Source organism: Pseudomonas sp. MPB26 (assembly GCF_046605355.1).
Taxonomy (GTDB): Bacteria; Pseudomonadota; Gammaproteobacteria; order Pseudomonadales; family Pseudomonadaceae; genus Aquipseudomonas; species Aquipseudomonas cedrina.
This window is the reverse complement of record NZ_CP176793.1, coordinates 3978468-4439840: the sequence shown is the minus strand read 5'-3', so window position 1 is coordinate 4439840 and position 461373 is coordinate 3978468. Positions and strand designations below refer to the sequence as shown.

The 461373-nt window shown below is 61.5% G+C and carries 409 protein-coding genes, 13 tRNA genes, 5 pseudogenes and 1 riboswitch (2 of these 428 running past the window's edge); of the genes and pseudogenes, 181 read left to right on the top strand and 246 right to left on the bottom strand.

Going from position 1 to position 461373, the window contains the following annotated elements; all coding sequences use genetic code 11:
• Positions 1-170: the final stretch of a transaldolase gene (tal, locus tag ACLH0H_RS20540; protein WP_411379404.1), read on the top strand. Its footprint begins 757 nt before the window's first position; only the last 170 of its 927 coding nucleotides appear in the window; its start codon lies off the left edge, out of view; its stop codon occupies positions 168-170.
• Between the two features lie 209 nt (positions 171-379).
• Here the strand turns inward: tal and rssC are convergent, their stop codons facing one another.
• The 3 genes from rssC to ACLH0H_RS20525 form a co-directional block, all read right to left on the bottom strand.
• Complete coding sequence (gene rssC / locus ACLH0H_RS20535; RefSeq protein WP_010212025.1) at positions 380-862, bottom strand: anti-sigma factor antagonist RssC; 483 nt, start codon at positions 860-862, stop codon at positions 380-382.
• Positions 862-2043 carry a two-component system response regulator RssB gene (gene rssB, locus ACLH0H_RS20530; protein WP_411379403.1) on the bottom strand — a complete coding sequence of 394 codons (1182 nt, stop codon included), beginning with the start codon at positions 2041-2043 and terminating at the stop codon, positions 862-864. The genes rssC and rssB overlap by 1 nt, the downstream gene beginning before the upstream one ends.
• Positions 2044-2383: 340 nt before the next feature.
• A complete protein-coding gene (locus ACLH0H_RS20525) occupies positions 2384-3073 on the bottom strand; it encodes a VacJ family lipoprotein (RefSeq protein WP_411379402.1) in 690 nt (229 codons plus the stop codon).
• A 195-nt stretch (positions 3074-3268) separates the two neighbouring features.
• Here ACLH0H_RS20525 and ACLH0H_RS20520 point away from each other — a divergent pair, with 195 nt between their 5' ends.
• Both ACLH0H_RS20520 and ACLH0H_RS20515 read left to right on the top strand, forming a co-directional pair.
• Positions 3269-3877 carry an HAD family phosphatase gene (locus ACLH0H_RS20520; protein WP_411379401.1) on the top strand — a complete coding sequence of 203 codons (609 nt, stop codon included), beginning with the start codon at positions 3269-3271 and terminating at the stop codon, positions 3875-3877.
• Positions 3878-3987: 110 nt separating this feature from the next.
• A complete protein-coding gene (locus ACLH0H_RS20515) occupies positions 3988-4254 on the top strand; it encodes a DUF4404 family protein (protein WP_076950303.1) in 267 nt (88 codons plus the stop codon).
• A gap of 136 nt (positions 4255-4390) precedes the next feature.
• Here the strand turns inward: ACLH0H_RS20515 and queF are convergent, their stop codons facing one another.
• From queF to ACLH0H_RS20490, 5 genes are all read right to left on the bottom strand, one after another.
• Positions 4391-5221, bottom strand: coding sequence for an NADPH-dependent 7-cyano-7-deazaguanine reductase QueF (queF, locus tag ACLH0H_RS20510; RefSeq protein ID WP_411379400.1), 831 nt, complete (start codon positions 5219-5221; stop codon positions 4391-4393).
• Between the two features lie 70 nt (positions 5222-5291).
• Positions 5292-5804, bottom strand: a complete 513-nt coding sequence (locus tag ACLH0H_RS20505) for a plastocyanin/azurin family copper-binding protein (RefSeq protein WP_411379399.1) — start codon at positions 5802-5804, stop codon at positions 5292-5294.
• A 210-nt stretch (positions 5805-6014) separates the two neighbouring features.
• On the bottom strand, positions 6015-7259 hold the full coding sequence (locus ACLH0H_RS20500) for a lipoprotein-releasing ABC transporter permease subunit (protein ID WP_411379398.1): 1245 nt from the start codon (positions 7257-7259) through the stop codon (positions 6015-6017).
• Between the two features lie 58 nt (positions 7260-7317).
• Positions 7318-8001 carry a lipoprotein-releasing ABC transporter ATP-binding protein LolD gene (gene lolD, locus ACLH0H_RS20495; protein WP_165448107.1) on the bottom strand — a complete coding sequence of 228 codons (684 nt, stop codon included), beginning with the start codon at positions 7999-8001 and terminating at the stop codon, positions 7318-7320.
• Positions 8002-8008: 7 nt separating this feature from the next.
• Positions 8009-9259, bottom strand: coding sequence for a lipoprotein-releasing ABC transporter permease subunit (locus tag ACLH0H_RS20490; protein WP_169376598.1), 1251 nt, complete (start codon positions 9257-9259; stop codon positions 8009-8011).
• Between the two features lie 94 nt (positions 9260-9353).
• Here ACLH0H_RS20490 and ACLH0H_RS20485 point away from each other — a divergent pair, with 94 nt between their 5' ends.
• Both ACLH0H_RS20485 and ACLH0H_RS20480 read left to right on the top strand, forming a co-directional pair.
• Positions 9354-9938, top strand: coding sequence for a PilZ domain-containing protein (locus ACLH0H_RS20485; protein WP_411379397.1), 585 nt, complete (start codon positions 9354-9356; stop codon positions 9936-9938).
• Positions 9939-9981: 43 nt separating this feature from the next.
• A complete protein-coding gene (locus ACLH0H_RS20480; RefSeq protein WP_076950297.1) occupies positions 9982-10704 on the top strand; it encodes a glycerophosphodiester phosphodiesterase in 723 nt (240 codons plus the stop codon).
• A gap of 42 nt (positions 10705-10746) precedes the next feature.
• On the opposite strand, the gene sthA is transcribed toward ACLH0H_RS20480, so the two are convergent.
• Positions 10747-12141 carry a Si-specific NAD(P)(+) transhydrogenase gene (gene sthA / locus ACLH0H_RS20475; RefSeq protein WP_076950296.1) on the bottom strand — a complete coding sequence of 465 codons (1395 nt, stop codon included), beginning with the start codon at positions 12139-12141 and terminating at the stop codon, positions 10747-10749.
• Between the two features lie 383 nt (positions 12142-12524).
• Positions 12525-13988 carry a glyceraldehyde-3-phosphate dehydrogenase gene (locus ACLH0H_RS20470; RefSeq protein WP_411379396.1) on the bottom strand — a complete coding sequence of 488 codons (1464 nt, stop codon included), beginning with the start codon at positions 13986-13988 and terminating at the stop codon, positions 12525-12527.
• A gap of 340 nt (positions 13989-14328) precedes the next feature.
• Here ACLH0H_RS20470 and mfd point away from each other — a divergent pair, with 340 nt between their 5' ends.
• From mfd to ACLH0H_RS20455, 3 genes are read left to right on the top strand one after another with little or no spacing between them, the layout of a single operon-like run.
• On the top strand, positions 14329-17778 hold the full coding sequence (mfd, locus tag ACLH0H_RS20465; RefSeq protein WP_411379395.1) for a transcription-repair coupling factor: 3450 nt from the start codon (positions 14329-14331) through the stop codon (positions 17776-17778).
• Between the two features lie 11 nt (positions 17779-17789).
• A complete protein-coding gene (locus tag ACLH0H_RS20460; protein ID WP_307386228.1) occupies positions 17790-18356 on the top strand; it encodes a CsiV family protein in 567 nt (188 codons plus the stop codon).
• 9 nt (positions 18357-18365) lie between these two features.
• Positions 18366-21074 carry a DEAD/DEAH box helicase gene (locus ACLH0H_RS20455; RefSeq protein ID WP_411379394.1) on the top strand — a complete coding sequence of 903 codons (2709 nt, stop codon included), beginning with the start codon at positions 18366-18368 and terminating at the stop codon, positions 21072-21074.
• 99 nt (positions 21075-21173) lie between these two features.
• Here ACLH0H_RS20455 and nagZ read toward each other — a convergent pair whose 3' ends face one another.
• Together nagZ and ACLH0H_RS20445 are read right to left on the bottom strand one after the other, a co-directional pair.
• Complete coding sequence (gene nagZ / locus ACLH0H_RS20450) at positions 21174-22184, bottom strand: beta-N-acetylhexosaminidase (RefSeq protein WP_411379393.1); 1011 nt, start codon at positions 22182-22184, stop codon at positions 21174-21176.
• A gap of 126 nt (positions 22185-22310) precedes the next feature.
• On the bottom strand, positions 22311-23018 hold the full coding sequence (locus ACLH0H_RS20445; protein WP_411379392.1) for a TetR family transcriptional regulator: 708 nt from the start codon (positions 23016-23018) through the stop codon (positions 22311-22313).
• A 263-nt stretch (positions 23019-23281) separates the two neighbouring features.
• Here ACLH0H_RS20445 and lexA point away from each other — a divergent pair, with 263 nt between their 5' ends.
• Together lexA and sulA are read left to right on the top strand one after the other, a co-directional pair.
• Positions 23282-23890 carry a transcriptional repressor LexA gene (gene lexA / locus ACLH0H_RS20440; protein WP_003172575.1) on the top strand — a complete coding sequence of 203 codons (609 nt, stop codon included), beginning with the start codon at positions 23282-23284 and terminating at the stop codon, positions 23888-23890.
• Positions 23891-23900: 10 nt separating this feature from the next.
• Positions 23901-24374 (top strand): SOS-induced cell division inhibitor SulA, encoded by a 474-nt coding sequence (gene sulA, locus ACLH0H_RS20435; protein WP_411379391.1) that lies wholly within the window; start codon positions 23901-23903, stop codon positions 24372-24374.
• Positions 24375-24592: 218 nt separating this feature from the next.
• Here sulA and ACLH0H_RS20430 read toward each other — a convergent pair whose 3' ends face one another.
• The 7 genes from ACLH0H_RS20430 to ACLH0H_RS20400 form a co-directional block, all read right to left on the bottom strand.
• Complete coding sequence (locus tag ACLH0H_RS20430; protein WP_005786160.1) at positions 24593-24826, bottom strand: hypothetical protein; 234 nt, start codon at positions 24824-24826, stop codon at positions 24593-24595.
• 118 nt (positions 24827-24944) lie between these two features.
• A complete protein-coding gene (locus ACLH0H_RS20425) occupies positions 24945-25466 on the bottom strand; it encodes a DUF6586 family protein (protein ID WP_411379390.1) in 522 nt (173 codons plus the stop codon).
• 186 nt (positions 25467-25652) lie between these two features.
• Positions 25653-28274 (bottom strand): type I DNA topoisomerase, encoded by a 2622-nt coding sequence (gene topA / locus ACLH0H_RS20420; RefSeq protein ID WP_411379389.1) that lies wholly within the window; start codon positions 28272-28274, stop codon positions 25653-25655.
• A gap of 114 nt (positions 28275-28388) precedes the next feature.
• Positions 28389-28625, bottom strand: a complete 237-nt coding sequence (locus ACLH0H_RS20415) for a DUF1653 domain-containing protein (protein ID WP_411379388.1) — start codon at positions 28623-28625, stop codon at positions 28389-28391.
• A 98-nt stretch (positions 28626-28723) separates the two neighbouring features.
• Positions 28724-29899, bottom strand: coding sequence for an acetyl-CoA C-acyltransferase FadA (gene fadA / locus ACLH0H_RS20410; protein WP_076950284.1), 1176 nt, complete (start codon positions 29897-29899; stop codon positions 28724-28726).
• A 29-nt stretch (positions 29900-29928) separates the two neighbouring features.
• The gene (gene fadB, locus ACLH0H_RS20405; protein ID WP_411379387.1) at positions 29929-32076 is read right to left on the bottom strand and encodes a fatty acid oxidation complex subunit alpha FadB; all 2148 of its coding nucleotides are present in this window, start codon (positions 32074-32076) and stop codon (positions 29929-29931) included.
• Positions 32077-32664: 588 nt separating this feature from the next.
• Positions 32665-33102 (bottom strand): hypothetical protein, encoded by a 438-nt coding sequence (locus ACLH0H_RS20400; RefSeq protein WP_411379386.1) that lies wholly within the window; start codon positions 33100-33102, stop codon positions 32665-32667.
• A 105-nt stretch (positions 33103-33207) separates the two neighbouring features.
• Between ACLH0H_RS20400 and ACLH0H_RS20395 the strand changes: the two genes are divergently transcribed.
• Positions 33208-33648 carry a universal stress protein gene (locus ACLH0H_RS20395; protein WP_057704695.1) on the top strand — a complete coding sequence of 147 codons (441 nt, stop codon included), beginning with the start codon at positions 33208-33210 and terminating at the stop codon, positions 33646-33648.
• Between the two features lie 168 nt (positions 33649-33816).
• On the opposite strand, the gene ACLH0H_RS20390 is transcribed toward ACLH0H_RS20395, so the two are convergent.
• A complete protein-coding gene (locus tag ACLH0H_RS20390; RefSeq protein ID WP_411379385.1) occupies positions 33817-35736 on the bottom strand; it encodes an ATP-binding cassette domain-containing protein in 1920 nt (639 codons plus the stop codon).
• Positions 35737-35949: 213 nt separating this feature from the next.
• On the opposite strand from ACLH0H_RS20390, the gene ACLH0H_RS20385 reads away from it, so the two are divergent.
• Positions 35950-37878: a transglycosylase SLT domain-containing protein gene (locus ACLH0H_RS20385; RefSeq protein WP_411379384.1), complete on the top strand. Its 1929-nt coding sequence runs from the start codon at positions 35950-35952 to the stop codon at positions 37876-37878.
• Positions 37879-38052: 174 nt separating this feature from the next.
• Here the strand turns inward: ACLH0H_RS20385 and ACLH0H_RS20380 are convergent, their stop codons facing one another.
• Positions 38053-39840: an ABC transporter transmembrane domain-containing protein gene (locus tag ACLH0H_RS20380; protein WP_411379383.1), complete on the bottom strand. Its 1788-nt coding sequence runs from the start codon at positions 39838-39840 to the stop codon at positions 38053-38055.
• A 247-nt stretch (positions 39841-40087) separates the two neighbouring features.
• On the opposite strand from ACLH0H_RS20380, the gene ACLH0H_RS20375 reads away from it, so the two are divergent.
• Positions 40088-40261 (top strand): PA1571 family protein, encoded by a 174-nt coding sequence (locus ACLH0H_RS20375; protein WP_164485237.1) that lies wholly within the window; start codon positions 40088-40090, stop codon positions 40259-40261.
• A 54-nt stretch (positions 40262-40315) separates the two neighbouring features.
• Here ACLH0H_RS20375 and pdxB read toward each other — a convergent pair whose 3' ends face one another.
• The gene (gene pdxB / locus ACLH0H_RS20370) at positions 40316-41458 is read right to left on the bottom strand and encodes a 4-phosphoerythronate dehydrogenase PdxB (RefSeq protein WP_411379382.1); all 1143 of its coding nucleotides are present in this window, start codon (positions 41456-41458) and stop codon (positions 40316-40318) included.
• A gap of 171 nt (positions 41459-41629) precedes the next feature.
• On the opposite strand from pdxB, the gene ACLH0H_RS20365 reads away from it, so the two are divergent.
• Entirely contained in the window at positions 41630-43024 is a 1395-nt protein-coding gene (locus ACLH0H_RS20365; RefSeq protein ID WP_411379381.1) for an MATE family efflux transporter, read from the top strand.
• A 130-nt stretch (positions 43025-43154) separates the two neighbouring features.
• Here the strand turns inward: ACLH0H_RS20365 and tusA are convergent, their stop codons facing one another.
• Together tusA and rlmM are read right to left on the bottom strand one after the other, a co-directional pair.
• Entirely contained in the window at positions 43155-43406 is a 252-nt protein-coding gene (gene tusA / locus ACLH0H_RS20360; RefSeq protein ID WP_411379380.1) for a sulfurtransferase TusA, read from the bottom strand.
• A 131-nt stretch (positions 43407-43537) separates the two neighbouring features.
• Positions 43538-44614: a 23S rRNA (cytidine(2498)-2'-O)-methyltransferase RlmM gene (gene rlmM / locus ACLH0H_RS20355; protein ID WP_307386256.1), complete on the bottom strand. Its 1077-nt coding sequence runs from the start codon at positions 44612-44614 to the stop codon at positions 43538-43540.
• A 187-nt stretch (positions 44615-44801) separates the two neighbouring features.
• Here rlmM and acnA point away from each other — a divergent pair, with 187 nt between their 5' ends.
• Positions 44802-47543 carry an aconitate hydratase AcnA gene (gene acnA, locus ACLH0H_RS20350; protein WP_411379379.1) on the top strand — a complete coding sequence of 914 codons (2742 nt, stop codon included), beginning with the start codon at positions 44802-44804 and terminating at the stop codon, positions 47541-47543.
• A 128-nt stretch (positions 47544-47671) separates the two neighbouring features.
• On the opposite strand, the gene ACLH0H_RS20345 is transcribed toward acnA, so the two are convergent.
• Together ACLH0H_RS20345 and cysK are read right to left on the bottom strand one after the other, a co-directional pair.
• A complete protein-coding gene (locus ACLH0H_RS20345; RefSeq protein ID WP_411379378.1) occupies positions 47672-48610 on the bottom strand; it encodes an aspartyl/asparaginyl beta-hydroxylase domain-containing protein in 939 nt (312 codons plus the stop codon).
• 242 nt (positions 48611-48852) lie between these two features.
• Positions 48853-49827 (bottom strand): cysteine synthase A, encoded by a 975-nt coding sequence (gene cysK / locus ACLH0H_RS20340; protein WP_411379377.1) that lies wholly within the window; start codon positions 49825-49827, stop codon positions 48853-48855.
• 125 nt (positions 49828-49952) lie between these two features.
• Here cysK and ACLH0H_RS20335 point away from each other — a divergent pair, with 125 nt between their 5' ends.
• The 3 genes from ACLH0H_RS20335 to ACLH0H_RS20325 all read left to right on the top strand — a co-directional run bounded on the left by ACLH0H_RS20335 (position 49953) and on the right by ACLH0H_RS20325 (position 53294).
• The gene (locus tag ACLH0H_RS20335; RefSeq protein ID WP_411379376.1) at positions 49953-51029 is read left to right on the top strand and encodes a DUF748 domain-containing protein; all 1077 of its coding nucleotides are present in this window, start codon (positions 49953-49955) and stop codon (positions 51027-51029) included.
• A gap of 241 nt (positions 51030-51270) precedes the next feature.
• Positions 51271-52116, top strand: a complete 846-nt coding sequence (locus ACLH0H_RS20330; RefSeq protein ID WP_012722829.1) for an AAA family ATPase — start codon at positions 51271-51273, stop codon at positions 52114-52116.
• The gene (locus ACLH0H_RS20325; RefSeq protein ID WP_411379375.1) at positions 52116-53294 is read left to right on the top strand and encodes a vWA domain-containing protein; all 1179 of its coding nucleotides are present in this window, start codon (positions 52116-52118) and stop codon (positions 53292-53294) included. Before ACLH0H_RS20330 ends, ACLH0H_RS20325 begins: the two co-directional genes overlap by 1 nt.
• A gap of 50 nt (positions 53295-53344) precedes the next feature.
• Here the strand turns inward: ACLH0H_RS20325 and ACLH0H_RS20320 are convergent, their stop codons facing one another.
• The 5 genes from ACLH0H_RS20320 to ACLH0H_RS20300 all read right to left on the bottom strand — a co-directional run bounded on the left by ACLH0H_RS20320 (position 53345) and on the right by ACLH0H_RS20300 (position 56978).
• Positions 53345-53881, bottom strand: coding sequence for a hypothetical protein (locus ACLH0H_RS20320; protein ID WP_411379374.1), 537 nt, complete (start codon positions 53879-53881; stop codon positions 53345-53347).
• Between the two features lie 54 nt (positions 53882-53935).
• On the bottom strand, positions 53936-54508 hold the full coding sequence (locus ACLH0H_RS20315; RefSeq protein ID WP_411379373.1) for a hypothetical protein: 573 nt from the start codon (positions 54506-54508) through the stop codon (positions 53936-53938).
• Between the two features lie 114 nt (positions 54509-54622).
• On the bottom strand, positions 54623-55540 hold the full coding sequence (locus tag ACLH0H_RS20310; RefSeq protein ID WP_411379372.1) for a biotin-dependent carboxyltransferase family protein: 918 nt from the start codon (positions 55538-55540) through the stop codon (positions 54623-54625).
• A complete protein-coding gene (gene pxpB, locus ACLH0H_RS20305) occupies positions 55537-56241 on the bottom strand; it encodes a 5-oxoprolinase subunit PxpB (protein ID WP_411379371.1) in 705 nt (234 codons plus the stop codon). The genes ACLH0H_RS20310 and pxpB overlap by 4 nt, the downstream gene beginning before the upstream one ends.
• Positions 56238-56978 (bottom strand): 5-oxoprolinase subunit PxpA, encoded by a 741-nt coding sequence (locus tag ACLH0H_RS20300; protein ID WP_411379370.1) that lies wholly within the window; start codon positions 56976-56978, stop codon positions 56238-56240. The genes pxpB and ACLH0H_RS20300 overlap by 4 nt, the downstream gene beginning before the upstream one ends.
• 176 nt (positions 56979-57154) lie before the next feature.
• On the opposite strand from ACLH0H_RS20300, the gene ACLH0H_RS20295 reads away from it, so the two are divergent.
• A complete protein-coding gene (locus ACLH0H_RS20295; protein ID WP_411379369.1) occupies positions 57155-58075 on the top strand; it encodes a LysR family transcriptional regulator in 921 nt (306 codons plus the stop codon).
• 114 nt (positions 58076-58189) lie between these two features.
• Here ACLH0H_RS20295 and ACLH0H_RS20290 read toward each other — a convergent pair whose 3' ends face one another.
• Genes ACLH0H_RS20290 through ACLH0H_RS20280 form a run of 3 tightly spaced genes read right to left on the bottom strand, consistent with a single transcriptional unit; the run spans position 58190 to position 60087 of the window.
• The gene (locus ACLH0H_RS20290) at positions 58190-58732 is read right to left on the bottom strand and encodes a DUF2937 family protein (protein WP_076950264.1); all 543 of its coding nucleotides are present in this window, start codon (positions 58730-58732) and stop codon (positions 58190-58192) included.
• A gap of 11 nt (positions 58733-58743) precedes the next feature.
• Positions 58744-59520 carry a class II glutamine amidotransferase gene (locus ACLH0H_RS20285; protein ID WP_411379368.1) on the bottom strand — a complete coding sequence of 259 codons (777 nt, stop codon included), beginning with the start codon at positions 59518-59520 and terminating at the stop codon, positions 58744-58746.
• A 30-nt stretch (positions 59521-59550) separates the two neighbouring features.
• Positions 59551-60087: an MFS transporter gene (locus tag ACLH0H_RS20280; protein ID WP_411379367.1), complete on the bottom strand. Its 537-nt coding sequence runs from the start codon at positions 60085-60087 to the stop codon at positions 59551-59553.
• Positions 60088-60111: 24 nt separating this feature from the next.
• Between ACLH0H_RS20280 and ACLH0H_RS20275 the strand changes: the two genes are divergently transcribed.
• Positions 60112-62154, top strand: coding sequence for a S9 family peptidase (locus tag ACLH0H_RS20275; RefSeq protein ID WP_411379366.1), 2043 nt, complete (start codon positions 60112-60114; stop codon positions 62152-62154).
• Positions 62155-62223: 69 nt separating this feature from the next.
• Positions 62224-62697, top strand: a complete 474-nt coding sequence (locus ACLH0H_RS20270) for a cyclic nucleotide-binding domain-containing protein (RefSeq protein WP_411379365.1) — start codon at positions 62224-62226, stop codon at positions 62695-62697.
• On the opposite strand, the gene ACLH0H_RS20265 is transcribed toward ACLH0H_RS20270, so the two are convergent.
• Positions 62694-62972 carry a hypothetical protein gene (locus tag ACLH0H_RS20265; protein ID WP_076950259.1) on the bottom strand — a complete coding sequence of 93 codons (279 nt, stop codon included), beginning with the start codon at positions 62970-62972 and terminating at the stop codon, positions 62694-62696. The genes ACLH0H_RS20270 and ACLH0H_RS20265 overlap by 4 nt on opposite strands.
• A 78-nt stretch (positions 62973-63050) precedes the next feature.
• Between ACLH0H_RS20265 and ACLH0H_RS20260 the strand changes: the two genes are divergently transcribed.
• The 4 genes from ACLH0H_RS20260 to ACLH0H_RS20245 all read left to right on the top strand — a co-directional run bounded on the left by ACLH0H_RS20260 (position 63051) and on the right by ACLH0H_RS20245 (position 65434).
• Positions 63051-63737 carry a spermidine synthase gene (locus ACLH0H_RS20260; protein ID WP_411379364.1) on the top strand — a complete coding sequence of 229 codons (687 nt, stop codon included), beginning with the start codon at positions 63051-63053 and terminating at the stop codon, positions 63735-63737.
• 59 nt (positions 63738-63796) lie between these two features.
• Entirely contained in the window at positions 63797-64171 is a 375-nt protein-coding gene (locus ACLH0H_RS20255) for a YajD family HNH nuclease (RefSeq protein WP_003210675.1), read from the top strand.
• Between the two features lie 376 nt (positions 64172-64547).
• On the top strand, positions 64548-65015 hold the full coding sequence (locus ACLH0H_RS20250) for an RNA methyltransferase (RefSeq protein ID WP_003189607.1): 468 nt from the start codon (positions 64548-64550) through the stop codon (positions 65013-65015).
• A gap of 68 nt (positions 65016-65083) precedes the next feature.
• Entirely contained in the window at positions 65084-65434 is a 351-nt protein-coding gene (locus tag ACLH0H_RS20245; protein ID WP_411379363.1) for a DUF2892 domain-containing protein, read from the top strand.
• Positions 65435-65637: 203 nt separating this feature from the next.
• Here ACLH0H_RS20245 and ACLH0H_RS20240 read toward each other — a convergent pair whose 3' ends face one another.
• Complete coding sequence (locus tag ACLH0H_RS20240; RefSeq protein WP_003172524.1) at positions 65638-66087, bottom strand: YcgN family cysteine cluster protein; 450 nt, start codon at positions 66085-66087, stop codon at positions 65638-65640.
• 155 nt (positions 66088-66242) lie between these two features.
• Between ACLH0H_RS20240 and ACLH0H_RS20235 the strand changes: the two genes are divergently transcribed.
• On the top strand, positions 66243-66827 hold the full coding sequence (locus ACLH0H_RS20235) for a nitroreductase family protein (protein WP_411379362.1): 585 nt from the start codon (positions 66243-66245) through the stop codon (positions 66825-66827).
• A gap of 48 nt (positions 66828-66875) precedes the next feature.
• Here the strand turns inward: ACLH0H_RS20235 and ACLH0H_RS20230 are convergent, their stop codons facing one another.
• From ACLH0H_RS20230 to ACLH0H_RS20210, 5 genes are all read right to left on the bottom strand, one after another.
• Positions 66876-69458, bottom strand: coding sequence for a hypothetical protein (locus ACLH0H_RS20230; RefSeq protein ID WP_411379361.1), 2583 nt, complete (start codon positions 69456-69458; stop codon positions 66876-66878).
• 149 nt (positions 69459-69607) lie between these two features.
• The gene (locus ACLH0H_RS20225) at positions 69608-70540 is read right to left on the bottom strand and encodes a D-2-hydroxyacid dehydrogenase (RefSeq protein WP_411379360.1); all 933 of its coding nucleotides are present in this window, start codon (positions 70538-70540) and stop codon (positions 69608-69610) included.
• Between the two features lie 107 nt (positions 70541-70647).
• Positions 70648-70941 (bottom strand): YcgL domain-containing protein, encoded by a 294-nt coding sequence (locus ACLH0H_RS20220; RefSeq protein WP_076950253.1) that lies wholly within the window; start codon positions 70939-70941, stop codon positions 70648-70650.
• A complete protein-coding gene (rnd, locus tag ACLH0H_RS20215) occupies positions 70938-72068 on the bottom strand; it encodes a ribonuclease D (RefSeq protein ID WP_411379359.1) in 1131 nt (376 codons plus the stop codon). The genes ACLH0H_RS20220 and rnd overlap by 4 nt, the downstream gene beginning before the upstream one ends.
• A gap of 122 nt (positions 72069-72190) precedes the next feature.
• The gene (locus ACLH0H_RS20210) at positions 72191-72790 is read right to left on the bottom strand and encodes a class I SAM-dependent methyltransferase (RefSeq protein WP_411379358.1); all 600 of its coding nucleotides are present in this window, start codon (positions 72788-72790) and stop codon (positions 72191-72193) included.
• Between the two features lie 126 nt (positions 72791-72916).
• On the opposite strand from ACLH0H_RS20210, the gene ACLH0H_RS20205 reads away from it, so the two are divergent.
• The 8 genes from ACLH0H_RS20205 (at position 72917) to ACLH0H_RS20170 (ending at position 78431) form a co-directional block, all read left to right on the top strand.
• Positions 72917-73687, top strand: coding sequence for a transporter substrate-binding domain-containing protein (locus ACLH0H_RS20205; RefSeq protein WP_411379357.1), 771 nt, complete (start codon positions 72917-72919; stop codon positions 73685-73687).
• Positions 73688-73737: 50 nt separating this feature from the next.
• Entirely contained in the window at positions 73738-74577 is an 840-nt protein-coding gene (locus ACLH0H_RS20200; RefSeq protein WP_411379356.1) for a cache domain-containing protein, read from the top strand.
• A 405-nt stretch (positions 74578-74982) separates the two neighbouring features.
• Complete coding sequence (gene tusD, locus ACLH0H_RS20195) at positions 74983-75375, top strand: sulfurtransferase complex subunit TusD (RefSeq protein WP_411379355.1); 393 nt, start codon at positions 74983-74985, stop codon at positions 75373-75375.
• Between the two features lies 1 nt (position 75376).
• Positions 75377-75727, top strand: coding sequence for a sulfurtransferase complex subunit TusC (gene tusC, locus ACLH0H_RS20190; protein ID WP_411379354.1), 351 nt, complete (start codon positions 75377-75379; stop codon positions 75725-75727).
• On the top strand, positions 75727-76005 hold the full coding sequence (tusB, locus tag ACLH0H_RS20185; protein WP_411379353.1) for a sulfurtransferase complex subunit TusB: 279 nt from the start codon (positions 75727-75729) through the stop codon (positions 76003-76005). The genes tusC and tusB overlap by 1 nt, the downstream gene beginning before the upstream one ends.
• Positions 76002-76337, top strand: a complete 336-nt coding sequence (locus ACLH0H_RS20180) for a TusE/DsrC/DsvC family sulfur relay protein (protein WP_076950782.1) — start codon at positions 76002-76004, stop codon at positions 76335-76337. Before tusB ends, ACLH0H_RS20180 begins: the two co-directional genes overlap by 4 nt.
• Positions 76334-77335: a glycosyl transferase family protein gene (locus ACLH0H_RS20175; protein WP_411379352.1), complete on the top strand. Its 1002-nt coding sequence runs from the start codon at positions 76334-76336 to the stop codon at positions 77333-77335. The genes ACLH0H_RS20180 and ACLH0H_RS20175 overlap by 4 nt, the downstream gene beginning before the upstream one ends.
• An 88-nt stretch (positions 77336-77423) precedes the next feature.
• Positions 77424-78431 (top strand): glutathione S-transferase family protein, encoded by a 1008-nt coding sequence (locus ACLH0H_RS20170; RefSeq protein WP_411379351.1) that lies wholly within the window; start codon positions 77424-77426, stop codon positions 78429-78431.
• 134 nt (positions 78432-78565) lie between these two features.
• Here the strand turns inward: ACLH0H_RS20170 and cysG are convergent, their stop codons facing one another.
• Genes cysG through ftsK form a run of 6 tightly spaced genes read right to left on the bottom strand, consistent with a single transcriptional unit; the run spans position 78566 to position 86068 of the window.
• Positions 78566-79960 (bottom strand): siroheme synthase CysG, encoded by a 1395-nt coding sequence (gene cysG / locus ACLH0H_RS20165; RefSeq protein ID WP_411379350.1) that lies wholly within the window; start codon positions 79958-79960, stop codon positions 78566-78568.
• Complete coding sequence (gene serS, locus ACLH0H_RS20160) at positions 79961-81241, bottom strand: serine--tRNA ligase (protein ID WP_411379349.1); 1281 nt, start codon at positions 81239-81241, stop codon at positions 79961-79963.
• A 16-nt stretch (positions 81242-81257) separates the two neighbouring features.
• A complete protein-coding gene (gene crcB, locus ACLH0H_RS20155) occupies positions 81258-81632 on the bottom strand; it encodes a fluoride efflux transporter CrcB (protein WP_003232122.1) in 375 nt (124 codons plus the stop codon).
• Positions 81632-82954: a replication-associated recombination protein A gene (locus tag ACLH0H_RS20150; protein WP_411379348.1), complete on the bottom strand. Its 1323-nt coding sequence runs from the start codon at positions 82952-82954 to the stop codon at positions 81632-81634. Before ACLH0H_RS20150 ends, crcB begins: the two co-directional genes overlap by 1 nt.
• Before the next feature lie 27 nt (positions 82955-82981).
• Positions 82982-83605: an outer membrane lipoprotein chaperone LolA gene (gene lolA, locus ACLH0H_RS20145; protein WP_016975527.1), complete on the bottom strand. Its 624-nt coding sequence runs from the start codon at positions 83603-83605 to the stop codon at positions 82982-82984.
• Positions 83606-83659: 54 nt separating this feature from the next.
• Entirely contained in the window at positions 83660-86068 is a 2409-nt protein-coding gene (gene ftsK / locus ACLH0H_RS20140) for a DNA translocase FtsK (protein WP_411379347.1), read from the bottom strand.
• A gap of 497 nt (positions 86069-86565) precedes the next feature.
• On the opposite strand from ftsK, the gene aat reads away from it, so the two are divergent.
• The 3 genes from aat (at position 86566) to infA (ending at position 88329) form a co-directional block, all read left to right on the top strand.
• Positions 86566-87246 (top strand): leucyl/phenylalanyl-tRNA--protein transferase, encoded by a 681-nt coding sequence (gene aat, locus ACLH0H_RS20135; protein WP_411379346.1) that lies wholly within the window; start codon positions 86566-86568, stop codon positions 87244-87246.
• Positions 87247-87302: 56 nt separating this feature from the next.
• Positions 87303-88010, top strand: a complete 708-nt coding sequence (locus ACLH0H_RS20130; protein WP_186689824.1) for an arginyltransferase — start codon at positions 87303-87305, stop codon at positions 88008-88010.
• A 100-nt stretch (positions 88011-88110) separates the two neighbouring features.
• Positions 88111-88329 carry a translation initiation factor IF-1 gene (gene infA, locus ACLH0H_RS20125; RefSeq protein ID WP_002553999.1) on the top strand — a complete coding sequence of 73 codons (219 nt, stop codon included), beginning with the start codon at positions 88111-88113 and terminating at the stop codon, positions 88327-88329.
• Between the two features lie 463 nt (positions 88330-88792).
• Here infA and clpA read toward each other — a convergent pair whose 3' ends face one another.
• Positions 88793-91063 carry an ATP-dependent Clp protease ATP-binding subunit ClpA gene (gene clpA, locus ACLH0H_RS20120; protein WP_076950792.1) on the bottom strand — a complete coding sequence of 757 codons (2271 nt, stop codon included), beginning with the start codon at positions 91061-91063 and terminating at the stop codon, positions 88793-88795.
• Between the two features lie 30 nt (positions 91064-91093).
• The gene (clpS, locus tag ACLH0H_RS20115; RefSeq protein WP_076950793.1) at positions 91094-91462 is read right to left on the bottom strand and encodes an ATP-dependent Clp protease adapter ClpS; all 369 of its coding nucleotides are present in this window, start codon (positions 91460-91462) and stop codon (positions 91094-91096) included.
• Between the two features lie 224 nt (positions 91463-91686).
• Here clpS and cspD point away from each other — a divergent pair, with 224 nt between their 5' ends.
• The gene (gene cspD, locus ACLH0H_RS20110) at positions 91687-91971 is read left to right on the top strand and encodes a cold shock domain-containing protein CspD (protein WP_411382440.1); all 285 of its coding nucleotides are present in this window, start codon (positions 91687-91689) and stop codon (positions 91969-91971) included.
• A 64-nt stretch (positions 91972-92035) separates the two neighbouring features.
• On the opposite strand, the gene icd is transcribed toward cspD, so the two are convergent.
• Positions 92036-93292, bottom strand: coding sequence for an NADP-dependent isocitrate dehydrogenase (icd, locus tag ACLH0H_RS20105; protein ID WP_169375558.1), 1257 nt, complete (start codon positions 93290-93292; stop codon positions 92036-92038).
• A 495-nt stretch (positions 93293-93787) separates the two neighbouring features.
• Here icd and ACLH0H_RS20100 point away from each other — a divergent pair, with 495 nt between their 5' ends.
• From ACLH0H_RS20100 to ACLH0H_RS19990, 23 genes are all read left to right on the top strand, one after another.
• Positions 93788-96013: an NADP-dependent isocitrate dehydrogenase gene (locus tag ACLH0H_RS20100; RefSeq protein ID WP_411379345.1), complete on the top strand. Its 2226-nt coding sequence runs from the start codon at positions 93788-93790 to the stop codon at positions 96011-96013.
• 229 nt (positions 96014-96242) lie between these two features.
• Positions 96243-96689, top strand: coding sequence for an NUDIX hydrolase (locus ACLH0H_RS20095; protein ID WP_411379344.1), 447 nt, complete (start codon positions 96243-96245; stop codon positions 96687-96689).
• A gap of 59 nt (positions 96690-96748) precedes the next feature.
• Complete coding sequence (mnmA, locus tag ACLH0H_RS20090) at positions 96749-97873, top strand: tRNA 2-thiouridine(34) synthase MnmA (protein ID WP_057721791.1); 1125 nt, start codon at positions 96749-96751, stop codon at positions 97871-97873.
• Complete coding sequence (gene hflD, locus ACLH0H_RS20085; RefSeq protein ID WP_016969254.1) at positions 97870-98493, top strand: high frequency lysogenization protein HflD; 624 nt, start codon at positions 97870-97872, stop codon at positions 98491-98493. Before mnmA ends, hflD begins: the two co-directional genes overlap by 4 nt.
• A gap of 125 nt (positions 98494-98618) precedes the next feature.
• The gene (purB, locus tag ACLH0H_RS20080; protein WP_411379343.1) at positions 98619-99989 is read left to right on the top strand and encodes an adenylosuccinate lyase; all 1371 of its coding nucleotides are present in this window, start codon (positions 98619-98621) and stop codon (positions 99987-99989) included.
• 83 nt (positions 99990-100072) lie between these two features.
• Positions 100073-101239 (top strand): JmjC domain-containing protein, encoded by a 1167-nt coding sequence (locus ACLH0H_RS20075; protein ID WP_411379342.1) that lies wholly within the window; start codon positions 100073-100075, stop codon positions 101237-101239.
• Positions 101232-101654, top strand: coding sequence for a GNAT family N-acetyltransferase (locus tag ACLH0H_RS20070; RefSeq protein WP_411379341.1), 423 nt, complete (start codon positions 101232-101234; stop codon positions 101652-101654). Before ACLH0H_RS20075 ends, ACLH0H_RS20070 begins: the two co-directional genes overlap by 8 nt.
• Before the next feature lie 211 nt (positions 101655-101865).
• Positions 101866-102603, top strand: coding sequence for a secretin N-terminal domain-containing protein (locus tag ACLH0H_RS20065; protein ID WP_411379340.1), 738 nt, complete (start codon positions 101866-101868; stop codon positions 102601-102603).
• 177 nt (positions 102604-102780) lie between these two features.
• Positions 102781-104106: an isocitrate lyase gene (aceA, locus tag ACLH0H_RS20060; RefSeq protein WP_034106845.1), complete on the top strand. Its 1326-nt coding sequence runs from the start codon at positions 102781-102783 to the stop codon at positions 104104-104106.
• 643 nt (positions 104107-104749) lie between these two features.
• Entirely contained in the window at positions 104750-105163 is a 414-nt protein-coding gene (locus ACLH0H_RS20055) for an NADH-quinone oxidoreductase subunit A (RefSeq protein ID WP_411379339.1), read from the top strand.
• A gap of 10 nt (positions 105164-105173) precedes the next feature.
• A complete protein-coding gene (locus tag ACLH0H_RS20050) occupies positions 105174-105848 on the top strand; it encodes a NuoB/complex I 20 kDa subunit family protein (RefSeq protein ID WP_076950803.1) in 675 nt (224 codons plus the stop codon).
• A gap of 72 nt (positions 105849-105920) precedes the next feature.
• Entirely contained in the window at positions 105921-107705 is a 1785-nt protein-coding gene (nuoC, locus tag ACLH0H_RS20045; RefSeq protein ID WP_411379338.1) for an NADH-quinone oxidoreductase subunit C/D, read from the top strand.
• Between the two features lie 2 nt (positions 107706-107707).
• Positions 107708-108205 (top strand): NADH-quinone oxidoreductase subunit NuoE, encoded by a 498-nt coding sequence (gene nuoE / locus ACLH0H_RS20040; protein WP_003232080.1) that lies wholly within the window; start codon positions 107708-107710, stop codon positions 108203-108205.
• Complete coding sequence (gene nuoF / locus ACLH0H_RS20035; protein ID WP_186689804.1) at positions 108202-109560, top strand: NADH-quinone oxidoreductase subunit NuoF; 1359 nt, start codon at positions 108202-108204, stop codon at positions 109558-109560. The genes nuoE and nuoF overlap by 4 nt, the downstream gene beginning before the upstream one ends.
• 137 nt (positions 109561-109697) lie before the next feature.
• On the top strand, positions 109698-112412 hold the full coding sequence (nuoG, locus tag ACLH0H_RS20030; protein WP_411379337.1) for an NADH-quinone oxidoreductase subunit NuoG: 2715 nt from the start codon (positions 109698-109700) through the stop codon (positions 112410-112412).
• Entirely contained in the window at positions 112409-113416 is a 1008-nt protein-coding gene (nuoH, locus tag ACLH0H_RS20025) for an NADH-quinone oxidoreductase subunit NuoH (RefSeq protein WP_411379336.1), read from the top strand. Before nuoG ends, nuoH begins: the two co-directional genes overlap by 4 nt.
• 11 nt (positions 113417-113427) lie before the next feature.
• Positions 113428-113976 (top strand): NADH-quinone oxidoreductase subunit NuoI, encoded by a 549-nt coding sequence (nuoI, locus tag ACLH0H_RS20020; protein ID WP_076950807.1) that lies wholly within the window; start codon positions 113428-113430, stop codon positions 113974-113976.
• 9 nt (positions 113977-113985) lie between these two features.
• Positions 113986-114489: an NADH-quinone oxidoreductase subunit J gene (gene nuoJ / locus ACLH0H_RS20015; RefSeq protein ID WP_057721781.1), complete on the top strand. Its 504-nt coding sequence runs from the start codon at positions 113986-113988 to the stop codon at positions 114487-114489.
• Between the two features lie 2 nt (positions 114490-114491).
• Positions 114492-114800: an NADH-quinone oxidoreductase subunit NuoK gene (gene nuoK / locus ACLH0H_RS20010; protein ID WP_003174727.1), complete on the top strand. Its 309-nt coding sequence runs from the start codon at positions 114492-114494 to the stop codon at positions 114798-114800.
• Positions 114797-116650 (top strand): NADH-quinone oxidoreductase subunit L, encoded by a 1854-nt coding sequence (nuoL, locus tag ACLH0H_RS20005; protein WP_411379335.1) that lies wholly within the window; start codon positions 114797-114799, stop codon positions 116648-116650. The genes nuoK and nuoL overlap by 4 nt, the downstream gene beginning before the upstream one ends.
• Before the next feature lie 55 nt (positions 116651-116705).
• Positions 116706-118238 carry an NADH-quinone oxidoreductase subunit M gene (gene nuoM / locus ACLH0H_RS20000; protein ID WP_010209575.1) on the top strand — a complete coding sequence of 511 codons (1533 nt, stop codon included), beginning with the start codon at positions 116706-116708 and terminating at the stop codon, positions 118236-118238.
• Positions 118239-118245: 7 nt separating this feature from the next.
• The gene (gene nuoN, locus ACLH0H_RS19995; RefSeq protein WP_411379334.1) at positions 118246-119709 is read left to right on the top strand and encodes an NADH-quinone oxidoreductase subunit NuoN; all 1464 of its coding nucleotides are present in this window, start codon (positions 118246-118248) and stop codon (positions 119707-119709) included.
• Positions 119710-120132: 423 nt separating this feature from the next.
• A complete protein-coding gene (locus ACLH0H_RS19990; RefSeq protein ID WP_411379333.1) occupies positions 120133-120447 on the top strand; it encodes a helix-turn-helix domain-containing protein in 315 nt (104 codons plus the stop codon).
• A gap of 87 nt (positions 120448-120534) precedes the next feature.
• On the opposite strand, the gene ACLH0H_RS19985 is transcribed toward ACLH0H_RS19990, so the two are convergent.
• Complete coding sequence (locus ACLH0H_RS19985; protein ID WP_411379332.1) at positions 120535-121287, bottom strand: outer membrane beta-barrel protein; 753 nt, start codon at positions 121285-121287, stop codon at positions 120535-120537.
• A 258-nt stretch (positions 121288-121545) separates the two neighbouring features.
• On the opposite strand from ACLH0H_RS19985, the gene ACLH0H_RS19980 reads away from it, so the two are divergent.
• Positions 121546-121782 carry a DUF6555 family protein gene (locus ACLH0H_RS19980; protein ID WP_186689800.1) on the top strand — a complete coding sequence of 79 codons (237 nt, stop codon included), beginning with the start codon at positions 121546-121548 and terminating at the stop codon, positions 121780-121782.
• Between the two features lie 31 nt (positions 121783-121813).
• Here ACLH0H_RS19980 and ACLH0H_RS19975 read toward each other — a convergent pair whose 3' ends face one another.
• Together ACLH0H_RS19975 and ACLH0H_RS19970 are read right to left on the bottom strand one after the other, a co-directional pair.
• Positions 121814-122014, bottom strand: coding sequence for a DUF6021 family protein (locus tag ACLH0H_RS19975; RefSeq protein WP_076950811.1), 201 nt, complete (start codon positions 122012-122014; stop codon positions 121814-121816).
• 21 nt (positions 122015-122035) lie between these two features.
• Positions 122036-122212, bottom strand: coding sequence for a hypothetical protein (locus tag ACLH0H_RS19970; RefSeq protein WP_411379331.1), 177 nt, complete (start codon positions 122210-122212; stop codon positions 122036-122038).
• Positions 122213-122325: 113 nt separating this feature from the next.
• Here ACLH0H_RS19970 and ACLH0H_RS19965 point away from each other — a divergent pair, with 113 nt between their 5' ends.
• The gene (locus ACLH0H_RS19965; protein WP_411379330.1) at positions 122326-122847 is read left to right on the top strand and encodes a DUF3087 family protein; all 522 of its coding nucleotides are present in this window, start codon (positions 122326-122328) and stop codon (positions 122845-122847) included.
• Positions 122848-122856: 9 nt separating this feature from the next.
• Here ACLH0H_RS19965 and ACLH0H_RS19960 read toward each other — a convergent pair.
• Positions 122857-123510: pseudogene (locus ACLH0H_RS19960) on the bottom strand (MFS transporter); the annotation flags it as partial.
• A 166-nt stretch (positions 123511-123676) separates the two neighbouring features.
• Here ACLH0H_RS19960 and ACLH0H_RS19955 point away from each other — a divergent pair.
• On the top strand, positions 123677-124399 hold the full coding sequence (locus ACLH0H_RS19955) for a carbonic anhydrase (protein ID WP_411379329.1): 723 nt from the start codon (positions 123677-123679) through the stop codon (positions 124397-124399).
• Between the two features lie 66 nt (positions 124400-124465).
• On the opposite strand, the gene ACLH0H_RS19950 is transcribed toward ACLH0H_RS19955, so the two are convergent.
• Positions 124466-125359 (bottom strand): Dyp-type peroxidase, encoded by an 894-nt coding sequence (locus ACLH0H_RS19950; RefSeq protein WP_411379328.1) that lies wholly within the window; start codon positions 125357-125359, stop codon positions 124466-124468.
• Positions 125360-125496: 137 nt separating this feature from the next.
• Between ACLH0H_RS19950 and ACLH0H_RS19945 the strand changes: the two genes are divergently transcribed.
• Complete coding sequence (locus ACLH0H_RS19945) at positions 125497-127113, top strand: NADP-dependent glyceraldehyde-3-phosphate dehydrogenase (RefSeq protein ID WP_411379327.1); 1617 nt, start codon at positions 125497-125499, stop codon at positions 127111-127113.
• Between the two features lie 135 nt (positions 127114-127248).
• Positions 127249-127554 (top strand): annotated as a pseudogene (locus ACLH0H_RS19940) (hypothetical protein); the annotation flags it as partial.
• Between the two features lie 131 nt (positions 127555-127685).
• Here ACLH0H_RS19940 and ACLH0H_RS19935 read toward each other — a convergent pair.
• Both ACLH0H_RS19935 and ACLH0H_RS19930 read right to left on the bottom strand, forming a co-directional pair.
• Positions 127686-131573 (bottom strand): hypothetical protein, encoded by a 3888-nt coding sequence (locus tag ACLH0H_RS19935; protein ID WP_411379326.1) that lies wholly within the window; start codon positions 131571-131573, stop codon positions 127686-127688.
• A gap of 378 nt (positions 131574-131951) precedes the next feature.
• The gene (locus ACLH0H_RS19930; RefSeq protein ID WP_169374354.1) at positions 131952-132683 is read right to left on the bottom strand and encodes a TetR/AcrR family transcriptional regulator; all 732 of its coding nucleotides are present in this window, start codon (positions 132681-132683) and stop codon (positions 131952-131954) included.
• 355 nt (positions 132684-133038) lie between these two features.
• Between ACLH0H_RS19930 and ACLH0H_RS19925 the strand changes: the two genes are divergently transcribed.
• From ACLH0H_RS19925 to ACLH0H_RS19910, 4 genes are read left to right on the top strand one after another with little or no spacing between them, the layout of a single operon-like run.
• Positions 133039-133743 carry an ABC transporter ATP-binding protein gene (locus tag ACLH0H_RS19925; RefSeq protein ID WP_411379325.1) on the top strand — a complete coding sequence of 235 codons (705 nt, stop codon included), beginning with the start codon at positions 133039-133041 and terminating at the stop codon, positions 133741-133743.
• Positions 133740-134939: an ABC transporter permease gene (locus ACLH0H_RS19920; RefSeq protein WP_411379324.1), complete on the top strand. Its 1200-nt coding sequence runs from the start codon at positions 133740-133742 to the stop codon at positions 134937-134939. The genes ACLH0H_RS19925 and ACLH0H_RS19920 overlap by 4 nt, the downstream gene beginning before the upstream one ends.
• The gene (locus ACLH0H_RS19915) at positions 134932-136410 is read left to right on the top strand and encodes a TolC family protein (protein ID WP_411379323.1); all 1479 of its coding nucleotides are present in this window, start codon (positions 134932-134934) and stop codon (positions 136408-136410) included. Before ACLH0H_RS19920 ends, ACLH0H_RS19915 begins: the two co-directional genes overlap by 8 nt.
• Complete coding sequence (locus ACLH0H_RS19910; protein WP_411379322.1) at positions 136400-137647, top strand: efflux RND transporter periplasmic adaptor subunit; 1248 nt, start codon at positions 136400-136402, stop codon at positions 137645-137647. The genes ACLH0H_RS19915 and ACLH0H_RS19910 overlap by 11 nt, the downstream gene beginning before the upstream one ends.
• Before the next feature lie 172 nt (positions 137648-137819).
• Here ACLH0H_RS19910 and ACLH0H_RS19905 read toward each other — a convergent pair whose 3' ends face one another.
• The 7 genes from ACLH0H_RS19905 to ACLH0H_RS19875 are packed head-to-tail and all read right to left on the bottom strand — an operon-like array spanning position 137820 to position 144962.
• Entirely contained in the window at positions 137820-139214 is a 1395-nt protein-coding gene (locus ACLH0H_RS19905; RefSeq protein WP_411379321.1) for an FAD/NAD(P)-binding protein, read from the bottom strand.
• A gap of 12 nt (positions 139215-139226) precedes the next feature.
• The gene (locus ACLH0H_RS19900; RefSeq protein ID WP_411379320.1) at positions 139227-139994 is read right to left on the bottom strand and encodes an ABC transporter ATP-binding protein; all 768 of its coding nucleotides are present in this window, start codon (positions 139992-139994) and stop codon (positions 139227-139229) included.
• A gap of 3 nt (positions 139995-139997) precedes the next feature.
• Positions 139998-141338 (bottom strand): ABC transporter substrate-binding protein, encoded by a 1341-nt coding sequence (locus ACLH0H_RS19895; protein WP_411379319.1) that lies wholly within the window; start codon positions 141336-141338, stop codon positions 139998-140000.
• A 19-nt stretch (positions 141339-141357) separates the two neighbouring features.
• Positions 141358-142407, bottom strand: a complete 1050-nt coding sequence (locus tag ACLH0H_RS19890; protein ID WP_411379318.1) for a branched-chain amino acid ABC transporter permease — start codon at positions 142405-142407, stop codon at positions 141358-141360.
• A gap of 4 nt (positions 142408-142411) precedes the next feature.
• Entirely contained in the window at positions 142412-143293 is an 882-nt protein-coding gene (locus tag ACLH0H_RS19885) for a branched-chain amino acid ABC transporter permease (protein ID WP_411379317.1), read from the bottom strand.
• Positions 143290-144063, bottom strand: coding sequence for an ABC transporter ATP-binding protein (locus tag ACLH0H_RS19880; RefSeq protein ID WP_411379316.1), 774 nt, complete (start codon positions 144061-144063; stop codon positions 143290-143292). Before ACLH0H_RS19880 ends, ACLH0H_RS19885 begins: the two co-directional genes overlap by 4 nt.
• Positions 144060-144962 carry an AMP-binding protein gene (locus ACLH0H_RS19875; RefSeq protein WP_411379315.1) on the bottom strand — a complete coding sequence of 301 codons (903 nt, stop codon included), beginning with the start codon at positions 144960-144962 and terminating at the stop codon, positions 144060-144062. Before ACLH0H_RS19875 ends, ACLH0H_RS19880 begins: the two co-directional genes overlap by 4 nt.
• Positions 144963-145695: 733 nt before the next feature.
• On the opposite strand from ACLH0H_RS19875, the gene ACLH0H_RS19870 reads away from it, so the two are divergent.
• Positions 145696-145971: a DUF6124 family protein gene (locus tag ACLH0H_RS19870; RefSeq protein ID WP_411379314.1), complete on the top strand. Its 276-nt coding sequence runs from the start codon at positions 145696-145698 to the stop codon at positions 145969-145971.
• 275 nt (positions 145972-146246) lie between these two features.
• Here the strand turns inward: ACLH0H_RS19870 and ACLH0H_RS19865 are convergent, their stop codons facing one another.
• The 4 genes from ACLH0H_RS19865 to ACLH0H_RS19850 form a co-directional block, all read right to left on the bottom strand.
• Positions 146247-147626 (bottom strand): LLM class flavin-dependent oxidoreductase, encoded by a 1380-nt coding sequence (locus tag ACLH0H_RS19865; protein WP_411379313.1) that lies wholly within the window; start codon positions 147624-147626, stop codon positions 146247-146249.
• The gene (locus ACLH0H_RS19860; RefSeq protein ID WP_411379312.1) at positions 147626-147952 is read right to left on the bottom strand and encodes an acyl-CoA dehydrogenase; all 327 of its coding nucleotides are present in this window, start codon (positions 147950-147952) and stop codon (positions 147626-147628) included. The genes ACLH0H_RS19865 and ACLH0H_RS19860 overlap by 1 nt, the downstream gene beginning before the upstream one ends.
• Positions 147953-147965: 13 nt before the next feature.
• Complete coding sequence (locus tag ACLH0H_RS19855) at positions 147966-149162, bottom strand: SfnB family sulfur acquisition oxidoreductase (RefSeq protein WP_411379311.1); 1197 nt, start codon at positions 149160-149162, stop codon at positions 147966-147968.
• A 155-nt stretch (positions 149163-149317) separates the two neighbouring features.
• A complete protein-coding gene (locus tag ACLH0H_RS19850) occupies positions 149318-149881 on the bottom strand; it encodes a helix-turn-helix domain-containing protein (RefSeq protein WP_411379310.1) in 564 nt (187 codons plus the stop codon).
• A gap of 93 nt (positions 149882-149974) precedes the next feature.
• On the opposite strand from ACLH0H_RS19850, the gene ACLH0H_RS19845 reads away from it, so the two are divergent.
• The 7 genes from ACLH0H_RS19845 to ACLH0H_RS19815 all read left to right on the top strand — a co-directional run bounded on the left by ACLH0H_RS19845 (position 149975) and on the right by ACLH0H_RS19815 (position 157198).
• Positions 149975-150904 (top strand): DMT family transporter, encoded by a 930-nt coding sequence (locus tag ACLH0H_RS19845; RefSeq protein ID WP_411379309.1) that lies wholly within the window; start codon positions 149975-149977, stop codon positions 150902-150904.
• A 254-nt stretch (positions 150905-151158) separates the two neighbouring features.
• Positions 151159-154080 (top strand): monovalent cation/H+ antiporter subunit A, encoded by a 2922-nt coding sequence (locus ACLH0H_RS19840; protein ID WP_411379308.1) that lies wholly within the window; start codon positions 151159-151161, stop codon positions 154078-154080.
• Positions 154080-154424 (top strand): Na+/H+ antiporter subunit C, encoded by a 345-nt coding sequence (locus tag ACLH0H_RS19835; protein ID WP_003192163.1) that lies wholly within the window; start codon positions 154080-154082, stop codon positions 154422-154424. Before ACLH0H_RS19840 ends, ACLH0H_RS19835 begins: the two co-directional genes overlap by 1 nt.
• The gene (locus ACLH0H_RS19830; protein ID WP_411379307.1) at positions 154421-156103 is read left to right on the top strand and encodes a monovalent cation/H+ antiporter subunit D; all 1683 of its coding nucleotides are present in this window, start codon (positions 154421-154423) and stop codon (positions 156101-156103) included. The genes ACLH0H_RS19835 and ACLH0H_RS19830 overlap by 4 nt, the downstream gene beginning before the upstream one ends.
• Positions 156100-156588: a Na+/H+ antiporter subunit E gene (locus tag ACLH0H_RS19825; RefSeq protein ID WP_411379306.1), complete on the top strand. Its 489-nt coding sequence runs from the start codon at positions 156100-156102 to the stop codon at positions 156586-156588. The genes ACLH0H_RS19830 and ACLH0H_RS19825 overlap by 4 nt, the downstream gene beginning before the upstream one ends.
• On the top strand, positions 156585-156863 hold the full coding sequence (locus ACLH0H_RS19820) for a K+/H+ antiporter subunit F (RefSeq protein ID WP_076950843.1): 279 nt from the start codon (positions 156585-156587) through the stop codon (positions 156861-156863). The genes ACLH0H_RS19825 and ACLH0H_RS19820 overlap by 4 nt, the downstream gene beginning before the upstream one ends.
• Positions 156860-157198 carry a Na+/H+ antiporter subunit G gene (locus tag ACLH0H_RS19815; protein ID WP_411379305.1) on the top strand — a complete coding sequence of 113 codons (339 nt, stop codon included), beginning with the start codon at positions 156860-156862 and terminating at the stop codon, positions 157196-157198. Before ACLH0H_RS19820 ends, ACLH0H_RS19815 begins: the two co-directional genes overlap by 4 nt.
• A 364-nt stretch (positions 157199-157562) precedes the next feature.
• On the opposite strand, the gene cysS is transcribed toward ACLH0H_RS19815, so the two are convergent.
• On the bottom strand, positions 157563-158945 hold the full coding sequence (gene cysS / locus ACLH0H_RS19810) for a cysteine--tRNA ligase (protein WP_411379304.1): 1383 nt from the start codon (positions 158943-158945) through the stop codon (positions 157563-157565).
• A gap of 18 nt (positions 158946-158963) precedes the next feature.
• Positions 158964-160664 (bottom strand): glutamine--tRNA ligase/YqeY domain fusion protein, encoded by a 1701-nt coding sequence (locus ACLH0H_RS19805; RefSeq protein ID WP_411379303.1) that lies wholly within the window; start codon positions 160662-160664, stop codon positions 158964-158966.
• Positions 160665-160912: 248 nt separating this feature from the next.
• Here ACLH0H_RS19805 and ACLH0H_RS19800 point away from each other — a divergent pair, with 248 nt between their 5' ends.
• Both ACLH0H_RS19800 and lpxH read left to right on the top strand, forming a co-directional pair.
• On the top strand, positions 160913-161416 hold the full coding sequence (locus ACLH0H_RS19800; protein ID WP_186689731.1) for a peptidylprolyl isomerase: 504 nt from the start codon (positions 160913-160915) through the stop codon (positions 161414-161416).
• Positions 161413-162162 (top strand): UDP-2,3-diacylglucosamine diphosphatase, encoded by a 750-nt coding sequence (lpxH, locus tag ACLH0H_RS19795; protein WP_411379302.1) that lies wholly within the window; start codon positions 161413-161415, stop codon positions 162160-162162. Before ACLH0H_RS19800 ends, lpxH begins: the two co-directional genes overlap by 4 nt.
• A gap of 134 nt (positions 162163-162296) precedes the next feature.
• Here the strand turns inward: lpxH and ACLH0H_RS19790 are convergent, their stop codons facing one another.
• The 7 genes from ACLH0H_RS19790 to ACLH0H_RS19760 form a co-directional block, all read right to left on the bottom strand.
• On the bottom strand, positions 162297-163826 hold the full coding sequence (locus tag ACLH0H_RS19790; protein WP_411379301.1) for a DHA2 family efflux MFS transporter permease subunit: 1530 nt from the start codon (positions 163824-163826) through the stop codon (positions 162297-162299).
• Positions 163826-165028 (bottom strand): efflux RND transporter periplasmic adaptor subunit, encoded by a 1203-nt coding sequence (locus tag ACLH0H_RS19785; protein WP_411379300.1) that lies wholly within the window; start codon positions 165026-165028, stop codon positions 163826-163828. The genes ACLH0H_RS19790 and ACLH0H_RS19785 overlap by 1 nt, the downstream gene beginning before the upstream one ends.
• Positions 165029-165043: 15 nt before the next feature.
• Entirely contained in the window at positions 165044-166495 is a 1452-nt protein-coding gene (locus ACLH0H_RS19780) for an efflux transporter outer membrane subunit (protein WP_411379299.1), read from the bottom strand.
• Positions 166492-166965, bottom strand: a complete 474-nt coding sequence (locus ACLH0H_RS19775; protein ID WP_307391782.1) for a MarR family winged helix-turn-helix transcriptional regulator — start codon at positions 166963-166965, stop codon at positions 166492-166494. Before ACLH0H_RS19775 ends, ACLH0H_RS19780 begins: the two co-directional genes overlap by 4 nt.
• Positions 166966-167363: 398 nt before the next feature.
• Positions 167364-171035 carry a translocation/assembly module TamB domain-containing protein gene (locus ACLH0H_RS19770; RefSeq protein ID WP_411379298.1) on the bottom strand — a complete coding sequence of 1224 codons (3672 nt, stop codon included), beginning with the start codon at positions 171033-171035 and terminating at the stop codon, positions 167364-167366.
• A complete protein-coding gene (locus ACLH0H_RS19765; RefSeq protein WP_411379297.1) occupies positions 171035-172762 on the bottom strand; it encodes an autotransporter assembly complex protein TamA in 1728 nt (575 codons plus the stop codon). Before ACLH0H_RS19765 ends, ACLH0H_RS19770 begins: the two co-directional genes overlap by 1 nt.
• Before the next feature lie 64 nt (positions 172763-172826).
• Entirely contained in the window at positions 172827-173477 is a 651-nt protein-coding gene (locus ACLH0H_RS19760; RefSeq protein WP_076950855.1) for a GNAT family N-acetyltransferase, read from the bottom strand.
• 169 nt (positions 173478-173646) lie between these two features.
• On the opposite strand from ACLH0H_RS19760, the gene xthA reads away from it, so the two are divergent.
• Positions 173647-174459: an exodeoxyribonuclease III gene (xthA, locus tag ACLH0H_RS19755; protein ID WP_411379296.1), complete on the top strand. Its 813-nt coding sequence runs from the start codon at positions 173647-173649 to the stop codon at positions 174457-174459.
• Between the two features lie 127 nt (positions 174460-174586).
• Positions 174587-175918 carry a substrate-binding domain-containing protein gene (locus tag ACLH0H_RS19750; protein WP_411379295.1) on the top strand — a complete coding sequence of 444 codons (1332 nt, stop codon included), beginning with the start codon at positions 174587-174589 and terminating at the stop codon, positions 175916-175918.
• Positions 175919-176048: 130 nt separating this feature from the next.
• Here ACLH0H_RS19750 and ACLH0H_RS19745 read toward each other — a convergent pair whose 3' ends face one another.
• Positions 176049-177278 (bottom strand): acyl-CoA dehydrogenase, encoded by a 1230-nt coding sequence (locus ACLH0H_RS19745; protein ID WP_411379294.1) that lies wholly within the window; start codon positions 177276-177278, stop codon positions 176049-176051.
• Between the two features lie 150 nt (positions 177279-177428).
• Here ACLH0H_RS19745 and ACLH0H_RS19740 point away from each other — a divergent pair, with 150 nt between their 5' ends.
• The 3 genes from ACLH0H_RS19740 to ACLH0H_RS19730 all read left to right on the top strand — a co-directional run bounded on the left by ACLH0H_RS19740 (position 177429) and on the right by ACLH0H_RS19730 (position 179861).
• Positions 177429-178364: a LysR family transcriptional regulator gene (locus tag ACLH0H_RS19740; RefSeq protein WP_411379293.1), complete on the top strand. Its 936-nt coding sequence runs from the start codon at positions 177429-177431 to the stop codon at positions 178362-178364.
• Positions 178365-178552: 188 nt separating this feature from the next.
• Positions 178553-178945, top strand: a complete 393-nt coding sequence (locus tag ACLH0H_RS19735) for a MerR family transcriptional regulator (protein ID WP_076950860.1) — start codon at positions 178553-178555, stop codon at positions 178943-178945.
• A 16-nt stretch (positions 178946-178961) separates the two neighbouring features.
• Positions 178962-179861 carry a hydroxymethylglutaryl-CoA lyase gene (locus ACLH0H_RS19730; protein WP_411379292.1) on the top strand — a complete coding sequence of 300 codons (900 nt, stop codon included), beginning with the start codon at positions 178962-178964 and terminating at the stop codon, positions 179859-179861.
• An 876-nt stretch (positions 179862-180737) separates the two neighbouring features.
• Here ACLH0H_RS19730 and ACLH0H_RS19725 read toward each other — a convergent pair.
• Positions 180738-182372: an AMP-binding protein gene (locus ACLH0H_RS19725; protein ID WP_411379291.1), complete on the bottom strand. Its 1635-nt coding sequence runs from the start codon at positions 182370-182372 to the stop codon at positions 180738-180740.
• A 150-nt stretch (positions 182373-182522) separates the two neighbouring features.
• On the opposite strand from ACLH0H_RS19725, the gene ACLH0H_RS19720 reads away from it, so the two are divergent.
• From ACLH0H_RS19720 to ACLH0H_RS19705, 4 genes are all read left to right on the top strand, one after another.
• A complete protein-coding gene (locus ACLH0H_RS19720; protein ID WP_411379290.1) occupies positions 182523-183686 on the top strand; it encodes an isovaleryl-CoA dehydrogenase in 1164 nt (387 codons plus the stop codon).
• Positions 183687-183697: 11 nt separating this feature from the next.
• Positions 183698-185305, top strand: coding sequence for a carboxyl transferase domain-containing protein (locus tag ACLH0H_RS19715; protein ID WP_411379289.1), 1608 nt, complete (start codon positions 183698-183700; stop codon positions 185303-185305).
• A gap of 132 nt (positions 185306-185437) precedes the next feature.
• A complete protein-coding gene (locus ACLH0H_RS19710) occupies positions 185438-186244 on the top strand; it encodes a gamma-carboxygeranoyl-CoA hydratase (RefSeq protein WP_411379288.1) in 807 nt (268 codons plus the stop codon).
• Positions 186241-188166, top strand: coding sequence for an acetyl/propionyl/methylcrotonyl-CoA carboxylase subunit alpha (locus ACLH0H_RS19705; protein ID WP_411379287.1), 1926 nt, complete (start codon positions 186241-186243; stop codon positions 188164-188166). Before ACLH0H_RS19710 ends, ACLH0H_RS19705 begins: the two co-directional genes overlap by 4 nt.
• Here ACLH0H_RS19705 and ACLH0H_RS19700 read toward each other — a convergent pair.
• Positions 188163-188795: a LexA family protein gene (locus ACLH0H_RS19700; RefSeq protein WP_411379286.1), complete on the bottom strand. Its 633-nt coding sequence runs from the start codon at positions 188793-188795 to the stop codon at positions 188163-188165. The two genes, ACLH0H_RS19705 and ACLH0H_RS19700, sit on opposite strands and share 4 nt — an antisense overlap.
• Positions 188796-188925: 130 nt before the next feature.
• Here ACLH0H_RS19700 and ACLH0H_RS19695 point away from each other — a divergent pair, with 130 nt between their 5' ends.
• Positions 188926-189276, top strand: coding sequence for a DUF6124 family protein (locus ACLH0H_RS19695; RefSeq protein ID WP_411379285.1), 351 nt, complete (start codon positions 188926-188928; stop codon positions 189274-189276).
• 463 nt (positions 189277-189739) lie between these two features.
• On the top strand, positions 189740-190891 hold the full coding sequence (locus tag ACLH0H_RS19690) for a M14-type cytosolic carboxypeptidase (RefSeq protein ID WP_411379284.1): 1152 nt from the start codon (positions 189740-189742) through the stop codon (positions 190889-190891).
• A 47-nt stretch (positions 190892-190938) separates the two neighbouring features.
• Here ACLH0H_RS19690 and ACLH0H_RS19685 read toward each other — a convergent pair whose 3' ends face one another.
• On the bottom strand, positions 190939-191391 hold the full coding sequence (locus tag ACLH0H_RS19685; RefSeq protein WP_411379283.1) for a winged helix-turn-helix transcriptional regulator: 453 nt from the start codon (positions 191389-191391) through the stop codon (positions 190939-190941).
• 99 nt (positions 191392-191490) lie between these two features.
• Between ACLH0H_RS19685 and ACLH0H_RS19680 the strand changes: the two genes are divergently transcribed.
• Positions 191491-192726 carry an MFS transporter gene (locus ACLH0H_RS19680; RefSeq protein ID WP_411379282.1) on the top strand — a complete coding sequence of 412 codons (1236 nt, stop codon included), beginning with the start codon at positions 191491-191493 and terminating at the stop codon, positions 192724-192726.
• On the opposite strand, the gene ACLH0H_RS19675 is transcribed toward ACLH0H_RS19680, so the two are convergent.
• A complete protein-coding gene (locus tag ACLH0H_RS19675; protein WP_076950872.1) occupies positions 192664-193203 on the bottom strand; it encodes a cytochrome b in 540 nt (179 codons plus the stop codon). The two genes, ACLH0H_RS19680 and ACLH0H_RS19675, sit on opposite strands and share 63 nt — an antisense overlap.
• Positions 193200-194282, bottom strand: a complete 1083-nt coding sequence (locus ACLH0H_RS19670) for a catalase family peroxidase (RefSeq protein ID WP_411379281.1) — start codon at positions 194280-194282, stop codon at positions 193200-193202. Before ACLH0H_RS19670 ends, ACLH0H_RS19675 begins: the two co-directional genes overlap by 4 nt.
• A 166-nt stretch (positions 194283-194448) precedes the next feature.
• Between ACLH0H_RS19670 and ACLH0H_RS19665 the strand changes: the two genes are divergently transcribed.
• The 4 genes from ACLH0H_RS19665 to ACLH0H_RS19650 all read left to right on the top strand — a co-directional run bounded on the left by ACLH0H_RS19665 (position 194449) and on the right by ACLH0H_RS19650 (position 198220).
• Positions 194449-194955 carry an RNA polymerase sigma factor gene (locus ACLH0H_RS19665; RefSeq protein ID WP_411379280.1) on the top strand — a complete coding sequence of 169 codons (507 nt, stop codon included), beginning with the start codon at positions 194449-194451 and terminating at the stop codon, positions 194953-194955.
• On the top strand, positions 194952-195689 hold the full coding sequence (locus tag ACLH0H_RS19660; protein WP_411379279.1) for an anti-sigma factor family protein: 738 nt from the start codon (positions 194952-194954) through the stop codon (positions 195687-195689). The genes ACLH0H_RS19665 and ACLH0H_RS19660 overlap by 4 nt, the downstream gene beginning before the upstream one ends.
• Before the next feature lie 79 nt (positions 195690-195768).
• Positions 195769-196878: a cell division protein ZapE gene (gene zapE / locus ACLH0H_RS19655; RefSeq protein WP_411379278.1), complete on the top strand. Its 1110-nt coding sequence runs from the start codon at positions 195769-195771 to the stop codon at positions 196876-196878.
• A gap of 40 nt (positions 196879-196918) precedes the next feature.
• The gene (locus ACLH0H_RS19650) at positions 196919-198220 is read left to right on the top strand and encodes a protein kinase (RefSeq protein WP_411379277.1); all 1302 of its coding nucleotides are present in this window, start codon (positions 196919-196921) and stop codon (positions 198218-198220) included.
• A 121-nt stretch (positions 198221-198341) separates the two neighbouring features.
• Here the strand turns inward: ACLH0H_RS19650 and ACLH0H_RS19645 are convergent, their stop codons facing one another.
• Both ACLH0H_RS19645 and ACLH0H_RS19640 read right to left on the bottom strand, forming a co-directional pair.
• Positions 198342-199049: a YebC/PmpR family DNA-binding transcriptional regulator gene (locus ACLH0H_RS19645; RefSeq protein ID WP_058423896.1), complete on the bottom strand. Its 708-nt coding sequence runs from the start codon at positions 199047-199049 to the stop codon at positions 198342-198344.
• Between the two features lie 100 nt (positions 199050-199149).
• Positions 199150-200007 carry a LysR substrate-binding domain-containing protein gene (locus ACLH0H_RS19640; RefSeq protein WP_411379276.1) on the bottom strand — a complete coding sequence of 286 codons (858 nt, stop codon included), beginning with the start codon at positions 200005-200007 and terminating at the stop codon, positions 199150-199152.
• Between the two features lie 108 nt (positions 200008-200115).
• Here ACLH0H_RS19640 and ACLH0H_RS19635 point away from each other — a divergent pair, with 108 nt between their 5' ends.
• From ACLH0H_RS19635 to ACLH0H_RS19625, 3 genes are all read left to right on the top strand, one after another.
• A complete protein-coding gene (locus ACLH0H_RS19635; protein WP_411379275.1) occupies positions 200116-201237 on the top strand; it encodes a 2-aminoethylphosphonate--pyruvate transaminase in 1122 nt (373 codons plus the stop codon).
• The gene (gene phnX / locus ACLH0H_RS19630; protein WP_411379274.1) at positions 201234-202061 is read left to right on the top strand and encodes a phosphonoacetaldehyde hydrolase; all 828 of its coding nucleotides are present in this window, start codon (positions 201234-201236) and stop codon (positions 202059-202061) included. The genes ACLH0H_RS19635 and phnX overlap by 4 nt, the downstream gene beginning before the upstream one ends.
• A 112-nt stretch (positions 202062-202173) precedes the next feature.
• Entirely contained in the window at positions 202174-202731 is a 558-nt protein-coding gene (locus tag ACLH0H_RS19625) for a cytochrome b (RefSeq protein WP_076950880.1), read from the top strand.
• Here ACLH0H_RS19625 and ACLH0H_RS19620 read toward each other — a convergent pair.
• Together ACLH0H_RS19620 and ACLH0H_RS19615 are read right to left on the bottom strand one after the other, a co-directional pair.
• On the bottom strand, positions 202721-203605 hold the full coding sequence (locus ACLH0H_RS19620; protein WP_411379273.1) for a 1-aminocyclopropane-1-carboxylate deaminase/D-cysteine desulfhydrase: 885 nt from the start codon (positions 203603-203605) through the stop codon (positions 202721-202723). The two genes, ACLH0H_RS19625 and ACLH0H_RS19620, sit on opposite strands and share 11 nt — an antisense overlap.
• An 830-nt stretch (positions 203606-204435) precedes the next feature.
• Positions 204436-206475 carry an FAD-dependent oxidoreductase gene (locus ACLH0H_RS19615; protein WP_411379272.1) on the bottom strand — a complete coding sequence of 680 codons (2040 nt, stop codon included), beginning with the start codon at positions 206473-206475 and terminating at the stop codon, positions 204436-204438.
• Positions 206476-206686: 211 nt separating this feature from the next.
• Between ACLH0H_RS19615 and ACLH0H_RS19610 the strand changes: the two genes are divergently transcribed.
• From ACLH0H_RS19610 to ACLH0H_RS19600, 3 genes are all read left to right on the top strand, one after another.
• The gene (locus tag ACLH0H_RS19610) at positions 206687-207817 is read left to right on the top strand and encodes a carbon-nitrogen hydrolase family protein (RefSeq protein WP_411379271.1); all 1131 of its coding nucleotides are present in this window, start codon (positions 206687-206689) and stop codon (positions 207815-207817) included.
• Complete coding sequence (locus tag ACLH0H_RS19605) at positions 207814-208848, top strand: AraC family transcriptional regulator (RefSeq protein WP_411379270.1); 1035 nt, start codon at positions 207814-207816, stop codon at positions 208846-208848. The genes ACLH0H_RS19610 and ACLH0H_RS19605 overlap by 4 nt, the downstream gene beginning before the upstream one ends.
• A 331-nt stretch (positions 208849-209179) precedes the next feature.
• Complete coding sequence (locus ACLH0H_RS19600; protein WP_411379269.1) at positions 209180-210163, top strand: transketolase-like TK C-terminal-containing protein; 984 nt, start codon at positions 209180-209182, stop codon at positions 210161-210163.
• A gap of 225 nt (positions 210164-210388) precedes the next feature.
• On the opposite strand, the gene ACLH0H_RS19595 is transcribed toward ACLH0H_RS19600, so the two are convergent.
• Positions 210389-210859 carry a MarR family winged helix-turn-helix transcriptional regulator gene (locus tag ACLH0H_RS19595; protein WP_411379268.1) on the bottom strand — a complete coding sequence of 157 codons (471 nt, stop codon included), beginning with the start codon at positions 210857-210859 and terminating at the stop codon, positions 210389-210391.
• Between the two features lie 143 nt (positions 210860-211002).
• Between ACLH0H_RS19595 and aceE the strand changes: the two genes are divergently transcribed.
• Positions 211003-213663, top strand: coding sequence for a pyruvate dehydrogenase (acetyl-transferring), homodimeric type (gene aceE / locus ACLH0H_RS19590; RefSeq protein WP_411379267.1), 2661 nt, complete (start codon positions 211003-211005; stop codon positions 213661-213663).
• A gap of 1 nt (position 213664) precedes the next feature.
• On the opposite strand, the gene ACLH0H_RS19585 is transcribed toward aceE, so the two are convergent.
• From ACLH0H_RS19585 to ACLH0H_RS19525, 13 genes and pseudogenes are all read right to left on the bottom strand, one after another.
• Positions 213665-214447, bottom strand: coding sequence for a DUF2242 domain-containing protein (locus tag ACLH0H_RS19585; protein WP_411379266.1), 783 nt, complete (start codon positions 214445-214447; stop codon positions 213665-213667).
• An 89-nt stretch (positions 214448-214536) separates the two neighbouring features.
• Positions 214537-214665 (bottom strand): annotated as a pseudogene (locus ACLH0H_RS19580) (LysR family transcriptional regulator); the annotation flags it as partial.
• A gap of 122 nt (positions 214666-214787) precedes the next feature.
• Positions 214788-215312, bottom strand: coding sequence for an N-acetyltransferase family protein (locus tag ACLH0H_RS19575; protein ID WP_411379265.1), 525 nt, complete (start codon positions 215310-215312; stop codon positions 214788-214790).
• Between the two features lie 99 nt (positions 215313-215411).
• Complete coding sequence (locus ACLH0H_RS19570; protein WP_411379264.1) at positions 215412-217286, bottom strand: SurA N-terminal domain-containing protein; 1875 nt, start codon at positions 217284-217286, stop codon at positions 215412-215414.
• A 231-nt stretch (positions 217287-217517) separates the two neighbouring features.
• Entirely contained in the window at positions 217518-217790 is a 273-nt protein-coding gene (locus ACLH0H_RS19565) for an HU family DNA-binding protein (RefSeq protein ID WP_003174819.1), read from the bottom strand.
• Between the two features lie 148 nt (positions 217791-217938).
• Entirely contained in the window at positions 217939-220335 is a 2397-nt protein-coding gene (gene lon / locus ACLH0H_RS19560) for an endopeptidase La (protein WP_186693519.1), read from the bottom strand.
• Between the two features lie 174 nt (positions 220336-220509).
• Complete coding sequence (clpX, locus tag ACLH0H_RS19555; RefSeq protein WP_010209414.1) at positions 220510-221793, bottom strand: ATP-dependent Clp protease ATP-binding subunit ClpX; 1284 nt, start codon at positions 221791-221793, stop codon at positions 220510-220512.
• A 112-nt stretch (positions 221794-221905) separates the two neighbouring features.
• Positions 221906-222541, bottom strand: coding sequence for an ATP-dependent Clp endopeptidase proteolytic subunit ClpP (clpP, locus tag ACLH0H_RS19550; RefSeq protein WP_076950893.1), 636 nt, complete (start codon positions 222539-222541; stop codon positions 221906-221908).
• Between the two features lie 91 nt (positions 222542-222632).
• Positions 222633-223943, bottom strand: a complete 1311-nt coding sequence (tig, locus tag ACLH0H_RS19545; RefSeq protein ID WP_186693521.1) for a trigger factor — start codon at positions 223941-223943, stop codon at positions 222633-222635.
• A 399-nt stretch (positions 223944-224342) separates the two neighbouring features.
• Positions 224343-224418, bottom strand: a tRNA-His gene (locus tag ACLH0H_RS19540).
• Between the two features lie 77 nt (positions 224419-224495).
• Positions 224496-224580 (bottom strand) — tRNA-Leu (locus ACLH0H_RS19535).
• Between the two features lie 55 nt (positions 224581-224635).
• Positions 224636-224711, bottom strand: a tRNA-His gene (locus ACLH0H_RS19530).
• Positions 224712-224743: 32 nt separating this feature from the next.
• Positions 224744-224820, bottom strand: a tRNA-Arg gene (locus ACLH0H_RS19525).
• Between the two features lie 279 nt (positions 224821-225099).
• Between ACLH0H_RS19525 and folD the strand changes: the two genes are divergently transcribed.
• Positions 225100-225954, top strand: coding sequence for a bifunctional methylenetetrahydrofolate dehydrogenase/methenyltetrahydrofolate cyclohydrolase FolD (gene folD / locus ACLH0H_RS19520; protein ID WP_076950896.1), 855 nt, complete (start codon positions 225100-225102; stop codon positions 225952-225954).
• Positions 225955-226159: 205 nt separating this feature from the next.
• Entirely contained in the window at positions 226160-227083 is a 924-nt protein-coding gene (pbpG, locus tag ACLH0H_RS19515) for a D-alanyl-D-alanine endopeptidase (protein ID WP_411379263.1), read from the top strand.
• A gap of 140 nt (positions 227084-227223) precedes the next feature.
• Here the strand turns inward: pbpG and ACLH0H_RS19510 are convergent, their stop codons facing one another.
• Complete coding sequence (locus ACLH0H_RS19510) at positions 227224-227886, bottom strand: peptidase C39 family protein (protein WP_411379262.1); 663 nt, start codon at positions 227884-227886, stop codon at positions 227224-227226.
• Between the two features lie 210 nt (positions 227887-228096).
• On the opposite strand from ACLH0H_RS19510, the gene ACLH0H_RS19505 reads away from it, so the two are divergent.
• Positions 228097-228258 carry a hypothetical protein gene (locus ACLH0H_RS19505; RefSeq protein WP_411379261.1) on the top strand — a complete coding sequence of 54 codons (162 nt, stop codon included), beginning with the start codon at positions 228097-228099 and terminating at the stop codon, positions 228256-228258.
• Here ACLH0H_RS19505 and ACLH0H_RS19500 read toward each other — a convergent pair.
• On the bottom strand, positions 228255-228665 hold the full coding sequence (locus ACLH0H_RS19500) for a hypothetical protein (RefSeq protein WP_076950899.1): 411 nt from the start codon (positions 228663-228665) through the stop codon (positions 228255-228257). The genes ACLH0H_RS19505 and ACLH0H_RS19500 overlap by 4 nt on opposite strands.
• Positions 228666-228859: 194 nt before the next feature.
• Here ACLH0H_RS19500 and ACLH0H_RS19495 point away from each other — a divergent pair, with 194 nt between their 5' ends.
• The 3 genes from ACLH0H_RS19495 to ACLH0H_RS19485 are packed head-to-tail and all read left to right on the top strand — an operon-like array spanning position 228860 to position 234636.
• Positions 228860-232081, top strand: a complete 3222-nt coding sequence (locus ACLH0H_RS19495) for an efflux RND transporter permease subunit (protein ID WP_411379260.1) — start codon at positions 228860-228862, stop codon at positions 232079-232081.
• Positions 232071-233240 (top strand): efflux RND transporter periplasmic adaptor subunit, encoded by a 1170-nt coding sequence (locus ACLH0H_RS19490; RefSeq protein ID WP_411379259.1) that lies wholly within the window; start codon positions 232071-232073, stop codon positions 233238-233240. The genes ACLH0H_RS19495 and ACLH0H_RS19490 overlap by 11 nt, the downstream gene beginning before the upstream one ends.
• The gene (locus tag ACLH0H_RS19485; RefSeq protein WP_411379258.1) at positions 233224-234636 is read left to right on the top strand and encodes an efflux transporter outer membrane subunit; all 1413 of its coding nucleotides are present in this window, start codon (positions 233224-233226) and stop codon (positions 234634-234636) included. Before ACLH0H_RS19490 ends, ACLH0H_RS19485 begins: the two co-directional genes overlap by 17 nt.
• 162 nt (positions 234637-234798) lie before the next feature.
• Here ACLH0H_RS19485 and ACLH0H_RS19480 read toward each other — a convergent pair whose 3' ends face one another.
• From ACLH0H_RS19480 to ACLH0H_RS19465, 4 genes are all read right to left on the bottom strand, one after another.
• Positions 234799-235629, bottom strand: a complete 831-nt coding sequence (locus ACLH0H_RS19480) for a TIGR03915 family putative DNA repair protein (RefSeq protein WP_411379257.1) — start codon at positions 235627-235629, stop codon at positions 234799-234801.
• Positions 235626-236846 carry a putative DNA modification/repair radical SAM protein gene (locus ACLH0H_RS19475; RefSeq protein ID WP_411379256.1) on the bottom strand — a complete coding sequence of 407 codons (1221 nt, stop codon included), beginning with the start codon at positions 236844-236846 and terminating at the stop codon, positions 235626-235628. The genes ACLH0H_RS19480 and ACLH0H_RS19475 overlap by 4 nt, the downstream gene beginning before the upstream one ends.
• Before the next feature lie 66 nt (positions 236847-236912).
• Complete coding sequence (locus tag ACLH0H_RS19470; protein WP_411379255.1) at positions 236913-238250, bottom strand: lysine N(6)-hydroxylase/L-ornithine N(5)-oxygenase family protein; 1338 nt, start codon at positions 238248-238250, stop codon at positions 236913-236915.
• A 119-nt stretch (positions 238251-238369) separates the two neighbouring features.
• A complete protein-coding gene (locus ACLH0H_RS19465) occupies positions 238370-238852 on the bottom strand; it encodes a sigma-70 family RNA polymerase sigma factor (RefSeq protein WP_411379254.1) in 483 nt (160 codons plus the stop codon).
• Positions 238853-239221: 369 nt separating this feature from the next.
• Between ACLH0H_RS19465 and ACLH0H_RS19460 the strand changes: the two genes are divergently transcribed.
• The 5 genes from ACLH0H_RS19460 to ACLH0H_RS19440 all read left to right on the top strand — a co-directional run bounded on the left by ACLH0H_RS19460 (position 239222) and on the right by ACLH0H_RS19440 (position 245485).
• On the top strand, positions 239222-240391 hold the full coding sequence (locus tag ACLH0H_RS19460; RefSeq protein ID WP_411379253.1) for an efflux RND transporter periplasmic adaptor subunit: 1170 nt from the start codon (positions 239222-239224) through the stop codon (positions 240389-240391).
• Position 240392: 1 nt separating this feature from the next.
• The gene (locus tag ACLH0H_RS19455; RefSeq protein WP_411379252.1) at positions 240393-242363 is read left to right on the top strand and encodes a MacB family efflux pump subunit; all 1971 of its coding nucleotides are present in this window, start codon (positions 240393-240395) and stop codon (positions 242361-242363) included.
• Positions 242356-243759: an efflux transporter outer membrane subunit gene (locus ACLH0H_RS19450; protein WP_411379251.1), complete on the top strand. Its 1404-nt coding sequence runs from the start codon at positions 242356-242358 to the stop codon at positions 243757-243759. The genes ACLH0H_RS19455 and ACLH0H_RS19450 overlap by 8 nt, the downstream gene beginning before the upstream one ends.
• A gap of 104 nt (positions 243760-243863) precedes the next feature.
• On the top strand, positions 243864-244607 hold the full coding sequence (locus tag ACLH0H_RS19445) for an alpha/beta hydrolase (RefSeq protein ID WP_411379250.1): 744 nt from the start codon (positions 243864-243866) through the stop codon (positions 244605-244607).
• A gap of 107 nt (positions 244608-244714) precedes the next feature.
• The gene (locus ACLH0H_RS19440) at positions 244715-245485 is read left to right on the top strand and encodes a FadR/GntR family transcriptional regulator (protein WP_076950912.1); all 771 of its coding nucleotides are present in this window, start codon (positions 244715-244717) and stop codon (positions 245483-245485) included.
• A gap of 192 nt (positions 245486-245677) precedes the next feature.
• Here ACLH0H_RS19440 and ACLH0H_RS19435 read toward each other — a convergent pair whose 3' ends face one another.
• Positions 245678-245812: a hypothetical protein gene (locus tag ACLH0H_RS19435; RefSeq protein ID WP_411379249.1), complete on the bottom strand. Its 135-nt coding sequence runs from the start codon at positions 245810-245812 to the stop codon at positions 245678-245680.
• Positions 245813-245850: 38 nt separating this feature from the next.
• On the opposite strand from ACLH0H_RS19435, the gene ACLH0H_RS19430 reads away from it, so the two are divergent.
• Genes ACLH0H_RS19430 through ACLH0H_RS19400 form a run of 7 tightly spaced genes read left to right on the top strand, consistent with a single transcriptional unit; the run spans position 245851 to position 253108 of the window.
• Positions 245851-247053 carry an ABC transporter substrate-binding protein gene (locus tag ACLH0H_RS19430; protein ID WP_076950914.1) on the top strand — a complete coding sequence of 401 codons (1203 nt, stop codon included), beginning with the start codon at positions 245851-245853 and terminating at the stop codon, positions 247051-247053.
• Positions 247054-247112: 59 nt separating this feature from the next.
• On the top strand, positions 247113-247973 hold the full coding sequence (locus ACLH0H_RS19425) for a branched-chain amino acid ABC transporter permease (protein WP_076950915.1): 861 nt from the start codon (positions 247113-247115) through the stop codon (positions 247971-247973).
• 1 nt (position 247974) lies between these two features.
• Complete coding sequence (locus ACLH0H_RS19420) at positions 247975-248985, top strand: branched-chain amino acid ABC transporter permease (protein WP_411379248.1); 1011 nt, start codon at positions 247975-247977, stop codon at positions 248983-248985.
• Positions 248982-249731: an ABC transporter ATP-binding protein gene (locus tag ACLH0H_RS19415; RefSeq protein ID WP_411379247.1), complete on the top strand. Its 750-nt coding sequence runs from the start codon at positions 248982-248984 to the stop codon at positions 249729-249731. Before ACLH0H_RS19420 ends, ACLH0H_RS19415 begins: the two co-directional genes overlap by 4 nt.
• Positions 249731-250426, top strand: coding sequence for an ABC transporter ATP-binding protein (locus ACLH0H_RS19410; RefSeq protein WP_411379246.1), 696 nt, complete (start codon positions 249731-249733; stop codon positions 250424-250426). The genes ACLH0H_RS19415 and ACLH0H_RS19410 overlap by 1 nt, the downstream gene beginning before the upstream one ends.
• A gap of 13 nt (positions 250427-250439) precedes the next feature.
• Positions 250440-251708, top strand: a complete 1269-nt coding sequence (locus ACLH0H_RS19405) for a Zn-dependent hydrolase (RefSeq protein WP_411379245.1) — start codon at positions 250440-250442, stop codon at positions 251706-251708.
• The gene (locus tag ACLH0H_RS19400; protein WP_411379244.1) at positions 251705-253108 is read left to right on the top strand and encodes an amidase; all 1404 of its coding nucleotides are present in this window, start codon (positions 251705-251707) and stop codon (positions 253106-253108) included. The genes ACLH0H_RS19405 and ACLH0H_RS19400 overlap by 4 nt, the downstream gene beginning before the upstream one ends.
• 371 nt (positions 253109-253479) lie before the next feature.
• Here the strand turns inward: ACLH0H_RS19400 and ACLH0H_RS19395 are convergent, their stop codons facing one another.
• Positions 253480-254496, bottom strand: coding sequence for an IS110 family transposase (locus ACLH0H_RS19395; protein ID WP_411379243.1), 1017 nt, complete (start codon positions 254494-254496; stop codon positions 253480-253482).
• A gap of 862 nt (positions 254497-255358) precedes the next feature.
• Here ACLH0H_RS19395 and ACLH0H_RS19390 point away from each other — a divergent pair.
• Together ACLH0H_RS19390 and ACLH0H_RS19385 are read left to right on the top strand one after the other, a co-directional pair.
• Entirely contained in the window at positions 255359-256222 is an 864-nt protein-coding gene (locus tag ACLH0H_RS19390; RefSeq protein WP_411379242.1) for a LysR family transcriptional regulator, read from the top strand.
• A 58-nt stretch (positions 256223-256280) separates the two neighbouring features.
• The gene (locus ACLH0H_RS19385) at positions 256281-257285 is read left to right on the top strand and encodes a LacI family DNA-binding transcriptional regulator (RefSeq protein WP_411379241.1); all 1005 of its coding nucleotides are present in this window, start codon (positions 256281-256283) and stop codon (positions 257283-257285) included.
• On the opposite strand, the gene ACLH0H_RS19380 is transcribed toward ACLH0H_RS19385, so the two are convergent.
• The 14 genes and pseudogenes from ACLH0H_RS19380 to ACLH0H_RS19315 form a co-directional block, all read right to left on the bottom strand.
• Positions 257282-258004 (bottom strand): SDR family oxidoreductase, encoded by a 723-nt coding sequence (locus ACLH0H_RS19380; RefSeq protein WP_411379240.1) that lies wholly within the window; start codon positions 258002-258004, stop codon positions 257282-257284. The genes ACLH0H_RS19385 and ACLH0H_RS19380 overlap by 4 nt on opposite strands.
• A gap of 138 nt (positions 258005-258142) precedes the next feature.
• Positions 258143-259675: an FGGY-family carbohydrate kinase gene (locus ACLH0H_RS19375; RefSeq protein ID WP_411379239.1), complete on the bottom strand. Its 1533-nt coding sequence runs from the start codon at positions 259673-259675 to the stop codon at positions 258143-258145.
• A 2-nt stretch (positions 259676-259677) separates the two neighbouring features.
• Entirely contained in the window at positions 259678-260757 is a 1080-nt protein-coding gene (locus ACLH0H_RS19370; RefSeq protein WP_411379238.1) for an alcohol dehydrogenase catalytic domain-containing protein, read from the bottom strand.
• Between the two features lie 24 nt (positions 260758-260781).
• The gene (locus ACLH0H_RS19365) at positions 260782-261774 is read right to left on the bottom strand and encodes an ABC transporter permease (RefSeq protein ID WP_411379237.1); all 993 of its coding nucleotides are present in this window, start codon (positions 261772-261774) and stop codon (positions 260782-260784) included.
• Entirely contained in the window at positions 261740-263248 is a 1509-nt protein-coding gene (locus ACLH0H_RS19360; protein WP_411379236.1) for a sugar ABC transporter ATP-binding protein, read from the bottom strand. The genes ACLH0H_RS19365 and ACLH0H_RS19360 overlap by 35 nt, the downstream gene beginning before the upstream one ends.
• Positions 263249-263311: 63 nt before the next feature.
• Positions 263312-264235 (bottom strand): substrate-binding domain-containing protein, encoded by a 924-nt coding sequence (locus tag ACLH0H_RS19355; RefSeq protein ID WP_411379235.1) that lies wholly within the window; start codon positions 264233-264235, stop codon positions 263312-263314.
• A gap of 1180 nt (positions 264236-265415) precedes the next feature.
• Positions 265416-266858 carry a hypothetical protein gene (locus ACLH0H_RS19350; RefSeq protein ID WP_411379234.1) on the bottom strand — a complete coding sequence of 481 codons (1443 nt, stop codon included), beginning with the start codon at positions 266856-266858 and terminating at the stop codon, positions 265416-265418.
• 114 nt (positions 266859-266972) lie between these two features.
• Positions 266973-267353 carry a hypothetical protein gene (locus tag ACLH0H_RS19345; protein ID WP_411379233.1) on the bottom strand — a complete coding sequence of 127 codons (381 nt, stop codon included), beginning with the start codon at positions 267351-267353 and terminating at the stop codon, positions 266973-266975.
• Positions 267354-267355: 2 nt separating this feature from the next.
• Positions 267356-267979 (bottom strand): annotated as a pseudogene (locus ACLH0H_RS19340) (hypothetical protein); the annotation flags it as partial.
• A gap of 307 nt (positions 267980-268286) precedes the next feature.
• On the bottom strand, positions 268287-268667 hold the full coding sequence (locus tag ACLH0H_RS19335) for a hypothetical protein (protein WP_411379232.1): 381 nt from the start codon (positions 268665-268667) through the stop codon (positions 268287-268289).
• A 42-nt stretch (positions 268668-268709) separates the two neighbouring features.
• Entirely contained in the window at positions 268710-269657 is a 948-nt protein-coding gene (locus ACLH0H_RS19330; protein WP_411379231.1) for a hypothetical protein, read from the bottom strand.
• A gap of 136 nt (positions 269658-269793) precedes the next feature.
• Positions 269794-270858: a lipocalin-like domain-containing protein gene (locus ACLH0H_RS19325; protein WP_411379230.1), complete on the bottom strand. Its 1065-nt coding sequence runs from the start codon at positions 270856-270858 to the stop codon at positions 269794-269796.
• Positions 270848-273310 (bottom strand): FtsX-like permease family protein, encoded by a 2463-nt coding sequence (locus ACLH0H_RS19320; RefSeq protein WP_411379229.1) that lies wholly within the window; start codon positions 273308-273310, stop codon positions 270848-270850. Before ACLH0H_RS19320 ends, ACLH0H_RS19325 begins: the two co-directional genes overlap by 11 nt.
• 1 nt (position 273311) lies before the next feature.
• Positions 273312-273980, bottom strand: a complete 669-nt coding sequence (locus ACLH0H_RS19315; protein WP_411379228.1) for an ABC transporter ATP-binding protein — start codon at positions 273978-273980, stop codon at positions 273312-273314.
• 274 nt (positions 273981-274254) lie between these two features.
• Here ACLH0H_RS19315 and ACLH0H_RS19310 point away from each other — a divergent pair, with 274 nt between their 5' ends.
• A complete protein-coding gene (locus tag ACLH0H_RS19310) occupies positions 274255-274917 on the top strand; it encodes a histidine phosphatase family protein (protein ID WP_411379227.1) in 663 nt (220 codons plus the stop codon).
• A gap of 177 nt (positions 274918-275094) precedes the next feature.
• A complete protein-coding gene (arnT, locus tag ACLH0H_RS19305) occupies positions 275095-276774 on the top strand; it encodes a lipid IV(A) 4-amino-4-deoxy-L-arabinosyltransferase (protein WP_411379226.1) in 1680 nt (559 codons plus the stop codon).
• A 143-nt stretch (positions 276775-276917) separates the two neighbouring features.
• On the opposite strand, the gene ACLH0H_RS19300 is transcribed toward arnT, so the two are convergent.
• On the bottom strand, positions 276918-277376 hold the full coding sequence (locus tag ACLH0H_RS19300) for an REP-associated tyrosine transposase (RefSeq protein ID WP_411379225.1): 459 nt from the start codon (positions 277374-277376) through the stop codon (positions 276918-276920).
• 379 nt (positions 277377-277755) lie between these two features.
• Positions 277756-278688, bottom strand: a complete 933-nt coding sequence (locus ACLH0H_RS19295) for a pyridoxamine 5'-phosphate oxidase family protein (protein WP_411379224.1) — start codon at positions 278686-278688, stop codon at positions 277756-277758.
• A 168-nt stretch (positions 278689-278856) separates the two neighbouring features.
• Between ACLH0H_RS19295 and ACLH0H_RS19290 the strand changes: the two genes are divergently transcribed.
• Both ACLH0H_RS19290 and ACLH0H_RS19285 read left to right on the top strand, forming a co-directional pair.
• A complete protein-coding gene (locus ACLH0H_RS19290) occupies positions 278857-279933 on the top strand; it encodes an aldo/keto reductase (protein ID WP_307391528.1) in 1077 nt (358 codons plus the stop codon).
• 303 nt (positions 279934-280236) lie between these two features.
• Positions 280237-281433 (top strand): DUF1835 domain-containing protein, encoded by a 1197-nt coding sequence (locus ACLH0H_RS19285; protein ID WP_411379223.1) that lies wholly within the window; start codon positions 280237-280239, stop codon positions 281431-281433.
• Positions 281434-281490: 57 nt separating this feature from the next.
• Here ACLH0H_RS19285 and ACLH0H_RS19280 read toward each other — a convergent pair whose 3' ends face one another.
• Genes ACLH0H_RS19280 through gabT form a run of 3 tightly spaced genes read right to left on the bottom strand, consistent with a single transcriptional unit; the run spans position 281491 to position 284009 of the window.
• The gene (locus tag ACLH0H_RS19280) at positions 281491-281979 is read right to left on the bottom strand and encodes an Lrp/AsnC family transcriptional regulator (protein ID WP_010449292.1); all 489 of its coding nucleotides are present in this window, start codon (positions 281977-281979) and stop codon (positions 281491-281493) included.
• A 45-nt stretch (positions 281980-282024) separates the two neighbouring features.
• Entirely contained in the window at positions 282025-282669 is a 645-nt protein-coding gene (locus ACLH0H_RS19275) for a 2-haloalkanoic acid dehalogenase (protein ID WP_411379222.1), read from the bottom strand.
• Between the two features lie 47 nt (positions 282670-282716).
• Positions 282717-284009 (bottom strand): 4-aminobutyrate--2-oxoglutarate transaminase, encoded by a 1293-nt coding sequence (gene gabT / locus ACLH0H_RS19270; RefSeq protein ID WP_411379221.1) that lies wholly within the window; start codon positions 284007-284009, stop codon positions 282717-282719.
• A 194-nt stretch (positions 284010-284203) separates the two neighbouring features.
• On the opposite strand from gabT, the gene ACLH0H_RS19265 reads away from it, so the two are divergent.
• Positions 284204-285130 (top strand): 2-hydroxyacid dehydrogenase, encoded by a 927-nt coding sequence (locus ACLH0H_RS19265; protein ID WP_411379220.1) that lies wholly within the window; start codon positions 284204-284206, stop codon positions 285128-285130.
• 647 nt (positions 285131-285777) lie between these two features.
• On the opposite strand, the gene ACLH0H_RS19260 is transcribed toward ACLH0H_RS19265, so the two are convergent.
• The 12 genes from ACLH0H_RS19260 to ACLH0H_RS19205 form a co-directional block, all read right to left on the bottom strand.
• Positions 285778-286857, bottom strand: a complete 1080-nt coding sequence (locus ACLH0H_RS19260; protein WP_411379219.1) for a tartrate dehydrogenase — start codon at positions 286855-286857, stop codon at positions 285778-285780.
• 20 nt (positions 286858-286877) lie between these two features.
• Complete coding sequence (locus ACLH0H_RS19255) at positions 286878-288338, bottom strand: NAD-dependent succinate-semialdehyde dehydrogenase (RefSeq protein WP_411379218.1); 1461 nt, start codon at positions 288336-288338, stop codon at positions 286878-286880.
• A 117-nt stretch (positions 288339-288455) separates the two neighbouring features.
• Positions 288456-289613: an acetylornithine deacetylase gene (gene argE, locus ACLH0H_RS19250; protein WP_411379217.1), complete on the bottom strand. Its 1158-nt coding sequence runs from the start codon at positions 289611-289613 to the stop codon at positions 288456-288458.
• Positions 289610-290764 carry an NAD(P)/FAD-dependent oxidoreductase gene (locus ACLH0H_RS19245; RefSeq protein ID WP_411379216.1) on the bottom strand — a complete coding sequence of 385 codons (1155 nt, stop codon included), beginning with the start codon at positions 290762-290764 and terminating at the stop codon, positions 289610-289612. Before ACLH0H_RS19245 ends, argE begins: the two co-directional genes overlap by 4 nt.
• A complete protein-coding gene (locus ACLH0H_RS19240; protein WP_411379215.1) occupies positions 290761-292137 on the bottom strand; it encodes an FAD-dependent oxidoreductase in 1377 nt (458 codons plus the stop codon). The genes ACLH0H_RS19245 and ACLH0H_RS19240 overlap by 4 nt, the downstream gene beginning before the upstream one ends.
• Positions 292119-292427: a (2Fe-2S)-binding protein gene (locus tag ACLH0H_RS19235; protein ID WP_076950950.1), complete on the bottom strand. Its 309-nt coding sequence runs from the start codon at positions 292425-292427 to the stop codon at positions 292119-292121. Before ACLH0H_RS19235 ends, ACLH0H_RS19240 begins: the two co-directional genes overlap by 19 nt.
• Positions 292424-294265, bottom strand: coding sequence for an ABC transporter ATP-binding protein (locus ACLH0H_RS19230; RefSeq protein WP_411379214.1), 1842 nt, complete (start codon positions 294263-294265; stop codon positions 292424-292426). Before ACLH0H_RS19230 ends, ACLH0H_RS19235 begins: the two co-directional genes overlap by 4 nt.
• Before the next feature lies 1 nt (position 294266).
• Positions 294267-295142 (bottom strand): ABC transporter permease, encoded by an 876-nt coding sequence (locus ACLH0H_RS19225; RefSeq protein WP_411379213.1) that lies wholly within the window; start codon positions 295140-295142, stop codon positions 294267-294269.
• Positions 295139-296095 (bottom strand): ABC transporter permease, encoded by a 957-nt coding sequence (locus ACLH0H_RS19220; protein WP_076950953.1) that lies wholly within the window; start codon positions 296093-296095, stop codon positions 295139-295141. Before ACLH0H_RS19220 ends, ACLH0H_RS19225 begins: the two co-directional genes overlap by 4 nt.
• 13 nt (positions 296096-296108) lie before the next feature.
• Positions 296109-297746 carry an ABC transporter substrate-binding protein gene (locus ACLH0H_RS19215; protein ID WP_411379212.1) on the bottom strand — a complete coding sequence of 546 codons (1638 nt, stop codon included), beginning with the start codon at positions 297744-297746 and terminating at the stop codon, positions 296109-296111.
• A 94-nt stretch (positions 297747-297840) separates the two neighbouring features.
• Positions 297841-299115 carry an NAD(P)/FAD-dependent oxidoreductase gene (locus ACLH0H_RS19210; protein WP_411379211.1) on the bottom strand — a complete coding sequence of 425 codons (1275 nt, stop codon included), beginning with the start codon at positions 299113-299115 and terminating at the stop codon, positions 297841-297843.
• A 22-nt stretch (positions 299116-299137) separates the two neighbouring features.
• Positions 299138-299806 carry a haloacid dehalogenase type II gene (locus ACLH0H_RS19205; protein ID WP_411379210.1) on the bottom strand — a complete coding sequence of 223 codons (669 nt, stop codon included), beginning with the start codon at positions 299804-299806 and terminating at the stop codon, positions 299138-299140.
• A 592-nt stretch (positions 299807-300398) separates the two neighbouring features.
• Here ACLH0H_RS19205 and ACLH0H_RS19200 point away from each other — a divergent pair.
• The 3 genes from ACLH0H_RS19200 to ACLH0H_RS19190 all read left to right on the top strand — a co-directional run bounded on the left by ACLH0H_RS19200 (position 300399) and on the right by ACLH0H_RS19190 (position 303625).
• Entirely contained in the window at positions 300399-301250 is an 852-nt protein-coding gene (locus ACLH0H_RS19200; protein WP_411379209.1) for a GNAT family N-acetyltransferase, read from the top strand.
• 22 nt (positions 301251-301272) lie between these two features.
• The gene (locus ACLH0H_RS19195; RefSeq protein ID WP_411379208.1) at positions 301273-301986 is read left to right on the top strand and encodes a cupin domain-containing protein; all 714 of its coding nucleotides are present in this window, start codon (positions 301273-301275) and stop codon (positions 301984-301986) included.
• A 178-nt stretch (positions 301987-302164) separates the two neighbouring features.
• Positions 302165-303625 (top strand): aldehyde dehydrogenase family protein, encoded by a 1461-nt coding sequence (locus ACLH0H_RS19190; RefSeq protein ID WP_411379207.1) that lies wholly within the window; start codon positions 302165-302167, stop codon positions 303623-303625.
• A gap of 6 nt (positions 303626-303631) precedes the next feature.
• Here ACLH0H_RS19190 and ACLH0H_RS19185 read toward each other — a convergent pair whose 3' ends face one another.
• The 14 genes from ACLH0H_RS19185 to ACLH0H_RS19120 all read right to left on the bottom strand — a co-directional run bounded on the left by ACLH0H_RS19185 (position 303632) and on the right by ACLH0H_RS19120 (position 315442).
• Entirely contained in the window at positions 303632-304405 is a 774-nt protein-coding gene (locus ACLH0H_RS19185; protein WP_411379206.1) for an OmpA family protein, read from the bottom strand.
• 9 nt (positions 304406-304414) lie between these two features.
• Positions 304415-304807 carry a DUF4398 domain-containing protein gene (locus tag ACLH0H_RS19180; RefSeq protein ID WP_307391463.1) on the bottom strand — a complete coding sequence of 131 codons (393 nt, stop codon included), beginning with the start codon at positions 304805-304807 and terminating at the stop codon, positions 304415-304417.
• Between the two features lie 370 nt (positions 304808-305177).
• The gene (gspD, locus tag ACLH0H_RS19175; RefSeq protein ID WP_411379205.1) at positions 305178-307397 is read right to left on the bottom strand and encodes a type II secretion system secretin GspD; all 2220 of its coding nucleotides are present in this window, start codon (positions 307395-307397) and stop codon (positions 305178-305180) included.
• Complete coding sequence (locus ACLH0H_RS19170; RefSeq protein WP_411379204.1) at positions 307394-307918, bottom strand: hypothetical protein; 525 nt, start codon at positions 307916-307918, stop codon at positions 307394-307396. Before ACLH0H_RS19170 ends, gspD begins: the two co-directional genes overlap by 4 nt.
• Entirely contained in the window at positions 307915-308526 is a 612-nt protein-coding gene (gene gspM / locus ACLH0H_RS19165; protein ID WP_411379203.1) for a type II secretion system protein GspM, read from the bottom strand. The genes ACLH0H_RS19170 and gspM overlap by 4 nt, the downstream gene beginning before the upstream one ends.
• Positions 308501-309544: a type II secretion system protein GspL gene (locus ACLH0H_RS19160; RefSeq protein WP_411379202.1), complete on the bottom strand. Its 1044-nt coding sequence runs from the start codon at positions 309542-309544 to the stop codon at positions 308501-308503. The genes gspM and ACLH0H_RS19160 overlap by 26 nt, the downstream gene beginning before the upstream one ends.
• Entirely contained in the window at positions 309541-310266 is a 726-nt protein-coding gene (locus ACLH0H_RS19155; protein WP_411379201.1) for a type II secretion system minor pseudopilin GspK, read from the bottom strand. Before ACLH0H_RS19155 ends, ACLH0H_RS19160 begins: the two co-directional genes overlap by 4 nt.
• Positions 310263-310892 carry a prepilin-type N-terminal cleavage/methylation domain-containing protein gene (locus tag ACLH0H_RS19150; protein ID WP_411379200.1) on the bottom strand — a complete coding sequence of 210 codons (630 nt, stop codon included), beginning with the start codon at positions 310890-310892 and terminating at the stop codon, positions 310263-310265. The genes ACLH0H_RS19155 and ACLH0H_RS19150 overlap by 4 nt, the downstream gene beginning before the upstream one ends.
• On the bottom strand, positions 310889-311251 hold the full coding sequence (locus ACLH0H_RS19145; RefSeq protein ID WP_186694792.1) for a prepilin-type N-terminal cleavage/methylation domain-containing protein: 363 nt from the start codon (positions 311249-311251) through the stop codon (positions 310889-310891). Before ACLH0H_RS19145 ends, ACLH0H_RS19150 begins: the two co-directional genes overlap by 4 nt.
• Positions 311248-311679, bottom strand: coding sequence for a Tfp pilus assembly protein FimT/FimU (locus ACLH0H_RS19140; protein WP_411379199.1), 432 nt, complete (start codon positions 311677-311679; stop codon positions 311248-311250). Before ACLH0H_RS19140 ends, ACLH0H_RS19145 begins: the two co-directional genes overlap by 4 nt.
• Positions 311680-311688: 9 nt before the next feature.
• On the bottom strand, positions 311689-312114 hold the full coding sequence (gspG, locus tag ACLH0H_RS19135; protein WP_411379198.1) for a type II secretion system major pseudopilin GspG: 426 nt from the start codon (positions 312112-312114) through the stop codon (positions 311689-311691).
• Between the two features lie 20 nt (positions 312115-312134).
• On the bottom strand, positions 312135-313337 hold the full coding sequence (gene gspF / locus ACLH0H_RS19130) for a type II secretion system inner membrane protein GspF (protein WP_411379197.1): 1203 nt from the start codon (positions 313335-313337) through the stop codon (positions 312135-312137).
• Positions 313334-315064 (bottom strand): type II secretion system ATPase GspE, encoded by a 1731-nt coding sequence (gene gspE, locus ACLH0H_RS19125; protein WP_411379196.1) that lies wholly within the window; start codon positions 315062-315064, stop codon positions 313334-313336. The genes gspF and gspE overlap by 4 nt, the downstream gene beginning before the upstream one ends.
• Before the next feature lie 153 nt (positions 315065-315217).
• Positions 315218-315442 carry a hypothetical protein gene (locus ACLH0H_RS19120; RefSeq protein WP_411379195.1) on the bottom strand — a complete coding sequence of 75 codons (225 nt, stop codon included), beginning with the start codon at positions 315440-315442 and terminating at the stop codon, positions 315218-315220.
• Positions 315443-315953: 511 nt separating this feature from the next.
• On the opposite strand from ACLH0H_RS19120, the gene ACLH0H_RS19115 reads away from it, so the two are divergent.
• The gene (locus ACLH0H_RS19115) at positions 315954-318704 is read left to right on the top strand and encodes a glycoside hydrolase family 3 C-terminal domain-containing protein (RefSeq protein WP_411379194.1); all 2751 of its coding nucleotides are present in this window, start codon (positions 315954-315956) and stop codon (positions 318702-318704) included.
• A gap of 147 nt (positions 318705-318851) precedes the next feature.
• Here ACLH0H_RS19115 and ACLH0H_RS19110 read toward each other — a convergent pair whose 3' ends face one another.
• The 11 genes from ACLH0H_RS19110 to ACLH0H_RS19060 form a co-directional block, all read right to left on the bottom strand.
• Positions 318852-319466: a TetR/AcrR family transcriptional regulator gene (locus ACLH0H_RS19110; protein WP_307391433.1), complete on the bottom strand. Its 615-nt coding sequence runs from the start codon at positions 319464-319466 to the stop codon at positions 318852-318854.
• Between the two features lie 74 nt (positions 319467-319540).
• Positions 319541-320329: a Fe(3+) dicitrate ABC transporter ATP-binding protein FecE gene (gene fecE / locus ACLH0H_RS19105; RefSeq protein ID WP_411379193.1), complete on the bottom strand. Its 789-nt coding sequence runs from the start codon at positions 320327-320329 to the stop codon at positions 319541-319543.
• 4 nt (positions 320330-320333) lie between these two features.
• Complete coding sequence (locus tag ACLH0H_RS19100) at positions 320334-321302, bottom strand: iron chelate uptake ABC transporter family permease subunit (protein ID WP_411379192.1); 969 nt, start codon at positions 321300-321302, stop codon at positions 320334-320336.
• On the bottom strand, positions 321299-322288 hold the full coding sequence (gene fecC / locus ACLH0H_RS19095) for an iron-dicitrate ABC transporter permease FecC (protein ID WP_411379191.1): 990 nt from the start codon (positions 322286-322288) through the stop codon (positions 321299-321301). The genes ACLH0H_RS19100 and fecC overlap by 4 nt, the downstream gene beginning before the upstream one ends.
• Before the next feature lie 2 nt (positions 322289-322290).
• The gene (locus ACLH0H_RS19090) at positions 322291-323205 is read right to left on the bottom strand and encodes a Fe(3+) dicitrate ABC transporter substrate-binding protein (RefSeq protein WP_411382439.1); all 915 of its coding nucleotides are present in this window, start codon (positions 323203-323205) and stop codon (positions 322291-322293) included.
• Positions 323206-323432: 227 nt separating this feature from the next.
• Entirely contained in the window at positions 323433-325838 is a 2406-nt protein-coding gene (locus tag ACLH0H_RS19085) for a TonB-dependent siderophore receptor (RefSeq protein ID WP_411379190.1), read from the bottom strand.
• 365 nt (positions 325839-326203) lie between these two features.
• Positions 326204-327814, bottom strand: coding sequence for a gamma-glutamyltransferase family protein (locus ACLH0H_RS19080; RefSeq protein ID WP_411379189.1), 1611 nt, complete (start codon positions 327812-327814; stop codon positions 326204-326206).
• A 21-nt stretch (positions 327815-327835) separates the two neighbouring features.
• Complete coding sequence (locus ACLH0H_RS19075) at positions 327836-328615, bottom strand: amino acid ABC transporter ATP-binding protein (protein WP_411379188.1); 780 nt, start codon at positions 328613-328615, stop codon at positions 327836-327838.
• Positions 328616-328617: 2 nt separating this feature from the next.
• Positions 328618-329394, bottom strand: a complete 777-nt coding sequence (locus ACLH0H_RS19070; RefSeq protein ID WP_411379187.1) for an amino acid ABC transporter permease — start codon at positions 329392-329394, stop codon at positions 328618-328620.
• 12 nt (positions 329395-329406) lie between these two features.
• Entirely contained in the window at positions 329407-330213 is an 807-nt protein-coding gene (locus ACLH0H_RS19065) for an ABC transporter substrate-binding protein (RefSeq protein WP_411379186.1), read from the bottom strand.
• Between the two features lie 65 nt (positions 330214-330278).
• Positions 330279-330947 (bottom strand): GntR family transcriptional regulator, encoded by a 669-nt coding sequence (locus ACLH0H_RS19060; RefSeq protein WP_411379185.1) that lies wholly within the window; start codon positions 330945-330947, stop codon positions 330279-330281.
• Between the two features lie 314 nt (positions 330948-331261).
• Here ACLH0H_RS19060 and ACLH0H_RS19055 point away from each other — a divergent pair, with 314 nt between their 5' ends.
• Positions 331262-332113, top strand: coding sequence for a lipopolysaccharide biosynthesis protein (locus tag ACLH0H_RS19055; RefSeq protein ID WP_411379184.1), 852 nt, complete (start codon positions 331262-331264; stop codon positions 332111-332113).
• A 51-nt stretch (positions 332114-332164) separates the two neighbouring features.
• Here ACLH0H_RS19055 and ACLH0H_RS19050 read toward each other — a convergent pair whose 3' ends face one another.
• The gene (locus ACLH0H_RS19050) at positions 332165-333523 is read right to left on the bottom strand and encodes an MFS transporter (protein WP_411379183.1); all 1359 of its coding nucleotides are present in this window, start codon (positions 333521-333523) and stop codon (positions 332165-332167) included.
• Positions 333524-333704: 181 nt separating this feature from the next.
• Positions 333705-334739, bottom strand: a complete 1035-nt coding sequence (locus tag ACLH0H_RS19045; protein WP_411379182.1) for a LacI family DNA-binding transcriptional regulator — start codon at positions 334737-334739, stop codon at positions 333705-333707.
• A 267-nt stretch (positions 334740-335006) separates the two neighbouring features.
• On the opposite strand from ACLH0H_RS19045, the gene ACLH0H_RS19040 reads away from it, so the two are divergent.
• From ACLH0H_RS19040 to ACLH0H_RS19030, 3 genes are read left to right on the top strand one after another with little or no spacing between them, the layout of a single operon-like run.
• Positions 335007-336791, top strand: a complete 1785-nt coding sequence (locus ACLH0H_RS19040) for an IlvD/Edd family dehydratase (RefSeq protein ID WP_411379181.1) — start codon at positions 335007-335009, stop codon at positions 336789-336791.
• Positions 336792-336817: 26 nt separating this feature from the next.
• Entirely contained in the window at positions 336818-338035 is a 1218-nt protein-coding gene (locus ACLH0H_RS19035; protein ID WP_411379180.1) for a fumarylacetoacetate hydrolase family protein, read from the top strand.
• Positions 338036-338052: 17 nt separating this feature from the next.
• Complete coding sequence (locus tag ACLH0H_RS19030) at positions 338053-339636, top strand: aldehyde dehydrogenase (NADP(+)) (RefSeq protein WP_411379179.1); 1584 nt, start codon at positions 338053-338055, stop codon at positions 339634-339636.
• Positions 339637-339686: 50 nt separating this feature from the next.
• Here ACLH0H_RS19030 and ACLH0H_RS19025 read toward each other — a convergent pair whose 3' ends face one another.
• The 3 genes from ACLH0H_RS19025 to ACLH0H_RS19015 all read right to left on the bottom strand — a co-directional run bounded on the left by ACLH0H_RS19025 (position 339687) and on the right by ACLH0H_RS19015 (position 343354).
• Positions 339687-341927: a TonB-dependent receptor gene (locus tag ACLH0H_RS19025; RefSeq protein ID WP_411379178.1), complete on the bottom strand. Its 2241-nt coding sequence runs from the start codon at positions 341925-341927 to the stop codon at positions 339687-339689.
• 109 nt (positions 341928-342036) lie between these two features.
• The gene (locus ACLH0H_RS19020) at positions 342037-342438 is read right to left on the bottom strand and encodes a ParB N-terminal domain-containing protein (protein WP_411379177.1); all 402 of its coding nucleotides are present in this window, start codon (positions 342436-342438) and stop codon (positions 342037-342039) included.
• A 25-nt stretch (positions 342439-342463) separates the two neighbouring features.
• A complete protein-coding gene (locus tag ACLH0H_RS19015; protein ID WP_411379176.1) occupies positions 342464-343354 on the bottom strand; it encodes an HpcH/HpaI aldolase/citrate lyase family protein in 891 nt (296 codons plus the stop codon).
• Positions 343355-343966: 612 nt separating this feature from the next.
• Between ACLH0H_RS19015 and ACLH0H_RS19010 the strand changes: the two genes are divergently transcribed.
• The 12 genes from ACLH0H_RS19010 to ACLH0H_RS18955 all read left to right on the top strand — a co-directional run bounded on the left by ACLH0H_RS19010 (position 343967) and on the right by ACLH0H_RS18955 (position 359092).
• Positions 343967-345361 (top strand): Y4yA family PLP-dependent enzyme, encoded by a 1395-nt coding sequence (locus tag ACLH0H_RS19010; RefSeq protein WP_411379175.1) that lies wholly within the window; start codon positions 343967-343969, stop codon positions 345359-345361.
• Between the two features lie 13 nt (positions 345362-345374).
• Positions 345375-346418, top strand: coding sequence for a PLP-dependent cysteine synthase family protein (locus tag ACLH0H_RS19005; RefSeq protein ID WP_411379174.1), 1044 nt, complete (start codon positions 345375-345377; stop codon positions 346416-346418).
• A gap of 28 nt (positions 346419-346446) precedes the next feature.
• Positions 346447-347607: an NAD/NADP octopine/nopaline dehydrogenase family protein gene (locus ACLH0H_RS19000; RefSeq protein WP_411379173.1), complete on the top strand. Its 1161-nt coding sequence runs from the start codon at positions 346447-346449 to the stop codon at positions 347605-347607.
• 81 nt (positions 347608-347688) lie between these two features.
• The gene (locus tag ACLH0H_RS18995; protein ID WP_411379172.1) at positions 347689-349494 is read left to right on the top strand and encodes an IucA/IucC family protein; all 1806 of its coding nucleotides are present in this window, start codon (positions 347689-347691) and stop codon (positions 349492-349494) included.
• Between the two features lie 13 nt (positions 349495-349507).
• Complete coding sequence (locus ACLH0H_RS18990) at positions 349508-350752, top strand: MFS transporter (protein ID WP_411379171.1); 1245 nt, start codon at positions 349508-349510, stop codon at positions 350750-350752.
• 15 nt (positions 350753-350767) lie between these two features.
• A complete protein-coding gene (locus tag ACLH0H_RS18985; RefSeq protein WP_411379170.1) occupies positions 350768-351952 on the top strand; it encodes an aminotransferase class V-fold PLP-dependent enzyme in 1185 nt (394 codons plus the stop codon).
• A gap of 85 nt (positions 351953-352037) precedes the next feature.
• Positions 352038-352553, top strand: coding sequence for a sigma-70 family RNA polymerase sigma factor (locus ACLH0H_RS18980; protein ID WP_411379169.1), 516 nt, complete (start codon positions 352038-352040; stop codon positions 352551-352553).
• Complete coding sequence (locus ACLH0H_RS18975; RefSeq protein ID WP_411379168.1) at positions 352554-353531, top strand: FecR domain-containing protein; 978 nt, start codon at positions 352554-352556, stop codon at positions 353529-353531.
• Positions 353532-353626: 95 nt separating this feature from the next.
• Positions 353627-356041 carry a TonB-dependent siderophore receptor gene (locus ACLH0H_RS18970; protein WP_411379167.1) on the top strand — a complete coding sequence of 805 codons (2415 nt, stop codon included), beginning with the start codon at positions 353627-353629 and terminating at the stop codon, positions 356039-356041.
• A gap of 62 nt (positions 356042-356103) precedes the next feature.
• Positions 356104-357285, top strand: coding sequence for an ABC transporter substrate-binding protein (locus tag ACLH0H_RS18965; protein WP_411382438.1), 1182 nt, complete (start codon positions 356104-356106; stop codon positions 357283-357285).
• Positions 357282-358343 (top strand): FecCD family ABC transporter permease, encoded by a 1062-nt coding sequence (locus ACLH0H_RS18960; RefSeq protein ID WP_411379166.1) that lies wholly within the window; start codon positions 357282-357284, stop codon positions 358341-358343. The genes ACLH0H_RS18965 and ACLH0H_RS18960 overlap by 4 nt, the downstream gene beginning before the upstream one ends.
• Positions 358337-359092 carry an ABC transporter ATP-binding protein gene (locus tag ACLH0H_RS18955; protein ID WP_411379165.1) on the top strand — a complete coding sequence of 252 codons (756 nt, stop codon included), beginning with the start codon at positions 358337-358339 and terminating at the stop codon, positions 359090-359092. The genes ACLH0H_RS18960 and ACLH0H_RS18955 overlap by 7 nt, the downstream gene beginning before the upstream one ends.
• 42 nt (positions 359093-359134) lie before the next feature.
• Here the strand turns inward: ACLH0H_RS18955 and ACLH0H_RS18950 are convergent, their stop codons facing one another.
• On the bottom strand, positions 359135-360130 hold the full coding sequence (locus ACLH0H_RS18950) for a hypothetical protein (RefSeq protein WP_411379164.1): 996 nt from the start codon (positions 360128-360130) through the stop codon (positions 359135-359137).
• Positions 360131-360650: 520 nt separating this feature from the next.
• Here ACLH0H_RS18950 and ACLH0H_RS18945 point away from each other — a divergent pair.
• A pseudogene (locus ACLH0H_RS18945) lies at positions 360651-360939 on the top strand (site-specific integrase); the annotation flags it as partial.
• A gap of 82 nt (positions 360940-361021) precedes the next feature.
• Here the strand turns inward: ACLH0H_RS18945 and ACLH0H_RS18940 are convergent.
• From ACLH0H_RS18940 to thrS, 9 genes are all read right to left on the bottom strand, one after another.
• A tRNA-Pro gene (locus ACLH0H_RS18940) sits at positions 361022-361098 on the bottom strand.
• 90 nt (positions 361099-361188) lie between these two features.
• Positions 361189-361545 carry a MerR family transcriptional regulator gene (locus ACLH0H_RS18935; RefSeq protein ID WP_003219935.1) on the bottom strand — a complete coding sequence of 119 codons (357 nt, stop codon included), beginning with the start codon at positions 361543-361545 and terminating at the stop codon, positions 361189-361191.
• Positions 361526-361828 carry an integration host factor subunit alpha gene (ihfA, locus tag ACLH0H_RS18930; protein ID WP_002553164.1) on the bottom strand — a complete coding sequence of 101 codons (303 nt, stop codon included), beginning with the start codon at positions 361826-361828 and terminating at the stop codon, positions 361526-361528. Before ihfA ends, ACLH0H_RS18935 begins: the two co-directional genes overlap by 20 nt.
• A gap of 3 nt (positions 361829-361831) precedes the next feature.
• Positions 361832-364210 carry a phenylalanine--tRNA ligase subunit beta gene (gene pheT / locus ACLH0H_RS18925; RefSeq protein ID WP_411379163.1) on the bottom strand — a complete coding sequence of 793 codons (2379 nt, stop codon included), beginning with the start codon at positions 364208-364210 and terminating at the stop codon, positions 361832-361834.
• A gap of 26 nt (positions 364211-364236) precedes the next feature.
• Positions 364237-365253 (bottom strand): phenylalanine--tRNA ligase subunit alpha, encoded by a 1017-nt coding sequence (pheS, locus tag ACLH0H_RS18920; protein ID WP_411379162.1) that lies wholly within the window; start codon positions 365251-365253, stop codon positions 364237-364239.
• A 109-nt stretch (positions 365254-365362) separates the two neighbouring features.
• A complete protein-coding gene (gene rplT / locus ACLH0H_RS18915; RefSeq protein WP_003234252.1) occupies positions 365363-365719 on the bottom strand; it encodes a 50S ribosomal protein L20 in 357 nt (118 codons plus the stop codon).
• A gap of 29 nt (positions 365720-365748) precedes the next feature.
• Positions 365749-365943, bottom strand: a complete 195-nt coding sequence (gene rpmI / locus ACLH0H_RS18910) for a 50S ribosomal protein L35 (protein ID WP_002553160.1) — start codon at positions 365941-365943, stop codon at positions 365749-365751.
• Between the two features lie 59 nt (positions 365944-366002).
• Positions 366003-366554, bottom strand: coding sequence for a translation initiation factor IF-3 (gene infC / locus ACLH0H_RS18905; RefSeq protein WP_015884933.1), 552 nt, complete (start codon positions 366552-366554; stop codon positions 366003-366005).
• Positions 366554-368476, bottom strand: a complete 1923-nt coding sequence (gene thrS / locus ACLH0H_RS18900; protein WP_025857830.1) for a threonine--tRNA ligase — start codon at positions 368474-368476, stop codon at positions 366554-366556. Before thrS ends, infC begins: the two co-directional genes overlap by 1 nt.
• A gap of 366 nt (positions 368477-368842) precedes the next feature.
• On the opposite strand from thrS, the gene ACLH0H_RS18895 reads away from it, so the two are divergent.
• The gene (locus ACLH0H_RS18895; RefSeq protein WP_083735310.1) at positions 368843-369157 is read left to right on the top strand and encodes a hypothetical protein; all 315 of its coding nucleotides are present in this window, start codon (positions 368843-368845) and stop codon (positions 369155-369157) included.
• 289 nt (positions 369158-369446) lie between these two features.
• Positions 369447-369659, top strand: coding sequence for a cold-shock protein (locus ACLH0H_RS18890; protein ID WP_003234260.1), 213 nt, complete (start codon positions 369447-369449; stop codon positions 369657-369659).
• 73 nt (positions 369660-369732) lie between these two features.
• On the opposite strand, the gene ACLH0H_RS18885 is transcribed toward ACLH0H_RS18890, so the two are convergent.
• Positions 369733-370053 (bottom strand): I78 family peptidase inhibitor, encoded by a 321-nt coding sequence (locus ACLH0H_RS18885; protein ID WP_186691964.1) that lies wholly within the window; start codon positions 370051-370053, stop codon positions 369733-369735.
• A 144-nt stretch (positions 370054-370197) separates the two neighbouring features.
• A complete protein-coding gene (locus ACLH0H_RS18880; protein ID WP_307391301.1) occupies positions 370198-370506 on the bottom strand; it encodes a hypothetical protein in 309 nt (102 codons plus the stop codon).
• 168 nt (positions 370507-370674) lie between these two features.
• On the opposite strand from ACLH0H_RS18880, the gene ACLH0H_RS18875 reads away from it, so the two are divergent.
• The gene (locus ACLH0H_RS18875) at positions 370675-370887 is read left to right on the top strand and encodes a hypothetical protein (RefSeq protein ID WP_076953603.1); all 213 of its coding nucleotides are present in this window, start codon (positions 370675-370677) and stop codon (positions 370885-370887) included.
• A 33-nt stretch (positions 370888-370920) separates the two neighbouring features.
• Here ACLH0H_RS18875 and ACLH0H_RS18870 read toward each other — a convergent pair whose 3' ends face one another.
• Genes ACLH0H_RS18870 through ACLH0H_RS18840 form a run of 7 tightly spaced genes read right to left on the bottom strand, consistent with a single transcriptional unit; the run spans position 370921 to position 377887 of the window.
• The gene (locus ACLH0H_RS18870) at positions 370921-371949 is read right to left on the bottom strand and encodes a nucleoside hydrolase (protein ID WP_411379161.1); all 1029 of its coding nucleotides are present in this window, start codon (positions 371947-371949) and stop codon (positions 370921-370923) included.
• Between the two features lie 25 nt (positions 371950-371974).
• Positions 371975-372379, bottom strand: a complete 405-nt coding sequence (gene rbsD / locus ACLH0H_RS18865; RefSeq protein ID WP_411379160.1) for a D-ribose pyranase — start codon at positions 372377-372379, stop codon at positions 371975-371977.
• Positions 372376-373293, bottom strand: a complete 918-nt coding sequence (gene rbsK / locus ACLH0H_RS18860) for a ribokinase (RefSeq protein ID WP_411379159.1) — start codon at positions 373291-373293, stop codon at positions 372376-372378. Before rbsK ends, rbsD begins: the two co-directional genes overlap by 4 nt.
• Before the next feature lie 23 nt (positions 373294-373316).
• Complete coding sequence (locus tag ACLH0H_RS18855; protein ID WP_411379158.1) at positions 373317-374339, bottom strand: LacI family DNA-binding transcriptional regulator; 1023 nt, start codon at positions 374337-374339, stop codon at positions 373317-373319.
• A gap of 3 nt (positions 374340-374342) precedes the next feature.
• On the bottom strand, positions 374343-375320 hold the full coding sequence (locus ACLH0H_RS18850; protein ID WP_076953593.1) for an ABC transporter permease: 978 nt from the start codon (positions 375318-375320) through the stop codon (positions 374343-374345).
• Positions 375317-376870 carry a sugar ABC transporter ATP-binding protein gene (locus tag ACLH0H_RS18845; protein ID WP_076953591.1) on the bottom strand — a complete coding sequence of 518 codons (1554 nt, stop codon included), beginning with the start codon at positions 376868-376870 and terminating at the stop codon, positions 375317-375319. The genes ACLH0H_RS18850 and ACLH0H_RS18845 overlap by 4 nt, the downstream gene beginning before the upstream one ends.
• 57 nt (positions 376871-376927) lie before the next feature.
• Positions 376928-377887: a sugar ABC transporter substrate-binding protein gene (locus ACLH0H_RS18840; protein WP_411379157.1), complete on the bottom strand. Its 960-nt coding sequence runs from the start codon at positions 377885-377887 to the stop codon at positions 376928-376930.
• 553 nt (positions 377888-378440) lie between these two features.
• On the opposite strand from ACLH0H_RS18840, the gene ACLH0H_RS18835 reads away from it, so the two are divergent.
• The 3 genes from ACLH0H_RS18835 to ACLH0H_RS18825 all read left to right on the top strand — a co-directional run bounded on the left by ACLH0H_RS18835 (position 378441) and on the right by ACLH0H_RS18825 (position 380656).
• Positions 378441-379529 carry an asparaginase gene (locus ACLH0H_RS18835; RefSeq protein WP_411379156.1) on the top strand — a complete coding sequence of 363 codons (1089 nt, stop codon included), beginning with the start codon at positions 378441-378443 and terminating at the stop codon, positions 379527-379529.
• Between the two features lie 181 nt (positions 379530-379710).
• On the top strand, positions 379711-379962 hold the full coding sequence (locus tag ACLH0H_RS18830) for a DUF1654 domain-containing protein (RefSeq protein WP_186691990.1): 252 nt from the start codon (positions 379711-379713) through the stop codon (positions 379960-379962).
• A 4-nt stretch (positions 379963-379966) separates the two neighbouring features.
• Positions 379967-380656: an endonuclease gene (locus tag ACLH0H_RS18825; protein ID WP_411379155.1), complete on the top strand. Its 690-nt coding sequence runs from the start codon at positions 379967-379969 to the stop codon at positions 380654-380656.
• A gap of 30 nt (positions 380657-380686) precedes the next feature.
• Here ACLH0H_RS18825 and ACLH0H_RS18820 read toward each other — a convergent pair whose 3' ends face one another.
• Positions 380687-381052: an SPOR domain-containing protein gene (locus ACLH0H_RS18820; protein WP_411382437.1), complete on the bottom strand. Its 366-nt coding sequence runs from the start codon at positions 381050-381052 to the stop codon at positions 380687-380689.
• A 262-nt stretch (positions 381053-381314) separates the two neighbouring features.
• Here ACLH0H_RS18820 and csrA point away from each other — a divergent pair, with 262 nt between their 5' ends.
• The 3 genes from csrA to ACLH0H_RS18805 all read left to right on the top strand — a co-directional run bounded on the left by csrA (position 381315) and on the right by ACLH0H_RS18805 (position 382355).
• Entirely contained in the window at positions 381315-381509 is a 195-nt protein-coding gene (csrA, locus tag ACLH0H_RS18815; RefSeq protein ID WP_003192511.1) for a carbon storage regulator CsrA, read from the top strand.
• Positions 381510-381720: 211 nt separating this feature from the next.
• Positions 381721-381960, top strand: a complete 240-nt coding sequence (locus ACLH0H_RS18810; RefSeq protein WP_411379154.1) for a hypothetical protein — start codon at positions 381721-381723, stop codon at positions 381958-381960.
• Positions 381961-382055: 95 nt separating this feature from the next.
• Positions 382056-382355 (top strand): hypothetical protein, encoded by a 300-nt coding sequence (locus ACLH0H_RS18805; RefSeq protein ID WP_411379153.1) that lies wholly within the window; start codon positions 382056-382058, stop codon positions 382353-382355.
• Between the two features lie 19 nt (positions 382356-382374).
• On the opposite strand, the gene ACLH0H_RS18800 is transcribed toward ACLH0H_RS18805, so the two are convergent.
• Entirely contained in the window at positions 382375-383052 is a 678-nt protein-coding gene (locus ACLH0H_RS18800; protein WP_411379152.1) for an HAD family hydrolase, read from the bottom strand.
• Positions 383053-383258: 206 nt separating this feature from the next.
• Here ACLH0H_RS18800 and ACLH0H_RS18795 point away from each other — a divergent pair, with 206 nt between their 5' ends.
• The 5 genes from ACLH0H_RS18795 to ACLH0H_RS18775 all read left to right on the top strand — a co-directional run bounded on the left by ACLH0H_RS18795 (position 383259) and on the right by ACLH0H_RS18775 (position 386866).
• A complete protein-coding gene (locus ACLH0H_RS18795) occupies positions 383259-384029 on the top strand; it encodes an alpha/beta fold hydrolase (RefSeq protein WP_411379151.1) in 771 nt (256 codons plus the stop codon).
• A gap of 127 nt (positions 384030-384156) precedes the next feature.
• Positions 384157-384402 (top strand): DUF2790 domain-containing protein, encoded by a 246-nt coding sequence (locus tag ACLH0H_RS18790; RefSeq protein ID WP_411379150.1) that lies wholly within the window; start codon positions 384157-384159, stop codon positions 384400-384402.
• A gap of 42 nt (positions 384403-384444) precedes the next feature.
• Positions 384445-385116: a heavy metal response regulator transcription factor gene (locus ACLH0H_RS18785; protein WP_411379149.1), complete on the top strand. Its 672-nt coding sequence runs from the start codon at positions 384445-384447 to the stop codon at positions 385114-385116.
• A complete protein-coding gene (locus ACLH0H_RS18780) occupies positions 385113-386513 on the top strand; it encodes a heavy metal sensor histidine kinase (protein WP_411379148.1) in 1401 nt (466 codons plus the stop codon). The genes ACLH0H_RS18785 and ACLH0H_RS18780 overlap by 4 nt, the downstream gene beginning before the upstream one ends.
• 128 nt (positions 386514-386641) lie before the next feature.
• Positions 386642-386866, top strand: a complete 225-nt coding sequence (locus tag ACLH0H_RS18775; protein WP_411379147.1) for a hypothetical protein — start codon at positions 386642-386644, stop codon at positions 386864-386866.
• Between the two features lie 15 nt (positions 386867-386881).
• Here the strand turns inward: ACLH0H_RS18775 and pcp are convergent, their stop codons facing one another.
• From pcp to ACLH0H_RS18755, 4 genes are all read right to left on the bottom strand, one after another.
• The gene (gene pcp / locus ACLH0H_RS18770) at positions 386882-387523 is read right to left on the bottom strand and encodes a pyroglutamyl-peptidase I (protein WP_411379146.1); all 642 of its coding nucleotides are present in this window, start codon (positions 387521-387523) and stop codon (positions 386882-386884) included.
• Positions 387524-387531: 8 nt separating this feature from the next.
• On the bottom strand, positions 387532-388482 hold the full coding sequence (locus tag ACLH0H_RS18765) for a DUF979 domain-containing protein (RefSeq protein WP_411379145.1): 951 nt from the start codon (positions 388480-388482) through the stop codon (positions 387532-387534).
• A complete protein-coding gene (locus tag ACLH0H_RS18760) occupies positions 388479-389195 on the bottom strand; it encodes a DUF969 domain-containing protein (protein ID WP_411379144.1) in 717 nt (238 codons plus the stop codon). The genes ACLH0H_RS18765 and ACLH0H_RS18760 overlap by 4 nt, the downstream gene beginning before the upstream one ends.
• 377 nt (positions 389196-389572) lie before the next feature.
• Positions 389573-389649, bottom strand: a tRNA-Val gene (locus ACLH0H_RS18755).
• Positions 389650-389833: 184 nt separating this feature from the next.
• Between ACLH0H_RS18755 and ACLH0H_RS18750 the strand changes: the two genes are divergently transcribed.
• Positions 389834-391117: an NAD(P)/FAD-dependent oxidoreductase gene (locus ACLH0H_RS18750; RefSeq protein ID WP_411379143.1), complete on the top strand. Its 1284-nt coding sequence runs from the start codon at positions 389834-389836 to the stop codon at positions 391115-391117.
• Between the two features lie 220 nt (positions 391118-391337).
• Here the strand turns inward: ACLH0H_RS18750 and ACLH0H_RS18745 are convergent.
• The 19 genes from ACLH0H_RS18745 to leuC all read right to left on the bottom strand — a co-directional run bounded on the left by ACLH0H_RS18745 (position 391338) and on the right by leuC (position 410573).
• Positions 391338-391414: transfer RNA gene (locus tag ACLH0H_RS18745), tRNA-Asp, on the bottom strand.
• Positions 391415-391517: 103 nt separating this feature from the next.
• Positions 391518-391594, bottom strand: a tRNA-Asp gene (locus tag ACLH0H_RS18740).
• Positions 391595-391649: 55 nt separating this feature from the next.
• Positions 391650-391725: transfer RNA gene (locus ACLH0H_RS18735), tRNA-Val, on the bottom strand.
• Positions 391726-391832: 107 nt separating this feature from the next.
• Positions 391833-392597 (bottom strand): SDR family oxidoreductase, encoded by a 765-nt coding sequence (locus ACLH0H_RS18730; protein WP_411379142.1) that lies wholly within the window; start codon positions 392595-392597, stop codon positions 391833-391835.
• Between the two features lie 11 nt (positions 392598-392608).
• Positions 392609-393820, bottom strand: coding sequence for an O-succinylhomoserine sulfhydrylase (locus ACLH0H_RS18725; RefSeq protein ID WP_169376861.1), 1212 nt, complete (start codon positions 393818-393820; stop codon positions 392609-392611).
• A gap of 65 nt (positions 393821-393885) precedes the next feature.
• On the bottom strand, positions 393886-395391 hold the full coding sequence (gene purF / locus ACLH0H_RS18720; protein WP_076953551.1) for an amidophosphoribosyltransferase: 1506 nt from the start codon (positions 395389-395391) through the stop codon (positions 393886-393888).
• Between the two features lie 41 nt (positions 395392-395432).
• Positions 395433-395990, bottom strand: a complete 558-nt coding sequence (locus ACLH0H_RS18715) for a CvpA family protein (protein WP_169376860.1) — start codon at positions 395988-395990, stop codon at positions 395433-395435.
• Positions 395991-396246: 256 nt separating this feature from the next.
• Entirely contained in the window at positions 396247-396906 is a 660-nt protein-coding gene (locus ACLH0H_RS18710; RefSeq protein WP_411379141.1) for an SPOR domain-containing protein, read from the bottom strand.
• Positions 396890-398197 (bottom strand): bifunctional tetrahydrofolate synthase/dihydrofolate synthase, encoded by a 1308-nt coding sequence (gene folC, locus ACLH0H_RS18705; RefSeq protein ID WP_411379140.1) that lies wholly within the window; start codon positions 398195-398197, stop codon positions 396890-396892. Before folC ends, ACLH0H_RS18710 begins: the two co-directional genes overlap by 17 nt.
• Complete coding sequence (gene accD / locus ACLH0H_RS18700) at positions 398194-399114, bottom strand: acetyl-CoA carboxylase, carboxyltransferase subunit beta (protein WP_025856447.1); 921 nt, start codon at positions 399112-399114, stop codon at positions 398194-398196. The genes folC and accD overlap by 4 nt, the downstream gene beginning before the upstream one ends.
• 244 nt (positions 399115-399358) lie before the next feature.
• On the bottom strand, positions 399359-399991 hold the full coding sequence (locus ACLH0H_RS18695) for a phosphoribosylanthranilate isomerase (protein WP_411379139.1): 633 nt from the start codon (positions 399989-399991) through the stop codon (positions 399359-399361).
• A 64-nt stretch (positions 399992-400055) separates the two neighbouring features.
• Positions 400056-400880 carry a tRNA pseudouridine(38-40) synthase TruA gene (gene truA, locus ACLH0H_RS18690; RefSeq protein WP_411382436.1) on the bottom strand — a complete coding sequence of 275 codons (825 nt, stop codon included), beginning with the start codon at positions 400878-400880 and terminating at the stop codon, positions 400056-400058.
• A gap of 410 nt (positions 400881-401290) precedes the next feature.
• On the bottom strand, positions 401291-403849 hold the full coding sequence (locus ACLH0H_RS18685; RefSeq protein WP_411379138.1) for a FimV/HubP family polar landmark protein: 2559 nt from the start codon (positions 403847-403849) through the stop codon (positions 401291-401293).
• 161 nt (positions 403850-404010) lie between these two features.
• Positions 404011-405021, bottom strand: a complete 1011-nt coding sequence (locus tag ACLH0H_RS18680) for an aspartate-semialdehyde dehydrogenase (RefSeq protein WP_411379137.1) — start codon at positions 405019-405021, stop codon at positions 404011-404013.
• A gap of 238 nt (positions 405022-405259) precedes the next feature.
• Positions 405260-406372 carry an aspartate-semialdehyde dehydrogenase gene (asd, locus tag ACLH0H_RS18675; RefSeq protein ID WP_411379136.1) on the bottom strand — a complete coding sequence of 371 codons (1113 nt, stop codon included), beginning with the start codon at positions 406370-406372 and terminating at the stop codon, positions 405260-405262.
• A gap of 64 nt (positions 406373-406436) precedes the next feature.
• Positions 406437-407519, bottom strand: a complete 1083-nt coding sequence (gene leuB / locus ACLH0H_RS18670) for a 3-isopropylmalate dehydrogenase (RefSeq protein WP_411379135.1) — start codon at positions 407517-407519, stop codon at positions 406437-406439.
• Positions 407520-407572: 53 nt separating this feature from the next.
• Entirely contained in the window at positions 407573-408337 is a 765-nt protein-coding gene (locus tag ACLH0H_RS18665; RefSeq protein WP_411379134.1) for a class I SAM-dependent methyltransferase, read from the bottom strand.
• 162 nt (positions 408338-408499) lie between these two features.
• Positions 408500-409144, bottom strand: coding sequence for a 3-isopropylmalate dehydratase small subunit (gene leuD / locus ACLH0H_RS18660; RefSeq protein WP_186692026.1), 645 nt, complete (start codon positions 409142-409144; stop codon positions 408500-408502).
• Between the two features lie 10 nt (positions 409145-409154).
• A complete protein-coding gene (leuC, locus tag ACLH0H_RS18655) occupies positions 409155-410573 on the bottom strand; it encodes a 3-isopropylmalate dehydratase large subunit (RefSeq protein ID WP_411379133.1) in 1419 nt (472 codons plus the stop codon).
• Positions 410574-410720: 147 nt separating this feature from the next.
• On the opposite strand from leuC, the gene ACLH0H_RS18650 reads away from it, so the two are divergent.
• Together ACLH0H_RS18650 and ACLH0H_RS18645 are read left to right on the top strand one after the other, a co-directional pair.
• The gene (locus ACLH0H_RS18650; protein WP_411379132.1) at positions 410721-411611 is read left to right on the top strand and encodes a LysR family transcriptional regulator; all 891 of its coding nucleotides are present in this window, start codon (positions 410721-410723) and stop codon (positions 411609-411611) included.
• Between the two features lie 66 nt (positions 411612-411677).
• Positions 411678-414608 carry an EAL domain-containing protein gene (locus ACLH0H_RS18645; protein WP_411379131.1) on the top strand — a complete coding sequence of 977 codons (2931 nt, stop codon included), beginning with the start codon at positions 411678-411680 and terminating at the stop codon, positions 414606-414608.
• Here ACLH0H_RS18645 and ACLH0H_RS18640 read toward each other — a convergent pair.
• The 13 genes from ACLH0H_RS18640 to uvrB all read right to left on the bottom strand — a co-directional run bounded on the left by ACLH0H_RS18640 (position 414595) and on the right by uvrB (position 426726).
• Entirely contained in the window at positions 414595-416526 is a 1932-nt protein-coding gene (locus tag ACLH0H_RS18640) for a hypothetical protein (RefSeq protein WP_411379130.1), read from the bottom strand. The two genes, ACLH0H_RS18645 and ACLH0H_RS18640, sit on opposite strands and share 14 nt — an antisense overlap.
• A 61-nt stretch (positions 416527-416587) precedes the next feature.
• Entirely contained in the window at positions 416588-417355 is a 768-nt protein-coding gene (locus ACLH0H_RS18635) for a hypothetical protein (RefSeq protein WP_411382435.1), read from the bottom strand.
• Positions 417356-417615: 260 nt separating this feature from the next.
• Entirely contained in the window at positions 417616-418740 is a 1125-nt protein-coding gene (locus ACLH0H_RS18630) for a hypothetical protein (protein WP_411379129.1), read from the bottom strand.
• A gap of 552 nt (positions 418741-419292) precedes the next feature.
• Positions 419293-420270, bottom strand: a complete 978-nt coding sequence (locus tag ACLH0H_RS18625) for a tRNA dihydrouridine synthase (RefSeq protein WP_411379128.1) — start codon at positions 420268-420270, stop codon at positions 419293-419295.
• Between the two features lie 55 nt (positions 420271-420325).
• Positions 420326-420760, bottom strand: a complete 435-nt coding sequence (locus ACLH0H_RS18620) for an acyl-CoA thioesterase (RefSeq protein ID WP_411379127.1) — start codon at positions 420758-420760, stop codon at positions 420326-420328.
• Between the two features lie 40 nt (positions 420761-420800).
• Complete coding sequence (locus ACLH0H_RS18615) at positions 420801-421634, bottom strand: alpha/beta hydrolase (protein WP_411379126.1); 834 nt, start codon at positions 421632-421634, stop codon at positions 420801-420803.
• Between the two features lie 14 nt (positions 421635-421648).
• Positions 421649-422188 (bottom strand): TetR/AcrR family transcriptional regulator, encoded by a 540-nt coding sequence (locus ACLH0H_RS18610; protein WP_411379125.1) that lies wholly within the window; start codon positions 422186-422188, stop codon positions 421649-421651.
• A gap of 184 nt (positions 422189-422372) precedes the next feature.
• A tRNA-Glu gene (locus ACLH0H_RS18605) sits at positions 422373-422448 on the bottom strand.
• Positions 422449-422526: 78 nt separating this feature from the next.
• Positions 422527-422602, bottom strand: a tRNA-Ala gene (locus ACLH0H_RS18600).
• 50 nt (positions 422603-422652) lie between these two features.
• Positions 422653-422728 (bottom strand) — tRNA-Glu (locus ACLH0H_RS18595).
• A 78-nt stretch (positions 422729-422806) separates the two neighbouring features.
• Positions 422807-422882 (bottom strand) — tRNA-Ala (locus ACLH0H_RS18590).
• A 147-nt stretch (positions 422883-423029) separates the two neighbouring features.
• Positions 423030-424511 carry a glutamate--tRNA ligase gene (gltX, locus tag ACLH0H_RS18585; RefSeq protein ID WP_076953510.1) on the bottom strand — a complete coding sequence of 494 codons (1482 nt, stop codon included), beginning with the start codon at positions 424509-424511 and terminating at the stop codon, positions 423030-423032.
• A 199-nt stretch (positions 424512-424710) separates the two neighbouring features.
• Entirely contained in the window at positions 424711-426726 is a 2016-nt protein-coding gene (gene uvrB, locus ACLH0H_RS18580; RefSeq protein WP_186692042.1) for an excinuclease ABC subunit UvrB, read from the bottom strand.
• Between the two features lie 344 nt (positions 426727-427070).
• Here uvrB and ACLH0H_RS18575 point away from each other — a divergent pair, with 344 nt between their 5' ends.
• Together ACLH0H_RS18575 and ACLH0H_RS18570 are read left to right on the top strand one after the other, a co-directional pair.
• Entirely contained in the window at positions 427071-428267 is a 1197-nt protein-coding gene (locus ACLH0H_RS18575) for an amino acid aminotransferase (RefSeq protein WP_411379124.1), read from the top strand.
• A 99-nt stretch (positions 428268-428366) separates the two neighbouring features.
• Positions 428367-428576 carry a hypothetical protein gene (locus ACLH0H_RS18570; RefSeq protein ID WP_017847720.1) on the top strand — a complete coding sequence of 70 codons (210 nt, stop codon included), beginning with the start codon at positions 428367-428369 and terminating at the stop codon, positions 428574-428576.
• 92 nt (positions 428577-428668) lie between these two features.
• Here ACLH0H_RS18570 and ptrR read toward each other — a convergent pair whose 3' ends face one another.
• Positions 428669-429562, bottom strand: coding sequence for a putrescine utilization regulator PtrR (ptrR, locus tag ACLH0H_RS18565; protein ID WP_411379123.1), 894 nt, complete (start codon positions 429560-429562; stop codon positions 428669-428671).
• Positions 429563-429749: 187 nt separating this feature from the next.
• On the opposite strand from ptrR, the gene ACLH0H_RS18560 reads away from it, so the two are divergent.
• Entirely contained in the window at positions 429750-431141 is a 1392-nt protein-coding gene (locus tag ACLH0H_RS18560) for an aldehyde dehydrogenase family protein (RefSeq protein WP_411379122.1), read from the top strand.
• An 89-nt stretch (positions 431142-431230) separates the two neighbouring features.
• Here ACLH0H_RS18560 and ACLH0H_RS18555 read toward each other — a convergent pair whose 3' ends face one another.
• Together ACLH0H_RS18555 and ACLH0H_RS18550 are read right to left on the bottom strand one after the other, a co-directional pair.
• The gene (locus ACLH0H_RS18555) at positions 431231-431536 is read right to left on the bottom strand and encodes a protealysin inhibitor emfourin (protein ID WP_076953501.1); all 306 of its coding nucleotides are present in this window, start codon (positions 431534-431536) and stop codon (positions 431231-431233) included.
• 14 nt (positions 431537-431550) lie between these two features.
• Entirely contained in the window at positions 431551-432615 is a 1065-nt protein-coding gene (locus tag ACLH0H_RS18550; RefSeq protein ID WP_411379121.1) for a M4 family metallopeptidase, read from the bottom strand.
• A gap of 128 nt (positions 432616-432743) precedes the next feature.
• Here ACLH0H_RS18550 and ACLH0H_RS18545 point away from each other — a divergent pair, with 128 nt between their 5' ends.
• The 4 genes from ACLH0H_RS18545 to ACLH0H_RS18530 all read left to right on the top strand — a co-directional run bounded on the left by ACLH0H_RS18545 (position 432744) and on the right by ACLH0H_RS18530 (position 436808).
• Positions 432744-433688, top strand: coding sequence for a DNA/RNA non-specific endonuclease (locus tag ACLH0H_RS18545; RefSeq protein ID WP_411379120.1), 945 nt, complete (start codon positions 432744-432746; stop codon positions 433686-433688).
• Between the two features lie 36 nt (positions 433689-433724).
• Positions 433725-433920: riboswitch (cobalamin riboswitch) on the top strand.
• Positions 433921-434035: 115 nt separating this feature from the next.
• A complete protein-coding gene (locus ACLH0H_RS18540; RefSeq protein WP_411379119.1) occupies positions 434036-435046 on the top strand; it encodes an ABC transporter substrate-binding protein in 1011 nt (336 codons plus the stop codon).
• The gene (locus tag ACLH0H_RS18535; protein ID WP_411379118.1) at positions 435043-436047 is read left to right on the top strand and encodes a FecCD family ABC transporter permease; all 1005 of its coding nucleotides are present in this window, start codon (positions 435043-435045) and stop codon (positions 436045-436047) included. The genes ACLH0H_RS18540 and ACLH0H_RS18535 overlap by 4 nt, the downstream gene beginning before the upstream one ends.
• A complete protein-coding gene (locus ACLH0H_RS18530; RefSeq protein WP_411379117.1) occupies positions 436044-436808 on the top strand; it encodes an ABC transporter ATP-binding protein in 765 nt (254 codons plus the stop codon). Before ACLH0H_RS18535 ends, ACLH0H_RS18530 begins: the two co-directional genes overlap by 4 nt.
• 164 nt (positions 436809-436972) lie before the next feature.
• On the opposite strand, the gene ACLH0H_RS18525 is transcribed toward ACLH0H_RS18530, so the two are convergent.
• The 4 genes from ACLH0H_RS18525 to tspO form a co-directional block, all read right to left on the bottom strand.
• Complete coding sequence (locus ACLH0H_RS18525) at positions 436973-437197, bottom strand: hypothetical protein (RefSeq protein WP_411379116.1); 225 nt, start codon at positions 437195-437197, stop codon at positions 436973-436975.
• A 72-nt stretch (positions 437198-437269) separates the two neighbouring features.
• Positions 437270-437737 carry a DUF1203 domain-containing protein gene (locus ACLH0H_RS18520; RefSeq protein ID WP_411379115.1) on the bottom strand — a complete coding sequence of 156 codons (468 nt, stop codon included), beginning with the start codon at positions 437735-437737 and terminating at the stop codon, positions 437270-437272.
• Positions 437738-437963: 226 nt separating this feature from the next.
• Positions 437964-438890, bottom strand: coding sequence for an alpha/beta hydrolase fold domain-containing protein (locus ACLH0H_RS18515; protein WP_411379114.1), 927 nt, complete (start codon positions 438888-438890; stop codon positions 437964-437966).
• Positions 438890-439330, bottom strand: a complete 441-nt coding sequence (tspO, locus tag ACLH0H_RS18510; protein ID WP_411379113.1) for a tryptophan-rich sensory protein TspO — start codon at positions 439328-439330, stop codon at positions 438890-438892. The genes ACLH0H_RS18515 and tspO overlap by 1 nt, the downstream gene beginning before the upstream one ends.
• Before the next feature lie 173 nt (positions 439331-439503).
• On the opposite strand from tspO, the gene chrA reads away from it, so the two are divergent.
• Complete coding sequence (gene chrA / locus ACLH0H_RS18505) at positions 439504-440703, top strand: chromate efflux transporter (RefSeq protein ID WP_411379112.1); 1200 nt, start codon at positions 439504-439506, stop codon at positions 440701-440703.
• Here the strand turns inward: chrA and ACLH0H_RS18500 are convergent.
• Positions 440692-441264: a nucleotidyltransferase family protein gene (locus tag ACLH0H_RS18500; RefSeq protein ID WP_411379111.1), complete on the bottom strand. Its 573-nt coding sequence runs from the start codon at positions 441262-441264 to the stop codon at positions 440692-440694. The two genes, chrA and ACLH0H_RS18500, sit on opposite strands and share 12 nt — an antisense overlap.
• Before the next feature lie 246 nt (positions 441265-441510).
• Positions 441511-441744, bottom strand: a complete 234-nt coding sequence (locus ACLH0H_RS18495) for a hypothetical protein (protein WP_411379110.1) — start codon at positions 441742-441744, stop codon at positions 441511-441513.
• A 202-nt stretch (positions 441745-441946) separates the two neighbouring features.
• Here ACLH0H_RS18495 and ACLH0H_RS18490 point away from each other — a divergent pair, with 202 nt between their 5' ends.
• The 3 genes from ACLH0H_RS18490 (at position 441947) to ACLH0H_RS18480 (ending at position 445192) form a co-directional block, all read left to right on the top strand.
• A complete protein-coding gene (locus tag ACLH0H_RS18490; RefSeq protein WP_411379109.1) occupies positions 441947-442939 on the top strand; it encodes an AraC family transcriptional regulator in 993 nt (330 codons plus the stop codon).
• A 130-nt stretch (positions 442940-443069) separates the two neighbouring features.
• The gene (locus ACLH0H_RS18485) at positions 443070-444104 is read left to right on the top strand and encodes a histone deacetylase family protein (RefSeq protein WP_411379108.1); all 1035 of its coding nucleotides are present in this window, start codon (positions 443070-443072) and stop codon (positions 444102-444104) included.
• Positions 444101-445192 carry a polyamine ABC transporter substrate-binding protein gene (locus ACLH0H_RS18480; protein WP_411379107.1) on the top strand — a complete coding sequence of 364 codons (1092 nt, stop codon included), beginning with the start codon at positions 444101-444103 and terminating at the stop codon, positions 445190-445192. The genes ACLH0H_RS18485 and ACLH0H_RS18480 overlap by 4 nt, the downstream gene beginning before the upstream one ends.
• A 228-nt stretch (positions 445193-445420) precedes the next feature.
• Here the strand turns inward: ACLH0H_RS18480 and ACLH0H_RS18475 are convergent, their stop codons facing one another.
• Positions 445421-446881 (bottom strand): MFS transporter, encoded by a 1461-nt coding sequence (locus tag ACLH0H_RS18475; RefSeq protein WP_411379106.1) that lies wholly within the window; start codon positions 446879-446881, stop codon positions 445421-445423.
• A gap of 171 nt (positions 446882-447052) precedes the next feature.
• Here ACLH0H_RS18475 and ACLH0H_RS18470 point away from each other — a divergent pair, with 171 nt between their 5' ends.
• Positions 447053-448819 carry a S8/S53 family peptidase gene (locus ACLH0H_RS18470; RefSeq protein WP_411379105.1) on the top strand — a complete coding sequence of 589 codons (1767 nt, stop codon included), beginning with the start codon at positions 447053-447055 and terminating at the stop codon, positions 448817-448819.
• Between the two features lie 71 nt (positions 448820-448890).
• Here the strand turns inward: ACLH0H_RS18470 and ACLH0H_RS18465 are convergent, their stop codons facing one another.
• A complete protein-coding gene (locus ACLH0H_RS18465; RefSeq protein WP_411379104.1) occupies positions 448891-449517 on the bottom strand; it encodes a glutathione S-transferase family protein in 627 nt (208 codons plus the stop codon).
• A 65-nt stretch (positions 449518-449582) separates the two neighbouring features.
• Positions 449583-450206, bottom strand: a complete 624-nt coding sequence (locus tag ACLH0H_RS18460) for a TetR/AcrR family transcriptional regulator (protein WP_411379103.1) — start codon at positions 450204-450206, stop codon at positions 449583-449585.
• A gap of 135 nt (positions 450207-450341) precedes the next feature.
• Between ACLH0H_RS18460 and ACLH0H_RS18455 the strand changes: the two genes are divergently transcribed.
• Entirely contained in the window at positions 450342-450782 is a 441-nt protein-coding gene (locus ACLH0H_RS18455) for a hotdog fold domain-containing protein (protein WP_076953461.1), read from the top strand.
• A 42-nt stretch (positions 450783-450824) separates the two neighbouring features.
• Here the strand turns inward: ACLH0H_RS18455 and ACLH0H_RS18450 are convergent, their stop codons facing one another.
• From ACLH0H_RS18450 to ACLH0H_RS18435, 4 genes are all read right to left on the bottom strand, one after another.
• Positions 450825-452552, bottom strand: a complete 1728-nt coding sequence (locus tag ACLH0H_RS18450) for an OPT family oligopeptide transporter (RefSeq protein WP_411379102.1) — start codon at positions 452550-452552, stop codon at positions 450825-450827.
• Positions 452553-452770: 218 nt separating this feature from the next.
• The gene (locus ACLH0H_RS18445; RefSeq protein ID WP_411382434.1) at positions 452771-453778 is read right to left on the bottom strand and encodes a methyl-accepting chemotaxis protein; all 1008 of its coding nucleotides are present in this window, start codon (positions 453776-453778) and stop codon (positions 452771-452773) included.
• Between the two features lie 1301 nt (positions 453779-455079).
• Positions 455080-455802 carry a tRNA (adenine(22)-N(1))-methyltransferase gene (locus ACLH0H_RS18440; RefSeq protein ID WP_411379101.1) on the bottom strand — a complete coding sequence of 241 codons (723 nt, stop codon included), beginning with the start codon at positions 455800-455802 and terminating at the stop codon, positions 455080-455082.
• Positions 455799-456518 carry a FadR/GntR family transcriptional regulator gene (locus ACLH0H_RS18435; RefSeq protein ID WP_411379100.1) on the bottom strand — a complete coding sequence of 240 codons (720 nt, stop codon included), beginning with the start codon at positions 456516-456518 and terminating at the stop codon, positions 455799-455801. The genes ACLH0H_RS18440 and ACLH0H_RS18435 overlap by 4 nt, the downstream gene beginning before the upstream one ends.
• A gap of 336 nt (positions 456519-456854) precedes the next feature.
• On the opposite strand from ACLH0H_RS18435, the gene ACLH0H_RS18430 reads away from it, so the two are divergent.
• Positions 456855-458216, top strand: coding sequence for an MFS transporter (locus ACLH0H_RS18430; RefSeq protein WP_411379099.1), 1362 nt, complete (start codon positions 456855-456857; stop codon positions 458214-458216).
• Between the two features lie 19 nt (positions 458217-458235).
• On the top strand, positions 458236-459561 hold the full coding sequence (gudD, locus tag ACLH0H_RS18425; protein WP_411379098.1) for a glucarate dehydratase: 1326 nt from the start codon (positions 458236-458238) through the stop codon (positions 459559-459561).
• A 133-nt stretch (positions 459562-459694) separates the two neighbouring features.
• Here the strand turns inward: gudD and ACLH0H_RS18420 are convergent, their stop codons facing one another.
• The 3 genes from ACLH0H_RS18420 to ACLH0H_RS18410 all read right to left on the bottom strand — a co-directional run.
• Positions 459695-460048 carry an addiction module antidote protein gene (locus tag ACLH0H_RS18420; protein ID WP_411379097.1) on the bottom strand — a complete coding sequence of 118 codons (354 nt, stop codon included), beginning with the start codon at positions 460046-460048 and terminating at the stop codon, positions 459695-459697.
• A 1-nt stretch (position 460049) separates the two neighbouring features.
• Positions 460050-460352 (bottom strand): type II toxin-antitoxin system RelE/ParE family toxin, encoded by a 303-nt coding sequence (locus ACLH0H_RS18415; RefSeq protein ID WP_169375957.1) that lies wholly within the window; start codon positions 460350-460352, stop codon positions 460050-460052.
• A 137-nt stretch (positions 460353-460489) separates the two neighbouring features.
• Positions 460490-461373, bottom strand: the 3' portion of a protein-coding gene (locus tag ACLH0H_RS18410; protein ID WP_411379096.1) for an ABC transporter substrate-binding protein. 40 nt of this gene lie beyond the right edge of the window; 884 of the gene's 924 nt are visible here — the last part of the coding sequence; its start codon lies off the right edge, out of view; the stop codon is at positions 460490-460492.

The window sequence follows — 461373 nt, the reverse complement described above, 5'->3', positions numbered from 1 at the left end:
GTAAGCTGTCGCCTGGGCATGCTGGCGAGGCCCGTGTGCATTTGACTGAAGCGCAGTTCCGTTGGGAGTCCAACGAGGATGCGATGGCGACCGAGAAGCTGGCGGAGGGGATTCGTCAGTTTGCTCGGGACCAGGAGAAGCTGGAGGCGTTGTTGTCGGCCAAGCTGTAAAAGCCGGCAGCTGCAAAAAGGGCGGCACCCTCGCGGGTGTCGCCCTTTTTTGTGTTTCTGGAGTCAGCAGGTCTCAAACCCTACATAAATCAAAATGTGGGAGCGGGCTTGCTCGCGAATGCAGAGTGTCAGTCAATACATGTTTGGCTGACCCACTGCATTCGCGAGCAAGCCCGCTCCCACATTTGGAGTGTGTTCCTGCTGGGAAATCAGTGACGTTCAAGGGCATTGACGAGGTCGTGGAACGCTTCTCGATTGGACTCGTTCAAGCCCATCAGGATCTTGTGCGCTTCCAGCACTTTGACCCGCACGATCTCCTCGGACTGGTCTTGCGAAGGCAGGTCGGTCAGGCATTCCGGGCACGGGATCGGGCGGTCAACGATGTTGAACACCTGGTCAAAACCCATGGACTGCAACAGACGGGTGATGTCTTCGTGGGTGGTGACGACGGTCGGCAGCAGGCCGACCTTCTGCCGGGACAGGATGGACAATTTGGCCAGCAAGCCAAGGGTGGTGCTGTCGATGCTGCGGGTTTCGGTCAGATCGATCACGATCGCTGAGAAGTTCAGCGCCGTGAAGATCCGCTCAATCGTCGCATCCAGCGCCGAACACAGGGTCAGGCGCACTTCACCGACAAATTTCAGGACGAAAGTCCCGTCTTGCTCGGCGAATTGGATTCTTCCGGTACTCATCAAAGATTCCTGCTCAACACCAATAGGGCGATATCATCCGGCATCTCCCCTAGCGTGGCCAATCCAAAAACCTGCCGCAGGCCATCCAGGCTGCCGCCCGCCGACTTGACCTTTTGGGGCAAGGCGGCTTCTTTCTCTTTAAGTGTAGGCTCTGGAAGCAGGTCCAGGATGCCGTCGGACATCAGCGTGAGGCTGAACGTCGGCGGCAGCTCCAGGATGTGATCTTCGTAGGTGGCTTCATTGAACAAGCCTACGGGCAGACCACGCCCTTCCAGGTAACGCACACTGTCAGGAGTGTATAAAACAGGCATCGGCAGGTGACCGCCAATACTGTAGGTCAAAAGACCGGTTTCTTCGTCGATCACGCCGCCGACCATCGTTACGTGCTTGCCCAGCTTACAGCTGATCAGGCCCCGGTTGATGTGGCCCAGCACTTGCGACGGGGTGAACTCCGGCAAAGTGCCATTACGCTTGGATTCGAACAACAGCCGTGTAGTCATGAACTTCAACAACACGGTGACAAAAGCAGAGGATGCGCCATGCCCGGACACGTCAGCCAGGTAGAAGGCGACACGCCGTTCATCCACGCGGAAATAATCGACAAAGTCTCCCGACAGGTACAGCGACGGGATGATCTGGTGGGCAAACTGGAATTCGTCGATGGTCCAGGGGCTCACCGGCAGCATGTTCATCTGCACCTGGCGACCGGCGTTCTGGTCTTCCTGGAGCAGGTTGAGGCTGGCTTCGAGTTCGCGGTTGGCGGTTTCGAGCTTCTCGCGGTAGCGCTGGTTCTCCACCATCAGCCGTGCACGATCCAGGGCGCGGCGCACCGAGTGCTCCAGCACCGCCAGGTCTTCAAGGGGTTTGATCAGGTAGTCGGCGGCCCCCAGGCGCAGGGCTTCGACGGCATCGTTCATCACGCCGGCACCGGACACAACGATCACTGGCATCTCGGGGGCGAGCTCGGCTACCTGGCGAATCAGCTCGAGGCCGCCCATCTGGGGCATGCGCAGGTCGCAGATCACAAGGTCGGGCTGGTCGCGCTCGAATACCTGGAGACCCTGTTGGCCATTACTGGCCTGCAGGACGCTGAAGCCACTGTCTTCCAAATAGGCCGCAAGGCTCGCGCGCACTACTTCGTCGTCATCGATTATCAGCAGCGTGGCACTGGTTTTTTGCATGTGGGCAAACGGCGCCAGAATTAAGTTGGCGTAGGCGGCTCGGCAATGGCCGGGCGCACGTACTGGATTCGCTTTCTAGCCTCTCTGTCCTACAAAGCATTGGGATTTCGCCCATGCACAACGGTAAAGCAGAGGTGCCCTTCTAAGGCGCAGACGGTACTCCCATCCGTGAGGGGTTTCAAGCTCATGCCGATGGTCGCCGGGCGTCTTTACACCGCAAATCACCGGGAGTTATAAGAACAGGTGGGACCACAACACAAAGTAAGGATGTAGTCCTAGTGATCACGCACAAAAAAGGCGACCACTGGGGGTCGCCTTTTTCATTTCAAAACGTCACAGCCTAGAAGTCGTCGACGACCTTGCCATCCTTGACCTTGAACTCGCGGTTCTGCAGGTAGGCGTTGCGGATAAAAGTGTATTTGTCACCGGTGATCAGCTTCTCGCTATCGAGCAGGCTGGCGCGGGTGTCGATAATGTTGAGGCCCATGACGCTGTTGCGCACCGACACATCATCCATATAACGGTACGGCTGGGTGTAGCTGTCCACGTACTTGGAGGGCGCATCACGCAGGGTGCTTGGACCCAGCAACGGCAGCATCACGTAGGGACCGCTGCCCACGCCCCAGTAACCGAGGGTCTGGCCGAAGTCTTCATCGCTGCGTTGCAGCCCCATTTTGGTGCCTACATCGATAAGGCCCAGTACGCCAAAGGTGGTGTTGACCAGCAAACGGGCAGTGTCGACGCCCGCATTGTGGGGCTTGAGTTGCAGCACGTTATTGGCCAGGTTGCCGACATCGCCGATATTGCGGAAAAAATTGTGGATGCCATCTTCGACAAACTGCGGTGTGATCCACTCATAGCCTTGGGCCAACGGCTTGAGGGCGTAGGTGTCAACGGTGTCGTTGAAGGTGAAGATCGGGCGGTTTACGCTTTCCCACGGGTCATCCTCTGGTGCTGCTTGGGCGGCAAACGGCGCCAGCAGGAAAGTGGCACACACCGATAGCTGAGCGAAACAGTGGCTCCAGCGCATAGCTTTTGCTCCTTGAATAGTCTGTCATGGGCGCTATGCCCTGAATAAGGCCTGCAGTATATGACGGAAGTGTCCAATTAGGCATCTTCCGAAAACTGTCGCACCCCAAATGCACAAAATTCCTACAATTAATAATCCTGTCATAGACTTGTCATCCGGGCCCGATAGCGTTGGAGCTATTTCAGGGATGTCGACATGCCTCACGCCGAAATAGCCATCGCCAGCGCCCCCGCCTTGACTGCCGTTCTGTTTGGCTTGAGTGGCTGCCTGGTGGACTTCGGTTCCCGGGCGCGCACCGATTCGCCCGCGCCCGACTCCCAGGCCACGCCCGGCGCGCTGAAGATCCTGCGCAGCCTGAAGGAACAAGGCGTGCCCTGCGCCTGGCTGGACGAACTGCCCCCGTCTATCACCACGCCCCTGGCCGCCACGCTGCCGGCTTGGATCAAGGCGGCATCGCCCTCCTCTATTCGCTGGCCGGCGCCTCATGCCTGCTGGCAAGCCCTGATGGAGCTGAACATCGAACGCCTGGAAGGCTGCGTGCTGGTCAGCGGCGAACCGCGCCTGCTGCAATCAGGCCTCAACGCCGGGCTGTGGACCATTGGGCTGGCCTCCTGCGGCTCGCTGTGCGGCTTGGCGCCGGAGCCATGGCAGGCGCTGAGCGAACAGGAGCGCGAGCGCAAGCGCGGCAAGGCCACCGTTGCCTTGTATGGGTTGGGCGTGCATTCGGTGATCGATCACCTGGGCGAGCTCGGCACGTGCCTGGCCGACATCAGCCTGCGCCAACTCAAAGGCGAGAAGCCCTGACACGGATCATGCACAGTTGCCGTCGGTGGATTAATCTACAGGCCAGTCCGTAGACCTTTCTCGGCGTGCCGCGGTCTATGCCAGTGCCTATTGATAAGAAGGAAGACATGATGCCTGATCGCAAAAAACTTGAAGAACAGGTCGAGATCCTGCGCGGGCAGTTGGAACAGGAACCGCCGCTGCCTGCCGAAAAACGTGAAGCGCTGGAAGCCTTGATTGCCAAGTTTGAAGTGCAACTTGAATTGGAGCCGGCCACCCAGTCACCCAGTATTTCGGACGATGTGAATCAAGCTGCCATAGAGTTCGACGCTGAACACCCGGTCATTTCCGGGACATTGCGCAATATCATGAACACGCTGGGTAGCATGGGGATTTAACACAATCCCTCGCCAAGCACAGAACCAAAATGTGGGAGCGGGCTTGCTCGCGAATGCAGGGTGTCAGTCACTGGATGCTTAACGGACACACCGCATTCGCGAGCAAGCCCGCTCCCACATTTGGTTTGTGTGAAGGCTACTGGCGGGCCAGGCGGGCGTTTTTGAACGCCATATCTTCCGTACTGCGATACGGGTTGATATCCAACCCGCCCCGCCGCACATACCGCGCATACACCGTCAGTTTCTCCGGCTTCAGCAGGCGCTGCAAGTCCAGGAAGATGCGCTCCACGCACTGCTCGTGGAAGTCCGAGTGCTGGCGAAAGCTCACGATATATTCCAGCAGGCTGGCGTGATCCAGCGCTGAACCGCGGTATTCCACTACCACACTGCCCCAATCCGGCTGACTGGTCACTGGGCAGTTGGACTTGAGCAGATGACTGTGCACGCTCTCCTCGACAATGCGCGAGTCATCGCAACGCAGCAGTTCCGGACGCGGGTGTTCGTAGTTGCTGACGCTGATATCCAGGTCGTCGATGCACACACCGGGCAACGCCATCACGCCTTCGGCTTCGATCTCGGCCAGGCTGCGGATGCGCGCGCTCACCGGTTTACCGGCAGCGGCGCTGAGGTCGGTGCGCAAAGTGGATTCAAGGCTGGCCGTATCGGCGAACGCGGTCTGGTTCAGCGAGTTGAGGTAGAGCTTGAACGACTTGGACTCGATGATGTTCGGCGAGTCGGCCGGGATGCAGAACTCACCGATGGCCACCACCGGCTTGCCCGACGGCAGCAGCCAGGACAGTTCGAAGCAGTTCCAGAAATCCACGCCCTTGTAAGGCAGGGTTTCGGCGCTCAGGCCCAGCTCGGCCCATTTGGCGGCACGCGGGATCGGGAACAGCAACGAAGGGGTGTAAGTGGAGATGTATTCACTGGACTTGCCCAGCGGCGAATGTTCGGCTGCGGGATGCATGGCGGAAACCTGGCTGAATAAAACCGCGCCAGTCTACCAGCCTTTGCCCCCGCGCCTAAGCGCCAGCGGATCAATCGACGTTGAGCTTGCCGACCATGCCCGCCTGGTAATGCCCCGGCAGGTTGCAGGCGAACTCCAGGCCCGTGGTCTTGGCGAACGTCCAGGTCAGTTCGGCGGTTTTGCCGGGCTCGACCAGGACACTGTTGGGATCATCGTGTTTCATTGCGCCATGGCCCATGGCGCTGTGGTCCATCGCACCCATGCCGGTGGCGGTGAGCATACCACTGGCTTGCATCTTTAACATTTCCTTCTGGTGTTCAGCATGCATCGCCGCGTCGCCCAGGTTGAATTCGTGGAGCAACCGGCCTTTGTTGACCAGGACAAAGCGCACGGTCTCGCCGTCTTTTACATCCACGGCGTTGGGCGAAAAAGCGATGTCCTGCAGCGTCACTTCCACGCTGCGCGTGGCCTTGTTGGCAGGCGCTGGCTGGCCGAACGCATAGGCGTGGGCGGCATCGGCCATCGCATCGACACTCAATGCCAACAAGCAAACCGCCAATAACAGAGGGGTACGCAATGCCATCTCTTTTCTCCAAAATGTGTATGACTGGCGAAGGAGCCACTGTAGTGAGCGGGCTTGTCGAATCGTCGCACCGCCCGCGCTGGGTGGCGAAGCCGCCCCAATAAAGACACCCGCAGCCCTCCAGCTAGACCCCGGTCGCCTGGTTTGGGGCGGCTTCGCCACCCGGCGCGGGGCAAGCCCGCTCACTACAGATTGTGGATACCTCAGCGCTTACGAATATCTCAAAGCGTGCGCCGGCTCAATCTTCGCCGCCCGATACGCCGGATAAATCGTCGCCAGGAAGCTCAGCACAAACCCGGACGAACAGATCAGCAACACATCGCCACCTTGCAGTTCCGAAGGCAGGTTGCTGACAAAATACACATCTGAACTGAAGATATGCTGCCCGGTGACCCGCTCCACCCAGCCTACCAGCTCACTCACGTTCAGCGCGGCAATCACGCCCAATATACCGCCGATCAAGGTGCCGACGACGCCAATCACCGTGCCCTGCACCATGAAGATCGCCATGATCTGCCGTGGCGTGGCGCCGATGGTGCGCAGGATCGCGATGTCCGCGCCCTTGTCGTTCACCACCATGATCAAGGTGGCAATGATGTTGAACGCAGCCACGGCGACGATCATCAGCAACAGCAGGCCGATCATGGTCTTTTCCATCTTCATCGCGCTGAACAGGCTGCCCTGGGTATGGGTCCAGTCATCGGGCTTGTAGCCTGCGCCCAGGCTGGCGGCGATATCCGCCGAGACCTTGGGCGCCGCGTACAAGTCCTTGACCGCCAGGCGCACGCTTTGTACCTGGTTTGGCTGCCAATGTTGAATCTCTGCGGCGTCGGCCATGTGGATCAGGGCCATCGAGCCATCCAGCTCGGCGCCGACCTTGAAGATACCCACCACGTTCAAGCGCTGCATGCGCGGCGTGATACCGCCGGGTGCGCTGCTCAGTTCCGGCACGATCAGGGTCAGCTTGTCGCCCACGTTCAGGCGAAAGCGTCGCGCGGTGATTTCGCCGATCACCACGCCGAACTCGCCGGGCTTGAGGTCATCGAGTTTGCCTCGCACGATGTGCTGGGCCACGATCGACACCTTGCCTTCCTGGGCCGGGTCGACACCGCTGATTTCAATCGGCTGCATCGCACCCTTGTAGGAGAACATACCGTCCATCTGCGTGAAGGGTACTGCGGCGGTCACTTGCGGATTTTTCATCGCGGCGGCGGCCACCGGTTGCCAATCGTCGATCGGGTTGACACCGACGATGGTCGCGTGGGGCACCATGCCGAGGATGCGCGAGCTCATTTCGCGCTGGAAACCGTTCATCACCGACAGCACCACGATCATTGCCAGCACGCCCAGGGCGAGGCCGATCATCGAGGTCATCGAGATAAACGAAACAAAACGGTTGCGGCGCTTGGCGCGGGTATAGCGCGTGCCGATGAAAATCGATAACGGTCTGAACATTCGCGGGCACCGTTGAAAAAATAGAAAACCCGGCGTCAGCCGCCGGGCTTGAAACGGGTCAGATGGCGACCAGATGACCTTCCTGCAGGTGCAATACGCGGTCCATCTGCCGGGCCATGCTCATGTCATGGGTTACCACCAGGAACGCGGTGCGCATCTGGGTGCTCAGTTCCAGCATCAAGTCCTTGATGCCTTGGGCGGTATGGGAGTCGAGGTTGCCGGTGGGCTCATCGAGCATCACCAGGCCCGGGTTGTTCACCAGGGCACGGGCAATCGCCACACGCTGACGCTCGCCGCCGGACAATTCGGCCGGCTTGTGCTCCAGGCGATGGCCCAGGCCGACGCGTTCCAGCAAGGCTTTGGCACGCTGGCGGGCTTGCGGAATCGCGGTCTTGCCGATCAGCAACGGCATGCACACGTTTTCCAGGGCGGTGAATTCCGGCAGCAGGTGATGGAACTGGTACACAAACCCCAGCGAACGGTTGCGCAACTGGCCACGGGCCTTCTCGTTCAAGGCCGACAATTCTTCACCGGCCAGCCATACGCTGCCCTGGGATGGCGTATCGAGGCCGCCCAGCAGGTTCAGCAAGGTACTTTTGCCGGAACCGGAACTGCCGACGATCGCCACGCGTTCGCCAGGGTGCAGTTCAAGTTGCAGGTTGGACAGCACCACCACCGACTCCGGGCCTTCCTCGTAGGATTTGCCCAGGTTGCGGCAGCTCAGGATTGCTTTTTCACTCATGCCCGATTCACTCATAACGTAAGGCCTGTGCTGGCTGGGTACGTGCCGCGCGCCAGGCTGGATATAGGGTGGCAAGGAAGCTCAGGACCAACGCGGCGCCGCCTACCATCAACACGTCCTGGGCCTGAACCTGGGACGGCAAGTAGTCGATGAAGTAGACGTCGGCGTTGAGAAACTTGTGGCCGATCACTTTCTCAAGCAAAGCAATCGCGGCACTGACGTTCAGCGCGGCCAGAATTCCCACGGCGGTGCCGATCAAGGTGCCGACCACGCCGATCACCGTGCCTTGCACCATGAAGATCGCCATGATCTGCCCCGGCGTGGCGCCGAGGGTACGCAGGATGGCGATATCGCCCTTCTTGTCGTTCACCACCATCACCAGCGTGGAGATGATGTTGAACGCAGCAACCGCGACGATCAGCAGCAACAGCAGGCCGATCATGGCTTTTTCCATGCGGATGGCCTGGTACAGGTTGCCATGGGTACGGGTCCAGTCGCGGGCGTAGTACTGGGATTCGCCCAGGTGCTGGGCGATTTCCCAGGCGCCGCGCGGTGCGTCGAACAGGTCGTTGAACTTCAGGCGCAGGCCCTGCACCTGGTCCGGCTGCCAGCGATGCAGGCGCGCCAAGTCGGTGAGGTTGGTCAGGCCCAGGTAGCCGTCGATCTCGCCGGCGCCGACGTGGAAGATGCCGACCACGGTAAAGCGCTTCATGCGCGGGAACATGCCGGCCGGGGTCACGGTGACCTCCGGCGCGACAAAGGTCAGCTTGTCGCCCATGCCAACGCCGAGCTTGGCCGCGGCCTTGTCGCCGATGACGATGCCGAAGCTGCCCGGCGCCAGGTCATCGATCTTGCCCTGCAACATGAACTTGTCGATGATCGAGACATTGCGCTCCTGGGCCGGGTCGATGGCATTGAGCAGGATCTTCTGCACCTTGCCGTCGTTGGTCAGCAGCCCCTGCATCTGGGTGAACGGCGCCACGGCCAGCACCTTGGGGTTCTGCTTGACCTTGTCGGCCAGGCTTTGCCAGTCGCTGATGGGCGCATCGCCTTCGATGGTCGCGTGGGGCACCATGCCCAGCACGCGGGTGCGCATCTCATGATCGAAGCCGTTCATCACCGACAGCACCACGATCATCACGACCACGCCCAAGGCGAGCCCGATCATCGAGGTCAGGGAAATGAACGACACAAAATGATTGCGACGCTTTGCACGGGTATAACGCGTGCCGATAAATACGAAGAGAGGTCTGAACATGTCGGGGCTTGTTCGGAGGAAAAGAAGACGTCCCGGTGGCGGGGTCTGGTAAGCAGCTTTACACTCAGACCATTACCGTAACCTGGGGTTCGCCATGTCGACATTAGATGAAGAAGAGCGCCGCGAATACTACCGTATCGACGACATGATCGCACTCCAAATCAAAAGCCTGTCTGCCCCCGAAGCGGCGAGCAAGGAAGTGTTGCTCGATGATTCGCCGCTGTTCAACCTGCTCAGCGAATTGCACTTGAGCGAATTCGAAGCCCAGCACCTGCTGCGCCAGCTCAGCGAGAAGGATCGCACCCTCGCCGCCTTCCTGCGTGTGCAGAACAAACGCCTGGACCTGCTCAGCCAGATCATGGCGCGCGGCCTGCTGGACGAAGTCGGTGCGCCGCAGCCAGTGATCATTTCCGAGGGCGGTATCGACTTCCAACACGCCACTTCGCTGGCGGTGGGCGCACACCTGGCGGTCAAGCTGGTGCTGATGCCCCAGGCGCTCGGCCTGCTGTTGCGCGCGCGCGTCACTCATTGCGACGCAATGGGTGATCGCTTTGACGTGGGCACGGAATTCGAATCCATGACCGATGCCCAACGCCAGTTGCTCGCGCGCTATATCCTGCAGAAACAGGCGCAGGAACGGCGCCTGGCGCGGGAACAGAGCGACGCCCAAGACACTTGAATTCGTATCACCCCGCCAGACGACCTGGCGCATAGGAGCAACTGTGACCCTGATCTACGGCCACCGCGGTGCCAAAGGCGAAGCACCGGAAAACACCCTGACCAGCTTCCAGGAGTGCCTCAAGCACGGTGTACGCCGTTGCGAACTGGACTTGCATTTGTCCATGGACGGCGAGCTGATGGTCATTCACGACCCGACCCTCAAGCGCACCGCCGACCGGCGCGGCAAGGTAGTCGAGTATTCGGCGGCGGACCTGACCAAGATGGACGCGCGCAAGGGCGGCCCCGGCTGGGTCCAGCCCTGCCCGATCCCGCGCCTGGAGGAGTTGTTTGAAAAATGCGACTTCGATCACTGGCAACTGGAAGTCAAAAGCGCCTCGCGCACCCGCGCCGCCACCACTGTATTGGCAATCCGCGAGATGGCCGTGCGCTTTGGCCTGATGGACAAAGTCACCGTCACCTCAAGTTCGCGGGAAGTGCTGAAAGCGGCGATTGAACTCACCCCCGACCTGTCACGTGGCCTGGTCGCCGAATATGCCTGGCTCGACCCACTGAAGGTCGCGCAGAACTATGGCTGTGAGTACTTGGCGTTGAACTGGACGTTGTGCACCCCCGAACGCCTGCAAAAAGCCCAGCGCCAGGGTTTGCACGTGTCCGTATGGACCGTCAACGAACCTGCGCTGATGCGCAGGCTCGCCGACTTCGGCGTAGATAGCCTGATTACAGACTTTCCCGGTTTGGCCACTGCCACCCTCGGGAATTACTGAAATCGGTCTCCCCGGCCGGCTCAGGCCACCGGCCGGAGCCGCTCAAAAAAGCCGGTTGAGGCCGTCGTAGGCCGCTACCCGATAGGCTTCGGCCATGGTCGGGTAGTTGAACGTGGTGTTGACGAAATACTTGAGCGTATTCAGCTCACCCGGCTGGTTCATGATCGCCTGGCCGATGTGCACGATCTCCGAGGCCTGGTAGCCGAAGCAATGCACGCCGAGCACTTCCAGGGTTTCGCGGTGGAACAGGATCTTCAGCATGCCTTGCGGCTCGCCGGCGATCTGCGCACGCGCCATGCTCTTGAAGAACGCCTTGCCCACTTCGTAAGGCACCTTGGCCTTGGTCAGTTCGTTCTCGTTCTTGCCGATCGAGCTGATCTCGGGAATCGTGTAGATCCCGGTCGGCACGTCGTTCACGTAGCGCCAGCTGCCGTTGTCGATGATGCTGCCGGCCGCCGAACGGCCCTGGTCATGGGCGGCGCTGGCCAGGCTCGGCCAGCCGATCACGTCGCCGGCGCCGTAGATGTTCGCCACGCAGGTGCGGTAGTTCTCGTCCACTTCGATCTGGCCACGGCTGTTGACCTTGACCCCGATGTTTTCCATGCCCAGCTTGTCGGTGTTGCCGGTACGGCCGTTGCACCACAGCAAGGCATCGGCCTTGATCTTCTTGCCGGACTTGAGGTGCAGGATCACGCCGTTGTCCAGGCCTTCGACCCGCTCGTACTCCTCGTTGTGGCGCACGGTGATGTTGTTGTTGCTGAAGTGGTAGCTCAACGCCTGGGAAATTTCCGAGTCGAGGAAGCTCAGCAACTGGTCGCGGTTATCCACCAGTTCCACCAGTACACCCAGGCCGCTGAAGATCGAGGCGTATTCACAGCCGATCACGCCGGCGCCGTAGATGATCAGTTTGCGCGGGGTGTGGCCCAGGCTCAGGATGGTGTCGCTATCGTAGATGCGCGGGTGATGGAAATCGATGTCCGCCGGGCGATACGGGCGCGAACCGGTGGCGATGATGATGTGCTTGGCCACCAGCTTCTCGACCACGCCGTTGGGGCAGACCACTTCGATGGTCTGCTCGTCGGCGAAGCTGCCGGTGCCGAAGAACAGGTCGACGCGGTTACGGGCGTAGTAACCGGTACGCGATGCCACTTGCTTGGAGATGACTTTTTCGGCGCTTTTTAACACATCCGGAAACGAAAACCAGCGCGGCTCACCGATGGCCCGGAACATCGGGTTGGTATTGAACTGCATGATCTGGCGCACCGAGTGACGCAAGGCCTTGGACGGGATGGTACCCAAGTGGGTGCAGTTACCGCCGACCTGGCGACGGCTATCGACCATCGCCACCTTGCGCCCCGCCTTGGCGGCATTCATCGCCGCACCTTCTCCAGCCGGGCCGGAACCCAGTACCACCACGTCGTAGTTGTAGACAGCCATGCGTACTCCTCAGAACAGGCCAGGCGTACGGTTGGACGCCGGGCTAAATCATGCCGCGGCCAGCGGGCATGAAGGACAATTTGGCTCAAGTGTGTGAACCGGGGCACAGTCTATATAAGGCTCAACGCCGCGCACATTAACCCTTGGTCGCGTCGTAGGCCAGTCCATCCTGCTGGAAATACCTGCGACAGTCACCTAATGCGTCGACTGCAACACCGCCTTCGCGGGCAAGCCCGCTACCACATTCGACCGCGTTTCTTCAGGATGTACTCGGTCAAATGTGGGAGCGGGCTTGCTCGCGAAGAGGCCGGCCGGGGCAACACAAATCCCCAGCCATGAAAAAGCCCCGAACCAGTCGGGGCTTTCTCATTTACCACTGATACTTAGCGCGGAAACGCCGGCGGGTTGACCCCAGCCATGTCTTCCATCACACGCACCACCTGGCAGCTGTAGCCGAACTCGTTGTCGTACCACACATACAGCACAACGCGGTTGTCCTGGCTGATGGTCGCCTCGGCGTCCACCACACCGGCGTGGCGCGAGCCCACGAAGTCGGTGGACACCACTTCCTGGGAATTGACGAAGTCGATCTGCTTGTGCAGATCGGAGTGCAGCGCCATGTAGCGCAGGTACTCGTTCATCTCTTCACGGGTGGCGGCTGTCTCAAGGTTCAGGTTGAGAATGGCCATCGACACGTTAGGCGTCGGTACGCGGATCGCGTTGCCGGTCAGCTTGCCGGCCAGTTCAGGCAGGGCCTTGGCGGCAGCCGTGGCGGCACCGGTCTCGGTGATCACCATGTTCAACGCGGCGCTGCGACCACGACGGTCGCCCTTGTGGAAGTTGTCGATCAGGTTCTGGTCGTTGGTGTACGAGTGAACGGTTTCGACGTGGCCGTTGACGATGCCGAACTTGTCATTCACGGCCTTGAGCACCGGCACGATGGCATTGGTGGTGCAGGACGCGGCGGACACGATCTTGTCGTCAGCGGTGATTTCAGCATGGTTGATGCCGTGCACGATGTTCTTGAGCTTGCCCTTGCCAGGCGCGGTCAGGACAACGCGGTCGACACCCGGGCAGGCCAGGTGCTGGCCCAGGCCTTCGGCGTCACGCCATACACCGGTGTTGTCCACCAGCAGTGCGTCCTTGATACCGTATTGGGTGTAATCCACCTCGGACGGGTTCTTCGCGTAGATCACCTGGATCAGGTTACCGTTGGCGGTGATGGTGTTGTTTTCTTCGTCGATGACGATGGTGCCGTTGAACGGACCGTGTACCGAATCGCGGCGCAACAGGCTGGCGCGCTTGGTCAGGTCGTTCTCGGCGCCTTTGCGCACCACGATGGCACGCAGACGCAGGCCGTCGCCGCCGCCGGTTTTTTCGATCAGGATGCGCGCCAGCAGGCGGCCGATACGACCGAAGCCGTACAGGACAACGTCGGTGCCTTTGCGCGCAGCGGCGCTTTGCTGGCCAACCACATCGGCCATTTCTTCGCGCACGAACTGCTCGGCGCTGCGCCCGGCACCTTCCTGGCGGAATTTATAGGCCAGCTTGCCCAGGTCGACCGATGCCGCGCCGAGTTTGAGCTCGCTCATGGCCTTGAGCAGTGGGAATGTTTCGTGGACGGAGAGTTCGCTGTCGTCGGCGGAACGGTGACGCGCAAAGCGGTGCGCTTTGAGAATCGCGATGACGGACTGGTTGATCAGGCTGCGGCCATAGATCGAGCTCACCACATTGTTATTGCGGTACAGCTGACCGATGAGCGGGATCATCGCTTCTGCGAGTGCTTCACGGTCGATCCATTCACCAAGACACTGGTCGGGCTTCTGAGTCACGGTAACCTTCCACATGTAGGGGCTGAAAAAAGGGGCTACATTATGTCGTCCGACTGCCGGTTGAGCAATGCGCAACCACCAACAAAAAGCCCTTGCCAAAAAATACCACCCCGCTACAGCCCAGCAAATACGCGGGTTTCAGAAGGCCATCAGTTCAGCGAGCCGGCCAACTTGTCTGTAACCCTCCAAAACAATCGCGGCTTTTGGCACTACATATTGAGTCAAAACACGCCTTTGTTTGTCTTAGCCACTACATTTCCTACAAACCGCATTAGGCACAGTCAGCAACTGACAGGCGGCACCTCTGGCCGTTACAATTACCGACTTTGTCGCAACGCTTGGAGCTCAACCTTCCGTGCCCGTTCTGCGTCTACCGCTACTCCCTGCCGCGGCAGGTAAACAGCATTGGGGCAATCTGCCCGGTGCCGCCCTGAGCCTGGCCATTGCCGAGGCTGCCAGCGCAGCCAAGCGCTTTACCCTGCTGCTCACCGCCGACAGCCAAAGCGCCGAACGGTTGGAGCAGGAGTTGAGCTTCTTCGCCCCCGATTTGCCGGTGCTGCATTTCCCCGACTGGGAAACCCTGCCCTACGACCTGTTCTCGCCGCACCAGGACATCATTTCCCAGCGCATCGCCAGCCTGTACCGCTTGCCGGAACTGGCCCACGGCGTGCTGGTGGTGCCGATTACCACGGCCCTGCACCGCCTGGCGCCGACCAAGTTCCTGCTGGGCAGCAGCCTGGTGCTGGACATCGGCCAGAAGCTCGACGTCGAGCAGATGCGCACGCGTCTGGAAGCCAGCGGCTACCGCTGCGTCGATACGGTGTACGAGCACGGCGAGTTCGCGGTGCGCGGTGCGCTGATCGATTTGTTCCCGATGGGCAGCAAGTTGCCCTACCGCATCGACCTGTTCGATGACGAGATCGAGACGCTGCGCACCTTCGACCCGGAAAACCAGCGGTCCATCGACAAGGTGGAGTCGGTCAAGCTGCTGCCGGCCCGTGAATTCCCGCTGCAAAAAGACGCGGTCACGCGCTTCAAGGCACGCTTTCGCGAGCGCTTCGACGTGGACTTCCGTCGCTGCCCGATCTTCCAGGACCTGAGCAGCGGGATTACACCGGCCGGTATCGAGTACTACCTGCCGCTGTTCTTCGACGAAACCTCCACCCTGTTCGACTACCTGCCCCAGGACACCCAAGTGTTCTCGCTACCGGGCATCGAACAGGCGGCGGAAAACTTCTGGAACGACGTGCGTAACCGCTACGAAGAACGCCGCGTCGATCCGTCCCGCCCTTTATTGCCGCCGGCCGAGCTGTTCCTGCCGGTGGAAGATTGCTTCGCACGCCTGAAAAACTGGCCGCGCGTGGTCGCCAGCCAGCAAGACGTGGACGCAGGCGGCGGCCGCGAACGTTTTCCGGCGGCGACGCTGCCGGACCTGGCGATCCAGGCCAAGGCCACGCAACCGCTGGAAGCGCTGTCCAACTTCCTGGCTGACTTCCCCGGCCGCGTGCTGTTTACCGCCGAATCCGCCGGTCGTCGCGAAGTGCTGCTGGAGCTGCTCGAACGCCTGAAGCTGCGACCGAAGACCGTCGACAGTTGGCCGGATTTTGTAAAAAGCAAAGAACGCCTGGCAATCACCATCGCACCGCTCGATGAAGGCCTGCTGCTGGACGACCCGGCCCTGGCGCTGATCGCCGAGAGCCCGCTGTTCGGCCAGCGCGTGATGCAGCGCCGACGCCGCGAAAAACGCGCCGACGCCAACAACGACGCCGTGATCAAGAACCTCACCGAACTGCGCGAAGGCGCGCCGGTGGTGCATATCGACCATGGCGTGGGCCGCTACCTCGGCCTGCAGACCCTGGAGATCGACAACCAGGCGGCCGAATTCCTCACCATGGAATACGCCGAGGGCGCCAAGCTCTACGTGCCGGTGGCCAGCCTGCACCTGATCGCCCGCTACACCGGCAGCGATGACGCGCTGGCGCCGTTGCACCGCCTGGGTTCCGAGACCTGGCAGAAAGCCAAGCGCAAGGCAGCCGAGCAGGTGCGCGACGTCGCCGCCGAACTGCTCGACATCTACGCCCGTCGCGCCGCGCGCGAAGGTTATGCGTTCGCCGACCCGAAAGCCGACTACGCCACCTTCAGCGCCGGCTTCGCGTTCGAAGAAACTCCGGATCAGCAAACCACCATCGAAGCCGTGCGCGCCGACATGCTCGCGCCCAAGCCGATGGACCGCCTGGTCTGCGGCGACGTGGGCTTCGGCAAGACCGAAGTGGCGATGCGCGCCGCCTTCATCGCGGTACATGGCGGCAAGCAAGTGGCGATCCTGGTGCCAACCACCCTGCTCGCCCAACAGCACTACAACAGCTTCCGCGACCGCTTTGCCGATTGGCCGGTGAGCGTGGAAGTGATGAGCCGCTTCAAGTCCGCCAAGGAAGTGAACGCCGCAGTCGCCGACCTGGCAGAAGGCAAGATCGATATCGTCATCGGCACGCACAAGCTGTTGTCGGACGACGTGAAGATCAAGAACCTGGGCCTGGTGATCATCGACGAAGAACACCGCTTTGGCGTGCGTCAAAAAGAACAGCTGAAAAACCTGCGCAGCGAAGTCGACATCCTGACCCTGACCGCCACGCCGATCCCGCGCACGTTGAACATGGCCGTGTCGGGCATGCGCGACCTGTCGATCATCGCCACGCCGCCGGCGCGGCGCTTGTCGGTGCGCACCTTCGTAATGGAGCAGAACAAAAGCACGGTCAAGGAAGCGTTGCTGCGTGAACTGCTGCGCGGCGGCCAGGTGTACTACCTGCATAACGATGTGAAGACCATCGAGAAATGCGCCGCCGACCTCGCCGAACTGGTGCCCGAAGCGCGTATCGCCATCGGCCACGGGCAGATGCGCGAGCGTGAACTCGAACAGGTGATGAGCGACTTCTACCACAAGCGCTTCAACGTGCTGATCGCCTCGACCATCATCGAGACCGGCATCGACGTGCCGAGCGCCAACACCATCATCATCGAGCGCGCCGACAAGTTCGGCCTGGCCCAGTTGCACCAGTTGCGCGGCCGGGTCGGGCGCAGTCACCACCAAGCCTATGCCTATTTGCTGACGCCGCCACGGCAACAGATTACCTCCGACGCGGAAAAGCGCCTGGAAGCGATCGCCAATACCCAGGACCTGGGCGCAGGTTTTGTGCTGGCCACCAACGACCTGGAAATCCGTGGCGCCGGCGAACTGCTGGGCGACGGCCAGAGCGGGCAAATCCAGGCGGTGGGTTTCACGCTATATATGGAGATGCTCGAACGCGCGGTGAAAGCCATTCGCAAGGGCGAGCAGCCGAACCTCGACCAACCGCTGGGCGGCGGCCCGGAAATCAACCTGCGCTTGCCGGCATTGATCCCCGAAGACTACCTGCCGGACGTGCATGCGCGGCTGATCCTGTACAAGCGCATCGCCTCGGCCACTGACGAGGAGGGGCTCAAGGACCTGCAAGTGGAGATGATCGACCGCTTCGGCCTGCTGCCGGAGCCGACCAAGAACCTGGTGCGCCTGACCCTGCTCAAACTGCAGGCCGAGCAGTTGGGTATCAAGAAGGTCGACGCCGGGCCGCAGGGTGGGCGTATCGAGTTCGAAGCGCAGACGCCGGTGGACCCGTTGGTGCTGATCAAGCTGATCCAGGGCCAGCCCAACCGCTACAAGTTCGAAGGGGCTACGCTGTTCAAGTTCATGGTGCCGATGGAACGTGCCGAAGAACGCTTTAATACATTGGAGGCGCTGTTCGAGCGCCTCATCCCGAAATCTGCTTGAAGGACGCCCCGATGCGCCTGTTCCGCATGTTGAGCCTGTTATTGCTGGTAGCGGCACCCGCGGCGTTCGCCGACAGCCCGTACCAGGTGGAGCTGATCCTGGTGCGCCAGAACGCCGAGCCGGTGATCAACAGCCGCGCCGCGCCGGAAGACTGGGACACCGGGGCGCTGCGCCTGGGCGATAAGCTGAGCCCACCGCGCCTTTCCAGCATTGTCGACAAGCTGCGCGCCGACTCCACCTACACCGTGCTGTTGCATAAGGCGTGGGAACAGAACCTCGGCGAGCAACCGGTGAAGCTGGCGATTACCGACGGCCAGGAGCAGTTCGGGCAGTTCCCCATCGAAGGCGTGTTGAACCTGCAATTGGGCCGCTTCACCGATATCGACGCGGACTTCTGGATCAACCAGTTCGACGGCAACGGCAGCGTGATCGCCAGCGAACACCTGGCCCAGAAAGACGTGCGCACCAAGAACAACCAGCTCAACTACTTGGACGGCGGCCATCTGGCGCTGCTGATCAAAATTACCTCGTTGACCGCCAAGCCACCCAGCGCACCACCGCCCGACCTGCAGGACTGATCCCGCGCCATGCCCCTGACGTCGTCGCTGACCAAACCCCTGGCCCCCTCGTGGGCCAATCGCTTTAAAGAGCAGAGCCTCGAGCGCGGACGGCGGTACGCCCTGGAAAACCGGGTGCGCATCGTCGAGTCCGGCGACAGCACCATCACCGCCAGCTGCGAAGGCTCGGGCGGTAACGTCTATCGGCAGACCATCTCGTTGCGCGAGTCGGCCAAGGGCATGCTGATCCTGGTGGACAGCCGCTGTACCTGCCCGGTGCACACCAACTGCAAACACATCGCGGCGGTGCTGCTCAAGGTCCAGGAAACCCTGGCCTACCCCGCCGCGACCCAGGATGCCGAGTTGCTGGAAAAACTCCAGGCCGTACTGGAAAACCGCCCGGTGCTGCCGCAGGTGGTGATGGAGGACGTGCTGCCCGTGCCACGCCTGTGGCTGGCCAGCGTCGAATTCAGCGCGTTTGAACCGCGCAACGGCAAGATGCAGCGCTATATCCAGCATCGCGCGGCGTTGTCGTTCAATTACCTGGGCAACTATGTCAGCGGGCAGAAAAACGCCGACATCATCGTGCGCCAGGACACCCAGAGCCTGCGCATCAAGCGCCATCCCGAGCTTGAGCAGCCGTACCGCGAGCGCCTGCGCCTGCTCGGTTTCAAGATCGCCACGCGCCAGAGCAAGGCCCTGCCGGAAAGCGCCGGCGAGCTGTTCGAGCTGGTCAATGACAGCGCCTGGCTCAACTTCACCCTCAATGCCTTGCCCACCCTGCGGGCCGAGGGTTGGGAGCTGCAGATCGAAGAAGATTTCGGCTTCGACCTGAGCGCCGTCGATGACTGGTACGCCACCGTTGACGAAGGCCCGGAGCGTGATTGGTTCGACTTGGAGCTGGGGATCATCGTTAACGGTGAGCGCCTGAGCCTGCTGCCGATTCTGCTGAACCTGATGCGCTCCCACACCGAGCTTCTCAACCCGGAGAAACTGGCGCGGCGTCGCGATGATGAACTGATCCTGGTGAATATCCCTGGCCTGCCCAACGGCGGCCATGGCCCGCTGCAAGTCGCGTTGCCTTACGGACGCCTGAAACCGGTGCTGGCCACCCTCGGCGAGTTCTATCTGCAAGAGGCTGGCACGACCACGTTACGCCTGGCCAAGGCCGATGCGATTCGCCTGAACCCGCTGGAAGACCTGCCGCTGCAATGGGAAGGCGGCGAAAAGATCCGCAACTTCGCCCAGCGCCTGCGGGATATCAAGGATTTCACCTGCGTGGCGCCCGAAGGGCTGAACGCGACCTTGCGCCCGTATCAACTGGAAGGCTTGAGCTGGATGCAGTCGCTGCGTCAGCTTGATGTCGGCGGAATTCTTGCGGATGACATGGGCCTGGGTAAAACCCTGCAGACCCTGGCGCATATTCTCACGGAAAAAAACGCCGGGCGCCTGGATCGACCCTGCATGGTGGTGATGCCGACCAGCCTGATTCCCAACTGGCTCGATGAAGCGGCGCACTTTACACCGCAACTGAAGGTGCTGGCGCTGTATGGCGCGTCACGCAAGAAGTTTTTCCCGCCTTTAAAGGAAAACGGCCTGCAGGACTATGACCTGCTGCTGACCACTTATGCCCTGTTGCCAAAGGACATCGACCACCTTGCCACCCTGCCTTTGCACGTATTGATCCTGGACGAAGCCCAGTACATCAAGAATCCCTCCAGCAAGGCGGCCCAGGCGGCGCGCGAGCTGAACGCCCGACAGCGTTTGTGCTTGAGCGGCACACCGCTGGAAAACCACTTGGGCGAGCTGTGGTCGCTGTTCCACTTCCTGTTGCCGGGTTGGCTGGGTGACGTAAAAAGCTTCAACCGCGACTACCGCGTGCCCATCGAAAAGCGCGCCAGCGATGTACGACTTCAGCACCTCAACGGTCGGATCAAACCCTTCCTGCTGCGCCGCACCAAGGAACAGGTGGCCACGGAATTGCCGCCCAAGACCGAGATCATCCATTGGGTAGACCTCAGCGAGGCCCAGCGCGACGTGTACGAAACCATGCGCCTGGCCATGGACAAGAAGGTGCGCGACGAGATCACCCGCAAGGGCGTGGCCCGCAGCCAGATCATCATTCTTGAAGCACTGCTTAAGTTGCGTCAGGTGTGCTGCGATTTGCGGCTGGTCAATGACGCCACCCTGCCCGCCCGTGGCGGCAGCTCGGGCAAGCTTGATAGCCTGATGGCGATGCTTGAGGAGTTGTTTGAGGAAGGCCGGCGCATCCTGCTGTTTTCCCAATTCACTTCGATGCTGAGCCTGATCGAAATCGAGCTTCAAAAGCGCGGCGTCGCCTACGCCTTGTTGACCGGCCAGACCCGTGATCGGCGAACGCCGGTGAAGGACTTCCAGAGCGGCAAGCTGCAGATTTTTCTGATCAGCCTGAAGGCAGGCGGTGTCGGCCTGAACCTGACCGAAGCCGACACGGTGATCCACTACGACCCGTGGTGGAACCCCGCCACGGAAAACCAGGCGACTGACCGTGCGTATCGCATCGGGCAAGAGAAGCCGGTGTTCGTGTACAAGATGATTGCGCGCGGGACGGTGGAGGAGAAAATTCAGCACCTGCAAAAGGAGAAGTCAGATTTGGCGGCAGGTGTGCTGGATGGGCGCACGACCGGGGACTGGCAGTTGGGCAATGAGGATATCGAGGCGTTGTTTGCGCCGTTGCCCAATAAACAAGAGAAGCGTTGACTGTTAGACCGTATCGCAGGCAAGCCAGCTCCCACACTTGAATGTAGTCACAAATCAAAATGTGGGAGCTGGCTTGCCTGCGATAGCGACGACGCGGTTTCAATTAATCAGTTGAGCATCCCGCAACGCAGTCAGCGCCGCCAGCCAGCGCGGATCCTGCTTGTAGTCCGTCGACACCATCGCCTGACCCCGCATGCGCGCAATCCGCGCCGATGGCGTGACCTTCATGCGTTGAGCGGCTGTGAGTGCAAGCTCCGCAGCCGCGCGATCATTGCACACCAGGCCCATGTCGCAACCCGCAGTCAACGCCGCTTCGATACGGCTGGCCGCATCCCCCACCACATGGGCGCCCGCCATCGAAAGGTCATCGCTGAAAATCACGCCATCGAACTGCAACTCACCGCGCAGGATGTCCTGCAACCAGCGGCGCGAAAAACCGGCGGGCTGGGCGTCGATCTGGGGGTAGATGACGTGTGCCGGCATCACGGCCGCCAACTGCTTGCTCAGGCGTGCGAAGGGCACCAGGTCATTGGCGCGAATCTGTTCCAGGCTGCGTTCGTCATTGGGGATGGCGACGTGGGAATCCGCCTCGGCCCAGCCATGGCCAGGGAAGTGTTTGCCGGTGGCGGCCATGCCGGCGCTGTTCATGCCACGGATAAAGGCGCCGGCCAGCACGGCGGCGCGTTCGGGGTCGCCTTCGAAGGAACGGGTGCCGACCACGGCGCTGCGCTGGTAGTCCAGGTCCAGCACCGGGGCGAAGCTCAAATCCAGGCCCACCGCCAATACTTCGGTGGCCATGATCCAACCGCACTGCTCGGCCAGGTACTCGGCGTTGGGGTGAGCCGCCAGGGCGCGCATGGCTGGCAGGCGTACAAACCCCTGGCGCAGACGCTGCACGCGACCGCCTTCCTGGTCGACCGCCAGGAGCAGGTCCGAGCGCACCGCACGAATCGCCGCGCTCAGTTCGCGCACCTGCCGTGGATGTTCGATGTTGCGTGCGAAGATAATCAGGCCGCCCACTTCAGGCTGGCGCAACAGGTGGCGGTCCTCGGCCGTCAGCCAGGTGCCGGCAACGTCAACCATCAAAGAACCTTGCAGGGCAACAGTCATAAACCTTCCTTAAAAAACGCACACGACCCGTTGCCCCCAAGGAAGGCAACGGGTCGTGAGTAAATAGCTGAAATCGACATGGCGGCTAGCTTAGCGCAAGCAAGCGGCCGCGCACACCCGCGGCGGTCAAACCTTGGCGGGGGCTGGCGTGGTTTTGCTGCGTGGGCGCAACTGGGCGGCCGCCATGGCCGGGTCGGTCACGCCGGTTTCGGCGCGCATGCCGGCGGCGAGGAATGGCACCATCAGGCGCATCACTTGTTCGATGGAGGTGTTGACGCCGAAATCGGTCTCGGCGATAGCGCGCAACGCCTTGATCCCGGACATGCTGAAAGCGGCCGCACCAAGCATGAAGTGCACGCGCCAGAACAGTTCGATAGGCGGGATACGCGGAGCGGCTTCGTTGACCAGCAACATGTAGCGACGAAATACCTTGCCGTACATGTCTTCCAAGTAACGCCGCAGGTGCCCCTGGCTCTGGCTGAAAGCCAGGCCCAGCAAGCGCATGAAGATCGACAGGTCGTTGCCGCTGCGGGGCTGGACAACCAGGGCCTGCTCAACCAGGATTTCCAGCAGGTCCTCCAGGGTCGGCTTGTGGTCGGCCTTGGCCTGGCGACGCTCCAGCTCACGGTCGAGGCTGGCACAGAACGGCCCAAGAAAACGCGAGAACACCGCCTGGATCAGGGCCTTTTTCGAGCCGAAATGGTAGTTCACCGCGGCGAGGTTGACGCCAGCCTTGCTGGTGATCAGCCGCAGTGAAGTTTCAGCAAATCCTTTTTCCGCGAACAATTGCTCGGCAGCATCGAGAATGCGTTCAACGGTTTCCGACTGGGCCATGGCTACTCCGCCTGACAAACACTTGTTTGAAACATACGTTTCAGTTTGTGTCTTGTCAAGCCTGCGGGTTCGCTTTCCGGCCGGCCAGTCATGTATTGCATGGCTATTTAATCACATCCCTGGCGCTCTGTAGGCAGCGCTATCTCTGTCTTGTAGGAAGCTGCCGCGATGACCGTCCAGCGGAGCGCTGCAAAAGGATGATTGCCAAGCGCAGTTCACTGTATATAATCCCAGTCACTGTATAAAAAGACAGAGCGATCAACATGCTAAAACTGACGCCACGCCAAGCTGAGATTCTGGCTTTTATCAAGCGCTGCCTCGATGACAACGGCTACCCGCCGACGCGAGCGGAAATTGCGCTGGAACTGGGGTTCAAGTCCCCCAACGCCGCCGAGGAACACCTCAAGGCCCTCGCTCGCAAAGGCGCGATCGAGATGACCCCTGGAGCCTCGCGGGGTATACGCATCCCCGGCTTCGAAGCCAAGGCCGACGAATCGACCCTGCCCATCATCGGCCGCGTCGCCGCCGGTGCGCCGATCCTGGCACAGCAGCACGTCGAAGAGTCATGCAATATCAACCCGACCTTCTTCCATCCTCGCGCCGACTACCTGCTAAGGGTCCATGGCATGAGCATGAAGGACGTGGGCATCTTCGACGGTGACCTGCTGGCTGTCCATACCACCCGCGAAGCCCGTAATGGCCAGATCGTCGTCGCCCGTATTGGCGATGAGGTCACCGTCAAACGCTTCAAGCGCGAAGGCAGCAAGGTCTGGCTACTGGCCGAGAACCCTGAGTTCGCCCCGATTGAAGTGAACCTTAAAGACCAGGACCTGGTGATCGAAGGCTTGAGCGTCGGCGTTATTCGCCGCTAAAGGAGGCATCATGCAGCTCGTCCACACCCCACAACACACACAACTGTCGCTGTTCGAGGCCTTCATGGCCCAACCCCTTGCGCCTATCCTCAAGGAAACGGTCGAGGCGCCCTGGGGCGCCGAGCCCGAGGCGTTCAGTGAACTGTCGTTGCGCGGTGCAGCGGGGAGCTGCCTGAGCCTGCTGGCGCCGATCCTGCGTGAATTGAGCGAAGAGCAGGACGCCCGCTGGCTGACACTGATCGCCCCGCCCGCCAGCCTGACCCAGGCCTGGTTGCGAGACGCCGGTCTAAACCGTGAGCGTATCCTGTTGCTGCAACCGCGCGGCATGCAAAGTGCCCAGCAGTTGACTTGCGAAGCCTTGCGCCTGGGCCGTAGCCATACGGTGGTGAGCTGGCTGAATCCGCTGAATGCCAGCGCCAGGCAGCAGCTGATCAGTGCAGCGCGCGTGGGCGATGCACAGAGCTTGAATATTCGATTGGGATAATTACTTGAGGCGGCCCTTTGAAAGTCGGGCGTCTCTGATGGGCTCTGTAGTGAGCGGGCTTGCCCCGCGCTGGGCTGCGAAGCGGCCCCAAAACCAGACACTGTGGATTAACTGATATACCGCATTCATCTATGTCAGGGCCGCTTCGCAGCCCAGCGCGGGGCAAGCCCGCTCACTACAAAATCAATGCGGCACAAAAAGCCTGATCGTCGCAGACCTCAGTGAAGCACTCGCGGCCCATCGTCCTTCTCCGGCTCGCCTTCCGCCAAACGCCCCGCCATCTGCACACCCACGCTCAACATGGCTTTTGCCACTTCCACGTGCTGCCCCTGCAAGAACACCTTGGCGTCCTCGGAGAAATCCAGAATAACCAGAGAACCCTCGTCCTCCGCCCGGCGCAGCTCGATACGGCCGTCAGGCAACTCAACAATTTCCAGAAAGGACGTTGGCATAAAAGTCTGTTCTCCACGAAAGGCCGGGATTATATCAGTCATCTACCCAGCCCCGCAGAGGATCTGAACAGGTTTCTTTACAGCTTGATGAACGGTGCTCTCAGGACCTGAACAGGCGTTAGCACTCGTTCAAGCCTTCTCGAAAGCGCAGCGCCATCTCTTTCAATGCCTGGCGCCAGCCTTCCAGCTCTTCGCGACTTAACGGCTTGGGCTCATCTTCTTGCATCGCAACCGCCACGATCAACGGCTGGGTCACATCCCCCTTGGGCACATGAGGAACCCGCGGCGGCTGGAACATATCGGCATGCGCCTTGAGCAAGCGCGCAATCCAACTGTCGGGGCTTTGCGCCATTTCGACCAGCTCGGCCAATTCAGGAATCGCCATGGATTCGAGCACTTCGCGGTTCATGATCATCTCTGCTCGAGGCGAGCCGGCTTGAGGCAAGCGATAGAACCCGGCGATTTCATGGCACAGGCCCAGCAAGGCGCCATACAAGTGGAACAACGCCGCTTCGCGCCCGGCCTGGACCAGCGCGATGGCATTCATCTCTTTCCCTTCCTCGGCGCGGCCAAGGGCTTCCAGGGATAAACCCGCAAAGTAAATTTTCTGATTGGTACGGGTATAGAGTTCGTTGGCCATAAGGCTGTCTCCACAACGAATGAGGCGTGATGCTGGCTATGCAGGAGCGAGCTTGCTCGCGAAGGTCGTTAACGATAATGAGAAAAATCTGACACCCAGCGCCGCTCTCAGGCTTTTCGCGAGCAAGCTCGCTCCTACACCAAGAAGGCCGCCCATTCAGGCGGCCTTTATTCGCAGTTTGGTCGATCAAGCGCCCTGGCGCTTGTCCTCGACCTTCCACTTGCCGCCGTCGTAGAAGGCTTTCCAGCCGGTAGGCTTACCGTCCACTTCGGTCTGCACGTACTGCTCCTTGGTCTTGCGGCTGTAGCGGATCACGGCCGGGCGACCATCCGGGTCCTTCTTCGGCGCTTCGCACAGGAAGTGGTACTTGGGATCAATCTCGTCCTTGTGCGGTACGATCTCCAGCACCAGCGGCGCACGGGTCTCGCGGTTTTTCGGGAACTGGCTGGCGGCCAGGAACAGCCCCGAAGCGCCGTCACGCAGGATGTAAGTGTCGTTGACCTTCTCGCACTTGAGTTCGGGCATCTTCACCGGGTCCATCTTCGGCGGCGCCGCGTCACCGCTTTTGAGCAGCTTGCGGGTGTTCTTGCACGTGGGGTTGGTGCAGCCAAAGAACTTGCCGAAACGGCCGGTCTTGAGCTGCATCTCGCTGCCGCACTTGTCGCATTCCAGGCTTGGGCCTTCGTAGCCCTTGATGCGGTAGGTGCCCTCTTCGATCTCGTAGCCATTGCAATCGGGATTGTTACCGCAGATGTGCAGCTTGTGCTTCTCGTCCAGCAGGTAGGCGTCCATCGCCGTGCTGCAGATCGGGCAACGGTGCTTGCCACGCAGTACCAGCGATTCGGATTCGCCCTCGTCGTCCGCGGCGATTTCATCACCCGGCACCAGGTTGACCGTGGCCTTGCAGCGCTCTTTCGGCGGCAGGCTGTAGCCTGAGCACCCCAGGAACACGCCGGTGGACGCGGTACGAATCTGCATCGGCCGGCCGCACGTCAGGCACGGGATGTCGGTCATCACCGGCTGGTTGGCGCGCATCCCGCTGTCTGGGCTTTCAGCCACTTCGAGCTTTTTCTTGAAGTCGCCGTAGAACTCGTCCAGCACGCTTTTCCAGTCGCGCTCGCCCTGGGCGACGTCATCGAGGTTCTCTTCCATGCCGGCGGTGAAGCCGTAGTCCATCAGGTTGGAGAAGCTCTCGGAGAGACGCTCGGTAACGATGTCGCCCATCTTTTCCGAGTAGAAACGACGGTTGTGCAGCGCCACGTAACCGCGATCCTGAATCGTCGAGATGATCGCCGCGTAGGTCGAAGGACGACCGATGCCGCGTTTCTCCATCTCTTTCACCAAACTGGCTTCCGAGTAACGCGCCGGCGGCTTGGTGAAGTGCTGGGACGGGTCGAGCTTGATCAGCTTGAGCGTATCGCCCTGGGCCATGTCCGGCAGCACATCGTCATCGCCTGGCTTGGCGATCTGCGGCATCACGCGGGTATAGCCGTCGAACTTGAGAATACGGCCCTTGGCACGCAGCTCGAAGTCGGATGCAGCAACGCTGACGGTGGTGGACAGGTACTGCGCGGGCAGCATCTGGCACGCCAGGAACTGGCGCCAGATCAGCTCGTAGAGGCGCTCGGCGTCGCGCTCCATACCACTGAGCTTGCTTGGCTCGGTGTTGGCGTCGGACGGGCGAATCGCTTCGTGAGCCTCCTGTGCGCCTTCCTTGCTGCTGTAGACGTTCGGCTTCTCCGGCAGGTACTTCTTGCCGAACTCGGTTTCAATATAAGTACGCGCCATCGCCACTGCGTCTTGCGACAGGTTGGTGGAGTCGGTACGCATGTAGGTGATGTAGCCGGCCTCGTAGAGACGCTGGGCCATCATCATGGTTTTCTTCACGCCAAAGCCCAGGCGGTTACTCGCGGCCTGTTGCAGGGTGGAGGTGATGAACGGTGCCGACGGCTTGCTGCTGGTCGGCTTGTCTTCACGCTTGACGATGCTGTAGCTGGAAGCCTTGAGCTTTTCCAGCGCGGCCATGGCCTGGGCTTCGTCCAGCGGCTTGAAGGCTTCGCCCTTCTCGCGCGCCACTTCGAAGCGCACGTTGGCGCCCTTGGCGGTGCCCAGGTCGGCGTGGACTTCCCAATACTCTTCAGGGATGAACGCGCGAATCTCGCGCTCACGCTCCACCACCAGCTTCACCGCGACCGATTGCACGCGGCCGGCGGACAAGCCACGGGCGATCTTGGCCCACAGCAGCGGCGAGACCATGTAGCCCACGACGCGGTCGAGGAAACGACGGGCCTGCTGGGCGTTGACGCGGTCGATGTCCAGCTCGCCCGGCTTGGAGAAGGCTTCCTGGATGGCTTTCTTGGTGATTTCGTTGAACACCACGCGCTTGTAGCGGCTGTCGTCACCGCCGATGGCTTCGCGCAGGTGCCAGGCAATGGCTTCCCCCTCGCGGTCCAAGTCGGTTGCGAGATAGATGGTGTCAGCATCCTTGGCGAGCCGGCGCAGCTCCTCGATGACCTTTTCCTTGCCTGGAAGGATTTCGTACTTGGCCTTCCAGCCATGATCCGGGTCCACACCCATGCGCGAGACCAGCTGCTTGCGCGCTTTCTCTTTAGGGGTGAGTACCGGACCTTCGCCCGCGGCGGCCTTGCCGCGCTTGGCGGCAGGCTCCTTGCTGGCGCTAGCCGAACCGCTGGTGGGCAGGTCTCGGATATGGCCGATACTCGACTTCACCACGTACTCGTTGCCCAAGTACTTGTTGATGGTCTTGGCCTTAGCCGGGGATTCCACAATGACCAGCGATTTGCCCATGGATCGGAAAATTCCTGAATTCGAGAAGTGAAAGGCAGTTGGCGCCTGACGCGGCAACGCTATATATAGTGGCAACAAGGTGAGGTCAAGCGCAGCATTCTGCGCGACCTGCCGTTATTGCCCTGTAAAAAGACTAGGTTCGGCCGTGACCAAAGCAAAGCGCGGGACCTGCTCGCCGTCAACTTCGACGGTCTCCAGGAACATGCTCAAGGGGCGCACCCAAAAGCCGTAATCGCCATACAGCGCTTGGTAAAACACGACTTCTTCTTCGGTTTCGGAATGCCGCGCCACGTTGAAAACACGGTACTGCGGACCTTTGTAATGCTGATAGAGCCCTGGTTCGACTTTCATGCTCTGGCCCTCTTACAAAATGTGTTGAAAAAAAATATTAAAAATTCCCAAAAAACAAAAACCGGGGCACTGGGCCCCGGCTTCCGTCAACCCAACGCTTAAACGCGTTCGAAGACGGTCGAAATGCCTTGGCCGAGACCAATGCACATGGTAGCCACCCCGAGGTTGCCGCCATTTTGCTTCATCACGTTGAGCAAAGTACCGGAGATACGCGCACCGGAGCAACCGAATGGGTGGCCCAGGGCAATCGCACCGCCGTGCAGGTTAACCTTCTCGTTCATCTTGTCGAGTACTTTCAAATCTTTCAGCACCGGCAGGGCCTGTGCGGCGAAAGCTTCGTTGAGCTCGAAGAAGTCGATATCGGCGATAGTCAGGCCCGCGCGCTTCAAGGCTTTTTGGGTGGCCGGCACTGGACCATAGCCCATGATCGCCGGGTCCACGCCCGCTACGGCCATCGAACGGATCACGGCCAGGGGCTGGATACCCAGGTCCTGGGCACGCTGCGCCGACATCACGATCATGCACGATGCACCGTCGGTGATTTGCGACGAAGTACCGGCTGTCACGGTGCCGCCCTTTGGATTGAACGCAGGCTTCAATGCCGCCAGGCTTTCCAGGGTGGTGTCCGGACGAATGGTTTCGTCGTAGTCGAACAGTTTCAGGAAACCGTTCTCGTCGTAACCGTTCATCGGGATGATTTCATCCTTGAACTTGCCTTCCACGGTCGCCTTGTGGGCGAGCTGGTGGGAGCGCAGGCCGAACGCGTCCTGGGCTTCGCGGGTAATGCCGTGCATCTTGCCGAGCATTTCAGCGGTCAGGCCCATCATGCCCGAGGCTTTCGCCGCGTACAGCGACATGTGCGGGTTAGGGTCGACGCCGTGCATCATGCTGACGTGGCCCATGTGCTCAACGCCGCCGACCACGAACACATCACCGTTGCCGGTCATGATCGCTTGCGCGGCGGTATGCAGCGCGCTCATCGACGAACCGCACAGGCGGCTCACGGTCTGGCCGGCCGCGGTGTGCGGGATCTGGGTCATCAGCGACGCCATGCGCGCAATGTTCCAGCCCTGCTCCAGGGTCTGGTTGACGCAGCCCCAGATCACGTCCTCGACTTCGTTCGGGTCGACCTTGACGTTGCGTTCCAGCAATTTGCTGATCAGGTGCGCCGACATGTCTTCGGCGCGGGTGTTGCGGTGCATGCCGCCCTTGGAGCGGCCCATCGGCGTGCGACCGAAGTCGACAATCACGACGTCTCTTGGATTCAAGCTCATAAATATTCTCGCTCTAGTCGTCTGGGCACTTAACCGAAGAAGCTCTGGCCGTTCTTGGCCATTTCACGCAGCTTCGCGGTCGGGTGGTACAGCGGGCCCAAATCAGCGTATTTGTCAGCCAGGGCAACGAACTCGGCCACACCGATCGAATCGATGTAACGCAGCGCACCACCACGGAATGGAGGGAAACCGATACCGTACACCAGGCCCATGTCGGCTTCGGCGGCAGTCTCGACGATGCCGTCTTCCAGGCAACGCACGGTTTCCAGGCACAGGGCGATCATCATCCAGTTGATGATGTCTTCGTCCGACACCTCACGCTGTTCGTAGATGACCGGGGCCAGCACTTCGTGCACCGACGGGTCGGCGACTTTCTTCTGCTTGCCCTTCTTGTCGGCCTCGTAGGCGTAGAAACCCTTGCCGTTCTTCTGACCCAGGCGCTTGGCCTCGTACAGCGCATCGATCGCCGAGCGGCGGTCGTCTTTCATGCGGTCCGGGAAGCCTTCAGCCATCACGTCGCGACCGTGGTGGCCGGTGTCGATACCGACCACGTCCATCAGGTACGCCGGGCCCATTGGCCAGCCGAATTTTTCCATGACTTTGTCGATGCGCACGAAATCCACACCGGCGCTGACCAGCTTGGCGAAGCCGCCGAAGTACGGGAACAGCACGCGGTTGACCAAAAAGCCCGGGCAATCGTTGACCACGATCGGGTTCTTGCCCATTTTCTTGGCGTAGGCAACGGTGGTGGCAATCGCCTCCTCGCTGGATTTCTCGCCACGGATCACTTCCACCAGCGGCATCATGTGCACCGGGTTGAAGAAGTGCATGCCGACGAAGTTTTCCGGACGCTTGAGGGCCTTGGCCAGCAGCGAGATGGAAATGGTCGAGGTGTTGGACGCCAGGATGGTGTCGTCCTTGACCTGGGCTTCCACTTCGGCCAGTACGGCTTGCTTGACCTTCGGGTTCTCGACAACCGCTTCGACCACCAGGTCGACGTGGCCGAAATCGCCGTAGGACAGCGTAGGACGAATGCCGTTGAGCACTTCAGCCATTTTCGCCGGGGTCATGCGACCTTTATCAACGCGGCCCACCAGCAGCTTGGCGGCTTCCGCCAGGCCCTGCTCGATACCGTGTTCGTTGATGTCCTTCATCAGGATCGGCGTGCCTTTGGACGCCGACTGATAGGCGATGCCGCCGCCCATGATACCGGCGCCGAGTACGGCAGCCTGTTTCACGTCGCGGGCGATTTCGTCGTAGGCCTTGGCCTTTTTCTTCAGTTCCTGATCGTTCAGGAACAGGCCGATCAGGCTCTGGGCCGCCGAGGTTTTCGCCAGTTTGACGAAGCCTGCCGCTTCCACTTCCAGGGCTTTGTCGCGACCGAAGTTCGCGGCTTTCTGGATGGTCTTGATCGCCTCGACCGGCGCCGGGTAGTTCGGGCCGGCCTGGCCTGCCACGAAACCCTTGGCGGTTTCGAACGACATCATTTGTTCGATGGCGTTGAGCTTGAGTTTTTCCAGCTTCGGCTGGCGCTTGGCCTTGTAGTCAAATTCGCCGCTGATGGCGCCCTTGATCAGGTTCAGTGCCGCTTCAGCCAGTTTGTCCGGGGCAACCACAGCATCGACGGCGCCGACTTTCAGCGCGTCTTCAGCACCGTTTTCCTTGCCGGCGGCAATCCATTCAATGGCGTTGTCGGCACCGATCAGGCGCGGCAAGCGTACGGTGCCGCCGAAACCCGGGTAGATGCCCAGCTTGACTTCAGGCAGGCCGATCTTGGCCGTGGCCGACATGACGCGAAAGTCCGCCGCCAGGCACATTTCCAGGCCGCCGCCCAACGCGATGCCATTGATTGCGGCGACGGTCGGTACGTTGAGGTCTTCGAAATCGCTGAAAATCTTGTTGGCTTCGAGGTTGCCAGCCACCAGCTCGGCATCGGGCAGCTTGAAGTTGTCGACGAATTCGGTGATGTCCGCGCCGACGATAAACACGTCCTTGCCGCTGGAGACGATCACACCTTTAATCGATGCATCTGCTTTGATGGTGTCTACGGCCTGACGCAATTCATTCAGGGTTAGACGGTTGAACTTGTTGACGGACTCACCCTTGAGGTCGAACTTGAGCTCGACGATGCCACTTTCAAGAGCCTTAACCGTGATGGCTTTACCTTCGTAAATCATCAACTGATCTCCACGATATGGAAGCTGAACAGTACACACTGGACGCTGGCCTCTGGTTGGACATTGATGAATTCGTCAATGCTCATGCCATTGCACCAGGCACACCCGCCAATGCGATAGTCGGGATTCTGTATGAGTCGTCTGACAGACAAACGCTCAATTCATACGCCCGTTTGATTTGGGTACGCCACCTTCATCCAATTCCAGGCAATTGTCAATCGCTCCAAAGGCTAGGAAAAACGCGACTTTCCAGTCATTTAAGAACCCTGGCCCTGAATGCACGACTCGTCAATATTTGATTATTCATAGAATCAATAAGACAAAAGATCTCGGAAAGGGCTGTACAGAACCGCATAGGCCGCTAGGCTAGCGACAAGCGTAACGCGCCGGGATGAACATCCAACGCGAGCAACACCGAATTACCGGCCTGCCTGGCCAACTCCAGCCCGATGATGATATCGGGCTTTTTATTGCGCGGTGCTTTTGTAGGAGCGAGCTTGCTCGCGAAAACCGTCAACGATAACGCGCCAAATCCGGTTTAACACGGCGCCCTCAGGTTTTTCGCGAGCAAGCTCGCTCCTACAATGATCAGGCCAGGGCCTTGAGCAGCGCATCGATCTCCTGCAGGACGCTCGCCTCGCCCTTCTCGCCCCAGTACAGCGCGATCATCTGCTTGTCGGCCTCGATCTTGTAGACGTTGCCCGGCAGCTTCGCAAAATACGGCAACAACTTTTCATCAACGCAGACTTCGCGCCATTGATTCACCCACACCCCCGGCTCCAGCTGCCAGTAGCTCCAGACTGCCGGCGTGCTGCCGCGCCGTGGCCGGCAATACTGCGCGCAGGGGCTCGGCGGCTGGTGCTTGAGCCAGTGCGGCCACGCTTGCGGCGACAGTTGCATGGCCAGGCCGATGCGTCGCGCCTCCATGCGCAGGGCCATGCGCCCGCTCTGATGGCGCGAAGGACGCAACCACACCAGAGGGCTAAGAACCGCCAGAAGGATTGACACCACTATCCAGACCGTCATATGTGTACTCCCGATTTTCCCGATGAGCGGATTTGACTTGGGGCAACCCCATCCGCTTGAAAGCAGCCATACTGAATTTATTGCAGTCCCCTGGAGGAACGCCCCATGCCCTACGAACATATTCTGGTCGCCGTCGACCTGACCGAAGAGTGCGATCCAGTAATCAAACGTGCGCAGGAATCTGCATTGGCCAATGGCGCCATACTGTCGCTGGTGCATATCGTCGAGCCCATGGCCATGGCCTTTGGCGGTGACGTGCCGATGGACCTTTCCCAGTTGCAGCAACAACAATTTGACCAGGCCAAGGAGCGCTTGGACCGTTTGATTCTCAAATACCCGCACCTGAAAAAGGAAGACTGCCACCTGACATATGGCCAACCGCGCCAGGAAATCCACCACCTGGCCAAGGAAAAGGCTTGCGACTTGATCGTGGTGGGTAGCCATGGCCGTCACGGCCTGGCGTTGCTGCTGGGCTCCACCGCCAATGATGTACTACATGGCGCGCCGTGTGATGTGCTGGCCGTGAAGCTGGTCAAGAGTTCGTAAGATCAATGAAGATCAAATGTGGGATGCGATAGCAGTCTGTCAGATGCATCTGGTGGCTGATACACCGCTATCGCAGGCAAGCCAGCTCCCACATTTTTAACTGTATTCCATATGAAAAACCCGGTGCTCATCAGATGAACACCGGGTTTTTTATTGCGCGCCGATTAATCAGCCATCCAGCTCGGCCCAGCGCTCAACCAGCACTTCCAGCTCCTGGTTCAGTTTCTCAAGCGAAGCAATGACCTTGGCCGTCTCCGCCGCCGGACGCTGGTAAAAACCCGTGTCAGCCATTTCTGCTTCCACCGCGGCGATCTGCTGTTCCTTGGCGTCGATATCGCCCGGCAAGGCTTCCAGCTCGCGTTGCAGCTTGTAGCTGAGTTTTTTCTTGGTGGAAGGTGCGGCTTCCTGTGCCGGAGCAGCAGCAGCCACGGGCGCGACGACTGCCGAGGTCAGGTCGGCCTTGCCGGACTTGCTCTCGGTCACGCCCAACAGACGCGGCGAGCCGCCCTGGCGCAGCCAGTCCTGGTAACCACCGACGTATTCACGCACCTTGCCTTCACCTTCGAAGACCAGGGTGCTGGTGACCACGTTGTCGAGGAATGCCCGGTCGTGACTCACCATCAGCACGGTGCCGTTGAAGGTCAGCAGCACTTCTTCCAGCAGCTCGAGGGTTTCCACGTCGAGGTCGTTGGTCGGTTCGTCAAGCACCAGCAGGTTGGCCGGCTTGCTGAACAGCTTGGCCAGCAGCAGGCGCGCACGCTCGCCACCGGACAAGGCTTTCACCGGTGTACGCGCACGTTGCGGGCTGAACAGGAAGTCGCCCAGGTAGCTGAGGACGTGGCGGCTCTGGCCGTCGATATCGATAAAGTCGCGGCCTTCGGCGACGTTATCGATCACGGTCTTTTCCAGGTCCAACTGGTGACGCAACTGGTCGAAGTAGGCCACATCGATCCGCGTGCCCTCTTCCACCTTGCCGCTGGTCGGCTGCAGACCGCCGAGCATCAACTTGAGCAAGGTGGTCTTGCCGGTGCCGTTGGCGCCCAGCAGGCCGATACGGTCGCCGCGCGCCAGGACCATGGAGAAGTCCTTGATCAGGAACGGGCCTTCTGGGTGATGGAAGCTGACGTTTTCCAGCACCATCACTTGCTTGCCCGACTTGTCGGCGGTATCGAGCTGGATGTTGGCCTTGCCGGTACGCTCGCGGCGCTCGCTGCGCTCGACACGCAGCGCTTTCAACGCACGCACGCGGCCTTCGTTACGGGTGCGGCGTGCCTTGATGCCCTGGCGGATCCAGACTTCTTCCTGGGCCAGTTTCTTGTCGAACAGGGCGTTGGCGGTCTCTTCAGCCGAAAGTGCGGCTTCCTTGTGCACCAGGAAGCTGGCGTAGTCGCCGTTCCAGTCGATCAGGCCGCCACGGTCCAGTTCCAGGATACGGGTGGCCAGGTTTTGCAGGAAGGACCGGTCGTGCGTGATGAACAGCACGGCGCCCTGGAAATCCTTGAGGGCTTCTTCGAGCCAGGCAATTGCGCCGATATCCAGGTGGTTGGTCGGCTCGTCGAGCAGCAGCAGGTCCGGCTCGGACACCAGGGCCTGGGCCAGCAGCACGCGACGACGCCAGCCGCCGGACAACTGGGCGAGGGTCTTGTCGGCCGGCAGTTGCAGGCGGCTCAGGGTGCTGTCGACCAATTGCTGCAAGCGCCAACCGTCGCGGGCTTCGAGGTCTTGCTGGACGTGCATCAATTTGTCCAGGTCGGCTTCGGTCACGCAGTTCTGCGCCAGGTGATGGTACTCGGCGAGCAAGGCGCCCACGCCATCGAGGCCTTCGGCAACCACGTCGAACACTGTCCGCTCGTCGGCTACCGGCAATTCCTGCGGCAATTCGCCAATCTTGAGGCCCGGCGCGCGCCAGACAGAGCCCTCATCGGGCTTCTGGTCGCCTTTGACCAGCTTCATCATGCTGGATTTGCCGGTGCCGTTGCGGCCGATGATGCACACCCGCTCACCACGGGCGATCTGCCAGGACACCTTGTCCAACAACGGCATAGCGCCGAAAGCAAGGGACACATCGCTGAATTTGAGCAGGGTCATACGCTTCTCCAAAAACTGGGCGCGCATTCTACCTGAGTTGAGGGTGGGATGCGGCTGGCATTTTCGCTGCCGACACGTTCTGTAGGACATTTCCAACGAACTTGAACGAACCGGCCAGCAAAGCTTTCTCAGGCGTCGGGCAAAAGGCTAAGCTAGGGGCAATCAGTGTCGGCGGTGCCGGTGCTAGTCGTGATTTCTCTGCACGGACGTCTCATGCGCAGTCGCCTTTTCAACTTTTTATCTTGTCTGCTTCTTTCCGCCACCGCCGTTCAATCCGCCCAGGCTGTGGACCTCACCACCCAACGTCAATATTACGATGAAGCCAAACGCGCCTTGGCCAAAGGCGATACCGGCCCGTACATGCAATACAGCCAGGCCCTGGCCGACTATCCGCTGACGCCGTACTTGGCCTACGACGAACTGACGGCACGCCTGAAAACCGCGAGCAACCAGGAAATCGAACAGTTCCTGGCCAAAAACGGTGACCTGCCCCAGGCCAACTGGATGAAATTGCGCTGGTTGCGCTGGCTGGCCGAGCGCGGCGACTGGCAGACCTTTGAAAAGTACTACGACGCCAAGCTCAATTTCGTCGAACTGGACTGCCTGCATGGCCAGTACCTGCTCACTCACAATCAGAAAGCCGAAGGCTACAAGAGCGCCGAAAAACTCTGGATGACTGGCAAGTCCCAGCCGGCGGCCTGCGATGTCACGTTCGGCCAATGGGCGGCGGACGGCCAACTCACCGAACAGAAGATCTGGGACCGCGCCAAGCTCGCCGCCGAAGCGCGCAACTATGCGCTGGCCAACAGCCTGGTCAAAACCCTGCCCACCCTCGCCGCCCAAGGCCGCTTGATGGTGGACGTCGCGCAAAAGCCCGACATGCTCAGCGATCCATCACGGTTCCTGCCGGCCACCGAGGCCATGTCGGACGCCGTGGGCCTGGGCCTGCGCCGCCTGGCACGCCAGGATCCCGACAAAGCCATGGCCCTGCTCGACGGCTACGCCAGCAGCATGCGGTTCTCCCGTGACGAAAAAGTGTCGATCGCCCGGGAAATCGGCCTGACCCTGGCCAAGCGCTACGACCCTCGCGCCCTTGAGGTGATGACCCAATACGACCCCGAACTGCGTGACAACACCGTCTCCGAGTGGCGCCTGCGCCTGCTGTTGCGTCTGGCCCGCTGGGAAGATGCCTACCAGTTGACCCGCAAGCTGCCGCAGGACCTGGCCACCACCAACCGCTGGCGCTACTGGCAGGCCCGCAGCCTGGAACTGGCCGAGCCGAAAAACCCGCAAGCGCTGGTGTTGTACAAGAACGTGGCCAAGGAACGGGATTTCTACGGGTTCCTCGCCGCCGACCGCTCCAAGTCCCCCTACCAGTTGAACAACAAGCCTTTGGTGATGAGCCAGGCGCTAGTCAACAAGGTCCGCAACACCCCCGGCGTGCGGCGTGCGCTGGAGTTTTATGCGCGTGGCCAGATCGTCGACGGCCGTCGCGAGTGGTACCACGTCAGCCGCCACTTCAACCGCGACGAAATGGTCGCCCAGGCCAAGCTGGCCTATGACATGAAGTGGTACTTCCCGGCTATCCGCACCATCAGCCAGGCGCAGTACTGGGACGACCTGGACATCCGCTTCCCGATGGCCCACCGCGACACGCTGGTGCGCGAGGCCAAGGTGCGCGGCCTGCATTCCAGCTGGATCTTCGCCATTACCCGCCAGGAAAGCGCGTTCATGGACGACGCCCGCTCCGGCGTCGGCGCCAGCGGCCTGATGCAACTGATGCCCGGCACCGCCAAGGAAACCGCGCGTAAATTCAGCATTCCCCTGGCCTCCCCGGCTCAGGTGCTGGACCCGGACAAGAACATCCAGCTCGGCGCCGCCTACCTGAGCCAGGTGCACAGCCAGTTCAACGGCAACCGCGTCCTCGCCTCCGCTGCCTACAACGCCGGCCCAGGGCGCGTGCGCCAGTGGCTGCGCGGTGCGGATCACCTGAGCTTTGACGTATGGGTGGAGAGCATTCCATTCGATGAAACCCGCCAGTATGTGCAGAACGTGCTGTCTTATTCGGTGATCTACGGGCAGAAGCTCAATTCGCCGCAGCCGTTGGTGGATTGGCATGAGCGGTATTTTGATGATCAGTGACAACTGATTGAAGGTGATAGCAGGCCGTTGTAGTGAGCGGGCTTGCCCCGCGCTGGGTGGCGAAGCCGCCCCAATCAACACACCGCCGAGTTCCAGTTAGAACCCAGGCGCCTGGGTTGGGGCGGCTTCGCCCCCCAGCGCGGGGCAAGCCCGCTCACTACAGACATAGATCGTCTAACCCTCGCTTTTTGCGATCTCAGCTCCATCACTAAACTGCAACGCCGCCAAGCGCGCATACAGCGCATTGCTCGCAACCAACTGCTGATGCGTACCCACCGCCACCAATTTACCCTGGTCCATCACCGCAATCCGGTCGGCGTTCTTGACCGTGGCCAGTCGATGGGCGATCACCAGCGTGGTGCGCCCCTGCATCAACTGCGGCAACGCTTGCTGGATCAGGTGTTCACTCTGGGCGTCCAGCGCGCTGGTGGCTTCGTCGAGCAGCAGAATCGGCGCATCCACCAACAAGGCGCGGGCGATAGCCAGGCGTTGGCGCTGGCCGCCGGAAAGGCCCATGCCGCCGTCGCCGAGGTGGGTCTGGTAGCCGTCGGGCATTTGCAGGATGAAGTCGTGGGCATGGGCAATGCGCGCGGCGGCTTCGACTTGTTCGGTGGTGGCGGCAGGGTTGCCGTAGCGGATGTTCTCTTCGACGCTGCCAAAGAACAGCGCCGGGCTCTGGGACACCAGGGCGAAGTGGCGGCGCAGGTCCATGGGGTCGAGTTCGGTCAGCGGGTGGCCTTCGAGCAGGATGCGGCCCTGCTGGGGGTCGTAGAAACGCAGCAACAGGTCGAACAGGGTCGACTTGCCGGCACCGGACGGTCCCACCAGCGCCAGGGTTTCTCCGGGGTTGATGCTCAGGCTCAAGCCGTCGATGGCGTAGCTGTCCGGCCGTGAGGGGTAGGCAAAGCGCAGGTCTTGCAGCGTCATGCGACCGCTGACCCGCGCAGGCAATTGCACGGTTCCAGCGGCGGGCGCCTGGATTTCGTTGTTCGACTGCAACAACTCGCCAATCCGCTCGGCGGCACCGGCGGCGCGCTGCAATTCACCGAGCACTTCACTGAGCGTGCCGACCGCACTGCCGACGATCAGGCTGTAGAACACGAACGCCGCCAGCTCGCCGCCGGAAATGCGCCCGCTGATGACGTCCATGCCGCCCACCCAGAGCATCACGCCCACCGCGCCTAGCACCAGCATGATCACCAGGGTAATCAGCCAGGCGCGCTGGGCAATGCGCTTGCGCGCGGTAACGAATGCGTCTTCCACGGTCACGGCGAAGCGTTGTTCGTCCTGCACCTGGTGGTTATAGGCCTGCACGGTCTTGATCTGGCCGAGGGTCTCGGACACATAACTGCCCACATCGGCGATGCGGTCCTGGCTCTGGCGCGACAGGCTGCGCACGCGCCGGCCAAAAATGAGGATCGGCGCCAACACCAACGGCAGCGCCACCACCACGATGCTGGTGAGCTTGGGGTTGGTCACAAACAGCAGCACGATGCCGCCGATGACCATCAAGGCATTGCGCAGGAACAGCGACAGCGACGAGCCGATCACCGATTGCAGCAGGGTGGTGTCGGTGGTCAGCCGCGACTGGATTTCCGAGCTGCGGTTGTTCTCATAAAAACCGGGGTGCAGGTAGATCAAGTGGTTGAACACCTGGCGACGGATATCCGCCACGACCCGCTCGCCGATCCACGACACCAGGTAAAACCGTGCAAACGTGCCCACCGCCAAGCCCAGGACCAGGACCATGAACAGACCGATGGATTGGTTGAGCAGATGCGGTGACTGGGTCATGAACCCCTGATCCACCAGCAGGCGAATGCCCTGCCCCATGGACAAGGTAATACCGGCCGTGACGATAAGCGCCAACAGGGCACCGAAGGCCTGCCAGCGGTACGGCGCAATAAAGCGGCTGGCCAGGCGAATCGCACGGCGTTGACGGACTGAGAACATGGAGGGCATCACCAATGAGGAACCTGTACACCCACATGGGGGGAACTTGGCTGAATAACAACTAAAGGCAATGAGTCAGATTAATTATTCCCACTGATGTGCGCCGCTAGAGGCTATCGATCTAACCCCAAGCTGGATATTTATAGCGCTTTCTGGTGGACTGGGCATTCGAACCGGTGGCCTTGCAGGGAGTTGTAACAGCCTGGTCACGCGCGGGGGATTAATATGGGTACACAACCTGATGAGGAGACAGGCCATGACCTTGCAAAATAGCAGCGACGCCAAGATTGAAGTGATCCGCCAACCGCAGGAGTTGCCCTGCTCGTATATCGACGCCAAGGGCCGCGAAGTGCAGATTACCGAAGAGATGATCCAGCAAGCGTGCAGCGAGCTGGAGCAGCGCCTGGTCAAGCCTGCACAGCAAGGCTGAAGCGCAGACACTCTTTCAAATCCGGCCCAGGTGGCCGGGTTTTTCATGGGCGGTCTAAACGGACACCGCGCCCAGTGCGGACACGATTTTCGACAACGGGGCCGACTCGCCATTAATACGCACCTTCAGCCCATCGATCTCACGGCGCTCGGGATAGTGCTTGCGCAGCAGGTCGAAGGCCTTGCGCTGTTCATCCACGGTTCCTAGAAGGCTGCGACGAAAATCCGCATCATCGCGGCGCGGGTCGTACACGCTGCGGCACAAGGTCGCCAGCGCCCAGGCCGGATCGGTCGACGCGTTCAGGTGCACCTCGGCCAGCCAGGGCGGCGGCAGCAGGTCGCTCAATTTAATGCTCGGCTCCTGGCCCAGGTGCGCGCAGAACGCCTGGTAGATCTGCGCGGTGCCGCGCTGCTTGCCGTCCAGGCTGTAACCGGCGATGTGCGGCGTGGCCAGTACGCACAGGTCGGCCAGGTCGGCGTCGACTTCGGGCTCGCCTTCCCACACATCCAGCACCGCTTGCAGGTCTTCACGCTCAAGCAGCACTTCGCGCAGCGCGGCATTGTCCACCACCGGGCCACGGCTGGCGTTGATCAGCCAGGTGCCGGGCTTGAGCTGGTCGAGTCGCTGACGGTCGAACAGGTGCCAGGTAGAGCCGTTGCCGGACTTGGTCAGCGGCGTGTGCAGGCTGATCACATCGCAGTGCTCGATGATCTGCGCCAGGCTGACGTAATCGCCGTCTTCGGCGATCTGCCGGGGCGGGTCGCAGACCAATACGTTCCAGCCCAGGCCCTTGAGCACCTCGACCAACCGCCCGCCGACTTCACCGGCACCGACCACGCCATAGGTGCGCCGGTTGAGGTCGGCGCCTTCGATCTCGGCCAGGGTCATCAGGCTGCCCAACACATAGTCCACCACGCCGCGCGCATTGCAGCCGGGGGCGCTGGACCATTGGATACCGGCCTGCTTGAAGTAGTCCAGGTCCAGGTGATCGGTACCGATGGTGCAGGTGCCGACGAAGCGCACCTTGGAGCCCTCCAATAAAGCGCGGTTGACGTTGGTCACGGAGCGCACCAGCAGCACATCGGCCTGCTCGACCGTGGCGCGGTCGATGGAACGGCCGGGTACGCGGCGAATCTCGCCAAATCCCTGGAAGAATGCATCGAGCAGCGGAATATTTTCGTCGGCAACAATCAGCATGGCGGGGCTCCTTTTGGCGGAACCGCAGTGTACAGGCTTGATGGCTTTCCTGTGGGAGCTGCAGTGCATGGGGGTTTGTTTACAAATCGCTAACACAGGTTTTTTCCTGACCGATTCGTCAAGGCGTAGACTGCGCCGTCCTTGACCTGCCTTTTGACTGGACACCCGTACGTGAACACTGCCACCGCCCCCCTCACCCGTCCCGCCCGCATCCGCCGGGAAGTGCACGGCCTGCTGACGCTTGCCTTGCCGATCATCATCGGCCAACTGGCCACCACCGCGATGAGCTTTGTCGATGCGGTGATGGCCGGGCGTGTCAGCCCGCAGGACCTGGCGGCGGTCGGCCTGGGCAACTCGATCTGGATTCCCGTGTACCTGTTGATGACCGGCACGCTGCTGGCCACTACACCAAAAGTCGCCCAGCGCTACGGTGCCGGCCAGTTCAGTGAAATCGGGCCGCTGGTGCGTCAATCCTTGTGGTTGGCGGTGGTGGTCGGGATCTCGGGGGCGTTGTTGCTGCTCTGCGCCGAACCGATCCTGCAGGCGATGAAGGTCGAGCCGGACCTGATCGAGCCCTCCATGGGTTACCTGCACGGCATCGCCGCCGGCATGCCGGCCATCGCGCTGTATTACGTGCTGCGCTGCTTCAGTGACGGCCTGGGCCGCACGCGGCCGAGCATGGTCATGGGCCTGTGCGGTCTGGCGCTGAATATTCCGCTGAACTACATCTTCATCTACGGCCACCTGGGCCTGCCGGCCATGGGCGGCGTCGGGTGTGGCTGGGCCACGGCCATTGCGATGTGGGTGATGCTGCTGGGGCTGGCGGTGTGGACCCGTTGGGGCGCGGCCTACCAGAGCAGCGAGTTGTTCAAGCGTTTCGACTGGCCGCGGTGGGCGGTGATCAAGCGGGTACTGGGCATCGGCCTGCCCATCGGCATTGCGATCTTTGCCGAGTCGAGCATTTTTGCGGTGATCGCCCTGCTGCTCGGCAGCCTGGGCGCCACCGTGGTCTCCGGCCACCAGATCGCGCTGAATGTCAGCTCGCTGGTGTTCATGGTCCCCTACTCGCTAAGCATGGCCGTGACCGTGCGCGTCGGCCAGGCGCTGGGGCGTGGCGAGCCGCGTGAGGCACGCTTCGCCGCCGGTGTCGGCATGGGCACGGCGTTGGCCTACGCCTGCCTGTCCTGCAGCCTGATGCTGGTGTTTCGCGAGCAGATCGCGGCGATCTACACCCCGGACCCGGTGGTAATTCACTTGGCGTCGATGCTGATTGTGTTCTCGGCGCTGTTCCAGTTCTCCGACTCGATCCAGGTCACCGCGGCGGGCGCGCTGCGTGGCTACCAGGACACGCGGGTGACCATGGTGCTGACTCTGTTCGCGTATTGGGGCGTGGGCCTGCCGGTCGGCTACGCCCTGGGGCTGACCGATTGGCTGGGCGAGCCGAGCGGCCCAAGCGGCTTGTGGCAAGGCCTGATCGTGGGCCTGAGCTGTGCGGCCGGGATGCTGCTGGTGCGCCTGGCGCGCAGCGCACGCCGGCGCATCCGCGTCGACAAGGCGCGGGCTTAATCCGGCCCCGAATCACTGTAGGAGCGAGCTTGCTCGCGAAGAACGTCAACGATAACGCGTGCTTCCTGGATGCGCGCGGTGCCTATGAGTTTTTCGCGAGCAAGCTCGCTCCTACAGTAGAAAACCGGCATCAGGCAGTTTTTTTGCGAATCCAGTACAGGTAAGTACCGGCCTGCTCCTGCTGATCCACCAGTTCGTGGTCCAGGAATACGCAGAACTTGGGGATATCGCGGCGCGTCGACGGGTCGGTCGCGATCACCTTGAGCAGCCCGCCGGCCGGCAGGTCGCGGATGTGCTGGTGCAGCATCATCACAGGTTCCGGGCAGTTGAGGCCGGTGGCGTCGAGCACGGCGTCTACGGGCAAATCAAGGGATTGGTTCATACATCACTCCTGGAACACCCGCTCGACTGTGGAAGCGGCGGTTCGACTTGCCCGCGATGACGGGGGCATATTCACTATAAATTTCGACAGTTATACCGCTATCGCAGGCAAGCCAGCTCCCACATTGGATATCAGTGTCGCTTGGGTTTCTTTGCGTCCACAAGCCGGCGCAGGTGACAGGTCACTTCCTCACGGTCGTGGTACAGCTGCTTGCAACCGATCTCTACGCGAATGCCGCGCGCCTTGAAGCCTTCCTCGATACGCTCCAGCAAACGCTTCACTTCGGCGTAGCGCTGCTTCATCGGCAACTTCAGGTTCACCACCGCCTCACGGCAATACCCCTCGCCAATCCAGGTTTCCAGCAGCGCGGCGTTACGCGCCGGTTTCTCGACGATATCGCAGACCATCCAGTCCACCGGCTGCTTGGGCACGAAGGTGAAGCCGTCGGCCATCAAATGCTGCACGAGGCCGGTGTCCATCAGGCTTTCGGCCATGGGGCCGTTGTCGATGGCGGTCACCAGCATGCCGCGGTTGACCAGTTGCCAGGTCCAACCGCCAGGGGCTGCGCCGAGATCGACGCCGGTCATGTCGCCATGCAGGCGCTCGTCCCACTGGTCGCGGGGGATGAAGTGGTGCCAGGCCTCTTCCAGCTTGAGCGTCGAACGGCTGGGCGCGTCACGCGGGAACTTGAGGCGCGGGATACCCATCGGCCACATTGCCGAATTGTTCGACTCGGCCAGGCCCATGAACACTTCGCGGCCGCTCTTGAAGGTCAACAGCAGGCGGGGTTTGCTCGGGTCGTCCACCAGTCTGCCAGCATTCAACAAGGCTTTGCGCAGGTGCACCTCGAATTTCTTGCAGAAGTTCGACAGCTCCTTGCCGTCGTTGGTGTCGACCATTTCCAGCCACAGGCTGCCGCACAGCGGGAAACCTTGCAGGTGCGCCAGGATCACGCTGATGCGGTCGGTTTCCGGCAGGTCGATGAACACCCCGCGCGCCCACTGCCTGGGGAAGATCAACTCGGCAAAGCGCTGGCCGTGCATCAGGCGCTGGGCGCCGTCGTCTTCGGTGCAGACAAATTCGGCGCAGGCGCTGCCGGTCTTGGCCTTGGCGTAGCCGGAGACGTTCAGGCGCGCGGCGTGTTCCGCTATCTCGGAACAGACTTCGCCTTCAAAACCCGGGCGGCAGTGCATAAAAAGGGTGTTCATTGAATCTCCTGGCAACTGGCCGCGCTATCGCAATGCCTGTCATGAAAACGCGCGCATGATAGCTGATCGGAACCTTGGACTTAACCATAGAGTCCAGTTATTAGTCTGCTAATGAAAACAGGGCTACCTTGATAGCTCTGTTCGTCCCGTCAGGTCCGTAGCCGTGCGGACCATAAGGAGCCATATCATGTCATCGCTTGATAGCCTGAGAACCCTTAAGACCCTGCAAATAGACAGCAAAACCTACCACTACTTCAGCCTGCCAGAGGCCGCCAAGAGCCTGGGCGACCTGGACACGCTACCGATGTCGCTCAAGGTGCTGCTGGAAAACCTGCTGCGCTGGGAAGACAACAAGACCGTCACCGGCGCCGACCTCAAGGCGATTGCCGCCTGGCTCAAGGAACGCCGGTCCGACCGCGAGATCCAGTACCGCCCCGCCCGTGTATTGATGCAGGATTTTACCGGCGTACCCGCCGTGGTCGACCTGGCCGCCATGCGCGCCGCCGTGGCCAAGGCCGGGGGCGACCCGCAGCGCATCAACCCGCTGTCGCCGGTAGACCTGGTGATCGACCACTCGGTGATGGTCGACAAGTTCGGCAACGCCGATGCGTTCGAGCAAAACGTCGACATCGAGATGCAGCGCAACGGCGAACGCTACGCCTTCCTGCGCTGGGGCCAGAGCGCCTTTGACAACTTCAGCGTGGTGCCACCGGGCACCGGCATCTGCCACCAGGTCAACCTCGAATACCTGGGCCGCACGGTCTGGACCAAGGACGAGGACGGCCGCACCTATGCCTTCCCGGACACGCTGGTAGGCACCGACTCCCACACCACCATGATCAACGGCCTCGGCGTATTGGGCTGGGGCGTGGGCGGTATCGAAGCGGAAGCGGCGATGCTCGGCCAGCCGGTGTCGATGCTGATTCCAGAGGTGATCGGCTTCAAGCTCACCGGCAAATTGAAGGAAGGCATCACCGCCACCGATCTGGTGCTGACGGTGACCCAGATGCTGCGCAAAAAAGGCGTGGTGGGTAAATTCGTCGAATTCTATGGCGACGGCCTGGCCGACCTGCCCTTGGCGGATCGCGCGACCATCGCCAACATGGCCCCGGAATACGGCGCCACCTGCGGCTTTTTCCCGGTAGATGAAGTGACGTTGGACTACCTGCGCCTGTCGGGTCGTCCGGAACAAACGGTCAAACTGGTCGAGGCCTATACCAAGGCCCAGGGCCTGTGGCGCAACGCCGGCCAGGAGCCAGTGTTCACCGACAGCCTGGCCTTGGACATGGGCAGCGTAGAGGCCAGCCTGGCCGGGCCGAAACGGCCGCAGGACCGCGTGGCCCTGCCGAACGTCGGCCAGGCGTTCAGCGACTTCCTCGACCTGCAATTCAAACCCACCAATAAAGAAGAGGGCCGCCTGGAAAGCGAAGGCGGCGGTGGCGTTGCCGTCGGCAATGCCGACTTGGTGGGCGAAGCGGATTACGAATACGACGGCCAGACCTACCGCCTGAAAAACGGCGCTGTGGTGATCGCCGCGATCACGTCCTGCACCAACACCTCCAACCCCAGCGTGATGATGGCCGCAGGCCTGGTGGCGAAAAAAGCCGTAGAAAAGGGTCTGACCCGCAAGCCGTGGGTAAAAACCTCCCTGGCCCCCGGCTCCAAAGTGGTTACCGACTACTACAAGGCGGCGGGCCTCACTCAGTACCTGGACACGCTCGGCTTCGACCTGGTGGGTTACGGCTGCACCACCTGCATCGGCAACTCCGGGCCGTTGCCTGAGCCGATCGAGAAAGCTATCCAGAAAGCCGACCTCACTGTCGCCTCGGTGCTGTCCGGCAACCGCAACTTCGAAGGCCGCGTGCACCCGCTGGTGAAGACCAACTGGCTGGCCTCGCCGCCCCTCGTCGTCGCCTACGCGCTGGCCGGTACCGTGCGCATCGATATCAGCAGCGAGCCTTTGGGTAACGATCGGGATGGCAATCCGGTGTACCTGAAGGACATCTGGCCCAGCAGCCAGGAAATCGCCGACGCGGTGGCGCAGGTCAGCACCGGCATGTTCCACAAGGAATACGCCGAGGTGTTCGCCGGCGATGAGCAGTGGCAGGCCATCGAAGTGCCGCAAGCGGCGACCTACGTGTGGCAGGAGGATTCGACCTATATCCAGCACCCACCGTTCTTCGATGACATTGCCGGGCCGCTGCCGCGGATCCAGGACGTCAAAGAGGCCCGTGTGCTGGCTTTGCTCGGCGATTCGGTGACCACCGACCACATCTCCCCCGCCGGCAACATCAAGACCGACAGCCCCGCCGGCCGCTACCTGCGGGAAAAAGGCGTGGAGCCACGCGACTTCAACTCCTACGGCTCACGCCGCGGCAACCATGAAGTGATGATGCGCGGCACCTTTGCCAACATCCGCATCCGCAATGAAATGCTCGGCGGCGAAGAAGGCGGCAATACGCTGTATATCCCCACCGGCGAAAAGATGGCCATCTATGACGCCTCGATGAAGTACCAGGCCTCGGGCACGCCGTTGGTGGTGATCGCCGGCCAGGAATACGGCACGGGTTCAAGCCGTGACTGGGCCGCCAAGGGCACCAACCTGCTGGGCGTCAAGGCCGTGATTGCCGAGAGTTTCGAGCGCATTCACCGCTCCAACCTGGTGGGCATGGGCGTGCTGCCGTTGCAGTTCAAGCTGGATCAGAACCGCAAGTCACTCAAGCTGACGGGCAAGGAGAAGGTCGACATTCTTGGGCTGACCGATGTTGAGATCGTGCCGCGGATGAACCTGACCCTGGTGATTACGCGGGAGGATGGCAGCAGCGAGAAGGTCGAGGTGCTGTGCCGGATCGATACGCTTAATGAAGTGGAGTACTTCAAGTCGGGCGGTATCCTGCACTACGTGTTGCGGCAACTGATCGCGTCCTGAACCACGACACAAATCAGGTGTGGGAGCTGGCTTGCCTGCGATAGCGGTGGATCAGCCCCCACACATTTCACTGATAGATCGCTATCGCAGGCAAGCCAGCTCCCACAGTGTTGACCGCATTTCAATTCTTAACCGAAGAGCCACTTCCACAACAGCACCAATACCACCACTGCCAACACCGGCCGCGCAATCCGGTACGCCTTGGGGTGCTTGCGCTTCCACTGCTTGACCACGCCACTGAATTTGTCGCTGAACGTCTTGCTCCACGCATAGGCCTGGTTGATCCCGCCCACCCGCTCGTCATCCAGGTTCTGCGGTGCGGTTGCACGGCCCAGTTGCTTGCTGACCCAGCGGTTGACGCGGGTCATCAGGCGATTGCTCAGCGGTCGTTCAATGTCACAGAACAGGATCACGCGGGTCTGTTCGGTTTCGTTCTTGACCCAGTGCACGTAGGTCTCATCGAACATCACGTCATCGCCATCGCGCCAGGCGTAGACCTGGCCGTCGACAAAGATGCGGCAGTCGTCGGAGTTCGGCGTGGACAGCCCCAGGTGATAACGCAGCGAGCCGGCAAAGGGATCGCGGTGCGGGTTGAGGTGGCTGCCGCCTGGCAACAGCGCGAACATCGCGCCCTTGACGTTGGGAATGCTGCTCACCAAGGCCACAGTCCTGGGGCACAGCGCTTCGGCCGAGGGCAGCGGTTTGTCGTACCACTTGAGGTAGAAACGCTTCCAGCCCTTCTTGAAGAACGAACCGAAACCGGCGTCGTTGTTCTTTTCGGCGGCGCGAATGTAACCCTCGTCAAACAGGTGCATGGCCTCCTCGCGGATCACTTCCCAATTGTCCTTGAGCACATCCAGTTCCGGGAACTTGCTGCGGTCCAGGTACGGCTTGGACGGCACGGCCGAGAACAGGTACATCAAGGCGTTATACGGGGCGAACAGCGCCGAATGGTTGACGAATTGGCGCAAAATCGGCAAACGCGCCTTGCCGCGCAGGTGCACGTAAAGCGTGCTGCCGATGAACAGCAACAATACCGACAGTTTGGTGGCCAAAGAAAAGGTCATGCAGCAACTCCTGAAAATAAGCGCCTGCATCATAAACAGTTGGGGCAGTATGCAGAAGGCCTTGGCCGACCGACTGACACACATCAACCTTGTGGCGAGGGCGCTCGATCGTTCCCACGCTCAGCGTGGGAATGCATCCCGTGACGCTCCGCGTCACCCCTGCGCAGGACTCAAATCTTGCGGCGACCGCAGGACGCGGAGCGTCCGGGGCAGCATTCCCACGCAGAGCGTGGGAACGATCATCAAGCCTGGTTTTCTTGCTCGGTAAACAAATCGCTGAACAGCATGCTCGACAGGTAGCGCTCCCCGGAGTCCGGCAGAATCACCACGATCGTCTTGCCCTGCATCTCCGGTTTCTCGGCCAGGCGCACCGCCACGGCCATCGCGGCGCCGCAGGAGATACCACACAGAATCCCCTCTTCCTGCATCAGGCGCAGGGCCATGGCCTTGGATTCGTCGTCGGTCACCAGCTCCACGCGGTCGACCATCGACAGGTCGAGGTTTTTCGGCACGAAACCGGCGCCGATCCCCTGGATCTTGTGCGGGCTGGGCTTGATCTCTTCACCGGCCAGCGCCTGGGTGATGACCGGCGAGACGCTCGGTTCAACGGCGACCGACAAGATCGGCTTGCCCTGGATGTTCTTGATATAGCGTGACACACCGGTGATCGTGCCGCCGGTGCCCACGCCCGCCACCAACACGTCCACCGCGCCGTCGGTGTCGTTCCAGATCTCCGGGCCGGTGGTTTTCTCGTGGATCGCCGGGTTGGCCGGGTTTTCGAACTGGGCCGGCATAAAGTAGGTGGCCGGGTCGCCGGCGACGATTTCGCCGGCCTTTTCGATAGCGCCTTTCATGCCCTTGGCCGGCTCGGTCAGCACCAGTTCGGCGCCCAGGGCCTTGAGCACCTTGCGCCGTTCGATGCTCATCGACGCCGGCATGGTCAGTAACAGCTTGTAGCCACGGGCGGCGGCTACAAACGCCAAGCCAATGCCCGTGTTGCCGGAGGTGGGTTCGACAATGGTCATGCCCGGCTTGAGTTTGCCGCTGCTTTCGGCGTCCCAGATCATGTTGGCGCCAATGCGGCACTTCACCGAATACCCCGGGTTACGCCCTTCGATCTTGGCCAGGATGGTCACGCCACGCGGTGCGATACGGTTGATCTGGACCAGGGGCGTATTACCGATGGAGTGCGCGTTGTCTGCAAAGATGCGGCTCATGACGGGTCCTATTGGGCGGTTTTCAGGAAGGTCCAAGGGTATGCCTCACCTTCCAACGCGTCCAGTCGGAGGAACGTTGGCGCCACCCGAACAGTCAATCTCCTAATCGCGAGGAGAACTGCCCCATGAAACGTCGCTACAGTTGGCCGCTATGGACCATCACCGGGCTGGTGGTGGTACTGGTTGCCTTGAACATCGCGCTGCCTTACCTGGTGCGTAACTATTTGAATGAAAAGCTCGCCGACATGGGTGACTACCGTGGCGAAATCACCGATGTGGACCTGGCCTTGTGGCGCGGTGCGTACCGCATCAATGGCCTGAAGATCGTCAAGGTGGATGGCAAGGTACCGGTGCCGTTCGTCAACGCGCCGCAGATCGAATTCGCCGTGAGCTGGCACTCGCTGTGGTACGACCATGCCGTGGTCGCCGAGGGGCATTTCGTCAATCCAGAGATCAACTTCGTCGATGGCGGTGCGAACAAGCAGGCGTCCCAGACCGGTAAAGGCACCGACTGGCAGGAACAGTTGAGCAAACTGCTGCCGATCACCCTCAATGAAATGCGCATCGAAGACGGCAAGATCGCCTTCCACAACTTCAACTCCAAACCGCCAGTGAACATCAACGCGACGGCGGTCAACGCGAGTTTCTATAACCTCACCAACGTGGTGGATGTCAAAGGCAAGCGCGACGCGCGTTTCGAAGGCAAGGCCCTGCTGCAAGGCCAGGCGCCGCTGGAAGCCACGGCCACCTTTGACCCGCTGAGTGATTTCGAGGAATTCGAGTTCCGCTTCCGCGCCCGCGACTTGCAACTCAAACGCATGAATGATTTCGCCTCCGCCTATGGCAAGTTCGATTTCAAGTCCGGCACCGGCGACGTGGTGGTCGAAGCGCAGGCGGAAAAAGGCCAACTGAGCGGCTATATCAAGCCCTTGCTGCGCGATGTGGAAGTTTTCGATTGGAAGCAGGACGTGGAAGACAAGGACAAGAACATCTTCCGCTCGATCTGGGAAGCCGTGGTCGGCGCCAGCGAGACGGTGCTGAAAAACCAGCGCAAGAACCAGTTCGCCACCCGCGTCGAACTGAGCGGCAGTGTGCACCAGCAGGATGTCAGTGCGTTCTCTGCGTTCCTGGCGATCCTACGCAACGGTTTCATCCAGGCTTTCAACGCACGCTATGAACAACCTAAGCCAAGCGCGGACTAAATGTGGGAGCGGACTTGTGTGGGAGCTGGCTTGCCTGCGATAGCATCACCGCGGTGCAACTGATACACCGCAGTGCCTGCATCGCGGGCAAGCCCGGCTCCCACAGAGGCCCGGCGCCCATACAAGCACGCCTCCACAGCTGGAGTGACTGGCCATTCAGAGACTGAATAACCCGTCTGCGTTCACAGTCGCCGGGGCTGCGCGGTATAGTCCGGGCATTGATGAATCCGAGGAATGACCGATGAAGTTCGAAGGCACCCAGGCCTACGTTGCCACCGATGACCTGAAACTGGCCGTGAACGCCGCCATTACCCTGGAGCGTCCATTGCTGGTCAAGGGCGAACCCGGTACCGGCAAGACCATGCTCGCCGAGCAACTGGCCGAATCCTTCGGTGCCAGGTTGATTACCTGGCACATCAAATCCACCACCAAGGCCCATCAGGGCCTGTACGAGTACGACGCGGTCAGCCGCCTGCGCGACTCGCAATTGGGCGTGGACAAGGTGCACGACGTGCGCAACTACCTGAAAAAGGGCAAGCTCTGGGAAGCCTTCGAGTCCGAAGAGCGGGTGATCCTGCTGATCGATGAAATCGATAAAGCCGACATCGAATTCCCCAATGACCTGCTGCAAGAACTCGACAAGATGGAGTTCTACGTCTACGAAATCGACGAGACCATCAAGGCCAAAAAGCGCCCGATCATCATCATTACTTCCAACAACGAAAAAGAGCTGCCGGACGCGTTCCTGCGCCGCTGCTTCTTCCACTACATTGCCTTCCCGGATCGCGCCACCCTGCAAAAGATCGTCGATGTGCACTACCCCGACATCAAGAAAGACCTGGTCAGCGAAGCGCTGGACGTTTTTTTCGACGTGCGCAAAGTGCCGGGCCTGAAGAAGAAACCCTCCACTTCCGAACTGGTCGACTGGCTCAAGCTGCTGATGGCGGACAACATCGGCGAAGCGGTGCTGCGCGAGCGCGACCCGACCAAGGCCATCCCACCGCTGGCCGGCGCGCTGGTGAAGAACGAGCAGGACGTGCAGTTGCTCGAGCGTCTGGCGTTCATGAGCCGTCGCGGTAACCGCTGATGTTGCTCAACCTGTTTAACGAGATGCGCGCAGCCAAGGTGCCGGTGTCGGTGCGCGAGCTGCTCGATTTGATCAACGCGCTGAAACAGCGCGTGACCTTCGCCGACATGGACGAGTTCTATTACTTGGCCCGGGCGATCCTGGTCAAGGACGAGCGGCATTTCGACAAGTTCGACCGCGCTTTCGGTGCTTACTTCAACGGCCTGGAAAAGCTCGACGACCATTTGCAGGCGCTGATCCCCGAAGACTGGTTGCGCAAGGAATTCGAGCGCTCGCTGACCGATGAAGAACGCGCACAGATCCAGTCCTTGGGTGGCCTGGACAAGTTGATCGAAGAATTCAAGAAACGCCTGGAAGAACAGAAGGAACGCCATGCCGGCGGCAACAAGTGGATCGGCACCGGCGGCACCAGCCCGTTTGGTTCCGGCGGCTACAACCCCGAAGGCATACGCGTGGGCGATGCCGGCAAACGCCAGGGCAAGGCGGTCAAGGTGTGGGACCAGCGCGAGTACAAGAACCTCGACGACCAGGTCGAGCTGGGCACGCGCAATATCAAGATCGCCCTGCGCCGCCTGCGCAAGTTCGCGCGCCAGGGCGCAGCCGAAGAGCTCGATATCGACGGCACCATCGACCATACCGCCCGCGATGCCGGGCTGTTGAATATCCAGATGCGCCCGGAGCGGCGTAACACCATCAAGTTGTTGCTGCTGTTTGATATCGGCGGCTCGATGGACGCCCACGTGAAGATCTGCGAAGAGCTGTTCTCGGCGTGCAAGACCGAGTTCAAGCACTTGGAGTACTTCTACTTCCACAACTTCGTCTATGAGTCGGTGTGGAAGAACAACCTGCGCCGCACCTCCGAACGCACCTCCACCCAGGACTTGCTGCACAAGTACGGGGCCGATTACAAAGTGATCTTTATCGGCGATGCGTCGATGGCACCGTATGAGATCACCCAGGCCGGCGGCAGCGTCGAGCACTGGAATGAGGAAGCCGGGTATGTGTGGATGCAGCGTTTCATGGCCAAGTACAAGAAGCTGATCTGGATTAATCCGTATCCGAAGGACACCTGGGGGTATACGGCGTCGACCGGGATCGTGCGGGAGTTGGTGGAGGACCAGATGTATCCGTTGACGTTGCGCGGGCTTGAGGAAGGGATGCGATTTCTTTCCAAATGAGCACCAGGCAAAGGACCCGCTGCAATCGCCAGTCCCTTGCCATGGGGCTTTTACTGCTTGGCAGCGGCCGGCTGACCGACGCTGAACCAACCTAACGCCTGGTAGCCGGCGCAGAACGCCCGAACCAGGTCCGCATCCACGAAATCGACCTGACCATCCCCATTGACGTCCGGATTGAACGCTCCTTGGGGGCCGTCCGCAACACTGTAGAACTCAGCTTTGAACGCCACATGCGCCTCGCCGATGTGAAACGCCAGCCGTACGGTGTCCGTGCGCGCATCGGGATGCGCGGCATGGGCCGACACATTGATGAACTTGCTGAACGATTGATCGCGGCTGTACCACTTGAAATCAAGGAACTGACGCGCCAGGGTGATCGCCTTGAACCGGTCCCATTCATTACTGACGCCGTCGTTGTCGACGTCCTCCGGCTGCGCGCAATCGAGTTTGCCATCATTGTTCATGTCGAACACCGTGACGCAGCGCACAAGCGACGGCGCCTGCTGACTGTCGTGCCACTCCAGCGTCACCGCGTCGGGGCTGCCGTCTTCGTATAAACATTGAGCGACGAGTTTCATGTAGCGCATAGGGTTACCTCCTTGCGGGCATCTGGCCGCGTGGGCAATGTGCTCAGGTCCTGACTATTGATGGAGGCCATGCTTGCCTCCTGCCCCAAAGAGCTGCAGTTGGCAAAAGGTATGCTCGTGAGTGCCGTACCAGCGCAAAGCCAGGAAGTTGAGTGCCAATTGACGGACGAGCTGGGCGTCCACATAGTCGATCTGCTTGTCGCCATTGACGTCCGGGAAGATCGTCAATTCCATCCCCTTGCCGTCGGCATCGGTCTGGTAGCCGGCGCTGAACGCCAGGGCATCGGGCGCCAGGTAGAAGTGCAGGCGCACGGTCTGAGCGACCCCGCAGCTGTCGAAATCCTCGGCGAAAATCTTCAGGTGTTTGTCGAAAGGCGCGGCGCCGCTGAACCAGTCGAACGCCAGGTACTGCTGCGCGAAGCGCTGGACCCAACGCTCATCGGCGGAATCAATCACGCCGTCATCGATGACGTCGTCGGTGATGATCGCCGCCGCGCCCTGCAAGTTATCCGCCGTCGCCTGCTTGACGAGCGCGGAAGGCTCGCCTGACTCATATAACCCAAGATGGACCGAATCAGGCGCAACATTGCCGGGGCTGACGCGGGCCGTTGCTATGAGGTATCGCATGTGAACTCCTTTCCATGGCACCAAGGTGGAGCCGGAAGGTTTTCACTTCTCAAGCGTGCGGCGCTACCTCTGCAGGCGCATAGCAATCGTAGGAATTATCTGAAAATACGGCTTTCACGTTCCAGCGCGGTATTGAGCCAGAAATTGCACATGTTGTCGGTGGGCGGTGTGTTGCAGCATTGGCGCCAGACGTACCTTTTCCCCCGGCAGACACTGCGCCAGCCGTGCCAGCGCCAAGGGCGTCAATGCGCCCAGGCGCGGGTAGCCGCCAATGGTCTGGCGATCATTGAGCAACACAATCGGCTGCCCGTCCGGAGGCACCTGGATCGCCCCCAATGGAATCCCTTCGGAAATCAACGAAGGGCCCTGGTACTGCAATGGCGTACCCAGCAGGCGCATGCCCATGCGGTCGGCGCGGCTGTCCAGGGCCCAGTCAGTGTTGAATGCATCGAACAGGCTTTGCCCGCTGAACTGGCCGATCTGTGCGCCGACGATCACATCCAGCGCGGCCTTGGCCGGCAGGTCTGGATCGCCCAGCACTTTCATCGCACCGCCCGCACCGGAATAGGCCAGGCGCCCGCCTACGGCCAATGCCTTGCCGAAACCGTCCACACCACCCAATTCCTCACGCACAACGGTGGCGCAGCTGCCGAGCACATCCGGCGCATCAAACCCACCCGGTGCCGCGAGGTAAGCCCGCGCACCGTTGATCGGCTGGGTGAAGCGTAAACGTTGACCTTTTTGCAGGATGAAACCGCGTCCGGGGCTGATGGCGCGGTCGTCGATGCAGGCGCCGAGGTCCGCGCCGGCCAGGGCCAGCAGGCAATAGTCCTCGGCCTGCACGGTGAAGCCCCCCAGGGTAATCTCCACCACCGGCGCGCCGAGCGCATTGCCCAGCAACCAGTTGGCCCAGGACATCGACACCCAGTCCAGCGCCCCACCCTGGGTCACGCCCAGGTGACGCACGCCAAAGCGGCCGGCGTCCTGCAACAGGCACAGCGGTGTGCTGGCCTCGATGATCAAGCGGCTCATGCCTGCGCCTCCAACGGCGTGTCATCGCCACCCAGTTTGATGAATTCGGCGTGGTCGACCGGCTCGAAACGCACCGTGTCGCCGGGCTGCATCAGGCTGTAGCCGTCGCGCTCGCGGTCGAAGAGCTTGGCCGGGGTGCGGCCGATCAGGTTCCAGCCGCCCGGGGAAACCACCGGGTAGGCGGCGGTTTGCCGTTCGGCAATGCCGACGCTGCCGGCTGCCACGCGCTTGCGCGGGGTATTGAGCCGCGGCGCGGCCAGGAGCTCGTCCACCAGCCCCATAAAGGCAAAGCCGGGCGCGAAACCGAGGGCGAATACCTGGTATTCGTGGGCGCTGTGACGACGGATCACCTCGCCTGCGGCCAAGCCGCTGCGCTGGCTGAGCAGATTCAGTTCGGGGCCGACGCTCAGGTCGTACCAGACCGGTAGCACGTGGCGCTGGCCGCTGCCCTGGGTGTGCGGTTGCAGGTCGGTAAGCGCCTGGTCGATCAGCTCGCGTGCCTGGGCCGGGCTCAAGGCGCTGAGGTCGTAATGCACCATCAAGGTGGTGTAGGACGGCACCAGGTCCACCAGCGCTGCGCCAAACCCGCTGCGCAGGCCTTGGGCAGCGGCGAGCATCCACGGCATGTTGGCTTCGGCAATTTCATCAAACAGACGCACCATCAGGCAGTCGATGGCAACCACTTCAATGCGCGGCTTCATGCTGGCTTCAATGCCTCGCGGATGCGCTGCACGGCCGCGACCGAGCTGGCGTTGTCGCCGTGCACGCACAAGGTATCGGCTTGCAGGATCAGCGGGCTGCCGTCACTGGCCGTCAGATTTTCGCCACGGGAAATCGTCAGGGCTTGTTGCACGATGATCTCGGAATCATGGTGCACGGCGCCGGGCAACTGGCGCGAGACCAAATGCCCCTGGCTGTCGTAGGCGCGATCGGCGAAGGCTTCGAACCACAGGGTTACGCCGTATTCGTCACCCAAGGCCTGGGCCGCGCTGTTGTCGCGGGTGGCGAGCAGCATCAGCGGCAGTTCGCCGTAGGCCGCCACGGCCTGGATCACAGCGCGCAATTGCACAGGGTTGGCCATCATGTCGTTGTACATCGCGCCGTGGGGCTTGACGTAGCTGACACGCCCGCCCTGGGCACGGCAGATGCCGTCGAGGGCGCCGATCTGGTAGTGCAGCAGATCCTGGATTTCCTGCGGCGTGTAGGCCATGGAGCGGCGGCCGAAGCCTTGCAGGTCCTGGTACGCCGGGTGCGCGCCGACTTGCACGCCGTGCTTGAGCGCCAGGCTGACGGTCTTGCGCATGATGCTCGGGTCGCCGGCATGAAAGCCGCAGGCCACGTTGGCGCAATCGATGAACGGCATGACCTCGGCATCCAGACCCAGGGTCCAATTGCCAAAGCTTTCGCCGATGTCGCAATTGAGTAAAAGACGGCTCACGGCTTGGTGCTCCTGTAGGCTTTGTTATTTTGTAGTGTGGGATTTATTACGCGGAACGCGCAACTTGTCCTCGTACCCCAACGGCGCTTATCGTGGAATGGCTCGATTTTTGGCGCTGGCCCGGTGCGGCGTCCAACTAATAAAAACCGATCCATGCATAAGAAAAAGTTGATCCCATGAATTTGAAGTTTCTTGAAACCTTCGTCTGGGTGGCCAGGCTCAAGAGTTTCCGCCTGACCGCCGAGAAGCTGTTCACCACCCAGGCCTCGATTTCCAGCCGCATCGCCGTGCTGGAAAGCGAGTTGGGCGTGAAGTTGTTCCTGCGCGATTCACGCGGTGTCAGCCTGACGCCGGAGGGCTTGAAGGTGCTCGATTACGCCGAGCAGATGATGGTCACCATGCAGGGCCTGAAGCAGTCCCTGGAGACGTCCAGCAGCAAGGTCGGGCGTATCCGCATCGGCGCAATGGACACGGTGATCCACACCTGGCTCAGCCCGTTGGTGGCGGAACTGATGGACCATTTCCCGCGGGTGGAAATCGAGTTGGTCGCTGATACCGCACTGAACCTCAGCGATCAGCTGCAAAAAGGCTTCCTCGACCTGATCCTGCAAACCGACCTGCTGCGCCTCGAAACCGTGCGCAGCCTGGAACTGGCCAGCCACCCCATGGCCTGGATCGTCGCCAGCCAGTCGATCTACCACCGCGACTATGCCTCCCTCGCCGAACTGGCCCAAGAGCGCATCATCACCTACTCGAAAAACTCCCATCCGCACCAGGACGTGATCAGCCTGATGCAGGCCAACGGCGTGGCCGCACCGCGGATGAACTGTGTGAACTCGGTATCGGCGATTACCCGGTTGGTGCGCGATGGCTTCGGGATTGGCGCGTTGCCGCCGGTGCTGGTCAGGGAGGAACTGGCGCGCGGGGAGTTGGTGATGCTGCCGATGGCGCAACGCCTGCCGAATTTGCAGGTGGTGGTGTCGTGGCGCGTGGGGGTGGAGTTGGTGGAGGAGATTGTGGGGTTGTGCCAGAAGGTGGTGGCGCGGTATGCCGAACAGGTCGGCGAGGAACGGATGGTGCTGGCTCAACCCGACTGATCGTTCCCACACTCTGTGTGGGAATGCAGCCCAGGACGCTCTGCGTCCAAAGCGCGACGCGGAGCGTCACAAGAGGCATTCCCACGCGGAGCGTGGGAACGATCATCGCCTGGCTCAGAGGCCTTTGAGGTCACGCTCTTCAATCGGCCGGCTCTGGCGCAGGCGCCTGCCGCCCAACACCACCCAATCGATCAGACGGAACAGGCATTCGATGCCGAACGACAGCAGCATCGCCCCGCCCAGCCCCCAGCCCATGGCTTCTGGGGTCAGCAAGATCTGATAGCTATAGCCATTCCAGGTTTCCCGGCGAATGTCCGGATCGGCCGCCACCGCCACTTGCAGGGCGCGGATGTACCAGGGGCCTTGCATGGCCTGGAATTGCTTGTCCAACGCCACCTGGCGGTCGAGCATCGCGCCCAGGCTGTTGGCGTCGCTCTGGAACACCGGGTCATCACTGGCGCGGTAATGCGCGACCAACGCCTGCAGATCCCCGTTGAAGAACTGCCGCGCGGTGGTTTCGAACCCGCTCAGGCCGGTCTGCGCCTCGATCAGGTGGGCCTCGACGCGCTTGGCGTAGTCATTGATGAAACCCGGCACTTGCACGCCGACCAACAGGCCAATGGCGAACAGCACCAACCGCAGATAACTGAGCAACATGGTCGATATCCTTACTCGGTAACGCCCTGGCTGACGCATTCACCGCGTCGCCACAGGCTCCATTGGCCCGGTTCGTAGCGGGTCCAGTTTTCATTGTCGGTCAACGGCTCGGTAGCGATCACGGTGACCACGTCATTGGGGGTGGTTTCAGCCTGAAAATCGACGATCACGTCGACATCTTTCAAGCGCGCCGGGCCAAATGGCGCGCGGCGGGTAATCTGCGCCAGCTTTGTCGAGCAGTAGCAAAACAGCCAGTCGCCATCGCTGAGCAGGCAGTTGAATACGCCTTTGCTGCGGTATTCGGCGCAGGCGGCGATCAGGTCCGGCAGCACCCTTTCAAGGTCCACCGGCTCGGGAAAGGCTTCGCGGACGCGGTTGAGCAAATCGCAGAACGCCGCTTCACTGTCGGTATCGCCGACCGGGCGGTAGAAGGTTGCGCGCGGGTTGAAATCCGCCAACTGGCCGTTGTGGGCGAAACACCAGTTGCGCCCCCACAGTTCGCGTACGAACGGGTGGGTGTTGGCCAGGCTGACCTTGCCGACGTTGGCCTGGCGGATGTGACCGATCACCACTTCGCTCTTGATCGGGTAACGCTGCACCAGCAGCGCGACTTCCGATTCGCTGCTCGCCGCCGGGTCCTGGAACAGGCGCAGGCCACGGCCTTCGTAGAAGGCAATGCCCCAACCGTCACGGTGGGGGCCGGTGCGCCCACCGCGCTGCATCAGCCCGGTAAAGCTGAACACGATATCGGTCGGGACGTTGGCACTCATGCCCAATAATTCACACATGCCGGGGCTCTCGCTGCAGGGCGGACAACGTTAAAGGCGCGGTTCGACCCGCATGCCGCTCACCGGTGCGGGACGCCGAAAAGGCACGTCGTCTTCGTCTTCAGGCGGTTCGGCGGCCAATGCCGCATCGGCGGCGGCCTTGCGCTCGCGGCGGGCGTTGGCGGCGCGCTCGATGGGCCAGCGGATCAGCACAATCACCAGGTACACGCCAAAGGCGATCAGGGTGTACATGAATAAATCGGAAATGGCCCGCCAGGCGTTGTTGCCGACCTTGAGCACCAGGTCCAGGGCGGTGATGGCCACGGCCGGCGCGAACTGGGTCTTGACCGGGTCGACGATGGTGGGGCTGAACAGCAACACCGCCATCAGCAATTGCAGCGGCTCGCGCAGCCAGCGCCAGATCCAGCGGGTGAGGCGCCACCACACCAGCAGGCAGCCCAAGGCGGCGAAGGCGTAAAGGCCCCAAGCGATCAGATAGTCGTTCTCGGTCATGGTGTCCATGGCAAGGTTGGCAAACAGGCGGCTATGATAACGGCTTTTGCGAGTCGCGGCTGCAATGCCTGCCACCGTCCGCCCGATAGAGAATAATCCATGCCTACATCGCTCCCCCCGATTGCCCGCAAGGCCCAAGGCCCGGATCCATATGCCTGGCTGCAAGAACGTGACAGCGCCGAGGTGCTCGATTACCTCAAGGCCGAAAACACCTGGCAAGAGTCGCAGCTCGCCGACCAGCAGGCGCTGCGCGAAACCCTGTTCGAGGAGATCAAGGGCCGCATCCTCGAGACCGACCTGTCGTTGCCCTCGCCGTGGGGCCCGTACCTGTACTACACCCGCACCACCGCCGGTGACGAATACGCCCGCCACTACCGCTGCCGCCGCCCGGCCGACGACAGCCACCAGGTGGATGAAAGCAGCGAGCAACTGTTGCTGGACCCGAACGTGCTGGCCAATGGCGGTTTCTTCTCCCTCGGCGCGTTCAGCATCAGCCCCGACCACCAGCGCCTGGCCTACAGCCTCGATACCAGCGGTGAAGAGATCTACACCCTGTTCGTGAAGGAATTGTCCTCGGGTAAAGTCAGCGAACTGGAGTTCCAGGACTGCGACGGCAGCATGACTTGGGCCAACGACAGCCTGACCCTGTTCTTCGGCGAACTGGACGACACCCACCGCCCGCACAAGCTGTATCGCTATCGCCTGGATGGTACGGCGGCGCAGGAAGTGTTCCACGAGCCCGACGGCCGTTTTTTCCTGCATTGCTACCGTTCAAGTTCCGAGCGCCAGTTGCTGCTTTCGCTCGGCAGCAAGACCACCAGCGAAGTCTGGGCGCTGGACGCCGACCAGCCGCACCTGGCGTTCACCTGCCTGGCGCCTCGCGTCGAAGACCATGAATACGACGTCGACCACGGCCAGCTGAACGGCGCGTGGACCTGGTTTATCCGCAGCAACCGGGACGGCATCAATTACGCGCTGTTCGTGGCGACCGACATCGGCGATGTGCCGACCGAGGACGAGTGGCAAAACCTGATCCCCCACAGTGACGAGGTGATGCTCGACGGCGTGAGCCTGAACACCGGCGCCATGACCCTGAGCCTGCGAATCGGCGGCCTGCCGGTGATTGAAGTGCACCCGCAGGGCGTGCCGGCCTATCGCGTCGAATTGCCCGATGCGGCCTACAGCCTTTACGTGCAGAACAGCCTGGAGTTTGCCAGCGACAGGATTCGCCTGCGCTATGAAGCCCTGAACCGCCCGGCCCAGGTCCGCCAGTTGGAGCTTGCCAGCGGCGCGCAACAGGTGCTCAAGGAAACCCCGGTGCTCGGCGTGTTCAACGCGGACGACTATGTGAGCCAGCGCTTGTGGGCCACCTCGGCGGATGGCACCCGGGTGCCGATCAGCCTGGTGGTCAAGCGCGACCAGCTCGGCAAGCCCACGCCGCTGTACCTGTATGGCTACGGCGCCTACGGTTCAAGCCTTGATCCGTGGTTTTCCCATGCCCGCCTGAGCCTGCTGGACCGGGGCGTGGCGTTCGCGATTGCGCATGTGCGCGGCGGCGGCGAGTTGGGCGAAGCCTGGTACCGCAACGGCAAGCAGGAACACAAGCAGAACACGTTCAGCGACTTTATCGCCTGCGCCGAACACCTGATCGCCGAGGGCCTGACCACCTCCAAACAACTGGTGATCAGCGGCGGCAGTGCCGGCGGCCTGCTGATCGGCGCGGTGCTCAACCAGCGCCCCGAGCTGTTCCAGGCGGCGATTGCCGAAGTGCCGTTCGTCGACGTGCTAAACACCATGCTCGACCCGGAGTTGCCGCTGACGGTCACCGAGTACGACGAGTGGGGTAACCCGCAGGAACCCGAGGTGTATGAACGCATCAAGGCCTATGCGCCGTACGAAAACGTGCGCGCCCAGGCCTACCCGGCCATGCTGGTGATCGCCGGCTACAACGACAGCCGCGTGCAGTACTGGGAGGCGGCCAAATGGGTGGCCAGGCTGCGCGACACCAAGACCGACGACAACTTGCTGTTGCTCAAGACCGAACTAGGCGCCGGCCACGGTGGAATGAGCGGTCGTTACCAGGGATTGCGTGACGTAGCGCTCGAATATGCATTTGTGTTCAAGGCACTGGGATTGATTTAGGAACTTAGCGCCGTGGTCCTGTCTGAACGAAGGACCACCCTACAAGATTGACGGACCAAGATTGCAGCCATGGCACAACCCACGCTACTCAATGACGAAATCCGCGACATGCTGATGGACTGCGGCCTGTTCGATCCCCTGCTGCCGGAAGACTTTCACATCGCCGCCGGCTACTTCAATATCAGCGGCATTGCCCGTGACGAGGTGATTTTCCTCGAGGGCGATGCCGGCACGTTCATGTGCATCATCCACAGCGGCCAGGTGGCGGTGCAGAAAGCCAACCATGACGGCCAGCGCCTGACCATCGCCACCCTGCGCAGCGGCCGGGCCTTTGGCGAAATGGCCGTGCTCGACGGCGAGCGGCGTTCGGCCAGTTGCGTGGCCGCCAGTGATTGCGTGCTGTTGAACCTGGGCAAGGACTCCCTGGAAAAGATGCTCAACGAAGCGCCCAGAGTCGCCGCCAAGATCATCCGCGCCATTGCCATCGCCCTGTCAAAGCGCCTGCGCATGGCCGATGGGCAGCTTATTTCCCAACAGTTCTAACCGCCGGGCGTCTTCGGCTTGCTGTCGTTTTGCTGCAGGCCGGGCACGGTCTGGTCCTTCGGCGGCGTTGGCAGCACGATAGGCACCAGGGGCGGCGAGCCGTTGGTCTTGGGCACGGCCGGCGGGGTGACTTGCGGGTACAGCGTCGGCGTCGGGGTGCCCGGCGCGCCTGGCGTGGGGGCGGGCGCGACCGGTACGGTTTGCAACTCCTGAGCCTGCGCCGCAGCGGATGCAAGCGCGCTCAACACAATGACCGTTAGAATGCTGCACTTCATCGATGGCTCCATGGCCTGACCGGAATGTCACAAGGCTACTCCCAACCGCGCAAGAATGCCCTTCCCAATGAGATTTCCATGAAACGTTTCGTTCTGCTCGACACCACCCCGATCCCCGACAACGGCGGTGCCTTGTGCCTGTTCGAATACGGTGAAGATTTTGTCATCAAGATCCAGGGCGGCGACGGCGGCCAGTTGATGAACACGCGCATGCACGGTTCCGAAGATGCGTTGGCGGAAATTCCCTGCCGCAAAGTCGCCGGACGCCCGGATTCACGGGTCTTGATCGGTGGCTTGGGCATGGGCTTCACCCTGGCTTCGGCGCTCAAGCACCTGGGCAAGACCGCTGAAGTGGTAGTGGCGGAGCTGGTGCCGGGCGTCGTGGAATGGAACCGTGGGCCACTAGGCGAAAAATCCGGCCGGCCGTTGCTGGACCCGCGCACCGTGATCCGCCTGGAAGATGTAGCCAAGGTGCTGCAAGCCGAGCCCCACGGCTTTGATGCGATCATGCTGGATGTGGACAACGGCCCCGAAGGCCTCACGCAAAAGGCCAACAGCTGGCTTTACTCCGCCGGTGGCCTGGCCGCCTGCGCCAAGGCCCTGCGCCCCAAAGGCGTGCTGGCGGTGTGGTCGGCCAGCGCCGACAGGCTGTTCAGCGACAAGCTGCGCAAGGCCGGTTTCAAGGCCGAGGAAGTGCAGGTATTTGCCCATGGCAACAAGGGCACGCGACACACCATCTGGATTGCCGAAAAGCTCAAGGGCTAATTGCGCCGTGAACGGCTAGAATCAAGCCTGTCCGTGACCACCAAAATATAGGAGCCATGATGAGCTCAACCAACCCGCCCTCCCACACCGCCAAGCTGGACCGCATCCTCGCCGATGCCCAGCGCGACCGTGAAATGGGTTACCGCGACAAAGCCTTGAAAATGTACCCCCACGTGTGCGGCCGTTGCGCCCGTGAATTCGCTGGCAAACGCCTGAGCGAACTGACTGTGCACCACCGCAACCACAATCATGACGACAATCCCCAGGACGGCTCCAACTGGGAATTGCTGTGCCTGTACTGCCATGACAACGAACACTCGCGCTACACCGACCAGCAGTACTTCGGCGAAGGCTCCACCAGCAGCCCGACGATCGCCAAGGCGACGCACAACCCGTTTGCGGCGTTGGCGGGGTTGATGAAGAAGGACGACTGAAGCGCCTCGCCGACAGTTATGCCGCCATCGCAGGCAAGCCAGCTCCCACATTTGACTGTATCCATACACTCAAAAATGTGGGAGCCGGGCTTGCCCGCAATAGCCATAGATATCTACACACCTTTCAAAGGCTGAAAAAATCTCCGTGTAGTGAGCGGGCTTGTCCCGCGCTGGGTGGCGAAGCCGCCCCAACCAGGCGACCTGGTTCTATCTGGACTCCGCAGTGGCTTTATTGGGGCCGCTTCGCAGTCCAGCGCGGGGCAAGCCCGCTCACTACAAAGATGTGTAGGTACCCATGCCGCGATAGCGATAGCCCAAACACCACATTCCTCAAGCCCGTATAATCGCGTTTTTTTTCGCCAAGGCACCCTTCCCCGTGGGCAATAAACGCTACAGCTGCATCGGTCTGTATAACCCCAAATCCCCCGAGAACGTCGGTTCGGTCATGCGTGCCGCAGGCTGCTACGGCGTGGCCTCGGTGTTCTACACCGGCGTGCGTTACGAGCGCGCCCGGGACTTCATCACCGACACCAAGAAAGTCCATCACGACATTCCGCTGATCGGTATCGATGACCTGAAAAAAATCCTGCCCCTGGGTTGCATTCCCGTCGCCGTGGAACTGGTGGAAGGCGCCCGTCCCCTGCCTGAGTACACCCACCCCGACCGCGCCCTCTACATTTTCGGCCCGGAAGATGGCTCCCTCGATAAAGAGATCCGCGACTGGTGCGAAGACGTGGTCTACATCCCGACCACCGGCTGCATGAACCTCGCGGCCACCGTCAACGTGGTGCTCTACGACCGCCTGGCCAAAGGCAACAACACCCGTTCGGGTCCCAAGTACTGATATTTTCGGAACATCCGACACCTGTGGGTAGTCAGCCTATTATCACTAGCCCTTGTTGGAGACAGACCATGAGCGACAGCAAAACCATGCGCCCTATCATCGAACACACCCCGTTCCAGACACAGCCCACGCAAAACGTGCATGGCTGGGAACGCTTCGGCTCGGTGGCCGGCGGCGCGATAATGGTGGGCAAAGGCCTGCGCCGTGGCGGGATTTTCGGTTTGATCCAGGTGGCAATCGGCGGCATGGCGTTAACTCGTGGCTTCACCGGGCACTGCTCGCTCAAAGACAAGCTGGAACACGGCCGCCAGGAGATGAACACCGTGCGCGCGAAGATCGAGCGCGCCGGGGACGAGTTGAAGAACTTGAAGACCAGGGCGGAAGTGGCGGCGGAGAACGTTGTAAAAACCACCGACTGACGGTGATCTCTCCTGTGTTGGAGTTCTAAATGTGGGAGCGGGCTTGCTCGCGAATGCGGTGGTTCAGGTTGTATATGTATTAGCTGACACACCGTATTCGCGAGCAAGCCCGCTCCCACATTTGATCTTCGTTGCTTTGAGCATTGCGTTTGCTTAACTGACTGGCATCAGGGCAAGCCCGCTCGCCACAACAAGCCCCCACATCAGCCCGCGCGGAAAATCAGGTAATCCTCCCAGTCGTCCTCGGGCACGCTGCCTTCGCTGAGCATGCGCCCGGACTGGGAAATGCGTTCGTGGTGCACCGCATCGCGGTCGCCGCAGACCAGGTGGTGCCACAGCGGCAAATCCTTGCGTTCACTGACCAGGCGATAGCCGCAGGTCGGCGGCAGCCATTTGAACTGGTCGGCCTGGCCCGGCGTAAGCTGGATGCAGTCGGGCACGGACGCGCGGCGGTTGGGATAATCAGTGCACTGGCAGGTCTTCAGATCGAGCAGTTTGCAGGCGATCCGCGTGTAATAGACGCTGTTATCGTCTTCATCCTCAAGCTTTTGCAGGCAGCACAGGCCACAGCCGTCGCACAGAGACTCCCATTCCTCCTGGTCGAGGTGCTCAAGGGTTTTGCGTATCCAGAAAGGTTCGACTTTGGCGGCCATGGCTCTGCATCGGTATCGGTAGGTGAAAAGGCCGCCAGTCTAGTGCCCCCGACCCCTGGGGCCAAGCGCTGGCGACTGGCGGTGTTGCAACGCTTGTCAGGCTAGAGCCCGCGCAGTAGCTTGGAGCACCGAATTAAACGATCAGGAACCGCTCCATGACACGAGTTGCCGACTATCCGATCCATCCCCAGTTCACCGACCGCTGGTCGCCCCGCGCCTTCAACGGTGAGAGCATTTCCAAGGAGACCCTGCTGAGCTTCTTCGAAGCCGCACGCTGGGCGCCTTCGGCGTACAACTCGCAGCCCTGGCGGTTTCTCTACGCGCGCCGTGACACACCGGACTGGGAACGCTACCTGGGCCTGCTCAATGAATTCAACCGTGGCTGGGCTCAGCATGCGTCGGCCCTGGTAATCATCGCTTCCAAGACCGATTTCATCGCCCCTGGCGCCAGCGAAGAAACCCCGGCGCTTTGGCACACCTTCGACACCGGCTCGGCCTGGGGCCACCTGGCGCTGCAGGCCAGCCTCAGCGGCTGGCACACCCATGGCATGGCCGGCTTCGATCAGGAACTGACGCGCAACGAGCTGAAAATCCCGCAAGGTTATGCGCTGCATGCCGCTGTGGCGATCGGCAAGCTGGGTGACAAGTCGACCTTGCCCGAGTACCTGCAAGGCCGTGAAATGCCGAGCCCGCGCAAGCCGCTGAGCGAGCTGGTGTCGGAGGGTGATTTCAGCCTTTAAGGCGCAAACCCTTGCCGCCTTGGCGGCAAGGGTTCCTGTCTGCTGTCACTATTGACCGATAAGCTCGCCAAACTGCGCTTGCAGATGCGCCTTATGACGCCGGTAGTCCGCCCAGGTCATGTCGTGCAGAAACTGATCGCCCGCCAGCACCTCTGGATCCAACGATTGAATATCAACGGGGTAAACCTTTTTATCTCTGGCGCTGTACAAAAAGTTCTTCAACTGCAGGTCGTTGTGCAAAATATCTTTGGCTTCCATGCCAGCCAACGCTTCATCCAGCAGGTTTCGCGCATCGGCAGGTAAACTGCCAGCGGCTACGCCGTTCAGGTTGACCCCATCGAGTCGTTTCATCTTTATATAGGCACGGCCATCTTCCAGCAGCGCCGTGGCAAATCCCTCTCCATAGTACTTATTAAGGCATTCCAGTTCGTTAGTGACGAAATCGGGCATCCTTATCGCGTTTTTGGTACGAAAATCTTTATAGACACTTAGCCCATCAAGGCTTGCGTAGACATCACCTTCGCCGCCGGCACCGATCAGTGGTCCCAGATCGTCAGCCACCTTGGGTGGATTGCCGCCCCTGGCACCCAGGCGCACCCACTGGTCACCCTCCACATGCTGGACGAGCAATGGAGTTTGCCGATTGGCATGATAGATCCGCGCCTGAACAGCGCCGTCTTCGGTGCGGGTGACTTCGCCTACCGCATACACATTGCTCTTGCCATTTGCGTCGGTATTACGGATGTAGAGTTGATTGCCATGCTCCTTCACATACAAGCCACGACTGTTACGCGAAAGCCCGGTGATGGTGGAGTCGGGCACCTTGTATTGGTTGAACAGCGTATTGCTCAAGACGCCCTCCAACGGCGCACCGCGCAGTGCCTCAATACCCCGCTGCGCCAGGCCCCCGCCCTTTTTCAAGAGCCGTGCGCCGCCCCGCGCCGCATCCCCCAACCCGCCCAACGGATTGAAGGCTTCGATAGCGGCCATGCCGACAAAACGCACCGCTTTGGCCGCCCCGCTCACCGTGGAAACGCCCTTGGCAAAGGCCTTGCCGGCCTGGGCCGCCTTTCCGGCACCGAGGGTCACCAGGCCGATAACGTCCAGCGCCAGGTCGAACACGCCATCGGCATGACTGCCGTTGATGAAATTGACGATGGCCGACCGGAACGGAATCAGGTTTAGAAAGAACTCACCAATGGCCGCATTGGTCGCTCGGCTCTGGTCATACGAGGTCACGCCCCGTGCATGGTCGAGCAGGTCCTGGTTATGCAGATCGAGCGATTTGGCAAACACTTTGCCAATGTAATCGAAGCGCGAGGAAGCCGCCGTGGCATCGCCATTGACAGGCACTTCGCGCTCCAACTTGCGTTCGGGACGATCATTCTTGAGTGGGTCAATCAATGTGGTTTTGCTCACCACGTTGGCATTGATCGAATCGAGCTTTTCAGCGGTATACGGTTCGGTGATCCGTCGTTTCAAATAGTTCTGCTTCTTGACGGTGCCCTCACGGGTATTGATTTCATAAATATTGACCTCGCCTCCGCGCGTGGTTTTGACCTGCAGCGTATGCGCACGTGTCTTCAGCGCCAGCGGCGTAAACAAGTCGCCGGCCATGTGGTAGTCATTGGTGTGGAAGAATTCGAGTTTGCCATAGGCAAAGTTATTTCGGTCCTCCAGCGGCATTGTCGAAACCAGGTAACGGGCGAGATCCTCGTGCCCCCCTTCCAGAGACTGTATCGCCTGTTTGTATTTGGCCTCGAAGGCTTCGGCTGCCTTGAAGGTGCCCGCCTCATACAACTCGCAGAAACGTTTGGCCGGAATCCGTGAGTTCTGGCTCATCCAGTGCTCCTGCGGCCCCAGTTTGGCGCCCTCCATGACGATATCCAGCATGGAATGCGTTCCGGGGAAGATGCCGGGCCGCCCTGGTTTAAGCAGGGTTTTGTGCAGGGAGCGCATTTCAAACATGCTGGGGTCGACGTCCGGAAACGCTTGCTTGAGCGCGTTCAACGCCATCGCCTTGCGGCTGGGCACCGGCGTTTGCACGGCGGTACTGGCGCGCAGCAATTCACTCAAACGGCTGTTGTAGAGCGCGCGCACGCGCGCAAGCTCGCTCTCGGTGGGCGTGCCCGTTGCGGGAAGCTCGCCGTTCACCACGCCCCAGTCTGTCAAGGCCTTACGTTGCGCCTGCTGGACATCCACCCCACTGTCCGCCTTGGGTGCGCCAGCCGCCAGCACTTCCACGTAACTCATCGAGGATGAGCGCCCCGGCGTCTGGGCCTCGACCCTGGCGGTGGCGATTGCCAACTGAGCCCACGTCAGGCTGCCGTAGGTCACACTGGGCGGAATGTCCTTGACCAGAAACTCGGGCGCTCTGCGTGCCAGCAGGGATTGGACGGCCGCCGTGGCTGACTGCGGGTCCGCATGCCCCTGCGCGACCAAGTGGCGACCCAACCCGCTGGTCACCTCCGACGCCGGCTTGCCCCAATGCTGGCTTTGCCCCAGGTCGAAACCGGCGACGATGTTGGGGCGGGCGGCATCGTACGGTAGCGAATCGACGGAGGCTGATGCGGGCCGGGATGAAGTGGATGGGGGAAGAACAGGGGAAAGCGCGGCATTGATGGCAAGCATGACATTGACCTTGTTTGTCGACCCAGTGGGGCATCCTGCGGAACGCTTTTCAGCGGCCCTGGGTGACCTTGGGTGTCGCCTCCCTGAGAAGCGGTTCCGAGCAAACTGTCAGGTGAAATGTCGAAGCGGGGCCCGTGGCCCCGTGGGAATCAGTAACCGCGCTCGAAATCCACTTCCCCGCGCAGTGCTTGCTTGGCCTGGTACGCACGCACGTTGTGCATGAACAATTGCACCATCATTGACGGCGACGTCGGCGCCGAGCTGTGCCCTGTCAACAGCAAGCCCCAAGCCGTCCAGAACGGGTGGCGTTGCGGCAACGGTTCCTGACGGCAAACGTCGATCACCGCACCCGCCAAATGCCCTTCTTTCAAGGCCTCGACCAGATCGGCATCCACCACTGCCACGCCGCGCCCGACGTTGATAAACAACGCGGTCGGCTTGAATTGCTTGAACAGTGCGGCGTCATACAGATCATGGGTTTCAGGCGTGTTGGGCAACAGGTTGATCACATAATCCACCTCTCCCACCAGCCGGCCCAATTGATCAAGCCCGGCGACTTCGATAAACGGCGCCTGCTCACGGGCCTGGCTGGCAATGCCGTACAGCTTGACGCCAAACGGCACCAGGAACTCGGCGACGCTCTGGCCGATATCGCCGGTGCCCACGATCAATACCTTGCGCCCCGCCAGGCTCTGGCCGGTGCGGTTGTCCCATTTACGCTCGACCTGACTGACCAGGCGCGCCAAGACTTCGCGCTCGTGGCCAAGCATGTAGGTGAGGACAAACTCGGCCATGACCTGGCCATAGATGCCGACCGCACGGGTCAGGCGATAGTCGCGGGGCAGGCCTTCGGCCAGCAACGGGGTAATGCCGGCCCAGGTCGACTGCAGCCATTGCGGGTGGTGGCCCTGGCGCAACAGCGTTGCGAGCAGGTCCGGCTGGCCCAGCCATACCGGACAATCGGCGGCCAGGCGCGACAGCTCGGCCGAATCGCCGCTGGTCAGCACCTCCAGGTCCGGTGCCGCTTCGCCCAGCAATTGGGCGTAGAGCGGGTGATCCTGTTCAGCAATCAGAACACGCATGGTTCAAACCTTTCAAAAACAGTGCAGACGGCCGCCCGCATCCTTACGGCCACCGCCCACGTGTACGATTTCATTGATAACGGTGCCGCGCATGAGGCACCCAGCGATCACATCGGGTCGTTGCGACGCAGCAGCTCTTCGGGCAGGTGCTCGATGTACTCATCTTCGGCCGGCGGCATTTGCAGGTGGTAACCCTGCTTGTCGAGGTTTTCCAGGACCACGGCAATGTCTTCGCGCGACAGCTTGCGCGCGGGCGTCAACACCATATCGAATGCGTGGTGCGGCTTGCCGAAGGCGGCCATCAACGGTTCCGGCACGCGCTCCAGGGCGTCGCTTTTGAGCACATAGAGGTACATGCCGTCCTTTTTCAAGCTGCGGTAGATGGAGCAAATACGTTTCAAGGCTGTTCTCCGGCGGACAGGCTGTCGAGCAGCGCCTGGCCCATCAACTCGCGGCGCCAGCCACGCAGCGAGTCTGGCAATTTATAAGGCCCATCGGGATAACCACTTTTGACCAGGGCTTCGAGGGTTTTCTTGCGCAGCATCAGTTCCGGCGCCATGTCCAGGCGTTCGGCGAAGGTTTGGCCCAGGGCGCGCAGTTGCTTGATCAAGGCGGCGGCCTCCACCGGCAATGGCTCGGCAACGGCGGGTGGCCATTGGTCCATGGGCACGTTGCCAGCACGTTTGATCAGGTCCAGCAGGAACTGGCCGTCCTGGCGCACGGTGCGTGGGTGCATGTCTTCGATCTTGCCCAGGGCGGCGAGGTTATCCGGCTGGGATTTGGCCAGGGGCCACAACGAGTGTTCGCGAATGATGCGGTTGCGCGGCAGGTCACGGGCACGGGCCTGCTGCTCGCGCCAGGCGCACAGTTCACGCAGCACGGCGAGTTGGGCGCGGGAGAGTTTCCACGCCAGCTTCGCGTCGCGGTAAACCTCGTTCGGGTCGACTTCACGACGCAGGTTGGCGACCAACTCCGCACCGTCTTCCAGCACCCAGGCGTACTTGTCGTCGGACAATCGCGGACGCAGGCGGATGTAGACCTCGGCCAGGTGCACCGCGTCTTCGGCGGCGTAGCTGATCTGCGTGGCGGATAATGGCCGCTGCAGCCAGTCCGAACGGGTCTCACCCTTGGGCAACTCGATGTCCAGCACGGCTTGCACCAGGCGCGAGTAGCCCATGGAAAAACCGAGGTTCAAGTAAGCCGCAGCCAATTGAGTGTCGAACAGCGGCACGGGCAGGCTGCCGGTCAGGCGCAGCAACACTTCCAGGTCTTCGCTGCAGGCATGCACCACCTTGATCACCGCCGGGTTTTCCAGCAAGGCGGCCAAGGGTTGCCAGTTGTCGATGGTCAGGGGGTCGATCAGGTAAGCGCGTTGGCCATCACCGATCTGGATCAGCCCGGCAATGGGATAAAAGGTGTCGACCCGCATGAATTCGGTGTCGAGGGCGACGAATGGCAACTGCTGCCATTCGGCGCAATGCTGGCCGAGGCTATCGTTGTCGCAGATCCAGTGAATATCGATGGCCACACGGCTCTCCCTTGAAGAATGGCGCGCAGTATATATCGCGAAAGGGACTTGCGAGCATCCACAGTGCACAGGCGACCATGAAAACTCAGACAGACATGGAAGAATAGTCCGACAGGCGGGACTTATCCTCTCTTACGCAGGACGTAGACCCGCCACAGGTTTGAGCCCGGCATGAACTCCTGGTGATTCAGCACCTTGAAGCCGGCCTGGCGGAACTCATCCTCTACGGCGGTACGCGAATTGACGGAGACAATCACCGTGTCGCGGCTGACCCGGTGGAACTCGCGCAATAACGCCAGGCGCCCTTCGCTGCTGGGCACATGGCGAAACAATTCCAGGCAAAAAATGCAATCCACCGCGTTCGCCGACAAACCGATGGTAAACGCCGAGCCCTGGAACGTCTTGACCCGCTTGAGCAGGGACGCCGGGTGATGGCTGCGGGCATGATCGAGCATGTCCTGAGAATTGTCCGACGCCAGGATCACCCGGTTGACGTGCTCGGCCAACACCGGCCAGAAACGCCCGGATGCGCACGCCAGGTCCAGCACCAGCCCCGGCTCGCCGGCAACTTTTAGCGCCTGGCGCACCAGCCATTCGTCGCGCCATGACGCCAGGCGCCTCCGCAGACCGGGCGGGCGCGTATCGCCGCAGGCCCGGGCGTGTTCCCGACCGCAGCGTTCAGCGTATTCGATCTCGATGGAAGAGGGAGGTTGTGTCAACATCTCGGGCTCATGTAAGTGGAACGGTAGCGAACGACCTTGATCCGCAGCTTAAACAGCACAACGTGAAAAAAAGGTCGAAACCTGCTGAAAATAATAACTGCCCCCCTGCCCCAAGGACTCGACCGCATGAAAGCTCTTTTAGCCCTCTGTGCACTCGGCCTGGCCACCAGCGCCCTGGCCGACACCGCCCCGTCGCGCCTTGACGAGGTGCTCCAGCGCGGCACGCTGACGGTCTGCACCACGGGCGACTACAAGCCCTACACTTCGCTGCGCGCCGATGGCCGCTATGAAGGCATCGACATCGCCATGGCCGAGTCCCTGGCCAAGAGCCTCAACGCAAAAATCCAATGGGTGCCCACCACCTGGAAAACCCTGATGCCCGACTTCCTCGCCCAGCGCTGCGACATCGCCGTGGGCGGCATTTCGGTGTCGCTGGAACGCCAGAAAAAAGCCTTCTTCAGCCAATCCCTGGGCGTCGATGGCAAGATCCCGCTGGTGCGCTGCGCCGATGTGCAGCGCTACCAGACCGTCGAGCAGATCAACCAGCCCCAGGTGCGGGTGATCGAGCCCGCGGGCGGCACCAACGAAGTGTTCGCCCGGGCCCATCTGGGCCAGGCGCAAATCCGCCTGCATGACAATGTGACCATCTTCGACGAACTGCTGGCGGGCAAGGCCGACGTGATGATCACCGACGCCAGCGAAGCGCGTTACCAGCAGAAGCTCAAGCCTGGGCTGTGCGCGGTGAACCCCGAGCGGCACATGCAGTACAGCCAGAAAGCGTTCCTGCTGCCCCGTGATGACGTGGCGTGGAAGAGTTATGTCGACCAATGGCTGCACCTGAGCGTCGCCACCGGGGTGTATGACGGCATCGTCAATCAATGGCTGGCGGCGCCGTGAGCCACAGCCGTCTACGCTGTGGTCACTTCTACAATAATGAGGGACGGAACATGAAGGGATTGCTCTGCATCACCTGGCTGCTGCTGTTGTGTCTGGGCCAGGTGCACGCCGCAACAGGCCAGGATGAGGATGCCCAGGCCGCCAAGGCGCTGCTGGAAAAAGCCTTGGCTTATTACCAGAGCAACGGCGACAAGGCCTTTGCCGCATTCAGCCGGCAGGGCGAATTCATCGACCAGGACCGCTATGTGTTTGTGGTCGATACAAAAGGCGTGTTGCTGGCCAGTGGCGGGCCCTCCTCCGCCTTGATCGGTCGCGATGTGTCCGAAGTACTGGGCCCGGATTTGCGCCAGTCATTCAAGGATGCGCTCAAGGTACCGGAGGGCCAGGGCATCCAGCAGGCCGACTACCGCTGGCAGAACTGGAACGACGGCAAGGTCGAGCACAAGCACGTGTTTTACCAGCGTGTGGGCGAACGCATCCTGGCGGTGGGTTATTACTTGCCGCGGGCGACGCCGGAACAGGCCAGGGCCCTGCGCAACAAGGCGGTGAATGCGCTGCTCAAGGATGAAACCGGCACGCTTAAGGCCATCAATTCATTGCAGGGCGGTTTCCTGCAGGATGATCTCTACGTGTTTGTAGTGGACCTCGATACCCGGCGCTACGTAGCCCACGGCACCACGCTGCGGCTGATCAATACTGACTTCAGCAAGGTCAAGGACCCCGACGGCAAACCGGTGGGCGAGCCGATCCTCAAGCTGATGACCGAGCAGGACCAGGGGGAATACAAATACCGCTGGAAAAACCCGGTGACCGACAAGATTGAGAACAAGCATGCGTATGTGCGCAAGGCGGGGCACTTCATGGTGGCGGTGGGTTACTACAGCCCTTGATAGACCGTTGAAATACGATCTCCTGTGGGAGCTGGCTTGCCTGCGATAGCGGTGGGCCAGTGAACATATTTGTTACTGATATACCGCTATCGCAGCATAGGTATCTACATAACTTTGTAGTGAGCGGGCTTGTCCCGCGCTGGGCTGCGAAGCAGCCCCAAACCAGGCGACCGGATTCTACCTGAAGCTCGGCGATGCCTTTATTGGGGCGGCTTCGCCACCCAGCGCGGGACAAGCCCGCTCACTACAAAGATGTGTAGATACCTTGCCTGCGATAGCGGCCGCCCAGTCACCACCCAACCACCCCGGCCCGGAACGGTCAACCACAGTGACCGTTTTGATCACGGCGGGCTTTTTCTTGGCGACGGCTTTATCATTGACCCAGGTTTGCTTGCAGAGTCTTTCATGAAGTTTGCGATCGCAGTATTCAGCGCAGCCCATGCGCCCTCCTCGCGCCGCGCCCTGCTTTTCGCCCAGGCGGCGCTGGCCGGCGGGCATGAGATTGTGCGGCTGTTTTTTTATCAGGACGGGGTGCACAGCGCCTCCAACAACATTGTTGCTCCCCAGGACGAACAAGACATCGCCCGCCAATGGCGCGAGTTTGTCAGCCAGCACCAGCTCGACGGCGTGGTGTGCATTGCCGCGGCGTTGCGCCGTGGCGTGCTTGACCAAGGGGAAGCCACGCGCTATCAACGCAGCGCAGTCAACCTGGAGGCGCCATGGGCGTTGTCGGGCCTGGGCCAGTTGCACGATGCGGCGCAGAACGCCGACCGCCTGATCTGTTTTGGAGGCATGTGACATGGCCAAATCCCTGTTGGTGATCAGCCGCCAGGCACCGTGGTCGGGCCCGAGTGCGCGGGAAGCCTTGGATATTGTCTTGGCCGGCGGCGCCTTCGATCTGCCGATTGGCCTGCTGTTCATGGACGACGGCGTGTTCCAGTTGACGCCGTACCAGGACGCAAAGGCCGTGCAGCAAAAAGACCTGAGCGCCAACCTGCAGGCGCTGGGGCTGTTCGGCATCGATGAGGTGTTTGCCTGCGCACACAGCCTGGCCGTGCGTGGCCTCACGCCGCCCGCCAGCGCCGAGCCTCTGGACAACCCCGGCATCACCCGGTTGATTGACCGCTACGACCAGGTGATTACCCTCTGATGTCGACTCTACACGTGGTATCTCATTCGCCATTTACCGACAGCCGCCTCGACAGCTGCCTGCGCGTCTGCGGCAACCAGGACGCGATCCTGCTCTGCGGCGACGGCACCTACGGCCTGCAACAATCGGCCCTGCACACCCAGGGCGTGAAGGTCTTTGTATTGGCCGAAGACCTGCAGGCGCGCAACCTGCCGCTGCCGGACTGGGCCGAGCGCGTCGATTATCCAGGTTTCGTGCAGTTGTCGATCACCTACGACAAGGTCAACGCCTGGTTATGAACACCCTGACCGTCGGCGCACGCGCGCTGGAACTGGACAAGGACGGCTACCTGGTCAACCTGGACGAATGGTCGGCTGAGGTGGCCAACGCCCTGGCCGCCGCCGAAGCCCTTGAGCTGACCCCCGACCACTGGGAGGTTCTCGAACTGCTGCGCCAGTTCTACGCCGAATTCCAGCTGTCCCCGGCCACGCGCCCGCTGATCAAGTACACCGCGCTCAAACTGGGCCCGGAAAAGGGCAACAGCCTGCGCCTCAACAAACTGTTCAACGGCACTCCCGCCAAACTCGCCGCCAAGCTGGCGGGCCTGCCCAGGCCGACGAATTGCTTATGACCGACTTTGCCCCGCTGACCCTGCAAACCCCCGACGAGCACCCGTTCGCGCCGTTCGTGCGCATCCTGGGCAAAGGCAAGCGCGGCGCGCGCAACCTCACCCGCGAGGAAGCCCGCGAAGCCATGGGCATGCTGCTCGACGAAAAAGTCGAAGACACCCAGCTGGGCGCCTTCCTGATGCTGCTGCGCCACAAGGAAGAAAGCCCGGAAGAACTCGCCGGTTTCACCGAAGCCGTACGCCAGCGCCTCGGCGCTCCGGCGCTGAAGGTAGATGTCGACTGGCCAACCTACGCCGGCAAGAAACGCCACCTGCCGTGGTACCTGCTGGCGGCCAAGTGCCTGGCGCAGCACGGCGTGCGCATTCTGATGCATGGCGGCGGCGCGCATACGGCAGGACGGTTGTACACCGAGCAATTGCTGCAAGGTTTGCAGATACCGCTGTGCCGCAACTGGCAACAGGTCGAGGCGGCCTACGGGCAAGGTAACCTGGCGTTCATCCCGCTGGGCGATTGGGCACCGCAGTTGCAACACATGATCGACCTGCGCAACACCCTGGGCCTGCGCTCACCGATCCACTCCCTGGCGCGGCTGCTCAACCCGCTGAATGCGCGCCTTGGCCTGCAGAGTATTTTCCATCCCGGTTACCAGGGCGTGCACCGCGATGCCAGTGGTTTGCTTGGCGACAACGTGATAGTGGTGAAGGGCGATGGCGGTGAGATCGAGATCAACCCCGACTCGGCCAGCCATCTGTACGGCACCACCGCAGGCATAAGCTGGGACGAAGAGTGGCCCGCCCTCTCCGCCCAACGCCACGTCAAGCCCGCAACGCTGGATCCCGAGCACCTGAAAGCCGTGTGGCGCGGCGACATCGTCGACAGCTACCCGCAACTGGCGCTGACTGCCACCATGGCATTGGCGTTACGCGGGCTCGGTCACCCACGTGAGCAAGCCTTCGAATTGGCCCAGCAGTACTGGGATGCGCGGGATAAATCGATTTAATCGATCATTAACCTCCGGTCTTTGCGCTTTTAGTTCGAACTCATGCCTTTAGACTGGGCTCCAACGCTTATTAGCCAAGGAGCCACTCATGGGTTTGCTGATTGAAGGACACTGGAAAGACCAGTGGTATGAAAGTAGCGCAGACGGCGCTTTCCAACGGGAACAGGCACAACGCCGCCACTGGGTGACCGCCGACGGCCAGCCTGGCCCGAGCGGTGAAGGCGGCTTCAAGGCCGAAGCCGGCCGCTACCATCTCTACGTGTCCCTCGCCTGCCCCTGGGCCCACCGTACCCTGATCCTGCGCAAGCTCAAGGGCCTCGAAAGCCTGATCGACGTGTCAGTGGTCAGCTGGTTGATGCTCGAAAACGGCTGGACCTTCGACAAGGCCCACGGCTCCACCGGCGACAGGCTCGACGACTTTACCTTCATGCACCAGCGCTACACCGCCGATACCGCCGACTACACCGGACGCGTGACTGTGCCGGTGTTATGGGACAAACAACTCAAGCGCATCGTGAGCAATGAATCGGCGGAGATCATCCGCATGTTCAACAGCGCGTTCAACGGGCTGACCGGCAATACCCTGGATTTTTACCCTGAGCCACTGCGGGCGGCCATCGACACACTGAACGAGCGCATCTACCCCGCCGTGAACAACGGCGTGTACCGCGCAGGCTTCGCCACGTCGCAGCAAGCCTACGACAGTGCGTTTGATGCCGTGTTTGCCGAACTCGATCATCTGGAACAGCATTTGGGCACGCACCGTTACTTGGCCGGTGAATACCTGACCGAAGCCGATGTGCGGCTGTTTACCACGCTGATTCGCTTTGATGCGGTGTATTACAGCCACTTCAAATGCAACCTGCGGCGGATTGCCGATTATCCGAACCTGTCGAATTGGCTAAGGGAGATGTACCAGTGGCCGGGCGTGGCCGAGACGGTGGATTTCGAGCATATCAAGGGGCATTACTATGCCAGCCACCGGACGATCAACCCGACGGGGATTGTGCCGAAGGGGCCATTGCAGGGGTTTGATGTTGAGCATGATCGGGAGCGGTTGACGGGCAAAGGTGTCTACGACGCCGGAGCATTGTAGTGAGCGGGCTTGCCCCGCGCTGGGCTGCGAAGCAGCCCCAAACCAGGCGGCTCGGTTTATCTGGAACTCGGCGGTGTCTTGATTGGGGCTGCTTCGCAGCCCAGCGCGGGGCAAGCCCGCTCACTACAGGATTGTTAAACCTGAGCCTGGGCCCCTTCAAACCACTTCAGCTTCTCACGCAACACCACCACCTCGCCCACGATCACCAGTGTCGGCGCATGTACTTCATGCTCCGCCACCATGCGCGGCAAGTCGGCCAGGGTGCCAGTGAACACGCGCTGGTTCGACGTGGTGCCCTGCTGGATCAACGCCGCCGGGGTATCCGCCGCGCGCCCATGCTTGATCAACTGTTCGCAGATGATCGGCAAGCCAATCAAGCCCATGTAGAACACCAAGGTCTGCGATGGCCCCACCAGGTCAGTCCAGGGCAGGTCCGACGTCCCGTTCTTCAAATGCCCGGTGATAAAGCGCACCGATTGGGCATAGTCGCGGTGAGTCAGCGGAATCCCGGCGTACGCCGCGCAACCGCTGGCGGCGGTGATGCCCGGTACCACCTGGAACGGGATGCCATGGGCCGCCAGCTCTTCGATTTCCTCACCACCGCGCCCAAAGATGAACGGGTCGCCGCCCTTGAGGCGCAGCACCCGTTTGCCTTGCTTGGCCAGGTCCACCAATTGCTGGTTGATCTGCTCCTGCGGCACGGCATGTTCGGCGCGACGCTTGCCGACATACACCCGCTCGGCGTCGCGACGGCACAGCTCAAGAATCGCAGGCGCCACGAGACGGTCATACAACACCACATCGGCTTGCTGCATAAGGCGCAGGGCGCGGAAGGTCAGCAGGTCGGGGTCACCGGGGCCAGCGCCCACCAGGTAGACTTCACCCGGCGCGTGGGGCGGCGCGCCGTTGACCTTTTCGATCAACAGACGCTCGGCTTCATCGCCCTGCCCGGCCAACTGGCGGTCGGCAATCGGGCCTTGGAACACCTCTTCCCAAAAGGCGCGACGCTGCTGCACATCCGGATACAAACCTTTGACCTGGGCACGAAAACGCGCCGCCAACCCGGCCAGTTGGCCATAAGTGGACGGAATCCAGGTTTCCAGCTTGGCGCGGATCAAGCGCGCCAGCACCGGCGCATCGCCACCACTGGACACCGCGATGACCAAGGGCGAGCGGTCGACAATCGCCGGGAAAATCACGCTGCACAGGGCCGGCGCATCCACCACATTGACCGGCACGCAACGGCGCTTGGCATCGCTGGAGACTTGCGCGTTCAGCGGCTCGTCATCGGTTGCGGCGATGATCAGGGTGCAACCGTCGAGGTCGGCCTCCTGATAACCGCGCAGAATCAGTTCCCCGCCACTGCCCCGCACCAATTCACGCAGTTGGTCTTCGATCTGGGGGGCAACCACCCGCAGCACGGCGCCGGCATCGGCCAGCAGCCGGGATTTGCGCAAGGCAATTTCCCCGCCACCAACGACCAGCACGCGACTGCCGCGCAGGTTATGAAACAGCGGCAGAAATTCCATTTAGCGGATGACCTCAACGCCCGCCATGTACGGCTTGAGCACTTCAGGGACGCGGATCGAACCGTCGGCCTGCTGGTAGTTTTCCAGCACGGCCACCAGGGTACGGCCGACGGCCAGGCCGGAACCGTTGAGGGTATGGACCAGCTCCGGCTTGCCGGTTTCCGGGTTACGGAAACGCGCCTGCATGCGCCGGGCCTGGAAATCACCGCAGTTGGAGCACGACGAAATCTCGCGGTATTTGTCCTGGCTAGGCACCCACACTTCCAGGTCGTAGGTCTTCACGGCGCTGAAACCCATATCGCCGGTGCACAGCGCCAGCACGCGGTAGGGCAGCTCCAGCAGTTGCAGGACGCGCTCGGCGTTGGCGGTCATGCCTTCGAGGGCTTCCATCGACGTGGAAGGCTCGACCACCTGGACCATCTCGACCTTGTCGAACTGGTGCTGGCGGATCATGCCGCGAGTATCGCGCCCCGATGCACCGGCTTCACTGCGAAAGCACGGGCTGTGCGCCACGAACTTCAGTGGCAGTTGCTTGGCGTCGAGGATTTCGCCGGAAACGATGTTGGTCAGCGACACTTCCGCGGTCGGGATCAGGTACAGGTCAGCTTCGCCGTCGCGGCTGATCTTGAACAGGTCTTCTTCGAATTTAGGCAACTGGCTGGTGCCCACCAGCGCCGGCGCCTGCACCAGGTACGGCGTGTAGGCTTCTTCGTAACCGTGCTCGGCGGTGTGCAGGTTGATCATGAACTGCGCCAGGGCACGGTGCATGCGCGCGATCGGGCCGCGCAGCAAGGCAAAGCGCGCGCCGGACATCTTGGCGGCGGTTTCAAAATCCAGGCCGCCGCTCAATTCGCCCAGGGCGACGTGGTCCTTGACCTCGAAATCGAAGGCTTTGGGCGTGCCCCAGCGGCGCACTTCGACGTTGCCGTCTTCGTCTGCGCCAATCGGCACGGATTCATGAGGCAGGTTGGGAATGCCCAGCAGGATCGAATCCAGTTCGGTTTGAATGCCTTCCAGCTCGACTTTGCCCGCAGACAGCTCGGTGCCCATGCGCTCGACATCCGCCATCAGCGGCGCAATGTCTTCGCCGCGCTGCTTGGCCTGACCGATGGATTTGGAACGCGCATTACGCTCAGCCTGCAGTGCTTCGGTGCGGGTCTGGACGGTCTTGCGCTGTTCTTCCAGCGCTTCGATGCGCGCAACATCCAAGGCGAAGCCACGGGATGCCAGGCGGTCCGCTACGTCCTGAAGGTTGCTACGTAACAGTTTGGAATCGAGCATGTCGGTCTCTCGTTTATCAAAGTTTGGTCAAGGACAGGCCGGCCCAAGTGGCGAGCAGCCCGCCGAACACGCTGATGCCCAAGTACCCGAAGGCGACCAGGGCCTGCCCGCTTTCCAGCAGGCGCAGCGTATCCAGTGAAAAGGATGAAAAGGTCGTCAGACCGCCTACAAAGCCGACAATCAAGCCGGCGCGAATTTCAATCGGCACTTCCGGGCGCAACAGGAACCAGCCGTACAACAGCCCGATGATCAGGCAACCCACCAGGTTGACCGCCAGGGTCGCCGCATAAAAATGCTTCGGCCAGTTGGCGCTGACCCAGGTGCCGGTGGCGAAACGCAATAATGTACCAGCGATACCGGCGGCGGACACGGCAAGAATCGTCTTGAGCACTACTTTCTCCGCTGTTTCGGGCTGAGGCGGTCGAGTTGGGCGAGATGATTGAGCTTTTCGCCGATTTTCAATTCCAGGCCGCGGGGCACCGGCTGATAAAGCGCGAGCGGCTCAAGCTCATCGGGGAAGTAATCTTCACCGGCGGCGTAGGCGTCCGGTTCGTCATGGGCATAACGGTATTCATCGCCGTAGCCCAGTTGCTTCATCAGCTTGGTCGGGGCGTTGCGCAAGTGCAGCGGCACTTCGAGGGAGCCGTATTCGGCGGCGGCGCGCAGTGCGGATTTGAAGCCCATGTACACCGCGTTGCTCTTGGGCGCGCAGGCCAGGTAAGTGATGGCCTGGGCCACCGCCAACTCGCCTTCCGGGCTGCCCAGGCGTTCCTGCACGTCCCAGGCCGCCAGGCACAGGCTCAGCGCGCGCGGGTCGGCGTTGCCGATGTCTTCGCTGGCCATGCGCACCACGCGGCGCGCCAGGTACAGCGGGTCGCAGCCACCGTCGATCATCCGCGCGAACCAGTAGAGCGCTCCGTCCGGGTTGGAGCCGCGCACGGATTTGTGCAGCGCCGAAATCTGGTCGTAGAACGCTTCGCCGCCCTTGTCGAAGCGTCGGCGTGTGTCGCCAAGCAGGCTTTGCAGCAGGTCGACGCCGATCTCGCTGCCGTCTTCGGCCAGGTCGGAGGCGTTTTCCAACAGGTTGAGAAAGCGCCGGCCGTCACCATCGGCGGCGGTAAGCAGGATCTTGAAGCCTTCTTCGCTCACGCTCAGTTGGCGCTTGCCCAGGCCCTTGTCTTCACTCAATGCGCGCTGCAGGAGTTTCTGCATCGCCGCTTCGTCCAGGCTTTTGAGCACATAGACCCGCGCTCGCGAGAGCAAGGCATTGTTCAGTTCAAACGACGGGTTTTCGGTGGTGGCCCCAATAAAAATCAGGGTGCCGTCTTCCACATAGGGCAGGAATGCATCCTGCTGCGACTTGTTGAAGCGGTGCACTTCATCGACGAACAGGATGGTGCGCTTGCCGTATTGGCCGGCCTGCTGCTTGGCCACCTCCACCGCCTGGCGGATCTCCTTGACCCCGGCCAGTACCGCCGAGACCGTTTCGAAGTGTGCGTCCGAGACCTTCGCCAGCAGGCGCGCCAGGGTGGTTTTCCCCACGCCCGGCGGGCCCCAGAAAATCATCGAATGCAGCGCGCCCTGCTCCAGCGCTTCGCGCAGGGGCTTGCCGCGAGCGAGCAGGTGTTCCTGACCGACATACTCATCCAGGTTGGTCGAGCGCAAGCGCGCGGCCAGGGGCTGGGCAATCGGATCACTTCGAAACAGGTCCATGGGCAGCGTTTGAAACCTCTGGCGGATTTATTCCTGGATCACGTCGGCACCCTTGGGGATGTCGAACTTGAACTTGGACGCGGGCACCGGCTGGTTGGCCTTGACCCCGGAAAACAGGATATCGGTGCGTTGGCCGACGCTGTCGACCAGGCGCATGTTATTGATCACGCCATTGCCGAACGACAGCGACAGCGTGTCGAACAGCGTGTCCTTGGATTTGGGCTTGAGCGTGAACTCGATCACGTTGCTGGTTTGCTTTGAGGTGATGTCGAAGCTGTCATTGATCTTCGACACATCCCCCGAAAGCAGCAGCGCCGGCGTCTGGTTCAGGCGCGGGTCGAGTTTCTTGATGGTCGCCTGCTCCAGGTCCGGGTCCCACAGGGTGACTTTCTGGCCATCGGAAACGATAGTCTGCTCGGCCTTGCCTTCGGTATGCCAGTAGAACAGGCCAGGACGCTGCACGGCCATTTCGCCGGCCGTTTCCTGCAACTGGGTACCGCCGGCATCCAGGGTCAGCTGGGAAAAACGCGCAGTCAGGGTCTGGGATTTGTCCAGCAGGTTCTTCAGGCTGGCCACGGAGGCCGGGTCAGCGTGAGCCGAAACAGCGGTCAGGGCCAGGGCCGGCAACAACAGCATGCGGATAAGACGCATGGGAGTCCTCATTGAGTTGTCAGGGCGCGCCGCGTGTTGCCACGCGGCGCGGGATCAGTCGCGCATCTGCCCGGGGGCGATGACTTCACGCGAGCCGTTGGTGTTCATGGCGGTCACGACGCCGGCGTTTTCCATGGATTCGATCATGCGGGCGGCGCGGTTGTAGCCGATCTTAAGCTTGCGTTGCACCGCGGAAATCGACGCTCGGCGGCTTTCGAGTACAAAGGCCACGGCTTCGTCATACAGCGCGTCGGTCTCGGCATCATCGTCGCCACCGCCGCTGCCGCCGTCGAAGCCGCTGCCGGCCTCTTCAACACCGGCGAGGATGTCGTCGTTGTATTCCGGAGCGCCGCGCAATTTCCAGGCTTCCACGACGCGGTGTACTTCATCGTCGGAAACAAAAGCGCCGTGGACACGAATCGGCAGGCTGGTGCCCGGCGGCATGTAGAGCATGTCACCGTGGCCGAGCAGTTGTTCGGCGCCGCCCTGGTCGATGATGGTCCGCGAGTCGATCTTGCTCGACACCTGGAACGCCATGCGCGTCGGGATGTTCGCCTTGATCAGGCCGGTGATCACGTCCACCGACGGACGCTGGGTCGCGAGGATCAGGTGGATACCGGCGGCACGGGCTTTCTGGGCGATACGCGCGATGAGCTCTTCGACCTTCTTGCCGACGATCATCATCATGTCGGCAAACTCGTCGACCACCACCACGATGGTCGGCAGCTTGGTCAGCAAGGGCGCTTCGTCGTGGATGCTTTCACGCTTGTACAGCGGGTCGGTCAGCGGTGTACCGGCGTCCTGGGCTTCCTTGACCTTGGCATTGAAGCCCGACAGGTTACGCACGCCCATCTTAGCCATCAGCTTGTAGCGGCGCTCCATCTCGGCAACGCTCCAGCGCAGGGCGTTGGCGGCGTCCTTCATGTCGGTGACCACCGGGCACAGCAAGTGCGGAATGCCTTCGTAGATCGACAACTCCAGCATCTTCGGGTCGATCATGATCAACTTGGCGTCTTCCGGGCCGGACTTGAACAGGATCGAAAGGATCATTGCGTTCACGCCCACCGACTTACCGGAACCGGTGGTACCGGCAACGAGCAAGTGCGGCATTTTCGCCAGGTCGGTGATCACCGGCTTGCCGCCGATATCGTGGCCCAGGGCCAGGGTGACCGGCGATTTGAAGTTGTCGTATTCCGGGGTCGACAGCACTTCGGAGAAGCGCACGATCTGCCGGTCTTCGTTGGGAATCTCGATGCCCACGGTGGTCTTGCCGGGGATCACTTCCACCACGCGCACGCTGGTCACGGCCAGGGAACGGGCCAAGTCCTTGGCCAGGTTGGAAATACGGCTGACCTTGACGCCCGCGGCGGGCTGGATCTCGTAGCGGGTAATCACCGGGCCGGGGTGGATCGAGTCCACAGACACTTCGACCCCGAACTCCTTGAGCTTGATTTCCAGCAGGTGGCCGACGGCCGCCAGGGATTCCGGGGAATAGTTGAGTTGTTTCTTTTCGGCCGGGTCGAGGATCGAGATCGGCGGCAAGGTGCCTTCGACGGCGCTGTCGATAAACAACGGCGCCTGTTTCTCTTTCTGCACGCGATGGCTCGGCTCGGGCGCTTTTGGAGGTGCCGGGGCGATTACCGGTGGCACCTGCTTCTCGCGGTCCGACATGTGCTTGCTCAGCGCCTGCTCGCGTTCGATCAGGCGTTCCTTGACCTTGGCCTGCTCGCGCCGGTCCGGCGTGGTCGGGGCGACTACTTCGTTGACACGGGTGTCGACCTCACGCAGTTGGGCGACCATGCGCTTGCGCTCGACACGGGCGGCCCACCAGCGGTTGGCCGCGCCCTGGAACAACTCCAAGAGGTCGAGGGTGATCTTGCCGGTCACATCCATCACCTTGAACCAGGACAGGTCGGTGAATACGGTGAGGCCGAACAGGAACAGCGCGATGAACATCAAGGTGCTGCCCTGGATATTCAGGGTCCTGCGCGCCAGGTCGCCGAGGCTTTCACCCAGCGCACCGCCTGCGCCCGCCGGCAGGCCGGTGGGCGCATGGAAGTGGATATGCGCCAGGGCGGCACCGGACAATACCAGGAACACCAGGCCGATCAGGCGCCAGGAGAACAGCCAGCCGCTCCACTGCCACGGCTCGTGACGCTGGCGGAAGATCTGCCAGGTCTTGATCGCCAGCAGCAACGGGAAAATGTAGGCGAAATAACCCAGCACCATGAACAGGATGTCGGCGCTGTAGGAGCCCACCGGCCCGCCGAAGTTCTGCACATCATCGATCTTGCTGTTGTGGCTCCAGCCCGGATCGTCCTTGCCATAGGTGAGCAAGGCCATCATCAGGAACAGGCACAGGGCGCCAATAGCGATCAGCGCGCCTTCCTTGAGGCGATAATGCAGGTGCTGGCGCCAGGCTGGCACCACGACTGCTTTAGGTACTGCGGCGGATTTCTTCAAAACGGGTCTTTTCCTGCGCTTTTAGCGCGTCCATCTGTTGAATGACTGTAAATACTGCCCAATCCGAGCAGCTGAAAATGAGGGAGCGTCGTTGAATCTACTGTTTAACATTGGGCGTCGGCTGGATGAAATGACGAAAGCGCCACAATGCCCGCATTGTACGGGTTTGTGCCGGCGATGCCACGCCCCTCGCCCTTCACCCGGCAGCCTCGCCAAGCGGCGCTCACGGCATGTTCAATTTGAGCATGCATTGTCTTTACTGACAAAGGCTTATGAGCTGTTTTTATCAATCCGCTCCAGCTTGGCAAATGGCCTGCATGGGACAGACCCGATTACGACCACGTCCCCGGCAGGGAGTTGCAGAAACACCTGTTCACGCTAATCCCAGTCAATGGCGGATTCGGGCTGGCCCGATGGCGCCATGTCGACAATAATCAGCACTGCGCAGGCAGGTGTCATACCTGCCACTCCCCTCCCCTTCCGTAAGCCTGGATACCATGCTGACCTGGTTACAACGCGACTCCCTGACCTTTCCCCCGCTGGCCAAGGCTCTGCGCGAACCCAATGGCCTGCTTGCCGCCGGGGGCGACTTGTCGGCCGAGCGGCTGGTGCAAGCCTACCGCCATGGCTGCTTCCCCTGGTTCTCCGAGGGTCAGCCGATACTCTGGTGGTCGCCCGACCCGCGCACCGTCATATTCCCCGACGAACTGCACGTCTCCCGCAGCCTGGGCAAACTATTGCGCCAGCAGCGCTACCAGGTGACCTTCGACCAAGACTTCGCCGCCGTGATCCAGGCCTGCGCCGCACCGCGCGCCTATGCCGACGGCACCTGGATCACCGAAGGCATCCAGAGCGCCTACCTGGCCCTGCATCAGCGCGGCTACGCCCATTCGGTGGAAGTCTGGGACGACGGCGAGTTGGTGGGCGGCCTGTACGGCCTGGCAATGGGCAAATTGTTTTTCGGCGAATCCATGTTCAGCCGCGCCGACAATGCCTCAAAATTCGGCTTCGTCACACTGACCCGCCAATTGCAGGCCTGGGGTTTTGTACTGATCGATTGCCAGATGCCCAACGACCACCTGCACAGCCTGGGTGCCCGCGCCATCTCCCGCGGCGACTTCGCCGGCCTGCTGCGTGACCACCTGGACCAACCCAACGCCGGACCGTGGGTTTCCTAGGCGACTTTCGCGCTCCTGGCTTACACTTATTTCAAAGCTTATCCCGAGGGTTGATCATGACCGAGTTGGCGCGCTTGAAGTTTTATGCCACTCAACCCCACTCTTGCAGCTATCTGCCCGACGAGCAGGCCACCACGCTGTTCCTCGACCCCAGCCAGCCTATGGACGTGCATGTGTACGCCGATCTGTCGGAAATGGGCTTTCGGCGCAGCGGCGATCATCTGTACCGGCCTCACTGCCAAAACTGTAATGCCTGCGTCCCGGCACGTATTCCCGTGGCGCAGTTTCTGCCGGACCGCAACCAGAAACGCATTCTCAAGCGCAACGCCGACCTGACGGTGACGTCGACCAAGCCGCGCTTCACCGAAGAGTGTTTCGACCTTTATCAGCGCTACATCGAGCAACGCCACGCCGACGGCGATATGTTCCCGCCCAGCCGCGACCAGTTTTCCACTTTCCTGGTGCGCGACCTGCCGTTCTCGCGCTTCTACGAGTTTCGCGCAGCGGGTCGACTGGTGGCCGTCGCCGTGACCGATCTGCTGCCTAACGGGCTATCTGCGGTCTACACTTTCTACGAGCCCACCGAAGAACGCCGCAGCCTGGGACGCTTCGCCATCCTCTGGCAAATTGGCGAAGCCTTGCGCCTGGAACTGGAAGCGGTGTACCTGGGTTATTGGATCAAAAACTGCAAAAAAATGAATTACAAGACCCAATATCGGCCTATAGAACTGCTGATTAATCAAAGATGGGTCACGCTTAACTAGAACCCCTTGGCTTGAACACCCTTTTTCGGGCACAATGCACGCCGCTTTTGCCTGGCGCAGTTGCACCGGGCCATTCACTGGATACCGAGGGCTTTACTGCATGTCGAAAGAAGACAGCTTCGAAATGGAAGGCACTGTCGTCGACACCCTGCCCAACACCATGTTTCGTGTGGAGTTGGAAAATGGGCACGTCGTAACCGCGCATATCTCCGGCAAGATGCGCAAGAACTACATTCGTATTCTTACCGGTGACAAAGTGCGCGTCGAGCTGACGCCCTATGACTTGAGCAAAGGGCGCATCACTTACCGCGCTCGCTAAGCAAGTCAATACAAAACGCCCGGTTATGCCGGGCGTTTTTGTGTGTGCGCTATTCAAGAATCACCGCTTGACCCTGTGGGAACTGGCTTGCCTGCGATAGCCACAGGTATCTACACAACTTCGGTTCGACGCTGAACCCTCAATAAATGGGCTGTTGTGGCGAGCGGGCTTGCCCCGCGTTGGGCTGCGAAGCAGCCCCAGCAAGCAGAATGCGGTGTATCAGACATTCCGCAGAGGCTGGTTTTAGGGCTGCTTCGCATCCCAACGCGGGGCAAGCCCGCTCACTACAAGGTTGTGTAGATGCCTACGCTGCGATAGCGGTGGATCAAGAGGGAATTCCTTGCCTGACACGCCGCTATCGCAGGCAAGCCAGCTCCCACATTTGAACTCCATTGCCTTGCGATCGCATTTCAAGACAGCAAAAAGGCGCCTTTCGGCGCCTTTGTGTTATTGCAGCAATCGATCAGGCCATTTCAGCCGTGGTTTCGAAGTCGAAGGTCAGCTCGCCGTCCTTCAGATCGATGTGCACCACGCCGCCATGGTCGGAGAGCTCGCCGAACAGGATCTCTTCGGCCAGTGGCCGCTTGATCTTGTCCTGGATCAGACGCGCCATCGGGCGTGCGCCCATTGCCGCATCGTAGCCGCCCTCGGCAATCCAGCTGCGCGCCGCTTCCGACACTTCCAACTGCACGCGCTTGTCTTCCAGTTGCGCCTGAAGCTCGGTGAGGAACTTGTCCACCACGCTTTTGATGACCTCATGGCTGAGGCGACCAAACTGGATAATGGTGTCCAGACGGTTGCGGAACTCCGGCGTAAAGCTCTTCTTGATCACTTCCATCGCATCGGAAGAGTGATCCTGATGGCTGAACCCGATCGAAGCCCGCGCGGCCGTTTCGGCACCGGCGTTGGTGGTCATGATCACGATCACGTTGCGGAAGTCCGCCTTGCGCCCGTTGTTGTCGGTCAGGGTGCCGTGGTCCATCACCTGCAGCAGCAGGTTGAAGACTTCGGGGTGGGCCTTCTCGATTTCATCGAGCAGCAATACGCAGTGCGGTTGCTTGGTGATCGCTTCGGTCAACAGGCCACCCTGGTCGAAACCGACATAGCCCGGAGGCGCACCGATCAGGCGCGAAACGGTGTGGCGCTCCATGTATTCGGACATGTCGAAACGGACCAGCTCAATGCCCATGGCCTTGGCCAATTGCCGCGCCGCTTCGGTCTTGCCCACGCCGGTCGGGCCGGCGAACAGGAACGAACCCACGGGTTTGTCCGGCGACTTGAGGCCCGCTCGCGACAGCTTGATCGCGGTGGACAGCGCATCGATGGCCGCATCCTGGCCGAACACGGTCAGCTTGAGGTCGCGTTCCAGGTTACGCAGCAATTCCTTATCGGAACTGTTGACGTGTTTAGGCGGAATACGCGCGATTTTCGCCACGATGTCCTCGACCTGTTGCACGTCGATGCGCTTCACACGCTTTTCGACCGGCTGCAGGCGCTGGTAGGCACCCGCCTCGTCGATCACGTCGATCGCCTTGTCCGGCATGTGCCGGTCATTGATATAGCGCGACGCCAGCTCAGCCGCCGCACGCAAGGCCTCATCTGTGTACTCGATGCCATGGTGCGCTTCAAAACGCCCCTTGAGCCCGCGCAGGATGCCGATGGTGTCTTCGACCGAAGGCTCGGACACGTCAACCTTCTGGAAACGACGCGCCAAGGCACGGTCTTTCTCGAAGATGCCGCGGAATTCCTGGAACGTGGTCGAACCAATGCAGCGGATATCACCCGACGACAACAATGGCTTGAGCAGGTTGGACGCGTCCATCACCCCACCGGATGCCGCGCCGGCACCAATGATGGTGTGGATTTCGTCGATAAACAGGATCGCCTGCGGGCGTTTTTTCAGCTCGCCGAGCAGCGCCTTGAAGCGCTTCTCGAAATCGCCACGGTACTTGGTCCCGGCAAGCAAGGCGCCCAGGTCAAGGGAGTAGACGACGCTGTTGGCCAACAGGTCCGGTACCTGATTGTCGACGATGCGCTTGGCCAGGCCTTCGGCAATCGCGGTTTTACCCACGCCTGCTTCACCGACCAGCAACGGATTGTTCTTGCGACGACGCGCGAGGATCTGCGCTACGCGCTCAACTTCAAGCTCGCGACCCACGAGCGGATCGATCCGCCCCTGGCGCGCCAGTTCATTGAGGTTGCTGGCATAGGCATCCAGTGGGTTGCTTGAAGAAGAAGACTCACCGCCCTCGTCGTCCTGCATTTCCTGTTCACCCTCGGAATGATCGCCGTGCCCGGGCACCTTGGAGATACCGTGGGCGATGTAGTTCACGACATCAATACGGGCGACGCTCTGCTGCTTAAGCAGGAATACTGCCTGGCTTTCCTGCTCGCTGAAGATCGCCACCAGCACATTGGCGCCTGTGACTTCACGCTTGCCGGAGCTCTGCACGTGGAACACTGCACGCTGAAGCACACGCTGAAAGCCCAGCGTCGGCTGGGTTTCACGGTCTTCATCGTGAACGGGAATAAGTGGCGTGGTGGAGTCGATAAATTCCTGCAGGTCATGCTTGAGCTTATCGAGATTGGCGCCGCACGCGCGTAGAACGGTGGCGGCAGCTTCGTTATCCAAAAGTGCCAGCAGCAGGTGCTCGACGGTCATGAACTCATGACGCTTCGAACGAGCCTCCTTGAAGGCAAGATTGAGGGTGACTTCGAGCTCGCGGTTTAACATAGCTTCACCTCATACCCAAGTGGATCGGCGTTAACCGTCCTTCTCGATTTCACAGAGTAGCGGATGCTGGCTTTCCCTGGCGTACTGGTTGACCTGCATGGCCTTTGTCTCGGCGATGTCGCGGGTAAACACTCCACATACTGCCCGTCCTTCTGTGTGAACGGCCAGCATTACCTTGGTCGCCAACTCGCGGTTCAGGTTAAAAAACACCTCGAGCACTTCGACCACGAAATCCATCGGTGTGTAGTCATCGTTGAACAAAACCACCTTGTACATCGGCGGCGCCTGTAGAGCAGGCTTGGCCTCCTGGACAGCAATGCCTGCAGAACCGTGGTCATCATGTTCCTGATCCGGTCGATCCTGATTGAATGTTAGTCGAATCTGGCTGTTTGCATGCATGGAAAGAAAGGTTCGTCAGTAGTTCAATTACAGTGGTGGGGGCGACCTGTCAGAATTTCAACTCTGACCGGCCAGTCGCCTTGACTATCGGCGAAACGGTGTTACAACCAATAGAACCCACAGTGGGTAAAAAAGGTCCGCGCAGTCAACCTTATTTATTCGGGTTAGGACGGATAAACTGGATGATACTCCAGTGATGGAGTCTGGTGCAGAGGGATATGGGTATGTTAAGTGGCAAGGTCAAGTGGTTCAACAATGCCAAGGGTTACGGCTTCATTATTGAGGACGGCAAGAGCGAGGACCTTTTTGCGCATTACTCGGCAATCGCAATGGATGGCTACAAAACGCTCAAGGCGGGTCAGCCCGTGAATTTCGAAATCATTCAAGGACCCAAAGGGCTACATGCCGTGAAAATTAGTGCGGCAATGGCTGACAACCCTGAAAAACCAAGACCCTCAACAGCGCTCAAAGAAGAAAAAGAAAAGAAACAAACGGCGCCGAGCGAGTAGATTGCCAAAAAAAACCGGTCACCTCAACCCTATGAGATGACCGGTTTTTTTGTGCGCATTCCTTTTACATATGCGAAATCAACGCATCCCCAAACCCCGACGACGACACCAGCGTCGCACCGTCCATCAGACGCTCGAAATCATAGGTCACGGTCTTCGCCGAAATGGCGCCATTGGTGCCCTTGATAATCAAATCCGCCGCCTCGACCCAACCCATGTGACGCAGCATCATCTCCGCCGACAGGATCAACGAACCCGGATTGACCTGATCCTTGCCCGCATATTTAGGCGCAGTGCCATGGGTCGCCTCGAACATCGCCACGGTGTCGGACAGATTCGCACCCGGCGCGATACCGATGCCGCCCACCTCCGCCGCCAGCGCATCGGACAGGTAGTCGCCGTTCAGGTTGAGGGTCGCGATCACGTCATATTCAGCCGGACGCAGCAGGATCTGCTGGAGCATGGCGTCGGCAATGGCGTCCTTGACCACCACATTCTTGCCGGTCCTGGGGTTCTTGAACTGCATCCACGGGCCACCGTCGAGCAGCGTGGCACCGAACTCTTCGGCCGCCACTTCGTAGGCCCATTCCTTGAAGGCGCCCTCGGTGAACTTCATGATATTGCCTTTGTGCACGATGGTCAGCGACTCACGGTCGTTATCCACCACGTATTGCAGGGCCTTGCGCGCCAGGCGCTTGGTGCCCTCCTTGGAGACCGGCTTCACGCCAATCCCGCAATCCTGGTCGAAACGGATCTTGGTGACGCCCATTTCTTCCTTCAGGAACTTGATCACCTTGATCGCCTCAGGCGAGCCGGCCTTCCACTCGATCCCGGCGTAGATGTCCTCGGAGTTCTCGCGGAAGATGGTCATGTCCACATCGCCAGGTTTCTTGACCGGGCTGGGCACGCCTTCGAACCAACGCACCGGGCGCAGGCAGACATAAAGGTCGAGTTGCTGGCGCAGTGCCACGTTCAGCGAACGAATACCGCCGCCGACGGGCGTCGTCAGCGGGCCCTTGATGGACACCACGTAATCCTTGACCGCATCCAGGGTTTCCTGGGGTAGCCAGGTATCCTGGTCGTAGACTTGAGTCGCTTTTTCGCCGGCGTAAACCTCCATCCACGAGATTTTTCGCTTGCCGCCGTAGGCCTTTTCAACAGCAGCGTCGACTACCTTGATCATCACCGGGCTGATGTCGACGCCGATACCGTCACCTTCAATGTAGGGGATGATCGGTTGGTCAGGAACATTGAGAGAATGGTCTGCATTGACGGTGATTTTGTCGCCGACTGCCGGAACCTGAATCTTCTTGTATCCCATGCTGAACTCCATCTATGGATTGAACATCTGGCTGCGTCCGAGCCTACTCCAGATAAATGGCGACTGAAACCTCACGCCATGCTCATTTGCCTCGAAAACAGCATAATTTGTCGCCTAAAAGCCTGAAAGCAAAGGGAAAAGCGCCAATCTTGAGCACATCGTGCGACTTTAGGCGCAACCCGGTACCTGCGACCTTTAGACCAATGGACGACACACCTTTTGTATGAAGGCTCGGCGTAAGCATAGCGACCTATGTATAATGCCGCCGCTGACCAAAGAGTCACTACCGCCGACCGCTCTGGAACAGACGCCTTCGGCTCGCAAAGCAGGACTATTACAATAGTCCACCCGCTTGACGCTCGACTGATGCAACCCAACATCACCGCGAAGAAACCTCGACATTTCGCTCATGGATGACTTTGAACGAACGCGCTCCACCCGGCGCATCTCGAGTTTCTGCGCACGCTTTCAGCAAAGAAGAGAGTTAATCCGAATATGCCCACCCGCTCGAAGATCATCTATACCTTCACCGACGAAGCCCCGGCCCTCGCCACCTATTCACTGCTGCCTATCGTAGAGGCCTTCACCGCTTCCGCTGATATTGCCGTGGAAACCCGCGACATCTCCCTCGCCGCGCGCATCCTCGCAAGCTTCCCCGAGCAATTGGGCGCCAAGGCCATCCCGGACCACCTCGCCGAACTGGGCGACCTGGCCGTTACGCCTGAAGCCAACATCATCAAGCTGCCTAACATCAGCGCCTCGACCCCGCAGCTGCAAGCCGCGATCAAGGAACTGCAGGCCCAGGGCTACGCCCTGCCGGACTACCCGGAAACCGTAACCACCGACGCGGAAAAAGAAACCCGTGCCCGTTACGACAAGGTCAAGGGCAGCGCCGTAAACCCGGTCCTGCGCGAAGGCAACTCCGACCGTCGCGCACCGCTGTCGGTGAAGAACTACGCGCGCAAGCACCCGCACAAGATGGGCGCCTGGGCTGCCGACTCCAAGTCGCATGTGGCCCACATGGACAATGGCGATTTCTACGGCAGCGAAAAAGCCGTGCAGATCGAAGCCGCCGATGCTGTCAAAATCGAGCTGATCGCCAAGGACGGCACCGCCACCGTCCTGAAGGAAAAGACCTCGGTACAGGCCGGTGAAATCATCGACACCGCCGTGTTGAGCAAGAAGGCCCTGCGCGCGTTCATCGCCGCCGAGATCGAAGACGCCAAGAAGCAAGGCGTACTGCTGTCGGTTCACTTGAAAGCCACCATGATGAAGGTCTCCGACCCGATCATGTTCGGCCAGATCGTTGCCGAGTTCTATAAAGACGCTCTGACCAAGCACGCCGCCGTGCTCGAGCAGATCGGCTTTAACCTGAACAACGGCATCGGCGACCTGTACGCCCGCATCAAGGCGTTGCCGGCTGACCAGCAGGCACAGATCGAAGCCGACATCCAGGCCGTCTACGCCGCTCGTCCGTCCCTGGCGATGGTCAACTCCGACAAAGGCATCACCAACCTGCACGTGCCGAGCGACGTCATCGTCGACGCCTCGATGCCAGCCATGATCCGTGACTCCGGCAAGATGTGGGGCACCGACGGCCAGTTGCATGACACCAAGGCCGTGATCCCGGATCGCTGCTACGCCACCATCTACCAGGCGGTCATCGAAGACTGCAAGGCCAATGGCGCGTTCGACCCGACCACCATGGGCAGCGTGCCAAACGTCGGCCTGATGGCGAAGAAAGCCGAAGAGTACGGCTCCCACGACAAGACCTTCCAGATCAAGGCTGACGGCGTTGTCCGCGTCACCGACAGCAAGGGCAACCTGCTGATGGAACAGAACGTCGAAGCCGGCGACATCTTCCGCATGTGCCAGACCAAAGACGCGCCGATCCAGGACTGGGTCAAGCTGGCCGTCAACCGCGCCCGCGCCAGCGGCACCCCGGCCATCTTCTGGCTGGACCCCAAGCGTGCGCACGACGGCGTCGTGGTCGAGAAAGTTCAGGCCTACCTGAAAGACCACAACACCGAAGGCCTGGACATCCGCATCATGTCGCCGGTCGAGGCGATGAAGTTCACCCTGGAGCGCACCCGCAAGGGCCTGGACACCATTTCGGTGACCGGCAACGTACTGCGCGACTACCTGACCGACCTGTTCCCGATCATGGAACTGGGCACCAGCGCCAAGATGCTGTCGATCGTGCCGCTGATGAACGGCGGTGGCCTGTTCGAAACCGGCGCCGGCGGCTCGGCTCCGAAACACGTGCAGCAACTGGTGGAAGAGAACTTCCTGCGCTGGGATTCCCTGGGCGAGTTCCTGGCCCTGGCCGCGTCCCTTGAGCATTTGGGTGTGACGTACAACAACCCGAAAGCCCTGGTACTGTCCAAGACCCTGGACCAGGCCACCGGCCAGTTCCTCGACAACAACAAGTCGCCATCGCGTAAAGTCGGCAACATCGACAACCGCGGCAGCCACTTCTACCTGGCGCTGTACTGGGCACAAGCCCTGGCCGCCCAGACCGAAGACACTGCACTGCAAGCGCAGTTCGGCGAACTGGCCAAGACCCTGACCGAGAACGAAGCGACCATCGTTGCCGAACTCAACGCCGTACAGGGCAAGCCAGTGGATATCGGCGGCTACTACGCGCCGAACCCGGAGCTGACCAGCAAGGCCATGCGCCCGAGCAACACCTTCAATGCGGCGATTGCCAAGTTGAAGTAAGGCTGTAAGGCTGCAAAGAAGCCCCGGCCCCGTGCCGGGGTTTCTGTTTGTGCCTACTACTACCGATTTAATTGAAGAAACCCAATCAAATGTGGGAGCTGGCTTGCCTGCGATAGCGGTGGGTCAGCTACTGAATAGCTCGCTGATAGACCGCTATCGCAGGCAAGCCAGCTCCCACATTGAATGCAATTCTGACCAAGATCACGTCGCATCCAGAATCGAGGCAACCATGACCTGGCAACCCCACATCACCGTCGCCACCCTCGTCGAGGACAACGGCCGCTTCCTGATGGTCGAAGAACTCAAGGGCGGCCGCGCGGTGCTCAACCAGCCCGCCGGCCACCTTGACCCGGACGAAACCCTCACCGAAGCCGCCGTGCGCGAAACGCTTGAGGAAACCGGTTGGGACGTCGAGCCCACCGGCATCGTCGGCATCTACCTGTACACTGCCCCAAGCAATGGCGTGACCTATCAACGCGTCTGCTTTATCGCCAAGGCGCTGCAACACCACCCCGACTATCAACTCGACGAAGGCATCCTGCGCGCCCGCTGGCTGAGCCGCGACGAACTGATGGCCTTGCGCGACGACTGGCGCAGCGAGCTGATCATCCGCTGTATCGATGATTATCTGGCCGGCCAGTGCCACAGTCTCGAATTGATCCGCCCTTCTCTTTAGCCTTGAAGGCTGGAGCCTGATAGAATCGCGTCCTTTTTCAAGACACCCATTGAAACCCTATGCGTGATCCAGCCCCTTCTGACACACAAAAGAAGCGCGTCATCGTCGGCATGTCCGGCGGCGTGGATTCTTCCGTTTCCGCCGTTCTGCTCATGGAGCAGGGTTATGAGGTGGAAGGCCTGTTCATGAAGAACTGGGAAGAAGACGACGGAACGGAATATTGCACCGCCATGGACGACCTGGCGGATGCCCAGGCCGTGTGTGACAAGATCGGCATCAAGCTGCACACCGCCAACTTCGCCGCCGAGTACTGGGACAATGTGTTCGAGCACTTCCTGGCCGAGTACAAGGCCGGCCGCACGCCGAACCCGGATATCCTGTGCAACCGCGAGATCAAGTTCAAGGCGTTCCTCGACTACGCCATGATGCTCGGTGCCGACCTGATTGCCACCGGCCACTACGTGCGCCGTCGCGATATCGATGGCCGCACCGAACTGCTCAAGGGCCTGGACCCGAACAAGGACCAGAGCTACTTCCTGCACGCCGTCGGCGGTGAACAGATCGCCAAGACCCTGTTCCCGGTGGGCGAGCTGGAAAAACCCGAAGTGCGCAGGATCGCCGAGCAACACGGCCTGGCCACCGCCAAGAAGAAGGATTCCACCGGCATCTGCTTTATCGGCGAGCGGCGTTTCAGCGACTTCCTCAAGCAGTACCTGCCGGCGCAACCGGGCGAGATCAAGACGACCGAAGGCGATGTCATCGGCCGCCACCACGGCCTGATGTACCACACCATCGGTCAGCGTCAGGGCCTGGGCATTGGCGGCTTGAAAGACGCAGGCGAAGAGCCATGGTACGTGCTGGTCAAGGACCTGGAAAACAACGTGCTGGTCGTCGGCCAGGGTAACGAACACCCGCTGCTGTTCTCCGGCGCCCTGCTCGCTTCCGAGATCTATTGGGTCAACCCGATCGACCTGAGCACCCCGCGCCGCCTGACCGCCAAGGTGCGCTATCGCCAGGGCGACCAGGCCTGCACACTGGAAAAAACCGCCAGCGGCTACCGCGCTACCTTTGATGAGCCGCAACGCGCGGTCACCCCTGGCCAGTCCGTGGTGTTCTACGACGGTGAGATTTGCCTGGGCGGCGGCGTGATTGAAGTCGCGCAAGCCTGGGGCACCCCGGCATGAGCCCGACCCAGGAGCAGTTGACCGCACTCGGCGGGGTTTTCCTCGCCGCGGTGCTGGTGGACAAAATCGCCAAGACCGGCCAGGTCACCGAGGCCGGCCTGACCTGCATGCTCGGCAGCCTGCTGATCCGCGACCCCAAGGACACCCTTGAGGTCTACGGTGGCGACGACCTGGCGCTGCGTGAAGGCTACCGCGCGCTGATCGGCGCCCTGGAGCGCGACCCCAGCACCTTGCAGCGCGAACCGTTGCGCTACGCCCTGTCGATGCTCGGCCTGGAGCGTCAACTGGCCAAGCGCGAAGACATGCTGGAAACCATCGGCAAGCGCCTGCCGCAGATCCAATCCCAAGTGGAGCACTTCGGCCCGGCTCACGAAAACGTGATCGCCGCCTGTGGCGCGCTGTACCAGGACACCTTGAGTACCTTGCGCCAGCGCATCCAGGTGCACGGCGACATGCGCAACCTGCAACAACCGAACAACGCCTCGAAAATCCGCGCGCTGCTGCTGGCCGGTATTCGTTCGGCGCGGTTGTGGCGCCAGTTGGGCGGGCATCGCTGGCAGTTGGTGATCAGCCGGCGCAAATTGCTCAAAGAGCTTTACCCGTTGATGCGCAACGAATAAGTCGCACCCGCGGGCTATTTTCAAGCCGTTACGCGTAATACGCCGGTCAGTTGGCAACGGACCGGCGGATTTTTTCATGTATGATACGCGCCCCATTTCGTTGCCCGACTGTCCGAGAACACCCCATGCAGCTCTCTTCGCTCACTGCGGTTTCCCCTGTTGACGGCCGCTACGCCGGCAAAACCCAGGCCCTGCGCCCTATTTTCAGCGAATACGGCCTGATCCGTGCTCGCGTGCTCGTTGAAGTGCGCTGGCTCCAGCGCCTGGCCGCTCACCCCGCCATCAGCGAAGTGCCGGCGTTTTCCGCCGAGGCCAACGCCGTCTTGAATACCCTGGCGGAAAACTTCTCCCTGGAGCACGCCGAGCGTGTGAAAGAGATCGAGCGCACCACCAACCACGACGTAAAAGCCATCGAATACCTGCTCAAGGAGCAGGCGGCCAAGCTGCCGGAACTGGCCCAGGTCAGCGAGTTCATCCACTTTGCCTGCACCAGCGAGGACATCAACAACCTGTCCCACGCCCTGATGCTGCGCGAAGGCCGTGATGACGTGATGCTGCCACTGATGCGCCAGACTGCCGACGCGATCCGCGAACTGGCCATCCGCTTCGCCGACGTGCCGATGCTGTCGCGCACCCACGGTCAGCCGGCGTCGCCGACAACGCTGGGCAAGGAACTGGCCAACGTGGTGTACCGCCTCGAGCGCCAGATCGCTCAGGTCGCCGCCGTGCCGCTACTGGGCAAGATCAACGGCGCCGTGGGCAACTACAACGCGCATCTGTCGGCCTACCCCGAGATCGACTGGGAAGCCAACGCCCGCGCCTTCATCGAAGACGAACTGGGCCTGGGCTTCAACCCGTACACCACGCAGATCGAACCCCACGACTACATTGCCGAGCTGTTCGACGCCATCGCGCGCTTCAACACCATCCTGATCGACTTCGACCGCGATATCTGGGGCTACATCTCCCTGGGCTATTTCAAGCAGCGCACCATTGCCGGTGAAATCGGTTCGTCGACCATGCCGCACAAGGTCAACCCGATCGACTTCGAAAACTCCGAAGGCAACCTCGGCATCGCCAACGCGCTGTTCCAGCACCTGGCCAGCAAATTGCCGATTTCCCGCTGGCAGCGCGACCTGACCGACTCCACCGTATTGCGCAACCTCGGCGTGGGCTTTGCCCACAGCGTGATCGCGTACGAAGCCAGCCTCAAGGGCATCAGCAAGCTTGAGCTCAACGCGCAGAAGATCGCCGCTGACCTGGACGCCTGCTGGGAAGTCCTGGCCGAGCCGATCCAGACCGTGATGCGCCGCTACAACATCGAAAACCCCTACGAGAAGCTCAAAGAATTGACGCGCGGCAAGGGGATCACCTCCGAAGCACTGCAAACTTTCATTGACGGCCTGGACATGCCAGCGGCGGCCAAGGCCGAGCTGAAACTGCTGACCCCGGCCAACTACATCGGCAATGCTGTCGAGCAAGCCAAGCGCATCTGATCCACGCAAGACCCTTGAGACGCCCGGCCGCGCCGGGCGTTTTTATTCCAGTCTTAAAAGTGCTTTTTTTCAATAGGTTACACATGAATCCTGATATCCCTCTTCAACTTCTGGGCGGCATCACGGCACGGGAATTCCTGCGCGACTACTGGCAGAAGAAACCCTTGCTGATCCGCCAGGCCATCCCTGACTTCGAAAGCCCTATCGACGCCGACGAACTGGCTGGCCTGGCGCTGGAAGAAGAAGTCGAATCGCGCCTGGTGATCGAACACGGCGAACGCCCATGGGAACTGCGTCGCGGCCCGTTCGCCGAAGATACCTTCAGCACCTTGCCCGAACGCGAGTGGACCCTGCTGGTGCAGGCGGTCGACCAGTTCGTGCCGGAAGTCGCCGAGCTGCTGGAACAGTTCCGCTTCCTGCCAAGCTGGCGCATCGACGATGTGATGATCAGCTTCGCCGCGCCGGGTGGCAGCGTCGGTCCGCACTTCGATAACTACGATGTGTTCCTGCTGCAAGCCCAGGGCAAGCGCAACTGGAAGATCGGCCAGATGTGCAGCTCCGAGAGCCCACTGCTGCAGCACGCCGACCTGCGCATCCTCGCCGACTTCGAAGAAAGCGCCGAATGGGTGCTGGAACCGGGCGACATGCTCTACCTGCCGCCGCGCCTGGCGCATTTCGGCATCGCCGAAGATGACTGCATGACCTACTCGGTCGGGTTCCGCGCACCGAGCGCCGCTGAAGTGCTGACTCACTTCACCGACTTCCTTGCCCAGTACCTGACCGACGAAGAACGCTACACCGACGCCGACGCCCAGCCGGTCAGCGACCCGCACCAGATCCAGAGCGACGCCCTCGACCGCCTCAAGAGCTTGCTGGCCGAGCACATGAGCGACGAACGTATGCTGCTGACCTGGTTCGGCCAATTCATGACCGAACCGCGCTACCCGGAACTGGTGGCCGGCGAGGAAGTGGGCGAAGAGGATTTTGTCAGCAGCCTGCAAGACGGCGCGATTCTGGTGCGCAACCCGAGTGCGCGCATGGCCTGGTCGGAAGTGGACGACGATGTGCTGCTGTTTGCCAGCGGCCAGAGCCGTTACCTGCCGGGCAAGCTGCGCGAGTTGCTCAAACTGATCTGCGCCGCCGATGCCCTGCACGCCGACAACCTCGGCCCATGGCTGGCGGACGAAGACGGCCGCGACCTGCTGTGCGAACTGGTCAAGCAAGGAAGCCTGGGATTTGCCGATGAATAAGATTCACGTGAGTGTCGCGAATTGGCAAAAGGATATCGCCGAGATCAGGCGCATTCGTGAAGCGGTGTTTATCGCCGAACAATCGGTTCCACCCGAGCTGGAATGGGACGCGGACGACGCAGGTGCGATGCACTTTCTGGCATTCGAAGGCGACTTCCCGATTGGCACCGCTCGGCTGCTGCCCAGCGGCGAGATCGGCCGCGTGTCGGTACTCAAGGACTGGCGCGGCCTGAAGGTCGGCGACAAGCTGATGGAAACGGTGATCGGCGTCGCCGAGCAGCGTGGCCAGACCCGGCAGTTCCTGAGTGCGCAGGTGTATGCGGCGCCGTTCTATGAGCGGCTGGGTTTCAAGATCGTCAGCGACGAGTTTCTTGAAGTCGGGATTCCGCATGTGGATATGGTGCGCGGGGACTGATCCAAGACCGAGTGGCCTTCATCGCAGGCAAGCCAGCTCCCACAAGGGAATGCGGTCAAATGTGGGAGCTGGCTTGCCTGCGATAGCGATTTCAGCAACACCACAGAATGCCCTGCCTGCCAGGGCATTTTGCCGTCCACGATTCAATTTGCGACCCCTCAGGCCGACAAACTGGCACTATCCAGCCAAATGACTCGCAGAGATCACGGACATGTCCCTACGCACCCTGCTCACCGCCCTCCTCCTGACCGCCAGCGTCTCGGCCATGGCCGACACCGCAGTCGTCAACCTGAGCAACCGCACCAGCGCCGACCTGCTGCCGTTGGCGCAGAACTTCATCGGCAAGGACGGCACCGTCAGCGCATACGGCAACCAGCTGATTGTTAACGCTGACCCCGCAAAAATCGAAGGCCTGCACGCCTTGCTGTCCCAGCTCGACACTCCGGCCAAACGCCTGCTGATCACCGTCGACACCAATGAAACCAACCAGCAGAACCGCGGCGACAGCCAGGCCCGCATCATCAGCTACGGCACCATCAGCCGCGATGGCGGCATCCAGCAGATCCAGGCCAGCGAAGGCGTGCCCGCACTGATCCAGGTAGGCCAGAGCGTTCCGCTGACGACCACCCAGCAAGACAGTTATGGCCGCCCGCAGAACCAGACCCAATACCGTAACGTCACCCAGGGTTTCTACGTGACCGCCAGCGTCACCGGCGAAACCGTTCACCTGGCGATCAGTACCAACCGTGACCGCATGAGCCAGGAACGTCCCGATGTAGTGAACGTGCAAAGCACCGACACAACGGTCAGCGGACGCCTCGGCGAGTGGATCACCCTGGCCGGGATCAATCGCCAAACCCAAGCCGACAAATCCTCTACAAGCCGCAGTTACTCTACTCAGGGCCGCGACGACCTGACTGTACGGGTCAAGGTCGACACCTTGAACTGAAGCACCAAAAACTGACTGATGAGTCGTATTAGACCAAAGATGTAGTGCTTTGAAAAAAGCACTACAAAATGTTTGACGACCCCAAAAAGGCTGTGCATGATGGCCTCGCTCCCGCTAATCAGGGCCCTGGCAAGGGCCTTCGAACCCTTACAAAATGCGACGACGAGGTTTATCTACATGGCACTGACACGCGAACAGCAAATTGCAGCCCTCGAGAAAGACTGGGCTGAAAACCCACGCTGGAAAGGCGTGACCCGCGCTTATTCCGCTGCTGACGTCGTCCGCCTGCGCGGCTCGGTTCAACCTGAGCATACCTTTGCAAAACTCGGCGCCGAGAAACTGTGGAACCTGGTGACCCAAGGGGCCAAGCCGTCCTTTCGTCCCGACAAAGATTTCGTCAACTGCATGGGCGCCCTCACTGGCGGCCAGGCAGTGCAGCAGGTGAAAGCCGGTATCCAGGCGATCTACCTGTCCGGCTGGCAAGTGGCGGCGGACAACAACTCCGCCGAATCCATGTACCCCGACCAATCGCTGTACCCGGTGGACTCGGTGCCAACCGTGGTCAAGCGCATCAACAACGCGTTCCGTCGCGCCGACCAGATCCAGTGGAAAGCCGGCAAGGGCCCGGGCGATGAAGGCTACATCGACTACTTCGCGCCCATCGTGGCTGACGCCGAAGCCGGTTTCGGCGGCGTACTCAACGCCTACGAGCTGATGAAGAGCATGATCGAGGCAGGCGCCGCCGGCGTGCACTTCGAAGATCAGCTGGCTTCGGTGAAGAAATGCGGTCACATGGGCGGCAAAGTACTGGTACCTACCCAGGAAGCCGTACAGAAGCTGACCGCTGCCCGCCTGGCCGCTGATGTGGCCGGCACGCCGACCATCATCCTGGCGCGTACCGACGCCAACGCCGCCGACCTGCTGACCTCGGATTGCGACCCGTACGACCAGCCGTTCGTGACCGGCGAGCGCACCCAGGAAGGTTTCTACAAAGTGCGTGCCGGTCTCGACCAGGCGATCGCCCGCGGCCTGGCCTACGCGCCGTACGCCGACCTGATCTGGTGCGAAACCGCCAAGCCGGACCTGGACGAAGCGCGTCGTTTCGCTGAAGCGATCAAGAAGGAATACCCGGACCAACTGCTGTCCTACAACTGCTCGCCGTCCTTCAACTGGAAGAAAAACCTGGACGACGCGACCATCGCCAAGTTCCAGCGCGAACTGTCCGCCATGGGCTACAAGCACCAGTTCATCACCCTGGCCGGCATTCACAACATGTGGCACAGCATGTTCAACCTGGCGCACGACTACGCCCGCAACGACATGACCGCCTACGTGAAGCTGCAAGAGCAGGAATTTGCTGACGCAGCGAAGGGCTACACCTTCGTGGCGCACCAGCAAGAGGTGGGCACCGGCTACTTCGACGACATGACCACCGTGATCCAGGGCGGCACTTCGTCCGTGACCGCGCTGACCGGTTCGACCGAAGAAGAGCAGTTCCACTGATCCACTGAGTACACGGCCACTGCGGCCCCAAGGAAGACCTAACCGCAGTGCCGCACAGCGATCACGCCCCGACTGGTTCGGGGCGTTTTTTTTGCCCGCAGGGAAGTTCTCTGACACCACACGGGGCTAAATGTGGGAGCTGGCTTGCCTGCGATAGCGGTGTGCCAGGCACCCAATTAATGACTGACACACCGCTATCGCGGGCAAGCCCGGCTCCCACAGGAAGAGTTTTGTGCAAAACATTGATCCAGAGCGGTATTAACGCTTGCAAAAACGGTTAAAAGATCCCCGTCGGCAACTAAGCGACAAACCAGCAAGTAACGGCAACTTCCCTCGCCACACGAGAAACATTCGCTTAAACCCCGCGCAAACAATATTCATTATCATTTGGCGCCTGGAAACTTCGTTACCCGTTAAACAAAACACATTTGATTGAATGCCCGCTAATGCCCGCCACACAAGGGCTGCAGCCCCAAGAAGGTGCACTATGTGGTTATTCAACCGAATAATTTCGCCTTGGGAATTTTACTTGCCCGGTGTTTAGCCATAAAATCATCCCGATTGATTGCAGTGCGACATATCGTCACTGCGTCGTTACTTTTTCGAGCTCAGAGACCTTTGCTCTCTGTTAAGGATTTCCAGCATGACCGAAGCGACAGGACTCATCGCCCACAACTGGGGCTTTGCCATTTTCCTCCTCGGTGTCGTGGGCCTCTGCGCCTTCATGCTCGGCGTGTCCAGCCTCCTCGGGTCAAAAGCCTGGGGTCGCAGCAAAAACGAACCGTTCGAATCCGGCATGCTGCCTACAGGTGGCGCCCGCTTGCGGCTCTCAGCCAAATTCTATCTGGTCGCGATGCTGTTCGTGATCTTCGATATCGAAGCCCTTTTTCTCTTTGCCTGGTCTGTGTCCGTCCGCGAAAGCGGCTGGACCGGATTCGTCGAAGCCCTCGTTTTCATAGCAATTCTGTTGGCAGGCCTTGTCTACCTATTTCGAGCGGGCGCCCTTGACTGGGCTCCGGAAGCTCGTCGTAAGCGGCAAGCGAAGCTGAAACAATGAGGCTTTGGCGATGCAATACAATCTCACCAGGATCGACCCGGATGCTCCTAACGAGCAGTACCCCATCGGCAAGCGGGAAACCGTTTCCGACCCGTTAGAAGACCAAGTCCACAAGAACATCTACATGGGCAAGCTGGAAGACGTACTGAATGGTGCGGTCAACTGGGGGCGTAAAAACTCCCTGTGGCCGTACAACTTCGGTCTTTCGTGCTGCTACGTGGAAATGACCACCGCCTTCACGGCGCCCCACGACATCGCGCGCTTTGGCGCCGAGGTTATCCGGGCATCACCGCGCCAGGCGGATTTCATGGTTATCGCCGGTACGCCGTTCCTGAAAATGGCCCCCATCATCCAGCGCCTGTATGAACAGATGCTGGAACCCAAGTGGGTCATTTCCATGGGCGCCTGTGCCAATTCCGGCGGCATGTACGACATCTATTCCGTGGTTCAGGGGGTCGACAAGTTCCTCCCGGTGGATGTCTACGTGCCCGGCTGTCCGCCCCGCCCCGAAGCGTTCCTGCAAGGCTTGATGCTGCTGCAGGAATCGATCGGACAGGAGCGTCGCCCGTTGTCCTGGGTCGTCGGCGATCAAGGCGTGTACCGCGCCGACATGCCGTCGCAAAAGGAACAGCGCCGCGAACAGCGAATCGCAGTCACCAATCTGCGCAGCCCCGACGAAGTCTGATCCAGCTCAGCTCTGCATAAGAAACGAGACACTGGCTTCATTCTTTACGTTGACCGAAAGCGATAAATAACCATGACTACAGGCAGTGCTCTGTACATCCCGCCTTATAAGGCAAACGACCAGGACGTGGTCGTCGAACTGAACAACCGTTTTGGCGCCGAGGCGTTCACCGCCCAGGAGACCCGCACCGGCATGCCCGTGTTGTGGGTTGCCCGCGCCAGGCTCATCGAAGTCCTGACCTTCCTGCGCAACCTGCCCAAGCCCTACGTCATGCTCTATGACCTGCATGGCGTGGACGAGCGTCTGCGCACCAAGCGCCAGGGCTTGCCGACTGGCGCCGATTTCACCGTGTTCTACCACTTGATGTCGCTGGAACGTAACAGCGACGTGATGCTCAAGGTCGCCCTGTCCGAAAGCGACCTGAGCGTACCGACCGTGACCGGCATCTGGCCGAACGCCAACTGGTACGAGCGTGAAGTCTGGGACATGTTCGGCATCGACTTCCCGGGCCACCCGCACCTGACCCGCATCATGATGCCACCGACCTGGGAAGGTCACCCGCTGCGCAAGGACTTCCCGGCGCGCGCCACCGAGTTCGACCCCTACAGCCTCACCCTGGCCAAGCAACAGCTCGAGGAAGAAGCGGCGCGGTTCAACCCGGAAGACTGGGGCATGAAGCGTTCGGGCACCAACGAGGACTACATGTTCCTCAACCTGGGCCCCAACCACCCCTCGGCTCACGGCGCCTTCCGTATCATCCTGCAACTGGACGGTGAAGAAATCGTCGACTGCGTACCGGACATCGGCTACCACCACCGTGGCGCCGAGAAGATGGGCGAGCGCCAGTCGTGGCACAGCTACATCCCCTACACCGACCGCATCGACTACCTCGGCGGCGTGATGAACAACCTGCCGTACGTGCTCTCGGTCGAGAAGCTGGCCGGCATCAAGGTACCGGACCGCGTCGACACCATCCGCATCATGATGGCCGAGTTCTTCCGGATCACCAGCCACCTGCTGTTCCTGGGTACCTACATCCAGGACGTAGGCGCCATGACCCCGGTGTTCTTCACCTTCACCGACCGCCAGAAAGCCTACACCGTGATCGAAGCGATCACCGGCTTTCGCCTGCACCCGGCCTGGTACCGCATCGGCGGCGTGGCCCATGACCTGCCGCGCGGCTGGGAGCGCCTGGTCAAGGAGTTCATCGACTGGATGCCCAAGCGCCTGGACGAATACCAGAAAGCCGCCCTGGACAACAGCATCCTCAGGGGCCGTACCATCGGTGTTGCCCAGTACAACACCAAGGAAGCGCTGGAATGGGGCGTTACCGGCCCAAGCCTGCGCGCTACCGGCCTGGATTTCGACCTACGCAAGGCGCGCCCTTATTCCGGCTACGGCAACTTCGAATTCGAAGTACCGCTGGCGGCCAATGGCGATGCCTATGACCGTTGCATCGTGCGCGTCGAAGAAATGCGCCAGAGCCTGAAGATCATCGAGCAGTGCATGCGCAACATGCCGGCAGGCCCGTACAAGGCGGATCACCCGCTGACCACGCCGCCGCCCAAAGAGCGCACGCTGCAGCACATCGAAACCCTGATCACGCACTTCCTGCAGGTTTCGTGGGGCCCGGTGATGCCGGCCAACGAATCCTTCCAGATGATTGAAGCGACCAAGGGTATCAACAGTTATTACCTGACGAGCGATGGCGGCACCATGAGCTACCGCACCCGGATTCGTACACCAAGCTTCCCGCACTTGCAGCAGATCCCTTCGGTGATCAAAGGCGAGATGGTCGCGGACTTGATTGCGTACCTGGGTAGTATCGATTTCGTTATGGCCGACGTGGACCGCTAAGCATGAACAGCACGCTTATCCAGACAGACCGTTTCACCTTGAGTGAAACCGAGCGCTCGGCCATCGAGCACGAGCTGCATCACTACGAAGACCCGCGCGCGGCGTCGATCGAAGCCTTGAAGATCGTCCAGAAGGAGCGTGGCTGGGTGCCGGACGGCGCCCTCTACGCTATCGGCGAGATCCTCGGCATCCCCGCCAGCGACGTTGAAGGCGTGGCGACGTTCTACAGCCAGATCTTTCGCCAGCCGGTAGGCCGCCACATCATTCGCGTGTGCGACAGCATGGTCTGCTACATCGGTGGCCACGAGTCCGTGGTCAGCGAAATCCAGGCCAAGCTCGGCATCGGCCTGGGCCAGACCACCGCAGACGGCCGCTTCACGCTGCTGCCGGTGTGCTGCCTGGGCAACTGCGACAAGGCGCCGGCGTTGATGATCGACGACGACACATTCGGTGACGTGCAGCCTGCTGGCGTGACCCAATTGCTCGAGGGCTACCCATGACCCTGACATCTTTCGGCCCGGCCAACCTGATCAAGCGTTCGGCCGAGACTCACCCCCTGACCTGGCGCCTGCGTGACGACGCCGAGCCCGTGTGGCTCGACGAATACCAGGCCAAGAATGGTTACGCGGCCGCGCGCAAAGCCTTCGCCGACATGGCCCAGGACGACATCGTCCAGACCGTGAAAGACGCCGGCCTCAAAGGCCGCGGCGGTGCAGGCTTCCCCACGGGCGTGAAGTGGGGCCTGATGCCCAAGGACGAATCCATCAACATCCGCTACCTTTTGTGCAACGCGGATGAAATGGAGCCTAACACTTGGAAAGACCGCATGCTGATGGAGCAACTGCCCCATCTGCTGATCGAAGGCATGCTGATCAGCGCACGCGCGCTGAAAACCTACCGGGGCTACATCTTCCTGCGCGGCGAATACACCACCGCCGCCAAGCACCTCAACCGCGCCGTGGCCGAAGCCAAGGCCGCGGGCCTGCTGGGCAAGAACATCCTCGGCTCGGGTTTCGACTTCGAACTGTTCGTGCACACCGGCGCCGGGCGTTATATCTGCGGTGAAGAAACCGCACTGATCAACTCCCTCGAAGGCCGCCGCGCCAACCCGCGTTCTAAGCCGCCCTTCCCGGCCGCCGTGGGCGTATGGGGCAAGCCGACCTGCGTGAACAACGTCGAGACCCTGTGCAACGTACCGGCGATCATCGCCGACGGCGTCGACTGGTACAAATCGTTGGCGCGCCCCGGCAGTGAAGACATGGGCACCAAGCTCATGGGCTTCTCCGGCAAGGTCAAGAACCCCGGCCTGTGGGAACTGCCGTTCGGCGTGACCGCACGCGAGCTGTTCGAGGACTACGCCGGCGGCATGCGCGACGGCTACACCTTGAAAGCCTGGCAGCCAGGCGGCGCCGGCACCGGTTTCCTGCTGCCCGAGCACCTTGACGCACAAATGTATGCCGGCGGTATCGGCAAGGTGGGCACCCGCATGGGTACCGGCCTGGCGATGGCGGTAGACAACACGGTCAACATGGTCTCGCTGCTGCGCAACATGGAACAGTTCTTTGCCCGTGAATCCTGCGGCTTCTGCACGCCATGCCGCGACGGCCTGCCGTGGAGCGTCAAGCTGCTGATGGCCCTGGAAAACGGCGAAGGCCGCGAGGGTGACATCGAAACCCTGCTGGGCCTGGTCAATTTCCTCGGCCCTGGCAAGACGTTCTGTGCTCACGCACCGGGCGCCGTGGAGCCACTGGGCAGCGCAATCAAATACTTCCGCCCTGAATTCGAGGCCGGCATCGCGCCAACCCGCGCGGGCGAGCTCACTCAGGTGGTAACGCCGACCATGGTCGGCGCGTAACGTTTCAAGGAAGCGAAGGGTCCGTGCCCTTCGCCTTTCTCATGTGCTGACGCCTTGATGGCTGTGTAGATGCACATGAATAACAAGATTCCATTAGCCACGCCCGCTGACAACGGGCCAACGAAGAACTTTGAACCATGGCCACTATCCACGTAGACGGCAAAGCGCTCGAAGTCGATGGGGCGGACAACCTGTTACAGGCATGTCTGTCACTCGGCCTCGACATCCCGTATTTCTGCTGGCACCCCGCGCTTGGTAGCGTCGGTGCCTGTCGCCAGTGTGCGGTCAAGCAGTACACCGACGAGAACGACACCCGTGGTCGTATCGTCATGTCGTGCATGACCCCAGCCACCGACAACACCTGGATCTCCATCGACGATGACGAATCCAAGGCGTTCCGCGCCAGTGTCGTCGAATGGCTGATGACCAACCATCCCCACGACTGCCCGGTCTGTGAGGAAGGCGGTCACTGCCACCTGCAAGACATGACGGTGATGACTGGCCACAACGAGCGCCGTTATCGCTTCACCAAGCGTACCCACCAGAACCAGCAACTGGGCCCGTTCATTTCCCACGAGATGAACCGCTGCATCGCCTGCTACCGCTGCGTGCGCTTCTATAAGGACTACGCCGGCGGCACCGACCTCGGCGTGTTCGGCGCCCACGACAACGTGTACTTCGGTCGCGTTGAAGACGGCGTGCTCGAAAGCGAGTTCTCCGGCAACCTCACCGAGGTCTGCCCGACCGGTGTGTTCACCGACAAGACCCACTCCGAGCGCTACAACCGCAAGTGGGACATGCAATTCGCCCCGAGCATCTGCCATGGCTGCTCCAGCGGTTGCAACATCTCGCCGGGCGAGCGCTACGGTGAACTGCGCCGTATCGAAAACCGCTTCAACGGTTCGGTCAACCAATACTTCCTGTGCGACCGTGGCCGTTTCGGCTACGGCTATGTCAACCGCGAAGACCGCCCACGCCAGCCGCTGCTGGCCGACGGCGCCAAGCTGAGCCTGGACGCCGCGCTGGACAAGGCCGCCGACCTGCTGCGTGGCCGTAACATCGTCGGGATCGGCTCGCCACGTGCCAGCCTCGAAAGTAACTTCGCGTTGCGCGAGCTGGTCGGCGCCGAGCACTTCTACAGCGGCATCGAAGCCGCAGAGCTGGAGCGCATCCGCCTGGTTCTGCAGGTACTCAATGACAGCCCGCTGCCCGTGCCGAACATGCGCGACATCGAAGACCACGACGCGATTTTCGTGTTGGGTGAAGACCTGACCCAGACCGCCGCGCGTATTGCGCTGTCGCTGCGCCAGTCGGTCAAAGGCAAGGCCGAAGACATGGCCGACGCCATGCGCGTACAGCCTTGGCTCGACGCGGCGGTGAAGAACATTGGCCAGCACGCGTTGAACCCGCTGTTTATCGCAAGCCTGGCTGAAACCAAGCTCGACGATATCGCCGAAGAATGCGTACACGCGGCGCCGGACGACCTGGCCCGTCTCGGTTTCGCCGTGGCTCACGCCCTGGACGCCAGCGCACCGGCAGTCGAAGGTTTGGACACTGAAGCCGTTGAACTGGCCCAGCGTATCGCCGACGCCCTGCTGGCCGCCAAGCGCCCATTGATCATCGCCGGTACCTCGTTGGGTTCCAAGGCGCTGATCGAAGCCGCCGCCAACATCGCCAAGGCCCTGAAGCTGCGCGACAAGAACGGTTCCATCAGCCTGGTCGTGCCGGAAGCCAACAGCCTTGGCCTGGCCATGCTCGGTGGCGAGTCCGTGGACGCAGCGCTGCAAGCGGTGATCGACGGCACTGCCGACGCCATCGTGGTGCTGGAAAACGACCTGTACACCCGCCTCGACGCGGCCAAGGTCGACGCTGCGCTGAACGCGACCAAGGTCCTGATCGTCGCCGACCACCAGAAGACCGCCACCAGCGAGCGTGCCGACCTGGTGTTGCCGGCGGCGACCTTCGCCGAAGGCGACGGTACCCTGGTCAGCCAGGAAGGCCGCGCCCAGCGCTTCTTCCAAGTGTTCGATCCGAAATACATGGACGCCGGCATCCTGGTGCACGAAGGCTGGCGCTGGCTGCATGCCCTGCGCGCGACCTTGCTGAACCAGCCGATCGACTGGACCCAGCTCGACCACGTGACTGCCGCCACCGCCGCCAGCGCGCCGCAGCTGGCGCGTATCGTCGATGCCGCGCCGTCCGCCGCGTTCCGCATCAAGGGCTTGAAAATGGCCCGTGAACCGCTGCGTTACTCCGGGCGCACCGCCATGCGCGCCAACATCAGCGTGCACGAACCGCGTACCCCGCAAGATAACGACACCGCGTTCGCCTTCTCCATGGAAGGTTACTCGGGTTCGGTCGAACCGCGTCAGCAGGTGCCGTTCGCCTGGTCGCCGGGCTGGAACTCGCCGCAGGCCTGGAACAAGTTCCAGGACGAAGTCGGTGGTCACATCCGCGCCGGCGACCCGGGCACCCGCCTGATCGAAAGCAGCGGTGATTCGCTGAACTGGTTCGCTGCGGTACCGCGTCCGTTCAACCCGGCCCAGGGTACCTGGCAGGTCGTGCCGTTCTTCCACCTGTTCGGCAGCGAAGAGACTTCTTCCAAGGCCGCGCCGGTTCAGGAACGCATTCCCGCGCCTTACGTGTCCCTGGCCAAGTCCGAAGCCGATCGCCTCGGCGTCAACGACGGTGCGCTGCTCAGCCTGAACGTGGCCGGCCAGACCCTGCGCCTGCCGCTGCGCATCAACGAAGCGTTGGGCGCCGGCCTGGTGGCATTGCCCAAAGGCATCGCCGGTATTCCTGCGGCAATCTTTGGCAAAACCGTTGACGGTCTGCAGGAGGCAGCGCAATGACCTGGTTCACCCCTGAAGTGATCGACGTGATCATCTCGGTCATCAAGGCCATCGTGATCCTGTTGGCCGTGGTCGTTGCGGGCGCCCTGCTCAGCTTCGTCGAACGTCGCCTGCTGGGCTGGTGGCAGGACCGTTACGGTCCGAACCGCGTTGGCCCGTTCGGTATGTTCCAGATCGCCGCCGACATGCTGAAGATGTTCTTCAAGGAAGACTGGACGCCGCCGTTCGCCGACAAGGTGATCTTCACCCTGGCGCCGGTGGTGGCCATGAGCGCCTTGCTGATCGCCTTTGCCGTCATCCCGATCACCCCGACCTGGGGCGTGGCGGACCTGAACATCGGCTTGCTGTTCTTCTTCGCCATGGCCGGTTTGTCGGTGTACGCCGTGCTGTTCGCCGGTTGGTCGAGCAACAACAAGTTCGCCCTGCTGGGCAGCTTGCGTGCCTCGGCGCAAACCGTATCCTATGAAGTGTTCATGGGGTTGGCGCTGATGGGCATCGTGGTGCAGGTCGGCTCGTTCAACATGCGCGATATCGTCGAGTACCAGGCGCAGAACCTGTGGTTCATCATTCCGCAGTTCTTCGGCTTCTGTACCTTCTTCATCGCGGGCGTCGCCGTGACTCACCGTCACCCGTTCGACCAGCCGGAAGCGGAACAGGAACTGGCCGACGGTTACCACATTGAATATGCCGGCATGAAGTGGGGCATGTTCTTCGTCGGTGAGTACATCGGCATCATCTTGATCTCGGCCCTGCTGGTCACGCTGTTCTTCGGCGGCTGGCACGGTCCGTTCGGCATCCTGCCGCAGTTGGCGTTCTTCTGGTTCTTCCTGAAGACCGCGTTCTTCATCATGTTGTTTATCCTGCTGCGCGCTTCCATTCCGCGTCCACGATACGACCAGGTGATGGATTTCAGCTGGCGCTTCTGCCTGCCGCTGACCCTGATCAATTTGCTGGTGACCGCTGCCGTTGTGTTGTTGAACACGCCAGCGGGCGCGGTTCAGTGAGGATTTGACCCATGTTCAAATATATTGGCGACATCGTTAAGGGTACCGGTACCCAGTTGCGAAGCCTGGTGATGGTGTTCGGTCACGGCTTTCGCAAACGCGACACCCTGCAATACCCGGAAGAAGCGGTGTACCTGCCGCCGCGCTATCGCGGCCGTATCGTGCTGACCCGCGACCCCGATGGCGAAGAGCGTTGCGTTGCCTGCAACCTGTGCGCCGTGGCGTGCCCGGTGGGTTGCATCTCCCTGCAGAAAGCTGAAACCGAAGACGGTCGCTGGTACCCGGACTTCTTCCGCATCAACTTCTCGCGCTGCATTTTCTGTGGCCTCTGCGAGGAAGCCTGCCCGACCACCGCGATCCAGCTCACGCCGGATTTCGAGATGGCCGAGTTCAAACGTCAGGACCTGGTGTACGAGAAAGAAGATCTGCTGATATCCGGTACCGGTAAAAACCCTGATTACAACTTCTATCGTGTTGCAGGTATGGCCGTTGCCGGTAAGCCCAAAGGCGCCGCACAAAACGAAGCCGAGCCAATCAACGTGAAGAGCTTGCTGCCTTAAGGAAGAAAGATGGAATTCGCTTTCTATTTCGCATCGGGTATCGCAGTTGTGTCCACGCTTCGCGTGATCACCAACACCAACCCCGTGCACGCCCTGCTCTACCTGATCATCTCGCTGATCGCCGTGGCCATGACCTTTTTCGCACTCGGCGCGCCGTTCGCCGGTGTGCTGGAAGTGATCGCCTACGCCGGCGCCATCATGGTGCTGTTCGTGTTTGTGGTGATGATGCTCAACCTGGGGCCGGCTTCGGTCGCTCAGGAGCGCGTCTGGCTCAAGCCCGGCATCTGGCTCGGCCCGGTTGTCCTCGCAGCATTGCTGCTGGGTGAACTGCTGTATGTGCTGTTCGCTCACCAGAGCGGCCAGGCCATCGGCCACACCACCGTGGACGCGAAAGCCGTGGGCATCAGCCTGTTCGGCCCGTACCTGCTGGTGGTCGAACTGGCTTCGATGCTGCTGCTCGCCGCAGCCATCACCGCCTTCCACTTGGGCCGCAACGAAGCCAAGGAGCAATGACGATGCCTGCTATCCCCTTGGAGCATGGTCTGGCGGTCGCCGGCATCCTGTTCTGCCTTGGCCTGGTCGGCCTGATGGTCCGCCGTAACATTCTGTTTGTGTTGATGAGCCTGGAAATCATGATGAACGCCGCGGCACTGGCGTTCATTGTCGCGGGTGCACGTTGGGGCCAGCCGGATGGACAAGTCATGTTCATCCTGGTGATCAGCCTGGCAGCCGCCGAGGCCAGTATCGGCCTGGCGATCCTGCTGCAACTGTATCGTCGCTTCCACACGCTTGATATCGACGCTGCCAGTGAGATGCGCGGATGAACATGATCTTTCTGACTTTCGTATTTCCCCTGATCGGTTTCCTGCTGCTGTCGTTCTCTCGCGGACGCCTGTCGGAAAATGTCTCAGCCTTAATTGGCGTAGGCTCGATTGGCCTGTCGGCGATCGTTGCCGCCTATGTCATCTGGCAATTCAACGTGGCGCCGCCCGAAGGCGGTCACTACACCCTGGTGCTGTGGCAGTGGATGTCGGTGGAGGGCTTCAAGCCCAACTTCGCCCTCTACGTCGACGGCCTGTCGATCACCATGCTCGGCGTGGTGGTGGGTGTGGGCTTCCTGATCCACCTGTTCGCGTCCTGGTACATGCGCGGTGAAGCGGGCTACTCGCGCTTCTTCGCGTACACCAACCTGTTTATCGCCAGCATGCTGTTCCTGGTGCTGGGCGATAACCTGTTGTTCCTGTACTTCGGCTGGGAAGGCGTGGGCCTGTGCTCGTACCTGTTGATCGGTTTCTACTACAGCAACCGCAATAACGGCAACGCGGCGCTCAAGGCGTTTATCGTCACCCGCATCGGCGACGTGTTCATGGCCATCGGCCTGTTCATCCTGTTCCAACAGGTGGGCACGCTGAACATCCAGGAACTGCTGGTGCTGGCACCGCAGAAATTCCAGGTCGGCGACTTCTGGATCACCCTGGCGACCCTGATGCTGCTGGGTGGCGCCGTCGGTAAATCGGCGCAACTGCCGCTGCAAACCTGGCTGGCGGATGCGATGGCTGGCCCTACCCCGGTGTCGGCACTGATCCACGCCGCAACCATGGTGACCGCCGGTGTCTACCTGATCGCGCGTACCCACGGCCTGTTCACCCTGGCGCCGGATATCCTGCACCTGGTGGGCGTGGTCGGCGGCGTGACCCTGGTACTGGCCGGCTTCGCTGCCCTGGTGCAGACCGACATCAAGCGCATCCTCGCCTACTCGACCATGAGCCAGATCGGCTACATGTTCCTGGCCCTGGGCGTCGGCGCCTGGGACGCGGCGATCTTCCACCTGATGACCCACGCGTTCTTCAAGGCGCTGCTGTTCCTCGCTTCCGGTGCGGTGATCGTGGCCTGCCACCATGAGCAGAACATCTTCAAGATGGGCGGCCTGTGGAAGAAACTGCCGCTGGCCTACGCCAGCTTCATCGTCGGTGGCGCCGCGCTCGCCGCGCTGCCGTTGGTGACCGCCGGTTTCTACTCGAAAGACGAAATCCTCTGGGAAGCCTTCGCCAGCGGTAACCAGAACCTGCTCTACGCAGGCCTGGTGGGTGCGTTCATGACCTCGCTGTACACCTTCCGTCTGATCTTCATCACCTTCCACGGTGAAGCCAAGACCGAAGCGCACGCAGGCCACGGCATTTCCCACTGGCTGCCGCTGTCGGTGCTGATCGTGCTGTCGACCTTCATCGGCGCCCTGATCACCCCGCCACTGGCCGGTGTGCTGCCTGAAAGCGTCGGCCATGCCGGCGGCGCCGACAAGCACAGCCTGGAAATCGCCTCGGGTGCCATCGCCATTGCCGGTATCCTGCTGGCGGCCCTGCTGTTCCTCGGCAAGCGTCGCTTCGTCACGGCGGTCGCCAACAGTGGCATCGGGCGCTTCCTGTCGGCCTGGTGGTTCGCCGCCTGGGGCTTCGATTGGCTCTACGACAAACTGTTCGTCAAGCCTTACCTCGCCATCAGCCATGTACTGCGTAAAGATCCGCTCGACCAGACCATCGGTTTGATCCCGCGTGCCGCCAAGGCCGGTCACACCGCCCTGAGCCGCAGCGAGACCGGCCAATTGCGTTGGTATGCAGCGTCCATGGCGGCGGGTGCCGTTCTGGTGATCGGCGCCATCGTCGTGGTAGCGGTCTGACTATGTTTAAGTGCACTGCGTACTTTGCGAACTTGCGAAAGGAAACGAGCCCGTCATGATTCTGCCCTGGCTAATCCTGATCCCCTTTATCGGCGGCCTGCTCTGCTGGATGGGTGAACGCTTCGGCGCCACCCTCCCCCGCTGGATTGCGTTGCTGACCATGTCCCTGGAACTCGCGCTCGGCCTCTGGCTGTGGGCCCATGGTGACTATTCATTCGCTCCGGCACCGGGCGTCGATCCCACCTTCGCGCTTGAATTCAAGCACGTGTGGATCCAGCGCTTCGGCATCAACGTGCACCTGGCCCTCGACGGTCTGTCGCTGTTGATGATCCTGCTGACCGGCCTGCTGGGTATCCTCTCGGTACTCTGCTCCTGGAAAGAGATCCAGCGTCACGTGGGCTTCTTCCACCTGAACCTGATGTGGATCCTGGGCGGCGTCGTCGGCGTGTTCCTGGCGCTGGACCTGTTCATGTTCTTCTTCTTCTGGGAAATGATGCTGGTGCCGATGTACTTCCTCATCGCGCTCTGGGGTCACAGCTCTTCGGACGGCAAGAAAACCCGGATCTACGCGGCGACCAAGTTCTTCATCTTCACCCAGGCTTCCGGCCTGATCATGTTGGTGGCGATCCTGGGCCTGGTACTGGTCAACTTCAACAACACCGGCGTAATTACCTTCAACTACGCCGACCTGTTGAAGACCAAGATGTCCCTGACCACCGAGTACATCCTGATGCTGGGCTTCTTCATCGCGTTCGCGGTGAAGCTGCCGGTGGTGCCGTTCCACTCCTGGCTGCCTGACGCTCACGCCCAGGCGCCGACTGCCGGCTCCGTGGACCTTGCGGGTATTCTGTTGAAGACGGCGGCCTACGGCCTGCTGCGTTTCGCCCTGCCGCTGTTCCCGAATGCCTCGGCCGAGTTCGCGCCGATCGCCATGACCCTGGGTCTGATCGGGATCTTCTACGGTGCATTCCTGGCCTTCGCCCAAACCGACATCAAGCGCCTGATCGCCTTCTCGTCCGTTTCCCACATGGGTTTCGTACTGATCGGCATCTACTCCGGCAGCCAACTGGCGCTGCAAGGCGCGGTGATCCAGATGTTGGCCCATGGTGTGTCGGCCGCTGCGCTGTTTATCCTCAGTGGCCAGCTGTATGAGCGCCTGCATACCCGTGACATGCGTGAAATGGGTGGCGTGTGGTCGCGCATTGCGTACCTGCCGGCGATCAGCCTGTTCTTCGCGGCCGCATCCCTGGGCTTGCCGGGTACCGGTAACTTCATCGGCGAGTTCCTGATCCTGATGGGTGCCTTCGTGCAAACGCCGTGGATCAGCGCCATTGCCACCTCCGGCCTGGTGTTCGGTTCGGTCTACTCGCTGATCATGATCCACCGCGCCTACTTCGGCCCGGCCAAATCCGACACCGTCCTGCAAGGGATGGATGCTCGCGAACTGATCATGGTGCTCGGCCTTGCGGTATTGCTGATCTACATCGGCGTGTATCCGCAACCGTTCCTGGACACTTCTGCCGCGACGATGCATGGCGTGCAGCAGTGGTTCGGCACCGCCTTCTCTCAACTCGCTTCGGCCCGGTAAGAGCGCTATGGAATTCACGATCCAACACTTTATCGCGCTTGCGCCGCTGCTGATCACCAGCCTCACCATTGTGGTGGTGATGCTGGCGATCGCCTGGCGCCGCAATCATTCGCAAACGTTCCTGCTGTCCTGTGCCGGTCTCAACCTGGCCCTGCTGTCGATTATCCCGGCCCTCAAGGTCGCGCCGCTGGCGGTCACGCCGTTGATGATGATCGATGACTTCGCGTTGCTGTACATCGCGCTGATCCTGGTCGCGACCCTGGCCTGCGTCACCCTCGCCCACGCTTACCTTGGCGAAGGCGGCACCGGCTACCCAGGCAACAAGGAAGAGCTGTACCTGTTGATCCTGCTGGCGGCGGCCGGCGGTATCGTGCTGGTCAGCGCGCAGCACCTGGCCGGCTTGTTCATCGGCCTGGAACTGCTGTCGATCCCGACCTACGGCCTGGTGGCGTATGCCTTCTTCAACAAGCGCTCGCTGGAAGCCGGCATCAAGTACATGGTGCTGTCGGCCGCAGGTTCTGCGTTCCTGTTGTTCGGTATGGCCCTGCTTTACGCCGAAGCCGGCAGCCTGAGCTTCACCGGTATCGGCCACGCCCTGGCCGCCACCGGCATGCCTGCGCCCATCGCCCAGCTGGGCCTGGCCATGATGCTGATCGGCCTGGCGTTCAAGCTGTCGCTGGTGCCGTTCCACCTGTGGACCCCGGACGTGTACGAAGGCGCCCCGGCGCCGGTGGCGGCGTTCCTGGCGACCGCGTCGAAGGTTGCCGTGTTTGCGGTGATGGTGCGTTTGTTCCAGATCTCGCCAGCGGCCAACACCGGCGTGCTGAGCGACGTGCTGACCGTGATCGCCATTGCATCGATCCTGTTCGGTAACCTGCTGGCCCTGACCCAGAACAACCTCAAGCGCCTGCTGGGTTACTCGTCCATCGCTCACTTCGGCTACCTGTTGATCGCCCTGGTGGCGAGCAAAGGCCTGGCCGTGGAAGCCATGGGCGTGTATCTGGTCACCTACGTGATCACCAGCCTCGGCGCGTTCGGCGTGATTACCTTGATGTCGTCGCCGTTCAAAGGCCGTGACGCCGACGCCCTGTACGAATACCGCGGCCTGTTCTGGCGCCGTCCGTACCTGACCGCTGTGCTGACCGTGATGATGCTGTCGCTGGCCGGTATCCCGCTGACGGCGGGCTTTATCGGCAAGTTCTACATCGTGGCGACTGGTGTCGAAGCCCATGAATGGTGGCTAGTTGCATCGTTGGTACTGGGCTCCGCCATTGGCGTGTTCTACTACCTGCGCGTCATGGTCACCCTCTACCTGATCGAACCAAACCTGCGCCGTGTGGACGCCGAGCTGCACTGGGAACAGAAGGCAGGCGGCGTGATGCTGCTGGCCATCGCCCTGCTCGCGTTCTTCCTGGGCGTGTACCCACAACCGTTGCTCACCCTGGTGCAGCACGCGGTGTTGGGCGTTTGATCGCTTAGCGGGAGGTTGTAAACAAAACGGCGCCTTCGGGCGCCGTTTTGCGTTCAAGGGGTTTATAGCTAATTTGCGCCCTTTTACGATTTATCCAGCACTCGGCGGCGGCCGCAACCTGGCAACACCCGGGATCAAATGTGGGAGCTGTCGAGCTTTAGCGAAGCTGCGAATGCGGAGTGTCAGGCGATGAATAAGTGGGCAGTGCCGCCGTCTTCGCAGCCTCGCCGGGGCTCGACAGCTCCCACATTCAATTTGCTTCGCCTGAAAGGAAACGTTACCTGTTTGCCAAAATGCCCTTTCAAGCGGAGCTAAGGTTAACCTCAGACTTTTCAGACGTAAGAAAAAGCGATTACCTGCATGCGGCTCGACGGATCAGCCCCTAAGGTTGCCCTCTCATACGCACATTACGTAGAGCAGCCGATGAAACGTGAAATCTTTTCCGAACTGATTGAAGGCTTCGACGCCCTGGCAAACGAACGCCAAGGCAAGGTCACACTGCGCACCCACAAAGTGCAACTCAAGAACCTGGAGCCGCTCACTGCAGAGGACGTGGTAGCGGTGCGCCAACAACTCAACCTGTCCAGATCGGTGTTCGCCATGTACCTGCGCACCAATACGCGCACGCTGGAAAACTGGGAGCAAGGCCGGGCCAAGCCGAATGCCCAGGCAGCCACCCTGATTCGCCTGGTGGCGCGTTTTCCGGAAACCGTGGCACAGCTTGCCGCGTTGGGCTGATGCTTAATAGAAGCCTCGGAACCAAACTGTGGGAGCGAGCAAGTCGAATCGTCGCACCGCCGCTCCCACAGGGTTTACCGAGGCAGCTTAGAACGCAATGCCGACCTTGAAGCCATACTCGTCACGCTTGAGCCTGGTGTTGTCGGCCACGGCGGAATCACCGTCAAGTTTGTATTCAGTGCGCGTGTAGTACAGGCCCGCGACCACCGGCAAGTCACCCTTCTGGTTCATCAGCAGGCTGACTTCGGCGTAGGGGTTGGTGCGGTCCTTGAGGTCAACGGTGTCGCTGCCGAAGTCATCCACCTTGAGTTTGGTGCGTCCGTCGATGGAACGGCGGGCGCCGGCTTCGACACGCAGGGTCATATCGTCGAACTGGTGGTTGTAGCCCAGGGCCGCCTTGGCGAACGGCATTTTATTGGTGAGCTTCACGTCGAGGTCATTGATCTCGGGCTCGTAACGCGTCCAGCTATAGCCGCCGCCGACGATCACATCGACAAAATTGCGCGCATCCAGCGCGGCACGCCAGCCGAGGTCCAGGTCAGCCTGCCCTTCCTTGAGCTTGTTGTCGCTCTTTTCGCCGTACTTGGCTTCGATACCGGCCTGGTAGATAAAACCGGATTCAGCGGTGAGCTTGTTGCCGAAGTTATAGAACAGGCCAGCCTCGGGCATGTGGCTCTTGTCGCTTTCGCTGCCGCCTTCAAATTTGAAATCGTTATAGCTGCCCAGGATCCCGAAGGTGGAAATCGGGTCGGTGGACGGTGCGGCGAACACCACGGCAGGCGCAGCGACCAGCGCCAGCAGCGAGGAACCCTTGAAGAATTTTCCGAATAGCTTGGACATCGTTTTACATCTCCTTGTCTGGTGAGCAAATTATTCAGGAACCGGTTCGAACCTCGGCTAGTGCGAAAGGTTCGAAATAATTCGCTCGGACTTGAAGGTAAAACGGTTCAGCGAAGGCTCTATTTCAGCTCTCTTCAGTGCAGCCCCTAAAAACCCTTATAAAAGGCGTCATGATGCCGCGCCAGCATGCAGGCTGTCATTTTGAATGAACCTTTTTCGACGCTCCCGTATCCATCTATAACAACACAGGGAGGCAACATGAGTACCGCAAAAATCTACACCATCCACTATCAGCTTCACGGCGAGCCGAAGTCCTTTGTGGTGCGTGCCGAGGTGATGAACAACGCTGAGGCCTGGCATTGGGCGGCGGTGGATGCCGATGTGGCTCATGTCAGTCGCGTTGGCCGTGTCGGTCATGAGCAAGTCAAGAAAACCACCCGGCCGTGGGCGGAGAAGTACGGGATTACCGACGTCAATTGGACGCCGCCCAAATAAACAAGGCCCCGCCGGATAGCGGGGCCTTTGTTTATTTCTTCAAGTCGCCTAAGGGATCATACGGCGGCTTTTTTTCATCCTTGGCTTTCTTATCCTTATCCAGCGGCGCAATGGCCGGACCGATAGGATCAACCTGGGGATCTGACACATCCGGCGAATCCGGGTCAAACCCCAGCTCATCCTTACCGCTGGAATGCTCGTCTGAAGGGGGGCCTTTCGGAGTGTTACTCACGGCGTTCTCCTTGTTTATACGTCAAAGCGGGCGGGCTTTGTCGTGGAGGTTTTCCAGGTTTTCCTCGACGCGTTCCATGTCGTCGTCCTGGCGTTCGGCCGGGTCATTGGGGCGCAACGCATCGTTGTCACGCTCCTCTTCACCGGGCGTGCGGTCCGGGTCCGGCGTACCGGGCGGTGGCTGCTTGTATTCGGGCATGATGGTTTCCCTCAAAAGGTCTACACAGGTTTAGAGAAACCGTGGTGCGGCATCGTTCAACTTGTTTGCCCAAGCGTGAGATGATGCCCGCCCCTTCTGGAGATACGACTCGGATGTTCGAGCTCAAACCCTGCGATCCCGTGACCTTCCGCCAACAGACCCGGCGCAGCACGCTGATCGTGGCCTTGGTGTTCCTGGCCCTGGCCATGTTGTTGTCGAGCCTGGCGGTGATGCTGTTCGGCGATCCCGGTGGTGACAATTTGCGTTTCAATGTCGGCGGCGTCTTCGCCGGGGTGCTGATCACCCTGGCCCTGGTGCGCGGGCCGTTCTGGACCCAGGCTTGGCTGGCGCCGGCGGTGTATGGCTGGCAACTCAAACGCAGCCTGATGAGCGTGACCAATGTGATGCACAAGGTGACCGAGCGAGTGCAAGCCAACGACCCGACGGGCATCAAGCTACTGCGTTTTTACCACCTGGGCCTGACGCAGATGCACGAGCTGGATGCCAACTCCAGCGCTCAGGCGCAATTGGTCGACGAGGTCGAGGCGCACAAGGCCAGGATGCAGGCGCTGGGGATCGACACCGAGCAAACCCGCTTCGACCCCGCCTGGCTGGCCGCCATCAACACTGCTTGAGCCAGCCGTTCAGTTGGGCGCTTTTGCCCGCCAGCAGAACATCGCGCTCAGCGCGATGGCGGCGCCCGCCAGGCCGAACACCCAGGGCGCCGAGGCAATCGGTAGCAGCAGGCCAGCCAGCAATGGCCCGAGACCGGCGCCGATATCACGCCACACGGCATTCGAAGCCAGTGCCGACACGCGCATCGAACCGGGATTGCGCTCCGCCACCAGGGTGGTCACCAGCGGCAGTTGCAGCGCGCGCAGTACCAGCACCGCCGCCGCGCCGACAATCACCCAGTGGCTGCCAAACGCCGTCAGGGCCAGGGCGCTCAAGAACGAAAACAGCAGCAGCATCGAAGTGGCGCCAAAACGCTGCGCGGCGCGGCCGCCCAGAGGGCTCAGGAGCATTTCCGAGACATAGCGCAGCGCCATCAAGCCCCCCGCAATCAACACCGCATCCCCGCCAAGCAGCCTTTGCGCCTGAATCGACAGCCCGAAGATAAACAGGCCGTCGAGCGCCACACCTTCGATAAACGACCACACCGCCACGCTGTCCGGCCATTTGAAGCGGCGCCCCGGCGTGCTCTGCAAATCATGCCCCACCGTCGGCAAGCCGCGCGCCATCCACACGCCCACCAGACACGCGCCCGCAAGAATCAGAAAGATCGGACGCGGGCCACTCGCCCCGCCGCTGCGGGCCAGCGGCGCGCTGGTCATCAGGGCCTTCAGGCTGGGAGACCCCGAACCCGGCGCGATTATCCCTGTTCACTCAGAAGTACCCTACATTTTTGCGCGACATTGTTTGCAACCTTGGCGTTCCCTCTTTCGCCCTGCGAGAACCCAGCCGATGCGCAACGCTCATGAGTCCACCTCCTCCGATGCCCGTCGAAACTTCTTGCGCCTGGCCGCAGCCGGCACCGGTGTGTTCCTGGCCAGTAAACTGCCGAGCGTGCAGGCCTGCGAAACCTCCGTGCCTTTGATGGTTGCCAATCCCCAGCACGCATTGGCCAGGTTGATGGAGGGCAATAACCGCTACATCGCAAACATGAGCACACGCCATGACTTCATGGCTGAGCGTGTGCCTCTGGTGGAGGGTCAACACCCCTTTGCGGCCGTACTGGCGTGCGCCGACTCGAGGATCGCCCCCGAGTTCGTCTTCGACACCGGGTTGGGCGACCTCTTTGCCGTGCGTTTAGCAGGCAATTTCGTCACCGACCACGGGTTGGCCAGCCTCGAATACGCCGTTGCAACACTGGGGACGCCGCTGATCCTGGTACTCGGCCATGACCGCTGTGGCGCTATCTCGGCAGGCGTGAAGGCCATCAAGGATCATGTGACCTTCCCCGGGAAAATCCAGGGCCTGGTCGACACCCTCAAACCGTCGGTGCACAAAGTCCTGAAAGCGCCCGGCGACCTGCTGGATAACGCCATTGCGCAAAATGTCCGGGACACGGTGGCGCGTCTCAAGACCGAATCAAGCCTGCTGGCCGATGCCCAGGCCGCCGGTAAACTCGCTATCGTGGGCGGTATTTATCGGCTGCACAGCGGAGCCGTGGAGTGGGTAGCGTAGTCAGCTTGACGACACGATGGCCGGCTGCAAAAACCACGAAGACCGACCACCGCTCCCACCATCAATTCACTGCCCGGCCAAGTAGCCAGGTCCTCGCGGAATGAACATCGCGCGCAGGTCCAAGTGCCCGTCCTTCAACGGCGGGCACCAGTAATAACCGCCGGTCAAGGGTGTGCTGATGCGGTACAAACCATCGACAATCCCGTCTTCCAGGCCGCTCATACGGCGCAGCTGTGCTTCGAACGCATCAAAGGAGTGACCGAACGCGAGAAACATCAAGCCGGCCTGGCCATTCTCGGCCCACGGCATGGAGCGGCGTATCACGAAGGCTTCAGGGGTGAAGCTTTCCTGGGCGGTGCGCTTGGTGTGGGCGGATTCGGGGGCGTCGTCGAGCTCTTCGTTGTCGCCATGGCGGCGCCCGATGATGTGGTCGCGCTCTTGCGCAGGCAAGGCGGCGAAGCCATCGAGGTCGTGCTGCCATTGCTGGATCGCGGCAAAGCTGGCGCCGCTGTCGGTCAGGGCGGCTGCAACTGCCGCGTCGTCGTGGGGGTTCTCGGTGCCGTCTTCGTAATCGGTGAGGTCGAAGCCGGTCTTGTAGCGGAAGCCCTCGGTCATTTGCACCAGGCGAAACGCCGGGGCCAGGGCCTTTTCGAATGCGCGGCTGCGCAACAGCAGTTCACCACGGTCCACGCCATGCAACCAGACCCACAACGCCTGCTGGGTGGACGGGTTGTGCGCGCCCGGTCCGCTGACGGTCGGGAAGCTACGCAAGCCTTCAATCCGAGCACCCAACCCGTCTACCAGTGGCTCGCCAAAACCGACCACCGCCGCCGAATCGGTCAACTGCACCAGCGCGTCCAGCGCCGCGGGCACGGCTGCCAGAGAATCCACGGCAAAAAACAGATGGCGTGCCTGCAACGGCACCGGTGCGGCAAGAATGCCCGGCTGGTACTGACTCATGTGAACTCCTTCAAGAAAGCCGCGCAGTTTACCCAAGCCCACCGCAGGGCGTACAAGAAAGCGCGCAAGCCTTGCCATGGAGCCTCGTGTTGGGTGACTCTCTAGTCATGTTTTGCAACTATTCCAGGGGTAGCGACATGACCACCAGCAACCTGCTCGCCCAGCTGTTTCCCGCCTCGGCCGCCGACATTCCCGCGCAATTCCAGCTGGGAGCGCCTATAGAACAGCGCGATTACCTGGTCGACGGTCAACTACGCGTGTGGAACGGTCCACTGGCCGACGTGCAAAGCCCGGTGCAACTGGGCGACGAGCGCGTGCATATCGGCAGCACGCCGCTGCTGGATGCCGAGATGGCCCTCACCGCCCTGGACGCCGCCGTGCGCGCCTATGACCGCGGCCAGGGTGAATGGCCGACGATGCGCGTGGTTGAGCGCATTCAGCACGTCGAGGCTTTTTTAAGACGCATGCGTGAACAGCGCGACGCGGTGGTCAAGCTGCTGATGTGGGAAATCGGCAAGAACTTCAAGGACTCCCAGAAAGAATTCGACCGTACCTGCGACTACATAACCGACACCATCAATGCCCTGAAGGAACTCGACCGCCGCAGCAGCCGCTTCGAGCTGGAACAGGACACCCTTGGCCAGATCCGCCGCGTACCGATGGGCGTGGCCTTGTGCATGGGCCCCTACAACTACCCGCTGAACGAAACCTTCACCACGCTGATCCCGGCGTTGATCATGGGCAACACCGTGGTGTTCAAGCCGGCCAAACTCGGCGTGCTGCTGATTCGCCCGTTGCTGGAAGCGTTCCGCGACAGCTTCCCCGCCGGGGTGATCAACGTGATCTACGGCAGCGGCCGCGAAACCGTCAGCGCGCTGATGGCCAGCGGCAAGATCGACATCTTTGCGTTTATCGGCACCAACAAGGCCGCCAGCGACCTGAAAAAACTGCACCCCAAGCCGCACCGCCTGCGCGCGGCGCTGGGCCTGGATGCGAAAAACCCCGGCATCGTGCTGCCTGAGGTGGACCTGGACAATGCCGTCAGCGAAGCCCTCACCGGTTCCTTGTCGTTCAATGGCCAGCGCTGCACCGCGTTGAAGATCCTGTTCGTGCACGAAGACGTGGTCGAGTCGTTTATCCAGAAATTCAACACCAAGCTCGCCACGCTCAAACCCGGCATGCCCTGGGACGACGGCGTGGCGCTGACGCCCCTGCCCGAAATGGGCAAGGTGGATTACCTCAATGCGTTGGTGGCCGATGCGGCGCAGCACGGCGCCAGGGTGGTGAATGACCATGGCGGAGAAAGCCGCGGTTCGTTCTTCTATCCGGCGGTGCTGTACCCAGTGAACCCGCAGATGCGCGTGTACCACGAGGAACAGTTCGGCCCGGTGGTACCGATCGTGCCCTACCGTGATTTGGACAAGGTGATCGACTATGTGCTGGACTCCGATTTCGGCCAGCAATTGAGCCTCTTCGGCACCAACCCGCAAGTCATCGGGCGCCTGGTGGACACCTTCGCCAACCAGGTCGGCCGGATCAACATCAACGCCCAGTGCCAGCGCGGCCCGGACACCTTCCCGTTCAACGGGCGCAAGAACTCAGCCGAGGGCACGCTGTCGGTACATGACGCGTTGCGCGTGTTCTCGATCCGCACCCTGGTGGCCACCAAGTTCCAGGAGAGCAACAAGGCGCTGGTCAGTGACATATTGCGCAACCGCGATTCGAGTTTCCTGACAACCGACTACATTTTCTAAAAACACCACAGAGCAAAATGTGGGAGCGGGCTTGATCGCGAATCCGGTTTTTCAGTCACACAGGGGCTGACTGATCCACCGCTATCGCGAGCAAGCCCGCTCCCACAATTCAGACCGAGACCCCCCTTCTTATCGATGCCCTTCTTCGCCCGGCGCCTGTTACGCCCCCTGCTCGCCCCCTACCGCCGTGCTGCTGACGGTACAGGAACCTACGTCGGCCAACCGCTTTTGACCTACCTGCTGATGTCGGTGGTGTGCGGGTTCTTTTCCTATCGCGCCATCGGCAAGGGCGGGTACACCGCGCTGTTGTCGGCGATCACCGTATTCATCGTCGCCGGCCACGGCGACAACCCGCTGTCGGATGGGTTATGGCGCACCGTGGATATCCTGATCGGCATCGCCCTGGCCCTGGCATTTTCCTTTGTCCTGCCGCTGTATGCCGATCCGCGAGATGAACAGCGATGGCGCGAGGCGCAATGCAAACCGATGGAAAATTTGACGTAGCACGCGTCCAGATAAAAACGGGAGCGGCTCACCCTGAGACCCTCCCGTTCCTCTCCCGGTGTGCGAGCCTACCTGAGCCCGACACCATTGCAGTGATCGCCAACGACGCTGTCCTTGCCCGTCAGCGTTTCTCCCGTGTTGAGGTTCACCGTGTAATAGTAATTACTGAAAAAGAACGAGTGGGAGAATGTGCCCGTCCAATAGTTGGCAAAGCCCATCGGCCAGCTATTACCATACGCGGCGTGCAGGGCGCGAGCTTCATCAAGGCTGGGCAGGCGAACTCCGGCGTTATTGGCTGCGGCTCGAATATTGCCAAATGTATTTCTGCCTAACCCCTGGACCCAAATTACACCTCTGACGACGACGGTGTAGCTGCGCGTCTGGGCCGGCACGGATGAGTCACGAACGCTGACTACCGCAGAACCGTTCCCACGCACTTGTACCAGCCCCGACCCACTGTCCACATGAATTACGCTGCCGTTGGACCCTGAATAGGTGTAAGGCCGTGTTCCTCCCGACGCCTGATGCTGCACCTGGTTACCCGGCCCAAACGCCGGAAACACGTTATAGCCAGCGAGCAAGTAAGTCTGCCGGTCCAGGTAAACCGTGGACGCGTTGAAGACCAGCGCTGTAGTAGTGTTGATCTGATACTGAGTCGGAGGAAAGGCCACTGCCCTGGACTTGTCAGCCTGTTTGGCGAAGTTAATGTGGGGCGTAACCGTCAAAGTACGATTGTTCGGGATGGACAGCAGCCAACTGCGCAGCACGCGAATATTCGCGAAACCGTTAGCCGCTTCATTTGCCGTCACATTGTGCGCGACCAACAGATCCTGCGGGGTCGCTCCGGGGGCCGAAAGCTTCAGCCAGGCAAACTGGTCTTCACCGCTATAAGCCCACTTGGCCATTGCCAGCATCGCGTCGCTCGTCAAGCCGGCAGGGTTTATGCTCCCACCATGGGCAATTCGATTGATTAAGGCTCTTGGCAAGCTACCCTGTGGAATCGCCTGCACATGCACTTTTTGCACGTCCGAAGAACCGTCCCCGCCGCGCCCCAAAATTACTTCGTACTGCAGCTGGATCGTACTGAAGATACTCCGCCCAACCACGTCATTGCCGACATTGAAGGTGACCGTACCACCCGCCAGGCCTGGTAGAGTACCGATCTCAATCGGCGTACCGTCCGCAAGTATCCACCACAAGGTGATCATATCCGTCCCACCCTGATTCATATTGGGGTAGGTCACCAGCACCTGGCATTTGTTTTCAACGGTCAGGGGATGAATGATCACCTCCGAACCACTGGGCGGAGTCGAGTACTTGATTTCCGGATGGGGAAATATGTTGGGTTCGGTCTGGACCATATGGTGACGCGTGTCGAACCATACGATGTCGCCGGTATCACTGCTGTGATTGAACGTCGCGCCAAACTCAATTGTCAGGGCCGTCCACTCTTTCAAATTACGCAGCCTGCCGACGGGCGTGTAAGGCGCAGGCCCGGCCGTTACGTCCGCAAGCGTCGCGGCACGCGCCACGAACGTGTCTTCCTCATAAGGCATATCCCCCTTCAACGTGCCTTTGTAGCGCAGATACATGCGTTGTCCAACCGCAGCATAGGGCCAGGGCAAGACTCGCGTCTGGTCAAGGTCATTCAGCCGGGGAATCTCAAGAATGGCGCTGTCACCGATGCTATCGATCGTTGCGCCAGGCACATGAGACAGGGTGAGCAGCTTCAGTGTAAGCACCGGTGAGTCGTTGGGAAAACCATTGCGAATCACCTTGAACGAAACAGCGATATCACGGCCGAAGGGGTGAATATTGTAGCCAATGGCTTCAGGCGGAACAGTGACGTCGACATGAGGGTCGCCGCTGTTGGCGTCCCTGGTTTCAAAGTGGGTTCCACCACCTGCCAGGCCACACCAGCATACTTCCACTTTGTCACCGTCCCTGGGCTCGTCATAGCGACACCGCACCGTGGCCCCGGCAAGCACAACCCGGTACGGATCAAGTTCATCAGGCGCCGTCGTCGCTTCCACTACTTCAGGCAAGAACAATGCGCCCAGTGCCTGACCGATGGTGTAGATCTCCTCCCCGGACAGTTCACTGACGCCGAACCGTGTACGCACATAGTTGACGCGAAGCGTGCCGTTCAGGTTATCCTCGATCAGCTTTCTGGGGATATCTGCGAGGAAAGGATTGGAATCCACCGCGAGTACATAGGGCACAGTGCTGACTCCCGTCACTGAGCCCACGTACGTGATGATGACTTCGTCGCCGGCCCTGAACTCTGTGCGCGCCTCAAAGGTAGCGACACTGCCAATCGTGTTGGGGTCGATATTACGATTGTGATCCGCCTCCTGGATACGCGGTGTGACCAAAGTGGGTGCCGGCTTGCCGATCTGGACGTAGCGACGCGCGGATTCCCGTACAGTCGCCGGGCCCGTCACCTTGTAATAGACCCGCGTATTGCGCAGCCCTTCAAAGGGCGCATACAGCGCGTTCAAAAAATCACGAAGACGCGGGTGAGCGCCAGCAGCCCGGTGACTGAATTCGCGCTTCAGAGTGCCGTCCAGCTTTTCGGCCACGAGATCGACTCGCAAATCATCGCCTGCGTTGCCTTGATAGTCAGGCATCGCCACCGTCATGTAAGGTAAATCTGCGGGAACGAACGGCCCTTCGCGCTGAAGCACATCGGGTTTGGGCAATAGGTAGCGGGCACCGGCCACCGTATAGACGGAAGCCCTGGAAGGCAGCATTCCCCGCTCCCGGTAATACATGATTTTGATCGTGCTCTCGATCAGTAAGCGAATAATCGGATTGGAGATCGGAACATCGTTGTAGGTACGCAATTGGACCTGTTTACGAAAGCTGTAACTTACCTCCTCGCCCTCCACGGTAGTGCCCGACACCTTCCAGAGAATGAAATCCGACGCGATGAAGTTTGGATCACGGTTGGAAATCAACACCGACCCAGTGCCCGGCAGGTTGTGCAATGCATCAGCGTCCAGGATTTGTGTAACGGGATCTGCCTCGACGATCTCCGGCTCCATCAATAATGTCAGGTCAAGGTCCACGTCGACCGAGATCGGCTTGCTCCACCGATGGCACGGGCCTGACACATCCAGCACTTCGTCATACAAATAGAACTGCACCACAAAATGGCCGCTTCCCACAGCCTCCAGAAAAACATGGTCGATGGTAAAAATCAGATCAAGACCGACCTGGTCTTTACGGATGGGTGGCAGAGCATCAAAACGTTCCCCACCCCAGAAAAACATCACCAGGTCATTGACCCGCATGTTCTCCCACTTTCGGATGGTGACCGTTACACCACGAGCGGCGACGACAGCATCGACAAATGTGTCGGAGAGTTCGAAGGTCAGACCACGGTGATAAGTCCCATCACAGTTCCCCTCCCCGCCTGGCAGCGTGTTCAGAATCAAGATGCGCTGAGGTACTGACGTACTGATCGAACCGGTGGCGACCCGGGTGACCTGACCAAAGACGTCTTCGACAAAATACAACAGCAGGCTCGTACGAGGAATGACCAGAAAGAAACGTAGATCGTCTTCATTGGCCGTGGTGACTCGCTCGGTCGCCATTAATATGCCGTTCATCCAGATTGCATACTCATCACCTACGTTACAATCAAACCAGCGCTCGAAGACGTAAGTCAATCCATCCTCGATATGACGACGACCCAGACCATAGGCGGCCCCCTGAACCGGTATGACCTGCGCGGGCACCGGATACGGGGAGCCCAGGTCCTCAACCCGCTGCGGTTTGACAGGTTTGCGTGGAGGGCGTTTTTTTTTTGCGGGCACTGCTGTTGAACTCGCCACAGACGGCGCTGAAGCTGACGGTTTCTTCACAACCTTCTGCGACTTTCTGGTGTCGGCTTTTTTTTCCGTTGAGGGGGCTGCAACGGCTTTTTTTGCAGTAACGGGAGTGGTGGGCATCGTGATTCTCCTGAGCGGAATCGCCTGAAGAAATCAAACACCTCTGGGTGGCGGTTGGTAACCTGTGAGAAATGACAGTTCCGATAGGCGGTCGTTAACCCTGTCAATCAGCGATCATAACCCGCTCTGACACTTACATTTTTTCTTGCCATTTTTTTCACGCTTTATTCACATCCCGAAACGTAATGTGAAGCCTCATCCGTTACAAACGTTGCACATCAAGCCCGCCGCCCCAGCGGGCTTTTTTTTGTGCGGCAAAACACTCAAAACACTGTAGGAGCGAGCTTGCTCGCGAAAAACGCAATGTCACCGCAGTTAACCAGAATGTCCGCGATATCGTTGACGTTCTTCGCGAGCAAGCTCGCTCCTACAGAGCTGTCAGCGAGAGGTTTGCTCGCGAATGGCCCGCTGGGTATCCAGCACCTTCGCCAATGCGTGTTCCGCCTCCGGGCTTTGCTGCGGCACGCGAATCGCCGCCGAGACCAGGGTGATCAACTTGGCCATGACCTCGGCATCCGTCGCCGGTCGCCCCAGGCTCATGGAGTTCATCAGCAGGCGCAGCTCGGTGCCGGCCATCACGCCGGAAATCGCCTTGAGGGCAAATTGCAGGCGCACCCCCAGCTCGTTGCGCGGCAGGTCCGGCAAGGCCAGGGCGAAGGCTTCGAAGAAGCGCTGGAACACCGGCTGGTAATGCACCTTGAGGTATTCCTGGATAAACGGCGAGGTGTCGCTGTACACGCGACCGAGGAAACGGATGAAAGAACGCCCTTCGCCACTGCCCGGATCGCTGCGTTCCAGGCCCATGGCCGGGGCGAACAGCACACCGAGCAAGGTGTCGCAATCCAGCGGGCCGTCTGATTCGGCCTCACAGCGTGCGAGCAATTCCAGGCGCTGCTCGTTGAGCGGCTCCAGGCGCTGCATCAGCAGGGTCTTCATCAGGGAATCCTTGTCCCCGAAGTGGTAGTTCACCGCGGCCAGGTTGACTTGGGCGCGCTCGGTAATCTGCCGCAACAAAACCGCGTCGTATCCATATTTGATGAAGAGCGCTTCTGTCGCATCCAGCAATCGAGTCTTGGTAATGTTCGGAGCGCTGACTTTCTTCGCGACCATAGGGAATCCACGGGAAAATTTATTTAAAAAAATAATTTGATTTTTTATACCGGGACTGTCGGGCGAAAGCAAGCAATGACACCGCGTCATTTAATGCCAAGCCTTGGCCGGCGGGCTTATCAAGGGTGATCGCCTGGCTCTTGCCGGCCCCGTCAGAGCTCCTTCGGAATAGCGCTTCGCAGGGATAAAACCGCTCTATATGGACGGCTGGCGAAGCGACTGGAACGCGGTTAGTATTCAAACAATATTTTAAAAACAAGAAACGAAAGCGCTCCGTCATCTCTACCAGTCTCCTGCACTTGTTACAAGGCTTTACCGGGAAGAGAACGGCGGCGTAAAAAGTGAAGGCGTATTCATGGCAGATACTCCCGCGCACCCAGGCTTGATCTCCCTGCAAGGCATCGGCAAAAGCTATCAGCTGGCCGGGCAGCACCTGTCCATTCTCAATGATGTGTGCCTGACCATCGCCAGCGGCGACAGTTGCGGCATCCTCGGCGCGTCCGGTTCCGGCAAAAGCACGCTGCTCAATATCCTCGGCCTGCTGGACTTGCCCAACCGTGGTCAGTACCACTTTGCCGGCCACGACATCTTCACCGCCACGCCTGATCAACTGGCGGCCCTGCGCAACCAGCAGATCGGCTTCGTGTTCCAGAGTTTCAACCTGCTGCCGCGCCTCAGCGCTCTGGACAACGTCGCCCTGCCCTTGAGTTATCGTGGCGTATCGCGCCATGAGTCGGTGGAGCAGGCCCTGCGCATGCTTGAACAGGTCGGCCTGGCCGACCGTGCCCACCACCGCCCCGCCGACCTTTCCGGCGGCCAGCGCCAGCGGGTCGCCATCGCCCGGGCGCTGGTGGGCAGGCCTTCGGTGATACTGGCCGACGAACCCACCGGCAACCTCGACAGCGCCACCGCCCAGGACATCATGGAGCTGTTGCTGGCGTTGAACCGCGAGCAACAGGTCACGCTGATCATCGTCACCCACGACCCGCACATCGCCGAACGCCTGGAGCGCAAGATCCTGGTGCGCAACGGCGTGGTGCAAGAGGCCGGGCGCCCATGACCCGGCCGGTCGAACAGAACCTCAGCCAACTGCTGCATGAAGCCTTCGTCAGCCTGCGCACCCTGGGCAAGCGTTCGGTCCTGGCATTGCTGGGTATCGTGATCGGCAGCTCGTCGGTGGTGGCGTTGATCAACATCGGCCATAACGCGGCGGTGGATGCCGCGATGATTTTCAAGGACATGGGCACCGACACCCTGGTCGCCCAGTTCCCGCCCAAGGCGGGCAGCGGCCTGCCGATGCCCGCGCGCCTGGATCTGCAAGCCGTGCGCCAGAGCGTACCCGGCATTGCCCATATCGGCGCGCTCACCTTGTTCAGCGGGCCCATCGTGTTCCATGGCCGTACCGTCAACGCCAACTTCGTCGGCAGCACGCCGGGTATCAAGGACGCGATGCGCCTGGCCGTGCAACAGGGGCGTTTCCTCTCAAGCTTTGATGCCAACGAAACCTACGGCGTGATCGGCGACCAGGTCGCCCAAGCCCTGGGTGCGCCTGGCGATCCGCTGCGACTGGGCGACCGTGTGCGCATCAACGATTACCTGTTCCTGATCATCGGCATCCTGCGCAGCCAGCCCCGCGCGATGCTGATGCCGGTGCAGGCCAACGAATCACTGTTCATCCCCGCCGAAGGCATGCGCCGTATCTATGCCACGCCGCAGATCGGCAACGTGATCATCCGCGCCGCGCCCGGCCAGGACATGGAACGCGTTGCCCGGGACGCCGCCACCGCCCTGCAACCGCAACTTCCCGACCATGATGTGGACATCCAGGTGCCCCAGCAAATGATCGACGGCATGACCCGGCAAAGTCGCACGTTCGCTTACCTGCTGCTGGCCCTGGGGGCGATCTCGCTGGTGGGTGGCGGCGTCGGCGTGATGAACGTGATGCTGATGAACGTCTCGGAGCGCCGTCGCGAGATCGGCATCCGCATGGCCCTCGGCGCGCGCCAGCGGGATATCCGCAACCTGTTCCTGCTCGAAGCCGTGACCCTCACCGCCGTCGGCGCACTCTGTGGCGCGGTGCTGGGCATGACCGCCGCCTGGTTGTACGCCTGGCTGTCGGGCTGGGAATTTGCCCTCGCCGTCGCCGCCCTGCCGCTCGGGGTGGGCAGTACGTTGCTGGTGGGGTTGTTTTTTGGCATTTACCCGGCGGTTTCGGCCTCGCGGTTGCAGCCGGTGGAGGCCCTGCGCGATGAGTAGATGGCTGCTGTTGCTGGCGCTGGTCAGCCTGCCGGGCGTGGCCGCCGACGTGGTGATCAAGCCGTCGGCGCCGAGTACCACGCGCAGCGGCTACGACCGGGGCGTGTCGTTGAATGCCCAGGCCACCACCATGACCCTGGGCGATGCGGTCTACCTGGGCCTGCGCAACAACCCGGCGATTCGCAGCGCGTACCTGCAACGGGTGGCGCAGAAATTCGACCTGCGCGTGGCCGAAGATGTGTTCAAGCCCAAGCTCACTCTCAACAGTTACTATCGCAACACCCGTGGTTCGGCCGACAACGCACGCAATGCCAACGTCGCGCCGGCCACCAGTTTGCTCGGCGAGTACGGCACGCGCTTGAGCATGGCCTGGACCAAGCAACTGAACAATGCCGACCGCGCCGGTCGCTACCGCAGCGACGGCCTCGACCTGGCAATCATCCAGCCGCTGCTGCGCGGCGCAGGCTGGGACGCCACCACCGCGCCGCTGCGCCTGTCGCGCCTGTCGGAGCAGGCCAACCGCTTGAACCTCAAGGCCACGGTCGCGCAGACCATCAGCCAGATCATCGCGACCTACCGCGAGCTGCTGCGCGCCCAGGAGCAACTGAGCATCGTGCAGGATGCGCTGAAGCGCTCCGCGACCTTGCTGGAAGTGAACAAGGCGCTGATCAGCGCCGGGCGCATGGCCGAATTCGAAATCGTGCAGACCGAAGCCGATATCGCCACCCAGCAACTGGGCGTGGAAGAAGCACAGAACCAGCTGGACGCCAGTCGCCTCTCACTGCTGCGCCTGTTGGCCCTGGACCTGTCCACGCCGATTCGTGCCACCGAAGCCCTGGAGGCCAGGCCCATGCAGATCGACAAGCGCCAGGCCTTCAACCTGGCGCAGAACCAGCAGCCGGAATACCTCGCCGCCCTGCTCGGCAGCCAGCAGGCCGACCTCAACCTGGTGATCGCCAAGGACTCCGGGCGCTGGCAGGTGGACCTGGTGGCCGGCGCGAATCAGGTACGCGACGCCTACAATAACGACACCGGCAGCAGCAATAACCGAACCTGGGACAGCTACGCCGGGGTGCAGGTGCAGATCCCCATCGGCGATATCAGCACGCGCCAGGCTGAAGTACGCGCGCGGGTCAATGTGGAGGACCAGGAGATCCGCATCACCGAGGCACGCCAAGAGCTGGAACGCAGCGTCAACGATGTGGTGCGCGACCTCGGCACCCGCTGGCGCCAGTATGAAATCTCCCAGCGCGCCGTGGCATTGTCACGGCGCAAGATCGAGATCGAGCGGGAAAAACTCAGCGCCGGGCGTTCCACCAACTTCCAGGTACTGAGTTTCGAGACCGACCTGCGCAACGCCGAAAATGCGCAGCTCAATGCGCTGATCGCTTATTTGAACGCCCAGACCCAGCTCGACCTGACACTGGGCATGACGCTGGAAAGTTGGGAAATCGCCCTCAATGACTACTAATCACAAACGCCTGCTGGGCGCTGTATTTATCCTGCTGCTGGGCTGCGCGGGCCTGGCCCTGCGCAGCCCGGCATCCGACCCGGCCACGGCCACCGAGCAATGGTTGGCGGTAGAGCCCGACGCGCTGGTGCACCAGATCGGCCTGGTGGGCAAGATCGAGCCCGACACCACCGTCACCCTTACCGCGCCGTTCGACGGCAATGTGCAAGCCAACCTGGTCGAGCAAGGCCAGCGGGTCGAGGCCGGCCAAGTGCTGTTGCGCATGGACCCGGCCACCCTGGAGGTGCAACTGCGCGACGCCCTCTCCGCCCAGCTCAAGGCGCGGCGCACCGTGCAGGAGATGCAGGACTGGGACAACGGCCCCGCTGTCAGCCGTGCCCGCCGTAGCCTGCGCACCGCCGAAATGACCGCCGGCAACACCCGGCGCAAACTCGCCGAAAGTGAAAACCTGTTTCAGCGCGGCATCATCCCGCGCAATGAGCTGGACGACCTCAGGCAACAGACCCAACAGCAACAACTGGACCTCGCCTCCGCCCGCAGCGAGCTGCAACAGGCCATCGACCAGGGCAAGGGCGAATACCGCCAGATCGCCGATATGGAGCTGACCAACGCCACGGTGAAATATGAAGCTCTGCGCACGTTGCTCGAAGGCCGGGAAGTCAAGGCGCCGTTCTCCGGCATCGTGGTACCGCCGCCCGGCAATCCCTCGGCCCAGGGTGGCGGCGGCGGCAACAACGCCCCGGTGCAGGCCGGCAGCAAGGTCAGCCAGGGCCAGGTGCTGTTTGGGCTGGCGAATATCGAGCGGCTGAAAATCGTCGCCAAGGTCTCGGAGCTGGACATCAACCAGTTGCACCAGGGCCAGGCGGTGGAAGTGTTGGGGGATGGTTTCGAGGGTGAGCGGCTGACCGGCTCCGTCAGCGTCGTGAGTGGCTTGGCGGTTGCCAGCGACAGCCAGGGCAGTGCGCAATTCCCGGTGACCTTGTCGATTCCCCGGCTCACGCCGCAACAGCTGCAACGTGTACGGTTGGGGATGAGTGCGCGCTTGACCATCGTGACCTACAACAACGCACAGGCGATGGTGATTCCAAGCCAGGCGATCGGACCGGACATGACGGTCCAATACCGCGAGGCGATGGATAAGCCGGTGGAGCGGGTGAAGGTGACAATCGGGCAATCGACGGCGCAGGGGGTCGAGGTGTTCGGGCTCAAGCCAGGGTTTGTGAAGACCTCAAATTAAAACACCCATCACCCCTGTAGTGAGCGGGCTTGCCCCGCGCTGGGCTGCGAAGCGGCCCCAAACCAGGCGACCGTGTCCTACCTGGCACTCGGCGGTGTCTGTAATTGGGGTGGCTTCGCCACCCAGCGCGGGACAAGCCCGCTCACTACAGTTGCAAAGCTAGCTGTCACAGTTAGGGTTGTGTGAGTTTCAAGGCTAGCGCCTTGGCCTGGATCGCCACATCGGTCACCGCCGTGCTCTCCCACCACATCCCGCGCAACGGCGGGCCCATCGCAAACAGTCGCTGACTCACCTGCCCCTGCGCATCCACCACCGCGCCCGAAGCATCCGCCGCAATCCCCAACGCCAATGGCCCAGGCCGGATCAACCCGCGCTTGAACAACTGCTGCGGCAACGGCCGGGCCACGCGGCGCCAGTCGTATTCAATGCCGCTGGAGTTGATCAGCGCCGCACCTGACGCCTGCGTGATCACTTGCTCGCCGCGGTACCGCAAGCGAATGCTCACGCCTTCAACCGAAGGCACCAGGCCTTTGAAGGAAGCCGCCCGAATCCGCAACCGCCCTGCTTCATGCAGCCGCGCCACCAACTGCGCGCTCAACGGTGGCGAGCGGTGGTGATGGCTTTCCCACCAGGGCCGCACGTGGCGCACGAACTGACGTTTTTCACGCTCGCTGGCCTGGTTCCACAACCGGCCGATATGTGCGCGCACCGTGTCCAACGGCGCCTGCCAATCGATGCCCTGCGCTTGCGCGCTGCGGCACTGGCGACGCACTTCGCGCAGCAATTGCAGGGGGCTGCGCAGGCGGTGGTCTTCGCCGAGAAAATCCACCCAGCCCGGCGGTTGCCGGCGCACATGGGGGAGCAGGCCGTGGCGCGAAAAAACCTCGATGGGCCCACGGTGCCCGGCCTGTTCCAGGGACACCACCGCGTCGACCATGGTCAGCCCGGAACCGATGATCAGCACCGGCGCGTGCGGGTCGATCCGGGTCATCGCCGCCACGTCCCAGGGGTCTACCGCCGCTGCGTTCAAACCGTTGGGTTCGGTCTGCGGCGTACGCGCCGCCGGGAACATGCCGGTGGCCAGTACCGCCAACGCACCACGCAGTTGCTGGCCGTCATCCAGCGTGAGCAACGTTGAAGCGGCATCCACCTGCAGGTCGACCACTTCGCCGCGCACATGCTCGACGCTGGACGCGGACTGCGCCTTGGCTTCGGCCAAACGTTGCTGGGCGTACAACCCGAATATCCCGCGGGGCGGAAACAGTTCGCTGATCGGCACCGGCTGCTGCGCCGACTCGGGCCAACCGCCGGCGCCGATATAGTCGGTGAGCCATTGGGTCAGGTCGTCGGCATTGTCCGGGTCGACGCTCATGCGCGCCGCATTGCCGTTCAGGGTATGTCCCAGTTCGACGGCGCTGTAGGCCTCGCCCCGGCCGAGTTCGGCGCGCGGCTCGATCACCAGGATCCGGCGCGTGCCCGGCAGGCGCAGCAGTTGCACGGCCAGCATCGTGCCGCTCAGGCCGCCGCCGATGATCAACACATCGGCGTTGCGGGTGGATTCAGTCATGCGCGGTTGCCCTTAGTGTTTGCCCAGGTAAATATCATGCAAATCGCCCCGCGCCAGCAGTTCAGCGGCGCTGCCGCTTAGGGCCACGCGCCCAGTATCCAGCACGTAGCCGTGGGACGCATAGTTGAGCGCGACGTTGATGTTCTGCTCGGCGATCAAAAAGCTCACCTGCTGTTCGCGGTTGAGTTGCGCAACGATCTCGAAGATCTCCTGCACGATCATAGGCGCCAAACCCATAGACGGCTCGTCGAGCAGTACCAAAGTAGGACGCGTCATCAGTGCCCGGCCGATCGCGACCATTTGTTGCTCGCCGCCGGAGGTAAGCCCGGCGCGGGTGTGACGCTTGGTCTTGAGCCGGGGAAACCAGGCATAGATGCGCTCGAGGTCGTGCTCCATGTCCCTGCGGCTCAGGCGCCGAACAAAGCCGCCGCTGCGCAGGTTGTCCTCCACGGTCAGTTGGCCGAACACATGGCGCCCTTCCAGCACATGCACCATGCCCTGGCGCACGCGCTGGCTGGGGTCGATGCCGGCCAGGTCGGCGCCGGCGTACTCGATCACGCCACGGCTGACCTCGGCCCGCTCGGCGCGCACCAATCCGGAGATCGCCTTGAGCGTGGTGCTCTTGCCGGCGCCATTGGCACCGAGCAAAGCGACGATGGCGCCCTTGGGCACGCTCAGCGACACCCCGGCCACAGCGAGGATCGCGCCGTCGTAGATCACTTCGATATCGTTGACCGTCAGCAGCGACGGGCTTGCGGCAACGGTGGCGGGCTGGCTCATGGTTTATTCATCCCCGGTGCAGGTGCGCGGCGTCAGGCCTTTTTCCTTGGCGAACGCGGCGGATTTTTCATCGATCAACGGGCGCAACAGGGCGCGGTCGGCGGCGATCCAGTCGCTGATCAGCGTCCAGTTGGCGCCGTCCCACTGCTGCACCCGCGCCGAACCGCCGCCCTCGTGGTCGCGGCACGACAGCTTGAGGTTCTGCATCAGGCCCAGGTAGCCCATGTCTTTCAAGCGTGCGTCATCAATGTTCAGGTGCTCCAGGCCCCAACGGCCTTCCTCGCCGTTGAGTGGGCGCTTGCCGAACTTGGCCTGGCCGGTGCGGATCGCTTCCACCGCCACGGCGGCGTTCACCAGGCCGGAGTTGTAGTAGACGCTGCCGAAATTCTTCAGGTCCTTGAGGTCACTGTGGCCCTTGTCGAGCACGAACTGCTTGAGGCGTTTGTGGACCTCGAAGTCGGCACCCGCCGGGTACGGCGTGAGCGCCAGGTAACCCTTGGCAGCGGCGCCGGCCGGCAATACGTCCTCGCTGGAACTGGCCCAGATATCACCGATGATGTGGTCCACCGGAAAACCGAAGCGCGCGGCGGTCTTCACCGCCACCGGCGTGGACACGCCCCAAGTGCGCAGGAACACCCAATCGGGATTGGCCTGGCGCACCTGGCGCCATTGCGCGGATTGCTCATTGCCGGGGTCGGCGACGGGAATCTGGATATTTTCAAAGCCGTACTTTTCGGCGAGCAACTTCAGCGGGCCGAGGGTTTCGCGACCGTAGGCCGAATCGTGGTAGACCGTGGCGATCTTCTTACCCTTGAGTTTGTCGAAACCGCCTTCACGCTCTGCGATGTAGTTCACCAATGCCGACGCCTCGCTGTAGAAGGTCAGCATCACCGGGAAGTTATACGGGAACACCGTGCCGTCGGTGGCCTCGGTGCGGCCGTAGCCGAGGGTGATCAGCGGGATCTTGTCCACCTCTGCCCTTTCGCTGAGCGCATAGGCCGCCGGTGCGCCGTTGGGCTGGTACACCGCGACCGGCGCGCCATCCAGGCCATTCTTAAAGCGCTCGTAGCACTCGATTCCCTTCTCGGCCGTCCATTCGGTCTCGCATTCCTGCCACACCAGCTTGACGCCGTTGATGCCGCCTTCGACCTCGTTGATATAACGCAGGTAATCGATCATCCCGGCCCACACCTGCACGCCGCTGGAGGCGTAGGCGCCCACACGGTAGGTGGCCAGGGGAATGAATTGCTGGTCCGGCGAAGCCATTGCCTGAGGTACGGCGCCGACCACTGCGGCCAGCGCAAACGCGGCGCCGACCAGGGAACGTTTCAAGGATGCACGCATGGAGATTCTCTTTTATGGATTAGAAACGCAGCGGCCACTGCCGCAGCCGATCGCGAAGGTTGTGCAGCAGGCGAATCAACCCTTCGGGTTCCTTGATCAGGAACACGATGATCAACACGCCAAAGATGATTTTCTGCAGGTTCTGCAACTGCCCCGCATCCACCGCCCCCCCGAACAGCGCCTGCCCGGCATGGCTGAGGAAGATCGGCAGCAAACTGATGAAGGCCGCGCCGACGAAGTTGCCGGCGATGCTGCCCATGCCGCCGATAATGATGATGAACAGGATCTGGAACGAGCGGTTGATATCGAAACTGCTGGCGCTGGCCGTGCCCAGGTAGGCAAAGGCCCACAGCGCGCCGGCTAGCCCTAAGTAAAACGAGCTGACCGCAAACGCCAGGCGCTTGTAGCGCACCACCGGGATACCGACCACGGCGGCGGCAGTGTCCATGTCGCGGATCGCCATCCAGTTGCGCCCGACCTGGCTGCGCACCAGGTTGATGGCTGTCCAGGTCAGCAGCAGCACCGTGACCAGGGTCAGCAGGTAACGGCCCAGAGGCGTATTGAGGTCATGACCGAACAGCGCCAGCTTCGGCGCGGAGATCGTGCCGGACGAGCCATAGTTGTAGAACCAGGGGAATTTGACGAACAGCCACTCCAGGAAGAACTGCGCGGCCAGCGTGGTGACCATCAGGTAGAAACCCTTGATCCGCGAGCTGGGCAGGCCGAACAGCAACCCCACCAACGCGCTGATAACGCCCCCGCCCAACAGCGCCACCGGCAAGCCCAGCTCCGGCAGGCGCAGCAAAAATCCATAGGTGGCGAACGCACCGACGGCCATGAAGCCGGCGGCGCCCACCGAGGTTTGCCCGGTGTAGCCGGTGAGCAGGTTCAGGCCCAACCCGGCCAGTGACAGCACCAGAAAGGGAATCAGGATTGCATTGAGCCAATAGTCATTGCCCCACAGCGGCACCGCGACAAAGGCCAGCGCCAACAGGCCGATCAGGCCCCAGGGGATGCGCCGCTGGATCAGCAACAACGGCGCGGTGTCTTGAGCAACGGGAATCGACATGGTTTCAGACTCGCTCGATGGCGCGCTCGCCGAACAGGCCGGCGGGACGGATATACAGGAAGGCCAAGGCCAGTACATAGGCGAACCACGGCGTGATGCCGCCGCCGATCAGCGGGCCGATATACACCTCGGCGAGGTTCTCCGCCGCGCCGACAATCAGCCCGCCGACAATCGCCCCGCCGATCGAGGTAAAGCCACCGATGATCAACACCGGCAAGGCCTTGAGCACCACCAGCGACAATGAAAACTGCACGCCCTGGCGCGCGCCCCACAACAACCCCGCCACCAGCCCGACAATCCCGGCCACCGCCCAGACGATCTGCCAGATGCGGTTGAGGTTGATACCGATGGACAGCGCCGCCGTGGTGTCATCCGCCACCGCGCGCAGCGAGACGCCGATGCGGGTCTTGTTGAACAGCAGCGCCAGTACCGCCACCAGCACCACCGCGGCAGCGGCGGCGATCAGGTCGAATTGGCTGAGCATCAGTGGGCCAACGAACAGCGGCACGTCGTCGATGCCCAGATCCAGCGCGCGTACTTGCGAGCCCATCAAGCCCTGGGCCAGGCCTTCGATGACGAACGACAGGCCGAGGGTGGCCATGAACAAGGTGATCTGCGAACGGTTCACCAGCGGTCTCAAGACCAGACGCTCGATCAGCAACGCGCCGACGATCATCACGATCACGGTCAGCAGCAGCGCCAGGGCAAACGGCACGCTCTGGTCGTGCAGGCTGACGAAGGTCAGCGCTGCGAACAGCAGCATTGAGCCCTGAGCGAAATTGAACACGCCGCTGGCCTTGTAGATCAGCACGAAGCCGATGGCGACCAACGAGTACATGGTGCCGGCGAGCAGGCCGCCGAGCAGGGTTTCGAAGAAGAACGTCATGCGTGTGGGGCTCCCAGGTACGCCGCGATCACCTCGGGATTGGCTTGCACCTCGCTCGGGGTGCCATCGCCAACCTTGCGCCCGTAGTCGAGCACCACCACATGGTCGGACAGGCCCATCACCACGCCCATGTCGTGTTCGATCAACACCACGGTGGTGCCGAGGTCGCGGTTCACGTCGGCGACGAAGCGCGCCATCTCCTGTTTTTCCTCGGCGTTCATGCCCGCCATGGGTTCGTCGAGCAGCAGCAAGCTTGGTCCTGCGATCAGTGCGCGGCCCAGTTCCACGCGTTTTTGCAGGCCGTACGACAGGTTACCGACCAGCACATCCCGGTGCGCTTGCAGTTCAAGCAACTCGAGAATGCCCTGGCCACGCCGGCGGAACGCCTCGGCTTCGCGCCGCGCGCGGGGCAAGCCGAGGGCTTGTTCGATGAAGCTGCTGCGCATATGCCGCGACAGGCCGGTGAGGATGTTGTCGAGCACGCTCATTTTCTTGAACAGCGCGTTGTTCTGGAACGTGCGGCCAATGCCTCGGCGCGCTGCGCCCAACGGGTCGATGCGGTGCAAGTGCTGGTCTTCGAACACAATCTCACCGGCATCAAAGCGGTACACGCCATTGAGCACATTGAGCAGCGAGCTTTTACCCGCGCCGTTGGGCCCGATCAGCGCGCAAATCTCACCGCGCGCCACATCAAAGGACAAAGCATTGATCGCCTTGACGCCCTTGAAAGACAGCGAGATATCGCGCACCTGGAGAATGGCTTGGCTCATGCGATGTCCCGTTTGAATTCGGCCAGCCACGTTGGATGCGCAGGGGCTTTAAGCGGTTGCCAGATGTAGGCCAGGCGCTGGAAACCCAGCAGCGTGCGCACGCGGTTTTTCAGCAGGCGCCGCAGGCCGCTCTGCGGATGGGCGATGGCCCACTCGCACAGGCGCCGGCGCCAGGTACCGTGGGGCGCCAGACGGCTCTCGATCTCATCGGCCAGGTGCTGCAAGCGGGCGGGCGACAACAGCAGGCCGGTGGGCGCCACCTCGCTGCGATCACGCCGCGCCGAGGCCGGGCTTTCCGGGAAGGCCAGGCCATGGCCGGTGTTTAGCCATTGCTCCAGCAGCACCGCAAGGCCGCCCTGCCAACCGGTGCCCTCTTCGCTCCACAGTGCGGTCTCGTCGCTGATTTTTCTCCAGCGTACAAGACGTTGCGCGGGAGCGATCGGGCCGAGTAACTGGGCAAAATCCAGCAGATTGACCGACTGCCAATGCGCTATTTGCCGACGGCCTTGCACATAAGAATGGGTGGGGCGAATGCGCCACAGGTGTTGCTGCAGCGCCTCGGGCTCCAGGTCATCGGCCAGGGTCAACACCTGCCCGCCGATGGAGTGGGCAGCCAGGGCCAGCAGCACCACGTTCGGCTCGAACGAACCGCTGAGGGCCAGTCGCGAATGCTCACTGAAGCCCTGCTGGCGCAAGCCATCGGCCAGGCGTTCCACGTCACGTAATGCATCGATCCAGCGCCACGCATACCACTGGCCCTGGCGCTTATGACGCAGAGCAGTGTGCAACGGCGTGATCTGCGCCCAGTGCCACAGGTGGTCCAAGGCCTTGGGCAAGTCACCGAGCAGCTCGGCGGGCCATTCCAGGGCAGGCGGGCGTTTGAGTTCGTGCACGCTCATAGGGGGGTTCCTATTGGTGTTCAAGCGTGCGGTGGTCCGCTGGCTATAGAGGGAATAACTGTGTATTGCATGAGTCATGCCTAGGCGCGAAGTCAGCGATTCTTGGGGGGACGCCGTGGTGCGACGCGCGCAGAGAGTGGCAAAGGAACAGATTGTTTATTCGGTGTTGCGGGATAAACACTTTGGAATGATGTATGAAGCGTGCGGTGGTCCGCTGGGCGGGGATCGATCAAACAATGACGATTAAATGTGGGAGCTGGCTTGCCTGCGATAGCCATAGGTATCTACACAACTATTGATCGTTCCTACGCTCCGCGTGGGAATGCCGCCTGGGGCGCTCCGCGTCCCGCCGACAACTCTATACGTACAGGTGACGCAGAGCGTCACGGGATGCATTCCCACGCGGAGCGTGGGAACGATCAGGTTGATCAGGCAAACGTTGTAAAAACCTCTAAAAGGATTTTTCCTACAATTTCTGTGGCTTGCAGTTGCTAACGCACCGTTAGCCTCTCGAAGTCGCTGATCATCAGCGATCAGGCTTGGTCGCCTGGATTAGAATGGCGCACAGTGCCGCGCAAGCGGCATTATTGTGTTCGCGTTATGGCGAGCTGTGCGTGGGAGGGCTCAGGCCCTGCCGGGTTTCCATTCCCTGGTCGACCAACCTGCGTACAGCTCGCCCCCCTTCTGCTTGGTCGCAGACGTGGTGAGCTCCTACTGAATGGAGATTTACCGCATGAAAAAAGTTACTCCGAATCCTCCGTCATCCTCTTCGGATGACTTCCCGCAAACCCCACCCAACCTAATCTTCACCATCCGTCCCGGCCTCAGCACCGAAGCTGCCTTGTGCAATGCCAGCGAGATGCTGGAATCGGCGACTGTTTGTGGGTACGACTGTGCCGAGCAACTGGAAGGTTCGGGCCGCAAGCATGTTCTTGCAGTGGTGCAGATGGTTGAAATTGCGCGATTGTTGGTGGATGAAGCGTTGAATCGGGAATGTCCGGTGGCGTAGGTCATGATCGTTCCCACGCTCTGCGTGGGAATGCCGCCTGGGATGCTCTGCGTCCCGACTTTGGCGCAGGGTGACGCAGAGCGTCACGGGATGCATTACCACGCGGAGCGTGGGAACGATCGGGGTACGGTGGTCCACTGGCTGGGATTGACCAAACAATGGAGATCAAATGTGGGAGCTGGCTTGCCTGCGATAGCGGTGGGTCAGCTAATTTTTGTCGACTGACAGGCCGCTATCGCAGGCAAGCCAGCTCCCACATTGATCGGATTCGCCAGTTAGATGGCAGTGGCCTTGAGGTCACGGTAGCCGGCGCCCAGGTGGTTCGGGGCCAAACGTGGGCCGTCGCCGAACAACTTCTCGCGCAACGTGCCCTTGGCATATTCGGTCTTGTACACACCGCGCTTCTGCAACTCCGGCACCAGCAGGTCGACGGCGTCGATGAAGGTCTCGTGGGTCAGTGCATAGGCCAGGTTGAAGCCGTCCACATCGGTCTCTTCGACCCATTCCTGCAACAGGTCCGCCACGGTTTGCGGACCGCCGACAAACAGGGGGCCGAGGCCGCCGATGCCGACCCAGTCGGCCAGTTCGTTCGGCGTCCAGACCTTGTTCGGGTCCGCCGTGGAGAACGCTTCGACGGCGGATTGAATGGCATTGGTGTGCACATGCTTGAGCGGCTCATCCGGCTTGAACCGGCTGAAGTCGATGCCGGTCCAACCGGAGATCAGCGCCATGGCGCCTTCATAACTGACGTAGGATTTGTAGTCGTCGAACTTGGCTTTGGCCTTGGCATCGGTCTCGCCGACGATGACGGTCTGCAAGTTGAAGATCAGGATTTTCTTCGGGTCACGTCCCGCCTCGGCGGCACGGCGACGGATATCGGCGACGGTCTTTTTCAGCAATACCTTGGACGGCGCGGCGACGAACACGCACTCGGCTTGTTCGGCCGCAAACTGCTTGCCGCGGCTGGACGCACCGGCCTGGTAGAGCACCGGCGTGCGCTGCGGCGACGGCTCGCACAGGTGAATGCCCGGCACTTGGAAGTGTTTGCCGACATGCCGAATCTCGTGGATCTTGCTCGGGTCGCTGAATATCCGGCGCTCGCGGTCGCGCACTACGGCGCCCTCTTCCCAACTGCCCTCCCAGAGCTTGTAGCAAACCTGCAGGTATTCCTCGGCATAGTCGTAGCGTGCGTCGTGCTCGGTCTGGGCTGTCTGGCCGAGGTTCTTGGCGCCACTTTCCAGGTAAGACGTGACGATGTTCCAGCCAATGCGGCCCTTGGTCAGGTGATCGAGTGTTGAGAGGCGGCGCGCGAACGGGTACGGATGTTCGAACGATAACGAAGCCGTCAGGCCGAAACCCAGGTGTTCGGTGACCAATGCCATCGGCGCGATCAGCGACAACGGGTCGTTGACCGGCACTTGGGTTGCCTGGCGAATCGCTGCGTCGCCGTTGCCGTTGTACACGTCATAGATGCCCAGCACGTCGGCGATGAACAGGCCATCGAACTTGCCGCGCTCGAGGATTTTGGCGAGGTCGGTCCAGTATTCCAGGTCCTTGTACTGCCACGAACGGTCGCGCGGGTGAGCCCACAGGCCGGGGGATTGGTGGCCGACGCAGTTCATGTCGAAGGCATTCAAGCGGATTTCACGGGACATCAAAGCACTCCGTTGAGGTGGTAGTTGCCGACGATCTGGTATTTCCAGCGCAACGGATCCTCCAGGGTCGGCGGCAACGCGGTGCGTTGGCCGGTCAGTTCGAACTCGGCGTTACTCGCGGCAATCAAGGCTTCGGCGGCTGCGATCTGCGCTTCGGTGACGGCGACCGGGCTGGGGTGGGTTTCGGCGCGTTCGAACAACGCCGCGGCCACCTCGACGCGGATCTGCAAGTCGCCGAAACGGCTGATCACGTAGGGGTCGTCGCTCTTCTCGACGTGGCGTCGGGTGCTGTCCAGCAGTTGGCGCGCAAGCTTGAGTGCGGTCATGGGCTAAGCCTCCTCAGTTCCAGGCGTGGCGCGCGGGTTTCACGCCGTTGAGCACGAAGTTGCCGATCAGGTGGTACTTCCAGCGGGCCGGGTCGTGCAGGGTGTGGGTGCGCGCGTTGCGCCAGAAGCGGTCAAGATTGTGCTTGCCGGTGACCGAGCGAGTGCCGGCCAGTTCGAACAGTTTGCTGCTGGCCAGCAACGCGGTTTCGGCCGACAGCACCTTGGCCTGGGCGACCACCAGCGAGGCATGGGCCACGCTGTCTTCACTGGGTTCGGCGAGGGCACGGTCCACGGCCAGGCCGGCCTTGGCGAGGATGGCTTCGGTGCCGTGCACGCGCCATTCCAGGTCGCCGATGGCGGCGATGGTGAACGGGTCCTGCCAGCCATGGTCCTGCTGGCTGTCGATCCACGGCCGCGCCTGGCGTGCATGGAGCTTGGCCTGTTCCAGCGCGCCGAGGGCGATGCCGGTGTCGACCGCCGCCTGGATGATCTGCGAGATCGGGCCGTTGGCGGTGGGCTGGTCGAATGCCAGGTGCGCAGGAATCACTGCGCTCAGGGGCACCGTCACACCGTCAAGGGTTACGCCGCCGCTGGCGGTGGTACGCTGGCCGAAGCCGTCCCAGCTGTCGACTACCGTCAAGCCCTGGGCATCGCGTTCGACCAAGGCGATAAACGCCTGGCCGTGTTCGTCGTTGCCCACCGTGGGCACGAGGTGGGCGAACAGCGCACCGGTGCAGTAGAACTTCTCGCCATTGATCTGCGCGGTATCGCCGTGGAAGCGAATCTGGGTGTCGAAGGTGCCAGCGTTTTTGCTCTTGGCCTCGGAGAAGGCATTGCCGAAACGGTAGCCGGCCAGCACTTTGCCGAAGTAATGGCGTTTTTGCTCCTCGGTCGCGGTTTGCAACAGGATGTCGACCACGCCCAGGTGGTTCTGTGGGATCTGCCCCAATGAAGGGTCGGCGGCGGAGATCAGTTTGATCACCTCGGCCACGGTCACATAGGACACTTCGGCGCCGCCGTAGGCCTTGGGCACAGTGATGCCCCACAGGCCACTGGCGGAGAATTCGTCGAGCTCGGCCACCGGCAGGCGCCGGTTACGGTCGCGCTCGCTGGCGCCGATGGCAAAGCGCGCGGCCAGGCGCGTGGCGACTTCGATGGCCTCCGCGTCCGAGCGGATGATATGGGCAGGGTGTTGAGGGTGGGCTGACATGGGCCGACTCCAGGCTCCGATGGGATGACCTGGATGACTGCAGGAGTCGTGCCTGAATTTAATCGCCATTAAAATCAGCAGGTTGCCGGTAAATCAGCGCAGTAGAAGGCGTTTCAAACCAGCAAAGTGTCCGTTCACTGTTGCCTGGCGAACAGTTAGATCACCACCGTACGCACGAAGCACACCGCCACAGCGCCCGAGTTGCGATAGCCGTGGGACTGGCGGCTGGCGAACATGTAGAACTCACCGGCGGCCACGTGTTTCTCTTCGTCGTCGAGTATCAGGGTCAGTACGCCCTCGTACACGAAAAGTTGCACGCTCCAGCCTTCCGGGTCGGGTTCAGGGCTGTAGCGATCACCGGGTTCCAGGCGCATCTCCCACAATTCGACTTCGCGCCGGGCGTTCGCCTTGGCCAACAACACGGCTTTGCTGCCGGGGATATCACCGGCCCAGGCCAGCTCGTTGATGCGGCTGTGGTCGGGAGCATCCGGCGCCTGGATCAGGTCACTGAACGCCACGTCCAGGGCTTCGGCCACGCGGTCGAGGGTGGACAGGCTGACATTCTTCTCCCCCGCCTCGATCGCCACCAGCATGCGCCGGCTGACCCCGGACGTTTCCGCGAGCGCGGTCTGGCTCAGGCCGGCGGCGTGACGCAGGCGACGAACGTTCTGGCTGACGTGCTGCAGGACCGAGGCCCGGTGTGGATTTTCTTTGTGCACTATATTGCTCAATGGGTGGGTGTGCGCAGTATACTGCCCAGCATGCGCCGCATTGTGCGGTCCGTGCCTTTGCCATGCAAGACCAGAGCCGCCATGACCACCCCAACTTCCCCTTCGCGTTTCAACCGTTTGAGCAAAGCCGAATGCATCCTGGTGTTCATCACGATGATCTGGGGCGGTACGTTTTTGCTGGTACAGCATGCCTTGACCGTCAGCGGGCCGATGTTCTTCGTCGGCCTGCGCTTTGCGGCTGCGGCTATTGTGGTCGGTTTTTTCACCTTGCACACCTTGCTTGAAGTGACCCTGCTGGAGCTGAAGGCCGGGGTCTTTATCGGTGCAGCGATCATGTTTGGCTATGGCTTGCAGACTATCGGCCTGCAGAGCATTCCCAGCAGCCAGTCGGCATTTATCACCGCGTTATATGTGCCGTTCGTGCCGTTATTGCAGTGGCTGGTTTTGGGAAGGCGCCCGGCGCTGATGCCGAGCATCGGTATCATGCTGGCGTTTACCGGTTTGATGCTGCTGACCGGGCCGGCTGGCGCCTCCTTTAATTTCAGCCCCGGCGAAATCGCCACGCTGATCTGCGCAATGGCGGTCGCGGCCGAGATCATTCTGATCAGCGCCTATGCGGGCCAAGTCGACGTGCGCCGCGTCACCGTGGTGCAGCTGGCCACGGCGTCGCTCCTGTCATTCCTGATGGTGGTGCCGATGGGCGAGGCGCTGCCGGGGTTCTCATGGTTGCTGCTGTTCAGCGCGGTAGGTTTGGGCCTGACCAGCGCAGTGATCCAGGTGGCGATGAATTGGGCGCAACGCAGTGTTTCGCCCACCCGAGCCACCTTGATCTACGCGGGCGAGCCGGTGTGGGCGGGCGTGATCGGACGCATTGCCGGTGAACGCTTTGCCCCCATTGCCATGGTGGGCGCGGCATTGATTGTGGTAGCAGTGATTGTGAGCGAATTGAAGACGAAGGGGCAAAAAGCCATCGAGCTGCAGGATCAGATGGAACAGGAGCAGCAGGGCTAGGGTCGGATGGACATGATCGTTCCCACGCTCTGCGTGGGAATGCCGCCCCGGACGCTCCGCGTCCAAGCTCGTGACTGAGCCCTGCGCCATGGTGACGCAGAGCGTCACAGGAGGCATTCCCACGCAGAGCGGGGGAACGATCTGCCAAACGGACGTTTCCGGCCTACCTTGTAGGATCCTGCCACATGTTGCCGTTTGGTGATCAAGAAAGCGGCACGTATGATGCATCCCAAACTCCCGCAGATTAGAAGCCTATGTCCCTGATAGTTCTACTGCTTCTGCCCTTCGTTGGCAGCTGTCTCGCGGCCTTGCTGCCGCACAATGCACGTAATACCGAATCCCTGCTGGCCGGCCTCGTGGCCTTGGTCGGTACCCTTCAAGTCGCCCTGCTGTACCCGCAGATCATCCACGGTGGGGTGATCCGTGAAGAGTACATGTGGTTGCCCAGCCTCGGGCTGAACTTCGTGTTGCGCATGGACGGGTTTGCCTGGCTGTTCTCGTTGCTGGTGCTGGGCATCGGCACGCTGGTGTCGCTGTATGCGCGTTACTACATGTCGCCGGAAGACCCGGTACCGCGCTTCTTTGCGTTTTTCCTGGCGTTCATGGGCGCCATGCTCGGGCTGGTGATCTCCGGCAACCTGATCCAGATCGTGTTTTTCTGGGAACTGACCAGCCTGTTCTCGTTCCTGCTGATCGGCTATTGGCATCACCGCGCCGATGCCAGGCGCGGCGCGTACATGGCGTTGATGGTCACTGGCGCCGGCGGCTTGTGCCTGTTGGCGGGCATGATGTTGCTGGGGCATATCGTCGGCAGCTATGACCTGGACCTGGTGCTGGCGGCGGGCGATCAGATTCGCGCGCATTCGCTGTACCCGGTCATGCTGGCCCTGGTGCTGGTCGGCGCGTTGAGCAAAAGCGCGCAGTTCCCGTTTCACTTCTGGCTGCCCCACGCGATGGCGGCGCCCACGCCGGTGTCGGCGTACCTGCATTCGGCAACGATGGTGAAGGCCGGCGTGTTCCTGCTGGCCCGCCTGTGGCCGTCGCTGTCCGGCAGCGAAGAATGGTTCTGGATCGTCGGCGGCGCTGGCGCCATCACCCTCCTCCTCGGCGCTTACTGCGCCATGTTCCAGAATGACCTCAAGGGCCTGCTGGCCTACTCCACCATCAGCCATCTCGGGCTGATCACCTTGTTGCTGGGCCTCAACAGCCCGCTGGCCGCCGTCGCGGCCGTATTCCATATCCTAAACCATGCAACGTTCAAGGCCTCGCTGTTCATGGCCGCGGGCATCATCGACCACGAAAGCGGCACCCGCGATATCCGCAAGCTCAGCGGCCTGGTGCGTTTGATCCCGTTCACCGCGACCCTGGCGATGGTGGCGAGTGCGTCCATGGCCGGCGTGCCGTTGCTCAACGGTTTCCTGTCCAAAGAAATGTTCTTCGCCGAGACCGTGTTTATCTCAGCGACCGCCTGGGTGGAATTCGCCCTGCCGTTGATCGCCACCGTGGCCGGCACCTTCAGCGTGGCCTACGCCCTGCGCTTCACTGTCGACGTGTTCTTCGGGCCGCCTGCGACCGACCTGCCACACACCCCACACGAACCGCCACGCTGGATGCGCGCCCCGGTGGAGCTGCTGGTGTTCACCTGCCTGCTGGTGGGGATCTTCCCGGCGCAGGTGGTCGGCTCGATCCTAGCCGCCGCCGCCTTGCCCGTGGTGGGCGGCGTGCTGCCGGAGTACAGCCTGGCGATCTGGCACGGCTGGAATGCACCCATGATCATGAGCCTGGTGGCCATGTCCGGCGGCGTGGTGCTGTACCTGCTGCTGCGCAAGCAGCTCAAGCGTGGCCGCTTCAAGTACCCGCCGGTCATCAGCTATTTCAACGGCAAGCGCGGCTTCGAACGCAGCCTGGTGGTGATGATGCGCGGCGTGCGCAGGATCGAAAAACGCATCAGCACCAAGCGCCTGCAGACCCAGCTGTTCCTGCTGGTACTGGTGGCGGTCATTGGCGGCCTGATCCCGATGCTCGACAGCGGCCTCACGTGGGGCGACCGGCCGAAGATTCCAGGCTCCGTGGTGTTCGTCACCCTGTGGGTGTTGGCGATCGCCTGTGCCCTGGGTGCCGCCTGGCAGGCCAAGTATCACCGGCTCGCGGCCCTGACCATGGTCAGTGTGTGCGGGCTGATGACCTGCGTCACTTTCGTGTGGTTCTCGGCGCCGGACCTGGCGCTGACGCAACTGGTGGTCGAGGTGGTCACAACGGTGCTGATCCTGCTGGGCCTGCGCTGGCTGCCACGGCGGATCGAGGAGGTGTGGCCACTGCCGAACACCTTGCGCAAGGCGCGGATCCGCCGGGTGCGCGACTTTCTGCTGTCTACCGTGGTGGGCGGCGGCATGGCGTTGCTGTCCTACGCGATGCTGACGCGCCAGACGCCCAACGATATTTCCTCGTTTTACCTCAGCCGTGCCCTGCCCGAAGGCGGCGGCAGCAACGTGGTGAATGTAATGCTGGTGGACTTTCGTGGCTTCGATACCTTGGGCGAGATCACCGTGCTCGGTGCCGTGGCGCTGACGGTGTATGCGCTGTTGCGCCGCTTCCGCCCCTCCAGGGAAAGCATGCAACTGCCTGCGCAACAGCGTCAGTTGGCGCCGGACGTGGCCACCGACCTGGTCAACCCGCGCCAGGCCAGCGACACCGCCCTGGGCTACATGATGGTGCCGGCGGTGCTGGTGCGCCTGCTGCTGCCGATTGCGCTGGTGGTGTCGTTCTACCTGTTCATGCGCGGCCACAACCAACCGGGCGGCGGGTTTGTCGCGGGGCTGGTGATGTCGGTGGCGTTCATCCTGCAATACATGGTGGCCGGCACGCAGTGGGTCGAGGCGCAGATGAGCCTGCGGCCGATGCGCTGGATGGGCTTCGGCTTATTCTCCGCGACGCTCACCGGAATCGGCGCGTTATTTGCCGGGTACCCCTTCCTCACCACCCATACTTGGCACCTGAACCTGCCTGTGCTGGGCGACATTCATATCGCCAGCGCGTTGTTCTTCGACGTCGGCGTGTACGCCATGGTCGTCGGCTCGACGCTGCTGATGCTCACCGCCCTCGGTCACCAGTCGGTGCGTGCACACAAACCGAGCAACCAGGCCAAAGTGGTCGCCGCAACCGAAGGAGCCGCCTGATGGAAGAAGTCATCGCAATTGCCATTGGAGTCCTGGCGGCCTCCGGCGTCTGGTTGATCCTGCGGCCGCGAACGTTCCAGGTGGTGATGGGCCTGTGCCTGTTGTCGTATGGGGTCAACCTGTTCATTTTCAGCATGGGCAGCCTTTTTATCGGCAAGGAGCCGATTATCAAGGACGGCGTGCCGCAAGATCTGCTCAACTACACCGACCCCCTGCCCCAGGCGCTGGTGCTCACGGCCATCGTGATCAGCTTCGCCATGACCGCGCTGTTCCTGGTGGTACTGCTGGCTTCCCGTGGCCTGACCGGTACGGACCATGTCGATGGCCGGGAGCCCAAGGAATGAATTGGGTCAACCAACTGATCGTCGCGCCTATCCTGTTGCCGTTGCTGACCGCTGCATTGATGCTGATGCTGGGCGAAAAACGCCGCCCACTGAAGGCACAGATGAACCTGGTGTCGAGCATCCTCGGCCTGGGCGTGGCGATCCTGCTGCTGTACTGGACGCAAAAAGGCGGCCCCGGCTCGATCGGCGTGTACCTGCCGGGCAACTGGCAAGTGCCGTTCGGCATTGTGCTGGTGGTGGATCAGCTATCGGCCTTGATGCTGGTGCTCACCGGCATCATCGGCGTCAGCGCGTTGCTGTTCGCCATGGCCCGCTGGGACCGTGCCGGCACCAGTTTCCATGCGTTGTTCCAGATCCAGATGATGGGCCTGTACGGCGCGTTCCTCACCGCCGACCTGTTCAACCTGTTCGTGTTCTTCGAAGTGCTGCTGGCGGCGTCCTATGGCTTGATGCTGCACGGTTCCGGCCGCGCACGGGTATCGTCGGGGCTGCATTACATCGCGATCAACCTGCTGGCGTCGTCACTGTTTCTGATTGGCGCGGCGATGATCTACGGCGTGACCGGCACGCTGAACTTCGCCGACCTGGCGCTGAAGATCCCGCTGGTGCCGGAGGCTGATCGCGGCCTGCTGCACGCGGGTGCGGCGATTCTGGCGACGGCGTTCCTGGCCAAGGCCGGCATGTGGCCGCTGAACTTCTGGCTGGCGCCCGCCTACTCTTCGGCCAGCGCGCCGGTAGCGGCGATGTTCGCGATCATGACCAAGGTCGGCGTGTACACCGTGTTGCGCCTGTGGACCCTACTGTTCTCCGGCCAGGCCGGTGCGTCGGCGTTGTTTGGCGGCGACTGGCTGGTGTATGGCGGCATGGCGACCATCATCTGCGCGGCACTGGCGATGCTGGCGGCACAGCGCCTGGAGCGCATGGCGAGCCTGAGCATCCTGGTCTCGGCCGGGATCCTGCTGTCCGCCGTGGGTTTCGCCCAGCCCAGCCTGATCGCGGGTGCGCTGTTTTATCTGGTCAGTTCGACCCTGGCATTGAGCGCCCTGTTCTTGCTGGCCGAGCTGATCGAGCGTTCGCGCTCGGCCAACGACCTGCCGCTGGACGAAGAAATCGATGCGCTGCCCAAGGCCATGGAATCCCTGCATCCGCGCCCTGGGGTCAACCTGGATGACGAACAGAAAGCCGTGATCGGCCAGGTGATCCCGTGGACCATGGCGTTCCTCGGCTTGAGCTTTGTTGCCTGCGCGCTGCTGATTATCGGGATGCCGCCGTTGTCCGGGTTTATCGGCAAGCTCAGCCTGCTGAGCGCGCTGCTCAATCCGCTGGGCCTGGGCAATGCGGTGGATGAACCGATTCGCCCGGCCGCCTGGGGCCTGGTGGCGCTGTTGATCCTGTCCGGCCTGGCCTCGCTGATCGCCTTCGCGCGCTTAGGCATCCAGCGCTTCTGGACCCCGGAAGAGCGCCCGTCGCCGCTGTTGCGGCGCTATGAGTGCGTGCCGATTTTCCTCCTGGTCGGCCTGAGCATCCTGCTCACCTTCAAGGCCGAACCGCTGATGCATTACACCCTGGCGACCGCGAAAAGCCTGAACAACCCGGAGCAATACGTGATGGCGGTGATGGCCACGCGTCCGGTGCCAAGCCCCGAAGCCAAGGCCGCCGCGCTGGAGGTGCAACCATGAAGCGTCTGCTGCCTGCTCCCTGGCTTTCGCTGGCCCTGTGGGGGTTATGGCTGGTGCTGAACCTGTCCGTCAGCCCCGGCAACCTGCTGCTGGGCGCGCTGCTGGGCCTTGTTGCGCCGCTGATGATGGCGCCGCTGCGCCCGCAACCGATCAGCCTGCGCCGCCCCGGCGTGATCCTGCGCCTGTTGCTGCGGGTAGGCCGCGACGTGATTGTCTCCAACCTGCAAGTGGCCCGGGGCGTGCTGAGGTGCGGCTCACGCCCGCCGCGCGCGCGGTTTATCAAGATCCCCATCGACCTGCGCAGCCCCAACGGCCTCGCGGCGCTGGCGATGATCACCACGGTGATCCCCGGTACCATCTGGTCGGAACTGGCGCTGGACCGCAGCGTCCTGCTGCTGCATGTGTTCGACCTGGACGATGAGGCGCAGTTTATCGAGCACTTCAAATCCGCCTACGAACGGCCCCTGATGGAGATCTTCGAATGAGCGCCCTGCTCGCCAATGCGATCCTGTTCAGCCTGTTCCTGTTCTCGCTGGCCATGGTGCTGACCCTGATTCGCCTGTTCAAAGGCCCCTCGGCGCAAGACCGGGTGCTGGCGCTGGACTACCTGTACATCCTCGCGATGCTGATGATGCTGGTATTGGGCATCCGCTATGCCAGTGACACCTACTTCGAAGCGGCACTGCTGATCGCACTGTTCGGCTTCGTCGGCTCGTTTGCCTTGGCCAAATTCCTGCTGCGTGGGGAGGTGATTGAATGATGCCGTTATGGATGGAGATCGTCGTCGGGCTGCTGCTGGTCTTGAGCAGCGTGTTTGCGCTGATCGGTGCGCTTGGGTTGTTGCGCATGAAGGATTTTTTCCAGCGCATGCACCCGCCGGCGCTGGCCTCGACGATCGGCGCGTGGTGCGTGGCGTTGGCGTCGATTATCTACTTTTCGGTGCTCAAGTCCGGGCCGGTGTTGCACGGGTGGTTGATTCCGATCTTGCTGTCGATCACGGTGCCGGTTACCACCTTGCTGCTGGCACGCACCGCCCTGTTCCGCAAGCGTATGGCCGGTGACGACGTACCCGCCGAAGTCAGCAGCCGCCGCTGAACCCTCAAGTGGGCAGCGGTGGGAGCTGGCTTGCCTGCGATGAGCATAGGTATCTACACAACTCTCAAAGACTGAAAAGTATCCCTGTAGTGAGCGGGCTTGTCCCGCGCTGGGTGGCGAAGCCGCCCCAAACCAGGCGGATTGGGTTTGTCTGAAACTGCGCGGTGTCTTTGTTGGGGCGGCTTCGCCACCCAGCGCGGGACAAGCCCGCTCACTACAAAAATGTGTAGATACCTATGACCATCGCAGGCAAGCCAGCTCCCACATTTGGATCGGGGTACCCGCTGAAACTGCTGCGTGCTTGACGCAAAAAACGCCCCGAACCAGTCGGGGCGTTTTTCATTCAGCGTGCAGCAACCAACCGTCAGTCAGCCAACCGCCACGTCGTCCCGCCCTTGCCGTCTTCCAACACCACACCCATCGCGGTCAGTTGGTCGCGGATACGGTCGGATTCCGCCCAGTCCTTACCCGCACGCGCAGCCAGACGCGCCTGGATCAAGGCATCCACTTGTGCCGCATCCACACGCCCTTCGGCGCCGGCCTGCAGGAAGTCATCGGCCTCCATCTGCAACACGCCCAGCACACTGGCCAGCTCTTTCAAGCGTGCCGCCAAACCCGCCGCTGCGTCGATATCCGTCTCACGCAGGCGGTTGATCTCGCGCACCATCTCGAACAACACGGCGCAGGCTTCCGGGGTGCCGAAGTCGTCGTTCATGACTTCGGTGAAACGTGCCACGAACGTTTCACCGCCGGCCGGGGCGACCGCGGGCAAACCTTTCAACGCGTGGTAAAACCGTTCCAGGGCGCCCTTGGCGTCCTTGAGGTTGTCTTCCGAGTAGTTGATGGCGCTGCGGTAGTGGCTGGACACCAACAAATACCGCACCACTTCCGGATGGTACTTTTCCAGCACGTCGCGAATGGTGAAGAAGTTGTTCAAGGACTTGGACATCTTCTCGCCATTGATGCGGATCATGCCGCAGTGCATCCAGGCGTTGGCGTAGGTCTTGCCGGTGGCGGCTTCGCTCTGGGCGATTTCGTTTTCGTGGTGCGGGAACTCCAAGTCGCTGCCGCCGCCATGAATGTCGAAGGTCTCGCCCAGGCAGCAGGTGGACATTACCGAGCATTCGATGTGCCAGCCCGGACGCCCGGCGCCCCATGGCGATTCCCAGCTGGGCTCGCCCGGCTTGGTGGCTTTCCACAGCACGAAGTCGAGCGGGTCTTGCTTGGCTTCGTCGACTTCAATGCGCGCACCGATGCGCAGGTCTTCGATCTTCTTGCGCGACAGCTTGCCGTAGCCCATGAACTTGGCGACGCGGTAGTACACGTCGCCATTGCCGGGGGCGTAGGCATAGCCCTTGTCGATCAGGGTCTGGATCATCGCGTGCATGCCGGGGATGTGGTCCGTGGCGCGCGGCTCCATGTCCGGCTTGAGGATGTTGAGGCGGGCCTCATCCTCGTGCATCGCGGCGATCATGCGCTCGGTCAGCGCGTCGAACGCCTCGCCGTTTTCGTTGGCGCGGTTGATGATCTTGTCGTCGATGTCGGTGATGTTGCGCACATAGGTCAAGTCATAGCCGCTGAAACGCAACCAGCGGGTCACCAGGTCGAAGGCAACCATGCTGCGGCCGTGGCCGATGTGGCAGTAGTCGTACACGGTCATGCCGCACACGTACATGCGCACCTTGTTGCCATCGAGCGGCTTGAAGACTTCTTTGGTCTTGCTGAGTGTGTTGTAGATCGTTAGCACAACGGCTTCCTTAGAGAATCACTGGCCCCACGAATCACGCAAGGTCACGGTACGGTTGAATACCGGAGCACCAGGTTTCGAGTCCTTGATATCCGCGCAGAAGTAGCCTTCGCGCTCGAACTGGAAACGGTCTTCCGGCTGTGCGTCGCCAAGCGATGGCTCGGCACGACAACCAGTGAGTACTTGCAGGGAGTCAGGGTTGATGTTGTCGAGGAAGCTGGCGCTATCTTCGGCCTTTTCAGGATTCGGCGAGCGGAACAGACGATCGTACAAGCGCACTTCGCATTCGATGCTGGCAGCAGCCGGCACCCAGTGGACCACGCCCTTGACCTTGCGGCCCTCGGGGTTCTTGCCCAGGGTGTCAGGGTCGTAGGAGCAACGCAGTTCGACGATGTTGCCGTCGGCGTCCTTGATCGCTTCATCGGCACGGATCACGTAGCTGCCGCGCAGGCGCACTTCGCCGTTCGGTTCCAGGCGCTTGTAGCCTTTTGGCGGCTCTTCCATGAAGTCATCACGGTCGATGTAGATTTCACGGGCGAACGGCAGCTTGCGCACGCCAAGTGCTTCGTTTTGCGGATGACGCGGCAACTCGAGGTTGTCGACTTTGTCTTCCGGGTAGTTGGTGATCACGACTTTCAACGGACGCAGCACGCACATGGCGCGCGGGGCGTTCGCATCGAGGTCCTGGCGGATGCTGAACTCGAGCATGCCGAAGTCGACCACGCCGTCGGAACGGTTGGTGCCGACCATGTCGCAGAAGTTGCGGATCGACGCCGGGGTGTAGCCGCGACGGCGGAAGCCCGACAGGGTCGACATGCGCGGGTCGTCCCAGCCATGCACGTGCTTCTCATCCACCAGTTGCTTGAGCTTGCGCTTGCTGGTGATCGTGTAGTTGAGGTTCAGGCGGCTGAATTCGTACTGGCGCGGCTGGGCCGGCACCGGCAGGTTGCTCAGGAACCACTCGTACAGCGGGCGATGGCTTTCGAACTCCAGGGTGCAGATGGAATGCGTGATGCCTTCGATGGCGTCCGACTGGCCGTGGGTGAAGTCGTAGTTGGGGTAGATGCACCACTTGTCACCGGTCTGGTGGTGGTGGGCATGGCGGATGCGGTACATGATCGGATCGCGCAGGTTCATGTTCGGCGAGGCCATGTCGATCTTGGCGCGCAGCACGCGGGCGCCGTCTGGGAATTCGCCGGCGCGCATACGGTTGAACCAGTCGAGGTTCTCTTCCACCGAACGCTCACGGAACGGGCTGTTCTTGCCCGGCTCGGTCAGGGTGCCACGGTACTCCTTGGCCTGCTCGGGGGACAGATCGTCGACGTAGGCCTTGCCGGCCTTGATCAGCTCGACCGCCCAGTCGAACAACTGGTCGAAGTATTGGGAGGCATAGCGCACTTCACCGGACCATTGGAAGCCCAGCCACTTGATGTCGCTTTCGATGGCGTCGATGTATTCCTGGTCTTCCTTGGCCGGGTTGGTGTCGTCGAAACGCAGGTGCGTGACGCCACCGAACTCCTGGGCCAGGCCGAAGTTCACACAGATCGACTTGGCATGACCGATGTGCAGGTAGCCGTTGGGCTCCGGCGGGAAGCGGGTGACAATCTGCGTGTGCTTGCCCGAATCCAGGTCCGCCTGGATGATCGGGCGCAGGAAATTGACCGGGACGGCAGGTCCGGCCTTGGCATTCGAGGTAGGGTCGACAGTGGGCTTGCTCATAGGATCCTTGAACAGACAAGTACATGGCCGGGCTAGGCCGACAAAACAAAGGCGTCATCATAGCCGATGCTGTCAAGCACCTGACAGGGCAGCACCAAAAACTGCAGCATTTATTGCACCGGCGGTAAAAAACCACCTCGAAATTCCTGGCAGGCACGCTAAACTGCGCGCCTTGGCCGCTGTTTCGCCAAACCGGTCGTGGTGCCCAGGCACCCAAACCCACGAATTCCCTGAAAAGAGTAGTGAACATGACTCAAGTCAAACTGACCACCAACCACGGTGACATCGTCATCGAGCTGAACGCCGAGAAAGCGCCGATCACCGTCGCCAACTTCATCGAATACGTTAAGGCCGGCCACTACGAAAACACCGTTTTCCACCGTGTCATCGGCAACTTCATGGTCCAGGGCGGCGGTTTCGAGCCTGGCATGAAAGAAAAGAAAGACAAGCGTCCAAGCATTCAGAACGAAGCGGACAACGGCCTTTCCAACGACAAGTACACCGTCGCCATGGCCCGTACCATGGAGCCGCATTCGGCCTCCGCGCAGTTCTTCATCAACGTCGCCGACAACGCCTTCCTCAACCACACCGGCAAGAACGTGCAGGGTTGGGGCTACGCGGTGTTCGGTAAAGTCACCGAAGGCCAGGACGTCGTCGACAAGATCAAAGGCGTGCAGACCACCGGCAAGGCCGGCCACCAGGACGTTCCGGTAGAAGACGTTATCGTCGAGAAAGCCGAGATCGTTGGGTGATATTGCTGATTTCAGATTTGCATCTGGAAGAGGGACGCCCGGATATTACCCGGGCGTTTCTGGATCTGCTCCACGGCCGCGCCCGTGGCGCCCAGGCGTTGTACATTCTGGGGGACTTCTTTGAAGCCTGGATTGGCGACGATGGGATGACAGCGTTCCAACGCTCGATTTGCGCCGCCCTGCGCGAACTCAGCGACAGCGGCACCCCGATTTTCATCATGCACGGCAATCGCGATTTCCTGATCGGCAAGGCGTTCTGCAAAGCGGCAGGCGCCACCTTGCTCAAGGACCCGAGTGTCGTGCAGCTCCATGGCGAACCCGTGCTGTTGATGCACGGCGACAGCCTCTGCACCCGCGACGTCGGCTACATGAAGCTGCGACGCATCCTACGCAACCCGGTTGTGCTGTTTACCCTGCGCCATTTGCCGTTGGGCACGCGGCACAGGCTGGCGCGCAAACTGCGCAGCGAAAGCCGTGCGCAGACGCGCATGAAAGCCAACGACATCGTGGATGTGACCGCCGAGGAAGTGCCGCGGGTGATGCAGCACTTTGGCGTACGCACCCTGGTCCATGGCCACACCCACCGCCCTGCCATCCATAAGTTGCAGATTGGCGATCAGGCGGCCAAGCGCATTGTGCTAGGGGATTGGGACAAGCAAGGCTGGGCGCTGCAGGTGGATGAGCAAGGATTTGCGCTGGCGGCGTTTGACTTCGTCAATCCGCAGTTGGCGTTGCCTGGCGCCTGACTAGCAGGCAACACAAATCACCTGTGGGAGCTGGCTTGCTGCGATGCAGACAACTCGGTGAATCAGTTGTACCGAGGTGATGCTATCGCAGGCAAGCCAGCTCCCACAGTGGATTGCATTCCTACTCATGGCGGTCAGTGGCCGGAAGCCTCAGGCCCGGCCTTGGCGCCGAACGGCGGTTTGGCCAGCCATACCAGCAACATCAAGCCCACGAAGATCCATCCCATCAACGTGAAGTAGTCCACCGTGGACATCATGTACGCCTGGCTGGTGAGGATTTGGTCCAACTGCGCATACGCCTTCTGCCCTGCCCCGCCGAGCGCCTGTATCGCGTCGCGCGTGGTCGAGTCATAGGTGGTCATGTTTTCGCTCATGTACGCATGGTGCTGGTCCGCCCGGCGAATCCAGATCCAGGTGGTGAGCGAGGCCGCGAAGCTGCCGCCCAGCGTACGCAGGAAGGTCGCCAGGCCCGCGCCGTCGGCGATCTGCTGCGGCGGAAGGTCGGACATCAGGATGCTCAAGGTCGGCATGAAAAACAGCGCCACACCGATCCCCATGAACAACTGCACCAGGGCAATATGGGTGAAGTCCACCTCATTGGTGAAACCGGCGCGCATGAAGCAGCTCAAGCCCATCGCCAGGAACGACAACCCCGCCAGCAGGCGCAGGTCGAACTTGTGCGCATATTTGCCCACGAACGGTGACATCAACACCGGCAGAATGCCGATCGGCGCCACCGCCAGGCCCGCCCAGGTGGCGGTGTAGCCCATCTGGGTTTGCAGCCACTGCGGCAGGATCAGGTTGATACCGAAGAAGCCCGCATACCCGCCGATCAGCACAATGGTGCCGATGCGGAAGTTGCGGTACGCAAACAATCGCAGGTTGACCACCGGGTGCTTGTCGGTCATTTCCCAGATCACGAAAACTGCCAGCGCAACCGCTGAAATCGCCGCGCCAATGATGATGAAGTTGGACTCGAACCAATCCAGGTCATTGCCCTTGTCGAGGATGATCTGCAAGGCGCCGACACCGACGATCAGGCTCAACAGCCCCACATAGTCCATCGGCTGGTAACTGGTGACCACCGGGCGTTTCTTCAGCTGCGCGCGCACCACCATCACCGCAAAAATGCCGATGGGCACGTTGATGAAGAAGATCCATGGCCAGCTGTAACTGTCGGTGATCCAGCCACCGAGGATGGGGCCTGCAATCGGTGCCACCACCGTGACCATCGCCAATAACGCCAGGGCCATGCCGCGCCTGGCCGGCGGGTAGACCGCGATCAGCAGCGTCTGGGTCATCGGGTACAGCGGCCCGGCCACCAGGCCTTGCAACACGCGAAAGCCGATCAGCTCGGGCATCGAGGTGGAAATACCGCAGAGGAACGAGGCCAGCACAAACAGGATGGTCGCCCACAGAAACAGCTTCACCTCGCCAAAGCGGCGGCTCAGCCAACCGGTAAGCGGCAAGGCAATGGCGTTGCTCACCGCAAACGAGGTGATCACCCAGGTGCCCTGCTCCGAGCTCACGCCGAGGTTGCCGGAAATGGTCGGCAACGCCACGTTGGCGATGGTGGTGTCGAGCACCTGCATAAAGGTCGCCAGCGACAGGCCGATAGTGGCCATCAACAGGCTGGGTGGCGTGAAGGAGGCGTTATTGCTCATCAGCGTTGCGCAGCCTTGGGCGCGGCGCTGCTGTTGTCATGGATCAACTGGGTGATCATCGCGTCAGCCTCGGCCAATTGGCGGTCGTACACGTTGGTGGTAAACGAGGCCTTTTGTGGCGGTTGTTGCGCCAGCACCGGGCCGCTCTGGTCGTGCAGGTCCACATTGACTACGGTAGAGAGGCCCACGCGCAGCGGGTGTTTGGCCAGCTCTTCGGCGTTGATATGGATGCGCACCGGCACCCGTTGCACGATCTTGATCCAGTTGCCGGTGGCGTTCTGCGCCGGCAGCAGGGCGAATGCGCTGCCGGTGCCGGCGCCCAGGCTGTCCACGGTGCCGCTGTATTTCACGTCACTGCCGTAGATGTCCGACTCGATGTCCACCGGCTGGCCAATGCGCATGTCGCGCAGTTGGGTCTCCTTGAAGTTGGCGTCGATCCACAGCTGGTTCAGCGGGATCACCGCCATCAACGCCGTGCCGGGTTGCACGCGCTGGCCCAATTGCACAGTGCGCTTGGCCACGTAGCCGGTGACTGGCGCAATCAAGGTGCTGCGCGCATTAGTCAGATAGGCCTGGCGCAATTGCGCGGCGGCGGCCTGCACATCCGGGTGGGACGAGATCACCGTGTCATCCACCAGGGCATTGGTGGATTTGAGTTGCTGCTCAAGGTTGGTCAGCGCGTTCTTCGCCGCGGTCAGGCTGTCACGGGCGTGAGACAGTTCTTCCTGGGAGATCGCGCCACCCTGGGCCAGGGTCTTGCGTCGGTTGTAATTGTCCTGGGCGGTTTGCACGTCGGCTTTCTGCGCGTTGACCTGGGCCTTCATGCCGTCGACATTGCTGTACAAGCCCCGCACCTGACGCACGGTGCGGGCGAGGTTGGCCTGGGCACTTTGCAGGCCGACGGCGGCGTCGTTGGGGTCGAAATTGATCAGCACCTGGCCTTCATGAACCAGGTCGCCATCGTCGGCGCCGATGCTGACCACGGTGCCGGTGACCAGCGGGGTGATTTCCACCACGTTGCCGTTCACATAGGCGTCATCCGTGCTTTCGTTGAAGCGCCCGTAAAGTTCATACCAGCCCCATACGCCAACAATGGCGAGGATGACGATCAGCGCCAGGCCGATCAGCATCACTTTGCGTTTGCGCGGATTGTTGTCTTGCTTGGATTGTTCAGTTGCGTTGTTGCTGTCGGCAGTGGCCATGACAAATACCTCAAATTATTCCGAGCGTGTGGCGGGGGTGGTTGCGGCCACGTTGTTGGCGCCGTAGCCGCCACCCAGGGCCTGCATCAATTGAATCGACAGATCGATCTGCGCGGCATTCAGGCTCGCCAGCTGGCGCTGGGCCTGCAGCAATTGCTGCTCGATGCTGAGCACATCCAGGTAGTTACCGATCCCGGAGCTGTAGCGCTGCACGCCAGTGTCGTAGGACTGCTGGGCAATGTCCGCTGCGTGTTGCTGGGCCTGGATCTGCCGGCCGGTGTCGCGCAGTTGCGAGAGGGTGGTGCCGATATCGCCCAGGGCTTGCACCAGAGTCTTGTTGTACTGGGCCACGGCCAGGTCGTAGTCGGCGTCGCGGGCATCGAGATCGGCACGCAGGCGGCCGCCGTCGAAGATCGGCAGCGAGATCGTTGGCGCAATATTGAAGAAGCGGCTGGCCGGACCAAACATCGCATCGCCCAGCAACGACTCGGCCCCGGCGCTCGCGCTCAGGTTGAGGTTGGGGTAGAAGCGGGTCTTGCTCGCATCAATGTTCCGGGCCGCCGCTTCGACGCGCCAGCGCGCGGCAATCAGGTCCGGACGCCGGCCCAGCAGCTCGGCGGGCAGCACCGAAGGCACGGCGACCGCGCCGGGTTTGAGCACGGTGGGCCGCGCCAGCTCATTGCCACGGTCCGGGCCTTTGCCGAGCAGCACGGCCAGGGCGATTTTCGCGCTCTGCAGCTGTTTTTCCGCATCGATCAGTTGCGACTGCGAGCTGGCTTCCAGGCTCTCGGTCTGCTGGTACTGGTACTGGCTGTCGATGCCAGAATCCAGGCGACGCTTGCTCAGGTCGAGCATCTGCCGGGTGCGTTTGAGGTCATCATTGGCCAGGTCTCGCACGATGTGCGCCTGGCCCAGGTCGCTGTAGGCCTTGGCGACGTTGGCGGCCAGCGTCAGGCGCGCCGCCTGCTGATCAACCTGGGCGGCACGGGCCTCGCCCAACGCGGCTTCCCAGGCGGCGCGCTGGCCACCCCAGAGGTCGAAGTTGTAATTGAACCTGGCGCCGATGTTGCGCACGGTCGAATAGGCATCACCTTCGCCGCGCGGGTCCTGGTCTCTGGCCAGGCGTGAACGGCTGACACCGGCGCTGGCATCCAGGGTCGGCATGCGCTCGGCGTTGGCGGCGTAAGCGGCGGCTTCGGCCTGGTGAGCCCGAGCGCTGGCCACTTGCATGTCGGGGCTGTTGTGCAGAGCTTCCTGGATCAGGCCGTCGAGCTGCGGGTCGCCGAGGCTTTTCCACCAGTCGGCGCTGGGCCAGGCGGCGCTCGACAGGGTCACGCCGTTCAGGGACTGTCCGGTTTGCAGGGTATTGGCGTCCAGGCGCTTGCCTTGGGTATCGAGGCCGCTGTAGTTGGCGCAACCGGCCATGCTCATGGCGGCGAGCACCAGGCAAAGGGCACGTGTGTTCATGTGTTACCTACCCGCTGCAGGGTGATGGGATCACCGGCAGCTACCAGAATTTTCTTGAGGATGCGTTCCAGGGTTTCCAGCTCGCCAGGCTCCAGTGCCCCCGCCAACTGGTTCAACGCCTGGGCGCCGATGTGCGGCAGCATGTCCGCCAGGCGCTGGCCGCCCGCGGTCAGCACCAACTGCACCTGGCGGCGATCCAGCTCGGAGCGTTTGCGGCTGAGCAAGTCTTTTTGCTCCAGGCGGTCGAGCATCCGCGTCATCGAACCGCTGTCCAGGGACAGGTGGCGGCACAGCTCTGCCGGAGTGTCGACGCCGAACTGGGCCATGATGATCAACACCTTGAACTGCGCGGCGGTGATGCCGTGGGGTTCCATGTGGGTGTCGATGATGCGGTCCTTGAGAATCGCGGCGCGCCCCAACAACAGGCCGAGGTGGCAGTTATGGAAATTTTCAGGGGTGAAGTGCGGCATCGAGAGTCACCTTATTACTGCCTAGGCAGTGAATGTGCGACGAGATATTACTGCTTAGGCAGCGAATGTCAAATGGAATTATTAGCTTGCTTGGTACTTACATGGGCTGGCAGGCTGCAATGCAGACACCTGTGGGAGCGGGCTTGCCTGCGATAGCGGTATAGGTATCTACACATCTTTGTAGTGAGCGGGCTTGCCCCGCGCTGGGCTGCGAAGCGGCCCCAAATAAAGCCACCGCGGAGTCCAGATAGAACCAGGTCGCCTGGTTTGGGGCGGCTTCGCCACCCAGCGCGGGGCAAGCCCGCTCACTACACGAAGATTTTTCAGCCTTTGAAAGTTGTGTAGATACCTATGGCTATCGCAGGCAAGCCAGCTCCCACATTTTTGACGAGTACGGATCAGAAATCGCGCTTGTAGAAGATATCCAGGGAGCTGGCCACGCCGCTCGCCACCTCCAGATACACCTTCTTGCTCAACAGATAGCGCAAGGCAATGGTGCTGGCCGGCTCGAAAACCCCTACCCCGTAACGCAGGCTGAGTTTCTCCGTGATCTTGCCACTGGCCACCACGGCGGTCTTATTGCCGCTGCCCTGGGTATCGAGGTCGAAATCCTGGATGCCCAGTTTGTTGGCCAGGTCTGACGTAACCCCGGCGCTGCCCATCAACCCCAGGCCCAGCGCGGCCTGGGCCAGCATGTTGTTGTCTTCACCGGTGGTGCTCAACGGACGCCCCAGCACGAGGTAGGACAGCGCCTGTTCCTGGCCCATGGCCGGTTCAGAGAAGACTTGTGTGGCGGGGTGTTCGGCGCTGCCGCTCAGGCGGATGCCGGCGACCACCTCGTCGGTCTTGCGGATCGCTTCGATGTCCAGGTACGGCTGGTCCAGCGGTCCCGCGAACAACAGCCGTGCCCGTCGCACATCGAGTTTCTGGCCGTAGGCGCGGTAGCGGCCGTCGTTCAGCCATAGCTCGCCACGGGTGTCGAGGTTGTCGCCGATATGCACGTGGCCCTGCACCTTGGCGGTGAGGCCGAAGCCCGAGAAGTTGAGCCGGTCTTCGCCCACCACCACATCGATATCCATGGCCATGGCCATCGCGGGCTTGCCCTCTTCGGTCTGGCTGCCGACGATCACGGTGTCGTCCGAGACCTTGACGGTAGACGGTGGCAGTTCGCGCACCGTGATATCACCACGCGGGATGTGCACCTTGCCGGCGACGGCCAGCTTGTCGTCCTTCAGGCTGATGGTCAGGTCGGGCGCCACTTCCAGCACCGCGTAAGGCTCGACCGTCACCGGCAGTTGCGCGCCTTGCAACTTGAGGTCCATCGCCAGGGCCTGGCCCCAGTCGATCCGGCCCTTGAGACTGCCCTGCCCGGCCTTGCCACTGCGCCAGCCGCCGTTGAGCTGCACGCTGTCGCCGGCGATCAGCGCCTGCACGTTCAGGTCTTCCAGGCTGAGGGGCAGTTCCGGGCCGGACACCTCACCGCCCACCAGGTTGACGCTGCCGTTGACCTGAGGCGCCAGCAAGCCACCGGAGAGACGACCGCTGCCATTGAGCTTGCCGCTGAGGGTCTCCACCATCGGCACGAAGGGTCGTGCCACCGCGAGGTCAAGGCCAACCAGGCTGAAGTTGCCCGTGATCGGCTTGTCTTTCGGCAAGGGGTTGATCTGCGCCTGCAACAGCAGCTCGCCGAGCTTGCCGCCATGGAAGTTCAACTGCGTGTCGATGCGCTTGGGGTTGAGGGTGGTTTCCAGCTTCAGGGTGTCGTAGGGGAAATCCAGCCACTGGTGCTTGTCCTTGACGCGCAAGGTGCCGCCGCTGGCATCCACCGAGACCAGGCCTTTGGGGCCGCTGTCGGGCAGGTCCAGTTGCAGGTCGGCGTTGAGCTTGCCCTGCCAGGCAAAATCCTTGGGCATGAACGCCGCCAGGCTGTCGATGGGAAATTGCTTGAGGTGGTAGCGCAGCTTCGGCTCGGGCATCAGACGCTGGTCTTCGCCGCACAGGCTGGCGGCCCCGGACACCCAGCAGTGCGCGGCAAACGTCAATTTGCCATCGGCCAGGCGCTCGACCTTCGCCGGTGCCTGCAGCTTCCAGTCCTGGCCGCCGGCTTGCACAGCGCCACTGGCCAGGCGCCCGCGCCAATTGCCGTGGTCGAGGTTGCCATCCAACGCCAGCGCCAGCTTGACCAAGGGCCCGGCCAAATCCAGCTGGACCTTTTGCTGCTTGATATCGCCCTGGGCGCTGGCCGTCAGCGTGCCGACCTGAGTGTCGCCGGACTGAATACCGTTGCCCTTAAGGTCGAGCCTGGCACGCTGGGCATTATCGAGGCTGGCGTCCAGGGCGAGGTTCTGCAGGCGATTGTCGGCAAATGCCAGTTGCTGGCCCTTGAGGGCGAGTTTGCCTTGCGGCGCCTTGAGGCTGCCGGCCACGTCGAGGCGGCCGTTGACCTGCCCGCGTAACTGCGGCCACAGCTGGGCCAGGCGCGCCAACTTGATATCGATCTGGCCAGCCAGGCGTTGCTGCAAGCTGCCGCTGCCATTGATGCGGTTATCGCCCAGGCGAACATCGAGGTTGGCGAGAGTCCACTGCTCGCCCGCACCCTCGGCCTTGGCCGCCAGCACCGCGGTTTGCCCACGCAGGCGACCCTTGAGGTCAAGGTCGGCATTGAGCTTGAGTTGCTCGTTTTTGAACTCGCCCTTGCTGCGCAACGGCCCGGCCAGGGTGCCGGGCAACTCAGCCACCCAGTACGCCGGGTTCAATGCCGACAGGTCCAGGGCCGTGTCCCAGGCGATGCCATCGGCGAATTGCAGGTTCAGGTGGCCTTCGGCCTTGCCCTGGCCGGCGCTGAGTTTCAGTTCGGGCAGGAAGAGTTGCTTGAGGTCGCCACTGAACGGTGTGACTACATTGAATTTGCCGGCGGGGCCGTCGAGATCGGCCTTGAGATTGCCCAGATAGTTGCCGTCTTTGTAGGATATCTCACCGTTGAACGTACGGAGCGCGACGTGTGGCTCATCGATCAGGGGATAGAGGCGATGCCAGGGAAAGTCCAGCCAATCGATCCTGGCGTCGGCGCTGAAGCCTTGTTGCCAGTCCAATTGGGCTGAAAGTTTCAGGCTTTGCTTGTCACCGGCGTTCAAGTCCAGCCCGGCGATCTGCGCGCCCTTGGCGTCAACCTTGCCCCGCAGAAGCATCTGCACCGGGCCTTTTTCCGCCGGGAGCACGGCGCGCCCGAGCAGTTGGTAACCGCTTGCCAAATCCCCCTTGGCGCTAAGGTCGAGTTGGTTGAGTTGCAGGGTGTCCGGCAACTCGGCGCTGGGCTTGAAGCCGTCCGAGGTGATGCGCAATTGAGCCGGAAGGTTTTGCGCCAGGAGTTGCAGTTCGCCCGTGAGCCTGGCCGGCAGATAGCCCGTGCTGTCGGCGTCGAGCTTGAGGGTCTTGAGCAGGTCGCCATCGATCTTGAACGCGACGTTCCACGCAGCGCCGCCCGGCGCGTAGGGCAGGCTCAGGTGACCGCTGGCGGCCAAAGGCCAGTCGCCAGCAGTTTGCAGCAGGCCGGCCAAGTCCAGCACCAGATCCTCGCGTTGCAGGTGCACCGAATCGATGCGCAGGCCGGCAGCGGTCCAATGCGCGGCCAATTGCAGGCCCTTGAGTTCTTCAGTGCCGTTGAACAGCAGGCTACCGACGCGAACCTCGCCCAATTGGATGGCCAGCGGCAGGTCCAGGTCGGGTAGTTGGACCGGTCCGCTGCTGTCCTCGGTACCCGGTGGAAATTGCAGACTGACCTGTTCAACGTCCAAGCGGTCGATGCACAAGGTCAGGCGCAACAGGCACGCTGGCGACCAATCAAGCAACGGCGCCTTGAGTTCGACACGGCTGCTGTCCTGCTGCCACAACAGATGGTCGGCGCTCCACTGGCCGCCCAAATGTCCCTGGAAGTTCTCCACGCTCAAACCCGCTACGCGGCCCAACGCCCAGCGGCTGCCCGCCTGGGTGCCCAGCACCGTCCACAGCGCCAGTAGCAGCACGGCAAGGACGGCCACCACGGCCAGCCCGGCTATTTTCACACCACGCATCACAGCTCAGGCCCCATGGAAAAGTGCAAGCGAATACCGCCCGGATCTTCGAGGGCATGGGCCAGGTCGAGGCGAATAGGCCCCACCGGCGACACCCAGCGCACGCCTACGCCCACACCGGTTTTCAGGCTGGGCAAATCCAGGTTGTTGAAGGAGTTGCCCTGGTCGATAAAGGTCGCGATCCGCCATTTATCGGTGATGGAATATTGATACTCGGCGCTCAGGGCCACCATGTAGCGCCCGCCGATACGTTCGCCCCGGTTGTTCTTGGGCGACAGCGTCTGGTACGCGTAGCCGCGCACGCTCTGGTCGCCACCGGCAAAGAAACGCAGTGACGGCGGCACCGACTGGTAGCCGTTGGTGGCGCTGCCGCCCACCTGCGCGCGGGCCAGGAAGCGGTGGTTGTCCCACAGGGTGGTCAGGCCTTTGACCATGGCGGTGCCGTAAAGCAGGTTGGTGTCGGAACCCAGCCCTTCCTTGGCGACCTTGGCATCGAACGCCAGGCGATAGCCATTGTGCGGATCGATGCGGTTGTCGCTGCGCAGGTATGAGTAGTTGATACCCGGCATCACCAGGTTGCTCAGGCCCGAGTCGTCGCCCAGGCGATACTCTTCGCGCTGGTACTTGAGCGAGATCACCCGCGTCCAGCCGCTGGGTAACTTGCTGTGCCATTCGGGGCCGAGGGTGAGCAATTTACTCAGGGTATCGGTGTCGGCGATTTCTTCATTCTGATAGCCCCCGGCAAAACGCAGTTTGTCGGTCAGCGGCGGGTCCAGAGGAATGTCGTACCACAGGCCGACGTTCTGGCGCGGCGCCGACAGCTCGGCCTCCCAACCGTAGCTATGCCCTTGGGGGTTGACCCAATGGCGGGTCCAGTTGGCCCGGCCGCGCGGGCCGACGTCGGTGGAGAACCCGAGCCCCAGGCCCATGGTGCGCGGCTTGCGGGTCTCCAGGCGCACGGCCACGGGGATGATGTCGTCGGTTGAAGTCGCGGGCGCGGCGTCCACGCGCACGCCTTCGAAAAAGCCGCTGGCCTGCAGGTTCTGGTTAAGCTCGGCGATCAATTCGGAATCGTAGGGCGTGCCGCTTTTGAACGGCACCATGCGTTGCAGCAGGTCGTCGTCGAACGGTGTATCGCCGGCAAAGCTGACTTTACCCAGGGTGTAGCGCGGGCCACTGTTGTAGATGAGTTCGATATCGGCGACACCGGCCTGCGGGTCTACCGAGAGTGTCTGCCGGGTAAAGCGCCCGCTGAAAAAGCCGTAGCGCGAGGCCTGGTTCTGGATCAGGCGCTTGGCGTCTTCGTAGTGGCCGTGGTTGAGCACCGCGCCGGATTTGAGGCCGTCGCTGACGGGCACGCGAAAGGCCTTGAGGTCGGCGGCCTGGCCGTCGACCCGAATGGTCACGTTACGCAAATGCACCGGTTCGCCGGGGTCGATGGTGAGGACAAGGCGCGGAGTCTTGCCGCCCTTCACCTCACTGTCGATACGAGGTTGATAGAAGCCCAAGGCCTGGGCGGCCTTGCGCGCCTGCTCTTCGGCACCACGGCTGAAGCGCAGCAAGGCCTCTTCATCACGATCGCCGACCCCGCCGATGTAGCCTTCGATGTTGGCTTTCAACGCGTCGTTCGAAGGCTTGATCCGCACGTCCAATTCGCTTTGCGCCAAGGCACCGCAGCTTGTGAACAGCAGAATCAAGCCGCTGGTAAATCTTCCTGGAAACTTCATAGGCGCGGATGCTACACGAGCTGGGGAGAATTTTAGAACTCAGACATTTCTGAAAAATTCTGAGTTAAACCGTAGCCGCCTGTACTGCCTGGGGGTTGGGATGGAAAAACACGTGTTCCAGGATGGGCCCTACAGCCACTTCGCCAATCTCCTCGTAGCCCTGGCGCTTATAGAAATCCAGGTAGCGTGAATTGCCCGTATCCAGCACCACGCCGGAAGAATGCGGGTCTTCTGCGCACCAGTTGTGTACCGCTTCCAGTAATTGCTCGCCGTAGTGTTTGCCCTGAAACTGCGGGTGAATGCCCAACAAGGGCAGCACATGCACCGACTCGCTGGGCAGGCACGCCAGCACCGCGTGATGGTAGTCGAGGTAACGCCGCGTGCCGCGCACGCCGGTGCTCAGCCACATGCGAATTTGCCAGGCCCAACTCTCGGTGATCCCCAGGCGTCGCTGCGGTGGCGCGATCAGGGCGATGCCGATCAGCCGGTCGTTGACGAACAGGCCGATTGCGGGAAGTTTCTGAAAGAAATGCTGCTTGACCAACTCGCGCACGGTGGCGCGTACCCGTTGCTCGTAGCCCGCCCGCTCGGCTTCGAAGATGTAGGCAAAGGTCGGTTCGTGACGATAGGCTTGATACAGCAGGGAGCGGGCCTCGCGGGAATAGCCGCTGTTGAGCAGACGGATTTCGGCAGTGGCGGTCAGTGTGTCAGACATACAATAAATCTCCCTGGGCACCGCTCGGAAGACGGCGTGCTCATGGGTACGAACCCAAGCGGCACGAGTCGTTCCCAGACATTAGCAGCGCAACGGCCATACCGCCACGCTGGCCCCCGTCCGACTTGTCCGCTAGCATCGCCCTTTTGCCAGGACGTCACCTGCGACCATGAAAATCGTCTCTTTCAATATAAACGGGCTGCGCGCCCGCCCTCATCAGCTGGCGGCGCTGATCGAGAAGCACCAACCGGATGTGATCGGCCTGCAGGAAACCAAGGTGCACGACGACCAGTTCCCGTTGGCCGAAGTGCAGGCCCTGGGCTATCACGTGTACTACCACGGCCAGAAAGGTCACTACGGCGTGGCCCTGCTTTCGCGCCTGCCGGCGCTGAGCCTGCACAAAGGCTTTGCCAGCGACGAAGAAGACGCCCAGCGCCGGTTTATCTGGGGCACTTTCGCCGATGAAAACGGCCACCCGGTGACCATCATGAACGGCTATTTCCCCCAGGGCGAAAGCCGCGACCACCCGACCAAGTTCCCGGCCAAGCAGCGCTTTTATGAAGACCTGCAGCAGTTGCTCGAAAGCCAGTTCAGCAATGACCAGGCGCTGGTGGTGATGGGTGACGTGAATATTTCCCCTGAAGATTGCGACATCGGCATCGGTGCCGACAACGCCAAGCGTTGGCTCAAGACCGGCAAGTGCAGCTTCCTGCCGGAAGAACGCGAGTGGATGGCCCGCCTGAAGAACTGGGGCCTGGTGGACAGCTTCCGTCACCTGAACCCGGACGTGGCCGACCGATTCAGCTGGTTCGACTACCGCAGCCGCGGCTTTGAAGATGAGCCCAAGCGCGGGCTGCGGATTGACGTGATCCTGGCGTCCAATGGTTTGCTGGGGCGGGTCAAGGATGCAGGGGTGGATTACGAACTGCGCGGGCTGGAAAAACCGTCGGATCATGCGCCGATCTGGCTTGAACTGAGCTGATCTGAAGACTGGTGAATATCTAAATGTGGGAGCTGGCTTGCCACAGTTTGATCCCTGGCGTGTCAGTCATATTTATGCAACCTGCCTGACTTAATCTCGCAGCACTCCCTTTGGCGTGAGGTGCGGCATGAGGCTGCGCGTTCTGTTCCTGCTGTGCCTTTTTCCACTCCTGGCCGTTTCCGCCCCCCTGCCCGTTCCCGACCAAGGCCCTGCGTTACGCATCCAGGGCTCCAACACCATTGGCGCGGAGCTGGGCCCCGCGCTGGTCCAGGGAATGATGGAGCAGCAGGGCTTGCAGGCCGTTCATGGCGAGCCTGGCGACGGAACCAATGAGCAACGGGTGGTCGGCAAGACTCGCCAAGGCAAGACCGTCACCATCGAAATCGCGGCCCACGGTTCGAGCACCGGGTTCAGCGCACTGAAAAAATCCACTGCCGACCTCGCCGCCTCGTCGCGCCCGATCAAGGACAGCGAACTGGTCGACCTCGAACCGCTGGGCGACCTGAAAAGCCCCGACGCCGAACAGGTAATCGCCATCGACGGCCTGGCCATCATCCTCAACCCGCAAAACCCGCTGAATACGCTGGACACCGAGCAACTGGCGCAGATCTTCAATGGCGATATCAGCACCTGGGAGGCGTTGGGCGGTATCGGTGGGCCTATCCATTTGTATGCGCGCGATGATCAGTCCGGCACCTACGACACGTTCAAGGAACTGGTGCTGCGCCTGCGCGGCAAGCCCCTCGACCCTTCGGCCAAACGTTTCGAGTCCAGCGAGCAATTATCGGATGCGGTGAGCCAGGATCCCCAGGGCATTGGTTTTATCGGGCTGCCCTATGTGCGCCAGGCCAAAGCCGTGGCGATCGTGGATGGCGACTCGCAGGCGATGTTGCCGCTGAACAGTCTGATTGCCACCGAGGATTACCCGCTGTCCCGTCGCTTGTTTTTTTACCGGCCGCCGTCGGGGCACAACCCGTGGGCCAAGGCACTGGTGGACTTCACCCAGAGCAGCAAGGGCCAGGCGCTCGTGGCCGCCAACGGGTTTATCGCGCAACAGGTGCAGGCGATGGACGTGGTGCCGCGCGCGTCGATGCCCGGGGAGTATCAAGCCATCGCACGTGAGGCTCAGCGTTTGACGGTGAATTTCCGGTTTGAGGAAGGCAGCGCCAGCCTGGACAACAAGGCTCGCCAGGATTTGCAACGGGTGGTGGCTTATATAAAGCGCCACGGCAAACTTCAGAAACAGGTCACGCTGGTGGGCTTTGGTGACGTGAAGAACGACCCGCAGCGCGCGGCGTTACTGTCGAAACTGCGCGCAATGGCGGTGCGCCGGGAGCTGGTCAAAAGTGGTGTGGTGCTGCGGGAGATTCACGGGTTTGGCGCGCAGATGCCGGTGGCGGCGAATACGGCGGATGAAGGCAGGATCAAGAATCGGCGGGTGGAGGTTTGGGTGTATTGAGCCTTGGGTTGTGTGTTGTTTGGGCCGGCCTCTTCGCGAGCAAGCCCGCTCCCACATTCGACCGCACTCTCATGTTGAAAAACGGTCCAGTGTGGGAGCGGGCTTGCTCGCGAATGCAGGCAACTCGGTATTACCGCCCGCCGCGCATCAGCTCTTTAGGCACATACTTGCCGATCTCGAATTTGCCAATCGCAGCGCGGTGCACTTCGTCCGGTCCATCAGCCAGGCGCAGGGTACGTTGCATGGCGTACATGTAGGCCAGCGGGAAATCGTTGGAAACACCGGCGCCGCCGTGGATCTGGATCGCGCGGTCGATCACCTTCAAGGCCACATTCGGCGCGACAACCTTGATCTGGGCGATTTCGCTTTTCGCCACCTTGTTGCCCACGGTATCCATCATGTACGCCGCCTTCAGGGTCAGCAGGCGTGCCATGTCGATCTCCATGCGTGAGTCGGCGATCTTGTCGATATTGCCGCCCAACCGCGCCAGCGGCTGGCCGAAGGCGCTACGGCTGACCGAGCGTTTGCACATCAACTCCAGGGCGCGTTCGGCCATGCCGACGGAGCGCATGCAGTGGTGAATACGGCCTGGGCCGAGGCGACCCTGGGCGATCTCAAAACCGCGCCCTTCGCCGAGCAACACGTTCTCATAGGGCACGCGCACGTTGTCGAACAGCACTTCGGCATGACCGTGGGGCGCATCGTCGTAGCCGAACACTGGCAGCGGGCGCAGGATTTTCACACCGGGGGTGTCCACCGGCACCAGGATCATCGAGTGCTGCTGATGGCGCGGCGCATCCGGGTTGCTCAGGCCCATGAAGATCAGGATCTTGCAGCGCGGGTCGCAGGCGCCGGAGGTCCACCACTTCTTGCCGTTGATCACCCACTCGTCACCCTGGCGCTCGGCACGGGCGGCCATGTTGGTGGCGTCGGACGAGGCCACGTCGGGTTCGGTCATGGCGAAGGCCGAGCGGATTTCACCGCGCAGCAAGGGTTCGAGCCAGCGCTGTTTCTGCTCTTCATTGGCGTAGCGCACCAGCACTTCCATGTTGCCGGTGTCGGGGGCGGAACAGTTGAAGGGCTCCGGGCCGAGTAAAGAGCGCCCCATGATTTCAGCCAATGGCGCGTATTCGAGGTTGGTCAGGCCGGCGCCCAGTTCGGACTCCGGCAGGAACAGGTTCCACAGGCCTTCGGCTTTGGCCTTGGCCTTGAGTTCTTCCATGATTGCGGTGGGCTGCCAGCGATCACCTTCGCTGACCTGGCGTTCGAACACCGGCTCGGCCGGGTAAACGTAAGCGTCCATGAATGCAGTGACGCGTTCACGCAGTTCCTGAACCTTGGGCGAATAGGCGAAATCCATGAGCAGCTCCCTTCTCTGAGAGGTTGTTTAGGTCATGCAATCGATGCTAGAACAGCGTTGATAATTTACCTAGCCTATTCTCGGCGTGTATTAACATTCATCACCGATATATGATCGACGTATGGCCACCTAACAATAAAGAGCGCAACCATGAATCTGAGCAAGGTCGACCTCAACCTGTTTATCGTCTTTGACGCGATCTACACCGAAGCCAACCTGACCCGCGCCGGGCAGATTGTCGGTATCACCCAGCCGGCGGTGTCCAACGCTCTGGCGCGGCTGCGGGAAACCTTCAACGACCCGCTGTTCGTGCGTACCGCCCAAGGGATGGTGCCCACGCCGATGGCCCAGAACATCATCGGCCCGGTGCGCAATGCGTTGTCGTTGCTGCGTGTGTCGGTGCAGGAAAGCCGCATCTTCAACCCGCAGCAGGCCGCCAAGACCTACCGCATCAGCATGACCGACCTCACCGAGGCGGTGATCCTGCCGCCGCTGTTCCAGCGCCTGCGCCGCCTGGCACCCACCGTGGTCATCGAAAGCTTCCTGTCCAAACGCCGCGAGACCACCAAGGAACTGGCCGCCGGGCGCCTGGACTTTGCCGTGGACGCGCCGCTCAATACCGACCCGCAGGTGCGCCACGTCAAGCTGATGGAAGACCGCTATGTGTGTGCGATGCGCAAGGGTCACCCGATGGCGGGCAAAGACAAACTGACGCTGGATGATTATTTGTCGCTGACCCATATCCATATCTCCAGCCGGCGCAACGGCTTGGGCCACGTCGACCTGGCGCTGGGCAAGATGGGCATCCAGCGCAAGATCGCCCTGCGCTCCCAGCATTACTTGATGGCTTCGCAGGTGTTGCAGCAGACCGACATGGTGATGACCGTGCCCGAGCGCTTCGCCCGCCGTCATGAATTGCACTGGTTCAACTTGCCGGTCAACGATGTGCCCGCGGTGGAAACCCACCTGTACTGGCATGAAAGCACCGACCAGGACCCGGCGAACCGCTGGATGCGCGAGCAGATGATCGAGTTGTGCCAGCAAGTGACGGCCCACGAGAAAAAGCTCGACAAGCTGCAAGCCTGACCTTGCACCCTCCCCTGTAGGAGCGAGCTTGCTCGCGAAGAACTGAGAGCGCCGCTGGGTATCAGGCTTACCGCGTTATCGTTGACGTTTTTCGCGAGCAAGCTCGCTCCTACAAGGATTAATGATCGAGCTTGACGTTCACGTCAACCTGCCTTTAGCTTAGCGCCAAGAACTTCTTGAGCGCCCCCATGAGCACGACCTACAGCATCTCCGACCTCGCCCGCGAGCTCGACATCACTACCCGCGCCATTCGTTTCTACGAAGAACAGGGCCTGCTGGCGCCGGAGCGCCGGGGCCAGGAGCGCATCTACTCGGCGCGCGACAAGGTCAGCCTCAAGCTGATCCTGCGCGGTAAGCGCATCGGTTTTTCCCTGGCCGAGTGTCGCGAGTTGATCGAACTCTACGACCCCAGCAGCGGCAACCATGTCCAACTCAACAGCATGCTGGCCAAGATCGCCGAGCGCCGCGAGCAGTTGGAACAGCAACTGTTGGACATCGAACAAATGAAGCTGGAACTGGACACCGCCGAAGAGCGCTGCACCCAGGCCCTGGCCACTACCATGAGCCAGGCCGGCCATTGATCAGAAGGTAACTGCCATGTCCCTCCCCTCACACGTACGCCTGGTGGAAGTCGGCCCGCGCGACGGCCTGCAGAACGAAGCCCAACCCATCAGCGTGGCGGACAAGGTCCGGCTGGTGGACGCCCTCAGCGCGGCGGGCCTGGGCTATATCGAAGTCGGCAGTTTCGTATCGCCCAAGTGGGTGCCGCAGATGGCCGGTTCCGCCGACGTGTTCGCGCAAATCCAGCGCAAGCCCGGCGTGACTTACGGCGCGCTGGCGCCGAACCTGCGCGGTTTTGAAGACGCGCTGGCGGCCGGCGTGAAGGAAGTGGCGGTATTCGCGGCTGCGTCGCAGGCGTTTTCCCAGCGCAACATCAACTGCTCGATCAGCGAAAGCCTGGCGCGTTTCGCGCCGATCATGGAAGCGGCCAGGCAGCACGGGGTCAGCGTGCGTGGCTATGTGTCGTGCGTGCTGGGTTGCCCGTATGAGGGCAACGTCGCACCGGAGCAAGTAGCGGCGGTCGCACGGGAGTTGTATGCCATGGGCTGTTATGAGGTGTCCCTTGGCGACACGATCGGCATTGGCACGGCCGGGGCCACGCGGCGGCTGTTCGAGGTGGTCGGCGCGCAAGTGCCGCGGGACAAGCTGGCCGGGCACTTTCATGACACCTATGGCCAGGCCATCGCGAATATCTACGCCAGCCTGCTGGAAGGCATCAGCGTGTTCGACAGCTCTATCGCGGGCCTCGGCGGTTGCCCCTACGCCAAGGGCGCCAGCGGTAACGTCGCCACCGAAGACGTGGTGTACCTGCTCGATGGCCTGGGCATCGAGACCGGTATCGACCTGCAGGCATTGATCGGTGCGGGCCAGCAGATCAGCAAGGTGCTGGGTCGACCGACCGGGTCGCGTGTGGCCAAGGCACGTAACGCCAATTGAGTAGCCCAGCCGTGACAAAGTGTTACCGCCCGCCTACACATCGAGTAACACGGGAACAGGTTTTGGGTTATTGGATTGGGGTCAATCTTTGGTAAAAATTTAACTTATTGATTTTAAAGACATTTTAAAAGTTGGCACGGCTCCTGCTATCTCTATGGCATAACAAGAATAAAAAGCACCAAGCCTAATAAAAATAAGACGAAACGACTCTGACATAACAAAAACAACACGGCAGAGACGCAGCTAACAGATTTTTTTGGAGAAGATGTGCTTCGCAGGGTACGGCATGCCGAAACCCGCAACCGGATAGAGAAAAATAAAACTACCTCAGGTAGCTACCCACTGGTTGGATCGTTAACGAAGAAGCAAGTCAGCGCTCAAAAAAATACGTTTGCTCTTGACCCCGGATGGGGGTCACCAAAACAGCGGTAAAGGGTAACGGTTGCCAAAAACAACAATAGACCGCCCCTCAATAATAAAAAAGAGCACGCAACGACAAATTAAAGGGGACCCTCGGGTCCCCTTTGTGCTTTCCGGGTTTTGATCATTCATCTGACACTCTGCCATTCAATGTGGGAGCTGGCTTGCCTGCGATGGCCTCTACACATCTTGTAGTGAGCGGGCTTGTCCCGCGCTGGGTGGCGAAGCCGCCCCACTAAAGACGCCGCCGAGTTTCAGGTAAATTTAAGTCGCCTGCTTTGGGGCCGCTTCGCAGCCCAGCACGGGACAAGCCTGCTCACTACAGGTGCTCGTGTGCCCTCAAAAAATATGTGTAGATACCAATGCTGCGATAGCGGTACATCAGGCCCGGATGGGTGGCTGATAAATCGTTATCGCAGGCAAGCCAGCTCCCACAATCAGATCGGAGGCTGTCAGTCATTCCCGCGTTCGCAGCTCTTCGATGCTGATCTCGCGCATGCGGAATTTCTGGATCTTGCCGGTTACCGTCATCGGAAACTCCTCGACGAACTTGAAGTGCTTGGGCGTCTTGAAGTGCGCAATGCGGCCCTTGCACCAGGTTTGCAGTTCAAGCTCATTGGCGACATGGCCTGGGTGGAACTTGATCCATGCGACGATGGCTTCGCCGTAGCGCTCATCCGGAATGCCGATCACCTGCACATCCGCCACTGCCGGGTGGGTGAAGAAAAATTCCTCCACTTCACGCGGGTACACGTTCTCACCACCACGAATGATCATGTCCTTGTTGCGCCCGGCAATGCACACGTAACCGTGGGTATCCATGCTCGCCAGGTCGCCGGTGTGCATCCAGCCGGCGTCGTCGATGGCCTCGCGGGTGGCCTCCGGGTTGTTCCAATAGCCGAGCATCACGCTGTAGCCACGCGTGCACAACTCGCCGATCTCGCCGCGCGCGACGGTGTTGCCGTCGGCGTCGATGATCTTGTTTTCCAACTGCGGCTGGGTGCGACCGACGGTGGTCACGCGAAGCTCCAAGTCGTCATCGGCACCCGTCTGCAACGACACCGGACTGGTCTCAGTCATGCCATAGGCAATCTGCACTTCACGCATGTGCATCTCGCCTATAACCCGGCGCATCACTTCGATGGGGCACGTGGCTCCGGCCATGATGCCGGTGCGCAGGCTCGACAGGTCGAATTCGCCGAGGCGTGGGTGATCGAGCATGGCGATGAACATGGTGGGCACGCCGTAAAGGCCGGTGGCTTTTTCTTCGGCGACGGCGGTCAGCGTCAGCAACGGATCGAAGCCGTCATTGGGGTAGATCATGGTGGTGCCGTGGGTGATGCAGCCCAGGTTGCCCATGACCATGCCAAAGCAGTGATACAGCGGCACCGGGATCACCAGGCGATCCTGCGCGGTCAGGCCGAGGCTTTCGCCGACCATGTAGCCATTATTGAGGATGTTGTGGTGGCTGAGGGTGGCGCCTTTGGGGAAGCCGGTGGTGCCGGAGGTGTATTGGATATTCACCGGCTGGTCGACATGCAAGCTGGCTTGGCGGCTGTGCAGTTGTTCCGGCGGGACGCTTGCGCCCAGGGCCGATAGCTGCGACCAGGGCATGAAGCCCTCGGGCGGGTTGGGGTCGAGGCTGATGATGCCGCGCAGATCGGGTTGCAGTGCCTGCAACATCGCGTGGTAATCGGAGGACTTGAACGACCCCGCGCACACCAGCCACTGACAACCGGACTGCTTGAGCACATAGTCCAACTCACTGCTGCGATACGCCGGATTGATATTCACCAGGATCACCCCGAGCTTGGCGCTGGCAATCTGGCTGATGCACCACTCGGCGCAATTGGGCGCCCAGACACCCAGGCGGTCGCCGGTCTGCATGCCCAGCGCCAGGAACGCGCGCGCGTGCACATCCACGGTCTCGGCCAACTGCCGCCAGGTGTAGCGCCGCTGCTGATGGCGCACCACCAGGGCTTCGCCATCGGCATAGCGGGCAACGGTCTGATCGAACGCCTGGCCGATGGTCTGCGCCAGCAAGGTCTTGTCCTGGGCGCCACGGCTGTAGCTCTGATTCGGTTGATCCATAACGACCCCTGTTGTCTTTTTTGTAGGTTGACGTAAACGTAAACTACGATTGACAGCGCCGTAACGCAAGTTTACGTTAACGTAAAGGTGAGCGCCCTCCTCCGGCGTGCCATCCACACAAAAACCAAGCTCACATTAAGGTGCCTGTCCATGAGTTACCCGTCCCTGAACTTCGCCCTCGGTGAAACCATCGACATGCTGCGCGACCAGGTGCAGTCCTTCGTGGGCAAGGAAATCGCGCCTCGCGCGGCCCAGATCGACATCGACAACCTGTTCCCCGCCGACCTGTGGCGCAAGTTCGGCGACATGGGCCTGCTCGGCATAACCGTGCCGGAAGAATACGGCGGCGCCGGCCTGGGTTACCTGGCCCACGTGGTGGCGATGGAAGAGATCAGCCGGGGTTCGGCGTCGGTGGCGCTGTCCTACGGCGCGCATTCCAACCTGTGCGTGAACCAGATCAACCGCAACGGCAACCACGCACAGAAGCTCAAATACCTGCCCAAGCTCATCAGCGGCGAGCACGTCGGCGCCCTGGCCATGAGCGAGCCGAACGCCGGTTCCGATGTGGTCTCGATGAAACTGCGCGCCGACAAACGCGGCGATCATTACGTGCTCAACGGCAGCAAGACCTGGATCACCAACGGCCCCGATGCCAGCACCTACGTGATCTACGCCAAGACCGACCTGGAGAAAGGCGCCCACGGCATCACCGCTTTTATCGTCGAGCGCGACTGGAAAGGCTTCAGCCGCAGCAACAAGTTCGACAAGCTGGGCATGCGCGGCTCCAACACCTGCGAATTGTTTTTCGATGACGTGCAGGTGCCCGAGGACAACATCCTCGGCGTGCTCAATGGTGGCGTGAAAGTGCTGATGAGCGGCCTGGACTACGAACGCGTGGTGCTCTCCGGCGGCCCGACCGGGATTATGCAGGCCTGCATGGACCTGATCGTGCCCTACATCCACGACCGCAAGCAGTTCGGCCAGAGCATCGGCGAATTCCAGTTGATCCAGGGCAAGGTGGCCGACATGTACACCCAGCTCAACGCCAGCCGCGCCTACCTCTACGCGGTGGCCCAGGCCTGCGAGCGTGGCGAAACCACGCGCAAGGACGCCGCCGGGGTGATCCTCTACAGCGCCGAGCGCGCCACACAGATGGCCCTCGACGCGATCCAGATCCTGGGCGGCAATGGCTATATCAACGAATTCCCCGCCGGCCGCCTGCTGCGCGACGCCAAACTGTACGAAATCGGCGCGGGCACCAGTGAGATCCGGCGGATGCTGATCGGTCGCGAACTCTTCAACGAAACCCGCTGAAGGAGCGCGCCATGGCCACCTTGCACACCCAACTCAACCCCCGCTCGGCAGAGTTTGCCGCCAACAGCGCGGCGATGCGCCAACAGGTCGACGCCCTGCACAGCCTGCTTGCGCAGGTGCAGCAAGGCGGCGGCGCCAAGGCGCAGGAGCGCCACACCTCGCGCGGCAAGTTGCTGCCTCGGGAGCGCATCAACCGCCTGCTCGACCCCGGCTCGCCGTTTCTTGAACTCAGCCAACTCGCCGCCCATCAGGTGTACGGCGAAGACGTGCCCGCCGCCGGCTTGATTGCCGGGATCGGCCGGGTGGAAGGCGTCGAATGCATGATCGTCGCCAACGATGCCACCGTCAAAGGCGGTTCCTACTACCCGCTCACTGTGAAAAAGCACCTGCGCGCGCAGACCATCGCTGCGCAGAACCGCCTGCCGTGCATTTATCTGGTGGATTCCGGCGGCGCCAACCTGCCGCGTCAGGACGAGGTCTTCCCCGACCGCGAGCACTTCGGAAGGATCTTTTTCAACCAGGCCAACATGAGCGCCCAGGGCATCCCGCAGATCGCCGTGGTGATGGGTTCGTGCACCGCTGGCGGCGCCTATGTGCCGGCCATGGCGGACGAAGCGATCATGGTGCGCAACCAGGCAACGATCTTCCTCGCCGGCCCGCCGCTGGTGAAGGCGGCGACCGGTGAAGTGGTCAGCGCCGAAGACCTCGGCGGCGCCGATGTGCACTGCAAGATTTCCGGCGTGGCCGACCATTATGCCGAGAGCGATGAACACGCGCTGGCGCTGGCTCGACGCAGCGTGGCCAACCTCAATTGGCGCAAGCAGGGTGAGGTGTTGCAACGCCCACCCATAGCACCGCTGTACAGCAGCGAAGAACTGTACGGCGTGGTCCCGGCCGATGCCAAACAGCCTTTCGATGTGCGTGAAGTGATCGCACGGCTGGTGGACGGTTCGGTGTTCGATGAGTTCAAGGCGTTGTTCGGCACCACCCTGGTATGTGGCTTTGCGCACCTGCACGGCTACCCGATTGCGATCCTGGCCAACAACGGGATTCTGTTCGCGGAGGCGGCGCAGAAAGGCGCGCACTTTATCGAACTGGCCTGCCAGCGTGGAATTGCGCTGCTGTTCCTGCAGAACATCACCGGGTTCATGGTCGGCCAGAAATACGAGGCCGGTGGCATCGCCAAGCACGGCGCCAAGCTGGTCACCGCCGTAGCCTGCGCCAAGGTGCCGAAGTTCACGGTGATCATCGGCGGCAGTTTTGGTGCCGGTAACTACGGCATGTGCGGTCGCGCCTATGATCCGCGCTTCCTGTGGATGTGGCCCAATGCCCGCATTGGCGTGATGGGTGCCGAGCAGGCGGCCGGCGTTCTGGTGCAGGTCAAGCGCGAGCAGGCTGAACGCGCGGGCACAGGTTTCAGCGCCGAGGAAGAAGCGGCGATCAAGCAACCGATCCTCGACCAGTACGAAACCCAGGGCCACCCCTACTACTCCAGCGCGCGCCTGTGGGACGACGGTGTCATCGACCCGATGCAGACCCGTGATGTGCTGGCCCTGGCTTTATCCGCTGCGCTGAACGCCCCCATCGAGCCGAGTCGCTTCGGCGTGTTCCGCATGTAACCTGTAGGAGCGAGCTTGTTCGCGAAAAATGTCCAGGCAACGCGTTCATCCAACATGCACGCGTTATCGTTAACGACCTTCGCGAGCAAGCTCGCTCCTACAGGAAACCTCATCATCATGGAGTTTCCTCGCATGAGCGATTTCAACACCCTCGAACTGATCACCGACAGCCGTGGTTTTGCCACGCTGTGGCTCAGTCGTGAAGCCAAGAACAACGCGTTCAACGCCGAGATGATCCGCGAGCTGATCATCGCCCTCGACCAGGTGCAGGGTGATCTGTCGCTGCGTTTCCTCGTACTGCGCGGGCGCGGCAAACATTTCAGCGCCGGCGCGGACTTGGCGTGGATGCAGCAATCGGCCGAGCTGGACTACCACACCAACCTGGACGACGCACGCGAACTGGCGGAGCTGATGTACAACCTGGCCAAGTTGAAAATCCCGACCCTGGCGGTGGTGCAAGGCGCGGCCTACGGCGGCGCGCTGGGCTTGATCAGTTGCTGCGACATGGCGATTGGCGCGGATGACGCGCAGTTCTGCCTGTCGGAAGTGCGCATTGGCCTGGCACCGGCGGTGATCAGTCCGTTCGTGGTGCAGGCCATCGGTGAACGCGCCGCGCGGCGCTATGCGCTGACCGCCGAACGCTTTGGCGGGCAGCGTGCTCGCGATATCGGTTTATTGGCAGAAAGCTATCCCACCGACGAGCTGGATCAGCACGTGGAACAGTGGATCGCCAACCTGCTGCAAAACAGCCCGGCGGCGATGCGCGCCAGCAAGGACTTGCTGCGCGAAGTGGGCAGCGGGGCTCTCACGCCCGCCTTGCGCCGCTACTGCGAAAATGCGATTGCGCGCATTCGCGTCAGCGCCGAGGGCCAGGAAGGCCTGCGCGCGTTTCTGCAAAAACGCCCACCGAGCTGGCAGCCTCAGGAGCCGCGCTCATGAGCACATTGACGACGCTGCTGGTGGCCAACCGTGGCGAGATCGCTTGCCGGGTGATGCGCACCGCCAAGGCGATGGGCCTGACCACCGTGGCCGTGCACAGCGCCATCGACCGCGATGCCCGCCACAGCCGCGAGGCCGATATTCGTGTCGACTTGGGCGGTAGCAAGGCCACTGACAGTTACTTGCAAATCGACAAGCTGATCGCCGCCGCGCACGCCAGTGGCGCCCAGGCGATCCATCCGGGTTATGGCTTTTTATCGGAGAACGCCGGGTTTGCACGTGCGATCGAAGCGGCAGGCTTGATCTTCCTCGGCCCGCCCGCCTCGGCCATTGATGCCATGGGCAGCAAGTCGGCAGCCAAGGCGCTGATGGAAACCGCCGGCGTACCGCTGGTACCGGGTTATCACGGCGAAGCCCAGGACCTGGAAACTTTCCGCGCAGCCTGCGAGCGCATCGGTTATCCGGTGCTGCTCAAGGCCACGGCCGGTGGCGGTGGCAAGGGCATGAAGGTGGTCGAGGACGTCAGCCAGTTGGCCGAGGCTCTGGCCTCTGCCCAGCGTGAGGCGCTGTCGTCCTTCGGCAATGGGCAGATGCTGGTGGAAAAATACCTGCTCAAGCCGCGTCACGTGGAGATTCAGGTGTTCGCCGACAAGCATGGGCATTGCCTGTACCTCAATGAACGCGATTGTTCGATCCAGCGTCGCCACCAAAAAGTCGTCGAGGAAGCGCCGGCGCCAGGCCTGAGGGCTGAACAACGCAAGGCCATGGGCGAAGCCGCCGTGCGTGCGGCCCAGGCCATTGGTTATGTCGGCGCGGGCACTGTGGAATTTTTGCTGGACGCGCGCGGCGAGTTCTTCTTCATGGAAATGAACACGCGGCTGCAGGTGGAACACCCGGTGACCGAGGCGATTACCGGTCTCGACCTGGTTGCCTGGCAGATCCGTGTCGCCCAGGGCGAGGCGCTGCCGATCACCCAGGAACAGGTGCCGCTGACCGGCCATGCCATCGAAGTGCGGCTGTATGCCGAGGACCCGGCCACTGATTTTCTGCCCGCCACCGGGCAGCTCATGCTGTACCGCGAATGCGCGCCGGGCCTGGGCCGTCGGGTGGACAGCGGCGTCGAACAAGGCGACAGCGTGTCGCCCTTCTACGACCCCATGCTCGGCAAGCTGATTGCCTGGGGCGAAGACCGTGAACAGGCGCGACTGCGGTTGATGGCCATGCTTGATGAGTTTGCCATTGGCGGTCTCAAGACCAATCTGGACTTTTTGCGGCGCATCATCGGGCACCCGGCATTCGCCGCGGCGGAGCTGGATACCGGTTTCATTCCACGTTATCAGGATGAGTTGCTGCCGGCCCATGGGGAACTGAGCGATAAATTCTGGCAGGCGGCGGGCGCAGCCTTCATGCAAAGCTTGCCGGCCGGGGACGGGCCTTGGGCGGATAAACGAGGGTTTCGCGCCGGATTGCCTGCCGAGGTGTCCCTGCACCTGAGCTGCAACGGCCAGGATCGTCTGGTAACACTGGCTGCGGACGTACCGCAGTTGCAGGGCGAACATCTGCTGATCGAGCAACAAGGCGTGCGCCGCCATCATCTGGCGGTACGTGATGACCGTACGCTGTATCTGCGCTGGGACGGCGAAATTCACGGCGTAACGCTGTTCGACCCCCTTGCGGCGGTCGAGGCTAACCAGTCCCACCAGGGCGGCCTGATCGCGCCGATGAACGGCAGCATTGTCCGGGTACTGGTTGAGGTGGGCCACGCGGTCGAGGCCGGGGCACAACTGGTGGTGCTGGAAGCCATGAAAATGGAACATAGCATTCGCGCGCCCCAGGCCGGAGTGGTCAAGGCGCTGTTTTGCCAGGAAGGCGAAATGGTCGCAGAAGGTTGCGCGCTGGTCGAAATCGAAGCGGCTGGCTAGAACTTTGCCATGGCTTGGACGACAACGCCGAGGATGCGGCAGTCGTCGGTCAATAGCTGTTTCGGGTACGTGGGGTTGAGCGGTACCAGGTAGCGCTGGCCGCTCTCTTCCAGCAACTGGCGGAAGGTCGCCTGGGGGCTCTTGGCCCATAGAGCGACTACCAGTTTGCCGGGCTCGGCGGCAATGGCCGGATCGACCAGGATCATCATGCCCGCACTGATGCTCAGGCCGCTGGGGGCGGTCATGGCGTCGCCCGTGACCGGCAGCCAGAACGCGTCGCCCTGGGCGTGGTAGTCCGTCAGCTCGAAACGGGCCGGGCCATAAGAGGCGCGTTCTTCGCGGATTTCACACAACCCTTTCCAATCGCTGACCGGGTAGCGGAAATACGGGTTGTAGCTTTTCTCCTGGGTCTCTTCATCGGCCCGCTCGCGAATATCCAGTGCGACCTCCAGGTACCCCAGGCCCAGCGCCGCCAGCACCCGGTTCATGTCCGCCAGGCTTGGCGCACGACGCTTGTTGAGCCAATGGCCCACGCCGCCTTGGGACATGCCCAAGCGTTCAGCCAGCTCACCCTGCGTGACCTTGCGGTCTTCCATGTTGGTCCTGACCAACGCGATCCATTTATCCATGGCGCCGACAATACGTCACAGGGTTTTCAGGGCAATAAACAGTTTGTAGTAATCCATAAAACGACATAAATACGATACGTACTATCATCGGACATAAGGTTTTCGACACCCATCCAAGAGTAGCCCCCTTATGACGACAAGCCCGTACCTCCTGCCCGAAACCCCTGAAGACACTGAGCTGCACGACCTGCGCAGCAGCGGTGCCGCCAAACGCGCGCTCGACTTTTACTTGAAAGAAGATATGTCTGCCTCATCTGCGGACGGAGCCCTGTTTGCCATCAAGCCAGGCATCAGTCACGAGGAAGCCCTGGTGCATGCCTCGGACCTGCTGCGCAGCGCCGCGGCCACCGCCTATGAATCAGCGAACAGCCATCAGGGCAGCCATCGCGACCTGGCGTTTTCAGTGGTGTATTTGATCGATATGGCGAAGGCGATGGTGGAGCGGTCGCTGCAGGAACCGCAGGCGCAAGCGAACGCATGAGCCGACGCGGAGAAAAATATTTCTATCCCACGGATAAAAACATTTGACTTGCAAATGATAATGATTATTATTGGACCCAGCTGATCGCGAGATCAGTCGATAGACCAAGAGACCTTAGGTCGGACTCTTGGAATATCTCCTCATCAGGCTAATCACGGTTTTTGACCCGGCTCTTTGGCCGGGTCTTTTTTTGCCAGTTTCCCTGGCATTGCTTCAGGCTAATGAAGACTGTGTGTTACTCGATGGCGCGCATGGTAGCAAAAGACTATCTGCGAATGAAGGCCAGCCGAACGCTCCGGCCCGGATCATTGCGAAACAGCGCTTGAGAATCAATCTCATGGATCCTAAGCAGCGGCGGCGTCAAGGATGATGCCCCTCCCCCCCGCAACAATTTTGCATCCAGTCTTTCCCACACTCCTGTGTAATATAACCGCCACAACACTCATACCCAGGCAACCCGACTATGACCGTGGCCTTGACCTCCATCAGAATCAGCACCGACTTCGACAGTGGCAATATCCAGGTCCTGGATGCCCACGACGCCTATCAGTTATTGCTGTCAATCAAACCCGACACCCGTAGCCAACATTTCCAATGGTTTCACTTCAAGGCCGAAGGCATGCACGTGGGCCACACCCACACCTTTCGCCTGAGCAACGCGGGCAAGTCGTCCTACCGCCATGCGTGGAGCGGCTACAACGCCGTGGCGTCCTACGACCACATCAATTGGTTTCGCGTACCGACGCGGTTTGACGGCGAGATCCTGCACATCAGCCTCGAAACCCGTGAAAGGCACGCCTGGTTCGCCTATTTCGAGCCCTACAGCCGCGAGCGCCACGACTGGCTGATCGACCAGGCCCTGAACCGTGCCGGCACGCAGTTGCTGGCCACCGGTAAAAGTGTTGAAGGCCGGGACATCCAACTGCTGCGCCGTGGCAAAGGCGGTGAAGGCCGCCGCAAGATCTGGATCATCGCCCAGCAGCACCCCGGCGAACACATGGCCGAGTGGTTTATGGAAGGCATCATCGAACGCCTGCAGCAGGACGGCGACGCCGAGCTGAAAAAACTGCTGAAAGTGGCCGACCTGTACCTGGTGCCCAACATGAACCCGGACGGTGCCTTCCATGGTCATCTGCGCACCAACGCCATGGGCCAGGACCTCAACCGCGCCTGGCAGAGCGCCAATCAGCAAACGAGTCCCGAAGTGCTGTTTGTGCAACAGCAGATGGAAAAATACGGCGTTGACCTGTTCCTCGATATCCACGGTGACGAAGAAATCCCCTACGTTTTCACCGCCGGCTGCGAAGGCAACCCAGGCTACACCCCGCGCATCGAGGCCCTGGAAAAACACTTTCGCAGCCACTTGAGCGGCCTGACCCGCGACTTCCAGACCACCCACGGCTACACCCGCGACTTGCCGGGCGAAGCCAACATGACCCTGGCTTGCAACGCCGTAGGCGAAAAATACGACTGCCTGTCGCTGACCCTGGAAATGCCTTTCAAGGACAACGACGACGCCCCCAACCCGCACACCGGTTGGTCAGGTAAACGCTCGATGCAGTTGGCCAAGGACGTATTGAGCAGCGTGGCCGATATCGTCGACGTCTTGCGCTGATTATTCTGTGGCAAGCGGGCTTGCCACATGAAAGCAACCCTTAGGCCTTACGCAGTGTCCGCGGGCACCCGCCGGCAATCCTCAGGCCCCAGCAGCCGCCCATCCGCCGAGCGCAGCTCCAGCGCTCGCAGCGGCTCGCCGTTGGCGCGGTCCACCATCACCGAATGCGCTTCGCCTGCGCCGTAGAAAAACCCCTCGCCCCACTGACGCAGCCCGATGATCACGTTGAACAGGCCGCGGCCCTTTTCGGTCAGCACATACTCCTGATACGCACTGCCATCCGATGCCGGCACGACCTCCAGCACCCCATGGGCCACCAGGCTGCGCAAACGCGTGGACAGAATATTCTTGGCCATGCCCAAACTGCGCTGGAATTCACCAAAGCGACGCATGCCATCAAATGCATCGCGGATGATCAGCAGCGACCAGCCATCGCCAATCGCATCCAGCGAGCGCGCCACCGGGCATTCGGCGTTTTCAAAGCGGGTGAGCTTGACCATCGGGGCTGCCTGTCGTCGACCAATAATGTGGTTGCAATATAAAACTGGAATCCTTACCGTACAAGTAGTTTCATTTAAAACCACACAAGGATTATCCGCATGTCGTCATCCCCCTTGAGCGGCGCGGTGGTAGTGCTGTTCGCCATCGCCTGCGGCCTGTCAGTGGCCAACGTCTACTACGCCCAGCCGCTGCTCGACGCCATGGCCGAGACCTTCGCCATGGACCACGCCACCGTGGGTATCATCATCGCCCTCACCCAAGTCGGTTATGGCGTGGGGCTGTTGTTGCTGGTGCCCCTGGGGGATCTGCTCAACCGGCGCAAGCTGATCGTCATCCAACTGCTGCTCTCCACCCTGGCCGTGCTGGTGGTGGCCTTGTCGTCCAACAGCGTCTGGCTGCTCGCCGGCGTGGCGCTCACCGGCCTGCTGGCGGTAGTCGCCCAGGTGATGGTGGCATTGGCCGCTCACTTGGCGTCGCCCGAACAACGTGGCCACGTGGTCGGACTGGTCACCAGCGGGATTGTCGTGGGTTTGTTGCTGGCGCGCTCCGTTTCAGGTGCCATGGCAGACTTGGCGGGTTGGCGCTCGGTGTACCTGCTCTCCGCCGGCCTGACGCTGTTGATGGCCCTACTGCTATGGCGGGTGCTGCCTGACACCGAGCAACCCCGCGCCACAGTTACCTATGGCGCGCTGATCCGCTCGGTGTTCAGCTTGTTCAAGGAAGAAAAGGTCTTGCGAGACCGTGCCGTGCTGGCGATGTTGATTTTCGCCGCCGGCACCGTCCTGTGGACGCCGCTGGTGTTGCCCTTGAGCGCCCCGCCGCTGTCGCTGTCGCACACGCAGATCGGCCTGTTCGGGCTTGCCGGTGCCGCCGGCGCCTTGGGTGCCGCCCGCGCCGGACGCCTGGCCGACAGGGGCTGGGCCCAATGGACCAGCGGCACGGCACTGCTGCTGATGCTGCTGTCCTGGGTGGCCATCGGCTTTACCCAGTCGTCGCTGTGGGCATTGTTGCTGGGTGTGATCGTGTTCGATCTCGGCCTGCAAGCCGTGCACGTCACCAGCCAGAGCCTGATCTACGCCGTGCGCCCCGACGCCCAGAGTCGCCTGGTGGCGGGTTACATGCTGTTTTACTCGGTGGGCAGCGCGCTCGGGTCGGTCAGTGCAACGGCGATGTATGCCTGGGGCGGCTGGCTCGGCGTGTGTGGCCTCGGCGCAGCGATCAACCTGCTCGCGTTGATCTACTGGCTGGCCACACTGCCCCCCAAGGCTGTGTCAGTCCTTGCTGCCGGTCATGCTTTGCAGCACGCCGTCGCGGCGGATCAACCCATGGAATAGCGCAGCCGCCAGGTGCAGCAACACAGTCAGGAACAGCAGATAAGCCAGGTACCCGTGCGCCTTGCGCAGCAGCGCAAACAACGGCGCATTCGCCGCCACCAGCGCCGGCAACTGCACCGAGCTGCTGAGCATGACCGGGTCGCCCGCCGCCGAGATCATTGCCCAACCCAACAGCGGCAATACCAGCATCAAACCGTACAGGACCAGGTGCGACGCCTTGGCCGCCAATACCTGCCACAGCGGCAAGTCGGCGGGCAACGGCGGTTGGCGTGTGGAGAAGCGCACCACCAGCCGCACGATCACCAGCGCCAGGATCGCGATCCCCAGCGGCTTGTGCAGGTGGATCAGCCATTCATGCCTCTCTGAAACAGAAGCCGCCAGGCCCGCGCCGATAAACAGCATGGCCATGACCATCAGCGCCATCAACCAGTGCAGCAGGCGCGCCAGGGGCGCGAAAAACCGTGGTTGGGCATTCATGGCTTCGACTCCTGAGGGGCGCTGTGCAACGGGCTGACTTCACCGGCGCGGCGCAGGTACGAACTGGCATACGCCGCCGAACGTGCTGCCAGCAATGGGTCGTTGGAGGCTTCGATGCCACTGGGCAAGATCAGCGGATCGAAGTTGATATCGCGGCAATCACCGTCCGCTTGCGGTTGGCTGCTTTGCAGCACCAGGGTGCCGGCATTGATGACCGTATGCGCGCCCGTCCAGGCCTTGCTTGCGTCATCCACAGGATCGCCGGGGTTGGCCAAGGTCATGTTCAACTGCCAGCGCAGCGGCCCGGCGGCAAGACGCTGCGCCAGGTCTTTTTCAAGGAAGTCATTCCCGGCCGGGGCGGTATCTCCCGCTGCATCCTGCAGCGTGGGCACCACGCCCCAACGCACGGCCTGGCGCTTGCCATCGGCCCCCACCAGGTAAAAGGCGTTGATGCCGTTGTAGGTTTCGGTCGCATAACTGGCCGAAGGCTTGGCAGTCTTGACCCACGCCAGAAACTGCGCGGTCTCGGGATGGGCGGCGAAGAACGCCGGCATCGCGGCCGGGTTTGGCTTGCCGGTCGATGGGTCCGGTGCGCCGGCCTTGAGCAATTGGTAGAAGGCCTCGGGCGTGCCCACCGGGAATACCGGCATACTGTTCATGCCGGTGCGCCACTGCTGGCCGTTGGCCTGGCTGAACTGCACGGCAAAACTGCGGATCGGCACACTGCTGTCCGGTGCATAAGGGTTGCCACTGGGCAAGGCAAACCGGCCGATCAGCGGGGTCTTGGCCGCACTGAACACCTCGGCGCTGGAGTAAGCACGGGCCTCGGCGCTGCTTTCGAAATAACCGGCCACGCACACGCCCTTGGCATGGTTGCGTCGGAAGCCCGGGTGCGCACCGTTGTTGGTTTCCAAGGCGTTGACCAGGGTTTTAGGACGCAAGCGCTGTGGGTCGAGGGTGCCATTGACGTAGGCAAATGCCCCCGCCAAAACCGCAACCACGGCGCCGATACCCGCCAGGCGCGCGATCAGGCTCGCAGTGCTCAACGGAGGACGGGGCGGTGATGAGTGATCTACCATGAAGGAGCTCCAGGGCCAGAGGCCTTAGGGGTGAACATAAGGTCGGAGCATTAAGACGAACGCCGATTGGCTCTATTCCCTGGGCCTGGATTTATTTTTCACGGTCGGGAATAACCGCCCCCGCCAGTCGTCTCTCTAGTCCCAGCGTAGTGAACAGCCCGCTCCCATGCATGAACTCGACGAACCGTTACGTGAACTCATCCCCAGGCTGCGGCGCTTTGCCGTGTCCCTGACGCGTAACGCCAGCAGCGCCGACGACCTGGTGCAAGCGACCCTGGAACGGGCGGTCACCCATTGGGCAGAGAAACGCGTCGAAGGCGATTTGCGCGCCTGGCTGTTCTCGATCCTCTACCGGCAGTTCCTCGACGCCCACCGTCGCACCCGACGCTACGCACGGATGCTGGAGTTCTTCACCGGGCGTGACGATGCGCAGCCATCGGTCGAGCGCACCGTGATCGCCCAGTCGACCCTGCAAGCCTTCGATCAACTCAACGCCGAGCAACGCGCGCTGCTGCTGTGGGTCTCGGTCGAGGGCATGAGCTACAAGGAGGTCGCCGAGATTCTCGACGTGCCCATCGGCACCGTGATGTCGCGTCTATCGCGGGCGCGCCAAGCCCTGCGCCAACTCAGTGATGGCGAAATCGCCAGCCCTTCCCTGCGGATACTCAAATGATCAGCCTGCCCCCCAGCGAACGCGATTTGCATGCCTACGTCGATCACCAACTGTTGGAGAGTGATCGCCGCGTGCTCGAAACGTATCTGGCCGCCCATCCGGATGTCGCCGCCCAGGTCCATGCCTGGCAGCACGACGCGCAATTGCTGCGCGCCGCATTGGGCGGTGCCCTGCAACAGCCGGCCAACCCGGAGCTGGACCCGGCGCTGATCCGCCAGCGCCTCAAGCGCCAGTCGCGCCGCCACTTCGCCACGGCCGCCGTGTTGCTGATCGCAGTGAGTCTCGGCGGTATCGGGGGCTGGAACGCCCGTGAGGCCACCCAGCCAGCAATGCTACCGATGGCCGATGCGATGCAGGCGTTTCGCTTGTTTGCCCAGGACGGCGTGATGCCGGCCGACTACAAAGGCCAGGGTAACGACACGATGCAAGCCTGGCTGGATCGCTACTTCAGCCAGGCGCACCGCCTGCCCGACCTCAGCGCGGCGGGGTTCACCCCGGTCAGCGGGCGCTTGCTGACCACCGAGCAAGGCGCCGCCGCCATGGTGCTGTACGAAGACGCGCAAGGGCGGCGCATCAGTTTCTACATCCGCCCACCTGGCCCGGAAAACGGTTTCCTGCCCCGTGGCAGTCGCAGTGCCGATGGTTTGCAGGCTCAATACTGGTCCGGCGCGGGCTACAACTATGCGGTGGTCAGCCCGGTGGACCAGCCTGCCCCGCCGATGTTGACGTTCTAAAAGCCTGGGATTTGGCCATTGGTCAAAACACAACGGACACCCTAAAGTGAGTGACCACCGGCCTACAGAGTGACCCGCATTGGCAGCGCTTTCCCTGCTCCGCCGCCTGCTCGGTAAAAAGACCGACAGCGTCGACGAACCAACCATCCCTGCGTTCTTTGCACAAAAAGCCGCGCAACAGGGCTATACCCTGAGCACCGGTCAAACCCTCGCGATTGCTGCCCTGGACCGCGAAGCCCGGCACCTGCTCGCGGGTCAACCGACGCGCAGCTTGTACCTGCACGGCCCGGCGGGGCGCGGTAAAAGCTGGCTTCTGGATGGCTTTTTCCAAGTGTTGCCGATTGCCGAGAAGCAGCGCGTGCATTTCCATGAGTTTTTTACCCGCCTGCACCAGGGCATGTTCAAGCACCGCGAGCACGACGATGCCCTCGGCGCGACCCTCGATGAACTGCTGACGGACTGCCGGGTGCTGTGTTTCGACGAGTTCCACGTTCACGATATCGGCGATGCCATGCTGATCACGCGGCTGTTCAAGGCCCTGTTCCAGCGCGGCGTGCTGGTGCTGGTGACGTCCAACTACGCACCGCAAGCATTGCTGCCCAACCCGCTGTACCATGAGCGTTTCAAGCCGGTGATCGACCTGATCGCCGCGCGCATGCAGGTGCTGGAGGTCAGCTCGCCCAAGGATTTCCGTAGCCTACCTCAGGCCCGCAGCGCGCAACGCTTCACCACCGGTCAGTATGTGTGGCCAGGCACCGCGAGCCAGCGCGCGGCGCTGGGTCTCCCCGCCCCGGACTGCCCGCCCCAGCCCTTGCCCGTCGGCAACCGAACCCTGACGTGCCGCCAGCGGGAAAGCCGCTCCATTGCCTTCACCTTCAATGACCTGTGCGAAGCGTTGACGGCGGTGATGGACTACCTGCTGTTGTGCCAGGATTACGACCACTGGATCATCGACGGCCTGCCGCAACTGGCGCAGTGCCCGATTGCCGTGCAGCAGCGGTTCATCAACCTGGTGGACGTGCTCTACGACCGCGACAAACGCCTGGTGCTGATCGGCGAGCAGCCCCTGGACATGGCCTTGAGCGGCCAGGCCATCGACCTTGCCCGCACCGCCAGCCGCCTGCGTCAATTGCAAACAGTCGAGTTGCAACACGCCAACCCGCAACGCCCGCCCGACCCGCTATCATGAGCGCCCTCTACGCCCCATTGCCCGAGTGACCGCGCCGTTCATGAATACCCTCGCCCAACTCAAGGCCGGCCAATTGGCCGGTATCACGCGCCTGGATCTGTCCTGCGGGCTGACCGAATTCCCCCGGGAAATCTTCGACCTGGCGGGCTCCCTGGAAATCCTCAACCTCAGCGGTAACGCCCTGCATAGCCTGCCAGACGACCTGCACCGCCTGCCGCACTTGCGCGTGCTGTTCTGCTCGGACAACCGTTTTACCGAACTGCCCGCCTGCCTCGGCCAGTGCGCCCAACTGAGCATGATCGGCTTCAAGGCCAACCAGATCAGCCACGTGCCCGCCGCCGCGCTGCCACCGCGGTTGCGCTGGCTGATCCTGACCGATAACCGCATCAGCGAGCTTCCTTCTGAGTTGGGCGAACGGCCATTGCTGCAAAAGCTGATGCTGGCCGGTAACCAGTTGGCGCAACTGCCGCAAAGCCTGGCCAACTGCCACAACCTCGAATTGCTGCGCATTGCCTCCAACCGCTTCACACGCTTGCCAGACTGGCTGCTGGCGTTGCCGAGCCTGACCTGGCTGGCCTATGCCGGTAATCCGGTGGAAACGGCGGTGCCGATGACGGACGATGAGGCCACTGTGGAGATTCCCTGGGCCGAGCTGGAACTCGCCGAAATATTGGGCGAAGGCGCGTCCGGCGTTATCCGCAAAGCGCTGTGGAAACCGGCAGGCAAACCCGTCGCGGTCAAACTCTATAAAGGCACCATCACCAGCGATGGCTCACCACTGCACGAAATGCAGGCCTGCATCGCCGCCGGGCTGCACCCCAACCTGATCAGGATCGAAGGCCGTGTGGTCGGCCACCCCGATGGCCAGGCCGCCCTGGTGATGGACCTGATCGACCCGAGCTACCGCAACCTCGCGGCCCTGCCGAGCCTGGCTTCGTGCACCCGCGACATCTACCCGCCGCACACCCGCTTCAGCCTTGCCGTGGCGTTGTGCATGGCGCGGGGCATCGCATCGGTGGCGGCACATCTACACCGGCACGGCATCACCCATGGCGACCTGTATGGGCACAATATCCTGTGGAATGAAGCGGGCGATTGTCTGCTGGGGGATTTTGGCGCCGCGTCGTTTCATGCCACGGCGGATACTTTGGAAACCAGGGCATTGCAGCGTATTGAAGTGCGCGCGTTCGGGGTGCTGCTGGGGGAATTGCTGGAGCGGGTTGAGGGCCAGGTGAGTGACGCGCTGGTGGCATTGCAGAAAAGCTGCTGTCAGCCCGATGTGCTGGCGCGGCCGGGGTTTGAGGAAATTGAGGCCTTGCTGATCTCTGGAAACATCCGCTGACCCAATGTGGGAGCGGGCTTGCTCGCGAATGCGGTGTGTCAGATGAAAAATTCTTCACTGATACACCGCATTCGCGAGCAAGCCCGCTCCCACATTGGAACTGTGTTTATTCAGCTAAACATCAGCCAGCCAGGCCGACAAACATGTCCTGCACGTCATCATGGTTGTCCAGGCCTTCCAGGAAGGCTTCAACTTCCGCCATCTGCTCATCGCTCAGACCACTCACCGGGTTTTTCGAGAGGTAACCCAGCTTGGCCGACAGCACGGTGAAGCCCTGCTCCGGCAGTGCTTTCTGTACGGCATCGAGATCGGTGGTCTCGGTGATGAACAGCGTGGTGCCCTCTTCCTCGCCCGCTTCGAAATCCTGCGCACCGGCTTCGATCGCGGCCATTTCCGGATCGGCGTCCGGGCTGTCCGGCGAGGCTTCGATCAGCCCGACGTGGTTGAAGTCCCAGGCCACGGAACCGGAAGCGCCCAACTGCCCCTTGCGAAACGCCACGCGGATTTCCGCCACGGTGCGGTTGATGTTGTCGGTCACGCACTCGACGATCAGCGGCACCTGGTGCGGGGCGAAGCCTTCGTAGGTCACGCGGTGGTATTGCACGGTTTCACCGAGCAGACCGGCGCCCTTCTTGATCGCGCGGTCCAGGGTTTCCTTGGGCATCGAGGCCTTTTTGGCCTGCTCCACCACCAGACGCAGGTGGGCGTTGGTCGCGGTGTCGGCACCGTTGCGGGCGGCGATGGTGATTTCTTTCACCAGCTTGCCGAAGATCTTGCCCTTGGCGTTGGCCGCCGCTTCTTTATGTTTGACTTTCCACTGTGCGCCCATGACTCACTCTCTTTTCGTCCATCGCGCCCAAACGTCTACTGGCCGGCGCTTTGGGGGCAGAGTTTATAGCGCGAGCACACATCGTTCCACCAAAAAACCGTCAGGGCGCCAACTCGAAAAACGCCCGGATCAGGCGCAACGAGCGACGCCGCTCCATGCAGCCGAGCATGTGCCGGTTGACCAGCCCGTCGCCTTGCAAGGGAATCGCCCGCACCCGAGGGTCGGGGCTGACCTCCATCGACGACACCACGCCAACCCCCAATTCGGCGGCAACGGCCTCGGTTACCGCCTCGCGGCTATCCAGCTCCAGCAGCACCCTGGGCAGCACGCCGGCGGCCAGGCAAGCGTTATCCAAGGTGCGCCGGGTGATGGAACCGGGCTCACGCAACACCATGATCACCTCGTGCAACTGCTCCAGGCGAATGCCCTCGGATTGCTTCGCCCACGGGTGGCCGGCCGGCACCAGCGCGCAGATCCGCGACTCGCTCAACGGCTCAAGATGCAGGCCGTTGCGCGGTTCCACTTCGGTGAGCACCGCCACATCGGCGTGTTCGGACAGCAGCGCCGCCAAGGTGTCCTGGGCATTGCCCAAGCGCAAGTTGACGGTAATCCCGGGGTAGCGCGCCCGCAGGCTGGCGATCATGGGCATCACCAGGTGCGGGCCATCCGCCGCCACTTCCAGGCGCCCGGTGAGCAACTGCCGGTTCGCCTCCAGCATCGCCTGCGCCTCATCCACCAGGCCGAAAATCGCCCGCGTGATCGCCGCCAGGCGTGCGCCCTCCTCGGTCACCTCCACCCGGCGCGCGGTACGCCGCAGCAGTGGGATCTGGTAGTGCTCCTCCAGGGCCTTGATATGCCCGGTGACCGCCGGCTGGCTGATAAACAGCCGCGCCGCTGCGCGGGTAAAGCTGCCCTCACGGGCGACAGCATCGAATGCACGCAACTGGAACAGGTTCATCGTTATCGGCCTCACTGATGGCTCGCATAACAACAAACAATTTGATTGATAACAAGCCAAACTGCAATTTAGGCGCCGTAGATTCAACCGATGCTTCGAGGATTTGTAATGACGACGCCCATCCTGCTCACGCCCGGTCCCTTGACCACGTCCGCCCGCACCCGCCAGGCGATGCTGCTGGACTGGGGTTCCTGGGACGAGCGATTCAACCAGCTCACCGCCAGCGTCTGCGAGCAATTGCTGGCGATCATCGACGGCGCGCACAGCCACCACTGCGTGCCGTTGCAAGGCAGCGGCACCTTCGCCGTCGAAGCCGCCATCGGCACTCTGGTGCCGCGCGACGGCAAGGTACTGGTGCTGATCAACGGCGCCTACGGCAAGCGCCTGGCGAAGATCTGCGAAGTGCTCGGCCGCGACTTCAGCACCTTTGAAACCGCCGAAGACGCGCCCACCACCGCCGCCGATGTGGACCGCCTGCTGCACGCCGACCAGGCCATCACCCACGTGGCGTTGATCCACTGCGAAACCAGCACCGGCATTCTCAACCCGCTGGCGCAGATCGCTCGGGTGGTGAAACAGCACGGCAAGCGCCTGATCGTCGACGCTATGAGTTCCTTCGGAGCATTGCCGATCGATGCGCGTGAAGTGCCGTTCGACGCCCTGATCGCCGCCTCCGGCAAATGCCTGGAAGGCGTGCCGGGCATGGGCTTCGTCTTCGCCGATAAACAAGCGCTGGCCGCTGCCGAAGGCAACTGCCATTCCCTGGCGCTGGACCTATTCGACCAGCACGCCTATATGGCCAGGACCGGCCAATGGCGTTTCACCCCGCCGACCCACGTGGTCGCGGCCCTGCATGAAGCGCTGTTGCAATATGCCGAGGAAGGCGGTCTGCGCGCACGTCATCAACGCTATGCGCGCAACTGCCAGGCGCTGCTGCAGGGCATGGCCGAACTCGGCTTGCGCAGCTTCTTGCCGGCGGCGATCCAGGCACCGATCATTGTCACCTTTCACGCGCCGCAAGATTCGCGCTACCGGTTCCAGGATTTCTACGAGCGGGTCAAGGCTCGGAGTTTCATCTTGTATCCCGGTAAATTGACTCAGGTGGACACCTTCCGCGTGGGCTGCATCGGCCATGTCGATCAAGCGCAGATGCATGCCGCCGTCACCGCCATCGCCGACGCACTGCACGCGATGCACATCCCTCTTCCTTCCATCGGAACGCCCGCATGACCTACCACACTCCCAACACCCTGCAGGCCGTTATCCTCGACTGGGCCGGCACCGTGGTCGACTTCGGCTCGTTCGCGCCCACGCAGATTTTTGTCGAGGCCTTCGCCGAGTTCGGCGTGCACGTGTCCATCCAAGAAGCCCGTGGCCCGATGGGCATGGGCAAGTGGGACCACATCCGCACCCTGTGCGATCAGCCGCAGGTCGCCGAACGCTACCGAAAGGTCTTCGGCCGCACGCCGACCGATGACGATGTGACCGCTATTTATCAGCGTTTCATGCCGCTGCAGATCGAAAAGATAGCCGAGCACTCGGCGCTCATCCCCGGTGCCCTCGACACCATCGCGCGGCTACGCGCGCAAGGCCTCAAGATCGGTTCCTGCTCCGGGTACCCCAAGCAAGTGATGGACAAGGTCGTCGCCCTGGCCGCCACCAACGGCTACGTCGCCGACCATGTGGTCGCCACCGACGAAGTGCCCAACGGCCGCCCGTGGCCGGCGCAGGCCTTGGCGAATGTCATCGCGCTGGGCATTGATGATGTGGCCGCCTGCGTGAAAGTCGACGATACAGTGCCGGGCATCCTCGAAGGCCGCCGCGCCGGAATGTGGGCCGTGGCCCTGACCTGTTCCGGCAATGCGCTGGGCCTGACCTACGCGCAGTTCCAAGCCCTGGACAACGCCACATTGGCCAGCGAGCGCAAGCGCATCGAGGCACTGTTCGAAGGCTCGCGCCCGCACTACCTGATCGACACCCTCAGCGACCTGCCGGCGGTCATCGATGACATCAACGCGCGCCTGGCCCGTGGTGAGATGCCGCAAAGCCACTGATCGAGGTCAAGAAAACCGCAGGCACGGCGGGTAAACCGCACAAAACAGGCATACATTAAACGCACTTCGTCACTAAAGAACGGAGGTGACCTGATGAGTGAGGAACCCAGCGATGCCGTGGAAAAATTCCGATACGCGCTACAGCAGCCTGTCGATCGCGTTGCACTGGTTGATGGTGGTGCTGCTGGCGGTGGTCTACGCCTGCATTGAATTGCGCGGCCAGTTTCCAAAAGGCAGCGGCGCGCGAACGTTGATCGTCGAGATGCACTTCATGTTCGGCCTCACCGTATTTGTGCTGGTGTGGCTGCGTTTGTTCGCGCGCAGCCTTGGCATGGCGCCCAGGATCGTGCCGGCGCCGCCGCGATGGCAGAGCCTGTTGGCGACGCTGGTGCATGTCGCGCTGTATGCGTTGATGATCGGCATGCCGATCGCCGGTTGGCTGATCGTCAGTGCCGAAGGGCATTCGGTGATGTTCTATGGGATGGAGTTGCCGCCGTTGATCGCGCAGGACAAGGCATTGGCCAAGGCGATCGAAGGCTGGCATGTGCTGTTCGGCCAGATCGGTTACTGGCTGATCGGGCTGCATGCGTTGGCGGGCATTGCCCACCATTACGTCCTGCGGGACAACACCGTGTTGCGCATGATGCCAGGCAAGCGCGTCAGCCCGTGAACCCTCGGCGGCCCTGCAGGCCGCCGGTGTGCACGAATATCAGGCGAGTACCGGGCATGAAGCGCCCGGCCTCGACCTGCGCCTTCAAGGCCAACAACGCCTTGCCGGTGTAGAGCGGCTCCAATGGCAGGCCGCAGGCTTGGTGCGTGGCGTCGATAAAATCGAGCAGAAACGGATCGACGCGGGCAAAGCCACCTCGGCTCGCGTCAAGCAATTCATAACCGCCTTGCACGAAGGCCTCGACGTTGCGCGCCACACCGTGGTCATCCGGCACCGCCATGGCGCCATATACCCGATGCGCGCCCGCCTCAGCCAGTACCAGGCCGGCCAGCGTGGTGCCGGTGCCAGCGGCCAGCCACCAGGCGTCATAACCGGCCCAGCCCAGGGCGGGCAACTGCCTGCGCGCCTGCTCCACCAGCACTGCGCAACCCAACGCACCCGCCTGGCCACCGCCGCCTTCGGGCACCGGGTGCAACTGGGGATATTGCTCACGCCACGGCAACCAGAAATCGGGCGCGTGACGCGCACGATAGCCGCCATAGCCCAGCCAATGCAGTTGCATGCCAAAGGCTTGCAGGTCGAGGACGGTGGGCGTGTCTTGGGGATGGCCGCGCAGCAGGCCGACGGTGGGGAAGCCAAAGCGTTTTCCCGCCGCCGCCAACGCGTGCAGATGGTTGGAGTAGGCGCCGCCCAGGCTGATGATGCCGCAGGCTTGCTGCGCCTGGGCCAAGTGCCCGGTGAGCTTGAACCACTTGTTGCCACTGATCAGTGGGTCGATAAGATCCAGGCGCAGCACGGCCAGCTCGACCCCGTTCAGCCAATCGAGCTGCACAGGTTCAAGGGGCGCGTGGGGCAGCCAGTCGAAAGGGCCCATCGGCAATTATCTGAAGGAAAAGGGGCGGCAGTCTAACACCGCCCCGATTGCCGTCTTACAACTCCATAGGTATCTACACGACTTTCAGAGGCCGACAAATCTCCATGTGAGCTGTCGAGCCCCGGCTAGGCTGCGAAGGCGGCGGCGGCATTGCTGGCATTTTCATCGCCTGACACACCGCTTTCGCAGCCTCGCTAAAGCTCGACAGCTCCCACAAGGGATCGGCTGTGTACGCTGGATTTGCGGTGTATCGACTGGCCCCATTTGAGCAGCACCGCAGCTCAACTGTGGGAGCTGTCGAGCCCCGGCGAGGCTGCGAAGGCGGCGGCATTGCTGGCATTTTCATCGCCTGACACACCGCTTTCGCAGCCTCGCTAAAGCTCGACAGCTCCCACAAGGGATCGGCTGTGTACGCTGAATTTGCGGTGTATCGACTGGCCAAATTTGAGCAGCACCGCAGCTCAATTGTGGGAGCTGTCGAGCCCCGGCGAGGTTGCGAAGGCGGCGGCATTGCTGGCATCTTCATTGCCTGACCCACCGCTTTCGCAGCCTCGCTAAAGCTCGACAGCTCCCACAGGGGATCGGCTGTGTGGATTGGATTTGCGATCTAGCGACTGGCCCCATTTGAGCAGCGCCGCAGCTCAACTGTGGGAGCTGTCGAGCCCCGGCGAGGCTGCGAAGGCGGCGGCATTGCTGGCATCTTCATCGCCTGACACTCCGCTTTCGCAGCCTCGCTAAAGCTCGACAGCTCCCACATTTGATCGATTTACAGCTGATAGGACTCAAGCAGCTATGAGGCCGCGACCCGATCAAGCTTTCTCGCCCCATGCTTACAACTCGGCAGCCAGGCGCGAGCCCTGGTTGATGGCGCGCTTGGCGTCCAGTTCGGCCGCCACATCGGCGCCGCCGATCAGGTGCACGTTCTGGCCGGCCGCAACCAGGCCGTCCTGCAATTCGCGCAGCGGGTCCTGGCCGGCGCAGATGACGATGTTGTCCACAGCCAGCACCTGGGGTTCGCCCTCGGCACCGATGCGGATGTGCAGGCCTTCATCGTCGATTTTCAGGTACTCGACGCTGTTGAGCATCTGTACGTGCTTGTTCTTCAAGCCGGTACGGTGGATCCAGCCGGTGGTCTTGCCCAGGCCATCGCCGACCTTGGAGGTTTTGCGTTGCAGCAAGAACACTTCACGCGCCGGTGCATGACGCTCGGGCTTGATCCCGGCCACACCGCCACGGGCTTCAAGTTGGGTGTCGATGCCCCATTCTTTCCAGAACGCTTCGCGATCCAGGCTGGTGGACACGCCTTGGTGCACAAGGAATTCCGACACGTCAAAACCGATGCCGCCGGCACCGATCACCGCCACGCGCTTGCCGACCGGCTTACGCGCCAGGATCACGTCCAGGTAGCTCAGCACCTTGGCGTTATCGACGCCTGGAATAGCCGGGGTACGCGGGGCGATGCCGGTGGCCAGGATGATCTCGTCATAACCGCCCGCGGCCAACTGCGCGACGTCCACGCGAGTATTCAGGCACACCTCCACATGGGTGGTCTGCAATTTGCGCTTGAAGTAGCGCAGGGTTTCAAAAAACTCCTCTTTGCCCGGCACGCGCTTGGCGATATTGAATTGGCCGCCGATCTCGCTGGCCGAATCGAACAGGGTCACCTGATGGCCGCGTTCGGCTGCAACCGTGGCCGCCGCCAGACCGGCAGGGCCGGCACCGACCACGGCGATCTTCTTGACCTGCTTGATGGGCAAGTAGTTGAGCTCGGTTTCGTAACAGGCGCGCGGGTTGACCAGGCAGGTGGTCAGCTTGCCGCCAAAAGTGTGGTCCAGGCAGGCCTGGTTGCAGCCGATGCACGTGTTGATTTCATCGGCCCGGCCTGCGGCGGCCTTGTTGACGAACTCCGGATCGGCGAGGAACGGACGCGCCATGGATACCATGTCGGCGTCGCCTTCGGCGAGGATCTGCTCGGCAATTTCCGGGGTATTGATGCGGTTGGTGGTGATCAGCGGAATCGTGACTGAACCGCGCAGCTTGGCGGTGACTTTGCTGAACGCGCCACGGGGCACCTTGGTGGCGATGGTCGGGATACGCGCTTCGTGCCAGCCAATCCCGGTGTTGATGATCGTCGCACCCGCCCGCTCGATGGCCTTGGCCAACTGCACGATCTCTTCCCAGGTGCTGCCGCCTTCCACCAGGTCGAGCATCGACAGGCGGAATATGATGATGAAATTCGGGCCCACGGCTTCCCGCACGCGGCGCACGATGTCCACCGCCAGGCGCATGCGGTTTTCATAGCTGCCACCCCAACGGTCGGTGCGGTGGTTGGTGTGGGCGGCCAGGAACTGGTTAATGAAATAGCCTTCGGAGCCCATGATCTCCACACCGTCGTACTCGGCGACCTGGGCGAGTAACGAACAGGTGACAAAATCCTGGATCTGCTTCTCGATGCCCTCTTCATCCAATTCCTTGGGCTTGAACGGGTTGATCGGCGCCTGGATCGCGCTCGGCGCAACCTGCCTGGGGCTGTAGGCATAACGGCCGGCGTGGAGTATCTGCATGCAGATCTTGCCACCCGCCGCGTGCACGGCTGCTGTCACGATCCTGTGCTTTTGCGCTTCTTCCTCGGTGGTCAGCTTGGCCGCGCCGGCATACACACCGCCTTCGTCATTCGGGCCAATGCCGCCGGTGACCATCAGGCCCACGCCGCCCCGGGCGCGTTCGGCAAAGTAGGCCGCCATGCGCTCGAAACCGCCGGGTTTTTCTTCCAGGCCGGTGTGCATCGAGCCCATCAGGGTGCGGTTGCGCAAGGTGGTAAAACCCAGGTCCAACGGGGCCAGCAGGTGCGGATAGGCAACAGCGGTCATGGTCAAGCTCCACAACGGATCATCACGGGCGTGACGGGCTCATGCGGCCCGCCATCGGTTTATGTCCCACAGACTAAGAGTCGGCGGACCACCGCTCAATCACCGAAACTGACAAGTTATTGATCCAAATGCACAGCGCCCCTTGGCAAGCCGTACCCTGGGCCCTACCCTAGTCAGCGAACCCTGCACACGGTCTGTTGTCAGTTGCCCCATGCGTAAACTTCTAGCGTTCACCGTCACCATGGCCCTGGTTGCCGCCGTCGCCGCGTATCTGGCCTGGACCCAGGAGCGCCCCGTGGCGCACTACCTGTCCGACCTGCGTATTACCCTCGCCGTCAATGAAGGCCTGCCGGCCGACCGTGGCAACCTGGTGGGTATCCAGCCGGAGCTGTTCCCGGCGGACTACCAGAGCCTGGAACGCCTGCACCTGAAGCTCTCGGCCTACCTGCAAAAAGCCCGGGACCTGGGGCTGATCAACCACAAGACGGTCGTGGTATTACCGGAGCATATCGGCACCTGGCTGATGCTCACGGGCGAAAAGAACGAGGTGTACCAGGCGCTCCACGTCAAAGACGCGATGAATTGGCTGTCGGTGAGCAACCCATTGCCGTTCGCCCGCGCCTGGATCAGCGCCACCGGCGACAGCCGTACCGACGACGCCTATCTGCGCATGAAAGCGCCTGGCATGGCGCGCGACTACCAAGTGTTGTTTGGCGGCCTGGCCAAGGAGTTCGGGGTCACGCTGGTGGCCGGCTCCATCGCCCTGCCCAACCCAAGCGTCAGCCAGGGGCAACTGCAGGTCGGCCATGGCGCGTTGTACAACGCCAGCGTTGTGTTCAACGCGGACGGTTTGCCCCTGGGTCAGCCGCAGCGCCAGTTGTACCCGATCTACGATGAGCGGGGGTTTATCGAACCGGGTGATGAAAACGTCGTCAGCGTGGTCGACACCCCGGCCGGCCGGTTGGGCGTGCTGGTCGGCAGCGACAGTTGGTACCCGGACAACTACCGCAAGCTCAACGAACAAGGCGCGCAACTGATCGCGGTGCCGGCCTTTGTACTGGGCCGTGATACCTGGGACCGCCCTTGGCGCGGGTTCAAAAGTGTTTCCACTCCGACCGAAATCAGCCTCAAGCCCGAAGAACTCAGTGAAGGTGAAGCCTGGCGTCGCCTCACGCTGATCAGCCAGCCACCGGTCAGCCAGGCAAGCGCCGGCATGAGCGTGTTCCTGCGGGGGCAGTTCTGGGACCTGGGCACTGCGGGCCATAGCTTCGTCAGTAACCAAGGGCAGGTCAGCGCCGATGGCGAGGCCCGTGGCGCGCGCTTGTTGAATCTCTGGCTGTGAAGCCCGTCCGGCTGGGGGATCTGTCGGTGGGCTTCGTGCACACCCTGGCCGATGCCATCCACAGCCACGGCGTGGACCCGCAGCCGCTGCTGCTGCAATACGGCCTCGACCCGGCCCGCCTGGCCGAGGCCGGGGCACGCTTGTCGATCCCGCGTTACATGCGCCTGGGCCATGCGGCTATCCAACTCACCGGCGACCCGGGCCTGGGCCTGCGCATGGGCCAGCTCGGCCGCCTGAGCCAGGCGGGGCTGGCGGGCGTCACCGCCGCCCAGGCGCCCAACGTGCGCGAGGCGGCGCGGGCCCTGACCCGCTTCGAAGCGCTGTACGGTTCCAATTATCGCGGGCAGTCGAGCTTTGTCGAAGATGCCGACGGCGCCTGGCTGCGCTTCTATTCCATCAGCCCCTACAACGCCTATAACCGTTTTGTAGTGGACTCGATCATCGCCGGTTGGCTGCACCAATTGTCCAGCCTGGCCCAGCAACCGGTGCTGGCGCAGCGGGTCGACATCGAGTTCGAGGCGCCGCCTTACAGTGAGCAGTACAACATGCTCGCTGACGGCCCGATCCACTTCGGTGCCGAGGCCAACCAACTGCGCCTCGACCAGCACACCCTGGCGTTGCGCAACCCCGCGCACTGCCCCAGCACCTGGAACCTGTTGTTACAACTTTGCGAGAGAGAGTTGGAGCAATTGACCCGCACCCGCAGCCTGCGCGAGCGCATTACCCGTTTGCTCGGGCCGATGCTCAATGGTGGCCGGGAACCCGACCTGGAAGAAGTGGCGACACGCTTGAAGCTGCCAACCTGGACGCTGCGCCGCAAACTGGCCGAAGAAGGCACTCAGTTCCGCGCGATTCTCAACGATACCCGCCGCGACCTGGCCATGACCTACATTCGCGATACGGAACTGGCGTTCGGCGAGATCGCCTACTTGCTAGGTTTTGCCTCGGCCCAAGCGTTTCAACGGGCATTCAGGCGGTGGAACAACCAGACCCCAGGGGAATTTCGCCGCAGTCAGCGGCATTCCGCCTGAGGTCGGTCTTACAGCTCGGTTGCATCATCTGCGGGTTCCAGCGGGTCCCACTCAATCGCGCGGTACTCGAGCAGTTCTTCCTGGTAGTCGTCCATCGTCAAACTCCTTATTGAATTAAAAGCGGCTGCAGATAAATGACCTGCATGGCCAGCCTAAAGTGCCGTTGTGACGAAAAAATGTAGGCGTCATGACGTTCCTGCACTCAATAATTGAACGTAGCAGCGAAGTGACAATTTAGTATTTCGGCCGCGAAGCACTATTGCAATAATTGCAATTGCAACTACATGATAATTTACATTAAGGTACAGGCACCCTTTGCCAGGTGCCTGCCATGACCGCGCAATCCGCACAACACTGCATCAATGCACTGACCGGTGCCGCCCTTGATACCCGCTCGCCACTGGACACCGTGATCAGTATGGCCGACACGCTCGAATCCAGCCGTAACGCCTGGGTTATCCGTGGCCAGTCAAGCTCGCGGCGCGTAGGCGGTTGGCCAACCTGGTTCGCGCGCAACACCGCCGAAAAACCGCTGCTGTACCTGCACCGCGCGGCGTCGTCGGCACAGTTGTGCGCGCTGGCCCAGGAGACGGCGCAGCGCGGCATCCTGTGCAATGACATCCAGAACAATCCTTCGCAACCTTCCCTGCCGCTGTGGCTGACGAGCAACCCGCGCTGCACGCCGTATGACCCAGCCTCTGGCGAGGAGGCCCGTGCCATTGTGCTGGCGGGACTGCGTGCGCTGTATGTCGACGGCAAGCCGGGTTTCTATTACCTGGCCCTGCATGATCAGCACAGCGTGTTGCCCTTGGCTGGACAGGACCGTGAGGCCGCGCTCAAGGGCATGTATCCGATCCGGCGCGACACTGCCGGGGATGTGCGGCTGCTCGGCGCAGGCCGGGCGCTTGCAGAAACGGTACACGCCGCGCACCTGCTGGAGCAGGACTGGAACGTTACGGCGCACGTGTGGAGTTGCCCCAGCTATACGCGGCTGGCCCGAGAGGCGGCAGTGGCGCAACGCTGGAATCGCCTGCATCCCTTGGCACCCAAACGCAGCTGCCATTTGCGTGATTGCCTGGCGGATAGCACGGCACCGGTCATTGCTGTCACGGGTTACCCCCAGGCGATCGTGGATCAGTTGTCGGCCTATGTAGACGCGCCGTTTGTGGCGTTGGGCGCGGGGTCGGTGCAGGCGACGGCGCCGAGTCGGTATTGGGTTGTGGTTGCGGCGCTCAGGGCGTTGGCGAATGAGGGGCGGATTGATGCGGGGCAAGTGGAGGTGGCGATAGATCGCTACGCATTGAAATGCAATTAAGGGGGGTAGCTTGCGACCGAGGCGGCCTTACAGCCGACAGGCATAGAGATGGTGAAACGCAGGCCAAATGTGGGAGCGGGCTTGCTCGCGAATGCGATGTGTCAGTGAATCCATCTTTGACTGAACCACCGCTTTCGCGAGCAAGCCCGCTCCCACAATTAAATCGCAATAAGCCAGTTAAATACTTTTCGCCTGACAGACCACCACAGGAGCACTTCGTTGCGGTCAGGACTTGCGTCGCCCGCGCGTCTGGACGCACGCCTCCATTGCCAGGCCGGCGGTGCGCTCCAGGGCATCGGCAAACCCCTGGCGTTGCTCCGGCTCGATCTGCGACAGGAACAACTCATCCACCGTACTTTCGTAGATCGTCCACATCTTTTTACGCAGCAATCGCCCGGCATCGGTGATTGAGGCAAACGCCGCGCGGCCGTCGCCGTCGGAGCGCGAACGCAGCACAAGGCCGTCCTTTTCGAGGCGGTCGACCAGGCGTGTGAGGTTGTAGCGCTCAATGGCCAGCACATCCGCCAGCTCATGCATGCGACGGGTGCCGTCGGGGCCGCTTTCCAGGCCCCAGAGCGCGTCGTACCAGGCATACGGCGGCAAGCCCGCCTCGGCCAGGCGGCGTTCGATTTCACGGATGACCGTCCTGTGGGCCCTGACAAACCGGAACCATACATCAGGCTCTTTCGACGACATGCAACACCATCCGGGCGATTTCAAGAAGGTTGCAATAGTAGCTCATCCCGCGCTAGATTCGGTTATGTAGTTGCAATTGCAATTAGTTTGACGTCATTCCCACAAAGAACCGTCACTTGAATCCGCCTACCCAGGAGCCCCACATGACCCCGAACAACGCAGTCGGACGCGACGACGACCCGCAGGAAACCCGCGAGTGGCTGGAGTCCATCGAATCGGTGCTGTCCACCGAAGGCCGCCCGCGCGCCCACTACCTGATCGATCAACTGCTGGATTTCGATGTGGCGCGCCATGGCGACTTCTACGGGCGCGTCACCACGCCCTACGTCAACAGCATCCCGGTGGACCGCCAACTGCCCTACCCGGGCGACCTGGCGATCGAACGCCGAACCAACGCTTACATCCGCTGGAACGCCATGGCGATGGTGTTGCGTGCAGGCAAGCACTCCGGGGTGGGTGGCCACATCGCCACTTATGCGTCAGCCGCGGTGCTGTATGACGTGGGCTTCGACCATTTTTTCCGTGGCCGTACCGAGGCCTTTGACGGCGACCTGGTGTACATACAAGGCCACTCATCCCCAGGCATCTACGGCCGCGCCTACCTGGAAGGCCGCATCAGCGAAGCACAGCTCGACAACTTCCGCCGCGAGGCCGGCGGCGAGGGCATTTCGTCCTACCCGCACCCACGCCTGATGCCGGACTTCTGGCAATTCCCTACCGTCTCCATGGGGCTCGGGCCGATCACCGCCGCTTATCAGGCTCGCTTCATGCGCTACCTGGAATTGCGCGCGCTCAAGCCGCATCAGGGCCGCAAAGTCTGGGCCTTCCTGGGTGATGGCGAAATGGACCAACCGGAATCCCTGGCCGCGATTTCACTGGCCGGGCGCGAGAAACTCGACAACCTGATCTTCGTGGTCAACTGCAACCTGCAACGCCTGGACGGTCCGGTGCGTGGCAACGCCAAGGTGATCCAGGAATTCGAAAGCCTGTACCGCGCCGCCGGCTGGAACGTGATCAAGGTGATCTGGGGCGGCGGCTGGGACGCACTGCTGGAAAAGGACTCAACCGGCCTGCTGCGCCAACGCATGATGGAATGCGTGGACGGCGATTATCAAAACTACAAATCACAGAACGGCGCTTATGTGCGCGAGCATTTCTTCGGCAAATATCCGGAACTCCTGGCGTTGGTTGCAGACATGTCCGACGACGATATCTGGAAACTCTCACGAGGCGGGCATGACCCCGACAAGGTCTACAACGCCTACGCCGCTGCCGTGCGCCATCGTGGTCAACCCACGGTGATCCTGGCGAAAACCGTGAAGGGTTTTGGCATGGGTGAAGCCGGCGAAGGCCAGAACATCAATCACCAGTTGAAGAAGATGGGCGCCGATGCGGTGAGAGCGTTCCGCGACCGCTTCGGCCTGGAAGTGGCCGACGATCAGCTGGCCGACATCCCCTACCTCAAGCCTGCCGCCGACAGCGTAGAAGCGCGCTACTTCGCTGCCCGCCGCCAAGCCCTCGGCGGCTACGTACCGGCGCGCCACAGTGCGGTGCAGCCGCTGCAAATCCCGGAACTCTCGGCGTTCGCGACTCAGCTCAAGGACACCGGCGAGCGCGCGATCTCAACCACCATGGCGTTCGTGCGCATCCTCGGCACCCTGCTCAAGGACCCACACCTGGGCAAGCTGATCGTGCCCATCGTGCCGGACGAATCGCGCACCTTCGGCATGGAAAGCCTGTTCCGCCAGATCGGCATCCATTCCGCCGTCGGCCAGCTCTATACCCCACAGGACGCAGGGCAACTGAGCTACTACAAGGAAAGCAAGGACGGACAGATCATGCAGGAAGGCCTGAATGAATCCGGCGCCATTTCCTCATGGATCGCGGCGAGTACGTCCTACAGCAACCACGGCCTGATGACCGTGCCGTTCTATATCTTTTATTCGATGTTCGGCTTCCAGCGGGTCGGCGACCTCGCCTGGGCGGCGGGTGACGCGCGAGCGCGCGGATTCCTGCTGGGCGCGACGGCCGGTCGCACCACATTGATGGGCGAAGGCTTGCAGCATGACGACGGCCACAGCCATATCCTATCGTCGGTGATTCCGTGCTGTGTGTCCTACGACCCGACGTTTGCCTACGAACTGGCGGTAATCATTCGCGAGGGCATGCGGCGCATGTATGTCGAACAAGAGGACATCTACTATTACATCACCCTGCTCAACGAAAACTACCCGCACCCGGCAATGCCCGAAGGCGTGGACGAGGGGATTCTCAAAGGCATGTATCGCCTGAGCACGAGCAAACACGCGCAAGTCCAACTGATGGGAAGTGGCTCGATCCTGCGGGAAGTGATGGCAGCCGCTGAACTGCTGGAGAAGGACTTCGGCTTGCACAGCGATGTATGGAGCGCCACCAGCCTCACTGAGTTACGCCGTGACGGTCATGAGGTCGAGCGATGGAACCTGCTGCACCCGCAGGACGAGCCACGGACCAGCTATGTAGAGCAACGCCTGGCGGGCCAACCGGGGCCGCTGGTGGTGGCGACGGACTACATGAAGCTCTTCGCCGACCAGATCCGCCCATTCGTAACAGGCCGTCGCTTCGTGGCGCTGGGCACCGATGGCTTCGGGCAATCGGATACCCGGGAAACCTTACGGGCGTTCTTTGAAGTGGACCGGCACTTTATCGCGCTGGCGGCCCTGAAGGCACTCGCGGATGACGGTGTGATCGCTCGCGACAAGGTCAGCGAGGCGATCAGCCGCTACGGGATCAACGTCGACAAGGCGAACCCCGTAGCGGTCTGAGTTACTGCGCAGGCGCCGGCAGGGGCGGAATCGCTTCTGTCGGCGGCGCCAGTTCCGGGTTCGTGGCTGGCGGAGCGGGCTCTGCCTGCGGAGCAATCGGCGCAGCCTCCGCAGGCGGCGTGACAGGTTGCGAAGCGCCAGGTACCGCAGGCTCTTCCTTCGGCGGCTCGATCTTCTCGGCAGCGGGGGCAGCCTTGGGTTCCGGAACGCCCAGGTCAGCCTTGGGCTTCTCAGGGATATTCTCGGCCTTCTTTACCTCTTGCGGCAGGAACACATCCACCAACGCGAAGTAACGATCGTAGAATTTCGGCGCCGAAACGGTCTCGCTCGCCACCTTGACCATCGAGTCGTCGGTGGACCCGATCGGCATCGATACCGAACCCAGTACCCCGACACCCAGGCTCGCGGAGTTGTTGACCTTCTTCAGCGCATAACGGTCCTGCAAGGCGTTGGCGAACATCGTCGAATGGTTGGTGCCTTTGCCGTCATCGGCACATACGACGTTGAAGCTGATTTGCAGGTGAGACTCGCCGGTCTGCTGGAAGCTCTTGTTACCCACGACCAGCTTTGGATCGCTGCTGGTGATGATGTAGCCCTGGCTCAGCAAGGCACGCCGCGCAGCCTCACACGCCGCGACGTCAGTCACCGGGTAATCGCGCGAAAACGTGCCGGAGTCGTCGAAATTCTCATGTTCATAAATAGCGGTCTTGGGTGACGAGCAGCCCGCGGCGCCCGCCAACACCAGCGCCAGCCCGAGGCTACGCAAGTGAAATGATGTCGACATTGAAAATCCTGAGGAAAACGGTCCGGGCGGTATTGTGCAACAGAACGAGGCCTTGGCGCGCGCATTCCTGTCGGTAAAACGTCACAGCCTCAGCCTACAGCGCCCGCAGGAAAAAGCCCTGCGCACATGTGATCAATAAACACGCGCAGTTTGGCCGAGGCATGGCGACTTGATGGCCACAAACTGCCGCTGTATTCCATGCCGCTGTGTTCCATGTAGAACGGTGCTGGCCAAATCGGGCGGCGGACTGGCGGGGTAGTAGTGTGTTGCTGCAGGGTTGGGCGTCAGCGCGTTTGCCTGGGCGGTCGCGCTGCTGATGCTACTGGTGCTGGCCGGCGCGTTACAGATTGCGCCCCAGCAACTGGCCCGGCCACCCCTCCAGGTCGAAGGTTGAAAGGCGCTCATACCCACAGGACTCGTAAAAACGCACCAGATCCCCCGTGCCGCCGGCGTAGCAGTCCACGCGCAGGCGTGTCACCCCGGCAGCGCGGGCGCGCTCATCGGCGAAGGCCAACAGCCGCCGACCAAGACCACGTGCACGCGTATCGCGCGCCGCGATCAGCAATCGCACGTAGACTTCCGGTCCGGTCGCCGCCGGCACGTAAGGCATAGGCTCGCCCAACATGAGTGCCGCCAGGATCCGCCCTTCCGGTGCCTCGACTACCCAAGCATCCGGCATCGCGCAGGCATCCGTCACCTGCGCCACCCGCCGAGGCAAAGCCGACCAGGGCTGCGTGCCCCATTGAGCGTTATTGCCCATGCCGACGAACCAGGCGATCACCCCGTCAAACACCTGCAACACCGCAGGGGCATCCGCCACGGTGGCGCGACGGATCACCCAACCCTCCATGCCTGGATCGAACACGCGTGAGACTCCTTCATCGGCGACAGTGAATGCCCAGTCTAGCGCAACAAAAAAGCCCCCGGGCTTTTCAGACCGAGGGCTTTTTTGTTCAGACCGGCATCAGTACTTCTTGATGTCAGCCTTGGTTTCCAACTGCTTGCGGTAGGCCGCGAAATCCTGCTGGCCGATACGGGAGGCGAGGAAGCGGCGGTATTGCGCCTTTTCTTCGTCCGTTGGGGCAGCGGCTTCGTTGACACCGTTCAAGCGCACAATCACCAGGCTGCCGTCAGCCAGGGTCACGGTGGTGAAGGTCGGCTTGTCCTTGGCCGCAGGCTTGGGCATGCGAAACAGGGCTTGCAACACGGCAGGGTCGATCGCTTCCTGGCTACGGGTAGCCGCTTCAGTGACCTTCCACGCCTGACCGTCTACCGGCTGGTTCAGCGGGGTCTTGCCATCACGCAGGCTGGCGATCAACTCGTCGGCATGGGTCTTGGCAGCCGCGCTGGCGCGTTCCTTGGCCATCTGCGTGCGAATCGCCGCGGACACGCTCTCCAGCGGCAGTTGCGCGGGTTTGCGGTGCTCTTTGGCACGCAGCACGATGATGGTTTCCGGGTCCAGCTCGATGGCGCTGCTGTTGGCACCCTCATTGAGCACTTCAGGGCTGAACGCAGCAGTGACCACAGCACGGTTGGCCGCAACACCTTCGCCACCTTCACGGCCAAACGGCGCGGAGGTGTGCACGGTCAGCTTCAGGTCGGAAGCCGGCTGGGCCAGGTCGGACGCCTCGAATGCCGCATCTTCCAATTGCTTGGTCGCTTCGACAAAACGCTGCTCAACCTGCTGGGTCTTGAGCTCCTTGGTCAGCTTGTCCTTCAGGCTGGCGAACGTCGGCACTTGCGGTGCTTCAACGCCCAACAGCTTGATCAGGTGCCAACCGAAAGTGCTGCGCACCGGCGCCGAGACCTGGTCCTTGTTCAACGCATACAAGGCGGTCTCGAAGTCCGGGTCGTACACGCCAGGGCCGGCAAAGCCAAGATCGCCGCCCGTGTTGGCCGAACCTGGATCCTGGGAGAACTCCTTGGCCAGGGCTTCGAACTTCTCGCCCTTGGCCAGGCGCGCCTGGATTTCTTCGATCTTGGCCTTGGCTTGCGCGTCGCTGACCTTGTCGTTGACTTCGATCAGGATGTGCGCCGCGCGACGCTGTTCAGCAAGGTTGGCGGTTTCTTTCTGATAGGCAGCCTGCAGCTCCTCGTCCTTGACGCTGACCTGGTCGAAGAAGGAAGACTTCTTCAGTTCCAGGTAGTCGATGACCACTTGGTCAGGGGTCATGAACTCTTTGGCGTGCTGGTCGTAGTAAGCCTTGACCTCGTCGTCGGTGAGTTTCACCGCCGCCGGGTTGGCCTTGATGTTGACCGTGGCGAAATCGCGGGTCTGCTTTTCCAGACGGGCGAATGCCAGTACTTCGGCGTCGGTCACGAAACCGCTGCCGGCGATGCCTGCGCGAACCTGGCCGATCAGCATTTCCTGGGTCAGCATCTGACGGAATTGCAGACGGCTGTAGCCCAGTTGACGAATCACCTGGTCAAAGCGTTCTGCGTTGAATTTGCCTTCCACCTGGAATTCCGGCGTCTGCAGGATCACCTGGTCCAGCGCGGCTTCAGAGAAGCCAAACTTGGAATCGGCGGCGCCTTGCAGCAGCAGCTTGCGATCGATCAGGCTTTTGAGGGCCGCCTCGCGCAGCAGCTTTTCGTCCAGCAGGGAAGCATCGAAATCCTTGCCCAGCTGTTGCATCAGCTGGCGACGTTGCATGTCGACAGCCTGGCTCAGTTCGGTCTGGGTGATTGCCTCACCGTTGACCTTGGCCACGTCCTGCTTACTGTTACCCGAAGCCTGGAAAATGGCTTCGATACCGGTGAACGCCATCAATGCGACGATGATCCCGATGATGGTCTTGGCAATCCAGCCTTGTGAATTGTCCCTAATATTTTGCAGCATGCGTCCCCCAGAAACGGTTGAACTTCAAAAATAGGCAACCGTGGAGCGTGGGTAGAGTCCGGATAGAAGAAAGGCGCATCCGAGGATGCGCCTTCTCGTAACTGGCGGAGCGGACGGGGGTTTGAACCCACACCCCCGGCGTGGCGACCCGATGGATACGTGGGTCGGCTGCCGCTCCGCTGCCAGGCCGGACCTGCGTCCGACCCGGGTAGGTAAAGGCTTGATCGGAGCTTAGTTAACGGCTTCTTTCAGGGCTTTGCCGGCTTTGAAACCTGGTTTCTTGGCAGCAGCGATTTGCAGTGCTTTGCCAGTCTGTGGGTTACGGCCAGTGCGAGCTGGGCGATCAGTCACAGAGAACGTACCGAAGCCTACCAGTACCACGGAGTCGCCGGCCTTCAGAGCGCCAGTGACGGATTCGATTACTGCATCCAGCGCACGGCCGGCAGCAGCTTTCGGGATATCAGCGGATGCAGCGATGGCATCAATCAGTTCCGACTTGTTCACTCTAAGTCCCCTTATATATCTATTGAGTATAATTCTAAGTTTTTTGGTAAAAGCAAAAACCAGTGCCGAATGGCCTACAGACACTTAAGAGCCGCTTTATAACAAGGGCTCTAAAAAGCTGTCAAGGAAGCCCCCAGGCTTATTCGCATTAATGCGTGCTAATTCTTTCCTTGGAATCAGACTCGCGTTTTTCATCTTTCGCGACAATCTCCGGAGCCACATCCGGCAAGGGCTCCGGCGCGTATTGCAGCGCAATTTGCAGGACTTCGTCAATCCATTTAACCGGTTTAATCTGAAGATCCTGCTTGATGTTGTCAGGAATTTCCTTCAAGTCGCGAACATTCTCTTCCGGAATGATCACCGTCTTGATACCGCCACGGTGTGCGGCGAGCAATTTCTCTTTCAGGCCACCAATCGCCAATACCTGGCCACGCAGGGTAATTTCCCCGGTCATTGCGACATCGGCGCGCACCGGAATGCCGGTCAATGCCGACACCAGTGCCGTGCACATGCCTACGCCGGCGCTGGGGCCGTCTTTGGGCGTCGCGCCTTCCGGCATATGGATGTGGGTGTCGTGCTTCTCGTGGAAGTCCAGAGGGATCCCCAGGCTCCGGGCGCGGCTGCGCACCACGGTCTGCGCGGCGGTGATGGATTCGACCATCACGTCACCCAACGAACCGGTCTTGATCAGTTGACCTTTGCCCGGAATGACCGCGGCTTCGATGGTCAGCAATTCGCCGCCCACCTGAGTCCATGCCAGCCCCGTGACCTGCCCGACCTGATCCTGTTGTTCGGCCAGACCGTAACGGAATTTCTTCACGCCCAGGAAGTGTTCCAGGGAGTCGGCAACCACCTTCACAGAGAAGCGTTTTTCCAGCGAGTGTTCCTTGACCGCTTTACGGCAGATCTTCGCGATCTGGCGCTCCAGGCCCCGTACACCTGCTTCGCGGGTGTAGTAACGCACGATGTCGCGGATCGCTTCGACATCAATTTCGATCTCGCCCTTCTTCAGACCGTTGGCCGAAATCTGCTTGGGCGCGAGGTATTTGACGGCGATATTGATCTTCTCGTCTTCGGTGTAACCCGGCAGACGAATCACTTCCATCCGGTCCAGCAACGCCGGCGGGATGTTCATGGAGTTGGAGGTGCACAGGAACATTACATCGGAGAGGTCGTAATCGACTTCCAGGTAATGGTCGTTGAAATTGTGGTTCTGCTCCGGATCGAGCACTTCGAGCAGGGCAGATGCCGGATCGCCCCGCATGTCGCTGCCCATCTTGTCGATTTCATCGAGCAGGAACAGCGGGTTGCGCACGCCGACTTTGGTCATCTTTTGAATCAATCTTCCTGGCATCGAACCGATGTACGTCCGGCGATGACCACGAATTTCCGCCTCGTCACGCACGCCACCCAGGGCCATGCGCACAAACTTGCGGTTGGTTGCACTGGCAATCGACTCGGCCAGGGAGGTTTTACCAACGCCGGGCGGACCGACCAGGCACAACACCGGACCGCGAATCTTCTTCACGCGCTTTTGCACGGCGAGGTATTCGAGGATGCGTTCCTTGACCTCTTCAAGACCATAATGGTCGGCATCGAGGATTTCTTCGGCACGGGCCAGGTCCAGGCGCACTTTGGTCTGGGCCTTCCACGGCACCTGCACCAGCCAGTCGATGTAGGAGCGCACCACGGTGGCTTCGGCCGACATCGGCGACATTTGCTTGAGCTTGTTCAGCTCGGCGGTGGCTTTGGCCAGGGCGTCTTTGGGCAGACCGGCGGCATCGATGCGCTTTTTCAGCTCTTCGATCTCGTTGTGGCCTTCCTCGCTGTCGCCGAGTTCTTTCTGAATGGCCTTCATCTGCTCGTTCAGGTAGTACTCGCGCTGGCTGCGCTCCATTTGTTTCTTCACCCGGCCACGGATGCGCTTTTCGACCTGCAACAGGTCAATTTCCGCATCCAGCAGCGCCAGCACATGTTCAACACGGGCCGACAGGTCGATGATCTCGAGGATGTCTTGCTTCTGCTCGATTTTCAGCGCCATGTGCGCCGCCATGGTATCAACCAGACGACCAGGCTCATCAATGCTGTTGAGGGAAGACAGGACTTCAGCCGGGACCTTCTTGCCCAACTGCACATACTGCTCGAACTGCGAGAGCAGGCTGCGTACAAAGACTTCGGACTCGCGCTCAGGGGCTTCGACTTCGTCGATCAGCGCCACTTCGGCGCGCAGGTGGCCATCCACCTCCATGAAGCGCTCGACCGCACCGCGTTGCTCGCCTTCCACCAGCACCTTGACGGTGCCGTCAGGCAGCTTGAGCAGTTGCAGCACGGTGGCAACGGTACCGACGCGATACAGGGCATCTTCGCCTGGATCATCGTCAGCAGGATTTCTCTGGGCCAACAGCAGGATTTGCTTGTCGCCCGTCATCGCGGCCTCGAGGGCTTCGATAGACTTCTCGCGCCCCACGAACAGCGGGATAACCATGTGCGGATAGACGACGACATCACGCAACGGCAGGAGAGGCAATTCAATGGTTGTCTTCATGATTTCGCCTCTATGACAGTTGAAAAATAAGCATGAAACCAAGATGGGGGCTGCATGCAAAAAAAACAAGCTTATTGCCAGCAGTTAAACGCAGTAAACACTCAGGCGTAAAAAGCGCCGTAAAAACAAAGGGGCCCCTGGAGGCCCCTTGTTTACACCGAACCTGCAAAACGCTTACGCGTCTGGCGCAGCCTTGGCAGCCGGCTCACTGTTTTCGTAGATATACAGTGGCTTGGACTTACCTTCAATGACGCTTTCGTCGATCACCACTTTACTCACCTCGGACTGCGAGGGGATTTCGTACATGGTGTCGAGCAACACGCCTTCAAGGATCGAACGCAGGCCACGTGCACCGGTCTTGCGCTCCAGTGCCCGCTTGGCCACTGACTTGAGTGCGTCGGTACGGAACTCGAGGTCCACGCCTTCCATCTCGAACAGCTTGGCGTATTGCTTGGTCAGGGCATTTTTCGGCTCGGTGAGGATCTGGATCAAAGCCGCCTCATCCAGCTCGTCCAACGTGGCCAGGACCGGCAGACGACCGACAAATTCCGGGATCAGACCAAACTTGACCAGATCGTCAGGCTCGACTTCACGCAGGGACTCGCCCACCTTCTTGCCTTCTTCCTTGCTGCGCACTTCGGCACTGAAACCAATGCCGCCGCGCGTCGAGCGCTGCTGGATAACTTTCTCCAGACCGGAAAACGCACCACCACAGATAAACAGGATGTTGCGCGTATCGACCTGCAGGAATTCCTGTTGCGGGTGCTTGCGACCGCCTTGTGGCGGTACGGAAGCCACCGTGCCTTCGATCAGCTTCAACAGGGCTTGCTGCACGCCTTCACCGGAAACGTCCCGGGTGATCGACGGGTTGTCCGACTTGCGCGAGATCTTGTCGATTTCGTCGATGTAGACAATACCCATCTGGGCCTTCTCTACGTCGTAGTCGCACTTTTGCAGCAGTTTCTGAATGATGTTCTCGACATCCTCGCCCACGTAGCCAGCCTCGGTGAGGGTGGTGGCGTCGGCGATGGTGAAGGGAACGTTCAGCAGGCGAGCGAGGGTTTCTGCAAGCAGGGTTTTACCCGAGCCTGTAGGACCGATCAGCAGGATGTTGCTCTTGCCGAGTTCGACTTCGTCGCCTTTCTTGTCACGCTGGTTCAAGCGCTTGTAGTGGTTGTACACCGCTACGGCCAGAACCTTCTTTGCACGCTCTTGACCAATCACGTACTGGTCAAGGATGCCGCTGATTTCTTTAGGCGAAGGCAATTTATGCGCGCTGCTTTCGGCCTGGGCTTCCTGCACCTCCTCACGGATGATGTCATTGCACAGGTCGACGCACTCGTCGCAGATAAAGACCGAGGGGCCGGCAATCAACTTGCGTACTTCATGCTGGCTTTTGCCACAGAAGGAGCAATAAAGCAGCTTGCCGTTGTCCTCGCCGTTGCGGGTGTCAGTCATTCGTTCGATCCAAATCCGATAGGCTTGCAACACAAGATGAAGGCTTATGCGAGCTTTTTCAAGCCCGCCAGTGGTCGGACATGCCGACCAGCCCTATTTTGAGCAGCTTATATTAAGCGGGGCGCTGGCTGATTACTGCGTCGATCAACCCGTATTCACGTGCGGCTTCAGCGCTCATGAAGTTGTCGCGGTTGGTATCGCGCTCGATTTCTTCCAGAGTGTGCCCGCTGTGCTTGGCCATCAGCGTGTTGAGACGCTCGCGAATAAACAGGATTTCCTTGGCGTGGATTTCGATGTCCGACGCCTGGCCCTGGAAACCGCCCAGTGGCTGGTGAATCATGACGCGCGAGTTCGGCAGGCAGTAACGCTTGCCTTCGGCACCTGCGGTCAGCAGGAACGCGCCCATGCTGCACGCCTGGCCAATGCAGGTCGTCGAAACATTGGGCTTGATGAACTGCATGGTGTCGTAGATCGACATGCCCGCCGTTACCGAACCGCCTGGGGAGTTGATGTAGAGATGGATGTCCTTGTCCGGGTTTTCCGCTTCAAGGAACAGCAGCTGCGCACAGATCAGGTTGGCCATGTAGTCCTCTACCGGGCCCACCAGAAAGATCACTCGCTCCTTGAGCAGGCGGGAGTAGATGTCGTAGGCGCGTTCGCCACGAGCGGACTGCTCGACAACCATCGGGACCAGGCCGCCAGCGGCCTGGATATCAGAGTTCTGCTGAATATAGGAATTACGGAACATGCTCTGCAGTTACTCCCAAATAGTCATGTCTTGAAAACGCATAAGCCAGCGCGAGGCTGGCTTATGGTTGAATTTCCAACGAGTTGGACAATCAGTCGGCTTGTGCTGCTTCCGCCGGCTTGACTGCTTCTTCGTAAGAGACCGCTTTATCGGTCACCTTAGCCTTCTGCAGAACAGTATCCACAACTTGTTCTTCCAGCACAACCGAACGTACTTCGTTCAGCTGCTGGTCATTCTTGTAGTACCAGGACACGACCTGCTCGGGCTCCTGGTAGGCAGAAGCCATTTCCTGGATCATTTCGCGAACGCGGTCTTCGTCAGGCTTGAGGTCGAACTGCTTGACCACTTCAGCCACGATCAGGCCCAGCACGACACGGCGCTTGGCTTGCTCTTCGAACAGCTCGGCAGGCAGCTGGTCAGGTTTGATGTTGCCACCAAACTGCTGGACCGCTTGGACGCGCAGGCGATCCACTTCGTTGGACAGCAGAGCCTTAGGCACCTCGATCGGGTTGGCGGCCAGCAGACCGTCCATGACCTGGTTCTTGACCTTGGACTTGATGGCCTGGCGCAGCTCGCGCTCCATGTTCTTGCGAACTTCAGTGCGGAAGCCTTCGATCCCGGTTTCCTTGATACCGAACTGAGCGAAGAATTCTTCGTTCAGCTCAGGCAGCTTAGGCTCGGAAACGCTGTTGACGGTCACGGTGAACTCGGCGGCTTTGCCGGCCAGGTCCAGGTTCTGGTAGTCAGCCGGGAATTCCAGGTTCAGAACGCGCTCTTCGCCGGCCTTGGCGCCAACCAGGCCGTCTTCGAAGCCCGGGATCATGCGGTTGGAACCCAGCACCAGTTGAGTGCCCTTGGCGGAGCCGCCAGCGAATACTTCGCCGTCAACCTTGCCAACAAAATCGATGTTCAGCTGGTCTTCGTTCTGGGCGGCACGCTCGGCCACTTCGAAACGGGTGTTCTGCTTACGCAGGATTTCCAGCATGTTGTCCAGGTCCGAATCAGCGACTTCGGCGCTCAGGCGCTCGATTTCGATGCCTTCAAAACCGGCCACTTCAAACTCGGGGAACACTTCGAACGTCGCAACGTACTCCAGGTCCTTGCCCGCTTCCAGGGACTTGGGCTCGATCGACGGCGAACCAGCCGGGTTCAGCTTTTGCTCAACCACTGCTTCGTAGAAAGAAGCCTGGATCACGTCGCCGACAGCTTCCTGGCGCGCATCGGCACCAAAACGACGCTTGATTTCGCTCATCGGCACTTTGCCTGGACGGAAACCAGCGATCTTGGCCTTCTGGGCAGTCTGCTGCAGACGCTTGTTGACCGCAGTCTCGATACGCTCAGCCGGCACGGTGATGCTCAGGCGGCGCTCGAGAGCAGTAGTATTTTCAACAGAAACTTGCATGGATATTCCTCGTTGCACAGACGTTAGCCGGCCATTTCCGACCCCAATCAAGGGCATGCATTCTAGTGGGTCAAACTCAAGAAGTCACCCTACTGAAAATACGCCCGAAAACAGCCGGCAATTTATCGGTACGAAGGCACGAATGCACCTCGCCCCGGTGACAAATACTGCCAAGTACGCCAGGGCTCTGCGCCGCCCTTCCCTAATATGGAAGATGTCGTCATCCAGCACTCTGGCGGCCAGCCCCCGAACAGGGCCGGCAGGCAACGCGGCATCATCGAGACACATAAATACGATGAAGCGCCCTGCCGTAGCGGCCCAATCACTGCAGCCGCTGGATATTCGAACCGCTGAAACCAAAAAAGGCGCCAGACTGTTAAATCTGGCGCCTTTCGAATATGGGGTGGACGAAGGGGATCGAACCCTCGACAACGGGAGTCACAATCCCGTGCTCTACCAACTGAGCTACGCCCACCATATTGCGTTAACAAAGAAACCAAACCACTTCTTTGTCGAGCCCTGCCCTGCCTTTCGACGGAGCCAAGCTTTATTTGGTGCGGATGAAGAGACTCGAACTCTTACGCCTCGCGGCGCTGGAACCTAAATCCAGTGTGTCTACCAATTCCACCACATCCGCGCTTGAAGCTCTTAAAGCAAAGGCGCCAGACGGTTAATCTGGCGCCTTTCAAATATGGGGTGGACGAAGGGGATCGAACCCTCGACAACGGGAGTCACAATCCCGTGCTCTACCAACTGAGCTACGCCCACCATCTAACGCTACTTGTGCCAAAGCTGCCTAATGGCGCACCCGGCAGGACTCGAACCTGCGACCATCCGCTTAGAAGGCGGATGCTCTATCCAGCTGAGCTACGGGCGCCTTATTAATCTGTACTCTTGGAGGATTACAAACTAAGTGCTTCCAGCCTTGCAGAACAACACTCTATTCTGCTTGACCTTCTCAACCAGTGCTAGGCTGTGCCCGACAAGTGCGACGAATAGTATAGACGCCCTCGAAACCCGTCAAATCTTTTTTAAAAAAAACTGATTTTATTTAAGGGCTTAGGGCAATTTGCGGACCAAGCGCCTTTGCCCTCACGTCCTGGCATGCGAGAATGCGCGCACTTTTCTTCCCCCTCTCGATGGTTAATCACGCGTAATGACTGCACAACTTATCGACGGCAAATCAATCGCCGCCAGCCTGCGCCAGCAGATCGCCAAACGAGTCACCGAGCGCAGCCGGCAAGGCCTGCGCACGCCTGGCCTCGCGGTGATCCTGGTCGGCAGCGATCCTGCCTCTCAGGTTTATGTCTCGCACAAGCGTAAAGACTGTGAAGAGGTCGGCTTTATTTCCAAGGCCTACGACTTGCCTGCCGAGACCACCCAGCAGGCGCTTACCGACCTGATCGACGGCCTCAACGACGACCCGAAGATCGATGGCATCCTGCTGCAACTGCCACTGCCCGAGCACCTGGACGCCTCCAAACTGCTGGAGCGCATCCGCCCCGATAAGGATGTCGACGGTTTCCACCCTTATAATGTCGGCCGCCTGGCCCAGCGTATCCCGCTGCTGCGCCCGTGCACCCCGAAAGGCATCATGACCCTGCTGGAAAGCACTGGTGTCGATTTGTATGGCCTCGATGCCGTGGTGGTCGGCGCATCCAATATCGTCGGCCGCCCGATGGCGATGGAACTGCTGCTGGCCGGCTGCACCGTGACCGTCACCCACCGCTTCACCAAGGACCTTGCCGGGCACGTTGGCCGCGCTGACCTGGTTGTGGTCGCCGCCGGCAAGCCGGGGCTGGTCAAGGGTGAGTGGATCAAGGAAGGCGCCATCGTCATCGACGTTGGGATCAACCGCCAGGACGACGGAAAACTGGTGGGCGACGTGGTGTACGACACCGCCCTGCCACGCGCCGGCTGGATCACCCCCGTGCCAGGCGGTGTCGGCCCGATGACCCGCGCCTGCCTGCTGGAAAACACCTTGTACGCCGCAGAGACCCTGCACGGGTAATAACCAGGCGTACTGAAAAAGCCCTGCTTTATCGCAGGGCTTTTTATTGCGTTTAATAAACCCTTTTTTCTTAGTTTTTAGTCACTTTCATCGGGTTCCAGAAGAACATTCGACAGTTTCTGATCCATACTCCTAGAATGTAACGGCATTTATCAAAAAACCGTTTCCAAACGGCATTCATTACCTTTTTAGCGAGTTCATCCGCGTGAAAATTCGTCTTTCTCTTGTCAGCCTGTTTTTTGCTCTCACAGGCACCTTCGCGCACGCCGCCGAAACCACCCAGGCCCCGCGTGACACCTCCAAACTGCAGATCGCTTCCGGCAGTGCCATGCTGGTGGACCTGCAAACCAACAAGGTCATCTATGCCAGCAATCCTGACGTGGTGGTGCCCATCGCCTCGGTGAGCAAATTGATGACCGGCCTCATTGTGCTCGAGGCCAAGCAGAATATGGACGAATACATCGACATCAACATCAGCGACACGCCGGAGATGAAGGGTGTGTTTTCGCGCGTGAAGATCGGCAGCCAGATGCCGCGCAAGGAAATGCTGCTGATCGCCCTGATGTCTTCGGAAAACCGCGCCGCCGCAAGCCTGGCGCATCATTATCCGGGTGGCTACGCGGCCTTTATCGCGGCGATGAACGCCAAGGCCAAGGCGCTGGGCATGACCAGCACCCACTATGTCGAACCCACCGGCCTGTCGATCCACAACGTATCCACCGCCCGCGACCTGAGCAAACTGCTGGCCGCCGCGCGCCACTATCCGCTGCTCAGCCAACTGAGCACCACGAAGGAGAAGACCGTGTCGTTCCGCAAGCCCAACTACACCCTGGGCTTCTCCAACACCGATCACCTGATCAACCGCGCCAACTGGGACATCAAGCTGACCAAGACCGGTTTCACCAACCAGGCCGGCCACTGCCTGGTGCTGGTGACCAGCATGGGTAACCGCCCGGTATCGTTGGTGATCCTGGACGCCTTCGGCAAATTCACCCACTTTGCCGATGCCAGCCGTATCCGCAATTGGGTCGAAACCGGCAAGAGCGGCTCGGTGCCGGATGTGGCTTTGCGCTACAAGGCCGACAAAAACCTGAAGAACCGCGCGAACGCTGCAGAAGTTCGTCGATAAACACGCAATATTATGTGGGAACGAGCTTGTGTGGGAGCTGGCTTGCCTGCGATAGCATCACCGCGGTATCACTGAAACACCTCGGTGCCTGCATCGCGGGCAAGCCCGGCTCCCACATTGGATCAGCGCTGTTTCAGCATTTACTTGCGCTCTTCCAACACCTTGAGTGCTTGCGCCGCCGCGCGCTCCTGCCCCGCCTGGGCAGTGGCATTGGCCGAATCCCGCCAGAGTTGCGCATCCACGTTGGCCGGCAACTGGCTCGGGCGCTGGGTGAGGATCGCCCAACTCCCGGCACTTTTCCATTTCGACTCAAAGTCGCTGAAGCTCATTTGCAGGCGGCGGTCCATGCCCGAGCGCAGCAACACGGTGCTTTTCTGCTGATTGAACCCCAGCACGACCACGTAGCGCGCGTCAGACCACATCCCGCCGCCGATCCGCGCCATCACCGGGTAACCCGCCGCCACTTGCGCCAGCACCGCAGTCAGCTTGGCATCCAGCGGATACACCATCAGCCCGTACTCGCGCGCCAGCACTTGCATGTTGCGCGCAAGGTCGGCTTCGGCGCCCGGCAAATGCAGCGGTTTATCCAGCAGCCCCGGTGTCATGACAATGCCTTGTTGCGACAGCATGCTGGCTAAAGACGCGGGACCGCCCTGGTAAGCCTCGCCGCGAAAGGTCGGCACGCCATTGAGTTCGACACGCTCGGGCAAGCCCGCCAGCCTCGATGGGGTGGCGGAACAGGCTGCGAGCCCCAAGGCACAGGCCAGCAATACGGATGTTTTAAGGTTCGACCGTAACCGCAATTTTCTACTCTCTTGATCAACTGCCGGTAAAGGCCTTGATCATAGGGCGCCCCGACATGCGGGTATAGCCTGCAGGCTTACTAAAGGGCGCGGATAGAGCAAAGAAGTTGGACCGACACGACCATTGGTCAATAGCAGGCAACCGCCGGCTGGCTAGACTGTCCATTGAGAAGACTGTGTGTGCCCCCTGCGGGGCGAAAGGAGGCCCGGATGAGCCTTGCAACAACGATTTTCCTGTTGATCTGCGGTTGGTTGTCGGTCGCCGGCGCCATGTTGTGGGGGGTGCTGCGTATTACCCGCAGGCACCACCACGCCCACGCCAAACCCGCTTCGCCCGCCAAGCCCCACAAGGCAGCGGTGCATCACGCCTAGCCAGGCATGCAATTGAAGTCCTGGGTGGCCGCGACTTCCTTGCCGTGGCCATCCTCCAGGGACGCGCGCACGGTGGTACCCAGACTGGACTCCACCAGGGTGTAATGTTCGCCCGCCTTGAAATGCTTGTACTCGACCCGGCCCTGGCAGTCCTGCTGGTTGTCGTCACCGGGTTCCTCCTCGAATAACGTCACATCCAGGCGATGATCCCCCGGCGTCACTTCAAAAAAACGTCCGTCATCGACGCGTTTTCCGTCTACCCGCTCAGCCATCAGATCGTTCGGGGCTTCTTCCTTCAAGCCAATCCACGCTTCGCTCGGGTCCGCCTTGGGGATGGGGCCGGCGCACGCCGATAACAGCAGCGCAGCACCAAGGGCGGGAATCAACAACAAGGGTTTGAGTGACATGGCAGGGCTCCAAAAAAAACGATGTGTGCGATGGGCTGCAAGCTTGGTGAGCGAACCGGCGCAGGACAAATGAATCCTTGTGAAACGATCTTCAGGCCCTGCCTAAATGTTCCTTCACCTGGCTGAAAGGTGCGTGTTAGGTGGGTCGCGCAAGACTGCCGGGGTTTGCAACCCTGCACCAAGGAGGTTCACGCATGCTCGGGCTGGTAAAGACCGCACTGCACAAGCCGTACACGTTTATCGTGTTGGCCATCTTCATCTGCATCATCGGGCCGATGGCGGCCCTGCGTACCCCCACTGACGTGTTCCCGGATATCGGCATCCCCGTGGTCGCCGTGGTGTGGCAATACAACGGCCTGTCGCCGGATGCCATGGCCGGTCGGGTGATCTACACCTACGAACGCTCCCTGAGCACCACCGTCAACGACATCGAACACATCGAGTCGCAATCGCTGCCCGGCATGGGCATCGTCAAGATCTTCTTCCAGCCCGGCGTGGATATCCGCACCGCCAACGCCCAAGTCACGGCGGTGTCACAAACCGTGCTCAAGCAGATGCCGCCGGGCATCACGCCGCCGCTGATCCTTAACTACAGCGCTTCCACGGTACCGATCCTGCAGATGGCGTTCTCCAGCCCGAGCCTGTCGGAAGCCAGGATTCGCGACCTGGTGCAGAACAACATCCGCCTGCCGTTGAGCGCCCTGCCCGGCCTGGCCATGCCGACACCCATGGGCGGCAAGCAACGCCAGATCACCCTCGACCTCGACCCGCAGGCACTGGCCGCCAAAGGCCTGTCGGCGCAGGATGTGGGCAACGCCCTGGCGCTGCAGAACCAGATCATCCCGGTGGGCACCGCCAAACTCGGTCGCAACGAATACACGATACTGCTCAATAACAGCCCCAAGGCGATCGATGAGCTCAACGACCTGCCGATCAAGACCGTCGATGGTGCGCTGATTACCATCGGCCAAGTCGCCCACGTGCGCGACGGCTCGCCGCCGCAGACCAACATCGTGCGCGTCGACGGCCACCGCGCGGTGCTGATGCCGGCATTGAAAAACGGCAGCATCAGCACCCTGTCGATTATCGACGGCATCCGCGGGATGTTGCCGCGCATCAACGAAACCCTGCCACCGTCGCTGAAGACCTCGCTGCTGGGCGATGCCTCGGTGTTCGTCAAGCAATCGGTGGGCAGTGTGGCCCAGGAAGGCATCATTGCCGCGCTGCTGACCAGTGCGATGATCCTGCTGTTCCTTGGCAGTTGGCGCTCGACCCTGATCATCGCCGCATCGATCCCCCTGGCCGTACTCGCGGCCATCGCGTTGCTGGCGGTGTCCGGGCAAACCCTCAACGTGATGACCCTCGGCGGGCTGGCCTTGGCCGTGGGGATCCTGGTGGATGATGCCACGGTAACCATCGAGAACATCAACTGGCACCTGGAACAAGGCAAGGCGGTGAAGACCGCGATCCTCGACGGCGCCGCTCAAATTGTCGGCCCGGCGTTCGTCTCGTTGCTGTGCATCTGCATCGTGTTCGTGCCGATGTTTCTGCTGCAAGGCATCGCCGGCTACCTGTTCCGGCCAATGGCCCTGGCGGTGATCTTTGCCATGGCCAGTTCGTTTGTCCTGTCGCGTACGCTGGTGCCGACACTGGCGATGTTCCTGCTCAAGCCGCATACGCCGGAGCAAGGCGCCGGGCATCACCCCGAAGATCAATTCATCAATCATCACGAAGGTGAACAGCATCAGAAACCGCGCAACGCCGCACTGCAATCATTGTTGAATTTCCAACAGGGTTTCGAACGCCGTTTCTCGGCTATCCGCGATACCTATTACGGTTTGCTGACCTTGGCGCTGGGTAATCGCAAGCGCTTTATCCTCGGATTTCTTGCCTGCGTACTCGCCTCCTTCCTGCTGCTGCCGAGCCTGGGCCAGGATTTTTTCCCGCCCACCGACGCCGGCGCCCTGGCCCTGCATGTGCGCTTGCCGCTGGGTACGCGCATCGAGGAAAGCGCTGCCGCCTTCGACCGCATCGAAGCGCGCATTCGTGAAGTGATTCCCGCCGAAGAGCTCGACACCATCGTCGACAATATCGGCATCCCGCTGAGCGGCATTGACATGGCCTACAGCAGCAGCGGCACCATCGGTCCGCAGGATGGCGATATTCAGATCAGCCTGAAAAAGCACCACGCGCCCACCGCCGACTACGTGAAAAAACTGCGCGAAGCCTTGCCGCAAAGCTTCCCCGGCAGCCACTTTGCGTTCCTGCCCGCTGACATCAGCAGCCAGATCCTCAACTTCGGCGCCCCTGCCCCGCTGGACGTGAAGATCTCCGGGCGCAGCGATGAAGAGAACCGCGCCTATGCGGTGGAACTCGAACGCCGCTTGCAACACGTACCGGGCATCGCCGATCTGCGTATCCAGCAGTCCACCGGCTACCCTTCGTTACAGGTCAACGTCGACCGCATGCGCGCCAATGGCCTGGGCATAACCGAGCGCGACGTGACCAACAGCATGGTTGCCTCACTCGCTGGCAGTTCGCAGACCGCGCCGACTTTCTGGCTTAACCCGGCCAACGGCGTGTCGTACTCCATCGTCGCCGCCACCCCGCAATACCGCCTCGACAGCTTGCCCTCGCTGGAAGCCCTGCCGGTGACTGGCGCCGACGGCCAATCGCAGATCCTTGGCGGCGTGGCCACCATTTCCCGCGTGCAAAGCCCCGCGGTGGTGACCCACTACAACATCGAACCGACCCTGGACCTGTACGCCAACGTACAAGGCCGCGACCTCGGCGGCGTGGCGCGCGATGTGCAAAAAGTACTGGATGACACCGCGTCGCTGCGCCCCAAGGGCGCGGTGATCAGCCTGCACGGGCAGATCGATGCGCTGCATGAGGCGTTCAGTGGCTTGAGCCTGGGCCTGCTCGGCGCGGTGGTGCTCATCTACTTGCTGATCGTGGTCAATTTCCAATCCTGGGCCGACCCGTTTGTGATCATCACCGCGCTACCGGCGGCGCTGGCGGGAATCGTGTGGATGCTGTTCCTCAGCGGCACCTCGTTGTCGGTACCGGCGCTGACCGGGGCCATCCTGTGCATGGGCGTGGCCACCGCCAACTCGATTCTGGTGGTGAGTTTCTGCCGCGAACGCCTGGCCGACCATGGCGATGCGTTGAAGGCTGCGCTCGAAGCCGGCTACACGCGCTTTCGCCCGGTGTGCATGACCGCCCTGGCGATGATCATCGGCATGCTGCCCCTGGCGATTTCCGAAGAGCAGAACGCCCCCCTCGGGCGAGCCGTGATCGGTGGTTTGATCTTCGCCACCCTCGCCACGCTGTTGTTTGTTCCCGTGGTCTTCAGCCTGGTCCACGGTCGTCACCCTACTCGCGCAACTGCTGGAGAAACGCCTCATGTCGTCTGATCACAAACCCTCGCGCAAGCGTCTGATGCTCATGGGGGCGGGTGGCCTGACCCTGGCCGCCCTATTGGTCGCCAACGGCCTGCACGCCCGCACGCTGCACAAACGATCGGTGAGCGCCTGGACCGAAACCGCCGCCGTCGCGCAAGTCATGGTGTTCCAGCCGCAACAGAACGTTGCCGGCGATACCCTGCGCTTGCCTGCGCACCTGGAAGCCTGGAGCAAGGCGCCGATCCACGCCAGGGTCAGTGGCTATCTGAAGGACTGGAAGGCCGACATCGGCAGCCAGGTCAAGGCCGGGCAGATTCTCGCCGAGATCGACAGCCCCGATCTCGACCAGCAACTGGCCCAGACCCACGCGCGCCTGGTACAGGAGCAAGCCAATGCACGCCTGGCCGAAACCACCGCCACGCGCTGGCAGCACCTGCTGGCCAGCCACTCGGTGTCGCGTCAGGAGGCCGACGAAAAAACCTCCCATGCCGCCGCGGCCAAGGCCAATGCCGAAGCCGCCGCTGCCGACTACGCCAGGCTCACCGCGCTGGAAAGCTACAAGACCCTACGCGCGCCGTTTGCCGGCACCATCACCGCGCGCAACACCGATATCGGCCAGTTGATCAAGGCCGACAGCGACAGCGATCCAGAGCTGTTCAATCTGGCCGACACCCACCAATTGCGCCTGTATGTGCCGGTACCGCAGAACTACGCAGGCGTTATCCGCCCCGGCCTTGAAGCCGAGCTGAGCGTGCCCGAACATCCCGGCGAACACTTCAAGGCCCGCCTGATCGGCGACTCCACCGCCATCGACCGGCGCTCCGGAACCCTGCTTGCGCAGTTCGTGGCAGACAACCCCAACGGGCAACTGCTGCCCGGCGATTACGCCGAAGCCACCTTGCCGATTCCAGCGGACACCCATGGGGTGAGCATCCCGGCCAGCGCGTTGATCTTCCGCGCCCAAGGCACCCAAGTGGCGTTGCTGGACGCGCAGAACCATGTGCATCTGCAGGGCATCCACATCGGCCTGGACCTGGGCGAGCGCCTGGTGGTCGACCAGGGCCTGAAACCCACCGACCGCGTGGTCGACAACCCGCCCGACGCCCTGCGTGAAGGTGACCCAGTGCAACTGGCCAACGCCTCGGGAGGTATGCATGCGCCCGCGGCTTAAACCCATCGCAGCCTTGATGCTGCTGGCGTTGCAAGGCTGCTCGCTGGCGCCCGCTTACAAGGCGCCAACGGTTGACCTGCCCACCCACTATCGCGAACAGACCAGCGATGGCCCTTGGCACAGCGCGCAACCGTGCGACCTACTGGCGCCCGAGTGGTGGAAACTCTACAACGACCCGCGCCTGGATGACCTGCAACAGCAACTGCTCAAGGCCAACCCGGACCTGGCAGCGGCACTGGCGCATTTCGATGCGTCCCAGGCGTACGCCAGCCAATTGCGGGCCGGGTTGTTCCCGCAGGTCTCTGCCAGCGCGCAACCCCTGCGCCAGCGCCAATCGGACTCACGGCCACTGCGCGGGAGTACGCAACCGTCGGTGTACAACAGCGACACCGCCGGTTTTTCGCTGGGCTACGATCTGGACCTGTGGGGCAAAGTCCGCAACCAGGTGGCCGCAGGCGATGCCCAGGCGCAGGCGTCTGGCGATGACTTGGCCGCTGCGCGCCTGAGCCTGCAGCATCAGTTGGCAACCTTGTACGTGCAGCTCAACGGCCTGGACGCACAGGCGCGGATTCTCAACAGTTCGCTGCAGGATTTCAGCCAGGCGCTGCAACTGACCCGCAGCCGCTATGAAGGCCAGATTGCATCGGAGCTGGACCTTACTCGTGCGCAAAACCAGTTGGCTCAAGCCAAAGCGCAATGGGATGACGTGCGCGGCCAACGCAACCTTACCGAGCATGCCATCGGAGAATTGGTGGGTGTGGCCGCCAGTGATTTCACATTGGCGCCGAGCCAAGGGTTAATGAAACTGCCGAAGATTCCTGCGCAGTTGCCAAGCCACCTGCTGCAACGGCGCCCGGACATCGCGGCGGCGGAACGCCGGGTGTTTGCCGCCAATGCCAATATCGGCGTGGCCAAGGCGGCGTGGTATCCGGATTTCAGCCTGACCGGGCTGATCGGCGGGCAGACGCAAGGCGTCGGCAATCTGCTGTCGGCGAGCAATCGCTACTGGGCGCTGGGGCCGCTGGTCAATATGCCGATCTTTGATGGCGGCCGACTGAGCGCCAATGAGCGCCAAGCCAACGCCGAGTTTGAAGAAGCCTCGGCGCACTACCGTAGCCAGGTACTCAAAGCGGTGCGGGAGGTGGAAGACAACCTGGCGCAACTGCGGGACTTGCAGCAGCAAGCGCAGGATGAACAGGCGGCGGCGGATGCCGCGCAGCACACCCAGTCACTGGCGATGAACAGCTATCAAGCCGGGGCGGTGAGTTACCTGGATGTGGTGACCGCGCAGACAGCGGCGTTGCAGGCACAGCGAACATTGCAGGCTGTACAGACGCGGCAGTTGCAGGCGAGCGTGGGGCTGGTGACTGCCTTGGGTGGTGGTTGGCGGCGCTGACTTGCCTCGATTGAATTGTGTAGTGAGCGGGCTTGTCCCGCGCTGGGTGGCGAAGCCGCCCCAACAAAGACACCTCAAGGTTCCAGTTAAAACCGAATCGCCTGGTTTGGGGCCGCTTCGCAGCCCAGCGCGGGCGGTGCGACGATTCGCCAAGCCCGCTCACTACAAGGGGCTTGGGATTTTCTTTCCGGGCCGGGCGCCGATCAGTTTTGCCTGGCCGTCCTTCTGCTTCCCTGTCCGCGCTTCACTGATCAAGCCCGGGATCAACTTGCCTTCCGGCAGGTTCTTCCAGAAGCGGCTCGGCAGGTGCCCCTCCATCACCTTGGGGTTCAACCGCGCCGGGTTGAAGATGTGGCTGTAGTAGGTCAGCCACATCGCGCTGTGGGGGTCTTCGACATTCTGCGCCAGTTGCCGCCATGCCTCGGGGCACTCACGCTGGTGGATAAGCTGCTCGCCGTCGTAATACACCCCGTCCAGCGGCGTGGCGATCATCCAGCGATGGCGCCCCATGCGCCCGACAAAATGCTGGCTGGCGGATTTCAGGATGTCGTGCGCCGGTTCGTGCCAGGCCACGTATTCCGGCAAGTCGGGGCCCGCATCCGCGGGTAAGGCGATAAAGCGCACAAACGCATGCAGGTGGTGCGCTTCACGGCTGACCTGCTTGATTCGCCGTTGCAACTCACTGCCCAGCTTGTCCCCCGCCAGCATCGCCGTGCGGTCGCCATGGCTGACGCGCCACAACACTTCATACAACAGACTCCAGCGCTGGTCGCCGTTGTAACAGGCGGCCGATTCCAGCAGCTCCAGCAAGGCCTTGGGCACCCGTGTCTGGAACGGCCCCAGCCCTTCGGGAACGGGCTGGTCAGTGGCAAACAGATCGGCCACTTCGGCTTCACCCCAGCTCACCTGGCTGGGGTCGACCTGATGGCTGAGCAACCAGCGCGCCTGCTCGCGCCAGGTGCTGAACAGGTTGCCGCATTCCAGACTGATCATCCCCACAACCCCATCTGCTGCGGCGCCGGGCGGTCGCGCAACTGCTCGCGCAGCAACACGCTGGTGCTTTCGGCCTGTTGCGGGTGGTAGTCACTGGTGATGAAGAACGGCTTGGCCTTGGCCAATACGCAGCGCATGCGTGCCAGGTCTTCGAAGCGGATCTTGCGTTCACGGCGCAGGTCCACCAGGCGCTGGGTAGTGCGCAGGCCAATGCCCGGAATGCGTGCGATCAAGGTCGGCTCGGCGCGGTTCAGGTCCAGGGGGAACACCTCGCGGTGTTCCAGGGCCCAGGCCAGCTTGGGGTCGATATCCAGCGCCAGGTGGCCGGGGCCCTTGAACAGCTCGTTGGCGCTGAAGCCATAGCTGCGCAATAGGAAGTCGGCCTGGTACAGGCGGTGCTCGCGCATCAAAGGCGGTGCCGCCAGGGGAACGCTCTTCGGGCTGTTGGGGATGGGACTGAAGGCAGAGTAATACACGCGACGCAGCTTGAAGTTGCCGTACAACGCCTCGGCACCATGGAGGATGGTGCTGTCGTCGGTATCGTCGGCGCCGACGATCATCTGCGTGCTCTGCCCGGCCGGCGCGAAACGCGGCGCACGGGGTTCGTTGAGCACCGTCTGCTCGCCGGTGTAGATGGTCTGCATGGCCTGCTTGATCGAGACGATCTGTTTTTCCGGCGCCAGGGTCTGCAGGCTCGCCTCGGTGGGCAGTTCGATATTCACGCTCAGGCGGTCGGCATAACGCCCGGCTTCGGCGATCAGCGCCGGGTCCGCGTCGGGAATGGTCTTGAGGTGGATATAACCGCGAAAGTCATGCTCTTCGCGCAACAGTTTGGCGACCCGCACCAACTGCTCCATGGTGTAGTCGGACGAACGGATGATGCCGGAGCTGAGAAACAATCCGCTGACGCAATTGCGCCGGTAGAAATCCAGGGTCAGGGTGACCACCTCCTCCGGGCTGAAACGCGCGCGGGGCACGTCGCTGGAGCGGCGGTTGACGCAGTATTGGCAGTCGTAGAGACAGAAGTTGGTGAGCAGCACCTTGAGCAACGACACGCAGCGCCCGTCCGGCGTGTAGCTGTGGCAGATGCCCATGCCATCAGTGGAACCCAGCCCCGCCTTGCCCTCGGAGCTGCGCTTGGGCGCGCCGCTGCTGGCGCACGAGGCGTCGTACTTGGCGGCGTCGGCGAGGATGCTGAGTTTTTCGATCAACTGCATGGAGGGTTACCGATACTGGTTTTTTGTACAGTATCAGCCAACCCACCCGCTCACAAGCGCAGCTGGTCAGCTCGCGGTAGCCAGTAACAAGTCCTGCACCGAGCGGCCCTGGCCACGCCCACGGTCCAGTGCATACAACGACGCCGCAATTTCGTCCGCCCGGATCGGCAGCACCGACAGCAAGGTATCGCTCAGGCCGTGGCTGGCCTGGCTGAACCCCTGGATATAGATGCCGGCGTTGCAACGCTCATCGGTAACGATGCGGTAGTCACGCGCCACTTCAAAGTCGCCCAGGTAGGCTTCCAGCGGTGCCAGCAAGGCGCGGTGCGTCTGGCGCTCGTAGCCGGTCGCCAGGATCACCGCATCATAGTGATTGACGCTGGTTTCGCCACTGGCGTTGTTGCGCAGCGCCAGTTCGATGCCCAGCGGGCCCGCGGTGGCCTTCTCGACCACGGTCATGGTGCGGAACGCCTGGCGGGCGATGCCGGAGACTTTCTGACGGTAGAAGATGCCGTAGATACGCTCGATCAGGTCCAGGTCCACCACCGAATAGTTGGTGTTCTGGTACTCGGCGACCAGGCGCTCGCGCTCGGCGCCCTCCTGCTGGAAAACCAGGTCGGTAAAGGCTGGCGAGAACACTTCGTTGACGAACGGGCTGTCATCGGCGGGTTTGAGCGCCGAGCCGCGCAGGATCATGTCGACCTGCACCGACGGGAAGCTGTCGTTGAGGTCGATAAACGCCTCGGCCGCGCTCTGGCCTCCGCCGATGATGGCGATACGCATGGCCTTGCCCTCGACGCACGGCTGCGCGGCCAGACGCTCCAGGTATTGCGAATGGTGGAACACGCGGTTGTCGCCCTTGAGCGCCTTGAACGCCTCGGGAATGCGCGGTGTGCCGCCGGCGCTGACAACTACCGAACGGGTGGTGCGCACATGCTGCTCGCCCAGCGCATCGCGGGAAATCACGCGCAGCGCTTCAACCTGCTGCTGATGCAGGATCGGCTCGATGGCCAGCACTTCCTCGCCATAGCGCGCCTGCGCCTGGAACTGCCCCGCCACCCAGCGCAGGTAGTCGTTGTACTCCATGCGGCACGGGTAGAAGGTGCCCAGGTTGATGAAGTCCACCAGGCGGTCGTGGGCCTTGAGGTAATTGACGAAGGAATACGGGCTGGTGGGGTTGCGCAGGGTCACCAGGTCCTTGAGGAACGAAATCTGCAGTTCGCTCTGGGTCACCAGGGTATTGCCGTGCCAGCGGTAGTCGGCCTGTTTGTCGAGAAACAGCACGTCGAGTTTGCCCTGGGCCTTTTCGCGCTCCTGCAGGGCGATGGCCAGCGCCAGGTTCGAAGGGCCGAAACCGATACCGATCAGGTCGTGAACCGCGGGCGAAGCAATTGCCTGTGTCATTCCAGTGTCCTCTGGATAAGCCCCTTGGCGGTGGGGCGGGAATACCTTCAAGACCTGCACAACAGGTCATGTGTTGATAGGAAACGAGGACAGTGAAATAAAATTTAACTAACAGCGGGTCAGCAGGTTTCCCACTCGCGCATCCGCGCCCGGCAGTGCTTCATGGCGTTGACGATGTGTTTCTCCACCAGCGCGCGGGAAATACACAGGCGCTCCGCGATCTGCAGGTGGGTCAGGCCCTCAAGTTTGCGCAGCAGAAAGCTGTCGCGACAGGCCGGCGACAGCTCGGCCAAGGCGCGTTCGAGCAGTTCCAGGCGCTGGCCATGGTCGTGCTGGGTGTGCGGCGAGCTGGTGGCGAAGCGTTCTTCGGCGTCAAGCACCTCCAGCGGTTCGACCTGGCGCAAGGCGTTGCGGCGGTGACCGTCGATCACCAGGTTAAGAGCAGTGCGGTACAAAAAGGCGCGAGGTTGTTCGATGGGGACCTGGCTGGAACGTTCCAGCACCCGGACATAAGCGTCATGCACCACATCTTCGGCCACCTGACGGTTGCCCAGCTTGGCATTGAGGAAACACACCAGCTCGCGATAGTAGTTTTCCAACATGACTCCCGACCGCCGAGTGGCGGCATTAGGCCCTTGGGTGCGAAAGAAGACAGCGTTTGTAGGAGCGAGCTTGCTCGCGAAGGTCGTTAACGATAACGCGCACATTCAGGAAGAACGCATAGCCTGGGCGCTCTTCGCGAGCAAGCTCGCGCCTACAAGAAATCAAGCCACTCAGTAATGGCAGATTGGGTACGTGCAATTTATAGTAATTCTCATCTACTTTTAAGCACACTTGCCTCAATGGACGATAATTTTTCTTCAAGGGAGCTGTAACCGCTTGTGTAACCGCCTAAATCTGCGGGCAATTCCCTCGTTTACTTGTCAGCTCCCCGCAACTGCGGTCCGAACTTTCCTGGCTGGAACCCAAGCATGAAACGCCCTCGACCTGCCCGACGCGCCTTCCTGGCTATCGCGTGCCTGCTCCCCATCATCGCCATCGCGGCCTGGCAGGTGCTGCCGCCGGGGCGTGACGCGCTCACCACCGTGACCGTCAGCCGCGGCAACATCGAAAACAGCGTGACCGCCCTGGGCACCTTGCAACCACGCCGCTACGTGGACGTCGGCGCCCAGGCCTCCGGGCAGATCCGCAAGATCCACGTCGAGGCCGGCGACCAGATCCGGGAGGGCCAACTGCTGGTGGAGATCGACCCGTCCACGCAACAGGCCAAGCTCGATGCCAGCCGCTACGCCATCGAGAACCTCAACGCCCAGCTGCAGGAGCAAAAGGCCCAGCACGAGCTGGCGCGCCAGAAATACCAGCGCCAGCAACGCTTGGCCGCCGGTAACGCCACCCGCGAGGAAGACGTACAAACCGCCAGCGCGGAGCTCAAGGCCACCCAGGCCCGGATCGACATGTACCAGGCCCAGATCCGCCAGGCCCGGGCCAGCCTGCGCAGCGACGAGGCGGAACTGGGCTACACGCGCATCTACGCGCCCATGGCCGGCACCGTCGTGGCGGTGGACGCACGGGTCGGCCAGACCCTCAATGCGCAGCAGCAGACCCCGCTGATCCTGCGCATCGCCAAATTGTCGCCGATGACCGTGTGGGCAGAAGTCTCCGAGGCCGATATCGGCCACGTCAAACCCGGCATGACCGCGTATTTCACCACCCTCAGCGGCGGCAACCGACGCTGGACCAGCACCGTACGGCAGATCCTGCCGATCCCGCCCAAGCCGTTGAACGAAACCCAGGGCAGCGGCAGCCCAAACAGTTCCAATAAAAGCGGCAGTGGCCGCGTGGTGCTGTACACCGTGTTGCTGGACGTGGATAACAGCGACAATGCACTGATGGCGGAGATGACCACCCAAGTATTTTTCGTCGCCAGCCAAGTCAAGGGCGCCCTCACCGCACCAGTCGCCGCGTTGCAGGGCAACTCCGGCACCGAACGCCAGATCGCGCGGGTCATGACCAAGAACGGGCGCATCGAAGAACGTCACGTGCAGTTGGGCATCAGCGACCGCCTGCGCGTCCAGGTGCTCGACGGCCTGGACGAAGGCGATCAACTGCTGATCGGTCCGGCCGACGGCAGCGGGGGTTGAGTTGACCACGCCCCTGATCGAACTCAATAACATCCGTAAATCCTACGGCGGCGGCGATAGCCCGCAGGTTGACGTATTGCGCGGCATCGACCTGTCGATCCATGCCGGGGAGTTCGTCGCCATCGTCGGGGCCTCGGGCTCGGGTAAATCGACCTTGATGAATATCCTCGGCTGCCTCGACCGCCCCAGCATGGGTGACTACCTGTTCGCCGGGGAAAACGTCGCCCACCTGGACAGCGATGAACTGGCCTGGCTGCGCCGCGAAGCCTTCGGCTTTGTGTTCCAGGGCTACCACCTGATCCCCTCGGGCTCGGCCCAGGAAAACGTCGAAATGCCCGCGATCTATGCCGGCATCAGCGCCGCCGAGCGCCACGCCCGCGCCAGCGCCCTGCTCACGCGCCTTGGCCTGGCCGAACGCACCGGCAACCGTCCGCATCAGCTTTCCGGTGGCCAGCAGCAGCGGGTGTCGATCGCGCGCGCGTTGATGAACGGCGGTCATATCATCCTGGCCGACGAACCCACCGGCGCCCTCGACAGCCACAGTGGCGCCGAGGTCATGGCTCTGCTTGACGAACTGGCCGGCCAGGGCCACGTGGTGATCCTGATCACCCACGACCGCGAAGTGGCGGCGCGGGCCAACCGCATCATCGAGATTCGCGACGGCTTGATCATCAGCGACTCGGCCGATGACGGCGATGCCGCACCGGCACTGACGAATGGTGCGTTGCAAGCCGTGGACCTGCGCCAACGCCTGGCCGACGGCGCCGAGCACAATGGCGCGTGGAAAGCCGAACTGGTGGACGCGGTACAGGCCGCCTGGCGCGTGATGTGGATCAATCGCTTTCGAACCGCGCTGACCCTGCTGGGCATCATCATTGGCGTGGCGTCGGTGGTGGTGATGCTGGCGGTGGGCGAAGGCAGCAAGCGCCAGGTCATGGCGCAGATGGGCGCGTTCGGCTCCAACATCATCTACCTCAGTGGCTCGTCGCCCAACCCGCGTACGCCGCCGGGTATCGTCACCCTCGAGGACGTCCACGCACTGGCGGCGCTGCCCCAGGTGCAGCGCATCATGCCGGTCAACGGCAGCGAGGCTGGGGTGCGGTTCGGCAATGTCGACTACATGGCTTATGTGGGCGGCAATGACACCAACTTCCCGCAGATTTTCAACTGGCCGGTGGTCGAGGGCAACTACTTCACGGCCGCGGACGAGCGCGCCGCGGCCACAGTGGCGGTGATCGGGCATCGAGTGCGCGAGAAACTGTTCAAGGGCGAGGTCGATCCCATCGGCCAGTACATCCTGATCGAGAACGTGCCATTCCAGGTGATCGGCGTGCTGGCGGAAAAAGGCGCCAGTTCCGGCAACAAGGACAGCGACGACCGCATTGCCATCCCCTACACCGCCGCCAGCGTGCGTCTGTTCGGCAGCTACAACCCAGAATACGTGGTGATCGCGGCGGCCGATGCGCGCAAGGTCCGCGAAGCCGAGCTGGCCATCGACCAGCTTATGCAGCGGTTGCACAACGGCAAGCGTGATTACGAGCTGACCAACAATGCGGCAATGATCCAGGCCGAAGCGCGCACGCAGAACACGCTGTCATTGATGCTCGGTTCGATTGCGGCGATTTCGCTGTTGGTGGGCGGTATCGGCGTGATGAATATCATGCTGATGACCGTGCGCGAGCGGACCCGCGAAATCGGCATTCGCATGGCTACCGGGGCGCGCCAGCGCGACATCCTGCGCCAATTCCTGACGGAAGCGGTGATGCTTTCGGTGGTCGGCGGCCTGTGCGGCATCGCCCTGGCCCTGCTGGTGGGCGGCGTGCTGGTGCTGGCAGAGGTGGCGGTCCAGTTTTCCCTGGTGGCGGTGCTGGGCGCCTTTGGTTGTGCCCTGGTCACCGGCGTCGTATTCGGCTTCATGCCGGCCCGTAAAGCTGCCCGGCTCGATCCGGTTAAGGCGTTGACCAGTGAATAAACGATCCCTCTACGTGCCAGGTCTGTGTGTGCTGCTCGGCGCCTGCGCCGGCAACCCGCCCGCTATCGACAGCGGCATCGCACCGCCAGCCGCCTGGCAATATGCCGAGCGCGACGCCGCCCAAGCCACCAACCGGCAATGGTGGACGCAATTCGGCAGCCCGCAGTTGAACCGTCTGGTCGACCTGGCCCGCCGCGACAGTTTCGATGTGGCCGCCGCCACCGCCCGCGTGCGTCAAGCCCAAGCCAGTGCAGTGATCGCCGGTGCGCCGTTGTTGCCAGAGGTCAAGTTCAACCTCACCACCAGCCATCAGAAATTGCTGAACGGCCCGGGGGGACCGGACCTGGATGCCTCACAAAGCGACGAAGCCGTCGACAACTTCGGCGCCAACCTCACGGCCAGCTATGAAGTGGATTTCTGGGGCGGCCGCGCCGCTGCGCGCGACAGCGCCCTGCACAGCCTGCGCGCCAGCGAGTTCGACCAGGCGACCGTGGAACTGACCCTGCTCGGCAGCGTGGCCGACCGCTACGCCCAAACCCTGGCCGCCCAGCAGCGCGAGCAGATCGCCGCGCTGAACCTGGGCAACGCGCGCAGTGTGCTCGACCTGGTGCAGACCCGCTATGACGCAGGCTCCGCCACCGCCCTGGAACTGGCCCAGCAAAAAAGCCTGGTGGCCGGCCAGCAGCGCCAACTGCCGCTGATCAAGCAACTGGCCGAAGAATCGCGGATTATCCTGGCCGCCCTCCTCGGCCAGCCGGTGCAGGCCCTGCAACTCGGTGCAGAGCCCTTCGCGGCGCTGACCTGGCCGACCATCGGCGCCGGCGTGCCCAGCCAGTTGCTCAGCCGCCGGCCCGATATCGCCAAGGCCGAGGCGCAACTGGCGGCGGCACAAGCCGACGTCACCGTGGCCCGGGCGGCCATGCTGCCCGCCATCACCCTTGGCGCAACCCTGGGTTCAGACGCCTACAAGGTCGCGGATGTCCTGCGCAGCCCCTACTACACGCTGACCGCCGGCCTGGTCGGCCCCATCTTCAACAACGGTCGTTTAAGCGCTGAACGCGACAAGGCCCGCGCACGCCAGGATGAGCTGCTGCAAACGTATCGCGGCGCGATCATCAACGGTTTTGCTGATGTGGAAAAAGCCCTCAGCAGCATTACCCGCCTCGACGAGCAACGCCAATGGCAAAGTGAAGAACTGCAACAGGCCCAGAGCGCCTTCCAGATCGCCGAAAGCCGCTACCAGGCGGGCGCCGCAGACCTGCTCACCGTGCTGGAAACCCAACGTACCCTGTACGCGGCGCAAGACCAGAACGTACAGCTGCGTCTGTCGCGCCTGCAGGCGAGCATCGCGCTGTACAAGGCGCTGGGCGGCGGTTGGCAGACGCAGATCCGATAAACAAAACTCCAGTTTCGTACATCAGCTGTCTTCTCACCCTACATTAATCGACCAAAGGTCCTTGGTAAAAAAGCCGCTCTCACCCGGCCGCCCAGGACCTTTCGATGACTGTTGCAAAATACCTGACGTGCGCCTGCCTCTGGGTCACGGCTAGCGCAGCCCAACCGCTGATTCCTCCTACCGCCATCGACTGGCTGCTGGACTGCCCCCTGCCCGGCGCGGAACGCCTGGACCCCGAAGTGCTGCAACGCACCCAATGCGGCGTCGTGACCGTGCCGCGCAACCACGCCGCGCCCCGACAAGGCCGCCTGCGCCTGTACCTGACCCGCGTCGGCGCCCGTGACCCGCTGAACCGGGAGGGCGTGGTATTTGCCCAGGCGGGCGACGCCGCCAAAAAGAACCAGGGCGGCACTTTTGTCATTCATTTGACCAGCCTCTGGGGCGCCTACTCCAACCCGGCCTATCGCACGCTGGTCAACCGATACGACGTCATTGAACTGAGCCCTCGCGACCTCAGCAACGAAAACGGCATTGAGCAGGCCGCGCAGGATATGGAGTTCGTCCGTACCCAACTCGGCGACGCCCAACTGCTCTACCTCGGCAGCGCCGACGCCGCCCGCCTGGGCAACCATTACGCGACACTGTTCCCGCAGCGGGTTGCGCGCATGGTGCTGGTCAACGCGCAACACGCTGGAACGGCGGCGCCCCATGTGGCACAACTGCGCCTGAAAGAGCCGGACAAACAGGAGACCAGCGGTTGTATCAACCGCTGGGCCGGTGACTTCCTGGTGTTCGGCAAGCAACCACCGCCGTCCACGCGTTGCCTGGATCCAGGCAACGGGGAGTAACCATCCGTTTGCGACCTTCTGCCATTGAAAACGACATCCAACGTTGACGCTGCGCCGCGATCGCTATTAAGTGCTATTTATCCGCATTAATACGATAAATCGAAACCATGCTAAGCCGCCCGCTGCGACGTAAACGCCAGAAGCTGTCCGATGTAATCGTCGAGTCGGTCAAGCGCTCCATCGTCACCGATGCGTTGAAACCCGGCGACCGTCTGCCCACCGAACGTGAGCTGATGGAAAGCTTCCAGTGTTCCAAGGGCTCGGCCCGCGAAGCGCTCAAGGCGCTGGAAGTGGAAGGCCTGGTGAGCACGCGCACCGGGCCCAGCGGCGGCGCCTACCTGAACCAGGCCGGCACCGAGCCGGCCAGCCGCGCGTTGCGCAACTACCTGCACTTCCAACATCTGGATGGCGAACAGGTGTATCAACTGCGCAAAGTCATTGAAGTGGAACTGGCGGTGTCGGTGCTCGGACGCTTGAGCGAAGACGACTACCAGGCCTTGCAGGACAACGTGGACTTTTGCAGCGCACCGGAAGACAGCGAGGCCGGCCAGCGTGAGCAGCGCTTGGCGGAACTGGAGTTCCACAACCTGCTGGCCAAGGCCTGCCCCAACCCGCTGCTGAGTTTCATGGCGCAGTTTCTCAACGACCTGCTGCGCGACCTGGTGGTGCTGAAGAAGGCCTACAAGCCCAAGCGCAAGCAGTTCGACGCGGCCAACCTGGACTACCACAAGCAACTGCTGATCGCGTTTCGCGCCGGGGATGAAAGCGCGGTGCGCAGCCTGATGCATGAGCACATGTGCGATGCCGAACACCATATGACCGCGCTGGAAGGCCAGGTCAGCCCGCACTTTTTGCTGGAGTTCGATCACCGTCCCTGAACACACCAGCATTTCCCATTTGGAAACCCAACTTGTAGTGAGCGGGCTTGGCGAATCGTCGCACCGCCCGCGCTGGGCTGCGAAGCGGCCCCAAACCAGGCGAATTGGGTTTTTCTGAAACTGCGCGGTGTCTTTATTGGGGCGGCTTCGCCACCCAGCGCGGGACGAGCCCGCTCACTACAGGGAGATTTGTCAGCCTTTGAAAGTTGTGTCGATACCTATGCGCATCGCAGGCAAGCCAGCTCCCACGGTGACCGAGTTGATCTGATAAATCGCATCACCCAATAACAGGCCTGCCCACAGGCCCTTGCTCCACCGTATCGCCATTGCCACTCCTGCCAATAACTAAACCAGGGAGTCACCCCATGCAGCGTCGTACGTTGTTGAAAGCCAGCCTCACCGCAGCAGCAGCCCTCAGCCTTCCACTGGGCATACGCTCTGCATTCGCCGCCGAGCCTTTTACCTTTTACGGCCTCAAGTCCATGTCCGGCGCCTTTGCCAGCTATGGCAAGTTTGCCGACATGGGTTCGCGCCTGGCGGTGGAACAGCACCCCGAGATTCTCGGTCGCCCACTCAACTACAAGGTCATCGACACCGAAGGCAACGCCGGCAAGGCGGTACGCAAGGTCCAGGAAGCCATCCAGCAGGACGGCGCACGGTTCTTCCAGGGCTGCACGTTGTCGTCATCGGCCCTGGCGGTGGCCAAGGAAGTCGACAAGGTCGGCGGCGTATTCATGACCCCGGTGGGTGCCGATGAAGTCACCGGCAAGGACTGCAACCCCGCCACTTTCCGCTGGTCGGTGCCCACCTACGGCGCAATCCGCGAAACCATGGTGCCGCTGATCAAGCTGCTGCCGCAGGCCAAGCGCTGGTACACCATCACCCCGCAATACGTGTTTGGCGAAGCGCTGCTCGAAGGCGCAAAAACCGTGCTCAAGGACAACGGCCTGGAACACGTCGGCAACAGCTACCACTCGTTGCAGGAACAGGAATTCTCCGGTTACCTGACCAACGCCATCGCCGCCAAACCCGACGTGCTGGTGCTGCTCAACTTCGGCAGCCAGTCGTCCAACACCCTGCGCCAGGCAGTGAACTTCGGCATCAAGGAGCGCATGAAAGTGCTGCTGGTGTGGTCCGCCGGCCTTGACCAGTTCCAGGAGCTGGGCAGTGACCTGCTCGAAGGCGTGTACCTCGGCGCGCAGTACTGGCACCAGGTCGACACCCCGCTCAACCGTGAACTGGTCAAGCTGACCCAGGCCAAATACGGCATCAACCCCACCTACCCGCTGGCCGCCGACTACATCAGCACCAAGGTCATGCTCGAAACCATCGTCTCAACCGGCAGCTTCGACGGCAAAACCGTGGCCAAGGCCATGCAGGGCCTTAGTTTCGAAGGCCCCACCGGCAAGGAATCGATCCGCGCCGGCGACCACCAGGTGATCAAGGATTACTACCTGCTGATCGGCAAGGCCAGCGGCGACATGGCCGACAAGGATGACCTGGCCAAAGTGCTCAGCGCCGGCCAGTCGTTCCCGCCGGTGGATGCCACGGGCTGCACGCTGGCCTGATCCTGACCCGTTGCATACGACAGGGTCGCCCGCGCGGCCGCCTGTTCGAGGATTCCTGCATGCTTAATCTGTACCTGTTCCAGATACTCAACGGCCTTGGGCTGGGGATGATCTACTTCCTGATCGCGGTCGGGCTGACGATCATTTTCGGCCTGCTCAACTTCGTCAACTTCGCCCACGGCGCGTTCTTCCTGCTGGGTGCCTACATCTGCTACACCGCCGTGAGCCTCACCGGCAACTTCTGGCTGGCGCTGCTGATTGCGCCGCTGGTGGTGGCCGCGCTGGCCTGGGCCATCGAGCGATTATTGATCCAGCGGATTTACCACTTGCCGCACATGTTCCAGATCCTGGTCACCTTAGGCATAGCGCTGATCATCCAGGAAGCCAGCGTGATGATCTGGGGCCCGGTGGGCAAAAGCGTCGCGGTGCCGGAACTGCTGCGCGGCGTGCTGGTGGTGGGCGACTTCGTCTACCCGTACTACCGCCTGTTCCTCATCGTGTTTTCCGGGCTGGTGGGCCTGGGCCTGTGGCTGCTGCTGGAACGCACACGCTTCGGCGCCCTGGTGCGCGCCGGCAGTGAAAGCACCGAAACCGTGTCGTTGCTGGGCACCAATATCTTTCGCCTATTCTCCATGACCTTCGCCCTCGGCGTGGCCCTGGCGGGTGTCGCCGGCGTGCTGTTCGCGCCATTGCGCGGCGCCCAGCCTTTTGTCGGCCCGGAGATCCTGGGCATTGCCTTCGTGGTGGTGGTGATCGGCGGCATGGGCTCGTTCAGCGGTGCGCTGGTCGGCGGTTTGCTGGTGGGCGTGGTGCAAAGCCTGATGACCACACTCTGGCCCCAAGGGGCGAGCCTGATGATCTATGGCGCAATGGCCGTGGTGATTCTGGTTCGTCCCTACGGCCTGTTCGGGAGAGCCTGACATGAGCGAGAAAAACCCCCTGCCGTTTGCCAAGACCCAATCGCGCGCGATGTTGCTGTGGGTCCTGGCAGTGCTGATCGGCCTGCCGCTGATACTGCCTTCGGCGACCCTGGCCACCGAGATCCTGATCTTTGCCATGGCTGCGCTGGCCTGCAACCTGTTGCTGGGCTACACCGGGCTGTTGTCGTTCGGCCAAGGCATCTTCTTTGGCGCCGGCGCGTATTGCGCGGCGCTGCTGATGATCCACCTGCAAATGGGCCTGTTCACCGCGTTGCTCGGCGCCGCCGTCGCGGGCGGTTTCCTGGCGTTGCTGGTGGGTGCCCTGGCGATCCGCCGCACCGGCATTTACTTCGTGATGCTGACCCTGGCGTTCAGCCAGATGGCCTATTTCGTCGCCTACACCCTCAGCGACTGGACCGGCGGCGACAACGGCCTGCTCAGCGTGCCGCGCCCGGAGATCCGTATCGGTGACACCGTGCTGCTGTCGCTGGCCGACGCCCGCGCCTTCTACAGTTTTGTCGCGGTGCTGTTCCTGCTCATCTTCATCGGTGCACGCCGGGTGATCGCCTCGCCGTTCGGCAGCACCTTGATGGCGATCCGCGAAAACGAAACCCGCGCCTCGGCCATCGGCTACGACACACGGCACTTCAAGATCCTGGTGTTCGTGCTGTCCGGCGCCGTCACCGGCATCGCCGGCGCGTTGTACGCCATGCTACTGCATTTTGTGCCGCTGTCGAACATCGACCTGGCGATGTCCGAGCACATCCTGATCATGACCATCGTCGGCGGCACCGGCTCGCTGTTCGGCTCATTGCTGGGCGCCGGTTCCATCGTGCTGCTCGGGGATTTTCTCTCCGACCTGTGGCCGCGCTGGCTGATGCTGCTGGGGGTAATCCTGATCCTGGTGGTGATCTTCATGCGCGGCGGTTTGTGGGGCGGCCTGGCGTCGCTGTTCGACAAGGTGCGCGGCAGCCGCAAAACTGCTGTCGTCGCCAAGGAGCAAGGGCTATGAACATCCTGCTGGAAACCAAAGACCTGGAACTGGCCTACGGTGCCTTCCATGCGGTGAACGGCGTGAACCTCAAGGTCGAAGCCGGCACCATCCACACCATCATCGGGCCCAACGGCGCGGGCAAGACCAGCCTGTTCCACTGCCTCACCGGTGAACGCCAGGCCACCGCCGGGGCGATTCACTTCGACGGCAAGAACCTGATGCGCAAACCCGCCCACGCCCGCGTCGGCCTGGGCATGGCGCGTTCGTTCCAGCTCACCAGCCTGTTCCAGAACCTCAGCGTACGTGAAAACCTGCGCCTGGCCGCACAGGGCCGTGACGGTGCCCGCGCGCTGAATTTCTGGCGCCGCGTCGACAGCAAACGCGAACACCTGGAGATGGCCGACCAGGTGCTGGAGCGCCTGCAACTCAGCGCCCGCGCCGACACCCTGGCCGGCGAGTTGTCCCACGGCCAGCAGCGGGTGCTGGAGGTGGGCATGTCGATCTGCTCCAAGCCCAAACTGTTGATGCTCGACGAGCCCACCTCGGGCATGGGCATCGATGACATTCCGATCATGACCCAACTGATCAGCGACCTCGGCCGCGATCACACGGTGCTGTTGATCGAACACAACATGAGCATTGTCATGTCCATCAGCCAACGCATCACCGTGATGAGCCATGGGCAGATCCTGGTGGAAGGCACGCCGGAATTCGTGCGCGCCGATGAACGTGTGCGCACCGCTTACCTGGGGGAGGCTGCCTGATGCTGATCGTCGAGAATATCCATTCCTACTACGACAAGAGCCACGTGCTCGAAGGTGTGTCGCTGACGGTCAACCCGGGCGAACTGGTGACGCTGCTCGGCCGCAACGGCGCCGGCAAGACCACCACCCTGCGCAGCATCCTCGGGGTTATTTGCCCGCGCCAGGGCCAGATCCACTTCAATGGCCAGGCCCTGGTGGGGCGGAAAATCTTTGAGATCGCGCGCCAGGGCCTGGCACTGGTGCCGGAGAACCGCGGGATTTTTCGCCTGCTCACGGTCGAGGAAAACCTGCGCATCGCCGCGCGCAAAACCAGCCGTTGGCAGCTCGAGGACGTCTACGCCATGTTCCCGCGGCTCAAGGAACGGCGCAAAAACGCCGGCCACGCACTCTCCGGCGGCGAGCAGCAAATGCTCGCCATCGCCCGCGCGCTGCTCAACGACCCCAAGTTGCTGATCCTCGATGAGCCCACCGAAGGCCTCGCCCCGGTGATCGTCGACGAGTTGGTGAAGATCTTGCGCAAGGTCAAGGACGACGGCCTGCCGGTGCTGCTGGTGGAACAGAACCTGATGGTCTGCGACAAGCTCGCCGACCGCCATTACGTGCTCGAACAAGGCCGCGTGGTCTACGAGGGCAGCGCCGCTGACTTTCGTGCCGACCCGAGCATCAAGAACCGCTATTTGGCCCTGAGTGCCTGACCGGAGAACGCTGATGAATAGTTTTGCGCAAGCGCTTCAGAGCAACGCCCCGCTGATCAACCGCGACCGCCTGTGGCAATCGCTGATGGACTTGGCGCAACTGGGCGCCACGGTCAAGGGCGGCGTGTGCCGCCTGGCACTCACGGACCTGGACCGCCAGGCCCGCGACCTGTTTGTGCAGTGGTGCGAAGCCGCCGGGTGCAGCGTCAGTGTCGACGCCATCGGCAATATCTTCGCACGCCGCGCCGGGCGCAATCCCGCCCTGCCCCCGGTGATGACCGGCAGCCATATCGACACCCAACCCACCGGCGGCAAGTTCGACGGTTGCTACGGTGTGATGGCCGGGCTGGAAGTGATCCGCACCCTCAACGATTTGAACATCGAAACCCAAGCGCCGATTGAAGTGGTGGTGTGGACCAACGAAGAAGGTTCGCGCTTTCCGCCGTGCATGATGGGCTCCGGGGTGTTTGCCGGTCAGTTCGATCTGCAGGAGACCCTGGGCAAACTTGATGACCAGGGCCTGTCAGTGGGCGCTGAGTTGCAGCGCATCGGCTATGCCGGCCCGCGCGCGGTACTGGGCCATCCGGTCGGCGCGTATTTCGAGGCGCATATCGAGCAAGGCCCGGTACTTGAAGACCAGGCCACCACCATCGGTGTGGTGATGGGCTGCCTGGGCCAGAAATGGTTCGACCTGACCCTCACCGGCGTCGAAGCCCACGCAGGCCCGACGCCGATGCACCTGCGCAAGGACGCCCTGGTGGGCGCTGCCGAAGTCGTCAGCGCGGTCAACCGCATCGCCCATCAGCAGCAGCCCCACGCGTGTGGCACGGTCGGTTGCCTGAGCCTGCATCCGGGGTCGCGTAACGTGATCCCAGGTCAAGTGCAGATGACAATTGACTTGCGCCATCTGCATGCCGACAGGCTGCAAGCCATGGTCGATGAAGTGCGCGGCGTGATCGAAGCCACGGCCACCCGTCACGGCTTGACCTTTGAACTGACGCCCACCGCCGATTTCCCGCCGCTGGACTTCCACCCGGCGTGCGTCAACGCCGTGCGCGACGCTGCGAGCGCCTTGGGCCTGAGCCATATGGACATTGTCAGCGGCGCCGGCCACGACGCGATTTTCGTCGCCGAACTGGGCCCGGCCGGGATGATCTTTGTGCCGTGCGAAGGCGGCATCAGCCACAACGAAATCGAAAACGCCGCGCCGGATGACCTGGCGGCGGGCTGCGCGGTATTGCTGCGCGCCATGGTCAATGCGGCGCAGGGGGAAGCGGCATGAGTGAGATCGGCAAACTGACGGCGGTGCAATTGCTGCAGCGTTTTCGCGACAAATCCTTGTCACCGGTGGAAGTTACCGAAGATGCGCTGCTGCGGATCGAGCGCTACAACCCGGTGGTCAACGCCTACTGCCATGTCGACCCGCAAGGCGCACTGAATGCCGCACGCGCCTCGGAACAACGTTGGTTCAAGGGCGAGCCGTGCGGTGCGCTGGACGGCGTACCGGCGTCGATCAAGGACCTGACGCTGACCGTCGGCATGCCCACCCGCAAGGGCTCGCGCACCACGTCCGCCGAAGGACCGTGGGACATCGACGCGCCCTTCTCCGGCTTTATGCGCAAGGCCGGCGCGGTGCTGCTGGGCAAGACCACCACGCCGGAATTCGGCTGGAAAGGCGTCACCGACAACCCGCTCTACGGCATTACCCGCAACCCCTGGGACACCCGCACCACGGCGGGCGGCTCGTCCGGCGGCGCGGGCGCGGCGGCGGCATTGAACCTGGGCGTGCTGCACCAGGGCAGCGATGCCGGCGGCTCGATTCGGATTCCCTGTGCGTTTACCGGCACCTTCGGGATCAAGCCGACCTTCGGTTATGTCCCGCAATGGCCGGCCAGTTCGATGACGATTCTGTCGCACCTGGGGCCGATGACCCGCACCGTGGAAGACAGCGTGCTGATGCTGCAGGCGGTGGCGCAACCGGATGCGCGGGATGGCTTGATCGGCGCGCCACGCAGCACGCCGTGGCTGACGCCGGGTACTGACCTGAAAGGTTTGCGCGTCGCCTACAGCCCGAATTTCGGTTACGTGGACCTCGACCCGCAAGTGGCCAAGGTGGTCGCGCAGGCGGTGGAAGGGCTGGTGCAACTGGGCGCCCATGTCGAGCAAATCGACCCCGGCTTCAGCGACCCGTTGGAAGTGTTCAACACCCTGTGGGCAGCCGGCGCCGCACGCCTGACCGGGAGCATGAGCGAGGCGCAAAAGCAGCTGCTCGATCCTGGTTTGCTGCGCATCGCACAACGCGGCGAACGCTTGAGCCTGGATGACTTCAACGCGGCCCTCGAAGCGCGCGCAGCCCTGGTGGCGCGCATGGCCGCGTTCCATGAGCATTATGATGTGCTGGTGTCGCCGATGATGCCGATCACTGCGTTCAAGGCCGGGCACGACATACCGCCCGGATCGGGCCTGGCGGAGTGGACCGAATGGACCCCGTTCACCTACCCCTTCAACCTCACCCAGCAACCGGCGGCGTCGGTGCCGTGCGGGTTGGCGGCGAATGGCTTGCCGGTGGGGTTGCATGTGGTGGGGGCGCGGTTTGCGGATGATACGGTTTTGCGGGTTTGCCAGGTGTATGCAAAGGCTTTTCCGACCCGGCACCTGGACGTTCCACAGAGCCTGGGCTGAAACGTGGCGGCCTTCGGGCCGACCAGGCTGGTTGGGGTTGACCGGGTACATATCCGTTATTTAGGTCATGGCGGCTATTGGTTCCGCCCTTACGGCGGGTCACTTTCGAAAAGCGCGAAAGTAACCAAATGTATGGTCAGCCCACCTTTTGCTATCCAGTCACGATGAACGGTAAATCAGGCTTGCGCTAATGTATCCGGGCTCCTTGTGAGCGCGGGTACACGCTCGGCCCTTGATGAGTATTCGCTCCTGCCTGTCCTTAAAAGCGCTTCAGCTGCGAAAGCTGCTTTGGTTATCAGGTTCTCAGCCAGGATGTCTGCCGTTTATCGTCATCAGCTACTGACGTCGCAAAAGCTGGTGGTAAAGCCGGATTATGCGGTGGCATGCCCGTTGTAGGTGCCACCTTTGGTCAATAGCGCCCAGACAATCCTGGCCATTTTATTAGCCAGCGCACAGGCAACTTTGTTGAGCGGTTTTCGAGCTAATAGACTTCTGGCCCAGACCCCAAGGGCATCGTTTCGTTTATCGATTCGATAAAGCAGGGTTTGGGCGCCCTGCATCAGCAAGGTTCGCAAATACCTGTCCCCACGCTTGCTGATACCCAGGAGAGTGGTTTGCCCTCCAGTCGAGTATTGCCGCGGCACCAACCCTAAGGACGCCGAAAAATCTCGGGACGATTTATACATCGAAGCGTCCCCGACATCGGCCACCAGCGCGCTAGCGATGAGGGGGCCGATGCCGGGGATGCTCTGTAATCTTTTGCCGGCGTCACTCCCATTTACTTGCTGCTTGATCTCGGTATCCAGCGCTTTGATTTCGCGAGTCAATTGACGAATGTCATCAAGCATCCGACTAATAGCCTGCCGCAGGCGCAGAGGTAGATTGTGCTCTTCCATCAATGCAGGAACCCGCTCCAACGCAGCATAGCCGGCGGGAAAGATAACGCCAAACTCAAGTAAGAACCCGTGCACCTGGTTGATCACTCCAGTGCGTCGACTCACCAGTGATTTACGCAGTTTATGCACGGTCGACAGCACCTGCTGGTCAACTGATTTCACCTGTACACATCGCGTTCTGGGACGTGATGCGGCTTCGCAAATAGCCTCGGCATCAATGAAGTCGTTCTTGTTGCCGGTGACGTAAGCCTTCACATGCTGCGGCGCAATCAGTTGGACCTGATGACCGAGCTTGGTGATTTCTCTGGCAAGAAACTGTGATCCGCCACAGGATTCCATGGCAACTTTGCAGGGTGGCATTTGTGCAAGTAATGGCAGCAACTGTCGGCGATTGAGCTTCTTGCGCAATACCTGATGGCCTTGTGCGTCTTGGCCGTGCAAGTGGAAGCTGTTCTTGCCAATGTCGATGCCTAGAAGCGTTACGCTGTTCATGAGAAAGCCTCCTCAAGAAAAGTGAGAACCCCAGTAGTTTAGACCTGAGGTTCTCGCCGGGCTGACCATCTCATTAGGGCTCTTGCCCCACCACTCGGCACCTCGCCTAGGCTCGGTGTGCCCTCACTCCGGCCAGCGTGGTTGACGGGGCGCCTGAGATCAAAATCAAAAGCCAGATCAAAAGCAAAGCCGGAGCCAGAGCCAGAGCAGCCTTAGGTCTACCTGATGTACAGAGATCAAACTGTGGAAGGGGGTTTGCCCACGATGAGCATAGGTATCTACACGTTTTTGTAGTGAGCGGGCTTGCCCCGCGCTGGGTGGCGAAGCCGCCCCAAACCAGGCGGCCGGGTTCTACCTCTAGCTCGGCGATGCCTTTATTGGGGCGGCTTCGCCACCCAGCGCGGGGCAAGCCCGCTCACTACAGGGATACTTTTCAGTCGTTGAGAGTTGTGTAGATACCCATGCCCCGATGAGGGTGGGTCAGTTGATAAATTTTTAGCTGACCCACCACCATCGGGGGCAAGCCCTAATGCCAGTCAGTTAAGCGCAATCCCCTGTGGGAGCGGGCTTGCTCGCGAAAGCGGTGGATCAGTCAACATCAATGTTTGCTGGGCAGACGTCTTCGCAGGCAAGCCCCCTCCCACAGTTTTAACCGAGTACACCAGCCCCATCACCGGTCGGCTCTAAGGCCGCCGCGCTTTTGCTTTTGATCTCGGATCACCCCGTCAACCACGCTGGCCGGAATTCGATATTGATTTGGGGGGTAAACCGGCAGGGATGCCGGTTTAGCCGCCCCCCCACACCAATCGCATCCTATCCGCCATCACTCTACAATGCCCCCCATTCATCTCCCGGGGGCTTCATGGACATCGAACTGGCACGCACCTTCCTCGAAATCACCCGCTGCGGCAGCCTGGCCGCCGCCGCCGAGAAACTGCACGTCACCCAGACCGCCATCACTGCACGGGTAAAAAACCTGGAAAACCAGCTCGGCAGTACGCTGTTCGTGCGCAACCGCGCAGGCGCCAGGCTGACCGCCGACGGCGAGGCCTTCGTGGTGTACGCCAACCAACTGCTGCAAACCTGGGAAGCCGCCAAGCGTGACCTGCCGTTGCCGGAGGGCTATCGCAATGTGCTGCACATCGGTGGCGAGGTCAGCCTGTGCAACCCGTTGATGCTCGGCTGGGCCCAGGCCCTGCGCCAGCACATCCCAGGGCATGCGCTGCGCACCGAAGTGCGTGAAGGCGACTACCTGCTGCGCCAGCTGGAACTGGGCGTGCTCGACGCCGCACTGGTGTTCCAGCCGCACTACTGGCCGGGCTTGCAAGTGGAGCAGGTGCTGGAAGAAAAACTGATCCTGGTGCAGTTGGTCAGCATGCCGGACCCGTATGTGTATATCGACTGGGGCCCGGGTTTTCGCCAGCAGCATGACGCCGCCCTTCCCGACAAGGCCCGCGCCGCGCTGAGTTTCAACCTCGGGCCGCTGGCGTTGCAGTACATCCTCGAGAACGGCGGCGCCGGCTATTTCCGTACCCGTGTGGTGCAGAGCTACCTGGACAGCGGCGTGATGCAGCGTGTGCCCAAGGCGCCGGAATTCAGTTTCCCCACCTACCTGGTGTATTCGCGGGCGCGGGATTCGGCGGTGTTGCAACAGGCACTGGCGTTGCTGCGCGAAGTGGTCAAGGCCGAAAGTGACTGGTCGCAGCGCTGGGACCCGTTGATTTGAATCACCCTGCGCCCGTGCGCATGCTAGCCTGCGGGTGTGTCCTTTCGCAGCCTTATCGATGAACAAGAAAAAGCCCGTCACCATCAGCGACATCGCCAAACGCGTCGGCATGACCACCATCACCGTGTCCCGTGCGCTGAGCAAACCCGACCTGGTCAAGCCCGCCACCCTGGCGCGCATCCTCGAAGTGGCGCGGGAACTGGACTACGTGCCCAACGCCTTCGCACGCGGGCTCAAGCGCAGTGAAAGCCTGATCATCGGCGTGATCACCGCGTCCGTGGACAACCCGTTCTACAGCGAAATGATCAAGGCGATTTCCCGTGAGGCCAAGCAGCACGGCTACACCATCATGCTGGTGGACACCGACGAGCTGGAAGAACTGGAAAGCAAGGCGGTGGACACCCTGCTGGGCTACCGCGTGGCGGGGATCATCCTGTCGCCGGTCTCCGACGAGCCGAGCTACCAACCCGACTACCTGGAACGCCTGGGCAACGGCAAGACGCCGGTGGTGCTGCTCGACCGCACGCTGCATGACAGCCCGTTCAGCCGCGTAGTGCTCGACAATTACCACAGCGGTATCCAGGCCGCGCATTACCTGCTGCGCCAGACACCCCATCTCAAGCGCCTGCTGGTGCTGACCGGGCCCGAGCACTCGCGCATCACCGTCGAACGCCTCAAGGGCCTGCGCGAAGTGCTGGCCGAACACCCCCAGGTGCACGTCGAAGTGCAGGCCGGCGACTACACGCTGATGCCGTCCTACCTGCACACCCTCGACTACCTGGCCGAGCACGCGGCGCCGGACGCGATCATGGGCTTCAACCAATTGATCACCCTCGGCGCGCTGCGCGCGTTGCGCATGCACAACATCCCCCACGACAGCCTGACTATCTGCGGCATCGACCGCCTGCCCTTCGCCGATATCTTCGGCGTGCCCATCGCCTGCGTGGCCCATGATGCATCGTTGGCCGGCAGCAGCGCGGTGCGCCTGTTGCTCGACCGCCTGCAAGACCCGCACAAGCCACGGGACAAGGTGGTGATCGCCGGCCGCCTGGAAAACGGCTAGCGGCTGGTGTAGCCGCCGTCGATGGGCAGGCTGACGCCGCTGATCATGCTGGCGGCGCGGCTCAGCAGGAACAGCACCGGCAAGGCGACTTCCACGGTTTCGGCAAACCGCCCCAACGGGATGGCCGCCAGCGCCGGGTCGCGCTTGGACGGCTCGGACCAGGCCATGGCCGCCATCGGCGTCAGCGTGACCGTGGGGTTGACGCTGTTGACGCGAATTCCGAAGCGCCCCCATTCGGCGCATTGCACGCGGGTGATCGCATCCAGCGCGGCCTTGGACGCGCAGTAGCCGAGGTGATCGTCCAGCGCCACCAGCGAGGCCTGGCTGGAGACGTTGACGATGCTGCCGGCGATCCGTGCCTCGATCATCCTGGCCGCCACGCGGCTGGCGACTTGCGCGGCGGCGCGGGCGTTGACGTTCATCACCTGGTCGAACGCCTCGGCGCTGATCGCCGCCGCCGGCTCCAGCCGCGAAATTCCGGCGCAATTGACCAGCCCGTGCAACGGCGGCAGGTCTTGCAGGGCTGTGTCGAGGGCGGCGCTGTCGGCGATGTCCAGGCACAGGCTATGGCAGCCGAGCCCGGCCAGGGCCTGCGCGTCGCGGCCAAGGGCAAAGACCTCGGCGCCGCTGGCGATCAGTTGCAGGGCGATTTCGCGGCCAATGCCGCTGCTGGCGCCGGTGACGAGGATGCGGTGGTGGGTGAAGTCAAAAGTGGCCATGGCGACATTCTCTAAGGCAATGAAGATCCCCCTGTGGGAGCGGGCTTGCTCGCGAAGGCGGTGGGTCAGTCAATACATCCATGGCTGATCCACCGCATTCGCGAGCAAGCCCGCTCCCACATTTTGGATCTTGGTGAATCAGTGGGTTTGCAGGTTGTGCATGATCGGTTTCAGGGCCGGATACAACTTCAGGTACTCGGCAAACGCCAGGTCATACGCCTCAACGTGTTGCGCCTTGGGCTCAGCCCTCAGCTGCAGCTGGACCCAGCCCTTCTCCATCGCCCCGTCACTCACCAACCCCACGGTATGCGCAGCCAACAAGGCCGCACCCAACGCTGCTTCCACTTCCTGGACAATGGTGTACACCGGGTACCGCGTCACGTCCGCGATGATCTGCATCCACAGGTCCGAATGGCTGGCGCCGCCCACCACGATCAAACGCGGGTCCAGCGAATGCGCGCCGCGGGTGCCGGCTTCGATGTTATGCCGCAGGGCAAAACTGACCCCTTCAAGCACGGCGCGGTACAGGTGGATTCGGCTGTGGTACAGGTTCAGCCCGACAAAGCTGCCACTGGCGCGGTCATCCCACACCGGGCTGCGTTCGCCCATCAGGTACGGCAGGAACAGCAAGCCTTCGCTACCCGCCGGGACGTTCATCGCGCTCTGCTCCAGCAGCACCAGGCTGTCCTGGCCGGTGGCCTTGGCCTGTTGCTCTTCGGCCTGGCAGAACTGTTCGCGAAACCAGCTGACCGAAGCGCCGGCCGTGATCGCGCCGCCGAAGATGTACAGGTCGCGGTGGCCGTTGTAGACGTGGGGCATGCTCACCAAGCCGTGATGGGCGTCCACCTGTTGGTTCAGGTAGCCCCAGCACATGCTGGTGCCGATCATCGCCACATGGTTACCCGGCTGCGTAACGCCCGCCGCCAACGTCGCCATGGCGGCGTCGACGCCGCCGGCGAGAATCGGCGTGCCGGCGTGCAGGCCCAGGCGCTGCGCCCATGTCTGGAGCAAACCGCCGACCACCTCGCCGGAATACACCAGGCGCTGCGGCATCATTGCCGGTGGAATTCCCAGGGTATCGAGCATCTCGACAGACCAGCCGCGCGCCTTCACGTCGTAGACACCGCCGATATTGCCGGCGCTGCTGTGGTCCACCGCCAGCTCACCGGTGAGGCACCAGTTGATGTAGCTGTTGGGCGGCAGCAGGTAGCGCGTTTTCGCCCACACCTGAGGCTGGTGCTGTTTGAGCCAGAGCATCTTGGTGAACCCGTAGTAGCTGTCCACCGAGTTGCCGGTGACCTCGAACAAGCGTTCAAGGTCCACCTGCTCGCGCACCCAGGCCACCTGCTCGCCGGCGCGGCGGTCCATCCAGATCAGGCACGGGTGCAGCGGTGTCATCTGCGCATCCACCGCAATCCCCGAGCCGCCATACAGGCTGCTGATGCACAGCGCCTTGACCTGTTGCGCCGCCACGCCGGCCTTGGCCATGCACTGCGACACACAGGCTTCGACAGCGTCCAGCCAGACCTGCGGCCATTGCTCGGCCCAGCGCACTCTGGGGGTATCCACGCGATACCCCTGGCTATGCTGGGCGATGATCGCGCCGTGCGCATCGACCAGCAGTGCCTTGGTGCTCTGGGTCCCTATGTCGACACCCATCACGTAGTTCATCGTCAGGCCACCGGCTTCAACAGCACCTTGATCGATTTGGTCGAGTTGGCCAACTCGAACGCTTCGGCGTAGTCATCCAGTGGGAAGTCATGGGTGACGATGCCTTTGGACGTCACCAGGCCGCGCTCGAACAGGTCGATGGCGATCGGGTAGCAGTAAGGCCCGAGATGCGCGCCGCGCACGTCCAGCTCCTTGCGGTCGCCGATGATCGACCAGTCGACGCTGGTCTCGGCGCCGAACACGCTGAACTCGACAAAACGCCCGAGCTTGCGGATCAGATCCAGGCCCTGGGTGACGCCGGCCGGCACGCCGGTGGTTTCGATATACACGTCACAACCGTAGTTGTCGGTCAGGCTGTTGATGATTTCGCGGGCGTTGTCGCGCGTCGGGTTGATCACCACGTCGGCGCCGAATTTTTTTGCCAGCTCAAGGCGCTCGTCGACCATGTCGATCACCACCAGTTTCTTCGGGGTTTTCAACGCGGCGACCTGGACCATGCACAGGCCGAGGGTGCCGGCACCGGCGATCACCACCACGTCGTCGAGCTGGATGTCGCCGCGGTTGACCGTGTGGATCGAGCACGCCATGGGCTCCACCAGCGCCGAGTCTTCCAGCGACACCGATGCGGGAATCTTGTGCACGATGGCCGTCTTGGGGATGCGCATGTACTGGGCCATGCCGCCTTCGGCCACCTCACGCTGGAAGCCGAAAATGTTGTGCACTTCGCACATCCAGTACTTGCCGGATTTACAGAAGCGGCACTTGGCGCACGGCACGATCTGCTCGGCGATCACTTTGTCGCCCACCGCGACCTCGAAGTGCTCTGCGGCGCCCTCGCCCGCTTGCTCCACATAGCCAAAAAACTCGTGCCCCGGCACGACGGGCGCCTTGACCCACGGGTTGTCGCCGCCCCAGAACATCGCCGCGCCAGAATGGCACTTGCAGTCACTGGCGCAGATGCCACAGGCGGCGATACGGATCACCAGTTCATTGGCGCGCGCCTGGGGTTTGCCGATGCGTTCCAGGCGATAGTCTTTGGGGCCGTGGCAGACGACGGCTTGCATTTGGGTGAGCTTGTCCATGATTTCTGACCTGTCTTGAGGAGTTTATTTATGGCGCTGACGGCTGATAAAGATCGCCAGCAAAATGATCCCGCCCTTGATGACGCTCTGGACGTAGGGCGACACGCCGAGCATGTTCAGCCCGTTGTTCAACACGCCCAGCAGCATGGCGCCGAGCAACGTGCCGATAATCACCCCGCGCCCGCCGGCTATCGATGCACCGCCCAGCACCACGGCGGCAATCGCATCCAGTTCGAACGACACGCCGGCATTCGGCTGGCCGCTCATCAGGCGTGAGGTCAATACCAGCCCGGCAATCGCCGCCGTGAGGCCGCTGATGCCGTACACCAGCAACTTGAAGCGCGCCGCCCGTACGCCAGACAAACGCACCGCTTCTTCATTGCCGCCGATGGCGTAGATGTAGCGGCCGATGCGCGTGTGTTGCAGCAGCACATAAGCGGCCAGGTACGTGATCAGCATGATCAGGATCGGCACCTGGATACCGAACAGGCTTTCGCGGCCAAAGAACGCAAACCAGTCCGGCAACCCGGAAATCGGGTAGCCGTCGGTGTACATCAGGCCCAGGCCCCGGGCGATGCCCATGGTCGCGAGAGTGACGATGATCGGTGGCATGTGCAGGTAGGCCACGAACAGGCCGTTGCCAATGCCGAAGGCCACGCCGACCAGCATCCCCGCGCCAATCGCCACGCCTGGCGGCAAACCGGCGACCATCAAGCCGGCGGTGAGCGTGCCGGACAAGGCCATCACCGGCCCCACCGACAAATCGATGCCGCCGGTGAGAATCACGCAGGTCATGCCCACCGCGATAATTGCGTTGATCGACACTTGCCGGGCAATGTTCGACAGGTTGCTGGCGGTGAGGAAGGTGTCGCTGGCCAGGATCATCACCAGCGTCACCACTACCAGCCCCACAAACGGATAGAACGCCGGCGAGCGCAGCAGCCGCGCCAGGTTCAGGCGCAGCCGGCTGTTATCGCCGCGGCTAATGGACATATTCACTTGAGCCCCCTGTTGCATGGCGCATGACCTCTTGAGGATTGACGGCAGACGCTTCGAGTACCTTGACGATGGCGCCCTTGTGGAACACCGCAACGCGGTCGCACATGCCGATGACCTCCGGCAATTCGGAGGAGATCATGATGATTGCGTAGCCCTGTTCGGTGAGGCTGCGCATCAGCGCGTAGATCTGCGCCTTGGCGCCGACATCGATGCCACGGGTGGGTTCGTCGAACACCAGCACATCGCAGTGGTGGTTGATCCAGCGTGCGATCACGACCTTCTGCTGGTTGCCGCCGCTGAGGTTGAATACCCGGCTTTCGCTGCTGGGGGCCTTGATCGACAGCTGTTTCATCAGGCCCTCGACGCTGGCGCATTCGCGGCTTTTGTCGATCAGGCCCGAGGCGTTCTGGTATTTGGGCAGGTTGTTCAGCGAGATATTTTCGCGGATGCTGAAGTCGGTGATCAGCCCTTCGCTCTTGCGGCTTTCCGGGAGCAGGCCGATGCCGTGGGCGAGCGCTTGCGCCGGGTCGTCAAGGGTGATTTTTTCACCGCGCAGCCACACGTCTTTGCTCACCGACGGCAGCGCGCCCATCATGCCCAGGGCCAGTTCGGTGCGGCCGGAGCCGACCAATCCGGCAAAGCCGAGGATCTCGCCCTTGTGCAGTTGGAAACTGTTGCGCGGACCATTGCGCACCAGCTGGATGTGCTTGACCTCCAGCAACAGCGGGCCGCGTTCGGTGGTGGGTTTGGGCGGGAAACTGCATTCCAGGCGGCGCCCGACCATCATCTCGACCAGGCGGTCGATGTCGCTGTCGGCCACCTCGGTGACGCCCACGTTGCCGCCGTCGCGCAACACGCTGATGCGGTCGCACACCTGGAAAATCTCCTCCAGGTGATGGGAGATGAAAATCACCGCCACGCCCTGGCGCTTGAGCTCGCGCATGATCCCGAACAGCAGCTCGGCTTCGCTGGGCGTGAGCGTCGCGGTGGGCTCATCGAGCACCAGCAGGCGCGCATCCAGGGCCAGGGCCTTGGCGATTTCGACGAACTGCTGCTCGGCCACGCTCAGGTGCTTGACCGCACATTGCAGGTTAATGCTGACGCCCAGGCGCTTGAACAACGCCTCGGATTTCTCAACCATTTCGCGCTTGCGCAACAGGCCGAAACGGTTGCTCAATTCGTGGCCGAGGAAGATGTTTTCCACCGCCGTGAGGTAAGGAATCAGGCTGAATTCCTGGAACACGATGCCGATGCCGGCGGCAATCGCGTCGCGGTAAGTCGAGAATTGCTGTACCTGGCCATCGATCAATATGCGGCCTTCGTCCTGATGCTCGACGCCGCCGAGGATCTTCATCAGGGTGGATTTGCCCGCGCCGTTTTCGCCGAGCAAGGCGTGGATTTCGCCGCGCTCGACCTGCAGGTTGATGGACTTGAGCGCCTGCACGCCCGGGTAACGCTTACAGATGTTTTCCAGCTTCAGAAGACTGCTCATACCGCCGACCTCGTATTCAGAAGGAAACCTCAAGCCCCACGGGTTGCGTGGGGCCTGGGTGACTTACCAGCTGAAATCCTTGGCCTTGGCCTGGTCGATCAGGGTGATGTCCACCGGAACCGTGGCCGGCACGTGCGCGCCCCACTTCTTGGCCAGGGCGATGCCCAGGGCGAGGCGGATCTGATCGCGCGGGTATTGCGCCGAGGTGGCGATGAACTTGCTGCCGGGCTTCTGAATGGCCTTGATCGCCTCCGGTGCGCCGTCGACGCTGACCAGTTTCACGTCCATGCCGCTGGCTTCGATGGCCGACAGCGCGCCGAGCGAGCCGTTGTCATTCACGCTGAAAATGCCCTTGAGGGTGGGCTGGGCCTGCAGCATGTTCTCGGTGACCGTCAGCGCCTGGTCACGTTCCTGCTTGCCGTTCTGGATGCTGACAATCTTCATGTCCGGATGCTTGGCCACGGCCTCTTTGCAACCGCGCACGCGCTCCAGGATCGGCACCACGGCAATGCCGTCGAGGATCGCGATATTGCCTTTGCCACCGATGTTCTTGGCCAGGTATTCACAGGCCTGGAAGCCGGCGTCGAAGTTTTTCGAACCGACAAAGGAGTCCAGCGGCCCTTCCGCCTGGGCATCGACCGCCACGACCACCACACCGGCGGCGTGGGCGGATTTGACGGCCGACTGCACGCCCACCGAATCGGTGGGGTTGATCAGCAGGATATCGATGCCTTTTTGCAGCATGTCTTCGACATCACTGACCTGCTTGGACACGTCATGGCGGGCGTCGGTGATGATCACTTTCGCGCCGATGCTCGCCCCGGCTTCTTCCAGGGCGTTTTTCATGGTGACGAAATAGGGGTTGTTGATTTCCTGGAAGGACGCGCCGATGCGGATCGGCTTGGCAGCCTCGGCGAAAGCGGGAGCAGCGGTGCCGAGGGTGATGCTTACAGCCAATAAACACAGGGTTTTCGGAAGCATTTTCATGGCATGGTTCTCTGTTTTGTTTTTATTTTTAGAGCAAATGTTATCGTTAACATTTTGTCAGAAGCTAGCAAGGAAATGAGACGTGTGCAAGGGGCCATTGGTCGGTCGAGGTACGAATGTGGGTGGGAGTTGGCTACCGTGGCGGCCTTCGAGCCGACCAGGCTGGTTGGGGTTGACGGTGTACATATCCGTTATTTGGGTCACGGCGGCTATTGGTTCCGCTCTTACAGCGGCTCACTTTTGAAGAGCGCAAAAGTAAGCAAAACGCTCTTGCCCCGCCACTCGGCACCTCGCTTAGGCTCGGTGTGCCCTCACTCCGGCCAGCGTGGTTGACGGGGCGCCTGAGATCAAAATCAAAAGCCAGATCAAGAGCAGAGCCAGAACAGCCTGAGGTCTACCTGATGTACAGAGATCAAACTTTGGAAGGCGCTTGCCCCCGATGAGCATAGGTATCTACACATCTTTGTAGTGAGCGGGCTTGCCCCGCGCTGGGTGGCGAAGCCGCCCCAATAAAGGCATCGCCGAGCTTCAGGTAGAATTCGGTCGCCTGGTTTGGGGCGGCTTCGCCACCCAGCGCGGGGCAAGCCCGCTCACTACAGGGATACTTTTGAGTCGTTGAAAGTTGTGTAGATACCTATGCCCCGATGAGGATGGGTCAGTTGATAAATTTTAAGCCCCCTCCCACAGTTTTAACCGAGTACACCAGCCCCATCACCGGTCGGCTCTAAGGCCGCCGCGCTCTGGCTTTTGATCTCGAATCGCCCCGTCAACCACGCTGGCCGGAATTCGACAGTGATTTGGGGGGTAAACCGGCAGGGATGCCGGTTTAGCCGCCCACGCGCCATGGATGGCGCCTGGGCGGCGTCCCCCCAAATCAGTGTCGGATTACGGGCATGCCGAGCCTAGGCGAGGCAACGAGTGGTGGGGCGAGGACTTTTTGGTTACTTTTTGGGGCCGGCATTCCGGTCCTTCAAAAAGTGACCCGCCGTAAGGGCGGAACCCATAGCCGCCGTTACCTAAATAACGGATATGTACACGGTCAACAACAACAACAACAACAACAACAACAACAACAGCCTGGTCAGCCCGAAGGCCGCCACGTCAGATACCCATCTCACTTTCCCAACAAAAAGGGGGACAGCCCTGTCAGGCTGCCCCCCGATTTATTTACACCATTGAATCAATGGATGATGTCTTGGGTGCAGATATGCCCAAAGGTCACGTAAGACACATTATCACCCCCCACGCCCACACCCGGGAACTCGTCCAGCTCTATCCGCCAGCCACCGAAGTTGAAGGTAGTGTCCCAGTTGTAGGAAACGCCCGTGCTGCTATCCGCGAACTGCACACGGTTTTCGCCGAAGCACTCACCGAGACCGGCGGTGGCCTTGGACGTGCCCGAACTGTCGGTGGTGGCCCTGAAGTCGGTCCAGTTGAAATCGGCCCCTTCGAAGTGCTTGTCGACACGCAACACCGGCGTGACACCCAGCAGCGGTGTACCCGTGGAGTCGGACCAGTTGGTGGACCAGGTCAAGGTCCGTGCGGCCTGGGTCGCCATCCAATATATCGATGCCGGCACCCGCACGATGTTGTCCCCCTTCACGTCCGAGGTATTCAAACGCGGTGTGGAACCCAAGCTCAGCTGATAGGCCTTGGTCGGGTCCTGCGCCACCCCAGGGTTGGCCCGCACACGCACTTTCACGGTAGTGCCCGGCGTAACACTTGGGTAAGTCGAGGTGGAGCCGGCCGGCACGGTGACCCAGTTGGTGCCATCGAAACGGTCGAAAATCCACTGCTCACGGCTGCCGTTCTCGTCGCCGGCCAGGTACATGCTCACACTTTGGCCGCGCACCGCCTTGAAGTCGAAGTAATCGACATCGTTGGCGTTGTCGAGGTTGCCAGTGACCTTGTTCATCGAGTCCGGCAGCACAAAGGCTGTCTGCGCCGTATCGTTGGGCTCGTAGGCATCGATGTTGGCGTCTACCGCCACGCCAAAGCTGAACTGCGAGCTGCTCGCCACCTTGGCCACCATGTACCAGTAGTAATCACCGGCCGGCAACACACCGTCGAGGTATTCATCGGCACTGTCCGCCGCATCCGATGAGCCCACTACGCTGAGGTTACCCTGGCCGTCGTCCTGGAACAGCGTCAGCGACATATCGGTGCCCGCGCTCTGGTTGACCAGCTGCACCTGGATCCGCGCGTTCTGCGGCAGGTTGAAGTGATAGGCGAACTCCTCACCCTGCCCTACGCCGTCAATGGTGTAGAGGGTGTTGATGTCCAGGGTGGGAAACAGCGGCTCGAAGGCAGCGACGGCAGCACTTTTCGGCGCGGCCTGGCTCGGTTTTTTCAACTCGGCGATGACGGTATTGAAAGGCGCGGTCTTAACCGTCTGGGTGACAGCCTTGGACTGGCCGGCCTGGGCTGCCTGAAGTTTTTGCTTGAGGCTGGCCGGGACCTTCGCCGCGTCCAGCTTGCCGCCGGATTTGAGCGCTTTATCCACGGCCTGCCTGACCGCTTCTGCGCTGAGTTTTTGAGGGGTTTGCTCGGCCAGGGCAAAGGCCGAAACGAAGCAGGAGGCCGCCATGGCCGCGCCGAGCATAAAGGCTTTTTTCGATTTCATTTTTTATCCATCCATAGTTAAAAACTGAAGGTCAGGTGACATCCGGTCACCTGGGATGGAATGTAGGATATAACTGTACGGATGTACAGTATTTCTGATGAAAAATACTAACTCCTATGGAATGGGGATGTCGCACCACCAGCGCCAGAACGTCCAGATTGCCGTCCCGACGGCCAAAATGTACAAGAGGTAATAGGGCCACACCATCCAACGCTTGAGCGCTAAAGGAACAGACGCCAGTTCGGCCTCAGTGACAACGCCGGCTTCCAGATAGCGCTGGGAGTCTGAAAAGAACTCGGAAATCAGCAACATGCGATACTGCCTGTCGATCCACTGATTTCGGCCCCAGAAACGTTTATTGTCACGGACCCTTTCGTTTTCACTGAAGTAACTTTCCACTTCGTCGAGCTTTTTATATTTAGCAAAAATCACCACCCCCGCGGAAAAAGCCAACCAAACAGCCAGCGCCACCGAGTAAACGAGAAACAAATCCACGGTTACGCCCCCTCAGGCTGGAATATCAAATCCCCATTAACTTCCATGATCTTCCCTCCTAGAAGCGAACCAAATTCGCCTATCGCATTGCCTCCGGTAGTCCCTCCCGCTACACCTCCAATGACCCCGCAAGCGAGTTCACCGTTTCCTTTAAGTCGAACGCCTAAAATCATTTTGCATGCTCGAACAGCAGCTTTTGCACCCAACTCTCCCAGAAAAGCAGCCCCTGCCACCCCACCCGCCAACCTCCCCGTCTCCACATACTTCGCACTCCGACACTGCGCCTCCCTCCCCGTCACGCACGCCTCCCTGATCTCCAGCCCCGTCACCCCAACATCCAGCGCCAACCCCACATAAGTCCCCTTGCCCAACCACTCCGACATCTGCGCAATCTCGCGAATCCGCTTCGCATACCCCGCGATCTCTCCCTTGTGCAAATAGCCCTTGGTCGAAATCCCCAACACCTTCTTCAACGACTCATTGCCCCGCAACCCTGTACCAAACCGTGCCGCGCCTTGCAGTTACGTCTCCAATAGACCAAACAACGCTCGGCGTTGCCGTATGAAAGCGTCTCTGCCCAACCCACCGTCCATCAGCCGCCGGTGAAGCCGCTCAATCTCCTCCAGCTGTCTGCCCGGATTTTTCGGCGACCAGCGTGTAGGAACTTTACGGCCGTCGATGTCGGTGGTTTCCAGCGGCGTCAGTTGGATGTCGGCATTGTGCAGGGTTTGAGTGCGGCCCTCGCGATCGTTCCAGGTGTCGGTCAGGTAGGCCGCCCCGTCCAATGCGATAGCCGGCGTGAGGCCATGGTCTTCTGGGAAGCTGAACACTTTGCCGGGCACCACTTGGACAAAGTCCGCCGCATCACTGACCAAGCCGGCAAAGCTCTCCTGGGGCGCAGGCGTTTTGTCGCAAGCGGCCAAAGACGTGGCCCTATGGAATGGGGATGTCGCACCACCAGCGCCACAAGGCCCAGATTAGCGTCTCGAGGGCCCAAACGTAGCCCATGTAATAGGGCCACACTACCCAACGCTTGAGCGCTAAAGGAACAGACGCCAGTTCGGCCTCAGTGACAACGCCAGCTTCCAGATAGCGCTTAGAGTCTGAAAAGAACCCGAAAATCAGCAACATGCGATACTGCCTGTCGATCCACTGATTCCGGCCCCAGAAGCGTTTATTGTCGCGGACCCTTTCGTTTTCCCTGAAGTAACTTTCCACTTCGTCGAGCTTTTTATATTCAGCAAAAATCATCACCCCCAAAGAAACAAACAGCCAAACAAACCACACAATGGTGTAGACGAGAACAAACCCCATGATTAAGTCCCATCTGGCTGGAATATCAAATCACCATTCATCTCAAGGATCATTCCTCCTAAAAACGCACCGCGATCGCCGGCGACATCGCCTCCGATAGTCCCTCCCGCTACACCTCCAATGACGCCACAAGCGAGCACCGCTTCCTTTCATGCGAACGCCTAAGAACATTACGCATGCCCGACGAGCAGCATCTGCGCCAACCCTACCCAGAAACGCAGCCCCTGCCACCCCACCCGCCAACCTCCCCGTCTCCACATACTTCGCACTCCGACACTGCGCCTCCCTCCCCGTCATACAGGCCTCCTTGATCTCCAAAGCCGCCACATTCACATCCAACGCCAACCCCACATAAGTCCCTTTGCCCAACCACTTCGACATCTGCGCGATCCTCTGAACATGCTGCGCATAACCCGCTATCTCGCCTTGATGCAGGTAGCTTTTGGTCGAAATTCCAAGCGCTCTTTTTAACGGATTGCCGCGCAACCCCGTCCCGAACCGCGCAGCACCCTGCAGTTGTGTCTCCAATAGACCAAACAACGCTTGGCGTTGCCGTATGAAAGCGTCTCTGTCCAACCCACCGTCCTTCAACCGCCGGTGAAGTCGTTCAATCTCCTCCAGGGTATGCCCCACTTCATCCAGATGCCGGCGCCATGCCGATGTGGCACTGCCCACCCCAATCGAGCTATAGGCCAGAAAGCTCTGCACCAAATCATAGTTATCGAACCCCACTCTGCCGACCGTGACCTGCTGTTTCAAATTGTGACTAATCTCTTCGGCATAGCGCATCAACCGAGCTTCCTCGATAGAACAGGTCGCACTGGAAGCGTCGGGAACCAGCACTAATTGACCCGGCTCCAGCATCCCGTGGCGCAAGTGCTGATTCAACACATCAAAATGGTCCGTCCCTTGCAACAAGCCCCCAGGCCATAGGCGGCTTTTCAGACTCTGATAGTCCGTAAAACCTTCGGTGATATATCCGTACGCCATGTCTCTCATTCCGAATCAAAGAAAATGGCATCGAAATATAAGCAAAGTCCTACGCCCCGAACACAAGCCCAGGCGAGCGGAATTACATTTGGGAATTTACCTACATAGCGTGGAAATAGGACTTACAGACTCCACGTTAATACCCGGTCATCTCCAGATACCCCACCCCGCCCTCAAACTGCACCGGCCCTTCCCAGTACGGAATACTCAGGTTCATCCAAGCGTTGGGGTTGACGGCCCGGGTAGTGATATCCAGCTGTTTACCCGGAATTTTCAGTGACCAGCGTGTGGGAATCTTGCGGCCGTCGATGTCGGTGGTTTCCAGCGGCGTCAGCTGAATGTCGGCGTTGTGCAGGGTTTGGGTACGGCCCTCGCGATCGATCCAGGTGCCGGTCAGGTAGGCCGCCCCGTCGGTTTGCCGCACGCGGAACAGCATCACCTGCTCGCCACGGTCCAGGTGCAGGGAGAACCAGTCCCAACCGGTCTGGCTGGCGGTCAGTGGTTGGCTGCTCCATTCGCGGTCGAGCCAGGCCGGGCCGGTGACCTGATAGACCTTGCCGTCAATGCTGACGCTGCCCTTGGCGTTGAAAAACGGCTGGCTGTAGTAATACGACGCCTGACCCTGGTCGGATTTGCGGCTGTAGCCGTTGTCGCCCTGCAGCACCAACGGGCGTGTGGAAGTCAGGTGCAGGTCGTAGGCGAACTGCGCGCCGCCGGCCTTGAGTTGCATGTCCGACAATGCGCTGGCGCCGCCGGGGCGGGTGGCGAACGTCCAGTCGTCGATCCAGGCGTCGAACGGCACCGCCTGGGCGCCGGCCTGGCCGACGCCACCTCGGGCGAAGCGTTCGGCCGCGTAGTGGCGGGTGGCGGACGTGACGGCGGCGTGGCCAAGCCAGAGGGTTGAATCGCGCCAGCCTGCCTGGGTCGGTCCGGCCTTGAGGGCGTTGCGAAACAGCGTCCATTGCACGCCGAACAGATTGCCCTGCGCATCCTTGAGGTTGGCGGTGACGTACCACCACTCAATGCGATAACCGGCGTGAGGGCCATGGTCTTCAGGGAAGCTGAACACTTTGCCGGGCACCACCTGGACGAAGTCCGCCGCATCACTGCCCAGGCCGGCAAAACTCTCCTGGGGCGCCGGGGCTTTGTCGCAAGCGGCCAATAACAACACAAACGCCCACAGCAGGCCCTTAGTCTTCATTGGCAAACGTCCTCAACAAATCCGCCGGACGGCTGCGGTACAACTGCCACAACGGCCAGGCCGAAGCCAGCAAAGTCGCGAGCAACGCCAGCCCCAGTAATTGCGCGAGCTGCCATGGAAACACCTGCAACGGCAGGCGCCAACCGAACGCCTGCACATTGATCACTGCATCCAGGCACCAGGCCAACAGCAGCCCAAGGGGCAAGGCCAGCACCAGCGTAAGCACCGCCAGCAGCCAGGTCTGGCCCAGGTTGAGCAGCATCAATTGCCGCCGGGTAACGCCCAGCGCCCACAGCGGTGCAAGTTGGCCCAGGCGGCTCTGGCTCTGGGTCAACAGGCTGATAAACAGTGCTACGCCGGCCACTCCCAACGTCAGGCTGTTGAGCGCGGCCGTGGCGGCGAAGGTGCGTTCGAACACCTGGCTGGACCAGCCCTTGAGTTGTTGTTGATCGATGATGCGGCTGTCTTGCAGGGCGAACTCGCGTTGCACCTCACGTATCAACGGCGCCACATCCGACGGTGCCACGCGCAGGTTGAAACGCGCCGGCGACAGCCCCGGCCAGTGCGCCAGCAAGTGGTGGGCATTGACTAGGACGTGGCCCTTGGGGTTGCCGTAATCGGCGTAGATGCCCACCAACCTGGGCGCCCACACGCCCTGAGGCGTGGGGATGCTCAGGGTATCGCCGAGCTGCACACCGAGCCTGCGCGCCAGTTGCTCGCTGAGCATCAGCGTGTCGCCTTGCTGCAACTGGTCCCAGGGGTCGCCTGTCGCCTCGAGCAACGGCCAATGCTGGCGATAGGTCGGGTCGTCGACCACCCCAAACAGGTCCGCCGGCCACCCCTGCAATTGCACCGCGACCTGCCAGGTGGGCAGTACGGCCCGCACCAACGGTTGCTGCGCCAGCCAACCGCCGAGCTGCCGCGCCTGCGCCGGGTCTTGCGGGTTGAGGTACAGCTCGGCGGTGAGACGTTGCTCCAGCCAGTTGTTGAAGGTGTGACGAAAGCCCGAGGTCATGGAGCCCGCGCCGATATTCGCGGCCAGGGCCAAGAGCAACGCCATCAGGGCCAGGCTCAGGGCCGGCAGTTGCTGGCGGCAGTCGGCGAGAAACCATTGGCCAAGCACCGAGCGGCTGCGTCCCAATACCGCCTTGAGCAGGCCATTGAGCACCACCGGCAAACCCAGGGCTGCACCCAGCAACAACGCGGCCATCAGCACAAAACCGGCGGCAAGGCTGTCACCCAGCCACAGCGCCAGCACGGCGATCAGCAGCGCTGCACCGGCCACCCAACCTTGACGTCGCAACCAGCGCCCATGCGCCTCATGCCAGGCCTGGGCATTGGCCAGGGCCAGCAACGGCAAGCGGGCCGCCCGCCAAAGGCTGCTGGCACCGGCCAGCAAAGCACCGAACAGGCTCAAGCCGAGCCCCGCCGCCCACCACCACGGGCTCAGATTCAATTGCCCCGGCAACTCGGCGCCATACAGGCCACGCAGGCTGGCGGCCACATCCGGCAGCAGCAGGCTGGCCAGCAGGTAGCCGCTGGCCACGCCAAGCACGCCACCCAACAGCGACAACACACCGAGTTCTACGCTGAGGCTGAGGATCAACATCCGCACACTGACCCCGCAGGCCCGCAACGTACGCAGCAACCCGCGGCGTTGTTCCAGGGCCAGGCCGATGGCGGCGTGCACGATAAACAACCCCACCACAAAGGACAGGAAGCCCAGCGCGTCAAGGTTAAGGTGAAAGCTCTCGGTGAGGCGCGCCAGGTTATTGTCCTCGCCCTGCTTGAGTTGCAACCCGGCGGGCGGCAGGGGCTGGCCGGCGGCGAAGGCGTTGTCCAGCAGCAGGCGCGACAGGCGCTCGGGCATGTCCAGCACGGGTTGGGCGAAACCGATGTCGGTGAGCAACAGGCCGGGCGCCATCTGCGCCTGGGCTTGCAGCGGCGGCAGCGAGTGGCCATTCAGGGTGATCGGCTGCTGGCCCTCGTGCAGCCCCAAGGCCTGCAAGGTCTGCGGCGCAATCCAGGTACGCCCTGGCGGGTCAAAAAACGCCAGCATCTGCGCCTGGCTCAAGCGCTGCCCCGCCACCGCGCCACTGCCGGGCAACGACAGCGGGTCTATGCCCATCAATTGCAGCCGTATGTCCTCCAGCCCCTTGAGCTGCACCCGCCCCTGCACCACCGGGGACACCGGCCATCCGGCGCGGCGCAACTGGGCAAACAGCGCCTGGGGGAAACTGGCACCGTCCGGCGCGCTGAGGCTGGCCTGGGGTTCGCCACCGATCAACTGGCTGGCGCGGGCGTAGCTGTCGCGCGCCTGGCTGTTCAGAGCTTGCACGCCGATCAGCAGCGCGGTGGCCAGCCACAGGCCTGTGAGCACGCTGAAAAACTGCACGGGGTGGCGGCGCCAATGGCTGAGCAGCGCGCGCAAGGTCCACTGGAACACGGCCATCTCACACGCCGCTCGCGGGTACGACACGACCGCGGTGCAGCACCACCTGCCGGTCCAGCCGCGCGGCAATGCGTGGGCTGTGGGTGACCATCAACAGGCTGGTGGGGCTGTCGCGCAGCAGGTCCAGCAGCAAATGCAGCACCTCGTCGCTGGTGGCTTCGTCAAGGTTGCCGGTGGGCTCGTCGGCCAATAACAGGCCGGGCCGCGACGCCAACGCGCGGCCCACAGCCACCCGTTGCTGCTGGCCGCCGGAGAGTTGCTCCGGGTAGCGCTTGAGCAGATCGCCCAGGCCCAGGCGCTCCACCAACTGCGCCTGCCATTGTCGGTCAAACCGGCCCGCCAGCCGCGCCTGGAACGCCAGGTTGTCCTCGACCCGCAAACTGCCGATCAGGTTGAACTGCTGGAACACCAGGCCGATTTGCGTACGCCGCCAATGGGCCAGTTGCGCCTCGCTGAGTTGGTCGAGGCGTTGCTCACCGACCAGGATGCTGCCGCCATCCACTCGATCCAGTCCCGCCACCAGGTGCAACAGAGTGCTCTTGCCGCTGCCCGACTCGCCCATCAACGCCAGGCTGCCGCGCTCGGCCAAGTGCAGATCCACACCCGCCAACACCGCCAACGGGCCCTGGGGAGTGGCGTAGCTTTTAAACACACCGTGCACCTGCAACATGACAACACTCGCTTGATGGGTGGCTATCGAGAATAACGGCTGTCGCTCAACGTCACGCAAATTTTTCACATGGATTTCACCGGCTGCCCACCCGGCCCACTCTACAGTGCCGGCCATGGTCATCCGCCGGCAATGTCCGGCTATTACGCTTGACCACTTTCAACCGCAACCTGTTCAGCGAAAAGACAGCCCCCCTGTGCCAGCTTTCGGCTCCACTACAGGCATTCGCCAACAGGTTGCGACTCACTGACACGACACTGCCCATGGTGATGATGTGGTTAACCTTACCCTGACCAAACCGCGTTCGCGACGGGCCTTTATCAAGCGCCTGCAACGGCTGTGGCTGGGGGCCGCGGTGGTGGGGGTGTTGCTCGCCGGCAACCTGTTCTGGCACGCTTCGCCAACGGACCTGGGCGTCGGCAACCGCCTGCTGGCATCCGACGTGCTGCCCCTATGGCGTGACGGCGACCTGATCGTGCTGGTGCGTCATGAAGAGCGCTGCGACCGCTCGGCCAACCCCTGCCTGGGCCCTGTCGAAGGCCTGACGGTCAACGGCAGCCAGCAGGCGCAAACCCTGGGGAAAGCCTTCAGAACACTGGGCATGGACGGTAGCGACGTGCTGGCCAGCCCGGCCATTCGCACTGCCCAGACCTTGCGTTTCATGTTCGGCAAAAACGAGCTGACCTCCGGCCAGCAAGCCGTCTGCGGCGCGGCAATGGGCGAGGAACTGTTGAGCCACAAGACCTCGGGGCGCAACCTGGTTTTCGTCACGCACAGCGGCTGCATAGCCGACTTCGAAAGTACCCTGGGCTTTCCACACGCCACCTTCCCCCAGTACGGCAGCGCACTGTTCGTGCAGGTGTTGCCCAACGGCACGTTCAAGCCTTTGGGCATCGTCAACAGCCCGGACTGGCCCGCCGCGCTGAAGCATCTCTAGCCACACTCCCGCCTGCCTGTTCAGTAAAAAGACAGCGCTGTTCTGGCATGTTGAGCTGCGCCTTTTAATCAAGGACGTCATGAATTTCTTCCGCAACCCAGTGAATGCTGTGACCTCTTCCTCTATCAGTTCTTTACCTCAACGGCCCACCACTAAACGTCAGGGAGCGACGTCTGCATGACTCGATTAAAACCCCTGCCAATCCTGTTGCTGGCCTTTGCCGCGTTTTACCTGCTGCCCCTGGGCTTGCACGGTTTATGGACGCCCGATGAAACCCGCTACGCCCAGATCAGCCAGGAAATGCTCCAGAGCGGCAACTGGATAGCGCCGCATTTCATGGGTATCCGCTACTTCGAAAAGCCCGCCGGCGGCTACTGGTTGATCGCCCTGGGCCAGGCGGTGTTCGGCCAGAACCTGTTCGGTGTGCGCATCGCCTCGGCCGTGACAAGCGGCCTGAGCGTGCTGCTCGCCTACCTGATTGCCCGCCGGTTGTGGAATGACCCACGCAAAAGCTTTGCCTGCGCCCTGCTCTACCTGAGCTTCGGGCTGGTTGCGGGGCAAGCGGGCTATTCCAATCTCGATCCGCCATTCACCCTGTGGGTCAACCTGAGCCTGGTGGCCCTGTGGTTTGCACTCGACAGCGCCACACTGCGTGGCCGTCTAGGGGCCTGGGCGATCGTGGGCCTGGCCTGCGCCATGGGTTTGCTGACCAAGGGCTTCCTGGCCTGGGTGCTGCCGGTGCTGGTTGCCGTGCCATACATGCTATGGCAACGCCGCCTGGGCGAATTGCTGCGCTATGGCCCGTTGGCCATGCTGGTGGCGGTGCTGATAAGCCTGCCGTGGATGCTGGCGGTGCATTTTCAGGAACCGGACTTCTGGCGCTTCTTTTTCTGGAATGAACACATTCGCCGCTTCAGCGCCGACAACGCGCAACACGTGCGGCCATGGTGGTTCTTCCTGCCGATCATCGCGGTGTCATGCCTGCCTTGGGCAGGACTGCTCCCCGCCACCTTGCGCAAGGCCTGGGATGAAAAACGCCACCCCGCGATCCTCTTCCTGGCCTTGTGGCTGCTATTGCCCCTGGGTTTGTTCAGCCTGAGCAACGGCAAACTGCCGACCTACATCATGCCGTGCCTGCTGCCCTTGGCATTGCTGATGGGGCATACCCTGGCGGACCTGATCAGCAGCGGCCGCGCCCGCACAATTTGCCTCAACGGCCTGCTCAACTTCGTGATCGGCATGGTTGCCATGATCGGCCTGATCTACCTGCAAATCGCAAGGCCGCTGTACAGCAACAGCCACGCCGAGATGTTCAGCCTGTCCCTGGCGTTTATCGTCTTGCTGGGGTGGATCCTCTGCAACCTGCTGCAAGCCTTTCGCCCGCTGACGCTGTGGGCAACGCCGGTCCTGGGCATCGGCCTGTTGGTGATACTGCTGCCGGCGAGCATGCCGGGGTGGATCGCCAACAACGAAATGCCCGACCAGTTTGTGCTTGAACACCTGCAGGAACTGCAGCAGACCAACGCCCTGCTGAGCAACGAACTCGGCAGCGCCAGCGCCCTGGCCTGGCGCCTGCAGCGTCCCGAAGTGGCGCTGTACGACACCGAGGGTGAGTTGCGCTACGGCCTGCAATACGCCGGCGCGGTGCACCGCAAAGTGGAACTGGAACAGGTTCAGGCCTGGCTCAACGACGCGCGCCAGCACGGCTCCGTGGGGGTGCTGATGCGAGTCAACAGCACCAGTGAAATGCGCGAGGCAGGGCAACTGCCGCCTGGCGGCAAGCGATACTACAAAGGCTGTCTGGAACTGATCCTGTATCCGCAGTTGCCCGTCAAGAACGCAGGACTGATCAACTGACAGCGTAATGTAGTGAGCGGGCTTGTCCCGCGCTGGGGGGCGAAGCCGCCCCAAAACCAGTCAACCCGGTCTCTCCTGGCTCACCGCGGCGTTCCGGTTGGGGCGGCTTCGCCACCCAGCGCGGGACAAGCCCGCTCACTACGTCAGAGCCAGGCGGCGTCCCATAATGCGTAGTCGCCCACTCGCTCAACCAAGCCAGCGCGCAACGGGTTTGCAATGATGTAGCGCGCCATCGTACGAATATCGTCTTCCGCACGCACAGCCCTATCGTGATAGCCGGGCTGCCAGACCCGTTCTTTACTTCGGCGACGCTTGTTAATCGTCAGCGTACTGCGCGATTTGATACGCCGAACGACATCGCCCAATGTCTGCTGTTTCAGCTCAAACAACCAATGGATATGGTCGGGCATGATTACCCAGGCCATGGAATCGACCAGGCCAAGTTCATGAACCTGCCGAAACTCTGCAACCAGCAGGCGACCCAGGAACAGGTCGGTAAACAAACGCTGGCGGTGATGAACCACAATGGTGATGAGGTAGCTACGTCCGTGCTCCGAGTAACGACCGTGACGCAGACGGTGGGTTTGAGGTGTTGGGCGCAAACCCTTCGCTCCTGGAACAGTTCCCTAAGAGCATCAACGCTAGCTCACGATTTCCAGCGAACCGTCACAAACAGGTCACAGGATATGTGTAGTGAGCGGGCTTGCCCCGCGCTGGGTGGCGAAGCCGCCCCAAAACCAGTCAACCCGGCCTCACCTGGCTCACCGCGGCGTTCCGGTTGGGGCGGCTTCGCCACCCAGCGCGGGGCAAGCCCGCTCACTACAGAGAGATTTCAACCTTTGAAAGTTGTGTAGATACCTATGCTGCGAAAGCGGTGTATCAGGTCCCATTTCTTCCAGCAGTGCCGCCGCCTTCGCAGCCTCGCTGAAGCTCGACAGCTCCCACATTTGATCTCCACAGGCTGCGCGAAATGTTGCGTGGCTACCAATGCCCCATCCCCAGACTGAACGGCGAAAATTCCGCAAACACCCACCTCAACGCCAACGCCGCCGGGCGCCGGACCGTGTGTTCCACGGTTACCGTCCACACGCGTTGGGCGCCCTCGTACAGCGCCACTTGCGGGCCGTCGAGGATCAACGATGTGCGTCCGGACAGTTGCAGCACATCGCCCGATGCAAAATCGATGAACAACAACCCCGCCACCGGGTTCACCTGCAGATTACCCAGGGTGTTGAAGAACAGGTTGCCGGCGAAGTCGGGAATGGTCAGTACGTTGCCTTCAACCCGCACAAAGCCGGTGTTGCCGCCCCGGTGAGAAACGTCCACCGAGCGCTGGCCGTGCGCCTCGATGTAGCTGGCGACGAAGAAAGTGTCGGCGTTGCGGATCAAGGCCTGTGCCGCTTCGTCGAGCCCGTTCAAGCGTTCGACCAGGATGCCGGGTTTGCGGGCGACGGCGTCGACTGGCCGCAGTTGGATGTACTTGGGGCAGTTGCCAAAGGCCTGCACCACGTCGACCGAAAAGCCCTCATGATCGAACGCGCCGATACGCCCGTTCATGCGGTTGCGGCGGCGGGTGTTGAGGTCGATGCCCAGCAAGCCTACCGATGCGCCGGGCTGCAGTGCGTTACGCGCCGGATCGCCTACCGACGGCAGTCTGTCGATCTGCAGCGTCAGTGGGTCCGGCGAGTGGGCAAAACCTGGTGCGCCTTCAATCATCGTGGCCCAGGGAATGCCCTGCTCGTCCACCACACCTAGCATCAGGTACGGCAACAAGGGGTAGAAATCCCGATGCTGTTCCGGCAGGTGATCGCGAATCACCTTGGGCCCGATCATCGCCATCCGATCGGCCACGCCAACTGCTGCTTGCATCTGCCGTTCGCCGGCATGCCAGGGAGTTTGTTCGATCGGGTTCATGGCGCGCTCCAGTGGAATCACCAGGATCAACAATCCAGCATTTCACCGGATGAAGCAATCCGGTCGGCGCGTTGGTGAGACAACCGCACGAAGTTTTCATGAAAAAATTCAAACTATCGCCACCCCTGTCGCTCACACCTTCACGTGCAACGCAAAGTAGGAGGCGACATGCAATACCGACAACTGGGCCATTCCGGCCTGCTGGTATCCGAAATCATCCTGGGCACCGTGCCCTTTGGCGGTCGCGCCGAATTTGAACAATGCGGATCGGTTGATGTTCCGCAGGCCAAGCGCATGTTCGACATCGCGTTCGACGCGGGTGTGAACATGGTCGACACCGCCGACCTCTATTCCCACGGGCTGGCCGAAGAGGTGGTCGGAAAGGCCCTGGGCGACAAGCGCAACGAGATCCTGCTGGCCACCAAAGGTCGCAGCCCCGTGGACAAGAATCCGAACAACTCCGGCTCATCGCGCTACCACTTGATTCGTGCCTGCGAAGCCAGTTTGAAACGCTTGGGCACCGACCATATCGACCTGTACCAATTGCACAATTGGGACGGCATGACGCCCATCGAGGAAACCCTCGAAGCGCTGCGGCTGCTGGTGGGCTCGGGCAAAATCCGCTATTTCGGCACCAGTAATTTCACCGCCTGGCAAATGATGAAAACCCTGGGTAAGGCCGAGCTGCACGGCATGCTCAAACCCATCACCCAGCAGATCTACTACACCCCGGAATCCCGCGAAGCCGAGTACGAGCTGCTGCCACTGGCGCTGGACCAGCACGTGGGCACCCTGGTGTGGGGACCGATGGGCGAAGGCTTGTTGACCGGTTCGACCCGTCGCGGGCACAAGCCGCCCGCCAACACCCGCCAGGGCAGCGGCTGGCCGGAACCCTATGTGCATGACCAGGAGCGCGCGCTGGACATCATCGAGACCCTCGCCGCCGTCGGCGATGAGCACGGTGTCTCGGTTGCGCGCACGTGCCTGGCCTGGCTCAAGGATCGACCGGGCATCACCTCGCTGATCATCGGCGCCCGCACCGAAGCGCACCTGCGCGACAACCTGGCGGCCACCGAACTGAAGCTGACCGAGGAACAATCCTCGCGCATTGAAGCGGTGACGCGTCGCCAGCCGTTGTATCCGTATTGGCATCGGTTTACCGCCGGGATCGACCGTTTTGACCCGGCGGAGCAGCCGTTTCTGGCGGAGCATCAGAAGACCATGGATGCGCGTAAGGACAAGTAGCGCAGACACATAGCAGATCAAAAACTGTGGGAGCGGCGGTGCGACGATTCGACTTGCGCGCGAAAGCGCTGGGTCAGTCAGGAATGTATTGACTGACACTCCGCTTTCGCGAGCAAGCCCGCGCCCACATTTGCTCGGTGTGAACCCCTGTGATTTGCAATCGAACACCGCACCTCCTATATTTCCCGCCTGGCGCTCTCTACGCCACCTTCCGCGGAAAGGGCTGCGCCCAAGACCTTGCAACACTCTCTTTGTCTACGACTCCCCACCTTGAAGCGGAAAAGGTTTGTGCAAGGAGATCGTATGTCCCGTCACTTCAACACCAATGGCCGCCTCAACCTCGAGCAACAGCGCAAGCGTGCCAAGGAACTGTTGCCGCGCCTCAAAGCCCAAGACCCGAACGCCACCCTGTCCCAGGCTCAGTGGGAGATTGCCAAACAGCTAGGTTTCAGCAGTTGGCCCAAACTCAAGGCGCATGTGGATGCCATCGACTTCGCCAGCCGCCACCCCGACTTCGCAGCCAGCGATGAAGCCCGCACCACGCACTGGCGCTGCGGCAATGACATTGCCCGCAGCCTGCAAGTAGCCGGGTTCAAGGGGCAATTCCAGATGCTCAGCGATCCGCTGTGCATGGGCCCGGTTCGCGACGTGCCAGACGACGAATTCCGCGCCATGCGCAGCGCCTTTATCAGCCAGGCCTTTGCCATCGACGCCGCGCAGGTAACCCGCCGCGTCGCCGATGAATACGACCAGCTCGCCACGTTGGGCACCGCCGAGCACAGCGTGCTGTGGTGCGAAGCGGATGCCTACGACCAACTGTTCCTGATTCGCGCGCTCGCCGGGCTGGCGCAGGCACCGCGCAAGCTGGAGCTGATCGAAGTCGACCGTATCCCGGGTGTCGAACGCTTTATCGGCATCGGCCAGTTGGCCCCTGATGTACTCGCCTGGCTGTGGCCGCAGCGACGGCTGATCGGTGACGACGCGGTGCAATTGGCCAGACAAGCCTGGTCGGCGTATTGCGCACCGTCACCCGAGGCCTTGGCCAAGCTGGCCCACGGCACCCATGCCGCCCTGCCTTTGCTGGCACCCGCGCTGTTGCGCCAGTTGCAGGAATTGCCGGGTATCCGCGATGGCTTATCGCTGACCGAACGCCTGGCCCTGACCTGCATTGCCGAGGCCGGGCCAGTCCCCTTCGGCCGGGTGTTCGCCGAATTGATGAGCCAGCGCGAGCCGCTGCCCTTCCTGGGGGACATGATGTTTCATGCGCTGTTGCGGCCGTTGATCGATGGCGAGCAGCCCTTGCTCACCGAAACCGAGACGCACCAGGAGTGGCCACGACGCCCGCTGGCACTGACCCCATTGGGCCATGACGTGCTCAACGCACAGGCGTATTGGCCCGACCATGCTTCGCACGAGCGTTGGGTGGGCGGCACCTGCATCAGGCCCGGCAAACCTCATTGGACGGTGGATGCAAACAATCGTCCGGTGCGGCGTACTTGACCTTCAGCGCATAAAGCGAGGGTCTATAGACCGAGGTCGCCTGCCAGGCAGGCGATTTCAATGCCGCAGCAACTTGCGCAGCGGCACGCCGTCCTTGAGCACCGGGGACTTGATCACGATATAACTGAAGTACTTGGAAATGCCGATGTTCTTGTCCAGCAGGCTTTCGACCACTTCCTGGTAGTGCTGGATGCTGCGGGTCATGAAGCGCACCAAGTAATCGTAGCCGCCGCTGATCAAGTGGCATTCGAGCACTTCATCGACCAGGCGGATGTTGGATTCGAACTTGGCGAAGTCTTCGCGCTTGTGGTCGCTGAGGGTGATCTCGGTAAACACCGTGACCGAATCGGTAATCTTGGCAAGGTTCAAGTGCGCCTTGTAGCTGGAGATATAACCTGCCGACTCCAGCCGCTTGACCCGTTGCAGGCACGGGCTGGCGGACAGGCCCACGGCGTCGGCGAGGCTGACATTGGTCATCCGGCCGTCTTTTTGCAGTTCGACCAGAATGCTGATGTCGATCCGGTCCAGCTTGACTTGCCCTTCCATTGCGTACCTCTTGACTGCCGTTTGTAAGACAATCTTCTAGCAAAATCAGCGCCGTAAAGACAGCTGATGCTGCGCCACCAGATCCGCCATGCTGTTGATGCAGTAGTCCGCCGCGCACGGCGAAGGCTGCCGGGCGCGATGGCGGCCGATCAGGCAGCGGTCCAGCGCCACCTGCGTGCCGACCGATGGTCGAGTGATATGCAACGTCGGCTGCACCTCGGCGCCTTGGCGATTGAGCCATTGTGGGTCCTCGGCCAGGGAAATGAAGTCTTCCGGTGCAATCCCCAGCCGCTCGCACAACACGCCGCGGTCTTGCGCATCGCGGTCGCCGCGGACCAACAGGCGGTAGAACTTGCGCAAGTACAACATCGCGCCCGGCGCATCCTCGAACAATGACCAATTGCCTGCCGAACGGGCAAAGCTCATGCCCTCCTCCCAACTGGCGTGCTGCCCCCACGTCTCGGCGAGTTGGCGATGGGCGAAACACAACACGCCACTGAAGCCCAGCTCGGCGAAGCGCGGGTAGAGCGTGGCCACCACCTCGTTGAATTCGGCCAGCACCTGTTCCCTGGACGGCTGCCCGCCACGGTTGTCGAGCAGCGGTTGCAAGGCCGCCCACACCCCCGAGTCGCGGTCCACCAGCACTTCATCGCAATCGATCAGTAACGCTCGATAATCTGTCAGCCCCATGGTGGGTCAAGCCTCCTTGATGCGTTTGGCCCGTAACGGGCACTGCCTCAGTTCAAGACCCGTGCCAAGGCCGCGTCGAGAATCTGCAACGCTTCGTCAACCTGAGCTTCAGTGGTCACCAGCGGCGCGAGGAAGCGCAGCACGTTGCGGTATACACCGCATTTGATCACCAGCAAGCCACCGGCACGGGCGGCATCGATCACCTGTTGGTTGAGGTCGGCATCCGGGGTGCGCGCCGGGTCATTCTTGATCAGCTCGATGGCCAGCATGAAGCCGGTACCGCGTACATCGCCGATAACCGGATAGCGCGCCTGCAAACCGAGCAGGCCCTGGCGAAGGCGTTCGCCCAGCACCTGGCTGCGCGCCAGCAATTGCTCTTGTTCGAACGCATCGATCACCGCCAGCGCCGCCGCGCAGGCCAAGGCATTGCCGCCATAGGTGCCACCGAGACCGCCGGGCAGCGGTGCGTCCATGATCTGCGCCTTGCCGACCACCCCGGACAACGGCAAGCCGCCGGCCAGGCTCTTGGCCACGGTGACCAGGTCGGGCTGGATACCGGCGTGCTGGAAACCGAACCAGGTACCGGTGCGACCAAAGCCGGTTTGGATCTCGTCGAGGATCAACACGATGCCGTGCTTGTCCGCCAACGTGCGCAGCGCCTGGAGAAACTCCGGCGGCGCGGCGAGGAAACCGCCATCGCCCTGCACCGGCTCGATGAGGATCGCCGCCACGCGTTCCGGCGCCACTTGGGTCGCCAGCAATTCATCGAGGGCCTTGAGTGCGAGATCGCTGGTCACGCCGCGATACGCATTCGGGTAAGGCGTGTGGAACACTTCCGGCGCAAACGGCCCGAAGTTCTGTTTGTAGGGTTGGCTCATGCCCGTGAGCGTGGTGCCCAGCAAGGTACGGCCGTGGAACCCACCGCGAAAGGCGATGACCGCCGAACGATTGGTATGGGCACGGGCGATTTTCACCGCATTTTCCACCGCCTCGGCACCCGAGGTGAAGAACGCCGCTTTATAGGCCTCCTGCCCGCCGATCATTTCACACAGGCGCTGGGCCAGGTCGAGGTAAGGCTGGTAGGCCACCACTTGGAAACAGGCGTGGGACACCTTCTGCAACTGGGCTTGCACGGCAGCCACCACCTTGGGGTGGTTGTGGCCGATATTGAGCACGCCAATGCCGCCGACGAAATCCAGATAACGCTTGCCATCCACATCCCACAACTCGGCGCCCTGGGCGCGGTCGATCACCAGCGGGTGCGCGGTGACCAGCCCACGCGGCACGAACTGCTCGCGCTGACGGAGCAAATGAGGGGTTTCGTCGACTTTGCTGTTCATGGCATTTCCCATCGTGAGTCCGGCAACCGGGAGGTGGTTGCGATGCTCTCCAGATTACGGTGTGCGGGCAACGCACTACGCCGAACTTGCCCCGCAGGACATTCGTATCGACTGTTTTGCCCCCGCGTTTCAACAGATCCTGCGCCGGGCTTTGGGCGATGATGATCGCTACCCTCATCGCACAGGAAACCTCCATGGCCTTGCTCTACAAAGCCGACCCGGTACGTGGCCAACACTGGCAGGCGCTCTTTGCCGAACAGGCGCCGGATATTGCCTGGCGCGCCTGGCCGGACCTGGGCAACCCCGCAGAAATCGAATACCTCGCCGCCTGGACGGCACCGGACGATGTGGCGCAATTGCTGCCCAACCTGAAAGTGTTGTTTGCGCTGTCGGCCGGGGTCGACCAGCTCGACCTTTCGCGTTTGCCGCCTGATTTGCCCGTGGTGCGCCTGCTGGACCCCGGTATTACCCGTGGCATGTGCGAATACGCCAGTTGGGCGGTGCTCAGCCTGCACCGGGATATGTTGCGCTATCGCCAGCAACAGGTTGCGCGGTGCTGGCAGGCGCACCTGTTGCAGCCGGCGGCCAACCGCCGCGTGGGCGTGATGGGCTTGGGTGCCCAGGCGCAGCAGATTCTGGCGACACTAGCGCCGCTGGGGTTTGCCTTATCGGGCTGGGCGCGCAGTGCGCATCAGATCGCGGGGGTGGACTGCTACGCCGGTCAGCAGCAATTGCCGGCATTCCTGAGCCAGTGCGACATTCTGTTGTGTGTGCTGCCGTTGACGGAGCAGACCCAGGGGATTCTCAACCATCGCCTGTTTGACCAACTGCCCCGTGGAGCGGCATTGATCAACATGGGCCGTGGCGGACATCTCGTGGAAGAGGACTTGCTTACGGCGCTGGGGAGCGGGCAGTTGAGCGGCGCGGTGCTGGATGTGCTGCAGGAAGAGCCGGCACCGGCGAATCATGCGTTCTGGGATCACCCGCAGATTGTGCTCACGCCCCACATTGCGGCGATGACCCAACCGCACAGTGCGTTTGGGGTGTTGCTGGAGAATATCCGTCGGTTCGAAAGCGGTGAGCCGATGGTGGGTGAGGTGGATCGATCACTGGGTTACTGATGATCAAAATAGGGAGGTTGTCGTCGCCGACGATTACGCTCGCAGGTACAACCCAACTTCACCTGATATCGCCGGTTCCCTGTGGGAGCTGTCGAGCTTTAGCGAGGCTGCGATAGCGGTGGGTCAGGCGATAAAGATGTCGGCAGTACCGCCGCCTTCGCAGCCTCGCCGGGGCTCGACAGCTCCCACAGTTGATCTCTGTTGTTGCTGAGAGTGCGCTCGCAGGCACAACCCAACTTCATCTGACACAGCCGGTTCTCTGTGGGAGCTCCCGAGCTTTAGCGAGGCTGCGATAGCGGTGGGTCAGGCGACGAAAATACCAGCAGTACCGCCGCCTTCGCAGCCTCGCCGGGGCTCCACAGCTCCCACATTTGATCTCTGTTGTTGCTGAGAGTGCGCTCGCAGGCACAACCCAACTTCACCTGACACAGCCGAGCCCTTGTGGGAGCTGTCGAGCTTTAGCGAGGCTGCGAAAGCGGTGGGTCAGGCAATGAAGATGCCAGCAGTACCGCCGCCTTCGCAGCCTCGCCGGGGCTCGACAGCTCCCACAGTTGATCTGCGTTGTAGCAGAAATTGTGTTCGCAGGCACAACCGAGATCCCCCCGACAACGCAGATCTCTTGTGGGAGCTCCACATGGTTGACTGCGTTACAGCCTGGCTGCAATCGCCAGCCCTACCTCCTGTGTCGAACCCTTCCCGCCCAGATCCGGCGTAATCGGCCCGTCGGCAATCACCGCTTCGATCGCCTGCAGAATCCCATCATGCGCCGCCCGATAGCGTTCATCGCCATGGCCGAGGAAATCCAGCATCAACGCCCCCGACCAGATCATCGCTATCGGGTTTGCAATGTTCTGCCCGTAAATATCCGGCGCCGAGCCGTGCACCGGTTCAAACAGTGACGGAAACCGCCGCTGCGGATCCAGGTTCGCCGAGGGCGCAATGCCGATTGTCCCCGCGCACGCCGGTCCCAGGTCCGACAGGATGTCGCCGAACAGATTCGACGCCACCACCACATCAAACCGATCCGGTTGCAGCACAAACCGCGCGCACAAGATATCGATGTGCTGCTTGTCCCAGGCCACCTCGGGATAATTCGCCGCCATCAGCGCCGTGCGCTCATCCCAGTACGGCATGCTGATGGATATCCCGTTGCTCTTGGTCGCCGCCGTCAAGCGCTTGCGCGGGCGCGTTTGGGCCAGGTCAAAGGCAAACTTAAGAATGCGATCGACACCCCGCCGGGTGAACACCGACTCCTGCAGCACGAACTCATGCTCGGTGCCTTCGAACATCTTGCCGCCCACCGATGAATATTCACCCTCGGTGTTTTCGCGGATAACCACAAAGTCGATGTCCCCCGGCGCCCGCCCGGCCAGCGGGCATGGAACGCCGGGAAACAGGCGCACCGGGCGGATATTCACGTACTGGTCAAAGTCACGGCGGAACTTGAGCAGCGAGCCCCACAGGGAAATATGGTCAGGGACTTTGTCCGGCCAGCCCACCGCGCCAAAGTAGATCGCGTCGAAGCCCTTGAGCTGTTCGAACCAGTCCTCGGGCATCATCTGCCCATGTTCCAGGTAGTAGTCGCAATGGGCCCAGTCGAGCACTTCGATGCTCAGGTCCAGCGCCCAGACCTTGGCGGCCTGCTCCAGTACTCGCAGTCCTTCGGGCAACACTTCCTTGCCAATGCCATCGCCGGCAATCGCCGCGATTCTGAATGCCTTGCTCATGGATCACCCCTCATTAACTGTCAGTTCAGGCCGCCGATGTGGAAGGCTTTGACTTCAAGGTACTCATCCAGGCCGTACTTGCTGCCTTCGCGGCCCAACCCGGATTGCTTGATGCCGCCAAACGGGGCGATTTCCATGGAGATGATCCCGGTGTTGAGCCCGACCATGCCGAACTCCAGCGCTTCGCCGAAACGCCACGAGCGCTGCAGGTCCTGGGTGAAATAATAGGCGCCCAGGCCGTACGGCGTGGCGTTGGCCAGTGCGAGCGCCTGGGCTTCATCGGTAAAGCGCATCAGCGGCGCCACCGGGCCGAAGGTTTCTTCATTGGCCAGCAACATCCCGGCATGGGTGTCGCCGAGCACCGTGGGTTGCACGAACTGGCTGTCGCCGCTGGGGATCGCACCGCAGAGCAGCTTGGCGCCCTGGCCCAGGGCATCGTCGATATGCCGCGCGACTTTGTCGACCGCCGCACGGTTGATCAGCGGGCCGATGGTCACGCCGTCTTCCAGGCCGTTGCCGACCTTGAGCTTGCCCACCTCTTGCACCAGGCGTGCGGCGAAACGCTCATAAATCCCCGCCTGCACCAGGATGCGGTTGGCGCACACACAGGTTTGCCCGGCGTTGCGGAACTTGCTGATCATCACCCCCGCCACCGCCAGCTCCAGGTCGGCGTCGTCGAACACGATAAACGGCGCGTTGCCGCCCAGCTCCAGGCTCAGGCGCTTGATGTGCTCGGCGCTCTGACGCATCAACAGGCGGCCGACGGCCGTGGAGCCGGTAAAGGAGATCTTGCGCACCGCCGGATTGCCGGTCAGCTCCGCGCCGATGCCGGCGGGCAGCCCGGTGATGACGTTGAACACGCCCGCCGGTATGCCGACGCGGTCAGCCAGCACGGCCAGGGCCAGGGCCGACAGCGGTGTGAGGTCCGACGGCTTGACGATGATCGGGCAGCCGGCGGCCAGCGCAGGCGCGCACTTGCGCGTGATCATCGCGTTGGGGAAGTTCCACGGCGTGATCGCGGCGCACACGCCCACCGGTTGTTTCAACGTCAACAGACGGCGATCTCCACTGGGCGCCTGCATGGTTTCACCGTAGACCCGCCGCGCTTCCTCGGCGAACCATTTGACGAAGCCGGCGCCATAGCGCACTTCGCCCTTCGCTTCGTTCAGCGGCTTGCCCTGTTCGCTGGTCATGATCAGCGCCAGGTCGTCGAGGTTGTCGATCATCGCCTGGAACCAGCGCTCCAGCAGCGTCGCACGCTCCGCCGCAGGGCGTGCGCGCCAGGCGGGCCAGGCCTGTTCGGCGGCGTCGATGGCGCGGCGTGTATCGACCGCATCCATCGCCGGCACCTGCGCGAGCAACCGGCCGTTGGCGGGGTCGCGGATGTCCAGGGTGGCACCGCTGTCGGCGGCGATCCACTGGCCATCCACGTAGGCGAGTTCAGCCAGCAGGCTGGGGTCTTGCAAGCGATTCTTGAGCATGGTCGAGTCCTGATCCGAGACAGCTTCCAGTCTAGGGAACCGCCACGGATGAGGATGCCGAAAGCGCGGTTGAAGCAGCGTGCCATGCTGAAATTGCGCGCCGCACGGCAGGCTCTGCTAGGCCGTCAGCGAACCGAGCAAGCCTTGCAGGAAGCGCTCGCCGGCGTCCATCTGGCTGATCTCGATAAACTCGTCGGGCTTGTGCGCCTGCTCGATGGAACCTGGACCGCAGACCACCACCGGCACATCCAGGCGCTGCTTGAACAGGCCGCCTTCGGTGCCGAACGAGACCTTGGCAGTGCCGGTACCCGGCGCGGCGAATTGCCTGAGAAAGCGTACCGCCTCGACGCTGGGGTGGGTGTCGAGACCGGGGTAGACGTTGACGGTTTCGATCTCGATGGCCGCGACGCTGGAAAGTTTTTGCGCCTCGCGCACGATCACTTCGGCACGCTCGCGCATCTGCTCCAAGAACTGATCCAGGTCGTCGGCCGGCAAGTTGCGTACCTCGAAATCCAGACTGCACAGGTTAGGCACGATGTTCAGCGCCTTGCCGCCGACAATCTGCCCGACATGCACGGTGCTGTAGGGCACGTCGTAGTCGGTGTCCTGGGCGCCGTGGGTTTGCAGTTGCCGCTGGCTTTCACGCAGGGCGGCGATGAAGTCACAGGCCACATGGATGGCGTTGACCGAGCGCGGGGCCAACGACGAATGCGCCTCCTGGCCACGGCAGAGCGTGCGGTAGGAGGCCTTGCCCTTGTGGCCCAGCACAAACTGCATGTTGGTCGGTTCACCGATCACGCACAAAAACGGCCGCACCGGCGCCAGGTGCAGCACGTCGAGCAAGCGCCGTACGCCGACGCAACCGATCTCCTCGTCATGGGACAGGGCCAGTTGCAGCGGGCGGTTCAGGGTCTGGTCGGCAGCCTCGAGCATGGCGTCGATGGCCAGGGCGATAAAGCCCTTCATGTCGCAACTGCCGCGCCCGTAGATGCGCCCGTCCTGCACGGTGGCGGCGAAGGCGGGAAAGGTCCACGCCTGCCCCGCCGCCGGCACTACGTCAGTGTGCCCGGACAGCAACACCCCGGGTTGATCCTTGGGCCCGGTGCTGGCGAACAGGTTGGCCTTACTGCCGCTCTGGTCCTTGACGATCAACGACTCGATGCCCTTAGTCAGCAGCAGCTCGCGCACGTAGTCGATCAGGGCCAGGTTCGATTCGGACGACACCGTGTCAAAGGCCATCAGCCGTTTGAGAATCTCGAGGACGCGGGGTTTCATGAGGCCTGGCTCCGTTGTTCGGCAGGTAATGCGAACCGGGTGATTGAGAACGGCGCGATCGGGGTGCTGGTGCTGCCAGTGCTGAGCAGCTCGGCCATCACATCCCCCACGCCAGGGCCGAGCTGGAAGCCGTGGCCGCAAAAACCGAAGGCATAGAAGAGCCCGTCGACGGTGCCACTGGGGCCCATCACCGGCAGCGAGTCCGGCAGGTAGCCTTCGATGCCGCTCCACACACGGATAATGTTCAGGTTACCCACGCCCGGCAGCAGGCGACGCATCTGACTTACCTGATTGAGGATGCTGCGCGGCTCCACATAGGCGCGGCGGTTGAGCATGTCCGGCTTGCTGCGGTAACCGCCGCCGATGACGATATTGCCGCGCGGGATCTGGCGGAAGTAGATCACCTCTTCGGGGATTTTGGTGTACACACCGATCACCGTCGGCAAGGCGTAGGGCACCGGCTCGGTAACTGCCATTTGCGGGCCATGGGTATCCAGTGGCACCGGTTCGCCAAACTGCGCCGAGAGTTTCTGGCCCCAGGCGCCGGCGGTGATCAACAGTTGCGCGCCGTGGAACTGGCGGCCGTCGGTGGTGGTGACGTGGAAATCGCCGCCGACCTTCTGCACGTCGGCGACCTCGGTGCGCTCTTCAATCCGTGCGCCCAGACGCGTGGCGGCGCGGGCAAACGCAGGCGCCGCCAGGCGCGGGTTGGCATGGCCGTCGTGGGGCGCGTAGGAGCCGCCTTTGACGTCGGGGCCCAGAAAGCCGAAACGCTGGCGCAGCTCAGCGCCGCGATAGATCTGCAAGTCCAGTTGCGCCGCTTCCGGTGCGGCGGCATAGGCCTCCAGCTCGGCGATTTCGTCTTCGCGGTAACACACGCGCATGTGCCCGCTGGGGATGAATTCAAGGTCATCGTCGATCAGTTCCGGCAGGCGCTTCCACAGTGCCCATGAACGGTTGGCCAGGGCCAGTTGGCCGAGGAAGCGCCCTTGCCGCCGCACGTTGCCGAAGTTGACGCCGCTGGCGTACTGACCGATCTGGTCACGCTCCAGCAGGATCACCGACTGCCCGCGCCGGCGCAGGAAGAACGCGGCCGCCGAGCCCATCAGGCCTCCGCCGACAATCACCACATCGGCTTTTTGCACACTCATGGCGCGACCTCCTCGATCAGCATCGACAACGGCTTGACCGGCGCCTGGCCACGCTGGCGCCCGACTTCCTGCACTTGCACACCGGCGGCGGCGGCAATCACTTCGGCACCGGCCTGGGCGCAATAGCGCCCCTGGCAACGGCCCATACCCACGCGGCTGAACGCCTTGGCGCGGTTGACTTCACAGGCGCCCTTCTCGTTCACGGTGCGGCGCAGTTCACCGGCACTGATCATTTCGCAGCGGCACACGATGGCGCTGTCGGGCAGCGCCTTGGCCTGCTCGCTCGGCCACGGGAACGCCTGGGCCAGGCCAAGGCGAAATTGATCCATCACCGCCAAGGCTTGCTGTTGCCCCTCACGCAAAGCGCTGTTCACCGGTTGCTGCAGGTCCTCGAGCAACGCCAACGCCACCAGGCGCCCGGCGTGCTCGGCGGCGTCGGCGCCACGGATTTTCGCACCGTCGCCGGCTGCATAGACGCCCTTCACCGAGGTGCGGCCGGCGTCGTCGGTCGCCAGCCACCACTGGCTCGACGCCTGATCAAACGCCATGGCGCAACCGGCCAGGTCGCCCAACTGGGTCTCGGGCCGCAGGTGATAGCCCAGCGCGACGGCATCGGCCTGCACCGTCGCGGTCCGGCCGCTGCCGGTGGTGAAGCGCACGCCCATTACACCCTGGCTTGCATCGCCGAGTATTTGCAGCGGCTTGATCCCCAGGTGCACCGCCACCTTGGCGCGGTACAGCTGCGCCAGCAGCTTGATCCCGGTGAACAGCACGCCCGGACGCGCCAGCAATTTGGGCAAGGCCTTCAACCGCAGGCTCAGGGGCGATGTATCGAGCACCGCCGCCACCTCGGCACCGGCTTTGACATATTGGCTGGCAACCAGATACAGCAAGGGCCCGCTGCCCATGAACACCACCCGATGGCCGATGGACACGGCCTGGTTTTTCAAGGCGATCTGCGCGCCGCCCAGGCTGTAGGTACCCGCCAGGTGCCAGCCCTCGAGGGGCATCAAGCGATCGGTGGCGCCGGTGCAGAGGATCAACGCGTCGTAATCCACCGTGCGATGACGGCCCTGGCTCACGCAGCACAACTGCCCCGGCGTGAGGTTCCACACCAGGGTATCGGGGCGGTAGTCGATGGCCTCGCGCAGACGATCGAAACTCTGGTGCAGGTCGTCGGCCTTGGCGGCTTCGCTGCCGTACAGCGTGGCGTAGTCGCGGGTGAACCCTTCTGGCTGGCGACGGTAGATCTGCCCGCCGTCGCGGCGATTTTCATCGATCAGGATCGGTTTGATGCCGGCCGCCAGCAAGGTTTCGGCGCAACGCACGCCGGCCGGTCCGGCCCCGACTATGACTACCCGTGCAGTGGCCATGTTGCCTCCGGTTGTGTGGTGACAATGTCCAGCCCGTCACGGACTTCATTGGAACAGGCGCGCAGGCGTTCGCCGGCGCGGGTCCACACCCAGCAGTCCTGGCAGGCGCCCATCAGGCAGAAGCCGGCGCGGCGCCCGCTGTCGAATTCGGATTGGCGCAGCGCAGTGCCGTGAGTCAGCAGCGCGACCATCAGCGTGTCGCCCTGCAAGGCCTGGATGGGCGCGCCATCCACTGTCAGGCTGACCGCCGGCCGGCCCTGTTCGGCCAGCCTCACAAAACGCCCGTTCATGCATACGCTCCCAAGTTGATGGTGGTGGCGCCCTGCTGCGTGTCGCGCAACCGGGCGCTGTCGTGGTGGCAAAGAATTTCACCGCCGTTGTCCAGGGCGCGACGTTTCGGCGCAGTGCGGTTGCACAGGCCATCGACGCGCACCGGGCAGCGATCGAGAAAGGTGCACAGTTCCTGCACGTTGGCGCGCTCGCCTACCGGCGGCAGCGCGCCGCTGGTGGCGCCGCAGTGCTCCAGCCAACCCTGGCGCAATTCGGGCACCGAGTGGATCAGCAAGTCGGTATACGGATGGAACGGCGCCTCGGCAAACGACTGGCGGCTGCCGGCCTGCACTTTGTGGCCGCTGTACATCACCACAATGTCATCGCACAGCGCGCGCACGGTGGAGATGTCATGGCTGATGAACAGATACGACACGCCGAGTTGCTGGCGCAGGTCGCGCAGCAGTTCAAGGATCGCGGCGCCGACCACCGTATCCAGGGCCGAGGTGACTTCGTCGCACAGGATCAAATCCGGTTTGGCCGCCAATGCGCGGGCCAGGTTGACCCGCTGCTTCTGCCCGCCGGACAGTTCGTTGGGGCGGCGTTCGGCGAGCTCGCGGGGCAGGCGCACCAGGTCGAGCAGTTCGCCGATGCGCGATTGCAGCGCCGCGCCTTTGAGGCCGAAGTACATTTTCAGCGGCCGGCTGATGATGCTCGCCACGCTGTGCATGGGGTTGAGCGCGGTGTCGGCGTTCTGGAACACCATCTGGATCCGCCGGAACTGTTCCGGCGTACGCTCTGCGAGGCTGCCGCCCAAGGGTTGGCCGTCGAAGGTCAAGCCACCCAGGGCCGGCGTCAACAACCCTGCAACCACGCGGGCCAGAGTGGATTTACCCGAACCCGACTCACCGATCACACCGATGGCCTGGCCGCGTCTCACGGTCAGGTCGATGTCTTCCAGCACCCGAATCGACGGCATGCCGTGCATGTTCTTGTTGCCGTAACCGGCGGTAAGGCCGCTGATGGTCAGCAACGGTACGTCCTGGGCGATGCCGCATGGCGGGCGAAGGGTGGTGTCCGGGCGTGCGGCGGCGAGCAGGCTGCGCGTGTATTCGTGGGCTGGGGCCTGGAGCAGCGGCGCCGTGGCGCTTTGCTCAAGGATCTGCCCGCCATTGAGCACCACGATCTGGTCGGCCATTTGCGCGACGACCGCCAGGTCGTGGGACACGTACACCGCCGTCGCGCCACGCTCACGTACCACACGCTTGAAAGCGCGCAGCACGTCGATCTGGGTGGTCACGTCGAGCGCGGTGGTAGGCTCGTCGAGCACCACCAGCAACGGATCGCTGATCAGCGCCATTGCCGCCATCACCCGTTGCAGTTGCCCGCCGGAAACCTGGTGCGGATAGCGTCGAGCGATGCGTTCGGGGTCTGGCAGGGCCAGGTCGCGAAACAGCCCGATCGCCTTGGCGTGCAGCTCGGCGCGGGTGCCCAGGCCGTGAATCAATGCGCCCTCCACCACCTGGTCGATCAGCCTCTTGGCCGGGTTGAATGCCGCCGCGGCGCTTTGCGCGATATAGGACACGCGGTTGCCGCGCAGGCCTTGTAGCTGTTTTTCGCTGAGGACGAGCATATCGTGTTCGCCGACCTGCACCACCCCGCCGGACAAGCGACAGCCCCGCCGGGCATAGCCCAGCAACGCCAGGGCGATGGTGGTCTTGCCCGAGCCGGACTCGCCGATCAGCGCCAGCACTTCACCTTTTTCCAGGGAAAAACTCACGCCCTTGACGATTTCCACGTCGCCGCGTTCGCCACACGCGACCACGCGCAGGTCTTCGACACGAATCAATTCGGTCATTTCAATGGCCTCCCGTGCGGCGACTACGTCGGGACGACAGGTAGTCGATCAACAGATTCACACCGATGGTCAGCGTGCCGATGGCCAGCGCCGGAAGGATGATCGCCAGCGCGCCCTGGTTCAGCCCGCCGATGTTTTCGCGCACCAGCGAGCCAAGGTCAGCGTCCGGTGGTTGCACGCCGAGGCCGAGAAAGCTCATGCCGCTGAGCAACAGCACGATGTAGCCAAAACGCAGGCCCAGGTCGGTCAAGACCGGGTTGAGCATATTCGGCAGGATCTCCATGCACGCCACATACAGGCGCCGTTCACCCCGGGTGCGCGCCACCTGCACGTATTCCAGGGCCTCGATGTTGACGGCCATGCTGCGGGCCACGCGGAACGAACCGGGGATGTAACTGATGACGGCGGTACAGATCAGCAGCGTGACGGACGAGCCAAAGGCCGAGACCATGATCAGCGCGAGCATTTTGCTCGGGATCGAGATGAAGGCATCCATGATGCGGCTGATGATTTCGTCCAGCCACTTGGGCGAGACCACCGACAACAGCGCACAACCGGTGCCCAGGGCACTGGCCAACAATGCCGCGATCAGCGCCAGGCCGACTGTGAAGCGCGCGCCCACGAGCACGCGGCTGAGCATGTCGCGGCCCAGGTAATCGGTGCCGAACGGATGGGCAAGGCTGAAGCCTTCGAAAATGTTGTCGGACACAACCTCACCCACCGGGTGCGGCGCCAGCCAGGGGCCGAACAGCGCCACCAGTAACCAGGTCACGCACACCACGGCGCCCAGCAGCCCAAGCCACGACGGGCCGCTGGAAACCTTGGCGAGTGCCAGGGCCGACGAGACAGGCTTTGACTTCGCAATGAGCGTGTTCATTGGTTTCTCAGCCTCGGGTTGGACAGGATTGCGCACAGGTCGGCGAGCAGCACCAAGGCCAGGTAGGCCGCGCAGAACAACATGGTGCAGGCTTGCACCAGCGCCATGTCACGGTTGGTCACGGCATCGACCATCAAACTGGCGATGCCCGGATAGTTGAAGATGGTTTCGACGATAACCACACCCCCCAGCAGGTACGACAGGCTCAGGGCAATGGCGTTGGCAATCGGCCCGATCGCGTTGGGCAAGGCATGACGCAACACGATGCGTATCGGGCTGACGCCCTTGAGCCGGGCCATTTCCACGTAGGGGCTGTCGAGCTGGTCGATCACGGCGGCGCGGGTCATGCGCGCCATCTGTGCCACGATCACGCAACACAGGGTCATCACCGGCAAGGCATAGGTGCGCATGAATTGCAGCGGCGAGGTGATGTCGCTGGCGTAAGACAGCGCCGACAGCCAACCGAGGTTGACCGCGAAGATCAGCACCGCCAGGGTGGCCACCAGGAACTCCGGCACCGCCACCATCGCCAGGGTCACGAAGCTCAGGCAGCTGTCGATACGCCCGCCGCGGCCCATCGCCGAGCCGATGCCGAGCACCAGCGCCACCGGCACCGACACCAGTGCCGTTGCGCCTGCCAGCATCAGCGTGTTGGGCACCCGCCCCGCCATCAACTCACCCACCGGCATCGCGTTGGACACTGACACGCCCATGTCGCCGGTGAGCAGGCTCATCAACCAGTGCAGGTAGCGCAACACACCGGGCTGGTCCAACCCCAGTTTCAGGCGCAGTGCCGCCACCTGTTCAGGGGTTGCGAACTGGCCGAGGGATTGTTGCGCCGCGTCCCCCGGCAGTACGGCCGTGATCGCAAACACGACCATGGACACGATCAACAGGGTCACGACCCCGGCGCCGAAGCGCCGGCCGATCAACCACAGGGTATTGCTATTCATCGCACTGCCCTCCTCACGCGTCCAGCCACACCTGCTCGGCGAACATGTAGCCCATGAAGCCGCCCAGCGGGTTGGCGTCATAGCCTTTGATGCGCTGGTCGACGCCGTCGATGTTGCTGATGAACACCGGCACGCCGATACCGCAGTGGTCGTGCACCAGGGCCTGCATGTCGCCGTACATCCTGGCGCGCTTGGCATCGTCGGTTTCGCCACGGGCCAGCATCAGCAGTTGGTCGAACTGCTCGTTCTGCCAGCCGGACTCGTTCCACGGCGCCTTGGACTGGAAGAACTGCGAGAACATCACGTCGGCGTTCGGCCGTGGGTTGATGTTGCCGAAGCTCAACGGGTGCTTCATCCAGTGGTTGGACCAGTAGCCGTCACTGGGCAAGCGGTTCACGTTCAGGGTGAGCCCGGCCTGTTTGGCCGATTGCTGCAACAGCACGGCGATGTCTACCGAGCCGGTGGCGGCAGGCGACGCCATGACGGGCATGGTGATTTTTTCCATGCCGGCCTTCTTCAACAGGAACCTGGCTTTTTCCGGGTCGTAGACCGTCTGCGGCAGATCGGTGTTGAAGTAGCGCGAACCCGGCGCGATCGGATGGTCGTTGCCGACCACGGCAAAGCCGCGGAACACCGCGGACTTCACCTGTTCACGGTCCAGCAGCAGCTTCATGGCCTGGGTGAATTCAGGGCTTTTGCCGGGCAACTGGTCCTGGCGGATGATCAAGTCAGTGTAGTTGCCCGACGGCGCATCGACGACGCGGTGTTTGGCACTGGCGGCAATGCGCGTGGTGGAGCGCGGGTTGACCTCGTTGATCATGTGCACGTCGCCGGACAACAGCGCATTGACCCGCGACGGCTCGTCGCCGATGGCAATGAATTCGATTTCGTCGAGGTACGGCAGGCCCGGTTTCCAGTAATTCTTGTTGCGCACCGCAATCGAGCGCACACCCGGCTTGAATTCGCCGACCGTGAACGGCCCGGTGCCGATGCCTTTGCTGAAGTCGGTGGTGCCTTCGGGCACGATCAACAGGTGCGACACGGCGAGGATCGACGGCAGCTCGGCGTTGGGCGCGCTGAGGCGGATCTGCACTTCGTTCGGGCCGCTGGCCTTGATCTCGGCGAACTGCTCCATCAGCGGCATGACTTTGGAGCCGGTGAGCGGGTCCTTGTGACGGCTGAGGGAGAACACCACGTCGGCTGCGGTGAGGCTCTTGCCGTTGTGGAAGGTCACGTCCTTGCGCAGGGTGATGGTCCACAGCGTGGCGTCGGTGTTGTCGATGCGCTCGGCCAGTTGCAGTTGCGGCACCAAATGCTTATCGAAACGGGTCAAGCCGTTGTAGAACATGAAGTGGCGCACGTAGTCGGTGGACAGTGCGCCCTTGGCCGGGTCGAGGGTATCGGCGGTGGAACTGGACATGCCGGCGACGCGGATCTTGCCGCCTGGCTTGCCCTTGCTTGCCTGCGTTGCTTCATCTGCGAACAACTTGCCGGCGGCGCCGAACAGGCTGCCTGCGCCAGCCGCGGCGACACCCGCCACGCCGAGCATCTGCAGGGCGTTGCGGCGCGACATGCCACGGTTGAGGCTTTCGAATACCCGCAGGCTGTCCTGGCCGGAGATAAGCTCGGGGGTGTTTTTGTTGTCAGTCATATCAAGGCTACCTGTCGATAATCGGAAGAATCGAGTGCTACGGATGTCCGTAGCGTCCTGGAAACACAAACGACGGTGACGCAACAACGGCGACTCAGTGCACATAGTCCTGGAAGCGGTAATAGGCCCCCACAAAGGGCAGGAACCACGGCTTGCCGAAATGCCCTGGGATCGCCGGCCAGTCCAGTTCGCCCCACGGGTTGGCCGCCGTGTTGCCGGCCATGACCTCGGCCATCACCTGGCCCATGTGCACCGACATCTGCACGCCGTGGCCGCTGTAGCCCATGGAATGGAACACGCCGCCATGCTGGCCGGCGCGGGGCAGGCGGTCGGACGTCATGTCCACCAGCCCGCCCCAGCAGTAGTCGATCTTCACGCCGGCCAATTGCGGGAACATGTTCAACATCGCGGCCTGCAGCACCTTGCCGCTCTTGGCGTCGGAGACGCTGTCGGACATGGCAAACCGCGCACGCCCGCCAAACAGCAGGCGGTTGTCCGGGGTCAGGCGAAAGTAGTTGCCGATCATGCGGCTGGTCACATAAGCCCGGTGTTGGGGCAGCAGTTGATCGATCAGCGCTTGGGGCAAGACTTCGGTGGCGATGACAAAACTGCCCACCGGCACGATCCGTCGGCGGTACCAGCCCAGGTCGCCGTGCTGGCAAGCGCCCGTCGCCAGCAGCACTTGCCCGGCATGCAGCGAGCCCTTGGCGGTGTTGACCTGGTAGCCGCCGGCCTGGGGCTTCCAATCCTTGACCGCGATGTGCTCGTAGATCATCGCGCCGCGTCGCGCCGCCGCTTCTGCCAGGCCGACGCCAAAGCGGCCGACGTGCATCTGCACGCCGTTGCGCTGCAACAAGCCGCCGTGGAACTGCGCCGAATTGACTTCGGCACGGGCCTGCTCGGCGCTCAGCAACTCGACATCGGCATCCACCTCCCGGCGGATCAACTCGCAGGTACGGGCCAGCCCTTCGTAATGCATCGGCTTGGCCGCCAGCTTCAGCTTGCCGTTGCGTACCAGGTCGCAGGCGATCGCTTCCTGCTCGACCAACGAAACCACGCTGTGCACCGCACTTTCATAGGCCTGGTAATAGGCGCGTGCCTTGGCCGCACCGAGGCTGGCATGCAGCCCGGCATAATCTTGGGCCACCCCGGTGTTGCACTGCCCACCGTTGCGCCCCGAGGCCTCACCGATCACCCGCCCGGCGTCCAGCACTACCACGCTGGCGCCCTTGAGCGCCAATGCCCGCGCCGCCGCCAGGCCGGTGAATCCAGCGCCGACGACAGCCACGTCGACCTGCCCGGGCAAGCCACCCGGTTGGGTACCGGTAAACGCCGGTGCGGTGTCGAGCCAATAGGATTCACTGCCCATGTCGTGCCCTCGAGGTGCGCGTTTACAGACCGACCAACGCCGGCAAGCCACCGATATCGGTGATCTGCTGGTAACCGTAGAACGCATTGCCCGGTACTTCGTGGCCACGGGCAACGAAAGCCTTGTTCTTGATTTTCATGTCGTGGGCCGGCATCAGGTCGTAACGGAAGCTGGAAGACACATGCAAGATGTCGTCCGGTCCGCAGCCGAGGTTGTCGAGCATGAACTCGAACGCTGCCAGGCGCGGCTTGTAGGCCTGTGCCTGTTCAGCGGTAAACACCTTATGGAACGGCGCGCCAAGCTTGGCGACGTTGGACATGATCTGGCTGTCGCTGGCGTTGGAGAAAATCACCAGCGGGATCTTGTCGGCAATCTTCGACAGACCGGCCGGCACATCCGCATGGGGGCCCCAGGTCGGCACGGCGTCGTAATACAACTGGCCTTCTTCGCGATAGTCGATACCCCAGCGCTTGCAGGTACGCGCCAGTGCGGTCTTGAGAATCTCGTCGTAGGGGCGCCAGTCGCCCATGACCTGGTCGAGGCGGTAGGCCGAGAAGTCCTTGACGAACTGGTCCATCTGCTCGGGCGTGACGCGGTCGGCGAACAGCTCGCGGGTCATGGTGCCCATGTGGAAGTTGGTCAGCGTACCGTAGCAGTCGAACGTAATGAATTTGGGACGAAGAAAGCTCATTGAGTGCGGTCCTGAAGTCAGTTGAGTGTGGCAAGCGTTCGCTGCCCTGGCGGCGCGTCGGCCTCGTTGCAGCACAGCTTCATTACACCACTGTGAAATCAGCATATGCCGTCTAAAACGACCTGCGCTCAATACAAACCACCGTTTTGGTGGCCGGCCTCAGCAGACTTTGCGGTGCGCGCCAGGCTTGGGCAGGGCCTTTGTTTGTGCGCTTTTAAGGGGCTTTCCGGTGGCAAAGGCTTAAGAATGGGGGGTGTGGGCGGCAGAAAGTGTGGCGGATTGCTCGACCTGCCCTGTAGTGAGCGGGCTTGCCCCGCGCTGGGGGGCGAAGCCGCCCCAAACCGGGCGACTCGGTTTTATCTGTAAATCGGCGGTGACTGCATTAGGGCGGCTTCGCCACCCAGCGCGGGGCGAGCCCGCTCACTACAAAGCATTTGCTGCTGCGCACCCGCACCAATTAAGTAGCAACTGTGGCCGCGCCTCGCACAGCCCGAGGAATCTACCGAATGTACCCGCCCCTCTTGCCAGCCTTCAGACCAGATGGGATACAAGCAGCCAGCGACACACAAACCACGCAAAACGGAGGCTCGCCATGTCCGCCCTGCCACACCCCGCTTATACCTACCGTCCAATGACAGTGGCCGACCTGCCCGCCGCCCATGCCTTGTCGGTGCAGCTCAAATGGCCCCATCGCCTGGAAGACTGGGCGATGTTGCAACGGGTCAGCGACGGCTTCGTGGTGATGGACGGCGATCGCCTGATCGGCAGCGCCTTCACCTGCCCACAGGGCGATTACGCGAGCATCGGCCTGGTGATCGTCAGCAACGACTACCAGGGCCAAGGCATCGGTCGTCGTTTGATGGAAAAGGCCCTTGCCGCCTGCGATTCACGCACGCCCCTGCTCAACGCCACCCTCGCCGGCGCGCCGCTGTATGCCAGCCAGGGCTTTGTCGAGTATGGCCGGGTCCAGCAGCATCAAGGCCAGGCGCTGGTGCCCGACCTTGCGGCCTTGGCACCCGGCGAAAGCTGCCGTGCGCTGGGCGCTGATGACCACGCCACGCTGCTGGCCCTGGCCAAAGCCGCCAGCGGCCTGGATCGCCGTGAGGTGCTGCGCGACCTGCAGGTCGAACACGCCGTCGGCATCGAGCGCGACGGCCAGTTACGCGGCTTCGCCCTGCTACGCCCGTTTGGCCGTGGCCGCTGCATCGGTCCGGTGGTGGCCGAGAACCTCAACCAGGCCAAACACCTGATCGCGGCGCTACTGGCGCAGGTCCCCGACACCTTCGTACGCATCGACATCCCCGTGGCGTGTGGCCTCAGCGACTGGCTCGAGCAAGCCGGCTTGAAGAACATCGACACCGTCGCACAGATGGCCCTCGGTACACCGCCCCAGGCCAGCCAGGGCGTGCAGCCTTTTGCCCTGATCACCCAGGCGATCGGCTGACTTCCCTCACGGAGCACTACCCATGTCATTACCCCAGATCCTGCTGTTGGCACGCGCCGATGGCAGCCGCATTGCCACGTCCTTCAACCACGCAGCGCTGAGCGCGCTTGATCCGTTCGGCGACAGCCGCCAACTCGCCTGGCTGGGCGATGACGGTGTGTCCGCGGGCAGGGTGCGGTTCAGCGGTAACACCGTGATTGAAGACTTCCCCCACAGCGAGACATTAGTGGTGCACGCCGGCCATGTGGTGCTCAGCAGCGCGGGACAAACGTTGCAGCTGGGCGTCGGCGCAAGCGCCGTGATCGGCCGGGGTACCCAGCTTACCGTGCAGGCGAACGACCACAGTGAATGGGCGTTCTGCGCCCTCAACCTGGCCGACGCTCCGGCCCGCCCCGGCCTGACCTTTCTCGACCCCTGCACCCTGCTCAACCCCTCGGCCGCCCCGGAACCGGCGATCCTGATCGGCCCAACGCCGCAGTGCCGCGCGCTCAACCTGTTCGACGACGCGACCACCGAGTTGCGCATCGGCATCTGGGACTCAACGCCCTACACCCGCCACGGCCGCCCGCACAAACTGCATGAGCTGATGCACCTGCTCGAAGGCAGCGTCACGTTGCAGGATGACCAGGGTAGAGACATGACCGTCAACCCCGGCGACACGGTTTTCGTGGCCAAAGGCGCACCGTGCGCCTGGGAGAGCACGGTTTATGTACGCAAGGTGTATGCGGTGAAGTGAGCGGATCAGCGCGATCCGATCACACCTTCGACGCCTCTCACATACCGAGCCGGATTCAGCAGAATATTCCTTGCAGGCTTGAACTACGGCATCTTTCGCCTGGGTGGTTTTGTTAGCGTATCCAGACGCCCGGCCCCGCTGTTCGCAGCGCTTATCACCGCTCCAAGGAGCCCGTTGGATGACCACACACTCTTCGAATAGCGACAGCGTTGATCTGCCAACGTCCCAGCAGTTTTACATCAACGGCCGTTGGACGAACCCTGCCGTCCCGGCCAGTTTGCCGGTGGTCAACCCGGCCACTGAAGAGGTGGTGGCGCAGGTGGCGCGCGGCTCGGCCGAGGATGTGGACCGCGCGGTCGCGGCGGCGCGTGCAGCGTTCCCTGAGTGGTCTGCTCGCTCCGTCGAGTCGCGCGCGCACGTCATCGGGAAAATCCATGAGCTGATCCTTGAGCGCAAAGAAGCACTGGCGCAGGCCATTTCGCTCGAGATGGGTGCCGCCATCGGTTTTGCGCGAGCCATGCAGGTGCCGCTGGCGGCCGAACACGTTCGCGTTGCACATGACCTGTTGTCCAGCTATCGCTTTCGCACGGTTGAGAACGGTACTGCGATTGAACGCGAGCCCATCGGGGTGTGCGGCCTGATCACGCCCTGGAACTGGCCGCTGTACCAGATCACCGCAAAAGTCGCACCGGCCATCGCCGCCGGGTGCACCGTCGTCTTGAAACCCAGTGAACTGTCGCCCCTGAGCGCCCTGCTTTTTGCACAACTGCTGCACGACGCAGGCGTGCCGCCCGGCGTGTTCAACCTGGTCAACGGCAGCGGCCCGGAAGTGGGCGCTGCCATCGCGGCCCACCCGGACATCGATATGATTTCCATCACCGGCTCGAACCGCGCCGGTGCGCTGGTTGCGCAGGCCGCCGCCACGACCGTGAAGCGGGTCACACAGGAGTTGGGCGGCAAGTCGCCGAACGTGCTGTTGCCCGACGCAGACTTCGCCAAGGCCGTGCCGCTGGGCGTGCTGTCGGCGTTTCGCAACGTCGGGCAGTCGTGCAGCGCGCCGACCCGGATGATCGTGCCCCGGAACCGCCTGGCAGAGGTCGAAGCCCTGGCGGCGCAGACTGCGAATGCACTGATCGTCGGTGAACCGCAATTGGAGGCGACCCAATTGGGCCCGATAGCCAACGAAGCACAATTCAATCGCGTTCAAGCGATGATCCAGGCAGGTCTCGATGAAGGGGCAAAACTGCTGTGCGGTGGGCCCGGACGCGCGCCGGATTTTGCAAAGGGGTTCTATGCAAGACCGACGGTATTCTCTGAAGTGACCACGGCCATGCGCATCGCCCAAGAGGAAATATTCGGCCCGGTGCTCTGCCTCATTGCGTATGACACGGTCGATGAAGCGGTCGCGATCGCCAACGACACGGTCTACGGGCTGGGCGCCCATGTTCAGGGGCAGGACCTTGACCTTGCACGTGCCGTCGCGTCGCGCATCCGGGCCGGGCAAGTGCACCTGAACTACCCGGCCTGGAATCCCCTGGCGCCCTTCGGTGGCTACAAGCGCTCGGGGAATGGCCGGGAGTACGGTGTCTTTGGTTTTGAGGAATACCTGGAAACCAAAGCCATCATCGGCTTTGACTGAGTGCGCTTAACGCCGCGCGCTGACCGCCGAAGCGTCGTTGGACACGATGACTTCCACGCGGCGATTCAACTGGCGTGACGGCGCGCTCAGGTTGTCGGCAACCGGGAATTGCTTGCCGTAGCCGACCACCGCCATACGTTCAAACCCTACACCGAGGCGTTGCAGGCCACGGGCGACTGCGTGGGCACGCAGCTCGGACAAGCGCTGGTTGTAGGCATCGCCACCGGTGCTGTCGGTGAAGCCCTCTACGCGGACCTGACGTTCCGGGTTCTGCACCAGGAAGTTCGCCAGCCCCTGCAAGTCCCGTTGGCTGCCCGGCTTCAGGTCGGCCTTGCCGGTATCGAACAGCACGTCACCAAAGGTGACGACCTGGCCACGCTCGGTCGGCTGGGCTTTGATCGCTTGCAGCGCCTTGAGCTGCGCGGTGCGCACGTCGAGCTGCACCTGGGTGCGGTCGACCGCGATGTTATCGAGTTGGGCGTCGGTCTTGCGGCTGACGATGGTCTGCTCGGCCAGGGCGATTTTCTGCGTCGCCAGGTAGGCGAGCTGGTCGATCTTCGGGTCGGTACGGCTGTGCAGCGACACCTGGTTGGCGCGGTCCAGCGCGTTGGACGCGATGCGCGTTTCGACCGCCGCCAGGGTGTTGGACTCGGGTTTCTCCTGCAGGCTGGAGAACTGGCTGCGCGCTTGCAGCAGTTGTGGATTTTCCGGAGGGGTGGCGCAACCGGCCAGCGCCAGGCCCACGGCCGAAAGAACGGGAATGACTAAAGTGGCACGCATGGGGGATCCTCAGTGGGTAGTCGCGGGGGCGTTGAGCATTTCCTGCTTGAGTACCTGAATGCCCTCTCGCGCCTGCTTCAAGACCTGTTGTTTACGCACGGCAGTGGCCTTGGCTTCGGCCAGGCTGGCGTCGGCTTCGATCTGGTCGGCTAAAGCGTCGACTTCGACGTAATTCATTTCGCCGATGGCCTGCTCCATGCGCGCCAGTTTGTCTTGGGCGGTCTTCATCTCCAGCGGGGCGAACTGGGTCGCTTGTGCCGCCAGGGCACGTCCTACCGAATCACGGGCCAGGGAGATTTTTACCGCAGGCGGCGGCGTCGCGGCGCACCCCGCCAAGGCACCGGCGACGATCACGGCCCAGGCCGAGCGGCGCAGGCGTTTGCTCACACTGGTCATCTTCATGTTTTGACTCCTAAGCATTCACTGAGGGCTTTGGGCTGATGGGAACAGCCTCCCCGTCTCGCTTGCGTTCAAGCGACCGCGCCATCCTAGGAAGAAAAAAACGGGCAGGAAGAATGAAAAATCCCACTTAGTTGTGGGATCTTTCCCAGAGGAAACATGAAATCGAATTTCGACAAAAGCTCATAAGGAAATGAAACTGGTGCGACCGCATTCTTGTGGCGAGCGGGCTTACTGTGGCGAGCGGGCTTGCCCCGCATTGGGGTGCGAAGCGCCCCCATGTGCCACTGCGGTGTATCAGGCACCGCGCAGAGGCTGACTTTGGGGCTGCTGCGCAGCCCGGCGCGGGGCAAGCCCGCTCACTACAAGTGATCTACCGAGCGGGCTTCAGCAACTGCATCTGCTGGCGATAATCATCCGTCACCTGCCGCGCCTGGCTGCTGCTGGTGATGACCCTTGGCGTAATCAGCACGATCAATTCGGTGCGATCCTTGGATTTGCTGGTATTGCCAAACAACCAGCGCAACCCGGGAATCTTGCCAAGGTAAGGCACCGCACTGACGCTGTCGGCATTGTCCTGCTTGATCAAGCCGCCCAATAACACCGTCTGGCCACTCTGGACCGCGACCTGGGTCGATACCGAGCGCGTGGAGATGCGCGGGTTGGTTTGTGGGTCATTGCTGTTGGGTGGGTCCTGGGCATCGCTGACTTGCTGCTGGATGTCCATGTACACCAGGCCGCCCGGATTGATACGCGGCACCACGTCCAGTATCACCCCGGTCTGCACATATTCGACACTGCTCAACGTCGTGTCGGAGGTGCCGGTGTTGACCGTGGTCTGGCTGATGGGAATGTTGTCGCCCACCTGGATCTGCGCCGGCTGGTTGTTCATCACCACCAGCGACGGCGCCGACAGCACCTGGGTGCGGCCGTTGGTTTCCAGGGCGTGCAAGGCCACTTGCAGGTTGGAGCTGACGAAGGAATAGAACAACGAATCCGCCGCGCCCAACCCTGCGCCGCCTGCGCCAAGCGCACCTTGGCTACCGGCGGTGTTGGCCACGGTGGTGCTGTTGGAATTACCGGCCAGGCGGCCCAGGTACCATTGCACGCCAAGGTCCAGCTCGCCGGTGAGTTTGACCTCGAGGATGCGCGTCTCGATCTGCACTTGCAGTGGTGGGTTGTCGAGGCGCTTGATCGCCGATTCGATCTCTTTCCATTGCACCGGCCGGGTGCGCACCAACAGTTGGTTACTGCTTTTTTGCGCGGTGATGCGAGTGCCGGCGTCGAGGCTCTTGGCCGGGGCGTCTTCGGTGGTGCCCTGCTCGGGGTTGTCCTGCTCGGCTTCGGGCTCCTGCTGCTCCTCCTCGGCGGGCGGCTGGTTGCTGTTCAGGTTGTTACTCAGGCCACCGGGCGTGCTGCCGGAGGTGCTGTTGGTGCCGGGCGAAGACAACGTCGCGGTGCGCAAACCGGGGGCGACCTTGGCCGGAGTATCGTCCTTGATCGCGCCCGTGCCGTAGATTTGCCGCAGGTACCTGGCCAGGTCGGTGGCCTTCATATTGCGCACATCGTAGACGTACATCTGCGGCTCGTTGCCGCCGCCTTCGTCGATGGTATGGATCCAATCGCCCACTTCGCTGAGGTATTGCGGCTGTGACGAGATCGCGACGACTGAGTTGGTCCGTTCGATCGGCAGGAACCGCACCATGCCCGCCAGGGGCATGCCGCTGTCGGGGCCGAACATTTTTTGCAGCTCGGGCATCAGCTCGGCCACCGAGGCGCGTTGCAGGCCGAACACGCCCACCGACATGCCCTTGAGCCAGTCCACATCGAAGGTGTCGATGGTGTCCTGGTAGTTGGCCAATTCCTCCGGAGTACCGGCCAGGCTCAGTACATTGCGCGCCGGGTCCACCAGCAAGAATGCATTCTCGCGGGCGAACGGCTTGAGCAATTTCTGCATTTCGGTGGCGGAGATATAGCGCAGCGGAAACAGCCGCGCCGACAGGCCACTGGAGGGTTGCGACACGCGCATTTCAGGCACCAGCTTGCCCGCCACCGCCTGGTTTGCGGGCAGGATGACGTAGCGATTGCCCTGTTTGATCATCGCGTTGTCCGTCCACGACAGCAGGGTTTCGAGAATCGACAGGGCCTGCTGCTTGTTCACCGGTTTGGACGTCGAAAAGCTGACATTGCCTTTCACGCCCTGGGCGATGCTGTAGTTCTCGTGCAACAAGTCGCCCATCACGCTGTTGATCACCGCCTCGATCGGCTGGTCGGCGAAGTTGAACACGATGTCGCCGCTGCCCTCCTCCTTCATCGCCGGCACCGCTACGGGCGGGCGCACGAACTGCTGGCTACCGCGAATCAATTGGCGTTGGGGCGGCGTCTTGGCCTGGGGTTGGCCACTGTCGACCGGCGCCCGTTCGCTGGCCGGGTCTACCGGCGGGCGCTGGGAACCGGTGCCTTGCATCGCTTCGTGCAACAGCGCCTCGTCCGGGTCGAGATGCTCGGGGAATGTCCCGCAGCCACCGAGGGAAACGGCGGTAGCCAGACAAAACACGGTGGTGCGCAAAGCGCCGGGGAAAGTATCGATCAAGGGGCGGACTCGTGAGGAAGGGTAATCGGGGGGGTCGTGGACGGCGCCGGCAGACGCGGCGCGCGCAGGCTCAGGGTCTGCGTGCGGCCGTCGAGGACAAAACGGGCTTCGCGGGGCGTGAGCTGTTCCAGGCGCCAGCCGTTGGGCAGGGTCTGGTTCTGATGAACCTTCAGCGGCGGGCCGTCCGCGCGTTTGAGCAGCGCAACACGCAGGTCGCCGTCGAGGACGATACCGGTCAGCGTCAGGCTCGACAGGCTGGAGACAGACGCCTGGCCGACCGTACGATCAGGGCTGCGGTCAGGGCTGAATAGCGGGGTTTGCCACGTACCCGCGAGGCTTTCCAGGGTGGCCTCGGGGGCCATCAGCACGGCGGCCGAAGCATTGGCGCGGGCATCCGGCGCGGGCGCCGGCAACCACTGCGGCGCATCGCCGATGCTGCTGAAGATGCCGACCATCAACAGGCCCAACAGCCCGGCGATGCCAAGCAACAGCCACTCCAGGGGACGCAATGCATTGATCATCGGCGCACCTGCTGCGCGGCGGCCGGCTGCAGGTAGCCGCGCACCAGCACATGCACAATCAACTGGCCGGCACCGCCGGTGGCGGGTGCGTTCGGCGGGCGGCGGATGCTCAGTTCGTCGATGAACAGAAACGGCCGCTGGTATTCCAGCTCATGCAGAATCGCGGTCAAGGGTTCGATGGCGCAGTTGAGGGTCAGGCTGACTTTGACCTGGCGATAGGGCTCGCTGTCGTCCTGTTCCGGGGTGATGGGCATGCGCTGGGTGAGGCTGCAGCCGCCACCGAGGCCGGCGCGGCTGTTGATCAGGTCGGCGATGCGTTGCATCAGGTCCGCCGCGACCGCGCTGGGGTCATCACCGGGCAACAGGCTGGTGCTGCTGGCCGGGTCCTGGCGGGCTTGCTCCAACTGTTGGCGCACGCTATCGCCCTGGCGCAATACGCCGGCATAGCGTTGTTGCTGTTCACGTAACTGCTCGGCCTGCTCATCCATGGCGCGCAAGGGGCCGGCGAACCAACTGTCGACCAGCAGCCAATAACCGGCGCCAAGCACCAGGGCCAGGCCGATCAGGGCTGCGCCACGGCGCTCACGGGGTGTCAGTGGTCGGCGCATCGCCTGTCTCCTGGTGCAAGTGGGCGCGCAAGGAAAACTGATCCTTGCCGGTTTGCGCGTCGGGTTGAATCACCCCTTCGAACTGGGCGTTTTCCAGGCTGTGGCAGGCCTTGATCCGGGTGATCAGGGCACTGGCCTTGGCGCTTTGCCCGGAGAAGGACACGTCGGCGCCGTCGTTGACTTCCAGCTGATCGAGCCAGGTATCGGACGGCAGGCAAGCGGTCAGCTCGTTGAGCAGCGCCGCCAACGGCGGCTGGGCGGCCTTGCGGCGGATCAGGTAGTGGGCGGCGCCACGGGTATTGAGCAGTTGCTGGCGCAGCGCCTGGACCTCGGCGACCTGGGCTTTTTGCTCGCGTACGCTGTGCTGCATGGCGTCGAGCACACGCTGGCGGTCTTCGAGCCACAGCAGCATCGCCGCAATCAGCAAGGCGCCGCACAGCCACGGCAAACTGCGTTGCAAGCCCTTGCCCTGCGGTCGCTGACGCGGTCGCAACGGTACCGGCAGCAAGTCGATGCCCATGGGCGTGCCTGCGCCTGTGTCCACATCCACCGCATGGGGATGCAAACCCAGGGCCGCGCACTCATTGAGCATCTGGTCCAGGCGCTCGCGCAGGATCGCGACCAGTGTCACCTGCAAGTGCGTGGGGGTGCGATGCTCCTGACGCGCGACAAAATACAGCTGGTCGGGATCAAACGGGGTAAAGCGGTCCAGTTCATAGCCCACCACCGTGGACAGGTTGCGCGCGGCGGCCGGGGGCAGTTGCAGGGTTTGCATCAGCACCGCGCCGGGCGCCAGCAGCAGCACCTGACGCGCGGGGCCAGGGCGTTTTTCCACGGGCGCGGTCAACGGCCAGCGATAGACCTGCTCGGGGAGATCGTCTGGCAATAACCACACCGGCAGGCAACCACGCAATTCCTTGAGCCACAGCCGCCATCCCAGTTGCAGCAGGCTGCCGCGCCAGCGTTGCGCGATGGGCTGCGCCAGCAACTGCAGGCGTGCGGATAGCTGTTCGTTCATTCTTGCCAACGTAAGACTCGATAAGGTTGGGCGCTGCCTTGCGCGGGGCTCAATAAGACCGTGGCTTGCACGTGGGCGTGGTAGCCGCCGGGCCGTTGTGCGCGGCTGCCGATGACCAGCACATCACCGGCGTCGGCGCCCACTGCGCTCTGATGCGCCAGGTTCAGCGCGCGACGCATTAACGGGCTGGCGAAGGCCGGATCGGGCCGGTCCAGCCCACTCCACAGGCTGATCTCGGGCACTAGGGCGCTGTATAGCGCCTGGGTCATGCCCGGCAATTGCCGTACTTCTTCCACCACCCGGAACGGCGCCAGGCCCTGGTTGCGGCGCTGTTCCAGGGCCCTGGCGAGTTGATTGGCCTGGGCCTGGGTCGCGCCGCAGGCCAGGGCCAGGCGGGCGAAATCCGCCACCTGGGCGCTATTCAAATACAACTTGCCGCGCTCGCTGTGCAGGCTCACCTGCAGCTGGGCATCGTCGAACACCAAGCGGATTTCTCGCCCGTCAGCCACCCACTGCTTGCGCTGCAACGGGTCGGCCAGTGCCTGCATGGCCAGCGCCACACCCGCCTCGGCGGCCAGCACCGCCTGGGTGTGCTGGCGGTGCCAGGCCGCCTGGCGGGTTTCCAGTTGCACCCAGCCGGCCAGGCCGCCCAGCAACAGACTGAGCAGGGCCAGCACCCACAGCACCAGCAACAGCGCGACACCACGCTGATGCCTGATCATTCCGGTGCCCCGCCCGACAGGTTCAGGCGCAACGCAACCACTTGGGTGACCCACGGCACCGGCCCGTTCACCCGTGCGTCAATGCGCACCGCGTAGGGCAGGCGCTTGCTCCACGGCCACTCGTTGATCCAGCCGGTGGCCTGGCCCTTGGGCGACACGCCGCGATAGCTGAACTGCAGCTCCTCAACGTTTTTGAGCAATACCTGCGGTTCGCCGCGCGATGCTGGCACGCTGACCTGCGCCTGGGGCTCAAAGCGCGCGAACGCGACCTGCAAATCGCGTTGCGCCTCGGGGCCGGTCAACTGCAGGGTGAAGCGCTGAATCCCGCCACCGAGCACCCCTGGCAAGGTCGCGACAAACTGCATGCGCTGCGCGCTGCCGGCGAAAAAGCCATCGGTCTGACTGTCGTCCTCGGTGACATCCAGGGGCAACGCCTCACTGATGGAAGTGCGCAAAAACTGTTGCGCGGCGCGCATTTCATCCAGGCTCACCGTGTAGCGCTGCGCCTTGAGCACCGCACGATTGGCGCCCAGCAACGCGCCGCCGACCAGGGTCAGTAACACGCCGAGCAGACTCAGCACGATCATGATTTCGAGCAGGGTGAAGCCCTGCTGACGGCGCTTCACAAACCGGCCCCTGCCGCACGCAGTTTCAAGGTGCTGAAACTGGCGTGGCGCGGCCCCTCGCTGACCGTCAGGTCGAGGCGAAACAAGTGTGGCTGACCGATGCGCGTGGGTTGCAGGGCGATGCGCAGTTGCCAGTCGATGCCGTCCAACTGGCCGCTGCGCACACCCGCCGCCAGAGGCCCCGACGCTTCCTGATCCATCACACTGACGGCGGCATGACTAAGCCGGTCGCTGTGGGCCACCTGCAACAGCGAGCGCGCGCTTTGGCCGAAAGCAACCAGCAGCACGCTGCTGCAAATCGCCATGAGCGTCAGCGCGGCGAGCATCTCCAGCAGCGTGAAACCGCTTTGGCGCCTCATGGCAGAGCCTTGGACTGCACGCTGCCGGTCAGCCAACCGATATCGATGCGCCAACGCCGGCTGCCATTGGCCAGCAGCAGGTTGCCGCCGGTGGAACTGCCATCGGCGTAAAACTCAACCGCAGAGCCTGCGTGCTCGGCGGTGTGCAGGGTCACTTGCAGCCCGGCCGGCCAGTGTTTCAACGGTCGACCCGGCGCCTGGAAGCTCAGCGCACGCAGGTCAAACAGGGTTCTTTCGGTACGGCCGCTGATGATCGCCCGTGCCCGCGTGCTGCGCAGTGCCTCGACCATCTGCCCGACGGCCTGGCGCTCTGTCGCGGCGCGCAAGCCTTGTTGCAGACCAATCCCCACCAACCCGGCCGCGATGCTGATCAAGACGATCACCACCAGCATTTCCAGCAAGGTAAAGCCGCGTTGGGGGCTGATCATGGTCGCGGGTTATTCCCAGTTGCCCAGGTCGGCGCTGTAGCCTTCGCCGCCGGGCTGGCCGTCCTGGCCGTAGAAGATCAGGTCAAAGGCGCCGTGTTCACCCGGGAAGCGATAGCCAAAGGCATGGCCGAACGGGTCTTTGAGGTCGGACGGCTTGGCGTACGGCCCGGCCCAGTCGGCACTGTTGCCGGGCTTGTCGACCAGCTGTTGCAGGGTCTTGGGCGGCGAGCCAACGTCCAGTCCGTAGCTTTCGATTTTCATGCTCAGGCTGGCCAGTTGCGCCTTGCCCGCGCCGTATTTGCCCTTGTCCACGTTGCCGCCGACCTGACGCACCACGATGGTGGCGACGATGCCCAGCAGTACGATCACCGCGAGCATTTCCAACAGGGTAAAACCGCCCTGGCGGCGGGCGGGCTTGAATCGGGTATGGCGCATGGGTGTGGGTCCTTGAGGGTTCATATATTGCTGGTCAGGCTCATCAACGGCAGCATGATCGCCAGCATGATCACCGCCACCAGCACCGCCATGATCACGGTCAGGGACGGCACCAGCGCGGCGAGCAGGCGGTCGATGCCGCGTTTGGCTTCGACGTCGAACACGTCGGCGACCTTGAGCAGCATGCTGTCGAGTTCGCCGGCCTGTTCGCCGACTTCAATCATTTGCAGGGCCAGGTCAGGCAGCAGCGGCTGGGCACCGAAGGCGCTGGCCAGGGTGCCGCCGCCCTTGACGGACTCGGCGGCCTGGGCAACCTGCGCCTGCAGGGCGCGGTTGGTGCAGACCTGTCGGGCGATGACCAAGGCTTGCAGCAGCGCCACGCCGTTGCTGAGCAAGGTGCCCAGGGTGCGCGCCAACCGAGCGGCTTCGACCCGTTGCAGCAGCGGCCCGATGAGGCGAATACCGAGGAGGCGGCGGTCATGTTTTTCCCGGCGTTGGGGGTCGCGCAGGCGTGCGGCGAGTGCCCAGATCGTCACGATCAAGCCCGCCAGCACGGCCAGGCCATAGGCACCGAGGAATTGGCCGAGCGCCAGGATCACTTCGGTGATCAGCGGGATGGGCACGCCCAGGTCCTTGAAGATCGGCACGAACTGCGGCACCACGTAAGCCAGCAACAGGGCCAGCGAACCGAGCACGCCCACCACCAGGAATGCCGGATAGATCAGCGCATTGATCACTTCGCCCCTGAGTAACTGGCTGCGTTCCAGATAGTCGCTGAGCTGGCGCAGGGTGTCTTCCAGCGCGCCACCCGCCTCGCCGGCACGCACCATGCTCAGGTATAACGGCGAAAACTGGCTGCCCTCCTCTTCCAGCGCCTTGGACAAGGGCTGACCGGCTTTTACGTGTTCGCGAATACGTTCGATCAACGCACGGGTTTGCGGCTGGCCGGGCTGCTTGAGCAAAATCCCCAGGGAGCGTTCCAGCGGTTGGCCGGCGCCCAGCAACGTTGCCAATTGCTGGGTAAAACTGACCAGCGCCGCGCCGTTCAATTGACCCCGGCCAAAGGCCTTGCGCAACCCTTGGGCGCCCGCTGCATCGATCTGCAATAACAGCAGACCGCGCTTGTGCAGCGCGGCGACGGCGGCGTCCTGGTCCCGGGCTTCCAGGGTGCCGTTTTGCGCCTGGCCCTGGCTGTCGAGCGCGCGGTATTTGAACAGGCTCACGCGCCCTCCCCACGGGTGACGCGCAGCACTTCTTCAAGTGACGTGACGCCCTCCACGGCTTGGCGCAGACCCTCTTCATGCAAGGTGCGCAGGCCACCACGACGGGCAGCCTGCTCCAAGGTCGCGGCGTCGGCCTGGCGCATCAACAGGCTGCGCAGTTCTTCGTTCATCACCAGCAGTTCGGTGATTGCGCTACGGCCATGGTATCCACCGCCCGGTGCATCGGCGCGGGGTCGATAGAGCATGATCGGACGCTGGTCGGTAAACCGGTCCAGGCCGTGTTCGGCGATCAGTTGCGGCGGCGCTTCAAAGGCTTCGCGGGTGGCCGGGTCAAGGCGCCGCACCAGGCGCTGGGCCAGGATGCCGTTGACCGTCGAGGCAATCAGGTAGCTTTCGACGCCCATATCCAGCAAGCGCGTGATACTCGCTGCCGCGCTGTTGGTGTGCAGGGTCGACAGCACCAGGTGGCCAGTGAGGGATGATTGGATAGCGATGCGGCAGGTTTCCAGGTCGCGGATTTCGCCGATCATGATCACGTCCGGGTCCTGGCGCACGATGGAGCGCAGCGCGCCGGCAAAGTCCAGGCCGATGGCCGGCTTGACCTGGATCTGGTTGATGCCTTCCAGTTGATATTCCACCGGGTCTTCGACGGTGATGATCTTGCGCTCGGCGGTATTGAGGCGCGACAACGCGGTGTACAGGGTGGTGGTTTTGCCCGAGCCGGTGGGCCCGGTAACGAGCAGGATGCCGTGGGGGCGTTCCAACACGTTCAGAAAGGTTTCGAGGCGCTGGCCGTCAAAGCCCAGGCTCTGGAAGTCGAAGCTCACGGTCTGGCGATCAAGCAAACGCATGACCACCGATTCGCCGAAACTGGTGGGCACCGTGGACACGCGCAAGTCGAGTTCCTTGCCCTGGATGCGCAGCATGATCCGGCCGTCCTGGGGCAAGCGCCGCTCGGCGATGTCCAGGCGCGCCATGATCTTCACCCGTGAAATCACCGCTGCCGACGAGCTGGACGGCGGCGCCTCGGCTTCGTGCAATACACCGTCGATGCGGTAGCGCACCTTGAGCTGGTTTTCGAACGGTTCGATATGAATGTCCGAGGCGCGATGTTCCACTGCTCGTTGCAGGATCAGGTTGACCAGGCGAATCACCGGGGCTTCGGAGGCCATGTCCTTGAGGTGCTCGATGTCTTCCAGCGCCCCGCCCTGCTCGTCGAGGTTTTCGATCAGGGTGCCCATGGCCGAGCGGCCCTGGCCGTAGTAGCGCTCGATCAGGGTCTCGACTTCATTGCGCGGGCCGATGGCCAGCCACACCGGCACGCCGCAGGCATAAGCGATGGCCTGGAACGGGTACACCAGCGACGGGTTGGCCGCCAGCACCCGCAGCCCCCCCTGACTCCAGCCCGCGGGCACCACCTGGTAGTGGCGCATGAAGCGTTCGGTCAGCAAGGGTAATGGGTCCAGCAACGGTGGCGCGGCATCGGCCAGCAACAGCGGTGCGCCGAGCAAATCAGCCCAGGCTCGGGCCAGTTCCACTTCGGAGACCAACCCCAACCGGGTGAGCAGGCCGAGCAACTCGGTGTCACCGCCTTCCTGGGACAGGCGTCGGGCGCGCTCCAGGTCAACGGTTTTCAAGCCGGCGTGTTGCATCAGCCACGCGCACACCTGTTCGGTGTGCGGGATGTGCAGTTGGCAGGCGTCGAGGGGCGTTGAGGGGCTGGGCATGGGTAAAAATCTGAGGGGCGATGTTACAAGGGGTTGTGGGAACACTTGTGGGAGCGGGCTTGCTCGCGAAAGCGGTGGATCAGCCACTGAATGTGCTGGCTGACACTCCGCCTTCGCGAGCAAGCCCGCTCCCACATGGGACCGCGTTGACCGTTAGTTAGCGGTTTTGGGGGCTTCCTGGCTGCCGTTCAACGGCCGGCCACCCTTGGTGGTTTCGGCCTTCTGCTTTTTAGCCGCCTTGGCATCGTGGGCCTGGGTCAACACTGTGGAATCGGCGGCCCCGGATGTGGCATCAGCGTCCGTGGACTCAGCCGCCATTGCCGCGCCGCTTAGCGCAACGCTCAGTACAAAACCGGCACCCAACAGGGAAATCTTCATCAACGTTCTCCAGATCAAAAAACAGCAGATCACTCAAGTGGCGCCTTGAACTCGCTCAAGACCCTACACCAAAGCGTTGTGTATTACAGCCTGTGTAAGACATGGCACTTTAGAACCACCGAGCAATGCCACTACTTAGCCACGACTCGACAAATTTTCTTAAACCAATCGACTGATAGGTTTAGAGATAGTTCCAGCACGTAAGAAATTATTTCTTATTTTACGCAAAAATTAGCTTTCGTTTGACTTATACCCGCAAGAATTGCCTTAATTATGCGGTTTTTACGATTTAAAAATGCCATCAAGCGATATCAAATAGGCATTACGTACAATAACAATCAATATAATTACTAAACTTTTAAAACTGCGAAATTCGCCCAATAGTTGCAATTAGCCATCGGTTAAAAATTGCGATCACGGGCAACTATTGCCCAGAAAAAAGTGACGAGCGCGCACAGAAATCCACACTTCTCGGCGCACCACGTTTACTGAACAGTTGTCGGAGAGACCCATGAATAAACGTAAAATGATCGGTGCCCAGTCGGCATTCGCCCTGTTGGCGCTGGCCGTGTCCCAGGTGCATGCGGCAACCAGCCCCGCTCTGGATGAGGGCCGCGTGAGCCGCGCGGAAAAGGCCGCGGATAAAACCCTGGCGAAGATGACCATGGAGGAGAAACTCGCCTACATCGGCGGCACCGGTGGTTGGGATGTCAAGCCGTTGACCCAGTACGGCGTCCCGCAGATTCATGGCGCCGACGGCGGCGTGGGCGTGCGCTACACCAGCGAAGGTAACGCGCAGGGCGTGGTGTACCCGTCCGGGCCGAACCTGGCCGCCAGCTGGAACCCGCGCCGCGCCATCGACCTGGGCCGGGCCTTGGGCTATGACACCGCCAGCGGTGGTTATCAGTTCGTCACAGGCCCAGGCGTCAACCTGTATCGCATGCCGTACAGCGGTCGCGCGTTCGAGTATCTATCCGGTGAAGACCCGTTCCTCGGCGCCAGCCTGGCGCCGGCGGTGATCAATGGGATCCAGTCACGCGGGGTGTGGGCCAACGCCAAGCATTTCGCCGCCAACGACCAGGAAAGCAACCGCTTCCACCTTGATGAAATCATCAGCGAGCGCGTGCTGCGCGAGATGACCCTGCCGCCGTTCGAGTCCGCCTCGAAGAACAGCAAGGTCGCGATGATGATGTGCGCGTTCCAGAAGGTGAACGGTGAGTTCGCCTGCCAGAACAAGCACCTGATGCGCGACATCCTGAAGACCGAATGGGGCTACCCGGGCTTCGTGCAGAGCGACTACAACGCGGTGGTCAACGGTCTGCCGGCGGCACAGGCCGGCACCGACCTGGACATGATGGGCTACCAGATGAACAGCACGGTGCTCAAGCCGTACCTGGACAGTGGCGAACTGAGCAGCGCGACCATCGATGACAAGGTGCGGCGCATTCTCAAGCAGATCTACCTGTACAAGTTCGACAGCAAGGCGCCGTTGACCAGCCACAACATGAACAGCGCCACCAGTAACCGTGTGGCGCTGAACGCCGCCCGCGAAGGCATCGTGCTGCTGAAGAACCAGAATAGCCTGCTGCCGCTGGATGCGAAGAAGGTCAAGCGCATCGCCGTGGTCGGCACGCTGGCCAAGTACGCGCCGCCCACCGGTTTTGGCAGTGCCAACGTGATGGCCGCCAACTACATCAGTGAACTGAGCGGTTTGCAGCAACTGGCGCCGGGCGCCAAGGTCGAGTTCATTGACGGGCTGTCCCTGGACCCGGCCACCTCAACCTGGAGCCATGCCGACAGCAATGGCAACCCTGTCAAAGGCCTGAAGACCGAGTTCTTCAGCAACAGCAACTGGTCCGGTGATCCGGCCGCCAGCCGCACCGACGCCCATGTCGACCTCGACTGGTCCACCGACAGCCTGCCGGTGAACGGTGATACCGCCGCCACCTCGATTCGCTACAGCGGCCAGATCACCCCGACCGTCAGCGGTGAACAGGTATTCAAGGTCCGCGCCGACGGTGCGGTGCGCCTTTACGTCAACGGCCAGAAAGTCCTCGACAACGGCGACGGCAAACCGCTGCCGAACAACAGCATCCCGCCGACCATCCCGGTGTTCGCCAAGGTCAATCTGGAGGCCGGCAAACCCGTCGACATCAAGCTGGAATATTCGCGTCGCAACGGCTACCTCTCGACCATGGGCGGCCTGGTCGGCGTGCAAATGAGCTGGGCTTCGCTGGTTGCGCCACAGGACCTGGCCAAGTACGACGCGGTATTGGTTGCCGCCGGTAACAGCAATGAATACGAAGGCGAAGGCTTCGACCACAGTTTCGACCTGCCGGAGTACCAGAACCTGCTGATCCAGAGCATCGCCAAGGTCAACCCGAACACCGTGGTCACCCTGCACGGCGGCACCGGCTTGAAGATGAGCGACTGGATCGATCAGGTACCGGCCGCGTTGCATGCGTTCTACCCTGGCCAGAACGGCGGCCAGGCCCTGGCGGAAATCCTGCTGGGCAAGGTCAACCCGTCGGCCAAGCTGCCGATCAGCATCGAACGCAACATCGAAGACAACCCGATCTACGCGACCTTCCCGAAATTCGACAACCAGGAAACCCTGGCCGAGATGAGCTACAAGGACGACCTGTTCCTAGGCTACCGCGGCTACGAGAAGAAAGGCATCAAGCCGCTCTACCCGTTCGGGTACGGCTTGTCGTACACCACCTTCGGCTACAGCAACATCAAGGTGAGCCCAGGCGTGGCAGTGGCGGGTGCGCCGATCAAGGTGTCGTTCGACCTGACCAACACCGGCAAGGTGGCGGGCGCCGAAGTGGCCGAGTTGTACGTGGGCCAGGCCAGCCCGAAAGTCGAGCGCGCGATCAAGGAGCTCAAGGGCTACAAGAAGGTGTTCCTCAAACCTGGCGAGAGCAAGCGCGTGACCATCGAACTCAACGATCGCTCGCTGGCCTACTACGACGTGGCGAGCAAGCAATGGGTGGTGGATGCAGACAGCTTCAACCTGTCCGTGGGCGCGTCGTCCCAGGATATTCGCCTGAACGCCAAGTTGGTCAACCCGTTCCGCCAGGAACTGTCGACCACCACCAGCAACCCGTTGCCGCGCTCGGCGCTCAATTCGACGTTGCGTGACTCGACGGTGAAGACCGGCGGCGTGCTGCACCAGAATGAAGGTGACAGCGGCACCAGCGACGGTGATGGCTATGACATGAGCGATGACAGCAGCCAGGGCAGTGCTACCGGTAACTAACAGGTAAGAAGAGTGGTTTTTGTGGGAGCGGGCTTGCCCGCGATAGCGGAGTTTCAGTCGGCACATTTGATGCCTGACTCACCGTTATCGCAGGCAAGCCTGCTCCCACATTTGGATCTTCATACATCAGTTGCCTGCAGGGGCAACTCAGGTCCTGATCGCCGCCTCGACCCGCGCAATATAACTATCGAACCGCGCCACCAGGTCCACCTGTTCGGGAAAGCGCAACCACTGGATCTGCAGGCCATCCATCATGGCCAGGATTTCCTGCACCAGCCCGGCGATGTCCACGTCACCGCGCACTTCCCCCGCAGCCACCAGGTCGGCAAATTGCGCCTGCATGCGCTGATGAATCGCCGCATACCGTGACTGGAACCAATCCCAGGCCGGATGCGTATCGAGCAGACTTTCCGCATTCAGGATGGTAAAGGCCCGCACTACCCCTGGCGCAGTGGCGTTCGAACGGTTAATCGCCCTCAGGCTGCCCAGCAGGCCGGACAGCGATTTCTCGGCCCGCACCTCATCGGCAATCCGCTGGTTAACCTCGTCGCGACGCTGCAACACGCCCATCAACAAGGAAATCTTGCTGGGAAAGTGGTGCAACAGGCCGGCTACCGAAATACCGACAATTGCCGCTACCTGGGCCATCGAGGCACTGCTGTAACCTTCCAGGGAAAACACCTGCAAGGCCGCATCCAGCAACTCTTCACGGCGTTTTTCACCTTTGGGGGCGCGACGGGTCTTGGGGGCGGGTTCTTTCATGGGGACGTCCTTGTGGGCAAGCTTGCACCGTATCCAAATTGCCCCTGAGCCGCAAATAAAGGATTGAAGACCCCTCAGTGAGCGCGGGTGCTTTTTTCCACCAGGCACATCGGCGTGCCGGCGATCGGCTCCTGCATCACTTGCACCTGAACATCAAATACCTGGCGCATCAACCCGGCACTGATGACTTGCGCCGGCGCACCATCGGCCACCAGCTTGCCGCCGTGCATCACCGCCAGATGGTCGGCGTAGCGACAAGCCTGGTTGATATCGTGGAGCACGGTGATCACGGTCTTGCCTTCCGCAGCCAGTTCGCCCATCAGGTCGAGCAGTTCAACCTGGTGACTGATATCGAGGTAGGTGGTGGGTTCATCCAGCAACACGATCGGCGCGTTCTGCGCCAGCACCATCGCCAGCCAGGCGCGCTGGCGCTGGCCGCCGGACAGGTCGGCCAGCGCGCGCTCGGCCAGGCTGTCCAGTTCCAGACGTTGCATGGCCTGGGTCACGTGGGATTGATCATTGCCACTCAAACGTCCCCACAGAGAGTTATGCGGGCTGCGACCATAGGCGACCAACTGGCGCACGCTGACGCCTTCCGGCACTGGCAGCACTTGGGGCAAAAACGCGATCTGCCGCGCCAGTTCGCGCGCGGACAGGCTGGCGTAGGCCTGACCATCCAGGGTCAATTCGCCCTGGGTCGGCTTGAGGATGCGCGCAAATGCCTTAAGCAAGGTGGATTTGCCGCAGCCATTGGGGCCGATCAACGCAGTGACCTTACCCGCTGGCGGCGCGAACGACAGGTCCTGCACGATGCGCGTGGCGCCGTAGCCGATGTCGAGTTGCCGTGCGTGGAGAATACTCATGTCATCAGCCCTTGAACCGTGCCAGCAACCAAAGAAAATACGGCGCGCCAATCACCGCCGTGAGCACCCCCGCGGGGATTTCGCTGGGCGCGATCAACGTGCGCCCCAGCGTATCGGCCAGCACCAGCAGCAGCGCGCCGATCAGCATCGCGGCCGGCAGCAGGTACTGGTGATGCCCGCCCACCAAGCGGCGCGCCATGTGTGGCGCGACCAGGCCGATAAAGCCGATCGGCCCGATCACCCCAACGCCCAGGCTGGTGAGCAGCACCGCGCAGGCCATCGCCAGCCAGCGTGTACGGCCCAGCGCAGTGCCGAGGCTGTGGGCCGCTTCGTCACCGAGGGCGATCAGGTTCAGCGGCTTGGCCAGGCACAGGCCTGCGGGGATCAGCACCAGGAACGGCAACACCAGCAGCACATGGTGCCAGTTGCGGCTCCACAGGCTCCCCGTCAGCGCGAGCAAGGCGGTGTTGATATCCAGCGGATGGGACAGGATCAGAAACTCGGTAACGCTGGACAGGGCCACCGCAATCGCCACCCCGGACAGCGCAAAGCGCACCCCGGAAAAACTCACGCCGGTGTTGTACAACGCCAGCAACAACGCGCCACCGGCCCCGCCCAGGCAGGCCACCAGCGGCAGCCAGGCAATCGGCAAGTGCGGCCAACCGATGATCGCCACGGTCAGCGCCAGACCGGCGCCCTGGGTTACGCCGAGGATTTCCGGCGACGCCAGCGGGTTGCGGATCACCCCCTGCACAATCGCCCCGGCCAGGCCGAAGGCTGCACCGGCGAGGATGGCGATCAGGCTGCGTGGCAGGCGGTGGTTCCACACCTCGAAGTCCAGCGCGTCGTGGGCCAGCAGGCGGTCGAAGACGGTGTCGGGCGCGAGCCAGAGCGTGCCGGCGCTGAGGCTGATCAACGTCGCCAGCGCCAGCAGACCCAGCAGCAGCCAGAGGCGCAGTCGTGGGCGGATCATAGGGCACGCCTGGCAAGAAACAGGAAAAACGGTGCGCCGATTAACGCGGTGACCACACCCGCCGGCGTCTCCACCGGAAAGGCCACGGCGCGGCTGAGCAGGTCGGCGCCCAGCACAATCACAGCGCCCAATGCCGCGCTCAGCGGCACCAGCCAGCGGTAGTCATTGCCCAGAAACTGACGAAGGATATTCGGCGCAATCAAGCCGACAAACCCGATCGGCCCTACCGCGCAGACACTCGCCCCCACCAGCAACAAACTCGCGATAAACACCTGCAACCGCAGGCTGGCGATGCCCACGCCCAAGGAGCGCGCGGCGTCTTCGCCGAGGTTGATCAGGTTCAAGCGTGGCGCACACCAGAGTGCCCACAGCCCGCCGATCAGGGTGCAGGGCCAGAGCAGTTGCACCTGCGCGGCGCCGGCATTGGCCAGGGAACCGGCGAGCCAGTTCAGCACACTTTGCGCCTGGGCCTCGACCAGGATCACCGTGAGCCGGGTCAAGGCCGCGCATAACGCCGCCACGGCAACGCCGGCCAATACCAGGCGCCCCTGGGCCGTGGTCGGCGACCAGGCACCACCGAGGCTGAATACCGTGACCCAGGCCAGCGCGCCGCCCAGGCATGTCATCAGCAATGCGCCCCCGGCAAACGGCGGCGCGACCAGGCCGGTCGAAAACAAGGCCAACCCCAGCGCCGCGCCAGCGGTCACGCCAAACAGGGACGGCGAGGCCAGGCGGTTGCGCGTGATGCCCTGCATCAACGCGCCGGCCAGGCCCAGGCAGGCGCCGACCAGCGCGGCACACAGGGCACGGGGCACACGCAGCTGGGCGACGATATACGCCCGGTTGCCGCCCACGCTGCCCTGATGCACCAGCCCATTCCAGGCGTCCGTCGCCGTGATCGTGAACGGTGACCAGCTCGACAACGAGAGCCAGAACAGCAAAGCGCCCAGCATCACAATGCCCGCCGCCGCGAAACCGCGTCCCATGCTTATTGGCTCAGTACGGCTTTACCGCCCTTGAAAATCGCCAACGCGTCTTCGGCGATCTGCTCCGAGGCCAGCACGCCCCGGTTGCGCGCCCAACTGTCGCCATCGACTTCGGCCATGTGCTGGTTACGCACGGCGCCGAGCACTTGCCACAGCGGCTGCTTGCTCCAGCTGTCGACGATGCTCGGGCGGCGGTAATGGCCGACCAGCAACCAGCCCGGGTCGAGCGCAAGCAATTGCTCCAGGCTGACGAATTCGGTGGGCGCGGCATTGGCACGTACGGACGGGACGTTCAGGCCGATGGCCTGCAACACGCTGCCGGCATAGGAGTCCGGGCCGTGCACGGAGAAACTGTCTTCACGGGCGACGCCGAACAACACGCTGGCGCCTGCGGGAATCTGTTGCGCGATAGCCTTGAGGTTTTCTCGGTTCTGCTGGATGCGCGCTTGCATCTGTGCACTTTTGCCGAGGGCCTTGCCGATCAGCGCGGCGGATTTCAGGCTGCCCTGGTAATCCTCACCACGCGACGGCAGCAGCAGGGTGGGCGCGATGCTCGCCAGGTCGTTGTACAACGCCTGATGGCGGTTGAGGTCGGCGACGATCAGGTCGGGCTTGAGCCGGGCGATTTCCTCGATGCTCGGCTGCGAGCGCAGGCCGACGGACGTCCACTGGCCGATGGCTTGGCGCACACGGGGCAGTACGCGGTTGGCATCGCCATCGTCGGCGGCGCCGACCGGGGTGACGTCAACGGCGGCCAGGCTGTCGAGAAACGAGAACTCCAGCACCACGACACGCTTGGGTGCATCCGGCAGATGCACCGCGTGCTGGCCGTCGTTGAGATCGATGGGCGCGGCGTTCAGCAGGCTTGAAGACAACGCCAGGAGGCAGGCGGCAAGAGTGGGGATGGAGCGCAGCATTCGCATGACAAAGACCTCAGCGTTAAAGCACCCCAGCGGGACAGGCCGGGGAAAACGGCGGGTACTATTCCATATTGAGGCGGCGTGATCAAAAAACATTCTCATTAACGCCGCACGTGTGGGAGCTGGCTTGCCTGCGATGGCGGTGTGTCTGTGCCAGATTGGGTGGCTGATACACCGCTATCGCAGGCAAGCCAGCTCCCACATTTTTGATCGGTGTACAGCCGTTAGAAATCGACCGTGGCGGACAGCAAGTAGGTACGCGGCGTCGACAAGGTCAACCCCGGCTCGCTGTCATCCGACGCACCGGCCGAGCTCCAGTAGCGTTTGTCAGCCACGTTCTCCACGTTCGCGCGCAGGGTGATGTGTTTGTCGTCCACCTTGAAGCCATAGCGCGCGCCGAGGTCGAGGCGGTTCCAGGCGTCGATTTGCTTGACGTTGGACTGGTCCAGGTACTGCGAACTGGAATAGATGCCACGGCTGGTCAACGTCAGGCCTTCAAGGCCTGGCACATCCCATTCGGCGCCGAGGTTGACGTTGTATTTGGGCGTCGCCGGCGCGCGGTTGCCGTCGAAGGCGCCATTGGTGGTTTCCTTGAGCTGGCTGTCGATGTACATCACGCCGCCGAGCAACCGCACGCCCTTGAGCGGTTCGCCGAATACGCTGAGTTCCACCCCGTCGTTCTGGCGTTTGCCGTTGGGGCCGAACACGCGCGATGTGGCGTTGGTTTCATAGGCCGGTTGCTTGATACGGAACACGGCGGCGGTCACGGCGAACGCGCCAGCATCGTATTTGGCGCCCACTTCGACCTGGCGGCTGATGAACGGCGGGAAGATCTCGTCTTCATTGATCGAGGTCGAGGGCGCGATCTTGCCCTGGCTCAGGCCTTCCATGTAGTTGGCGTACAGCGACAATTTATCGGTGGCCTTGAACAGGAGACCGCCCGATGGCGAGACCTTTTCTTCGTCGTAGGCGGTGACGCCTTTGACGCCATCGCTCCAGTCGTCCACCTTGACCCGCTGCCAGCGCGCACCCAGGGTGAGCAGCAGGCGATCGTCAAAGAAACCCAGGGTGTCGGACAAGGCCACGCCGCTGAATTTGTTTTCGGTGTAGACCTCGGGATCAAACCGCGTCGGCCGCGACGGCGTCGGCGTTTGCACCGGGTTGTAGAGGTTGCTCGTGGCTTGCGCATAACGCGCGCCGCCGTTGGTGAAGTCCATGTAGAAGTAGCTGGCGGCCAGGTTGACCTCATGGCTCACCGGCCCGGTATGGAACCAGTTGCGCACGCCTGCGGTGTAGGTGCGAACGTTTTCATCGCGGGTGAAGTCCCGTGGCTGCACGCTGAACGCACCGGCCGCATTGGTCACGGACACGGCGTGGCGCAGGAAGTCGTGGTTGCTTTTGCGCGCGCCCACACCGCCGTAGAGCATCAGGTTATCGCTGAGGTCGTACTCACCGTTGACTGTACCAAAGGTGTCGTTGGTGCTGGCCTTGCTCCAGGATTGTGCATAGTTGCGCCGCACATCGTTGGCACTGGGCACCGGCGCCGCAGCCGCCACCTGCACGCGTTCCTGCGGCGCGTCGGTGTCGCGTTCGGTGTGGCCGATGTCGGTGGAAAGGCGCAGGCGTTCGCCACGGAAATCCAGGCCCAGCACGGCCATTTCGCGGTCGACGCTCTGGTGGTCCCACTCGGTATCGCCGGATTGCTTCACGCCGTTGAAGCGGATGCCGAACTTGTTGTCTTCGCCAAAGCGTCGGCCCACGTCCACCGCACCGCCGGCCTGGCTGTCGGAAGCCCAGTTGCCGGTGAACGAGTTGATGTCCTTGTCGGTGGCGCGCTTGGGCACCACGTTGATCCCGCCGCCCACGCTGCCGCGCGGTGAAATGCCGTTGATCAACTGGGTGGGGCCTTTGAAGATGTCGACGCGGTCGGCCATTTCCATGTCGATGGTGTAGGTCGGCAGTACGCCATACAGGCCGTTGTACGACACATCGCTGTTGAACAGGCTGAAGCCGCGGATGGTGAATTGCTCATAACGCCCACCGGCGGGGTTGGTGGAGCGTACCGACGGGTCGCTGGCGATCAGGTCGCCCAGGGTGCGGGCTTGCTGGTTTTTCGCCGCATCGGCGGTGTAGGTGGTCATGCTGAACGGCGTTTCCATGAAGTCCCGCGTGCCCAGCAAACCCTGGGAGCCACGGCGCGCCACTTGCCCACCGGCGTAGGTGTCGCCGTCGTACAGCCCGGTGGTGCCCAGAATCGACGTCGGCGCCAGTTCCAGGCTGCTGCCTTCCGGCGCAGGCACCAGCATATAGGCCTGTTCACCCATGGGTTGCAGTTGCAGGCCGGAGCCTTGCAGCAAACGGGCAAAGCCCTCCTCCACGCCATACTCGCCGGACAAACCGCCGCTGCTGCGCCCGCTGACCAGGGCCGGGTCCACCGACAGGTTGACGCCCGCCAGCCCGGCAAACCGGGTAAGCGCCGCGCTCAGGCTGCCGGCCGGCACCTGGTAGCTGCGGCGGGTGGCGGCGTCTTCGGCAACGCTTACGGAGGGGAATAAGGGGCTCGCGCTGAGGCTCAGCAGCAGGCTCAACTTCAGCAACGGGCGCAAGCGCAAGGGTCGGACTGCAGGCATGGGAGGAAGCTCTCGATTTTGTTCACTTGCCTGGAATGACAGGCGAGGTGAAAAAAGGGGACAGGCTTCGGTCAATTTTTTTCGGTACAGCATAGGTATCTACACAACTTTCAAGAGTTGACAAATCTCCCTGTAGTGAGCGGGCTTGTCCCGCGCTGGGCTGCGAAGCGGCCCCAATAAGGACACCGTAGTGTTCCAGATGAAACCAGATCGTCTGGTTTGGGGCCGCTTCGCAGCCCAGCGCGGGACAAGCCCGCTCACTACAACGATGTGTAGATACCTATGACCATCGCAGGCATGACCATCGCAGGCAAGCCAGCTCCCACATTTGATCGGCGGTGTTTTGCAGGTCGCGCTCGGCCCGTTTACCACACGGCGATGTGCGAGTCCGCCCTTGGCTCGGTGCCGCCGCACAACACGCCGCTGACCGGGTCGCGCAGGATGATCTGCCCGCGCCCGAAGTCGGTGAGGTCGCTGTCGGTCTGCACTTTATGCCCGCGCCGCGCCAGCGCATTGACCAGGTCGCGCGAAGCACCATGTTCGATGCTGACTTTCATGTCGCCCATCCATTGCCAGCGCGGCGCGTCCAATGCCGCTTGCGGGTTGAGGTCGAAGTCCACCAGGTTCATCACCATCTGCACATGGCCTTGGGGCTGCATGTAGCCGCCCATCACGCCGAACGGGCCGAGCGCCTTGCCGTCCTTGGTGAGGAAGCCGGGGATGATGGTATGGAAGGTTTTCTTGCCCGGTGCCAGGCAGTTGGCGTGGGCTGGGTCGAGGCTGAACTCATACCCGCGATTCTGCAGCGCGATGCCGCTGTCGGGCAGCACCACGCCGGAGCCGCAGCCGTGGTAGTTGCTCTGGATGAACGAGACCATGTTGCCTTCGGCGTCGGCCGTGGCCAGGTACACCGTGCCGCTGGCGTGGGGGTCGCCGGGTTTGGGCGGCTGCGCCTGTTCGCCGATCTGGTTGCGGCGACGGGTGCTGTAGTCATCGCTGAGCAGGTCGGCCACCGCCATGCGCATGTGCAGGGGGTCGGTGATGTAGTGCAGGCCGTCGCTGTAGGCCAGCTTCATCGCCTCCAACTGTCGATGCCAGGTGTTCTGGCTGTCGCGGTGATCGAAGCTGAAGCCTTCAAGAATCTTCAGCGCCATCAACGCGACCAGGCCCTGCCCGCTGGGCGGGATTTCCCAGACGTCGACGCCCCGGTAGTTGACGTGGATCGGCTCTACCCATTGGGCGCGGTAGTCCTTGAGGTCGCTGGCGCGCAGGTAGCCGCCGCTGGCGCGCGAATGCGCGTCGAGGCGCTCGGCCAGGGCGCCGCGATACAGGCTTTCGCAACGGGTGGCGGCAAGTTCTTCCAGGGTACGGGCCTGGGCCGGGTTGCGGAAAATCTCCCCGGCGCGTGGCGCACGGCCGTCGATCAGGAAGGTGTCGAACCAGGCCTGCAGTACGTCGTCGCGGTGCGGGGTGTATTCATTCAGCGCGATCTGCCATTGATGCGCGACCACCGGCGACACCGGGAAACCCTCGCGCGCTAGGCTGATGGCCGGTTGCAGCAACTCGGCAAACGGCAGCTTGCCGAAGCGTTGCGACAGCTCGGCCCAGGCCGATGGGCAGCCCGGCACTGTGACGGGGGTCCAGCCATACACCGGTATCCGGTCATGCCCCGCCGCCTTGACCGCCTCGATACTCAAGGCGGCCGGCGCGTGGCCGTTGCCGTTGAGGCCGTGCAACTGGCCCTTGCACCACACCAGGGCAAACGCATCGCCGCCCAGGCCGCAGCCGGTAGGCTCGACGACCGTGAGCGCCGCCGCCGTGGCGATGGCGGCGTCAATGGCGTTACCGCCCTTTTGCATGATCTCGATGCCGGCCTGGGCAGCCAGGGGCTGGGACGCCGCGACCATGCCGCGCTTGGCGAACACACTTTGGCGTTGCGATGAATAGGGGTATTCGTGAGCGGAGAAATTCAACATGGCAAAGGCTCTTAAAAAAGGTCATAACACGCGGCTGAGAAAGGCCCGGGTACGCGGGTGGCTGGGGTGGCTGAAAATCTGTTCCGGCGGCCCCTGTTCGATGAGCTCGCCCTGGTCGAGCACGACCACGCGATCGGCCACCTCGCGGGCAAAGCCCATTTCATGGGTGACCACCACCATGGTCATGCCCTCCTCGGCCAGCTGTTTCATCACTTGCAGCACTTCACCGACGGTTTCCGGGTCGAGGGCGCTGGTGGGTTCGTCGAACAGCATCGCCTGGGGTTTCATCGCCAGGGCGCGGGCGATGGCCACCCGTTGTTGCTGGCCGCCGGAGAGCATTGACGGGTAGTGGTCGGCCTTGTCCGCCAGCCCGACCCTTGCCAACAGACCGCGGGCCTGCTCCAGGGCTTCGGCGCGTGGCACGCCGAGCACCTGGATCGGCGCTTCGATGATGTTTTCCAGCGCGGTCATGTGCGGGAACAGGTTGAAACGCTGGAACACCATGCCGATGTCGCGGCGCTGGCGCGCAATGTTGCGCTCCGAATCGCGCATCAGGCTGCCGTCGGCACGTTCGCGATAGCCCATGGCACGGCCGTTGACGCGGATGCGCCCGCCCTGGATGTCCTCGAGCAAGTTGATGCAGCGGATAAAGGTGGTCTTGCCGGAGCCGGAAGCGCCGATCAACACCACCACTTCGCCACGCCGCACCTGCAGGGAAATACCCTTGAGAATCTGCAAGTGCCCGAACGACTTCTGAACATCCAGCGCTTCGATGATCAGTTCTTCACTTTTGTGCGCCATGGTTAACGTCCCCTCAGCAATTTCAAGGCGCTGCGACCGAACATGCGGCTGGCGGCGGGCGGCGGCGCGCAGGGCCGGTCGGACTGGCCGAAGCGGCGTTCGAGCCAACTCTGAAAGAAGCCCCACAGGGTAGTCAGGGTCAGGAAGTACAGGGCGACCACCAGGTACAGCTCGAACACGCGGAAGGTCGCCGAGGTGATCATCTGGGTGCTGAGCAGCAGCTCTTGCACACCGATTACGCTGACCAGGGTGGTGTTCTTGAGCATCACGTTGAACTCATTGCCCAGCGGCGGCACGATCACCCGGAACGCCTGGGGCAGCACGATGCGCCGCATCAGCTTGCCAAACCCCATGCCCAGGGAACGTCCGGCCTCGTATTGGCCCTTGTCCACCGCGCCGATGCCGGCGCGGATGATTTCGGCCATGTACGCGCCTTCATTCAGGCCCAGAGCGATGATCGCCGCCTGGATATTGCCGGGGACTGTCAGGCCGAACAGCTCGATATCCTCGAAGCGGAAGATCCCGCCCGCCGCCAGCGCCGTGTACAGGAACACGATCTGTACCAGCAACGGCGTACCGCGCATCAGCCACACGTAAAAGCGCACCGGCAGGTGCAGCAGCGGGTTCTTCGACAGACGCAACAGCGCCGCCGCCAACCCCAGCGCGCAGCCCAGCAGCATCGCCGACACCGCGATCAGGCAGGTCAGCCACAGCCCGGTGAGGTACACCCCGCTCGGCTGCAACAGGTACTGCCAGAACACATCCCAATTGAAATTCATCGTTGTAGAACCTCAGTCGAGTGTGTCGCTGCTGACATGCCATTTGTTGAGCAATTGCACATAGCTGCCGTCGCTGCGCATGTCATTGATGATTTGCTGCACGGCGGCGCTCAGTTGCGGGTCATCCTTGCGCATACCCAGGCCGGTGAGGATGCGGCTGAATGCCGGCACGCCTTCCTGGAACAGGTCCGGGGCCATTGCGGCGTAATAGCCGGCGGTTTCCACGGTGGTGCCGTAGGCGTCGACCTGGCTGATGCGCAGGGCCTGGAAGGCGTCGGTGTCGGTGTTGTAGACCACCAGTTTCATCAAAGGCTTGCCGGCCTTGGCCAAGCTTTCGTTTTGCGTATCCAGCAGGGTCTTGATGGTGGAGCCGTTGAGGACGGCGACCTTATGCCCGGAGAGGTCATCCAGGGTCTTGATGCCTTTGGGATTGCCCTTGGGCACCACCACCGACTGGCTGGAATACATATAGTTGACGATGTCGATCACCTGCCGCCGCTCCGGCTTGTCGAACAGCTGGTCGACGATCAGGTCGCATTGCTGGGCAAGCAACGCCGGCACCAGGCCAGAGAACGGAATCACCCGCCACTGCACCGGTTTGTCGCCCAGGCGCTTGGCGATTTCCAGGCCGAGGTCGACGGTGAGCCCACGCGGTTTCTGCGCTTCGTCGAAAGACACCAGGGGCGGTGAATCCATCCCCGAGCAGTAGGTGAGTTTGTCGACGTTCTTCAGGCGCTCCGGCACCTGGGGTGCGGCGCAGGCCCATTGGGTACAGAGGCCGAGGGAGACAGCTACCAGCAAGGCGCGGTATTTATGCATGACCAGACACTCCAGTTCGTTGGTTGACGGGGCAGGACTCAAAGTCAAAACACAGCAGGTCGTTGTTATTGTTTGGTTTGCAGGAACTGGATCAGCGCAGGCACGGTGCCTTCGATGTGTTCGCGTACGACGGCTTCGGCCCGAGCGGCATCACCGGCACGAATCGCGTCAAGGATCACCGCGTGTTCCTGGCGCGCGCTGAGGGGTTTTTCGCCGTGCTGCAGCCACAGGCGCATGGGCGCTTCCACCAGCGAGTACAGCGCTGAGATCTGCCTCATCAAGCGCGGGCGGCCGCTGAGGCTGCACAGGTATTCGTGGAAAGCGCGGTGACGGCTGACCCATGCGGCGCTTTCGTCGCGGTAGTCGTCCATCTCGTCAAGCAGGCGCTCCAGGGCAGCCAGTTGGCGCTCACCGATACGCCCGACCGCGACACGCACCGCCAGGCCTTCGAGGGCGCTGCGCATTTCAAACACTTCATGCAGTTCATCAATATCCAGGCCGCTGACGACGGCACCGCGATTGGGCCGCAACGTCACCAGACCCTGGGCATCCAGCCGCCGAAAGGCTTCGCGTACCGGCATGCGGCTCATGCCGATCTCGCTGGCGATGTCTTCGGCGATCAGCCGATCGCCCTTGCGATAACGACCGCTGCAAATGGCGTCGAGCAGGAAGTTGTATGCCTCTTCTTCGGCGGTGAGCGGCTGACGGTCAACATAAGCGGGAGCAAATTGCATCGACAGCACCTTTTGAATTTTTGTATCCAATTATCCATAAATGCAAAATAGCAGGATGCGTGCCAAGTGATGCCAGGGCGTGCCAAGTGGTTGATTCGGATGGGATAGGTAGAAAACGCCGACGGCGTTCATGGAAGGATGATGTAGGAATTGCTACCAAACCGCTCAGGAAACGCCCTGTTAGTGGGCAGAAGTAACAGGAGCGGGTTTACGCCGCTCCGGTTCGTCTCAAGACAGTCATAAAGAAGGAACTCAGCTGCAAACCTTCGGTCCGCTGATACACATATTTACATTTCACTGGACGGTTGGGCCGGATGAAACAGACATCACTCTTCGGCACTGGACCTGCGGGCCATGCTAAACAGGCTTTTTATACGCCCTTCTCGGGGCCATGGCTCTCGACCACACGCCCGCTGGCCGTGCACCCGTTCAATCGCTGCCGGAACATCGAGTCAGGCGCGGTGTTCATCATTGCGTCCGGCCCTTCGGCCAAGTCGTTTCCCATCGAAAGATTTGCGCACGTGCCGATGATCACGATGAATGGCGCTATTTCGATGTTCAAGGACACTGACATAAAGCCCTACTTTTATGCCTGTACGGACCGAAGCTTTTCGCAGCAACAGCCGGATTTGTTCAAGCATGCCATGGCGGTCAGCCAGCGAGTCGCGCTGTGGGAAGACCACGCGCGTTCGTCGTATGCTCGTCCAGCTGGACGGTTCTATCCACTGTCCAAAGCCGAAAGACCCTCGTGGCTGGAATCCGCTCTGGGAAAACGCAGGGAGCTGGTCGTCAATCACTCCTGGCTCCCCACGCGTCAACGGCCGCTGGGGTTCAGCAAAGACATGAGCGAGGGGTTTTTTGATGCGCGAACCGTGGCGTATCTGGCCATACAGTTGGCCTACCACGTGGGCTTCAACCAGGTTTTTCTGGTAGGTGTAGACCTGGATGAGGGCTCAGGAAGGTTTTACGAAACCCCTGAATCCATACAGTCGCCCTGTGGACTCGATCAGCACTATTCCACGCGCATATTGCCGTCGTTTGAACTGATGTCACGCAAAGTCATGGGCGATGACTTCATGGTTTACAACCTGTCCGAGGTTTCGAAAATTCCGAACGACGTGGTCCCGCGTGTCACGCTCGCGCAGGTTGAGAGCATGCTGGCGTAGCGTTACGCAGACGCCGACCCTGTTTATCAAACAGGGTCGCGCCATCCGCAGTCAGCCGGCCCTTGATGTGTCTTTGGCAAGCATCGATTTGGGGATCAGCAGGATCAGCACACAGCTGACGAGCAGGCAACCACCCAAGACATAGGTGCCGTTGTTCATGTCGCCGGTCAGCGTTTCCGCCATGGCCGTAATCATCGAACCGGTGAACCCGGAAAGGTTGCCGATCGCGTTGATCATGCCGATGCCTGCCGCGGCCGCCACACCCGAAAGAACCGTGCCCGGCAATGTCCAGAAAATCGGCATCAGGCTCAACAAGCCAGACGCGGAGACGCTGAGGAAGAAAATCGACACCGGCAGGTTATGGGCAAAGATCGCGCTGAAAATCAGCCCTACCCCGCCGATGAATGCCGGTATTGCCGCATGCAGTCGGCGCTCGCCGGTTTTGTTGGAGTGCCAGGCATTGAGGGTCATGGCCACGATAGCAGTGGAGTACGGGATGGCCGTGAGCAGGCCAATGTGCAGGGTATTGGAAATGCCCGTGGCCTTGATGATCGTTGGCATCCAGAACGCCAGCCCATAGAAACCGGTATTGAACGTCAGCAAGATCAGCACCAGCAACCACACCCGACCATTGAAGATCACCTCGCGCAGGCTCGACGCTTTCCTGGTGTTTTCTCGGTCGAGGTTGTTTTTGAGCATGTTCTTTTCTGCCGTGCTCAGCCACTTGGCGTTGTCGATTTTATCGACCAGCAGCGTCACCACGATTACGGCCATGATCAAGGACGGAATCCCTTCGATAATCAGCATCCACTGCCAACCCGCCATCCCGTGGACACCCTGCATCGCCGACATCAACCACCCCGACAGGATCCCGCCCAAGGTCAGGCTGATCGGCATCGCCATCAGGAAACCTGCCATGACTCGGCTCTGGCGGTGCGTCGGAAACCAGTAGTTGAGGTAGAGAATCACCCCTGGGAAGAAACCCGCTTCGCACACGCCCAGCAGGAAGCGCAGCAGGTAAAACATGGTTTCCGATTCGATGTGGAAGAACTTTGCCAGCGGTACGGTAAAGGCTACCGCCATGGAGACAATGCTCCAGCTGATCATGATGCGGGCGATCCAGAGGCGCGCGCCGAAGCGATGGAGGAACAGGTTGCTGGGGACTTCGAAGAGGAAATACCCCCAGAAGAAAATGCTCGCGCCGAGGGCGTAGACGGTGTTGCTGAATTGCAGGTCGTTGAGCATGTCCAGCTTGGCAAAGCCGATATTCACCCTGTCCAGGTACGCCGCCATGTAGCAAAACAGCAGGATTGGCAGGATGCGCAGGATAACTTTGCGGTAGGTACGATCCTCGCAGGTAAGCGCCGCCGAGCCCTCTCCTTCGAGAGGACGCTGAGATACTGATTCCATGTGTTGACCTCAAGGCATGTCGTCATGCCGATTGTTTTTGTTTTAGCTTGCCACCTTGAGCAACCTGGACTGACCTAAGCCAATGCGCAGGGAAAGGAATCTGCAAGTGGGTATGTTACCGGTAACATTTTTAGTTTAGCCATGACTTTCGAGGCAAAGCAAGCGGGCTCGATCAAAAAATTCAGGTGCTTTCGCGTGCCATGATTTGGAATTCGACGACATCGCACGTTTGCGCCCGGGGCAGCCCGAGACGCTGTGCGGCGGCACTGGCTACCAGTAATTCACCGGCGCGACGGCCGATTCGGTAAGGATCAACCGAGACCGTGGTGATGGTCGGCGTGCAATAGCGCGATACTTCAAAATCGCCGAAACCGGCGATTGCGATGTCGCCGGGCACACGCCGACCCTGTCGATGGCATTCCATGATGGCTCCGAACGCCGACAGGTCACTGACGCACATCACCGCGTCGGTGTCCGGCCACCTTTCCAGCAGCCGCTTCACGGATTCTCCGCCGTGGCTCATGGTGATAGGCGACTCGCCATATTCCATCACCCTGGGCTGCGCGCCCGCCGCCGCGACGGCCTGCAGGTAGCCTTGCTGGCGTTGCTGGCCACGGTGGTCGAGTACCGACGCCCCGCCGATGTAGCCAATCCGTCGATACCCTTGCTGGTGCAGGTGCTCATACAGTGCCGCCGCAGCGGCCACGTTGCTGAACCCGACCGATTGCTCGATGGGATCGTCCGGAATGTCCCATGTCTCGACCACGGGCACTTGCGCCTGGCGCAGCAGCCTGCGGGTTTCGTCCAAGTGCGCGCTGCCGGTCAACATCACCCCCACCGGTCGATGCCGCAGCAGCGTACGCACCAGCAGTGCCTCTTGTTCGAGGTGGTAATCCGTGTCCCCCAGCAGCAGGCACAGGCCGTGCCCGCTGACGGCGTCATTCAGGCCGCGCACGGTGTCGGCAAAGTTCGAGCTGGCCAAGGACGGCACCAACGCCACGATAAATTCGGAACGCCCGGTGGCCAGGGTCCCGGCCGATGCATCAGGCAGGTAGCCGAGGGTTTCAATCGCTTCATGCACCCGCTTTTGGGTGCGCTGCGACACATCGCGACCGGCCAGGACCCGGGAAACCGTCATCTTCGAAACACCGGCCAGTTTGGCCACATCGGCCATACGCGGCGGCGTGGTGGTTTTGCCTGAATCCTCGTAACTCATGAACGTCCTGTTTTCCTGGAAATGACCGGAGGACCCTGGGAATCAACGCCTCGAACACGGATGGGGACTGATTATACATGGGCACCGACTGGCCGACCTCTGCTCGTTACGCACGTGGACAACGCCTGCTTGAGTATCAAGATTGGGCCTTTACAAAAAAAATGTTACCGGTAACATCGAGGCATTCGAACACCGGTTGATGCGTATGTCTTCTTCGCCCTGCGGTGTTCACTTTCAATCGACATGCTTCTAACAAGAGATAAAACCATGCCTGAAAGCACGCGCCTGCACCTGCGAAGTCAACAATGGTTTGACGATCCCAGTCACGCCGACATGACCGCGCTCTACGTTGAACGCTTCATGAATTACGGTATGACGCGCGAGGAGTTGCAATCGGGTCGCCCCATCATTGGTATCGCCCAAACCGGTAGCGATCTGGCGCCGTGCAACCGCCACCACCTTGAACTCTCGCAACGCACCAAGGCGGGCATTCGCGATGCCGGGGGCATTCCGATGGAGTTCCCGGTGCACCCGATGGCCGAACAAACCCGGCGCCCCACTGCGGCGCTGGATCGCAACCTGGCCTACCTCGGCCTGGTCGAGATTCTGCATGGGTACCCGCTCGACGGCGTGGTGCTGACCACGGGCTGCGACAAGACCACCCCGGCCTGCCTGATGGCGGCGGCGACGGTGGATATTCCGGCGATCGTATTGTCAGGCGGCCCGATGCTCGATGGGCACCACAAGGGCCAGTTGATCGGCTCCGGCACTGTGCTTTGGCAGGCGCGCAATTTGCTGGCCAGCGGTGAAATCGACTACGAAGGCTTCATGGAGATGACCACCGCGGCCTCGCCTTCGATCGGTCACTGCAACACCATGGGCACCGCACTGTCGATGAATGCACTGGCCGAGGCGCTGGGCATGTCGCTGCCCGGCTGCGCCAGCATTCCGGCGGCGTATCGTGAACGCGGCCAGATGGCCTACGCCACAGGCAAGCGTATCGTCGATATGGTCCGCCAGGACATCCGGCCTTCGCACATCATGACCCGCGAAGCTTTCGAGAACGCCATCGCCGTGGCGTCGGCACTGGGCGCCTCGACCAATTGCCCGCCGCACCTGATCGCTATCGCGCGGCACACCGGCGTCGACCTCAGCCTGGAAGACTGGCAACGCATCGGCGAAGACGTACCGCTGCTGGTCAACTGCATGCCCGCCGGCAAATACCTCGGTGAAGGGTTCCACCGCGCCGGCGGCGTGCCTGCCGTGATGCACGAACTGAAGAACGCCGGCCGGCTGCATGAAGCGTGCGCCACGGTGTCGGGCAAGACCATTGGCGAGATCGTCAGCCACAGCGCCGCCAGCGATACGGACGTGATCCATGGGTATGCAGACCCGTTGATCCAACGCGCCGGGTTTATCGTGTTGAGCGGCAACTTTTTCGACAGCGCCATCATGAAGATGTCAGTGGTGGGTGAAGCCTTCCGTAAAACCTACTTGTCCGAACCCGGCGCGGAGAACAGTTTCGAAGCCCGCGCCATTGTTTTCGAAGGCCCCGAGGACTATCAGGCCCGAATCAACGACCCGGCCCTGGACATCGACGAGCGCTGCATTCTGGTCATTCGGGGCTGCGGCACCGTGGGTTATCCGGGCAGCGCCGAAGTGGTCAACATGGCACCTCCCGCCGCACTGATCAAACGCGGCATCGACTCCCTGCCCTGCCTGGGCGACGGGCGCCAAAGCGGCACCTCGGCAAGCCCGTCGATTCTCAACATGTCGCCTGAAGCCGCGGTGGGCGGCGGGATCGGTTTGCTGCAAACCAATGACCGGCTGCGCGTCGACCTCAATGCACGCCGGGTCGACCTGCTGGTAGATGAAAGCGAAATGGCACGCCGTCAGGCAGCGTTCAAGCCGTCCATTCCAGCGTCGCAAACGCCGTGGCAGGAAATCTACCGGCAACAGGTTGGCCAACTTTCCACTGGCGGTTGCCTGGAACCCGCGACCTTGCATCTGCGCGTCATCGCACGCAGCGGCGATCCACGCCATTCCCACTGATTCGTTTTTTAGAAAGGGTAATGCCCATGTCCCAGACATCCGCTGTAACGACATTGTCGGCTTTAAACGTTCCGGCTCAAGACCTCGCTGAAGGCACCTGGATAAGCCGCGCCTGGGTTCCGGGCGCCAGCGCCGGCCCCGCCGTCGTGCTGCTCAAGGATGCACAGGTCTATGACATCAGCGCCCGGGTGGCGACCGTGTCGGCGCTGCTGGAGCTGGATGATCCGGTGGCTTACCTGCGCAGCCTGCCGCTGGAGGCGCCGTTGATCAGCTTTGACGCTCTGCTCATCAACAGTGATGTATCCGTTCGCGACGAAACACGGCCTTGGTTGCTGGCGCCGATCGACTTGCAAGCCGTCAAAGCGGCCGGCGTGACCTTCGCCGCCAGCATGCTTGAGCGAGTGGTCGAGGAGCAGGCCAAGGGCGACCCGGCCAAGGCCGACAGTATTCGTGCGACGCTGGTCGAGAGCATCGGTGCTGATCTCGGAGAAATCGTACCGGGCTCATCACAGGCCGCCGCGCTCAAGGAAGTGCTGATCAGCCAAGGCATGTGGTCGCAGTACCTGGAAGTGGGTATCGGCCCGGACGCCGAGATATTCACCAAGGCTCAGCCCTTGTCAGCGGTGGGTTACGGCTCCGACGTGGGTATTCACCCGAAATCCGGCTGGAACAATCCCGAGCCGGAAGTGGTACTGGCGGTTTCCAGTCGCGGCAAGGTCCAGGGCGCTACGCTGGGAAATGACGTCAACCTTCGCGATTTCGAAGGACGCAGTGCGCTGCTGCTGTCCAAGGCCAAGGACAACAATGCGTCGACCGCGCTGGGCCCCTTTATCCGGCTGTTCGATGAGTCCTTCGGCATTGAAGATGTGCGTTCGGCGGAAATTGCATTGCGTGTGGTCGGCCAGGATGGTTTCGTCATGGACGGCAGCAGCTCCATGAACCAGATCAGCCGCGACCCATTGGACTTGGTGGCCCAGACACTCAACGAGAACCACCAGTACCCGGACGGGTTTGTGCTGTTTCTTGGCACCCTGTTCGCGCCCAAGCAGGACCGCGACCTGCCCGGCGCAGGCTTTACCCATAAGGAGGGTGACCTGGTCGCCATCAGCAGCGCCAAGTTCGGCACGCTGGTCAACCGGGTCACCACCAGTGACCGCGCGCCCGCGTGGCAGATGGGTTATCGCGCCCTGCTCGACAACTTGAACGGCCGTGGCTTGGTTGCTGCCGCGATCAAGCCACGCTAGCCAGAATGAGCCTTACCATGAACGCATACACCGGACACAATTTTATCAATGGCGCACGCAGTGCTAAAGGTCACACGCGGCTGCACAGTTTCGACGCCACCACGGGTGAGGCACTTGCAGACGTTTTTATTGAAGCCACTCAAGATGAGGTGGACGCTGCCGCCCAGGCGGCGGCAGGTGCTTACCCAGCGTACCGCACCCTGCCTGCCACCCGACGGGCCCAGTTCCTCGATGCCATCGCCGACGAACTCGACGCCCTGGGTGACGCGTTCATTGCAACGGTCTGCCGCGAAACGGCACTGCCCGCCGCGCGCATCCAAGGTGAGCGCGCGCGTACCAGCGGTCAAATGCGACTGTTTGCCAAGGTGCTGCGACGCGGTGATTTCTTCGGTGCACGTATCGATCGCGCGCTGCCAGACCGCCAGCCCCTGCCCCGTCCCGATCTGCGCCAGTACCACATCGGCATCGGCCCGGTCGCAGTGTTCGGCGCCAGCAATTTCCCGCTGGCCTTCTCCACGGCGGGCGGCGACACCGCCGCTGCGCTCGCGGCGGGTTGCCCGGTGGTCTTCAAGGCCCACCCAGGGCATATGGCCACGGCGGAATGGGTTGCTTCGGCAATCATTCGCGCCGCCGAAAAGACCCAAATGCCTACCGGCGTGTTCAACATGATCTACGGCGGCATGGTAGGTGCCTGGCTGGTGCAACATCCGGCGATCAAGGCCGTAGGTTTCACCGGATCGCTCAAGGGTGGCCGAGCCCTGTGTGACATGGCGGCGGCGCGGCCTGAACCCATCCCGGTATTTGCCGAGATGTCGAGCGTCAATCCGGTACTGGTGCTGCCGGAGGCCCTCAAGACTCGCGGTGCGAAAATCGCCGCTGAACTCAGTGCCTCGGTGGTTCAAGGAGCGGGGCAATTTTGCACAAAGCCTGGACTGCTGATCGGCATACGCTCGCCCGAGTTCGATGCATTCCTCGATGATCTCACCCAGCAGGTCAACGCTCAGCCGACACAGACCCTGCTCAACGCCGGCGGGCTGTGCAATTACTCAGATGGCCTGAGCCGCTTGCATCAGCATCCGCAGATCCACCATCGAGCGGGACAATCTCAAGCAGGTAGTCAGGCTCATCCGCAGCTGTTCGAAGCGGACGCTGAACTGCTGACCAATAATGACGAATTGCTTCAGCACGAAGTGTTTGGCCCGGTGATCGTCGCGGTCGCGGCTAAGGACCGGCAACAACTGCAGCAAGCACTGCAAGGTTTGCAAGGACAACTCACAGCGACCCTGATTGCCGAACCGACGGACCTGGACGCATTCGCCGAATTGATACCCGTGCTGGAACTGAAGGCGGGTCGTCTTTTGCTCAACGGATACCCGACCGGCGTCGAGGTCTGCGATGCGATGGTGCATGGCGGTCCCTACCCCGCTACCTCGGATGCCCGTGGCTCGTCCGTGGGCACGCTGTCGATCAACCGGTTCCTGCGGCCGATCTGCTTCCAGAATTACCCTGACAGTTTGCTGCCGGATGCGCTGAAAAATGCCAATCCGCTGGGGATTCTGCGCTTGGTGGATGGAGTTGGCACGCACGAGGGTTTGTGTTGATCTCTCAAGTCCTATACGTGCCATTGATGATTAAGGCCGGCCCTTCTACTTTAGAAATCGACCGTAGCGGACAACTGCAGGGTACGCGGATAACCCGGCGAAAACGCGCCGTACGAGGCGACGCCTGACCAGTACTCGCGGTCGAATACGTTCTGCAACGTGGCACGGAAGGTGGTCGGCCGACCTTCGATCTTCGTCGCATAACGTGCGCCGGCATCGAAACGCGTCCAGGAATCCAGCGCCTGGGTATTGGCCTGATTGACGTATTGGCTGTCGGTATAAATGGCGCCGCCGGTCAGGGTAAATCCTTCCAGCCATGGCGTATCCCATTCGGCCCACAGGTTGGCCTGGACGTCCGGTACGCCGACCGGCTTGTTACCGCGGTTGGCGGCCGTGGCCGACTCGGTCAGTTTGCCGTCCAGCAAGGTCACACCCCCCATCAAGCGCGTACCCGGCGCCACTTCGCCGAACATGCTCAATTCGATTCCGCGGTTGCGTTGCTCGGCTTGTACCGAGAACACGTTACCGGCGCCGACCTCACCGCTCGGTTTCTCGATCTGGAACAGCGCCAGGCTGGTCATGAACGTGCCGTGTTCATATTTCACACCGAGTTCATGCTGCTTGGATTCGTAAGGTGCAAATGTTTCGCCGGCGTTGGCCGCTGTCCCCGGAGCGATGTCGCCTTTGCTCAAGCCTTCTACATAGTTGTAATAGAGGGAAACGTCTTCCCAGGGCTTGACCACCACGCCAACCAGAGGCGTCGTGGCGTTGTCGTTGTATTTGGAGCTGACCGACCCTGCTGCGTTGTAGTTGCGCGATTCGATCGCCTGCCGGCGCACGCCAAGGGTCAACTGGAAGCGGTCATCGAGCATGGACAGTGTGTCGGTGAATGCAACGCCGGACAGCTCCGATTCGGAAATACGCAACACCTTCGGCGTGCCGATGTATTGTTTGGGCACATCGATCGGGTGGTAGATGTTCGAACGAATGTCAGTGCCGCTGGTGATCCCGCGGGACAGCTCGTCCTGATACTGCGTCGCCATCAGCGTAGTGGTATGAGTGATCGGGCCGGTGGCGTACACGCCACGGATACCGACATCGGCCGTCGAACGATCAACGTTGAATTTGTAGTAGCCCGGCGTGTTGCTGGTATCGCCAGCGTCGTTGAGGATCCTGGGAACCTGGTCGGACAGGCGCTTGACGTCTGACTTGCCGCCACCGGCATGGGCGAACACGGTCACCGTATCGCTCAGGTCATATTCACCGCCGAGCAATGCCGACTGTTCCTTGGTATCCGACCAGCCCCATTTCTGCGGCAGGTTGGTGCGGCCATTCGGTGCAGATGGAACATCGACGCCCGGAGCGATGGTGAACGGTCGCGAGGCGCCCTCCCAGCTTTCTTTCTGGCTGATGTAATCCAGGTTCAGGCGCAAACGCTCACCGCGATAGTCCAGGGCGATGGCACCGATACCCAGGTCCCGGTGTTGATCATCGACGGCGGTATCGCCGCCTTGCAGGTTGCCGTTGAAGCGCACACCGAACTGGTTCTCCGAGCCGAATCGACGACTGAGGTCCAAATGAGCGCCGACCTGCGAGTCCGAGGCGTACGTGGTGGTGACCCGTGTCAGGTCTTCGTCGAGCGGACGCTTGGGAACGATGTTGATTACCCCGCCCACGCCGCTGTTCGGCGAAAGACCATACATCAATGCGCCTGGCCCCTTGAGCACTTCGACACGCTCGGCATACTCGGTAAAGACCCGGTAGTTGGGCGCGACGCCGTACACGCCGTCGAACGCCAGTTCACCCAGGTTTCCTTCGCCGATCGGGAAGCCTCGAATGAAAAACGAATCAACGATGCCGCCCGTCTGACCGGTCGAGCGCACCGAAGGATCACGCTCCAACGCATCGGCCACCGTTACTGTCTGCAGGTCGGCCAGGGTCTTGGCGGTGTAGCTGGTGACGCTGAACGGGGTGTCCATCACGTCCTTGTTGCCCATCATGCCGAGCCGGGCACCGCGCGCGACCTGGCCGCCGGCCAGTACCTCCGGCAATGCGCTCGGACCGTTGTAGCGGGCGTTGATGTTGGTGGGGTCGAGTGTGAGCGTATCGACGCCGTCATCGGCCGGCTTCGCCGTTGGAATATTCGAGGACGGGTCGGCGGCAACATCCTGCTGCCCTGGGCCGGCAGCCCAGGCGCTGGCGCTTCCTGCGACCAGAACAATATTCAACATGGCGGTGCGAATGGCGAGTGTTAGCACGCGCTCACCGCATGGGCGACTGACAACAGGCATGACGTGAGGATCCTTTTCAACAGGGAAAATGGTAATCACTCCTATTGCCAGTCGATCGGCGAAAAAGTATCACCCTCGATAAAATTATTTTTGGATGGGTCCGGGAGCGCTAGGCATACAGCCGTTCCAGGGGTATCGCGACCACCGGCAATGCAGGGTCGAACGCATGCCGGGTCGTCTTGTACGGGAAGATTTCTCCCCGGGCGATGGTGGTGAATATCTGCGCCACTTCGAACACCTGCCCTGTCTGCCAATGCCGTACACGCACCCGCGGATCGGTGTAATCGAGCTGGATGCACGGCACGCGTTTCAAGCCCAGTTGCAGAGCGGCATTGAGGCGGTGATTGCCGTCCATCACGATGCCACGCGAACGTTCGACGATGATCGGCTCCAGCCAATGTCCGGCGCGAGCGATAGCCTCACGCAACAGCGTCACATTGGCCGGATCGACCTGCTCCGACTGCAGCACCTGGCACAGTGGCCGCAATGCGATCTGATAAGCGTATTCCATGGTGATCTCCTGTTTCGCCAAGGGTTCAGCTGGCATCGGCGCGGCCAATGGGCGCGTGCAGGCGGGCAAGCTCGAGCAGGCGCTGGGCATGCTCGATCAGCGGCAAATCGACCATCTCACCGTCCACCTGCACGGCATGACTGCCCGTGGCCACGGCCCTCATCACCCGATCAGCCCAGGCCAACTGACGCGAGTCCGGCAGGAAAGCGCGCTGCACCGTGGACAGTTGCGAGGGGTGGATGCACAGCTTGGCGCCGAAGCCCAGCGAACGCGCGTAGTGCGAGTCCTGGCCAACGACCGCCAAATCGCTGATCGCTGGCGTGACACCGTCGATTGGCGACGGCAGATCGGCAGTGCGCGAAGCCAGTACGATGCGGTTGCGGGCGAACAGAAACGCCTCGGGTACCTGGCTGCAGTTGATATCGAGGGAAAAATCCAGCGAACCGAACGCCAGCCGCGCCAGGCCCGGGATCGCCGCAATCGACTCGACCTGCTGCAGACCTTTGGCGGTCTCGATGATCGCGACGACCTTCAGCCCCGACCGCCACGCCAGCAAATGTTCGACCGTTCGGCCCAGAGCCTGGGGACATTCGGCCTTGGGCAGGAAAATCCCGTCGCAACGCTCGGGGTAGCGCATGTCATTGAGCCATGTCAGGTCCTGACGGTACAGCGCGCTGCTGACGCTGTTGAGGCGGATGTAACGCTCGCAGGCGACGCTTGGAGTAGCCTCTTGCCAAGCCCAGATGGCCGCTCGGGCGGCGGGTTTGCTGTCGGGATGCACGGCGTCCTCAAGGTCGAGAATCATCGCGTCCGGCCCCGCTTCGACGGCTTTTGAAAAGCGCTCGGGACGATTACCCGGCACAAACAGGTAGCTGATCGCGAGTGGGGTTTTGCTGTTGAGTCGATCCAATTGCATGGCGTTGCTCCTTGGCGTGAACCATTGGTGATTTCTGAACATTTTCCGGCCCCTTCGCAGGCAGGTTTCGCTGCTTGTTCGGGGCTTCTCGCAACAACCCTTAATTTCTTATTGATCAATGAATTAAGGGACTTTTTTATTTCAGGGCGAACGCCTTCTTGAGCGTGTAAACACACGTCCATTGATTCGCCTTGCGCAGGTCTTTATTCGAAAATATTTGAAAACCTTACTTGATAATCGTTCCTGTTCGCAATATTGTTCACGCCACCAAGAGACACTAGCTCCGTTTAAGAGCGGATATTCAGGACCTGGGTAAGCACCTATCAGTGATGGCACTTCAATGCTCACCCTTGATCGTTCTGGGCGCATTGGCCACCAACTAGTGGCCAATCTGCACATTGTTAATAAGTCTTATGGAACAGGATTTTCATGCAGTTATTTCGTGAAGTATTTATGACAAGCGGCATGACGGACCCAACTTCAGATATTGCCTGGCATCCGCCTCCTATTGCTGTAAGCCTCGTTTTTAACGAGTAAAACACCTACAACTGTGCGATAGCGCTCAGTTACATAACATCAATGGCTACGTTATTTCGACGCCAGGGGTTAGCTATGCCTATAACAAATTCATCGACTGCCGAACCCATAACTGAAGTTCATCAGCCCGCCATGTTAAAGCCGCTTATCGACCCTATAATTTCCAGGCTTATCAATAATTTTCCAGACAAACTTATAGCGCTTATCAAACAACACGGCTCACCCTTGAATCTGGTTTGGCCCCATGCGCTTGAGTCAAATACACACGCCCTGCTCGCGGTATTGAAACAGTACAGCGTGCCTCATGCGATCTTCTATGGCGCCAAGGCCAACAAGTCTCAAAGCCTGCTCGTAGCGGCGGCAAATTCGGGCGTCGGCGTCGATGTGTCGAGCGTCCACGAGCTGCAGGCAGCGCTCAGAGCCGGTACACCTGGAGCCAGAATTTGCGCCACCGGACCGGCCAAAACCGCTGTTTTTCATCAGGCACTGGTTAGCGCAGGCTCACTGATCAGCATCGATTCGCTGGAAGAATTCGAAGACCTGCAGTCTGTTATCGAAGCACAGCCTACTCCGACAAAAGCCAGGGTTTTACTGCGTTACAGGCCGAAAACAAGTCCGCAGAGCCGCTTCGGCATGAGTTCGCAAGACTTGCTCGAAGGCCTCCAACGGCTGAGAAAATACACTGATATTTTTCACTTCGAGGGTTTTCATTTTCATCTGGGTGGCTATGGGGTCGAAGCCCGCGCACAAGCGTTGCGTGAGATCAGCGGGTTCGTGGAGGCCGCTCGGGAAATGGGCTTGAATCCGCAGATGATCGATATCGGTGGCGGCTTGCCGATACGTTATGTCGAGCCGCAGATATATGCCCGATTCCTAGAGAACGACAATAAGCCAAGTCATTATTACAACCAGAAAGTTCCCCAAGCTTATTATCCTTATGGCAGCGACCTGACCGCCCCGCACTGGTTGGCATTATTGCTCGACGCCGAGCATTCACCCGGAGTATCCATCGCCGCCTATTTAAAGCTGCAGAATATAACGCTGGCTTTTGAGCCCGGTCGAAGCCTTGTCGATCAAGCGGCAATTTCATTGTTTCGTGTCACCCGCACCAAGCAACTTGCCTTCAACAAAACCGTCATTTTTGTTGAAGGCAGTAGTTTCAGTGCATGCGAAACATGGTTCGCCTCTGAGTACCTGCTTGATCCGATCCTGATCAGCTCGCAACAGCCGCCCCACACCCCAATTCAAGCGTATATCGCCGGCCATAGTTGCCTGGACGATGACGTCATTACTTACCGCCTTATCAATTTTTCAACTGTGCCCCGAACAGGCGATGTATTGATTTACGTGAATACCGCCGGTTATCAGATGGACTTGCTGGAAAACGAGTTTCATCGTCACCCCCTGCCACGGCGGTTGACGGCGAGTTGCTGTACGCAAGGTCACTACGCATTTTCACCGGACTACTAAAGGTAACCCTTAAATGATCTTGAATAAAGTCTCCGAGCTTATTGGTAATACACCGATGTTGGGCATTGATGTTCCGGATACCAACGCTCGGTTGTTATTGAAAATTGAAAAGAACAATCCCGGTGGCAGTATCAAGGATCGCATGGCGCGCAACATGGTGCTGGCCGCGCTCAAGTCCGGTCGCCTGAAACCCGGTGGGGTGGTCGTCGAATCGTCGTCGGGCAATACCGGAATTGGTCTGGCCATGACGGCGGTCGAATTCGGTCTGCATTTTATTGCTGTGGTCGATCATCACGCCGCCCAGGACAAGATCGCCGTGATGAAGGCGCTCGGTGCCGACATTCGCTTCGTCAAAGGCAGCTATCGCGAGGATGAAGTCGCAGTGGTCGAGCGTCAACGAATGGCGGCGGAGCTGGCCAGCGAGATTCCCGGCGCCGTGTTCATGAATCAGTCGGATAACGCGGCCAATGCGGGTGGCTACAGTGATTTCGTGCGCGAAACCATCGCCCAGGCTGAAGGTGTCATCGGTGCCTATGTCGGCTGCGTCGGCACGGGCGGTTCGATGACCGGTATCGCCCGCGGCTTGAAACTGCACGATCCCAACATTGTGACCGTCGCGGTAGAACCGGCCGGCTCGATCGTCTTCGGCCATCCCGGCTACCCCTACTACCAATCGGGCACCGGTACGCCGGCCGGCGACACCGTGGGTCTGGTGCTCGACTACAGCTGCATCGATCTGGGGGTGCAAGTCACCGACTCCCAGGCGTTCGAAACCGCCCGCTATATCGCCCGCCATCTGGCGCTGCTGGTCGGCGGCTCGACCGGCGGTGCCATTTTCAAGGCATTGGAACTGATCCACAAAGGCGTGCTGACCGGCAACGTGGTCGTGCCGATTGCCGACGGCGGCGAAAAATACCTGCATACGGTGTTCAATGATCAATGGCTGCAGGAACGCGACCTGATCGACCCCGGCATCGCACCACAGCTGGAAACCTGGCTGGGCAGGACCCAGTGGCTGGAATCCGTCTCCGCGCCGCTTCAACTGAGCGTCGCATGAACCACCCTTCACACAGGAACGCCTCTCGATGAATCTGTTGAAAGTCGCCATTTGTGGTGGTGGCAGGACCGGCCATCTCAACGCCATCCTGTTCAAACAGCTGCCCAATGTTCAGGTTTCGATGCTCACCGGTAATCCGGAGATTATCGAACAGCACGCCCGCCACACGCCGATGCAGGCTTTGTTGCCCGACGGCTCGACCTTGACTGCCCGACTGGACCGGGTTACCGCCGACGCGAAAGCAGCGATTGAAGATGCCGACATCGTCATCATTACCGTGCCCGCCCACGTCCGCCCGCAAACCCTGCAGGCCATCGTGCCGCATCTAAGCGCCAGCAAGCCTGTGTACATCGGCGCCATTCCGGGCTTCTGCGGTTTCGACTGGCTGGCCGAAGCCATCCTGCCCGATCGCCCGAACCTGGTGATATGGGGCATGAAAGACGTCCCGCATACCGCTTTCGAACTGACCCCGGGACGCTCGATCAAAATGGGCGGCGGCAAGAGCCAGCTGTATGTGGCGACCCATTCTCGCGAGTCGCAGGCGTCCCGTCAGCAATTGCAGGGCATCCTGACCCGCTTGTACGGCCCGTGCGTGAGGATGCTCGATCACTACCTGGAAATCACCCTGACCCCGGGTAACCCGATCATGCACAGCTCGGTGATCTACGGGCTGATCGGTCCTTATGGCCAGTGGCACCGCAAGATTTTCCCGCAACGCATGTGCTGGTGGTCCGAGTGTCCGGAACTGGGCGCCTACTTCCTCGAGCGCATGGATCAGGAAAGTCAGGCTCTGTGCGCGGTGATCAGTCAGCGCCTGGGCATCGACCTGTCTTCGGTCAAATCGTTGAAACAGGAAATCGTCGAGGCCTATGGCGACCAGATCCGCGACCAGAGCAGCATGCTGTCGATCCTGCGCACCAATCAGGCCTACAACAATATTCTCGCGCCGATGGTGCCGGCCGCTGACAACCGCGCCGGCTACGTCATCGAGCGCGAAAGCCGCGCCTTCAATGAAGACGTCGCCTATGGACTGGTGCTGCTTGTGGAAATGGCCAGGCGTTTGGACCTCAAGGTGCCCTACATCGAGGAAGTCTTGCAGTGGAGCATTGCCTACATGCACGGCCTGCGCGACTCGGCGCTCGACTACTTCCCACGCCACTGGCCACGCGCGGCAAACGCCGCGGCTTGACCTCTTCAATTCTATTTCGACGAGCAGACCGCTGATATGGATGACTTTAAGACACTGATTGCCTACTCCCGCAAAAATGCCATGCGACGCTTGATTCGCTGCCTCTTTGCGGAAAACATTCTCGACCGTTCGGCCCTGAGCTTTTGCGCCGAAGGCAACCAGGCCAGCTACCCACTCAAGGGCAGCCGCGCCCACCTGGTTTTTTCCGACATAGCCAAAGGCCCGGCCGACACCGTGGTCCATGACGGTGACGTGGTGCTGGTCACTGACGAAGGCGTACGCCAGGTCATCACCAGCCATCAGGACATGCTCGATGTGCTGCGCGACAGCTTCGACTTCGCCCCCACTGATGAGGGAATGAGCGGGCTCAAGGCCGACATGGAAAACAGCCTGACCAATGACGCACATGCCCGCCAACATCGCCAGCAATGGAACGCCCGGCTGCAAAAAGCCGCCAGGGATCAGGGGCTCGATAGCCTCACCGACTACCTGCGCCAGCATCTCAAGACCAAGGATGCTGCGATCTTGCTCGACCAGTGGGGTTCGCTGGAAGGCCATCCGTATTACCCGACGTGGAAGGCGCGCCCCGGTTTGACTAATGAGGAGGTCGAGCAACTCTCACCCGAGTTCAACGCACAGGTCCCCCTGCGCATCGCTGCGTTGCGTGCCGATCATGCAAAGAGCGAAAGCATGCCGCACGTGAGCGACTACCGCACCTGGTTCGCCAAGAATTTCCCGGCCCAATGGGAGCAATGGAAAGCCTCGCTCAATAGCAAGGGCCTGGATGAAAACCAATGGCTGCCATTGCCGATCCATGGCTGGCATTTGCAGGCCTACGTGCTGGAAAACTTCGCGGCGGAAATCGAAAACGGCATCCTGATCACCGACGGACCGGATATTCCAACCCTGCCGACCATGTCGTACCGCACGATGATGCCGGTGCTGGACGAATGCGCGCCGTTGATCAAACTGCCCATAGCCGTGTGGATGACCAGCGAACTGCGCAGCCTGCAAGCCAAGTCGATTCACATGGGACCGCGCATCAGCACGGTGATCGAAAAAATACTGGAAGCGGAGAACGGCTTTGACCAGCGCCTGGAAATCTTTGCGGAAGAGATTGGCGTGCGTTACAGGAACGCGATCACTCAAGACGATCATCCCGGCCGTCATCTGTCAGTGGTCTATCGCGCCAGTCAGCAAGCGTTCGAACGCAACGACGATTGCCTGCCGATTACCGTGGCGTCATTGTTCACTCGATTACCGGGTAGCGGTCGGCCGCTGTTCACCGACCTGATCGAGCGGGATGGCGCGCGCGCGAATGCCGCACAAGTTGAAAACTGGTTCCGCGACTATGCCAGGGTGGTTACCCACCCGGTGGTGGCGATCTATCTGTTGTATGGCGTTGCACTTGAAGCCCACCAGCAAAACACCATGGTGCTGTTTTCCTCCGATGGCAAAGCACGTAGTCTGCTGATCCGCGATTTTGGCGATGGCCGCACGTATGCGCCACTGCTGGAAGGGCGCGGCTACAACCTGGCGCCGCATGTGCAGCCGGGTATCCTGCCGACGGTGTTCACAGGCGACATTGAACCGGTGCGCATGTTCGTGCTTGACGCGGCGTTCCTCACCCACCTGCATGAAATCGCCCTTTGGCTGACCAAGGAGTATGGGTTGAACAACACGCGGCTGTGGCAGATATTGCGCGAGGAAACCGACCTTGCATTCGAAGCCGTGCGCGACCGAGTCGAACCCGCGCTGTGGGAAACCGAGCACAAGGCGTTCGTGGAAGATCCATGGCCGACCCGGTCGTTGTTGCGCATGCATTTGATGCAGTACTCCAACTATCGTTTGCAACACACCCTGTCCAATCCGCTCGCCAGCGTTTAACCGAGGTTGCCCCATGTCCCATGCAGGTGTCATCCAGGGTTCGAGGGTACGAATCCTGATTTATCTTCTGTTTGCGATCCAGTTGGTGTCCATGGGCGCAATGGAGATGAGCGGGCCGTTCTGGCCTGTCCATCTGCGTGGGCTGACTTCTTCGGAGTCGGTGTTCAGCTTCGCCAGCATCGCCGTGTACGTCGGGCCGATGCTCGGCATTATTCTGACCAGCGCATTCTGGGGCCGTATCGGCGACCGATATGGCCACAAGTTGATGATGATCCGCGCCCTCGCCGGCTTATCGTTGACCCAGCTTGGGCTGGCCCTTTTCAGCGATATCTGGGTCATTCTGATCCTGCGCTTTCTGCAAGGCGCGTTCGCCGGCTACATTGCCCCGGCACAGGCATACGGCGTCAGTATCGAAGCGCCTTCGCGGCGAGCCCGGCTTTTCGCGATCCTGCAAATTTCGACCAACGTCGGTTCCTTGCTGGGCGCAGTCGTTGGCGGTTTGATCCTCGATTACGCGACGTTTTTCTGGATCAACATCATCGCGTCGGCATTGTGTGCCCTGTGCACCGTGATCGCGGCCGTGACCCTGCCGGATGTGCCGCCAGTGCAGAAAGCACCGAGGGTGGACAAGGCAACGCCGGCGAGCCGATCAGGCAATATCTGGCAAGGCTCCCCGTTACTGTCGCTGCTCGGGGTGATGGGCATTCTGTTGTTGGCGCGAATGCTGCCGCAAACATCTTTTTCGTTGTACGTCAGTTCTGTATTTGCCGTCAGCAACTTGGTGGTCGGCCTGTGCTACGGCTTGCTGGCGCTGGGTTTCATTCTTTCGGCCACGGCCTGGTCGCGTTATTTCGAACACCGCAGTCAACAGGAAACCCTGCAGCGCATGACCTACGTGGTGATCGGCTGCATCGCCCTCACGGCTATGGCCGGGGTCACGCGTAATCCTGTGGTGTTTGTCGTTGCCTACTTCATTTGGGGCGTGCTGTTGGGGGCTACCACGCCGGTGCTGATGGCCCTGATCTCGAAAACCGCCGATAGCTCGCAACAGGGCCATGTACTGGGGATTGCCCAAGGCACCGCGCAATTCGCCTCGATTGCCGGCATCTCGGCCGGCGGTTTACTTAGCCAGGTCTATGGCTTGCAATACACCTATCTGTTCGTTTGCCTGGCCTACGTGGTGGCGCTGATTCCGATGGTCGCGTTGCGCTACTGGCCTGCGGCTATGCGGCCGAGTCATGCCCCACCTGGGGATTGAGTAAGGAGCCTGTTTGTGAACATTGAACAACTGCGCGCCGACACGCCCGCTGTCGTGCAACTGATCCACTTCAACAATGCCGGCGCGGCGCTGATGCCCACGCCGGTGATCGCCACCATGACCCGCCACATTCAGCTCGAAGCGACACTTGGCGGGTATGAAGCAGCCGACCAGCAAGCGGCTGAACTGGAAAATGTCTATAGCGCCATCGGTCGCCTGATCAACGCAAGGCCCGATGAAATTGCGGTGATCGAAAACGCGACACGCGCCTGGGACATGGCCTTCTATTCGTTGCCGTTGAAAACCGGCGACGTGGTGCTGACCTCGACCACCGAATACGCCGGCAACTACATTCCCTATCTGCAACTCAAGCACAAGCGTGGCATTGAGATCCTCATCATCCCCAATGATGAACAGGGTCAGGTGTCGCTGTCGGCATTAAAGGACATGCTGGAGGACGATCGCGTTGCGCTGATCTCCCTGCCGGTAATCGCCACCAATGGCGGGCCGGTGCAGCCCATCGAGCAGATCGGCGCCCTCGCCCGCGCGGCCGGCGTGCTGTTTCTACTTGATGCCTGTCAGGGTGTCGGGCAGATGCCCATCGACGTGAAGAAAATCGGTTGTCACATGCTCGCGGCCACCAGCCGTAAATACCTGCGTGGCCCGCGTGGGATGGGTTTTTTGTATGTCGAAAGAGCACTGTGCCAGAACCTGGAGCCGGCCTTTCTCGACCTGCATGCCGCGTCCTTGCTGACGGCCGACGCGTACAGGATCCGCGCCGATGCACGCCGTTTCGAGAACTGGGAATGCAACGTCGCGGCGAAGCTGGGCTTCGGCGCGGCGGTCGAGTACGCCCTGGCGCAAGGCATCGAGCCGATGTGGCAACGCATCCAGCAACTGGCCGGGTATCTGCGCGGGCAACTGGCGCAGATTCCCGGCATCACGCCACGTGACCTGGGCGTTCAGCAGTCAGGCATCGTGACCTTCACGCATCGGGACAACAGCGCCGAGCAGGTTAAACAGTGGCTGGCCGGTCAGGAAAAACGCATCAATGTCAGCACCTCTACAGTCCGTTCGACCCTTCTGGATATGCAGAACCGGCACTTGCTCGAAGTCAGCCGCGCCTCGCTGCATGCCTACAACACCGAGGCGGAAATCGACACGATGATCGCCGCATTACGCGGTTTGCCGGATGCCTGAACAAGACACCAATCTGCGCTTGCGTCGTAGCTGGGTTGTAAACTAGCATTAGGAATACTTCTCAATTGCATGAAAATTTGCAGCCATGAGCGAAACCCTTCCAGCGAATAGCGATAACCACCTGCGCGTGATCGAAGCCCTGTACAGCGGCCATCATGGCTGGCTGTACGCAACGCTGCGAAAAAAACTGGGGAACGCCATGGATGCGGCGGATCTGGCGCAGGACACTTTCACGCGCATCCTTGCCTCTCAGGTCACCGTCATTGAGCAACCGCGTGCCTATTTAACCTGTGTGGCCAAGGGCATTCTGGTCAACTGGTACCAGCGCAAGGCACTGGAACGCGCCTATCTGGACGCGCTCGCCCATTTGCCCGAGCCGCAAGTGCCTTCACCGGAATCGCGCTTCATGGTGCTGGAAACCCTGCACCAAATCGACGCGATGCTCGACGCCTTGCCGCCGCTGGTCAAAAGGGCCTTTCTGCTGTCGCAGATCAGCGGCTTGAAATACGATGACATCGCCGAGCAGTTGGGCGTCTCGCTGATCACGGTCAAACGTTACATGAAGCAAGCCTTCGTGCAATGCCTGTTGCTGGTGGAGTGAATGCTCACTCGCGGCCATGAGCCGCACCTCGATCATCAGGCCCTGGAAGAAGCAGCCGACTGGTTGATCCGCATGACTGAGGGCGAGCTCAATGAGACCGAACGCGGCGAATGGGAATGCTGGAAACTCAGCACGCCCGAGCGTGGTCGTGCATGGGCGCGCGCGCAGTTATTGCAGACCAAACTCGGCGGGCTGCCACCGTCATTGGCGATGTCGGTACTCGACCGTCCAGGCAGCCCGGAGCGGCGCGCGGCACTGGGTAAACTGGCGATAATGCTGGCAATCCTGCCGGCCGGCTGGGGCAGCTGGAAGCTGGCAGAATCCCAGCAATGGTCGGCCGACTATCGCACCGCAGTGGGCCAGCAACGCGAGCTGACCCTGGCCGACGGTTCAACAATCACCCTGAACACCGACACCGCCATCGACGTGCTGTTCGACGCCAATCAACGGCTCATTCACCTGCGCGAAGGCGAAATACTGGTACAAACCGCTCCGGACATTGCCCCTCTGGTTCGGCCTTTTCTGATCAGCACCCGGCAGGGCCGCATGCAGGCGCTGGGCACGCGATTCAGCGTGCGCGAGCTGCAACCACGCACTCACCTTGCCGTGATCGAAGGCGCGGTGAAAGTCGAGCTGGCCGAAAATCGCCAGACTACGCCGCTGATCGTCAGTGCCGGTCAGCGCACGGACTTCTCTTGCGACACCTTTGGCCAGGTCACCGCTGCCGACCGCTATGTCGGCGCCTGGGCCCAAGGCATGCTGATGGCCGACAACATGCGCCTGGCCGACTTCATCGCCGAGTTCACGCGCTATCGCCGCGGTTTTGTACGCTTCGATCCGGCGCTCGCCAATCTGCGTATTTCCGGCGCCTACCCGATCAGCGACAGCCGGCGCACGTTGAGCATGCTGACACACACCTACCCAATCCTCGTCAGCGGCCACCTGAATGGCTACTGGATCATGCTATCCCCCGCCTGAGTCAAAAAAAATCACCGTACAGGTGATACTTTTTTCCAGCTCGACTGGCTATTGGGGAGAAGCTCTTTATCGTCCTTTCATAGGTCAATCCATTCATGCTCGCTGCACGCCTCCTGCGCCCTGATCGTCAGTTCAAATCAGTCATTCGCGGCGCGCTGCTAAGCTTTGTCCTGATCGGTGCCGTCTGCCCGCTCGCCTTGGCCGCCGTGCCAGTGCAATTGGACTCGGTTGCGATCCGGGCCTACAACATTCCCGCCGGGCCGCTGGGTGCGACCCTGTCGAGCTTTGCCGTGGGCGCCGGCATAGCCCTGTCGTTCCAGCCCTCATTGACCGAAGGCCTGAGCAGTCCCGCGCTGACCGGCAATTACACCACAGAGGAAGCGGTCAATCGCTTGCTGGCCGGCAGTGGCCTGGACATGGTGCTGCGCAGCGACGGCACCTACACCCTGGTGCAACGCCGAGTGACGCTGGACGAAACCGCCGTCATCGGTACCGGCAAGCGCCCCGATTCCCTGCAAGAGGTATATGCCGGTGGTCAGGTCGCCAACGGCGGGCGTCTGGGCATTCTCGGCAATACCGACGTGATGGACGCGCCGTTCAGCGTCAGCACCTACACCTCGGCGCTGATCAGGGACCAACAGGCCGTCACTGTGGGCGATGTACTGGAGCGTGATTCATCCGTACGTTCCACCGGTCAGGCCGGGGGGATCGTCGATTCGTTCTTCATCCGTGGCTTTCCCGTCGGCGAAGGCAACCTCGGTGAGCTGGCCTTCGACGGTGTGTACGGCGTGGCGCCCAACTACCGGGTTTTTACCGAATACGCCGAGCGTATCGAACTGGTCAAAGGCCCCGGCGCCCTGCTCTATGGCATGTCCCCCAACAACGCGGTCGGCGGCGTGATCAACGTGGTGCCCAAGCGCTCTCTCGACGAAGACCTGACCCGTTTCACCGCCAGTTACGCCATGAACACTCAGCTCGGCGGGCACCTTGATATCAGTCGGCGTTTCGGTGAAGAGCGCCGCTTCGGCGTGCGCATCAACGGCAGTACCCAACAGGGCGATACGGTGATCGACGATCAATCGCGCCACGTCAATATCGGTGCGATCTCGCTTGACTATCAGGGCGACCGCCTGCGCACCAGCCTCGACTGGCTCCACCAGAAAGAAAGTTTCGACGCCGCTTCGCGACCCTTTTTGATCAACTCGGGCGTGGACATCCCTGCTGCCGCCAATGGCCGCACCAATGTCAGCCAGGCGTGGGGCTGGTCGCAAACCCGTGACAAGTCTGCGCTGCTCAGCGGCGAATACGACCTCAACGATGCATTGACGGTTTTCGGTCACGCCGGCGGCGGCAAATCCGATGTCGCGCGGATGTCCGACCAGACGCCGACCCTCATCAACTCGGCCGGCGATACCTCTTCGATTCCCGGCTATTACAAATTCGAAGTCGAGCGCTACACCCTCGACACCGGTGCGCGCCTGAGCTTCGACACCGGGCCGATCAGTCACCGCACCACCGTACAGATCAGTCGTTATCGCGATGTGTTGTCGCGCGGGATCATTTCCGGCGCGCCGATCCTGTCGAACATTTACCACCCGGTAGACCGCCCGGAACCTGACATCCCCAAGCCAGATACGCCAAAAGTGTCTGAAAGCGAGCTGACCGGCGTGGCGCTGGCAGACACCCTGTCGGTGTTCGATGACCGGATCCAACTGACCCTCGGCATGCGCAAACAGAACATCAAATCCGACAATTACAACGCGGCCGGTACGGTCACCACGTCCTACGACGACGGCCGGACGACCCCGCTGTTCGGTGCAGTGCTCAAACCCTGGGAGCATGTATCGTTCTACTACAACTACATCGAAGGCTTGAGCAAGGGCGATATTGCGCCCTCGACCGCGTCCAACGCCGGTGAGATCTTCGCCCCTTACGTTTCCCGTCAGCACGAACTCGGGGTCAAGGTCGACTACGGCACCTTCACCTCCACCCTCAGCCTGTTTCAGATCACCAAGCCCAGCGGTGAACTGGCCTCCGGCATATTTTCGGTGCAGGGCGAACAGCGCAACCGTGGCCTGGAACTGAATGTATTCGGTGAAGTGACCCCCGGCACTCGATTGCTCAGTGGCGTGACCCTGCTCAATGCCGAACTGACCCAATCCGGCGTGGCCGCCAACCGTGGCAATAAACCCGTCGGTGTACCCGAAGTCCAGGCCAACCTGTGGGCCGAATGGGACGCCCCGTGGCTTGAAGGCCTGACGCTGACCGGTGGTGCAATCCACACCGGTAGCCAATATGTGAACCAGGCCAACACGCAAAAACTGGATGACTGGACCCGCTTCGATGTCGGCGCACGCTACAGCACCCGCATCGATGAGCGACCGACCACGTTTCGCGCCACCGTGCAGAACGTGTTCGACCACGAGTACTGGTCGGGCGTCGCCTCTTATGGCGCGTTCTCGCAAGGCGCACCGCGCACCTTATTACTGTCGGCGACTGTCGACTTCTGAAACGCTCAGCCGGCGAACGGTGTGAGCCGTTGACCGACCTGACTTTTGCAAAGGCTTTGACCATGGTGATTTTCGATCGACGCAGACGCGCTTTTTCTGCGCTGTTACTGGCAGGGCTGCTGAGCCTGTTCGCGATGGCGCCGCGCAACGCCCACGCCACCGAGACGGATTCGGCCCGCACTGAAGTGACCGATTTGCTGGGGCGCAAAGTCAAGGTGCATCTGCCTGTCAGGCGGGTCATCCTCGGTGAGGGCCGCCAGCTGTATCTGGTCGCTGCGCTGGACACGTCAAACCCGATCGAACGCATCGTCGGCTGGCGCAAGGACCTGATCCAGTCGGACCCGGATACCTACAACGCCTACCTGCGCAAATTTCCCGACATCGCCAAAATCCCCACCTTCGGCGGTTTTGAAAACGGCACCTTTGATATCGAACAGGCGATCTCGCAGCGCCCGGACGTGATCATCCTCAACATCGAGGCGCAATACGCCACCGAAGATGCGCGTTACATCGAAAAACTCGACGCCCTCGGCATCCCGGTGGTGTACGTCGATTTTCGTAATAACCCGATGAAAAATACCGAGCCGACCATGCGCCTGTTCGGCCAGTTGTTCGGCAAGGAGCAACGCGCAGAAGCCTTTATAGATTTTCGTAATCAACAGATTCATCGCGTCACCGATGTGATAGAAAAACAGCACCCGGCCAGGCCGAACGTGTTCATCGAGCGCATCGGCGGTTATACCGACGATTGCTGCCTGAGTTTCGGCAATGAAAATTTTGGCCTGTTTGTCGATATGGCCGGCGGCAACAACATCGCGCGCCGGATCATTCCAACCACGTTCGGCCAGTTGAACCCCGAGCAAGTCATTGTCGCCAATCCGGAGCACGTCGTGGTCACCACCGCCAACTGGGAAGCCTTCGCTCCCGGTGGGCATTGGGTCGGCGTCGGCCCTGGCGCAGGCATGGCCGAGGCCCGGAAAAAACTTGCATGGTATACGCAACGGCCGGCCTACGCAGGCATCAAGGCTCAGGACACTCAAGCCTTCCACGCCATCTGGCATCAGTTCTATAACAGCCCCTACCAGTTCGTGGCCATTCAGCAATTGGCGAAATGGTTCCACCCGGAGCTGTTTACCGATCTCGATCCGGATGCCTCATTTCGCGAATTGCATGAGCGTTTTTTGCCAGTGCCGTATGAGTCGGGCTATTTCGTCAGCCTGCGCAAACCCGAGGTCAAACCATGAGTTCGTTGACCGATGCCGTAGGGGTGCCGCGCGAAACCTATCGCCGGTTAGTGCTGCGTAAACGCCTGGTCCTCGTAGGGCTGGTGGTTCTGTTGTTGTGCAGCGTGCTGCTCGACCTGGCGTTGGGGCCAGCGAGTTACAGCCTCGGCGAAGTGCTCGGCGCGCTTTTTTCGCCGGATAGTGCGTCGCCACAAGTACGCGTGGTGATGTGGGATATCCGCTTGCCCGTGGCGTTGATGGCAGTCGCGGTCGGCGCGGCATTGTCGCTGGCCGGCGCGCAGATGCAGACGATCCTCAACAACCCGCTGGCGAGCCCGTTCACGCTCGGGATTTCCGCCGCCGCCAGTTTCGGTGCGGCGCTGGGCCTGGCGTTCGGTGTCGCGCTGTTTCCGCTGGCGGCGCAATTCATGGTGCCGCTCAACGCCTTCATCATGGCCATGCTCTCGGCGCTATTGATTCACTTTCTGAGCATGCGCCGTGGCGTCACCGCCGAAACTATCGTGCTGCTCGGCATCGCGCTGGTGTTCACCTTCAATGCACTGTTGGCGCTGGTACAGTTCTTCGCCACCGAGCAAGCCGTGGCGGCCGTGGTGTTCTGGACCATGGGCAGCCTGACCAAAGCCACCTGGCCGAAACTCGGGGTGATCTGCCTGGTGATCCTGATCACCTTGCCGATCTTCGCCAAGCACGCCTGGGCCCTGACCGCACTGCGCCTGGGCGACGACAAGGCTGCCAGTTTCGGTATCAACGTACGCAGCCTGCGCTTTCAGACACTGATCATGGTCAGCCTGCTGGCCTCGTTTCCGGTGGCGTTCGTCGGCACCATTGGCTTTATCGGACTGGTCGGCCCGCACATCGCCCGGATGCTGATCGGCGAAGACCAGCGCTTCTTCCTGCCAGCCTCACTGCTCACCGGCTCGCTGATTCTCTCGGCCAGCTCCGTGGTCAGTAAAACACTGATCCCCGGCGCGATCTTTCCCATCGGCGTGGTCACCTCGCTGATCGGCGTGCCGTTCTTCATATCTCTGATTCTCGGCGGGAAGAAAAACACATGGTGAAGCTACAACTGGACAACCTCGGCGCCCGTTATGGCCAACGCGAGATTATTCGCGGTGTGTCGACGACGATGTTTTTCGGCGGTCAGGTGGTCGCCGTGGTCGGCCCCAATGCGGCGGGCAAATCGACTCTGTTCAAACGCATGGCCGGGCTGATCGACGGCCCCGGCCAAGTGATTTTGCAGGACTCCAAAACAGGCCCGACGGGCATCAACTACATGCCCCAAGGCCTGAATGCCAGCGCGCGATTGACGGTGTACGAGTCGGTGCTGTTGGCGCGCAAGCAACTGGCGCCGGGCTGGAGGGTCCACGATGACGAGCTGAAACAGGTAGACGAGATTCTTGAGGCTCTGGGCATTACCGATCTGTCGTTGCGCAACCTCGGCGAACTCAGCGGCGGCCAGCAACAGCTGGTATCCATTGCGCAAACCCTTGTGCGCGAGCCCGAAATCCTGCTGATGGACGAACCCACCAGCGCCTTAGACATGCATCGCCAGGTGCAGGTGTTGAACTTCATGCGCACACTGGCCCGGCAACGCGAGGTCATTGTGTTCATCGCGATTCATGACCTGAACCAGGCATTGCGGTTCGCCGACCAGGTCCTGGTGATTGCTGACGGTACCACTCAGGGGAGCGGGCTCAGTGGTGAAGTCATTACTGAGCAGATGCTGCGTAAGGTCTATAAAGTTCAGGCGCGTATCGAGCAATGCAGCCGTGGGGTGCGGCATATACTTATTGATGATGTGGGGTGATTGGCAGGGAGCTGGCGCGCGGGACTCTTAACGATCAAGCGTTTAGTCAGTAAGCGTGGTCAACACCTTTCCGTCTCTGCGCTGCACGATGGTCTCAGGCGCCAGCGGCTGTGAGCCGTCGACGCCCGGAGGTGGGGTTATCAACCAGGCACCCGGATAGTCCTCCCGGACATATCGCGGATTGAAGCGGATAGCGCTTGCCGCCGCATAACGGCGCTCTGCGAGTGTCGCAACGTTCGCAAGCACCGCACTTCTGACTTCATAGAGTTTTCGCTCTGCGTCGAGGGCAATAGTGGCATCCGCAAGCTCGAAATTATCGATACGCACGGGCACGTGTTCCGGTATATCGAGAACCCACCGGTCGGAATCTACAAACCCATCGACATAGACATTGCCGGTCGAAGCCCTGAGCAACGTGCCACCGGGCAAGGTGCTGCCATCGACTACATTGCCATCGGCAAGCGTACAGTTGCTGAATGCCGATACGCCACCATCAGGCTTGAGTTCAAACGCCACCGGTTGCAGCGCATCACACCGCCAGCCGTTCTGCATCGTCGTGCCGTGGCCGGTTATCCGCATGTTCTCTGGCGTGAAGCCCACAATTTCGTATTTTTCGTTGGTTTGAATCGCGATGTAGCGGGCTACCTCGACGGCATCGATATCGACCATACGCACAGGGCTCGGAAACACAGCTCGTTTGAAGGATTCCCGTTGATCCGCAACGGCCAATTCGAGTTTCGTGCCTTTGGGCATGTCGATCTGGCCAAGGCGCATCGGCTCTGCCAATTCCGGAAGATAGCTTGCCGCTCTCTCCCGCTCATAGCTACGCATCTGGAGATAAAAATCCGCGAACTGCCACAGGGTAAAAAGTGCACACGCGGTGATGAGTGTGTAGGGCAGGAGGACGGGGCGGCGCCAGCGGCCTGTGGCATATCGAACCACCAGCCGTATCGTCCACCCTAACCAGAAAAGCGTCGCGGCGAAGAAAAGGGCAAGGTAAAGCAGTTTTTCGACGGAGGGCAGTGCAACGGGGATCATGCGAGCCAAACTTCCTTAATGGGTGATGGGTTTGAACGCACCTACGACGCAAAAAGGGCGAGCCCTTATACTGCGCGCCAATCTCACTCGCATGCTGCGTCGGCAGGCACGTGAGGACGTCTTTCAAATACGCATACGGGCTCAACTAGCCACGGTTCGTGGCTCCATTTTCAACGACAACCTGCGTGTTGGCCCAAGGGATATGGAGGCCATTACCGCGAAGGGCCCGTGGAGAAGAGCGAACTGTTAACCCAAAATATACGTAATGTCCCATAAAGGACGGCGAACAGGCAAAAGGCCGGACGCTACTGCTAACGGCGATTTTGAGCGATGCCATCAACCTCGATCTAACCAAGACGGTCTAGTCCAGTCCAGGCATTACCTACGCCAAGCTGTCCTGGTTGCCTCCACACCCCCATCTCCGATCGGTACGCGCCGTTCAACACTCGCGTAGTGAATGTCCGCGTGCGCGACTCGACCTATATGCTCCGCGACCTGCTGTACGCTGCCAAGTCAGTGATCGAGAAACAGCGCGGCAAAGAAGTGGCGGGAGAAGTTCTTGCGGCTAGCACATGACGGCTTTGCCAGAATCCGCATTCATGACTTGAAGCACACCTTTGGGAGAAGGATGCGTGCTGCAGGCGTGACTGAGGAGGATCGCAAAGCGCTGCTCGACCACAAGAACGGAAGCATCACCAGCCACTACTCGGCAGCGGAGTTGGACCAGCTCATTGCGGCGGCGAATAAGGTATCCAGCAACCGACTCGCGCGCACCAGCGCTGACGATTCTGAAAAGGAGGGAAGCATGATTGAAAATGCCAAGGTCACTCGGAAAGTCACTATAGCAGAAACAACAAAGCCGCTCGAAAGCGGCTAAGTCATTGAATAATATGGTCGGGACGGAGTGATTCGAACACTCGACCCCTAGCACCCCATGCTAGTGCGCTACCGGACTGCGCTACGCCCCGACTAGGCGTGTTACTGGGTTCGCTTCTTAACGAAGCGAACCGGAATATACCGCAAGCTTTTGAAATGTGGAAGTATTTTTAAAGCCGAAGTTATTTCTTCAAAACCACCAGCACATCTTCGAGTTCGGAGATCATCTGGCGGATCATTTGCTTGTATTGGGTGGTGTCGTCTTTGGCTTCATCACCGGACATGCGCTGGCGCGCGCCGCTGATGGTGAACCCCTGGTCGTACAGCAACGCACGGATTTGTCGGATCATCAGCACATCCTGGCGCTGATAATACCGACGGTTCCCGGTGCGTTTGACGGGGTTGAGTTGAGGAAACTCCTGCTCCCAATAGCGCAGCACGTGCGGTTTTACCGCGCAGAGCTCGCTGACTTCACCGATGGTGAAGTAGCGTTTGCCTGGGATGACGGGTAGCTCGTCGTTATGACTTGGTTCCAGCATAAGCCTCAACTCGGGCCTTCAACTTCTGCCCTGGACGAAAGGTGACCACACGGCGAGCCGTGATCGGGATTTCTTCTCCCGTTTTTGGATTGCGGCCAGGCCGCTGGCGTTTGTCCCGCAGGTCAAAATTGCCGAAACCGGACAACTTGACCTGTTCGTTGTCTTCCAGAGCGTGTCTGATCTCTTCGAAAAACAGCTCGACCAATTCCTTGGCCTCGCGTTTGTTCAGACCCAACTCTTCGTACAGACGTTCCGCCATCTCAGCTTTCGTCAAAGCCCCCATACGTCACTTCCTTAACGTGGCGTTTAACCTTTGTTCGAGCGAGGTGAGGATATTTTGTGTCGTAGTATTCACCTCATCGTCGTTAAGAGTGCGCGATGGATGCTGCCAGGTCAAGCCAACTGCCAGGCTTTTTCTATGCGGATCAATGCCTTTACCCTGATAGACGTCAAATAGCCTGAGGTCTGTCAGCCATTCCCCTGCATTTTCACGGATTACATCCAGAACGGCAGTGGCGGCCACTTCACGGTCGGCGATCAGGGCCAGGTCGCGGCGCACTTCAGGGAAGCGCGACAGCTCGCTGAATTTTGGCATTTTGCCGCAAGCCACTTCGGCCAGGACCAGCTCGAACACAAAGACCGGACGGTCCAGGCCCAGGGTTTTGGACAGCTCAGGGTGAATAGCACCGACGAAGCCAACCAGGCGACCTTCGCGCTCGATGCGCGCCGTCTGGCCTGGATGCAACGCCGGGTGGCTGCCCGGCACGAAAGTGAAGGCATCCAGCGCACCGGCAAAGCCCAGTACCGCTTCCACGTCGGCCTTGACGTCGAAGAAGTCGACGGCGTCGCGACCCTGTGCCCAACCTTCAGGCAGGCGGCTGCCGCAGACCACACCGGCCAGCATCGGCTCTTGCTTCAGGTCGACAAGCTGGCCGACAAAACGCAGGCCGCTTTCAAACATGCGCACGCGGTCTTGCTGGCGGTTCAAGTTGTGGGAAAGCGCCTTCACCAGGCCAGGCCACAAGGACGAGCGCATGGCGGCCATGTCGTTCGAAATCGGATTGGCCAGCAACAGCGGTTCGACGCCAGGGTTGAACAGTTCGAACTGCTTGGGATCGATGAAGCTGTAGGTCACGGCTTCCTGGTAACCACGGGCCACCAGCAGACGACGCAGCTCAGGCAGGTGCGCACGCGCCTCGGCCTTCGGCTGTGGCGCCAGGCGCGCTTGCGGGTAACGAACCGGCAGACGGTTGTAGCCATAGAGGCGCGCCAGCTCTTCGATCAGGTCGACTTCCAGGCTGATGTCGAAGCGATGGCTGGGCACTTCAACGCTCCATTGCCCTTCCCCGCCTGCGGTAATACCCAGACCGAGAGCCGACAACAGTTGCTCGATTTCAGCCGGTTCGATCACCAGGCCGAGCATTTGCTCAACGCTTTTGGCACGCAGGTCGATCGGCGCAATGGACGGTAAGTACTGCTCGTTGACAGTCTCGGTGATCGGCCCAGCTTCGCCGCCGGTGATTTCCAGCAGCAGGCCGGTGGCACGCTCCATGGCTTCACGGGCGAGCTTCCAGTCCACGCCACGCTCGTAGCGGTGCGAGGCATCGGTGTGCAGGCCGTAGGAACGGGCCTTGCCAGCGATGGCGATCTGGTCGAAGAACGCGCTTTCAAGGAATACGTCGCGGGTGGTCGCGGACACACCGCTGTGCTCGCCACCCATCACGCCGGCAATCGCCAGGGCGCGGGAGTGGTCGGCGATGACCAGGGTGTCGGCACGCAGGCTGACTTCCTGACCGTCGAGCAGCACCAGCTTTTCGCCTTCTTCAGCCATGCGCACACGGATGCCGCCGTTGATTTCGGCAAGGTCGAAAGCGTGCAACGGCTGCCCCAGCTCCAGCATCACGTAGTTGGTGATGTCGACGGCGGCGTCGATGCTGCGCACATCGGCGCGACGCAGGCGCTCGACCATCCACAGTGGCGTTGGCCTGGACAGGTCGACGTTGCGGATCACACGGCCCAAGTAACGCGGGCAGGCGTGTGGCGCCAGGACTTCAATCGGGCGTACTTCGTCGTGCACCGCAGACACGGCAGCGACGACAGGACGGTTGACTTGGGCGTTGTACAGCGCGCCCACTTCACGGGCCAGGCCGGCCAGGGAAAGGCAGTCGCCACGGTTCGGGGTCAGGTCGACCTCGATGCTGGCGTCTTCCAGTTCCAGGTAAACGCGGATGTCCTGGCCCACTGGCGCGTCGGCCGGCAGCTCCATCAGGCCATCATTGCCCTCACCCACCTGCAGTTCAGCCTGGGAGCACAACATGCCGTTGGACTCAACACCACGCAGCTTGGCCTTTTTGATCTTGAAGTCGTCCGGCAGCTGGGCACCGATCATGGCGAACGGAATCTTCAAGCCCGGGCGCACATTCGGCGCTCCGCATACGACCTGGAAGGTTTGCGTGCCATTGCTGACCTGGCACACGCGTAATTTATCGGCGTCCGGGTGCTGTTCGGTGCTCAGCACCTCGCCCACCACGACGCCGCTGAAAACACCGGCGGCCGGCGTGACGCTATCGACCTCAAGACCGGCCATCGACAGACGAGCAACCAGCTCGTCGCGACCTACCTGCGGGCTTACCCAGCCACGCAGCCATTGTTCACTGAATTTCATCCTGCTCTCCTAAAGATTCGTTACGACTAGCGAAATTGCGCGAGGAACCGCAAGTCGTTGTCGAAGAACAGACGCAAGTCGTTCACGCCGTAACGCAGCATGGCCAGACGTTCAACGCCCATGCCGAAGGCAAAGCCCGAGAATTCTTCCGGATCGATGCCGGACATGCGCAGCACGTTGGGGTGAACCATGCCGCAGCCCATCACCTCCAGCCAGCCGGTCTGTTTGCAGACGCGGCAGCCTTTACCGCTGCACATCACGCATTCCATGTCGACTTCAGCGGACGGCTCGGTGAACGGGAAGAACGATGGACGGAAACGCACCGCCAGCTCCTTCTCGAAGAACACCCGCAGGAATTCCTCGATGGTGCCCTTGAGGTCGGCGAAGTTGATATCACGATCCACCAGCAGGCCTTCCACCTGATGGAACATCGGCGAGTGGGTGATATCGGAGTCGCTGCGGTACACACGGCCTGGGCAGACAATGCGGATCGGCGGCCTGTTCGCTTCCATGGTGCGGACCTGTACCGGCGAGGTATGGGTGCGCAACAACATGTTCGCGTTGAAATAGAAGGTGTCGTGCATCGACCGGGCCGGGTGGTGGCCTGGGATGTTGAGCGCCTCGAAGTTGTGGTAGTCGTCTTCGACCTCAGGGCCTTCGGCAATGCCGTAGCCGATATGGGTGAAGAACTGCTCAATACGCTCCAGAGTCCGGGTAATCGGATGCAGACCGCCCGAGGCCTGGCCACGGCCAGGCAGGGTTACGTCAATGGACTCGGCGGCGAGCCTGGCCGCAAGATCGGCCTCCTCGAGCGACGCCTTGCGCGCATTGAGCACCTCTGTGACACGCTCCTTGGCGACGTTGATCAGCGCACCGACTTGCGGACGCTCTTCAGGCGGCAAATTCCCCAGGGTCTTCATCACCTGAGTCAATTCGCCCTTCTTGCCAAGGTAGTGAACCCGGATTTGCTCCAGGGCATTGATATCTTCAGCGCTTTGCACAGCCTCAAGAGCTTGGGCAACGAGCGCGTCCAGGTTTTCCATGTACAGACTCCAGATACAAAATAGGGGAAGAGCTTGAAGGCTCTTCCCCTATTTATGACGTTTACCACCGTGGGCTGCAGCAGCAGCCCAGGATGACTGTCGGGGGTACTTAAGCCAAGGTGGCTTTAGCTTTCTCGACAATCGCAGCAAACACCGCTTTTTCGTTCACGGCCAGTTCAGCCAGAACCTTACGGTCGATTTCGATGGACGCTTTTTTCAGGCCAGCGATGAAACGGCTGTAGGACAGACCGTTAACACGTGCACCAGCATTGATACGAGCGATCCACAGAGCGCGGAACTGACGTTTTTTCTGACGACGGTCGCGGTAGGCGTATTGGCCTGCCTTGATTACCGCTTGCTTGGCAACACGGAATACGCGTGAACGCGCGCCGTAGTAACCTTTAGCAAGTTTCAGAATTTTTTTGTGACGCTTACGGGCCATGACGCCACGCTTTACACGAGCCATGAGTTACTTCCTCTATTCTTGAACCAAAATTAACGAAGGCGCAGCATGCGCTCGACTTTTGCCACGTCAGACGGATGCAGCAAGCTGCTACCGCGCAATTGACGCTTACGCTTGGTCGACATTTTGGTCAGGATGTGGCTCTTGAAAGCGTGCTTGTGCTTGATGCCGTTAGCAGTTTTCAGAAACCGCTTAGCAGCACCACTTTTAGTTTTCATCTTTGGCATGTTCGGTACTCCGCATTCAGTTGATAAACATAATCAGAAGGCCTGCCGTGCCCTGTTGATTACTTCTTCTTTTTCGGGGCGATGACCATAATAAGCTGGCGTCCTTCCATCTTAGGATGCTGTTCGACCGAACCGTACTCGAGCAGGTCAGCTTCAACCCGCTTGAGGAGTTCCATCCCCAGCTCCTGGTGGGCCATCTCACGGCCGCGGAATCGCAAGGATACCTTGGCCCTGTCCCCATCACTCAGGAAACGTACCAGGTTGCGCAGTTTTACCTGGTAATCCCCTTCCTCCGTCCCTGGACGAAACTTGATTTCTTTTACTTGAATCTGCTTCTGGTTCTTCTTCGCTGCGGCAACCTGCTTCTTCTTTTCGAAGATAGATTTGCCGTAGTCCATCACCCGACAAACAGGTGGGATTGCATCGGCGGAGATTTCCACCAGGTCCAGCTTGGACTCTTCTGCAATACGAAGCGCTTCATCAATCGAGACGATGCCAATCTGCTCGCCATCAGCGCCAATTAACCGAACCTCGCGTGCCGAGATATTCTCGTTGATCGGGGCTTTCGGTGCAGCTCGTTTATCTTGTCTCATTTCACGCTTAATAATAATTACTCCGAATCTGGGCGACCACGCCGGGAAACCGCTTGCGCGAGGAACTCAGCGAACTGGGCGACGGGCATCGAGCCCAGGTCAGCACCTTCACGAGTACGCACAGCGACAGTCTGCATCTCGACTTCCCGATCTCCGATAACCAAGAGATAGGGAACCTTGAGCAAGGTATGCTCGCGGATTTTAAAGCCGATCTTTTCATTTCTCAAGTCGGACTTGGCACGAAACCCGCTTTCGTTGAGAGTTTTTTCAACTTCAGCGGCAAAATCTGCCTGTTTATCAGTGATATTCATGATCACTGCCTGGGTCGGAGCCAGCCACGCGGGGAATGCACCCTCGTAGTGCTCGATCAGGATCCCGACGAACCGTTCGAACGAGCCGAGGATCGCCCGGTGCAGCATAACCGGGTGTTTACGGCTGTTGTCTTCGGAGACGTATTCGGCTCCCAGACGGATCGGCAGGTTAAAATCGAGCTGCAGGGTACCACACTGCCAGACGCGGCCAAGGCAATCTTTCAGAGAGAACTCGATTTTTGGGCCGTAGAACGCGCCCTCACCCGGTTGCAGATCGTACGCAAGGCCCGCACTGTCGAGCGCAGCGGCCAATGCAGCTTCGGCGCGATCCCACAGCTCATCGGAGCCCACGCGTTTTTCCGGACGAGTGGACAGCTTCATCTCGACTTCGGTAAAGCCGAAATCGCGATAAACGTCCATGGTCAACTTGATGAACGCGGCGGATTCGGCCTGCATCTGCTCTTCGGTGCAGAAGATATGCGCGTCGTCCTGGGTAAAGCCGCGCACGCGCATGATGCCGTGCAGCGCACCCGATGGCTCGTTGCGATGGCAGGCACCGAACTCGGCCAGGCGCATAGGCAGCTCGCGGTAGCTCTTCAGGCCCTGGTTGAATACCTGCACGTGGCAAGGGCAGTTCATCGGCTTGATGGCGTAGTCGCGGTTTTCCGACTGGGTGGTGAACATGTTGTCGGCGTAGTTGGCCCAGTGTCCGGATTTCTCCCAGAGGCTGCGATCGACAACCTGAGGCGTCTTGATTTCCAGGTAGCCGTTCTCGCGCTGCACTTTGCGCATGTACTGCTCGAGCACCTGATACAGGGTCCAGCCGTTCGGGTGCCAGAACACCATGCCCGGCGCTTCTTCCTGGAGGTGGAACAGGTTCAGGCGCTTGCCGATCTTGCGGTGGTCGCGCTTCTCGGCTTCTTCGATGCGCTGGATGTAGGCCGCCAACTGCTTCTTGTCGGCCCAGGCGGTGCCGTAGATCCGTTGCAGTTGCTCGTTCTTCGCGTCGCCACGCCAGTAGGCACCGGACAACTTGGTCAGTTTGAACGACTTGAGGAAGCGAGTATTCGGCACGTGCGGGCCGCGGCACATGTCGACGTATTCTTCGTGGTAGTACAGGCCCATGGCCTGCTCGTCCGGCATGTCTTCCACCAGGCGCAGCTTGTAGTCTTCGCCACGGGCGGTGAACACGTCGATCACCTCGGCGCGCGGCGTGACCTTCTTGATCACGTCGTAGTCTTTTTCGATCAGCGCGTGCATGCGCTGTTCGATTGCGGCCAGGTCGTCCGGCGTAAAAGGACGCTCGTAGGCGATGTCGTAATAGAAGCCTTCTTCAATGACCGGGCCGATCACCATTTTCGCGGTGGGGTACAGCTGCTTGACCGCGTGGCCAATCAGGTGCGCGCAAGAGTGGCGAATGATCTCCAACCCCTCTTGATCCTTGGGCGTGATGATCTGCAGGCTGGCATCGGAAGTGATCAGGTCGCTGGCGTCGACCAGCTTGCCGTCGACCTTGCCGGCCACGGTGGCCTTCGCCAGGCCGGCACCAATGGATGCGGCGACCTCGGCTACGGAAACCGAATGATCGAATGAACGTTGACTGCCGTCGGGAAGAGTAATAGTTGGCATGGCGCCTCCTCTCCTAGTGGTGACCCCTACCAAAGGTCACGTGGGTTGGGATGAGCCAGTACAAGATCCAACACCAGGCCGTTCAATGATGAACGCCTGCCTTACAGCGGCAGGAGCCTTTCGGCCAACCGATAATCGAACCAGAGTGACTGGAGTGAGCTAAAAAGAGCCTGGCAAGGCGGCAATGGCACGCCTGGAAATAGCCAAGCGCAAGATCCTAGCACAGATGAACGGTCATCGTGCCGCCGCCATCTGGTGTAAACACAAATTCCGGCCTTTATAGCCGCAAAAGTGAACTTGAGCTGTACGCACTGCCTCCAACCCCCTGAGAATCGCCGTTCGTCCTCGACCCAAAGGAGCATCCTCATGATGCGTTTTACCTCTACCCTCGCTCTCGCCGCTTCCCTGACCCTCCTTTCCCTCGGCGCGCAGGCGGCAGCCCCGTCGAACTGGCCAGCCGGTGCCCGCGACAGCTTCGTCAGCGACTGCAGCGCAGCCGCCAGCCAGAACGTAGACGCCAAGACCGCCAAAGCCCACTGCGAATGTGGCGCTGACAAAATCAACGCCGAATTGAGCACTGCCGAGATCAAGGAACTGATGACCAACCAAAACGCCAGCGCAGACCTCAAGAACAAGGCGGTAGCCGCTATTTCGTCCTGCAAAGTCGTGAAGAAAAAGTAGGATTTGCTTCTGACCTCACAGCTTTTTCGCTGAAAAAACAGCCAAAAAACTGCCAATTCATACAAATTACACAGCTTTTACGGCTTTTTTTATCAGCTGATATTTCGAGCCAAAGCCCCGTAGATTGGGGCTTTCAGCCGATCAAAGCGCTAAACGCAACGCTATTGATTAGCAAACAATGCCCTGGGGGGGCTCCCAAGCCGAACATTTCGACTATGATAGCCCGGTGTGCCCAGTTGGCCTGAGCAGCACAGCACTACTGAAAATATATGTTTCTTGGAGATACACCATGTCTAATCGCCAAACCGGCACCGTTAAATGGTTCAACGATGAAAAAGGCTTCGGCTTCATCACTCCTCAAGGTGGCGGTGACGACCTGTTCGTACACTTCAAAGCTATCGAAAGCGACGGTTTCAAAAGCCTGAAAGAAGGCCAAACCGTTTCCTTCGTGGCTGAGAAAGGCCAAAAGGGTATGCAAGCTGCACAGGTTCGCGGCGAGTAATTCTCCGCTGAGCTAAAAAAAACCCCGTCCATGTGACGGGGTTTTTTATGGGCGTTGCAAAAGCGCGGGAAGCTTAGCCGCAATTGACGCGCGTGATCACCAGGTTGTCGTCGGTGTTGAGGTTCAAGCGGTCAGAGCGGTATTCCAAGGTGATCATATCGTTGGGCTTGAGGATTCGTGCGTTCTGCGCACCGGCACGGGTACGCGCCTGCTCCAGCAACTGGGGCGACGCTTTCTGGCCGAGAGTGAATTCGGCGGCCTTCGCCTCACAGCGGCTATGACCTGCGTCGGTCACAGCGGCGTCTTTGGCTGGCTCAGAGGTACCCGGGGTGCTGCAACCCGCCAACGCGAGTGCTGCCAACAAAGTACCGAATGATGCGAGCTTCCAAGGCATGAAGCCTCCTATGATAAGAAATGGACAGAGATGGTGCGACAGCGATTGGGCAGATTGGTTTCAAGACGTAAACCGCTGCCGGCCCAGTCTGCCTGACTCTCAGCAGGCATTCGCCCGATCAATCGTGACCAGATATGAATAAATTCAGTAGATGTCGATGTAGTCGAACGCCGGCTTTGGCCAGTTCTGCTTCAGCGCATTGAAAATCTGCGTCACCCAGACTTCGTCACTGGCAGCCACATTTCCTACATACCCAGATCCCTTTGCCCAAGTCTCCAGGCGAAACAGCAGCCCGTCGATATCTACACCGCCTACCACCTTCCCTGAGGAGATATAGGCGATGCCCGCTTTGGTCACGCGCAACTGGGTATGTTCGTCGTCACTGGCACTGGCGATCAGCTGACGCACCGCTGCCAGGGTAAGGTTCTCGGGGTTGTTCAAGTCGATCTGCACGTGGTATCCCCGGCAATTAAAGGACAACAGTGTCGCACAGCGCGGGCGCCATGCCGAAGCGCCTCATGCCTAAGTATCAGTGCCAAACCCGACGCAAAATGGTTAACTCCCTGGCTTAGAACCGCGTTCCAGCGCACTGCACAGCACTTTCAGCCCCGCGAGATATCCATGACCACCGTAACGCTCCAAGCCGACATCAAAGCCAAGTGGCCCCTGGGACAGAGCTCCTATAGCCCCGGCAGCCCAGAGGAATTGGCGATCATCGGTATCGACCTGCTGGTCAAGGAACTGGGCACACAAGCGGCGCAAGCCTTCATCGGCCAGATATTCGAAAAATACCCGGCCGACCACATGGGGGCACAAGACCCCGAGCGCGAATAGGAACCGGCCGACGAATGCCGACCGGTCAGCACGTTACTTCAGACGCGCCAGGCGCTCGGTCAGCAGGTCGAAGAAGCCCTGGGCATCGCCGTTCTCAACCCAGAACACGTTCTTTTCCTGCTTCAGGCCGTCGTACCAGTCGACGATGGTCTGGCCAAAGGTAGGGCCTTCGCGGCTGTCCACCACCATATTGGCCTGACGGCCGCTGAACAGCTCAGGCTTGAGCAGATAGGCGATGACGGTCGCGTCATGTACCGGACCGCCTGGAATGCCGTAGTGCTCCATGTCGCCCTTGACATACTCGTTGAGGATGTCGCCGACGACCTTGCTCGCGTTGTTGTTGATGTCGGCGATCTTCTTCAGGCGCGCTTCGCTGGTCAGGACCTTGTGGGTCACGTCAAGCGGCAGGTAGGTCAGCTTGACGCCACTCTTGAGCACGATCTCGGCGGCGACCGGGTCGGCAAACAGGTTGAACTCCGCTACCGGCGTGATATTGCCGCCATTGAAGTGCGCACCGCCCATCACCACTACTTCCTTGATGCCTTGGGTAATCTGCGGCGCCTGGGTCAACGCCAGCGCCAGGTTGGTCTGCGGACCGAGCATGGCGATGGTGATGCTGTGAGGCTTGGCAGTGCTCAAGGTCTTGATCAGGTAATCAACGGCATTGCCCTCAGCCAGGGCCTTTTTAGGCTCATGTACCGTGACGCCGGAAATACCTTCCTTGCCATGGATATTCTCGGCGTAGATGGGCTTGCGCAGCAGCGGCGCCGGCGCACCGGCGTACACCGGGATGTCTTCGCGCCCTGCCCATTCGCGCGCCAGACGCGCGTTGCGGGAAGTCTTGTCCAGCCGCACATTGCCGGCAACAGTGGTCAGCGCGCGGATGTTCAGTTCATCCGGCGAGGCCATGGCGAACAGCAAGGCCACCACATCATCGGCGCCTGGGTCAGTGTCGATGATCAGGTCAATCTTTTCCGCCGCCTGGGCGCTTGCAGCAGTGAGTGCGGACAAAAGCAGGACGCTCCGGAACAGATTTTTCAGGGTTGGAAGACCATGTTGCATAAAAACACTCCTTGTCGTTGGGACTCTAGAAAGTGACGCCGGACACCAGCGCGATATTGCAGTAAGGCTGGCATTCACCGGTGCGCACTACGGCGCGGGCCTTGCGGCTTAACTGTTTGAATGCTTCATGGCTGAGCAGGCGCCGTTCACCGAGGGCGACCTGCTCGGTGAGCGTGTTGAGGTCGGCCAGCGCCGGCGGTTGCTTGAGCAGGATTTCTTCGGCGAGCACGTGGCTTTCCACCTGCATTTCGCTGAGCACGATGCGCAAGGTACTGATGAAATCCGGAATGCCTTGAGTCAACGCCAGGTCGATCAGCTCGACGCCCGGCGGCACTGGCAGGCCGGCATCGCCGATCACCAGGATGTCGCCGTGGCCCAGGGAGGCGATCACACGCGACAACGCGATATTGAGCAGAGGTGTCTTTTTCATGAGAGCACAAAACCTTGTACGTCGTGCAGCGTTGGAATAGAAGGCTGCGCGCCGGCACGGGTGACCGACAACGCCGCCGCGACCTGGCCAAAGCGGATGGCCTCGGCTTCGCTTCTGCCATTGGCCAGTGCCGCGGCGAAGCCACCGACAAAGGTATCGCCCGCCGCCGTGGTATCCACGGCCTTGACCTTCGGCGCCGATAGATGCTCAAAGCCCTGGCCGTCGGCAAACAGCGCGCCCTGCGAGCCCAGGGTGATGATGACTTTACCGGCGCCCGCCCGGAGCAGTTGGGTCGCCGCCGTCTTGGCACTTTCAATGGAATCGACCGTCACGCCGCTGAGTGCGGTGGCTTCGCTTTCATTGGGGATCAGGTAGTCGATCGAGGCGTACCACTCGGCCGGCAGCGGGCCGCTGGCTGGCGCCGGGTTGAGGATCACCGTCTTGCCCAGTTCACGGCCGCGCGCAAGGGCATGCCCTACAGTGTCCATCGGCACTTCCAGCTGGCAGACGATCACATCTGCCGACTGCAGCACCGCGTCAAACGCCTGCAACGAGGCCGGCGTCAGTTCGCCGTTGCTGCCTGCCACGATCACAATGGCGTTCTGGCTGCTGTCATCGACCACGATCAAGGCCACGCCGCTTGAGCCATCGACGGTTCTGACGGCCTGGCAATCAATGCCTTCCACCTGCAACCCGTCACGCAACTGAGTGCCATAGGCATCGGTGCCGACGCAACCCACCATCGAAACGTCGGCGCCCAGGCGCGCGCAGGCGACCGCCTGGTTCGCGCCCTTGCCGCCGGGCACGGTGGAAAACGTCTGGCCAATCAAGGTTTCCCCGGCGCGCGGCAGCCGACTGGCACGGGTAACCAGGTCCATGTTCAAGCTGCCTACTACCACTACTTTTGCTGGCATACGTCAGTACTCATCAATTCGTTTCAGCGGTATTTGGCGAACGTACCCGCGACAGGGGCCGTCGATTCGCGCAACACGATGCTCGGCGTCACGATGCGTTGATCGATCGGCAGTTGGGGGGTTGCAATTCTTCGCAGTAAAAGCTCGGCCGCCGTCTCGCCCAATTGGACGATCGACTGTCCGACCGTGGTCAACGCCGGGTAGACGTAACGACCCATTTGAATGTCATCGAAACCGATCACCGACAGCTCGCCCGGCACGCGGATGTTGCGTTCTGCGGCTGCACGCAGCACGCCGAAACCAATCATGTCGTTGCTGGCAAAGATCGCACTGGGCGGGTTCTGTGCCAGTAATTTCACGGCAGCAGCATAACCGCCAGTACTGGTGAAGTCGCTTTCCTGGGTGCGATCTGCAGCCACTTCCACGTCGGCCTCACGCAGCGCGCGGTGGTAACCCGCCAGACGCATTTGCGCAACCCGGGTATGGACCGGGCCGCCGATACAGGCGATGTCGCGGTGGCCCAGTTCAAGCAAGTGCCGGGTTGCCAGGTAGGCGCCCTCCTCGTGGTCGATACGGACCAGGTCCACGTCAATGCCATCCAGCGCCCGGTCGACAATCACCATGGGCGTACGCACCGCGTTCAAGCCTGCGGCAAGTCCACTGTCATCGCCACCCACCGAGGTCACGATCAAGCCGTCGATACGCTTCTCCAGCAACACACGCAAGTAGCTGCGCTGCTTTTGCGCATTGTCGTCGGAGTTGCAGAGGATCACGCAATAGCCGTTACGCTCGCAGTAGTCCTCGATGCCCCGTGCCAACTCCGCAAAATACGGGTTGAGGCTGTTGGGCACCAGCAAACCGATGGTGGCCGTGGTCTTGGCCTTGAGCGAACGCGCGACGGCACTGGGTACATAGTCGAGCTGCTTGATCGCTGCTTCAACCTTGATGCGTACCGGCTCGCTGACCGGGCGCGTCTTGTTCACCACGTGGGACACGGTGGTGTAGGAAATACCTGCAAGCGCTGCCACATCCTTGATCGTTGCCATGATTCAGCCCCGCCGACTGGCGCGCTGGCTGCGGTAGGTGTCGAGGACCACGGCAATCACGATCACGGCACCGGTGATGATGCGCTTCGTGGGTTCCGTGGCGCCGATCTGTGCAAGGCCGGCGGCCAGGACCGAAATAATCAACACACCAAAAAAGGTACTGATCACCGAACCGCGTCCCCCCATCAAGCTGGTGCCGCCAATGACCACTGCCGCGATCACCTGCAGTTCAAGGCCGGAACCGGCGTTTGGGTCTGCCGCCTCCAGGCGCGAAATCTGGAACAGTGCCGCCACACCGGCCAACAGGCCCATGAGGCTGAACACCAGGATCTTGTAGGGCTTGGGATTGATCCCCGCCAGGCGTACAGCCTCTTCGTTGGTGCCGATGCCGATCAGGTAACGACCAAACACGGTACGCGTCAGTACAAGCTGCGCGGCGACGATCACCAGCAAAGCAATGATGAACGACGGCGAAATACCAAAGGCAATCGGATTGGACAGCCAGGCGAACGAATCACCGATGTAAGCGGTGCGCGAACCGGTCATCTGGTACGCCACGCCACGCGCCATTTCCAGCACGCCGAGGGACACGATAAACGACGGGATGCGCCAGGCCACGGTGATCGAGCCGGTGATGGTACCGGCCAATGCCGCGCAGCCCATGCCCAGCACGGCAGCCGGCAACACGCTCCAGCCCCAGCTGAGGATCGCCACGCTGACCGCCGATGCCGCCAGCGCCAGCACCGAGCCTACCGACAGGTCGATGCCGCCGATGATCAAGATAAACGTCATGCCCACCGCCAGCACCATCAGGTCTGGAATCTGGTTGGCCAGGGTGCTGAACGTGTCGTAGGACAGGAAGTGATCGCTGAGCACCGAGAACAGCGCAATCATCGCCAGCAAGGCGCCTGCCAGACCCAGGTAAGTGCCCAGGCCGTAGAAGTTGCCGCCGGTCTTGCCGGGGGAAGTTGAAGTTTTCATGGGGTTTCCCTAAGCACTGCGTCGTTGAGCAGCGCATCACGTTTCTGATAGCCGGCGAAAGCGGCGGCAAGCAATTCATCCTGTGTCCAGCTGTCGCGCTCGAAGGTTTCGATCAAGCGCCCGGCCGACAACACGCCGATGCGGTCGCAGATCAGCATGAGTTCACGCAGGTCGCTGGACACCACCACCAGCGCTTTGCCCTGGCGGGTCAATTCGCCGAGCAAGGCATAAATGTCGAATTTGGCACCGACGTCGATGCCACGGGTCGGCTCATCGAACAACATCACCGAACAGTCGCGCTCCAGCCAGCGGCCGATGACGACTTTCTGCTGGTTGCCGCCGGACAGCTCGGACACCAACTGCGCCGGGCCGGAACTGCGGATGCGCATTGCATCGATCTGGCGTTTGGCCAAGGCCGTTTCGTCGCGGCTGTTGACCACGCCGCCGCCGGATATTTCCGGCATGTTGCCCAGGGCGATGTTGGCACTGATGGACTGGGTCAGCAGAAGGCCCTCGCCCTTGCGGTCCTCGGTGATCAGGGCAATACCGTGGCCCACCGCGTCCACCGGCGAGCGAATGCTCACCACCTGGGCAGGCGAACCGAGCGCCACGGTGCCGCTGTCAGCCAAGTCGGCGCCGAAGATAAGGCGCAACAATTCAGTACGGCCCGCGCCGATCAGGCCGGAGATGCCGTAGATCTCACCGGCGCGCACTTCGAAGGACACGTCGCGGACCTTGTCCGAACGCGTCAGGCCTTTCACCGTCAGGGCTGGCCCCCCGATGGTCCGAGGCCCCAGGTCAATGTGCTCGCCCAGCTCGCGACCGACCATCAAGGTGACCAGTTGCTCGCTGTTGTAGTTGGCCATCGGCTCGACACAGACCAGTTTGCCGTCGCGCAATACCGCGATGCGCTGGGCAACACGAGCCAGCTCTTCCAGCCGGTGTGAAATGTAGATGATCGCCACACCCCGGGCCTGCAGGCGAGTGATCTGTTCGAACAGCATCTCGACTTCACGGGCGGTCAGCATGGCCGTCGGTTCGTCGAGGATCAGTACATGGCAATCACCGATCAGGTTACGGGCGATTTCGACCATCTGCTGATGGCCAATGCCCAGGCTGCCAACCAGGGTGTCGGGGTCGATGGCGTCCAGCCCGACCTGGGCCATGGCCTCGATCGCGGCCTTGCGCAGGTGCTTGCGGTCGATCCAGCCACAGTGGCTGGGCAGGTTATCCAGGAACAGATTTTCAGCCACGGTCAGTGTTGGCAGCAGGTTGAGTTCCTGCATGACCATACGCACGCCCAGCTCTTCGGCCTGGGTGCGGCTGCCGGGGCGGAAGTCCTGGCCATTGAACTGCATGTGCCCGGTGGTCGGCGTAACCAGCCCGCCGATGATCTTCGACAAGGTGCTCTTGCCTGCGCCGTTCTCACCGGTCAGCGCCAGCACTTCCCCGCGATTGAGCGTCAGGGTGATGTCGGACAGAACCGGTTGGGCATAGGTCTTGCCGATACCGCTGACCGAGAGGACAGCGTTCGGGGCGGAAGATGACATAGGAAAATCTCCAGGCGCCCGCTCAGGACGAGCGGACGCTGTTGGGCATTGCCGGGATTACTTCTTGAGGACGAGTTCGACCGGGGTTTCGATCACGCCGTCCTTGGACTCGACTTTCTCACCCTTGACCAGCTTGAGCGCGTTCTGGATACCGAACACGGCTTGCTGGGCAGCGGCCTGGTCGGCGGTCGCCAGGACGCGGCCGTCCTGCAGCATCGGCTTGATGGCTTCGATGTTGTCGTAGCCGACAACCTGGACCTTGCCAGCCTTGCCTGCAGCGCGGATTGCGGACACGGCACCCAACGCCATGTTGTCGTTACCCGCCAACAGCGCCTTGATTTTCGGGTACTCGCTCAGCATTGCGGAGGCCACCTTCTGGCCCTGGTCGATCTCCCAGTTGCCGGATTGGGTGGAGACGATTTTCATGCCTGCGGCATCCATCGCGTCCTTGAAGCCAGCGGTGCGCTGCTGGGCATTGGTGGTAGTCGGCACGCCTTCAATGATGCCGACTTCATCGCCGGCCGCCAGTTGCTTGGCCAGGTAGTCGCCCACCAGCTTGGACCCCTTGCGGTTGTCCGGGCCAACGAAAGGTATGTCGAGGTTTTTACTTTTGAGCACGTCCGGATCAAGGCGGTTGTCGATGTTGACGACCTTGATACCGGCATCGGAGGCTTTCTTTAGCACGGTGACCAGCGCCTTGGAGTCGGCGGGCGCGATGACGATGGCGTTCACCTTGGCGAGGATCATTTGGTTGACGATATCGATCTGCGCGCTGGTGTCGGTCTCGTTCTTGATACCGTTGGTGATCATGTCGAAATCAGCGGCGTGGGATTTCTGGTAGTCCTTGGCGCCCTCCTGCATGGTCACGAAGAATTCGTTGGCAAGGGATTTCATGACCAGGCCGACCTTGGGTTTGGCGGCAGCTTCATCAGCGAATGCAGAAGAGAGAGGCAGGGCAGCGGATGCAGCGGCAAGCACAGCGACAGCAAGAAGACGTCCAGCAAATGGCAGCTTCATGGGTTCACTCCGATCTTATGATTATTGTGAGCAACGCTTGCACCGAAGAGCACTTCGGCAGCCTTCCCACCTGGGTAGCTGATACGAGCTGTGACACGGCGCCATAAGAGGCCGTGAAACATCTCGCAAACGTTTGCGTTGTTCAAACTATGAGAACCTTGTCGAGATTTGTCAACGGTATAAAACAGTCTTTCATCCAAGTCCCTCGCTCGTCCCGCAACAACGGCCCGCTTAAACATCGTGCGCGCCCAGTCGTTCTCTAAAACGACAGATTGTATCCCCTGCCCCCATGCATCTTCGTGGATTAACCGTCAGGTTTTCGGACAACCGAACGTAACACGACCCTATGTTCGGAAAGCCGGACGCACACTTGTTTAAACGGCTCTTAAATACAAATTAATCTCTTATAAATCAATAGGTTATTTTATATCCACAAACACTTTCAGCCTGGTACAGATCCTGCTCTACCCCCCACACCCCGCGGCATTCAGAACCGCCCGGGCGTTCTAGATGAACCGGCTACAGCACTCATCAAAAACCAGAGAGAAAAATAATGAAATCTGCACTAAAGACTTTTGCTCCGGGCGCGTTAGCCCTCCTCCTGCTGTTCCCCGTTGCCGTCCAGGCAAAGGAAGTCGAAACCAAGGCCAAACTGTCGAACGTGGTCATCCTCGCCACTGGCGGCACTATTGCCGGCGCTGGCGCCAGTGCTGCCAACAGTGCCACTTATCAGGCGGCCAAGGTCGGCATCGAGCAATTGATCGCCGGTGTTCCTGAGCTTAGCCAGATCGCCAATGTACGCGGCGAGCAAGTGATGCAAATTGCGTCCGAAAGCATCAACAACGAAAACCTGCTGCAACTGGGCCGCCGCGTCGCCGAACTGGCCGACAGCAAGGACGTGGACGGCATCGTGATCACACACGGTACCGACACCCTTGAAGAAACCGCCTACTTCCTGAATCTGGTAGAAAAGACCGACAAGCCAATCGTGGTGGTCGGCTCCATGCGCCCAGGCACCGCCATGTCGGCGGACGGCATGCTCAACCTGTACAACGCCGTTGCCGTGGCAAGCAGCAAAGAGGCTCGCGGCAAGGGCGTGCTGGTCACCATGAACGACGAGATCCAGTCGGGTCGCGACGTCAGCAAGATGATCAATATCAAGACCGAAGCGTTCAAGAGCCCATGGGGCCCACTGGGCATGGTGGTTGAAGGCAAATCCTACTGGTTCCGCTTGCCGGCCAAGCGCCACACCATGGATTCGGAATTCGATATCAAGAACATCAAGAGCCTGCCCGACGTTGAAATCGCCTATGGCTATGGCAACGTGAGCGATACGGCCTATAAGGCCCTGGCTCAAGCGGGCGCAAAAGCCATCATCCACGCTGGCACCGGCAACGGCTCGGTGTCCTCCAAAGTGGTGCCCGCACTGGTGGAACTGCGCAAGCAAGGTGTACAGATCATTCGCTCTTCCCACGTCAATGCCGGCGGCATGGTGCTGCGCAATGCCGAACAACCTGACGACAAATACGACTGGGTTGCCGCACTCGATCTGAACCCACAGAAAGCCCGCATCCTGGCGATGGTCGCCCTGACCAAGACCCAGGACAGCAAAGAGCTGCAGCGGATGTTCTGGGAATACTGATTCCTAAAACTGTCCGCAGGAGCGAGCTTCCTTTTCCGGCAAGCTCGCTTCTGCACTTCCTACCCCGCCTTACACAAAAACTCCTGAACGGCTGTCAGACGAACTGCTTGGAATTTAAGCAGTTGCGAAATTACCTACAGTTAAATACTGTATGTGCGTACAGCTAACTAAGGAATACTCCGTGGCAAAGTCTTCTCCCGCAGTGCCAACCCCGCCTGGTGCCTACGAACGCCTGGCCATTCGTGTGCAAAAGATCATCAATTCAACCAGCGCCCAAAAAGCCAAGGCGGCCTTGATCTTCCGTCTGCCCGACGAACCAGAGGAAGAATGGGCACGTTTGCTGGAAGAAATTGCGGAGAACGACAACGTCACCCTCGCCTATCGGGACGACGGTGGCGTACAGATTTTCTGGGTTGTGCCGAAGGAAGATTGAGTCAATGGGTGTCCGTTTTATCGCTGTGCTTAGCCTGTTTTTCGCCGTCGCGGCCCAGGCCCAAGCGCCCCGAACCTTCAGCGAAGCCAAGAAAGTTGCCTGGAAACTTTACGCCCCACAATCCACTGAATTCTATTGCGGGTGCAAATACACGGGCAACCGCGTGGATTTGAAAGCCTGCGGCTACGTCCCACGCAAAAATGCCAACCGTGCCGCACGCATCGAGTGGGAGCACATCGTTCCGGCCTGGCAGATCGGGCATCAACGCCAGTGCTGGCAGAACGGAGGGCGCAAGAACTGCACCCGGCACGATGACGTGTTCAAGCGCGCCGAAGCGGACCTGCATAACCTGGTGCCGAGCATTGGCGAGGTCAATGGCGATCGTAACAACTTCAGTTTCGGCTGGCTGCCGGTGCAAAGCGGACAATACGGTTCATGCCTGACCCAGGTGGATTTCAAGGCCAAGAAGGTCATGCCGCGCCCGTCCATTCGGGGCATGATCGCCCGCACGTACTTCTACATGAGCAAGCGATACGGCTTGCGCCTGTCGAAACAGGATCGTCAACTGTACGAAGCCTGGAACAAGACCTACCCGGTGCAGGCCTGGGAGCGTCAACGCAATCAGACCGTGGCGTGCGTGATGGGCCGGGGCAATGAGTTTGTCGGCCCGGTGAACCTCAAAGCCTGCGGCTGAAAGCGGGCGCAACCACCGCCCACTTTGCGCTTACTGCGTGGCCTTGTGCTCAACGACCTGCGACACCGTGTCGGTTTTCTTGGCGCGGGCCATTTTTTCATTGAGCAGCGTCTGCTTGGCTTCAGCCTCAGCCTTGGTTGCGAACGGCCCCAGCAGCACCTCGTCCTTGCCGTTCACCTTCACAATATAAAAATTGAAACCATGCTCCAGCAACCAGGCCGTCAGGTCGGTGATCGCCTGCAGCTTGTGGTCCGGCGAGCCGACGCGTACGTCCCATTCCTGGGCGGCAACTGCGCCGGTCTGGGGCTGGCTTTCGGTCAGGGCAGGCTTGGGCGCGGGTGTATCGACGCTTTTGCCTTCACCGCAACCGGCCAATGCCAACACCGCCATTGCCATCGCTACTTTACGCACTGCCCTGCTCCTCTAAAGATAAAGAGGCGACTTTATCATCCACTGTCTATTCTGGCCGTCATAAACGTTAGCTTAAACAATGCGAATCATGTATCGCAGACCTGTATGATGCCGCCATGGGAATTAATGTCGCCTCTATGCGTCCTAAAAGAGGCAGTCACAGGGAAGCGCTTAGCAGTAAGCTACACACATCCGACACCTGCCCTGTCTGAAACATGTGTCCTTAAAAGTAATCAAGGAGAAGTCCATGCTGATACTCACCCGCAAAGTTGGTGAAAGCATAAACATCGGTGATGACATCACCATCACCATCCTGGGCGTCAGCGGCCAGCAAGTACGAATCGGCATCAACGCGCCCAAGGATGTTGCCGTGCATCGCGAGGAAATCTACCAGCGCATCCAGGCTGGCCTGACTGCCCCGGACAAAAACCAGACACCTTGAAGCGCCTTCAGTAGCCAGCCTTTTCGTAGACTGTAACGGCTGGCGAAAACTCCTTCGAATTGCTCTGCCCGTTGTAGCGCGGCGCACGTCGCCAACGTATTTATCTTCATACAAAGATGAAACTGTGTTCACGCCTGGAACTTGTCGTTTTATTCAAGGCCGAATCTCCTGACTGACACCCAGCCATCCGTGTGCGTTCAGGAGCACGACGATGAGGCCTACGACAGCACCACCATTTGCTTACACGTCTTGGATGATCGCCCTACTGATAGGGCTGGTCTTCGTGGGACTGGCCTATGGCCTGAGATCTACAATCGAAGGTACTGACCCGACTGATTCCTACTCCTGGCTGGATTTGGCGCTGCTGCTGGGCGGGTACTTGTTTCTGTTTTGCCTCAAACCCATTCAAAAAGCCGTGCAGCGTCGACTGTGTCGACAAATGACACGCTGAGGCCACATTCGTCGATATCATATCGCCGGTATTTACACCGCCGGAACACGACCTATGCTTGGGCCTGCACGATCAGTTAAAGGCACTGAAGCACGATGGATACCCTGACTAAATCCCAGATCGAGTCTGCGCTGGCCTCTCGTCTGCCCAGCTATAGCGTGACCTGTACATTGCACGCCGACGGCACTCTTTCGGCAGTGCTCAGTGGCCCGGAAACCGATCATTTCGCAGTGACAGGGATCGTGCGTGCGCACTATCGTGGCGCCGAAGCCATCGCACGGCTGGCCAATGAAATTCTCAGGGAGATGGTGCTGTCACGCCAAGGCATGAGGAATCATCGGATGCAGCCGCGCGCCCCCGTCCACGGCGGACAAGGCCAAGGCCAAGGCCGGTAACAGGCTCGGCCTTTGCGTATCAGCCCGCCGTATTCTGCAGGGACAGCAAGCCTTGCGCGTCGCGCCGTACGCTTAATTGAAGGTACCCGTCAATCGAAGGGTGTTCGGTGACCATAGGCGTGTGATGCGTCGACGTCACAACCATCACGTCCGCCCCAGCAGCCTCGCCCGCGCGGATGCCTATCGTCGCATCTTCAAACACCAGGCAGTCCTGCACCGGGACGCCCAGGCGTTGCGCACCCAGCACGTAACAGGCGGGATTCGGCTTACCAATGGCAACATCTTCAGCCGTGACCAGCACCGCCGGCGGCGCAATTCCCGCAGCCTGCAACCGACGCAACGCAAGTTCTCTGGGCGCAGAGGTCACCAGTGCCCACTGGTCACCCGGCAGGCTGTTCAGGAACGTGACGGCGCCGGGAATCGCGACAACCCCTCTCACATCCTTGACTTCAGCCTCGGTGATCCACTGCGCCTCGACCTCGGGATCGACCTCGGGCAGTGCTTGCCGGGTAATGGTGTCGATCGCGCGGGCGCCGTGAATGGTCTTCAAGAACGCCGCCACCTCCAGGCCATGGCGTTCAGCCCAGACACTCCACACCCGCTCTGCGGCGGCAATGGAGTTGAGCAGCGTCCCATCCATATCAAACAGAAAGGCACGATAACGGCGGTTGAATACGGCTGAACCTGGGATGGACACTGCGTGGCTTCCTCTTGGGTTGGAACAATAATCGGCCAATGCAATCTACGGATCACCCTGTTGCTTGTAAACGCCACCGACACCAATTGCATTACAGGTTTGTAATGGAGCGGTAAGTTTCGTAAGCACCCTCACTTCATACAGTGGAGCCGTCAGTTACCCACTTCGGATGACGCCACTTCCTACTGATGAAAAGGGTTTATCCCATGAAAGCTGCAAGCAAACTCTGCCTGATCGCCGCCAGCCTGCTGATGCTGGGCACCGGCACAGCCATGGCCGGCACCGTCGCACCGATCAAAGCCGACAACGTGGTCCTCGTGCACGGTTCCTGGGCTGACGGCTCGAGCTGGTCCGAGGTGATCACCCGTCTCCAGGCCGCCGGCCTGCACGTCACGGCTGTGCAGAACCCGCTGACCTCGGTGGCCGACGATGTCGCCGCCACCCTCCGTGTGCTGGCCCAACAAAACGGCCCTACCGTGCTGGTCGGCCATTCCTACGCCGGTACCGTCGTGAGCGACGCCGGGGCCAACCCGAACGTCAGCGCCCTTGTGTATGTAGCCGCCCGTGCGCCAGACGCCAACGAAGACTTCGTCGCGCTCTCGGCCAAGTACCCAGCCATGCCTGTGCGTTCCGGCGTGGAAGAACACGATGGTTACCTCACCCTGAGCCAGGACGCCTTTCTCAAATACTTCGCTTCCGACGTCCCGCGCGCCAAGGCCCTGGCGCTGAACGCCGTGCAGCAACCCATCACCAAAACCTTGTTCAGCGGCCGCACCGTGAATGCCGCCTGGCACACCAAGCCTTCCTGGTACGCGGTGTCGGCGAATGACCAGACCATCAACCCGGACCTGGAGCGATTCCTCGCCAAGCGCATGAACGCGACCACCATCGAACTGCCTTCGAGCCACTTGTCGCTGGTGTCCCACGCCAAGGAAATCACCGACCTGATCCTTGAAGCCTCCGGTCGCCAGCCCTGAGCCCTGCGATGCAAAAGCACTGCATTACACACTTGTCATCATTCTGTTGGCTGGCTGTTTGAGGCACCTGGTTACCGTGAACGCGCTGCCACGACCTTGCAGCCAACCCTTAAAGAGAGATACCGCCATGAAACTGTTTACCCTCGGCTTTGCCGCTTTGCTCGCTACCGGTTCCGTGTTTGCCGCTGAACCGGTGATCCACGACAAAACCGGCTTCTTCGTACACCTGGACGTGGCTAAAGTGCTGTCGAGCACTGACAGCTACGGCGAATGCGGCGTCGTCCCGGCGCGACTCGACTACCTGGACAGCCAGGGCCGCGAACATGTGTTGGACTACCAAGTCCTGGGCAACGGTTGCGCCAGTGACAATTGATCGGGCTACACTTGCGCAACGCATTGAGACAGAGCACTTGCCATGAACATTCTCGTAGTCGAAGACGAACCCAAGGCCGGCAATTACCTGCTCAACGGCCTTCAGGAACTGGGTTACTCCGTCAGCCTCGCCCGTGATGGCGTGGATGGCCTGCACCAGGCCCTGGAAACGCCGTTCGATGTGATCGTGCTGGATGTGATGATGCCGAAAATGGATGGCTGGGAAGTGCTGCGCCGCCTGCGCAAGGAAGTCGACACACCGGTACTTTTCCTGACGGCCCGCGATGATATTGCCGACCGCATCAAGGGCCTGGAATTGGGTGCCGATGACTACCTCATCAAGCCGTTCTCTTTCGCCGAACTGGTGGCACGCTTACGTACCCTGACCCGCCGCGGCCCCAGCCGGGAAGAAGAACAGCTGCAGATCGCCGACCTGCAGATCGATGTACTCAAGCGTCGCGTGACCCGTGCCGGCACCCGTATCACCCTGACCAACAAAGAGTTCGCCCTGCTGCATTTGTTCGCGACCCATCAGGACCAGGTGCTGTCCCGTTCACTGATCGCGTCACGGGTATGGGACATGAACTTCGACAGCGACACCAACGTGGTGGATGTGGCCGTGCGGCGCCTGCGCCTGAAAATCGACGACCCGTTCCAGCTCAAACTGATCCACAGCGTGCGTGGCATCGGCTACCGCTTCGATACCCAGCCATGAACAAGCGTCGTCATTATTCGATGACCCTGCGCCTGGCGCTGATCTTCGCCTTGCTCGCTTTCATCCTGCTGGCCACCCTGGGCGTGGCGCTGTACCGCGAGCTGGAGCGGGAGTTGATCATGCGTGACGATGCCGCCTTGATTTCCCGCGTCGATCAACTGCGCAACTTGCTCAACGACAGCAACACCCTTGACCTGATCAAAACCAAGCCTGAGTTGTTCCAGAATATGCTGGGCAACCACGAGTCGGTCTTGAGCATCGCGGCGCCGGGGCAGACACCCCTGCTGCTGGTGAACCCGGGCAACATCGACCTGCCGTCCGTGCCACCCGTCGCGAAAGACCATGCGCTGAGCCTTGCCGACGTGCACCATCTGCCTGGCGTGAACGGCGTACCCTTCTCCACCGTCGCCGCCTCCATCGACTCCGGCGACCTTGGCAGCCTCCAAGTCACCAGCGGGCGCCTGATGACCGAGCGCACCGCCGTGCTCGCCAGCTATCGGTTGAGCGTTTATATCCTGGCAAGCATCGCCGCAATCATGCTGGCCGTGGTCGGCTACCTGCTCGTTTACCGCGGGCTCTTGCCGTTGCGGCGCCTGGCCCGCCACGCCCGGGGTATCGGCGTCGGCAACCTCGCCGAACGCCTCGACAGCCAAGGCGCGCCAAAAGAGCTGCTGCCCATGATTGATTCGTTCAACACCATGCTCGAACGGCTGGCCAAGGGCTTTGTACAACTGGGCCAGGTGTCCACCGACATGGCCCACGAACTGCGCACGCCCATCAATAACCTGCTGGGAGAAACCCAGGTCGCCCTGCAACAGAGCCGCAGCATCGAAAGTTACCAGCAGTTGCTGGCGTCGAATGTCGAAGAGCTTGAACGCCTGGCGCGGATGCTCGACAACATGCTGTTCCTGGCCCGCACCGACCCGGCCAGCGCGCTGCGTCAACGCCAGGCGCTCAGTGCGGCGGATGAGGTGGAACGAATCGCCGAGTACTTTGAAGGCTTGGCGAGCGACGTGGACATCCGCATTCATGCCGGCGGAGAAGGCATGATCTGGGCCGAGCCGATGCTGCTGCGCCGGGCCCTGGCCAACCTGTGTGCAAACGCCATCAAATACGGTGCGCCGGGCACCGAGCTGATGATCCAGGCGGTGCCGACGACGGATGGCATCAACCTCAGGGTCAGCAACCGAGGCGAAACCATTGCTGCCGTGCATCTGCCGCGCCTGTTCGAACGGTTTTACCGGGTCGATGAGTCGCGGGAACGCTCGGCGCAGTCCAATGGGTTGGGGCTGTCAATTGTAGCGACCATCATGCAGCTGCATAACGGGCGGTACAGTGTGAGCAGTGACGCGGGGGTGACGTGTTTTGAATTGTTCTTTCCCCGGCGGGAGGACTGAACAGCCGGCACCAGACGCCTGGTGTTATTTTGCAAAGGTTTGTCTCTTAACGTTGGGCTGAGGTCACACTATTCTCGATCCCCAAGCGGCTCAAGGCAGAGCCGGTAACGGAAAAAGGAGATCCGAGGATGGAAATACGATTAGGTTTACTGGAAAAGGGGCTGGCTGAAATGAACGAAAAGCTGATCAACGTTTCGAGCAGGGCAGACTCCATGGATAAGCACTTTGCTTCCAAGGCAGACCTGGCCACCACTGAACTGAATCTTATCAAGTGGTACGTGGCAACCGCATTCGCGATGACAGGCCTGGCCTGCGCCATTACCTTCGGGCTCACCCGACTGTTCGCAACCTGAGGTGAATCGGGCAGGTCAACTGACCTGCCCGCCCGCCTCTTTTGCATCCACGGGTGTATGCCACGCGGCCAGTACGGCCGCCTGCAATCCCGTCACCAACGTATGCAGTTCCATCGAGGGCCGCTGCGCCTCCGTCACCTGCTCCGGCAGAAGCGGCACGTGGATGAACCCACTGCGCACGGACGTCCCGGCCAGGGTATGCTGCAACAGATAAAACACTTGGTTGCACACAAACGTCCCCGCCGTCTGCGATACCGAGGCCGCAATTCCCGCTTCGCGCACGGCCTTGGCCATCGCCTTGATCGGCAGTGTCGTAAAGTACGCCGCCGGGCCGTCCGCCACGACCGCCGTATCAATGGGCTGCTCACCCAGGTTATCCGGGATGCGGGCATCGTTGATATTGATCGCCACCCGCTCGAACGAGATATCGCTGCGCCCTGGGCCAAGGCCGATAGCAATTACCATGGCCGGGTGCAATTCATCGATCAGTCGGGCCAGGCACTCACCTGCGGTGGCAAACGCGCAAGGCAGTCGATGCGAAACAATTCGCACCTCATCGTCCAACTGCACACCGTCCAGTTGGCGCACCGCTTCCCAGGACGGGTTCACCGAATCTTGATCAAAGGGCTCGAAGCCCGTCAGAAGTACAGTGCGCATTCTCGGCCTCACATCAACAGGTAAAGCAGGACAATATTAACCACCAGCATCATCAACGCCGTCGGCAGTTGGGCCTTGATCACCGCATTTTTGTCCGGCAGCTCCAGCAACGCCGCCGGCACGATATTGAAGTTGGCGGCCATCGGGGTCATCAAGGTCCCGCAGTAGCCCGAGAACATGCCAATCGCCGCCATCACCGCCGGGTTGCCGCCGTAGATACCGACCAGCACCGGCACGCCGACGCCCCCGGTCATCACCGGGAACGCCGCGAAACCGTTCCCCATGATCACCGTAAACAGCGCCATGCCCAGCACATAGACCATCACCGCCACCAACTTGAAATCCAGGTTGATATAGGTGGTAGTGACATGGGCAACGGCCGTGCCGACGCCGGCTTCGTTAAACAACAAGCCGAGCATCGCCAGCATCTGCGGAAGTACCATCGCCCAGCCCAGAGCTTCGGTGAGGCGACGGGATTCGCGCAAGGCCTGCACCGGCGTATCACGGGTCAGCCAGCAGGCCAGGCCCAGGGCGATCAGGCAGCCGATTCCAAGGGAGACAAAGGTGGTGTTCTTCGGATCCAGCAGCGGTACACCGCCGATCTCAGTGTGCTTGAGCAATACCGAGCCGATCACGGTAGCCAGGGGAATGGCCAACGCCGGGATAAACAACTTATGGCCCAGCCGACCGGCACTGGCACGCGAATCCTTGTCATGCAGCTCGGCATGCTTGCCACGACCGACACCGCCCATACCGGCGATCAATGCCATCACCACGAGGCCAGCTCCGATGACCACCGACGGCAGCCGCTCACCGATCAGGAACGGAATGGCGAACAACAGCCAGAACAGTGCACTCGACCAGCGCTTGGGATGGGTTCGGTCTAGCAAGATCATGCCCGCGGTGATCAGCAGCAGGACCCCGGCCAGCCAGTACAGGTATTGAATCGAAATGATCATTGCGCGACCCCCCCACGGGCGGCGGCAGGCGTCATCTCTCGGGTGAGCCTTCGGTCAAACCGATGCAGGCGGATCGCATGAATGATAAACGCGCAAATTGCCGTCGGAATCCCCCACACCGCAATGTGCAGCGGTTCCACATCAATCCCCGAGCCGAGCAGGAAGGTGTGCATCAACGCGATCGCACCAAAGGCCACGAAGATGTCTTCACCAAAAAACAGACCGACGTTATCCGTCGCGGCGCACATGGCCAATACTTTATGGCGCAACTTGTCCGGCAGTTTGCCGTAGCGTTTTTCCGCAGCGCCCTCGGCCATCGGTGCCAGCAGCGGGCGCACCATCTGCGGGTGCCCGCCCAGGCTGGTCAAGCCCATGGCGGCCGTGGACTCGCGCACAAATAGATACATGATCAACAAGCGCCCGACCGTGGCGCGTTCGAACCGTGCGATCCAGTTCTGCGCATGCAGGCGCAGCCCATGGCGCTCCAGCAGACCGATGACCGCTAGGGGCAACAACAGGATCAATTGCAGGGCACGGGTCTGAAGGAAACCATCGCCCATGGTGGCGAGGATTTTTTCCAACGAAAAATGGGCGGCGAATCCGGTGGCGATAGCGGCGGCGGTGACAACCAACAAAGGGTTGATGCGCAGAATAAAGCCAACCACGATCACAAGTACGCCGATCAACGGCCATAAGTTCACTACAGTTTGCATGGCGGTGAGGTCCTTTAGTGCGCGCTGCGGCGCCATTACAGCAGGATGTGAACAAAGGGTTCACAGCAGGAAGTGGCGTGCAGTCGGCTCGGTTTTTTATTGTTCACCCGAAAGGTCGAGCGTCAGTGGCGGCAACTTTGCTGCCTGGGGACGGGAGGTGTCCAACAAGAAAAATTGTTGCTGCGAACCAATAAATTTTGTGGGTGATTGGACTATCAGGAGGAGGAGGACGGCGAAAAGAAGAGCGAGTAACTGGAGGTGAGCGCCGAATGGGCGTTCTGAGGTAGGGATTGCAAAGTTTTGCAAATCGCAGAAAGCAAAAAGGGGTCACCGTTTCCGATGACCCCTCTAGACCGCCCAGCAGAGCGGATTTTGTTTGGTAGGCGCGATTGGACTCGAACCAACGACCCCCACCATGTCAAGGTGGTGCTCTAACCAACTGAGCTACGTGCCTGCTGTGAGGCGGCATTCTACGGAATTCCGGAGGGGTGTCAACATCTTTTTTGCATCTAACCCTATGAATATGCGAATTTTTTATTTGCGTGGGGCAGGCCTGTGGATTTCGGGCAACTGGCAGGCAATTTTCAACTCAGGTAGGATCGGCGCACTCGTAAAAAATATAAAACAGAGGTTCCAGGATGGCGAACACCCCCTACCCCCAGTCGTATTACGCCGCTTCCGCGAATGCCGTTCCACCTCGCCCGGCATTGCAAGGCGAGGTTGAAACCGATGTGTGCGTGATCGGCGCCGGTTATACCGGCCTCTCCAGCGCCCTGTTCCTGCTGGAGAACGGTTTTCGCGTGACGGTGCTGGAGGCCGCCAAGGTGGGGTTTGGCGCCTCGGGCCGCAACGGCGGGCAGATCGTCAACAGCTACAGCCGTGATATCGACGTGATCGAGCGCAGTGTCGGCCCCCAGCAGGCGCAATTATTGGGGCAGATGGCATTTGAAGGCGGCCGGATCATTCGCGAGCGAGTGGCCAAGTATCAGATCCAGTGCGACTTGAAGGACGGCGGTGTATTCGCCGCCCTCAACAGCAAGCACATGGGCCACCTGGAATCGCAGAAACGCCTGTGGGAACGCTATGGCCATACGCAGCTGGAGTTGCTGGACGAGCGCCGTATTCGCGAGGTGGTTGCCTGCGACAATTACGTCGGCGGCTTGCTGGACATGAGCGGTGGGCATATCCACCCGCTCAACCTGGCACTCGGCGAAGCGGCAGCCGTGGAATCCCTGGGCGGTACGATCTACGAGCAATCGGCGGCGGTGCGTATCGAGCGCGGCGCCAACCCGGTGGTGCACACTGCCGAGGGCCGGGTCAGGGCCAAGTTCATCATCGTCGCGGGCAATGCGTACCTGGGCAACCTGGTGCCGGAGCTGGCGGCCAAGTCGATGCCCTGCGGCACGCAAGTGATCACGACGGCGCCCCTGGGCGATGAGCTGGCGAAGACACTGCTGCCGCAGGATTACTGCGTCGAGGATTGTAATTATCTGCTCGACTACTACCGCCTCACCCGCGACAAGCGCCTGATCTTCGGCGGTGGCGTGGTGTACGGCGCGCGCGACCCGGCGAACATCGAGGCGATCATCCGCCCGAAGATGCTCAAGGCTTTCCCGCAGCTCAAGGACGTGAAGATTGATTACGCCTGGACCGGCAATTTCCTGCTGACCCTGTCGCGCTTGCCGCAAGTGGGTCGCCTGGGCGACAACATTTACTACTCGCAAGGCTGCAGTGGCCATGGCGTAACGTATACGCACTTGGCGGGCAAGGTACTGGCGGAGGCGCTCAGAGGGCAGGCGGAACGCTTTGATGCGTTTGCGGACCTGCCGCACTACCCGTTCCCGGGTGGGCAGATGCTGCGTACGCCGTTTGCGGCGCTGGGCGCCTGGTATTACGGATTGAGGGATAAACTCGGGTTCTGATGGTGCAAGGGCTTGCCTGCGATGCGCAGACGCGAATCCCAATGAGACCGCGTCGATGCTATCGCAGGCAAGCCAGCTCCCACATTGACCGCGGCTGACTTGGACTCAAATCGCGGACACAAAAAACCCCGGTCTCTCGACCAGGGTATTTGCTATCGGATCAAATTAGCCAATGGCTTTCTTTGTGCTTCAAGGCGTTCAGCGGGCCTTGAGGCAGATATGGCGCAGCGGACGGGACTCGAACCCGCGACCCCCGGCGTGACAGGCCGGTATTCTAACCGACTGAACTACCGCTGCGTATCGCTTGACCGGCTGAGCCTAAACTCTCAACCGTCTTGAACATCTGATCAATCAGCCATGGCTGTTCAATCTCAAGCCCGACAAATCGAACCTGGAAATATGGCGCAGCGGACGGGACTCGAACCCGCGACCCCCGGCGTGACAGGCCGGTATTCTAACCGACTGAACTACCGCTGCGCGTCGGTGTAACCTATAACGTTGCGTCTTGCCCTGAAGCAAAACTCTCAAGAAGTGGTGGGTGATGACGGGATCGAACCGCCGACCCTCTGCTTGTAAGGCAGATGCTCTCCCAGCTGAGCTAATCACCCTTTGCTTCGTTGAGGCCGCGAAATTTACGCAGGTAGCAGACCTAAGTCAATAGCCCGCTTGAAGTTTTTCTGAAAAAGACAAAATTGCTTCAACATCGCTCCCTGCCCTACTCACTGTAAATCATCTTCTTGCTCATGCCGCCGTCCACGACAAACTCCTGCCCGGTGACAAAACCCGCCTGGCGCGACAGCAGCCACGCTACCATCGCCGCCACGTCCTCCACGGTACCTACCCTGCCTGCCGGATGCTGGGCATGATCGGTGTCGCTCAACGGCTCGGCGCGACGGGCTGCAGGATCACGTGCGTCGATCCAGCCGGGGCTGACGGCATTGACCCGCACTTCGGGCCCAAGGCTCATCGCCAAGGCATGCGTGAGGGCCAGCAAGCCACCTTTGCTCGCCGCATAGGCTTCGGTGTCCGGCTCCGACTGGCGCGCCCGGGTCGACGCCAGGTTAACGATGGCGCCACCATGGGCGCGCAGGTACGGCGCGCAGTGCTTGGCCAATAACATCGGCCCGCTGAGATTTACCGCCATCACCCGGTTCCAGTAGGCCAGGTCCAGGCTTTCCAGGGTGATGTTGTGCGGGTCGGCCACCGCCGCATTGCACACCAATGCATCGAGGCGGCCAAACTGCCCCAATACCTCGGCGACACCTTGAGCCACTTGTTTCTCGTCGGCCACATCCATGGTAATAAACCAGGCGTTTTCGCCCAGCACCTTGGACACCTTGGCGCCGCGCTCGCGGTCCAGGTCGGTCAACACCACCTGCCAGCCTTCGCTGATCAGCCACGCGGCGATCCCGAGGCCAATGCCCCGCGCCGCGCCGGTCACCAGCGCAACACGCCCGTTACTGGCTGCCACCGCTTCCATGGACCACTCGATCACAAGGCGGCCAGCCCGCGAGCCAGGTCAGCCTGCAAGTCAGCCACGTCTTCAAGGCCCACTGCAACGCGGATCAGGCTGTCACGGATACCCGCCGCCTCACGCTCCTGAGGCGCCAGGCGCCCGTGGGAAGTGGTGCTCGGGTGGGTGATGGTGGTCTTGCTGTCACCAAGGTTCGCCGTGATCGAAATCAGGCGCGTCGCATCGATAAAGCGCCAGGCGCCCTCTTTGCCACCCTTCACTTCGAAGCTCACCACGGCACCAAAACCACGCTGCTGGCGCTGGGCAAGTGCGTGTTGCGGGTGGCTCTTGAGGCCAGCGTAGTGCACCTTTTCGATACCGTCCTGCTGCTCCAGCCACTCGGCCAGGGCCTGGGCATTGGCGCAATGAGCCTTCATGCGCAGGCTGAGGGTTTCCAGGCCCTTGAGGAAGATCCAGGCATTGAACGGGCTCAAGGTCGGGCCAGCCGTGCGCAGGAAGCCAACGACTTCTTTCATCTGCTCGCTGCGACCCGCGACCACACCGCCCATACAGCGACCCTGGCCGTCGATGAACTTGGTGGCCGAGTGCACGACAATGTCCGCACCGAGCTTCAACGGCTGTTGCAGCGCCGGGGTGCAGAAGCAGTTGTCGACCACCAGCATAGTGCCCTTGGCGTGGGCAACTTCGGCCAACGCGGCGATGTCCACCAGCTCGGCCAATGGGTTGGACGGCGACTCGACGAACAGCAAGCGGGTGTTGGCCTTGATTGCCGCATCCCAACCGGACAGGTCCGCCAGCGGCACGTAGTCCACTTCAATGCCAAAGCGCTTGAAGTACTTCTCGAACAGGCTGATGGTCGAACCGAACACGCTGCGCGACACCAGTACATGGTCGCCGGCGCTGCACAGGCTCATCACCACCGCCAGGATGGCCGCCATGCCGGTCGCCGTAGCGACCGCCTGCTCGGCGCCTTCCAGCGCCGCGATACGCTCTTCGAACGCGCGCACGGTCGGGTTGGTGTAGCGCGAATAGACGTTGCCCGGCACTTCGCCCGCAAAGCGCGCAGCCGCATCGGCGGCCGTGCGGAACACATAGCTGGAGGTGAAGAACATCGGGTCACCGTGCTCACCTTCCGGGGTGCGGTGCTGGCCGGCGCGCACAGCCAGGGTATCGAAAGCTACGCCATCGAGGTCGCTGTCCAACCGACCGGCATCCCATTCCTGACTCATGCTGCCCCTCCTTACTCAATTCTTTATTTAAGATACAAAACCGGCCCCTCAGGGCCGGTTGTCACTCAGTTGTTGTACAGATCGATGATCGCACTGACCGCCTGGGTCTTGATCTTGGACGAGTCATTGCGCGCCTGCTCGATCTTGTTCAGGTAGGCCTCGTCGACATCACCGGTCACGTACTTGCCGTCGAACACGGCGCAGTCGAACTGGTCGATCTTGATCTTGCCACCGCCGACGGCTTCGATCAGGTCCGGCAGGTCCTGATAGATCAGCCAATCAGCGCCGATCAGGTCGGCAACGTCCTGGGTCGAGCGATTATGCGCGATCAGTTCGTGGGCGCTCGGCATGTCAATACCGTACACGTTCGGGTAACGCACCGCTGGCGCCGCTGAACAGAAGTACACGTTCTTCGCACCGGCTTCGCGGGCCATCTGGATGATCTGCTTGCAAGTGGTGCCGCGTACGATGGAGTCGTCCACCAGCATCACGTTCTTGCCGCGAAATTCCAGTTCGATGGCGTTGAGCTTCTGGCGCACCGATTTCTTGCGTGCAGCCTGGCCCGGCATGATGAAGGTACGCCCGATGTAGCGGTTCTTCACGAAGCCTTCGCGAAACTTTACGCCCAAATGGTTCGCCAGCTCCAGCGCAGCGGTACGGCTGGTGTCCGGAATCGGGATCACGACGTCGATATCGTGCTCGGGACGCTCGCGCAGGATCTTATCGGCCAGTTTTTCACCCATGCGCAGGCGCGCCTTGTATACCGAAACACCGTCGATGATCGAATCCGGACGCGCCAGGTAGACGTGTTCGAAGATGCACGGGGTGAGTTTCGGTGCCACGGCGCACTGGCGCGTGTGCAGCTTGCCGTCTTCGGTGATGTACACCGCTTCGCCCGGCGCGAGGTCGCGGATCAGGGTAAAGCCCAGCACGTCCAGGGATACGCTTTCGGAAGCGATCATGTACTCGACGCCTTCGTCGGTGTGACGCTGGCCGAACACGATCGGGCGAATGCCGTGCGGGTCACGGAAGCCGACGATGCCATAACCGGTGATCATGGCCACCACGGCGTAACCACCCACGCAACGGTTGTGCACGTCGGTGACGGCGGCGAACACATCTTCTTCGGTCGGCTGCAGCTTACCGCGCTGGGCCAGCTCGTGAGCAAACACGTTGAGCAGCACTTCCGAGTCGGAGTTGGTGTTGACGTGGCGCAGGTCGGACTCGTAAATCTCCTTGGCCAGCTGTTCAACGTTGGTCAGGTTGCCGTTGTGCGCCAGGGTAATGCCATAAGGCGAGTTGACGTAAAACGGTTGAGCTTCGGCCGACGTAGAGCTACCGGCAGTCGGGTAACGCACATGGCCAATGCCCATGTGCCCGACCAGGCGCTGCATGTGACGTTGATGGAACACGTCACGTACCAGCCCGTTGTCCTTGCGCAGGAATAACCGGCCGTCGTGGCTGGTCACAATACCGGCAGCGTCCTGGCCGCGGTGCTGGAGGACGGTTAGCGCGTCATACAGCGCCTGATTGACGTTCGACTTACCGACGATACCGACGATGCCACACATGCGACGCAACCCCTACTTAATGAATCTTGACTGAACACAGCTTACTGAGGCGTTTTGGCCGGTAAGAGGTGCTCCTTGAACGGAAGATCGGCGGGTACGCTGATTCCGCTGGCCAGCCACTGACTGCTCCACCCCAAAATGAGGTTCTTGGACCAATCTGCAACCAATAGAAATTTTGGCACGAGTACCGACTCTTGCCACCATGCATCCTGCTGTACCGGCCCGAGGCTCAACAGACCGACCGCCACGACGACCAGCAAGGCGCCACGCGCGGCACCGAAGACCATACCGAGGAATCGATCGGTCCCGGAAAGGCCGGTGACACGTATCAACTCGCCAATAAGATAATTGACCATTGCCCCCACCAGCAGCGTGGCGATGAACATAATGGCGCAGCCCGCGATGACGCGGGCCGAGGGTGTCTCAATGTATCCGGCCAGGTAGACCGACAATGAACCGCCAAACATCCAGGCTACGACTCCTGCGATGATCCAGGTCAGCAACGACAATGCTTCTTTTACGAAGCCGCGGCTTAGACTGATCAAAGCGGAGATGGCGACGATTGCAACAATCGCCCAATCAACCCAGGTAAATGGCACGTTTGAGCCTACGGACGGATGAGGCGGCGCATTTTAGCAGAGCGTCGGGCTATCGGTAAGCGGTGATTGCGGCTGCTTTGCAAATCAATAGTTTGTGGCAAGCACGGAGCATTTCAAGCCCACCCCAAGACGAATGTGGGAGCGCGCTTGCTCGCGGCGGTGTGTCAGTCACTAAGTATATTGACTGATAGACCGTATTCGCGAGCAAGCCCGCTCCCACATTTAGATCGCATTGCCAACCGGAGTTGGCAACTGTTCAACCGCGCTCAGGCTGGAAACGCGTCACGAAACCCTTGAGGTTCTGCTGGCGATCGAGCAAGTCGCGCAGGCGATCTGCTTCGGCACGCTCGATCAGCGGCCCGATAAACACCCGATTCTTGCCGTCGGCGCTGCGAATATAGGCGTTATAACCCTGGCTACGCAGCTTTTTCTGCAAAGCGTCGGCGCCTTCGCGATTACCCAGGCTGGCCACTTGAATCGACCAACTGATCGGCAAGCCATTCGGGTCGATACGGCTCTGCCCCACGTCCGGCTTGCCCGGCGCGGCAGGCTGCGGCGCTACCGGTTTGGGTGCAGGCGCCGGCGCGGCGGGCTTGGCCGCCACGGTCGGTGCCGGCGTCGGCTTGACCACCGGCACGCTTGGCTGCACCGGCATCGACGGCGCTTGCTGAGCGGCCACCTCGTCATCGGCCGGCACAGGTTCTTCTTCGGGCAACGCCTGAGGCTCAGGCACCACCACCGGCTCAACCTGTACCTGGGGCACCGCGGGCGCCTGCGGAGCGGCCGGGGCCTCGACCACGACCTGGCGTTCTTCATCCTGGCGAGAGAACAGCATCGGCAGGAAAATCACCGCCAACGCCACCAGGACCAGGGCTCCGACCATTCGCTGCTTGTATGCGCTATCGAGTAATGCCATGTGCAGCTTCCTCCGTGGAGCGCCGGGCCAACCACTCGAGCGCCTCGGCAACACAATAAAATGACCCGAACAACAGAATCTCATCGTCGGGCGTGGCAACGGCGCACTGCGCTTGAAGGGCATCGATCACGCTTGCATACGACGTCACGGGCGCGCCAAGGTTCTGCAAGGCCATCGCCAGTTCCGCGACAGGACGGCTGCGCGGTGTATCCAGCGGTGCCACGGCCCACGCCTGGACATTGTCCAGCAATGGTGCGATCACACCTTCCAGGTCCTTGTCGGCCAGCAGACCAAACACCGCAAGACGACGACCGACCGGCGGCGTGCGCGACAAGCGTTGTGCCAGGTACTCGGCCGCATGGGGGTTATGCCCCACATCCAGCAACAGATTCAAGCGTTTACCCTGCCATTCGACCTCGCGACGGTCCAGGCGCCCCGCCACGCGCGTTGCCACCAGGGCGGCAGCAAGCTGCGCGGCGTTCCACGGCAGATCCAGCAGCAGATACGCCTGCAGCGCGAGCGCGGCGTTTTCCATCGGCAGGTTCAGCAGCGGCAGGCCGCGAAGCTCCACGACCTGGCCGCGGGCATCGCGCCCACGCCAGTGCCAGTGCTGCCCGGCGATCTCGAGATCGAATTCACGCCCGCGCAGGAAAAACGGGCAATTCAGCTCGCGCACCTTGTCCAGCAAGGTCTGCGGCGGATCCAGGTCCCCACAGAGCGCAGGTCGGCCCTGGCGGAAGATACCGGCTTTTTCATAGGCCACGGACTCGCGGGTATCACCCAGGTAATCGGCGTGATCCACACCAATGCTGGTGACCAGCGCCAGGTCGGGATCCACCACGTTGACCGTGTCGAGGCGCCCGCCCAGGCCGACTTCCAGCACAACCACATCCAGTTGCGCACGCTCGAACAGCCAGAACGCTGCCAGGGTGCCCATCTCGAAGTAGGTCAGGGATATCTCGCCTCGGCCCGCATCCAGCGCGGCGAACGCTTCGCAGAGCTGCTCATCGGTGGCTTCGCTGCCATTGAGTTGCACCCGCTCGTTATAACGCAGCAGGTGCGGGGAATTGTAGACGCCGACTTTCAGGCCCTGGGCCTGCAGCAGCGCCGCGACAAAGGCACAGGTGGAGCCTTTGCCGTTGGTGCCGGTCACCGTGATCACGCGCGGCGCCGGCCGGCCCAACCCGAGGCGGGCCGCTACCTGTTGCGAGCGCTCCAGGCCCATGTCAATGGCGGACGGATGCAACTGCTCAAGGTAGGCGAGCCATTCGCCCAGGGTCCGTTGGGTCATAGGTTTGCAGGCACCGGCGGCACGACAATCGGCTCGACTTTAGGCGCGACGTACACAGGGGTCGGCAGGCCCATCATCTGGGCCAGCAGGTTACCCAGGCGCGGACGCAGCTCACCGCGCGGGATGATCAGGTCAATCGCGCCGTGCTCCAGCAGGAACTCGCTGCGCTGGAAGCCTTCCGGCAGTTTTTCGCGCACGGTCTGCTCGATCACGCGCGGGCCGGCGAAGCCGATAAGGGCTTTGGGTTCGCCCACGATCACGTCACCCAGCATCGCCAGGCTGGCGGAGACGCCGCCGTAGACCGGGTCGGTCAGCACGGAAATGAACGGGATGCCTTCTTCGCGCAGACGCGCCAGCACCGCAGAGGTCTTGGCCATTTGCATCAGCGAAATCAGGGCTTCCTGCATGCGCGCGCCACCGGAGGCCGCGAAGCAGATCATGGGGCAACGGTTTTCCAGGGCGTAGTTGGCGGCGCGAACGAAGCGCTCGCCGACGATGGCGCCCATGGAACCGCCCATGAAGGAGAACTCGAACGCCGACACCACAACCGGCATGCCCAGCAGCTTGCCGCTGACGGAAATCAGCGCGTCTTTCTCGCCGGTCTGCTTTTGTGCCGCGGTCAGGCGGTCCTTGTACTTTTTGCCGTCGCGGAACTTGAGACGGTCTACCGGCTCCAGGTCGGCGCCCAGTTCGTTACGGCCTTCAGCGTCAAGGAAGATGTCGATGCGGGCGCGGGCGCCGATACGCATGTGATGGTTGCACTTGGGGCAAACGTCCAGGGTCTTTTCCAGCTCCGGGCGGTACAGCACCGCGTCGCAGGATGGGCACTTGTGCCACAGACCTTCAGGAACCGAGCTTTTCTTCACCTCGGAACGCATGATCGAAGGGATCAGTTTGTCTACTAACCAGTTGCTCATGCTTTCTTTCTCCAGTACCGGTGGCTTGAACACAGCCCCGCGTATGCCCTTGAGCTAAATTCATATGTGGCGATGACACATGCTGGACGGGGTCAGACGTTCGACCGGCCTTTTCCCGCACGTATCCTCAGCCTTCCAGACAACCTGCCAGCGCAGGGTTGCCACTTCGTTTCCGGGCCACCCGCAGGCGGCGCCGGGTTGTTTTACACAGTGGTAGTTATGGACGGCGGCAGACTGCCAGCCGTCACATCCCACCACTGCTGTTGCGCACGGCCTGCACGAACGCGCGAATCTTGCCGTGGTCCTTGATGCCCTTGCCCTGCTCTACCCCACCGCTCACATCCACGGCATACGGCCGCACCTGCTTGATCGCCGCTTCGACATTGGCCGGGGCGAGCCCGCCGGCCAGGATGATCGGCTTGGTCAAGCCTGCGGGAATCAGCGACCAATCGAACGCTTCGCCCGTACCGCCGGGCACGCCTTCTACATAGGTGTCCAGCAGAATCCCGCGAGCACCCGCATAGGCGGCGCAGGCAGCGGCGATGTCATCGCCGGCCTTGACGCGCAACGCCTTGATATAGGGACGCTGGTAGCTTTCACATTCGTCCGGCGTTTCGTCGCCGTGGAACTGCAACATGTCCAGCGGTACGGCATCCAGGGTTTCGTTGAGTTCGCAGCGGCTGGCGTTGACGAACAAGCCCACGGTGGTGACGAACGGCGGCAGTGCGGCGATGATCGCCCGCGCCTGCAGCACATTTACCGCTCGCGGGCTCTTGGCATAAAACACCAGGCCGATGGCATCTGCACCGGCCTCGACTGCCGCCAGCGCGTCTTCTATGCGGGTAATCCCGCAAATCTTGCTGCGAACGGCTGACATGTCGTGGGAACCTCAGGTGTTGGGCCGAGAAAGTCCCGGATGGTAACAAAAGCTTTTCCAGGCGTCAGCCGCCAAGTTCGCTGAAACCTGTGAGGAAATGTGGCCCGATGAAACGCTCCGGCAGCTCGAACTCGTCGCGGTACTCCACATCCACCAGATACAGACCGAACGGATGCGCCGTGACCCCGCCGGTGCGACGCACGCGACTTTCCAGCACTTCCTTGGCCCACTCCACCGGGCGCTCGCCGGTGCCGATGGTCATCAGCACCCCGGCGATGTTACGCACCATGTGATGCAGGAAGGCGCCGGCACGGATATCCAGCACGATCATCTTGCCGTGGCGGGTCACCCGCAGGTGGTGGACTTCCTTGATCGGCGACTTGGCCTGGCACTGGCCGGCACGAAAGGCGCTGAAATCGTGCACGCCCACCAGATGCTGGGCAGCTTGAGCCATGCGTTCGGCGTCGAGCGGGCGGTGGTTCCAGGTGATTTCCTGGTTGAGGTGCGCCGGGCGGATCTGGTCGTTGTAGATCACATAGCGGTAACGCCGAGCGATGGCCTTGAAGCGCGCATGAAAGTGGCCCGGCATGACTTTGGCCCAGGTGACGCTGACGTCATGGGGCAAATTGATATTAGCGCCCATCACCCAAGCCTTCATCGACCGTTCAGCCTGGGTGTCGAAGTGCACCACCTGGCCGCAGGCATGCACACCGGCATCGGTACGCCCGGCGCACATCAGCGATACCGGAGAGTCGGCGACTTTCGACAGCGCATTTTCAAGGGTTTCCTGCACCGTCAGCACACCGGAGGCCTGACGCTGCCAGCCGCGATAGCGCGAGCCTTTGTATTCCACGCCCAGGGCGATGCGGTTAAAACCTGCGGCCGCCATTTCGGCGGCCGCGTTATCTATATTTGCCAAGAACTGAGAGCCTGATGGGTTGCGCAAAGGCGGGCATTATGCCGGATTGTGTGGGAGCTGGCTTGCCTGCGATGCGCATAGGTATCTACACAATTTCCGGTGAACACAAAATTTGTAGGAGCTTGTTGTGGCGAGCGGGCTTGCCCCGCGTTGGGCTGCGAAGCAGTCCCAGTGAACGCACCGTGATGCTCCTGGAGAACCTCAGCGTCTGGTTTTGGGGCCGCTTCGCGACCCAACGCGGCGCAAGCCGCTCGCCACAAGGAGATTTTTGATTGTTCCCACCCTCCGCGTGTGGATACCTATGCCGATCGCAGGCAAGCCAGCTCCCACACAAAGCAAAACGGCGACCCAGAGGTCGCCGCTACGCTAACGGTTGACGGTTACACCAGCCGGCCGAGCATCTCCTTAGCCTCGCCACGCTGGGTCTCGTCCCCTTCGGTCAGCACTTCGGAAAGGATGTCCCGTGCGCCGTCCGCATCACCCATATCGATATAGGCCTGGGCCAGGTCCAGTTTAGTGGCCACTTCGTCGGTGCCGGACAGGAAATCGAACTCCGGCTCATCATCCCCCAGTGCCGCGTCTTCTGCGGTAAAGGATGGCTCGATGGGCGGATGCTCCAGGCTCTGGGACAGGCGATCCAGCTCGGCGTTGACATCATCCAGCTCCGAGGCGAACGCATCGGGCTTGGCGGCCTCTTGCGGCTCATCGGCCAGGGACAGGTCGAAATCCTCGGGCAGGTCGAAGTCATCCGCTGCAGCCGGGGTCAGGGTCGGCGGTTCGACGGCAGGCACGTCCTTCATCTGCTCTTCCAGGCCGGAAAGGAAGTCGTCATCGGATTGCGCCGACGCCGGGGCATCCAGTTGCAGGTCCAGGTCGAAGTCCGACAGGTCATCCGCTTTGGCATTGGCTTCGGTCTGCTGCTGCAGCAACGATTCGAATGTCTGCTGATCGTCCTCGATTTTGGCCGGGGAAGCTTCTTCCAGCTCGTCCAGGCTCAAATCGAAATCGGTGTCAAAGGCTTCTGGCGTCACGGCAGCCGGTTTGTCTTCGAGCAATTCCTTGACGTATTGAGCGTCCAGGGCAGCGGCTGCAACCGCAGCACTGACGCCCGCCGCCAACACGGCCATCGCCGGGAAGCGGCTCTTGAGCTGCTCGACCTGGGCGTGGTTTTCACCATTGGCCACCAGTTGACGCTCCTGGGTGACAAAGCCGTCCTTGTCGTTCTGCAGGCCATAGACTTCCATCAGCTTCAAACGCAGGTCGCTGCGCTTGGGCTCATATTTGATCGCCTGCTCCAGCACATCGGCGGCCTGGTTCAGGTGGCCCCGGTCGATATGGGACTGGGCCTGGGCCAGCGCATCGCTGGAGTTCACCGGAGCGACGGCAACCGCCAATGGCGCAAGCACGGAGGCAACGGTGGGCACGACAACGGCCGGCTCTACCGCGGGAGCCAGTGCGGGCGCGGCGGCCAGCTTGACGTTGGGCGGCGGCACTTCCAGGCCTTCGAAGCTGTTCGGTGGCAGGTCGTGGTCAATGTTGGAGGTAAACACTGGCTCTTCAGCCAGGGCCCGCGCCATGCGCAGGTGCTTTTCCTCTTCGCGGCGGGCATTGCGATGGCGCGCCCACAACAGCAGCAGCAGCAGCACCAACAAGAGAGCGGCACCACCAAGCACGCCAAGCACGACCGGGTTGGTCAGCAGCTCGTTGAACTTGCCCTCGGTGCTCGCCGGTGCAGGCTCCTGCGCCTTGACTGGCTCAGGGGCGGGCGCAACGGGTGCGGGAGCAACTGTCGCGGCATCCGGCGTTGCAGCGGCGGCGGCCGGCTCGCCTGCCAATTGAGCAGGCATGGCCGCTGTGGCCTGCGCGGCCGGGAGGCCTTTTTCCGCCTGCAAACGCGCGAGTTGATCGTTTTTCAGTTGAATCAGTTTCTGCAGTTTGTCCAGCTGGCTTTGCAGGTCCGCCGCGCGGCTTTTCAGCTCTTCGTTGTCGCGACGGGTGGTGTCCAGTTGCTCCTGGGTCATCGCCAGTTTGTCGCTCAGCGCCGCGCTGTCGCCCGCATTGCCTTTGGCGCCCTGCTTGGCCGCTTCGGCCGACACCAGGCTCAGGTTGTCGTTGGCATTGGTGCTGGCTGGCGCGTTGCCAGCCTGGCCGCGCTTGGTAGCGTCCAACTGCTGCTTGCCCGCCGCCGGATTGGTGGCGGCACGGCGGCCCTGGCGCCAGGCGGCATTCTGCGCGCGAACCTCCGCAATCGCCTGGGGTTGCGGCAGCGCGGTACTTTGTACAATATCCGGCAGGCGCAGGACCTGGCCGGTTTTGAGGCGATTGATGTTGCCGTCGATAAAGGCGTCGGGGTTCAGCGCCTGGATCGCCAGCATGGTCTGCTGGACCGAGCCGCCATTGCGGTTCTTCGCAGCGATTTCCCATAGGGTATCGCGGGAGGTGGTGGTGTGCTGCGCGGCCTTGCTCGCAGTCGGCGCAGTACTGGCCGGCGCGGCCAGGCGTGGTGCGGGCGCGGCGCTGGTGGGTGCAGGCTGGTCGAATTTGGCCGGGTCGAGCAATACGCTGTAGTCGCGCATCAGGCGGCCGTTGGGCCATTGCACCTGCAGCAGGAAGCGTACGTAGGAATCCGGCAGCGGCTTGCTGGAGGTGACACGCACCACGCTGCGGCCGTTGGGGTTAACCACCGGGGTGAACGTCAGGTCGTCGAGAAACGCCTGGCGATCAACGCCCGCATCCACGAACGCCTGGGACGAGGCCAGGCTCGGGGTGATCTCGGAAGCGGTGAGGCCGCCGACATCGAGCAATTCGATTTCCACCGCCAACGGCTGGTTCAACTTCGACTTGAGGGTCATCTCCCCCAGTTGCAGCGCCTGCGCCATACCGGAGGACAGCGCCGAGGCGGCCGCTATTGCTAACACCAGTTTGCGAACTTGAACCATAGCCTCATCCTTTGTTTGAACACTCCCCGGCCTGCGAGAAGGTTGGTAACCGCTGCCATAAGGCATGGCGAGCCGATAGGTTACCGACGCGCTTCTGTTCTGCTTAGGGCCAAGCATAGCGCCTGGTTAGAATCAATCTACAAATTGCCGCCAAGTATCTTTTACGCAAGGCCTTTTATCAACAACTGCGCCAGCTGTACGGCATTCAGCGCCGCGCCTTTGCGTACGTTATCTGACGTCAGCCACAAATTTAGTTCCGCCGGGTCATCCACGCCTGCGCGAACCCGTCCTACATAGACCACGTCCTGGCCTACCGCGTCGCCTACGGCGGTGGGGTAGTCGCCCTCATCCACACGCTCTATGCCCGGGGCTGCGTCGAGGGCGCGGTTCACGGCGGCGAGGTCGACCGGTGCACCCAGCTGCAGCGACACAGTCAGGCTATCGCCAAAAAACACCGGGGCTTGAACACAGGTTGCGGAAATCTTTAGCAACGGAGTTTCCAGCACTGCACGCACTTCGTGTATCAGCCTTTTCTCCAAGTCGGTATGCCCGTGAGTGTCCGGCTTGCCGACTTGCGCCAGGAGATTGAAGGCCACTTGCCGATCAAAGAATTGCGGCTCCAGCGGGCGTACGTTCAGCAGCTCGGCGGTCTGCCGCGCCAGTTCGCTCACGGCCTCGCGGCCCAGGGCAGACACGGCCAGATTGGCCGTGACGCTGACCCGCTGGATATCCAGCAAACCGCGCAAGGGCGCGAGCACCACTGCAAGGTTGGTCGCCGATGGGCTCGGGCTGGCAAGCTGGAACGGCTTTTCCAGGCCATCAAGCACATGGGCGTTGGCTTCTGGCACCACGGGCGGCGCCTGCTCGGCCGGCAATGCGCCGGACAAGTCGATCACCGAGCAGCCCACCGCCGTCGCACGCGCGGCGAAACTCAAGGTTACCGCAGGCCCCGCCGCGAAAAACGCGAGTTGCGCCTTGCTGAAGTCGAATTCATCGACTTCCTTGACCCGCACGTTCTTGCCGCGAAACGGCACCGATGCGCCAGCCGAGTTATTGCCCGCCAGCAGATACAGGGTGCCCACCGGGAAAGCCAGCTCTTCGAGGATCTGCACCAGGGTTTCGCCAACGGTACCGGTGGCGCCGATCACGGCGATATCAAAGGTCTGGGTCATGGGGCTGCCTCGGGCATTGCGGGGGGAGCGGCACTTTACCGGGTGGCTGGGAGTGAGGCAATTGGCCTGGATCTTGTGGTGTAGCTGATGACCCTATCGCAGGCAAGCCAGCTCCCACATTTGAAGGTATTCACAAATCCAGATGTGGGAGCTGGCTTGCCTGCGATGAGGCCCGAAAGACCAATAAAAAACCCGCGCCTGTCACCAGAGCGCGGGTTTCTCCCATTGCCTCAAGCGATCAACGCTCCAGCAGGATCCGCAGCATGCGACGCAGCGGTTCAGCCGCGCCCCACAGCAGCTGGTCGCCAACCGTGAACGCACCAAGGAACTGGCTGCCCATGTTCAGCTTGCGCAGACGGCCCACCGGTACATTCAGGGTGCCGGTGACCCTGGTCGGGCTCAGCTCCTGCATGCTGATATCGCGGTTGTTAGGCACCAGCTTCACCCATGGGTTGTGCTGGCTGATCAGACCTTCGATATCGGCGATCGGCACGTCTTTGTTGAGCTTGATGGTCAGCGCCTGGCTGTGGCAGCGCATCGCGCCGATACGTACGCAAATGCCGTCCACCGGAATAGGGTTCTTGAAACGGCCGAGGATCTTGTTGGTCTCGGCCTGGGCCTTCCATTCTTCGCGGCTCTGGCCGTTGGGCAGCTCTTTGTCGATCCACGGGATCAGGCTGCCGGCCAGTGGCACACCGAAGTTTTCGGTCGGGTAGGCATCGCTGCGCATGGCTTCGGCCACGCGGCGGTCGATGTCGAGGATCGCGCTGGCCGGGTCGGCCAGTTGATCGGCAACGGCCGCGTGAGTCGCGCCCATCTGCTTGATCAACTCGCGCATGTTCTGCGCGCCGGCACCGGAGGCCGCCTGATAGGTCATGGCGCTCATCCACTCGACCAGGCCGGCTTCGAACAAGCCGCCCAGTCCCATCAGCATCAGGCTGACGGTGCAGTTGCCGCCGACGTAGTTCTTGGTACCGGCGTCCAGTTGCTGGTCGATGACCTTGCGGTTCACCGGGTCGAGGATGATCACCGCATCGTCCTGCATGCGCAGGCTCGATGCGGCGTCGATCCAGTAACCCTGCCAGCCGGCTTCGCGCAGCTTGGGGAAGACTTCGCTGGTGTAGTCGCCACCCTGACAGGTCAGAATCACGTCGAGGGTTTTGAGCTCATCGATGCTGTAGGCGTCCTTGAGCGGGGCAATGTCCTTGCCCACGGACGGGCCTTGGCCACCCACGTTCGAGGTGGTGAAAAACACCGGCTCAATAAGATCGAAATCCTGCTCTTCCAGCATCCGCTGCATGAGCACGGAACCGACCATACCGCGCCAACCGATCAGACCTACACGTTTCATCGCAACTACACCTTGTTAAAAAGTGGGCCGCCTTGCAGCAACAACTGCAAGCGGGCCCGAGAGATTACAGATTCCGCAGCGCGGCGACTACTGCGTCGCCCATTTCTTGCGTACCGACCTTGGTGCAACCCTGCGACCAGATGTCGCCGGTGCGCAAGCCCTGGTCGAGCACCAGGCTTACGGCTTTCTCGATCGCGTCCGCCGCATCCGCCAGGTTGAAGCTGTAACGCAGCATCATCGACACCGACAAGATGGTCGCCAGCGGGTTGGCAATGCCCTGACCCGCAATGTCCGGCGCCGAGCCGTGGCAAGGCTCGTACATGCCCTTGTTGTGGGTGTCCAGGGATGCCGACGGCAGCATGCCGATGGAGCCGGTCAGCATCGAGGCCTGGTCGGACAGGATGTCGCCGAACAGGTTGTCGGTGACGATCACGTCGAACTGCTTCGGTGCGCGCACCAGTTGCATGGCGGCGTTGTCGACGTACATGTGGCTCAGTTCGACGTCCGGGTAGTCCTTGGCCACTTCTTCGACGATTTCACGCCACAGTTGGCTGGAGGCCAACACGTTGGCTTTGTCCACTGAGCAGATCTTCTTGCCCCGCACGCGCGCCATGTCGAAACCGACACGGGCGATCCGGCGGATTTCGCTCTCGCTGTACGGCAGGGTGTCGTAGGCCTGGCGCTCGCCATTTTCCAACTCCCGCACACCGCGTGGCGAGCCGAAGTAGATACCACCGGTCAGCTCACGCACGATCAGGATATCCAGCCCTGCCACGACTTCCGGCTTGAGGCTCGAGGCGTCGGCCAGTTGCGGGTAGAGGATGGCCGGGCGCAGGTTGCCGAACAGGCCCAGTTGCGCGCGGATCTTCAGCAGGCCGCGCTCGGGGCGGATGTCACGTTCGATCTTGTCCCACTTCGGCCCGCCCACGGCGCCGAGCAGCACGGCGTCGGCGGCGCGGGCGCGGTCCAGGGTTTCGTCGGCCAGCGGCACGCCATGCTTGTCGATGGCCGCGCCGCCGATCACGTCATGGCTCAGCTCGAAGCCCAGGCTGTACTTGCTGTTGGCGAGTTCCAGCACCTTGACCGCTTCGGCCATGATTTCCGGACCAATACCGTCGCCAGGGAGAATCAGAATCTGCTTGCTCATGGGTTCCTCATTTCATCGAGCGACCTGCCCGCGGGCAGGTCGGAAAAATTCAATCAGCGTTCGGCGAAGGCCACCAGCACGTCGGTGCTGAAGGTGCCGTCGGCCTGGACTTCGTAGTAATCGCGCACTTCCTGGCCCATCGCCCTTTGCAGCTCAAGGATGGCAGCACGCAATACCTCTGGCGTGCGCATGCGTTCGACCCACGAGGTGTATTCCAGGCGCAGGCGCTGGCGGCTGCTGTTGCGCACGTGCAAGCCGGCCTCGCTGAGCTGGCCCATCCACTCGGCGGCGGAGTAATCGCGCACGTGGCTGGTGTCGCGCAGCACTTCGACCGTTTGCAGGTAAGTGTCCAACAGCGGGCTGCCCGGTGACAAGACGTCGACGAACGCCGCCACGCCACCCGGCTTGAGCACCCGCCGCACCTCGCGCAGGGCCAGGCCGAGATCGCTCCAGTGGTGGGCCGAATAGCGGCTGAACACGAAGTCGAATTCGCCGTCGGCGAACGGCAGGCGTTCGGCGGCGCCGTTTACGGTGCTGATATTGGTGAAACCGCGATCTTGCGCAGCGGCGGCTACCACATCGAGCATCTGTTGGGACAGGTCGTAGGCCACCACTTCTTTTACCAAAGGCGCCACATGGAAACTCACATGACCGGCGCCGCAGCCCAGGTCCAGCAGTCGTGCGCTGCCCTGCCCGGCCAGTTCAGCCTGGAGCAGCGCGAATTCGGTGCCCTGGGCGTGCACGGCACTGCTCAGGTAGGCCGCGGCCTGCTCGCCGAATTGTTTTTGCACGACTTGGGTGTGGGCGGTGGTGATCATGGTGGTTTCCCTTGGGGCTTGTGGTGTTTTTACTGCCGTCTTCGCGAGCAAGTCGAATCGTCGCACCGCCGCTCCCACATTCGACCGAGTTTCTTCAGTTGAAATAAAGTCAAAGGTGGGAGCGGGCTTGCTCGCGAAGGGGCCAGTGCGGCCTACAAAGATTCAGGCATCACGAAACAACCAAGGCTGGCTCGCCCGGTGTTTGGCCTCAAACGCCGCAATCGCATCGCCGTCCTGCAAGGTCAGGCCGATATCGTCCAGGCCGTTGATCAGGCAATGCTTACGGAACGCGTCCACCTCGAAGTGATACACCTTGCCATCCGGTCGGGTCACGGTTTGCGCGGCCAGGTCGACGGTCAACTGGTAACCCACCTCGGCTTCCACCTGCTTGAACAGCTCGTCGACTTCTTCGTCAGTCAAGATGATCGGCAACAAGCCGTTCTTGAAGCTGTTGTTGAAGAAGATATCGGCATAGCTCGGCGCGATGATGCTGCGAAAGCCATATTCTTCCAGGGCCCATGGCGCGTGTTCACGACTGGAGCCGCAGCCGAAGTTTTCCCGGGCCAGCAACACGCTGGCGCCCTGGTAGCGCTCGGCATTGAGCACGAAATCCTTGTTCAGCGGGCGCTTGGAGTTGTCCTGGTAGGCATAGCCCACGTCCAGGTAGCGCCATTCGTCGAACAGGTTCGGGCCGAAACCGGTGCGCTTGATCGACTTCAAGAACTGCTTGGGGATGATCTGGTCGGTGTCTACGTTGGCACGGTCCAACGGCGCAACCAAACCTGTGTGTTGTGTAAAAGCACGCATGGGGTATTCCTCAGATCAATTCGCGAACGTCGATGAAACGACCGTTGACGGCAGCCGCCGCAGCCATGGCCGGGCTGACCAGGTGGGTACGCCCGCCAGCGCCCTGACGCCCTTCGAAGTTACGGTTGGAGGTGGACGCGCAGTGCTCGCCGCTCTCCAAACGGTCCGGGTTCATCGCCAGGCACATCGAGCAGCCCGGCTCACGCCATTCAAAACCGGCTTCGAGGAAGATCTTGTCCAGACCTTCCGCCTCGGCTTGCGCCTTTACCAGTCCCGAACCCGGCACCACGATGGCTTGCTTGATGGTCGACGCCACCTTGCGGCCCTTGGCGATCACCGCCGCGGCGCGCAGGTCCTCGATCCGCGAGTTGGTGCAGGAGCCGATGAACACGCGATCCAACTGGATATCGGTGATTGCCTGGTTGGCTTTCAAACCCATGTACTTCAGGGCGCGCTCGATCGAGCCGCGCTTGACCAGGTCGGTTTCCTGGGCCGGGTCCGGCACGTTCTGGTCGACGGCCAACACCATTTCCGGCGAGGTGCCCCAGCTGACTTGCGGCTTGATCTGGGCAGCGTCGAGTTCCACCACGGTGTCGAACACCGCGTCGGCGTCGGAGACCAGATCTTTCCAGGCTTCTACCGCAGCATCCCAATCGGTGCCCGCAGGTGCGAAAGGACGCCCCTTAACGTACTCGACGGTTTTTTCATCCGCCGCCACCATGCCCACACGGGCGCCGGCTTCGATGGACATGTTGCAAATGGTCATGCGGCCTTCGATGGACAAGTCGCGAATGGCGCTGCCGGCGAATTCGATGGCATGGCCGTTACCGCCGGCGGTGCCGATCTTGCCGATCACGGCGAGGACGATGTCCTTGGCGGTCACGCCGAACGGCAGCTTGCCTTCAACGCGTACCAGCATGTTCTTCATTTTCTTGGCCACCAGACACTGGGTGGCGAACACATGCTCCACCTCGGAAGTGCCGATGCCGTGGGCCAGGGCGCCGAACGCACCATGGGTAGACGTGTGGGAGTCGCCGCAGACCACGGTCATGCCCGGCAAGGTGGCGCCCTGCTCCGGGCCGATCACATGGACGATGCCCTGGCGCACGTCATTCATCTTGAATTCAGTGATGCCGTACTCGTCGCAATAGTCGTCAAGGGTTTGCACCTGCAGACGCGACACGGTGTCGGCGATGGCGTCGATGCCGCCCTTGCGCTCCGGGGTGGTCGGCACGTTGTGGTCCGGGGTGGCGATGATCGAGTCGACGCGCCAAGGCTTGCGCCCGGCCAGCCGCAGGCCTTCGAACGCTTGGGGCGAGGTCACTTCATGGATGATGTGACGGTCGATATAGATCAGCGACGAGCCATCGTCGCGCCGTTTCACTTCATGGGAATCCCAAAGCTTGTCGTAAAGCGTTTTGCCGGCCATCAGTTGGTCCTCATCACAGGTCTTTCTATGCCCCGGGCCTTGAAACACTCAATAACCCTTTGGCTTGTGAGGCTGATGGTATGGCGCTACATTAAATAACTCAAATTCATATTTTTTATGCTTTGGATTACCAACTGGAATACAACAATGGATCTGGCCAACCTCAATGCTTTTATCGCCATCGCCGAGACCGGCAGCTTCTCTGGTGCCGGCGAGCGCCTGCACTTGACCCAGCCCGCCATCAGCAAGCGCATTGCCGGTCTGGAACAACAATTGAAGGTGCGATTGTTCGACCGCCTGGGTCGTGAAGTCGGCTTGACCGAAGCTGGACGCGCCCTGCTGCCGCGGGCTTATCAGATCCTCAACGTGCTGGACGATACACGCCGGGCCCTCACCAATCTCACCGGTGAAGTCGGCGGGCGTCTCACCCTGGCCACCAGCCATCACATCGGCCTGCACCGCCTGCCGCCGGTGCTGCGTACCTTTACCCGGCAATATCCGAACGTGGCGCTGGATATCCAGTTTCTCGATTCAGAAGTGGCCTACGAAGAAATCCTCCATGGCCGTGCCGAAGTGGCGGTCATCACCCTCGCGCCGGATCCTCACAATCTTGTGCGCGCCACCCCGGTGTGGGACGACCCGTTGGATTTCGTGGTGGCGCCGGAGCACAGCCTGATCAGCAATGACAATATCAGCTTGGCCGATATTGCCGGGCACCCGGCGGTTTTCCCCGGCGGCAACACCTTTACCCACCATATCGTCCGTCGGCTGTTCGAGGCACAGGGCCTCACCCCGAACATTGCAATGAGCACCAACTACCTGGAAACCATCAAGATGATGGTGTCCATCGGCCTGGCCTGGAGCGTATTGCCGCGCACCATGCTCGATGATCAGGTGGCGAGTATCGCTTTGCCGGGCATACAGCTCAGTCGCCAGCTAGGCTATATCGTGCACACCGAAAGGACGCTGTCGAACGCTGCGCGGGCTTTCATGAGCCTATTGGATGCACAGGTCGATCTGCCACGGATACCGGCATGACACCGTGCGGCCTCAAGGCTTGATTAAAGCCGCGCCGAACGCCCATCGAGCCAAGGCCCTGTGATAATGCCCAACCCCGTCGATTCCGTACCGCCCCTGCCACGTATCTACGCCCTGGACCCCCAAGAGGCGGAACAAAGCTGGGAAAGTGCCCCGCAATTGCTGGCCGCGCTCAATGCTGCGCGGCTGGGCGCATGGTGCTGGGAAATCGACACCGGCCGGATCAGCTGGTCGCGGGGCACCCAGGCGCTGTTCGGCTTCGACCCGCGCCAGCCGTTGCCCAAGGACCTGGACTACCTCGACCTGCTGGCGCCGGGGGACCGCGCCAGAGTGGTGCGGGCGTTTCACGCGGTGCTGGCGGGCGAGCCGACGGAGCACGCCATGCACCATCGCATTGCCTGGCCCGATGGCACCCAGCACTGGCTGGAGATCAGCGGCAGCTTGGCGCCCGACAAGTCCGGCCGGCGCCGAATGATTGGCGTGATCCGCGAAATCACCCAGCGCAAGCACGCCGAGCAGGCGCTCAAGGACAGTCAGGAGCGCCTCGACCTGGCCCTGGATTCGGCGCAACTGGGCACCTGGGACTGGCACATCCCCACCGGCATGCTCTATGGCTCGGCACGCGCCGCCCAATTGCACGGCCTACCGCCGGAACCGTTCCATGAATCCTTCGAAGCGTTTTTCGAAGGCATGCCCGACGAAGAGCGCGAGAACATGCGCAACGCCTATCGCACCCTGCGCGAAGGCCCGGCCGGCAGCTACCAGCTGACTTATCGCGTGCCCATGGAAGACGGCAGTTCGCGCTACCTCGAAAGCCGTGCGCGCCTGTACCGCGATGAACGCGGCGCACCGCTGCGCATGGCCGGCACCTTGCTGGACATCACCGACCAGGTGGAGCGCGAACAGCGCCTGATCGCCTCCGAAGAGAAATTCGCCAGCCTGTTCCAGGCCAGCCCCGACCCGATCTGTGTGACCTGCCTGGACAACGGCGCGTTTATCGAGATCAACCCCGCCTTTACCCAGACCTTTGGCTGGACAGCCGCCGAGGTGATCGGCAAAAGCGCCGAGCAGATCGGCCTGTGGGACGAGTCAAGCAAGCGCCTGCAGCGGATCGAGCGGGTGATCCGCGAGCAGGCGCTGAGCAATGTGGCGCTTGTGGTGCACCATAAGGACGGCCAGAGCCTTACCTGCGTGATCTCCAGCCGCCTGATCAAGGTTGGCGACCAGCCGTGCATTGTCACCACGCTGCGGGACATCACCCAGCAACAACGCTCGGAAGCTGCCCTGAAGGCCAGCGAAGAGAAATTCGCCAAGGCCTTCCATTCCAGCCCCGACGCGATTTCCATTACCGAGCGCGACACCGGCCGTTATGTGGAGGTCAACGACGGCTTTTGCCGCCTGACCGGCTACCGCGCCGAGGAAGCCATTGGCCTGACCTTTTACCAGATCGGCATCTGGGCCGATGAAAACCAACGCGCCGCATTGTTGGCCCAATTGCAGATCAAAGGCCGTATCAACCACCTGGAAATGCTCTGGCATAACAAGCGCGGCGAGTTGCTGGCGGTGGAAGTTTCGGTGGAGCCCATCACCCTCAATGAAACCCCGTGCCTGCTGCTGACCGCGCGGGACGTGAGCCTGCTGAAAAATGCCCAGGCACAGATCCGCCACCTGGCCTACCACGACCCGCTGACCAACCTGCCCAACCGTGCCTTGCTGATGGACCGCCTGAGCCAGCAGATCGCCCTGCTCAAGCGCCACAACCTGCGCGGCGCGCTGCTGTTCCTTGATCTTGACCACTTCAAGCACATCAACGATTCCCTCGGTCACCCAGTGGGCGACACGGTGCTGAAGATCGTCACCGCACGCCTGGAAGCCAGCGTGCGCATGGAAGACACCGTGGCACGCCTGGGCGGCGATGAATTCGTGGTACTGCTCAGCGGCCTGGAGGGCTCGCGCATGGAGGTGAGCCGCCAGGTGCAGGGATTGGCCGATACCCTGCGCGAGCTGCTCTCGGAGCCGATGTTCCTCGATGGTCACCGCCTGCAAGTCACGCCGAGTATCGGTGTGGCGCTGATTCCCGACCACGGCTCCACGCCGGCCGACTTGCTCAAGCGCGCCGACATCGCGCTTTACCGTGCCAAGGATTCAGGGCGCAATACCACGCAGATGTTCGGCAACAGCATGCAGAAAACCGCCAGCGAACGCCTGCGCATGGAGACCGACCTGCGCCTGGCCCTCTCGCGTGGCGAGTTCAGCGTGCACTTCCAGCCGCAAGTGGATGCGCGCGGCGACAAGATAGTCGGCGCCGAGGCCCTGGTGCGCTGGCAGCATCCGCAATTGGGCGCGCAATCGCCATCCGAATTTATCAAGGTGCTTGAAGACAGCGGCCTGATCCTTGAAGTCGGCACCTGGATCCTCGATGAAGCCTGCGCCGCCTTTGAACTGTTGGTCGCGGAAGGCTTGGTCGACCCGTTGAATTTCAGCCTGTGTGTGAACATCAGTCCCCGGCAGTTTCGCCAGAACGACTTCGTGGAGCGGGTGGAACGCAGCCTCAAGCAACACCAACTGCCGTTCAGCCTGCTGAAACTGGAGATTACCGAAGGCATCGTGATCCAGAATCTGGACGACACCATCAGCAAGATGCGCCGCCTGAAAAAGCTCGGCGTCAGCTTTGCGATGGATGACTTCGGCACCGGCTATTCATCGCTCACCTACCTCAAGCGCCTGCCGGTGGATGCACTGAAGATTGACCAATCTTTCGTGCGTGACGCCACCCACGACCCCAACGACGCAGAAATCATCCGTGCCATCGTGGCCATGGCCCGCAGTCTGAACCTGGAGGTGATTGCCGAAGGTGTGGAAACCCTGGAGCAACTGGCATTCCTGCAGGGCCTGGGTTGCCATTTGTACCAAGGGTATCTGCACAGCCGACCGTTGCCCCTGATCGGATTTCGGGAGCGTTTGATTGGCGCGAGGGCAGGCCCTACACCAATTTGAGCGCGCGGCCGCGCTGATGCATCCAGTGCGAGCCGTTCAAGTCGCGCTTGGCGCCATAGTCATCGAAGGCACCCTCGACAACCACCACCGAATGGTTGAAATTCGCCAGGGTGCCGGATACGCCCGAGGCCAGTTCCTGCACACTGCTCTCGCGAGCGAAGGCGTATAGGCCAAGGCGGCGCAAGGCGTCGCCGGCAACCTCACCGTCGTTGAGCGTTTGCAGGGCCACATCAAAACCGGCACCGGCGCGAAACTCGTGATTTTCCAACTGGGCACGCTTGGCGCTCGCGGCGTACAGGAACACGGCGTCGTCAATCAGGCCTTTATCCGTGCCATGGAAGTTGGCAGCCGTGCGCGCCGCTTTCAGCTCATCATGGGTCAGCCGAACCGCACAACCGTCACGCATGGTGACGGTGTAGCCGTCCGCCGTTTCAGTGACGTGCTTGAAGATGCCCAAGGGGTTTTGCCCATACTTCATCATTGCGGCCTTGATCGCCGATACCGTGACACAGTTACCTTCCACGCCCTGATAGAAGCCGCCCCAGATATCGGCCGGTTTGACGCCGATGGGTGCCGACGGGAACTGCGCGGGCTTGGCGTCCGATTCGACCGGAATGCGCGCGGCAAGCTGAAAGCCGTAGTCCTTGACGATGGGCGCCTGCTCGCCGTTGCCATGCTTGACGCCATCCACCACCAACGCGCTTGAGTAGTTAAAGGTAGAGGTGACGCCGACGCTGCCTGGCGCGCCTAGCTTGTCAGGCGGCGCAACCCGTAGAAAACCGACCAGCCCCATCCCCTTCAAGGCGTTATAAGTAGACTCTCCGCACAACGTGCTCGATAACGCCGCGTCAAACGGGACATTGCCCTCTGCCGCCTTGCGCTTGGCAAAGGCCGCCAGCATGAAATTGGCGTCGTTGACCATTCGCGTGTCGGAACCGGTAAATCGCGAGGCTTCGGTAGTGCGCTGCAGCTCCTGCTTCGAGACTGTCACTTCAAAACCATCTTTCATGGTGACGCTGTGTCCCTCGTCGGTCGCCTGGACACGTTCAAACATATCGGAGGGCGACTGGCCAAACCTGAGCATCATCATCTTGATGACTGCGGCATGACTGCTCAGGTCGAATACCTCACCGAAATGTCGCGATGCCGCCGTGAAACCCGGCAAAACCTCGGCAGCCTCTGGGCGTATCTGTGTCGCGGTCGGTTCAACCTTGGGCACGATGACAGGCGTGACGGGGGCCGGCTGGATGCGAGGCTGCGGCGCGCCATCCTTCACCAACGTGTATGTATAGCTACGATCCGGCGGACCCTGCCTGCCGAAAAGATGCGCCTGGCCGGCATGAATCAGCGCAGAGCCAAAATCATAACTGTCTGCCACGCCCGTTGCGCCAGTGCCGACAACCGTCGCAGTGGGTACGTACTGGAGATGGCCGGACAGCCCCATGCCCATGAGCATGTTAAAGGTGGTTTCACCCTGCAACGACCGGGTCAAGGCCGACTCGAAACCCGGCAGATCATCGGCGTTGCCGCTGCGCAACTGTTTGCGCTTAGCGAACACCGCCAACGCGAAATTGGCACTGTTCAGTGCATCACTGTCAGTCCCGGTAAAACGTGAAGCAGCGGCCGCTTGTTGCAACTCCTGCCTGGAAACATGCAGCCGGTAACCATCTCTCATGGTCACGTCATAGCCGTCTGCGCTGTCCCGTACTTTATTGAACATTTCGCCAGGGCGCACGCCAAACGTCAGCATCATGAGTTTGATGACTGCGCTGTGCGAGCTCGCATTGAAATGCTCGCCAAAACCACGTTCGGGGGCTTCGAAGGCGTTGATGAAAGAGGCGTTTTTTTTTGAATGACTTGATGACTGCGGTGCCATGGGCATTAAACGAGTGGAAGATTCAATTGCAAATGTACTCATATCATTAACCCGTGCTGGAAGGGTCGGACAAGTTCGTCAGGAACGTTCGAAGCGAACGATGCTAGAGCAACGCAACCGCTTGCCCGTGTTTCGGCCGGCCGCCTCTTTTCCCATAGATTTCCTCACTGCCGTCCACTACGGCAACGGAGTGCCCGCGCGGGTTGACCATACCAATCAAAGACCTGTCAGCAAAGTCTCCCACCGACACGTTCTCCATGTAACTCTTTAACCCTAAACGCTTGAAGCCCTCCCCTGAGCCGCTCTCATCCTCACCATCATTGAGTGTTCTTATGGCAGCCTCGAAACTTCTGCTTGCCCATCCGTCATTATTCTCTATTTGCGCACGCTTGACGGAACACGCAAACAGGAAGTGCGCATCCTTAAGCATTTCATTATCATTGAGTGCAACAAAGTTGGAACTCCTGATGGCGCGATCCAGCTCCGACATTGTCAACGTCAACTTAAATCCGTCACGCATAACAACTTCATAACCCTCTGAAACTTTCTTGACAGACGTGTAGATATCCGTCGGGCTCTGGCCAAACTTCGCCATCGCGGCTTTGATGGCAGAGATCGTTACGCAATTACCATCCTTTCCTTGACGAAAGCCATTCCAGATGTGATCGGGCTTTGCACCGTTACGCTTGTTGGAAAGCTCGGGAATAGGCTCGCTCTGCTTATCGATGACGGCTGTGTCAGGAGCGGGCTGCACACGCGGCGCAGGTACAGGTAAACCGTCGCGCTTCGACTCAGGTGGGCGCACGTCTGCACCCAGGAGGGTCTGCAATCGGTTGAAGAAGTGCTTGAACAGGCCGCTCAGCATGCCCATCAAGGCAAACGGCTCCAGGCTGTTACCGACACTATCGGGCCTGGTCTGGGTATGGGGTGCAAGTGGCGAGCGACGCAAGTTGTCCCGGTATTCCGAGTCCGACGATGTCCCAGTTGGGTAGTCAGGTTCCCGATGAAGCTCAATGGTTGGCCGCGCAACATGGCTGTGGTTTATCGATGACATCCTTCAAATCTCATTAAGTGCTCCCTGACCCAAGGGATCAGGGAGCGGACATTTATGTTCAACTCATCAAGACAGGTTTAGAAGCGTGAGCGAAGGCTTGGCCTGGCGGATCGGTTTCGGGAGTGGATGCGGGCATCGTCATCCAAGCCATCTGGTGCGGGAGCTGTAAAATCCGGAGTGGGTCGGGTATCAGGCTTCGGATCAACCGTGGCTGGGGTAGGTGCATCAGGGCTTACGGGCGGCCTGGGTTCCGGCTTTTCAACGGTCAATGGGGTGACCTGAGGCGATATGGACGACGAGGTATCGAGCTTCGGCATGACCGTAGAGACCGGCAAAGCTTGTTTATCGACCGCCGGGGCCACCACGGCCGGTGACGCTGGCTGGCTATCGGCCTTTGGCGCGATCAATGCGGGTGACAAGGCTTGCGCATCGCTCCTTGGGTTGAGCCCGGGCTGTAGTGCAACTTTTTCGCCGGTATGTGGGCAGTGACATCCCTGGACCTGTACCGTCACATTTATTTCGGAAGACAACTTATTGTTCTGTGCCGAATCAGTGGTTGAAGCTGTAGCCGGTTTGGTAACGTGCTTGCCATCAGATGCAAGGGTCACTTGGGTAGGCCCATGCGGCACTACTTTCACTGCCGGACCAGACTTCACCTGCGTGCCAGCATCCATTTGCGGCGCGGTCCCAGGTTTAACCCCTGCATCCGCGACGCCCTTGGGATCAGGACCAGACTTCACCTGCGTGCCAGCATCCATTTGCGGCGCGGTCTCGGGTTTAACCCCTGCATCCGCGACGCCCTTGGGATCAGGACCAGACTTCACCTGCGTGCCAGCATCCATTTGCGGCGCGGTCCCAGGTTTAGCCCCTGCATCCGCGACGATCCTGGAATCAGGACCAGACGTCACGTGGGGTTGAGCCTGCAGTTCATCAGGCAACTTGGGCAGCACGCCCATGCCGGCGAGCATGCTACGCATCACCTTGAGCGCAAACTCGAATATGACAAACAGCTTTTCCAGGGCTTCCTTATTCACGGTCACATTGTTTTCTTTTTGCGCCGGGCTGCTGTCATTCAGAAATTTACGGACACTGCCTGTCGAGGAAGACACGTCGAGCGGCTTATTCACCTGCGCTGGCGAATGGGTCAGCGGGGCGTGCTCTGTATTCATCGGCACAAACTGTTTGGTCGACACATTAGACATATCTTTATTCCTTGGACTGCGCCCAACTTCCGCACTCGCAGGAGAAAGGCACTGATTGATTAAGAGTGTGAAACAACGGTGAGCTCTACAAACTCGCAAGATTCGTGGCCCATAACGCTGATGCGTTCCGCAGAATCGCGACTTATATAAGGAAACCAATTGCCCCGAAAAGCCTTTTGCTTATGCTCGCACTGAAAAACCTAGAGCACACAGGCCCCGCCCACCCTTAAACCAGACACTTAAGGCAATACCCCGGAGTAAAAGTAACTTAAGGAAAATAACCAGCGCCTTGAGGCCTTACAACTTATGCTAATCGACGCGCGCGCAGCTAACCTAGTAACGTTCAGGCGCTGCATTGCATTAAAGACTCGTAGCAGTACAGTCCAGCGTTCATGTTTATTTGCATATATTCGGCAATAACACAGCTCTCATCCAAGCGCTGGAGACCGCCTTGAACAGCGTGCAGTTACACCCTAGCGTAATCTTTCAGACGAAAAAAAGGCGCCTTTCGGCGCCCGTTACAGTAACAACGAAATACTTATATATGTAAACCTAATCTTGCAATGCCATCGACCGCTCATGCTGACCGGGCATGCCCAGCAAGCGTGCGACCTGCTCCAGGTCAGTCTCCCTGCGCATCAGCGTAAACAGCTGCACCGCCTCAGGATAATTGCGGGTCAGCATCGCCAGCCATTGCTTCAAGCGCCCCGGCGCTTGACGCTCGGTCAGTTGCGCCACCGACTGGGTCCAGAAATCCTGGAGCATCGGCTGCATCTGCGCCCAAGTCATTTCGACCACCTCCTCGCCCGCCCGCGCCGCGGCAATCTGCCGTGCCAGGTCCGGTCGCGCTACCAGGCCACGGCCGAGCATGATGTCCTCGGCACCGCTGATCTCGCGGCAGCGCTTCCAGTCTTCGACACTCCAGATATCGCCATTGGCGAACACCGGCACCTTGACCACGTCCTGAACCCGCGGGATCCACTCCCAGTGGGCCGGCGGTTTGTAGCCGTCGGTCTTGGTGCGCGCATGCACCACGATATGCGCCGCGCCGCCCTCGGCCAGGGCGGTGGCGCAGACCAGGGCGCCGTCCGGGCTGTCGAAACCCAGGCGCATCTTGGCGGTCACCGGAATATGGGCAGGCACCGCGCGACGCACGTGTTCGACGATCTGGTTGAGCAGCTCCGGTTCCTTGAGCAGCACCGCACCGCCGCGGGACTTGTTGACGGTCTTGGCCGGGCAGCCGAAGTTCAGGTCGATCACTCGCGAACCCAGCTCGCAGGCCAGGGCGGCGTTTTCCGCCAGGCAGACCGGGTCGGAACCCAGCAATTGCACACGCAGCGGCACGCCGGCGGCGGTATGGGCGCCGTGCAGCAGTTCCGGGGCGAGCTTGTGGAAATAGGCGGGGGTGAGCAGGCGATCGTTGACGCGGATGAACTCGGTCACGCACCAGTCAATACCCCCCACGCGGGTCAGCACGTCCCGCAGGATGTTGTCGACCAACCCCTCCATGGGCGCCAAAGCAATTTGCATGGGAAACACTCAACAAAAATCGTGGCGCAGTTTACTGGGTTTCCCACAACAACCGTTAACCCCCTGTCAGGACGGGGCCATAACCGTCGAGAAACTCCGGCGGCATGCGCTTGGGCTTGCCGCTGGACAGTTCGATACAGACAAAGGTGGTGTTCGCGCGCAGCAAGGTGACCCCGTCACGCGGGCGCGACAGCTGGAAGCGTCGGGTCATTTTCAGGCGCTGGTCCCAGTCGACGATCCAGGTGGCCAGTTGCAGTTCATCACCTTCGTAGCCGGCGGCCAGGTAGTCGATCTCGTGGCGCACCACCGCCATGGCACGGTCCAGGCGGCGATACTCGGTAAGGTCCAGTCCCAGGCGCTGGGAGTGGCGCCAGGCGCAGCGCTCCAGCCAGGACACATACACCGCGTTGTTGGCGTGCCCCAAGCCGTCGATGTCTTCAGGCGCAACCTGCAGATCGATGATAAACGGCGTTGCCAAATCCCAGCCCATGCCTTGCTCCCCGTCGATTGATGTCGGCGGGGAGAGTGTATCAGGCCGTTTGCAGCGTCTGTAAACCACAGCTGGCCAGCAGCGAAAGCGTCGCGTCGATCACCCGTGGGTCGGCCAGTACTTTCTGATGGCCGCCCTGCTCCAGGCGCAGCAGGCGGCTGTCGAACCAGGCTTCGTGAATGGCTTGAGAGGCTTTGACCGGGACGAAGGTGTCGTCTTCGGCGTGCACGATCAGGCCGGGGATATTCATCTGATAGTGAGCCACATCCAAATGTTTGAGCGGCATTGCGAAGGTCATCTCGACTTCCCGGATAAAGGCTGAACGCGCCCGCGCCGGCAAACCGACCATTGTGGTAAAGCCGCGCAGCGCATCCAGAAAGCGCGACGGCGCGGCGATACTCACCAACGCCTCAGTGCGCAAGCCCAACTGCACCGCCAACATCGCGCTGGCGCCGCCCATGGAGTGGCCGATCACAGCGCGCAGCGGCGGCAACTCGGCGGCGGCCTCCAGCATGGCGCGAGCGAACAGCAATACATGCGCCTCGCGCCCCGGCGAACGACCATGGGCGGGGCCGTCCAGGGCAATCACCGAATACCCCTTGTCGACCAACGCGCTGATCAGGCTGGCGAACTGCGTGGGCCGGCCTTCCCAACCGTGCATCAACAGCACGGTGGGCCCCTGCCCCCAACGCAAGGCCGACAAGCCGAAACGCAGGGTGATGCGCTCCGATTGCGCCAGCAGCGGCAGTTCCCAGTCACGCGGCGGCAACGTGCGCGGCGTCATGAAGACACGACGCATTTTGTTGGCCACGGTTTGCGGGGCCAGATGCCCCAGTGTGCCGTTGATGCGACGAGTCCAGGTCAGCGTGCCCATTATGCAGCCCTCTTCTAGCGCACGGCGGACTTGGCGGCGCGCAGCACGCGATCAGACAACTCCCCCGGCCCCAATGCGCGGGCCAACGCCAGGCCACCGATCATCAGCGCCATGTCAGCCAGGGCTTTGTCAGTGTCTTCAGGGCTGACGGCAAGTTGCGCGGCCATCAGTTCGCAGTGCTCGTTCAGCGCCTGGCGAAATGCATCCGGTAAACGGCTCATCTCGCCGACGGTCGCCGGGATCGGGCAGGCCTGGGCCGTGGAGTCACGGTGCTTGCGCGACAGGTAGAACGCCGCCACCAGACTTCTGCGCTCTTCACCGGTCAGCTGCGAGTCCAAGTCATCAATCGACGCACGACGCTTGGCCAGCAATTGGGTGAACGCCTCCAGCATCAGCGCGTCCTTGCTTTCAAAGTGCGCGTAGAAGCCACCGACGGTCAGCCCCGCCGCGCCCATGACTTCACCCACGCTCGGTTCGGCCGGGCCACGCTGGATCAGCGCGGCGCTGGCGGCCTGCAGGATACGTTCGCGGGTTTGCGCTTTTTTATCGCTCATCAAAGCCTCCGTTTCTCATGGGTTGAATATTATTACCATAATAATATTTGGCAAGCGACAGGCACGACCATTGGTCAGAAGAGAACGTGCAGAGGGAAAAGAAGAAATTGGCCAAACGCCGGACAAACAAAAGGGCCATTCAATAATTGAATGACCCTTAAAAATCCCGCAGAGCGGGTAATCGTGGCGTCCCCTAGGGGACTCGAACCCCTGTTACCGCCGTGAAAGGGCGGTGTCCTAGGCCACTAGACGAAGGGGACACAAACCTTCTGTACAACCTGATCAAGCGATGCCTGATCTGTTCAAGGATGGTGTGGCCAGGCCTTGAACCTGTAAATTGGTGGAGCTAAACGGGATCGAACCGTTGACCTCTTGCATGCCATGCAAGCGCTCTCCCAGCTGAGCTATAGCCCCGGATTTTTCGTCTCGCGACGCAGCAGACCTTTCGAGCTGCTTGTTGAAACTGGCGTCCCCTAGGGGACTCGAACCCCTGTTACCGCCGTGAAAGGGCGGTGTCCTAGGCCACTAGACGAAGGGGACAAAACCTTCTGTACAACTGATCAGCGCTGAGAACTGATCGGTTCAAGGCCGGTGTGGCCAGGCCTTGAACCTGTAGATTGGTGGAGCTAAACGGGATCGAACCGTTGACCTCTTGCATGCCATGCAAGCGCTCTCCCAGCTGAGCTATAGCCCCTCATCGGTGAGGACGGGGCGAATCTTAATGGCGGTTTGGAAGTGTGTCAAATTTATTTTCAACAATTTCCAAAATTTTTTGCCGGGATAACAATCACTTACCGGTGAAACCCCGGAAAACCGGGGTTTCACCGTTACGACGGCCTGCTTAAGCGATAGCGCCCAACAGCTTTTCCCATTCCTTGTTTTCTTTCTTCGACACGCCACCCAGCAAATCAAGGGCTTGGCGCAGACGGAAACGCGTCAGGTCCGGGCCGAGAATTTCCATCGCATCAAGTACCGACACCGAACTGGCCTGCCCAGTGATCGCGGCAAACATCAGCGGCATGGCGTCGCGCAGCTTCAATTCCAGGGATTCCACCACCGCTTGGATCGTCGCGGTGATCGCCTCCTTCTCCCACTGGCGCAGGCTTTCCAATTTCCAGAGGATCAACTGCATCAACTGGCGAACCTGATCGCCGGAAAGCTTCTTGGATTCGAACAGCTTGGCATCCGGGTTCACGCCACCGGCAAAGAAGAAGCTGGCCAGCGGTGCGACCTGGCTGAAGGTCTCCACCCTGCCCTGCACCAGCGGCGCGATCTTCATCATGTACTCAGGGTTCAACGCCCATTGCTGCACGCGGCTGGCGAACTCTTGCACCGGCAGGTCACGCAGCCACTGGCCGTTGAGCCACGACAGCTTCTCGATATCGAAGATCGGCCCGCCCAGGGACACGCGAGACAGGTCGAAGTTATCGACCATTTCCTGCAGCGAGAACTTCTCGCGCTCGTCCGGCATCGACCAGCCCATGCGGCCCAAGTAATTGAGCATGGCTTCCGGCATGAAGCCCATGCGCTCGTAGAAGGTCACCGAGGTCGGGTTCTTGCGCTTGGACAGCTTGCTCTTGTCCGGGTTACGCAGCAGCGGCATGTAGCACAGCTGCGGCTGTTCCCAGCCGAAGTACTCATAGAGCAGGATCAGTTTCGGCGCCGATGGCAGCCACTCTTCGCCACGCAATACGTGGGTGATGCCCATCAGGTGGTCATCCACCACGTTGGCCAGGAAGTACGTCGGCAGGCCGTCGGTCTTCATCAGCACCTGCATGTCCATGCGGTCCCACGGGATCTCGACGTCGCCGCGCAGCATGTCCGGCACCACGCACACGCCTTCGCTCGGCACTTTCATGCGGATCACGTGGGGCTCGCCGGCGGCCAGGCGCCGCGCCACTTCTTCTTTCGAGAGCAGCAGCGCGCGGCCGTCGTAGCGCGGGGTCTCGCCACGGGCCATCTGCTCGGCGCGCATCTGGTCCAGCTCTTCGGCGGTGCAGAAGCACGGGAAGGCGTGGCCCATATCGACCAATTGCTGGGTGTACTGCTTATAGATGTCGCTGCGCTCGCTCTGGCGATACGGGCCGTGGGGGCCGCCGACGTCCGGGCCTTCCGCCCAGGTAATGCCCAGCCAGCGCAGGGCATCGAAAATCTGCTGTTCCGACTCGCGGGTGGAGCGCAGTTGGTCGGTGTCTTCGATCCGCAGGATGAATTCACCGCCGTGCTGCTTGGCAAAGCAGTAGTTGAACAAGGCGATGTAAGCAGTGCCGACGTGGGGATCCCCAGTAGGCGATGGCGCGATGCGCGTGCGGACGGTGGTCATGGCAGGTCTCGAATGGGCGATATAACTGAAAATTTAAACAAGGGGCGGATGGTAACACCAGCTTGGGTGGTTCCGGGAGACCGAGGCGCCTGCATTCGCGAGCAAGCCCGCTCCCACACTTGATCGCGTTCATTCAGTTGGAATGCGATCGAATGTGGGAGCGGGCTTGCTCGCGAAGGGGCCAGCAAGGTCACCGCAATCAGACCGCCAGAAGGCGCTCGCGCAACTTGCCGATCTCATCACGCGTCTGCGCCGCCGCCTCAAACTCCAGGTCCCGCGCCAACTGGTACATCTTCTCTTCCAGTTGCCGAATCCGCTTGGTGATCTCACTCGGCGAGCGCAGTTCGTTCTCGTATTTGGCGCTTTCCTCGGCGGCCTTGGCCATGCCCTTGCGCTTCTTGCTGCGCGAACCGGGCACGGTGGCGCCTTCCATGATATCGGCGACGTCCTTGAACACGCCCTTGGGGATGATGCCGTTCTCCAGGTTGAACGCGATCTGCTTGTCGCGACGGCGCTGGGTCTCGCCAATCGCGCGCTCCATGGAGCCGGTGATGCGGTCCGCATAGAGAATCGCGCGGCCGTTGAGGTTACGTGCCGCACGCCCGATGGTCTGGATCAGCGAGCGCTCCGAACGCAGGAAGCCCTCCTTGTCCGCATCGAGGATCGCCACCAGCGACACTTCCGGCATGTCCAGGCCTTCACGCAGCAGGTTGATCCCCACCAGCACGTCAAAGGTCCCCAGGCGCAGGTCGCGGATGATTTCCACGCGCTCCACGGTGTCGATGTCCGAGTGCAGGTAACGCACACGCACGCCGTGGTCGGCCAGGTAGTCGGTCAAGTCTTCGGACATGCGCTTGGTCAGCGTGGTAACCAATACCCGCTCCCCGAGGGCCACACGCTTGCCGATCTCCGAGAGCAGGTCGTCGACCTGGGTCAGCGCCGGACGGATTTCGATTTCCGGATCCACCAGGCCCGTCGGGCGCACCAGTTGCTCGATCACCCGGCCGGCATGTTCAGCCTCGTAGTTGCCGGGCGTCGCCGACACGAAGATGGTCTGCGGGCTGATGGCTTCCCACTCATCGAAGCGCATCGGCCGGTTATCCAGCGCCGACGGCAGGCGGAAGCCGTACTCCACCAGCGTCTCTTTACGCGAACGGTCGCCCTTATACATGGCGCCGACCTGCGGCACGCTGACGTGGGACTCGTCGATCACCAGCAGCGCGTCGGGCGGCAAGTAGTCATAAAGGGTCGGCGGCGGCGCGCCGGATTCGCGGCCCGAGAGATAGCGCGAGTAGTTTTCGATGCCGTTGCAGTAGCCCAGCTCCAGGATCATCTCCAGGTCGAAGCGCGTGCGCTGCTCCAGGCGCTGGGCTTCGACCAGCTTGTTGTTGGCGCGCAGGTACTCCAGGCGCTCGGCCAATTCGGCCTTGATGCCCTCGATGGCGCCCATCAGGGTTTCGCGTGGGGTTACGTAGTGGCTTTTCGGATAAAAGGTGAAGCGCGGCAGCTTGCGGATCACCTCGCCGGTCAACGGGTCGAAGGCCGACAGGCTCTCGACTTCATCGTCGAACAGCTCGATGCGGATCGCTTCCAGGTCGGATTCGGCCGGGTAAATGTCGATCACATCGCCACGCACGCGGAACGTGGCGCGGGCAAAGTCCATGTCGTTGCGCGTGTACTGCAGGCTGGTCAGGCGGCGCAGCAGCTCGCGCTGGTCGAGTTTGTCGCCGCGGTCGACGTGCAGCACCATCTTCAGATAGGTTTCCGGGCTGCCCAGGCCGTAGATGCACGACACCGTGGTGACGATGATCGCGTCTTTGCGCTCCAGCAACGCCTTGGTCGCCGACAGCCGCATCTGCTCGATGTGGTCGTTGATCGACGCATCCTTCTCGATAAAGGTATCGGAGGACGGCACGTAGGCTTCGGGCTGGTAGTAGTCGTAGTAGGAAACGAAGTATTCCACCGCGTTGTTCGGGAAGAACGCCTTGAACTCGCCATACAGCTGCGCGGCCAGGGTCTTGTTCGGCGCCAGCACCAGGGTGGGACGGTTGATCTGCGCGATCACGTTGGCGATGCTGAAGGTCTTGCCCGAACCGGTCACCCCGAGCAGCGTCTGGTGGGCCAGGCCGGCCTCGATGCCCTCGACCATCTGGCGAATGGCTTCCGGCTGATCGCCAGCGGGTTCAAAGCGGGTGACGAGTTGGAAATCCGACATAACGTACCTCGTGTAATCACCCCCGGACTGTAAACCCGTCGAGGACGAAATAGACCACCGCCCGCGAAAATTCAAAGCGGGCAGTAGGAAAAAACCATGATAGCCATAGAAGTGGTGGCGGATGTGTCGGGTTTCAAGGTAATCGTCCTACGCGCCCTGTGCGATCTCTATTGCAATAAGACTAACGGTCGGCAAATAAACCGAAAAACTTGGCCGAAAAGCCGTTTAGGCTGTCGCCCTCGTCCGTGATGGCCTCTATACTAGCTCCCCGTTTGTGCACCGCTCTAGTGCATTCGGCTGGAGCGCGACACGTCCCTCCCTTCCCCCATAGAGCTGCCGCAAAAATGAGCCTGTTCTCCGCTGTCGAAATGGCACCACGCGATCCAATCCTGGGCCTCAACGAAGCATTCAACGCCGACACACGAACCACCAAGGTCAACCTTGGCGTGGGCGTTTATTGCAACGAGGAGGGGAAGATTCCACTCTTGCGTGCCGTTGCCGAAGCGGAAGCCATTCGCGTGGCGCAACACGCCGCCCGGGGCTACTTGCCGATCGACGGCATCGCGGCCTACGACAAGGCTGTGCAAACCCTGCTGTTCGGCGCGCAATCGCCCCTGCTCGAAGCCGGCCGCGTCGTCACCGTGCAAGCCGTTGGCGGCACCGGCGCGCTGAAGCTGGGCGCCGACTTCCTCAAGCAACTGCTGCCAGACGCCGTCGTCGCCATCAGCGACCCGAGCTGGGAGAACCACCGCGCTCTGTTTGAAACCGCCGGTTTCCCAGTGCAGAACTACCGCTACTACGATGCCGCCACCCACGACGTAAACCGTGCCGGCCTGCTCGAGGACCTCAACGCCCTGCCGCCACAGTCCATCGTGGTGTTGCACGCATGCTGCCACAACCCGACCGGCGTCGACCTGAGCCCGGCCGACTGGCAGAACGTGCTGGATGTGGTCAAGGCCAAGAACCTGGTGCCGTTCCTCGACATGGCCTACCAGGGCTTTGGCGACGGTATTCACGAAGATGCGGCTGCGGTGCGCCTGTTCGCAGAGTCCGGCCTGACCTTCTTTGTGTCCAGCTCGTTCTCCAAGTCGTTCTCGCTGTACGGCGAACGCGTCGGCGCACTGTCCATCGTCGGCGACTCCAAGGAAGAAAGCGCGCGCATCCTTTCCCAGATCAAGCGTGTGATCCGCACCAACTACTCCAACCCGCCGACCCACGGCGCGGCCATCGTCGCGGCGGTGCTCAATAGCCCTGAGCTGCGTGCCCAGTGGGAAGCCGAGCTGGCTGAGATGCGCCTGCGCATCCGTGGCATGCGCGAGCAGATGGTCGCCGAACTGGCCAAGGCTGCGCCGGGCCACGACTTCAGCTTTGTCGGCCGCCAGCGCGGGATGTTCTCCTACTCTGGCCTGACCGTTGAGCAAGTCACCCGCTTGCGCAGCGAATTCGGCGTCTATGCCTTGGATACCGGGCGTATCTGCGTGGCGGCATTGAACCAGTCGAACATCAACGCGGTCACACAGGCAATCGTTCAGGTGCTGTAAACGGTAGCGGTGGCACAAGGAGGGGAAGCCGATGGCTTCCCCTTTTTCGTGTCCAGCCCCTAGACTGAACCTCGACCGCCCCTTTGCTGTGAGAGCCCTATGAGAAACGACGACCTGGACCTGCGTGCCGACCGCGACGAACTGGACCACTTCACCCCACGCGCGCCGCAAGCCAAGCGCCAGAAAAGCCTGGTGCTGCAAGTGGCGCTGGGGGTGTTTCTGGGTGGGTTGGCACTGTGGCTGGTGCAATTGGGCGCGACGGCGATCATGGCCAAGTTAGCCATGGGCACCCTGCAATTCGGCGGCTGAATCGCAAAAACTGTAGGAGCGAGGGGGACGCCTAGTTCTTGCTCGCGAAGAATGCAAGAGCACTGCGTTTCGCCAGAATGCCCGCATTATCGTTAATGATCTTCGCGAGCAAGCTCGCTCCTACAAAGTCCGCGTTCCTCCAGGAGTTTCACGAAGCTGTTCAAACTCTGCGACACCGTGCCCCGGCGCCAGATCAGCCAAGTGTTCAACACGCGGTAACTGTCGGCCAACGGCCACGCACTCACCGCCGCAAAGCCCGGCATGTTTTCCAGCATGCTGCGCGGCATCAAGGCCAACCCCGCCCCGGCGCTGACACAGGCGAGCATGCCGTGGTATGACTCAATCTCGAAAATCCTGCCAGGCGCCGCGCCATCCTGTGAAAACCAGCGTTCAAAGTGGTGCCGGTACGAGCAGTTCGAGCGAAACGTATAGATATTCTCGCCATTCACGTCCTGCCCACGCGTGATCGGCGCGTGGTGCAGCGGCGCGACCACCACCATTTCCTCCTCGAAAACGGCCAAGCCTTCCAGCGTCGAGTGCAGCACCGGGCCATCGACAAAGGCCGCGGTGAGGCGCCCAGACAGCACACCTTCGATCATCGTGCCAGAAGGCCCGGTACTCAGGTCCAGCTCGACCTTGGTGTGTTTCTGGTTGTACGCCGCCAGCAAGGCTGGAATGCGCACGGCCGCCGTGCTTTCCAGCGAACCGAGGGCGAACGCGCCCTGGGGCTCCTCCCCCGCCACCGTCGCCCGGGCTTCCTGCACCAGGTCGAGGATGCGCCGCGCATAGCCGAGGAAATTCCAGCCCGCCGGTGACAGGCGCAGGCGGCTTTTCTCGCGGATGAACAACTCCACGCCCAGGTCCTGTTCCAGTTGCTTGATGCGCGTGGTCAGGTTCGACGGCACGCGATGAATCAACTGCGCGGCGGCGCTGATGCTGCCTTGCTCGGCAACGGCCTTGAAGATTTCCAGCTGCACCAAATCCAAGTCATTCTCCAATCGTGAATGTGATCGTTCCCACGCTCTGCATGGTAATGCCGCCAGGGACGCTCTGCGTCCCAAAGCCTGCGCACAATTCTCAATTTGAGAACGTGTCATTCAATATTATTCAGTTTCCAGAAAAGATACAGCCCCGTACGCTGGGCCCATCTCAATCATTCAGCCGGACGGTGCCATGAACGCTATTTCTCATCAGACCCACGCCTTGTCGATCAACCCCGCCAATGGCGAAACGGTTGCCAGCTACGCCTACGAAAGCGCGTCGCAACTGGACGCCGCCCTTGACCGTTCCACCCACGCATTCCGCGCCTGGCGCCGCCAGCCGGTCAGTCAGCGCGCCGAGTTGCTGCTGAGCCTGGCCAGTGCCTTGCGTGAGCAGGCCGAAGAAATGGCTCAGACCATCACCCTGGAAATGGGCAAGCCCATCGCCCAGGCCCGTGCCGAAATCGAAAAATGCGCGCAACTGAGCGAGTGGTACGCCGCCCACGGCCCGGCCATGCTCGCGCCGGAGCCGACCCTGGTGGACAACGGCAGCGCCCGCATCGAATACCGCCCGCTGGGCCCGATCCTCGCCGTAATGCCATGGAATTTCCCGGTGTGGCAAGTGCTGCGCGGCGCCGTGCCGACCCTGCTGGCCGGTAACACCTACGTGCTCAAGCATGCGCCGAACGTGATGGGCAGCGCTTACCTGATCCAGCAGGCGTTCCGCAAAGCCGGCTTCGCCGAAGGCCTGTTCGAAGTGATCAACGTGGCCAACGACGGCGTGTCCAAGGCCATTGCCGACCCGCGCATCGCCGCCGTCACCCTGACCGGCAGCGTCCGTGCCGGCATGGCCATCGGTTCCCAGGCCGGCGCCGCGCTGAAAAAATGTGTGTTGGAACTGGGCGGCTCCGATCCATTCATCGTGCTCAACGACGCCGACCTCGACGCCGCCGTGCAAGCGGCATTGATCGGCCGTTTCCAGAACAGTGGCCAGGTCTGCGCAGCCGCCAAGCGCCTGATCATCGAAGCGGGTGTAGTGGAAGCCTTTACCGCCAGATTCCTTGAAGCCAGCCGTGCCCTGGTGATGGGCGACCCGACTTCAGCCGCCACCTACATCGGCCCGATGGCGCGCTTCGACCTGCGCGACGAACTGCACGGCCAGGTCCAGGCTACGCTGGAAGAAGGCGCGACGCTGCTGCTGGGTGGCAACAAAGTGCCCGGCGCCGGCAACTACTACGAGCCTACGGTGCTGGCCAACGTCACCGACCAGATGACCTCGTTCAAACAGGAGCTGTTCGGTCCCGTGGCGTCGATTATCACCGCCCGCGACGCTGACCACGCCGTAGCCCTGGCGAACGACAGCGAGTTCGGCCTCACGGCAAGCATCTTCACCACCGATCCGGCCAAGGCACGCGACATTGCCGATCAGCTGGAAACCGGCGGGATCTTCGTCAACGCCTTCAGCGTTTCCGACCCGCGAGTGGCGTTTGGTGGTGTGAAAAAGAGCGGTTTCGGGCGCGAGCTGTCGCACTTCGGTGTACGCGAATTCTGCAATGCGCAGACCGTGTGGGTGGATCGCAAGTAAGCCAAAAAAGAACTGAAAACACCGGAGATCAATTGTGGGGGCCTCTGTGGCGAGCGGGCTCGCCACAACAAGCCCGCTCGCCACAAGACTCAGCAGCGAATATGCCGCCGGACACACTGGACCAGCCCATCCAGCGCCTGGGACTTCACCGGCGCCAGCACGCAAACGGTATGCGCCCGCTCGCCTTCCGTCACGGTCAAGGTGTAATGCACCTGGCCTGGATTACCGGGAGCGGGCGCCTTACTTTGCGGTAACTGAAAGAAATCCGACGCCTCGATCAGTTGCCGCAACTCCTGCTGGTCGGGTTCCGGTAGCGCATCGAGCTTCAGGGTCCGTGGCTTGGCCAAGCCTGGGAAAAACCCAGGCCCGCCGTTTTCCTTGAGCGAAATTTGCATGGTTGTTCCTCACGTCAGACTGTAATGCCGACCGCTTGCCAACCGTCCTTGACCGCCTTCTGCTCTTCCTTGCCTACGCCGTAGAGTCGACCGGCAATATCGTAGGTGATGCGCGCAAAGCGCAGGAACCCTGAGTTCGGGCGCAGCCGCGCGTCGCGCAAGGCGTCGTACCAGATACGCCCGGCGCGCTCCCAAGCGAACCCGCCCAGTTTCGTCGCCACCTGGTAGAACGCATGGTTGGGAATGCCCGAATTGATGTGCACCCCGCCATTGTCCTCGTAGGTCTGCACAAAATCATCCATGTGCCCAGGCTGAGGGTCCTTGCCCAGCAGCTTGTCGTCAAACGCGGTGCCGGGGGCTTTCATCGAACGCAGGGCAGTGCCCTTGATCTTTTTGGTGAACAGGCCCTTGCCGATCAACCAGTCGGCGTCCTGCGCCGATTGCTGCAACGCATACTGCTTGATCAGTGAACCGAACACATCCGACAGCGACTCGTTCAGCGCCCCGGACTGATTGAAATACATCAGCTTGGCCTCATCCTCGGTGACGCCATGGGCCAATTCATGGCCGATCACGTCGAGGGCGATGGTGAAGCGGTTGAACAGTTGCTCGTCCCCATCGCCGAACACCATCTGGCTGGAATTCCAGAACGCGTTGTTATAGTTCTGGCCAAAATGAACCGTGGCGTCCAACGCCATGCCGGCATCGTCGATGGAGTTGCGGTCGAAGACCTGTTCGAAAAAATCAAAGGTGGCGCCCAGCCCATCATAGGCTTCGTCCACCGCTGCGTCACCGCTGGCGGGCTGCCCTTCGCCACGAACCAGCGTGCCCGGCAGGCTGTCGGTGCCCTCGGCACTGTAGATCGAGCGACGCTTGCCGGCGCCCATCGCCAGCGCCATATGCGCGGGCCCTTTGGCCGGTACCGCGACCATGCGCAAAGAGCGGAACGTGCTGTCCTTGGCGCGGGTACGTAACGCGACGTCGCGTTGGGTTTTATCGCCGTTGCGCGCGATCTGGTCGAGCATGTACGGCGGGATCAGGCAGAAAATCGGATGACGGTGAGGCTGGCGAACACACATGGGCTTGCTCCCTTTGGCATGTGACAACGTCCAAGTAATCGATTCAGGATAGCTTCCCGGGTTCAATACGCCTCATCAATTGTCATTAAGCTATGTTGCAGTCGTGTTTATTCAAGGAGGACTTACCGATGCCAGCACGTAAAGCCAAAATCGATCTTTCCCACCGCCCAAGGCTCGCCGACCTGCACCCGTTGCTCGCGCCCAGCCCTGCCCTGCTGGAGGCCAGGGCGGCGACGCCCCGCGTCACCGCCGCCAAGGACCTCAAGGACCGGCGCGGCTATGCCGAGGATTTCCTCGGCGGCTTCAAGGTGCCCTGGCCCACGGTTGAGCAACGCCTTGCGAGCGATGTACAGACGCAGAAAAACGGCGGCGAACGCCTGGACTACACGCACTTCTCGGTGACGATGTCACGTTCGCGGCGGCTGGCGTTGTATGTGGGCGCCAACATCGATGGCGCGCAGCATGTGGACGTGGCCCGCAGCAACGACACCTGGGCCTACGACGGTCGCCTGCCGATCGACGCACAGGTGGGCGAAGACCTGTACGCCGGCAACGGTCTGGATCGCGGCCACCTGGTACGCCGGCAAGACCCCAATTGGGGCGACGAGGCGAAGACCGCCAACTTCGACACCTTTCATTTCACCAACTGCTCGCCGCAGATGAGCGGGTTCAACCAGAAGACCTGGCTGGAACTGGAGGACTACATCATCGATAACACCCAACGCTGGAAAGCCCGCGCCACCGTGTTCACCGGCCCGGTGTTCGGCGACGACGACCGGGTGTACCGGGGCGTCAAGATCCCCAAGGCGTTCTGGAAAGTCGTCGCTTACCTCAGCGATGATGGCAAGCCCTCCGCCAGCGCCTACATGATTGACCAGAGCCGCGAACTGGGCCAGCTCGACCTGATGTTCGGCCAGCTCAGGACCTACCAGCGCAGCGTGATCCAGATCGAACGCCTGACCGGCATCCGTTTCGCCAACCTGGCCGACTACGACGGCTTCAGCAACGAAGAGCGCGCCACCGGCACGCGAATCGAAGCGCTGATACAGGGCCCGGACGACATTCGTCTCTGACGGGACGCGCCTTGGGCTATTTCGCCAGGCGCTAATCAACTACCATACCGCGCCGGTTCCCAAACGGGACTAATAGGGAATCCGAAGCGCGGTACACCCGCGCCAATCGGAACTGCCCCCGCAACTGTAGGTGCCGAGCCTGCTCCTTGATGCCACTGGACCCCGTCCGGGAAGGCTGGAGCGTGGCGACGACGCATCAGTCAGGAGACCTGCCGGCGCAAGCTCTATCACTAACCGGCGGGGTGTCCGGGAAGGACATTCTTGCCTGCCTGTACCACAGCGCTCGAGCGTCTATTCCAGTACCGTACCTCCCCAGTTCCACGTACGGTTCACCCGGAGATCGCTCCATGCTGCCACGCGTTACCGCCCTGCTCGCCGGCATCGGCTTCTGTGCCCTGGCCCACGCCGCGCCCACCCACTACCCGCTGAGCCTGGAAAACTGCGGCAGCCACCTCAGCTTCCAGCAAGCGCCCGCCCGCAGCGTGACCATCGGCCAGGCAGCTACCGAGATGCTTTACGCCTTGGGCGTGGGCGACAAAGTGGTCGGCACGTCGCTGTGGTTCAACAGCGTGTTGCCGCAGTTCAAGACGCAGAACGACACCATCGAGCGCCTGGCCAACAACGAGCCGAGCTTCGAAGCGGTGATCGCCAAGCGCCCGCAACTGGTGGCTGCCGAGCTGGAATGGGTGGTCGGCGTGCACGGTGTGGTGGGTACGCGCGAGCAATTCCATGAACTGAAGATCCCGACCTACCTGCTGCCTTCCGACTGCGAAGGCAAGGACAACCTGGTGGGCGCCGACGGCACGCGACTGCAGCCGTTTCGCATCGAGACGATTTACAAAAGCATCAGCCAACTGGCGCAGATTTTCGACGTACAGGATCGCGGCCAGCAGTTAAATGACGAACTCAAGGCGCGTCTGGCCAAGTCCATCGCCACCGTGCAAAGCAAAGGCCTCAAGCACGCCAGCGCACTGGTGTGGTTCTCCAGTTCCGAAATGGCCAGCGACCCGTACGTGGCCGGCCATAAAGGCGTTCCCGAATTCATGCTGCAGACGCTGGGCTTGCACAACGTGGTGCAGTCCGATGAAGAGTGGCCCGCCGTCGGCTGGGAAACCATTGCCAAGGCCAACCCGACCTTTCTGGTGATCGCACGCATGGACCGCCGCCGCTACCCTGCTGACGATCATGAAAAGAAACTCGCCTTTTTGCGCAGCGATCCGGTAACGCGCAACATGGACGCGGTGAAGAACAACCGCATCATCATTCTGGACGCCATGGCGCTGCAGGCCAGCATTCGCACGTTCGACGGCCTTGAACAATTGGCGACCGCCATCGACGGCTACGACCTGCCCAAATGATCCGCACCCTACTCGCCCTGGCCTTGCTGCTGATCGCCGTGCTCGCCGGTGTGGCCATTGGCGAAACCGCCATCTCACCGCACGTGGTGCTGCAGGTACTCGCCAACAAACTGTGGGCCGCCGGCTATGTGCTGGACCCCATCGATGAAGGCGTGGTGTGGAACTATCGCCTGACGCGCGCGCTGGTTGCCGCCGCCTGCGGTGCCGGGCTGGCGACGTGCGGGGTGATCCTGCAGTCGTTGTTGCGCAACCCGCTGGCCGATCCGTACCTGCTGGGCATCAGCGCCGGCGCCTCGACCGGCGCGGTGCTGGTGGCGTTGATGGGCGTGGGCGGCGGGCTGGTGTCGTTGTCGGCCGGTGCGTTTGCCGGCGCGATGGCGGCGTTCGCGCTGGTGATTCTGCTCGCGCGCGCCAGCGGTTCCTCCAGCGGCACCGGCCAGATCATCCTCGCCGGCATTGCCGGTTCACAGCTGTTCAATGCGCTCACCGCGTTTCTGATCACCAAGTCCGCCAGTTCCGAACAGGCCCGCGGCATTCTGTTCTGGCTGTTGGGCAACCTCAGCGGCGTGCGCTGGCCCTCGGTGTGGCTGGCGGTGCCGGTGGCGGTCGCAGGGTTGGCGGTGTGCCTGTGGTATCGCCGAGCGCTGGACGCATTTACCTTCGGCAGCGACTCGGCGGCGTCCCTCGGCATTCCCGTGCGGCGCGTGCAGTTCGTGCTGGTGGGCTGCGCGGCCCTGGTGACGGCAGTGATGGTGTCGATTGTCGGCTCCATCGGCTTTGTCGGACTGGTCATTCCCCACGCCGTGCGCCTGTTGCTTGGGACTGGGCACTCGCGGCTGCTGCCGGCCAGTGCGTTGGGCGGCGCGCTGTTTTTGATCGCGGCGGATGTGCTGTCGCGCACTTTGATCAAGGGCCAGGTGATTCCGGTCGGTGTGGTCACGGCACTGGTCGGCGCACCGGTGTTTGCGTTGATCCTGATCGGCCGGAGGAACGCGCGATGACGGTGCTCAGTTGCAGCGGGCTGGGGTTCAAGGTGCGTGAGGTCCAACTATTGCGTGACATACAGCTGGAGGTGCAGTCGGGCGAAACCCTGGGCATCGTCGGCCCGAACGGCTCCGGCAAATCCACCCTGCTTAAATTGCTCGCCGGCTTGCGTACGCCGGCCTGCGGTGAGGTACGGCTGGGCGGTGCGCGGCTGGGCGACTTGTCCCGGCGCGCCATCGCGCAGACACTGGCGGTGGTGGAGCAACAGGCCGACACCGACGATGCCATCCGTGTGTTCGACGCCGTGGCACTGGGGCGCACGCCGTGGCTGTCGGCACTGAGCCCGTGGTCCAGCGAGGACGACGCCATCGTCAACCAGGCCCTGCATGACGTCGACGCCACCCACCTGAGCCAGCGCGCCTGGCGCAGCCTCTCCGGCGGCGAACGCCAGCGCGTGCACATCGCCCGCGCACTGGCGCAACGCCCGCAGATCCTGCTGCTGGATGAGCCGACCAATCATCTGGATATCCAGCATCAACTGGGGATTCTGAAGGGAATACAGGGGTTGCCGGTGACCACCTTGGTGGCGCTGCATGATCTGAACCAGGCGCTGACCTGTGACCGGCTGGCAGTATTGGATCACGGCCGGCTGGTGGCGCTGGGTCAGCCGCTGGAGGTGCTGACGGCGCAGCGGCTGCAGCAGACGTTTGGCGTGCAGGCGCACTACCTCACAGACCCGTTCGATGGAGCGCAGATACTGCGGTTGCGCCCGAACTAAAGCACGATCACGAAAACACCAAAATCCAATGTGGGAGCGGGCTTGCTCGCGAATGCGGTCTACCCGTCATGCATTTATCAACTGACACTCCGCTTTCGCGAGCAAGCCCGCTCCCACATTTGATCGCTGTTGCCTTGATATCTCAGCAGGTGCTGGGCCTTCGTTTACAGCACCTCGATCTCGGTTATCCCCATCACCTGCGCCTGCTGCAGAATTTCCTCCGGCGTCGCATCCGCAGGGGGCAGGATCAGACCATTCTCCGCATCGCCGAAATGCAATTGCAGCAGATGCAATGCCGCCTCATGCACGGGCAACTCGGGTTGCTTGAGTCCGAATGTGTGGGTACGGGGTTCGCCGTTGAACAGGTAATTGAGCGTGTATTCGTGCATGAAAAAATCCTGACGATGGAAATGAGCAGCCTTGTTAGCTGACCAAGTGATCAGTTTTTAAGTTCAATCACCCTACGCTCGGTCGACTCGCCCCGAATAACACCCACGCTTGGCGTTGTGCACATGGAGGTAACTGACCTCTGGATTGGCCAGCATGCGTTCGATCACAGGCTCTACCGAATGCCCCTCTACGACATCCCCATCCAGCATCATCCCGTCCTCGGAAAATGCCCGCAGGGACAGCAGCCGGATACGCATCACGTCAGGCACCTGGTTAATCGCATCATAGGTTTGCGTCGCCCCTTCGCGGATAAAAATCCCATGGGAGGCGCGGTACGGTGAGCGTGCGGGTTGGCTGAGGTGATTGAGCAAAAGCACGCTCTGCCCGACGTCGGCGTCTTTCATCTCTATACGGTCAGGAAAGCCTGGGTAGCTGTCGACGCGGTAACGCTTGATGCCCAGCGCGGCGAGCTCGTCGTCGGGTAAGCCGAAAAAGCGGCGGAATGGGTCGGGGGCAAGACCGGTAATGCGGAAATTCATGATAGGCGCCTGCGTGGGGTGGGTCTCTATAAGGCGGGAACCTGGGCACCTGTGGCTATCCGATTCTTGCGGTCATATCAAGCGCTGACAAACCGCTGTAGTGAGCGGGCTTGTCCCGCGCTGGGTGGCGAAGCCGCCCCAATCGGACCGCCGCAGTGTGTCAGATAGAATTAGGGCGACTGGTTTTGGGGCCGCTTCGCAGCCCAGCGCGGGACAAGCCCGCTCACTACACGTTTATCAGAAGCATCCGCTGCGCTATCCATGTGTGGCTGCAGGCGAGCACACTGGCTGCCATCGCCACCGGAAAATGGATAAACCCATGCGCCGACTCCGGCAACAGATGCGCCTCTGCCTCTGGCCAATGTTCGGAGATCAACAGTGTGTCATCCTTCAACGGATCCAGTTCACCCACAAACATCAACGCCGGCGGCAACCCGCTGAAGTCGCCATACAACGGTGACAACGGCGGCTGTCGACGCTCATCATCGCTCAACCCCGGCGTCAGCATACGCAGCGCCTCGACCATGCCCGGCCCATCCAGCATCAGCGTCTGCGGCCCCGCCGTGCGTACGCTGGGTGTGCCGGTCAGATCGTAGACGCCGTAATACAACACCGCCCCGCTTACCCGTTTGAGCAGTTCGGGCCATTGTTTCAAGGCCAGCAAGGTCGCCGCCGCCAGGTGCCCGCCAGCCGATTCGCCAACAACGAACACCGGAAGGTCGGCGAACTCATCGGCGGTCAGCAACCACCGCGCGGCCGCCAGACAGTCGTCCATCAACCCTTCGACCGGCGTGTCGACCGCCAGCCGATAATCCACCGAGACCACCGTCACATCACATGCGTTGACCATGCCCAGGTTGAGGTCGTCATCCATCTGCGCATTGCCGATCACCCAGCCGCCGCCGTGGATATCCAGCACAACACCTTTGGGCCTGCCGCCCGGCCGCAAGATGCGCACCGGTACTCCGTTCACCCGCTTTATTTCCACCGCAGGTGCGCGCTTGACCTTCTGACTGGCGCGCAACAGCGCCTGGATCAAGCGCGGCGTGACGCGATTGCGGATCTTGAAGCGCGGCAACCAGGCAAGTTTCTGGTTGAAGCGGCGCATTTCGGCCAGTTCGGGCTCACTGGCGGGCCAGGGCGTAAGGGCCATCAACGGTTATTTCGCAGGATCGAGAAATTCAACGCCGCCGCCACACTCAACCACGCCAGGTAAGGGAACAGGATCAAACCGGTGATCAGGTCCAGGCGCACCGCCAACACCACCATCGCCGCCACGGTGAGCCACAGCAAGGCAATAATCACCATCCCCGCGAACAGGCGATGGGCGCCGAAGAACACCGGTGTCCACAGTGTGTTCAAGGCAATCTGCGCCGCCCACAAGGCCAACACGATCTGGCTGCCCGGGATCAGGCTGAGGCGATAACCGGCCCAGGCCAGCAGCAGGTAGATGATCGTCCAGGCCACCGGGAACAGCCAATTGGGCGGGGTGAAGCTAGGCTTGACCAATGATTCATACCAGGCACCCGGCTTGAAGATTATGCCGGTGCTGGCGGCAGCGGCGCAGGCGAGCAGGAAGATAAAAAAGGTCATCGTCAGTCCTTGAGGTGGAGTGGGTAGAAAGCAACGCTCTGCTTGAATGACTCGAACCCGAGCGGAAAAATTCAATGAAGGCCGAAAAATGCCGTCTCTTCTGCGCGTCATCAAAATTGGTTATGGTGCCGGGAAGCCCTCCCACAGCTTAGCCCTCTACCCGAGATCCGACCTTGGCCAACCCGCTCGCCTCCTCCTCCAGCAGCCCTTGGTCGGTGTTCCTTATCTTCCTGCGCCTGGGCCTCACCTCGTTCGGCGGGCCCATCGCCCACTTGGGTTACTTTCGCGCCGAGTTCGTGACCCGGCGGCGCTGGCTCAGCGAACGCAGCTACGCGGACCTCGTCGCGCTGTGCCAATTCTTGCCCGGCCCGGCCAGCAGCCAGGTGGGCATTGCACTGGGCCTGTCCCGCGCGGGCTACGGGGGCGCCGCGGCTGCCTGGGCCGGGTTTACACTACCGTCAGCCATTGCCTTGATCCTGTTCGCCACGGGCCTTTCCCATTACGGCAACGCTATTCCCTCCGGCGTGCTGCACGGTCTTAAAGTCGTGGCCGTGGCGGTGGTAGCCCAGGCCGTTTGGGGCATGGCGCGCAACCTGTGCCGGGGCGTGGCGCGTATCGCGCTGATGCTGATGGCGGCCTGCGCGGCGCTGCTGGAACCGTCCGCCTGGGGCCAGGTCGGGGTCATCGCCCTTGCGGGCCTCGCCGGTCTGCTCCTGTTCAAACCCGCGCCAGGCGCCGAGCATGACGCGCTGCCGATCGCCATCAGCCGCCGCGCAGGCGCCTGGTGGTTGGGGCTGTTTGCGCTGTTGCTGGCGGGCCTGCCGATGCTGGCCGGATGGCTGCCCAACCCCACCCTGGCCTTGGTGGACGCCTTCTACCGCACCGGCTCGCTGGTATTCGGCGGCGGCCATGTGGTGTTGCCGCTGCTGCAAGCGCAAGTCGTGACACCGCAGTGGGTGAGCAGTGATGTATTCGTCGCCGGCTATGGCGCCACGCAAGCCGTGCCGGGCCCGCTGTTCACCTTCGCCGCCTTCCTCGGCGCGTCGATGAATCATGCGCCGACGGGCTGGCTGGGGGGTGTGATTGGCCTGTTGGCGATCTTTGCCCCGTCGTTTCTGCTGGTGATGGGCGCGCTGCCCTTCTGGGCCACCCTGCGCCGCAGCCCACGCACCCAAGCCGCACTGGCCGGGGTCAACGCGGCGGTGGTGGGACTCTTGCTCGCGGCGTTGTACCAGCCGGTGTGGACCAGCGCGATTTTCAGCGTGGCGGACTTCGCCCTGGCGCTGATCGCCCTGGCAGCATTGATGTCAGGCCGGCTGCCGCCCTGGCTGGTCGTGGCCGGCTGCGGCGCAGTGGGAGGGTTACTGGGCTGAACCCGGTTCGATGATCTTCAGCCAAGGCCAACGCGCCTGGTAACTGCGCGCCTTTTGCGCAAACAACGCAGGCTCCGCATGCAGCGGGTTGATGCGTAGCACGCCCTGCGCCACATCCTCCAAGCCATACGGCGCATACAGTTCACCCGTGGCAATCTCCAAGCCGATGCACGTGCCCGCTACCAGATAACGATCGATCCCCTGCTTGGCCGTGTGCAACTGCGGGTAAGGACGGCCAAACCGCTCGCCATACCAGAGGTGAACCCGCGCCTGGTTCTTGATTTCAACGCGGACGCCCAGGTCCTGGAACAGCGTCTCGGCCGCGCGGATCACGGCGTCCTCAGCCTCGTAGGACAGGTCGGTGTCGAAGTAGAAAACATCGTAGTCCTTGACGCCCTGGGCGGCCGGCAGGTTCGACTGATGATTCCATACGGCCTGGAACAGGCAACCCGCCGTGAGAAAGCACTGGTCCACGCCGAGGTCCGGCAAACGCGCGGTGATTTGGGCGTTGATCGGGTTGGCCATGGCCAGATCGAGCAGGGTTTTGACGGTCAATGTCATGGGCATTCCTTGTGCTTTCAGCGGCGTTCGGGCCGCTGAGCCTACACCAACGCCGCGTGCCTTTTACACCGTGGTGTCAACGCTTGTAGTGAGCGGGCTTGTCGAATCGTCGCACCGCCCGCGCTGGGCGGCGAAGCCGCCCCAAACCAGGCAACTCGGTTTTATATGTAAATCGGCGGTGACTGCATTAGGGCGGCTTCGCCACCCAGCGCGGGGCAAGCCCGCTCACTACAAGGGGCCTGGCTGTCAGCCCTTCAACTCACCCGCCCGGTTACTCGCCGCGTCGTCGTAAGCCACATACATCGACTCGGCGATCTGGCTTTTGATGGCTTTGGTGGCTTCCAGGCCGAGCACGAAACCCTCGGCTTTACCGCCGGCGCGGTTGAGTTCTTCGTGGGTGGAAGCGCCGGTGATGGCGTCGAGCAGCTTGAGCGCGTGGGGGCCTACGCCTTTAGGCAGGGAGATTTGGTCGATGGACATTGCAGCACCTTTCAAGAAATGGGGTCGGTAGCGCATGAACCACTGCCGGGGCTGGCATGGTAGACCGGTTGCGGAAGAAAGGGGCCGCTTTGTGCCGAAATAGGCAGCAGGCGCGCGCCTACACGGCTTCGAACAGGCGCTCGCCGCGGGCTTCGGCACATTACTTGCTGCCCTTTCAGCCATCCCCTGGCTGGAAGTCGCCATGTTGCATTCGCACCTCACCACCCTCAATGCGGTCTCTCTGGTTCTCAGCACTTTCGAGGCGCAAGGCTGGCCCGCCGCAACGCTGCTGGCCGGCAGCGGTATCTGCGCGGCGGACTTGAGCCGTGCCGACACGCGCATCGCCACCCATCAGGAGATGCAAGTGTGCGCCAACGCCGTGGCGCTGCAGCGCGATATCGGCCTGAGCGTGGGCCGGCGCATGCATGTTTCGTCCTACGGCATGCTCGGCTATGCCCTGCTCACCAGTGCCACTTTCGGTGACGCTTTGCGCCTGGCCCTGCGCTATCCGGCGCTGCTGGGAACACTGTTCGAGCTGAGCCTTGAGGAGGACGGCGAACAGGTCTGGTTTACCGCCGGCGATTACCGCGAGAACCCGGCGCTCACCGCCTTCAACGTGGAGCTGTGCCTGGCGTCGTTGAAGGTCATCTGCGACGACTTGCTCGGCCACCCGCTGCCGTTGCTGAGCGCGCGGTTCGAGCACGATGCGCCGGATTATCGAGCCCGCTACGCCGAGTGTTTCGACTGCCCGTTACAGTTCCAGGCCACGACCAACGCGTTTGCCTTTGATAAACATTGGCTGGAGCAACCTTTGCCACTGGCAGACGCCGTAACCCATCACGCCATGGCCGAGCGCTGTCGCAAACAGAACACCGAATTTACCGGGCGCGAGGCCTGGCTGGGACGCATCCGCCAGTTGCTGGCGGGGCAGCTGCACGCCGCACCTGGACTGGACGGGCTGGCCGTTCAAATGAACTGCTCGGCGCGCACCCTGCGTCGACATTTGCATGAGCTGGGCTGCAGCTATCAGGAACTGCTCGACGAGCTTCGTTTCGAACGCGCCAAGCAATTGCTGGCCGAAGACCACTGGCCAATCCATCAAATCGCCGAGGCCCTGGGCTTCAGCGAGACCGCAAGCTTCAGGCACGCCTTTGTGCGCTGGAGTGGCGTCGCGCCGAGCCGATATCGCGGGTAATGCCCCATAAAGGGTCGAATTACGGACAAACACTTTGGCCATATCTATCCCCTTTTGGCCGCTCCCGACGTTCTCAAAAACCACGCCTACCGCAAGACTGCATGCACCGATACAGCCTGCGGAGAACAACATGCTGACCATCTACTCCGATGATCACCACCTGCACCACGGCCGCTGTGAACTGATGGACGGGCAACTGATGCCCTGCTTTGAAATGCCCTCGCGTGCCGACCACGTGCTGCAACGGGTCAAGGACCGTCAACTGGGCCCGGTGCAGCCGCCGCGGGACTTCGGTTTGGCACCGCTGCAACGCATCCACAGCCGCGACTATCTGGATTTTTTCCAGGGGGCATGGGCGCGCTGGGCAGAGTTCGGCCAGGACGGCGACCTGCTGCCCTACACCTGGCCCGCGCGTACGCTGCGAGCGGTGTTGCCCACCAGCCTGCATGGCCAGTTAGGCTATTACAGCTTCGACGGCGGCGCACCGATTACCGCCGGCACCTGGCAAGCGGCCTACAGCGCGGCGCAGGTTGCCCTCACCGCCCAGACCGCTGTCCAGCAAGGCGCTCGCAGTGCCTTCGCCCTGTGCCGCCCGCCGGGGCATCATGCCGCCGGTGATCTCATGGGCGGTTATTGCTACCTCAATAATGCCGCCATCGCCGCTCAGGCTTTCCTCGACCAGGGCCACAAAAAGGTCGCGATCCTGGATGTGGATTACCACCATGGCAACGGCACCCAATCGATTTTCTACGAGCGCAACGACGTACTGTTCACCTCGATCCACGGGCACCCGGAAGCGGAGTTTCCGTTTTTCCTGGGGTATGCGGACGAACTGGGGGAAGGCGCCGGGGCAGGCTTCAACTTCAACTACCCGCTGTCGGCAGGCACCGGCTGGCAAGCCTGGAGCGCCGCGCTTGAACAAGCCTGCGCAGAGATCGAGCGCTATGGCGCCGACATCATAGTGGTCTCCCTGGGTGTGGACACGTTCAAGGACGACCCGATTTCGCAATTCAAGCTCGACAGCCCGGACTACCTGGCCATGGGCGCCCGCATCGCCGGCCTGGGCAAAACCACGCTGTTCGTGATGGAAGGCGGCTACGCAGTGGAAGAAATCGGCATCAACGCCGTCAACGTTCTCGAAGGTTTTGAAGGGACAGCCCAATGAACATGCTCAAGTCACTCGTGCTCTGCGCGGCCGTTGCCGGTGGCATGGCCCACGCCGAGGAGAAAACCCTCAAGGTCTATAACTGGTTCGACTACATCACGCCCAAGGCGCTGGAGGACTTCAAGGCGCAGAACCCTGCGATCAAGCTGGTGTATGACATCTTCGATACCAACGAGGCGCTTGAAGCCAAGCTGCTCACCGGCAACGCCGGCTACGACGTGGTGGTGCCGTCCAACGTATTCCTGGCCAAACAGATTGAAGCGGGGGTGTTCCAACCCCTGGACCGCAGCCAGTTGCCGAACTGGAACCACCTTGACCCCAAGCTGATGAAGCTGATCGAGGCCAACGACCCCGGCAATAAATTCGCCGTGCCCTACATGTACGGCACCATTCTGATCGGCTTCAACCCGGACAAGGTCAAGGCCGCGTTGGGGGCCAACGCGCCGGTCGACAGCTGGGACCTGATCTTCAAGGAAGAGAACATCAGCAAGCTCAAACAGTGTGGCGTGGCGCTGCTCGATTCGCCTTCGGAAATCCTGCCATTGGCGTTGCAACACCTGGGCCTGGACCCCAACAGCAGCAACCCCAAGGACTACATCAAGGCCGAGGCGCTGTTGATGAAAATCCGCCCTTATATCACTTACTTCCACTCCTCCAAGTACATGGCCGATATCGCCAACGGCGACATTTGCGTGGCCGTCGGTTACTCCGGCAGCTTTTCCCAGGCCGCCAACCGCGCCAAGGAAGCCAAGAACGGGGTCACCGTGGACATGCGACTGCCCAAGGAAGGCGCGCCGATCTGGTTCGACATGCTTGCCATCCCCAAGGGTGCCAGCAACCCGCAGGACGCCTACACCTTTATCAACTACCTGCTGCAACCGCAGGTGATCGCGCCGATCAGCGATTTTGTCGGTTACCCCAACCCCAACAAGGACGCCACCGACCAGGTTGACCCGTCGATTCGCAACAACCCTAACCTGTACCCGACCGAGGCAGCCATGGCCACGCTCTATACCCTCAAGCCCCTGGGCCGTGATGCCGAACGCGCACGCACGCGGGCCTGGACGAAGATCAAGTCGGGCAGATAAGCACCGGCCCTCTCGCAGCCTCGCCGCGGCTCGACAGCTCTGTAGTGAGCGGGCTTGCCCCGCGCTGGGCCGCGAAGCGGCCCCAAACCAGGCGACGCGGTTTTAATCTGGCCCTCGGCGGTGTCTTTATTGGGGCGGCTTCGCCACCCAGCGCGGGGCAAGCCCGCTCACTACAAGGTTGCGTAGATACCGCTGGGGCAGTGAAACGCTGATGACCCTGCCTCACGCTCAATCCCCCGCCTGCGACAACGGCCTGGCCACGCTCTCCAAGGCCTGGCGCTCCGCTGCCACGCCCCAGATCGCCTGCACCACCGCCGCTACACACATCAACGCGGCCCCGATCAGATAACCGATCAACAAACTCCCGCGCTGCTGCGTCTGGATCAATTGCCCAAACAATGTCGGCCCGATGATCCCGCCCAGCCCGGTGCCGAACGCGTAAAACACCGCAATGGCCAGCGCGCGGATTTCCAGCGGGAACGTCTCCGCCACGGTCAGGTAGGCCGAACTGGCCGCCGCCGAGGCGAAAAAGAAGATCACCATCCACGCCACCGCCTGCTGGGTCACATCGAACCAGCCCTGCTGGAACGCGTAGCCGCTCAGCGCAAGCAACACGCCGGAGATCGCGTAGGTGGCGCTGATCATGACGCGGCGGCCGACCACATCGAACAGCCGCCCCAGCAGCAGCGGGCCGCAGAAGTTGCCGAGGGCCAGCGGCAGGACGTACCAGCCGACTTTCTCGGCGGGCACTTGGTAGAAGTCGGTGAGCACCAGCGCGTAGGTGAAGAAAATGGCGTTGTAGAAAAATGCCTGAGCAGTGAGCAGGGTCATCCCCACCAGGGCGCGGCGGCGGAAGCTGACAAACAGGGTATGGAAAATTTCGCGCAGCGGCGTGTGGTCGCGGGCATGCAGGCGCAAGGTTGGGCTGCTGATGGCGGGCAGGTCGTGGCCTTGGGCGCGCAGGCGGGTTTCGATGCCTTCGACGATACGGCGCGCTTCGTCGTGCTGGCCGTGGATCAGCAGCCAGCGCGGGCTCTCCGGCAGCCATAGGCGCATGATCAGGATGATCAGGCCCAGCGCCGCACCGATGCCGAAGCACAGGCGCCAGCCGAGGTCGCCGCCGACCACGTGCGGGTCGAGCAGCACAATGGCACCGCCGGCGCCGAGTGCCGCACCGAGCCAGAAGGTGCCGTTGATGGTCAGGTCGACCCAGCCGCGATAACGCGCCGGGGTGAATTCCTGGATGGTCGAATTGATCGCGGTGTATTCGCCGCCGATACCCATGCCGGTTAGGAAACGGAACAGCAGAAAGGTTTCCAGGTTGAAGGAAAACGCGGTGGCTGCCGTGGCGCCGATGTAGAGCCACAAGGTAATGAAGAACAACTTGCGCCGGCCCAGGCGGTCGGTGAGCCAGCCAAACACCAAGGCACCGAGTACGGCGCCGGCAATGTAGACCCCGCCGGCCAGGCCGATGTCGAAATTGCTCATCCGCAGGCCTGGGCTGTCTTTCAGCGCGCCGGACACCGAGCCGGCCAGGGTCACCTCCAGACCGTCGAGCAGCCAGGTGATACCCAGCGCAAAGACCAGCAGCGTATGAAATCGGCCCCAGGGCAGCCGGTCCAGACGCGCCGGCAGGTCGGTTTCGAAGACCGCGCCGGGCGTTTGGGTGTGAAGCTGCTGATTGACCATTGCGGCGTCCTCGTCCTATGAAGCGCGTTATGAGTTAGGAGTGGGCGCCGGGATCGGGAGTTCAACGGCTGATTGTCGGCGGCGATTGTTGCTGAGATTGAATTCCGATCCTCTGAACGAAGCGCTTGTGCGCGCAGTCCGAACACCATCACCCCGGCCAAGATCCTGCCCATGCCCCTACACTCCGCTGTCCTCGCAACCTTCTTCGCCCTGGCCGCCAGCACAAGCGCCGCTGCCGAGGAGCCCTTGCGCCTGGAAAACCTGAAACGCTGCGGCGACCTGTTGGAAAACCGCCAGCAGGACTGGTGCCTGGAGGTACGCGGATTGGGAGATGCAATGCCGCAACTGAAACTGGCCGGCAAGTCGCTGCCGTCGGGTGCGCTGCAACGCGACGGCAATCAACTGCGCTTGCGCCTGGACAGCGTGCAGCACCAGAGCGGCCCGCTCTGGCTCGAAGATGGCGCCCGCCGCAGCAACGCGGCCTGGCTGACCCTGCGCAACAGCCATGTAGTCGCGGCCACGCCGGGCGAAGTGGCGAAGAACATGGACGGCCTGACCACCTACGTCGACCTGGTCAGCGTGCTGATCGAAGAGGACCACGACGGTCGCCAGGAAGCCGAGCGCCTGGCCCACAAATACGGGGCCACGGTGGTCGGCAGCATCGAGCCGTTGAACCTGTTCCAACTGCGCCTGCCGGCCAAGGACCTGGTTCAGCGTGATGCCCTGGTACTGCGCCTGGGCAGTGAAACCAGTGTGGATGCGGTGGTGATCGAAGAGTCGGCCGCCGAAGAATCCGAACAAGCCGCGACGCCTCCCAAGGCCCCGAGCAAACCTGCGGCGGATTCTGATGAATGGGCGGCCAATCGTTTTCTCGATGCGGTCACCTACTACCGGCGCCGGCTTCCGGGACGGCACACGCCGATTGTGCCGCAGCCGGTGCGTGTGGGCGTGATCGAGCGCGGTGTGGATTTCGACACGGAGGATTTTGCTGATTACCTGGGCGGCTGTTCGCCCAAGCGCACCTGCGTTTACGCGCGCGACACCCCTGCTCCAGACGGGCATGGCACCACCGTGGCCGGGATTCTTGCGGCGAAGTGGGACGATGGCGGCAACACCGGTTTCCTGCGCGGGCTGGATAAGGCCAGCGGTGGTTTCGATGTGATTGTCGACCGCAATTCCGACGCCGGCATCACGGCCAATATCGCGGCGTCGGTCAACCTGGTGGAGGACGGTGTGCGGGTGCTCAACTGGAGCTGGGGGATTCATCGTGTCGGCGCCAAAGACGTCAACGGCGATGAGGTGGATTCGCTGCTGCGCTCGGGTATCGCCATGAGCGGGTATGAGGAGTTGCTGGAGGAGTTTTTCCTGTGGCTGCGCAAGGAGCATCCGGACGTGATCGTGGTGAACTCCGCGGGCAACGGCTCGGCATTCTCCGGCACGGATGATTACCGGCTGCCCTCCTCCTTTATCACCGATCAACTGCTGGTGGTCGGCGGGCACCAGCGCAGTGAACGCGGCGGGGTTGCCATTGATGACCCGGCTTACGCGGTCACCCGCAGCTCTTCGAACGTGGACATGCGCGTGGACATCACCGCCGCGGCCTGTGCCCATGCGTCTACGCCAAAGGCGGGTGAGGACGGCGCGGTGCATTGCGGCACGTCCTACGCTACGCCGATGGTGGCGGGGTTGCTGGCGGCGATGCTGTCGATCAACCCGCAGCTTCAGCCCGAGCAATTGCGCATGTTGCTGCGCCGCAGCGCCATGAGTATCGGCGACAACAATGACTTTGAACGCAGCGACGCGCAGGACCTGACCGCGCCGATTCTGCCGTCGGAGCGCAATTACCAGCTCAACGACAAGGACATAGGCCGTTCGGCGCGGCTGGACATGCAGAAGGCGTTAGACCTGGCAGTGCAGAGCCGCACGCGAGTGCGGTGAGGCGGGCTTCAGCCGTGCATCGGCGAGGCCACGCGGACACCGGCAGTGCCGCCACTTTCGCGGCAACCCCGTCACTTGGCAAACGCATACTCCCCGCCCTGCTCCACCGCCTTGCGATACGCAGGCCGTGCCTGGAACTTTTGCACCCATGCCGCCAGGTTCGGATAAGCCTGCAACTTGCCTTGGGCCCCTGCCACTTCGCCGATAAAGCTCATCTGGATATCCGCACCGCTCAACTCATCGCCGAGCAGGTACGGCGTCTGCCCCAGCACGTTGTTGAGGTAACCCAAATAATTGGCCACTTCCGATTCGATACGCGGGTGCAACGGCGCGCCGGCATCGCCGAGGCGGCCGACATAGAGATTGAGCATCAACGGCAGCATGGCCGAGCCTTCGGCGAAGTGCAGCCACTGCACGTACGTGTCGTAGGCCGCACTGGCCGGATCCGGTTGCAGGCGGCCCTGGCCGTGCCGGCGGATCAGGTAGTCGATGATGGCGGCGGATTCGATCAGCACCTGGCCGCCGTCTTCGATCACCGGGGATTTGCCCAGCGGGTGAATGGCCTTGAGCTCAGGCGGCGCCAGGTTGGTCTTGGGGTCGCGCTGGTAGCGCTTGATTTCGTAGGGCAGGCCAAGTTCTTCGAGCAGCCACAGGATGCGTTGCGAGCGTGAGTTGTTGAGGTGGTGGACGATGATCATGGCGTGCTCCGGGAAAAGGGGTCCTGAAACAGACTACGCCAGCGCCCAGGAGTGCCGGGATTAAATTATGCAGACGTCTGGCTGATCGAGGCCCATGCCGCCTGCGCCAGCAGTGGCGCGTACTCTTTCGGGCTTTTCTGGACCCGGCCAGACAGCCACGCCCGGGCGTAGCTTTCCGCCGCGCCGATGATCAGCGACAGCAAAAGCTCGGCGGGAACATGGCTGAACGCCGCACGGCGCCCTTCGTCGCTCATCCACTCGGTCAGTTGCCGATTGCGCTGTTTGTTACGGCTGAGCAACTCCTCCTTGAACGGACCATTGGCCACGGCGAAACGGCTCTGGAATACAAACCGCGCCCATTCGGGTTGCGCGTCGACCCACTCCACGTAACTGCGCACCAGTGCTTCCACGCCCGCCTGGGCAGTCTGCGCCTGCTGCAAGTAGCGCTCTCGCAGGGCGGCCTGGTCGTCCAGTGCGGCAAAGAACAGCGCGGCGACGATGCCCTCTTTGTTGCCGAAATGGTGGTAGATAGCGCCGACGCTGGTCTCGCACCGCGCGCGGATGGTTTCGATATTGGTGGCTTCGATTCCCACTTCGTTAAAGCAGGCCAGGGCCGCGCGCAGGATGCTGCGCTTGAGGTCGCTACGTCGGCCTGGGAAGGAGCGCTCGATCAGATCAGGTGCATGCATGAAGTGGCTCGCCAAATGGACGCAGTCTAAAGCGACGGCAGCCCGTAGAGAAGGCATGGCTTGACATGCAAGGAATGCACGGAATATTGTTCCGTTACAGAATATTATTCTGTTAACCCATTGTGAGGATATTCCATGAGTCAGGCTCTCAGCATGTTCAATAGCGTCGGTGCGTCTGCGTTCAGCAACCTGGCGTGCCAGATGGCGCCGTACTTCAGCACCATCACGCCCACCATCACCGAGTTGCGCCCAGGGCACGCGGTGGTCGAAGTGCCGTTTCGCAAGGAAATCACCAACCACCTGGCCTCTGTGCATGCCATCGCACTGTGCAACGCGGCCGAGCTTGCGGGCGGGATGATGACCGACGCTTCCATCCCAGCGGGCGCCAAATGGATTCCCAAAGGTATGACCGTGGAGTACCTGGCAAAGGCCAAGTCGAACATCCGCGCCGTGGCGGATGGCAGTGGGATTGATTGGGAAACCGCCGGGGACAAGATCGTGCCGGTGGATATCTTCGATGCGGGCGAAGTGAAGGTGTTCACCGCGAAGATCACCATGAATGTGAAAATCGCCTGAGCCTGATCAACAGGCTCGCGCCATGCCGAGCCTCGTTCCCCCTCAGCCGTTCCCCACCATCGCCCACAAGGAAGCGCCCACGCCGGTGATGCTCTCCCCGGCGATCAACCCGGCGGCGGCGGTGATCGCGAAGCGTTCGGTGAGGCTCGGCCAGCGGCAACTCACCAGCCAGGTGAGCATCGCGCCCAAGGCCATCATCAGCGACACCGAGGCCGGCAGCACAAAGGCCAGGCCCAATGCCGCGGCGCTGGGCAGGTAGCGCGCGCGATGGGCGGGCAACAGGCTGTCCAGCACGCCGAGCAGCACTCCCACCACGCCACCGATGGCAATCGCCCAGCGGATGCTGGTCGACAATGAGTCCAACCCGTGGGTAAGGGTTTGCGCCACGGCTTTCCAGGTGGCGACCGCCGGCGCCGGCCATTCTTCGGTGAGCAGCATGGTTTGTGGGTCGGGGATCAGCGCCAGGTAGGCGAACACACCGACGATGCTGCCGATGAAAATCCCCAGGATCTGCGCGATCACCTGTTTGTGCGGCGTGGCGCCGATGGCCTTGCCCACCTTGAAGTCATTCATCAAGTCGGTGCACTGCCCGGCCGAGCCGCCCGCCGTATTGGCGCTCATCAGGTTGATCGGCACCTGCCCCGGCGCGACGATGCCAAAGCTCAACTGCGACAGCTGGCCGATGGCGCCGATGGGGGGAATGCCGGTGGCGCCCACCACGCGCGCGGCAACGGCAGCCAGGCAGACCGCCAATGGAATGGTGAGCAAGGCCATCCACAGGTTGATGCCGAACAGCGCCGCCTGCAGGCAGACCACCAGGATAATCGACACGACAAGACCCGCTGCGGGCCCAGGTTTGGGCACCGTCCAGATTGCGCCGCCGAGGGACCGGGTGGACCGATGCAAGGCCCAGAGGCGGATCGCCAGCGACGCCAAGGTGGAACACACCATCAGGCTCACGCCCGGCCAGAGCAGCCACTCCACCAGCGCGGCAAATTGCGGGCCCTGGCTGCCTGCGGGCAAGGTCACCAGGTTCTGCGCCAACAGCCAGGGTCCCAGGCCGCCCCAGGCGAGCAAAGCACCGAGCAACAGGGTCAGGCCCACGCGAATGCCGATGATGCCGCCAAAGCCCACCAGCAGCAGTGAAGGGTCGGCGGTAAAGGTCAGGCGCTCCAACTGAGCGCTGGGCGACCAGCGCGGGAAGGCCCACAGAAAAGTGTCCACCCATTTGACCAACCCCGACAGCAACGCCGCGCTGAGCAGCACCTTCAAGCGCGTCGCGGCTTCGCGACCATGGTTGTAGATGTGCAACAGGGTTTCGAGAGTGGCCATGCCTTCGGGGAACTTCAGCGCCTTGTCATTGAGCAACGAGGGGCGCAGGTACCAGGCGATCCAGATGCCCAGAAAGCTGACCGAGAACACCCAGGCGATCATGGGAATGGCGTCCAGTTGGTTGCCCGTGAGCAAGGTGTAGGCAGGGATTGGCGCCACCAGCCCGCCGGAAATGATCGACGCGGCCGCCGAGGCCACGGTCTGGTTGATGTTGCTTTCGTGCAAGGTCCACGGCAATTGCCCGGTGGAGCGCTTGGCCAAGCTTTGCCAGATCGCGTAACCGACCAACAGGGCAATGATCGACATATTGAACGACCAACCGATCTTCAACCCCGCGTACACGTTGGAAGGGGTGAGCAGGATGCCGAGGACGGTGCCGGTGATGACGGCGCGCAGGCTCAGTTCGCGGGTCACGGGGGCGAGGGTCGTGGCAGGCATGCGAATTCCTTTCGGCAAGGGACTTAACAAGTGAGCCCTGTAGCGGCCGAAGGTTCAGATGGCTGGCCTGAGAAGGTAATGAAAACGCTGGAGATCCAATGTGGGAGCGGGCTTGCTCGCGAAAGCGGTGCGTCAGTGTCAGGTGCAGTGACTGACACTCCGCTTTCGCGAGCAAGCCCGCTCCCACAGGGGGATGTGTTCAGCCTGTGAACATCAGCTCAGCCCAGACGAAACCGCGCGGTGTTGTCACTCAGGGCCTGGCTGCCCTTGCTCAGGGTGTCGGCCGCTCGGTTGACGGCCCTTGCGCCGTCGAGCAAGCGTCCGGCCGCCTGGTCGACTTGTTGGATATTGCCGCTCACCTCGTCCGCCGTCGCGGCTTGCTCCTCAACGGCCGTGGCGATCTGCGCCAGGGTGTCGGTGACGTTCTGCACCGCCCCGGCGATCTCGCCCAGGCGCGTGCCCAGTCCGGTGACGGACGCGGCGTCGGTCAGCGCTTGTTCACAGGCCGCCCCCATCAAGGTGACCGCCTGGCTTACCGTCGCGCGCAGGCTGTCCACGGTGCCGGCGATCTGCGCCGTGGAGGCCTGGGTGCGTTGCGACAGGCTGCGCACTTCGTCGGCCACTACGGCAAAACCCCGGCCTTGCTCGCCGGCGCGGGCGGCTTCGATGGCGGCGTTGAGCGCCAGCAGGTTGGTCTGCTCGGCGATGGCGCGAATGGTGTCGACCACCGATTGAATCTGTTGGCCCTGCTGGCTGACTTGCGCCAGCGCATCGGCGGTGTCCGTCAGGCGCTGGTTGAGTTGCTGGATGCTGGCGGTGGTGCGTTGGCTGTCGCGGCTGCTGTCTTCGGCAATACGCCGGGTGTGCTGGGCACTGCCAGAGGCTTGCTCGCAACTGCGCGCGACGCCCAGGGAAGTGGCGGCCAACTGCGTGGCGGCCGCGGCGATCTGGCTGATCTGATGTTGCTGGTCTTCGACTTCGGTAAGGGTACTGCCCGATTGCGCGTTGAGCGTGAGCACCGCTGAACCGAGTTGCTGCGTCTCGTGATTGACGCCCAGCAGGCTGGCGCGCAATTGCACCACCGCGACATTCAGCGCAGTGCTGATGACCGCAAGTTCGTCACGCCCTTGCACTTGCACCTCGACGCACAGATTACCGTCACGCAGGGACTCGGCCAGGGTGGTGATGCCGCTGGCGCTGCGGCGGATGGACGCTTGCAGGCACATGAACAGGTACAGCGCGGCCAAGGCCAGCAGGCTGAAGGTCGCCGCCAACGGAATGAACTGCCGGTTCGCGTGGTCGCGGTAGTAGCCCAGGCGCGCATCCATCGACGTGAGCGATTGGACGCGCAGTGTGCCGAGCGAGTCGAGCATCGCATCGATACTGCGCTCGAAACCGACCGTGTCGAGCTTGATGCTGCCGCCGAACACACCGTCGTCGAGCATTTTGAGTTCGTTATCGAGCAACTGCAGGCTGGTATCGTACTGAGTCGTCCAGGGTTCCATCCCGGCATATTGCTTGGCCTTGAGCGAGGCAGCGGCCTTGGCCAACTGGTCCCGCGCATCGCCGATGCGACTGCGCAGGTCGCGCATCTGCAGACGGCTTTGCAAAGTGAACTGCCCCGAGGAGATCGAGGACTGCCCGACGCTGGCCATCCGGCCGATGCGCTCGATCAGGTCAGGGGTTTGCTGGGTGCCCATCTGCATGAGCATGTAGGTTTCCAGCCAGGGGTCGAGGATCAGCCCCGCGTCCAGGGTGATCTGCTCGCGCAGCGCTTGCATCGCCGTCAGGGAAGAGGTGAAACGGTCATAACCGTCCGGCCACCACCCTACGGTGCGCAGGGATGGTGAATCCATGCCCTTGACCGTGGCCTGCAGCGCATCGAAGCGCGCCATGACATCGGCACCGGCGTTCTGGGCCTTGAGCGAATCGCCCACGGCTTGCAGGCTTTGCTGGATCACCGGGAAGTTGGCATCGACCTTGTCCATCGCCGCCTTCGCTGCCGGGGTCGGGGCGTGCAGGATATCCGCGGCTTTCCACCGCGCGGCCAGGTTGCGCTGGGCGGTCAAATGGCCATCCAGCGCGTCCAGGGCCCGCAGTTGGCGAATGCCGGACTGCTCACTGGAAATCACGGCCAATTTGTCGCGATAATCCGAACCGATCATCCACAGGCTACCCGCCAGGGGCAGCATGAACAGGAAAAACAGAATCTGGAATTTTCGCGCAAAACCGAAACGTCCGAGCAGGCGGATACCGGGTGATAAAAGGCTGTGCATGTCCGACCACTCCCAAAAACAACCCAGACGGTGCACCGCTGGGCCAAGCCTTGAAATGACTAACGGCAAAATGCCATGTCATTGATTGGGAAGGGACAAGCAAGATATGGGCCGCTGGTTGAGAGGCCCGAACCAGTGGGGCCGGCACCGGACAAATAAGCCGACGCGCACATAAATGGGGCAAAAGGCCCCAGTGAATACAGGCTTTCTGTAACTATTGGTGCACGTTAACAGAACACCACACGCTCACCTCACCCGCCCGCCTCTACCTCAACATAGCCACTGAGTAACGCGTTGATCCAAACGACCTGCCTGGCAATCACCTGCACCGTATCCTCAGGCACCGCCTGCCGAGCGTGCTTCAGGCTGACCAGGGTCTTTCGCTTCTGGCTCAGCATGCGCTGCCACTTGGCCAGGAATACCGAACTGCGCGCCTGCATCTGCAGCGGGCCGAAATACAACTGCTCAGCGGTATACGCCACCGGCCTGGCGCGCTCGGCGACGATGATTTCGTAATAGAAACGGTTCTCCCGCAGCAGTTCTTCATGGAGGATGGAATAACCGTTGTCCATCAGCCAATGCCGCAGCGGTTGCTCGCCACCGTTAGGTTGCAGGATCAGCCGCTCCTGCCCGTTCAGGTACGCCTTGCCGCGTTCGAGAATGTCGCGGATCGTCTCGCCGCCCATGCCGCAGACGCTGATCGCAGTGATGCCATCGCGGGGTTCGATTGCCGCCAAGCCATCGGCCAGGCGCACCGCAATCCGTGGCTCCAGGTCGTTGTCACGCACCGTGCGCTGCGCCGCATGGAAGGGCGTAGTCGCCACCTCCCCAGCCACCGCTGCGACGATTAACCCTCGGCGCATCAACGCGACCGGCAAGTAGCCGTGGTCGGAGCCGATATCGGCCAGGCGCGCGCCCAGGGGCACGTTGGCCGCCACGCGTTCCAGGCGCATCGATAGTGTGTGTTCGTTCAACGGCGCTGCTCCCCTGAAAAACGGTCCCGGCTGTTGGTCAAGTGCAGAACCATGGCGGCGCGGGCGGCGTCCGGGTCCTGGCGCTTGATCGCATTGAAGATTGCCTCGTGTTCCAGGTTCGCCAATTGCCCCAATTTGGCAAAGTCGGCGCCGCCACGCTCATCGACCTTCACTTGGCTGCGCGGAATCATCGCATTGCCCAAGTGCAGCATGATTTCGGTGAAGAAGGTATTGCCGGTAGCTTCGGCGATCAGTTGGTGAAAGCGCTTGTCTTCCTCCACGCAACTGTCGTTGTTGGCCAGGGAGGCCTGGTAGTCATCGAGCGCCTGGCGCATATGGCCCAATTGATCGTCGGTTCGACGCAACGCCGCCAGTGCCACGGCTTGAACCTCCAGGCCCAGGCGCAGCTCCAGCATGTTGCGCACACTCGCCACGGTGTCCACGTGCAGCCGCAAACCTTGCTGGGCTTGCTGCTGCAGCACGAAGGTACCGATCCCATGACGGGTCTCGACCAGTCCCGACGCCTGTAACTTCGAAAGTGCTTCACGCACGACGGTTCGGCTTACGCCGTGCTCCTGCACGATGGTGGATTCGGAGGGCAGTTTTTCACCGGGCTTCAGCTGACCGAGCAGGATGCGTTGGGTCAGCGCATCGACCACGCCCTGGGCCAGGTTGGTGGAGCGTCTACGGAGGGGGGTTGCGCGTTCAATGGGCATTGCTGGGAGGTCCACGGGGTTGAGCTGGGGGGAGCTTAACATCCGGCCTGGAGATGGTCTCAAGTCGATTCAATAAACCCCTATCTTGTATGACAACTAAGATCTTAACTCAATCTCCCTACGTCAACCTTCGCAGCATCCAAAAAGTGAACCACACTGAAAAAAGTAACCAAGTTACTGTTATCAAAAGCTTAAATATCTAAAATTCGGCCCTGCCATGCCATCAAACAAACAAAACAGTCACTGACGCATTGCAGCCAAAAGAAACCTACTTGTATGATGTCTATTAACAAGACATGCAAACCCGCATAAAAATAATCAGGGGGAGTTTCAATTGTGAGCCATTCAAGCCAGGTATCTTCCTTACCCGACAGCGATACGGTCCTCGCGCGCGCCGTGAAGAAAGTGAAGGGCCATGTGCTCCCACTGTTCGTGATCATGTTCATCCTCAACTACATCGACCGGGTCAACATCGGCTTCGTGCGTACGCACATGGAGCATGACCTGGGCATCGGCGCAGCGGCCTATGGCTTCGGCGCCGGGCTGTTTTTCATCGGCTACGCGCTGTTCGAAGTGCCTTCCAACATGCTGCTGCAAAAGGTCGGCGCACGTATCTGGCTGACCCGCATCATGTTCACCTGGGGCATCGTCGCGACCCTGATGGCGTTCATCCAGAACGAAACCCACTTCTACATCCTGCGTTTCCTGCTCGGCGTGGCCGAAGCCGGTTTCTTCCCTGGCGTGATCTACTATTTCACGCGCTGGTTGCCCGGCGTGGAGCGCGGTAAGGCCATCGCGATTTTCCTCAGTGGCTCGGCGATTGCGTCGCTGATTTCCGGGCCGTTGTCGGGCGCGCTGCTGCAGATCGAAGGGTTTGGCTTGCACGGCTGGCAATGGATGTTTGCCATTGAAGGCCTGGCCTCGGTGGTAATCGGCTTCTTTGTGTGGTTCTGGCTGGACTCCAAACCCCACGACGCCAAATGGATGACCCGCGAAGAACAGGACGCCCTGGTCAATGCCATTGACCAGGAACAGCGCGAGCGCGAGGCCCTCACCACCGTCAAACCGACCATCGGCAAGCTGCTCAGGGATCGCCAGATCATGCTGTTCTGCGCGCTGTACTTCTGCATCCAACTGACGATCTACGCCGCGACGTTCTGGCTGCCGAGCATCATCAAGAAAATGGGCGATTTGAGTGATGTACAGGTCGGCTTCTTCAACTCGATCCCATGGCTGATCTCGATCATCGCCATGTACGCCTTCGCCTCGCTGTCGGGCAAGTTCAAGTTCCAGCAGGCCTGGGTCGCTGCGGCGCTGCTGATTGCCGCAGCGGGCATGTTCATGTCCACCACCGGCGGGCCGGTCTTCGCCTTTGTGGCGATCTGCTTTGCGGCCATCGGTTTCAAGTCGGCGTCGTCGCTGTTCTGGCCGATTCCCCAGGGCTACCTGGACGTGCGTATCGCCGCCGCGGTGATCGCGCTGATCAACTCCATCGGCAATCTGGGTGGCTTCGTCGCACCGACTACCTTCGGCTTCCTGGAACAGACCACCGGCTCGATCCAGGGCGGCCTCTACGGCCTGGCCGGCACTTCGGTGCTTGCGGCGATCCTGGTGTTCTTTGCCAAGACCAAGCCTTCGGTCGCACTGACGCCAACCGATGCCTCGGCCAGCCGCGCTGCCATCAGCAAACCTCTTTAAGTCACTTCAGGAATTTGCCATGAACACTCCCGTCGTCACCCACTTCCAGGTCATCCCCGTCGCCGGCCACGACAGCATGCTGCTCAACCTGAGCGGCGCCCACGGGCCTTATTTCACGCGCAATATCGTCATCCTCAAGGACAGCGCCGGCAATACCGGCGTGGGCGAAGTACCCGGCGGCGAGCGCATCCGCGAAACCCTGGAAGATGCCCGCGGCCTAGTGATCGGCCAGCCTATCGGCCAGTACCAGCGCGTGCTCAACCAGATGCGCAGCACCTTCGCGTCACGCGATTCGGCAGGGCGCGGTTTGCAGACGTTTGACCTGCGCATCACCATCCACGCCGTCACCGCCATGGAAGCCGCGCTGCTCGACCTGCTGGGCCAGTTTCTCGACGTCCCGGTGGCGGCCCTGCTCGGCGAAGGCCAGCAGCGCGATGCGGTGAAAATGCTCGGCTACCTGTTCTACGTGGGCGACCGCAGTGCCACCGATCTGGCCTACCGCAACGAAGCCGACAGCGACGATGACTGGTTCCGCCTGCGCCACGAAAAGGCCCTGACCAGCGACGCCGTGGTGCGCCTGGCCGAAGCCGCGCAGGCCAGATACGGCTTCAACGACTTCAAGCTCAAGGGCGGCGTACTCAGCGGCGACGCAGAAATCGAAGCCGTCACTGCCTTGGCCGAACGTTTTCCGACGGCACGTATCACCCTCGACCCCAATGGCGCCTGGTCGTTGAAAGAAGCCATCCGCCTGTGCCGCGACCAGCACCACGTGCTGGCTTACGCCGAAGACCCTTGTGGCGCCGAGAACGGCTACTCGGGCCGCGAAGTCATGGCCGAATTCCGCCGCGCCACCGGCCTGAAAACCGCCACCAACATGATCGCCACCGACTGGCGCGAAATGGGCCACGCGATCCAATTGCAATCGGTGGACATTCCACTGGCCGACCCGCACTTCTGGACCATGCAAGGTTCGGTGCGCGTGGCGCAGATGTGCCATGAATGGGGCCTGACCTGGGGTTCGCACTCCAACAACCACTTCGATATTTCCCTGGCGATGTTCACCCAGGTCGCCGCCGCCGCACCGGGCGACATCACCGCCATCGACACCCATTGGATCTGGCAGGACGGCCAGCACCTGACCCGCGAGCCGCTGAAAATCGAAGGCGGTTACGTGAAAGTGCCGAGCAAGCCAGGCCTGGGCGTGGACATCGACATGGACGCCGTGGCCAAGGCCCACGAACTGTACAAGGGCATGGGCCTCGGCGCGCGGGATGACAGCGTGGCGATGCAGTTCCTGATTCCGGGCTGGCGCTTCAACAACAAGCAGCCGTGCCTGGTGCGCTGATAACTCAAGAATGTGGAAGCTGTCGAGCTCTAGCGAGGCCGCGAAAGCAGTGGGTCAGCCAATGAAAGTGTTGACAGTGCTGCCGCCTTCGCAGCCTCGCAGAGGCTCGACAGCTTCCCCATTTTGGACTTCGTTACTTTACGGATCGTGGCCGTTGAATTGGCTGCACGGTCAGCTCGACGCCTAACGCAATCATCAACTTCTGGATCGTTTCATAGCGCGTTTTTGAGCCGCCTTTCAGCGTCTTGTAAAGGCTCTCGCGATTAACCCCCGCCGCTTCGGCAACTTTATTCACACCTTGTGCCTTGGCAACCTCGGCCAGCGCCTTCATGAGTATTTGAGGGTCTTGAGACCTCATGCTTTGCGCGAGGTACGCGCTGATCGTTTCTGGGCTGTCGAGGAAGCGTGAAGCTTCATAGACGCTGGTGCCGGATGTATCAAGATCGAGGATCGGCATGTCCTCTGGTTTGAATTTCGATTCGCTCATTTCATCTGCCTCTCAGGGCATCGAGAATCTCTTTTGCCCGTTTGATTCCTCTCTTCTGGTCGGTTTTATCGCTACCCCACAGCATCAGGTAAGCGGTGATGCCCGTCCGTACAAAGTACATCCTGTAGCCGGGCCCGACGAACACCCGCATTTCACTCAAGCCACCGCCTACCGGCTCGCAATCGCCAAAATTGTTTTCTTCGGCTCTGTCCAGCCGAGTCAGAACAGCCACTTTCCCACAAATATCCCTCATGCCGTCGAGCCATGTATCAAACTCCGGCGTCCTGCCGATTAAGTTAGTCAAAGTATCACTTGTAGCCTACTGGCTACTCCTTGTCGATGCCAGTGAATTTTTGTTTCCGATGAGCTCCGGAAGAAAAATCCTAGTTCAGCACCGTACAAACGTTCGGCCGAGACTATGAGTGCTTGTTTCCTGCGCGTTTAAAGCGCCCGATCAAACAACGGCGTCACGTCATACCGTTGCTTCAGCATCTGCGCATCCACCAGGAAATCCGCTGTGGCCTGGGCTTCGCTGACAATCTTCGGCGAGATGGGCAGCACCTTGATCGCATCGCGCTTGAACCACACCTTGGCGATTTCCGGCGCCGACTGGTTGGCCTTGGACCACGCCTCGGCATACTCATCAACGTGCGTGGCGCTCCATACACGGGCACGGGTGAGGCGTGCGATGAAGTCCTTGACAATCGCGCTTTTCTGCGCCAACGCCGGTTCATACGCCACGATATAAGTCGGCGCGCTCATCAGGCCCTTGGCGTTGCGGATCAAGGTGCTGCCTTCTTTTTCCTGCAACGACACGTAGGGCTCCCATGTACCGAAGGCATCGATGTCGCCCTGGGTCAGCGCCAGGCTCGCTTCGGCCGGGAGCAGGTATTTGAAGTGGACGCTGCTGCGTGGCAAACCGGCTTCGTCCAGCGCCTTGTACGCCAGTTGCTGGCTCCACGAGCCGTTCCAGATGGCGACAGTCTTGCCTTTGAGGTCCGCCACCGAGTGAATGCCCTTGCGCGCCACGATGCCCACGCCGTCGAGGCTGGTCTGGGTGCTGGCGACCACTTTGACCGGCGCGCCATTGGCGGCCAGGCTGATCACTGGGGTATCGCCGACGATGCCCACGTCCAACGCGCCGCTGGCCACTGCCGAGGCCACGGGAGAGCCGGTGTTGAAGCGTTTGAAGTCGATTTTATAGGGCAGGTCTTTGAGCTCGCCCGAAAGCTCCAGCACGATGCGGTTGGAGAAGAACTGATCGCCCACAATCAGCGTTTGAGGTTGCGACGCCCATGACCAAGGGCCGTACAGGGAGAGCGAGG

Bases quoted from the DNA above. Each gene is read 5' to 3' on its own strand.
- ACLH0H_RS19885 (WP_411379317.1), bottom strand. From the start codon at position 143,293: ATGACGTTCTTCTTCGAAACCCTGCTCGGCGGCCTGCTCGCCGGCACC.
- ACLH0H_RS19180 (WP_307391463.1), bottom strand. From the start codon at position 304,807: ATGAAGATGACCAGTGTGAGCAAACGCCTGCGCCGCTCGGCCTGGGCC.
- ACLH0H_RS19440 (WP_076950912.1), top strand. From the start codon at position 244,715: ATGCTAAGCCGCCCGCTGCGACGTAAACGCCAGAAGCTGTCCGATGTA.
- ACLH0H_RS19700 (WP_411379286.1), bottom strand. From the start codon at position 188,795: ATGGATAAATGGATCGCGTTGGTCAGGACCAACATGGAAGACCGCAAG.
- ACLH0H_RS20050 (WP_076950803.1), top strand. From the start codon at position 105,174: ATGCAATACAATCTCACCAGGATCGACCCGGATGCTCCTAACGAGCAG.
- cspD (WP_411382440.1), top strand. From the start codon at position 91,687: ATGTTAAGTGGCAAGGTCAAGTGGTTCAACAATGCCAAGGGTTACGGC.
- ACLH0H_RS20500 (WP_411379398.1), bottom strand. From the start codon at position 7,259: ATGTTCAGACCGTTATCGATTTTCATCGGCACGCGCTATACCCGCGCC.
- ACLH0H_RS19710 (WP_411379288.1), top strand. From the start codon at position 185,438: ATGAGCGATTTCAACACCCTCGAACTGATCACCGACAGCCGTGGTTTT.
- ACLH0H_RS20255 (WP_003210675.1), top strand. From the start codon at position 63,797: ATGAGCTCAACCAACCCGCCCTCCCACACCGCCAAGCTGGACCGCATC.
- nuoG (WP_411379337.1), top strand. From the start codon at position 109,698: ATGGCCACTATCCACGTAGACGGCAAAGCGCTCGAAGTCGATGGGGCG.
- ACLH0H_RS20515 (WP_076950303.1), top strand. From the start codon at position 3,988: ATGCCTGATCGCAAAAAACTTGAAGAACAGGTCGAGATCCTGCGCGGG.
- nuoL (WP_411379335.1), top strand. From the start codon at position 114,797: ATGAACATGATCTTTCTGACTTTCGTATTTCCCCTGATCGGTTTCCTG.
- ACLH0H_RS19570 (WP_411379264.1), bottom strand. From the start codon at position 217,286: ATGCTGCAAAATATTAGGGACAATTCACAAGGCTGGATTGCCAAGACC.
- ACLH0H_RS20075 (WP_411379342.1), top strand. From the start codon at position 100,073: ATGAATCCTGATATCCCTCTTCAACTTCTGGGCGGCATCACGGCACGG.
- ACLH0H_RS19505 (WP_411379261.1), top strand. From the start codon at position 228,097: ATGAGCCTTGCAACAACGATTTTCCTGTTGATCTGCGGTTGGTTGTCG.
- clpX (WP_010209414.1), bottom strand. From the start codon at position 221,793: ATGACTGACACCCGCAACGGCGAGGACAACGGCAAGCTGCTTTATTGC.
- ACLH0H_RS19170 (WP_411379204.1), bottom strand. From the start codon at position 307,918: ATGATCAATGCATTGCGTCCCCTGGAGTGGCTGTTGCTTGGCATCGCC.
- ACLH0H_RS19245 (WP_411379216.1), bottom strand. From the start codon at position 290,764: ATGAGTGTGCAAAAAGCCGATGTGGTGATTGTCGGCGGAGGCCTGATG.
- ACLH0H_RS19645 (WP_058423896.1), bottom strand. From the start codon at position 199,049: ATGGGCGCACAGTGGAAAGTCAAACATAAAGAAGCGGCGGCCAACGCC.
- tig (WP_186693521.1), bottom strand. From the start codon at position 223,943: ATGCAAGTTTCTGTTGAAAATACTACTGCTCTCGAGCGCCGCCTGAGC.
- ACLH0H_RS19950 (WP_411379328.1), bottom strand. From the start codon at position 125,359: ATGAGTCAGTACCAGCCGGGCATTCTTGCCGCACCGGTGCCGTTGCAG.
- gltX (WP_076953510.1), bottom strand. From the start codon at position 424,511: ATGACCACCGTCCGCACGCGCATCGCGCCATCGCCTACTGGGGATCCC.
- lolA (WP_016975527.1), bottom strand. From the start codon at position 83,605: ATGCGTCTTATCCGCATGCTGTTGTTGCCGGCCCTGGCCCTGACCGCT.
- ACLH0H_RS18980 (WP_411379169.1), top strand. From the start codon at position 352,038: ATGAGCGAAACCCTTCCAGCGAATAGCGATAACCACCTGCGCGTGATC.
- ACLH0H_RS19205 (WP_411379210.1), bottom strand. From the start codon at position 299,806: ATGAGCTTTCTTCGTCCCAAATTCATTACGTTCGACTGCTACGGTACG.
- ACLH0H_RS18645 (WP_411379131.1), top strand. From the start codon at position 411,678: ATGCCCAACCCCGTCGATTCCGTACCGCCCCTGCCACGTATCTACGCC.
- ACLH0H_RS18475 (WP_411379106.1), bottom strand. From the start codon at position 446,881: ATGGTCAATCAGCAGCTTCACACCCAAACGCCCGGCGCGGTCTTCGAA.
- gabT (WP_411379221.1), bottom strand. From the start codon at position 284,009: ATGAACAGCAAAGTCGACGAAACCCCTCATTTGCTCCGTCAGCGCGAG.
- nuoK (WP_003174727.1), top strand. From the start codon at position 114,492: ATGCCTGCTATCCCCTTGGAGCATGGTCTGGCGGTCGCCGGCATCCTG.
- gspM (WP_411379203.1), bottom strand. From the start codon at position 308,526: ATGCGCCGACCACTGACACCCCGTGAGCGCCGTGGCGCAGCCCTGATC.
- ACLH0H_RS18550 (WP_411379121.1), bottom strand. From the start codon at position 432,615: ATGTGTGTTCGCCAGCCTCACCGTCATCCGATTTTCTGCCTGATCCCG.
- ACLH0H_RS18725 (WP_169376861.1), bottom strand. From the start codon at position 393,820: ATGAGTCAGGAATGGGATGCCGGTCGGTTGGACAGCGACCTCGATGGC.
- ACLH0H_RS19010 (WP_411379175.1), top strand. From the start codon at position 343,967: ATGCCTATAACAAATTCATCGACTGCCGAACCCATAACTGAAGTTCAT.
- ACLH0H_RS19190 (WP_411379207.1), top strand. From the start codon at position 302,165: ATGACCACACACTCTTCGAATAGCGACAGCGTTGATCTGCCAACGTCC.
- ACLH0H_RS19665 (WP_411379280.1), top strand. From the start codon at position 194,449: ATGCATGAACTCGACGAACCGTTACGTGAACTCATCCCCAGGCTGCGG.
- ACLH0H_RS19815 (WP_411379305.1), top strand. From the start codon at position 156,860: ATGATGCCGTTATGGATGGAGATCGTCGTCGGGCTGCTGCTGGTCTTG.
- ACLH0H_RS18965 (WP_411382438.1), top strand. From the start codon at position 356,104: ATGGTGATTTTCGATCGACGCAGACGCGCTTTTTCTGCGCTGTTACTG.
- ACLH0H_RS19360 (WP_411379236.1), bottom strand. From the start codon at position 263,248: ATGAGCAGTCTTCTGAAGCTGGAAAACATCTGTAAGCGTTACCCGGGC.
- ACLH0H_RS19680 (WP_411379282.1), top strand. From the start codon at position 191,491: ATGTCGTCATCCCCCTTGAGCGGCGCGGTGGTAGTGCTGTTCGCCATC.
- ACLH0H_RS20275 (WP_411379366.1), top strand. From the start codon at position 60,112: ATGCCTACATCGCTCCCCCCGATTGCCCGCAAGGCCCAAGGCCCGGAT.
- ACLH0H_RS20310 (WP_411379372.1), bottom strand. From the start codon at position 55,540: ATGAGCCGCTTGATCATCGAGGCCAGCACACCGCTGTGCCTGTTGCAG.
- ACLH0H_RS18765 (WP_411379145.1), bottom strand. From the start codon at position 388,482: ATGATCATTTCGATTCAATACCTGTACTGGCTGGCCGGGGTCCTGCTG.
- ACLH0H_RS20225 (WP_411379360.1), bottom strand. From the start codon at position 70,540: ATGCGTGTTCTGATTGCTGAACAGGATCACCCGCTCTACGCCCAATTG.
- ACLH0H_RS20150 (WP_411379348.1), bottom strand. From the start codon at position 82,954: ATGGACCTGTTTCGAAGTGATCCGATTGCCCAGCCCCTGGCCGCGCGC.
- ACLH0H_RS20130 (WP_186689824.1), top strand. From the start codon at position 87,303: ATGACCGAGTTGGCGCGCTTGAAGTTTTATGCCACTCAACCCCACTCT.
- ACLH0H_RS20180 (WP_076950782.1), top strand. From the start codon at position 76,002: ATGAACACCCTGACCGTCGGCGCACGCGCGCTGGAACTGGACAAGGAC.
- ACLH0H_RS20425 (WP_411379390.1), bottom strand. From the start codon at position 25,466: ATGGCCAACGAACTCTATACCCGTACCAATCAGAAAATTTACTTTGCG.
- ACLH0H_RS18995 (WP_411379172.1), top strand. From the start codon at position 347,689: ATGCGACGCTTGATTCGCTGCCTCTTTGCGGAAAACATTCTCGACCGT.
- gspE (WP_411379196.1), bottom strand. From the start codon at position 315,064: ATGCCCAGCCCCTCAACGCCCCTCGACGCCTGCCAACTGCACATCCCG.
- ACLH0H_RS18650 (WP_411379132.1), top strand. From the start codon at position 410,721: ATGGATCTGGCCAACCTCAATGCTTTTATCGCCATCGCCGAGACCGGC.
- leuD (WP_186692026.1), bottom strand. From the start codon at position 409,144: ATGCGTGCTTTTACACAACACACAGGTTTGGTTGCGCCGTTGGACCGT.
- ACLH0H_RS19200 (WP_411379209.1), top strand. From the start codon at position 300,399: ATGTCCGCCCTGCCACACCCCGCTTATACCTACCGTCCAATGACAGTG.
- ACLH0H_RS20390 (WP_411379385.1), bottom strand. From the start codon at position 35,736: ATGACCCTGCTCAAATTCAGCGATGTGTCCCTTGCTTTCGGCGCTATG.
- ACLH0H_RS20430 (WP_005786160.1), bottom strand. From the start codon at position 24,826: ATGCCAACGTCCTTTCTGGAAATTGTTGAGTTGCCTGACGGCCGTATC.
- ACLH0H_RS19625 (WP_076950880.1), top strand. From the start codon at position 202,174: ATGCCGTGGAAAAATTCCGATACGCGCTACAGCAGCCTGTCGATCGCG.
- ACLH0H_RS19740 (WP_411379293.1), top strand. From the start codon at position 177,429: ATGAATCTGAGCAAGGTCGACCTCAACCTGTTTATCGTCTTTGACGCG.
- ACLH0H_RS19750 (WP_411379295.1), top strand. From the start codon at position 174,587: ATGAGGCTGCGCGTTCTGTTCCTGCTGTGCCTTTTTCCACTCCTGGCC.
- ACLH0H_RS19650 (WP_411379277.1), top strand. From the start codon at position 196,919: ATGAATACCCTCGCCCAACTCAAGGCCGGCCAATTGGCCGGTATCACG.
- ACLH0H_RS19420 (WP_411379248.1), top strand. From the start codon at position 247,975: ATGAGCGAGAAAAACCCCCTGCCGTTTGCCAAGACCCAATCGCGCGCG.
- ACLH0H_RS18525 (WP_411379116.1), bottom strand. From the start codon at position 437,197: ATGCACGAATACACGCTCAATTACCTGTTCAACGGCGAACCCCGTACC.
- ACLH0H_RS18465 (WP_411379104.1), bottom strand. From the start codon at position 449,517: ATGATCATCGTCCACCACCTCAACAACTCACGCTCGCAACGCATCCTG.
- ACLH0H_RS18545 (WP_411379120.1), top strand. From the start codon at position 432,744: ATGCCAGCACGTAAAGCCAAAATCGATCTTTCCCACCGCCCAAGGCTC.
- ACLH0H_RS19835 (WP_003192163.1), top strand. From the start codon at position 154,080: ATGGAAGAAGTCATCGCAATTGCCATTGGAGTCCTGGCGGCCTCCGGC.
- ACLH0H_RS19790 (WP_411379301.1), bottom strand. From the start codon at position 163,826: ATGAGCAATAACGCCTCCTTCACGCCACCCAGCCTGTTGATGGCCACT.
- argE (WP_411379217.1), bottom strand. From the start codon at position 289,613: ATGAAACCCCGCGTCCTCGAGATTCTCAAACGGCTGATGGCCTTTGAC.
- ACLH0H_RS20455 (WP_411379394.1), top strand. From the start codon at position 18,366: ATGCCCCTGACGTCGTCGCTGACCAAACCCCTGGCCCCCTCGTGGGCC.
- ACLH0H_RS19725 (WP_411379291.1), bottom strand. From the start codon at position 182,372: ATGGATCAACCGAATCAGAGCTACAGCCGTGGCGCCCAGGACAAGACC.
- ACLH0H_RS19015 (WP_411379176.1), bottom strand. From the start codon at position 343,354: ATGCAATTGGATCGACTCAACAGCAAAACCCCACTCGCGATCAGCTAC.
- nuoE (WP_003232080.1), top strand. From the start codon at position 107,708: ATGAACAGCACGCTTATCCAGACAGACCGTTTCACCTTGAGTGAAACC.
- ACLH0H_RS19320 (WP_411379229.1), bottom strand. From the start codon at position 273,310: ATGGCCGTGTTCCAGTGGACCTTGCGCGCGCTGCTCAGCCATTGGCGC.
- fecC (WP_411379191.1), bottom strand. From the start codon at position 322,288: ATGGGACGCGGTTTCGCGGCGGCGGGCATTGTGATGCTGGGCGCTTTG.
- ACLH0H_RS18760 (WP_411379144.1), bottom strand. From the start codon at position 389,195: ATGCAAACTGTAGTGAACTTATGGCCGTTGATCGGCGTACTTGTGATC.
- ACLH0H_RS18570 (WP_017847720.1), top strand. From the start codon at position 428,367: ATGAGAAACGACGACCTGGACCTGCGTGCCGACCGCGACGAACTGGAC.
- ACLH0H_RS18960 (WP_411379166.1), top strand. From the start codon at position 357,282: ATGAGTTCGTTGACCGATGCCGTAGGGGTGCCGCGCGAAACCTATCGC.
- fadB (WP_411379387.1), bottom strand. From the start codon at position 32,076: ATGATTTACGAAGGTAAAGCCATCACGGTTAAGGCTCTTGAAAGTGGC.
- ACLH0H_RS20210 (WP_411379358.1), bottom strand. From the start codon at position 72,790: ATGTTGACACAACCTCCCTCTTCCATCGAGATCGAATACGCTGAACGC.
- ACLH0H_RS18615 (WP_411379126.1), bottom strand. From the start codon at position 421,634: ATGGGCACGCTGACCTGGACTCGTCGCATCAACGGCACACTGGGGCAT.
- ACLH0H_RS18620 (WP_411379127.1), bottom strand. From the start codon at position 420,760: ATGGGCTGGGATTTGGCAACGCCGTTTATCATCGATCTGCAGGTTGCG.
- ACLH0H_RS19040 (WP_411379181.1), top strand. From the start codon at position 335,007: ATGCCTGAAAGCACGCGCCTGCACCTGCGAAGTCAACAATGGTTTGAC.
- ACLH0H_RS19920 (WP_411379324.1), top strand. From the start codon at position 133,740: ATGACCCGGCCGGTCGAACAGAACCTCAGCCAACTGCTGCATGAAGCC.
- ACLH0H_RS19855 (WP_411379311.1), bottom strand. From the start codon at position 149,162: ATGTCAGCCCACCCTCAACACCCTGCCCATATCATCCGCTCGGACGCG.
- thrS (WP_025857830.1), bottom strand. From the start codon at position 368,476: ATGCCAACTATTACTCTTCCCGACGGCAGTCAACGTTCATTCGATCAT.
- ACLH0H_RS19955 (WP_411379329.1), top strand. From the start codon at position 123,677: ATGCGCAACGCTCATGAGTCCACCTCCTCCGATGCCCGTCGAAACTTC.
- ACLH0H_RS18490 (WP_411379109.1), top strand. From the start codon at position 441,947: ATGTTGCATTCGCACCTCACCACCCTCAATGCGGTCTCTCTGGTTCTC.
- serS (WP_411379349.1), bottom strand. From the start codon at position 81,241: ATGCTCGATTCCAAACTGTTACGTAGCAACCTTCAGGACGTAGCGGAC.
- ACLH0H_RS19045 (WP_411379182.1), bottom strand. From the start codon at position 334,739: ATGAGTTACGAGGATTCAGGCAAAACCACCACGCCGCCGCGTATGGCC.
- ACLH0H_RS20170 (WP_411379351.1), top strand. From the start codon at position 77,424: ATGGGTTTGCTGATTGAAGGACACTGGAAAGACCAGTGGTATGAAAGT.
- clpS (WP_076950793.1), bottom strand. From the start codon at position 91,462: ATGCATGCAAACAGCCAGATTCGACTAACATTCAATCAGGATCGACCG.
- pheT (WP_411379163.1), bottom strand. From the start codon at position 364,210: ATGAAATTCAGTGAACAATGGCTGCGTGGCTGGGTAAGCCCGCAGGTA.
- lolD (WP_165448107.1), bottom strand. From the start codon at position 8,001: ATGAGTGAAAAAGCAATCCTGAGCTGCCGCAACCTGGGCAAATCCTAC.
- ACLH0H_RS19050 (WP_411379183.1), bottom strand. From the start codon at position 333,523: ATGGAATCAGTATCTCAGCGTCCTCTCGAAGGAGAGGGCTCGGCGGCG.
- xthA (WP_411379296.1), top strand. From the start codon at position 173,647: ATGAAAATCGTCTCTTTCAATATAAACGGGCTGCGCGCCCGCCCTCAT.
- ACLH0H_RS19335 (WP_411379232.1), bottom strand. From the start codon at position 268,667: ATGGGGTTTGTTCTCGTCTACACCATTGTGTGGTTTGTTTGGCTGTTT.
- aceE (WP_411379267.1), top strand. From the start codon at position 211,003: ATGACCCCGAACAACGCAGTCGGACGCGACGACGACCCGCAGGAAACC.
- folD (WP_076950896.1), top strand. From the start codon at position 225,100: ATGACTGCACAACTTATCGACGGCAAATCAATCGCCGCCAGCCTGCGC.
- rbsD (WP_411379160.1), bottom strand. From the start codon at position 372,379: ATGAAAAAGACACCTCTGCTCAATATCGCGTTGTCGCGTGTGATCGCC.
- sthA (WP_076950296.1), bottom strand. From the start codon at position 12,141: ATGGCTGTCTACAACTACGACGTGGTGGTACTGGGTTCCGGCCCGGCT.
- clpA (WP_076950792.1), bottom strand. From the start codon at position 91,063: ATGTTAAACCGCGAGCTCGAAGTCACCCTCAATCTTGCCTTCAAGGAG.
- ACLH0H_RS20270 (WP_411379365.1), top strand. From the start codon at position 62,224: ATGGCACAACCCACGCTACTCAATGACGAAATCCGCGACATGCTGATG.
- ACLH0H_RS18485 (WP_411379108.1), top strand. From the start codon at position 443,070: ATGCTGACCATCTACTCCGATGATCACCACCTGCACCACGGCCGCTGT.
- ACLH0H_RS19355 (WP_411379235.1), bottom strand. From the start codon at position 264,235: ATGAAAATGCTTCCGAAAACCCTGTGTTTATTGGCTGTAAGCATCACC.
- ACLH0H_RS19820 (WP_076950843.1), top strand. From the start codon at position 156,585: ATGAGCGCCCTGCTCGCCAATGCGATCCTGTTCAGCCTGTTCCTGTTC.
- ACLH0H_RS19285 (WP_411379223.1), top strand. From the start codon at position 280,237: ATGTCCCGTCACTTCAACACCAATGGCCGCCTCAACCTCGAGCAACAG.
- aat (WP_411379346.1), top strand. From the start codon at position 86,566: ATGCTGACCTGGTTACAACGCGACTCCCTGACCTTTCCCCCGCTGGCC.
- ACLH0H_RS19830 (WP_411379307.1), top strand. From the start codon at position 154,421: ATGAATTGGGTCAACCAACTGATCGTCGCGCCTATCCTGTTGCCGTTG.
- ACLH0H_RS18875 (WP_076953603.1), top strand. From the start codon at position 370,675: ATGACCACCGTAACGCTCCAAGCCGACATCAAAGCCAAGTGGCCCCTG.
- ACLH0H_RS19620 (WP_411379273.1), bottom strand. From the start codon at position 203,605: ATGGGCCCTTTCGACTGGCTGCCCCACGCGCCCCTTGAACCTGTGCAG.
- ACLH0H_RS20315 (WP_411379373.1), bottom strand. From the start codon at position 54,508: ATGCGATACCTCATAGCAACGGCCCGCGTCAGCCCCGGCAATGTTGCG.
- ACLH0H_RS18890 (WP_003234260.1), top strand. From the start codon at position 369,447: ATGTCTAATCGCCAAACCGGCACCGTTAAATGGTTCAACGATGAAAAA.
- ACLH0H_RS19705 (WP_411379287.1), top strand. From the start codon at position 186,241: ATGAGCACATTGACGACGCTGCTGGTGGCCAACCGTGGCGAGATCGCT.
- phnX (WP_411379274.1), top strand. From the start codon at position 201,234: ATGACCTACCACACTCCCAACACCCTGCAGGCCGTTATCCTCGACTGG.
- ACLH0H_RS19615 (WP_411379272.1), bottom strand. From the start codon at position 206,475: ATGACCGCTGTTGCCTATCCGCACCTGCTGGCCCCGTTGGACCTGGGT.
- ACLH0H_RS18530 (WP_411379117.1), top strand. From the start codon at position 436,044: ATGACGGTGCTCAGTTGCAGCGGGCTGGGGTTCAAGGTGCGTGAGGTC.
- ACLH0H_RS19000 (WP_411379173.1), top strand. From the start codon at position 346,447: ATGAATCTGTTGAAAGTCGCCATTTGTGGTGGTGGCAGGACCGGCCAT.
- ACLH0H_RS19070 (WP_411379187.1), bottom strand. From the start codon at position 329,394: ATGAATTTCAATTGGGATGTGTTCTGGCAGTACCTGTTGCAGCCGAGC.
- ACLH0H_RS19225 (WP_411379213.1), bottom strand. From the start codon at position 295,142: ATGAACACGCTCATTGCGAAGTCAAAGCCTGTCTCGTCGGCCCTGGCA.
- ACLH0H_RS19160 (WP_411379202.1), bottom strand. From the start codon at position 309,544: ATGAACGAACAGCTATCCGCACGCCTGCAGTTGCTGGCGCAGCCCATC.
- ACLH0H_RS18790 (WP_411379150.1), top strand. From the start codon at position 384,157: ATGAAACTGTTTACCCTCGGCTTTGCCGCTTTGCTCGCTACCGGTTCC.
- ACLH0H_RS18625 (WP_411379128.1), bottom strand. From the start codon at position 420,270: ATGCAAATTGCTTTGGCGCCCATGGAGGGGTTGGTCGACAACATCCTG.
- asd (WP_411379136.1), bottom strand. From the start codon at position 406,372: ATGAAACGTGTAGGTCTGATCGGTTGGCGCGGTATGGTCGGTTCCGTG.
- topA (WP_411379389.1), bottom strand. From the start codon at position 28,274: ATGGGCAAATCGCTGGTCATTGTGGAATCCCCGGCTAAGGCCAAGACC.
- ACLH0H_RS18855 (WP_411379158.1), bottom strand. From the start codon at position 374,339: ATGGCAACGATCAAGGATGTGGCAGCGCTTGCAGGTATTTCCTACACC.
- ACLH0H_RS19880 (WP_411379316.1), bottom strand. From the start codon at position 144,063: ATGAGCCAAGCCATTCTCCAGGTGCGCGATATCTCGCTGTCTTTCAAG.
- ACLH0H_RS19260 (WP_411379219.1), bottom strand. From the start codon at position 286,857: ATGAGCAAGGCATTCAGAATCGCGGCGATTGCCGGCGATGGCATTGGC.
- ACLH0H_RS18640 (WP_411379130.1), bottom strand. From the start codon at position 416,526: ATGAGTACATTTGCAATTGAATCTTCCACTCGTTTAATGCCCATGGCA.
- ACLH0H_RS19930 (WP_169374354.1), bottom strand. From the start codon at position 132,683: ATGGTCGCGAAGAAAGTCAGCGCTCCGAACATTACCAAGACTCGATTG.
- ACLH0H_RS19210 (WP_411379211.1), bottom strand. From the start codon at position 299,115: ATGGGCAGTGAATCCTATTGGCTCGACACCGCACCGGCGTTTACCGGT.
- queF (WP_411379400.1), bottom strand. From the start codon at position 5,221: ATGCATCCCGCAGCCGAACATTCGCCGCTGGGCAAGTCCAGTGAATAC.
- ACLH0H_RS18780 (WP_411379148.1), top strand. From the start codon at position 385,113: ATGAACAAGCGTCGTCATTATTCGATGACCCTGCGCCTGGCGCTGATC.
- tusC (WP_411379354.1), top strand. From the start codon at position 75,377: ATGGCCAAATCCCTGTTGGTGATCAGCCGCCAGGCACCGTGGTCGGGC.
- ACLH0H_RS19195 (WP_411379208.1), top strand. From the start codon at position 301,273: ATGTCATTACCCCAGATCCTGCTGTTGGCACGCGCCGATGGCAGCCGC.
- ACLH0H_RS19840 (WP_411379308.1), top strand. From the start codon at position 151,159: ATGTCCCTGATAGTTCTACTGCTTCTGCCCTTCGTTGGCAGCTGTCTC.
- rplT (WP_003234252.1), bottom strand. From the start codon at position 365,719: ATGGCTCGTGTAAAGCGTGGCGTCATGGCCCGTAAGCGTCACAAAAAA.
- ACLH0H_RS18680 (WP_411379137.1), bottom strand. From the start codon at position 405,021: ATGACCCAGACCTTTGATATCGCCGTGATCGGCGCCACCGGTACCGTT.
- ACLH0H_RS19215 (WP_411379212.1), bottom strand. From the start codon at position 297,746: ATGACTGACAACAAAAACACCCCCGAGCTTATCTCCGGCCAGGACAGC.
- ACLH0H_RS19905 (WP_411379321.1), bottom strand. From the start codon at position 139,214: ATGACTGAATCCACCCGCAACGCCGATGTGTTGATCATCGGCGGCGGC.
- fadA (WP_076950284.1), bottom strand. From the start codon at position 29,899: ATGAGCTTGAATCCAAGAGACGTCGTGATTGTCGACTTCGGTCGCACG.
- ACLH0H_RS20265 (WP_076950259.1), bottom strand. From the start codon at position 62,972: ATGAAGTGCAGCATTCTAACGGTCATTGTGTTGAGCGCGCTTGCATCC.
- ACLH0H_RS19900 (WP_411379320.1), bottom strand. From the start codon at position 139,994: ATGAGCCAGCCCGCCACCGTTGCCGCAAGCCCGTCGCTGCTGACGGTC.
- ACLH0H_RS18820 (WP_411382437.1), bottom strand. From the start codon at position 381,052: ATGGCAATGGCGGTGTTGGCATTGGCCGGTTGCGGTGAAGGCAAAAGC.
- ACLH0H_RS19460 (WP_411379253.1), top strand. From the start codon at position 239,222: ATGAAACGCCCTCGACCTGCCCGACGCGCCTTCCTGGCTATCGCGTGC.
- ACLH0H_RS19145 (WP_186694792.1), bottom strand. From the start codon at position 311,251: ATGAGGCGCCAAAGCGGTTTCACGCTGCTGGAGATGCTCGCCGCGCTG.
- ACLH0H_RS18560 (WP_411379122.1), top strand. From the start codon at position 429,750: ATGAACGCTATTTCTCATCAGACCCACGCCTTGTCGATCAACCCCGCC.
- pdxB (WP_411379382.1), bottom strand. From the start codon at position 41,458: ATGCTGATTGTTGCCGACGAAAATATTCCGCTGCTCGATGCATTCTTC.
- ACLH0H_RS19410 (WP_411379246.1), top strand. From the start codon at position 249,731: ATGCTGATCGTCGAGAATATCCATTCCTACTACGACAAGAGCCACGTG.
- ACLH0H_RS18825 (WP_411379155.1), top strand. From the start codon at position 379,967: ATGGGTGTCCGTTTTATCGCTGTGCTTAGCCTGTTTTTCGCCGTCGCG.
- ACLH0H_RS20335 (WP_411379376.1), top strand. From the start codon at position 49,953: ATGAAACGTCGCTACAGTTGGCCGCTATGGACCATCACCGGGCTGGTG.
- ACLH0H_RS19865 (WP_411379313.1), bottom strand. From the start codon at position 147,626: ATGTCCCGTGAAATCCGCTTGAATGCCTTCGACATGAACTGCGTCGGC.
- tspO (WP_411379113.1), bottom strand. From the start codon at position 439,330: ATGACCTTTTTTATCTTCCTGCTCGCCTGCGCCGCTGCCGCCAGCACC.
- ACLH0H_RS18455 (WP_076953461.1), top strand. From the start codon at position 450,342: ATGAGTCAGGCTCTCAGCATGTTCAATAGCGTCGGTGCGTCTGCGTTC.
- ACLH0H_RS19140 (WP_411379199.1), bottom strand. From the start codon at position 311,679: ATGATCAGCCCCCAACGCGGCTTTACCTTGCTGGAAATGCTGGTGGTG.
- ACLH0H_RS18495 (WP_411379110.1), bottom strand. From the start codon at position 441,744: ATGTCCATCGACCAAATCTCCCTGCCTAAAGGCGTAGGCCCCCACGCG.
- ACLH0H_RS20325 (WP_411379375.1), top strand. From the start codon at position 52,116: ATGTTGCTCAACCTGTTTAACGAGATGCGCGCAGCCAAGGTGCCGGTG.
- ACLH0H_RS18810 (WP_411379154.1), top strand. From the start codon at position 381,721: ATGAGGCCTACGACAGCACCACCATTTGCTTACACGTCTTGGATGATC.
- ACLH0H_RS19090 (WP_411382439.1), bottom strand. From the start codon at position 323,205: ATGCTGCGCTCCATCCCCACTCTTGCCGCCTGCCTCCTGGCGTTGTCT.
- ACLH0H_RS19915 (WP_411379323.1), top strand. From the start codon at position 134,932: ATGAGTAGATGGCTGCTGTTGCTGGCGCTGGTCAGCCTGCCGGGCGTG.
- ACLH0H_RS19715 (WP_411379289.1), top strand. From the start codon at position 183,698: ATGGCCACCTTGCACACCCAACTCAACCCCCGCTCGGCAGAGTTTGCC.
- ACLH0H_RS18420 (WP_411379097.1), bottom strand. From the start codon at position 460,048: ATGAGCGAATCGAAATTCAAACCAGAGGACATGCCGATCCTCGATCTT.
- ACLH0H_RS20400 (WP_411379386.1), bottom strand. From the start codon at position 33,102: ATGACGGTCTGGATAGTGGTGTCAATCCTTCTGGCGGTTCTTAGCCCT.
- ACLH0H_RS19445 (WP_411379250.1), top strand. From the start codon at position 243,864: ATGACTGTTGCAAAATACCTGACGTGCGCCTGCCTCTGGGTCACGGCT.
- ACLH0H_RS19120 (WP_411379195.1), bottom strand. From the start codon at position 315,442: ATGAAGATTTCCCTGTTGGGTGCCGGTTTTGTACTGAGCGTTGCGCTA.
- ACLH0H_RS19675 (WP_076950872.1), bottom strand. From the start codon at position 193,203: ATGAATGCCCAACCACGGTTTTTCGCGCCCCTGGCGCGCCTGCTGCAC.
- ACLH0H_RS20525 (WP_411379402.1), bottom strand. From the start codon at position 3,073: ATGCGCTGGAGCCACTGTTTCGCTCAGCTATCGGTGTGTGCCACTTTC.
- ACLH0H_RS18730 (WP_411379142.1), bottom strand. From the start codon at position 392,597: ATGGAAGCGGTGGCAGCCAGTAACGGGCGTGTTGCGCTGGTGACCGGC.
- rssB (WP_411379403.1), bottom strand. From the start codon at position 2,043: ATGCAAAAAACCAGTGCCACGCTGCTGATAATCGATGACGACGAAGTA.
- ACLH0H_RS18685 (WP_411379138.1), bottom strand. From the start codon at position 403,849: ATGGTTCAAGTTCGCAAACTGGTGTTAGCAATAGCGGCCGCCTCGGCG.
- ACLH0H_RS18610 (WP_411379125.1), bottom strand. From the start codon at position 422,188: ATGAGCGATAAAAAAGCGCAAACCCGCGAACGTATCCTGCAGGCCGCC.
- ACLH0H_RS19770 (WP_411379298.1), bottom strand. From the start codon at position 171,035: ATGCGTGGTGTGAAAATAGCCGGGCTGGCCGTGGTGGCCGTCCTTGCC.
- ACLH0H_RS19730 (WP_411379292.1), top strand. From the start codon at position 178,962: ATGTCCCTCCCCTCACACGTACGCCTGGTGGAAGTCGGCCCGCGCGAC.
- ACLH0H_RS19980 (WP_186689800.1), top strand. From the start codon at position 121,546: ATGAGTACCGCAAAAATCTACACCATCCACTATCAGCTTCACGGCGAG.
- ACLH0H_RS19720 (WP_411379290.1), top strand. From the start codon at position 182,523: ATGAGTTACCCGTCCCTGAACTTCGCCCTCGGTGAAACCATCGACATG.
- icd (WP_169375558.1), bottom strand. From the start codon at position 93,292: ATGGGATACAAGAAGATTCAGGTTCCGGCAGTCGGCGACAAAATCACC.
- rlmM (WP_307386256.1), bottom strand. From the start codon at position 44,614: ATGAACACCCTTTTTATGCACTGCCGCCCGGGTTTTGAAGGCGAAGTC.
- ACLH0H_RS19640 (WP_411379276.1), bottom strand. From the start codon at position 200,007: ATGAACCTGTTCCAGTTGCGTGCATTCGATGCTGTCGCCCGTGAGGGC.
- ACLH0H_RS18805 (WP_411379153.1), top strand. From the start codon at position 382,056: ATGGATACCCTGACTAAATCCCAGATCGAGTCTGCGCTGGCCTCTCGT.
- accD (WP_025856447.1), bottom strand. From the start codon at position 399,114: ATGAGCAACTGGTTAGTAGACAAACTGATCCCTTCGATCATGCGTTCC.
- ACLH0H_RS19230 (WP_411379214.1), bottom strand. From the start codon at position 294,265: ATGACCGAATTGATTCGTGTCGAAGACCTGCGCGTGGTCGCGTGTGGC.
- ACLH0H_RS19475 (WP_411379256.1), bottom strand. From the start codon at position 236,846: ATGCAGTTGATCGAAAAACTCAGCATCCTCGCCGACGCCGCCAAGTAC.
- ACLH0H_RS19185 (WP_411379206.1), bottom strand. From the start codon at position 304,405: ATGCGTGCCACTTTAGTCATTCCCGTTCTTTCGGCCGTGGGCCTGGCG.
- ACLH0H_RS19610 (WP_411379271.1), top strand. From the start codon at position 206,687: ATGCGTAAACTTCTAGCGTTCACCGTCACCATGGCCCTGGTTGCCGCC.
- ACLH0H_RS18750 (WP_411379143.1), top strand. From the start codon at position 389,834: ATGGCGAACACCCCCTACCCCCAGTCGTATTACGCCGCTTCCGCGAAT.
- nuoH (WP_411379336.1), top strand. From the start codon at position 112,409: ATGACCTGGTTCACCCCTGAAGTGATCGACGTGATCATCTCGGTCATC.
- ACLH0H_RS19925 (WP_411379325.1), top strand. From the start codon at position 133,039: ATGGCAGATACTCCCGCGCACCCAGGCTTGATCTCCCTGCAAGGCATC.
- ACLH0H_RS19735 (WP_076950860.1), top strand. From the start codon at position 178,553: ATGAGCACGACCTACAGCATCTCCGACCTCGCCCGCGAGCTCGACATC.
- ACLH0H_RS20320 (WP_411379374.1), bottom strand. From the start codon at position 53,881: ATGCGCTACATGAAACTCGTCGCTCAATGTTTATACGAAGACGGCAGC.
- ACLH0H_RS20380 (WP_411379383.1), bottom strand. From the start codon at position 39,840: ATGCCCTCCATGTTCTCAGTCCGTCAACGCCGTGCGATTCGCCTGGCC.
- pcp (WP_411379146.1), bottom strand. From the start codon at position 387,523: ATGCGCACTGTACTTCTGACGGGCTTCGAGCCCTTTGATCAAGATTCG.
- ACLH0H_RS19600 (WP_411379269.1), top strand. From the start codon at position 209,180: ATGACCGCGCAATCCGCACAACACTGCATCAATGCACTGACCGGTGCC.
- ACLH0H_RS18665 (WP_411379134.1), bottom strand. From the start codon at position 408,337: ATGATCACCACCGCCCACACCCAAGTCGTGCAAAAACAATTCGGCGAG.
- ACLH0H_RS19380 (WP_411379240.1), bottom strand. From the start codon at position 258,004: ATGGCCACTTTTGACTTCACCCACCACCGCATCCTCGTCACCGGCGCC.
- ACLH0H_RS19395 (WP_411379243.1), bottom strand. From the start codon at position 254,496: ATGAACAGCGTAACGCTTCTAGGCATCGACATTGGCAAGAACAGCTTC.
- ACLH0H_RS20445 (WP_411379392.1), bottom strand. From the start codon at position 23,018: ATGGCCCAGTCGGAAACCGTTGAACGCATTCTCGATGCTGCCGAGCAA.
- nagZ (WP_411379393.1), bottom strand. From the start codon at position 22,184: ATGACTGTTGCCCTGCAAGGTTCTTTGATGGTTGACGTTGCCGGCACC.
- ACLH0H_RS19350 (WP_411379234.1), bottom strand. From the start codon at position 266,858: ATGAAATCGAAAAAAGCCTTTATGCTCGGCGCGGCCATGGCGGCCTCC.
- ACLH0H_RS19745 (WP_411379294.1), bottom strand. From the start codon at position 177,278: ATGGATTTCGCCTATTCGCCCAAGGTTCAGGAACTGCGTGAACGCGTC.
- lon (WP_186693519.1), bottom strand. From the start codon at position 220,335: ATGAAGACAACCATTGAATTGCCTCTCCTGCCGTTGCGTGATGTCGTC.
- ACLH0H_RS19390 (WP_411379242.1), top strand. From the start codon at position 255,359: ATGGACATCGAACTGGCACGCACCTTCCTCGAAATCACCCGCTGCGGC.
- ACLH0H_RS19690 (WP_411379284.1), top strand. From the start codon at position 189,740: ATGACCGTGGCCTTGACCTCCATCAGAATCAGCACCGACTTCGACAGT.
- ACLH0H_RS19990 (WP_411379333.1), top strand. From the start codon at position 120,133: ATGAAACGTGAAATCTTTTCCGAACTGATTGAAGGCTTCGACGCCCTG.
- ACLH0H_RS18870 (WP_411379161.1), bottom strand. From the start codon at position 371,949: ATGCAACATGGTCTTCCAACCCTGAAAAATCTGTTCCGGAGCGTCCTG.
- leuB (WP_411379135.1), bottom strand. From the start codon at position 407,519: ATGAGCAAGCAGATTCTGATTCTCCCTGGCGACGGTATTGGTCCGGAA.
- ACLH0H_RS19970 (WP_411379331.1), bottom strand. From the start codon at position 122,212: ATGCCCGAATACAAGCAGCCACCGCCCGGTACGCCGGACCCGGACCGC.
- ACLH0H_RS19765 (WP_411379297.1), bottom strand. From the start codon at position 172,762: ATGAAGTTTCCAGGAAGATTTACCAGCGGCTTGATTCTGCTGTTCACA.
- ACLH0H_RS18935 (WP_003219935.1), bottom strand. From the start codon at position 361,545: ATGCTGGAACCAAGTCATAACGACGAGCTACCCGTCATCCCAGGCAAA.
- ACLH0H_RS18840 (WP_411379157.1), bottom strand. From the start codon at position 377,887: ATGAAGCTGCCATTTGCTGGACGTCTTCTTGCTGTCGCTGTGCTTGCC.
- ACLH0H_RS19365 (WP_411379237.1), bottom strand. From the start codon at position 261,774: ATGCAACAGGGGGCTCAAGTGAATATGTCCATTAGCCGCGGCGATAAC.
- ACLH0H_RS19760 (WP_076950855.1), bottom strand. From the start codon at position 173,477: ATGTCTGACACACTGACCGCCACTGCCGAAATCCGTCTGCTCAACAGC.
- ACLH0H_RS19055 (WP_411379184.1), top strand. From the start codon at position 331,262: ATGAAACAGACATCACTCTTCGGCACTGGACCTGCGGGCCATGCTAAA.
- ACLH0H_RS19465 (WP_411379254.1), bottom strand. From the start codon at position 238,852: ATGTTGGAAAACTACTATCGCGAGCTGGTGTGTTTCCTCAATGCCAAG.
- ACLH0H_RS18450 (WP_411379102.1), bottom strand. From the start codon at position 452,552: ATGCCTGCCACGACCCTCGCCCCCGTGACCCGCGAACTGAGCCTGCGC.
- ACLH0H_RS19685 (WP_411379283.1), bottom strand. From the start codon at position 191,391: ATGGTCAAGCTCACCCGCTTTGAAAACGCCGAATGCCCGGTGGCGCGC.
- csrA (WP_003192511.1), top strand. From the start codon at position 381,315: ATGCTGATACTCACCCGCAAAGTTGGTGAAAGCATAAACATCGGTGAT.
- nuoN (WP_411379334.1), top strand. From the start codon at position 118,246: ATGGAATTCACGATCCAACACTTTATCGCGCTTGCGCCGCTGCTGATC.
- ACLH0H_RS18555 (WP_076953501.1), bottom strand. From the start codon at position 431,536: ATGCAAATTTCGCTCAAGGAAAACGGCGGGCCTGGGTTTTTCCCAGGC.
- cysK (WP_411379377.1), bottom strand. From the start codon at position 49,827: ATGAGCCGCATCTTTGCAGACAACGCGCACTCCATCGGTAATACGCCC.
- ACLH0H_RS20290 (WP_076950264.1), bottom strand. From the start codon at position 58,732: ATGTTGCTCAGTTATCTGCGGTTGGTGCTGTTCGCCATTGGCCTGTTG.
- ACLH0H_RS18895 (WP_083735310.1), top strand. From the start codon at position 368,843: ATGATGCGTTTTACCTCTACCCTCGCTCTCGCCGCTTCCCTGACCCTC.
- ACLH0H_RS18460 (WP_411379103.1), bottom strand. From the start codon at position 450,206: ATGCATGCACCTGATCTGATCGAGCGCTCCTTCCCAGGCCGACGTAGC.
- ACLH0H_RS19935 (WP_411379326.1), bottom strand. From the start codon at position 131,573: ATGCCCACCACTCCCGTTACTGCAAAAAAAGCCGTTGCAGCCCCCTCA.
- ACLH0H_RS20375 (WP_164485237.1), top strand. From the start codon at position 40,088: ATGACCTTGCAAAATAGCAGCGACGCCAAGATTGAAGTGATCCGCCAA.
- ACLH0H_RS18635 (WP_411382435.1), bottom strand. From the start codon at position 417,355: ATGGGCATGCTGAGCGGCCTGTTCAAGCACTTCTTCAACCGATTGCAG.
- leuC (WP_411379133.1), bottom strand. From the start codon at position 410,573: ATGGCCGGCAAAACGCTTTACGACAAGCTTTGGGATTCCCATGAAGTG.
- ACLH0H_RS18480 (WP_411379107.1), top strand. From the start codon at position 444,101: ATGAACATGCTCAAGTCACTCGTGCTCTGCGCGGCCGTTGCCGGTGGC.
- ACLH0H_RS19480 (WP_411379257.1), bottom strand. From the start codon at position 235,629: ATGATCAGTCTGGAATGCGGCAACCTGTTCAGCACCTGGCGCGAGCAG.
- ACLH0H_RS19415 (WP_411379247.1), top strand. From the start codon at position 248,982: ATGAACATCCTGCTGGAAACCAAAGACCTGGAACTGGCCTACGGTGCC.
- cysG (WP_411379350.1), bottom strand. From the start codon at position 79,960: ATGGAATTTCTGCCGCTGTTTCATAACCTGCGCGGCAGTCGCGTGCTG.
- ACLH0H_RS19895 (WP_411379319.1), bottom strand. From the start codon at position 141,338: ATGCGTGCATCCTTGAAACGTTCCCTGGTCGGCGCCGCGTTTGCGCTG.
- ACLH0H_RS19800 (WP_186689731.1), top strand. From the start codon at position 160,913: ATGACTCAAGTCAAACTGACCACCAACCACGGTGACATCGTCATCGAG.
- mnmA (WP_057721791.1), top strand. From the start codon at position 96,749: ATGCGTGATCCAGCCCCTTCTGACACACAAAAGAAGCGCGTCATCGTC.
- pxpB (WP_411379371.1), bottom strand. From the start codon at position 56,241: ATGAAGCCGCGCATTGAAGTGGTTGCCATCGACTGCCTGATGGTGCGT.
- ACLH0H_RS19265 (WP_411379220.1), top strand. From the start codon at position 284,204: ATGGCCTTGCTCTACAAAGCCGACCCGGTACGTGGCCAACACTGGCAG.
- folC (WP_411379140.1), bottom strand. From the start codon at position 398,197: ATGACCCAACGGACCCTGGGCGAATGGCTCGCCTACCTTGAGCAGTTG.
- ACLH0H_RS19060 (WP_411379185.1), bottom strand. From the start codon at position 330,947: ATGCAATTTGCTCCCGCTTATGTTGACCGTCAGCCGCTCACCGCCGAA.
- ACLH0H_RS19945 (WP_411379327.1), top strand. From the start codon at position 125,497: ATGACCACCAGCAACCTGCTCGCCCAGCTGTTTCCCGCCTCGGCCGCC.
- ACLH0H_RS19635 (WP_411379275.1), top strand. From the start codon at position 200,116: ATGACGACGCCCATCCTGCTCACGCCCGGTCCCTTGACCACGTCCGCC.
- truA (WP_411382436.1), bottom strand. From the start codon at position 400,880: ATGGCGGCCGCAGGTTTTAACCGCATCGCCCTGGGCGTGGAATACAAA.
- ACLH0H_RS19115 (WP_411379194.1), top strand. From the start codon at position 315,954: ATGAATAAACGTAAAATGATCGGTGCCCAGTCGGCATTCGCCCTGTTG.
- ACLH0H_RS19295 (WP_411379224.1), bottom strand. From the start codon at position 278,688: ATGAACCCGATCGAACAAACTCCCTGGCATGCCGGCGAACGGCAGATG.
- ACLH0H_RS19155 (WP_411379201.1), bottom strand. From the start codon at position 310,266: ATGATCAGGCATCAGCGTGGTGTCGCGCTGTTGCTGGTGCTGTGGGTG.
- ACLH0H_RS20260 (WP_411379364.1), top strand. From the start codon at position 63,051: ATGAAACGTTTCGTTCTGCTCGACACCACCCCGATCCCCGACAACGGC.
- pheS (WP_411379162.1), bottom strand. From the start codon at position 365,253: ATGGAAAACCTGGACGCGCTCGTTGCCCAAGCTCTTGAGGCTGTGCAA.
- ACLH0H_RS19110 (WP_307391433.1), bottom strand. From the start codon at position 319,466: ATGAAAGAACCCGCCCCCAAGACCCGTCGCGCCCCCAAAGGTGAAAAA.
- ACLH0H_RS19100 (WP_411379192.1), bottom strand. From the start codon at position 321,302: ATGATCCGCCCACGACTGCGCCTCTGGCTGCTGCTGGGTCTGCTGGCG.
- ACLH0H_RS18500 (WP_411379111.1), bottom strand. From the start codon at position 441,264: ATGACATTGACCGTCAAAACCCTGCTCGATCTGGCCATGGCCAACCCG.
- ACLH0H_RS18990 (WP_411379171.1), top strand. From the start codon at position 349,508: ATGTCCCATGCAGGTGTCATCCAGGGTTCGAGGGTACGAATCCTGATT.
- ACLH0H_RS20330 (WP_012722829.1), top strand. From the start codon at position 51,271: ATGAAGTTCGAAGGCACCCAGGCCTACGTTGCCACCGATGACCTGAAA.
- ACLH0H_RS20205 (WP_411379357.1), top strand. From the start codon at position 72,917: ATGAAAGCTCTTTTAGCCCTCTGTGCACTCGGCCTGGCCACCAGCGCC.
- ACLH0H_RS19870 (WP_411379314.1), top strand. From the start codon at position 145,696: ATGAAAAAAGTTACTCCGAATCCTCCGTCATCCTCTTCGGATGACTTC.
- ACLH0H_RS20345 (WP_411379378.1), bottom strand. From the start codon at position 48,610: ATGACCTTTTCTTTGGCCACCAAACTGTCGGTATTGTTGCTGTTCATC.
- ACLH0H_RS18775 (WP_411379147.1), top strand. From the start codon at position 386,642: ATGGAAATACGATTAGGTTTACTGGAAAAGGGGCTGGCTGAAATGAAC.
- ACLH0H_RS18540 (WP_411379119.1), top strand. From the start codon at position 434,036: ATGCTGCCACGCGTTACCGCCCTGCTCGCCGGCATCGGCTTCTGTGCC.
- ACLH0H_RS19470 (WP_411379255.1), bottom strand. From the start codon at position 238,250: ATGACACAGGCAATTGCTTCGCCCGCGGTTCACGACCTGATCGGTATC.
- ACLH0H_RS19780 (WP_411379299.1), bottom strand. From the start codon at position 166,495: ATGAACACACGTGCCCTTTGCCTGGTGCTCGCCGCCATGAGCATGGCC.
- ACLH0H_RS18630 (WP_411379129.1), bottom strand. From the start codon at position 418,740: ATGTCTAATGTGTCGACCAAACAGTTTGTGCCGATGAATACAGAGCAC.
- ACLH0H_RS19275 (WP_411379222.1), bottom strand. From the start codon at position 282,669: ATGGGGCTGACAGATTATCGAGCGTTACTGATCGATTGCGATGAAGTG.
- ACLH0H_RS18435 (WP_411379100.1), bottom strand. From the start codon at position 456,518: ATGCCCATTGAACGCGCAACCCCCCTCCGTAGACGCTCCACCAACCTG.
- ACLH0H_RS20055 (WP_411379339.1), top strand. From the start codon at position 104,750: ATGACCGAAGCGACAGGACTCATCGCCCACAACTGGGGCTTTGCCATT.
- ACLH0H_RS20175 (WP_411379352.1), top strand. From the start codon at position 76,334: ATGACCGACTTTGCCCCGCTGACCCTGCAAACCCCCGACGAGCACCCG.
- ACLH0H_RS19255 (WP_411379218.1), bottom strand. From the start codon at position 288,338: ATGCTCAAGAATCGCTTGCAAGACCCCAGCCTGCTGGCTGAACTCGCC.
- ACLH0H_RS19965 (WP_411379330.1), top strand. From the start codon at position 122,326: ATGTTCGAGCTCAAACCCTGCGATCCCGTGACCTTCCGCCAACAGACC.
- ACLH0H_RS19080 (WP_411379189.1), bottom strand. From the start codon at position 327,814: ATGTTGAATTTCTCCGCTCACGAATACCCCTATTCATCGCAACGCCAA.
- ACLH0H_RS20230 (WP_411379361.1), bottom strand. From the start codon at position 69,458: ATGCTTGCCATCAATGCCGCGCTTTCCCCTGTTCTTCCCCCATCCACT.
- ACLH0H_RS19670 (WP_411379281.1), bottom strand. From the start codon at position 194,282: ATGGTAGATCACTCATCACCGCCCCGTCCTCCGTTGAGCACTGCGAGC.
- ACLH0H_RS18575 (WP_411379124.1), top strand. From the start codon at position 427,071: ATGAGCCTGTTCTCCGCTGTCGAAATGGCACCACGCGATCCAATCCTG.
- ACLH0H_RS18515 (WP_411379114.1), bottom strand. From the start codon at position 438,890: ATGGCCCTTACGCCCTGGCCCGCCAGTGAGCCCGAACTGGCCGAAATG.
- ACLH0H_RS19485 (WP_411379258.1), top strand. From the start codon at position 233,224: ATGCGCCCGCGGCTTAAACCCATCGCAGCCTTGATGCTGCTGGCGTTG.
- ACLH0H_RS19495 (WP_411379260.1), top strand. From the start codon at position 228,860: ATGCTCGGGCTGGTAAAGACCGCACTGCACAAGCCGTACACGTTTATC.
- ACLH0H_RS19235 (WP_076950950.1), bottom strand. From the start codon at position 292,427: ATGAACGGGCGTTTTGTGAGGCTGGCCGAACAGGGCCGGCCGGCGGTC.
- ACLH0H_RS18845 (WP_076953591.1), bottom strand. From the start codon at position 376,870: ATGTCATCTTCCGCCCCGAACGCTGTCCTCTCGGTCAGCGGTATCGGC.
- ACLH0H_RS19280 (WP_010449292.1), bottom strand. From the start codon at position 281,979: ATGGAAGGGCAAGTCAAGCTGGACCGGATCGACATCAGCATTCTGGTC.
- ACLH0H_RS18535 (WP_411379118.1), top strand. From the start codon at position 435,043: ATGATCCGCACCCTACTCGCCCTGGCCTTGCTGCTGATCGCCGTGCTC.
- ACLH0H_RS20395 (WP_057704695.1), top strand. From the start codon at position 33,208: ATGCCCTACGAACATATTCTGGTCGCCGTCGACCTGACCGAAGAGTGC.
- ACLH0H_RS18710 (WP_411379141.1), bottom strand. From the start codon at position 396,906: ATGGCATTACTCGATAGCGCATACAAGCAGCGAATGGTCGGAGCCCTG.
- ACLH0H_RS19085 (WP_411379190.1), bottom strand. From the start codon at position 325,838: ATGCCTGCAGTCCGACCCTTGCGCTTGCGCCCGTTGCTGAAGTTGAGC.
- ACLH0H_RS20245 (WP_411379363.1), top strand. From the start codon at position 65,084: ATGAGCGACAGCAAAACCATGCGCCCTATCATCGAACACACCCCGTTC.
- purF (WP_076953551.1), bottom strand. From the start codon at position 395,391: ATGTGTGGCATCGTCGGTATCGTCGGTAAGTCGAACGTCAATCAGGCG.
- ACLH0H_RS20385 (WP_411379384.1), top strand. From the start codon at position 35,950: ATGCGCAGTCGCCTTTTCAACTTTTTATCTTGTCTGCTTCTTTCCGCC.
- ACLH0H_RS20065 (WP_411379340.1), top strand. From the start codon at position 101,866: ATGTCCCTACGCACCCTGCTCACCGCCCTCCTCCTGACCGCCAGCGTC.
- lexA (WP_003172575.1), top strand. From the start codon at position 23,282: ATGCTAAAACTGACGCCACGCCAAGCTGAGATTCTGGCTTTTATCAAG.
- ACLH0H_RS18470 (WP_411379105.1), top strand. From the start codon at position 447,053: ATGCCCCTACACTCCGCTGTCCTCGCAACCTTCTTCGCCCTGGCCGCC.
- ihfA (WP_002553164.1), bottom strand. From the start codon at position 361,828: ATGGGGGCTTTGACGAAAGCTGAGATGGCGGAACGTCTGTACGAAGAG.
- ACLH0H_RS18885 (WP_186691964.1), bottom strand. From the start codon at position 370,053: ATGCCTTGGAAGCTCGCATCATTCGGTACTTTGTTGGCAGCACTCGCG.
- hflD (WP_016969254.1), top strand. From the start codon at position 97,870: ATGAGCCCGACCCAGGAGCAGTTGACCGCACTCGGCGGGGTTTTCCTC.
- ACLH0H_RS19240 (WP_411379215.1), bottom strand. From the start codon at position 292,137: ATGGCCACTGCACGGGTAGTCATAGTCGGGGCCGGACCGGCCGGCGTG.
- nuoJ (WP_057721781.1), top strand. From the start codon at position 113,986: ATGGAATTCGCTTTCTATTTCGCATCGGGTATCGCAGTTGTGTCCACG.
- ACLH0H_RS19860 (WP_411379312.1), bottom strand. From the start codon at position 147,952: ATGACCGCACTCAAGCTTGCGCGCCAACTGCTGGACAGCACCCGACGC.
- ACLH0H_RS19025 (WP_411379178.1), bottom strand. From the start codon at position 341,927: ATGCCTGTTGTCAGTCGCCCATGCGGTGAGCGCGTGCTAACACTCGCC.
- ACLH0H_RS19890 (WP_411379318.1), bottom strand. From the start codon at position 142,407: ATGTCGATTCCCGTTGCTCAAGACACCGCGCCGTTGTTGCTGATCCAG.
- purB (WP_411379343.1), top strand. From the start codon at position 98,619: ATGCAGCTCTCTTCGCTCACTGCGGTTTCCCCTGTTGACGGCCGCTAC.
- ACLH0H_RS19775 (WP_307391782.1), bottom strand. From the start codon at position 166,965: ATGCCGCACTTCACCCCTGAAAATTTCCATAACTGCCACCTCGGCCTG.
- tusA (WP_411379380.1), bottom strand. From the start codon at position 43,406: ATGAACCAATCCCTTGATTTGCCCGTAGACGCCGTGCTCGACGCCACC.
- rssC (WP_010212025.1), bottom strand. From the start codon at position 862: ATGAGTACCGGAAGAATCCAATTCGCCGAGCAAGACGGGACTTTCGTC.
- ACLH0H_RS20100 (WP_411379345.1), top strand. From the start codon at position 93,788: ATGCCCACCCGCTCGAAGATCATCTATACCTTCACCGACGAAGCCCCG.
- ACLH0H_RS19825 (WP_411379306.1), top strand. From the start codon at position 156,100: ATGAAGCGTCTGCTGCCTGCTCCCTGGCTTTCGCTGGCCCTGTGGGGG.
- infA (WP_002553999.1), top strand. From the start codon at position 88,111: ATGTCGAAAGAAGACAGCTTCGAAATGGAAGGCACTGTCGTCGACACC.
- ACLH0H_RS19435 (WP_411379249.1), bottom strand. From the start codon at position 245,812: ATGGCGATACGGTGGAGCAAGGGCCTGTGGGCAGGCCTGTTATTGGGT.
- ACLH0H_RS18695 (WP_411379139.1), bottom strand. From the start codon at position 399,991: ATGTCAGCCGTTCGCAGCAAGATTTGCGGGATTACCCGCATAGAAGAC.
- nuoM (WP_010209575.1), top strand. From the start codon at position 116,706: ATGATTCTGCCCTGGCTAATCCTGATCCCCTTTATCGGCGGCCTGCTC.
- ACLH0H_RS19400 (WP_411379244.1), top strand. From the start codon at position 251,705: ATGAGTGAGATCGGCAAACTGACGGCGGTGCAATTGCTGCAGCGTTTT.
- ACLH0H_RS20490 (WP_169376598.1), bottom strand. From the start codon at position 9,259: ATGTTCAGACCTCTCTTCGTATTTATCGGCACGCGTTATACCCGTGCA.
- ACLH0H_RS19035 (WP_411379180.1), top strand. From the start codon at position 336,818: ATGTCCCAGACATCCGCTGTAACGACATTGTCGGCTTTAAACGTTCCG.
- ACLH0H_RS20070 (WP_411379341.1), top strand. From the start codon at position 101,232: ATGAATAAGATTCACGTGAGTGTCGCGAATTGGCAAAAGGATATCGCC.
- ACLH0H_RS19500 (WP_076950899.1), bottom strand. From the start codon at position 228,665: ATGTCACTCAAACCCTTGTTGTTGATTCCCGCCCTTGGTGCTGCGCTG.
- ACLH0H_RS19030 (WP_411379179.1), top strand. From the start codon at position 338,053: ATGAACGCATACACCGGACACAATTTTATCAATGGCGCACGCAGTGCT.
- ACLH0H_RS20460 (WP_307386228.1), top strand. From the start codon at position 17,790: ATGCGCCTGTTCCGCATGTTGAGCCTGTTATTGCTGGTAGCGGCACCC.
- ACLH0H_RS18785 (WP_411379149.1), top strand. From the start codon at position 384,445: ATGAACATTCTCGTAGTCGAAGACGAACCCAAGGCCGGCAATTACCTG.
- ACLH0H_RS19330 (WP_411379231.1), bottom strand. From the start codon at position 269,657: ATGGCGTACGGATATATCACCGAAGGTTTTACGGACTATCAGAGTCTG.
- tusD (WP_411379355.1), top strand. From the start codon at position 74,983: ATGAAGTTTGCGATCGCAGTATTCAGCGCAGCCCATGCGCCCTCCTCG.
- clpP (WP_076950893.1), bottom strand. From the start codon at position 222,541: ATGTTCCGTAATTCCTATATTCAGCAGAACTCTGATATCCAGGCCGCT.
- ACLH0H_RS19315 (WP_411379228.1), bottom strand. From the start codon at position 273,980: ATGTTGCAGGTGCACGGTGTGTTTAAAAGCTACGCCACTCCCCAGGGC.
- ACLH0H_RS19075 (WP_411379188.1), bottom strand. From the start codon at position 328,615: ATGGCGCACAAAAGTGAAGAACTGATCATCGAAGCGCTGGATGTTCAG.
- ACLH0H_RS19325 (WP_411379230.1), bottom strand. From the start codon at position 270,858: ATGAAGACTAAGGGCCTGCTGTGGGCGTTTGTGTTGTTATTGGCCGCT.
- ACLH0H_RS20235 (WP_411379362.1), top strand. From the start codon at position 66,243: ATGACACGAGTTGCCGACTATCCGATCCATCCCCAGTTCACCGACCGC.
- tusB (WP_411379353.1), top strand. From the start codon at position 75,727: ATGTCGACTCTACACGTGGTATCTCATTCGCCATTTACCGACAGCCGC.
- acnA (WP_411379379.1), top strand. From the start codon at position 44,802: ATGTCATCGCTTGATAGCCTGAGAACCCTTAAGACCCTGCAAATAGAC.
- nuoI (WP_076950807.1), top strand. From the start codon at position 113,428: ATGTTCAAATATATTGGCGACATCGTTAAGGGTACCGGTACCCAGTTG.
- ACLH0H_RS18850 (WP_076953593.1), bottom strand. From the start codon at position 375,320: ATGAAAACTTCAACTTCCCCCGGCAAGACCGGCGGCAACTTCTACGGC.
- ACLH0H_RS19020 (WP_411379177.1), bottom strand. From the start codon at position 342,438: ATGGAATACGCTTATCAGATCGCATTGCGGCCACTGTGCCAGGTGCTG.
- ACLH0H_RS18835 (WP_411379156.1), top strand. From the start codon at position 378,441: ATGAAATCTGCACTAAAGACTTTTGCTCCGGGCGCGTTAGCCCTCCTC.
- sulA (WP_411379391.1), top strand. From the start codon at position 23,901: ATGCAGCTCGTCCACACCCCACAACACACACAACTGTCGCTGTTCGAG.
- ACLH0H_RS19290 (WP_307391528.1), top strand. From the start codon at position 278,857: ATGCAATACCGACAACTGGGCCATTCCGGCCTGCTGGTATCCGAAATC.
- uvrB (WP_186692042.1), bottom strand. From the start codon at position 426,726: ATGTCGGATTTCCAACTCGTCACCCGCTTTGAACCCGCTGGCGATCAG.
- ACLH0H_RS19985 (WP_411379332.1), bottom strand. From the start codon at position 121,287: ATGTCCAAGCTATTCGGAAAATTCTTCAAGGGTTCCTCGCTGCTGGCG.
- ACLH0H_RS19425 (WP_076950915.1), top strand. From the start codon at position 247,113: ATGCTTAATCTGTACCTGTTCCAGATACTCAACGGCCTTGGGCTGGGG.
- ACLH0H_RS19490 (WP_411379259.1), top strand. From the start codon at position 232,071: ATGTCGTCTGATCACAAACCCTCGCGCAAGCGTCTGATGCTCATGGGG.
- fecE (WP_411379193.1), bottom strand. From the start codon at position 320,329: ATGAGTATTCTCCACGCACGGCAACTCGACATCGGCTACGGCGCCACG.
- ACLH0H_RS20470 (WP_411379396.1), bottom strand. From the start codon at position 13,988: ATGTGGAAGGTTACCGTGACTCAGAAGCCCGACCAGTGTCTTGGTGAA.
- ACLH0H_RS20285 (WP_411379368.1), bottom strand. From the start codon at position 59,520: ATGTGTGAATTATTGGGCATGAGTGCCAACGTCCCGACCGATATCGTG.
- ACLH0H_RS19585 (WP_411379266.1), bottom strand. From the start codon at position 214,447: ATGTCGACATCATTTCACTTGCGTAGCCTCGGGCTGGCGCTGGTGTTG.
- ACLH0H_RS18955 (WP_411379165.1), top strand. From the start codon at position 358,337: ATGGTGAAGCTACAACTGGACAACCTCGGCGCCCGTTATGGCCAACGC.
- arnT (WP_411379226.1), top strand. From the start codon at position 275,095: ATGACTCGATTAAAACCCCTGCCAATCCTGTTGCTGGCCTTTGCCGCG.
- nuoF (WP_186689804.1), top strand. From the start codon at position 108,202: ATGACCCTGACATCTTTCGGCCCGGCCAACCTGATCAAGCGTTCGGCC.
- ACLH0H_RS18950 (WP_411379164.1), bottom strand. From the start codon at position 360,130: ATGATCCCCGTTGCACTGCCCTCCGTCGAAAAACTGCTTTACCTTGCC.
- ACLH0H_RS19385 (WP_411379241.1), top strand. From the start codon at position 256,281: ATGAACAAGAAAAAGCCCGTCACCATCAGCGACATCGCCAAACGCGTC.
- aceA (WP_034106845.1), top strand. From the start codon at position 102,781: ATGGCACTGACACGCGAACAGCAAATTGCAGCCCTCGAGAAAGACTGG.
- ACLH0H_RS18795 (WP_411379151.1), top strand. From the start codon at position 383,259: ATGAAAGCTGCAAGCAAACTCTGCCTGATCGCCGCCAGCCTGCTGATG.
- ACLH0H_RS18975 (WP_411379168.1), top strand. From the start codon at position 352,554: ATGCTCACTCGCGGCCATGAGCCGCACCTCGATCATCAGGCCCTGGAA.
- rbsK (WP_411379159.1), bottom strand. From the start codon at position 373,293: ATGCCAGCAAAAGTAGTGGTAGTAGGCAGCTTGAACATGGACCTGGTT.
- ACLH0H_RS19375 (WP_411379239.1), bottom strand. From the start codon at position 259,675: ATGAACTACGTGATGGGTGTCGACATAGGGACCCAGAGCACCAAGGCA.
- ACLH0H_RS19910 (WP_411379322.1), top strand. From the start codon at position 136,400: ATGACTACTAATCACAAACGCCTGCTGGGCGCTGTATTTATCCTGCTG.
- ACLH0H_RS20415 (WP_411379388.1), bottom strand. From the start codon at position 28,625: ATGAAAGTCGAACCAGGGCTCTATCAGCATTACAAAGGTCCGCAGTAC.
- ACLH0H_RS19065 (WP_411379186.1), bottom strand. From the start codon at position 330,213: ATGCATAAATACCGCGCCTTGCTGGTAGCTGTCTCCCTCGGCCTCTGT.
- ACLH0H_RS19005 (WP_411379174.1), top strand. From the start codon at position 345,375: ATGATCTTGAATAAAGTCTCCGAGCTTATTGGTAATACACCGATGTTG.
- ACLH0H_RS20240 (WP_003172524.1), bottom strand. From the start codon at position 66,087: ATGGCCGCCAAAGTCGAACCTTTCTGGATACGCAAAACCCTTGAGCAC.
- ACLH0H_RS19695 (WP_411379285.1), top strand. From the start codon at position 188,926: ATGACGACAAGCCCGTACCTCCTGCCCGAAACCCCTGAAGACACTGAG.
- rpmI (WP_002553160.1), bottom strand. From the start codon at position 365,943: ATGCCAAAGATGAAAACTAAAAGTGGTGCTGCTAAGCGGTTTCTGAAA.
- ACLH0H_RS20295 (WP_411379369.1), top strand. From the start codon at position 57,155: ATGAATTTGAAGTTTCTTGAAACCTTCGTCTGGGTGGCCAGGCTCAAG.
- ACLH0H_RS19595 (WP_411379268.1), bottom strand. From the start codon at position 210,859: ATGTCGTCGAAAGAGCCTGATGTATGGTTCCGGTTTGTCAGGGCCCAC.
- ACLH0H_RS20095 (WP_411379344.1), top strand. From the start codon at position 96,243: ATGACCTGGCAACCCCACATCACCGTCGCCACCCTCGTCGAGGACAAC.
- ACLH0H_RS20505 (WP_411379399.1), bottom strand. From the start codon at position 5,804: ATGGCATTGCGTACCCCTCTGTTATTGGCGGTTTGCTTGTTGGCATTG.
- gudD (WP_411379098.1), top strand. From the start codon at position 458,236: ATGAACACTCCCGTCGTCACCCACTTCCAGGTCATCCCCGTCGCCGGC.
- ACLH0H_RS19220 (WP_076950953.1), bottom strand. From the start codon at position 296,095: ATGAATAGCAATACCCTGTGGTTGATCGGCCGGCGCTTCGGCGCCGGG.
- ACLH0H_RS20200 (WP_411379356.1), top strand. From the start codon at position 73,738: ATGAAGGGATTGCTCTGCATCACCTGGCTGCTGCTGTTGTGTCTGGGC.
- ACLH0H_RS20485 (WP_411379397.1), top strand. From the start codon at position 9,354: ATGTCGACATTAGATGAAGAAGAGCGCCGCGAATACTACCGTATCGAC.
- ACLH0H_RS19370 (WP_411379238.1), bottom strand. From the start codon at position 260,757: ATGGACAAGCTCACCCAAATGCAAGCCGTCGTCTGCCACGGCCCCAAA.
- ACLH0H_RS19430 (WP_076950914.1), top strand. From the start codon at position 245,851: ATGCAGCGTCGTACGTTGTTGAAAGCCAGCCTCACCGCAGCAGCAGCC.
- ACLH0H_RS19660 (WP_411379279.1), top strand. From the start codon at position 194,952: ATGATCAGCCTGCCCCCCAGCGAACGCGATTTGCATGCCTACGTCGAT.
- ACLH0H_RS18445 (WP_411382434.1), bottom strand. From the start codon at position 453,778: ATGTGCCTGCAAGCGTCCATCCGCCGCAGCGCCAGCGGCATCACCACC.
- ACLH0H_RS19845 (WP_411379309.1), top strand. From the start codon at position 149,975: ATGACCACCCCAACTTCCCCTTCGCGTTTCAACCGTTTGAGCAAAGCC.
- ACLH0H_RS18520 (WP_411379115.1), bottom strand. From the start codon at position 437,737: ATGAATTTCCGCATTACCGGTCTTGCCCCCGACCCATTCCGCCGCTTT.
- nuoC (WP_411379338.1), top strand. From the start codon at position 105,921: ATGACTACAGGCAGTGCTCTGTACATCCCGCCTTATAAGGCAAACGAC.
- ACLH0H_RS19405 (WP_411379245.1), top strand. From the start codon at position 250,440: ATGAATAGTTTTGCGCAAGCGCTTCAGAGCAACGCCCCGCTGATCAAC.
- ACLH0H_RS19785 (WP_411379300.1), bottom strand. From the start codon at position 165,028: ATGGCCACTGCCGACAGCAACAACGCAACTGAACAATCCAAGCAAGAC.
- ACLH0H_RS19875 (WP_411379315.1), bottom strand. From the start codon at position 144,962: ATGAGCGTGCACGAACTCAAACGCCCGCCTGCCCTGGAATGGCCCGCC.
- ACLH0H_RS20520 (WP_411379401.1), top strand. From the start codon at position 3,269: ATGCCTCACGCCGAAATAGCCATCGCCAGCGCCCCCGCCTTGACTGCC.
- ACLH0H_RS18970 (WP_411379167.1), top strand. From the start codon at position 353,627: ATGCTCGCTGCACGCCTCCTGCGCCCTGATCGTCAGTTCAAATCAGTC.
- ACLH0H_RS19805 (WP_411379303.1), bottom strand. From the start codon at position 160,664: ATGAGCAAGCCCACTGTCGACCCTACCTCGAATGCCAAGGCCGGACCT.
- gspG (WP_411379198.1), bottom strand. From the start codon at position 312,114: ATGCGCCATACCCGATTCAAGCCCGCCCGCCGCCAGGGCGGTTTTACC.